Genomic DNA, 461,373 nt, shown 5'->3' with positions numbered 1-461,373 from the left:
TGCTGCAAAAGGGGAGCCCACAGCTGTTTTAAATGGTGAAGGCTATATATACGGCGAAGTATATGAAGCGGATGAATTGTGTATACATAAGCTCGATCAATTTTTTCAAGGATATCATAAACAAACGGTGTTTGTAGAAACGGATGTCGGGATTAAAAATGCGCTTATTTATTTTATGAACAAAGAAGGGTGTGCCGGTTTTACGAAAATAAGCAGCGGCGACTGGAAAGAACATCAGATGATCAGCAAATCGAAAAATCCCATTTATTATTTTGCCTATGGATCATGCATGGATAATGCCCGCTTTCAAAAAGCGGGAGTCGATCACTATTTTCAAGATCCAGTAGGAAGAGCTGTTTTAAAAGGATACACAACCCGCTTCACGCTAAAAAGGGAAGACGGTTCAAGAGCGGACATGTTGGAAGACGGAGGAACAACAGAAGGCGTTTTATACCGTATCCCTTATTCTGCTCTCTCCTATCTATATAAAAGGGAGGGCGTCGAATCTCTTACGTATCGGCCGGCATTTGTAGACGTTGAAGCTGGCGGAAGGCACTACAAAGACTGTTTAACCTTTCTCGTCCTCCAAAAAGAAGCGGAAATTGCCCCGCCTCAGCACTATCAGATTGAAATCGAACGCGGAGCGGAGCTGTATTTGTCGCCTGAGTTTACTGAAAAGCTCAAGCGGCATATGAATTCGCTGCCAAAAGGATAACACTGTAACAAAAGAATATGATAAAATTTGATCAATATCATGTCATATAAAGGAGCACCACGATGAAAAAAGAATTTGCGGTAATTGGGCTGGGCCGTTTTGGTGGCAGTATTTGCAAAGCATTAAGCGAAGAAGGCGTCGAGGTTATGGCAATGGATATCGATGAAGATAAAGTCAACGAGTATGCCAAGATTGCATCTCACGCAGTTATCGGTGATTCGACAGACGAATCTGTCCTGAAAAATTTAGGCCTGCGAAATTTTGACCACGTTATTGTAGCAATCGGGGAAAATATTCAAGCGAGTATTTTAACGACACTCATTCTGAAAGAACTTGGCGTCCATACGATTACAGTTAAAGCGCAGAACGATTATCACGAAAAAGTGCTGTCTAAAATTGGTGCGGATCACATCGTCCACCCGGAACGCGATATGGCAAAACGAATTGCGCATAATATCGTGTCCAACAATGTACTTGACTATTTGGAGCTGTCTGAAGAGCATAGTCTTGTTGAAATCGTAGCTAACAGCCGCCTGGCTGGAAATACGCTTCTCGATTTAGATATTCGCGCAAAATACGGTATTAACATCGTAGCCATAAAAAGGGGCAAGGAAGTCATCGTATCACCGCTTGCAACCGAAGTCATCCACCAAGAAGATATACTCATTGTTATTGGATCAGTTACAGACATCTCCCGTTTCGAAAAAAGAGTTCTTCATACAAAATAGCAGCCAAATAAGCCGTCCTCAAAGGGCGGTTTTTCATATTATCAGAATATAACAACTTTAATGAACTGAGCGTCAATTTCTTAAAATTTCATTGACTAAGCACAGGCGTTCCGATAGCATATTGTACCATATAATAAAAAAAGGAGGGGCCTATTTGAATAAAGAAGCGCTAGTCAATAGGCTGAATGCTTCAGCCAAAAGACAAAAAGCTGATATCGTCATTAAAAACGGAAAAATCATGGACGTATATAATCAAGAATGGATATATGAAGATATTGCGATTACAGATGGAGTTATTGTAGGCCTCGGTGAGTATGAAGGCGAAAATATCATTGATGCAGAGGGACAAATGATTGTTCCGGGTTTTATTGATGGACATGTACATATTGAGTCGTCAATGGTTACACCGATTGAGTTCGCTAAAGCAGTGTTGCCTCATGGCGTGACGACGGTTGTTACAGATCCGCATGAGATCGCGAATGTGTCTGGTGAAAAAGGGATTGAGTTTATGCTTGAACAAGCTCGGCATACACCGCTGAATATCCATTTTATGCTTCCTTCCAGTGTGCCTGCCGCAAGTTTTGAGCGATCAGGCGCAATTCTCAAAGCTGCCGATCTCAAGCCTTTTTATGAAGAAGAAGAAGTATTAGGGCTGGCTGAAGTTATGGATTATGTGTCGGTTCAGCAGGCTGAAAAAGACATGGTTCAGAAACTGCTTGATGCCCGTGTGGCAGGAAAAAGGATAGACGGTCATTTAGCTGGTTTATCAACAGACCTCATTAACATTTACAGAACCGCATTTGTCTTAAACGACCATGAAGTAACATCGAAGGAAGAAGCCCTTGATCGTATCAGAAGGGGCATGTATGTCATGATGCGTGAAGGATCAGTCGCCAAAAACACGCTCAATGTGCTGCCGGCGGTGAATGAAAAGAACGCACGCCGGTTCTTTTTCTGTACGGATGATAAGCATGTGGATGATTTATTGTCAGAGGGAAGTGTAAACCATCAGGTGAAAATGGCGATTCAAGCCGGACTTAATCCGTTTTTAGCCTATCAGCTAGGAAGCCTCAATGCAGCCGAATGCTACGGATTAGATACAAAGGGAGCGATTGCCCCGGGTTTTGACGCTGATTTGCTTTTTGTATCTGATCTGGAAAATGTCACTGTCACAATGACGATGGTAAAAGGGCAGACTGTTGCTGAAGACAGCAAAGCGGTCTATCAGGATCATGCTTCAACTGCAGCACCAGATCAGGCACTGCTTGATTCTGTTAAGCTTGCTGCTCCTCTTCACAAACAGGATTTTCATATGCCAATCGATTCAGAGCAGCAGATCAATGTCATTCAAATCATACCAAATCAGCTTGAAACACGATTAGTACAAGTTCCGGCTCCTGTTGCCCGCGAATTTGAGCCTGACACTGAGCTTGATTTGTTAAAGATTGCAGTTGTCGAGCGGCATAAAGGATTAAAAGAAACCGGACTTGGTGTTGTGAAAGGTTTTGGATTCAAGAGCGGAGCGATTGCCACAACCATTTCACACGACTCCCATAATATTATTGCCGTCGGAACGAATGATGAGGATATCGCGGCGGCAGTTAATAAGCTGCAGGAAATTGGCGGAGGATTAACAATTATAAAAAATGGGGAAGAGCTCCATTCAGTACCGCTGCCGATTGCAGGGTTATTATCCGACCAATCTGCAGAGCAAGTGAATCAAAGCTTGCTGACGCTTCATGATAAATTGCCGTTAATCGGTTTCACAGGCGGATTTAATCCATTTTTGACATTGTCGTTTTTAGCGTTGCCTGTCATTCCTGATATTAAAATGACGACTACGGGATTATTCGATGTAAAATCATTTCAACACATATCACTGCAATAAAAAGAGGCACTCCCTTAGAGAGTGCCTCTTTTTTTAAACCTCCATAATGATCGGCAGGATCATTGGACGGCGCTTTGTTTTTTCGTACAAGAAAGGTGCAAGCGTGTCTGTAATTTCGTTTTTGATTTCAGACCATTGAGTCGTTTTTCGTTCCATTACTTTTTGTAAGTGATTTGAAATGAGCTCTTGAGCATCGTTGATCAAGTCGCCAGATTCTCTCATGTACACAAATCCTCTGGAAATCAAATCAGGACCCGCTGAAATCTTGAAGTCGTCCATGTCAATGCTGACAACAACGATGACAAGTCCTTCTTCAGAGAGAATTCTGCGATCACGAAGTACGATATTGCCAATATCACCGATACCGCTTCCGTCAATGTACACTGAACCGGACGGGATTTTTCCTGCAACTGAAGCCTCATCGCCTTTAAGCGCTAATACTTCACCATTATCCATGATAAAGCAGTTTTCCTCTGGGATGCCACAATCTGTTGCAAGCTTGACATGCATCTTTTGCATTCTGTACTCACCGTGAATCGGCATGAAGAATTTAGGCTTGATTAAACGAAGCATCAGCTTCTGTTCTTCCTGTCCGCCGTGACCGGATGTATGGATATCGTTAAGAGGGCCGTGAATAACCTCAGCACCCGCACGATACAGCTGGTTGATTGTTCGACTCACGCTGATTGTGTTGCCTGGGATAGGTGATGAAGAAAATACGACTGTATCCCCAGGATTGATTGAAATTTGGCGGTGTGTGCCGTTTGCAATTCTTGATAACGCCGCCATTGGTTCCCCTTGGCTTCCTGTACATAAAATTGTTACTTTATTAGCAGGCATACGATTGATTTCGTTATGCTCAATAAACGTATTTTTAGGACAGTTAATATAACCGAGTGTCTGTCCAATTTCGATAGCCGATTCCATACTGCGTCCAAATACGGCAACTTTTCTTCCATTTTGTACAGCAGCTTCAATTACCTGCTGCAAGCGGTGAATATTCGACGCAAATGTAGCGAAGATAATTCGGCCGTCCACCTTGCGGAAAATGTCATGAATGCTTTCTCCTACACGGCGCTCAGACATGGTAAACTCCGGATTTTCACTGTTTGTGCTGTCTGAAAGAAGGCACAAAACGCCCTCTTTACCGATTTCGGCCATTTTCGTTAAGTTTGCCGGCTCGCCGACTGGAGTAAAGTCGAATTTGAAATCCCCAGTATGTACGATGTTTCCGGGCGGAGTTTTTACAACAATGCCGTAGGAATCCGGAATACTGTGTGTTGTTCTAAAGAATGACACAGCCGTTTTGCGGAACTTTACAATATCATCCTCGCCGATAATGTTCAGTTTCGTCTGTCTCAATAATCCATGCTCTTCAAGTTTATTCCGAAGTAAGCCGATCGCGAGTTTTCCGCCGTATACAGGAATATTCACTTGTCTGAGCAGGTATGGAATACCGCCGATGTGGTCTTCGTGCCCGTGGGTGATAAAAAGCCCTTTAATTTTATCTTCGTTTTTGACTAAATACGTATAATCAGGGATGACGTAGTCAATTCCGAGCAGTTCGTCCTCGGGAAACTTGATCCCCGCATCAATCAGCACAATTTCATCCTGGAATTGCACCGCGTACGTATTTTTACCGATTTCGCCCAAACCTCCGAGGGCGAAAACAGCAGTCTGATCATTTTTTACAAATTTCATACCGCTCATAACTCCAATACTTTAAAATTTTCGCTCTGTTGTTCATATTCTAAGAATGCACCATCAACAGGTGTAATAAACTCAATATTAAATTTCTTTTCTTTCAGCTTTGTTCTGACGTCACGCTCAGATACGCCTTCAATATAAAGTGAATCTGTCTTTTCCCGAACAGGTACTTCGTCAGCCTTCTCTTGATAAAATACCTTATAAATCATTCCAAATCTCTCCTTAAATGCCGTATGTTAGACTCGCTCATTCTATTATATTCGAAAACGGAATATAAGGAAAGCCTTGAGCAAAATAAGGATCTCTCAAAAAGTGAAAGATCCCTTGTCAGGCAATTGCTTTCTTACGGAGCATTCCGTTCCATTGTCTTCTGAGTTTCTTTCTTAATTTACGCAGCATTAGCCAGTCCCTCCTTTAATGAAAAATTTGTCCCAGAGTTCTTTTATACAAATAGTATACGGAGATTGAGGAAGACTTTTCGTGGTTATTAATGGAATTTAATATGATTTTTGAACGAAATTGTTTGCTGAATGACAATCTTTTTGTATGATGAGGGTGGGAATTGCAGACCAAGACGATAAAGGGGAAGTTGCGATGGATTCTAAATTAATCTTTTTTGATATTGACGGCACAATATATGATCATGATAAGAATATACCGGAAAGTACGAGAAAAACCGTGGCGGAGCTGCAGCGCCAAGGGCATCATGTGTTTATTGCCAGCGGCCGGTCTCCATTTTTGGTTAAGCCGATTTTGGAGGAGCTGGGCATCCACTCATTTATTTCCTACAATGGACAGTTTGTTGTCTTTGAAAATCAAGTGATTTATAAAAATCCGCTGCCTGAAGATGCAATCAGGCGATTATTAAAGCAGGCGGATGAAGGCAAGCATCCTGTTGTGTTTATGGCTGAGGACACGATGAAAGCGACTGTTGCGGATCACCCTCATGTTCTCGAGGGAATCGGCAGCCTTAAAACCGATTATCCAGAGACCGATGACCTTTTTTATGAAGGAAAAGAAATTTTTCAGCTTCTTTTATTTTGTCAGGATGAAGAAGAAAAAGCTTATGCCGCTTTTCCTGAGTTTGATCTAGTTCGCTGGCATGAGCTATCGACTGATGTTCTGCCGCACGGAGGTTCGAAGGCAGAAGGAATCAAAAAAGTGATTGAGCGTCTTCCGTTTGATATCGGCGATACATATGCTTTCGGCGACGGATTAAATGATCTGCAAATGATTGAATATGTAGGGACAGGCGTTGCTATGGGAAATGCTGTTCCCGAACTGAAAGAAATCGCGGACTTTGTAACAAAGCCGGTGGACGAGGATGGAATTGCATACGCTGTCAAAGAATTGGGCCTTTTAAAATAAAGAAATGGCTGGCATTGTGCCAGCCGTTTTTTCTTTTAGCGCTCAATTGCGATTGCATTTTCAGGTTCTTTGAAAGGATTTTCCTTGTCAATATGATCATAGAACATAACGCCGTTCAAATGATCGATCTCATGCTGAAACACAATAGCCGGAAATCCTTTTAAACGAATATCAATATTTTCGCCTTCTAGTGTTGTTCCTTTTACTCTGATGCGAGCATAGCGGGGAACATAACCGGGAATCGCTTCATCTACAGAGAGGCAGCCCTCGCCGCTTGTTAAGTAGCTTTTTTCAACTGAATGGCTGACGATCTTAGGATTAAACAGAGCATAGCTGTATAGTTTACCGGAAGCATCTTCCGCATGAACGGCGATCATTCGTTTTTTGATATTAATTTGAGGAGCTGCGAGTCCTACGCCAGGGCGCAGCTTGTATTTTTCGGCTAATTCCGGATTTTGGCTGTTTTTAACAAATTCGATCATGTCGGCCAGCTGCTGTTTTTCTGCATCAGTTGGAGGCAGCTCAACAGGTTCGGCAGTCTCTCTGAGGGCTGGATGGCCGTCACGTACGATGTTTTCCATAGTAATCAAGAAACTTCACTCCTAAAGCTTAATATGTAAATTATATCGGATTTCTTCACAAAGGTGCAACGAAACGAATGACCAGCCGTATATGGCTGGTCAATTTCATGCTGTGTGGTTAGCAACAGCCTCCGCCTAAATAAGCAGCTCCGACAATGATTAACAGAATGAATAAAACAACGATTAGCGCAAAGGTGCGGCCGTAGCCATATCCGCAGCCACCATATCCGTAACCACCATAACTGCAGCAGCCTCCGCCGTAACCATATCCATACATATTACATAACCTCCTCTTTTAATTACGCCAGAGCCTTTATAAGTAGGCATAGCGTCTAATATAACCTATGTAAAAACAAAAAAGTTGTATGGTCATCTGTCCTGATTTTTCACTTTTTTGATTTAATTTCAGTATTGCATTTATACAGCACGGTTATTGCCAAATGTCCCCATGGATTCTATAGTAGAAATTGTCAAGATTGGGGGATTTAACGTGAAAGACGCTATAAAACGGCGGCCTGGAATCAAGATCGGAGCTTTTTGTGCCATGGCACTGATATTAACAGGATGCATGGGACAGGACCCGGTTGATTCACTTCATCATTCATTAGAAAAAGCCGCGGAATCGGAAAAGCCGTTTCAAGAAGAACAAAACACACTCAAAGAATTAGAGGCCAAAGAAAATCAGCTTTACGATAGTGTTATGAAGCTCAATATGGATGATTATAAAAAAATTGTTGCTTTATCTGATAAGGCGCTTGAAAATGTCAGCAAGCGCGAAGAACACCTAAAGCTTGAAAATGACAGCATGAAAAAATCGGAAACAGAATTTGAGGAAGCAAAAACGTCAGCGGAACATATTAAGGAAAAAGACATAAAAGAAAAGGCCGATGCCGCAGCAAACCATATGGAGAAAAGATATACATCATATGGCACCATGTATAAAGAGTATAAAAAAGCGCTTGAGCTTAATAAAAAACTGTATATGCAGCTGAAAGACAAAGACTTGACAAGAGATGATCTGGATCAGCAGATCGATAAAGTCAATGCTTCTTATGAAAAGATCCTTAAATATAGCGGAGAATTTAATGAACAAACCGAAAAATATAATAAAGCCCGGGAAGATTTATATGATGCTGCAAACTATCGTGTGAAAAAGAGCTGACTCGATCAGCTCTTTTTTTGAATATAATGCGATACAGATTTCGTTCAAAATTTTCATTTCTATTGTAGTACAGCATAGTAAGGTATACTAGTACAGTTTTGGGTGCGGTTGGCATCTGTTTTTTTGCTGAAAATGTAAAGCGAATACATTTATTGAAAATCAGCGATGAAAACGATTGACGGTTCTTCTTTATTTGGTGTAAACTAATCCATGTTAAGCGGTGTTGTATTAGTTTTTTACAACTTCGAAATAATACAGTTCAAAGCAGAGTGTAACTATCCTACATAAAAGGTTTTGGCAAACTGGGGATCGGCTAAAATATAATACGACTTACTGCTGATACTTTAGGGTACCCTAAGTTTGTATGTATAAAAGGAATGCACGTCTAATGACTGTTTAAAAGAAAGGAAGAGGTGACTTAGTATGGCTGCAAAAACGAAAAAAGCTATCGTTGACAGTAAGAAGCAATTTGATGCCATTAAAAAGCAGTTCGAAACGTTCCAAATTTTAAATGAAAAGGGAGAAGTCGTGAATGAAGCGGCGATGCCTGATTTAACTGATGATCAATTAAAAGAGCTAATGCGCCGCATGGTATTTACGCGTGTGCTTGACCAACGCTCTATCTCATTAAACCGTCAAGGACGTCTCGGATTTTACGCTCCTACTGCGGGTCAAGAAGCTTCTCAGATTGCAACGCATTTCGCGCTTGAAAAAGAAGACTTTGTTCTTCCTGGATACCGTGATGTGCCTCAGTTAATTTGGCACGGCCTTCCATTATATCAAGCGTTTCTTTTCTCTCGCGGACATTTCAGAGGAAACCAAATGCCTGATGATGTGAATGCCCTTTCTCCACAAATCATTATCGGTGCTCAATACATTCAAACTGCCGGTGTTGCGCTAGGTCTTAAAAAACGCGGTAAGAAAGCTGTCGCAATCACTTACACTGGTGACGGCGGAGCTTCTCAAGGGGACTTCTACGAAGGAATTAACTTTGCTGGAGCTTATAAAGCACCTGCAATCTTCGTGGTGCAAAACAACCGTTACGCGATTTCAACTCCTGTTGAAAAACAATCTGCAGCTGAAACAATTGCACAAAAAGCTGTAGCTGCCGGTATTGTCGGCGTACAAGTAGACGGAATGGATCCGCTTGCTGTATACGCAGCAACTGCTGAAGCACGCGAGCGCGCAATCAACGGCGAAGGTCCAACACTAATTGAAACACTTACATTCCGTTATGGCCCGCACACAATGGCTGGTGACGATCCTACTAAATATCGTACAAAAGAAATCGAAAATGAGTGGGAACAAAAAGATCCGCTTGTACGTTTCCGTGCGTTCCTTGAAAACAAAGGCTTATGGTCTGAAGAAGAAGAAGCAAAAGTGATTGAGGATGCGAAAGAAGAAATTAAGCAAGCGATCAAAAAAGCTGATGCTGAACCGAAGCAAAAAGTAACTGATTTAATGAAAATTATGTACGAAAAAATGCCTCACAACCTTGAGGAGCAATTTGAAATTTATACACAGAAGGAGTCGAAGTAAGCCATGGCGCAAATGACAATGATTCAAGCAATCACGGATGCGTTACGCACAGAACTGAAAAATGACGAAAATGTCTTAGTTTTCGGAGAAGACGTTGGTGTAAACGGCGGCGTATTCCGTGCGACAGAAGGATTGCAAAAAGAATTCGGTGAAGACCGTGTGTTTGACACGCCACTTGCTGAATCTGGTATCGGCGGTCTTGCCCTTGGTTTAGGCTTAAACGGCTTCCGTCCGGTAATGGAAATCCAATTCTTCGGATTTGTTTATGAAGTAATGGATTCAGTTTCTGGCCAAATGGCTCGTATGCGCTACCGTTCTGGCGGACGCTGGACTTCACCTGTAACAATTCGTTCTCCATTCGGCGGCGGTGTTCATACTCCTGAACTTCACGCTGACAGCTTGGAAGGTCTTGTTGCACAACAGCCTGGTATCAAAGTTGTGATTCCATCAACTCCTTACGATGCCAAAGGACTTTTAATTTCTGCGATCAGAGACAACGATCCTGTTGTCTTCTTAGAGCATATGAAGCTTTACCGTTCTTTCCGTCAGGAAGTTCCTGAAGAAGAATACACAATTGAGCTTGGAAAAGCTGACGTGAAACGTGAAGGTACTGATCTTTCAATCATCACTTACGGCGCAATGGTTCATGAATCATTAAAAGCTGCTGAGGAGCTTGAAAAAGACGGCATTTCTGCTGAAGTTGTCGACCTTCGTACAGTAAGCCCACTTGATATCGATACAATTATCGCTTCTGTAGAAAAAACAGGACGCGCGATTGTCGTTCAAGAGGCACAAAAACAAGCCGGTATTGCTGCAAACGTAGTAGCAGAAATTAATGACCGTGCGATCCTGAGCTTGGAAGCACCTGTACTTCGCGTTGCAGCGCCAGATACAGTATTTCCTTTCTCTCAAGCGGAGAGCGTATGGCTTCCAAACCATAAAGACGTTCTTGAAACAGCAAGAAAAGTGCTTGAATTTTAATCAAACTGCATAATCGAGAGGGAAGATGAACGTTTTCCCTCTATTATATATCTGTTTTCAATGCTTACGATGTAAACTTTAAAATTGCTTAATCAAACTAGGAGGTCGAGAACTGTGGCATTTGAATTTAAACTTCCAGATATCGGGGAAGGTATCCACGAAGGCGAAATCGTAAAATGGTTTGTCAAGCCTAACGACGAGGTAGACGAAGATGATGTACTGGCTGAAGTCCAAAATGATAAAGCAGTAGTAGAAATTCCTTCACCTGTTAAAGGAAAAGTATTAGAATTAAAAGTTGAAGAGGGAACGGTTGCAACTGTTGGACAAACGATTATTACGTTTGATGCACCTGGTTACGAAGATCTTCAATTTAAAGGCAGCGACGAGTCTGACGATGCGAAAACTGAAGCACAAGTTCAGTCAACTGCAGAAGCTGGACAAGACGTTGCGAAAGAAGAGCAAGCTCAAGAGCCTGCAAAAGCTACTGGCGCAGGACAGCAGGATCAAGCTGAAGTTGACCCGAACAAACGCGTGATCGCTATGCCTTCCGTACGTAAATATGCTCGTGAAAAAGGCGTAGACATCCGTAAGGTTACTGGTTCAGGCAACAACGGACGTGTTGTAAAAGAAGATATCGACAGCTTTGTAAACGGAGGAGCGCAAGAAGCTGCACCGCAAGAAACAGCTGCACCACAAGAAACAGCTGCTAAACCGGCTGCTGCACCAGCTCCAGAGGGCGAATTCCCAGAAACACGCGAAAAAATGAGCGGTATCCGTAAAGCAATTGCAAAAGCGATGGTTAACTCTAAACACACTGCTCCTCACGTAACGTTAATGGACGAAGTGGACGTAACAAACCTTGTTGCACATCGTAAACAGTTCAAACAGGTTGCTGCTGATCAAGGAATCAAGCTGACTTACTTGCCTTACGTTGTAAAAGCTCTTACATCTGCACTGAAAAAATTCCCTGTTTTAAACACGTCAATTGACGATAAAACAGATGAAGTCATCCAAAAACATTACTTCAACATCGGTATCGCTGCTGACACTGAAAAAGGCTTGCTTGTACCGGTTGTGAAAAATGCAGATCGTAAATCTGTCTTTGAAATTTCTGATGAAATCAATGGCCTTGCAACAAAAGCTCGTGAAGGCAAGCTTGCTCCAGCTGAAATGAAAGGCGCATCTTGCACAATTACAAACATCGGTTCTGCCGGCGGACAATGGTTCACTCCGGTTATCAACCATCCAGAAGTTGCGATTCTTGGTATCGGACGCATTGCAGAAAAAGCGATTGTTCGTGATGGCGAAATCGTAGCAGCTCCAGTCTTAGCTCTTTCTCTCAGCTTCGACCACCGTATGATCGACGGAGCAACTGCGCAAAATGCATTAAATCACATCAAGCGTTTACTGAACGATCCACAATTAATTTTAATGGAGGCGTAATGTTATGGTAGTAGGAGATTTCCCTATTGAAACAGATACTCTTGTAATTGGTGCGGGACCTGGCGGCTATGTAGCTGCCATCCGCGCTGCACAGCTTGGACAAAAAGTAACAGTCGTTGAAAAAGCAACTCTTGGAGGCGTTTGTCTGAACGTTGGATGTATCCCTTCAAAAGCGCTGATCAATGCAGGTCACCGTTATGAGAATGCAAAACATTCTGATGACATGGGAATCACTGCTGAGAATGTAACAGTTGATTTCACAAAAGTTCAAGAATGGAAAGCTTCTGTTGTCAACAAGCTTACTGGCGGTGTAGCAGGTCTTCTTAAAGGTAACAAAGTAGATGTTGTAAAAGGTGAAGCTTACTTTGTAGACAGCAATTCAGTTCGTGTGATGGATGAGAACTCTGCTCAAACATACACGTTCAAAAACGCAATCATTGCTACTGGATCTCGTCCTATCGAATTGCCAAACTTCAAATATAGTGAGCGTGTGCTGAATTCAACTGGCGCTTTGGCTCTTAAAGAAATTCCTAAAAAGCTCGTTGTTATCGGCGGCGGATACATCGGAACTGAACTTGGAACTGCGTATGCTAACTTCGGTACTGAACTTGTTATTCTTGAAGGCGGAGATGAAATTCTTCCTGGCTTCGAAAAACAAATGAGTTCTCTCGTTACACGCAGACTGAAGAAAAAAGGCAACGTTGAAATCCATACAAACGCGATGGCTAAAGGCGTTGAAGAAAGACCAGACGGCGTAACAGTTACTTTCGAAGTGAAAGGCGAAGAAAAAACTGTTGATGCTGATTACGTATTGATTACAGTAGGACGCCGTCCAAACACTGATGAGCTTGGTCTTGAGCAAGTCGGTATCGAAATGACGGACCGCGGTATCGTGAAAACTGACAAACAGTGTCGCACAAACGTACCTAATATTTATGCAATCGGTGATATCATCGAAGGACCGCCGCTTGCTCATAAAGCATCTTACGAAGGTAAAATCGCTGCAGAAGCTATCGCTGGAGAGCCTGCAGAAATTGATTACCTTGGTATTCCTGCGGTTGTTTTCTCTGAGCCTGAACTTGCATCAGTTGGTTACACTGAAGCACAGGCGAAAGAAGAAGGTCTTGACATTGTTGCTGCTAAATTCCCATTTGCAGCAAACGGCCGTGCGCTTTCTCTTAACGAAACAGACGGCTTCATGAAGCTGATCACTCGTAAAGAGGATGGTCTTGTGATCGGTGCGCAAATCGCCGGAGCAAGTGCTTCTGATATGATTTCTGAATTAAGCTTAGCGATTGAAGGCGGCATGACTGCTGAAGATATCGCGATGACAATTCACGCTCACCCAACATTGGGCGAAATCACAATGGAAGCTGCTGAAGTGGCAATCGGAAGTCCGATTCACATTGTAAAATAATTTTCATATCAAAAACAGCCCTCGCTCAAAGCGGGGCTGTTTTTTTATTTTGACAGCACATGCTGTAATGGTTTAATGATGTCTTCTTTCTTTTTCACACATCCCTCGATTTTCACCACGACATGGCGCTGATCAACAACCATAAGGGTAGGGACAGTTTCAATCTCATCTTCCCAGCCTTCTTTTTTATCATAGACCTTCATTTTATCTATTTGCTCGGGATAATCTTTTTCTAAATCAAGCAGTGCATCGTAATAAGGCGCTTCCTGGTCTATTTGGTTCTCATCAGAAAAAAACAGGATTTGTGTATGATGAATGTTGTCAATCCGGCTTTTTTTCATCGGATTGATGGTGGAAAGCGTACAGCCCGATAAAGCAAATACTATTATCAGCATGGGGAATACCGCGCGATATCGCATCTATCTTCTCCTCTGTATAAACAGTAGTTAACTAGCTTTAGTTTATCACGAGAGGCGGCTTGATCTGCTTCTTGTTACCTAATTGTTATATAATTGAAACCGTTTTTAAAGTGAGATTACATATTATATCAATCGTTTAAAATAGCAACCTGGGGTATATTGAATTTTTTGCTGCATTCTTGGATGAAAGTTCAAGAAAACGTGAAATTACATTATGTGCTGTGGCATATATATCGAGTAAAGCTTCTGTATGAAGAAGATATTGTATGATGGAAAATGGAAAAACAAGGTGAATATGATGAGATAAAATAAAATGTGTTATACAGTTTGTTGTTGACATTTTAAATGTGACATATTAATATAATAACAACAAAAGAAATTAAGCGTTTTCAAATTTCAAAGAAATGGGGAATAAGAGATGGGTACGATTGTTTGCCAAGATTGCAACGAAGCCATTCATTACTTTGAAGATGAGAAAGTGACAACATTATACGGAACATGCTGCGGACAATGTCAATGTCCTGTTGATGAAGAGTAAAAAAAGCATGCGGCTTTAAGCCGCATGCTTTTTATTTTTTATTGAATTGCTTTTTGTTCTTTGATGACCCGGATCATATGTAAAGTCGAGTCCTCAGGTCCTTGAACAGGGAGGCCTGCGTCAAGGTTTTTAAAAATGTAGCTGATGTTTTCTTCTGTAATAATTTCTCCTGGAATGAAGATTGGAATACCAGGCGGATATACCATGACAAATTCAGCAATAATCCGTCCGGATGCTTCTTTTAATGGGATGACTTCCGTATTTGCATAAAAAGCATCACGCGGAGTCATTGCCAATAAAGGTATTTCTGGAAGCAGAACCTCAGTTTGCTGATGTGTTACATCTTGTTCTGACATTTGCTGTGCGATCTCAGTTAAAGCCTCTACAAGCCGGTCTGCATCATTTTGGCTGTCACCAGGAGTGAAAATACACAAAATATTGTACAGATCAGAAAGCTCAACCTCAATATTAAAGGATTCACGAAGCCATTTTTCCACGTCATGTCCTGTCAGGCCAAGACTTTTCACAGAGATAATCAATTTTGTCGGATCATAGCTGTAAGCTGCTTTCGACCCAAGAATCTCAGAACCGACACAATAAATGCCTTCAATCTGATTGAGGCGATCTCTCGTCTGATTGGCAAGCTTGAGTGTTTCCTCAGCAAGCTGGTGGCCTTCTGTTGCAAGGCGTTTTCTGGCAACATCCAAAGAAGCGAGAAGCAAGTAAGAAGTTGACGTAGTTGTCAGCATGCTCAGGATGGATTGCACTCTGTCTTTAGATACAAGGCCTTCTCTCATGTTTAAAATAGAGCTTTGTGTCAGTGATCCGCCCAGTTTGTGGACACTTGTCGCTGCTATGTCCGCTCCTGCCTGCATAGCCGATAGCGGCAATTCGTCGTGAAAATGAATGTGAACGCCGTGTGCTTCATCCACAAGCACTGGCACATCAAACGAATGAGCGAGTTCTACGATGCTTTTTAAGTCGGCTGCAACACCGAAATATGTCGGGTTGATGACGAGAAGCCCTTTTGCATCCGGATGTTCGGTAAGCGCCCGTTTAGCAGATTCAAGTGTAATGCCGTGGGAGATGCCCAACTCATTGTCAATTTCAGGATGAATAAAAATTGGAACCGCTCCGGAAAATACAATAGCTGTCATAATTGATTTATGAACATTTCTTGGAATAATAATTTTATCGCCAGGTCCGCAAACAGCCATTACCATTGTCATAATGGCGCCGCTTGTTCCTTGAACAGAAAAAAATGTGTGATCCGCGCCAAATGCTTCAGCAGCCAGATCTTGTGCTTGTTTAATAATGCCTTTTGGCGCGTGCAGATCGTCTAATGGTTCAATATTAATCAAATCTATGCTTAACGCGTTTTCACCGATAAATTGTCTGAATTCTGGGTCCATTCCTGCCCCTTTTTTATGGCCGGGAATGTGGAATTGAACAGGCTGTCTGCTTGCATGCTTTTTCAGTCCTGTGTATAAGGGTGTTTCATGTTGCGACAATTGTTTTCCCACCTTTGTAATCATACCTATGCATAATAGTGTGTATTAAAATCAGTTTCTCAACCGTTTTTTAGACGTAAAACAAATGAATTATATTATGAACTTGAAAGAATGTAAAGAACAATTTATGATCAAATGAAGATGCTTTCTCTTAAGGGAAGTAAATCTACAAGGAGTGAAGAAAATGGAGTATCAATATCCGATGAATGAAGATTGGACAACCGAAGAAGCAGTGGATGTGATTGCATTTTTCCAGCAGGTTGAGCTTGCATATGAAAAAGGAGCGGATCGTGAAGAACTGCTTAAAGCTTACCGCCGTTTCAAGGAAATTGTACCGGGGAAGGCCGAAGAAAAAAAGCTATGCGGCGAGTTTGAGGAACAAAGTACATATTCTCCTTATCGCACGGTCAAACAGGCGAGAGAATCTGATCACGCGAAGATTAAAATGTAAGAAAAAGAGCCGGGGGATATCCCGGCTCTTTTTTATGCTTGTGATACTTTTTGGGTGAGACGGTACAGAAAAGCAAGCTGCTTAAAGGCATCGTCGATACGCTGAAGGAATTCCTGGTTATTCATATTCAGCACTTCTTCTTTTTGGAGCTGGATGCCGCATAACAGCTCAGCTTTCTTTACAGTCTGCAAACGCTCAAACAGTGTCTTCAGCTGCTCCTTGTCCATTTCAGACTGTTTATGTACTCCCGGTTTTGTGTGATCTGCAGACCAAACGAAGCTGTCAGGGATATTTTTCGTAATGGTTTCTTGGTTCACTTCAAGCAATTTGCCGTATTCTTCTTTGATAGGGGATTCATAAATAATCGCGAACCATACAAAGACGTGGCTTTCCCATAAACCAATTTGGAAATGCGGCAGTTTTTTATAGCCTCTTTTGCTGTTTGCGAACGCCACCCAGCTGTCAGCCGGGGGATTGACGGATCTTCTTGCGTGCTTTGCCACATGCGGAAACATTTCATCTCCGGTTAAAGCTGATAAAGTTGGGGCAAAATGTTCGCCTAGAGCTGTAAGCTTCGGACGGACCGTCTCTTTTAATACTTCCATGCGCGCGTCTAAGCCTTCTATTGTAAATGTGTTAAAGTCTTCTTCAGTGAAACGCATTTGTGTCATGATTTTCCTCCTTCATGCTAAGTATACATATTTTATCACAGTTCATACGAGCTTCAAAAAGATTGAGCGCGTTTGAAGTAAGGGGAAATGTGGTAATAAACGAGTAGGTAAACACACAATTTTCAGAATCATGTTGCGCGTAAATAGAACAATCATACGATATAAGAAGTAATCATTGTTGAATGGCAAAATGGGATGCTTTTTTACAAACAAATGATCTCTGGAAGGGGCGAAAGACAATGAGGCAAGTTGTAAAAGAGGGATTTAAGGAAGAGAAAAACAATCGTGTTGCTGTCTGGAGACTAGAGGTTGATTATGAATTGGCAACCCTATATGAAGCAATGCAGAAAGAAAATGAAGAGCAGATTGAACAAAGCAAAAACAAACTTGAGCGACTTAGAAAAGAATGGATTCGTCTTAACGGGTAAAAAAGCGATAGTGAAAACGAACCGCATGAATGGTTCGTTTTTACGTGAGAAGGGATATTTTTCATTTTCCTTGCTTTTTCATTGCCGTTATCAGTATCCTATAAAATAAAAGGTCTACATAGAAGAGAGGTACGAACGAATGACAAATTGGACGGAAATTGATGAGATTGCAAAGAAATGGATAAGAGAAGCAGGCGCGAGAATTAAACAATCCATGCATGAAAGCCTGACAATTGAAACGAAATCAAATCCGAATGATTTAGTCACCAATATTGACAAAGAAACCGAAAAGTTTTTCATTGATCGAATTCAAGAAACATTTCCGGGACATCGGATACTCGGTGAAGAGGGGCAAGGAGACAAAATCCACTCACTTGAGGGAGTCGTATGGATTATTGATCCGATTGATGGGACGATGAATTTTGTGCACCAGCAAAGAAATTTTGCGATTTCCATTGGGATTTTTGAAAACGGTGAAGGGAAAATCGGTTTAATTTATGATGTGGTGCACGATGAGCTGTATCACGCATTTAGCGGCAGAGGAGCTTATATGAATGAAACGAAGCTGGCTCCATTAAAAGAAACCGTCATTGAAGAAGCGATTCTTGCCATTAATGCAACATGGGTAACGGAAAATAGAAGAATTGATCAAAGTGTGTTAGCGCCACTTGTGAAAAGAGTCAGAGGCACACGCTCCTACGGGTCTGCCGCTTTAGAGCTGGCAAATGTCGCGGCAGGAAGAATAGATGCTTACATCACGATGCGGCTTGCGCCATGGGACTACGCAGCCGGCTGTGTGCTGTTAAATGAAGTAGGAGGCACCTATACGACCATTGAAGGAGAGCCGTTTACCTTTTTAGAAAACCACAGTGTGCTAGCCGGAAACCCATCTATACATAAAACGATATTTGAAGAGTATCTTCATGCTCGGAAGTAGGCCATTTGAGCAGGATGATCTCAGCTTGTTAGAAAAGCTCGCGGAGGCTCATCCTGTATGGAAAGAGGAGGAGTTTGGAGATAAAGATGCAGAAGACTATATCATTTCCTACTCCATGTACAACGGTTCATGGCTTGTATGGGAAAAAGACGGTATGCCTGTTGCCGTCAGCTACCATCTCGAGTGGTCTCCTTCAAACGGTAAGCCGTGGCTCGGAACGGTCCTGATTGACCCGGCTGAAGAAAAAAAGGGACATGCGAAGATGATCATTGAACAGATCAGCAAATTGCTTAGAGCGAAACATAAAGCGATGTTTGCGGGAGTTCCCATTGAGCGCAGGGAATGGATACTGTTTTTAAGCCAATGCGGCTTTGAACAGCTGAAAACGGAAAAAGATGAGAAAGGCAAATCATTTATGATCCTGGTGAAGCCTTTAGCAGAAGCTGCCGTATGATAATGGCAGCTTATTTGCTGCATGCGGGTTCAATAAAAAGCCTCTCAAACATTGAGAGGCTTCTGATGATTTGAAAATTATTTTTTTACCGCATGAATATAATGAATCGTTTCAAACGCTGACAAATTGTCTTTTCGATTACTAAAGAAAAGGTCATTGATGTCGTCTGGTGATAGATGTTCATAGATCAGTAAACCAGATGACTCTAACAGATGTTCAATCTCTTGATAAGTGAAACATGATTTCATCGGTTCCCCGCTTGCGGCAGCCATCTTCACCATATGTTCAACTCGATTCGACGTCCCTTTTGCTGTAAAAAGTGTTTCGTCCGCATAATCAAAAACAATAGAGCTTCCAGGCGGGACATGAGAAAATAAATTGCTTATCAAGCTTGCATTTTCTTCCTGTGTTACATAATAAGACACTCCGAGAAGGCTGAAGAATGTTTTTGTGTTCTTAAATCCTTCATCTAAAAGAGGATCATATGAAAACGTTTTGGTGAAATCCATAGGAACAAAATGAAGATGACCCGGAATTGTCAGATTTGCATCCTTCAGCTTATTTTTTTTGAATTGCTGTGTAGCCGGATGGTCAACCTCGAAAACCTGTAAGCTGTTTTCTAATTCTGGATGCCGAAAGCAGAAAGTATCCAGCCCCGCTCCAAGAATGACATACTGTTTTGCTCCCAGCATTAATTCGTTGTGCAAGACTTTTTCACAATAAGAAGCACGTGCTAGGGGCGTGGGAGACAGCTGGATTTGTGCAACCCATTTTAATATTTTTTCAGGATCATTTTGAAGACGTTCGGCGATCTCTTTGTTGAAAAACGATATTCCTTGAATCATATTTTTACTGATGTCGATAAACTCTTTTTCGTTAATGAGATCTTTTGCGATAAAATCATCAAAAATAAGAGGTGTGTCATATCGGCTGTGATATGCACGGGCAAAAGCTGAAATTAGAGACGTTAAGCTGGACTCATTTTTCCTCATGAAATGATCCTCCACAAAAAATAAGATTCCCCTGGCCAGGAGAATCTTATTATACATACAAATATATTAATAGTAAATTTTAGCATAAATAATTTTTTTTGTCAATGTTTTTGCTCTTAACTGGACGCGCGATCCTTCACATAGCCACGTGACCTGTAGCAGAATTCGTCTATCAATTATGTGGACTGAATCATTAGCTTTTATAAAATGCGCACTTGCGGCTGCATCCCTCTTTTTGCAAATCAGAAGCGGTTGCTGTCTCATGACAGCATCTTTTCGTTGTCTCTGCTGAAGAGAGAAATCAAGATATGTAACAAAAAAGCCTGAGGGATCTCAGGCTTTTCCTAATATTACAATCCAACAGCATTCCAGGCTGCTTCAACTTTAGCGGCATCAGTTGAGCCGTAGAGGTCACGGGCAGACTGAATGAGAGCTGCCTTGGCATCTTTGAACGTGGAAGAAGGCGTGAGGTACGTTGTTAACGCACGGTAATAGATTTGCTGTGATTTAGATACACCAAGTTTTGTGATGGTGTTGTAAGCGGCTTTGTTTGGAATTCCGCTGTTTGTGTGTACACCGCCATAATCGCCTTCATCTGTGTTTGGAAGGTTTCTGTAATTGGCGTAATTGTCAGGCTGGTTGTATTTTGTAGGGTTGGACAGGCTGCGAAGAGCAGGCTGGCTGACCGTAATGTCTTCACCGATGTCCCAGTCTTCTGTATCGTTAAAATACCCGAATACGTCAGAGAAAGACTCGTTTAATGCACCTGGCTGATTTTCATAAATCAAGTTGGCTGTTTCTTGGGTGACGCCATGTGTCATTTCATGCGCTGTCACATCTAATGAGCCGGAAAGCGGAGAGAAGAATGAACCGTCGCCATCACCGTAAATCATCTGGTCTCCTGTCCATGCAGCGTTATTGTATTGAGTGCCGTAGTGAACGGAAGAAACGATTTTACTGCCTCTGTTATCATAGCTGTTTCGTTTAAAGTTCGAATAAAAATAATCGTACACTTTACCGAGGTTATAGTGTGCGTCAACGGCTGCCCGCTGTGATGAAGATGTAAATGTTTTCGTTGTGCTTGAGACAAGCGTGCCCGGAAGGCGGCTTTGTCTGTTTTGCAAGTCATATGTGATGATTTGGGTGCCAGTTGGTTTTGAAAGATCTCTTAGAACATATTTTCCGCCTTCATAAGAGATGTTCAATGGAACAGTTGCGCCCTTTAGAGTTGTTCCGCTTCCAGTGGCGGCGGCATGTTCTACTTTATTTTGCTGTTTTAAAATGCTGCCTGTTTCGGCGTCAACTAAGACTTCCCAGTTTGCAGGTTCAGGCTCGACATAGCGAATCGTCACGTCGTAAGCAAGACGATAGCTGCCGTCTTTTGTTTCTATCGCTTTCAATTCGGCTTTATTGCTGTTTTTGGCCGCTCCGTTAGAAACAGCGTCTGGTGATTTGCCGATAGCTTTGAAAGCGAGTGCCAGCGCTTTTTCAGAAGAGACTTTTTGGCTGTTATCTGTTTTTGCAGCAGATTGATTGTGTAATTCACCATTGACCGCATAGACATTATCGGATTTATCGACGTGAACGATCACTTGCGAATCTTTAATTGGCACTCCGTTAACGACAGGCGCATATCGAAAGTGCTTGTATCCAAGGGCATCAGTCGTGCTTTCAACAAGCTTTAGCCTTTTGGAAGGGTCACCTTTAAAAATGTTGCTGTTCTTTTTTAAAAACTGCTTGACAGCCTTGTCATTTGGTGCAGAGAGTTCTGATTGCGCAATCGCGTTTTTGGAGAGGAAATTTGTTTGATTCTCTTTAAGCTGATGACCTTCAGCAGCCTGAACACCAGGAAGGCTGATTGATAAACTCATAAACGAAGCAGCGACAGCAACAGACAATTTCTTACCTAAACCCACAATAAATCCCCCTTTTTGAAAATACTGAAAACTTTATATTGTTATATTAAACTAGCATCCTGGAATACTCAACAAAAACTAACATAACTAGACAAAATTGATAGTATTGTCCTGTGTTTGTTTTTGTTGAATAATATCAAGATGAGTCAAGTGTCATGTGGTGGTTCATTCAAGAGTTATGTTTTTTGCATATCAAGGGGAAGATGAGATATTTTTGTTTCATCTTGAAACTTTTTGAAAAGTCCGCTGTCTAACCGAATGAGGCCTTAATAAGAAGTAAAGGATTGTTGTTCGTGTTGGAGTTATTCAGTCATTATGTATTGCATTTCGAACGTTATTTTATATTAAGCAGACAAAGCACCCTGCTGATTCAATGGTCAATTGTTGTTCTGGCGGGCTTATATCTTTTGGTGCATCATCCCAAAATAAACCGGCAGCGCACAATGTTCTTGGCGGGTGTTATATTGCGGATTGTGCTGCTGGCGGGAGTGTCTGTTGAACTTATTCACCAGGTGCAATCAACAAACTTCACCAGCGCTTACTTAAGAGAGGACGGAAAAGAACTGCTGCCGCTGCTGCATTTTTTGTTATACGGATATGTGCTGCTGACGGCTTTTCACTATATGCTGATGCCGCGTGATCATGGCGGAAAGGGTAAGTTTTATACGTTCGACCTTACCGTTGTCAGTTTGCCAATCGTACAAATGATATTCAGTTTCTTTACGTATTGGAAGGAAAATCCGGATGGAGTCGAGCCAATTGCATACGTGTTTCTGTTTTTCATTATTACTCTTCCTATTGTGTTGAATGTTGTGTTTTTTAAGCTGTATTGGAGAACAAATAAGATTTTACTAGGCTTATTTTATACGCTGATTATCGGACTGCTTGTCTTGCTGCTTGCGCCATATCCCAATCAAATCTCAAAAGATTATGGTGCAGTAATGCCATATACGATTTATTTGGCAATGGCGGGATTTTTGATGAGCTATCATCTGTTCCAAAAGTCAGGAAAGGTTTATGTGCGTGTGAATAAGTGGGTGACGATGGCTGTCCTGGTGTTTTTTGTCCTGCTGTTAAATCCGATATATAACATAGGAACGGCTACTTTCGCTGTATCAAAGCCAGCAAATGTCCATGATTCATTCAATTTTGTCGGGGAGCACATTTCATCAGAAAAAGCGGAACAGATTTTAAAGTCATTTTTTCCTACGGATGAGACATTGTATTTGCGCGATACAAACATGGATGTGCATTATTTCTACTCATTTGAAAGCAAAGGTTATAAAGCTGAGGTAGATGAAGTATCGCAACTGATTCGTAATTATGAATACTTACAAAAAGCACATGGGAAAAAGCTAACGAATCAGGAGTACAAGCGAAAGTCCATCGCTTTCCTTGAGCGACACGGACGTGTGTTACATAAGGATCATATCGAAACAAAGGTATCTCAAGAAGACGGCCAGACAGTCGTACGTATTTACCTGAAAAATCAACTTCATAAAAAAGATCATGCTGATGATGGCGCGGTATTTTATTGGGAAAAGGAAACCTTAATGGGTTTTAGTGAAGATCCTTCGATTTATCGGCTTGACTCTCTTCTGCATGTTCATATAACAGAACAAAACATTCACGATAAAGTGGAACAAATGTTTACAGCACTGAACATCTCAAAACAGCCTTATCAGATCACTGATATTGAAAGCAATAGCCTGCTCGGAAGCATGGTGAGAGTGGAAACAAAAGGTGGAATTGTTTTGGAATTTGAGGGCGAATCCGGTTGTTTACATAGTCTTTCGCTTCCGATGAAAAAGAATATCTCAATGGCTAACAGCCGGCTGCAGCATCAGATATTATCGATCTTCGATGCTCGTGGATCAGAAAAGAAGAAAAAAAGCAGTCAGGGTGACATGGTGATGTATACTGATTCTTCTAAAACATATGAGTTTTTTGAAGATCAAGGTCAGCTAAACGTTTATGTATACAGCGATACACCTGATCAGTCATTCCCCTATACATATCGTAATGGAACATTGGCTTACGAAAAAGTAGCTTCTCTATATCAGGATGTCATTTACAAAAAGCGTATGCGCCCGATTATCGTTCAAAGAGGGGATGAACGGCATTATGCATGGCTGATCATTATTCAGCCGTTTGGTTCAAATCGCCATGATGCCTATGTAGTGGATGGAGAAACACAAGAGGTGAAAAGTCTTTATGAATCATAAAGAAAAAGAGTCTGTTTTTGTAGACCTATACGACCTGTATAAAGAAGGAGAGCTAGAGGATGAATCAATGGAATGGATGAAACAGCATGAATCCCAATTCCAAAAGAATGCGGAAGACTTAAAGAGTAAAACTTGTTTAAAGAGAAGTCCCGGTGCTGAAGAAGAAAGCCAAATCAGATATATGAAAGTATACCTGTCTTCCATGTATATCTGTTTCATTTTATTGGCCATTTGGATGACGGTGTGGTTTTACTTTTAATGAAGCATAGGGATTCCATTGAGGACTTGTATCGACAGTATTATCAAGAAATTTTAAATTATTTATTCAGAAGGACTCATCATCTTGAAACAGCCAAGGACTTAGCGCAGGACACGTTTGTGAAAGCTCTTAACGGTCTGGCTTCGTTTAGGGGGCATTCTTCCATCAGAACATGGCTCTACACCATTGCGCATCATACCTTTATCAATTGGTACCGCAGGGATGTCAAATACCAATTTACTGATATCAGCAAAAATGAAGGGTTAACGCAAACAACTTATGAGCAGCCTGAACAGTATCTGTCACGGACGGTGAAAAGCGAAACACTGCGGCAGGAGCTCCTGAAGTTAAAAAATCAGCATCAATCCGTTTTGATTTTAAGAGAATTCCAAGAGCTTTCTTATGAAGAAATCGCTGAGATATTAGGTTGGAGTCTTTCTAAGGTGAAAACCACATTGCACCGGGCTAGATTAGAGCTAAAGAAAAACATGACGAAAAGTAGAGAGGAGGAGCGGATATGACCTGCTTTCTAGTAAGAGACCTGCTTCCTCTGTATCTTGAAGGTGATTGTAAAAGAGAAACGGAACACGTTATAGAAGAGCATTTAAAAATGTGCAGCAGCTGCAGAGACATGTATGACACGATGGCTGAGCCATTTGAATTGGAAAGCGAACAGGCCGTTGAGGAGGCTTTTCTGCCGGAAGAAGAACTGCGTTTTAAACAGAGGTACTATGGATTACTGATTATGAAAGCCGCCTGCTGGTTTGGAGCGGCGGTTGCCGTGATGCTGATCATCAAACTGCTGATATAAAAAAAAGCGCTTGTCCGATTCCGGCAAGCGCTTTTTCACATTAAGCCTGGGGATGAATCATATCGTAAATAGCGGCAAGCTGTTCTTGTGACAGGGCACTGAAGAGTTTTTCATAAACGTCAGCTTGCAGTGGCGTTGCACCTGCTTGTAGCGCTGCGTCTTTATCATAGCTGTACACATCATCTTGTAGCACAATGGCTGCTTGAAGAATGTGAATCTTGAGAGAAACAGCGGAGAAAAATTGTTCAAGTGCAAGTGCTTCTTTTTCTGTGAAGCCAAGTTCAACTGCTTTTTCTGTATCAAATTTGTAATTTCCATCCTCGAGATACACACATTGTGAAACAATGCTGAAAAATTCTGATGTCGATTCCCAGAGTGTAGCAATTACCTGAGCCTCTTCTTTTGTCATTCCTAACTCGACAGCTTTTTCGCTGTCAAAATAATATACACCGTCTTGTTCGTATATACATTGATTTAATATATCAATGAATGTATTGAGATCTTCATTAGTGCTCGCCTGATGCTGGAGTTGAACAGCAGTGTTATCAACCAGTGTTTTTGCGCTGGCTGCATCAGGACCGAACGTTAATAGAGCAGCTGAGGTTATTGCGGCAGTCGTTAACATAGCTTTTTTTACAAATGTTTTCTTCATGTTTCTTCTCTCCCTTTTGTGAATTGTGCTACAAATTCCATTATAGGGAGTAGTTTCCGGTGGAGGAATAGGCGCTATGGTATTTTATGCGTATCGTTGCCGAACTACTTTTTGAAGGCTGCACGTGTGACCGTTAGAACGATTGTCTATGTATGTAGGCTGTTTTGCATCTTCCTGACTAAGAAACAGGGGAGATAAGGCTTAAAGAAATGAAAAACACCGCTTTCTTTGCGGTGTTTTTTGATTACAATGTCGCCGGCGGGGCAATGCTTTTAATCAAGCAAGCCTTGTTCGCGCATTTTCTTTTTTAATGTAAATCCGCCGCCCATGACAGCGCAAACAAGTACAATGCTGGCGATAATGCCTGCAGGGCTTTTTTCAGCGATAAAGACGCCGATCAGCATAATGCTGAAAACCGCTGCAAATGCAAATAATAGTAAAAGCCAATTCATTTTTTTCATAATTTCCATCCCCTTTTACGTCTTATATTAAGTTTACAGAAAAACGTGACGCTTTTAAAGAGGATGTGTGATATAATATGAAAGTTATCTAATTTTTTTAGGAGATGAAAAAGTGAAACTTCGAAATGATCTTCGCAACATCGCGATTATTGCCCACGTTGACCATGGGAAAACGACTCTAGTCGATCAGCTTTTACATCAGGCTGGTACGTTCCGTGCCAACGAACAGGTTGCTGAACGCGCAATGGACTCTAATGATCTTGAACGCGAACGCGGCATTACAATATTGGCGAAAAATACTGCGATTAACTATAAAGATACACGTATCAATATTTTGGACACCCCTGGACACGCAGACTTTGGGGGAGAAGTAGAACGGATTATGAAAATGGTTGACGGCGTAGTGCTTGTCGTTGACGCATATGAAGGCTGTATGCCTCAAACTCGTTTTGTTCTGAAAAAAGCTCTTGAGCAAAACCTGAACCCTGTTGTTGTTGTAAACAAAATTGACCGTGACTTTGCTCGTCCAGAGGAAGTTATCGATGAAGTTCTGGATCTGTTCATTGAGCTTGATGCTAATGAAGAGCAGCTCGAGTTCCCGGTGGTATATGCTTCCGCGATTAATGGAACAGCGAGTCTTGATCCGAAACAACAGGATGAAAACATGGAAGCTTTATATGAAACCATTATTAAGCATGTTCCGGCACCTGTTGATAATGCAGAGGAGCCGCTTCAATTCCAAGTTGCCCTTCTTGACTACAACGACTATGTAGGCCGTATCGGAATCGGACGCGTATTCCGCGGCACAATGAAAGTCGGACAGCAGGTTTCTCTTATGAAGCTTGACGGAACGGCAAAGTCATTCCGTGTTACAAAGATTTTTGGTTTCCAAGGCTTAAAGCGTGTGGAAATTGAAGAAGCAAAAGCGGGAGACCTCGTTGCGGTTTCCGGGATGGAAGATATCAACGTTGGTGAAACGGTATGTCCTGTAGACCATCAAGATCCGCTTCCGGTGCTTCGCATTGATGAGCCGACACTTCAAATGACATTTGTCGTGAATAACAGTCCGTTTGCAGGCCGTGAAGGCAAATATGTAACGGCCCGCAAAATCGAAGAGCGTCTTCAATCACAGCTTCAGACGGATGTGAGCTTGCGTGTTGAGCCAACAGCTTCTCCTGATGCTTGGGTTGTTTCAGGACGCGGTGAGCTGCACTTGTCAATTTTAATTGAAAATATGCGTCGTGAGGGCTATGAGCTTCAAGTGTCAAAACCTGAAGTTATTATCAAAGAAATCGACGGCGTACGCTGTGAGCCTGTTGAACGTGTGCAAATTGATGTTCCTGAAGAGCATACTGGCTCTGTCATGGAATCAATGGGTGCCCGCAAAGGCGAAATGGTTGATATGATCAACAACGGAAACGGCCAAGTCCGTCTCATCTTTACAGTCCCTTCCCGCGGATTGATCGGTTACTCTACAGAATTCCTATCATTAACACGCGGATTCGGTATTTTGAACCATACGTTTGACAGCTACCAGCCGATGCAGGCAGGCCAAGTCGGCGGACGCCGTCAAGGTGTACTTGTGTCAATGGAAAACGGAAAAGCAACATCATACGGTATTCAAGGAATTGAAGACCGCGGTGTCATCTTCGTTGAGCCGGGTACTGAAGTATACGAAGGAATGATCGTTGGAGAGCATAACCGTGACAATGACCTTGTTGTTAACGTCAGCAAAATGAAACAGCAAACAAACGTCCGTTCCGCGACAAAGGATCAGACAACTACAATTAAAAAAGCGCGCATCATGTCTCTTGAGGAGTCTCTAGAGTACTTAAACGAAGATGAATATTGTGAAGTAACACCTGAATCCATCCGTTTAAGAAAGAAGATCCTCAATAAGAACGAACGTGAAAAAGCAGCTAAAAAGAAAAAAACAGCAGGATTGTCTTAATCTCGTGCAGAATTTGAAAAGATAGAACCCGTACGTTTACAGGGGAGGGAATCTTTTTGAATGACGTAAGCGAACGTCTGTCGTTCTTCGCCGCTCTATATCAAGTAGACCGGCAGCCTGCGGCAGGCATGTGGCTGCTGTACGGCACGATTTTTGTGTTGGCCGTTATTGTATTTAAGCTTGGATTTGCTAAACGGCTTCCTGTATTAAAATCTGCAGTGGTGTATGTATTTTTGGCGTTGGGCTGCACTGTTTTGACTTTTTTAGGGGTGTTTTTGCCCGTGGCAGAAGGATTGGTCGTCGCTGCGCTGATTTTAATCATTTACAAAATCCGGCTGTATCAGTCGAAAAAAGGACAGTCTGCAAAATCATAAAAGACTCAGCTGAAAGCTGAGTCTTTTTTGTGTTCTGTATGGTTAAGCGGCCGCTTTATTTTTTGACTTTTTCTTTTTTCTGCTGTCCCGGGTGAAAAGTAAATTTTCCCGTTTTCAGCCGTTCCTCTGTTTTTTTGGCAATCCGATCGTGGCAGTCTTGGCACATATATGTATGGATCGGGCGGTTTCGAAGCCGTTTCGCGATCAGGGTATCATCATCAATTGTTTCAATTTTATCGCAAATAGAACATTTGACCCTCATCATATCACCTCTTTCACTAACATGTATTATAGCACGGATCAGAAGCTGTCCAAAATAAGAAAAAGCTAAAGCGCAAGGCTATAGCTTAGTCATTGTTGTTCTTTTTCATATGATGATCAGATTGATCGTTTTGCTCCTTCTCCATTTCCTGTTGCTGTTTTCTATTTAATTGGTCATTTTGCTGCTTTGTTTGCGGTTCGTCTTCATTGTCAATCACATCGTTAGGCACTTCGGGAAGCACTCGGCCGACAATTGCAGCTAATTCATCCAGTATGCCTGTTACCGGATGGCCCTCGCTGATTTCTCTGCTCATTTCACGAAGGCGGCTGACCGTATCGGGATCAGCAATGACTACTGCGTTGGCGCCATATCGATCATTCTTTAGCGCCTGAGCTACAGAATATTTAATGGTTTCCACTTTGCTTCTGTCCAAAGTATCATCGACATCAATCCCAACAACAGCATAGCCTCCCAGCACAACGGCTGTTGCATCCTTGACGTCGGGGTTTTTTTCAGCAACGCTGACAAGATGCTTGGCAATATCCGTTCTTGTTCCATTGTCTTTTGTTTCTTGAGTTGTGTCCTTTACGTGAATCGGTCTAGTCTCCTGCTGTCTTGTTGATTCTTTTTCAACATTCTGGCCCTGTTTTCCTTGTTGATAGGCACAAGCGGACAGGATAAGTGTCAGCTGTATGATAATGAAAAGAATTCGCACTTGCGGGTTCCCTCCTTAAAATGCTTTCATTAATTTTATTGTTGAATTAACCTTCTATCTTTATGCACAAAAACATATATTTTAGCAGGCATTCACCTTTTTCATCAAAAGAGAAGCAGGAAGAACTTTGACCCTTATATCAGGAGGCTGAGACTTGAGTAAAATTTATGTGTTAGATACGAATGTGTTATTACAGGATCCTAACGCGATATTTTCTTTTGAAGAAAATGAGGTTGTCATCCCTGCTGTCGTTTTAGAAGAGGTTGATTCAAAAAAACGGTATATGGACGAAGTTGGGAGGAATGCAAGGCACGTATCTAAGCTAATCGATGCGCTAAGACAAAAGGGCAGGCTGCATGAGCATGTACCGCTTGACACCGGCGGCACACTGAGAATTGAACTGAATCATCGTTCGTTTCACCAGCTGCAAGAGATCTTTATTGAAAAGACGAACGATAATCGCATATTAGCCGTTGCGAAAAACTTGAGCCTCGAGGAAGAAACCAAGGAAAATGGCAGGCCGGTTATCCTCGTCAGTAAGGATGTACTGGTCAGGGTTAAAGCCGACGCAATCGGACTGCTTGCTGAAGATTTCTTGAATGACCGGGTTGTAGACAATGATGAAATGTACAGCGGCTATAAAGATTTATATATCAGCCAGCAGCTGTTCAGCTCTTTTTACGGGAAAAATCAAATTTCAGTAAACGATGTGAAACAGCATGCGTTTTATCCGAATCAGTTTGCTTTAATGAAGGATGAGCTAGGAGGATCCTCCTCGGCAGTCGGAATTGCAGACAAAACCGGAACGGTATTAAAAAGACTCGTATTTGATGATGAACATATATGGGGAATCAGGCCGAAAAATGTACAGCAGACAATGGCATTAGAGCTTTTGCTGCGGGAAGATATTCCGCTTGTCACCCTGATCGGAAAAGCGGGAACCGGCAAAACACTCTTAGCTTTGGCGGCAGGGCTATTACAGACAGAAGACTTGGGAATATATAAAAAGCTGGTCGTCGCAAGGCCGATTGTTCCTGTTGGCAAGGACATCGGGTATTTGCCAGGCGAAAAAGAGGAAAAGCTAAAGCCTTGGATGCAGCCGATTTTTGACAACTTAGAGTTTCTGTTTAATGCGAAAAAACCAGGGGAGCTTGATGCTATTTTGGCGGGAATTGGCTCAATTCAGGTAGAGGCGCTGACTTATATCAGAGGGAGAAGCATTCCAGATCAATTTATTATCATTGATGAAGCGCAAAATTTGACCAGGCATGAGGTGAAAACTTTGCTGACGAGAGTCGGTGAAGGCAGTAAAATTGTCTTAATGGGTGACCCTGAACAAATTGATCACCCATATTTAGACAGTCTGAACAATGGTTTGGCCTATGTGGTTGAGCGGTTTAAAGGACAACCCATCTCAGGCAGCGTGAAGCTGTTAAAAGGTGAGAGATCAGGTCTCGCCCAGCTCGCAGCTGATTTGCTGTAACATTAAATGATTTCGATCTCTTTTACATCGGTAATCGGCTGTTTGTGATGAACCGGGTCTTCAAAGTAAATATGCACGGGGCCGCCTTCTTGAATCGGCTTGCCTGCCTCACTGAAATGGACAATACTGTTCAGAGCGGTTTCCAGAGAAACGGCGGCCTTTCCCGAACTTGTGACAAATACACATTGTGTCGCAGAGCTGTTCGGCTCAGCATTTTTCAGGACAGTCCCAAGTATCATTGCGAAACTGCCGTTCATCAGTTTTTGCTTCTCATATTGCTTTTCCGTCTTTAATGTAGGCGGCGCGATTCGCCCCTCTCTGATGACGCGTTCCGGATCAAGGTCTGATTCATCCCCGGCTGATTGTAAATATGTGTCTTGACTGTCCCCTTTGCGGTCAAACGAAAATTTGCGATCATCAAAAATCCATACGCTTGGATCAATGGTAATTGGATATGTAACATTGCCTTTTACTTGGATAACGCTCATGATATGACCCCCTTCTCTCAAAATTATAAAAGTTTTCGCATGAATTGTCACTTTGTGTACAAATTATGTGTATTGAAATGCTGAGGGAACGAGGGTGTTTGCATGGTATGCCGGCATAATGATGAGCTTGAAGCCTTAGTGAAAAAGGCGAAAAAAGTAACGGACAAGGGGGAGGTAGCCAGCTATATTCCCGCCTTGGCAAAAGCTGATAAACACGACCTGTCAGTGGCGATTTATTATTCCAATAATGTTTGTCTGTCAGCAGGTGACGTAGAAAAAACATTTACGCTTCAAAGTATATCGAAAGTCCTTTCCCTTGCTTTGGTGTTAATGGAATACGGCAAAGATAAGGTCTTCAGTTATGTTGGACAGGAGCCGACCGGTGATCCGTTTAATTCAATTATCAAGCTTGAAACAGTGAATCCGAGCAAGCCGTTAAACCCTATGATTAATGCCGGGGCATTGGTAGTGACAAGTCTGATAAGAGGAAGAACGGTGAAAGAGAGACTTGATTATTTGCTTTCTTTTATCAGAAGGCTGACAAACAACCAAGAGATTACATATTGCCGGGAAGTGGCTGAATCTGAATACAGCACTTCAATGATTAATCGGGCGATGTGTTATTATATGAAGCAGTACGGCATTTTTGAAGATGATGTAGAAGCAGTAATGGATTTATACACGAAGCAATGCGCGATTGAGATGAACAGCCTGGATTTAGCGAAAATCGGATCTGTATTTGCATTGAACGGCAGACATCCAGAGACTGGGGAGCAAGTCATCTCAAAAGATGTCGCTAGAATTTGCAAAACGTTTATGGTGACGTGCGGAATGTACAATGCAAGCGGGGAATTCGCAATTAAGGTCGGAATTCCTGCGAAAAGCGGCGTATCCGGCGGGATTATGGGCATTTCGCCTTACGATTTCGGGATCGGCATATTCGGCCCCGCATTAGACGAAAAAGGGAACAGCATTGCAGGTGTAAAGCTTTTGGAAATAATGTCTGAGATGTACAGGCTGAGTATTTTTTAATTTATGTCATATGCTTAAATCCTCTTGCATTTTCTGTTGATACCCTTTATGATAAATAGAAGAATTAGGTACTCGCCTGGGGAACGGAGGGATACTTTTGGCTTCAGAGATGATAGTTGACCATCGGCAAAAAGCTTTTGAACTCTTAAAAGTGGACGCTGAGAAGATTTTGAAGCTGATCCGAGTACAAATGGATAACTTAACGATGCCTCAATGTCCTCTATATGAAGAGGTTTTAGATACTCAAATGTTCGGGCTTTCGAGGGAAATCGATTTTGCTGTCCGCCTGGGATTGGTTGATGAAAAAGACGGTAAAGACCTTTTATACACATTGGAACGCGAATTGTCTGCTTTACATGACGCGTTTACAGCTAAATAAATGATAAAACTCAAACTTATTAACAGTTTGGGTTTTTTTATAACCGCTATTTTTCTCTCATCTCATAAAAGACGGTCTTTTTTTACACATTCCTTCCGAATCGTATAGAGATTCTTCGTCTCGTTTGATAAATTGTAGTAAAATAAAAAAGATAAATACATAAAAACCATAGATAATGGAAGTTAGAAGCAGGGAAGAGGATGTTATGTTAAAAAAAATGCTAAAATCTTATGATTACTCACTGATATTCGCAATCGTTTTATTATGCGGATTCGGTTTAGTGATGGTATACAGCTCAAGCATGATTACGGCTGTCTCCCGGTATGGAGTAAGCAGTAATTTTTTCTTCATGCGGCAGCTGTTTGCTTTAATTGCGGGTGGCGCTCTATTTATTCTCATGGCGTTGTTTCCTTATAAAGCACTGGCCCATCAAAGGTTTCAGAAGGGGATACTGCTTGTATCTGTTCTTGCGCTTATCTCACTGTTTGTATTCGGGCATGTTGCCGGAAACGCGCAGAGCTGGTTTAAAATCGGCGGAATGAGTATTCAGCCGGGGGAGTTTGTGAAACTGGTCGTGATTTTATACCTTGCAGCCGTATATGCAAAAAAACAAAGTTATATCGACCATCTGTTAACGGGAGTAGCCCCTCCGGTAGTCATGACGCTTATAATTTGCGGGTTAATTGCCATGCAGCCAGATTTCGGTACAGCCATGATTATAGGGTTAATTGCGACGTGCATGATCTTGTGCTCCGGCTTCAGCGGAAAGACGCTGGTGAGGCTGCTTTTGCTCGGCGGAATTGTTTTAATTTTAGTCAGCCCGATTCTCTATTTAAATCAGGATCAAATTTTAACTAAAGGCCGTTTGGCGCGTTTTGAGAGTCTTGAAGACCCATTTAAGTATGCAAATTCATCAGGTTTACAAGTGATCAATTCTTATTATGCGATCGGCTCAGGCGGCATTTTCGGCTTGGGGCTCGGTGAAAGTATCCAAAAATACGGATATCTGCCTGAATCACACACTGACTTTATTATGGCTGTCATTGCTGAAGAGCTCGGCATTTTTGGGGTATTGTTTGTGGTTTTCTTATTGGGCTTTGTCGTCATTAAAGGTTTTTATATAGCCAGAAAATGCGAGGACCCGTTTGGAAGTCTTCTGGCGATCGGCATTTCAAGCATGATTGCCATACAATCGTTTATCAACCTTGGCGGTGTCAGCGGATTAATTCCGATTACAGGGGTTACGCTGCCATTTATCAGTTACGGGGGCTCTTCTTTAGTGCTGCTGCTGGCGAGTATGGGGATATTAGCGAATATCAGCATGTTTGTGAAATATTCAGAGAATAAGAAAAAGAAAGAGCCCTTGGCGCCGAAGGGAATGAAAAAGAAACAGCTCAAAAAAACTGTTTATCTGTAAAAAACAAGTGTGTACAGGGGAAGGATATTCCGCTATGATAGATTATATTCCATTCGGGTAAGGGGGAGAAAAGTTTGTCTCAGCAATCGATACAAAAAGTATTAGTAGCAAACAGGGGAGAAATTGCAATCCGAATATTCCGGGCGTGTACCGAGTTGAATATTCGTACAGTTGCGGTCTATTCAAAAGAAGATTCCGGTTCCTACCATCGGTACAAAGCGGATGAAGCATACTTGGTCGGTGAAGGGAAAAAACCGATTGATGCTTACCTGGATATTGAAGGTATCATTGATATTGCGAAAAGAAACAAAGTCGATGCAATTCATCCGGGATACGGTTTCTTATCTGAAAATATTCATTTTGCGAGACGATGTGAAGAAGAAGGCATCGTATTCATAGGGCCAAAATCCGAGCATCTCGATATGTTTGGTGACAAGGTAAAAGCGCGTGAGCAGGCAGAAAAAGCGGGAATCCCCGTGATTCCGGGAAGCGACGGTCCTGCCGAAACGCTTGAAGCCGTCGAACTATTTGGACAAGCTAACGGTTATCCGATCATCATTAAAGCCTCGCTTGGCGGCGGCGGCCGCGGTATGCGGATTGTCAGATCTGAAAGTGAAGTCAAAGAAGCATATGAGCGTGCTAAATCAGAGGCGAAAGCAGCCTTTGGCAATGATGAAGTTTATGTAGAAAAATTAATTGAGAATCCGAAACATATTGAGGTTCAGGTCATTGGAGACAAGCAGGGAAATGTCGTCCATCTTTTTGAGAGGGATTGCTCCGTTCAAAGACGCCATCAAAAAGTCATTGAAGTGGCGCCGAGTGTCTCGCTGTCACCTGAATTAAGGGACCAAATTTGTGAGGCGGCAGTTGCGCTTGCCAAAAATGTAAACTATATAAATGCGGGGACGGTCGAATTCCTTGTTGCAAACAACGAGTTCTACTTTATTGAAGTAAACCCTCGCGTACAAGTTGAACACACGATAACAGAAATGATTACTGGTGTCGATATTGTTCAAACTCAGATCCTTGTTGCCCAAGGGCACAGCCTTCACAGCAAAAAAGTAAATATTCCTGAGCAAAAGGACATTTTTACAATCGGCTATGCCATTCAGTCACGGGTTACGACTGAGGATCCGCAAAATGATTTCATGCCTGATACAGGAAAAATCATGGCTTACCGCTCAGGCGGCGGTTTTGGTGTCCGTCTTGATACCGGAAACAGCTTCCAGGGTGCCGTGATCACACCATACTATGATTCGCTTCTCGTTAAGCTTTCAACTTGGGCTTTAACGTTTGAACAGGCAGCTGCCAAAATGGTGCGAAACCTTCAGGAGTTTAGAATCAGAGGCATAAAAACGAACATTCCATTCCTTGAGAACGTTGCAAAACATGAGAAGTTCCTGACAGGGCAATATGATACGTCTTTCATTGATACAACGCCTGAATTATTTAATTTCCCTAAACAAAAAGACCGCGGAACGAAAATGCTCACTTACATCGGCAATGTGACAGTAAACGGTTTCCCCGGAATCGGGAAAAAAGAAAAACCGGCGTTTGACAAACCGTTAAGCGTAAAAGTAGACGTTGATCAGCAGCCTGCCAGAGGAACAAAGCAAATTCTCGATGAAAAAGGCGCAGAAGGGCTTGCAAATTGGGTTAAGGAGCAGAAATCTGTCCTTTTAACTGATACGACATTCAGGGATGCCCACCAATCGTTATTGGCAACTAGAATCAGATCGCATGATTTGAAAAAAATCGCAAATCCGACGGCTGCGTTATGGCCTGAACTATTCAGTATGGAAATGTGGGGAGGCGCGACCTTCGATGTAGCCTACCGATTCCTGAAAGAAGATCCGTGGAAGCGTTTGGAAGATCTTCGCAAAGAAGTGCCGAATACCTTATTCCAGATGCTGCTACGCTCATCAAATGCGGTCGGCTATACGAATTATCCGGACAATGTGATTAAAGAATTTGTGAAGCAATCAGCTCAATCCGGTATTGATGTGTTTCGTATTTTCGACAGCTTAAACTGGGTAAAAGGGATGACGTTAGCCATTGATGCTGTTAGGGATACCGGCAAAGTGGCAGAAGCTGCGATTTGTTATACGGGAGATATCCTTGACAAGAACCGGACGAAGTACGACCTTGCATATTATACATCGATGGCGAAGGAGCTTGAGGCGGCCGGAGCCCATATTCTCGGGATTAAAGATATGGCAGGGCTGTTAAAACCGCAGGCTGCATATGAGCTCGTTTCTGCGTTGAAAGAAACGATCGACATTCCGGTTCACCTTCATACGCATGATACGAGTGGAAACGGTATTTATATGTATGCGAAAGCTGTTGAAGCCGGCGTTGATATCATAGACGTGGCGGTCAGCTCAATGGCGGGATTAACGTCACAGCCTAGCGCGAGCGGATTTTATCATGCGATGGAAGGCAACGACCGCCGTCCGGAAATGAATGTCCAAGGCGTTGAATTGCTGTCCCAATATTGGGAGTCGGTGCGTAAATATTATAGTGAATTTGAAAGCGGAATGAAGTCTCCGCATACTGAAATTTATGAACACGAAATGCCAGGGGGCCAATACAGCAACCTGCAGCAGCAAGCCAAGGGAGTAGGCCTTGGCGACCGCTGGAACGAAGTCAAGGAAATGTACAGACGCGTGAACGATATGTTCGGTGACATCGTCAAGGTAACGCCTTCCTCAAAAGTAGTCGGAGATATGGCACTCTACATGGTGCAAAACAATCTGACTGAAAAAGACGTTTACGAAAAAGGTGAATCTTTAGATTTCCCTGATTCTGTCGTGGAGCTTTTTAAAGGAAATATCGGCCAGCCTCATGGCGGATTCCCGGAAAAACTGCAAAAGCTGATCTTAAAAGGACAGGAGCCGATTACAGTCAGACCGGGCGAACTGCTTGAGCCGGTGTCATTTGAAGCGATCAAACAGGAATTTAAAGAGCAGCATAACTTGGAAATTTCAGATCAGGATGCTGTGGCGTATGCCCTTTATCCTAAAGTCTTCACTGATTATGTGAAAACGACAGAAAGCTATGGAGACATCTCGGTATTAGATACACCGACATTCTTCTACGGTATGACATTAGGTGAAGAGATAGAAGTTGAAATTGAGCGCGGCAAAACGCTGATCGTTAAGCTGATTTCAATCGGTGAGCCTCAGCCTGACGCCACCCGCGTCGTTTATTACGAACTCAACGGGCAGCCGCGTGAAGTAGTCATTAAAGATGAAAGCATTAAGTCTTCCGTTCAGGAAAGGCTGAAAGCAGACCGGACAAATCCAAGCCACATCGCAGCTTCCATGCCTGGAACCGTTATTAAGGTATTGGCTGAAGCAGGCACAAAAGTCAATAAAGGTGATCATTTGATGATTAATGAAGCGATGAAAATGGAAACAACGGTTCAGGCGCCTTTCTCAGGAACAATCAAGCAGGTTCATGTGAAAAATGGCGAGCCGATCCAAACGGGAGATCTGCTTCTCGAAATTGAAAAAGCATAAAAAAAACAAGAGTGTATATCAATGATATACACTCTTGTTTTTTATATAGAAAATGTGGAGTGAAACAGATGGTTAGAAGAGATATAAGGGGACTTCAGAGATTATACAGTACTGTCACAAGTCCAAAATAAAAAGAGGCTTATATACCACCAATTTTTTAGATGCTTTGTAGTAGTCCATGCATATTTCTATAAGCACTATCTGATTTTCCAATGGCCAAAATGATTAATACTTATGTTCGCGGGCTATAGATGCATATGAAATTTCTATAATCACGATGAGAAAGGAGACAGCCTTAAGTGAGCCGCTCACTGATCATCAAGTTCAGCGAAGGCTGGCCATTGAAACAATAAAGCGCCAAAACAAGACATGAAAAAAGACCAAAGCCGCCTAAGGCTTTGGTCTTGAGTCCTTATGATTGCCTGGATTCGTAACGGAAACGAGCAATCAATAATAAGAAGTAGCATAGAACGCCAAACAGACAGGCAATAAAGAACGAGTGGGCAAGTGCAAAGCCCAGAGCCAGTTCAGAGTATACGATCATAATCCCGGACAGTGCCTGTAATGTAATGAAAATAAGACATGAGATCCATCCCCAAAAGATCTGTTTTTGATCTTTATAGGAGATAATAGCATGAACAGCGGCAACAATAATCCATACAAATAACAGTAAGGCTGCTGCTCTGTGGCCCATTTGCACCCATTCATGGAATTGGGTCGGAAGTCCATTGTTCAGCGGGCTGCACAGCGGCACATCAGGACATGCCAGACTTGATTCAGTGTGTCTTACATATGCGCCTGTATACACAACGATATAGGAATATATTAAAATTCCTATCATGTGAAATTGCATCTTTTTGCCGATTTGAAGCGGCTTAACCAGTGTTCTGACTGATTTATCAGCTTCAAATATGAGCAATGTCAAAATAAGCACTGAAGCAAAAGAAATTAATGAGATGCCGAAGTGAAGCGCCATAATCAGCGCGTTCGAACCGAATACGACAGCCAATGCGCCAAGCAATGCCTGAAGAAATAAAAAGATAATTGACATGATCGCGAGAAACGTTGTTTCACGGAAAATCGGCGTGATTTTTCTCCATGACCAAAACGCAAGGCTTAGCACAAGGATAATAGAGATTCCGCTTGCGAATCGGTGGCTCCATTCAATAATTGAAGCCGGATTCAGTTCAGGGAAAAAACGGCCGTGACACAGCGGCCACTGTCTGCCGCATCCTTGGCCGGAACCTGTTTTTGTAACGAGGGCACCCCCGATTAAAACAATTAGCATGACAAATGTCGTCAGAACACCGAGAGCTTTTAATGCTTTATTCATACAATATTCACCTTCTCAACATACTGCTGCAATTTTATATACGTTCCAAGTGTAAGCGAATATGTGTTTTGTGGCAATTCCCAGAGCCTTTTGTTCACAAAAATATAATAGAATGACGGCTTCTGGAAAATGTACACTTGATTATTCATGCCGGGTCTGATAGAAATAAGGTAAACGCAATGCCGATTTGGAGATTGCCTTCATCTTTGGTAAAATTCATAAAAAGTTCACAAATAAATTCCTGTTTGTCGTTTAATATTTAATAGGATGTTTTTTTACAAGATGTTATCTTGTATGATAGAGTTGCAGGTTATTTTATTCTCCTGCGTTAGGTTTGTAAGGGAGGTTTACGTTATGGCTAACTCCAGAATCTTAAATGATACAGCTATAGACGGACAAATTGAAGAAACAACGGCATGGAAAGATTTTCTGTCCCTTATTAAAATAGGGATCGTCAATTCTAACCTCATCACGACTTTCACTGGAATGTGGCTTGCACTGCATATTTCCGGTTTAAGTTTTTTAGGCAATATAAACACCGTTCTTCTTACGTTAATCGGGTCTTCACTGATTATTGCGGGCTCCTGTGCGATCAATAACTGGTATGACCGGGACATTGACCATCTTATGGAGCGTACGAAAGTAAGACCGACGGTTACGGGTAAAATTCAGCCGAGTCAGGCGTTATGGTCTGGAATTTTGCTGGTTGCTTTAGGATTGATCATGCTGCTGATGACAACTGTCATGGCTGCTGTTATCGGTTTTATCGGAGTCTTTACGTATGTTGTATTGTACACAATGTGGACGAAACGCCGCTATACGATTAACACAGTAGTAGGAAGCGTTTCCGGTGCAGTGCCGCCGCTTATTGGATGGACGGCAGTGGAAGGGAATATCGGTGTCGTAGCATGGGTGTTATTCATGATTTTATTTATTTGGCAGATTCCTCACTTCTTAGCATTGGCTATTAAGAAAACAGAGGATTACAGAGCTGCAAATATTCCGATGCTTCCTGTCGTATACGGATTTGAAGTGACAAAAAGACAAATTATTGTGTGGGTTGCGTGCCTGATGCCGCTTCCGTTTTTCCTTGGTAGCCTGGGTCTTCCGATTGTGATTCTCGGCTTGCTGTTAAATATCGGCTGGCTGATTCTTGGCTTAATGGGATTCCGCTCCAAGAATATCATGAAGTGGGCAACACAAATGTTCGTTTACTCGCTTAACTACATGACAATCTATTTCGTTGCCATGGTTGTCTTGACGCTTTTCTAAAAAATAGATATGATGCTTGTTTTATCGCTTCAAAATAAACGATGACAACTAGTAAATGCCGCCTTGACCTCTTGTTTAATCAGGCGGCTTTACTTTTATACATAGATGGCATTTTGAGTAAAAAAACTCATAATTTAAGAGAAGAGGAAATGTAAGTGCTTTATTGGTGATAGGTTGGATGGCGATAGATTTCGATCCGCTTTCCGCCTTTGTATTGACCAGAAAAGGGGTTGGGTGAAATGGTAAAGCATTGGCGTCTTATTTTATTATTAGCCTTAGTGCCGCTTCTATTAAGCGGATGTGGAAAACCTTTTTTATCCACGCTCAAGCCTGCTGGCGAGGTGGCTGATAAACAGTATGACCTGACAGTGCTCAGCACATTGATTATGGTTGTTGTTGTTGCAGTAGTATCTGTTATCTTCTTTTATGTGATTGTGAGATTCAGAAGATCACGGGTCGGTGAGAACACGATACCGAAACAGGTAGAGGGGAATAAATTTTTAGAAATCACATGGACCGTGATCCCGATTTTGCTGCTCATTATTCTTGTGATTCCTGTTGTATTATATACGCTGGAGCTAGCGGACACATCACCAATGGATAAAAAAGGCCGCAAAGCTGAGGATGCTCTTGTAGTCAATGTTAGGGCAAATTTATACTGGTGGGAGTTTGAGTATCCTGATTACGGCATTATCACAAGCCAGGAGCTGATTGTACCGACAGATCAGCGTGTATATTTTAATTTAAAAGCCTCTGATGTAAAACATTCCTTCTGGATTCCTTCAGTTGGAGGAAAACTTGATACGAATACGGATAATGAAAATAAGTTCTTCCTGACATTTGATTCAAAACGAAGCAAAGAGGCAGGAGATATGTTTTTTGGGAAGTGTGCAGAGCTTTGCGGCCCTTCACATGCGCTGATGGATTTTAAGGTGAAGACAATGTCTGCAAAGGAATTTCAGGGCTGGACAAAAGAAATGAAAAACTATAAATCTACAGCAGAGAGCGATTTGGCTAAGCAGGGTGAAGAACTGTTTAAAGAGAAAAACTGCCTGAGCTGCCATGCGGTAGAGCCGAATGATAAGCGTGCAGAAGCCGCTAGAACGGCACCTAACTTGGCGACCTTCGGTGAAAGGACAAAAGTGGCAGGGGTGAAAGAGGCCAACAAAGAAAATGTGAAGGCTTGGCTGAAGGACCCTGACAGCATAAAGCCGGGGAACAAAATGACAGGCACATATCCAAAGCTCTCAGACAGCGAAACAGATGCGCTTTATGAATACTTAAAAGGCTTAAAAGCGGAAAGCAAGTAGGGAAGAAAGGGAGATATTGGGGGAGGTCACATATGTTGAATGCGCTTACAGAAAAGCGGACGCGCGGATCTATGCTTTGGGATTATTTGACGACGGTGGACCATAAAAAAATCGCGATTCTTTATTTAGTGGCAGGGGGATTCTTCTTTCTTGTCGGGGGAATTGAAGCGATGTTTATCAGAATTCAGCTTGCAAAGCCGGAAAATGCGTTTCTCAGTGCTCAAGCGTACAATGAAGTAATGACTATGCACGGAACGACGATGATCTTTCTTGCTGCGATGCCGCTCTTATTTGCCTTGATGAATGCGGTTGTGCCTTTGCAGATCGGGGCTCGGGACGTTTCGTTTCCATTTTTAAACGCGCTTGGTTTTTGGCTCTTCTTTTTCGGGGGCATTTTCTTAAATCTAAGCTGGTTTTTGGGCGGAGCGCCAGATGCGGGCTGGACGTCATATGCCTCACTTTCGCTTCATTCTAAAGGGCACGGCATAGACTTTTTCGTCCTCGGACTCCAAATATCGGGGCTCGGGACGCTGATAGCCGGGATTAACTTTTTGGCCACGATTATCAACATGAGGGCTCCGGGCATGACGTATATGAGGCTGCCTTTGTTTACATGGACGACATTTGTGGCCTCGGCATTGATTTTGTTTGCGTTTCCGCCGCTTACGGTCGGATTGGCTCTCATGATGCTGGATCGGCTGTTCGGAACCAATTTCTTTAATCCGGAGCTTGGCGGAAATACGGTCATTTGGGAACATTTATTTTGGATCTTCGGCCACCCGGAGGTTTATATCCTAATTTTGCCTGCATTCGGTATTTTTTCTGAGGTCATCCCTGTGTTCGCCAGAAAGCGTTTGTTTGGCTATTCTTCAATGGTTTTTGCAATCGTGCTCATTGGCTTTCTGGGCTTTATGGTTTGGGTGCACCACATGTTCACGACTGGTCTCGGCCCGATTGCAAATGCGATTTTTGCGGTTGCAACAATGGCTATCGCGATTCCGACCGGGATTAAGATTTTTAACTGGCTGTTGACGATTTGGGGAGGAAATGTGAAGTATACAACCGCTATGCTGTATGCTGTCTCATTTATTCCATCCTTTGTGCTCGGCGGTGTGACGGGAGTCATGCTGGCAGCTGCTGCGGCTGATTATCAGTTCCATGATACGTATTTTGTGGTTGCGCACTTCCACTACGTCATTATTGGCGGCGTTGTATTCGGCCTTTTAGCCGGTGTTCATTTCTGGTGGCCGAAAATGTTCGGTAAAATTCTGCATGAAACGATGGGGAAAATTTCATTTGTATTGTTTTTTATCGGCTTTCACCTCACGTTTTTCATTCAGCATTTTGTCGGCTTAATGGGGATGCCGCGCCGGGTTTATACGTTTTTGCCAGGACAGGGTCTGGAAACCGGCAACTTGATCAGTACAATCGGGGCGTTTTTTATGGCGGCAGCTGTTATTCTTCTGCTGGTCAATGTCATATGGACATCGGTAAAAGGTGAATATGTAGGTGCTGATCCATGGCATGACGGACGTACGCTGGAATGGACCGTTTCTTCACCGCCGCCGGAGTATAACTTTAAACAGCTTCCTTTTGTCAGAGGACTTGATCCGCTTTGGATCGAGAAGCAGGCAGGGCACAAATCAATGACGCCGGCGGAACCGGTTGATGATATTCATATGCCAAACGGCTCAATCCTGCCGCTCATCATTTCCTTCGGCCTTTTTGTCGCAGCGTTCGGGCTGCTGTACAGAAGTGATTACGCTTGGGGTCTGCCGGTGATCTTTATCGGGCTCGGCATCACATTTATTACGATGCTGCTTCGTTCAGTAATTGATGATCACGGCTATCATATTCATAAAGAGGAACTGCCGAACGATGATAAAGGGGTGAAGGCATAATGCAAGTTCAAGAAAAATTCACCGCAGAAACCTTTCCAGCTTCTCCTGAAAAAGTAACCCTGGAAGGGAAAAATAAATTTTTAGGCTTTTGGCTTTTTCTTGGCGGAGAGACTGTTCTGTTTGCGTCTCTCTTCGCCACGTTTCTTGCGCTCCGGAATTCAAATGCCGGTGATCCGCCTACGACGGAAATGTTCGATGTGACACTTGTATTCATTGCCACAATGCTTCTATTAACGAGCAGTTTAACGAGTGTGTACGCGATGTACCACATGAAGAACTTTTCCTTCGGCAAGATGCAGCTTTGGCTGGGAATTACGATTTTATTGGGGGCGGGCTTTTTAGGACTGGAAATCTATGAGTTCAAGCATTACACCCATGAATTTGGCTTTACCATCACAAGCTCTGCCCTTGGTTCTGCGTTTTACACGCTTGTCGGTACACACGGCGCCCACGTGGCATTTGGGCTTATGTGGATCAGCACGCTTATGATCCGCAATGCCAAGAGAGGGCTGAATCTGTATACGGCGCCTAAGTTTTACGTTGCCAGCCTTTACTGGCACTTTATTGATGTCGTGTGGGTCTTCATCTTTACCGTTGTATATTTAATGGGGATGGTGGGATAAACATGGTCGATAAAAAAAGCAGAGGGCATATCAATAGCGACCTTGAATTTAAGAAAAAAAAGCATGCCCGGGAGATGAAATATCAAGTCCTGTCTTTTGGTTTAATGATCGGTCTTACGATTGTTGCATTTCTGACTGTGGCCACGGACGGTGTCGGCAGCTGGTTTACGATTCCTTTCATTATTTTGCTAGCTGCAATTCAAGTCATCTTTCAGCTGTATTATTTCATGCATATGAATCAGAAAGGGCATGAGGCGCCGGCACTGTTTTTGTATTCAGGGGTGTTTGTCGCGTTTATCACTGTGCTTGCGTTTGTGACAATTATATGGTGGTAATTTGAACAGCCGCCGGAGGTGAAGAAATGAATCAGTTGGAGATATTTGGGTTTCGCGCGATGTGGAGCCCTTATCTTTTTTGTATCCTGTTAGGCATTACGGCGCTTTATCTCTATTTTTACAGGCGAATGTCTTCAAAGCCGAATCGAATAACTGGTAAAGAGATGGTGTGCTTTCTGTCGGCGATGCTGTTTTTATATGCAGCCGAGGGAAGCCCGGTTGATCTGCTCGGACATATTATGTTCAGCGCGCATATGGTGCAGATGGCCGTCCTGTATTTGGTTGTCCCGCCGCTTTTGATCGCGGGAATTCCTGCATGGCTCTGGGAAAAAATCATTTTCAGGCCTTCAATCAAACCGGTTTTTTCCTTTTTTACGACGCCTTTAATTGCTTTGCTTTTGTTTAACGGCATTTTTTCTTTATATCATGTACCGCTTATATTTGATACTGTCAAAACGGATCCATTTTACCATACATTAATCACTTGGCTTATCTTTGTGCTTTCGTTCTTCATGTGGTGGCCGCTTGTTCATAAGGTTGAGCGTCTACGGCAGCTCAGCGGCTTGATGAAGCTGGGTTATATTATGGCGGACGGTATGCTGCTCACACCTGCTTGCGCCTTGATCATGTTCAGCGGTGCACCGTTATACGCCACCTATACAGATCCGGCTGTATGGGCTGAGGCAATGAGGCTTTGTGTGCCAGCGGATATGATGGGGCAGGTCCCATTAACAGGGCCAGAGATGTTGAATACACTGCCTTTGTTAGAGGATCAGCAGCTCGGAGCAGTCATGATGAAAATCATTCAGGAAATTGTGTACGGTACTTTTTTGGCCATTATTTTTTTCCAATGGGTGAAGAAAGAAAGGGAAAAGGACGGACAGGAGGAGCCGCCGTATATTCAGCAGACGATATCATAAAAGGTACAGCGAAATATGCTGTACCTTTTCGTTACATTTGAACTGTTTTTAACATGTTGGCTATGTCCTGAATCAGTGCCTTGCTTTTTGTCACAACCTGTACGGGAAACTCTTCCGTTTCTCCATATTCTACTCCATGAGGGTAGTAATGCTTTCCTAGGAGAGGGGACATTAATTGAATCACGGCGCGCCCGCTTCCGACATCGCCTTCTGCCGCAATACCTTGTATCCGCAGGTAAAACGTACCCTCAATCGTCGAAAACTTCTTGTCATAGGTGACTCTCTCGTAATCCCATTGACCCGCTCTGATGAGACCTTTGCTTTCCATTAAGTCGTCTAGCCAGCTGAGCTCTGCCTTAACCCCTTCAAGTCCGCTTTCAGTAAACTTCAACACTGACCCCTCCTTATAAAAATTACCTTTCCTGACAATCATAGTATGAAAGCGTTAAACTTTCAATGAATCTTCTTCTTTTGAAAGTATGCAAAAATTAAATTTTGACGACAATAGCACTAGACTAAAGGAGGTTAAACGGATGACAAAAATAAAAGATCTGATGACAGCCGACTTGCAATATTGCACGGTATTAGATAATGTATATGAAGCTGCAGTAAAGATGAAGGACGCAAATGTAGGAGCGATTCCGGTAGTTGATGAGGACGGGGAAACATTGGTCGGCATCGTAACCGACCGCGATCTCGTATTAAGAGGAATCGCCATCAAAAAACCGAACTCGCAAAAAATCACTGACGCGATGACCGAAAAACCTGTCAGTGTGGAGGAAGATGCTTCAGTCGATGAGGTTCTTCATTTGATGGCATCGCATCAGCTCAGAAGGATACCAGTTACAAAAAATAAAAAACTGACTGGAATTGTCACGCTTGGTGATCTTTCTTTATCTGAGCAAACGAATGAACGTGCCGGCAGCGCCTTATCGGATATTTCCGAGGGTGATAATAGAGAAGAAGGCTTTTTTCATTAACACATAAATCTTTGACATGTTAAATAGGCTGTATTGTAATGGGATGTAAACAAGGGATTGTGAATCGCCACGGGGGTGATAGATTGAAAAATATATTGAGAGCAATGGTTATCCTTTTGATTATCTGCGGAACCTACGTTCTGTTTATTCAATATGGATCTGTTCCTGAAAAGAAATCAAATGACAGCGAGCCTCAGGTGTCGAATGAGGAAGCGCAAAGCGGCAAACGAATACATATGCCGACTTCAGGGTTATTGTCCTTCATGGGCAAGCCCGCCGATGAAGTAACGAAAAAGCTCGGGGAACCTGAACGTATTGACCCTTCGGCTTATGATTACGATTGGTGGGTATACAATCAAGGTAAGGATCAATATATCCAAATCGGGGTATTGAACAATAAAGTGGTCACATTATTCGCGGCTGGGAATGATATTAACGCCAAGCCTTTCAAAATTGGAGAATCAACTGGCGAAGTATTCAAGACCACCCAGGTGGCACCATTTGTGAATGTAGAGTATAAAGGAAATTCCTATCGGTTTGAATTTTCTGAAGAGGATATCAATACAAGACCTACTGTAAAGGTTGGAAAGATGTATGTCCAGCTGTATATGGACAAATTTGAGGGGAAGTTATCCAGCATTAGGGCGTTTGATGCGCAAACCTTTGTAAAGCAAAGACCTTATGAGGTAGTGTACCGCGGGGAATTAATTAAACCGAAAGCCGTTTCAGATGAGAAATGGAGAAAAATCCAAACAACGAGTGAAAAGCAAATCCTTGATTTGACGAATGTCATACGTGTTAAACATGGACTTGCGAAGCTTGAGTGGGATCAGCCAACGGCGGAAGTGGCATTTGGACATAGCGAGGATATGAAGGAAAATAATTATTTCTCCCATGTCTCTAAAAAATACGGCTCGCTGAAAGACCGCTTAGAAGAAGGGCATGTTGACTTTCAGCAAGCGGGAGAAAATATCGCATACAATTATGTGGACGGTCCGGCCGCTGTAGAAGGCTGGCTGAATAGCGAAGGCCATCGAAAAGCGCTTCTGAATTCAGATTATACGCATCTTGGTGTCGGAGTAGACCGGAAATATTACACCCAAAATTTTATTAAGCGATGGTAATGAAAGCCGCGGACGAATGGTTCCCGGCTTTTTCTATTTCCATACAAGCTGGTCTGAATGAATGTGCTGATAGCTTACAGATAAGGCCGATTCCCATCCCTTCAGTCAGGCTTTTTCACCAGTGTATAGGGATATCGCTAAAAATTCATTTGGGAATGAATATAGGCGAACACAATGCCCGACAAAACGATACATTGTAGTAGGTAACGATTTTCGGAGGGGGTGAGGATTGTGGCGAATCAACATGCCAATCATTCAATCAATGACTTTAAACAATTCGTCAAAAAGCATCCCAAGCTGATAAAAGAAGTGCGCAAAGAACAAAGAAGCTGGCAGGACGTATATGAAAATTGGGTCCTCTTCGGGGAGAGCGATCCGATTTGGGATCCGTATCGGGAACCGGAAGAAGCTGCTGAAGCTGTGCCTGAAACACCGCAAAAAAATGATTTTGTCTCGAAAATGGTGACAGCGGTGAAAAAGATGGATGTCAATCAAATGAACGAACAAATCAATAAAATGAGCCAGTCGATCTCATCGTTGCAAAGCCTTCTTAATACATTTTCCGGAAGCGGACAGAAGCATTCTCAGCCAGGCTCTGGACAGCATCCTTTTTCTTTTCGAAAGGATTAAAAAAGGGGAGCTCATATGCGCAAAGAGGTTCAGGAATATATTTTAGCAAATGAAGAACGGAAACGATTCATCAGAGAACAGCCGATATGGTACCGCAGGCTTTCAAGAAAACCGGATGATCTGTCCTCCTTTCAGCTTGAAATGATGAATTTTTATGAAAAAACCATTCCGCATCGGGTGAATCAGTTTACGAACGGGATTCAAATGGCGCAAATGATGATGCAAATGTTTCAAGCGATGCGGACAAAAGATTAAAAGGCCCCGAAAAAGGGTCTTTTTTCATGCGGACATAAGGTTTTGTATACGGCTGCGGTTAAGCATTTTCCAATTGGCTGGTTTCATGGTAAACTAACAACTGGAGGTGCATGTTATGTATGCGACGATGGAATCCGTGCGGCTTCAAAGTGAAGCTCAGCAGCTTGCCGAGATGATTCTGCAGTCGGAGACGGCTGAGAACTACCGCAATTGTTACAAGCGTCTCCAGGAAGATGAAGAGGCAGGTCGGATTATTCGTTCTTTTATCAAAATAAAAGAGCAGTATGAGGATGTACAGCGTTTTGGCAAATATCATCCTGACTATAGAGAAATATCCCGGAAAATGAGGGAGATCAAACGTGAGCTGGACCTGAACGACAAGGTGGCTGACTTCAAGAGAGCTGAAAATGAGCTCCAGTCCATTCTTGATGAGGTCAGCGTCGAGATTGGGACAGCTGTTTCGGAGCATGTGAAAGTTCCGACTGGGAACCCTTATTTTGACGGTTTGTCTTCATGCGGAGGCGGCTGCGGTTCAGGCGGAAGCTGCGGATGTAAAGTGTCCTGACGAGACTGGCCGTCTCGTCTTTTACATATAAGAGAAAACAGGCAGGTGATTGTATTGGAGAATAGGCGCCAGGGCATGGTTGTGTATCTGCACTCCCTAAAGCAAAGCAAAATGCTGAGGAAGTTCGGGAATGTGCACTATGTATCAAAACGATTAAAATATGTCGTACTGTACTGTGATATGGACCAAATTGAAAAAACAATGGACAAGATTGCGTCTTACTCATTTGTGAAAAAAGTGGAGCCTTCTTATAAACCGTTTTTAAAATTGGAATTCGAGTCAAAGCTTGATAAGGCAAAAGAATACGATTATAAAATCGGCATATAGCTATAAAAAAATCCCCGCAGGCATCTGCGGGGTCCTTCTATTCCTTAATATGTTAAGGAGAAGGCAAAGGGAGAGGAGAAACCGGAGGAAGAACTTATGGGGAAACGTAAGTCTTCTCCGCGGTTGGCAACAACATCCTCTAGATGCTGTTGCTTATAGTATGGACAAGGATCATGCTGCCTATACACCTGTTTATCAAGATTAGCGTTCATTGTTTGGAAGAATGCTTTATGTTAAGATAGGATTGATTTTTTTCTATGTACATAGCGGCGTCCGGCCGAATAAAGAAACAAAATAGCTTTTAGAAAAAGTGGTGTGGAACATGAGAGTAATTTCTGGATCAAAAAAAGGCCGTTCACTAAAGGCTGTACCCGGAACATCAACAAGACCGACAACCGACAAAGTGAAGGAATCCATTTTCAATATGATCGGCCCTTATTTTGACGGGGGCAGGGGACTTGACTTATTCGCAGGGAGCGGAGGTCTTGGAATCGAAGCGCTTTCACGCGGGTTTGAGCATTGTATATTCGTTGACCGTGATTTTAAAGCGATTCAAACGGTAAAATCTAATTTGAAAACGCTGGAGCTTACAAAACATGCACAGGTATACCGCAATGATGCGGAACGTGCTTTGCACGCTGCTGCTAAAAGAGAAACCGGCTTTCGCGGAATTTTTCTCGATCCGCCGTATAAGGAACAAAAGCTGAAAGCACTTTTAACTTTGATTGACGAATATCAAATGCTGGAAGAAGACGGCTTTATCGTCGCTGAGCATGACAGAGAGGTCGAGCTTCCCGAAACCGTAGGAGATCTTGTGATGACTAGAAAAGAAACCTATGGGTTAACAGGTGTGGCGATTTATAAAAAGAGGGGGTAGTGAGGTGGCGAGTATAGCTGTCTGTCCCGGCAGTTTTGATCCGGTGACCTACGGGCATCTGGACATCATCAAACGCGGGGCGCATATTTTTGAACAAGTGTATGTATGTGTGCTGAATAATTCTTCAAAAAAGCCTTTGTTCAGTGTGGAAGAACGGTGTGAGCTTCTGAGAGAAGTGACAAAAGACATTCCGAACATAACAGTTGAAACATCGCAAGGCCTGTTAATTGATTATGCAAAAAGAAAAAATGCGAAAGCGATTTTAAGAGGCTTGAGAGCTGTATCCGATTTTGAATACGAGATGCAGGGGACATCAGTAAACCGGGTGCTTGATGAATCTATTGAGACGTTTTTTATGATGACAAACAATCAATATTCATTTCTAAGTTCAAGCATCGTAAAAGAAGTGGCGAGATACAACGGCTCGGTATCAGAGTTTGTACCGCCGGAAGTAGAGCTGGCGCTTCAGCAAAAATTCAGACAAGGATGAGGGTTTTGACTCATCCTTTTTTTGTTCCGTTTGTCAGTCTGTAAGAAAAAATGATAATGTACGTAAACAGCGCGCATAGTGTGACAGCAGGTCCGATCTGCACAAGCAGATTCCAGCCGTTTATAAAGGCAGTTGACATGTCACTGCTGTTAAGAGATTTAAATACATACTGATACGGATCATGCCATGCCGTGTAAAGAGGTTTCCATAAAAGCATGACGAAGACAGCGGCATAAACGCCCTGCAGCAAACGTGCGATAAAGAATGGTTTAAATCTAATGTCGGTTTCCGATAAAATACCTGCCACCTGAGCTTGTACGGAAAAGCCGCTAAACCCGAGAATAAAGCTGACGATAATGGCTTTTTGCAGAAGAGAAACATCTGTCTCGCTGACAAGCTTGCTGCCTAATGTAATTTCAAACATCCCTGATAAAAGCGGAATGTCCAATTGAGTCGGAAGCTGAAACAAAGTCAGTGCTCCTTTTGTGAAAACAGACAAAACATCAGTCAGCTGGACCACTGACAACAGCCGATTGAAGACAGAAAATAAAATAATAAAGCCGCCTACCATAAGAAGTGTTTGAACAGAAGACGTCACGGCGTCGCCTAAAATTTTGCCCAAGGGCCGTTTTTCTGCAAGTCTGGCGGTATGAAGAGCGTGTAAAGCATCTTTGACTGAAGGGAAAGGTATCGTTTTCTTTCTTCTGAGATGCTGCTCTTCCTTGCGGCCATAGGAACGCATTGTTAAACCGACAGCCAGATTCCCTAAATAGTGTGCAGAAGCTAATAAAATGCCCAGTGACGCGTTTTGAAAGAAACCGACGGCAACAGCGCCGAAAATAAAGAGCGGGTTTGAAGAATTGGTAAACGACGCGAGCCGTTCTGCTTCTACTCTTGAAATCTGATTTTCCTGCCGCAGACGGGCAGTGAGTTTTGCTCCCGCTGGGTTTCCTGATGCCATTCCCATAGCAAGAACGAAGCCGCCGACACCCGGCACGCGAAAGATCGGCCGCATAAAAGGCTCAAGCAAAACACCGACAAACCGCACAATGCCAAAGCCGATTAAGAGTTCGGACAGAATAAAAAATGGCAGCAATGACGGAAACACAACCTCCCACCACATAGACAGCCCGGTTTTAGAGGCTTCGAATGAGGCCTGTGGATGTGAGATGACAGTCGCTGTTAAAAAAAGAAAAAACGAGGCAATCAAAAGTGTATTAATCTTCGACAAGTTCATTCTTACCTCCCCGATGCTAAAAATGCCCAATGACATGTATATCATGATAAAATAATGTATGATGTAAAACGGCCAAGCAGTACCTGTCCTCTTGATTCTTTGTACTAATATACGAGCATAGGGGTTCAGTTTAGACCATAGAATTCGGTATACAGGGAATTCAGGCAGGAGGTTAACGCTTTGGCCAAACCTAAAATCGGGTTAGCGTTAGGATCGGGAGGGGCCAGAGGGCTTGCTCATCTCGGTGTGCTTTCCAGTTTACATAAGCACCAAATTGAAGTGGATATGATTGCAGGAAGCAGCATGGGCGCTTTGGTGGGCAGTTTTTATGCCGCCGGACATGACGTGGCAACGATGAAAAAAGTAGCCAAAGCCTTTAAACGAAGGCTTTATGCTGATTATACGGTGCCGAAGCTCGGTTTTTTAAAAGGTGACCGCGTCAGACAGCTTGTGCATGCCTATACATTCGGAAAACCGATTGAAGAGCTCCAAATCCCGCTGGGCATTGTTGCGTGTGATCTACAGACGGGAGAAAAGATTGTGTTCCGAAAAGGATCAGTGTCAGATGCAGTGAGGGCCAGCATCAGCATCCCGGGTATCTTTATTCCGCAGCGGCTGGACGGACGCCTTCTTGTAGACGGCGCGGTCGTCGATCGAATTCCGGTTTCTGTTGTGAAAGACATGGGAGCTGATATTATCATCGCTTCGGATGTTTCCAGGGTTCGAAAAACTGAAACAGCAGTGCATATTTTTGATGTGATTATGCAAAGTATGGATATACTGCAAAATGAATTAGTGCGGCATCAAACAATTGCCGCAGATATCATGATTCGCCCTTCCCTTGAAACATACAGCTCAAGCTCGTTTGCCAATATTGAAGAAATGATATCGGCAGGCGAAGAGGCGACAAACCGAATGATCAGCAAGATAAGAAAAGAAATAGAGAATTGGGAGGGCTCATAATTTGCTACGTAAAAAACATTTTAGCTGGATGCTCGTCATCCTCATACTGATCGCCGTTTTATCATTTATAAAACTTCCATACTATATTACAAAACCGGGAGAAGCGACAGAGCTTGCTTCATTGATAAAAGTGGAGGGAGGCTACCCGGAAAAAGGAAGCCTGTCCTTAATGACTGTTAAAGTGGGACCGGCTAATCCGTTTACATATGTGTGGGCAAAGATGCACCCTTATTATGAAATTGTTCCTGATGAGAGCATTAAGGAGGAAGGCGAGTCAGATAAGGAGTATATGAAAAGACAGCTCCAAATGATGAAAAGCTCGCAAGAAAATGCGGTTATAGCCGCCTATCAAAAGGCAGGAAAAAAAGTCAGCTATTCCTTTAACGGCATATACGCAAGCTCAGTTGTAGAAAACATGCCGGCAAAAGGGAAAATAGAAGTCGGTGATAAAATCATCAGCGCAGACGGCAAAAACTATCAGTCTGCTGAAAAGCTGATTGATTATATCAGCAGCAAAAAAGCGGGAGATAAAGTCACGTTAAAGATCGAAAGAGAAGAAAAAGAAAAGCGTGTCACCCTTACGTTAAAACAATTTCCTGATGAGCCGGATCGGGCAGGAATCGGAGTTTCGCTTTATACAGACAGAAACGTGAAGGTAGAGCCTGATATTGATTTTGAAATCGAAAATATTGGCGGCCCGTCAGCAGGGTTAATGATGTCTCTTGAAATTTATAATCAGCTGACAAAACCAGACGAAACAAAAGGCTATGATATTGCGGGAACAGGTACGATTGATGTTGACGGAAAAGTAGGCCCGATCGGCGGCATTGATCAAAAAGTCGTCGCCGCAGACAAAGCCGGAAAAGACATTTTCTTCGCGCCAAATCAAAACGGCGCCAGCAATTCCGATTATAAGAACGCAGTAAAAACAGCAAAAGATATTGATTCAGATATGAAGATTGTGCCTGTTGATACCATGCAGGATGCGATTGATTATTTGAATAAGCTAAAAGCGAAAAGCACCTGATTCTCAGGTGCTTTTTCTATACATTTAAAAAGTGTTGTTCATCTTCGTCATATCGAATCGGTGCATGTCCGTATTCCTGCAGGTCAAACTCAGTTCTCAGCGGCTCTTCTATCGGCAGGCTGTAAATCCTGCTTGCTTTTACGTCCAGATTGAGAGCTGGATGGGAGAAAGAGGACAGTTTGCTGACAAGCGGAACAGACAGTGCTTTTTTCTTTTCGGATAAATAAGCCTGTCCTTTTTTCGTCATGCCGAGAAGCCTGATATACGGCACCTTATCGTTGTCAAGCAGCTTTTGCATATCCTGTTTTTTTGTTCTGGTTAAAATGTGTGTATTCATCCGCTGGAGCCTTGTCCACGTATAGCGTTTTGTTTTCAGCAGCTCCATAAATTCCTGATAAGAGCTGGATTTTCTGATCGAACGAAGAATTCTGTGCTCTAAACCTTCCTCCACCTCGTATACTTGCTGTAATTCCTGTGCCGTTACAGTTGAAAGGCTGTATTTTAAGTAAGAAAAGTAGCTCTCAGGTGTATGCCACAATCCGAAAGATTTGCGGTAAGCTGCTAATTCACGTGCAGATGCAGCAGGGAGAAAACGAAGGCAAGCTTCGAGATTCTGGCCAGTCATCGCTTTTCTAATGCTTGTGGCGCTTGCGATATGGTTTTCGCCTTCAGGGAGATCGGCATCATGATAGTCCGAAGAGATGCGTGCCGTAGTATAAGGTTTCATAGGATATCCCCCGGTTAGAATCGAGGTCACATACTGGTATCCCAAAATGTTATTTGGTTTTGACAAGTCAAGTGCACTTTCAGTATGCAAAATGGAGCTGAAGGCGCTAGCCGCCGCTGCTGGGTAACTGGCCCCATTTTTAAGTTCTTCTTTAATTCGGTCATTCAATATATGTTTATGCTCATCAATAAGCTGTGCTGTTTCTAAAAAAGGCTTGATATCCCCATTTTCACTCCCGAAAAACAGCGCCTCACATTCAAGTTCGTTCAGGATTGAAACACTGCCGCGTGCAAAAATGTCTGCTTTTTGCACGGCATAAAGATAAGGCAGCTCAATGACAAGATCAACTCCGCTTTGCAGCGCCATTTTTGTTCGGGCCCATTTTGATACAACCGCGGGTTCCCCGCGCTGTAAAAAATGCCCGCTCATGACCGCCACAGCCGTGTCACATCCGGTTTGCCGCTTTGCTGTTTGGGCATGATAAAGGTGACCGTTATGAAAGGGATTATATTCAACCACCAATCCGACAGCTTTCATATTTTTTCCGCCTTTCTTGCTATGTTTAAAAACGTATGATACATTTGCAAATGAAAACTCTTACGCCTTATTTTTGTTTTAAGTGTATGCATAGCATATTCCGCTGTCAACGATACTTCAATGGCAGCATTATGCTGTAAAGAAAAAATATTGACAAAAACAATCTTAAAAGCTATAATCATGTTTGTTGCTTTCCTGAGGTGATACAAATGAAATGGACGATTTATCAGCTGCATCAAATGCCAAAACAAAGTTTTGAGTTTGATGAAACAGTTGAGTTAAATGAGCTGACAAAGCTGAATTCTGACATTCGCCGCATTTCTCCCGTCCGGGTGAAGGGCAGAGCGGATATCAAATCCAAACAGGTTTCGTTTGATTTTACAATTTCAGGCGAAATGATTTTGCCATGCTCAAGAACACTCGTTGATGTCCCGTATCCATTTGAAATTTCAACAAAAGAACTGTTTATATTTCATCACACGGATGATATAGAAGATGATGACGTTCACATTGTTGAGGACGATACTATCGACTTAACTCCGATCGTGAAAGAAGAAATTCTTTTAGAAATCCCTATGCAAATCTTTTGTGAATCTGAACAAGAAAAAGGAGCTGCTCCTCAAGAAGGAAAGGATTGGCAAGTTATTTCGGAAGAAGACAAGAAGAATCAAGTTGATCCGAGACTTGCAGCCCTTGAAAAGCTCTTAAAACAAGATGATGAATCTTAACTCTTTAAGGAGGTGGGAATAATGGCTGTACCTTTTAGAAGAACTTCTAAAATGAAGAAAAGATTGCGCCGTACACATTTCAAACTTAATGTACCTGGTATGACAGAATGTCCGTCATGCGGAGAGATGAAGTTGTCTCACCGTGTATGCAAAGCATGCGGATCATACAACGGCAAAGACATAAATGTAAAAAGTAACTAATGAGAAAAGCGCGGGGTGAAAGCCCTGCGCTTTTTCTTTTTCTCTTCCTGTCAGCTTGCGGAAAATTTGTGAGTGCAAATAGTCTATCTAATCTATTACCGGCATATGTATGAGATAAATAAGCTGACATGGAGGGAGATTGAATTTGACCATTACAAGACAAGATGCTTGGACTCAGGATGAGGATTTGCTGCTGGCAGAAGTGGTGCTTCGTCATATTCGAGAGGGAGGAACACAGCTTTCAGCCTTTGAGGAGGTTGGAAGGGCGCTGACCAGAACCGCGGCAGCCTGTGGTTTCAGGTGGAACTCGTATGTGAGAAAACAATACCAGTCAGGTATAGAGCTTGCAAAAAAGCAAAGGAAAGAACTGAGAAAGCAAATCGGCGTTCATTCGGTAAATATGCCGAATTCCATGAAGCAGACTGCCTCGGCATCGTCAGAAGGAAAACGAGATTTGTCCATTCAGGATGTCATTCAATTTCTCGAACAATTCAAAGAAGCACCGTCTGCACAAGAATTTCAGCTTGAAAGGGAAAAATTGAAGGAGCAAATCCAATCGCTGCAAAAAGAGCTTGAGGATTTGCGGAGTGAAAATCAGACATTGCGGAATCAGCTAGAGATGACAGAAGAGGATTACAAGGCACTGATCGATATCATGGATCGGGCCAGAAAAATGGTTGTTTCGAAGGAAGACGGAAGAATGAAAAAAGCGGCTCAAGAAACGTAAAGAAACGCCTGAAATGAACCGGCCCTATAGTAAGAATAGGCCGGTTGTTTTGATTTCTATGCAGACTCTCCCGGTGTCATTTCGCGATCCATATCAGGATGCCAGATAAGCGGGTTTTCCCCTTTGTCCCGCGCCATATCATACTTAACAGTTTTAAAGTTCATTTTGTTCCAAAATTCCGCTGATTTCATTCTCGGATTTGTCCGGATCGGCATTTTGAATGATTTTGCAAATTCAACCAAGGCTCTCCCGTATCCCCTGTTCTGGTAGCCCGGAAGAACCTCAAGCTTCCACAGCTCCAAATAATCCTGGCGGTTGTCAAAATAGGGATTCGATTTGCCGTTAACTTGATACAGACTCATTCGTGCTACAAGTTTATCGCCAAAATAAATTCCGTAAAAAGGCGAAGTGCTGTCATTTTCAATAATATTATCCTGAAGTTCTTCAAGCATTGAAAGCTCCTGAATGCCGTATTCTTTGAATTTCTTGAATTCTTCCAGCGTTTTATAGTTGATAAGCAGACGTTCTACCTTTGTCAAACAAATCTCCCCCTTTGTTGTTTCTACATATATTGTAAACGCTTTATTTAAAAAATCCAAATATTTAAACTTTAATTTTAAGCACATGGGATCTTTGAGAAGTAATTTCTTCTTACTTCTGCTATGATAATACGTAAATGCTAAATTGGGTGTGACATCATGAAAATTGGAATTATCGGCGGAGGCTCCGTCGGTCTTTTATGCGCCTATTATTTGTCACTTTATCACGACGTGACTGTTGTGACGAGGCGGCAAGAACAGGCTGCGGCCATTCAGTCTGAAGGAATCCGGCTTTATAAAGGCGGGGAGGAATTTAGGGCTGATTGCAGTGCGGACACGAGTATCAATTCGGACTTTGACCTGCTTGTCGTGACAGTGAAGCAGCATCAGCTTCAATCTGTTTTTTCGTCGCTTGAACGGATCGATAAGACGAATATATTATTTTTGCAAAACGGCATGGGGCATATCCACGACCTAAAAGACTGGCACGTTGGCCATTCCATTTATGTTGGAATCGTTGAGCACGGAGCTGTAAGAAAATCGGATACAGCTGTTGATCATACAGGCCTAGGTGCGATAAAATGGAGCGCGTTCGACGATGCTGAACCAGACCGGCTGAACATCTTGTTTCAGCATAACCATTCGGATTTTCCGATTTATTATGAGACGGATTGGTACCGTCTGTTGACGGGCAAGCTGATTGTAAATGCGTGTATTAATCCTTTAACTGCGTTATTGCAGGTGAAAAATGGAGAACTGCTGACAACGCCAGCTTATCTGGCTTTTATGAAGCTGGTATTTCAGGAGGCATGCCGCATTTTAAAACTTGAAAATGAAGAAAAGGCTTGGGAGCGGGTTCAGGCGGTTTGTGGGCAAACGAAAGAGAATCGTTCATCAATGCTGGTTGACGTCATTGGAGGCCGGCAGACGGAAGCTGACGCCATTATCGGATACTTATTGAAGGAAGCAAGTCTTCAAGGTCTTGATGCCGTCCACCTAGAGTTTTTATATGGCAGCATCAAAGCATTGGAGCGAAATACAAACAAAGTCTTTTGAGCTTTTTCGGTAACATGCTATACTCATTTCGGATCACTAACTATTTATTGGAGAAAGGAAGTTCTAGAAGATGCAGCTAACTGAACTTTCCATCAAAAATCAGAATGTGTTTGTACAGCACTATATAGATGGCAAAGAAGAAATGTCTTCTTTTTTTGATTACAGTATTCATCATAAGGACATGTGGCGCGAAAGACTGGAAGACTTATCTTCCCGGTTTTTCGCAAGAGAGGAATTGGCGGCGTACTTAACCTCTTACCATAATAAATTCGGTTCAAGTGCGATGCAGTCTGCTATTGAGAAGCTGAAGGACCCGTCAAGTGCCGCTGTAGTCGGCGGACAGCAGGCAGGACTTTTAACAGGACCGCTTTACACCATACATAAAATCATTTCAATCATTGTTTTAGCAAAGCAACAAGAAAAGGAACTGCAAGTGCCTGTCATACCAATCTTCTGGGTGGCTGGAGAAGACCACGATTTGGATGAGATTAATTTTGTTCACACATCTGAAGAGAATGGGCCTGTGAAAAAAAAGCTGCCTCAGTCTTATTGGAAGAAATCATCAGCAGCGAGTACATCGCTTGATCAGGAAAAGTGTGCCGCGTGGATAGATGATGTTTTTGCCGCTTTTGAAGAAACAGACCATACGAATACACTTCTCGACAATGTGAAACGATGTTTAAGGGAATCTGTTACGTTTACTGACTTCTTTGAACTGCTGATCGCGGATTTGTTCCAAGAAGAGGGCTTAGTTTTATTAAATTCTGGAGATCCGGGGATTAAAAAGCTGGAAACTGCCATGTTCCAAAAGATTCTTCGAGAAAATGATGAACTCGCCCGGGCTGTATCAGATCAGCAGGCCTTCATGCGTCAAGCAGGCTACAAACCGATTATCGAGTCCGGAAAAGAGCAGGCGAATCTGTTTTATGAATACGAAGATGAGCGTTTTTTAATTGAAAAAGATAACGGCCGATTTGTCATCAAAGAGCTTGATCTAGGATGGACGATGGATGAACTTCATACACATATGGAAGAACATCCAGAGCGTTTCAGCAACAATGTTGTAACGAGACCGTTAATGCAGGAATTTCTCATTCCGACTTTAGCATTTATTGCAGGGCCTGGAGAAATCAATTATTGGGGCGAGCTCAAACAGGCTTTTGCGGTGATGGGCTTTAAAATGCCTCCTGTCATGCCAAGGCTGAACATTACGATACTTGAGCGGCATATTGAGAAAAAACTGGCTGAACGGAATATCTCGTTACAAGACGCGATTGAGCGCGGAACGGAGAATCAAAGAGAGACATACTTCGAGCGCCAGATTCCGGAAGAATTTACGGCGGTGATGGATCAGGCGAAAAGCCAAATTGAAGCGATTCACAAAACGGTCAGGCAGGAGGCGTTAAAGGTTGATCAAAGCATGGAACCTTTACTCCTGAAAAATGCCGCTTTTATTCAGGATCAGCTTCAATTCTTAGAGCGCACGGTAACGAAGCGAATTGAAGAAAAAGAAGGCTACGTCTTGAAGGATTATGAAAGAATTCAAAATAGCATTAAGCCGCTTCTTGCGCCGCAAGAACGGATTTGGAATATCATGTATTATTTGAACAGGTACGGTCCAAAATTCTTCACGACATTCAAGAATCTGCCATTTTCTTTTCAAAATCAACATCAAGTTGTCAAACTTTGAAATAAAGTTTTAAAGAACCCTGAATAGTTCAGGGTTTTTTTTTATGGGTAAACAGTGTAAAATGAAGTTGTGGAGCGAAGTGGTGAATAGTGGTGAGTTAAGGAGAGAAAGTGGGGCAAGAGATCATGTTTATGGGTGAATATCAGCATACCATCGATGCGAAAGGCCGCATGATCGTACCCGCTAAATTCAGAGAAGGCCTAGGTGAGCAATTTGTGCTGACTAGAGGACTTGACCAATGTCTCTTCGGCTACCCTATGCACGAATGGAAACAAATTGAAGAAAAACTAAAAGCTCTTCCTCTCACAAAGAAAGATGCCCGCGCGTTTACCCGTTTCTTCTTTTCAGGGGCGACTGAATGCGAACTGGACAAGCAAGGCAGGGTAAATATCGCATCATCTCTATTGAATTACGCCAAACTGGAAAAAGAATGTGTTGTTATCGGGGTTTCTAATCGAATTGAATTGTGGAGTAAAGTAATTTGGGAACAATACACAGAAGAGCAAGAAGATTCATTTGCTGAAATTGCTGAAAACATGATTGGGTTTGATATATAATGATTCTTCGTGTATAACACTCTAAAAACAATTTCAATTCATCCTGATAAAAGGTGGGACCAACACAATATGTTTCAACACAAGACAGTACTTCTTCGTGAAACCGTAGACGGACTCAATATTAAACCAGACGGTACATATGTAGACTGCACACTCGGCGGAGCTGGGCATAGTACATACTTATTGCAGCAGTTATCCGAGAAGGGGCGTTTAATCGCTTTTGACCAAGATGATACGGCATTACAGCATGCTAAAGAAATGTTGTCCGATTATAAAGGACAGCTCATTCTGATTAAAAGCAATTTCAGGTATTTAAAAGAATGTTTGAATGAACAAGGCATTACAGAAGTAGACGGTATTTTATTTGATTTAGGGGTGTCCTCTCCGCAGCTGGATACACCGGAGCGCGGATTCAGTTACCATCATGACGCACCGTTGGACATGAGGATGGACCAGTCGGCTACGCTTTCGGCGAAAGAAGTCGTTAATGAGTGGCGCTATGAGGATCTCGTCCGTATTTTCTTTAAATACGGAGAAGAGAAGTTCAGTAAACAGATCGCCAGAAAAATTGAGGAGGCAAGAATGAAGTCTCCTATTCAAACTACGGGCCAACTGGTCGATCTAATAAAAGACGCGATTCCCGCTCCAGCGAGAAGGAGCGGCGGACATCCCGCTAAACGCGTGTTTCAGGCAATCAGAATTGCCGTAAACGATGAACTTAGGGTGTTTGAAGAAGCTTTGGAGCAGGCAATTGAGGTTCTGAAGCCAGGGGGCAGGGTATCAGTCATTACCTTCCACTCGCTAGAAGACAGAATTTGCAAAACCACTTTTAAAGAAAAGTCGTCGCTTCCGGAACTTCCTCCGGGGCTTCCTGTTATACCGGAAGAGTTTGAACCGGAGCTGAAGCTCATCACACGAAAACCGATTACGGCATCTCAAGAAGAGCTTGAAGAGAACAACCGGGCTCGTTCTGCCAAGCTTCGGATTGCTGAAAAAAGAAAATAACAAAACGCGAACGCAAAATTAAAAGGAGGTCATCAGCCTATGAGCAATTTAGCTTACCAACCAGAGAAACAGCAGCGGCATGCGATCAGTCCTGAGAAAAAAGTGATTGTCAAGAAAAGGGCTTCCATTACTCTCGGAGAAAAAGTGCTTCTTGTCCTCTTTGCTGCGGCGGTGCTCAGTGTATCGCTTTTGATCGTATCGAAGGCGTATGCGGCATATCAAACCAATATTGAGGTGCAAAAGCTTGAGGAGCAAATTTCATCCGAAAATAAGCAAATTGGTGACCTCGAAAAAAGCGTTGCTGATTTAAGCAAACCGCAGCGCATTATGGACATTGCGAAAAAGAACGGCTTGAATTTAAAAGATAAAAAAGTGAAAAACATACAGGAATGATTCAAATGCCAAAAAAGAATAAATTTATGAATAGAGGAGCAGCGATTCTAAGTATTTGTTTCGCTCTCTTTTTCTTTGTCATCCTGGGGAGAATGGCATATATTCAAATAACCGGAAAAGCGAATGGCGAAGTGCTTGCGACAAAAGCGACAGAGCAGCATGAAAAGAAACGGACCATCGAAGCGAGCCGCGGCTCGATTTTAGACCGAAAAGGAAAAGTCATTGCAGAGGACACAGCGACGTATAAACTGATTGCGATTCTCGATAAAAAAATGACCACTGATGTCAAGCATCCTCAGCATGTTGTAAACAAAGAAAAAACGGCGGAAGCATTGTCTAAAGTGATAAACTTGGACAAGGCCGACATCCTTGATATCTTAAATAAGGAGAATGCAAAACAAGTCGAGTTTGGCTCAGCTGGCCGGGATATTACGTATTCACAAAAGCAAAAAATTGAAAAAATGAAACTCCCGGGCATTTCATTTTTGCGGGATACAAAACGCTACTATCCAAACGGAGTATTTGCATCTAATCTAATCGGCTATGCCGAGGTTGATGAAGAAACAAATGAAATTTCCGGCGCGATGGGATTAGAAAAAGTGCTGGATAAGTATTTGAAGGAGCGGGACGGATATGTGACATATGAAAGCGACAAATCCGGCTGGGAACTCCCAAACAGCAAAAACAAAATTACCGCGCCAAAAAATGGTGACAATGTATATTTAACCATTGACCAGAAAATTCAAACCTTTTTGGAAGACAGCATGACAAAAGTGGCGCAAAAGTATAATCCGAAAAAAATCATGGCCGCAGTTGTCGATCCGAAAACAGGCAAAGTCCTTGCTATGGGACAGCGCCCAAGCTTTGATCCGAACAAGCGCGATGTGACAAACTACTATAATGATTTGATTTCATATGCGTATGAGCCCGGATCCACGATGAAGATCTTTACACTCGCTGCTGCGATGCAGGAAAACGTGTTTAATGCGAACGAACAATATAAGTCAGGGACCTATAAAGTTGGCGGCGGAATAGTATATGACCATAACAGAGGTGTAGGTTGGGGCCCTATATCTTTCAAAGACGGAGTACTTAGATCCTCTAACGTAGCTTTTGCCAAATTAGCCAATGAAAAGTTGGGGTTTGATCGTTATAATGAATATTTGCATAAATTTGGTTTTTATCAAAAGGCAGGAATCGATCTGCCGGGAGAAGCATCAAGTAAAATGAACTTTAAGTATGATTACGATAAAGCTTCAACTGCATACGGTCAAGCATCCGCAGTCACCCCGATTCAGCAGCTAGAAGCTGCGACTGCCGTCGCAAATGATGGCAAAATGATGAAGCCTTATGTCATTGATCATATTGTTGATCCTGATACGAAGAAAACTGTTTATCAAAATAAACCGGAATCTGCAGGAACACCGATCTCTGCCAGTACAGCTAAAAACGTGCGTAATATCCTAGGAGATGTCGTTTCATCAGACATTGGAACCGGACGCCCTTATAAAATTGAGGGATTTGACGTGGCTGGGAAAACAGGTACAGCACAAATTGCAGGAACAAATGGTTATTTAAAGGGGCGGGATAACTATATTTTTTCATTTATGGGAATGGCTCCTAAAGATAATCCGGAGCTGTTGATCTATGTTGCGGTACAACAACCGCAATTAGAGGATGATGAAACCGGTTCAGAACCAGTATCAGAAATCTTCAACCCGACAATGAAAAACAGCCTGCACTACCTAAACATAGAGCCAACTGAAAAATCTGACTCAGATAAGGAAGAAACAAAAGCGCAGACAATGCCTGATTTAACAGATCAAACGGTAGCTGCTGCTCAAAAGAAAGCAGAAGAGGAGAATCTCACACCAATTGTCATCGGCAGTGATGTCGCTGTAAAAGAACAGTATCCGAAAGCGGATGAGGAAGTTCTCACCAATCAAAAGGTCTTCCTGAAAACGGGCGGCAAAATCAAAATGCCTGATATGACAGGGTGGTCGAGAAGAGAGGTTCTTCAGTACGGCGAGCTCGCGGGAATTCATATTGAAGTAAACGGGCAAGGCTACGCTGTCAGCCAAAGTGTTAAGAAAGACAAAGAAATCAAAGACAAAACCGTAATCAAGGTTAAGTTTAAAAATCCTGATTAAAAAGAAAGCCTGCGTTATGCAGGCTTTCTTTTTTTATGCCTTCAGAGGAGCATCGTTCTACCTGTCCAATTTCAGGCATAAAATGAAACAAGCCTAAATAAGGAGTGAACGGTCTCTTGCGCGTCTCGAATGTAACGGTTAGAAAACGTTTATTATTTGTTTTGCTTTTTGGCGTGATCGTGTTTCTGATCATTGATACAAGGCTGGGGTATGTTCAGTTTGTGATGGGCGAAAAACTGACTTCGCTGGCGAAAGATTCCTGGAGCCGTAACTTGCCGTTTGAGCCGGAGAGAGGCGAGATTCTGGATCGGAATGGTGTGAAGCTCGCAACAAATAAAAGTGCGCCGACCGTATTCGTCGTGCCGCGCCAAGTTCAGAATCCGATGAAAACGAGCAAGCAGCTTGCGGCGGTGCTCAACATGTCAGAAGAAAAAGTATATAAACATGTGACAAAAAAAGCGTCAATCGAAAAGATCACTCCTGAAGGGAGAAAAATTTCAAATGAGAAGGCGAAAGAAATCAAAGCGCTTGATTTAAAAGGTGTGTATGTTGCGGAGGACAGTATCCGTCATTACCCGTTCGGCAGCTTTTTATCTCATGTGCTTGGATTTGCAGGAATTGACAACCAAGGACTCCTTGGATTGGAAGCCTATTACGACGATGATTTAAAAGGGGAAAAAGGTTCTGTTAAGTTTTATACAGATGCCAAGGGGAAGAAGATGCCTGATGAAGCGGATGACTATACGCCGCCTAAGGATGGGCTTGATATGAAGCTGACGGTTGATTCAAAGGTCCAGACGATAATGGAAAGAGAGCTTGATAACGCTGAGGCCAAATATCATCCGGACGGCATGATTGCCGTAGCCATGAATCCGAAAAACGGAGAAATTTTGGGGATGTCTAGCAGGCCTGACTTCGACCCTGCTGATTACCAATCTGTTGATCCGTCCGTCTACAATCGAAATCTGCCAGTATGGAGCACGTATGAACCGGGATCTACCTTTAAAATTATTACACTTGCAGCAGCCCTTGAAGAGCAAAAAGTAAATTTGAAACGGGATCAATTTTATGATAAAGGGCATGCGGAAGTGGACGGAGCGAGACTGCGGTGCTGGAAAAGAGGCGGGCACGGGCTGCAGACGTATCTGGAAGTTGTGCAGAACTCCTGCAACCCGGGGTTTGTTGAATTAGGCGAGCGCTTAGGAAAGGAAAAGCTTTTCAAATATATCAAAGACTTTGGTTTTGGACAAAAAACGGGGATTGATCTCCAAGGCGAGGGAACAGGCATCTTATTCCCGCTTGAGAGAGTGGGCCCGGTGGAGCAAGCAACTACGGCTTTCGGACAGGGAGTATCCGTCACGCCGATTCAGCAGGTTGCAGCAGTATCCGCCGCTGTAAACGGAGGAACGCTCTACACACCTTATATTGCAAAGGAATGGATCGATCCTGTTACGAAGAAAACGGTCAAAAAACAATCACCAATCGCAAAGAAACAAGTCATTTCTGAGGAAACATCCAAACAAATCCGCTATGCTCTAGAAAGCGTCGTCGCAGAAGGCACCGGCCGCAATGCATTTGTAGAAGGATATCGTGTCGGAGGAAAAACGGGGACTGCGCAAAAGGTTAAAGATGGAAAATACCTCGAAAACAACCATATTGTATCATTTATCGGTTTCGCGCCAGCTGATGATCCGAGTCTAGTCGTCTACGTTGCGGTGGATAACCCGAAAGGCACGATTCAATTTGGCGGAACGGTTGCAGCGCCTATTGTCGGAAATATTATGAGAGACAGCCTGCCGGAACTTGGTGTGAAGCCCCGGAAAAATCAAATCGAGAAAAAATACCAATGGAACGACACAAAAACAATAGAAGTTCCGAATGTTGTAGGGATGTCTGTCTCAGATCTTGAGTCACTATTGGTGAATCTCAATGTGGATGCTTCCGGGAAAGGGAGCAAAATCGTTAAACAATCGCCAGCTGCCGGAACGAAAGTAAAAGAAGGCTCAAAGATACGCGTGTATTTGACTGAAGAAGATGAAAAGGAGGCAGCCGATTGATTCGGACTGCCTATTCTTTTATTGCAGAAAAAATGCTGATATCTTTCAAGATTAGCTGGATGTATCCTTTTATTTACGCTAAAATATGAACTGTATGCTTAAAATCATTACCACATCATTTGATGTGACTTCAATGATAAAAAGAACGAATTAGAATGTTGAGAGGTTTGATACGATGAAACTTACAAAGCTGCTTACATACTTAACAACCGAACCTTCTGTAAACGACTCACAAGACCCTGAAATAACTTCAATTGAGATGGACTCCAGAGAAGTAAAGAAAGGGAGTCTTTTTGTATGTGTAAAAGGGTATACGGTGGATGGCCACGATTTTGCGCAAAAAGCAGTAGAAAACGGCGCAGCGGCTATTGTGGCAGAAAGAGAGGTCGATGTGAATGTTCCTGTTATTATTGTCCGGCAGTCACTTCGCGCGCTCAGCGTTTTGTCTGATGCGTTTTACGGACAGCCGACGAAGAAGCTTCAGCTGATTGGCATAACAGGGACAAACGGCAAAACATCAACAACCCACATGGTCGATGAGATTCTGAAAAAAGCGGGAAAACGCACAGGCTTGATCGGTACAATGTACATGAAAATCGGAGACGAAACACTTCCTGTTAAAAACACGACTCCGGAAAGCGTCACGCTGCAGAAAACGTTTAAGAAAATGAATGACAAGCACGTTGACACTGCAATCATGGAGGTTTCTTCCCACGCTTTGTCTTTAGGGCGCGTCCATGGCTGTGATTATGATATTGCCGTGTTTACGAATTTAACACAGGACCATCTGGACTATCATAAAACGATGGATGAGTACCGGCATGCAAAAAGCTTGCTCTTTTCCCAACTTGGCGGGGCTTTCAACCACGAACATCCAAAGCGTGCCGTCCTGAATGCTGACGATGAGGCGAGCGCTTATTTTGAAAAGGTAACAGCTGCGCATATCTCTACATACGGAATTAAAAACGATGCTGATGTGATGGCGAAGAACATCAGTATCACTGCACAGGGCACAAGCTTTGATCTCGTGACAAACAAAGGCACGAAGCACATCACGATGTCTCTCGTCGGACAATTTAATGTGTATAACGTGCTGGCCGCTGTTGCGACATGTATTGCAGCAGGCATACCGTTTGAAATCATCACTGAGGCTGTTGAAGAATTGCATGGTGTAAGAGGCCGTTTTGAATTGGTCAATCAGCAGCAGGAGTTTCCTGTCATTGTAGACTACGCGCACACACCGGACAGCCTTGAAAATGTGCTGGAGACATGCAGAGATATGACGGAAGGAAAGCTATTTGTCGTTGTCGGCTGCGGAGGAGACAGAGATAAGACGAAGCGCCCGAAAATGGCTAAAATTGCTGTGGAGCTGGCTGACGAGCCGATTTTCACGTCAGATAACCCGAGAAGCGAAGATCCTCGCGCGATTTTAAGAGATATGGAAGCCGGAGTAGAGAACACATACTATCACAGTATTGCAAACCGCGAGCAGGCGATCTTTTTCGCAATTGCCAATGCCAAAAAAGGCGACGTTGTCCTCATTGCCGGAAAAGGACATGAAACCTATCAGCAGATCGGAAATGAAACTTTCGATTTTGATGATGCTGAAGTAGCGGCGAGAGCCATTGTTGAACTCAATAAGAATAAGACGAATTCATAGGAAAGAGATGTTACTGAATAATGGAGCTTGAAAAGATTTTTCATATGGAAAAAAATCATGAATATGATAACTACGTATGTCGTTTGAAAGAAACAGGAGGAGAAAAGGACAATGCTTGAGCAAGTCATTCTGTTTACAATTTTAATGGGGTTTTTAATTAGTGTTCTGCTCTCTCCGATTCTTATTCCGTTTTTAAGAAGATTAAAATTCGGCCAGAGTATTAGAGAAGAAGGACCGAAATCACATCAGAAAAAATCAGGGACACCGACAATGGGCGGGGTCATGATCATACTTTCTATCATAGTGACAACAATTGTTATGACACAGAAGTTTTCAGAAATAAGCCCCGAAATGGTGCTGCTTCTGTTTGTTACGCTAGGCTACGGTTTGCTTGGCTTTTTAGATGATTACATCAAGGTTGTCATGAAGCGCAATCTTGGGTTGACATCAAAGCAAAAGCTGATCGGACAAATTATTATTGCAGTTGTATTTTACGCTGTGTATCATTACTACAATTTTGCGACGGATATTCGCATTCCTGGAACTGACTTATCATTTGATCTTGGCTGGGCTTACTTTATCCTTGTGCTCTTTATGCTTGTCGGCGGATCAAACGCAGTTAACCTGACTGACGGCCTTGACGGGTTATTATCCGGTACTGCGGCGATTGCCTTTGGCGCCTTTGCCATTCTGGCATGGAATCAATCTCAATATGACGTAGCGATTTTCTCAGTTGCCGTTGTCGGTGCAGTTCTGGGCTTCCTTGTATTTAATGCTCATCCGGCCAAAGTTTTTATGGGAGATACGGGATCGCTTGCATTGGGAGGAGCCATCGTTACCATTGCCATTTTAACGAAATTAGAGATCCTGCTGGTTATCATCGGCGGTGTATTCGTTATCGAGACATTATCCGTTATTTTGCAGGTCATCAGCTTTAAAACGACAGGTAAACGAATCTTTAAAATGAGTCCGCTTCATCACCATTATGAGCTTGTCGGCTGGTCTGAATGGAGAGTAGTCGTGACGTTTTGGACTGCGGGACTTTTGCTTGCCGTTTTAGGAATTTACATCGAGGTGTGGTTATAAGTGGAAAATGATCAATTTTTACAGAAACAGCATTTTTTAATTCTTGGGCTTGCGAAAAGCGGATATGCGGCGGCCTCCATTCTTCATGAAAAAGACATTTATGTTGCAGTCAATGATCAAAAGCCTTTTGAAGAAAATGAACCGGCACAAAAGCTTTCTGAAAAAGGAATCGAAGTTGTTTGCGGAGAGCATCCAGTTTCTCTGTTCGATCAGCATCAAATCACGATTCTGATCAAAAACCCGGGAATTCCTTATGAAAATATTATGGTTCAGGAAGCGGAGAAACGAGGCATTCCGGTTTGGACGGAAATTGAGCTCGCTTCCTACCTGACCAGCGCCAAGTTTATCGGGATTACCGGATCGAACGGTAAAACGACCACGACAACGCTAATTTACGAAATGCTCAAAGCTGACTCGCAAAAAGCACTGATTGCCGGAAACATCGGCACAGTCGCAAGTGAGGTTGCCTATCATGCTGATGGAGATGAATGGATCGTTACTGAACTGTCTTCGTTTCAGCTGATGGGAACACACGCTTTCAGACCGGAAATCAGCCTGATTTTAAATGTATTTGACGCCCATCTGGATTATCACCATACGCGCGAAAACTATGAAAAAGCGAAACAGAAAGTGTACCTTCATCAGACTGCTTCAGATAAAGCCATTGTCAACCAGGATGATGAAACCGTCGTGCGTCTTGCTGAAGCCGGAAAAGCCGAAATCGTCCCATTTTCAGTCAGCAAAACGCTTGAACAGGGCGTATATGTAAAAGACAGTATGATTATGTTTAACGGCGAAGCCATTCTCCCTCTGGAAGAGGTTGTGCTGCCCGGTGCTCATAACCTGGAGAACATTTTAGCAGCTATTGCAGTTGTGAAAACGGCAGGAGCATCCAATGAGGCGGTTAAAAAGGTGCTGACAAGCTTTACTGGTGTGAAGCACCGCCTCCAATATGTCACAACTGTGAATGGCCGCAAATTTTATAATGACAGTAAAGCAACAAACATTCTGGCGACAAGCAAGGCGCTTTCAGCTTTTGATAAGCCGGTCATTCTGCTTGCGGGCGGACTGGATCGCGGAAATGGTTTTGATGACTTGAAACCTTATATGAAGCATGTCAAAGCAGTGCTTACATTTGGCCAGACGGCGCCAAAACTCGAGAAACTCGGCAATGAACTGGGAATACAACATGTCAAACGTGTCGATAATGTTGAACAAGCAGTATCTGCGGCGTTTGCGATCTCAAATGAAGGAGATGTCATCCTGCTGTCACCCGCGTGTGCGAGCTGGGATCAATTCAAAACATTTGAAGAACGCGGTGACATGTTTATAGATGCCGTGCATATGCTTAAGTAAGGGCTTGTCTTGAAGTAAATCGGCAGCCCTAATGACTTTAAGCTTGGGGTGTCGATTGCTTTGACTACTAAAAAAACATCGCCTGATTTGTTATTGGTCATCATTACGTTATTATTATTAACAATCGGATTAATTATGGTGTACAGTGCGAGTGCGGTATGGGCGGATTATAAATTTGACGACTCATTCTTTTTCGCGAAACGGCAGCTTTTGTTTGCGGGAATCGGCGTCATTGCTATGTTTTTTATCATGAATGTCGATTATTGGACTTGGAGGACATGGTCCAAATTGCTGATGGTTATCTGCTTTTTCCTTCTGGTGCTTGTTTTGATACCGGGCGTCGGAATGGTGCGGAACGGTTCAAGAAGCTGGATCGGAGTCGGAGCATTCAGCATACAGCCTTCAGAGTTTATGAAGCTTGCGATGATTGCATTCCTTGCTAAATTTCTCTCTGAAAAACAAAAAAACATCACATCGTTCAGACGGGGGTTCGTCCCCGCACTTGGCATCGTGTTTTCAGCATTTTTGATTATCATGTGCCAGCCTGACCTCGGAACGGGGACAGTAATGGTCGGAACTTGTATTGTCATGATTTTTGTAGCCGGCGCGCGGATCGCCCATTTCGTCTTTCTCGGGCTGATCGGCCTCAGCGGATTTGTCGGGCTTGTACTATCGGCTCCATATCGAATTAAACGGATTACCTCATACTTAAATCCATGGGAAGATCCGCTCGGAAGCGGATTTCAGATCATTCAATCGCTTTATGCAGTGGGGCCCGGCGGGTTGTTCGGAATGGGGCTCGGACAAAGCAGACAGAAGTTCTTTTATCTGCCTGAGCCGCAAACAGACTTTATTTTCGCCATTTTGTCAGAGGAACTGGGCTTCATCGGGGGAACACTTATTTTGCTCCTCTTCAGCGTCCTGCTGTGGAGAGGAATCAGAATTGCGCTTGGTGCGCCTGATCTGTACGGAAGCTTTGTCGCAGTCGGCATTATTTCAATGATTGCCATTCAAGTCATGATAAATATCGGCGTAGTCACGGGCCTGATTCCTGTAACAGGCATCACGCTCCCGTTTCTGAGCTACGGAGGCTCTTCATTGACTCTAATGCTGATGGCAGTTGGTGTGCTGCTGAATGTAAGCCGCTACTCGAGGTATTAACGAATGTATGTCCAAGCTTCCTGTCTAACATGAAGCTTGGAAACAATTGATGCGATAACCCTGTCCAACAAAACAGGGTTATCGTTATGTTATAGAGAAACTTAGACTGGGGGAAAAGAAATGCGAATTGCAATAAGCGGAGGCGGTACAGGGGGACATATTTATCCTGCGCTTGCTTTTATTAAAGAAGTGCAAAGACGTCATCCTAATGTGGAATTTTTATATATCGGAACAGAAAACGGGCTGGAGAAAAAAATTGTTGAGCGGGAGAATATACCGTTTCGTGCAATTGAAATTACAGGATTTAAAAGAAAATTGTCATTTGAAAATGTCAAGACTGTGATGCGTTTTCTGAAGGGCGTCAAAAAGAGTAAATCGTATTTAGCGGAATTTAAGCCCGATGCCGTAATTGGAACGGGCGGTTATGTATGCGGGCCGGTTGTCTATGCCGCTGCGAAAATGGGAATTCCGACTATTGTCCATGAACAAAACAGCCTGCCGGGCATCACGAATAAGTTTCTTTCAAAATATGTTAATAAAGTAGCGATTTGTTTTGAAGAAGCGAAATCACATTTTCCTAGCGAGAAAGTTGTATTTACGGGAAACCCGAGAGCCTCTGAAGTCGTCTCAATAAAGACGGGACGATCAATGGCTGAATTTGGGCTTTCTGAAGAGAAAAAAACGGTCTTAATTTTCGGCGGAAGTCGAGGCGCTGCACCGATTAACCGCGCTGTCATTGACATGCAGGATGCGCTGAAAACAAGAGACTATCAAGTGCTGTATATCACCGGTGAAGTTCACTATGAAAAAGTAATGAATGAGCTGAAAAGCAAGGGTGCCGCTGATAATATGGTCACAAAGCCGTTTCTTCATCAAATGCCTGAGTATTTAAAGGCCATTGATGTCATTGTGGCCAGAGCCGGTGCGACAACGATTGCGGAAATTACTGCTCTCGGAATCCCAAGTGTTCTGATCCCGAGTCCATATGTGACAGCGAATCACCAGGAGGTCAATGCGAGATCTCTCGGCCAGCATGATGCGGCGATTGTACTGAAAGAAACAGAGCTCAGCGGGGAGAAGCTGATTGAAGCGCTAGACCGGATTGTACTGAATGAGCAAACGTTAAAGGAAATGAGCGAACGAACAAAGTCACTCGGTGTTCCTGACGCGGCTGCCCGTTTATACAGCGTACTCGAGGAATTAAAAAAATAGTAGAAAAGCAAATGGAATGCGGAGGTTTACGATGGAGAAAGTGATACAGGAATTAAAAGAACGCGAAGTCGGCAAGGTTCTTGCAAATGAACCGCTCGCGAATCATACAACGATGAAAATCGGCGGACCTGCGGATGTATTGGTCATTCCAAGCAGTGTAGATGCTGTTAAAGACATCATGGACGTGATTAAAAAATATGATGTGAAGTGGACAGTCATCGGCCGCGGATCAAATCTTCTTGTTTTAGATGAAGGAATTAGAGGCGTAGTAATCAAGCTGGGTGCGGGTCTGGACCACTTGGAGCTTGAAGGGGAACAAGTAACAGTCGGAGGCGGTTATTCAGTGGTCCGCCTTGCTACATCATTGAGCAAAAAAGGCCTGTCCGGTTTGGAATTTGCTGCCGGCATTCCAGGATCAGTCGGCGGAGCGGTTTATATGAATGCCGGCGCTCACGGTTCTGATATGAGCGAGATCCTCGTCAAAGCGCATATTTTATTTGAAGACGGAACGATTGAGTGGCTGACAAATGAGCAGATGGATTTCAGCTACAGGACATCTGTACTGCAAAAGAAACGCCCGGGCGTTTGCCTTGAAGCTGTTTTGCAGCTGGAGCAGAAGGATAAGGAATCAATCGTTCAGCAAATGCAAAACAATAAAGACTATAGAAAAAATACACAGCCGTATTCAAGCCCTTGTGCGGGAAGCATATTCAGAAATCCGCTTCCGAATCATGCCGGGAACCTTGTAGAAAAAGCAGGCTTGAAAGGATATCAAATCGGCGGTGCAAAGATATCGGAGATGCACGGAAACTTCATCGTCAATGCGGGAGGAGCATCAGCAAAAGATGTGCTTGATCTCATTGACCATGTGAAAAAGACAATCCGTGAAAAATACGAGATTGATATGCACACAGAGGTTGAAATCATCGGTGGAAATCGCTGATTCAAGTTCTGACTGAAGCTGTTCATATGATATACTGTAAGCAAACGACAAACGGCATCATAGTATGCCGTTTGTTTTGGAATAGACAGACTTTTAACAGCTGTTTCATTTGAATGAGGTGAACAGGCAATGAACCCGGGTCAAGACCGAGAAAAAATCGTTAACATTGAAGAGCGGATCCCTAAAATTAAAGAGCAGAGGAAACAAAAGGCAAACCGCCGTCTCATTTCATTTATTATGCTCTTTTTTATTATGGTGCTGATCATTGTGTACCTGCAAACACCAATCAGTAAAGTATCAACAATCTCTGTTACAGGGAATGAAAATGTATCAAAAAAGGAAATTATCGACCTTTCCGATATTAACAGCGGAGATACTGAGTTTTGGAGTTTGGACAAGCAAAAAACAGAAAAGAAGATTCAGCAAAATAAATTAGTGAAAAAAGCGGAGATCAGCAAATCGCTTCCTAATAAAATCAACATTGCAATCGAAGAATATAAAGCGATTGCTTATTTAGAAAAAGACGATGTGTACTATGAAGTGCTTGAAAACGGCTCAGTTCTGCCAAACGAAGTAACGCCGGATGATGCCGGACCGATTTTAGTGAATTGGACAAACGCGAAGAAGCGGTCTCAAATGGCCAAGCAGCTCGATGCGTTGTCAAATTCGTTAAAACAGTCGATTTCAGAAATTTATTATACGCCTGTAAAAATGGATGAAAACCGTATTAAGTTGTACATGAACGACGGTTATGTTGTCACTGCATCTATTAAAACGTTTGCAGACCGAATGAAGACGTATCCTTCTATCATTTCTCAGCTAAGCAGCAATAAAAAAGGAATCATTCATTTAGAAGTTGCCACCTATTTTGAAGAGTTTGGGAAAAACGATAAAGCTGCTAAAAAGGAAGATGAAAATTGAGGGGCAAATCAGCAGTCCTTCTTTCCTTGATTATGCTTATCGCAGGCTTTTTGATTTCATTTTCTTTTCAAATGACAAAAGAAAACAACAAAAGCGCGGCTGAGACGGAAGAGTGGAAAAAAGAATATGCGCTGAGAGATGAACTTCTGAAACAAGAGAAAGAAAATAAGAAGCTTGAAAAAGAATTATATCAAAAGCAAAACAAAGTCCGCCAGGCGGAAAATAAGCTGAAGAAAGAGAAGACGGAATACTATAATGTCCTCGAAGATACAGAAAAATACAGGATGTATATTGGGGAAGTCGGTGTGCAGGGAGAAGGCGTTGAGGTGACATTGGAAGATGCGTCATACATACCGGAAGGGGAGAATGTGAATAGTTACATCGTTCACGAAAGCCATATCTTCCAAGTAGTAAACGAACTGTATATCTCAGGAGCGGCGGCTGTCGCCGTTAATGGGCAGCGTTTGACGCATGATTCGTATATCAAATGCAATGGTCCTGTGGTAACGGTAGACGGAGTGCAGCATCCCGCTCCGTTTACGGTATCCGCTATTGGAGATCCAGATGTCCTGCTGCCCTCATTAAATATCGCAGGAGGCCTGATTGATCAACTGTCAATGGATCATATTTCTGTTTCGGCAGAAAAAGAGAAAAACGTACAAATGAAACCGATTCTAAAAACGAAGGAATGACTGAAAAAGCGGGTGAAATAGATTGAAAATAAAGCGTTCCTTCATAAGCATCAGTGTGCTTATGGTCATCTTCGGCCTGATGATATCTGTTCAGTTTAATTCGTTAAAGCACCCTCAAGTCCGGGATACAAGAGATATGTGGGATATTAGGGAAGAGCTGACATCAGAGCAGAAGAAGCAGGAAAAGCTGCTGGCTGAAATAAACAAATATGACAAACTGCTGAATAGCTATTCGCAAACGAAAGAAATGACAAAAGAAACCGCGCTAAATAATACCTTGCAATCCTTAAAAAAAACAGCCGGCATGACCGATATAACAGGTAGCGGAATTGTCATTACGATTTCCCCGCTTTTTTCTGAAAGCTTAACAGGAGAGCCGGTCGAAAATCCGCCTCCGGATTTGCTGAAAAAGCTGATTAATGAACTCAACTCCTACGGTGCAGAGCATATCTCGATTAACGAGCGAAGAGTTGTGAATCATACAGTCATCAGAGATATAAACGGCACTACAAAAATAGACGGATACGCCCTTGACGATTATCCTTTAACAGTAAAAGTGCTTGCCAAAGATCCGGACATGTTACACAGCAGAGTGAAGGGGTCAGGCCTTGAGGATCTTTTTGCATCTGAAAATTTAGCATTAAAAGCCGGTAAATCTGAAAGCAAACTAACATTAAAAGCATATGACAGACCACTGGACGTACAACAGCTGAAACTGCTTAAAGACTGAAAAGGAGGAGAATTGTCATGTGGCTGCCCGTGTTGGGACTGGTGCTCGGAATAGCGATTGGACTAATGACAAACTTAACGATACCGAGTGAATACTCAAACTATTTATCGCTTGCGGTGCTTGCCGCACTTGATACATTAATCGGCGGAATCAGAGCGCATTTACAAGGTACATATGATGAAATGGTATTTGTTTCCGGTTTCTTTTTTAATATTATATTGGCAATAAGTTTAGCTTTTCTGGGAGTCCATCTTGGTGTAGACTTGTATTTAGCAGGTATATTCGCATTTGGAGTCAGATTATTTCAGAATATAGCCGTTATCAGAAGAAATCTACTAACAAAGTGGACTCTTTCTAAAAAAAATAAAAAAAATGTGATATAAAAGAGGATATACATAGGATATAACGAATATTTTCAATAAACATAAAATGTGAAAAGCACATAAAAATATTCTGTTGTTATTTTTTGTTACACACTTGTAAAGCCACATTCATTGTATTGTTGTTCCGCAAATAATAGAATAGAAATGATCGAAATGTGAGGAGGTGCCATAGAATGAACAACAATGAACTTTACGTCAGTCTTGACATCGGTACGTCCAATACAAAAGTGATCGTCGGAGAAATGACAGATGATTCCCTTAATATTATCGGTGTGGGAAATGTACCGTCTGAAGGGTTGAAAAAAGGCTCAATCGTTGATATAGATGAGACCGTTCATTCTATAAGAAAAGCGTTTGACCAAGCTGAAAGAATGGTAGGTTTTCCGCTTAGAAAAGCTATTGTCGGCGTTAATGGAAATTATATCAATATTCAAGATACAAACGGTGTTGTAGCAGTTTCCAGTGAAAATAAAGAAATTCAGGTTGAAGATGTACGCCGTGTCATGGAGGCGGCACAGGTTGTTTCAGTACCGCACGAACAGCTGATTGTTGACGTCATTCCTAAACAGTTTATCGTAGATGGAAGAGATGAAATCACCGACCCGAAAAAAATGCTGGGTGTGCGTTTAGAAGTAGAGGGCACCTTGATCACCGGTTCAAAAACAATCTTACATAACTTACTCCGCTGCGTTGAAAGAGCTGGTATTGAAATAACTGATATTTGCCTTCAGCCGCTGGCAGCCGGTTCTGCTGCATTATCAAAGGACGAGAAAAACCTTGGTGTGGCTCTCATTGATATAGGGGGAGGGTCAACAACCATTGCCGTATTCCAGAACGGACATCTCACTTCTACCCGTGTCATTCCTCTCGGAGGCGAAAATATCACCAAAGATATCTCCATCGGATTGAGAACGTCAACAGAAGAAGCAGAACGCGTGAAAAAGCAATTTGGACATGCCTACTATGACGAAGCCTCGGAAGATGAAATATTTGAGGTAACCGTTATAGGCACCAATCAAAAACAAACATTTACACAGCAAGAAGCAGCGAATATCATTGAAGCGAGAGTAGAAGAAATTCTTGAAATTGTTTCAGAAGAGCTTCGCAGTATGGGAATTACCGATCTGCCGGGAGGCTTCGTGCTGACAGGAGGACAAGCAGCTATGCCGGGTGTCATGTCTTTGGCACAGGATGTGCTTCAAAACAATGTCAGAGTGGCAAGCCCGAATTATATCGGTGTAAGAGATCCTCAATATATGACGGGAGTGGGCCTGATCCAATTCGCCTGCCGGAATGCAAGAATCCAAGGCAGAAAAATAGGCTTTAAGATGCCTGAAGAAGCGATACAGGAAATCGCAGTCTCATCATCTGAGGAACAAGAGCAGCATCATCACCAAAATGAGGTGCAGCAGCGGCCAAAAGGAAAACAAAAAACACAAGCCGAACATAATAAACAGAGCAAAATGAAAAAACTATTAAGCATGTTTTGGGAATAGATAGATAGTCATTCGGCAGATTAGGAGGATTTAGCATGTTGGAGTTCGAAACAAACATAGACGGCTTAGCATCAATTAAAGTAATCGGAGTAGGAGGCGGCGGTAACAACGCCGTTAACCGAATGATTGAAAATGAAGTGCAAGGAGTAGAGTATATCGCGGTAAACACGGACGCTCAAGCTCTTAACCTGTCAAAAGCAGAAGTGAAAATGCAAATCGGCGCAAAGCTGACTAGAGGATTGGGAGCAGGTGCGAATCCGGAGGTCGGGAAAAAAGCCGCTGAAGAAAGCAAAGAGCAGATTGAAGAAGCACTTAAAGGTGCTGACATGGTATTCGTGACAGCTGGTATGGGCGGCGGAACAGGAACAGGTGCCGCACCGGTTATCGCACAAATCGCGAAAGACTTAGGCGCATTAACAGTCGGCGTTGTGACAAGACCGTTTACCTTCGAAGGACGCAAAAGACAGCTTCAGGCTGCAGGCGGAATCTCGGCAATGAAAGAAGCGGTGGATACACTGATCGTGATCCCGAACGACCGTATCCTTGAAATTGTTGATAAAAACACACCGATGCTTGAAGCATTCCGTGAAGCGGATAACGTACTTCGCCAAGGGGTTCAAGGTATTTCTGACTTGATTGCTACACCTGGTCTTATCAACCTTGACTTTGCTGATGTAAAAACAATCATGTCAAACAAAGGATCTGCTTTGATGGGTATCGGTATTGCTACTGGGGAAAATCGCGCGGCAGAGGCAGCAAAAAAAGCAATTTCCAGCCCGCTTCTTGAAGCGGCCATTGACGGTGCGCAAGGCGTCCTCATGAACATCACTGGAGGAACAAACCTCAGCCTATATGAGGTTCAGGAAGCAGCAGACATTGTCGCTTCGGCGTCTGATCAAGACGTAAACATGATTTTCGGTTCTGTTATTAATGAAAATCTAAAAGATGAGATTGTGGTGACAGTGATTGCAACCGGCTTTATCGAACAAGAGAAGGACGTGACGAAGCCTCAGCGTCCAAGCTTAAATCAAAGCATCAAAACACACAATCAAAGTGTTCCGAAGCGTGAGCAAAAACGTGAGGAGCCTCAGCAGCAGAACACAGTAAGCCGTCATACTTCACAGCCGGCTGATGATACGCTTGACATCCCGACATTCTTAAGAAACCGTAATAAACGCGGCTAATGTAAAGGACAAAATCGTTTTCGATTTTGTCCTTTTTTGTTTTTCTCTTCACACTTTCCATCTTATAAAGTCTTTTTCCCTATTGCTTCCTTCGATTAGTAACAAAACAGATAATTAGACCTATTTATTTTTGTGACATTTTTATCATTTTCATATATATGGAAATTGAATGACATGAAACGACAATATCTGTAATTCAGATTGTCTACAGTTAATATACAGCGATGTTCTGACAAACCATTCATTATTAAAAGGAGGGACGACACTTTTTTTAAAAAGCATGTTGAAAAAGGGGGATGAAAATGAAGAAAAAAACGAAAAACAGATTCATCAGCTCTGTTTTAAGTACAGTTGTCATCAGTTCACTGCTGTTTCCGGGAGCAGCCGGGGCAAGCAGTAAAGTCACCTCACCTTCTGTTAAAAAGGAGCTTCAATCTGCGGAATCCATTCAAAACAAGATTTCGAGTTCATTAAAGAAAAGCTTTAAAAAGAAAGAAAAAACGACTTTTCTGATTAAATTTAAAGATCAGGCTAACACAGAAAAAGCGGCAAAAGCGGCTGTTAAAAAAGCGAAATCGAAGAAGCTGTCTGCCGCTAAGACGGAATATCAAAAGCGTTCTGCTGTTGTGTCATCTTTAAAAGTCACAGCCGATGAATCCCAGCAAGATGTCCTAAAATACTTGAACACCCAGAAAGATAAAGGAAATGCAGACCAAATTCATTCTTATTATGTGGTGAACGGGATTGCTGTTCATGCCTCAAAAGAGGTCATGGAAAAAGTGGCGCAGTTTCCCGAAGTGGAAAAGGTGCTTCCTAATGAGAAACGGCAGCTTTTTAAGTCATCCTCCCCATTTAATATGAAAAAAGCACAGAAAGCTATTAAAGCAACTGACGGTGTGGAATGGAATGTAGACCAAATCGATGCCCCAAAAGCTTGGGCACTTGGATATGATGGAACTGGCACGGTTGTTGCGTCCATTGATACCGGTGTGGAATGGAATCATCCGGCATTAAAAGAGAAATATCGCGGATATAATCCGGAAAATCCTAATGAGCCTGAAAATGAAATGAACTGGTATGATGCCGTAGCAGGCGAGGCAAGCCCTTATGATGATTTAGCTCATGGAACCCATGTGACAGGCACGATGGTGGGCTCTGAACCTGATGGAACAAATCAAATCGGTGTAGCGCCTGGCGCAAAATGGATTGCTGTTAAAGCGTTCTCTGAAGATGGCGGCACTGATGCTGACATTTTGGAAGCTGGTGAATGGGTTTTAGCACCAAAGGACGCGGAAGGAAATCCCCACCCGGAAATGGCTCCTGATGTTGTCAATAACTCATGGGGAGGGGGCTCTGGACTTGATGAATGGTACAGAGACATGGTCAATGCCTGGCGTGCGGCCGATATTTTCCCTGAGTTTTCAGCGGGGAATACGGATCTCTTTATTCCCGGCGGGCCTGGTTCTATCGCAAATCCGGCAAACTATCCAGAATCGTTTGCAACTGGGGCGACTGATATCAATAAAAAGCTCGCTGACTTTTCTCTTCAAGGGCCATCTCCATATGATGAAATAAAGCCGGAAATATCTGCACCGGGCGTTAATATTCGTTCATCCGTTCCCGGTCAGACATATGAGGATGGTTGGGACGGCACATCAATGGCAGGGCCGCATGTATCCGCTGTTGCTGCACTGCTGAAACAGGCGAATGCCTCACTTTCTGTTGATGAGATGGAGGATATATTAACCAGCATGGCTGAATCGCTCACGGATTCAACATTTCCTGATTCACCGAATAACGGATATGGCCACGGTCTGGTGAATGCTTTTGATGCTGTATCCGCTGTTACAGATGGTTTAGGGAAAGCGGAAGGACAAGTTTCTGTAGAGGGGGATGACCAAGAGCCTCCTGTCTATCAGCATGAGAAAGTAACTGAAGCTTATGAAGGTGGCAGCCTGCCACTGACTTTGACAGCTGAAGACAATGTGAGTGTGACATCTGTAAAGCTGTCCTACAAGCTTGATCAAGGCGAATGGACGGAAATAACGGCTAAACGAATCAGCGGTGATCATCTAAAAGGAACGTATCAAGCAGAGATCCCAGACATAAAAGGAACTAAACTAAGCTATAAGTGGATGATTCACGATTTTGGCGGTCATGTCGTTTCGTCTGACGTATACGATGTAACAGTGAAACCAAGCATCACGGCGGGATATAAGCAGGACTTTGAAACTGCACCCGGCGGCTGGGTTGCGAGCGGAACAAATAATAACTGGGAATGGGGAGTTCCGTCAACTGGCCCAAATACAGCAGCATCCGGAGAAAAAGTATATGGAACGAATTTGACAGGAAATTATGCCAACTCAGCAAACATGAACCTTGTTATGCCTCCTATTAAAGCACCTGATTCAGGAAGTCTGTTCCTTCAATTTAAAAGCTGGCACAATTTAGAGGATGATTTTGATTACGGCTACGTTTTTGTTCTTCCGGAAGGTGAAAAGAATTGGGAGCAGGCTGGTGTCTATAACGGAAAGACATCAAGCTGGACGGACGAAGAAATTGATTTATCGGCTTATAAAGGCCAAAACATTCAAGTGATGTTTAACCTTCAATCTGATGAAAGCATTGCAAAAGAGGGCTGGTATATTGATGATGTAGTGCTTTCTGACAAATCAGCCGGAAAAACAGTCAAAAAGAATAAGCTGGGCGTCGAAAAGCCGTCTGGAAAGCAAAAGAAAAAGCCGGTAAATCCGAAAAAGGCTAAGCCATCTGCAAACACAGCGGTAAAACATCAGAACAAGGCTATACAGCCTCAAGTTTTGCCGCTCAGGGCACAAGTCAGTGTAGTGGAAACAGGAAAATCAACATATTCAGATCAATCCACAGGGCAGTACACGCTGAAGCACAAAGCGGGAGACTATACGCTTATGGCAGAAGCATATGGTTATCAGTCGAAAACACAAAAAGTATCTTTAAAGACGGATCAGACGACACAAGCTAATTTTACGTTAGAAGAGATGAAGAAGGGCACATTAAAAGGCACGGTCATCAATAAAACGACAGGAGAGCCGGTAAAAGGCGCTTCCGTTTATGTTGTAGAGGATGCTGCGGTGGAACCGGCTATGACAAACGACAAAGGTGAATATACGCTGGAGGCCTATGAAGGCGCTTATACGATTAAAGTCGCTGCACCGGGTTATTACAGTGATGAATTTTCCGTTGAGTTAAAAGGTGATGTTACAAAAGAAACTGCATTGAAGCCTTTTGTCGGTTATCCGGGTGAAATTGCATATGATGACGGAACGGCGGAGAATGCCAATTCCTATTTTGCTGCCGGGAACGGATGGGCGGTAAAAATGACGCTCGCTGACGGCAAGGACAAAGGCATGCTTACAGGAGGGCTGTTCAGATTCTGGGATACAGAGTTCCCTGATCCCGGCGGCACAGAGTTTAAGGTTGAGGTATACGATGCTACAGGAAAAGACGGAGCACCGGGCAAAAAAATTGCCGGGCCATTTAACGCTGAAGCTCTTCGCAATGGCGAGTGGACTAAGGTAGATCTCAGTTCAAAAGGGATTATGGTCGATAGAGACTTTTATCTCGTATATATCCAGTCAAAACCTGATCCGTATTCACCTGGACTGGCAATGGATGAAACCGGCAAGAATTCCGGCCGCAACTGGCAGTATATAGGTGGACAATGGGAGCCGGGTGACGAAGCAGACGGCAACTATATGATTCGCGCATTAGTTAATTATGAAGCTGCTGTACCTGAGATTACTTCACCGACAGACAAATCATACACAAATAAGGAGAACGTCACTGTAAAAGGAAACGCTTCTCCTGGCACAACGGTACACATTTATAATGGAGAGAAAGAAGCAGGAGAAACGAAAGCTGCCGCGGACGGCACGTTCCAGACAGGCATCACACTCAACAAGGGTGAAAATGAGCTGACGGCAACTGCATCAACTGACAACGGAACAACAGATGCCTCCAGCCCAATCACGGTCACGCTTGATCAAGAAAAGCCTGAGTTAACGCTGGACACTCCAAAGGATGGCGGGAAAACAAATAAAGAAACGCTGACTGTCAAAGGGGTTGTATCCGATGACAATCTGAAAGACGTCAAGGTGAATGGCAAAAAAGCAACAATAACTGATGGTTCATACTCAGCCCGTATTCTTTTGGAGAATGGAAGCAATGAAATCAAGGTGATTGCTACAGACTTGGCAGGCAACAAAACCACGAAAAAGGCTGTCATTGATGTCAATTTTGACAAGCCTGTCATTTCCGGCTTAATTCCGGGAGAGGATAAAAACTTAAAAGCTGGTGAATCTGTGAAAATCGCTTTCTCAAGCGCTGAGGATTTAGATGCAACGTTTACCATTCGTATGCCGCTGACCAATGCAAGAGCGAGTGTGCAAAATGCCACCGAACTCCCGTTAAGAGAAATTTCTCCGGGAAGATATGAAGGCTATTGGACAGCCACTTCTTCTATTAAAGCAAAAGGAGCAAAAGTAGAAGTGATCGTCCGAGATGATTATGGAAATGAAACAAGAAAAACTGCGAATGGAAAACTTAATATCAACACAGAAAATTAAGTGGAAAAAAGCTGCCGTCATTGGCAGCTTTTTTATATCCTCTCATTATACTTCCTCGACAAATTAAGCAGATTTCCCTGAAAAATTGTATTTTCCTCTCAACATTAATTGACAGACTTTCCCACAGAGCTTGCTTTATACTTATGAAGCAAGAAGGGGAACAACGTGAGGCAAGAAAGGAGTCAGATGTGAAAATCTATTTAGATGTCATTTGGCTGTTAAACTTTTGTTTTGATGCACTTTTGCTTTTGCTCACGGCATTTATTTTAAAACGGCATGTAAAAAAAAGAAGACTGGTAGGCGGAGCGTTCATCGGTTCCAGTATTGTCCTTTTGATGTTTACTCCTTTTTCGCCGATTGTTGAACATCCGGCTGGGAAGCTAGCTTTTTCAGTTGTGATTGTGGTGGTGACATTTGGCTTTAAAAGATTTCGGTTTTTCTTTCAAAATTTGTTTTCCTTTTATTTTGCCACTTTTTTAATGGGGGGAGGAATTATCGGGGCCCATTCTTTGCTGCAGTCAAATTCTATTGTTCAAAACGGTGTTATGATTACCAATCAAACAGGGTTTGGAGACCCGATCAGCTGGTTGTTTATTGTTGGGGGCTTTCCAGTATTATGGTTTTTTTCTAAAAGAAGAATTGAAGATATTGAAACAAAAAACATTCAATATGAGGAACGAGTCAGCGTGCAGGCAGATTTGGGCAGCCAAACACTTCATGTCAGAGGCCTAATTGATTCCGGTAATCAGCTGTACGATCCTCTTACAAAAACACCGGTAATGATCATTTACATTGATAAACTGGAGCCGATTTTCGGAACAGCCGAAACGATGATCATTCGAAACACAGACCCATTGGAAGCCATCGAACAGCTCGATGATTCCTTTCGCTTTTTAGATAAAATGAGGTTGATTCCATACAGGGGAGTTGGTCAGCAAAATCAATTTTTATTATGCGTTAAACCGGATCACGTAACGATTATGACAAAAGAAGAAATGATTTCTGCAGATAAATGTTTAATCGGCATCAGCACAACAAAGCTGTCGGCAGATGGAGAGTTTGACGCGATTATTCATCCGAAAATGCTTTCGGGCAAGGCTGTCAAACACGTTTCATAATGTTCGCAAATGTCCGTTACTTATCATACTCAAACGGCGTGACATTTAGAAGGGAGAGGAAGATGAAAAAACTGAAATTACGGTTGACGCACCTCTGGTATAAGCTGCTGATGAAACTTGGGCTGAAAAGTGATGAAGTCTATTACATAGGCGGGAGTGAAGCCCTGCCGCCTCCATTATCTAAAGATGAGGAGCAGGTTTTGTTAATGAAGCTCCCAAACGGCGATCAGGCGGCGCGCGCCATTCTAATTGAACGCAATTTGCGTCTGGTCGTATATATCGCCCGTAAATTTGAAAATACGGGAATTAATATAGAGGATTTAATCAGCATCGGTACCATCGGTCTAATCAAAGCTGTGAATACATTCAATCCAGAAAAGAAAATCAAGCTTGCTACCTATGCCTCTCGGTGTATAGAAAATGAAATCCTGATGTATTTAAGAAGAAATAACAAAATCCGTTCAGAGGTTTCCTTTGATGAACCGCTTAATATTGATTGGGACGGCAATGAGCTTTTGCTTTCTGATGTACTCGGCACTGACGATGACATCATCACTAAAGACATAGAAGCTAACGTCGATAAAAAGCTTTTGAAAAAAGCGCTTGAACAGCTTAATGAGAGAGAAAAGCAAATCATGGAGCTGCGGTTTGGGCTTGTCGGTGAAGAAGAAAAAACCCAAAAGGATGTAGCGGATATGATGGGGATTTCTCAGTCTTATATTTCGCGGCTTGAGAAAAGAATTATAAAAAGGTTGAGAAAAGAGTTCAACAAAATGGTGTAAAAAATTTTATGGTTAAAACCCCTTGATTTTACAGGGATTTCCTGATTTCGACGGTTTTTCGGTCTGAGTGCAGTGCATATTTTTCCCACCCAAGGAGATACTTAACGTTGTACAGCAGCTCCTGTAGGGAGGGAAAAAAGTGTCGAGAAATAAAGTCGAAATCTGCGGGGTGGATACCTCCAAATTACCAGTACTCAAGAATGAAGAGATGAGAAAGCTGTTTAGGCAGCTGCAGGATGAAGGCGATGATTCAGCAAGAGAAAAGCTTGTAAACGGGAACTTGCGTCTTGTCTTAAGTGTCATTCAACGATTTAATAACAGAGGGGAGTATGTTGATGACTTATTTCAAGTCGGCTGCATCGGACTAATGAAATCCATTGATAATTTTGACCTAAGCCACAATGTTAAGTTTTCAACATACGCTGTACCTATGATTATCGGAGAGATCCGCAGGTATTTACGCGATAATAACCCGATCCGTGTCTCAAGATCACTCCGGGACATCGCTTACAAGGCGCTTCAGGTAAGAGAGCGGTTAATCAGTGAGACAAGCAAGGAGCCGACTGCAGAAGACATCGCAAAAGTTCTTGAAGTACCGCATGAGGAAATTGTATTTGCGCTTGATGCCATCCAGGATCCGGTTTCTCTATTTGAACCGATCTATAACGACGGCGGAGACCCGATCTATGTGATGGACCAAATCAGTGATGAGCGTAACACAGATTCACAATGGATTGAAGAGCTGGCTTTAAAAGAGGGCATGAGAAGGCTGAACGATAGGGAAAAAATGATTTTGAGAAAGCGATTCTTCCAAGGGAAAACCCAAATGGAAGTCGCCGAGGAAATCGGAATTTCTCAAGCGCAGGTGTCCAGACTTGAAAAAGCGGCTATCAAACAAATGAATAAAAATATTCATCAATAATGAAAAGCCTTTAAAACGATGTTGTTTTAAAGGCTTTTCTATTGATTACGGATGGTTTACGTTTTGGAAAAAGTAAGGTATCCTAGTTCGTACAAAGTTTTATGAAAATTAAAACAATTATAAAAGGCAATAAAGAGGAGGACCACGATGATTTTGCAGCTTGACAATGTCTCACTAAAACGGAATGGGAAATGGATACTGAGAGATATTCATTGGAAGGTGGAAGAAAAGGAAAATTGGGTGCTTTACGGCCTAAATGGCGCCGGGAAGACAGCGCTGTTAAATATGCTTTGCTCATATTATTTTCCAACATCAGGCGAGATGCAGGTGCTCGGCCATGAATTTGGCAAAACAGAGCTTGGGGAAAAGCTCAGACGTAAAATTGGCCTCGTCTCAGCAGCTCTTCAGCAAAAATTGTATCCGGCAGATTCAGCCTTTGAAATTGCTTTGAGCGGAGCTTACGCTTCGATTGGGTTATATGAAACGCCAAGTAAGGAAACCAGGGAAAAAGCGATAGGTTTGTTAGAGGACTTGGGAGCAATTGAATATGCCGATCGCCGCTATGAAACCCTTTCTCAAGGGGAAAAACAAAGAGCATTGATTGCTAGAGCACTAATGGCCGATCCGGAGCTGCTGATACTGGATGAACCAGTCACAGGACTGGATTTTATTGCCCGGGAAAAGCTGTTAGATACGATTACATACATTGCAAACAAAGAAAATGCACCATCTATCCTTTATGTGACTCATCATGCTGAAGAAATTTTGCCTGTCTTTGATAAAGCCCTTTTATTAAAACAGGGAGAGGTCTTTGGATCCGGAGAAATAAAGGAAATGCTTACTGATCAAATACTTTCCGCTTTTTTTGATACGCCAATCCATGTATTATGGAATCAGGATCGGCCGTTTTTAACAAGAGCTGAGCCGATAACGAATGCCTGACAAACATATATAGATTCATCCTAGGGGTGCTTTGCGAAGCTGAGAGAGACTTTGTCTCAACCCTTTTGACCTGATCTGGATCATACCAGCGGAGGGAAGCGGTGAAAAGCGGAGTACATCGGACTCCGTTTGTTTTGTATTAAGCCGTTTCATCACATTTGAAACGGCTTTTTTGATTTTAAAGAATAGGAGCGGATTTACATTGGATCAACAAATAGACTCTTTGCTCAAAAAAGTGGAAGAACAAAAGGAGGAGCTTATTCAGCTTGCAAAAACGCTGATTTCTTATCAAACACCCGCTCCGCCTGCAAGAAATACAGAGGGCATTCAGTCATGGATTGCGGGATTTTTAAATGAATTGGGATTCTCGATCGACAAATGGGATGTGTACCCTGGAGATCCCAATGTTGTAGGGAAGCTAAAAGGAACAGATTCAGCAGATTATTATAGCCTGATTATCAATGGCCATGTAGATGTGGCAGAGGTAAAAGAGGATGAAGAATGGGAGCATAATCCATTTCATCCAATTGAAAAAAACGGTCTCTTAATCGGTCGAGGCGCTTCCGATATGAAGGGCGGAATGGCGTGTGTGTTGTTTGCTGTCAAATTGATTCGTGAAGCAGGAATTGAACTTCCCGGTAATCTGATTCTGCAATCGGTTATCGGGGAGGAAGTTGGAGAAGCCGGCACACTTGAATGCTGCAAGAGGGGCTACCACGCTGATTTTGCAATTGTCGCCGATACGAGCGATATGCATATTCAAGGCCAAGGCGGTGTCATTACAGGCTGGATCGAAATCAAAAGCAGTCAAACATTTCATGATGGAACGAGAAGGAATATGATTCACGCAGGCGGAGGAACATTCGGAGCAAGCGCAATTGAAAAAATGGCAAAAATCATTGCGGGGCTCGGTGAACTTGAGCGCCACTGGTCTATTATGAAAAGTTATCCTGGTTTTAAACCCGGCACAAATACGATTAACCCGGCAGTTATAGAAGGCGGCAGACATGCGGCTTTTATAGCGGACGAATGCCGGCTGTGGATCACAGTCCATTTTTATCCGAATGAAACCCATGACCAAGTGGCAGAGGAAATAGAAGATTACGTCAATCGGCTGAGTGACAGTGATATTTGGCTTAGGGAAAACCGCCCTGTATTCAAGTGGGGAGGCTCATCTATGATAGAAGACAGAGGAGAAATTTTTCCGGCATTGGAAGTGGACCCTGGCCACCCAGGCGTCTTAGCGCTAACTGCCTCTCATGAGAAAGTGAAACGGGAGTGTCCAATTATTGACGTTTCTCAATCAGTTACAGATGGCGGATGGCTGTATGATGCCGGTATTCCATGCGTAATATACGGTCCTGGAGATCTGCACAATGCACACTCTGTGAACGAGAAGGTATCGATTGAGCAGCTAGTAGAGTATACAAAAATTATACTCGATTTTATCATCAGCTGGTGCAGCCGGAAAAAAGAACAATGACATGAAAATTTCTTCTTGCTGACAAGGTTCAGCCTGCCCGTTCATATACTTGAACAAAAGGACGGAAAAAGGACGTGATGGAATGATCAGCATTTCAGAATTTCAGGTAAAGGATGTCGTCAATGTCTCAAACGGAAAAAAGCTGGGGAGTATTGGTGATATTGATATCAATGTGACTACTGGAAAAATTCAGGCGATCATACTCGGAGGAAATGGGAAAGTTCTCGGATTTTTTGGAAAAGAAGAGGAATTGGTCATTCCATGGCGAAATATAGTAAAAATCGGGGAAGATGTAATCTTGGTCCGATTAAGTGAACCACATGCATAAACCTGCTTGTCTGCCGCAGATTGGAAAATGCCGGAAGTCTCGATTCTTCCGGCACATTTCATTTAGAAATATGCAAATCGGCGCTCAACGAATGCAGTAAGATGTGGTAAAATAAGTGGGAAATTCCGCTTTTTTAAATGTTTGTCGAAAGGTTGGATCATCATGAATACATATCACCCATTCAGTCTTACCACACCCTCGACACTCATGATACAAGACTGGGCTCAAACGAATCAAAACAACAAAGAGGTCATTGCCGGATTTACGACAAAAAACGGCGGTGTCAGCCAAAAGCCTTTTGAATCGTTAAATACAGGATTGCACGTTCATGACAAAGATGCAGATGTAGTTAAAAATCGTGAATATATTGCCGATATGTTTAATACTGATTTGCAGTCTTGGGTATTCGCTGATCAGACACATGATAATTGCGTTCAGAAAGTGACGCAGAGGGATAGGGGAAAAGGCGCCCGTGAGTATCACACGGCTCTAAAAGCAACGGACGGGCTCTATACAAATGAAAAAAATGTATTTTTAGCATTATGCTTTGCTGATTGTGTGCCTCTTTTCTTTTATGATCCGGTTAAGTCGCTTGTCGGAGTCGCCCATGCCGGGTGGAAAGGCACCGTCAAACAGATTGGCAGAGAAATGGTGAAGCAATGGACTGAGAAGGAAGGTTCAAATCCCTCAGATATTTACGCTGTTATTGGCCCGTCTATCAGCGGTGCATGCTATACGGTAGACGACCGCGTCATGGATGCTGTTCGTGCATTGCCGGTTTCAGCAGACCTTGCCGCCAATCAGACGGCAAAGGCACAATATCAGCTTGATCTGAAAGAGCTGAACCGTCTTATACTGATGGACAGCGGTTTGGCAAGTGAACAAATTTCTGTCAGCGGTTTATGCACGGAAAGCGAGCCGTCTCTTTTCTATTCTCACCGCCGCGATCAGGGGAAAACTGGACGGATGATGTCCTTTATCGGAATGAAGGAGGCATAAAAGATCTTGCGTGTTGTTGATAATTTACGACATATAAACGAACGAATAAACGAAGCATGTAACAGATCGGGCCGCAGCTCCGATGAAGTTACGGTTATTGCAGTCACAAAATATGTATCACCTGAAAGAGCACAGGAGGCAGTAGATGCTGGCATCACCTGCCTCGGAGAGAATCGGGATGCGGAACTGCTCCGCAAACAGGAATTGATGAAAGGTAATCCGGAATGGCATTTTATCGGCAGTTTGCAATCAAGAAAAGCAAAATCTGTCGTCAATGCGGTTTCCTATATCCATTCCCTAGACCGGCTCTCATTAGCGAAAGAAATTGAAAAACGGGCTGAAGGTACTGTACGATGCTTTGTGCAGGTCAATACCTCTCTTGAGCCTTCTAAACACGGCATGAAAAAAGAAGAAGTCATTCCATTCATACAGGAGCTTTCCGGTTTCGAACATATCCTTGTTGCCGGACTGATGACAATGGCTCCGCTGACTGATGATCAAGATCAGATCAGAAGCTGTTTCAGGTCGCTGAGAGAACTCCGTGACCAGGTTCAGAAGCTGAACCAGCCGAACGCTCCGTGTACTGAACTGTCGATGGGCATGTCAAATGATTTTGAAATTGCAATTGAAGAAGGAGCTACTTATATTAGAATCGGCTCATCGTTAGTCGGAAATGAAACAGGGGGTGTACAGCAATGAGTATGAAAAATAAACTGAAAAACTTTTTCTCAATGGAAGATGAAGAATACGAATATGAATATATTGAGACAGAGCGGGAATCTCATGAGGAGCATGAGCAAAAAGAAAAGCCGGCTTATACGGGGAATAAACCTGCAGGCAAACAGAATGTAGTGAGCTTGCAAAGTGTTCAGAAATCCTCTAAAGTGGTGTTGAGTGAGCCGCGCGTTTATGCGGAGGCGCAGGAAATAGCCGACCATTTGAAGAACCGGCGGGCAGTTGTCGTCAATCTTCAGCGGATACAGCATGACCAGGCGAAGCGGATTGTTGACTTTTTAAGCGGAACAGTTTATGCCATCGGCGGCGATATTCAAAGAATCGGCTCAGATATTTTCCTCTGCACGCCTGACAACGTAGATGTATCAGGCACAATTTCTGAGCTCATATCTGAAGACGAACATCAGAGGTGGTAAAGCGAGATGATCCTTTATCAAGTTTTTTCGGTTTTAAACTTATTAATCACAATATACTCATTTGCCCTGATCATATATATTTTTATGTCATGGGTGCCGAGTACGAGGGAAACAGGAGTCGGGCGGTTTTTGGCTTCGATTTGTGAACCATATCTCGAACCATTCAGAAAAATCATCCCTCCGATTGCAATGCTGGATATTTCACCAATCGTAGCAATACTTGTGCTTCGGTTTGCGACAACCGGCTTGTGGGGACTTTATCGCATGATTGCGTTTTAATGTGACAGTTTGATAGGGGCTTGGCAGCAGCCAAGCCTCTTTACATAGAAGGGAAAGACGATGAGCGATATATATCAGCACTTCAGAAAAGACGAGCGGGCCTTTATTGATCAGGCGCTCGAATGGAAAAGAATTGTCCAGGAGCAGTACCGGATGAAGCTGACCGACTTTTTAGACCCCCGAGAGCAGGTCATCCTCTCTGCTGTTACGGGACAGGCTGACGTCGGGCTTGCTTTTTCCGGCGGTTATGACAGAGCGGAGCGGAAACGGGCGATTCTGTATCCAGAGTACATTACTCCGGAAGTATCGGATTTTGAATTGCAGGCGTTTAACGTCCGTTATGCTGACAAGTTTGTCTCAGTAGATCATCGTTCTCTGCTTGGTGCATTAATGGGCATAGGATTAAAGCGGCAAAAATTCGGTGACATCGTGTTTTCTGAGACAGCAGTGCAATTGATTGTCTCAGCCGATACCGCTGATTTTGTGGCTGCACAGCTGACCCAAGCAGGCAAAGCGGCGGTCAGCCTAGAGAAAATCGACTTGTCAGACCTTAACATTCCAGCAGTTGATGTCGAAATAAGAGATGACACGGTTTCTTCTTTAAGGCTTGACGCCGTCTGCGCCTCTATGAGCAGGCAATCCCGCCAGAAATCACAGACGCTTGTGAAAAACGGCCTTGTGAAAGTGAACTGGAAGGTGGTTGAAGATCCTTCATACATAGTCGCGGAAGGGGACATGCTGTCAATCAGAGGTTTTGGCCGGTGCAGCTTAACAAAAATCGAAGGAAAAACCAAAAAAGACAAATGGAGAGTTACGTTTGAACGACAAAAATAGTCGGTTTTTCAGTTTTTTTCTCCATCTGTGCGAAATTTGTTTTATAATGTGAACTAGATAACCGTACTGAAATGTAAAAATGGAGGTGGCATCATGCCATTAACGCCAAATGATATTCACAACAAGACGTTTACAAAAAGTTTTCGCGGATATGATGAAGATGAAGTAAATGAATTCCTAGCCCAAGTCAGAAAAGATTACGAAATTGTTCTCCGCAAGAAAACTGAGCTTGAAGCGAAAGTCAATGAGCTTGATGAAAGAATCGGACACTTTGCCAATATTGAGGAAACATTGAATAAATCAATTTTAGTTGCTCAAGAAGCGGCTGAAGACGTAAAACGCAATTCTCAAAAAGAAGCAAAGCTGATCGTTCGGGAAGCGGAGAAAAACGCTGATCGCATTATCAACGAATCGTTATCAAAATCAAGAAAAATTGCAATGGAAATTGAAGAGCTGAAAAAACAGTCTAAAGTGTTCAGAACACGTTTCCAAATGCTGATTGAAGCTCAGCTTGATCTTCTGAAAAATGACGATTGGGATCATCTCCTTGAGTATGAAGTCGACGCTGTATTTGAGGAAAAGGAATAAATTCTCTGATTATCTTGACATTTTCTTAGCTTGTCGAATATAATACGTTCATAAATTCAGATGAAAAAACGGTTGAAAGGGACAGTCATGTTTCCTTCAGGCCTTCATAGCGACCCGGAGATGGTGAGAGTCCGGGATGGCCGGAATCATGTAGATCAGCCCTTTAGTTTCCTTGCTGAACTCACAGTAGGTTAGGACGTTCATCACGTTACGATGCTCAAGAGGAAAAAGTGTATGTTTGCTTTTTCTAAAAGGGTGGTACCGCGAGATAAGCTTTCTCGTCCCTTATGGGATGAGAGGGCTTTTTTTATTTTCTGAAAAAATGCAGTGGAGGAATGAAAATGGATTTTAAAGACACGCTCTTAATGCCGAAAACAGATTTCCCGATGCGTGGAAATTTGCCAAACCGTGAGCCTGACATTCAAAAAAAATGGGAGGAAGAAGATATCTACCGTCTTGTTCAGGAACGGACGAAAGACCGCCCGAAATTTGTTTTACATGACGGACCTCCGTATGCAAACGGCGACATCCATATGGGCCATGCACTTAACAAGATTTTGAAAGACTTCATTGTCCGCTATAAATCAATGAGCGGCTACAACGCACCGTATGTGCCGGGCTGGGATACACACGGATTGCCAATTGAAACAGCTCTGACAAAAAACAAAAAGGTCAACCGCAAAGAAATGTCAGTAGCGGAATTCCGCAAACTGTGCGAAGAGTACGCTTGGAAGCAAATCGAGGGACAGCGTGAGCAATTCAAACGTCTTGGTGTCCGCGGTGACTGGGAAAACCCATATGTGACATTAAAACCGGAATACGAAGCGCAGCAAATCCGCGTATTTGGTGAAATGGCAAAACGAGGCTACATTTACAAAGGCCTTAAACCGGTTAACTGGTCGCCTTCAAGTGAGTCTGCTCTGGCTGAAGCCGAGATCGAATATCAAGACAAACGTTCAGCATCTATTTACGTCGCTTTTGGTGTAAAAGACGGAAAAGGCGTTCTTGAAAACGGCGAGCGCATCATCATTTGGACAACAACGCCTTGGACAATTCCGGCGAACCTCGGAATCTCAGTGCACCCTGATCTTGAGTACAGCGTGATTGCAGTAGGTGAAGACCGCTTTGTCGTAGCAAGTGCCTTAGTCGAAAATGTTGCATCGGCATGCGGATTTGATCAGTATGAAGTGACAAGAACGGTCAAAGGAAAAGACCTTGAGAACATTATCGCTGAACACCCGCTATATGGCAGAGACTCTCTCGTTATGCTTGGTGAACACGTAACAACTGATGCCGGAACAGGCTGTGTTCATACAGCGCCTGGACATGGGGAAGATGACTTTATCATCGGCCAAAAATACGGTTTAGATGTGCTTTGCCCGGTCGATGAAAAAGGTGTAATGACAAGCGAAGCTCCTGGCTTTGAAGGCATGTTCTATGATGATGCAAACAAAGCGATCACACAGCAGCTTGATGAAAAAGGCGCACTTGTGAAGCTTGAATTCATTACTCATTCTTATCCGCATGATTGGAGAACAAAAAAACCAACCATTTTCAGAGCGACAGCGCAATGGTTTGCGTCTATTAAAGATTTCAGATCAGACCTGCTGGATGCCATTAAAGAAACCAAATGGGTTCCTGAATGGGGCGAGCAGCGTTTGCACAACATGGTTCGGGACCGCGGAGACTGGTGTATTTCCAGACAGCGTGCGTGGGGTGTGCCGATTCCGGTATTTTACGCTGAAAACGGAGAACCGATTATTACAGATGAAACCATTGAACATGTTTCTGAATTGTTCAGACAGCATGGATCAAACATTTGGTTTGAAAAAGAAGCAAAGGATCTTCTTCCGGAAGGCTTTACGCATCCTGGCAGCCCGAACGGCACATTTACAAAAGAACAGGATATCATGGATGTTTGGTTTGATTCAGGCTCTTCACATCAAGCAGTGCTTGAAGAACGTGATGACCTCGTTCGCCCGGCTGATCTATACCTTGAGGGATCTGACCAATATCGCGGCTGGTTTAACTCTTCTCTTTCTACAGCAGTAGCCGTAACAGGGAAAGCGCCGTATAAAGGTGTGCTCAGCCATGGGTTCGCACTGGATGGAGAAGGACGCAAGATGAGTAAATCAATCGGTAACGTTGTTGTTCCGGCTAAAGTCATGAAACAGCTTGGTGCCGACATCTTAAGATTATGGGTATCTTCAGTGGATTATCAGGCGGACGTTCGCGTGTCTGACGCCATTCTGAAGCAGGTTGCGGAAGTATATCGTAAAATCCGCAACACGTTCCGTTTCCTTCACGGCAACCTTTTCGATTTTGATCCAAAAACAAATGCGGTGGCTGTCGAAGATCTTCGCGAAGTGGATCAGTATATGCTGATTAAGCTGAACAAGCTGATTGATAAAGTGAAAAAAGCGTATGATGAGTACGAATTTGCGGTTGTGTATCACAGCATTCATAATTTCTGCACAATCGAATTGAGCTCATTCTACCTTGATTTTGCAAAAGATATTGTCTACATCGAGCATGCGGATCATCCGGATAGACGCAGCATGCAGACAGTATTCTACGAAACGCTTCTTGCATTAGTGAAGCTTTCAGCGCCTATCCTTCCACATACGGCAGACGAATTGTGGTCTCATTTAACATTTGTTGAAGAGCAGAGCGTTCAGCTGACCGATATGCCGGAAACAATCGCGGTTCCAAACAGTGAAGCGACTGAAGAAAAATTTGACCGCTTTATGGCTCTTCGTGATGACGTGTTAAAAGCATTAGAAACTGCGCGAAATGAAAAAATTATCGGTAAATCTTTGGAAGCAAACCTGAAATTGTATCCAAACAAAGAAAACAAGGAGCTCTTGGCTTCCATAAAAGAAAACCTTTCTCAGCTGTTTATTGTGTCTGAACTGACAATCAGCGAAGAAAATGAAGCGCCGAACGATGCGCAAAGCTTTGCGACAGGTAAAATCGCTGTCGAGAAAGCTGAAGGTGAAATGTGTGAGAGATCTCGTGTAATTTCAAAAGATGTAGGGGCAAATCCGAAATATCCTACACTTTCATTACGCAACGCTGAAATCGTTGAAAAATACTATCAAAAATAATGCAAAAGAGCCCGGCTTAAAAGCCGGGCTTTTTTTGTGCCAAGAGTGACATCCTTTAGAACGACAGGAAAAATCTTATGGGCTTTAGATCATCATTCACAGGCAACAATAAAGATACTACGTTAAGAGCAGGAGTTGTGAAGAATGAATGATCAACTGACCGCAATTTATACGGAACTTCTTCTGATGAAAGAAGAATTACAGTCCAGATTATTTGAGTATTCTTGCTTTCAGGTTTCTACAAGCCCGCAAGCAGCAATCAATCAAAAACAAAAAGCAACTCTGATCTATCATATTAAAGAAGAACTTCAAGACGTTCTCCTTGCATTGTCCAAAATCGAAAACGGCACATTCGGATACTGTGAAGAAACCGGGGCTCCCATTCCTCTTGCAAAGCTGGCAGTGCTGCCGACGGCCCGAACAGCAAACGATTTTCTTTATTCTGTCCAATTTGAGAAAAAAACGCTTCCGATATGGAAATCAACGGATATCGAATATGGTCAGGCACTGTATGAATAACAGTGTCTGGCCGGTTAATATGCCTGATATTTCTTTACTCCAGTGCTTTTTATTGATAAAATGCATAATGGATTAAAGTAACCGTAAACTGGAGGAACGTTTGTGCTGTATTATATGATTGCACTACTTATTATTGCAGCCGATCAATTGACAAAATGGCTAGTTGTTAAGAACATGGAACTTGGCCAAAGCATTCCGATCATTGATCAGGTATTCTATATCACCTCCCATCGCAATACGGGTGCTGCATGGGGGATATTAGCGGGTCAGATGTGGTTTTTCTACCTCATAACAACCGCTGTTATTATTGGTATTGTTTATTACATACAGCGTTATACAAAAGGACAAAGGCTTCTTGGCGTTGCCCTCGGACTTATGCTTGGCGGTGCCATCGGCAACTTTATCGATCGGGCTGTCAGACAGGAAGTTGTGGATTTTATCCATGTTATTATTGTCAATTACAATTACCCGATATTTAACATCGCGGACTCTTCACTATGTGTCGGCGTAATGCTTTTATTTATACAAATGCTGTTGGACAGCGGGAAAAAGAAAAAGGAGCAATAGCATGAATCAAATTGATATAACCGCTTCAGAAGAACAAAAAAGTGAGCGGATTGATAAATTTTTGGCATCGACTGAGAATGATTGGTCAAGAACCCAGGTTCAGCAATGGGTAAAAGACGGACAGGTTGTCGTGAACGGAAGCGCGGTGAAAGCGAATTATAAAATTCAGCCGGGGGATCAGGTGACCGTCACTGTACCCGAACCGGAAGCGCTCGACGTTCTGGCAGAGCCTATGGATCTCGATATTTATTATGAGGACCAGGATGTGCTGGTCGTCAACAAACCTCGCGGAATGGTTGTTCACCCAGCACCCGGGCATCTTACGGGCACACTTGTAAACGGCCTTATGGCTCATTGCACAGACCTTTCCGGTATAAATGGCGTGATGCGTCCGGGTATTGTTCACAGAATCGATAAGGACACGTCCGGTTTATTAATGGTGGCGAAAAATGATATGGCGCACGAGTCACTTGTAAACCAATTGGTCAACAAAACGGTCACGCGGAAATATACGGCAGTTGTCCACGGGCTTATTTCTCACGATGATGGCACAATTGACGCGCCGATCGGACGAGATAAGAAAGACCGTCAAAGCATGACTGTGACACGTGATGGCAAAAACGCTGTCACTCATTTTCATGTACTAGAGCGTTTTCAGGATTTTACGTTAGTGGAATGCCAGCTTGAAACAGGGAGAACCCATCAAATTCGTGTTCATATGAAATATATCGGATTCCCATTAGCAGGCGATCCGAAATACGGCCCAAGAAAAACAATCGACTTTAATGGCCAAGCGCTTCACGCGGGAGTTTTAGGTTTTGACCATCCACGAACAGGAGAATATGTCGAATTTGAAGCGCCGCTTCCCGAGGATATGGCAGAATTAATCGAAAACCTCAGAAAAAACGGTTGACAGAGGGTTTCTTTTCTGAAATAATAAACGAAGCTGAATAGATTCTTTAAAACAGTCCAGAGAGGCTGAGAAGGATAACGGATAGACGGGATGCGTGTATAGGCGCGCACCTTGTCCTAAAACCCCTCTATGCTCTGGCAGGAGGGGTTTTTTCTTCTATATGAACTGTGAGGTGTCACACATTGAATCAAAAAGCTGTCATTCTCGACGAACAGGCAATCAGACGGGCGCTGACCAGGATTGCTCACGAAATGATCGAACGCAATAAAGGAATGAATAACTGCATTCTTGTCGGCATTAAGACAAGAGGGATTTACCTGGCAAAACGCCTTGCGGAACGCATTGAACAGATTGAGGGAAATCCTGTTACAGTCGGTGAAATTGATATTACTCTTTACAGAGATGATCTTTCTAAAAAAACAAGCAACGATGAACCGCTTGTAAAAGGTGCAGATATTCCGGTAGATATTACAGATCAAAAAGTCATTCTCGTTGATGATGTTCTGTATACCGGAAGAACAGTCAGAGCAGGAATGGATGCGCTTGTTGATGTAGGCAGACCTTCCTCCATTCAGCTTGCAGTGCTTGTGGACAGAGGGCACCGGGAGCTGCCGATCCGAGCGGATTATATCGGGAAAAACATCCCGACATCAAAGTCTGAAAAGGTTATGGTTCAGCTTGATGAGGTAGACCAAAACGATCTCGTCGCCATTTATGAAAACGAATAATAGATCACCTTTTTAAGGGCAATCCAGAGAGGTTGCAAAGAGGTGCACAACAAAGGCCCAAAAAGTATTCGGCAGGTCTTTGTATGCCTCTTTGCGTAAAAAAGCAAAGAGGTTTTTTTATACAGTCATTGAGTCATCCTAAAATGAAAGTCAACAATCAGGGGGAAATCATCATGAGTAAGAAAAAAGTAAATTTAGGGGTCAGGGATGTCCCGGCACCTTTCTCTTGGGTTTCATTCAGCCTTCAGCATTTGTTTGCCATGTTTGGCTCAACCATTTTGGTTCCGAAGCTCGTCGGAATGAGTCCTGCTGTGGCGTTGGTGACAAGCGGCATCGGAACACTGGCGTACCTTCTTATTACGAAAGGGCAAATTCCGGCGTATCTCGGTTCGTCCTTCGCCTTTATTTCTCCGATCATTCTGGTAAAAGCGACCGGCGGGCCGGGAGCGGCAATGGTTGGAGCGTTTCTTGCAGGGCTGGTGTACGGGCTGATTGCCTTATTGATTAGGCAGCTTGGAACAGGATGGCTGATGAAGATTCTCCCGCCAGTAGTCGTAGGGCCTGTTATTATCGTCATCGGGCTGGGACTGGCAAGCACTGCGGTAAACATGGCGATGTATGCTGATCCAAACGCGAGTGAGTTGGTCTACAGCTTAAAGCACTTTAGTGTCGCAGGAGTTACGCTGGCAATCACGATTATTTGTGCGATTTTCTTACGAGGATTTTTAAGCCTGATTCCGGTTCTGATCGGAATCATCGGCGGATACTTGTTCGCCCTTACTCAAGGGATTGTCAACTTCCAGCCGGTGCTTGACGCGAAATGGTTTGCAGTGCCTGAATTTATCATTCCGTTCAAAGATTATTCACCGTCAGTTACACTCGGCATCGCAGCCGCAATGGTTCCTGTCGCATTTGTCACCATGTCAGAGCATATCGGCCACCAAATGGTGCTGAGCAAGGTTGTCGGACAAGATTTCATTAAAAAGCCAGGTCTTCATCGCTCTATTATGGGTGACAGTGTGGCGACAATCCTCGCTTCCCTGATCGGCGGTCCGCCGACAACGACTTACGGAGAAAACATTGGCGTGCTGGCCATCACAAGAGTATTCAGCGTCTTTGTCATCGGAGGAGCGGCAGTGATTGCTTGTTGCTTCGGCTTTATCGGCAAAATTTCAGCGCTGATCAGTTCAGTGCCGTCAGCGGTCATGGGAGGCGTCTCCTTCCTGCTGTTCGGAATCATTGCTTCAAGCGGCCTGAGAATGCTGATTGACAACAAAATTGATTATGAAAACAACAGAAACCTTATTATTACATCAGTTATCCTTGTCATCGGTGTAGGAGGCGCTTTTATCCAAGTGTCTCAAGGCGGATTCCAAGTGTCAGGAATGGCGCTTGCCGCAATTGTCGGTGTCATCTTAAACCTGATTCTTCCGCAGGCGAAGGAAGAGCAGGCAGACACATCTGAACAACATCATATCTAAAACCTTTTAATGAAAGTCCAGAGAGGCTTGGAAGGGTTATGAAGAGAAGGAAGCTTCAATGCTGCCCTCTATTTAACCATACCCCGAGTCTATCTTAGACCGGGGTTTTTTTCAGCCTTAAGTTGAAAAGAGAGGGGAAAGAACATGAAGCATTTAACGACGATGAGTGAACTCAGCACTGAGGAAATCAAAGATTTGCTTCAAAAAGCACAAGATCTCAAAAGCGGAAAAACAGACAATCAGCTTACAGGAAAGTTTGCCGCAAACCTGTTTTTCGAACCGAGCACGAGAACGCGGTTCAGCTTTGAGGTCGCAGAAAAAAAGCTGGGCATGAATGTGCTCAACCTTGATGGAACAAGCACAAGCGTGCAAAAAGGCGAAACCTTATATGACACGATCCGGACGCTCGAATCAATCGGTGTGGACGTCTGCGTCATCAGGCACAGTGAGGATGAGTATTATGAAGAGCTTGTCAGCCAGGTGAATATTCCGATTCTGAATGCGGGAGACGGATGCGGCCAGCATCCAACACAATCACTGCTTGATTTAATGACGATTTATGAAGAGTTCAATACGTTCAAAGGGCTTACTGTCTCCATTCACGGCGACATCAAGCATAGCAGAGTGGCAAGGTCAAATGCGGAAGTGTTGACAAGATTGGGTGCCCGGGTCCTATTTTCCGGCCCTTCGGAATGGCAGGATGAAGAAAATACATTCGGTACGTATGTCTCAATGGATGAAGCAGTTGAGTCTTCCGATGTCGTCATGCTGCTGCGCATTCAAAATGAACGACATCAATCCGCTGTCAGCCAGGAAGGCTATTTAAACAAATACGGCTTGACCGTAGAACGGGCTGAGCGTATGAAGCGGCATGCGATCATCATGCATCCTGCTCCGGTAAACAGAGGAGTGGAGATTGATGACAGCTTAGTAGAAAGCGAAAAATCAAGAATCTTCAAGCAAATGCAAAATGGCGTATTTATCAGAATGGCAGTGATACAGCGTGCCTTACAAACCAATGTGAAAAGAGGAGAAGCAGCGTATGTCATATCTCATTAAAAACGGCTGGATACTAAACGAAAATGGTGAAAAAACAGAAGCGGATATCCGAGTGACTGGAGAAACCATCACCGCAATCGGCAAGCTTGATGCAACGGATAATGAAACGGTAATTGATGCAAAAGGTTTGCTCGTTTCACCTGGGTTTGTTGATCTCCACGTGCATTTCAGAGAGCCGGGTGGAGAGAAAAAAGAAACTATTGAAACCGGGGCCAAAGCGGCGGCACGCGGCGGCTATACTACAGTAGCAGCAATGCCGAATACGCGGCCGGTTCCTGATACAAAGGAGCAGATGGAATGGGTGCAAAACAGAATTAAAGAAACATCATGCGTCAGAGTTCTTCCATATGCATCCATTACGATCAGACAAATCGGAGATGAAATGACAAACTTTGAAGCGTTAAAAGAAGCCGGGGCATTTGCTTTTACAGATGACGGCGTTGGTATACAGACAGCAGGAATGATGTATGAAGCGATGAAACGGGCAGCCGCAATTGACAAAGCGATTGTTGCACATTGCGAGGACAACTCCTTAATTTACGGAGGAAGCGTACATAAGGGGACATTCTCCAAAGCGAACGGGCTCAATGGCATACCTTCTGTGTGTGAATCGGTTCATATTGCCCGCGATGTGCTGCTGGCTGAGGCGGCAAACTGCCATTATCATGTATGCCATATCAGCACGAAAGAATCTGTCAGAGTTGTACGCGATGCGAAAAAAGCGGGAATCAGAGTGACAGCAGAAGTGTCGCCGCATCATTTGCTGCTTTGTGATGAGGACATCCCGGGGCTGGACACAAACTATAAAATGAATCCTCCGCTCCGCAGCGCAGAAGACAGAGCTGCTTTAATTGAAGGTCTTTTAGACGGAACAATTGATTTTATCGCAACAGACCATGCACCGCATACGGAAGAAGAGAAAAACACAGAAATGAAACTGGCGCCATTCGGAATTGTCGGCTTAGAAACAGCATTTCCGCTTCTTTACACACACTTTGTCAAAAATGGCAGCTGGTCGCTAAAGCAGCTGATTGACTACATGACAATCAAGCCATGCGAAGCGTTCGGTCTCCCATATGGAACATTACAAACGGGGCAAGCTGCGGACATTACGTTAATCGATTTAGAAAAAGAAGCAGTTATAGACAAAGACACGTTTTTATCAAAAGGAAAAAATACACCATTCAACGGCATCAGCTGCACCGGCTGGCCGGTCGCTACAATTGCGGCAGGGAAGCTTGCTTATGAAGAGGGGAGACTTGTCAAATGAAGAGACGATTAGTACTGGAAAACGGAGCGGTATTCGAGGGGGAAGCCTTCGGAAGCTTAGAACACAACATGGGAGAAGTCGTTTTTAATACTGGGATGACAGGCTATCAGGAAATTTTATCTGACCCTTCTTACTGCGGACAGATCGTAACATTAACATACCCGCTTATCGGAAATTACGGCATTAACCGTGATGATTTTGAATCTATTACCCCTTTTGTGAAAGGGCTGATCATCAAAGAATTATGTGAGCTGCCTTCCAACTGGCGTTCAGCATACACCTTAGACGAGTATTTAAAAATGAAAAACATTCCCGGACTCCAGGGGATTGATACAAGGAAGCTGACAAGAATGATCCGCACGGCAGGCGCGCTAAAAGGAACATTCGCTTCATCTGATGAAGATATCGAAGCAGTGCTGAAAAGACTGAACGAAACGGAATTGCCAAGAAATCAAGTATCCCAAGTATCAGCAAAAACAGCATATCCGAGCCCGGGAAGAGGCAAACGCATCGTCTTGGTTGACTTCGGCATGAAACACGGAATTCTAAGAGAGCTGAACAAACGGAAATGTGACGTCATCGTTGTGCCTTACAACATTACAGCGGAAGAGGTGCTTCAGCTGAAACCGGACGGTATCATGCTTTCTAACGGACCTGGAGACCCGAAGGATGTGCCTGAAGCGATTGAAATGATTAAAGGTGTTCTTGGAAAAGTGCCATTATTCGGAATATGTCTTGGCCACCAATTATTCGCGCTGGCGTGCGGGGCGAATACTGAAAAAATGAAATTCGGACACAGGGGCTCAAACCACCCGGTAAAAGAGCTGGCTACAGGAAAAGTTGCCTTAACATCTCAAAACCATGGATATACAGTTTCGTCTATCAGTAAAACAGAACTGGAAGTGACGCATATCGCAATTAACGACGATACGATTGAAGGGCTGAAGCATAAAACATTGCCGGCATTTACGGTTCAATATCATCCCGAAGCCTCACCTGGTCCTGAGGATGCCAACCACCTATTTGACAGATTCATCGAAATGATCGAAACAACAGAGAAAGAAGGGGAAGCGGTATGCCAAAACGCGTAGACATTAACAAAATTTTAGTAATCGGATCTGGACCGATCATCATCGGCCAAGCAGCAGAATTTGACTATGCGGGAACACAAGCCTGTCTTGCTTTGAAAGAAGAAGGTTATGAAGTCATCCTTGTCAACTCAAACCCTGCCACGATCATGACAGATACAGAAATGGCTGACCGGGTTTATATCGAACCGCTCACACCTGAATTCCTGACACGAATCATCAGAAAAGAGCGCCCAGATGCCATTCTTCCTACACTCGGAGGCCAAACCGGTTTGAATCTTGCGGTTGAGCTTTCTGAAAGAGGTGTTCTGGCAGAATGCGGCGTCGAAGTGCTTGGCACAAAACTGTCTGCGATTCAGCAAGCTGAAGACCGTGACTTGTTCAGAACATTAATGAATGAACTGAATGAACCGGTGCCTGAAAGTGAGATTATCCACTCCCTCGAAGAAGCGGAAAAATTCGTCAGTCACATTGGATTCCCTGTCATTGTCCGCCCGGCATATACACTAGGCGGAACAGGCGGAGGCATCTGCTCGAATGAAACAGAGTTAAAAGAAATCGTTGAGAACGGCTTGAAATTAAGCCCGGTACACCAATGTCTGCTTGAAAAAAGCATCGCCGGCTATAAAGAAATTGAGTATGAAGTCATGAGAGACAGCCAGGATCACGCCATTGTCGTTTGTAACATGGAAAACATTGATCCGGTTGGAATCCATACTGGTGACAGTATTGTTGTCGCGCCGAGCCAAACGCTCAGCGATCGCGAATATCAGCTCTTGCGGAATGTATCGTTAAAACTGATTCGCGCGCTTGGGATCGAAGGCGGATGTAACGTGCAGCTCGCTTTAGACCCAGACAGCTTCCAATATTACATTATTGAAGTAAATCCGCGTGTTAGCCGTTCATCTGCCCTTGCATCAAAAGCAACGGGGTACCCGATTGCAAAGCTCGCTGCTAAAATTGCAGTCGGACTTTCATTAGATGAAATGATGAACCCGGTGACAGGAAAAACATATGCAGCATTTGAACCTGCTCTTGACTATGTCGTATCCAAAATTCCGCGCTGGCCGTTTGATAAGTTTGAATCAGCAAACAGAAAGCTTGGCACGCAAATGAAAGCGACTGGTGAGGTCATGGCGATCGGCCGCACGCTTGAAGAGTCATTGCTGAAGGCTGTGCGTTCACTGGAAGCTGATGTGTATCATCTTGAATTGAAGGATGCCGCTGACATTTCAGATGAACTTCTTGAAAAGCGAATTAAAAAGGCCGGTGATGAACGCTTATTCTACTTAGCTGAAGCGTATAGAAGAGGCTACACGGTAGAAGACCTCCATGAATTTTCCGCTATCGATGTTTTCTTCTTGCATAAGCTGTTCGGAATCGTACAGTTTGAAAAAGAATTGAAGGCGAATGCGGGCGATACTGATGTGCTGAGACGGGCAAAAGAACTCGGCTTCTCTGATCAGTACATCAGCCGCGAGTGGAAAATGAAAGAATCTGAGCTTTACAGCTTGAGAAAACAAGCGGGGATTGCGCCGGTATTCAAAATGGTAGATACATGTGCGGCGGAATTTGAGTCAGAAACGCCATACTTCTATAGCACATATGAAGAAGAAAATGAATCTGTCGTTACAGATAAGAAAAGTGTGATGGTGCTTGGTTCGGGTCCGATTCGAATCGGTCAGGGTGTCGAGTTCGACTATGCGACGGTTCACTCTGTATGGGCAATTAAACAAGCAGGCTATGAAGCCATTATTGTCAATAACAACCCGGAAACCGTTTCAACAGACTTCAGCATCTCAGACAAGCTGTATTTTGAACCGCTTACGATTGAAGATGTTATGCACATCATTGACCTCGAACAGCCAATGGGCGTTGTCGTACAATTTGGCGGACAAACTGCGATTAACCTTGCTGACGAGCTTTCTGCACGCGGAGTGAAAATCCTTGGAACTTCATTAGAAGATTTAGACCGTGCGGAAGACCGGGATAAATTTGAACAAGCGCTTGGAGAACTTGGTGTTCCTCAGCCGCTTGGCAAAACAGCGACATCAGTTGATCAGGCGGTAAGCATCGCAAGTGATATCGGTTATCCGGTACTGGTGCGTCCTTCCTATGTACTTGGCGGCCGGGCGATGGAGATTGTGTACCATGAAGAGGAGCTGCTTCATTACATGAAAAATGCAGTCAAAATCAATCCGCAGCACCCTGTATTAATTGATAGATACTTGACTGGAAAAGAAATTGAAGTCGATGCAGTATCCGACGGTGAAACAGTCGTCATTCCGGGAATTATGGAGCACATTGAACGTGCGGGCGTTCACTCCGGAGACTCAATCGCTGTTTATCCGCCTCAGTCTCTCACAGAGGACATTAAGAAAAAAATTGAACAATACACGATCGCATTGGCTAAAGGGCTGAATATTGTCGGTTTGCTCAATATTCAATTCGTCTTGTCGCAAGGTGAGGTGTACGTGCTAGAAGTGAATCCGAGATCAAGCAGAACCGTACCGTTTTTAAGCAAAATTACGGGTATCCCAATGGCGAATCTCGCAACAAAAATCATTCTTGGTCAAAAGCTGGCTGCGTTTGGCTATACAGAGGGCCTTCAGCCTGAACAGCAAGGTGTATTTGTAAAAGCGCCGGTCTTCTCCTTTGCCAAGCTGAGAAGAGTGGACATTACGTTAGGGCCTGAAATGAAATCAACAGGTGAAGTCATGGGGAAAGATTCGACACTTGAAAAGGCGCTCTACAAAGCCTTGATTGCTTCAGGTATTCAAATCCCGAACTACGGTTCCGTGCTTTTAACAGTAGCTGATAAGGACAAAGAAGAAGGGCTTGCCATTGCTAAGCGGTTCCACGCGATCGGCTACAACATTTTAGCGACGGAAGGAACGGCAGGCTACCTGAAAGAAGCTTCCATTCCAGCGAAGGTCGTCGGAAAAATCGGTCAGGATGGCCCGAACTTGCTTGACGTCATCAGAAACGGAGAAGCGCAGTTTGTCATCAATACGCTGACAAAAGGAAAGCAGCCGGCAAGAGACGGTTTTAGAATCAGACGTGAATCAGTAGAAAATGGTGTTGCCTGCCTAACATCTTTAGATACGGCAGAGGCGATATTACGAGTGCTGGAAAGCATGACATTCCGTGCTGATCAAATGCCGGCAGTCAACACAAATCAGGAGGCGGCAGTCACTATATGAAAAAAGCGTATTTGACAGTATGTTCTAACCAGCAAATTGCAGACCGGGTGTATCAAATGGTTCTGAAAGGGGAGCTTGTCCAAGGGTTTACAACCCCGGGACAGTTCCTTCATCTTAAAGTGAGCGAAGCGGTTACGCCTCTTTTAAGAAGGCCGATCAGCATCGCAGATGTCAACCTTGAAAAAAATGAAGTCACCATCATTTATCGGGTAGATGGGGAAGGGACAAGACTCTTGTCACTGAAGCAGCAGGGAGAACTTGTGGATGTCCTCGGGCCTTTGGGAAATGGCTTTCCTGTTAATGAAGTTCAACCCGGAAAGACGGCTTTGCTGGTAGGAGGCGGAGTAGGTGTGCCGCCTCTCCAAGAGCTGTCGAAACGCTTGAATGAAAAAGGGGTTAATGTCATCCACGTTTTAGGATTCCAATCGGCAAAGGATGTTTTTTACGAGGAAGAATGCAGGCAGTACGGAGACACGTATGTGGCAACAGCTGACGGAAGCTACGGGGAAACCGGATTTGTCACAGATGTGATTAAACGGAAAAATCTAGAGTTTGATATCCTCCTCAGCTGCGGGCCGACACCGATGCTCAAGGCGTTAAAACAGGAATATGCCCATAAAGAAGTATATCTGTCCATGGAGGAACGAATGGGCTGCGGAATCGGCGCATGCTTCGCGTGTGTGTGCCATACAAACGAAAGTGAGACATCCTATGTAAAAGTATGTCTCGACGGGCCTGTATTTAAAGCTCAGGAGGTGGCGCTGTAATGCTAGAGGTGAAATTGCCGGGACTTGATTTGAAAAACCCAATCATTCCTGCATCAGGCTGCTTCGGTTTTGGAAAAGAATTTTCACGTTTTTATGATTTGTCTTGTCTTGGAGCCATCATGATTAAGGCTACGACAAAGGAGCCGCGCTTTGGGAATCCGACGCCGCGGGTAGCTGAGACTGGTGCTGGAATGCTCAATGCGATCGGTCTCCAAAATCCGGGGCTGGATAGCGTGTTGCATCATGAGCTGCCGTGGCTTGAGCAGTTTGATACGCCGATCATTGCCAATGTCGCAGGTTCTCAAGTCGAGGATTATGTTGAAGTCGCAGAGCATATCAGCAAAGCGCCTAATGTTCATGCTCTTGAATTGAATATTTCCTGCCCGAATGTGAAAACAGGCGGAATCGCTTTTGGCACGAATCCTGAGATGGCTGCCGATTTGACAAAAGCGGTGAAAGAGGTTTCGGATGTACCCGTTTATGTGAAGCTTTCTCCGAACGTGGCTAATATCACAGAAATTGCCTTAGCGATCGAGGAAGCGGGAGCGGACGGTCTTACGATGATCAACACATTAATCGGCATGAGACTCGATTTAAAAACCGGCAAACCGATATTAGCGAATAAAACAGGGGGACTTTCAGGCCCTGCTGTGAAGCCGGTTGCCATTCGCATGGTGTATGAAGTCAGCCAGGCGGTCAACATCCCGATTATCGGAATGGGAGGCGTGCAAACGGCTGAAGATGCCCTGGAATTTCTTCTCGCGGGAGCAAGCGCAGTCGCTGTCGGAACAGCAAACTTTGTGAATCCTTTTGCATGTCCAGAGATTATTGAACAGCTCCCATCTGTTTTGCTCCAATACGGCTATCAATCAATTGAAGAATGCATCGGAAGGAGCTGGAATCATGAAAAACAACCTGCCCATCATCGCGCTTGATTTTGCGTCAGCTGAAGAAACACTTGCGTTCTTAGCGCCTTTTCAGCAAGAACCGTTATTTGTAAAGGTTGGGATGGAGCTTTTTTATCAAGAAGGGCCATCTATCGTGAAACAACTAAAAGAAAGAAACTGCGAGCTATTTTTAGATCTAAAGCTTCATGACATCCCGACTACTGTAAACAAAGCGATGAAGCGCCTTGCCAGTCTTGGAGTAGACCTCGTCAATGTTCATGCTGCCGGGGGCAAAAAAATGATGCAGGCAGCTCTCGAAGGCTTAGAAGAAGGTACGCCGGCTGGAAAAAAACGTCCGTCACTTATCGCGGTAACCCAGCTGACAAGCACATCTGAACAAATCATGAAAGATGAACTGCTGATCGAAAAGTCTCTGATTGATACGGTTGTGCACTACAGCAAACAGGCGGAAGAAAGCGGACTGGATGGAGTGGTCTGCTCTGTTCATGAAGCAAAAGCCATTTACCAAGCGGTGTCGCCTTCATTTCTGACTGTCACTCCGGGGATCAGAATGTCAGAGGACGCTGCGAATGACCAAGTCCGCGTAGCGACGCCTGCCATTGCAAGAGAGAAAGGTTCATCAGCGATTGTAGTAGGACGCTCGATTACAAAAGCGGAAGACCCGGTAAAAGCCTATAAGGCTGTCAGACTTGAATGGGAGGGAATCAAATCTTGAAACAAATCATCGCAAAACATCTATTAGACATCCAAGCTGTATTTTTACGCCCGAACGAGCCGTTCACATGGGCAAGCGGCATTTTATCACCGATCTACTGTGACAACCGCCTTACGCTATCTTTCCCAGAGGTCAGAAACGATGTTGCTTCAGGTATCAGCAAGCTTGTCAAAGAGCATTTTCCTGAAGCTGAAATGATTGCGGGAACAGCAACTGCCGGTATTCCTCATGCTGCTCTTGCGGCTGACCGTTTGAATCTTCCGATGTGTTATGTGAGGAGCAAGCCGAAGGCGCACGGAAAAGGCAATCAGATTGAGGGAGCTGTGCAAGAAGGGCAAAAAACAGTTGTCATTGAAGACTTAATTTCCACAGGAGGCAGCGTGCTTGAAGCTTGTGCAGCTTTACAAGCGGCCGGCTGTGAAGTGCTTGGTGTCGTCTCAATCTTTACGTACGGACTTCCTAAAGCGGAGGAAGCCTTCGCAAAGGCAGAACTGCCATACTACTCATTAACTGATTATGATACGCTCACAGAGGTCGCGCTTGAAAACGGAAATATTCATTCAGATGATCTAAAAAAGCTGCAAACATGGAAACGAAATCCCGAGTCAAAAGATTGGTTTAAAAAATAAAAAATAAATTCAAATGATGTAAAGAGGCTTCAAAGCCTTGATGTACTTGAAAACAGGCTATGAGGCCTGTTTTTTTATTAATCCTATAAAAAAAGTCGGGTTGACTTATGTTAGAATTGTGCTAAAATTTACTACAAATCTAAAAACTTATCAAGAGCGGCTGAGGGACTGGACCTATGAAGCCCGGCAACCTGCATAGTTTGTAAGGTGCTACTTCCAGCAAAATGAATTCCATTTTGAAAGATAAGGGCTACATGCTGTTCCTGTCTTTCTTTCCGCCGGATTGAAAGTTTTTTATTTTAAGAGGTAAAAGGCTATCTGTATATCAGCAGCCGCGAATCACATTACATGGGAAAAGACAACCGGCAGAAAGTTACTGTTTGTTTGTCTCCGAAAGGAGGAAAGAAGAAATGTTAACGTATGATAATTGGGAAGAACCAACGATTACATTTCCGGAAGACGATCCTTATAAAGGAGCGCTGTCAGTTTTAAAATGGGCATACGGCCATTACGGCGATCAGCTTGTTTATGCTTGCAGTTTCGGAATTGAGGGAATCGTTCTGATTGACTTAATTTATAAAGTGAAAAAAGACGCAGAGATTGTGTTTCTTGATACAGGACTTCATTTTAAAGAAACCTATGAAACAATTGAACGAGTGAAAGAGCGTTATCCGGGTCTTAATATCATCCTGAAAAAACCAGACCTCACCCTTGAGGAACAAGCCGAAGAACATGGTGACAAACTATGGGAAAGAGAGCCGAATCAGTGCTGCTATCTTAGAAAGGTCGTTCCTTTAAGAGAGGCGCTTTCAGGACATCCAGCCTGGCTTTCCGGCCTGCGCCGTGATCAAGGGCCAAGCCGTGCCAATACGAATTTCTTAAACAAAGATGAAAAATTCAAGTCAGTAAAAGTTTGCCCGCTTATCCATTGGACTTGGAAAGACATTTGGAGATACACATCCCGGAATGAACTGGACTACAATCCGCTTCATGACCAAGGATATCCAAGTATTGGCTGTGCGCCTTGCACTGCTCCCGCTTTTACAGCAGAGGATTTGCGCTCAGGCAGATGGAATGGTATGGCGAAAACAGAATGCGGACTGCATGAATAAGGAGCTGCAAAATGGAATTAGCCGCTATTTTATTTAGCTTGTTTTTCGCGATGAATATTGGTGCAAGCGGCGCTGCAGCTTCGATGGGGGTTGCTTACGGCTCCGGAGCCATCAAAAAGAAAACCTACGCTTTGATCCTATGCGCAGTCGGTGTCTTTGCCGGGGCGGTCATTGGCGGAGGCGAGGTTGTAAAAACAATCAGCTCCGGCATTATTCCTGAGCAGACGATTACACTGACGATTGTTTGCATCATTATTGGAGCTGCTGCCCTGTCGCTCTTTACTGCTAATCTGCTCGGCATTCCTTTGTCGACAAGTGAAGTAACAGTCGGCGCGGTTGTCGGCGTGGGAGTGGCTTATAAAGTATTGTTTGTGAACAATCTTCTGATCATTGTGTCATTTTGGGTTTTTGTCCCGCTGTTCGCTTTCGGCTTCACCTATTTCGTATCTAAGCTGTTTCGTTATTTTAAGATTGAAGTAAAATCTTCTAAAAAGCAAAAAATCCTCGGCATTGTTTTGTTAGTTGCCGGATTTTTCGAAGCATTCTCTGCCGGCATGAATAACGTGGCGAATGCTGTTGGCCCGTTAGTAGCTGCCGGTGTGCTTGATGTCGGAAAAGGAACCTTGTATGGAGGAGCTTTTGTTGCTCTTGGCGCACTGTTATTAGGCCGGCGAGTGCTAGAAACAAACGGGAAGAAAATTACGAGATTCTCCAAAGGGGAAGGCATTCTCTTATCCGGTACAGGAGCGGGACTGGTGATCATCAGTTCTGTATTTGGGATGCCGGTGCCCTTGGCGCAAGTCACGTCATCGTCTATTATCGGAATAGGCATGGCAAAAAACGGTCCGAACGTGTTCCATAAACAAGTTGTTCAAACGATGCTGAAGGTATGGATCGTATCGCCGTTTTTATCTTTATCGATTTCTTATCTGCTTGTATCCTTGTTTTTAAAAGCAGATTATTATTCGATCTTTATCATGGTAAGTGTGCTTTTAGCGACGGGCGGTGCCGTCAGCCTGACAAAGGCCATTCGTAAAGAGAGACGCTCAGTCCACGAACAAGGCGGGGGAATCTGATCATTAATCTGAGTAATTTTATAAGTTAACTAGGAGGAGATGGATATTATGAGCTTAGCACCACACGGAGGAACATTAATAAACAGAGTAGATGAATCATATGATGTGAGCGGCATTCAAAAAGAAATTGAACTTGATTTAATTTCTTTCGCGGATTTGGAATTGATCGGTATCGGTGCATACAGCCCGATTGAAGGTTTCTTTAATGAAAAAGATTACGTATCTGTGGTCGAAAACATGCGTCTTTCTTCCGGCGTTGTCTGGTCTCTTCCAATCACGCTTCCGGTCGATGCGCAAAAAGCAGCGGAACTGTCACTTGGTGAAACGGTAAAGTTAACGTATGAAGGAGAAACATACGGCGTTATCCAAATCGAAGACCTGTATGTGCCTGACAAACAAAAAGAAGCTGTCAATGTGTACAAAACAGATGAACAGGAGCATCCTGGTGTTAAAAAGCTGTTCAGCCGCGGCAATACATATGTCGGCGGGCCGATTACGTTGATTAAAAAAGCTTCAAAACAGTTCCCTGAATTTACATTTGAACCGTTAGAAACGAGACGCCAGTTTGCGGAAAAAGGCTGGGAAACCATTGTCGGTTTCCAAACAAGAAACCCTGTTCACAGAGCGCATGAATACATTCAAAAAACGGCTCTTGAAACAGTAGACGGCTTGTTCTTGAATCCGTTAGTAGGTGAAACAAAATCTGATGACATTCCAGCTGATGTACGGATGGAAAGCTACCAAGTGCTTCTTGATCATTATTACCCGAAAGATCGCGTTTTCCTTGGTGTCTTTTTAGCGGCGATGCGTTATGCAGGCCCGAGGGAAGCAATTTTCCACGCGCTTGTCAGAAAGAACTACGGCTGCACACATTTCATCGTCGGCCGTGATCATGCAGGTGTAGGTGACTATTACGGAACATACGAAGCACAGGAGCTGTTTGACACATTTAAACCTGAAGAACTCGGGATTACGCCGCTGAAATTTGAGCACAGCTTCTTCTGTAAAAAATGCGGAAATATGGGAACAGCGAAAACATGCCCTCATGGCAGAGAGCATCACGTCATTTTATCAGGCACTAAGGTAAGAGGTATGCTGAGAGACGGTGTGCTGCCGCCTGCTGAATTCAGTCGAAAAGAAGTCGTAGAAGTGTTAATCAAAGGGATGAAGAAAAAAGAAGAAGTAGGCGTATCTTAAGGAGGACTGGCAGTGACAAATCGCGATATTGTATGGCATGAAGCCTCTATCACAAAAGAAGAGTACCAGCAAAAAAACAAGCATAAAAGCTCCATTCTCTGGCTGACAGGGTTAAGCGGCTCAGGCAAATCAACTATTGCCAACGCCGCTGCGAGAGAATTGTTTGAGCAAGGCTACCAAGTGATTGTGCTGGACGGGGATAATATCCGTCACGGCTTAAATAAGGATCTTGGTTTTTCTGATGAAGACCGAAAAGAAAACATCCGCCGAATCGGAGAGGTGGCAAAGCTTTTTGTTCAGCAGGGAACCATTGTGATTACTGCTTTTATCTCTCCTTTCCGCGAGGACAGACAACAGGTTCGCGAGCTTGTGGAAGCGGGCGAATTTAATGAAGTCTACATTAAATGCGACCTTGATATTTGTGAACAAAGAGATCCGAAAGGGCTTTACAAAAAAGCAAGAAACGGCGAGATTCCGTTTTTTACAGGAATTGATTCTCCTTATGAAGAACCGGAAGCTCCAGAGCTCGTTCTTGATTCAGGACAACATGACCGTGAAGCGTGTAAAAATCAGCTGATCGAGTTTGTTAAACAAAAATTGAGCTGAATATGATCTGCTGCGTTCTTCTCAGGTGCCGGAATGCGAGCGAGAACATCATCACAGCGAATGCTCTGGAAGAACTCGAATAGATCGGGGGAAATACGATGGGGAAAGTATATATTGTAGGAGCGGGTCCCGGTGACCCTGATCTGCTGACAATTAAAGCGCTGAAAGCCATTGAAAAAGCTGATGTCATCTTATATGACAGATTAGTAAATAAAGAGATTTTACAATATGCCAAAGAGCAAGCAGACCTGATCTACTGCGGGAAGCTTCCGGATTTTCATACGATGAAGCAGGAAACCATCAATCGATTTCTTGTGAAGTATGCGCAAAAAGGGAAAATGGTTGTCAGACTGAAAGGCGGAGACCCTTTTGTGTTCGGCAGAGGAGGGGAAGAAGCGGAATGCCTCTCTGAAAATGGAATTCCGTTTGAAATCATTCCCGGCATTACGTCTGGAATCGCGGCAGCCGCTTATGCCGGGATTCCTGTTACTCATCGGGAGGCGGGCTCTAACGTCGCTTTTGTAACGGGTCATTATAAAAAAGAAGAAGATTTTGAGGAAAAGTGGAAAGCGCTGGCTACAGGAATTGATACACTTGTCATCTATATGGGTATCAAAAACGTGCAGCAGATTGAAAGAAAACTCCTTGAAAACGGCAGGGACGGTTCTACGCCGGCAGCCTTTATTCATTGGGGAACAACGGACAAGCAAAAATCTGTTTTTTGTACAGTTGACACCCTTTCAGAAACGGTGATAAAAGAAAACATTACAAATCCGAGTTTAATTGTCATTGGAAATGTTGTAAATTATCACTATAAGCTGGAATGGTTTGAATCTGAACTGAAAAAACAAGATTTAAGCGAGGCGTTGTAAAAATGAAACAAGCAATTTTATATGTCGGCCACGGCAGCCGGGTCAAAAAAGCGCAGCAAGAAGCCGCAGCCTTTTTGGAAGGATGCAAGGCCCACATCTCTGTGCCAGTACAAGAAATCAGCTTTTTAGAGCTTCAGGAGCCGACAATTGAGACAGGATTTGAAGCATGTGTGAAGCAAGGCGCCACTCATATCGCAGTGGTGCCTCTGCTTCTTTTAACAGCTGCGCATGCAAAACATGATATTCCGGAAGAAATTGCCCGTGCTGCATCTCGATATCCGTCAGTCCGCATTTCATACGGAAAGCCGATCGGGATTGACGAAGAAGTAGTCAAGGCTGTATATCACCGAATGAAAGACATAGGTGTTCCATATGAAAATGCCAGAGTGGTACTCATCGGAAGGGGAAGTTCAGATCCAGATGTCAAAAGAGACGTAACCGGTATTGCTAATCTTCTTCAGGAAATGATTCCAGTCAAGGAAGTCATTCCGTGCTTTTTGACAGCATGCGGCCCTAATTACAAAGAGGTTTTTTCAGAACTTAAAAAAGATGACGGCATAACAACCTTTATCGTTCCATATTTGCTCTTTACGGGTATGCTGATGAATGAAATCGAACGAGAGGTTCAGAAATTAAAAGCTCATAATCCGAACGTCTACCTCTCTTCCTATATCGGTTTTCATCCTCATGTGAAAAACGCGTTTTTGAACCGTGTGAGAGAAACTGCGGCAAATCCTGAGGGACAATTTGATTTTGATGGAGGTTCATATGCTTCCGCTGCACATTAGCCTGGAAAAGAAGAATGTTGTCATTGCGGGGGGCGGAAGCATCGCTCTCAGAAGGCTGAAAACGGTGATTTCTGAGGGAGCTGATATAACGCTCGTCAGTCCGGATGTTGAACCGGAAATCAAGCAAATGGCAGAAGAGCGACGTATCAAATGGGAAAAACGGACAATTGAAAAAGAAGATTATCTCAATGCTTTCTTAATTATTGCCGCGACGGATAATGCGGCAGTGAACAAAGAAATTGCCCAATCCGCTTCGCCTTTTCAGCTTGTCAATTGTGTCAGTGACGCTGAGCTTGGCAATGTATATATGCCGAAAATCGTAAAAAGAGGGCATGTCACTGTGTCTGTTTCTACAAGCGGAGCCAGTCCAAAGCACACGAAAGAGCTTGCTGAAAACGTGGATAAGCTGATTGACGGCGATTTTATTGCTGAAGTGAACAGGCTTTATCAGGTGAGAAGAAAGAAATAAGCCAGAGCATACAAATGCTCTGGCTTTTCTTTATGCGGCTCAGCTTTTTTTGAGCTTGATGACAGTATCAGCATCAGGCGTGACAAAGACGGTATGCTGGCTGTCATAGGTGACGAAACCGGGTTTCGCGCCGTTTGGTTTTTTGACATGTCTGATTTTTGTATAATCTACAGGCACTGAACTTGAATCTTTAGCTTTTGAAAAATAAGCTGCAATTGTCGCGGCTTCCATGATTGTTTGCTCATCCGGTTCGCTGCTTCTGATCACAACGTGGGAGCCTGGAATGTCCTTCGTGTGAAGCCAGATATCGTCTCTGGCCGCCACTCTTGTCGTTAAATATTCATTTTGACGATTGTTCTTACCCACTAAAATTGTCAGCCCTGAGGTGGATTCATATGTTTCTAACACCGGATTGTGCGGTTTTTGCTTTTTCTGGCCTTTTTGCTGCTTAGGGCGTAAATATTTGCCCTCTACAAGCTCTTCCCTGATTTCGCTGATATCCCGGGGAGAAGCGGACGAAAGCTGCTGAATCAGCTGATCAAAATATTCGATCTCTTCCTGTGCCAGCCTGATTTGCTCCTCGACAACTGCGACCGAATTTTTCGCTTTCTGATACTTCGTGAAATAGGCCTGTGCGTTTTCAGAAGGCGTTTTGTTCGGGTTTAAAGGAATCGTGATTGTCGGGCTTTCTTCATCATAATAATTGATGACCTCAGCCTGTTTATCACCTTTTTTCAGCATATATAAATTAGCGGTTAAAAGCTCCCCGTAAAGCTGAAATTCCTTCGCGTTTTCCGAATACTCCAAGGTTTTCTCTAATTTTTTAATTTTGTTGGCATTCTTCTTCCGTTCGTTCACAACAAAACGCTCAAGATCCTGAGCCTGCTGTTTGACCCGGTCTCGTTCAGCTTTTCCGAAATAAAAACGGTCGAGCAGTTCGCTTAATGAATCAAAACGGCGCGCTTCGCCCTTTAGATGAGTCAGCTCCAGCAGATAAAAATATTCCTTTCCGTTTACAGTCGTAATGTTGGGAATGAAACGGTGCTCTTTCACTTCGGCAAACAGTGCCAGCAACGCTTTTGGCAGTGTGACTTTGTTGGCAAGGCCTGCTCTGTGAACTGCTTCTTTGGCGAAAAGCGGAGACACGCCTGAAAAGTGGTCGACAATTTGTTTATCAAGCCTTCCTTCTTGAAAGCTGAGGTGACGCAAAATATCATCTTCTGACACCTCAAGAGGCGATATTTTGTCCTGAGCAGGCGGAAGCTTATAATCTTGGCCGGGCAGTACTGTACGGTAGCTGTTCATTGACGGTGATAAATGCTTAAGTCCGTCGATAATCACATTTTCTGCTGCGTCAGTCAAAATGATATTGCTGTGGCGGCCCATAATTTCTACATAAAGCTTTCGTACGGTTTCATCGCCAATTTCGTTTCGGCTTTTGATATGAAAAATCATAATGCGGTCTAAGTCCGCTTGTTCAATTTTCTCAATGAATCCGCCTTCGATATGCTTTCTCAGCAACATGCAAAACATTGGCGGTTCGCTTGGATTTTCATAAGCTTGTGCCGTGATATGCACCCGTGAATAGCTCGGATGTGCCGATAATAATAGTTTTTGGTTTTTTCCCTTGGCACGGATGTGGAAAATCACATCGTGCTTATATGGCTGATGGACTTTTGTAATTCGTCCGCCCATTATTTTCTCGTTAAGTTCGTGTGTCATTCCGTATGTAAACATGCCATCAAACGACATATGCAATACACCCTCTCATTCTTCCTGCATTCGATAATTATAGCATGAAATGGGACGAGTCAGAATAAGCATGCTTATAGAGTGATATCTCTATAAGAGAGCAGGGGAGTGGACGAGCGGAATGAAGTTTCATGAAATGGGACAAACAGATTTACTAGAGGCAACCAATACGTCCATGAAACAAGGATTAACTGAAAAAGAGGTAAAAAAACGTCTTGACAAGCATGGACCAAACGAGCTGCAAGAAGGGAAAAAAACTTCAGCGCTTCTCTTGTTTTTCGCGCAGTTCAAAGATTTTATGGTGCTTGTGCTTCTGGCGGCAACGTTAATCTCAGGATTTCTTGGTGAATATGTAGATGCGGTTGCGATTATTGCGATTGTGTTTGTGAATGGCATACTCGGTTTCTTTCAAGAAAGGCGTGCTGAGCAATCTCTTCAGGCTTTAAAAGAGCTTTCAACACCGCATGTCATGGCACTCAGGGAAGGAAGCTGGACAAAGATTCCTTCTAAGGAACTTGTGCCGGGGGATATTGTGAAATTTACGAGCGGGGACAGAATTGGCGCAGACGTTCGAATTGTTGAAGCGAGAAGCCTTGAAATAGAAGAATCAGCGCTGACCGGGGAATCAATCCCGGTTGTGAAGCATGCTGATAAATTGAAAAAACCTGATGTTTCACTTGGCGATATTACCAATATGGCATTTATGGGAACGATTGTGACCCGCGGCAGCGGTGTCGGGGTTGTCGTCGGGACAGGAATGAATACGGCTATGGGGAAAATTGCCGACATGCTTGAATCGGCAGGGACATTGTCAACCCCGCTGCAAAGAAGACTGGAGCAGCTCGGGAAGATTTTGATTGTTGTTGCATTGCTTCTGACCGTACTTGTCGTTGCTGTCGGTGTTATTCAGGGTCATGATCTATACAGTATGTTTTTAGCAGGTGTCTCGTTAGCGGTAGCCGCTATTCCGGAGGGGCTGCCGGCGATTGTGACAGTGGCGCTTTCGCTTGGTGTACAGAGGATGATTAAACAAAAATCCATTGTTAGAAAGCTTCCTGCTGTTGAAACGCTTGGGTGTGCGTCTATCATTTGCTCAGATAAAACAGGGACAATGACCCAAAACAAAATGACAGTGACGCATGTCTGGTCCGGAGGGAAAACATGGAGAGTGGCAGGGGCCGGCTATGAACCGAAAGGAAGCTTCACACTAAACGAAAAAGAGATCAGTGTCAATGAACATAAGCCGCTTCAGCAGATGCTTCTGTTCGGAGCGCTTTGTAACAACTCCAATATTGAGAAAAGAGACGGCGAATATGTGCTTGACGGAGATCCGACAGAGGGAGCGCTGCTCACCGCGGCAAGAAAAGGCGGTTTTTCAAAGGAGTTTGTTGAATCAAACTACCGGGTGATCGAAGAATTTCCGTTTGATTCTGCACGGAAAATGATGACTGTCATCGTAGAGGATCAAGACAGAAAGCGTTATATCATTACAAAAGGTGCACCGGATGTACTGATGCAGCGATCTTCCCGTATTTATTATGACGGCTCAGCGGCTCTTTTTTCAAATGAAAGAAAAGCAGAAACAGAGGCGGTATTAAGACATTTGGCATCACAGGCGCTCAGAACGATAGCGGTCGCCTACAGGCCAATAAAAGCAGGCGAAACACCGTCAATGGAACAGGCGGAAAAAGATCTGACCATGCTTGGCCTTTCAGGTATCATTGATCCCCCGCGGCCGGAAGTCAGACAGGCGATAAAAGAATGCCGTGAAGCAGGAATTAAGACCGTTATGATAACAGGTGATCATGTAGAAACCGCTAAAGCGATAGCGAAAGACTTGCGCCTCCTTCCGAAAAGCGGCAAAATCATGGACGGCAAGATGCTGAATGAACTTTCTCAAGAAGAGCTTTCTCATGTGGTGGAGGATGTATATGTATTTGCCCGCGTTTCCCCTGAACATAAACTAAAAATCGTAAAAGCCTATCAGGAGAACGGGCATATTGTGGCGATGACGGGAGACGGCGTCAATGATGCTCCTGCCATTAAACAAGCTGATATCGGCGTCTCTATGGGTATTACCGGGACAGATGTGGCCAAAGAAGCATCATCTCTTGTTCTCGTAGATGATAATTTTGCGACGATTAAATCAGCGATAAAAGAAGGCAGGAACATCTACGAAAATATCAGGAAGTTTATCAGATACCTGTTGGCGTCTAACGTCGGAGAAATCCTTGTCATGCTGTTTGCGATGCTGCTTGCCCTTCCTTTACCGCTGGTTCCGATTCAGATTTTGTGGGTCAACTTGGTGACGGACGGATTGCCGGCAATGGCGCTCGGCATGGATCAGCCGGAAGGAGACGTCATGAAGCGCAAGCCCCGTCATCCGAAAGAAGGGGTATTTGCCCGCAAGCTAGGATGGAAGGTCGTTTCCAGAGGATTTTTAATCGGAGTTGCCACTATTTTAGCGTTTATCATTGTGTACCACCGCAATCCGGAAAACTTGGCTTATGCCCAGACGATCGCGTTTGCCACATTGGTGCTCGCTCAGCTTATTCACGTGTTTGACTGCCGCAGCGAAACTTCTGTTTTCTCTAGAAATCCGTTTCAAAACCTGTATTTAATCGGCGCGGTATTGTCATCCATTTTGCTGATGCTTGTAGTAATCTACTATCCGCCGCTTCAGCCGATTTTCCATACTGTAGCCATCACGCCGGGGGACTGGATGCTCGTCATCGGTATGTCCGCCATCCCTACTTTTTTGCTGGCGGGGTCACTTTTAACAAGAAAAAAATAAATTCATATGATATAATCTTAGGGGTAATAGCGTGTCTATTGCCCTTTTATTATGAGAACAGGGAAGAATTGGGTGTTTTAAAATGATACGAAGTATGACAGGCTTCGGCAGTGCAAGCAAAACACAAGACGATCTCTCTGTAAGCGTTGAACTTAAATCTGTGAACTACAGATTTAAAGAAGTGAACGCTCGTTTGCCAAGGCCTTTGCTATATTTTGAAGATAAGCTGAAACAGACCATTCTGCAGCATATTCAGCGCGGAAGAATTGAGCTTTTCGTATCCGTTGACAGCGATATGCTTGTTGAGAAAAGGCTTGAAATTGATTGGCCGCTGCTCGATGAGTTTGTCGCAGCCGCGAGAGATATGAAGAAGCGGTATCAATTGTCTGCAGAGCCCGATGTAATGGATTTCTTTAAGCTTGATCATGTCGTCCAGGTTCATGAAGAACAGACGCAAAATGACAAGCTGGAGGCGTTGATCATCGATGCTGCGGAAGAAGCGGTAAAAGGTCTCTGTGAAATGCGTGAAAAAGAGGGGCTGCTCTTAGCGAAAGACTGCCTGATGCATATTGATCAGCTTGAAGAGCTGGTGAGAGAAACTGAATTGCTGGCTGCAGATGTCGTATCTCGTTACCGGGAACGGCTGTACGCCAGAATCAAAGAATGGACTGAAGACGTATTAGACGAGAGCCGGCTTGTAACAGAATGCGCTATTTTTGCAGACCGCTCTGATATCACTGAAGAGATTACAAGACTGAAGAGCCACTTCGCCCAGTTTCGTGATATATTAGCTAGTGGCGGAGCTGTCGGGCGCAAACTCGACTTTCTTGTTCAGGAGCTCAATCGGGAAGTAAATACGATCGGCTCAAAAGCAAATGATCATCAGATCACAAAGCTTGTCGTTGAAATGAAAAGTTCTATTGAAAAAATAAAAGAACAAGTGCAAAATATAGAATAGTGACTGTGCGTATTGTTTACAGACGGTCTTACTAGGCTAAACTAGAGACGTCTATTTTACAGGGGGAACGTAGAAGATGACGATTAAACTGATTAATATCGGATTTGGCAATATCATCTCCGCCAATCGGATGATTTCGATTGTCAGCCCGGAGTCTGCGCCAATCAAACGGATGATTCAGGATGCAAGAGACCGCGGAATGCTAATTGACGCTACATACGGACGAAGAACCCGTGCAGTTGTCGTCATGGATAGTGATCACATTATCTTATCTGCCGTCCAGCCTGAGACAGTTGCACACAGACTTTCTGTTAAAGAAGAAATTATGGATGAAGGGCAGGGGTAATTGCCGCATGAAAGAAAGAGGGTTATTAATCGTTCTCTCAGGTCCCTCAGGAGTTGGTAAAGGAACGGTTCGACAAGCGATCTTTTCGCAGGAAGACACAAAATTTGAATATTCGATTTCAGTAACCACAAGAAGTCCAAGAGAGGGCGAAGTGAACGGAGTCGATTATTTTTTCAAAACAAGAGACGAATTCGAGCAAATGATTGCGGACAACAAGCTGCTTGAATGGGCAGAGTATGTCGGCAATTATTACGGCACGCCAGTCGATTATGTTGAACAGACGCTTCAAGATGGAAAAGACGTCTTTTTAGAAATTGAAGTTCAAGGGGCTCTTCAAGTGAGAAATGCTTTCCCGGAAGGCCTGTTTATTTTCCTTGCGCCTCCAAGCCTTTCTGAACTGAAAAACAGAATCGTGACACGAGGCACAGAAACAGACGCTCTGATTGAAAATCGAATGAAAGCCGCAAAAGCTGAGATCGAAATGATGGATGCTTATGACTATGTCGTTGAAAACGATAATGTCGAAACGGCTTGCGATAAAATCAAAGCAATCGTTCTTGCTGAACATTTGAAGCGTGAACGCGTTGCACCAAGATATAAGAAAATGCTGGAGGTTGAATAATCAATGTTAGATCCGTCAATTGATTCTTTAATGAATAAATTAGATTCAAAATATACGCTCGTGACTGTTTCTGCGAGACGCGCCCGTGAAATGCAAATCAAAAAAGACCAAATGATTGAACATACGATTTCACACAAATATGTAGGCAAAGCTTTAGAAGAAATTGATGCAGGCCTGCTTTCGTTTGAAAAGGAAGACCGCGAATAGTAGCACAAGTAGCAACCTATATCATGTAGGTTGTTATTTTTTTCCGTGCGGTTTTGTAAAGTGCAGAGGGGGAGAATTCATTGCTAAACAATCGAAATGTGTTACTTTGCGTGAGCGGAGGCATCGCTGTTTATAAAGCCTGTGCGTTAACGAGCAAGCTGGTTCAGGCAGGAGCAAATGTCAAAGTGATTATGACTGAATCCGCTTGCCGATTCGTTTCACCGCTGACATTTCAGGCATTGAGCCGCCACGAAGTCTATACAGATACATTTAAAGAACAAAATCCAAGCGTTATTTCTCATATTGATGCCGCAGACTGGGCCGACTTGATTATCGTAGCGCCGGCTACGGCTAATGTGATTGGAAAACTGGCAAACGGCATCGCTGATGATATGCTGACGACAACATTGTTGGCAGCAACGGCTCCCGTTTGGATCGCGCCGGCAATGAACGTTCATATGTATGACCACCCGGCAGTCAAACGAAACATTTCTGTTCTTTATCAGGACGGTTATCGTTTTATTGAGCCAAGTGAGGGCTATTTAGCATGCGGTTATGTAGGAAAAGGCAGATTGGAAGAGCCGGAAAACATTGTAAAGCTGGCCGAAAAACATTTTGCTGAAGAAACATCCGCTCCTTTAGAAGGCAAGCATGTGATCATTACAGCCGGCCCAACGCGGGAAGCGGTTGATCCTGTCCGGTTTTTTACCAATAAATCGACGGGCAAAATGGGCTACGCATTAGCGGAGGCTGCTGTTCAGCTCGGCGCACGGGTAACCTTAATTTCTGGGCCTGTTTCACTTGATCAGCCTAAAGGCCTTGCTGAGTTTATCCCTGTTCAATCGGCTGCGGATATGCGCGAAGCTGTGCTCTCTGTGTATGACGCAAGCGATATAGTCATTAAAACAGCTGCGGTAGCCGATTTTACGCCGAAAACAGTATTTGACCATAAAATGAAAAAACAAGACGGCGGCATGACCTTAGAACTGAAAAGAACAGTCGATATTTTGAAAGAATTGGGCGAGAAAAAGAAAGAGCAGATTTTGGTTGGATTTGCCGCCGAAACACAAGACATTGAACACTATGCACGTAAAAAGCTCGCCGCTAAAAACCTTGATTTGATTGTAGCAAATGATGTGAAAGCAAATGGGGCCGGTTTTGGTGCTGATACGAATATCGTAACAATCTTTTTCAAAGACGGGCATAAACGCGAACTTCCGATCATGTCTAAGCTCGATGTTTCTTTTGAAATCCTTCAGGAGATCGCAACCCTCTCAAAACAAACCGGAGAGCGCTCATGAATTTTGCAGAAGTCATTGTTGATGTCAGCACCAAAAATATAGACAGGCCTTTTGATTATAAAATCCCAGACCATCTTAAGGGCATGATCAAAACGGGGATGCGGGTCATTGTTCCGTTTGGCCCCCGTAAGATTCAAGGGTTTGTGACAGCAGTCAAAGAAGCATCTGACCTATCGGGAAAATCTGTCAAGGAAGTAGAGGATTTATTAGATCTTACACCTGTTCTGACAGAGGAGCTTATGGATCTGTCATCATGGCTGTCAGACAAAACGCTGTCTTTTAAAATAACGGCGCTTCAAGCAATGCTGCCTGCCGCCTTAAAGGCGAAATATGAAAAAGAATTAAAAATTGCACACGGCGCCGATCTTCCGCCGCAAGTGGAACGGCTGTTTTCTGAAACAAAGACGCTGCTGTATTCAGATATACCCGATCATGATACGCTGAAACTGATTCAAAGGCATGTTCAAAAAGGGGACATTGACGTGACGTATAAAGTCGCGCAAAAAACCAATAAAAAAATGGTCAGGCATATTCAGGCAAATGCGAGTAAAGAAGAGCTAGCTAAGCAGGCTGAGGGATTGTCCCGCCAAGCAGCAAAACAGCAGGCGATTCTTCACTTTCTCATCTCTGAGCCGGAAGGTGTGAAAATTCCTGCGGCGGAATTGTGCAAAAAAACGGACACGAGCTCTGCAACCATCAAAACTCTTATCCAAAAAGGGCTTTTGAAGGAAAGCTATGAAGAGGTTTACAGAGATCCCTATCAGGACAAAATGTTCAAAAAAACAGAGCCTCTGCCGCTGACAGACGAACAGAGGGCTGCCTTCGAGCCCATACGCGAGACATTGGACAGCGATGAGCATAAAGTGTTCCTCCTTCACGGCGTGACAGGAAGCGGAAAAACGGAAATTTATCTGCAATCAATTGAAAAAGTACTGGCGAAAGGAAAAGAAGCCATCGTCCTCGTACCCGAAATATCGCTGACGCCGCAAATGGTCAACCGCTTCAAGGGCCGCTTCGGCTCCCAGGTGGCAGTCATGCACAGCGGTTTATCCACAGGAGAAAAATATGACGAGTGGCGTAAAATCCACCGGAAGGAAGTACGGCTTGTCGTCGGTGCCAGATCCGCCATTTTTGCTCCGTTTGAAAATCTCGGAATGATAATCATCGATGAAGAACACGAGTCTTCCTATAAACAGGAAGAAATGCCGCGCTATCATGCGAAAGAGGTGGCAATCAAGCGGGCTGAGCATCACAGCTGCCCGATTGTATTAGGGAGTGCTACGCCGACATTAGAATCATATGCAAGAGCGCAAAAGGGCGTATACGAGCTTCTTTCACTGAAGCACCGTGTTAACCATCGGGTGATGCCCGAGGTTTCGCTTGTCGATATGAGAGAGGAGCTTAGAAACGGCAATCGCTCGATGTTTTCGGTTGAATTGATGGAAAAGCTTGAAGAAACGATTGCAAAGGGTGAGCAGGCGGTGCTGTTTTTAAATAAGAGGGGCTATTCTTCCTTTGTGATGTGCAGGGATTGCGGCTATGTCCCGCAATGCCCGCACTGCGACATTTCCATGACGTATCATCGTTACGGCCAAAGGCTGAAATGCCATTATTGCGGACATGAAGAGCCTGTTCCGCACACTTGTCCTGAATGCGCAAGCGAGCATATCCGCTTTTTCGGAACGGGAACACAGCGAGTGGAGGAAGAGCTGACAAAAGTGCTGCCAAGTGCGAGAGTGATTCGGATGGATGTTGACACGACATCACGGAAAGGCGCCCATGAAAAATTACTGTCAGCTTTCGGAGAAGGAAAAGCGGATATTCTTCTCGGAACGCAAATGATCGCGAAAGGGCTTGATTTTCCGAATGTCACGCTTGTCGGAGTGTTAAGTGCTGATACAACACTTCATATTCCTGATTTCAGATCGGCTGAAAAAACATTTCAGCTGTTAACGCAAGTCAGCGGCCGGGCAGGCAGGCATGAAAAGCCCGGCCATGTCATCATTCAAACGTATACACCGTCTCATTACAGTATCCAGCTGACGAAAACACACGATTATGAAACGTTCTATCAGCATGAAATGGCGCACAGGAGAGAGCAATCCTATCCGCCATACTACTATTTGGCTCTTGTGACTGTTTCTCATGAGGAAGTGGCGAAAGCAGCGGTTACAGCTGAAAAAATCGCTCATTTTTTGAAAGCAAACTGCGGAGCTGACACGAAAATTCTCGGACCAAGCGCGTCGCCGATAGCCAGGATCAAAGATAGATATCGCTATCAATGCGTGATAAAATACAAACAGGAAACCCAGTTATCCGCTTTATTGAAGAAGATACTGGAACATTATAAACGCGAAATTGAACAAAAACATGTAATGATTTCAATTGATATGAATCCTTATATGATGATGTAAGATCTCACGTCTTGGAGGGTAACAAATTGGCAGTAAAAAAGGTCGTCACACATCCTGCGGAGGTTTTGGAAACACCTGCGGAAACCGTGACTGTTTTTGATAAAAAGCTAAAAAAACTGCTTGATGATATGTACGACACCATGCTTGAAATGGATGGTGTCGGACTGGCAGCGCCGCAAATCGGCATTTTAAAAAGAGCGGCCGTTGTAGATATCGGGGATGACAGAGGGAGAATTGATCTCGTTAATCCTGAAATTTTAGAAAAAAGCGGCGAGCAAACCGGAATTGAAGGATGCTTGAGCTTTCCTGGCGTCTATGGTGATGTCACACGTGCCGATTATGTCAAAGTGCGTGCGTTTAACCGTCAGGGAAAACCGTTCATTCTGGAAGCGCGAGGCTTTTTAGCAAGAGCCGTGCAGCATGAAATGGACCACTTAGACGGTGTGTTGTTTACATCTAAAATAAGTAAATACTATACAGAAGATGAACTAGCGGATATGGAAGGATGATTTGATGACGAGAATCGTATTTATGGGAACGCCGGATTTTTCAGTTCCTGTTTTAAGAACCCTGATTGAGGACGGATATGAAGTAGTGGGGGTCGTCACACAGCCGGACCGTCCGAAGGGCAGAAAAAAAGTCATGACACCTCCTCCGGTCAAGGAAGAGGCATTGCGTCACGGCATCCCGGTTCTTCAGCCGGAAAAAGTCAGATTGACAGAAGAAATTGAGAAAGTGCTGGCATTAAAGCCTGACCTGATTGTAACGGCGGCATTCGGACAAATTTTGCCTAAAGAGCTTCTCGACAGTCCAAAATACGGCTGCATTAACGTTCACGCATCCCTTTTGCCGGAACTGCGCGGCGGTGCTCCGATCCATTATTCCATTCTGCAGGGAAAGAAGAAAACCGGGGTTACCATTATGTATATGGTAGAAAAATTGGATGCGGGCGATATGATCTCAAAAGTGGAAGTGGACATTGAAGAAACCGACAATGTCGGAACACTGCACGATAAATTAAGCGTTGCTGGCGCGAAGCTATTGTCTGAAACGGTTCCAAACGTTATTGCCGGCAGCATTTCACCTGAAAAGCAGGATGAAGAGAAAGCGACATACGCGCCTAATATCAAAAGAGAGCAAGAGTTGCTCGACTGGTCCAGAACGGGCGAAGAGCTTTACAACCAGATCCGCGGCTTAAATCCATGGCCTGTTGCTTATACGACTCTAAACGGACAAAACTTGAAAATATGGGCGTCGAAAAAAATAGCGGCACCAACAACAGCTGAGCCCGGCACAGTCGTTGCAGTTGAAAAGGAAGGAATTATCGTTGCCACAGGTAATGATACGGCTCTGTTATTAACCGAACTCCAGCCGGCCGGCAAAAAACGAATGAAAGGCGAAGACTTTGTGCGAGGCGCTCATGTTGAAGCCGGTGATGTGTTAGGAGTAAACAATGAAAAAAACTAGTGTTCGTGACATCGCTCTTGAGGCGCTGATCAAATTAGAACAAAACCAGGCATACAGCAACCTGCTGCTGAAATCGGTCATTAAATCAAATGAACTGAGTGATCAGGACAGAGGGCTTTTGACTGAACTTGTCTATGGTACATTACAAAATAAGATCGCGCTTGATTATATGCTTAAACCGTTTATCAATAAGCCTCAAAAGGTAAAGGCGTGGGTGATTCAGTTGCTTCGCCTATCCCTATATCAAATGGAGTATTTAGAAAAGATTCCAGACAGGGCAGCCATCCATGAAGCGGTTGAGATTGCTAAAATCCGCGGACACAAAGGCATTGCTTCATTTGTCAACGGAGTGCTCCGTTCTATTCAGCGCGAAGGTGTTCCATCCTTTGACGCGATCGAAGATCCTGTACGCCGGCTGGCGACAGAAACAAGCCATCCGGAATGGCTTGTGAAAGAGTGGGCGGATTCGTATGGATTTGAAGCTGCGGAAAAGATTTGCCGCATCCATCTCATTCCGCCGAAGCAGACGCTGCGTGTCAATGAAATGAAAGCAGACAGAGCTGAGTTGCTTGACCAAATGGCTGCTGAGGGAATCGAAGTTGAAAAAGGCGACCTCGCTGAAGATGCTGTGAAGCTCTTAAAGGGAACAATTGCCGGAACTCATTTCTTCCAAAACGGCGAAGTTTCCATCCAGGATGAGAGCTCCATGCTCGTCGCCCGCGCCCTTGACCCTAAGCCTGATGAAACAGTGCTTGACGCGTGTGCGGCGCCTGGCGGAAAGTCGGCTCATATCGCAGAATTAATGAAGAACAAGGGGAGCGTTACGTCGCTTGATCTTCACAAACATAAAGTGAAGCTAATCAAAGAAGCGGCAGATCGGCTTGGCCTGACAATCATTCATGCGGAAACAATGGATGCAAGAAAAGCAGGGGAAACGTTTGAAAACGAACAGTTTGACCGAATATTGGTCGATGCCCCGTGCTCAGGTTTCGGTGTTATCAGAAGAAAGCCGGACATGAAATACACGAAAAAGCCTGACGACAGCGCTCGTCTAGCTGAAATCCAGCTGTCGATCTTGAGGGAAATCGCACCATTAGTAAAAAAAGGTGGCACTCTTGTCTACAGTACGTGTACAATGGACCGGACAGAAAATGATGAAGTAATACATGCGTTTATACAAGAACATCCTGATTTTGAACCCGATTTGTCTCTTGAAAAGCGGCTGCCTGAAAAGGTGAGACCCTTTGTTCGGGATGGAAGGCTTCAAATCCTTCCTCATTATTTCGGAACAGATGGTTTCTTTATTTGCAGCATGAGAAAGAAGGGATAAGCAATGGCAGAACTTAATAAAACAAAAGTAAGAAAAGAATTGCGGACAGAGCGTCCGTCTATTTATTCTTTTGAATTAGATGAAATTAAACAATGGCTGACAGACAACGGAGAGAAACCGTTCCGTGCGGCTCAGATCTTTGAATGGCTATATGAAAAACGCGTATCTTCTTTTGAAGAAATGACAAACCTCTCAAAGGGTCTGCGTGAGAAATTAAACACTCACTTTGTGTTAACAACGCTGAAAACGGCTGTTAAACAAACCTCACAAGACGGTACGATGAAATTTTTGTTTGAGCTTCATGACGGTTATACCATCGAAACCGTTTTAATGAGACACGAGTATGGCAATTCTGTATGTGTAACGACACAAGTCGGCTGCCGTATTGGCTGCACATTTTGCGCGTCAACGCTTGGAGGCTTAAAACGAAACCTTGAAGCGGGGGAAATTGTCGCTCAAGTAGTTAAAGTGCAAAAAGCTCTTGATGAAACGGATGAACGCGTCAGCTCTGTCGTGATCATGGGAATCGGCGAACCTTTTGATAACTTTAACGAAATGCTCGCTTTCTTGAAAATCATTAACCATGACAAGGGCCTGAATATCGGTGCTCGCCATATTACGGTCTCTACGAGTGGAATCATCCCGAAAATTTACGAATTTGCTGATCAGCAAATGCAGATTAACTTTGCAATTTCTCTGCACGCGCCGAACACAGAAATCAGAAGCCGTTTGATGCCGATTAACAGAGCATATAAACTGCCTGATCTAATGGAAGCCGTTAAATATTATATTAATAAAACAGGACGCCGTATCAGCTTTGAATACGGGCTGTTCGGAGGCGTAAACGACCAGGTGGAACACGCCGAAGAGCTTGCCGACTTGCTGGAAGGAGTCAAATGCCACGTGAACTTGATTCCGGTAAACTACGTGCCTGAACGGGACTATGTGCGCACACCGCGTGATCAGATTTTTGCTTTTGAAAAAACGCTGAAATCCCGCGGAGTAAATGTCACAATCCGAAGAGAGCAAGGACATGACATTGACGCAGCCTGCGGTCAGCTTCGCGCGAAGGAGCGTCAAGACGAGACGAGGTGATGAGGGTTGTTAACAGCCTTAAAAACAGATACAGGAAAAATCCGCCAGCATAATGAAGATGATGCGGGGATATTCAAGGGGAAAGATGAATTTATATTAGCGGTTGTCGCTGATGGCATGGGCGGCCATCTTGCTGGAGATGTTGCGAGCAAGATGGCTGTGAAAGCCATGGGGGAGAAATGGAATGAAGCAGAGACGATTCCAACTGCGCCCTCGGATTGTGAAAAATGGCTCATTGAACAGATTCTTTCGGTAAACAGCAAAATATACGACCACGCTCAAGCCCACGAAGAATGCCAAGGCATGGGGACGACGATTGTATGTGCGCTTTTTACGGGGAAAACGGTTTCTGTTGCCCATATCGGAGACAGCAGATGCTATTTGCTTCAGGACGATGATTTCGTTCAAGTGACAGAAGACCATTCGCTTGTAAATGAACTGGTTCGCACTGGAGAGATTTCCAGAGAAGACGCTGAACATCATCCGCGAAAAAATGTGTTGACGAAGGCGCTTGGAACAGACCAGTCAGTCAGTATTGACACCCGTTCTTTTGATATAGAACCCGGAGACAAACTGCTTCTATGTTCTGACGGACTGACGAATAAAGTGGAAGGCACTGAGTTAAAAGACATCCTGCAAAGCGATTCAGCTCCTCAGGAAAAAGTAAACCTGCTTGTGGACAAAGCCAATCAGAATGGCGGAGAAGACAACATCACAGCAGTTTTGCTTGAGCTTGCTTTACAAGTTGAAGAGGGTGAAGATCAGTGCTAATCGGCAAGCGGATCAGCGGGCGTTACCAAATTCTCCGCGTTATAGGCGGCGGGGGAATGGCCAACGTGTATTTAGCTGAGGATATCATTCTAGACCGTGAAGTCGCAATTAAAATCCTGCGGTTTGACTATGCAAATGACAATGAATTTATCAGACGTTTCCGCAGAGAAGCCCAATCCGCATCAAGCCTCGATCACCCGAATATTGTCAGCATTTATGATTTGGGCGAGGAAGATGATATTTATTATATTGTCATGGAATACGTTGAAGGCATGACGCTTAAAGAATACATAACAGCAAATGGGCCGCTTCACCCTAAAGAAGCGCTGAACATCATGGAGCAAATTGTCTCAGCCATCGCTCATGCCCATCAAAACCAGATTGTTCACAGAGACATCAAGCCGCATAACATTTTGATTGATCATATGGGAAATATCAAAGTAACGGATTTTGGAATTGCGACGGCACTAAGTTCGACCACAATCACCCATACCAATTCAGTTCTGGGCTCGGTCCATTACTTATCACCTGAACAGGCCCGGGGCGGCTTAGCCACAAAGAAATCGGATATTTATGCGCTTGGAATCGTTCTATTTGAGCTTTTAACCGGCCGTATTCCGTTTGATGGAGAGTCAGCAGTCAGCATCGCCTTGAAGCATCTTCAAGCGGAAACTCCTTCGGCAAAAAGGTGGAATCCATCGGTCCCCCAAAGCGTTGAAAACATCATACTCAAGGCAACTGCCAAAGATCCTTTTCATCGCTACGAAACGGCTGAAGACATGGAAGCAGACATAAAAACAGCTTTTGATGCCGACAGACTCAATGAAAAGAGATTTACGATTCAAGAAGATGAAGAAATGACAAAAGCGATACCTATCATTAAAGATGAAGAACTCGCTAAAGCTGCTGGCGAAAAAGAAGCTGAAGTGACAACCGCACAAGAAAACAAAACAAAGAAGAACGGCAAAAGAAAAAAGTGGCCGTGGGTTTTGCTCACGATATGCCTCGTTTTTATCACAGCTGGAATTCTTGCTGTCACTGTTTTTCCGTCGCTTTTCATGCCTAAGGATGTCAAAATACCTGATGTCTCCGGAATGGAATACGAAAAAGCCGCAGGGCTCTTGGAAAAAGAAGGTTTACAGGTTGATTCCGAGGTGTTGGAAATCTCAGATGAAAAAATTGAAGAGGGCCTGATGGTAAAAACGGATCCTAAAGCGGATACCACAGTCAAAGAAGGCGCCACGGTCACCCTTTATAAGAGCACCGGAAAAGCAAAAACGGAGATCGGTGATGTGACAGGCCAAACGGTCGACCAGGCAAAAAAAGCGTTGAAGGACCAAGGGTTTAAACATGTAACGGTAAATGAAGTGAATGACGAGAAAAACGCGGGCACTGTCATTGACCAAAATCCTTCAGCAGGGACTGAGCTTGTCCCGAGTGAAGATCAAGTCAAACTTACAGTCAGTATCGGACCCGAAGACATTACGCTTAGAGACTTGAAAACCTACAGTAAAGAAGCAGCGTCTGGATATCTGGAAGACAACGGATTGAAGCTTGTAGAAAAAGAAGCATACTCAGATGATGTTCCAGAAGGACAGGTTGTCAAACAAAAACCAGCAGCAGGTACGGCAGTAAAGCCGGGAAACGAAGTTGAAGTGACGTTCTCTCTCGGACCAGAGAAAAAACCTGCGAAAACAGTGAAAGAAAAGGTCAAGATCCCCTACGAACCAGAAAATGAAGGGGACGAGCTTCAAGTGCAAATCGCGGTTGACGATGCGGATCACAGCATCTCTGACACTTACGAAGAATTTAAGATAAAAGAGCCGACTGAACGAACGATCGAACTAAAGATTGAACCCGGCCAAAAAGGGTACTATCAAGTAATGGTAAACAATAAAGTTGTCAGCTACAAAACCATTGAGTATCCGAAAGATGAATAACAAGGAGGGAAAATATGCCTGAGGGCAAAATTATTAAGGCGCTAAGCGGCTTTTACTATGTACTGGATGAATCAGAGGATTCAGATAAAGTAATACAATGCAGAGGAAGAGGCATTTTCAGAAAAAACAAAATTACCCCTCTTGTCGGTGATTACGTTGTGTATCAAGCTGAAAATGACAAAGAAGGGTATCTAATGGAAATTAAAGAAAGAACCAACGAGCTTATCAGGCCGCCAATTTGCAACGTTGATCAAGCGGTCCTTGTTTTCTCAGCGGTTCAGCCTTCTTTCAGCACGGCATTGCTCGACCGCTTCCTGGTTCTCGTTGAGGCCAATGATATTCAGCCGATTATATGCATTACTAAAATGGATCTGATTGAAGATCAAGATACAGAAGATACGATACAAGCCTATGCAGAAGACTATCGGAATATTGGTTATGACGTATACCTTACCTCCTCTAAGGACCAAGATAGTTTAGCGGACATCATCCCGCATTTTCAGGATAAAACAACGGTATTTGCCGGTCAGTCCGGTGTTGGGAAATCCTCGCTTCTCAACGCGATCAGTCCGGAGCTCGGATTAAGAACAAACGAGATTTCCGAGCATTTGGGCCGCGGGAAACACACAACCCGCCACGTGGAGCTGATTCACACGTCCGGAGGTTTGGTTGCAGATACACCGGGATTCAGCTCGCTTGAATTTACAGACATTGAGGAAGAAGAGCTGGGCTATACCTTCCCTGATATCAGAGAAAAAAGCTCTTCATGCAAATTTAGAGGCTGTTTACATCTGAAAGAGCCGAAATGTGCGGTGAAACAAGCTGTTGAAGACGGGGAATTAAAGCAGTATCGCTATGACCATTATGTTGAATTTATGACGGAGATTAAAGACAGAAAGCCGAGGTATTAGCATAATGATAAAGGTTGCACCATCTATTCTTTCCGCTGATTTTGCCGCTTTAGGCAATGAGATTAAAGATGTAGAAAAAGGCGGAGCCGATTGTATTCATATTGATGTTATGGACGGCCATTTTGTCCCGAATATCACAATCGGTCCGCTGATTGTAGAAGCGGTCCGGCCGGTAACGGATCTGCCGCTTGATGTCCATTTAATGATAGAAGAGCCGGATCGTTATATCCCGGCTTTTGCGAAAGCAGGCGCAGATATCCTGTCTGTGCATGCTGAGGCATGTCCGCACCTGCACCGTACCATCCAGCTCATTAAAGAGCAAGGAGTGAAGGCCGGAGTAGTTCTAAACCCGCATACTCCTGTTCAAGTCATCGAGCACGTTTTCGACGATCTTGATCTTGTTCTTTTAATGACGGTGAACCCGGGCTTCGGCGGGCAGAAATTTATTCATTCAGTCCTTCCTAAAATAAAAGAGGTTAAGCGAATGGCGGATGAAAAAGGAAAAAAAGACCTGTTAATTGAAGTAGACGGCGGCGTCAACAAAGAAACCGCTCCGCTCGTCATTGAAGCGGGCGCAAATTTACTCGTTGCCGGTTCAGCTGTTTATGGCCAGTCTGACCGCAAAAAAGCAATTTCTGAAATCAGAGGAAGTAAATAAGCAGCTTTAGAAAAGAGCTGGGCATACAATAGCCTAAGCTCTTTTTCCTGTATGCAGAGAAAGGAATCAGAGATGAAAACAATTAATATCGTTGCGGGAGGCCCGAAAAATCTCATTCCCGATCTAACCGGCTATACGGATGAACACACGCTTTGGATCGGTGTTGACAAAGGCACCGTCACTCTCTTAGATGCCGGGATCATTCCTGTTGAAGCCTTCGGAGATTTTGACAGCATAACAGAGCAAGAACGCCGGCGAATAGAAAAAGCCGCTCCCGCCCTTCATGTGTATCAAGCAGAAAAAGATCAAACAGATTTAGACCTCGCCCTTGATTGGGCGCTGGAAAAGCAGCCGGATATTATTCAGATTTTCGGCATTACAGGCGGCAGAGCTGATCATTTTTTAGGAAACATTCAGCTTCTGTATAGAGGTGTAAAAACGAACATAAAAATTAGGCTGATAGACAAACAAAATCATATTCAAATGTTCCCTCCTGGTGAATATGATATTGAGAAGGATGAAAATAAGCGATATATCTCCTTCATACCGTTTTCCGAAGACATACATGAGCTGACCCTGACCAGTTTTAAATATCCTCTAAATAATTGTCATATTACGCTCGGTTCAACACTATGTATTAGTAACGAACTCATTCATTCACGAGGTACTTTTTCGTTTGCAAAAGGCATATTAATAATGATAAGAAGCACGGATTAAGCATGTGCTTTCATTCAATTGCTGAAAACAATGAACAAGGCGGTTACGGGACGTTATAGGAGGGGACAAAAATGAAATTTTACACCATTAAATTGCCGAAGTTTTTAGGAGGAATTGTCCGGGCGATGCTGGGCTCATTTAGAAAAGATTAATGCCCAGGGGTTCAAAGCCCTCTTTCACCACATAAAAACGCCTGCCACATATCGGGGCAGGCGTTCATTTTGTTATACACGCTCAACTTTACCGGATTTCAAAGCTCGAGCAGATACATATACTTTTTTAGGTTTTCCGTTCACAAGGATACGAACCTTTTGAAGATTCGCGCCCCAAGTGCGCTTAGAAGCGTTCATTGCGTGAGAACGGTTATTCCCAGCTGTTGTTTTTTTACCTGTGATAACGCATTTACGTGCCATTTGTTTCCCTCCTCACTTGCACAAAACATCTACTTTTTAACATTCATATAATCTTAGATGCTTTCGATATGGATACTTTAAATAATTTACCACAGCTAAAAAACGTTTGCAACTATTGTTTCATCATCTTTCAAGAAAATTCACTTGACATCTTGCGGAAACAGCAGCGCTATAGTATATGTAGAGGTACGGCCAGCGATTATTGCCTGGTCTTTTCATAATGGAAACCATATAGTAGAATAGCTGTAACTCTATGCATTCGAAGGAGGAACTAGTGTGTCCATTGAATTAAGAACGAAGTACGGACAGATTGATATATCTAATGAAGTCATCGCGATGGTTGCAGGAGGCGCGGCGGTTGACTGTTACGGCATTGTCGGCATGGCCTCTAAAAACCAGATTAAAGACGGACTGACTGAAATCCTTCGGAAAGAGAATTTCAGCAGGGGTGTCCAAGTTCGCCAAGAAGGAGAACAGATACATATCGACATGTATATCATTGTCAGCTACGGCACGAAAATTTCTGAAGTGGCACATAATGTCCAAACAAAAGTAAAGTACACAGTAAATCAAACCATCGGACTGGCAGTGGACTCTGTCAATATTTATGTCCAAGGCGTACGAGTGACGAACCCGTAGTTAGGAGGAGTAGGATTGTCTATCAGAACATTAGACGGCAGAACCTTTGCCGAGATGATTCTTGCGGGAGCGCAGAATCTGTCTCAAAACGCCAGTGCAGTTGATGCACTGAACGTGTTTCCGGTGCCGGACGGTGATACGGGAACAAATATGAACCTGTCGATGACTTCCGGAGCAAGAGAAGTTGAACAAATGGATACGGATGATATCGGGAAGGTGGGCTCCGCGTTATCTAAAGGGCTGCTCATGGGAGCACGCGGAAATTCAGGAGTTATCCTATCCCAATTGTTCCGCGGATTTAGCAAAAGCATTGAAACGAAAAAAGAAATTAATGCACTTGAGTTTGCCGCTGCGCTGCAAGCAGGTGTAGACATGGCGTATAAAGCTGTCATGAAACCTGTAGAGGGCACCATTTTAACAGTTGCAAAAGACGCTGCAAAAAAAGCGATGATCTTAGCAGAAAAAGAAACCGATATCACTGCGCTGATGATTGCAGTGACAGAAGAAGCAGAGGCGTCTTTAAACCGCACCCCTGAATTGCTACCTGTCCTAAAGGAAGTAGGAGTTGTCGATAGCGGGGGCAAAGGCCTGCTCTGTGTGTATGAAGGTTTCCTTGCTTCATTAAAAGGTGAAACTGTACCTCAGAAAGCAGTTCTTCCGTCACTTGACGACATGGTCAGCGCAGAGCATCACAAGAGCGCGCAAAGCATGATGAATACCGAAGATATTGAATTTGGATTCTGTACCGAAGTGATGGTTAGGCTTGATCAGACAAAAAGAGAGTTCGACGAAGGTACGTTCAGGCAAGACCTCAGCCAGTTCGGAGATTCTCTGCTTGTGATTGCGGATGAATCGCTGGCGAAGGTTCATATTCATGCTGAAGAGCCGGGAAACGTGTTAAACTACGCCCAGCATTACGGTGAATTGATCAAAATAAAAATAGAAAATATGAGAGAACAGCATACCTCTATCATCAGTCAAGAAAGCAAACCTGCAGACAACGAAACACCGCCGGCAAAACAGCCGTATGGCATTGTGACTGTGGCGATGGGAGAAGGAATTTCAGACCTATTCAAAAGCATTGGCGCTTCTGTTGTGATCGAAGGCGGCCAGACCATGAACCCAAGCACTGAGGATATTGTTGATGCCGTGAAGTCTGTAAATGCAGATACGGTATTTATCCTGCCTAACAACTCCAACATTATCATGGCTGCTAACCAAGCGGCCAGCGTAGTGGATGAACAGGTTTTTGTCATTCCTGCTAAAACGGTTCCGCAAGGGATGTCAGCCCTGCTGGCTTTTAACCCGGATCAAGCAGCTGAAGCGAACGAGGCCAATATGCTAAGCGCCATTCAGCAAGTAAAAAGCGGACAGGTGACGTTCTCAGTCAGAGATACTCATATTGACGGTAAAGATATTAAAAAAGGCGACTTTATGGGCATTCTGAATGGAACGATTATCGGCACTTCTGAAAATCAGCTGTCAGCCGCGAAAATGCTGCTGTCAGAAATGATCGGAGAAGATGATGAAATCGTGACCATTCTATATGGTGAGGATGCGTCTCAGGAAGAAGCTGAGCAGCTTGAAGCGTTTCTCAGTGAAAAGTACGAGGAGATTGAGGTTGAGATCCACAATGGGAAACAGCCTCTGTATTCGTATATAGTTTCTGCAGAATAGAAGGGCAATTTGCCCTTCTATTCTTATGTCTGCTTTTAAGTGCGGCAGCGCTGTAACGCGCCCGCTTGCCATTTTATATCTGATCAATTAGTCTAGAAGCAAAGCGCTAATAAGCTCTGGTTCATAAGGAGGAATAGCATGAAATACAGAAGCGTTTTTGATATTATCGGCCCGGTTATGATCGGTCCGTCCAGCTCTCATACAGCGGGAGCTGCCAGAATCGGGAGAGTGGCCAGAAGTTTATTTGGCAGAGAGCCTGAGCGCATCATTGTATCTTTTTACGGCTCGTTTGCGGAAACGTATAAGGGCCACGGCACAGATGTTGCGATTATCGGCGGATTGCTTGATTTTGATACATTCGATGAACGGATTAAAACCGCTATACAAATTGCAGAAACTAAAGGAATTGATATAGAGTTTCGGGTAGAAGACGCAGTCCCGGTCCATCCGAACACAGCAAAAATCACCATTTCTGATGAAAAGGGTGAGCTTGAACTGACGGGTATTTCGATTGGCGGAGGAAAGATTGAAATCACAGAATTGAATGGTTTTGAGCTCCGGCTGTCAGGAAATCATCCGGCCATATTAGTTGTTCATAATGACAAATTTGGCACAATTGCCGGTGTTGCCAATGTTCTGGCGAAATTTTCAATCAACGTAGGACATATGGAAGTAGCCCGGAAAGATATCGGACAGCTTGCGCTGATGACAATAGAGGTCGATCAAAATATTGACGACCACATTCTCGACGAGCTGTCGAAGCTGCCGAATATTATTCAAGTGACAAAGATTGCTGACTAGCGAAAAGGGTCAGGAGGAGCCAGTTATGTTTCGTAATGTAAAAGAATTAATTGAGATTACTAAAGAAAAACAAATATTGATCTCTGATGTGATGATAGCTCAAGAGATGGAAGTAACAGAAAAAACAAAAGAGGACATTTTTCAGCAGATGGATCATAACCTGTCTGTTATGGAAGCGGCGGTTCAGAAAGGACTCGAGGGAGTTACGAGCCAAACGGGCTTAACAGGTGGAGATGCCGTTAAATTGCAGGCCTATATTCGATCAGGAAAAAGCCTGTCTGGCCCGCTGATTTTAGATGCTGTATCGAAAGCCGTTGCAACAAATGAAGTAAATGCAGCAATGGGAACCATCTGTGCGACACCGACTGCAGGTTCTGCCGGTGTGGTGCCCGGTACGTTATTTGCTGTAAAAGAAAAGCTGAATCCAACAAGAGAACAAATGATCCGCTTTTTGTTTACAGCCGGGGCTTTCGGATTTGTCGTGGCTAATAACGCAAGCATTTCCGGCGCCGCCGGAGGATGTCAGGCAGAGGTTGGATCAGCTTCAGGCATGGCGGCTGCGGCCATTGTTGAAATGGCAGGAGGAACACCCGAACAAAGCGCGGAGGCCATGGCCATTACATTAAAAAATATGCTAGGCCTCGTGTGCGACCCTGTTGCCGGGCTTGTTGAGGTGCCTTGCGTGAAACGGAATGCGATGGGCGCGTCAAATGCGATGATTGCCGCTGATATGGCATTGGCGGGCATTACAAGCCGTATTCCATGTGATGAGGTTATCGATGCCATGTATAAAATAGGCCAAACGATGCCAACTGCACTTAGAGAAACAGGCCAAGGCGGTTTAGCGGCAACACCGACAGGAAGAGAATTAGAGAAAAAAATTTTCGGAGGAGCGCTAGGTTCACGTGAAACAACATCAGCAAACTAGTATAGCTAACATTAAGGGTATTGGGCCGGAAACAGAAAAAACATTACACGAACTCGGTATTTATGACATTTCTGATCTTCTGAATTATTTCCCTTATCGCTATGATGACTACGAGCTGAGGGATTTAGAAGAAGTAAAGCATGATGAAAGAGTCACAGTCGAAGGGAAGGTTCATTCAGAGCCTTCTCTTACCTATTACGGAAAAAAACGAAACAGGCTGACATTCAGGCTTCTGGTCGGCCACTATTTAATCACAGCCGTATGTTTTAACCGGCCTTATTTGAAGAAGAAGCTTTCGCTCGGCTCTGTGGTGACGGTTTCAGGTAAATGGGACAAGCACCGCCAAACCATCTCTGTTCAGGAGTTGAAAAACGGGCCGCATCAAGAAGACAAAAGCATTGAACCAGTGTATTCTGTGAAAGAAAATGTTACCGTCAAAATGATGAGGCGCTTTATTCAGCAGGCGCTGACCCAATATGCAGACTCACTTCCTGATCCTCTTCCGGAAAAGCTAAGAAAAAGCTATAAACTGCCTGACTATTATCAAGCGTTAAAAGCAATGCACCAGCCTGAAACAAGGGAAGCATTAAAGCTTGCCAGACGGCGGTTTGTTTATGAAGAATTTTTGTTGTTTCAGTTGAAAATGCAGGCGTTCCGAAAGGCGGAAAGAGAGCAGACACAAGGGATACGGCAGCGTTTTTCAAATGAAGAACTTATGAGATTTATCAAAAGCCTCCCGTTTACCCTCACAAACGCCCAGTCACGCGTTCTTCGCGAAATAACAGCAGACATGTCTTCTCCATACAGAATGAACCGTCTTCTTCAAGGGGACGTTGGATCAGGAAAAACGGCAGTCGCCGCCATTGCACTGTATGCCGCGATCCTATCCGGATACCAAGGAGCGCTCATGGTGCCGACAGAAATTCTGGCCGAGCAGCATGCTGATTCGCTCGTTTCGCTATTTGAAAAATGGGACGTCAACGTTGCTCTTTTGACAAGCTCTGTTAAAGGGAAGCGGCGAAAAGAACTGCTTGAGCGTCTTGCGGCGGGTGAGATTGATATTCTTGTAGGAACCCACGCTTTAATCCAAGACGAGGTGGAGTTTAAGGCGCTGAGTCTCGTTATTACTGATGAACAGCACAGATTTGGAGTTGAGCAGCGCAAAAAGCTTCGGAACAAAGGGCAGGATCCCGATGTTCTCTTTATGACAGCCACTCCAATCCCAAGAACATTAGCGATCACAGTGTTCGGAGAAATGGATGTATCTGTCATCGATGAGATGCCGGCTGGACGAAAGAGAATTGAAACCTATTGGGTAAAACATGACATGCTGGATCGTATTTTGGCATTTGTCGAAAAAGAATTAAAGCAAGGCAGGCAGGCTTATATCATCTGTCCGCTGATTGAAGAATCAGACAAGCTTGATGTGCAAAACGCCATTGACGTGTACAATATGCTTTCTGATATTTTTCGGGGAAAATGGAATGTCGGCCTTATGCATGGGAAGCTGCATTCCGATGAAAAAGACCAGGTCATGAGAGAATTCAGCGCAAATCACTGTCAAATTCTCGTATCAACCACTGTTGTGGAGGTTGGCGTGAATGTTCCGAATGCAACAATTATGGTGATTTATGACGCCGACCGTTTCGGACTATCACAGCTTCACCAGCTGCGCGGCCGTGTTGGACGGGGTGAGCATCAATCTTTCTGTATTCTGATGGCTGATCCAAAATCAGAAACAGGGAAAGAACGGATGAGGATCATGTCGGAGACCAATGACGGTTTCGAGCTGTCTGAAAAGGATCTGGAACTGAGAGGTCCCGGTGATTTCTTCGGGAAAAAACAAAGCGGAATGCCGGAATTTAAAGTGGCGGACATGGTTCATGATTACAGAGCGCTTGAAACGGCAAGGCAGGATGCTGCGAATCTTGTGGCTTCTGACGCGTTCTGGAAGGAGCCGGAATACGCTGTGTTAAGAGATGAATTGCTGAAGAGCGGAGTAATGGACGGGGAAAAATTAAGCTGAGTATCAGAAGTTTTTGGTGTTCAGCCAGAAACAATCGTTGCATTCCAATCTATGAAATTATATACTACTATTAGTACCTAGTCTTAATTGTCCGGATGGTGTTTAGATATGAGAAGAAATAAGAGAGAACGCCAGGAATTACTTCAGCAGACGATTCAAGCAACCCCCTTTATTACAGATGAAGAATTAGCGGGTAAATTCGGGGTGAGCATCCAGACGATACGTTTGGACCGCTTAGAGCTTTCCATACCTGAACTGAGAGAAAGAATTAAGAACGTGGCAGAGAAAACACTTGAGGACGAAGTGAAGTCCCTGTCACTTGATGAAGTTATCGGAGAAATTATTGACCTTGAGCTGGATGATCAGGCGATATCCATTTTAGAAATAAAACAGGAGCACGTGTTCAGCCGGAATCAGATTGCGAGAGGACACCATTTATTTGCACAGGCGAATTCTTTGGCCGTTGCAGTCATTGATGACGAGCTGGCGCTGACTGCAAGTGCAGACATCCGCTTTACAAGACAGGTAAAGCAGGGTGAACGTGTCGTAGCAAAAGCGAAAGTGACGGCTGTCGAAAAAGAAAAAGGAAGAACGGTTGTCGAAGTGAACAGCTACGTTGGCGAAGAAATTGTTTTTTCTGGACGCTTTGACATGTATCGTTCAAAACATTCATAAAGGTGGAGCATGCATGAGAATAGCTGTAGATGCAATGGGAGGAGACCACGCTCCCAAAGCTGTTATTGACGGAGTTATAAAAGGTATAGAGGCATTTGATGATCTCCATATCACACTTGTCGGTGACAAAACAACGATAGAATCACATTTAACAACTACATCAGATCGCATCACGGTGCTGCACGCAGATGAAGTGATTGAGCCTACGGATGAACCGGTCCGTGCCGTGCGAAGAAAAAAGAACTCATCTATGGTTCTTATGGCGCAGGAGGTTGCGGAAAACAGAGCTGACGCCTGCATTTCAGCAGGAAATACCGGTGCATTAATGACAGCCGGTCTCTTTATTGTCGGAAGAATTAAAGGAATTGACCGTCCGGCGCTTGCCCCGACACTTCCGACTGTTTCGGGAGACGGATTTCTTCTCCTTGATGTCGGCGCCAATGTCGATGCCAAACCGGAGCACCTCGTTCAATACGCCATCATGGGTTCTGTTTATTCTCAGCAAGTGCGCGGTGTCACTTCACCGAGAGTCGGACTTTTAAATGTCGGAACAGAAGATAAAAAAGGAAACGAACTGACGAAGCAGACGTTTCAAATTTTAAAAGAAACAGCAAACATCAATTTTATCGGAAACGTGGAAGCGCGAGACCTTTTAGATGATGTGGCGGATGTTGTAGTAACAGACGGCTTTACCGGGAATGTTACACTCAAAACGCTGGAAGGCTCTGCGTTGTCAATTTTTAAAATGATGAGAGACGTAATGACGTCTACTTTGACATCCAAGCTTGCAGCAGCTGTGCTGAAACCAAAATTGAAAGAAATGAAAATGAAAATGGAGTATTCGAATTATGGCGGAGCAAGTCTTTTTGGCTTAAAAGCGCCTGTGATCAAGGCGCACGGCTCTTCAGATTCGAATGCTGTATTCCATGCGATTCGGCAAGCAAGAGAGATGGTCAGCCAAAATGTGGCTGCGCTCATTCAGGAAGAAGTGAAAGAAGAAAAAACAGATGAGTAGTCTGGAGGTTTTTACATCATGAGTAAGATTGCATTTTTATTCCCGGGTCAGGGATCACAATTTATCGGCATGGGAAAAGAGCTTTATGAGCAGGTGCCTGCTGCAAAGCGTCTGTTTGATGAAGCCGATGAAACATTAGAAACAAAACTCAGCTCGCTTATTTTTGAGGGTGCTGCTGAAGAATTAACACTTACATACAATGCGCAGCCTGCTTTGCTTACGACAAGCATCGCTGTTCTTGAGAAATTTAAAGAATCTGGCATTACACCTGATTTCACAGCAGGACACAGCCTTGGTGAATATTCTGCACTGGTTGCGGCTGGCGCTCTGTCTTTCAAAGATGCTGTTTATACCGTCAGAAAGCGCGGAGAGTTTATGAATGAAGCGGTGCCGGCTGGCGAAGGAGCAATGGCTGCGATTCTCGGCATGGATGCTGAAGCATTAAAGCAAGTAACCGATAAAGTCACAGAGGAAGGCAACCTTGTACAGCTTGCGAATCTCAACTGTCCTGGCCAAATCGTCATTTCTGGAACAGCTAAAGGGGTCGAGCTTGCATCTGAACTGGCAAAAGAGAACGGCGCAAAACGCGCAATTCCGCTTGAAGTAAGCGGTCCGTTCCATTCTGAACTGATGAAACCGGCTGCTGAAAAGCTGAAAGAGGTATTGGACGCCTGTGACATAAAAGACGCTGACGTTCCGGTCATCTCAAATGTTTCTGCTGACGTGATGACTGAAAAAGCAGATATCAAAGAAAAACTTATTGAGCAGCTTTACTCTCCGGTTCGTTTTGAGGAAAGCATTAACAAGCTGATCGCAGAGGGTGTTACGACTTTTATTGAAATCGGTCCCGGAAAAGTGCTTTCAGGCCTTGTGAAAAAAGTAAATAGACGGTTAAAAACAATTGCTGTATCAGATCCGGAAACGATCGAGCTGGCAATTCAAACGCTTAAGGAGGAGAATGATAATGCTTAATGATAAAACGGCTATTGTCACTGGCGCATCCCGCGGAATCGGCCGCTCAATCGCCCTTGATCTGGCAAAAAGCGGCGCCAATGTTGTCGTGAACTACTCCGGCAATGAAGCGAAAGCAAATGAAGTGGTAGATGAAATCAAATCTATGGGCAGAAACGCAATTGCTGTCAAAGCGGATGTATCAAATCCCGAAGATGTACAAAACATGATAAAAGAAACGCTATCAGTTTTTTCTACGATTGACATTCTGGTTAATAATGCCGGGATTACAAGAGACAATCTCATCATGAGAATGAAAGAAGACGAATGGGATGACGTTATTAACATTAACCTGAAGGGTGTTTTCAACTGCACGAAAGCTGTTACAAGACAAATGATGAAACAGCGTTCAGGCCGCATTATTAACGTATCGTCTATCGTCGGCGTCAGCGGAAACCCTGGACAAGCCAACTATGTGGCTGCAAAAGCCGGCGTCATCGGTTTAACCAAGTCTTCTGCTAAAGAGCTCGCCAGCCGAAATATTACGGTAAACGCAATAGCGCCAGGATTTATCTCAACTGATATGACAGATAAACTTGCAAAAGACGTTCAAGACGAAATGCTGAAACAAATTCCGCTCGCGCGCTTTGGTGATCCTAGCGATGTCAGTAGTGTTGTCACGTTCCTAGCTTCAGAGGGAGCTCGTTATATGACAGGCCAAACGCTTCATATTGACGGCGGAATGGTGATGTAAGTTTTTTCTCGAAAATTTCATCGTAGTTTCTCTAGTTTTTTAAAAACGAATCCACTATAATACTTGAGGGGAGGTGAATTGCTATGGCAGACACATTAGAGCGTGTAACGAAAATCATCGTAGATCGCCTTGGCGTTGATGAAGCAGACGTCAAACTTGAAGCTTCTTTCAAGGAAGACTTAGGTGCTGATTCCCTAGATGTAGTTGAGCTTGTTATGGAACTTGAAGACGAGTTTGATATGGAGATTTCTGACGAAGATGCTGAAAAGATTGCAACAGTCGGCGACGCTGTGAACTACATACAAAACCAGCAATAAGCTGATGCTAAAAGTCCCGCCGAAACGCGGGGCTTTAGCCCTTTATTCGTGCAGTTATTACAGCATGCCGCTTTTACGCGCGCTGTATCCGGTTTAGTCAGAGAAGCGCGGTGAACCTGATGTGCCTATGGAGGTTACTATGTCAAAACACTCACATTATAAAGATAAAAAAAAGTTCTATAAAAAAGTAGAACAATTTAAAGAGTTTCAAGAACGGATTTCGGTTCACTTTCAAAATGAAAAGCTTTTGTATCAAGCATTTACACATTCATCTTATGTGAATGAGCATCGGAAAAAGCCGTATGAAGATAATGAAAGGCTTGAATTTTTAGGTGACGCTGTTTTGGAACTGACGATCTCCAGATTCTTATTTGCCAAATACCCGGCTATGAGTGAAGGAGATTTGACGAAATTGAGAGCCGCAATTGTTTGCGAACCGTCTCTCGTTTCATTGGCTCACGAGCTGTCATTCGGCGATCTTGTCCTGTTAGGTAAAGGCGAGGAAATGACAGGCGGAAGAAAGCGTCCTGCTCTATTGGCGGATGTTTTTGAGGCATTTATCGGAGCCTTGTACCTTGACCAAGGATTAGAGCCGGTCGAAAGTTTCTTAAAAGTTTATGTGTTCCCTAAAATTAACGATGGTGCTTTTTCTCATGTGATGGATTTCAAAAGCCAGCTGCAGGAATACGTGCAGCGGGACGGCAAAGGCTCTCTGGAGTATAAAATCTCCAACGAAAAAGGACCTGCGCACAACCGTGAATTTGAAGCCATCGTATCTCTAAAAGGTGAACCACTCGGAGTCGGAAACGGCCGTTCAAAGAAAGAAGCCGAACAGCACGCTGCTCAGGAAGCTTTAGCTAAATTGCAAAAACACCATACGAAACAATAAAATCCCCCTTATGACTCAGGGGGATTTCAGTATGTATGCCGTCTTATTTCACCAATGTTTATGATAGAATTGAAATACTTATTACATAAGGAGGATCGCTATGTTCCTCAAACGTTTAGACGTTATAGGATTTAAATCATTTGCAGAACGGATTTCCGTAGACTTCGTTAAAGGTGTGACAGCAGTTGTCGGGCCGAACGGAAGCGGAAAAAGCAACATCACGGATGCCATTCGCTGGGTTCTCGGCGAACAATCGGCACGCTCTCTTCGCGGCGGAAAAATGGAAGACATCATTTTTGCCGGGAGTGATTCAAGAAAGCGATTAAATCTAGCTGAAGTTACGCTTACTCTTGATAATGATGATCATTTCTTGCCAATTGACTTCCACGAGGTGAGTGTCACAAGACGTGTGTACAGATCAGGTGAGAGTGAGTTTCTGATTAACAATCAGCCGTGCCGCTTGAAGGATATTATTGATTTATTTATGGACTCTGGCCTTGGTAAAGAAGCATTTTCTATTATCAGCCAAGGGAAAGTGGAAGAGATCCTGAGCAGCAAAGCGGAGGATCGCCGCAGTATCTTTGAAGAAGCGGCCGGGGTGCTTAAATATAAAACGAGAAAGAAAAAAGCAGAAAATAAACTGTTTGAGACACAGGACAATCTAAATCGGGTAGAAGATATATTACATGAGCTTGAAGGACAGGTTGAACCTCTTAAAATTCAAGCTTCAATAGCGAAAGACTACCTTGAGAAAAAGAAAGAGCTGGAGCATGTTGAAATTGCGCTGACTGCCTATGATATCGAAGAGCTGCATGGTAAATGGTCGACTCTTAAAGAGAAAGTGCAGATGGCAAAAGAAGAAGAGCTTGCTGAATCGTCTGCTATTTCTGCGAAAGAAGCAAAGATTGAGGATACAAGGGACAAAATACAAGCGCTTGATGAGTCAGTAGATGAGCTCCAGCAAGTTTTACTGGTAACAAGTGAAGAGCTGGAAAAGCTTGAAGGCCGTAAAGAAGTCCTAAAAGAACGAAAGAAAAACGCTGTGCAAAACCAAGAACAGCTTGAAGAAGCCATCGTTCAGTTCCAGCAAAAAGAAATGGTTCTGAAAGAAGAGCTTTCGAAGCAGGAAGCTGTCTTCGAAACGCTTCAGGCTGAGGTGAAGCAGTTAAGGGCGCAAGTAAAAGAAAAACAGCAGGCTCTCAGTCTTCACAATGAAAATGTCGAAGAGAAAATCGAGCAGCTGAAAAGTGATTATTTTGAGCTGTTAAACAGCCAGGCTTCGATACGCAACGAACTCCAGCTTCTTGATGACCAGATGTCCCAATCCGCTGTCACATTGCAGAGACTCGCGGACAACAATGAAAAGCACCTGCAGGAACGGCGTGATATTTCTGCGCGTAAAGCCGCATGTGAAACGGAATTTGCCCGAATTGAGCAGGAGATTCACAGTCAAGTCGGTGCATATCGTGATATGCAGACAAAATATGAGCAGAAAAAGCGCCAATACGAAAAAAATGAATCCGCTCTGTATCAGGCATACCAATACGTTCAGCAAGCGAGAGCAAAAAAGGACATGCTTGAGACGATGCAGGGAGATTTCTCCGGCTTTTATCAAGGTGTTAAAGAAGTGCTGAAAGCGAAAGAGCGCCTTGGCGGAATTCGCGGAGCGGTTCTTGAGCTGATTTCTACAGAACAGAAGTATGAAACGGCCATTGAAATAGCGCTCGGCGCTTCTGCTCAACACGTCGTGACCGACGATGAACAGTCTGCCCGCAAAGCGATTCAATATTTAAAGCAGAATTCCTTCGGCCGGGCGACGTTTCTGCCTCTTTCTGTTATTAGAGACCGCCAGCTTCAAAGCCGTGACGCGGAAACAGCCGCCCGGCATTCATCATTTCTCGGGGTTGCCAGTGAACTTGTCACATTTGATCCTGCATATCGAAGCGTCATCCAGAACCTTCTTGGGACCGTGCTGATCACAGAGGATTTAAAGGGTGCAAACGAGCTTGCAAAGCTTCTCGGGCACCGGTACCGCATCGTAACCCTTGAAGGAGATGTTGTGAACCCTGGTGGCTCAATGACGGGCGGCGCGGTTAAAAAGAAAAATAACTCCCTCCTCGGAAGAAGCCGGGAGCTAGAAGATGTGACGAAACGGCTCGCTGAAATGGAAGAGAAAACAGCTCTGCTTGAACAAGAGGTCAAAACCCTTAAGCACTCCATTCAGGATATGGAGAAAAAACTGGCTGACTTAAGAGAAACCGGGGAAGGCTTAAGGTTAAAGCAGCAGGATGTGAAAGGCCAGCTGTACGAACTTCAAGTTGCCGAGAAAAATATCAATACCCATTTAGAGCTCTATGACCAAGAAAAATCTGCTCTGTCAGAAAGCGATGAAGAGAGAAAAGTGCGCAAACGCAAGCTTGAAGAAGAGCTCTCTGCCGTATCTGAAAAGATGAAACAGCTTGAAGAGGACATAGACAGACTGACAAAACAAAAACAAACGCAATCCTCAACGAAAGAGTCTCTCTCCAACGAGCTGACTGAGCTGAAGATCGCAGCGGCCAAAAAAGAGCAGGCTTGCAAGGGGGAAGAGGACAACCTTGCCAGATTAAAGAAAGAGCTCACTGAAACAGAGCTTGCGTTAAAAGAAGCAAAAGAAGACTTAAGCTTCTTAACGTCAGAGATGTCATCTAGCACCAGCGGCGAAGAAAAGCTGGAAGAAGCAGCAAAACATAAATTGAATGACAAAACGAAAACGATCGAACTGATTGCATTAAGGCGCGATCAGCGCATCAAGCTTCAGCATGGGCTTGATACGTATGAGCGTGAGCTGAAAGAAATGAAACGCCTGTATAAACAAAAAACAACGCTCTTAAAAGACGAAGAAGTCAAACTTGGACGAATGGAAGTCGAGCTTGATAATTTACTCCAATACTTACGGGAGGAATACAGCTTGTCCTTTGAGGGGGCAAAAGAGAAATATCAGCTTGAAACTGATCCAGAGGAAGCCAGAAAGCGCGTGAAGCTGATTAAACTCGCAATTGAAGAGCTGGGTACCGTGAACCTCGGAAGCATAGATGAGTTTGAGAGGGTCAACGAACGGTACAAGTTTCTGTCGGAACAAAAAGAAGATTTAACAGAAGCGAAAAATACCTTGTTCCAAGTGATTGAAGAAATGGATGAAGAAATGACGAAACGCTTTAACGACACATTCGTCCAAATCCGCTCACACTTTGATCAAGTTTTCCGCTCCTTATTCGGAGGAGGGCGAGCTGAACTGAGGCTCACTGATCCTAACGATCTGCTTCATTCAGGAGTCGAGATTATCGCTCAGCCGCCGGGGAAAAAGCTGCAAAACTTAAACCTCCTGTCAGGCGGAGAGCGTGCGCTTACTGCTATAGCGCTCTTATTCTCAATCCTAAAGGTTCGTCCTGTGCCGTTTTGCGTCCTTGACGAAGTAGAGGCTGCGCTCGACGAAGCGAATGTGTTCCGGTTTGCGCAATATTTAAAAAAATACAGCAGTGATACCCAGTTTATTGTGATTACCCACAGAAAAGGAACGATGGAGGAAGCGGATGTGCTTTATGGCGTAACCATGCAGGAATCCGGTGTTTCCAAGGTAATCTCAGTTAAGCTGGAAGAAACAAAAGAATTCGTTCAGTAACGAGGAAAGAGGTTAAAAGATGAGCTTTTTTAAAAAATTAAAAGAGAAAATCACAAAACAGACAGATTCCGTATCTGAAAAGTTTAAGGACGGCCTTGAAAAAACAAGAAACTCCTTTCAAAACAAAGTGAATGATCTTGTATCCCGTTACCGTAAAGTGGATGAGGATTTCTTCGAAGAGCTTGAAGAGGTTCTTATCAGCGCTGATGTCGGTTTTACAACCGTTATGGAATTAATAGATGAGCTGAAAAAAGAAGTCAAACGCAGAAATATTCAAGATCCAAAGGAAGTCCAGTCAGTGATTTCTGAGAAATTGGTCGAGATTTATAACAGTGGAGATGAGCAAATTTCAGAACTGAACATCCAGGATGGGCGTTTAAACGTAATCCTTCTGGTAGGTGTAAACGGCGTCGGGAAAACAACAACGATCGGAAAGCTTGCTCATAAAATGAAACAAGAAGGAAAATCTGTCGTACTTGCCGCCGGAGACACTTTTAGAGCGGGGGCCATTGAACAGCTGGAAGTGTGGGGAGAGCGTACAGGAGTGCCTGTCATTAAGCAGACGGCCGGAAGCGATCCGGCGGCTGTCATCTACGATGCTGTTCATGCTGCGAAAGCAAGAAATGCCGATGTATTAATTTGTGATACGGCAGGTCGTCTCCAAAACAAAGTAAATCTCATGAAAGAGCTTGAAAAAGTGAAACGTGTTATCGAAAGAGAAGTTCCTGAAGCTCCGCATGAGGTGCTGCTTGCCCTTGATGCCACGACCGGCCAAAATGCAATGGCTCAGGCAAAAGAGTTCTCTAAAGCAACAAATGTTACCGGCATTGCTTTAACGAAGCTTGACGGTACGGCAAAAGGCGGTATCGTCCTTGCGATTCGCAACGAGCTTCACATCCCGGTTAAACTAGTCGGTTTAGGAGAAAAAGTTGATGATCTTCAGGAATTTGATCCAGAATCCTATGTGTACGGACTCTTTTCAGATTTAGTGGAAAAAGCCGACGATTAAGAAAAAGGCCCCAACATCTTGGGGCCTTTTCTTTTTTATCTTCTTACTTGATAGGCGAAATGATAAAGGCTGTTATCAGTGGATACCAGTCTTGATTCACCAGAAAAAACTCTGAATGGGATGATGTCATAGTAATGAACGGAAACAGATGTGTAATACGTATAGTAACCAGCAGCTGGCCCCAAATACATTGGAACCTCAAATGTTCCGTTTGCATCAGTGGTTCCTGAAGCAGTTTGTGTTGTGTTTCCGACCTTCGTGTCCGCTTCAAATCTTACGGGCGCGTTTGGCACTGGCTGTCCGTTTTGGTCGAGTAATTTGCCGCTTACTGTAATATTGTACTTGACTCGCCAATATTGACCTTGTCCATAATTGATTTTACCGTAAACCCCTCCATCTGTGCTGATATTTGTGATCGAAGCCTTATAAGGTGCCTCAGCAGCGTCTGCTTGCTGTGCCGGAAAACCTATTGTAAACAGGGCTGCCAGACATAACATAAACAATAAACCGATTTTTTTCATAAAAATCCTCCTTTAAATAGGGTTCATATACAATATCGGAATAAATTGGATGATATTTAGCGTATTTTGGAAAAAGTTAATCACCGCTTTGACAAGATAAAAACTTGACAGTGTCAATAAAACCGTGTAAACTAAGTTATCGTAAAGGGATTTGACTTAACAAAGGGGAGAGCTCAAATGTCACTCGAAAAGACAACGAGAATGAATTATCTGTTTGATTTTTATCAGTCGTTGTTGACGTCAAAACAGAAGAGCTATATGTCGCTTTATTATTTGGACGATTTCTCCCTAGGCGAAATAGCCGAAGAATATGAGGTTTCAAGACAAGCTGTTTATGATAACATCAAACGAACAGAAGCAATGCTTGAACAATATGAAGAAAAGCTGCTCCTTTTGAAAAAGTTTCAGGAGCGTAAAGAGATGTTTAATAAGCTGAAGGAGCTTGCTTCCGGTTCAAAAGAAGAGGAAGAAATTACAGCTCTGATTGAAGCGCTTGAGAAATTAGATTAGGAGGCGGCAAACTATGGCATTTGAAGGATTAGCCGACCGACTGCAGCAGACGATTTCTAAAATCCGCGGAAAAGGGAAAGTCAGCGAACAAGATGTAAAAGATATGATGCGTGAGGTTCGCCTTGCGCTGCTTGAGGCTGACGTTAACTTTAAAGTAGTCAAAGATTTTGTCAAAAAAGTAAGTGAACGCGCTGTAGGCCAAGACGTCATGAAAAGTCTGACGCCCGGCCAGCAGGTCATTAAAGTTGTTCAAGAGGAACTGACTGAGCTGATGGGCGGCGAAGAGAGCAAAATCGCCGTCGCAAAAAGGCCGCCGACTGTTATTATGATGGTCGGTCTCCAAGGTGCCGGTAAAACGACAACAAGCGGTAAGCTTGCGAATCTGCTGCGCAAAAAGCATAATCGCAAACCGATGCTGGTTGCTGCCGATATTTACCGCCCAGCCGCAATTAAGCAGCTGGAAACACTCGGCAAACAGCTTGATATGCCTGTTTTCTCTCTTGGCGATCAGGTCAGTCCTGTAGAAATAGCTAAACAGGCTATTGAGAAAGCCAAGGAAGAACATTATGACTATGTCATTTTGGATACGGCAGGCCGCTTGCATATCGACCATGAACTGATGGATGAACTGACCAACGTCAAAGAAATCGCGAATCCGGAAGAAATTTTCCTGGTTGTCGATTCAATGACCGGTCAGGACGCTGTGAATGTTGCCAAAAGCTTTAATGAACAGCTCGGTTTAACCGGTGTTGTGTTAACTAAGCTGGATGGAGACACACGCGGCGGGGCTGCGCTCTCTATTCGCGCTGTTACAAACACGCCAATTAAGTTCGCAGGTTTGGGCGAAAAGCTTGATGCGTTAGAGCCGTTCCATCCTGAACGCATGGCATCAAGGATTCTCGGCATGGGCGACGTGCTGACATTGATTGAAAAAGCACAGGCCAGCGTTGATGAAGACAAAGCCAAAGAGCTGGAACAAAAAATGAGAACGATGAGCTTCACATTGGACGATTTTCTTGAGCAGCTCGGGCAAGTCAGAAACATGGGGCCGCTTGATGAGCTTCTGCAAATGATGCCGGGTGCAGGTAAAATGAAAGGCCTGAAAAACATCCAAGTTGATGAAAAACAGCTGAATCATGTGGAAGCAATCATCAAATCAATGACTGTTCTTGAAAAAGAACAGCCGGATATTATCAATGCCAGCCGGCGGAAGCGGATTGCAAAAGGAAGCGGGACATCCGTACAGGAAGTCAACCGTCTGCTTAAGCAGTTTGATGAAATGAAAAAAATGATGAAGCAGATGACAAACATGTCAAAAGGCAAGAAAAAAGGGTTTAAGCTACCTTTTATGTAATCGGTTATACATGATAAAACCGTTGTTAAGAAAAAACACTTTACAAACACTTTTATCATTGTTAATATACTATCTTGTTGAAATATTTTCGGAGGTGCTAGTAAAATGGCAGTAAAAATTCGTTTAAAACGTATGGGAGCAAAAAAATCTCCTTTCTATCGTATTGTTGTAGCAGATTCTCGTTCACCACGTGACGGCCGTTTCATCGAAACAGTCGGAACTTACAACCCGGTTGCAAAACCAGCGGAAGTAAAAATTGACGAAGAGCTTGCTCTTAAATGGCTTCAAACTGGAGCGAAACCATCTGATACAGTTCGCAACTTGTTCTCTAGCCAAGGAATCATGGAAAAATTCCACAACGCTAAACAAGGCAAGTAATGACTGATCAACACTTGGAAGATTTGATTGTCCACATTGTGACGCCGCTTGTTGATCATCCAGATGACATTCGCGTCATAAGAGAAGAAACCGATCAAAAGATTGCGTTGCGCTTATCTGTCCATAAGTCAGATACCGGTAAAGTTATCGGAAAGCAAGGCCGGACTGCAAAAGCGATTCGAACAGCTGTATTTGCAGCTGGCGCACAGTCTTCTAAGAAAGTTCAATTTGAAATATTTGACTAAAAGGGAGAGGGCCGGCACCTCCCCTTTTTTTACACGCAAAAAAAGGGTAAACTGATAGAAGCTTAGGCAAAATAGAAAAGCCTGGGCGAGAAAAAGTTTTAAAAGCGGGGAGCTTGGTGCGATGCAAATTATTCACCGTGTAGCCGTTATGCAAGTCTTAACCGAGCGCAGTAAAGAAAAGCTTTTAGCTTCTTTTGCCGAAAAGAAACAAATGCTTGAACGAGAATGCAGCCAGCTCTATTTTCAGCTTAGAAAACATGAGAAAGAACAGCAAAACCCTGATATGATTGAACAATTTAAAAAGGCAATAGGAAAGCGAAAAGATGATATAAAAATCATTGATTTTCAAATTGCTCAAGTACATACATTGCCGCTTGGCAGTGAGTTGAAAGAAAAGGAAGTCGATGCGCTGCTGACGATTGAAGCCGGGGATGACTGGCATGAGAAAACAGCAGCGAACACCATCGTCATAAAAGACGGAAAAGTAATTGAAATTCGCCAGAGGTGATCATATGACAAAGCGATGGTTTAATGTAGGCAAAATCGTAAATACCCACGGAATCAAAGGCGAAGTGCGGGTGATTTCAAAAACAGATTTTGCCGAAGAACGATACAAGCCGGGAAACACGCTGTATTTGTTTATGGACGGCCGTAACGAACCAGTGGAGGTAACGGTAAACACACATAGACTGCATAAGCAATTTCATCTCCTGCAGTTTAAAGAAAGACAAAACCTAAATGAAGTAGAAGAGCTGAAAAACGCAATCATTAAAGTTCCTGAAGAAGAATTAGGAGAGCTGAATGAGGGTGAATTTTATTTCCACGAAATTATTGGGTGTGAAGTATTTACTGAAGAAGGCGAACTCATCGGAAAGGTCAAAGAAATTTTGACGCCTGGAGCCAATGACGTTTGGGTCATCGGAAGAAAAGGAAAAAAAGACGCACTCATTCCTTACATTGAATCAGTGGTCAAACATATCGATGTCAAGGAAAAGAAAATTGAGATTGAACTCATGGAAGGGTTAATAGACGAATGAAAATCGACTTTTTGACGCTGTTTCCCGAAATGTTTGAAGGCGTGCTCGGCTCATCGATTCTTCAAAAAGCCCAGGAAAAAAATGCGGTGCAGTTTCAAGTCGTAAATTTCCGGGAGTACTCTGATAACAAGCACAATACTGTTGATGATTATCCTTATGGCGGCGGGGCAGGCATGGTTCTCAAGCCCCAGCCTGTTTTTGACGCGGTCGAGGACCTGACATCAAAGGCAGCCGCTGCTCCGCGTATTATCCTCGTATGCCCGCAAGGTGAGCGTTTTACCCAAAAAAAAGCCGAACAATTAGCAAAGGAAGAACATTTGCTGTTCGTTTGCGGCCACTATGAAGGCTATGATGAACGCATTCGCGAGCACTTGGTAACGGATGAAATATCAATTGGCGACTTTGTTCTGACGGGCGGTGAGCTCCCTGCAATGATGATTGCAGACAGTGTGGTCAGACTGCTTCCGGGTGTACTGGGTAAAGAGGCTTCCCATATTGAGGATTCCTTCAGCACCGGACTTTTAGAGCACCCGCATTATACAAGACCGGCAGATTACAAAGGTTTAAAAGTGCCTGAAACACTCTTGTCAGGAAACCATGCAAAAATTGAAGAATGGCGGAATAAAGAATCGATCAGAAGGACCTACCTAAGACGTCCGGATCTGTTGAAAGACTACCCGCTTACAGAGCAGCAAAGAAAGTGGATTTCTGAATGGGAAAAAGAATAGATTTTATTGCATAGGCTATGAAATTGTGATAAGATACTACTTGTGGCTTAAGCGGGCTTATCCGCTGCAAGCTTGAAAACGATGTTCCGCTGTGCCGGTTTTTGTGGCCAAGAGCATCTGTTGGAAGGAGTTGAAAACGATGCAAAAACTAATTGAAGATATCACAAAAGAACAGCTTCGTACTGATCTTCCTGCGTTCCGTCCTGGTGACACTTTACGTGTACACGTTAAAGTTGTTGAGGGTAACCGTGAGCGTATCCAGATCTTTGAAGGTGTTGTGATTAAGCGTCGTGGTGGTGGAATCAGCGAAACGTTCACAGTTCGTAAGATTTCTTACGGTGTTGGCGTTGAACGTACTTTCCCAGTACACACACCAAAAATCGCGAAAATCGAAGTTGTACGTTACGGTAAAGTACGCCGTGCTAAACTTTACTACCTACGTGAACTTCGCGGAAAAGCGGCTCGTATTAAAGAGATCAGACGATAATGATAACGAACGAAAAGAGCTTGTTACCTGTAACAAGCTCTTTTTTTATACAGAATTTGAAAATGCCGGACAGGCATCGTAAAATACATAAAGGACAACAATGAATCATGCATACTGAAGATAAAGGCGGTGTTCGTGTCACATGACAATTCAATGGTTCCCGGGCCATATGGCAAAAGCAAGAAGGGAAGTAACCGAAAAATTAAAATTAATCGATATCGTATATGAATTGGTAGATGCCAGAATTCCAATGTCATCAAGAAACCCAATGATTGAAGATATTCTAAAAAACAAGCCGCGAATTATGCTGTTAAACAAGGCTGACAAAGCAGATGCGGCAGTTACACAGCGGTGGAAAGAGCACTTTGAGAAGCAGGGGATCCGCTCTCTGTCTATTAATTCTGTAAATGGACAAGGGTTAAATCAAATTGTGCCTGCATCAAAAGAGATCCTCCAAGAAAAATTTGACCGGATGCGTGCGAAAGGTGTGAAGCCGAGAGCGATTCGCGCTTTGATTATCGGCATTCCAAACGTCGGAAAATCAACGCTCATCAACCGGCTTGCAAAGAAAAACATAGCAAAAACGGGAGACAGACCTGGCATTACGACTTCTCAACAGTGGGTCAAAGTTGGGAAAGAATTAGAGCTATTAGATACACCGGGAATTTTGTGGCCTAAATTTGAGGATGAACTTGTCGGTTTGAGACTGGCAGTCACCGGGGCTATTAAAGACTCGATTATCAATTTGCAGGACGTGGCCGTATTTGGTCTTCGTTTTCTCGAAGAACATTACCCAGAACGGCTTAAAGAGCGTTATGGCCTTGATGAGATCCCAGAGGACATTGCTGAGCTGTTTGATGCAATAGGTGAAAAGCGGGGCTGTCTCATGAGCGGTGGGCTCATTAACTACGATAAGACGACTGAAGTCATCATTCGCGATATTCGCACTGAAAAGTTCGGCAGGCTGTCATTTGAACAGCCGACGATGTAAAGGCGCGCAGAAATGCGGGTCTTTATTTTTTCTTGGCTGAACCGATACATACAGTAAGGGAGAAGAGAAAGTGAATACATTAACCGTAAAGGACATTAAAGACCGTTTGCAGGAAGTGAAGGATGCACAAGACCCATTTATTGCCCAATGCGAAAACGACCCGAGGAAAAGCGTTCAAACGCTTGTAGAGCAATGGCTTAAAAAGCAAGCGAAAGAAAAAGCGCTGAAAGAACAATGGGTGAATATGACTTCCTATGAAAGGCTGGCAAGAAACAAAGGATTTCGCTTGATTGCAGGTGTTGACGAGGTCGGCCGGGGGCCATTGGCAGGACCAGTTGTCGCCAGCGCAGTCATCCTTCCAGAGGAATGTGAAATACTTGGGCTGACAGACTCCAAAAAGCTTTCAGAGAAAAAACGCGAGGAATATTACGAGCTTATTATGAAGGAAGCACTGGCGGTCGGGATAGGAATTGTAGAAGCTACTGTGATTGATGAGATCAATATATATGAAGCTTCAAAAATGGCAATGGTGAAAGCGATACAGGATTTGTCGGATACACCTGATTATTTGCTTGTTGACGCAATGACACTTCCGCTCGACACGGCTCAGGCGTCAATTATAAAAGGAGATGCCAAAAGCGTGTCTATTGCGGCAGGTGCGTGTATCGCAAAAGTGACGAGGGACCGAATGATGAGCGCTTATGCCGAAACGTATCCCATGTACGGCTTTGAAAAAAATAAAGGCTATGGGACAAAAGAACATTTGGAGGCTCTTGCTGCATACGGCCCAACTGAATTGCACCGCAAAACTTTCGCTCCTGTTCAATCTTTCAGATAAATCACCATGGACAAGGAGGCACCTTTTTAAAATGAACATACGAAATGATGTGCAAAAGGCGCTGCAGCACCTTTTCGGGCGTACAGCCGTCCCGCAGGAAACATCAAAAGTAAACGAAGCGCTAAACGGGGAGAAGCGTCTCCTCTTAGGAAAAGTGCTTCGTTTACTAGGAGATCAGCATGCCCTGATCCAAGTCGGCAATCAAACTGTTCAGGGAAAACTTGAAACCCAGCTTCGTCCTCAGGCATACTATTGGTTTTCCTACGAAAAAAAAACGGCAGAACAAACAGGCCGTCTTCAGGTCGTTCAAAGCTTTGATCAAAATCCTAAAACCATTCAGGATGCAGCTGGCAAGCTTTTAAATGCCATGTCAGTGAAGACGTCAAACGCAGCTCTCATGATGACAGGAGCGATGCTGAAAAGCAAAATACCCGTAACAGAAAATGATATCAAAACAGCTGTCCGGTGGATGGACACGCTGCCTTCGCAAGACACAAAAAAAGCAGTTGAAACGGTTCTCTTCGCTTTAAAGCGTGATCTTCCCATTCACTCCGAGATTTTGAATGGTGTTCACGCGGTGAAATCGCCTGTTCCGTTGCATCAGCACGTATTCCAGCTGCTTCAGGCAATCGACCAAAACCCTCAGCAGAGCCAAATGATGTCAAAGCTAAAGGAAGCAGTTACGGTGCTTTTAAATAGTGAAATCGATGTCCATGCAGAACGGCTGATTGATAAGCTTATTTCTTTAACCGACAATACGAAAGCACCTTCTCCGGCCAATACTGCTGGAAGCAGGGAGCTTAGCACACCAGCTGGCTCCCCCGGAAAAGCCAGCCTGCCGATTGCAAATCACACAGCAGAACAGAGAAGCATACAAGAAGAGTCTGTTAAAACAGCAGCAGACATTCCAATTAAAGAAGCCCGCCAGCTGCTGGTAAAGCTGACGGAATCTGCTGAAAAAAACAGTCTCCAAATTGTGAAAGAAGCAGCAAATTGGATTAAAGCGGCTGCTTCATCGGGTGATAGTAAGTCACTTGCAGCTTCAGCTGTTTTACAGGCGGCACAAGTCACAGACCAGGAAGCCGAAGTCTTTTTAAAGGCTGTTCAGCAGACAGCACCCCATTTGGCGGATAAGGCAGATGTTCTTTCTTTCTTATCCAAAGTGAAAACGGCAATCGGTGCAAGGGACGAGGTTGCGTTCATTAAAGCGTTTGAACAAGGAAGCGCAGTCACATCTGATGAAATGCAATCCATCAAGCTGGCTCTTTCTGCCTTAAGAGCATCGCATGAGGTAGCCGAACCAGTCAAACAAGAAGCCGATCAGCTTTTTCATAAATTAAATGGCCAGCTTTTCATGCAGCAGGACCATCCATCATACAGCCAAATTGTAATGTCATTTCCGATGTTTTCGAAGTCAGGGGTTCAGGACATGACTGTTCTGTTTAAAGGAAAGAAAGAAGCGGATGGAAAGCTTGATCCTTCCCATTGCCGCCTTTTGTTTTTGCTGCAGCTTGATACACTAAAAGAAACCGTCGTTGATTGCTTGGTACAGCAAAAAGTCATGACCATTACAATAGAGACTGATTTCGAGCTGCAGGCTGCGATCGATCCGATGGTGCCCGCGCTTAAACAGGGGCTAAAGGAAATGGGGTACAGCCTTTCAGGGGTAAACGCTAAAAAAAGGGTTCACACCGAAGAAAAGGCTTCAATCGATCAATATATAACAAGTATCAGTGATCAGGAAGTGGATGTGAAAATATGAAAGAGCAGACACCGATCAGAAAAGCTGTTGCTCTCCATTATGACGAACAAAAAGACAAGGCGCCGAGAGTGATTGCCACAGGAAAGGGCCATGTAGCTGACAACATTATCAAAGAAGCAAAAAAAGCAGGGGTCCCGATTCAAGAAGATCGGACTCTTGTCGAATTAATGCGCCATTTGACGGTAGATGATCAAATTCCTGAAGCTCTTTATGAAACGGTAGCCGAGATTTTTTCATTCATTTACAAATTGGACGAAAGCGTAAAAAACAAAAAATAGCTAAAATATTCCCCATCCTCCTTTGAAATTTATGTTTTTAATAAAGTAAAAGTTTGAATGTTTAGAAGGATTAAAAGATTTTGCATCGAACTGTAGACAATTCTTCCAGTAATATTATAGAATGAAAGCGCAGTCTATTTTAGTTTTGTTACATAAGTTAGGAGGATGGGAAATGAATATCCATGAGTACCAGGGAAAAGAAGTCCTCAGAAAATATGGGGTATCTGTTCCTGAAGGTAAAGTGGCTTTTACAGCAGAAGAAGCAGTTGAGAGTGCAAAGAGCTTATCCAGCTCGGTTTATGTCGTAAAGGCTCAAATTCATGCTGGCGGTCGAGGCAAAGCTGGTGGGGTAAAAATAGCAAAATCATTAGACGAAGTAAAAGCGTATGCCGAAGAACTATTAGGGAAGACCCTAGTTACACATCAGACGGGTCCGGACGGCCAAGTAATAAAACGCTTACTTATTGAAGAAGGCTGCGATATTAAAAAAGAATATTACATCGGTCTAGTGCTTGACCGCGCCACTTCAAGAATCGTTTTAATGGCTTCTGAAGAAGGCGGAACGGAAATTGAAGAAGTTGCGGAGAAAACACCGGAAAAAATCAAAAAAGCTGTCATTGATCCGGCTGTTGGCCTTCAAGGCTATCAAGCCAGAGAAATTGCATTCGCTATTAATATTCCAAAAGAGCTCGTGGGAAAAGCTGCTAAATTTATGCTTGGACTATATAAAGCGTTTGTTGAGAAAGACTGCTCAATCGCCGAAATCAATCCGCTTGTTGTTACCGGCGACGGAAATGTGATGGCGCTTGATGCAAAATTGAATTTTGACAGCAATGCGTTGTACCGACAAAAGGACATTATGGAATATAGAGATTTGGATGAAGAAGATCCGAAAGAAATTGAAGCGTCCAAATATGATCTAAGCTACATTTCCCTTGATGGAAATATCGGCTGTATGGTAAACGGCGCGGGGCTTGCAATGTCTACGATGGATATTATCAAGCATTATGGGGGAGAACCGGCCAACTTCCTTGATGTGGGCGGCGGTGCAACCGCGGAAAAAGTCACGGAAGCATTTAAAATCATTCTTTCTGACCAAAACGTTAAAGGGATTTTTGTCAACATTTTCGGCGGCATTATGAAATGTGATGTCATCGCAGAAGGGGTTGTTGAAGCGACTAGACAAGTTGGTTTGACATTGCCGCTTGTCGTCCGTCTTGAAGGCACAAACGTAGATCTAGGGAAGAAAATCCTTAGTGAATCAGGATTAAACATTACATCTGCGGAATCAATGGCTGACGGCGCGCAGAAAATCGTATCCTTAGTTTAAGAAAGAATGAAAGGCAGGGGACCAAATAATGAGTGTTTTCATTAATAAAGATACAAGAGTTATTGTGCAAGGGATTACAGGTTCTACCGCTTTATTTCATACGAAGCAGATGCTCGAATACGGCACAAATATCGTTGGCGGTGTAACACCTGGAAAAGGCGGAACAGAAGTGGAAGGTGTTCCTGTATTTAATACAGTGGCTGAAGCAGTTCAAACGACCGGCGCTAACGCGTCTGTTATATATGTGCCCGCACCGTTTGCAGCTGATGCGATTATGGAAGCGGTAGATGCGGAGCTTGATCTCGTGATTTGTATCACAGAACATATCCCGGTTTTGGATATGGTGAAGGTCAAACGCTTCATGGAAGGCAAGAAAACGAGACTGATAGGGCCGAACTGTCCTGGTGTCATTACGCCTGAAGAATGTAAAATCGGCATTATGCCCGGATACATCCATAAAAAGGGTCATGTAGGCGTTGTATCACGTTCAGGAACATTAACATACGAAGCGGTGCACCAGCTCTCAGAAGCGGGTGTAGGGCAATCTACAGCTGTTGGAATCGGCGGCGACCCTGTAAATGGAACAAACTTTATTGACGTTTTAAAAGCGTTTAACGAAGATCCTGACACTCACGCAGTCATCATGATTGGCGAAATCGGCGGTACTGCCGAAGAGGAAGCGGCAGAGTGGGTAAAAGCCAACATGACAAAACCGGTAGTCGGTTTTATCGGCGGTAAAACAGCACCTCCTGGGAAGCGCATGGGGCATGCAGGCGCCATTATTTCCGGCGGAAAAGGGACAGCTGATGAAAAAATCAAAACCCTTAATGCATGCGGAATCGAAGTTGCAGAGACACCTTCTGTCATGGGTGAAACCTTAATCAAGGTGCTGAAAGAGAAGAACTTGTTCGAAACTTGCAAAACGCATTAATAAAAAAGGGACAGCCGTCAAGGCTGTTCCTGCTTTTTCTAACAAAAGGAGGTCAATCTATTGGATCAGGCCGCTGCCTGCCTAACGATTTGCAGAATCAATCAATTATTATCCCCATCCCTTCTATTAAAATGGTGGAAAGCCGATCCGTCTATGTCGCTGACATCACCCGTGTTACAAACGGTTACTCGTGATCAAATAAAAACAGCTGCATTAAAAAACGAAATAGAACAACTTTATCCAAAGCTCCAGCGTGTACTTGCTGCTTATCGTGAGCAAGGCATTAACACCATCCCTATTTCTTCAAAGCAATATCCTTTCTGGCTTAAAAGCATTTATGATCCCCCCGCCGTACTGTTTGCAAAAGGTGATATGACTCTTCTTTCGAAAGGGAGAAAAATTGGAATTGTAGGGACAAGAAATCCAACAGCTTATGGGAAACAAGTTGTCAATCATCTTACAAAAGAGATCTGTCGTAAAGGTTGGGTGATTGTCAGCGGACTGGCGTCTGGGATAGACGGAATGTCCCATGCTGCAAGTATTAAGGCGAAGGGGCGGACAATTGGCGTCATTGCAGGCGGATTTCAACACATTTATCCCCGAGAAAACCTTCAGTTAGCAGATCACATGGCTAAACACCATATCCTGCTGTCAGAGCACCCACCTGAAACTAAACCCCAAAAATGGCATTTCCCTATGAGAAACCGCATTATCAGCGGACTGAGTGAAGGCGTTATTGTCGTTCAGGGCAAAGAAAAAAGCGGTTCGCTGATTACTGCCTATCAAGCATTGGAACAAGGGAGAGAGGTATTTGCCGTACCCGGTTCATTGTTTGATCCTTACGCCGGAGGTCCTATAAAACTGATCCAGCAGGGGGCTAAAGCCATATGGTCAGCAGAGGATATTTTCGAGGAACTTCCTGAGAGAAACGTTCAATATACGGAACCCTTTTGAATTATCGTTTGACAAACGGTATTGTAATATTTAATAATAGTGAGGATTTAAAGTTGCATATTGTTTTCTATTTAATTAATGACGTTCATGATAAAGAATGAAATGTTGAAAGCCAAATAAAGACAGCTGCAAAAATAAAATTGAAATATCTTGAAAAGAGAGAGAACACCTCTTGAGGGGGATGAAAATGTCTGATTATCTAGTCATCGTGGAATCGCCCGCTAAGGCGAAAACGATTGAACGTTACTTAGGTAAAAAATATAAAGTAAAAGCATCAATGGGACATGTCCGGGATCTTCCAAAAAGTCAAATGGGAGTTGACATAGAACAGAATTTCGAACCGAAATATATTACCATTCGAGGTAAAGGCCCGGTATTAAAAGAGCTGAAAACGGCTGCGAAAAAAGCTAAAAAAGTGTATCTCGCAGCCGACCCCGACAGAGAAGGGGAAGCGATTGCATGGCATTTGGCACACAGTCTTGATTTAGATCTCAACTCAGACTGCCGTGTGGTGTTTAACGAAATTACAAAAGACGCTATTAAGGAATCGTTTAAGCATCCCCGCATGATCAATATGGATTTAGTGGATGCACAGCAAGCGAGACGTATTTTAGACAGGCTTGTCGGATATAAAATCAGTCCTATCTTATGGAAAAAAGTCAAAAAAGGGCTTAGCGCAGGACGCGTGCAATCCGTTGCCCTCCGTTTGATTATTGACCGTGAAAAAGAGATTAACGACTTTAAGCCTGAGGAATATTGGACAATTGACGGTACGTTCTTAAAAGGTCAAGAAACCTTTGAAGCGAGCTTTTTCGGGAAAAACGGCAAAAAACTTCCTTTAAATAGTGAAGCTGATGTAAAAGAGATTCTTTCTCAGCTCAAAGGGAATCAATATACAGTTGAAAAAGTAACCAAAAAGGAACGTAAACGTAATCCTGCATTGCCTTTTACCACTTCTACCCTGCAGCAGGAAGCAGCTCGCAAGCTCAATTTCAGAGCGAAGAAAACGATGATGATTGCACAGCAATTATATGAAGGAATTGATCTAGGAAGAGAAGGGACGGTTGGTCTGATCACGTATATGAGAACGGATTCAACCCGTATTTCAAATACGGCTGTTGATGAAGCAGCTGCATTTATTGATCAGACTTATGGAAAAGAGTTCCTAGGCGGAAAACGGAAGCCTGCGAAAAAGAATGAAAATGCCCAGGATGCCCACGAAGCAATTCGGCCGACATCAGTTCTTAGAAAACCAAGTGAATTAAAAGCAGTCCTCGGCAGAGACCAAATGAGACTGTATAAATTAATTTGGGAGCGTTTTGTTGCCAGCCAAATGGCACCGGCTGTTCTCGATACAATGAGTGTCGACCTGACAAACAACGGTTTGACATTTCGTGCAAATGGAAGTAAAGTCAAGTTTTCCGGGTTTATGAAGGTGTATGTTGAAGGAAAAGACGATCAAATGGAAGAAAAAGACCGGATGCTGCCTGACTTACAAGAAGGCGACACGGTATTATCAAAAGATATAGAACCTGAGCAGCATTTTACCCAGCCGCCTCCGCGATATACTGAGGCCCGGCTTGTTAAAACCCTTGAAGAACGCGGTATCGGCCGTCCATCCACATATGCTCCGACACTTGATACTATTCAGCGGCGCGGCTACGTGGCATTGGATAATAAACGTTTCGTTCCGACTGAATTAGGTCAGATCGTTCTTGACTTGATCATGGAGTTTTTCCCTGAGATCATTAACGTTGAGTTTACAGCTAAAATGGAGAGAGATCTTGATCATGTTGAAGAAGGAAATACCGAATGGGTCAAGATTATCGATAATTTCTACACCGATTTTGAAAAACGCGTGAAAAAAGCCGAATCGGAAATGAAGGAAGTTGAGATTGAACCAGAGTATGCTGGAGAGGATTGTGAATTGTGCAGTTCTCCAATGGTATATAAAATGGGACGGTACGGTAAATTCTTAGCTTGCTCCAACTTCCCTGACTGCCGGAACACGAAACCGATTGTGAAACAAATCGGTGTGAAGTGCCCGAGCTGCGGAGAAGGAAACATTGTTGAGCGAAAATCGAAAAAGAAACGGGTGTTTTACGGCTGTGACCGTTATCCGGACTGTGAATTCGTATCATGGGACAAACCAATTGAACGAAAATGCCCTAAATGCGGAAAAATGCTCGTCGAGAAAAAACTCAAAAAAGGCATACAAGTCCAATGCGTGGAATGCGATTATAAGGAAGAACCACAGAAGTAGCGGTGAGCAGGGTCTTGCTCACCTTCTTTGTGTGTTAAAAGAAGGCCTTGAATAATAAACTAGGAGATGTGAAAGATGAACCAACAAACAGTGAATGTAATCGGAGCCGGACTTGCAGGAAGTGAAGCAGCATGGCAGCTTGCCAAACGGGGGATTCAAGTCAAATTGTATGAAATGCGGCCAGTTAAACAAACGCCTGCGCACCATACAGATAAATTTGCAGAGCTTGTCTGCAGCAATTCTCTTCGCTCTAATACACTTGCTAACGCTGTCGGTGTATTAAAGGAAGAAATGCGTGCGCTTGATTCAGCCATTATCGCGGCGGCTGACGAATGTTCGGTGCCTGCCGGGGGCGCTCTTGCAGTAGACCGTCATGAATTTGCCGCAAGTGTGACAAATCGGGTGAAAAATCATCCAAACGTAACCGTTATTAATGAAGAAGTGACTGAAATTCCTGAAGGCCCTACTATCATCGCAACGGGTCCGTTAACATCTGAATCGCTGTCTGCCCAGCTGAAGGAGCTGACTGGAGAGGACTATTTATATTTTTATGACGCAGCGGCGCCAATTGTAGAAAAAGACAGCCTTGATATGGATAAAGTGTACCTGAAATCCCGTTATGATAAAGGTGAAGCAGCATATTTGAACTGCCCGATGACAGAAGAAGAGTTTGACCGTTTTCATGAAGCATTAACATCAGCAGAAACAGTGCCGTTAAAAGAATTTGAAAAAGAGATTTTCTTTGAAGGCTGCATGCCGATTGAAGTCATGGCAAAACGGGGCAAGAAAACAATGCTTTTCGGTCCGATGAAACCGGTGGGTCTAGAGCATCCTGTTACAGGAAAACGCCCTTATGCCGTCGTTCAGCTCAGACAGGATGATGCTGCGGGAACACTTTATAATATTGTAGGATTCCAGACTCATTTAAAATGGGGAGACCAAAAGGAAGTTCTCAAGTTGATTCCAGGACTTGAAAATGTAGAAATCGTCAGATATGGCGTGATGCACAGAAACACATTTATTAACTCTCCAAGCCTGTTAAAGCCGACTTATCAATTTAAAAACCGCAGTGATCTGTTCTTTGCAGGCCAAATGACGGGAGTAGAAGGATATGTGGAATCAGCTGCCTCAGGACTTGTAGCAGGCATTAATGCGGCGAAGCTTGTATTGGGAGAAGAGCTTGTGATCTTCCCTCAGGAAACAGCAATTGGCAGTATGGCACATTATATTACAACAACAAACCAGAAGAACTTCCAGCCGATGAATGCAAACTTTGGGCTTTTAAAAGAATTGCCAGTTAAAATTAAAAATAAAAAAGAACGAAATGAACAATACGCGAACCGTGCGATTGAAACAATTCAAACAATTTCGAAAACAATATAGGTATTGATTGCAACCTGAGCGCGATTTGTGATACCATTTAAAAGCCCTTCCTGGGGAGGTATTAGGCATGGAGAATGTTAAGAATTTCGTAAAGTTATTCGTTGAATATTTACAAATTGAAAAAAATTATTCACAATATACTATTGTGAATTATGTGGATTCAATTGAAGAATTCGAGACTTTCCTGCGCGTTCAAGGTATAAATGGATTTGAAGAAGCTGCATATCAAGATACTAGGATTTTTTTGACAGAAGCCTATGAAAAAGGTTTATCGAGAAGAACAATAAGCAAAAAGATATCTGCATTAAGAAGCTTTTATAAGTTTCTGATGCGGGAAAAGCTTATTGAAGAAAATCCGTTTCAGCTTGTTCATCTGCCGAAACAGGAGAAACGGATACCGAAGTTTCTATATCAAAAAGAGCTTGAGGAGCTGTTTGAAGTTTCAGATATAAGCCAGCCGGCCGGAATGAGGGATCAAGCGCTGTTAGAGCTGCTCTATGCCACCGGAATGAGGGTCAGTGAATGCTGTTCCATAACTATTAACGACGTTGATTTATTTATGGACACTGTGCTTGTTCACGGTAAAGGCAAGAAGCAGCGCTATATCCCCTTTGGGTCTTATGCCCGCGAAGCGTTGAAGGTATACATGAATAGCGGAAGACAGTGCTTGCTGATGAAGGCAAAAGAACCTCATGATCTATTATTCGTAAATCAAAGAGGCGGACCGCTTACAGCCCGTGGCATCAGACATATTTTAAGCGGGCTTGTTCAAAAAGCGTCAAGCACTTTACATATCCATCCGCATATGCTTCGACATACGTTCGCCACGCATCTGTTAAATGAAGGAGCGGATTTGAGAAGCGTTCAAGAACTGCTCGGGCATTCCAATCTGTCTTCTACACAGATATACACGCACGTTTCGAAGGAAATGTTGAGAAACACATATATGTCTCACCATCCAAGAGCATTTAAGAAAAATTAAAGGAGGCCCTTTATGTCATCTTTTCATGCGACCACAATATTTGCCGTACAGCATAAAGGACGAAGCGCTATGTCCGGAGACGGCCAAGTAACATTTGGTCAGGCTGTTGTCATGAAACACACGGCACGGAAAGTGAGAAAACTGTTTAACGGCAAAGTTCTTGCTGGCTTTGCGGGATCTGTTGCAGACGCTTTCACTTTATTCGAAAAGTTTGAAGCTAAGCTTGAAGAATATAACGGCAACTTAAAACGTGCGGCTGTTGAGCTTGCGAAGGAATGGCGCAGCGATAAAGTGCTAAGAAAGCTCGAAGCCATGCTGATTGTTATGAATCAGGATACTTTGCTTCTCGTATCGGGAACAGGCGAGGTGATCGAACCAGATGACGGCATTCTCGCGATTGGATCAGGAGGCAATTACGCTTTGGCAGCGGGAAGAGCATTGAAAAAGCATGCCGGTGAAAGCATGTCTGCAAGTGAGATTGCCAGAGCCGCGTTAGAAACAGCAGGCGAAATTTGTGTTTACACGAACGATCAAATCATACTGGAAGAGCTTGAATAGAAAGGACTTGAGGCGCATGGAAAAAAAACCGTTAACTCCTAGACAGATTGTAGATCGGTTAGACCAATATATTGTCGGTCAGCAAAATGCGAAAAAAGCTGTCGCCGTGGCATTAAGAAACCGCTATAGAAGAAGTCTTCTGGATGAAAAGCTGAAGGACGAGGTCGTTCCGAAAAACATTTTAATGATGGGTCCTACCGGCGTCGGGAAAACTGAAATTGCCAGACGAATCGCTAAGCTTTCAGGTGCGCCATTTATCAAAATTGAAGCTACTAAATTTACCGAAGTCGGCTATGTAGGCAGAGATGTTGAATCAATGGTCAGAGATCTTGTGGAGACTTCTGTTCGGCTTATAAAAGAAGAGAAAATGAATGAAGTAAAGGAACAGGCAGAAGAAAATGCAAACAAACGCATTGTTCGTCTGTTAGTTCCCGGGAAGAAAAAACAATCTGGCGTTAAAAATCCGTTTGAAATGTTTTTTGGAGGCAGCCAGCCGAATGGTGAAGATGAGGCGGAGAGCCAGGAAGAAGCAAACATCGAAGAAAAAAGAAAACGAATGGCGCATCAGCTGGCTTTAGGAGAGCTCGAAGACTACTATGTAACAGTAGAAGTCGAAGAGCAGCAGCCTTCTATGTTTGACATGCTGCAGGGCTCGGGTATGGAGCAGATGGGTATGAACATGCAGGATGCGCTGAGCGGATTAATGCCAAAGAAAAAGAAGCGGCGCAAAATGACAGTCAGAGAAGCCAGAAAAGTCCTGACGAATGAAGAAGCAAGCAAACTCATCGATATGGATGAAGTCGGCCAGGAAGCTGTTCAGAGAGCAGAAGAGAGCGGGATTATCTTTATTGATGAGATTGATAAAATCGCAAAGAACGGCGGTGCATCTTCTTCTGCCGATGTTTCAAGAGAAGGCGTTCAGCGGGATATCCTGCCGATTGTTGAGGGTTCAACCGTTGTTACAAAATATGGTTCTGTAAAAACAGACCATGTATTATTTATTGCAGCAGGAGCGTTTCATATGGCCAAACCGTCTGATTTGATTCCTGAGCTGCAGGGGCGTTTCCCAATTCGTGTAGAACTGAACAAACTCACGGTAGACGACTTCGTGAGAATTTTGGTTGAGCCGGATAATGCGCTGCTGAAACAATATCAGGCATTATTGCAGACAGAAGGTATATCTCTTGAATTTTCTGACGAAGCTATTCATAAGATTGCTGAAGTTGCTTATCATGTGAACCAGGACACAGATAATATCGGTGCGAGACGCCTTCATACAATACTTGAACGCCTATTAGAAGATTTGTCGTTTGAAGCTCCAGATGTAACGATGGAGAAAATAACGATTACACCACAGTATGTCGAAGAAAAGCTCGGAACGATAGCCAAAAACAAAGATTTAAGTCAATTTATATTGTGAAAAATTTAATATGAGGAATGTTTAGGAGGATTATTTATCATGGCTTTATTACAAAAAACAAGAATTATTAACTCCATGCTGCAAGCTGCGGCAGGGAAACCGGTAAACTTCAAGGAAATGGCGGAGACGCTGCGGGATGTAATTGATTCCAATATTTTCGTTGTAAGCCGCAGAGGGAAACTCCTTGGGTACTCTATTAACCAGCAAATTGAAAATGATCGTATGAAAAAAATGCTTGAGGATCGTCAATTCCCTGAAGAATATACGAAAAATCTGTTTAATGTCCCTGAAACATCTTCTAACTTGGATATTAATAGTGAATATACTGCTTTCCCTGTTGAGAACAGAGACCTGTTTCAAGCTGGTTTAACAACAATTGTGCCGATCATCGGAGGCGGGGAAAGATTAGGAACACTTATTCTTTCACGTTTACAAGATCAATTCAATGACGATGACTTAATTCTAGCTGAATACGGCGCAACAGTTGTCGGAATGGAAATCCTAAGAGAAAAAGCAGAAGAAATTGAAGAGGAAGCAAGAAGCAAAGCTGTCGTACAAATGGCTATCAGCTCGCTTTCTTACAGTGAGCTTGAAGCAATTGAGCACATTTTTGAGGAGCTTGACGGAAATGAAGGTCTTCTTGTTGCAAGTAAAATTGCTGACCGTGTCGGCATTACCCGTTCTGTTATTGTGAACGCACTCAGAAAGCTGGAGAGCGCCGGTGTTATCGAGTCTAGATCATTAGGAATGAAAGGTACTTATATCAAGGTACTAAACAACAAATTCCTAATTGAATTAGAAAATCTAAAATCTCATTAATCACAAAAAGAACCCTTTTTGAGGGTTCTTTTTTTATTTCAAATAAAGGAAATCAATAAGCTTTATTTCCTGGGTTGAAAGTCTTTCTATGTAATAATTTTAATAAATTTTGCATTTTTCTTCAAAAAGTTTTAAAAATGCCGAAAAGAAAGGAGAAAAAACAGAAATTCTGCTATTTTCAGGCTTATATCAAGGTGAGAAATGTAGTTCTAACAATCTAGGACTTTATACCTAGTTACAAAATAGATAATTGTGAGGACATTTTTTTACACGAACTTCATAGACTTTATGCCTGTTATTTCTTACAATAAGCATATAGTTTTACAATTCTCGACAAGGATATTGAGGGTGAAAAAAACTGAAATGGAGGTAAGTGGATTTGAGCTTATTTTCTGGAACGATACAAAATCTTGAAAATGCCTTGAGCAGAGCGGATATTAAGCAAAAAGTCATAACTAATAATATCGCCAATATAGATACACCGAACTATAAGGCAAAAAAAGTCTCTTTCCAAAATTTATTAGATCAAGAATCCTCGCGTCTTGAAGCGATAAAAACAGACTATCGTCATGTTGATTTTTCTGATACTGATTCGAATTATTCAATTGTTGCGAGCGGAGATACATCGTATCAGCAAAACGGAAACAATGTTGATGTTGACAAAGAGATGACAGAATTGGCGCAAAATCAAATCAACTATCAAGCTTTGGTTGAAAGAATGAATGGTAAATTTAATTCGCTGAAGACCGTATTAACAGGAGGAAAATGATGACAGCTTTTCATAGCTTAAATGTTTCAGCATCGGCTTTAACAGCTCAGCGAGTCAGAATGGACGTTGTATCATCTAACTTAGCAAATATGGATACGACAAGAGCTAAGCAGGTGAATGGAGAGTGGGTGCCTTACAGAAGAAAAATGGTCTCCCTTCAGTCAAAAGGTGAATCGTTCTCTTCCATTCTCAATTCTCAAATGAGCGGAAGCGGGAATGCTGGAAACGGTGTGAAGGTTTCAAAAATTACGGAGGATGATTCGGATTTTAATCTTGTCTATGATCCGACAGACCCTGATGCAAACGCTGATGGATATGTACAAAAGCCTAATGTTGATCCATTAAAGGAAATGGTTGATCTTGTCAGCAGCACCAGATCATATGAGGCGAATGTCACGGCGATGAATGCCACAAAGGGAATGCTGATGAAGGCGTTAGAAATCGGAAAGTAGGTGAATGAATGTGATTAATGCAATTTCTCCTTTTCAGGTTCAAAATACTCAAAACACTCAAAATGCAACAAATCAAGTAAACAATAGCCAAAAAACAGATTCTTCAAATCAAACAAGCTTTTCGGAGCTTTTAAAAAACTCTATTAGTTCGTTAAATGAGTCCCAAGTAGCTTCTGACAACATGACTAATGCCTTGGCTGCAGGAAAAGATGTAAATCTTGATGAGGTCATGATCGCCGCTCAAAAAGCTAGCATCTCTCTAACTGCAGCAACAGAGTTCCGCAATAAAGCTGTGGAAGCTTATCAGGAGATTATGAGAATGCAAATGTAGGGGGTCTGACGATTTAGAGAAAGAGTGGAATGACCGGGGGTTAACATGAATCGTACTCTAATGCAAATGAAAAACAAAACGAGTGAGTTTTGGAAAAATAGATCTAAATTACAAAAGATTTTAATGGTTAGTGCTTTAGCGGCAATTATTATTATTGGAATTATTATTAGTGTTTTTGCTTCAAATTCTAAAATGGCGCCGCTGTACAAAGATTTGTCTGCCGAAGAAGCAGGACAAATCAAAGAAGAATTGGATGCAAAAAAAGTGCCAAACGAACTTTCGAATGGCGGTACAGTGATTAGTGTTCCGGAGGATCAGGTTGATTCTTTGAAAGTGCAGATGGCTGCAGAAGGACTTCCTAAAACCGGATCAATTGATTATTCATTTTTTGGACAGAATGCCGGCTTTGGTTTGACAGACAATGAGTTTGATATGGTGAAAGTAAAAGCTACACAGACAGAACTGTCAAACTTGATCAATGAAATGGACGGTATTAAAAGTTCAAAAGTAATGATTAATCTCCCGAAAGACGCGGTGTTTGTCGGTGAAGAGCAATCTGCAGCATCTGCATCAATCGTTTTGCAGATTCAACCGGGTTATACACTTGATCAAAGCCAGATCAACGGATTATATCATCTGGTATCTAAAAGCGTGCCGAACCTAAAAGAAGATAACATCGTCATCATGGATCAAAATTCTACATACTACGACAAATCAGACAGTGATGCAGGGTCCTACGCGGATAGTTATTCTTCTCAGCAAGGAATTAAGTCTCAAGTTGAAAAAGACATTCAAAAACATGTACAGTCACTTCTTGGTACGATGATGGGCCAAGATAAAGTCGTTGTCTCCGTTACAGCAGACATTGATTTCACAAAAGAAAATCGGACAGAAGACATTGTCGAACCTGTGGATAAAGAAAACATGGAAGGCATTGCAGTCAGCGCTGAAAAGGTATCTGAAACATATCAGGGCGACGGTGCAGCCAACGGAGGAACTGCCGGAACCGGCGAGGAAGATGTAACAAATTATAAGGCTGACGGTGAAAATACCGAAAGCGGAAACTACGAAAAAAACAGCAACAAAATCAATTACGAGGTTAACCGAATTCATAAAGAAATCGCTGAAAGTCCTTATAAGGTCAGAGATTTAGGGATTCAAGTAATGGTAGAGCCGCCTGATGCCAAAAACACAGCGTCGCTATCAACTGAAAGACAGGATGATATACAAAAAATCCTTTCAACTGTAGTCAGAACATCTTTGGATAAAGATGAAACGCAAAACCAGAATTTATCTGATGCTGATATCAATAATAAGATTGTTGTCTCCGTTCAGCCATTCGACGGCAAAGTCAATTTGGATACAAATACGGAAAAATCCTCAGGTATCCCGCTGTGGGCATATATTGTAGGCGGTGTTTTAATCGCAGCGATCATTGTTCTGATCATTATGCTTATCAGAAAGAAACGGGCGCAAGAGGATGAATTTGAGGAATATGAGTATGAGGTTCCTCAAGAACCAATCAATTTGCCTGATATCAACGAAGAGGAAAATGAAACAGCGGAATCAGTCAGACGAAAACAGCTTGAAAAGATGGCGAAAGACAAGCCGGAAGATTTTGCAAAACTGCTGAGAAGCTGGCTGGCCGAGGATTAGGAGGAATTAGAAATGGCGAGACGTGATCAAGATAAGCTTACAGGAAAACAAAAAGCAGCCATTCTCATGATTTCCTTGGGGTTAGATGTGTCAGCTTCTGTCTATAAGCACTTAACCGATGAAGAAATTGAAAGGCTTACTCTGGAAATATCAGGTGTTCGAAGCGTCGATCATCAAAAAAAGGATGAAATCATAGAAGAATTTCATAATATAGCCATTGCGCAAGATTATATTTCTCAAGGCGGTTTAAGCTATGCAAGACAAGTTCTGGAAAAGGCGCTTGGAGAGGATAAGGCGGAGAACATTCTAAACAGGCTGACTTCTTCTTTGCAGGTTAAACCATTTGATTTTGCCAGAAAAGCGGAGCCAGAACAAATTTTGAATTTTATCCAGCAAGAGCATCCGCAGACGATGGCGTTAATCTTGTCTTATTTAGATCCAGTGCAGGCCGGGCAAATTTTATCCGAGCTGAACCCTGAAGTGCAGGCTGAGGTTGCGAGAAGAATCGCGGTCATGGATAGAACGTCTCCAGAAATAATTAACGAGGTAGAACGGATTCTGGAACAAAAATTATCTTCTGCATTTACTCAGGATTATACACAAACAGGCGGAATTGAAGCTGTTGTGGAAGTGTTAAACGGGGTAGACAGAGGGACAGAGAAGACGATCTTGGATTCATTGGAAATTCAGGATCCCGATCTTGCTGAAGAGATTAAAAAGCGGATGTTTGTCTTCGAAGATATTGTCACACTTGATAACCGTGCCATTCAGAGAGTCATTCGCGATGTTGAGAACGACGATTTGCTCCTTTCATTAAAGGTTGCAAGCGAGGAAGTCAAAGAAATTGTGTTCAACAATATGTCACAGCGTATGGTTGAAACCTTCAAAGAAGAAATGGAATTTATGGGCCCTGTACGCTTGAAAGATGTAGAAGAAGCACAATCGAGAATTGTAAGCATCGTCAGAAAGCTTGAAGAAGCCGGTGAAATTGTGATAGCAAGAGGCGGAGGGGATGATATTATTGTCTAATATCATTAAACAAGAATCATCTATTTCTCCACAAAAGGAAAAAAGAAAACTTTCTATACAAGAGGTGCGTATTGATCATTCTCACCTTTTGCAGGCTGAAGAGAACCCGGAGGCGCTTATGGCCCGAGTGAAAGAGGAAGCTGACCGGATTTCTGAGCAGGCAAACAGTCATATAGAAAATATTCGCCGTCAAATTGAACAGGAGAAAAACGATTGGGCGGCTGAAAAACAGAAGCTTATTGAAGAAGCAAAAGCCGAGGGCTTTGAACAAGGAGTAGCGCTGGGCAAAGCTGAGGCAATGAAACAGTATGCAGAACTGATCGGCCAAGCAAACAGTATAACTGAAATGTCCAGAAAAGCTGTTGAGGACAAGCTTGAAGACGCTAATGAAGAAATCGTTGAGCTTGCCGTTGCCCTAGCAAAAAAAGTTTGGCAGCAAAAGTCTGATGATAAAGAGGCTTTTCTCCTGCTTGTACAACAGGTTATAAACGAAGTGAAGGAATATGACGATATATCAATTTATGTTGATCCATATTACTATGAGACAATCTTTCAGCAAAAAGATGAAATCCAGCAGCTTCTTTATAAAGAATGCCGGCTTGGCATATATGCTGATGAAAAAGCTCAAAAAGGAACCTGTTATATTGAAACTCCTTTTGGCAGGGTAGATGCGAGTGTTGACACACAATTGATGCAATTGAAAGATAAACTTCTGACAGCGCTGGAAGCAGGTGCAGCTGAATGAAGACACAGAGTCTGATAGATTGTATAGAAATGACAGACTCGTATAAACGGTACGGAAAAGTCAAGCGGGTAATCGGCTTGATGATTGAATCAAAAGGGCCAGCAAGCTCAATTGGCGACGTGTGCCTGATTTATGCAAAAGGACAATCTGGGAAAGTCATTAAAGCTGAGGTAGTCGGCTTCCAGGAAGAAAATATTTTGCTTATGCCTTATTTAGAGGCTGCGAGCATTGCACCTGGCAGCATTGTAGAAGCTACTGGGGAATCACTTCGGGTTAAAGTTGGAACCGGACTGATTGGACAAGTCATCGATGCTTTTGGAGAACCGCTTGACGGAAAACTTCTGCCGAAAGGGCTTTCGCCTGTATCAACGGAGCAATCACCGCCCAACCCGATGAAACGGCCGCCTATCCGTGAAAAGATGGGTGTTGGAGTCAGATCAATTGACAGCTTGCTGACAGTCGGTAAAGGCCAGCGGATTGGAATTTTTGCAGGAAGCGGTGTCGGAAAAAGCACCTTAATGGGGATGATCGCCAAGCAGACAGAGGCTGACTTAAACGTCATTGCACTTGTCGGAGAACGCGGACGAGAGGTTCGGGAGTTTATTGAAAAAGATCTGGGGAAAGAGGGGCTGAAACGATCGATTGTAGTCGTTGCCACCTCAGACCAGCCAGCATTAATGAGATTGAAAGCGGCATATACAGCGACTGCCATTGCCGAGTATTTCCGAGATAAAGGCCAAAATGTCATGTTTATGATGGATTCTGTTACAAGGGTGGCAATGGCGCAGCGAGAGATTGGACTGGCTGCAGGGGAGCCTCCGACGACAAAAGGTTATACACCTTCAGTGTTCGCTATTTTACCTCGTTTACTAGAACGAACAGGTGCAAACGAGCATGGAACCATTACGGCATTTTATACAGTGTTGGTAGACGGGGATGACATGAATGAGCCGATTGCCGATACTGTACGCGGAATTTTAGACGGACATATTGTGTTGGACAGGGCGCTTGCCAATAAAGGCCAGTTTCCTGCAGTTAACGTACTAAAAAGCATCAGCAGGGTGATGTCAAACATTTCAACAAAACAGCATCTGGATGCGGCAAATAAATTCCGTGAACTTTTATCGACATATCAAAATTCGGAAGATCTCATTAATATCGGAGCTTACAAAAGAGGATCATCCAGAGAAATTGATGAAGCGATACAATTTTATCCGCAGCTTATTCAATTTTTAAAGCAGGGAACAGACGAACCGGCTTTATTGGAAGAAAGCATTGCTGCATTAACTAGTTTGACAGGAAATGAGGAATAAACGTGGCTTATCAATTTAGATTCCAAAAGCTGCTGGAACTAAAAGAAAATGAAAAAGACCAATCCTTATCCGAGTATCAGCAATCAGTTTCTGAATTTGAAAACGTTGCTGAAAAATTATATGAGAATATGAGCAAAAAAGAATTGCTGGAACAAAATAAGGAAAAGAAATTAAAAAGCGGCATGAGTGTACAAGAAATGAGGCACTACCAACAATTTGTCTCAAATCTTGATAATACGATCTATCACTATCAAAAGCTTGTCATTATGAAAAGAAATCAAATGAATCAAAAACAAGAAATTTTGACAGAGAAAAACATTGAAGTGAAAAAGTTTGAAAAAATGCGTGAAAAACAGTTTAAAATGTTTGCTCTTGAAGATAAAGCTGCAGAAATGAAAGAAATGGACGATATTTCGATTAAGCAGTTTATGATTCAAGGCCATTAGGAGCGAATGTAATGTCCGGCAAAAAGAAAGAATCAGGTAAGTTCCGTTCGGTTTTGCTTATCATTATCCTCCCGCTGATGTTTCTATTAATCGCAGGGGGGATTGTTCTTTGGGCTGCTGGTATCAATGTCTTAAAGCCGATACAGGATGCTGCGGCAAAAACGCCGGTTCTTAAAGAATTGGTCCCTGAAACCGAAAATAAAAAAGGCACAGCATCAAGTAAGGATAGCAGTAATACGGCAGCTCTGGAAAAGACCATTAAGGATCAAAAAAGTGAAATCAGTATATTGAATAAAGATTTAGAAACAAGTAAATCAGAAATCGATAGGCTCAATCAAAAGATCCGTTCACTTGAAAAGACGGCTGAGGATCAAAAAAAGTCATCAGAAGATCATACTGAAGGATCAGCAGACTCGAAAGCTTCTTCTGAAAATGACAAAGTGATCAGTGTGTACAAAAGCATGGACAGCGGAAAGGCTGCTAAAATTATTGCCCAATTAAAGGAGCAAGAAGCACTGAAAATATTGAATGGCCTAAGCAAAAAGCAGCTTGCTGACATATTGGCGAAAATGACTCCTGAGCAAGCAGCAACCTATACAGAAAAAATTGCTGCCAGCCAAGAATAGGGGGAATGAAAGGTGAAGCTGCTTGAATTAGCCGGACCTTTGCTGCAAACCACAACGGGTTCTGCCGCTAAAAACATGAAAAGTAGCCAGGGAGTTTTTCAAAACTGGCTTATGTCTGAGACTGGATTGAAGGAACTTTCAGAACAAGGAAAGGGAACTTCTAATTCCGAAGATCAGCTTTTAGCAGATGCGCTTAAAAAGATCGGTGAATGGCTAAATGCAAGTCCTGAAGTTCAAGACAAACAAAATGCGGATCTTTTGCAAACATTAAGCAAACTGACAGGGAAGCAATTGGATGCGAATGCTCTGCAAATGTTGCAAAATCTTTTGCAAGCAGTTGAATCAAAAATGTCAGGCGGGACGGATCAATTGCTCACAGAAACGGAGAAAATCTTTTCAGAAGCTAAAACGGCTCTGAGTGCCAATGATTCTGCTTCTGACATTAATGGAGCACTGAAGTCTGATACAGAGCAATCAAATCAGGAAAATGAAGTATCCGAGCCTGCTAAAGAGCTTATCTATATCCAAATGTTCATTAGCCAGCTCGTAGAAGGGAATAAGCTGACTGATCGCAATGAAGCTCATGCCATTTACCAAAATGGAGATCAATTCCTTTCTGCATTAGAAAAGAAGGGTGTATCTCAAAAACTCATTCAGGATCTTAAACAGCAAATATTCACTAAAGCTGAGTCAAGTTCAAAACTTTACTCGATGACAGCGTCAGAGCTGAAAAGTTTTCAAAGCTTAATGGATCAAATGTCTATGCTTCCTCAAAAAGGGACCAAAGAATGGAGTTTAGCTGAAAGCCAGCTGAAAGCCTTCTTGTTATCGAAATCATCCGAATCATCACAAGACTTTGGGAAGCGTGTTCTCACACCGCTCTCGCAGAGTTCATCCAGCAAAAATGCATCGGATGTTTCTGGAAGTATTCAGTCTGTAGATAGTAAATCAGGACTCCAAATGCTGTTTTCGGGGTATCGGAGCATAGGAGGAGTACAAACACTTGATCTGCAGCAGATGTCATCTGATATACCAAATGCCGAAACAAAAACGGTGGCTGATCAAGTGATTAATGCGTGGAAGCAGATGAAATATACGCCTTTCGGCAGATCGACGGGAAGTTTCACTATTCGGCTGAACCCTGAACATTTAGGATTTGTCACAATCAAGCTGACAAATGAAAATGGAATGTTTCAGAGTAAAATCATTGCATCTAGCCAATCAGCAAAAGAATTGCTTGAACAGCATCTTCCTCAGCTGAAGCAATCATTGCCGAATATGGCCGTCCAAATTGACCGTTTTACTCTTCCGGTCCAAAGCGGGGATCAGCCGATATACGGCCAGCTTGCTGATGAACAGAAAGAGCAGCAAGAGGGGCAGAGACAGCAAAGACAGAAAAAGCAATCAAATGATTTTGGCGATCTGCTCGATGAAGTGTCGATGGTTGAAATGGAGGAAGAAGAATGACTTCTATAAGTTCAGAATATAAACTGCCTGAAAAAACGAACACTGTGTCGACGAACAACAGCAGCTTGGGGAAAGATGAGTTTTTAAAAATATTAATGACTCAAGTCCAAAACCAAGATCCGCTCAATCCGGTTGACGATAAAGAATTTATCAGCCAGATGGCGACTTTTTCAAGTTTGGAGCAAATGATGAATCTGAATACGACAATGACTCAATTTGTCGAAAACCAAGATCCGTTTACAACGTATGTTGATTGGATGGGAAAAGAAGTATCTTGGACTGATGGTAAAAGTGCAACAGATAAAACAGGCACAGTAAGCTCTGTTAAACATTTTAAAGGAAATTATTATCTCGTTCTTGATGATGGGACCGAGATCAGTCCTGCGAATGTCATGTCTGTGGGACAATCATCTAAATAAAAACATCTGGGGGAATATATTATGTTACGTTCACTTTATTCTGGAATCAGCGGTATGAAAAACTTTCAAACAAAGCTTGACGTAATCGGTAACAACATTGCCAACGTAAATACAGTAGGATTCAAAAAGAGCCGTGTGACCTTTAAAGATATGGTAAGCCAAACGATTGCCGGCGGTTCTGCGGCCGGTGCAACTATCGGCGGTACGAACTCTAAGCAGATCGGTTTAGGTTCATCATCTGGCACAATTGATACAATTCATTCAACAAGCGCGACACAAAGTACAGGAAGAACACTTGATTTAGCAATTGACGGCGACGGTTACTTCCGAATTGATACAGGTGACGGGACAGCTTATACAAGAGCAGGGAACTTCTATTTAGATAATACCGGAACACTGGTTACAGGTGATGGCTACCATGTGTTAAATATGAATGGGGGAACAATTAAAATTCCTACTGATGCTCAAAGCTTTAGCATTGGTTCTGATGGAAAGGTGTCAATTGTTGATGCTGACGGGAAAACACAAGACGGGGGACAAATCGGGATTGTTACTTTTGCCAACAGTGACGGATTGGATAAAATCGGAAGCAACCTATACCGTGAATCTTTAAACTCTGGAACGGCCAGTGCAGCGAACCAGCCTGGTGACGGCGGAACTGGTGCTCTTAAATCAGGATTTCTCGAAATGTCTAACGTCGATTTAACTGACGAATTTACTGAAATGATCGTAGCCCAGCGCGGATTCCAATCAAACTCAAAAATTATTACAACATCTGATGAAATCCTTCAAGAACTGGTTAACCTTAAACGTTAAGGAGGGAGGGGAGGCGAGTAATCGCTTCTCCGCTGTTTTATGATTAAAGTAACCCGTTTGAACGGGCAGCCCTTTACACTGAATGCGCTATTTATTGAACAGATTGAATGTTTTCCGGATACTACAATTACTCTATCAAATGGTAAGAAGTTTGTAGTAAAAGAAGATGAAGAAGCTGTTCTGGAAAAGATCGCAACTTTCTACCGAAAAATACAAATATTTGCAATGGATCAAGGAATAGAGGAACCGGAATGAAGAAAAAGTTAATGATCATATTACTAATTATTCTTATCGTAATTGGTGCTCTCGGGGCGGCGGCTTATTTTGTTTTAGGCGGAAAGTCCGAAAAAAGTGAAGCGAAAAAAAGTATTGATGAAATCGTTGCGTCTTCTGTTGATGTAGAAGAGATCACAACAAATTTAAAGTCTGATAACATTATCCGTCTTGCTATTAAACTTGAAACTGATTCTGATAAATCAAAAGAAGAACTTGAGAAACGTGATTTCCAAGTGAAAGACGCTGTTATATCACTGCTGGCTGATACGAATGCTGATCAGATTGAGGGAGACAAGGGAAAAGAAACCTTTAAGAAGGAACTAAAAGATAAAATAAATAGCTACCTCCAAGAAGGAAAAGTAGAAAAAGTGTATATTACCTCCTTTAATCTGCAATAAAGCATAATTTGACAGAATACGGAGGTGAGGAAAATGTCAGGAGAAGTTCTCTCCCAAAATGAAATAGATGCACTGCTTTCTGCAATATCAACTGGTGAAATGGACGCTGAAGAGCTAAAAAAAGAAGAAAAAGAGAAGAAAGTCAAGGTTTATGATTTCAAACGTGCGCTGCGGTTTTCTAAAGATCAGATCCGCAGTTTAACGAGAATTCATGACAATTTTGCAAGACTTCTTACCACTCATTTTTCTGCTCAGCTCAGAACCTATATTCACATATCTGTCAGTTCTGTTGATCAGGTTCCGTATGAGGAATTTATCAGATCGATTCCAAACATGACGATTCTAAATCTATTTGATGTTCATCCGATGGAAGGAAGAATTATGATGGAGGTCAACCCCACGATAGCTTATACGATGATGGATCGAGTCATGGGCGGGATTGGAATCAGTCATAACAAGGTTGACAGTTTGACAGAAATTGAAACAAAAATCATTTCTAATTTATTTGAAAATGCACTGGGTAATTATAAAGAAGCTTGGCAGTCAATTGCTGATATTGAACCGGAAATGACTGAGTTTGAAGTGAATCCGCAATTTGTTCAGATGGTATCTCCTAATGAAACAGTCGTGGTGATCTCGCTCAATACTCAAATTGGTGAAATCAGCGGTGTCATTAATCTCTGTATCCCGCATATTGTACTCGAGCCGCTCATACCGAAGCTTTCAGTCCACTATTGGATGCAATCAGACCGAAATGAGCCAAAGCCTGAGGAAACAAAGTCGCTTGAAAAACGTATCATGACAGCACAAATACCTGTCGTGGCCGAGCTCGGCACATCTGAACTGACGATAGAAGAGTTTTTAAGTTTAGAAGTCGGAGACTGCATAACTTTGGACAAATCAGTCACGGATCCTCTTACTGTATTGGTCGGAGATAAGCCGAAATTTTTAGGACAAGCCGGCCGGGTGAATCGAAAACAGGCAGTGCAAATTTTAGATCACGACATAAGAGGTGAACAAGATGGAGAATAATAGATTATCTCAAGATGAGATTGACGCGCTTCTTAACGGTACTGGCAGCACGCTTGATGAGCCAGAGGTTCCGGAAGTAGATGACTTATCGGAAATGGAGCGTGATGCGATCGGTGAAATCGGTAATATTTCATTCGGCAGTTCTGCGACAGCACTGTCAACGCTTTTAAATCAAAAGGTCGATATTACGACTCCAAGCGTAACGGTCATTCCAAGAAGTAAAATCAGCGATGCGTTTCCTGAACCGTATGTAGCGATTGAAGTGAATTATACGGAGGGCTTCAGCGGAAGCAACCTGTTAGTCGTGGAACAAAGTGACGCGGCGATCATTGCTGACTTAATGATCGGGGGAGACGGAAAAGGTGCGGACCCTTCACTGGGTGAAATCCATTTAAGTGCGGTTCAAGAAGCAATGAACCAAATGATGGGATCGGCTGCCACATCAATGTCTACTGTATTCAGTAAAAAAATTGATATTTCACCTCCTCGGGTTGAATTGTTGGATGTTACTGAAGAAAAGGGTACAGACCGTATTCCTGATGATGAAATGCTGGTGAAAGTTTCTTTCAACTTAAAGGTGGGAGAATTAATAGATTCCAGCATTATGCAGCTTTACCCATTGACATTTGCGAAAGATTTAATTTCAAGCCTTATGAACTCAGAAAGTGCAGAGGAAGAAGAAACGGTGCAGCCTGAAGTTACATACGAACAGCCGAAAGAGCCTGTGACGCCAGAGCCGCGTATTGAACCGAAGCAACAGCAGCAGCCGCCAAAAAGGCAGGGAACAGCAAAAAAAGCAGCGCCAGTTCAGGTTTCACCGGTGGAATTTTCAGCGTTTGATCCAAACGAAGCTGTACAAGCCCCTATTCATAATCTGGATATGCTTTTGGATATCCCGCTTTCGATTACTGTTGAGCTTGGCAGAACGAAGAGAAGCGTAAAAGAGATTTTAGAGCTTTCTGCCGGAAGTATTATCGAGCTTGATAAATTAGCCGGTGAGCCTGTAGATATTTTAGTTAATCAGCGTATCGTTGCCAAAGGCGAGGTCGTTGTCATTGAAGAAAACTTCGGAGTAAGAGTCACTGACATTTTAAGCCAGGCAGAGCGCATTAATAATTTAAAATAACGAAACACAAGGAGAGAGATAGATTATGGCACATAGAATTTTAATTGTAGATGACGCAGCATTTATGCGAATGATGATTAAAGATATTTTGGTTAAAAATGGTTTTGAAGTTGTGGCGGAAGCTGAAAATGGAGCACAAGCGGTAGAGAAATATAAAGAGCATTCACCTGACCTTGTTACTATGGATATCACGATGCCAGAAATGGATGGTATTACAGCATTAAAAGAAATTAAACAAATTGATGCGCAGGCAAGAATCATCATGTGTTCTGCTATGGGACAGCAATCAATGGTTATTGATGCCATTCAGGCCGGCGCTAAGGATTTCATTGTGAAACCTTTCCAGGCTGACCGTGTGCTTGAAGCAATCAACAAAACATTAAGTTAAAGGGTGTACGACTGTTGAAAAAGAGTCAATATTTTATCGTTTTTATTTGTTTTTTCGTTTTATTCAGTGTACATCCGATTGCTGCTGCCGCGGCAGACTCTGATAATTCAACTGTAAACGAATGGTTTCAAAAAAAAGATGAAAAAAATGCAGATAAGTCAGAGCAAAAGAAAGAAAAAACAACAAAAACTGCTGATGAGACGGAGGGAGCGGCTGCTCCTTCTGTCTCAGCTTTTGATTTTGTAAAGATGATTTTCGCTTTACTGTTTGTTATCGTGCTGATTTACGGGCTGGTTAAGCTCATGAACAAAAGAAATCGGCTCCTAAAGCCTTTTCAATATGTTGAAAATATTGGCGGCACATCGGTCGGCCAGAACAGATCCATACAATTGATCAAGGTCGGGAAAAGTGTGCTCGTCGTCGGTGTAGGAGAGACGATCCAGCTGCTGAAAGAAATTGAGGATGAAAAAGAGATTGAAGTCATTCTCAGTCAGCATGAAGAGGCAATGTCAAGCAAAATAGAGTGGCAAAAGTTTGTGAAGCCGCATAAGAGTTCTGAACATCAGCCGCAGCAAAAACTGCCTTCATTTTCAAAAGCATTAAAAGAGCAACTTGAAGAGTTAAAACAAAACCGTTCTGAAGGAAAGAAGAAAGGCCCACGTCATCATGAATGAGTTTATTAATATTTTCAGTTCAAGCGATCCGGAAAACGTAAGTTCAACTGTTAAATTACTATTATTGTTAACTGTATTTTCAGTGGCGCCTGGAATATTGATTCTTATGACTTGTTTTACTCGCATCGTCATTGTTCTGTCATTTGTCAGAACTTCACTTGCGACGCAATCTATGCCCCCAAACCAGGTTCTTATCGGGCTTGCGCTGTTTTTAACATTTTTTATTATGGCTCCTACTTTTTCAGAAATTAATAAAGAAGCGCTGACCCCATTAATGGACAACAAAATCAGCTTGGATGAAGCGTATACGAAAGCTGAGGAACCGATTAAAGAATTTATGAGTAAACACACAAGGCAGAAGGATCTGGCGCTGTTTATGAATTACGCGAAAATGGATAAACCTGAATCATTAAAGGATATTCCGTTAACAACAATGGTTCCGGCTTTTGCCATATCGGAGCTTAAAACAGCATTTCAAATAGGTTTTATGATTTTTATCCCTTTTTTAATTATAGATATGGTAGTGGCGAGCGTCTTGATGTCAATGGGAATGATGATGCTGCCTCCAGTTATGATTTCTCTGCCCTTTAAAATATTACTTTTTGTTTTGGTAGACGGCTGGTATTTAATTGTGAAATCTTTGCTTCAGAGCTTTTAGGGTAGGTGCTAAACGTGAGTTCAGAATTTGTAATTTCTATGGCGGAAAAAGCCGTATACGTAACGCTGATGATCAGCGGGCCATTATTGGCTATTGCTTTACTGGTCGGTTTAATTGTCAGCATATTTCAGGCGACAACTCAAATCCAGGAACAGACTTTGGCGTTTATTCCGAAAATCGTGGCGGTTCTCCTGGCTCTCATTTTTTTTGGTCCGTGGATGCTGTCGACGATTCTTTCATTTACAACAGAGCTGTTTTCTAATTTAAATCGTTTTGCAGGGTAATGTAGAGATGAATTCAATTATTGACTTATTTCCTGCTTTTTTATTGGTTTTTATTAGAATCTCTGCTTTTTTTGTAACGATTCCGCTATTTGGACATCGGAATGTGCCAGCTGTTCATCGCATAGGATTTGCTTTTTTTCTTGCAGTTATTTGTTTCAGCACCATTGATAAACCGCCCTCTTTGGAGATAGATGAGCACTATATGCTCTTGGCGTTTAAAGAAGCTTTGGTCGGCCTATGTCTGGGTTTAATTGCTTATATGATGATTGCCGCAGTGCAGATTGCCGGCTCGTTTATTGATTTTCAAATGGGATTTTCAATAGCAAACGTTATTGATCCGCAAACCGGTGCACAAAGTCCGTTGATTGGCCAGTTTATCTATACGATGGCACTTTTGTTTATGCTGAGTGTCAATGCCCACCATTTGCTGCTGGACGGTATTTACTACAGCTTTCAGTATATTTCAGTTGATCAGGCATTTCTGAATTTCGGCGATGAAAAGTTTGCCTATTTTATCGCGAAAAGCTTTAATGCAATGTTTATTATCGCTTTTCAAATGTCAGCGCCGGTTGTGGCCAGTTTGTTTCTAGTTGATTTAGCATTAGGTATCGTGGCTCGAACTGTTCCGCAGTTAAATGTATTTGTGGTCGGTCTGCCTTTAAAGATCGCTGTCAGTTTCATCATGCTCATTGTATGTATGTCCGTTATCTTCGTCGTTGTCCGGAATGTTTTCAGTTTAACGATTGAAACGATGCGGAATCTTTTAGCATTGGTCGGTGTTTCTTAATGAAGCTTAGAGTTGACCTGCAGTTTTTTGCGGGAGAGAAGACAGAAAAAGCCACTCCGAAAAAACGGAAGGATACGCGAAAAAAAGGGCAAGTAGCCAAAAGCTCGGATGTCAATACCGCCGTTTCTTTACTGGTAATATTCCTTTCGCTTATTGCAATTGGTCCGTATATGAGAGACAGGCTGCTGTCATTCATAGAAACATTTTATACCGAATCTCTCACAATGAAGCTCTCAGAATCAAATGTGCATACATTGTTTGTCAGCTTATTAAAGGATATGGGCATGATACTCGCACCGATCTTGCTTGTTGCTCTTGTTGCAGGAGTCGTAAGCAACTATATGCAGGTTGGGTTCTTGTTTTCTGCTGAAGTGATACAGCCTAAGCTTGAAAAACTGGATCCGATCAAAGGCTTTAAACGAATATACAGTATGAGGGCGATTGTAGAGCTGATTAAATCAATTTTGAAAATCGTAGTCGTCGGTTTTGCAGCTTTTGCTGTGCTTTGGCTGCATTATGGAGAAATTCTCCGGCTTCCTCTCCTGACACCCGAAGAGGCACTTTCTTTCGTTTCAAAACTCACTTTGTGGATGGGACTAAGCGGTGCAGGTGCATTGTTGATTCTTGCGGGTCTCGACTATTTATATCAGAGATTTGACTATGAGAAAAATATCAAAATGTCAAAACAAGATATAAAAGATGAGTACAAAAAATCTGAAGGAGACCCGATTATCAAGTCTAAAATTAAACAAAGACAGCGGGAAATGGCGATGAGGCGGATGATGCAGGAAGTTCCAAAAGCAGATGTCATTATCACAAACCCGACTCACTATGCGATTGCTTTGAAATATGATGAAGAAAAAATGGACGCACCTTATATTGTTGCAAAAGGCGTCGATCACCTTGCGTTAAAAATCAGGAAAATTGCTAAAGAGCATGATGTCATGATGGTAGAAAACAGACCGCTTGCCCGTGCGTTATATGATCAGGTGGAAATTGACCAGGCAGTGCCGGAAGAATTTTTTAAAGTTTTAGCAGAAATTCTGGCTTACGTATATAAAACAAAACAAAAAGTATATTGAATTTTTCGATTTAAAAGGAGAGAAAAAACAGCATGTCAACAAGAGATTTATCCGTTTTAATAAGTGTTGTCCTCATTGTGGCGATGCTGGTGATTCCATTTCCTCCATGGCTGTTAAGTATTTTGATCATTATTAATATTTCTCTTGCGTTGATCGTGCTTCTCACCACAATGAATATGCAGGAAGCGCTTCAGTTTTCGATTTTTCCGTCACTGTTGCTGCTTTTGACCCTATTTCGTTTGGGATTGAACGTCTCAACTACCCGTTCAATTCTTTCACACGGTGAAGGAGGGAAAGTCGTCGAGACTTTCGGAAATTTCGTTGTCGGCGGAAATGTATTAGTTGGACTCGTTGTATTTATCATCCTTATTATTATTCAGTTTATCGTCATTACAAAAGGTGCTGAACGTGTTTCCGAGGTTGCAGCAAGGTTTACGCTGGACGCAATGCCTGGGAAGCAGATGAGTATTGATGCTGATTTAAACGCAGGGATGATTACCGAACAGGAAGCGAAGCATCGCCGCGAAAAAGTGGCAAGAGAAGCAGACTTTTATGGAGCAATGGACGGTGCCAGTAAATTTGTAAAAGGTGACGCCATTGCCGGAATCATCATTGTGATGATCAATATTATTTTCGGAATCGTGATCGGAATGCTTCAGCAGGGCATGTCCATTCAAGAGGCTGCTTCACACTTTACGATGCTGACTGTAGGGGATGGAATTGTTTCGCAAATCCCGGCACTGTTAATTTCTACGGCTACGGGTATTGTGGTCACAAGAGCTGCCTCTGAAGGAAACTTAGGGCATGACATTACAGGCCAGCTGTTTGCGTATCCAAAGCTTTTATACGTCGCAGCAGCTACGATCATGCTTTTAGGTATTTTCACTCCGATCGGCATCCTTCTGACGGGGCCGCTTGCGGGATTGCTTGCTTTTGGCGCATATACACTATCTAAATCAGGTAAGGAAAAAGAAGAAGTGGATGAGATTCTTGAGGAAGAGGCTGAGGTGGACGAGCTTAAAAGCCCTGAAAGTGTTGTTCAGCTTCTGCATATAGATCCGATAGAATTTGAGTTTGGATATGGCCTGATACCGCTTGCTGATGCCAATCAAGGCGGTGATTTATTAGACCGAATTGTTATGATACGCCGTCAGTTGGCTTTGGAACTCGGGCTTGTCATTCCTGTCGTGCGAATCAGAGATAATATAGCGTTGCAGCCTAATGAATACCGATTGAAAATTAAAGGAAACGAAGTAGCAAAAGGCGAGCTGTTGCTTGATCATTATTTAGCGATGTCGCCTACTCCTGAGGACGATCTCATTGAAGGGATTGAAACAGTGGAGCCTTCATTCGGGCTGCCGGCTAAATGGATTAGCGAAGCGGTAAAGGATGAAGCCGATATGCTTGGTTATACAGTAGTTGATCCTGCATCAGTCGTTTCAACGCATATTACGGAGAAAATTAAGCAGCATGCCCACGAATTGATCGGAAGGCAGGAGACAAAACAGCTGATCGATCACTTGAAAGAATCGTATCCAGTCCTGGTTGAAGAGGTTGCGCCGAATCCATTGTCTGTCGGTGATATTCAGAAAGTGCTTGCTAAGCTTTTAAAAGAAAAAGTTTCAATTCGAAACTTAGTAACGATTTTTGAAACACTTGCTGACTATGGGAAATTAACAACAGATTCTGATCTCTTGACAGAGTATACAAGACAAGCGCTTGCTAAACAAATTACAGCCCAGTTTGCCAAAGAAAATGAAGTGTTGAAGGTTGTTACTTGTTCCGGCCGTGTAGAAAAAGCAATAGCAGACGGTGTGCAGCAGACGGAACACGGGAACTATTTATCACTTGAACCAGATATTTCAGAAAGTATAGTGCGCTCTGTCGCTAAAGAAGCTGAACAGCTCTCATTACGTCAGGAAACCGCGATTCTTCTTTGCTCGCCGCCTGTCAGAATGTATGTGAAGCAGCTTCTGGAACGGTACTTCCCTGATCTTCCGGTACTCTCTTATAACGAACTTGAGGCGAATGTTGAGGTACAAAGCATTGGAGTGGTGGATATTTAATGAAAATAAAAAAATTTACTGCTGCTTCAATGCAAGAAGCGGCACTTCTCATCAGAAAAGAGTTAGGTAATGAAGCGGTCATATTAAATTCGAAAAAAATTAAAAAGCGAAAATGGTTTGGCCTCGTCAACAAGCCTGCTGTTGAAGTAATCGCCGTATTGGATCAGGACTTTCTTGAGAAAAAAACGCCTCAGAAGGCAGCTGAACCGAAACAAACATTAAAAACTCCGGTCAGCAGTCCGAAAATAGAGGAGAGAACATATCCCCCTCAAATTCCGGCGCAACAGGAGCTAGGTGATTTTTCAGCATATCAATCTGTACTTCCTGAGCCGCTGCGAAAAGCAGAAAAGCTTTTGCAAGAAACAGGGATCAAAGAGTCTACGAAAACGAACACTCTGAAAAAATTGCTTCGCTTCTCTGTTGAAGCAGGCGGCTTGACTGAAGAAAATGTTGTCGGCAAACTTCAGGAAATACTATGCGATATGCTGCCCTCAGCAGACAAGTGGCAGGAGCCAATTCATTCAAAATATATCGTTCTCTTTGGTTCAACAGGGGCTGGTAAAACAACTACACTGGCTAAACTCGCAGCCATATCTATGCTTGAAAAACATAAAAAAATCGCTTTTATTACAACAGATACGTATCGTATTGCAGCTGTTGAACAGTTGAAAACATACGCTGAACTGCTGCAGGCTCCTCTGGAAGTTTGCTATACAAAAGAAGAATTTCAGCAGGCGAAGGAGTTATTTTCTGAGTATGATCATGTGTTTGTTGATACAGCCGGAAGAAACTTCAAGGACCCGCAATACATTGATGAACTGAAAGAAACGATTCCTTTTGAGAGCAGCATTCAGTCATTTCTTGTTTTATCCGCGACTGCAAAATATGAAGATATGAAGCATATTGTCAAACGGTTTTCATCCGTCCCTGTCAATCAGTATATTTTTACGAAAATAGATGAAACGACTTCCTTAGGTTCTGTATTTAATATACTGGCAGAATCAAAAATAGGTGTCGGGTTTATGACAAACGGACAGAATGTGCCTGAGGATATACAGACTGTATCTCCACTTGGTTTTGTGAGGATGCTGTGCAGATGAACAGATATGACCAAGCAGCAACTTTACGGGCGAAAATGGAAAAACGTGAGCGCGTTCTGCCAATGGTTTATTCACAACAAGCGAAGACACTTGCTGTCATCAGCGGCAAGGGCGGTGTCGGAAAATCCAATATTACCTTAAATATGGCACTTGCGCTGCAGGATAAAGGTAAGAAAGTGCTGCTCATCGACCTTGATATCGGGATGGGGAACATTGATATATTAATGGGAAATTCATCGTCTACCACGATAATCGATGTTTTAACGGACCGTAAGCCTTTGCTGCAGTCATTATCCGTTGGCCCAAAGGGTTTGCGGTATATATCAGGGGGAACTGGTCTGGATGTGATGTTCCAGCTCGATCAGAGAAAATGGACGTTTTTTGCCAATGAACTTTCTCATGCATTAAGCCAGTTCGATTATGTGCTGTTTGACATGGGAGCAGGCTTATCAAAAGATCAACTGCCTTTTATTTTATCAGCAGAAGATATTTTGATTATAACAACTCCCGAGCCGACGGCCATTATGGACGCATACAGCGCTGTCAAGCACTTGGTTTTGACAGAAAATAAGCTTTCAATGAAGGTGGCTGTCAATCGGTGCCGTGACCAAAAGGAAGGGCTTGACGCTTTTGCCCGCCTCTCCCGTACAATTCATATGTTTTTGGATGTTCAGGTTCAGTTTGCCGGTTCCGTTTCTGACGATGTGATCGTGAGCAAAGCGGTTGTCGAACAGGTTCCTTTTTTCATAAAAAGCCCTCAGGCAAAAGCCAGCCGGTCAGTCCGTATTTTAGCGGACGCCTTGTTTGAAAGAGAAGAAACGAGACACAAAGAAGACAAACAGACATTTATTGAGAAATTATCTTCTTTTTTAATGAGGAGGGCTTAATTTGATTCGTGTGCTTGTAGTTGATGATTCAGCTTTTATGAGAAAAATGATAAGTGATTTTCTGACCGAGGAAAAGCAGATAGAAGTAATCGGAACTGCGAGAAACGGAGAAGAAGCGCTTAAGAAGATTGAATTATTAAAACCGGATGTTATTACTCTTGATGTTGAAATGCCGGTCATGAATGGGACAGATACGCTCCGCAAAATTATTGAGATTTATAACTTGCCGGTCATTATGGTGTCTAGCCAGACCGAGAAAGGTAAAGAATGCACAATTAATTGTTTGGAGATCGGTGCCTTTGACTTTATCACAAAGCCATCAGGCTCAATATCTCTGGATCTATACAAAATTAAAGAACAATTAGTTGAGCGTGTCGTCGCGGCAGGACTTTCCGGCAAGCGGAAACGTCCTGTTTCCCAGACAGTTCGGCCCGAACCTATTGTGCGTGCTGTCGTTAAGCCTGAATTAAGCAAACCGAAACCTGGCACGGGCAGACAAATTGTGTGTATCGGCACATCAACAGGCGGTCCACGGGCGTTACAAAAGGTGATACCGAAGCTCCCTAAGGATTTGAACGCACCAGTGGTTGTCGTTCAGCACATGCCTGAAGGGTTTACTGCTTCTTTGGCTGATCGGCTGAATCATTTATCTGACATTCAGGTAAAAGAAGCAAAAGATGGTGAAGCAGCTCTTAACGGCTGTGTTTACATAGCACCGGGCGGAAAAAACATATCCGTTATTAAAAACAGCGAGGGACTCCAGATTGTGCTTGATAACCATGACACACCAAGCCGTCATAAACCATCTGCTGATTATTTATTCCGTTCTGTCGGGAAACTGACAGATTATGAAAAAGTAGCGGTTATCATGACCGGAATGGGCAGTGACGGCACTGCTGGGCTAAAGGACATGCTAACAGCCGGCAATGTGAAAGCCATTGCGGAGTCTGAAGAATCTTGTGTCGTATACGGGATGCCAAAAGCTGCTGTTAAAGCGGGTCTCATTCATGAGATTAAACATGTGGAAGATATCGCAGCATCCATCACAAGCTGTGTGAAAAAAGAGAGGGTGTGATTCAAATGGATATGAATCAGTATTTAGATGTCTTTATTGATGAGAGTAAAGAACATTTACAAACATGTAATGAAAAGCTTCTTCTTTTAGAGAAAGACCCGACTGATCTTCAGCTCGTACATGATATATTCAGGGCTGCCCATACATTAAAAGGAATGAGCGCAACGATGGGCTACACGGATTTAGCACATCTAACACATCTGCTTGAAAACGTGCTGGATGCAATCCGAAACGGAGACATGGAAGTCACCTCAGACTGGCTGGATATTTTGTTTGAAGCTCTGGATCACCTGGAAGCAATGGTTCAGTCTATTATTGATGGCGGAGATGGTAAAAGAGATATTTCAGAAGTGAGTGCCAAGCTTGATGTGAATGGTGGGCACGCTGAATCCGCCGCCTCCGCGGAACCTGCAGAAGCACAGAGTTCAGCATCTGATTGGGAATATGATGAATTTGAACGTACAGTTATACAAGAAGCGGAGGAGCAAGGCTTCAAACGATATGAAATCAAGATTTCTCTGAACGAAAACTGTATGTTAAAAGCAGTTCGTGTCTATATGGTGTTTGAAAAACTAAATGAAGTCGGAGAAGTAGCCAAAACAATTCCAAGTGCTGAAGTGCTTGAAACAGAAGACTTTGGAACTGACTTTCAAGTTTGTTTCTTAACACATCAATCAGCGGAAGACATTGAACAATTAATCAATGGCGTGTCGGAAATTGAGCATGTTGAAGTCATTCAAGGGGCTCCTTTAACATCAGCCGAAAAGCCTGAAGAATCTAAGCAAGAAGATTCACCAGCAGCAGCTGTACCTGCGAAGCAGGAGAAACAAAAACAGCCTGCTAAAAACGATGAACAGGCGAAGCATTCAGCCGGCGGATCTAAAACAATTCGTGTCAACATTGACAGGCTTGATTCTTTAATGAACTTATTTGAAGAGCTTGTCATTGACCGCGGGCGTCTCGAGCAGATTGCGAAAGAGCTTGAGCACAATGAACTGACTGAAACGGTTGAACGAATGACGAGAATTTCCGGAGATTTGCAATCGATTATTCTGAATATGAGAATGGTCCCGGTTGAAACCGTTTTTAACAGATTCCCGAGAATGATTCGCCAGCTTCAGAAAGAGCTGAATAAAAAAATTGAACTCTCGATCATCGGTGCGGAAACTGAACTGGATCGTACAGTAATTGATGAAATCGGAGATCCACTCGTTCACTTGATCAGAAACAGTATTGACCATGGTATCGAGGCGCCGGAAACACGTTTGCAAAAGGGAAAACCGGAATCAGGAAAAGTTGTGCTTAAAGCTTATCACAGCGGCAACCATGTCTTTATCGAAGTAGAGGATGACGGCGCAGGCCTTAATCGCAAAAAAATTCTGGAAAAAGCGCTTGAGCGCGGAGTCATAACGGAAAAAGAAGCTGAAACCTTAGAAGACAACCAAATTTACGAATTGATTTTTGCTCCGGGGTTCTCAACTGCTGACCAAATTTCTGATATTTCCGGCCGCGGTGTCGGACTTGACGTTGTAAAAAACAAACTGGAATCTCTTGGCGGTTCAGTAAGTGTGAAATCAGCCGAAGGTCAAGGCTCTCTATTCAGCATCCAGCTGCCGCTTACCTTGTCTATTATTTCAGTTCTGCTGATTAAGTTGGAAGAAGAGACATTTGCCATTCCGATTTCTTCAATCATTGAAACAGCAGTTATTGACAGAAAAGACATTTTGCAAACGCATGACCGTGAAGTGATTGACTTTAGAGGGCATATTGTCCCTGTCGTTTATTTAAAAGAAGAGTTTAAAATAGAAGATACAAGAAAAGATGCGGAACAGCTCCATATCATTGTCGTGAAAAAAGGCGACAAACCTACTGCATTTGTGGTGGACTCCTTTATTGGCCAGCAGGAAGTTGTGCTGAAATCACTCGGAGATTATTTAACAAACGTCTTTGCAATTTCCGGAGCTACTATTTTAGGAGACGGAGAAGTAGCGCTCATTATTGATTGTAATGCACTGATTATTTAACCATTCGAGGAGGTGTCTCACATGACTGCAGAAATTAAAACAGGCGAAAAAATGATAGTCTTTATGGTAAATGGCAAAGAATATGCCATTTCCGTCACTCAGGTGAAATCAATTGAAAAATGGCAAAAGCCAACGAGGGTACCTGGCGTCGAACCATATATTTGCGGGGTAATCAATTTACGCGGGGTGGTGACTCCGGTTATTGATTTAAGAAAACGCCTGAATTTGCCAGAGTATGAAATTACCGATGAAACACGAATTATCATCATTGCTTATCGTGATATTGAAGTCGGCTGGATTGTGGATGAAGCGAATGATGTGATTACCGTACACGAAAGTGAAATAGAATCTGCTCCAGAAGGCGTTCAGAAAGATACGGATGTGTCGATCGAACAGATTGTGAAACAAGAGAACAGACTCTTAAATATTATTGATGCGAACGCGGTTTTGGATAAAGAATCATCTCAGTCCGCTGTGCCCGATCAAGCTTAATCTTAAAGGGGTTATGACATGAGTATTTTTAATGGAATCAAAGAAGAGCAGATGGACATTTTGCGGGAAGTCGGCAATATAGGCGCCGGCCACTCCGCCTCTGCAATGGCCCAGCTGTTAAATAGAAAGATAGATATGGAAGTCCCATTTGCAAAGCTGCTGTCTTTTGATGAGCTTGTTGATTTTTTCGGCGGCGCCGATGTCCCGGTTGCCAGCATCTTTTTAAGAATGGAAGGCGATTTAACGGGTTCAATGTTCTTTATAATGCCTTTTTTTCAGGCGGAGCAGTTTATCAGAGAGCTTATTGGAAACCCCGATTTTGACATAGAGGACTTAGGTGAAGACCACATGAGCTCATCCGCTTTGCATGAACTGGGCAATATTTTAGCGGGGTCATATTTAACAGCTTTGGCGGATTTGACGAAGCTCCAGCTCTATCCAAGTGTTCCTGAAGTCTCATTGGACATGTTCGGAGCTGTGATCAGCGAAGGGCTGATGGAGCTCAGTCAGGTTGGAGAACACGCCATTGTTGTCGACACGTCAATTTTTGACCAAAGCCATCAGCAGGAGCTGAAAGCGCATATGTTTATGCTGCCGGACTATGATTCATTTGAAAAGCTCTTTGTCGCCTTAGGTGCATCATTATGAGTACAACTGAGGCTGTTGTTATAAAGGTTGGGATTGCTGACGTGAAGATCGCCCGCTTCCCGGATACCATCCGGACCTCTGGTTTGGGCTCATGTGTGGGGCTGGTGCTTTATGATAAAGAAAAGCAAACGGCGGGTCTTGTTCATGTCATGCTTCCGGATTCGACGTTATCGAAAACTGCCGAGCTCAACCGGGCTAAGTACGCTGACACCGCCGTACAGACCACGATTGATATGCTGATAGAAGCGGGATGCCGGAAATTTGCATTAAAAGCAAAGCTGGCCGGCGGATCAGAGATGTTTAAATTTAAATCGACAAATGATTTGATGAAGATCGGACCGAGAAATGTATTAGCGATAAAAGAACAGCTGTCTTTATTTAATATTCCTATTATTAGTGAAGATACGGGCGGCTCAAGCGGCCGGACGATAGAATTTGAACCGAAGTCCTGCATGCTGCATATTCGAACTGTTAAACAAGGTGAAAAAACGATTTAATTAAGGTATTAGGGGGATAACAATGCAATCCTTGAATTATGAAGATCAGGTGCTTTGGACGCGCTGGAAAGAGTGGAAAGATCCTAAAGCCGGTGACGACTTAATGCGCCGTTACATGCCGCTTGTCACATATCATGTAGGCAGAATTTCTGTCGGGCTGCCGAAATCAGTGCATAAAGACGATCTTATGAGCCTTGGTATGCTTGGTTTATATGATGCCCTTGAAAAATTTGACCCCAGCCGGGACTTAAAATTTGATACCTACGCCTCGTTTAGAATTCGCGGCGCAATCATAGACGGGCTTCGTAAAGAAGATTGGCTGCCCAGAACCTCACGCGAAAAAACAAAGAAGGTTGAAGCGGCAATTGAAAAGCTTGAACAGCGGTATCTTCGGAATGTATCGCCCGCGGAAATTGCAGAGGAACTCGGAATGACGGTACAGGATGTCGTGTCAACAATGAATGAAGGTTTTTTTGCAAATCTGCTGTCAATTGATGAAAAGCTCCATGATCAAGATGACGGGGAAAACATTCAAGTCATGATCAGAGATGACAAAAATGTTCCGCCTGAAGAAAAGATTATGAAGGATGAACTGATTGCACAGCTTGCGGAAAAAATTCACGAACTCTCTGAAAAAGAACAGCTGGTTGTCAGTTTGTTCTACAAAGAGGAGTTGACACTGACAGAAATCGGACAAGTATTAAATCTTTCTACGTCCCGCATATCTCAGATCCATTCAAAGGCATTATTTAAATTAAAGAATCTGCTGGAAAAAGTGATACAATAATGAATTTCATGGTTAGCGAGTGAAAAACATGTCAACACTATTATGGCTTTTAAGCTTTACGCTCCACGGCGTTCTTCTGTACGCTGTCATTATCCTGTATACGAGGCTCGCTGCAGTGAAAGAAACAGAAAAACAGCAAAAACAGATACTTGAAGAGACGGAAAACACCTTGGCGGCATTTCTGCTTGAATTAAAAGAAGAAAATGAGAAACTGATAGAAAATAAAGCTTCATCTGCAAGTCAATCAGATGAAGAATCCCAAAAACCAGGCCTTCAGCACTCTGAAACATATCAAGAGCGGGATCCAGTTCAAGAGGCAGAGAATCTTCCTGAACATATTGAAGGTCTGATTACAGAGGTTGACCGTCGGGAAGAGATCGTAAACAGTGAGGTCCAATCATTTGAAGACCAGGTCATAGAATTATATGAACAGGGATATTCGGCAAGTCAGATTGCCCAGAAAATGAAGAGCGGAAAGACAGAAATCGAGCTATTTTTAAAATTTCGCTCCAAAGGTGTAAAGGATTCTTGATTGTCGGATAAAGCTGTGTTATATTATGTCTTGGTGTTAAATACACACGCTTAACGATTTATGCAGAGGGTGCTGCAGGCGGCAGTTCTGCACAAAAATGACCTAAGCGGAGGAAAAAAACCATTATATTAGGAGGAAATAACATGTCAGTCATTTCTATGAAGCAATTGCTTGAAGCTGGTGTTCACTTCGGTCACCAAACACGCCGCTGGAACCCAAAAATGAAGCGTTACATTTTCACGGAGCGTAACGGAATCTACATCATTGACCTTCAAAAAACAGTCAAAAAAGTAGAGGAAGCTTACAACTTCACTAAAAATCTTGCTGCTGAAGGCGGAAAAATCCTTTTCGTCGGAACAAAAAAACAAGCTCAAGATTCTGTTAAAGAAGAAGCTCAACGCTCTGGCATGTACTATGTCAACCAACGCTGGTTGGGCGGTACATTAACAAACTTCGAAACAATCCAAAAACGTATTAAACGTCTTAAAGACATTGAAAAAATGCAAGAAAACGGTACGTTTGATGTACTTCCTAAAAAAGAAGTCGTTCAATTGAAAAAAGAATTAGAGCGTCTTGAAAAATTCCTAGGCGGAATTAAAGATATGAAGGATCTTCCTGATGCATTATTCATCATCGATCCTCGCAAAGAGCGCATCGCTGTTGCGGAAGCTCGCAAATTAAACATCCCTATCATCGGTATCGTAGATACTAACTGTGATCCAGATGAAATCGATGTTGTTATCCCAGCGAACGATGACGCTATCCGCGCTGTTAAACTTCTAACTTCTAAAATGGCAGATGCAATCTTAGAAGCGAAGCAAGGCGAAGAAGAAGCGGAAGTTGCTGAAGAAACTGCACCAGAAACAGAAACAACAACTGCGTAACCTATTCAAAAGGTGATAAGAGGGACTGCCTTTTATCACCTTTTTTCAAGAAAAATGTGTAATATACATACTCTTGTTTAAACATATAAGGAGGAATACAAATGGCAATTACTGCACAGCAAGTAAAAGAACTGCGTGAAAAAACTGGCGCGGGCATGATGGATTGTAAAAAAGCGTTAACTGAAACTGACGGAGATATGGACAAAGCAATTGACCTTTTAAGAGAAAAAGGGATTGCAAAAGCAGCGAAAAAAGCTGACCGTATCGCAGCAGAAGGTTCTACTCTTATTAAAACTGACGGCAACAAAGGCGTTATCCTAGAAGTAAACTCTGAAACTGATTTCGTTGCGAAAAACGAAGGCTTCAAAGAGCTTCTTAACACTTTAGCTGACCACCTTCTTGCAAACACGCCAGCAGATGTTGAAGAAGCAATGGGTCAAAAAATGGAAAATGGCTCAACTGTTGAAGAGTACATCACAAGCGCAGTTGCTAAAATCGGTGAGAAAATCACTCTTCGTCGCTTTACAGTTCTTACAAAAGACGACAGCTCTGCATTCGGTGCGTACCTTCACATGGGCGGCCGCATTGGTGTATTAACTGTTCTCAACGGTACAACTGATGAAGAAACTGCGAAAGATATCGCAATGCACGTTGCTGCAGTTAACCCTCGTTACATTTCTCGTGATCAAGTATCTGAAGAAGAAACAAATCATGAGCGTCAAATCTTAACTCAGCAAGCCCTCCAAGAAGGCAAACCTGAAAACATCGTAGCGAAAATGGTTGAAGGCCGTCTGAACAAATTCTTCGAAGAAATTTGTCTATTAGACCAAGCGTTCGTTAAAAACCCAGATGAAAAAGTGAAACAAGTTATTGCAGCGAAAAACGCTACTGTTCAAACTTTTGTCCGCTATGAAGTTGGAGAAGGCATCGAAAAACGTCAAGAAAACTTTGCTGAAGAAGTAATGAACCAAGTGAAAAAATAATGGTGAAAAGATTTCGCGGCTAAGTCGCGTCTTTTCAGGCAGTATAGGGGACACATTTTGTGTTCCCTATTTTTAAAACTATATTTACAAACCTTTTTTTCTCTTGCATAATAGAAAACGGCAATGTTTACACTTGGAGGTTATCATGGAAAAACCAAAATACAAACGTATCGTATTAAAGCTTAGCGGGGAAGCATTGGCAGGAGAACAGGGAAATGGAATTAACCCGACTGTCATTCAATCCATTGCAAAGCAAGTGAAGGAAATCGCTGAGCTTGAAGTCGAAGTGGCTGTTGTAGTAGGCGGCGGCAACTTATGGCGCGGAAAAACAGGAAGTGACCTGGGCATGGACCGCGCGACTGCTGACTATATGGGAATGCTGGCGACAGTAATGAATTCGCTTGCTCTTCAAGACAGCTTGGAAACACTCGGAATCCAGTCCAGAGTGCAAACATCCATTGAAATGAGACAAGTTGCTGAACCGTACATAAGAAGAAAAGCGATACGCCACTTAGAGAAAAAACGTGTCGTTATTTTCGCTGCGGGCACAGGAAACCCATATTTCTCAACTGATACGACAGCTGCACTGCGGGCTGCTGAAATTGAGGCAGACGTTATTTTAATGGCTAAAAATAACGTTGACGGTGTGTATAATGCTGATCCTAGAAAAGATGAATCAGCTGTTAAGTATGAATCACTTTCTTATCTTGACGTTCTTAAAGACGGCCTGGAAGTCATGGATTCAACAGCTTCCTCTTTATGCATGGACAATGACATTCCGCTTATCGTCTTTTCTATTATGGAAGAAGGAAATATCAAACGTGCCGTTATCGGTGAATCAATCGGAACGATCGTGAGGGGGAAATAACGTGTCAAAAGAAGTATTAACTCAAACAAAAGAAAAAATGGAAAAAGCAATTGCTGCTTATCAGCGCGAATTGGCTACTGTACGCGCAGGGCGTGCAAATCCATCATTATTAGATAAAGTAACGGTTGAATATTACGGAGCGCAGACACCTTTAAATCAGTTGTCTTCTATTAACGTGCCTGAAGCTCGTATGCTCGTTATCACACCATACGACAAAACAGCAATCGGCGATATCGAAAAAGCGATTTTAAAAGCTGATTTAGGTCTTACACCAACAAGTGACGGCAATATGATTCGAATTGCAATTCCGGCACTAACAGAAGAGAGACGGAAAGAATTAGTGAAAGTTGTAAAAAAATATGCTGAAGAAGCAAAAGTAGCTGTTCGTAACGTTCGCCGTGATGCTAACGATGATCTCAAAAAACTTGAGAAAAACGGAGACATTACTGAGGATGAACTGCGTGCTTCCACTGAAGACGTTCAAAAACTGACAGATGAATATGTGTCAAAAATTGACAGTGTCACAAAAGACAAAGAAAAAGAAATCATGGAAGTTTAATGAAAAACTATGTACAATAGATAATAGTGAAAAGACCCTCTCATGTTTACAGGGGGTTTTTTTGTTAATACTGTTGATTACATTGATTATCAGCAGGGAATGTAACCTTTTTGGGTGACGGAGGAATCTCATGCTCAACATACTCAAAAATTGGAAGAATCAGCAAACTGCGGCTTCCAACTTAGAACGTTATACAAAAGAAGACATACTTAAGGGAGAAATTCCCGAACACATCGCCATTATCATGGATGGAAATGGCCGTTGGGCTAAAAAACGCTCTCTTCCCAGAATTGCAGGCCACCATGAAGGGATGAAGGTGGTAAAAAGGACCACGAAGCTCGCAAACGAATTAGGTGTCAAAGTACTGACATTGTATGCATTTTCAACAGAAAACTGGAAAAGACCGAAAATGGAAGTCGATTTTTTAATGAAGCTTCCGGAAGAATTTTTGAATACGTATCTTCCAGAGCTTGTTGAGGAAAATGTACAGGTTCGGATCATTGGGGATGAAACGGCTTTGCCGGCGCACACATTACGTGCGATTGAAAAAGCTGTACAGGACACGGCGCAAAACGACGGAATGATCCTTAATTTTGCTCTTAACTATGGAGGCCGTACTGAAATTGTCAGTGCTGCAAAATCACTCGCGGAAAAAGTGAAGGAAGGCTCTTTGAATATTGAAGACATTGATGAATCGCTTTTTTCTACTTATTTGATGACTGAATCTTTGCAGGATCCTGAACTTTTAATTCGAACGAGCGGCGAGATAAGGCTGAGTAATTTTATGCTATGGCAGGTTGCCTACAGTGAATTTGTCTTTACTGACGTCTTGTGGCCTGACTTTAAAGAAGATCACTTCTTGCAGGCGTTAGGAGAGTTTCAGCAGAGAGGCCGGAGGTTTGGCGGAATTTAGAGGATGGTGGACATGAAACAAAGAATTTTGACAGGTGTTCTGGCAGCAATTGTATTTTTATTTTTGGTTATTGTCGGGGAATTGCCGTTCACCATATTAATTTATGCTATGGGCAGTGTGGCGCTTTTTGAACTTTTACGGATGAAAAAGCTGAAGCTGGTTTCACTGCCGGGTTTGATCGGTCTTTTATTATTGTGGATGTTCTTATTGCCAAGCCAGTATTCGTTTTTTGAAGCGGACGGAATTTCCAAAATGGAAATCGCTTTATTTGCGGTACTGCTATTGCTGACTTACACAGTGTTGGTCAAGAACACCTTTACTTTTGATGAAGTCGGGTTTATTACGCTTGCAGCAATTTACCTCGGAATGTGTTTTCATTATTTTATCGAAATCAGAAATCTTGACCAATACGGATTAACATACATTTTTTATGCGTGTGTTGTCATTTGGTCCACTGATTCCGGTGCCTATTTTGTCGGTAAATCGCTCGGGAAGCGGAAACTGTGGCCTGAAATCAGTCCGAATAAAACAGTGGAAGGGTTTGCAGGCGGAATTGTCATCGCACTTGTATTGGCGACGATTTTTCAGCTTGTTGCACAACTTCCGATCCCGTATATTTATCTGCTGTTGATCACGCTGTTTTTGTCTGTTTTTGGACAACTGGGAGATTTAGTGGAATCCGCGTTGAAAAGACATTACGATGTAAAGGATTCTGGGAATATTCTTCCCGGGCATGGCGGTATATTAGACCGTTTTGACAGTTTCTTGTTTGTCATGCCTTTCTTGTACTTTCTGCTTGCCCTTTTTTCATAAAAAAGTCTAATATGAATATGAGACTGATCATGCAGCAATAAGAATAGGAGTAGTGGCAACTTTGAAAAATATTTGTCTTTTAGGAGCAACAGGATCAATCGGCGAACAGACTCTTGATGTACTGCGTGCACATCAAGATCAATTTCAGCTGGTATCTATGTCGTTTGGCAGAAATATTGATAAGGCCGTTCCAATGATTGAGGTCTTTCAGCCGAAGTTTGTCTCTGTCGGTGATCTGGATACATATCATAAATTAAAACAAATGTCTTTTTCTTTTGAATGCCAAATCGGGCTGGGAGAAGAAGGGCTGATAGAAGCAGCAGTGATGGAGGAGGTTGACATTGTTGTCAACGCTTTGCTTGGAAGCGTCGGCCTTATCCCGACGTTAAAGGCAATTGAACAGAAAAAAACAATTGCGCTTGCAAATAAGGAAACTCTTGTCACTGCAGGGCATATAGTAAAAGAACATGCTAAGAAATATGATGTTCCGCTGCTGCCTGTTGACAGTGAGCATTCAGCCATTTTTCAAGCTCTTCAAGGCGAACAGGCTAAAAACATTGAACGCCTCATCATTACGGCATCCGGCGGAAGTTTTCGGGACAAGACGCGGGAGGAGCTCGAATCAGTAACAGTTGAAGATGCATTAAAACATCCAAACTGGTCAATGGGTGCAAAAATTACAATTGATTCGGCTACAATGATGAATAAGGGATTAGAGGTGATCGAGGCACACTGGCTTTTCGATATACCTTATGAACAAATTGATGTGGTTTTACATAAGGAGAGCATCATCCATTCAATGGTTGAGTTCCATGATAAAAGTGTGATCGCACAGCTCGGAACTCCGGATATGAGAGTCCCCATTCAATATGCGCTCACTTATCCTGACCGATTGCCATTACCAGATGCGAAAAGGCTTGAATTATGGGAAATCGGCAGCCTTCATTTTGAGAAAGCTGATTTTGACAGGTTCCGATGCTTACAATTTGCTTTTGAATCAGGTAAAATAGGAGGAACAATGCCGACAGTGCTAAATGCGGCAAATGAAGTAGCTGTCGCTGCCTTTTTAGCTGGCAAGATACCGTTTTTGGCTATTGAAGACTGTATCGAAAAGGCACTAACCCGCCATCAATTACTGAAAAAACCGAGCCTGGCGGACATTCAAGAAGTGGACAAAGATACCCGGGGATACGTCAATTCAATACTCACATAAGGTGGTATGTTCGTGAATACAGTTATAGCGTTTATCATTATTTTCGGAACGCTCGTTTTCTTCCATGAACTGGGCCATTTATTGCTAGCCCAAAGAGCGGGAATTCTCTGCCGTGAATTTGCGATCGGCTTCGGTCCAAAGATTTTTTCTTTCAAAAAAAATGAAACAGTTTATACGATCAGGCTGCTTCCGGTCGGCGGGTTTGTTCGTATGGCCGGCGAAGATCCGGAAATGATTGAGGTGAAACCCGGATACACGGTCGGGCTTCTCTTTAATAAAGAAGATCAAGTTGAGAAAGTCATCATCAATCAAAAGGAAAAATATCCGGATGCTTTAGTCGTTGAAGTGGAAACAGCGGATCTAGAGCATGACATGAAGATCACCGGTTATGAACAGGGGAAAGAGGACGAACTTTCCAGCTTTACTGTCAGCGAAACATCCTTTTTTATTGTAGACGGAGAAGAAGTGCAGATTGCGCCGTATAATCGCCAATTTGGTTCCAAACCTGTGTGGCAGCGGATTAAAGCAATTGCTGCAGGGCCGATTATGAACTTTATTTTAGCTTACATCATTTTAGTGATGCTTGGGCTGATTCAAGGCGTACCGTCAAATGAACCTATGCTCGGGCAGCTGACAGACAATGGACGGGCGGCTGAAGCAGGGCTAAAAGAAGGGGATTATATCCAAAGCATTAACGGAGAGAAAATGAGGTCTTGGACTGACATTGTCTCCGCTGTAAAAGAAAACCCGGAGAAAGAAATGGACGTTGCAGTAAAAAGAGATAACAAAACGCTTCATATTTCGGTGACTCCGGAAGCTGTTAAAGATGAGAACAAAAAAACAATCGGACGTTTCGGTTCCTATGCGCCGACTGAAAAAGGCGTACTCTCAGCGGTTGCTTACGGCGCGACATCAACAGTTGATGTCACCAAAGCCATTTTAACCAATCTGAGCAAATTAGTAACAGGCCAATTTAAACTCGATATGCTGTCAGGTCCTGTCGGCATATATGACATGACAGACCAAGTGGCGAAAACAGGGATAGTGAACTTATTTCAGTTTGCGGCGTTTTTAAGCATTAACCTTGGGATTGTCAACCTGCTTCCGATTCCGGCACTTGACGGAGGAAGACTGTTGTTTCTATTTATTGAAGCGATTCGGGGCAAACCGATTAACAGGGAAAAAGAAGCATTTGTTGTGTTTATCGGAGTAGCTTTCTTAATGCTTCTTATGCTGGTTGTCACATGGAACGATATCCAGCGGCTGTTTTTGTAAACGAAAAGTAAATCAATCAGAGGTGCGAAGAAATGAGACAAAGCTTGACGCTTATTCCTACGCTCCGTGAAGTTCCAGCTGATGCCGAAGCAAAAAGTCATCAGCTTCTTCTGAGAGCAGGATTTATCAGACAGAATACGAGCGGGGTATACAGCTATATGCCTCTTGCGTATAAGGTGATTCAAAACATTCAGCAGATTGTTCGAGAGGAAATGGAGAAAATTGATGCCGTAGAAATGCTCATGCCCGCATTGCAGCAGGCAGAGACATGGCAGGAATCAGGCAGATGGTATACGTATGGTCCCGAACTGATGAGGCTAAAAGACCGTCATGGCCGTGAATTTGCTTTAGGGGCAACGCATGAAGAGGTTATCACTTCGCTTGTTCGCGATGAGGTTAAATCTTATAAGCGTCTCCCTCTGACTCTTTATCAAATTCAGTCTAAGTTCAGAGATGAAAAACGTCCTCGCTTCGGTTTGTTAAGAGGCCGCGAATTTATTATGAAGGATGCGTACTCTTTCCATGCATCTGCAGAGAGCCTGGATGAAACGTATCAAAAAATGTACGAAGCCTATTCTAATATTTTTGCCCGCTGCGGCATTAATGTAAGACCTGTTATCGCTGATTCAGGCGCAATGGGAGGAAAGGATACGCACGAATTTATGGCACTTTCTGCGATCGGAGAGGATACGATTGCGTATTCTGATGAATCACAGTACGCGGCTAATATCGAGATGGCTGAAGTTCTTTACCAGGAAGTTCCTTCAGATGAAGAGCCTAAAGCTCTAGAGAAGGTTCATACGCCTAACGTGAAAACAATCGAAGAACTGACTGCGTTCTTGCAGGTTTCGGCTGAAGCGTGCATTAAGTCAGTATTGTTTAAAGCTGATGACCGTTTTGTCTTAGTGCTTGTAAGAGGAGATCATGAAGTTAACGATATTAAAGTGAAAAACTTGCTTCATGCAGAAGTTGTAGAGCTTGCCACACATGAAGAGGTCATTCAGCAGCTCGGAACAGAGCCAGGCTTTGTAGGCCCTGTCGGTATTCATAAGGATGTGGAAGTATATGCTGATCAAGCTGTGAAAGCAATGGTTAATGCTGTTGCCGGGGCAAATGAAGGAGATTATCATTATAAAAATGTCAATGTGAATCGTGACGCGCAAATTAAAGAATTTGCTGATCTTCGTTTTATTAAAGAAGGTGATCCTTCACCAGACGGCAAGGGAACGATCCGTTTTGCTGAGGGAATCGAAGTCGGACAAGTCTTTAAGCTCGGAACACGCTATTCAGAAGCGATGAATGCGACATATTTAGATGAAAACGGACGCGCGCAACCAATGCTGATGGGCTGTTACGGAATCGGTGTGTCAAGAACGCTTTCTGCTATTGCTGAACAGCATCACGACGAAAAAGGATTAATATGGCCAAAAAGCGTTGCGCCGTACGATCTTCATATTCTTGCATTGAACATGAAAAACGATGGGCAAAGAGAGCTTGCTGAAAAGCTGTATGCCGATTTAAAAGCGGAAGGCTATGAAGTGCTCTATGATGACCGTGCTGAGCGTGCCGGCGTAAAATTCGCTGATTCAGATCTAATCGGCCTTCCAATCCGTATCACTGTCGGAAAACGGGCTGACGAAGGAATCGTCGAAGTGAAAATTCGTCAAACTGGTGAGTCAACTGAGATCTCAGTAGACGAATTATCTGCGTTTATCAGCAAGCAGTAATCACCATAACGATTTATCAAAAAACATGTTAAAATAGAAATAATAGAAGGTACCTCATTGCCTGAGGTACCTTCACTTATGATGTTTTTAGGGAGGGATACTGTCTTAATGGAACAGTTATCAGTAAACAGAAGGCAGTTTCAAATTCTTCTGCAGCAGATTAATATGACAGATGATACCTTCATGACATACTTTGAACATGGCGAGATTAAAAAGCTGACAATTCACAAAGCTTCTAAGTCTTGGCATTTTCATTTTCAATTTAAATCTTTGCTGCCTTTTCAAATATATGACACATTAACAACGAGGCTGACGCAATCGTTCGCCCACATAGCAAAAGTAACATCTTCAATTGAAGTTCAGGATGCCGAGGTCAGTGAAAGTATCATTCAAGACTACTGGTCACGCTGCATTGAAGAACTGCAGGGCATTTCGCCGCCGATTATCAATCTTTTAAACCAGCAAAAACCGAAGCTGAAGGGCAATAAACTGATTGTCAAAACCAAAACCGATACAGAAGCGGCTGCTTTAAAGAACAAATACAGTTCCATGATACAAGCAGGCTACCGTCAATTTGGCTTTCCGGATCTTCAGCTTGATGCTGAAATATTTGTATCCGAGCAGGAAGTTCAAAAGTTTCGGGAGCAAAAGCTTGCGGAAGACCAAGAGCGTGCTATGCAGGCCTTGATTGAAATGGAGAAGAAAGATAAAGAAAGTGATGAAGACCAAGCACCATCTGGTCCTCTTGTTATCGGTTATCAAATTAAAGATAACGAGGAAATCCGGACACTTGACAGCATCATGGACGAAGAACGGAGAATTACGGTCCAAGGTTATGTGTTTGATGTGGAGACGCGCGAGCTGAAGAGCGGGCGCACGCTGTGTATCTTCAAAATTACAGACTATACAAATAGTATTTTGATCAAAATGTTTGCACGTGAAAAAGAAGATGCGGCACTGATGAAGTCTCTGAAAAAAGGAATGTGGGTAAAAGCACGCGGAAGCATTCAAAATGATACATTTGTCAGAGACCTTGTCATGATCGCAAATGACGTAAACGAAATAAAAGCAAAAACCCGTGAAGATTCAGCACCTGAAGGAGAAAAAAGAGTGGAATTGCATCTTCATTCCCCAATGAGCCAAATGGATGCTGTTACGGGTATCGGAAAGCTTGTCGAACAAGCGAAAAAATGGGGGCATGAGGCCATCGCTTTGACCGACCATGCTGTCGTTCAATCCTTCCCTGATGCGTATTCTGCGGCCAAAAAGCATGGAATTAAAATGATTTACGGGATGGAAGCGAATCTCGTGGATGATGGCGTGCCAATTGCTTATAATGCCGCACATCGTCTGCTCGAAGAAGAAACATATGTTGTTTTTGACGTTGAGACGACAGGATTGTCTGCTGTATACGATACCATTATTGAGCTGGCTGCAGTAAAAGTAAAAGGCGGAGAAATTATTGATAAATTTGAGGCGTTTGCGAACCCGCATCGTCCGCTTTCCGCCACAATCATAGAGCTGACAGGGATCACAGATGATATGCTACAAGACGCTCCGGATGTCGTAGATGTAATAAGAGATTTCAGAGAATGGATTGGCGATGATATTCTTGTCGCTCATAATGCAAGCTTTGATATGGGATTCTTAAATGTAGCCTATAAAAAGCTTCTTGAAGTCGAAAAAGCTAAAAACCCAGTCATTGATACGCTTGAACTTGGACGTTTTCTCTATCCGGAATTTAAGAACCACCGGTTGAACACACTTTGTAAAAAGTTTGATATCGAACTCACACAGCATCACCGTGCGATCTATGATACTGAGGCAACCGCTTATTTGCTTCTGAAAATGCTGAAAGACGCAGCTGAAAAAGGCATTCAGTACCATGATGAGTTGAATGAAAATATGGGTCAGTCCAATGCTTATCAAAGATCAAGACCGTATCATGCAACATTACTTGCCGTGAACAGCACGGGACTTAAAAATTTATTTAAGCTTGTGTCACTTTCTCATATTCATTATTTTTACAGAGTGCCGCGTATTCCGAGATCTCAGCTTGAGAAATACAGGGAAGGGCTGCTGATCGGTTCTGCCTGTGACAGGGGAGAGGTTTTTGAGGGAATGATGCAAAAATCGCCTGAAGAGGTGGAAGATATCGCGTCATTCTATGATTACCTTGAGGTTCAGCCGCCTGAAGTGTATCGTCACTTGCTGGAGCTTGAACTGGTCCGTGATGAAAAAGCGCTGAAAGAAATTATTGCGAATATCACGAAGCTGGGGGAAAAGCTTAATAAACCGGTTGTTGCTACGGGAAATGTTCATTACTTGAATGATGAGGATAAAATCTACAGAAAGATTTTAATATCCTCACAAGGCGGGGCAAATCCGCTGAATAGGCATGAACTGCCGAAAGTGCATTTCAGAACGACAGACGAAATGCTTGAAGCTTTTTCTTTCTTAGGTGAAGAAAAAGCGAAGGAGATCGTAGTCACCAATACCCAAAAGGTTGCTTCTTTAGTTGATGACATCAAGCCGATTAAAGATGATTTATATACGCCGAAAATCGAAGGCGCTGATGAAGAGATCAGAGAAATGAGCTATCAGCGTGCAAGAAGCATTTACGGGGAAGAGCTGCCTGAAATTGTCGAAGCGCGGATTGAAAAAGAGTTAAAGAGTATTATTGGCCACGGATTTGCTGTTATTTACTTGATCTCTCACAAACTTGTAAAACGTTCACTAGATGACGGGTATCTCGTTGGTTCCCGTGGTTCCGTAGGATCTTCATTAGTTGCGACACTTACTGAGATTACTGAGGTAAATCCGCTGCCGCCGCACTATGTTTGTCCTGAGTGTCAGCATTCTGAGTTCTTTAATGACGGTTCTGTCGGTTCTGGTTTTGACCTGCCTGACAAGACATGTCCTCATTGCGGAACGCCTTTGAAAAAAGACGGCCATGATATTCCATTTGAAACGTTCTTAGGATTTAAAGGGGACAAAGTACCTGATATCGATTTGAACTTCTCAGGGGAATATCAGCCGCAAGCACACAATTACACAAAAGTATTGTTCGGAGAAGACAATGTATATCGTGCGGGAACAATAGGCACGGTGGCAGAAAAAACAGCCTACGGTTATGTAAAAGGCTATGCCGGAGACAACAATCTTCATATGCGCGGTGCCGAAATAGATCGGCTCGTACAGGGATGCACAGGTGTAAAACGTACAACTGGACAACACCCTGGCGGTATTATCGTAGTTCCGGATTATATGGATATTTATGATTTTTCACCGATCCAGTTCCCGGCAGATGCCACAGGTTCAGAGTGGAAAACGACTCATTTTGATTTCCACTCCATCCATGACAACCTGTTAAAACTTGATATTCTCGGACACGATGACCCGACTGTTATTCGGATGCTTCAAGACTTAAGCGGAATAGATCCGAAAACAATTCCGACGGATGATCCTGAAGTGATGAAGATCTTCCAGGGAACCGAATCACTCGGTGTGACTGAAGAACAGATTGGCTGTAAAACGGGCACTCTTGGAATTCCTGAATTCGGAACCCGATTTGTCCGGCAGATGCTTGAAGATACAAAGCCGACCACTTTTTCTGAGCTCGTTCAGATTTCAGGCTTGTCTCACGGAACTGATGTATGGCTTGGCAATGCACAGGAGCTCATCCACAATAATATTTGTGAGCTGAGTGAGGTTATCGGCTGCCGTGATGACATTATGGTTTATTTAATCTATCAAGGCCTTGAACCGTCCCTTGCCTTTAAAATCATGGAATTCGTGCGTAAAGGAAAAGGATTAACGCCTGAATGGGAAGAAGAAATGAAAAATAACAATGTCCCAGACTGGTATATTGATTCCTGTAAAAAGATTAAATACATGTTCCCGAAAGCCCACGCCGCGGCATATGTCTTAATGGCAGTCCGCATTGCTTACTTTAAAGTGCATCATGCTCTTTTGTATTATGCGGCTTATTTTACCGTTCGTGCAGATGACTTTGATATTGATACAATGATCAAGGGCTCTACAGCAATCAGAGCGGTAATGGAGGATATAAACGCTAAAGGACTTGATGCTTCACCGAAGGAAAAGAACCTTCTGACTGTTTTAGAATTAGCGCTTGAGATGTGTGAGAGAGGCTATTCATTCCAAAAAGTCGATTTATATCGCTCCAGCGCTACAGAGTTTATTATTGACGGCAACAGTCTTATTCCGCCGTTTAACTCTATTCCAGGGTTAGGGACGAACGCTGCTTTGAACATTGTAAAAGCTCGCGAAGAAGGCGAATTCCTCTCAAAAGAAGATTTGCAAAAGAGAGGGAAAGTATCAAAAACGATTTTAGAGTACTTAGATCGCCATGGCTGTCTGGAATCACTGCCTGATCAAAACCAATTGTCACTGTTCTAATATGGAAAGCAGAATTTCTCAGAAATTCTGCTTCTATGCATACATAAGCGCAAAAAGTGCCATCGTAATATTAGAGTTTCTGTCACTTGCTTAGGTATGAAGGTAAGCGTATATCCATTTGCAATAAAAATATGGTTATGGTATAGTTTTATTGGAAATGCTAACGATTACCGAGGCAAAGAGTGGGGAAACCCGCTCTTTTGTATTGAACAGGAGAATTTTGTCTCGACATGTTCATCGTTTACTTTTTAGCCCCTGCTCTTTTGAAGCAGGGTTTTTATGCAGAGTGACGAGACGAATATGAGATCGACAGCACAAGGAGGAAGAACATGAGCAAAAAAGTGACTGACACCGTTCAAGAAATGGCTCAGCCAATCGTAGACAGCCTTCAGCTGGAACTCGTTGACATTGAATTTGTCAAAGAGGGCCAAAGCTGGTTCCTTCGCGTGTTTATTGATTCCGATGACGGTGTGGATATTGAGGAATGTGCCAAAGTAAGCGAAGCTTTAAGCGAAAAGCTTGATGAGGCAGACCCAATCAGCCAAAATTACTTTCTTGAAGTCTCATCTCCAGGAGCTGAGCGTCCGCTAAAGAAAAAAGCCGATTTCGAAAAATCACTAGGAAAAAACGTATACATTAAGACGTATGAGCCTATTGACGGCGTAAAAGTGTTTGAAGGTGAACTGGCTGAATTTGATGGACAAACAGTGACAGTTGAGATCACGATCAAAACAAGAAAGAAACGGATCAATATTCCGTATGAAAAGATAGCTAATGCAAGATTAGCTGTTACATTCTAATGAATACAAATGTTTTAAGGGGGGAGACCGTTAAATGAGCAGTGAATTATTAGATGCTCTCACGATTCTTGAAAAAGAAAAAGGCATCAGTAAAGAAATTATCATCGAAGCAATCGAAGCTGCGTTAATTTCTGCTTATAAGCGGAATTTTAATCAAGCGCAAAATGTACGGGTGGATCTAAACCGTGAAACTGGCTCCATCCGTGTATTTGCAAGAAAAGATGTCGTTGACGAAGTATACGACCAGAGATTAGAGATCTCAATTGAAGAGGCGCAGGGCATCCATCCGGAATATATGGTCGGCGATGTCGTCGAAATCGAAGTTACACCTAAGGATTTCGGGCGCATAGCTGCTCAAACAGCAAAGCAGGTCGTCACACAGCGTGTGCGCGAAGCTGAGCGCGGTGTGATTTATTCTGAATTTATCGACCGTGAAGAAGACATCATGACAGGGATCGTCCAGCGTCTGGACAATAAATTTATCTACGTGTCTTTAGGCAAAATAGAAGCCTTGCTGCCGGTTAATGAGCAAATGCCGAATGAAAGCTACAAGCCCCATGACCGCATTAAGGTATATATCACAAAAGTAGAAAAAACAACGAAGGGCCCGCAGATTTATGTGTCAAGAACACATCCAGGTCTGTTAAAGCGTTTGTTTGAAATTGAAGTGCCTGAAATTTATGATGGAACTGTCGAGCTAAAATCTGTTGCCAGAGAAGCCGGCGACCGTTCAAAAATTTCTGTTCGTACAGATGATCCTGACGTGGATCCTGTCGGTTCATGCGTAGGGCCTAAAGGCCAGCGTGTGCAAGCAATCGTCAATGAATTAAAAGGTGAAAAAATTGACATTGTCAACTGGTCCAGTGATCCTGTAGAATTTGTCGCGAATGCGCTCAGCCCTTCCAAAGTGCTTGATGTCATTGTTAATGAAGAAGAAAAAGCGACAACTGTTATTGTTCCTGATTACCAGCTGTCTCTGGCAATTGGCAAAAGAGGACAAAACGCACGCTTAGCTGCTAAACTGACAGGCTGGAAGATTGATATTAAGAGCGAAACGGACGCAAGAGAACTTGGAATCTATCCGAGAGAACTTGAAGAAGATGATGAGCCGCTCTTTACGGAGCCTGAAACTGCTGAATCGGATGAATAAGAGGTGACTTTAGGTGAATAAACACAAAAAGATCCCATTACGCAAATGTGTAGTGACTGGTGAAATGAAGCCTAAAAAGGAACTGATCCGAGTTGTACGGTCGAAAGAAGGCGAAATCTCAGTAGACCCGACCGGAAAAAAGAATGGGCGGGGTGCTTATTTAACGCTGGATAAAGAGTGCATCTTAGCAGCAAAAAAGAAAAACACTTTGCAAAATCAATTTCAATCACAAATCGATGACCAGATTTTCGATGAATTGCTGGAACTGGCGGAAAAGGTGAAAAAATAAAATGTCTGGAATGGAATGGTTTCCCTTGCTGGGTCTGGCCAATCGAGCTCGTAAGGTCGTGTCAGGCGAAGACTTGGTAATAAAAGAAATCAGGAATGCGCGTGCAAAGCTTGTCCTGCTTACAGAGGATGCATCATCTAACACAGCAAAAAAAGTAACTGACAAGTGCAATTATTATAAAGTCCCTTATAAAAAAGTCGAGAGTCGCGCGGTTCTTGGACGCTCTATCGGTAAAGAAGCCCGTGTCGTTGTCGCCGTCACTGACCAAGGTTTTGCGAATAAGCTGATCAGCTTGCTCGATTAATATTTTTGGGGGTGAACGAATGGCTAAAATGAGAGTATACGAATATGCAAAAGCGTTAAATGTTTCAAGTAAGGAAATTTTGACCGCACTGAAGAACATGGATTTAGAAGTGAATAATCACATGGCCATGCTTGAAGAAAAGGCCATTAAAAAGCTTGATGCCAAATATAAAAAAGGCGGCGCAGCTGCTAAATCTCAAAAGCCAGCAGAAACGAACAAAAACAAACAGCCACAAGGGGTTAATCAGCAATCAGCTGGAAATCAACCAAATAAAATTCGAGACGGAAAGAAGAATGACGTGCAGAATAATCAATTTAACAAAAACAAGAAGAATAACAACAACAAAAAAAATAAACGCAACAACAACAATAAAAACCAACATCAGCAAAAGCCTGTAAAGCCGAAAAAAGAGCTTCCTGAGAAAATTACATTCTCTGGCACTTTAACAGTTGGCGCACTTGCTGAAGAGCTTGGCAAAGAGCCTTCAGAACTCATTAAAAAGCTGATGCTTCTTGGCGTAATGGCAACCATTAACCAAGAGCTTGATAAAGACACAATCGAACTCATTGCATCAGAATATGGTGTTGAAACAGAAGAGGTCATTGTGCTTGAAGAAACAGAGCTGGAAAAATACGAAGAGCCTGATAATGAAGAGGATCTTGAAATTCGTCCTCCTGTCGTGACAATCATGGGCCACGTTGACCATGGGAAAACAACGCTTCTTGACAGCATCCGTAAAACAAAGGTTGTTGAAGGAGAAGCAGGCGGAATCACTCAGCATATCGGCGCTTATCAAATTGAAGAGAACGGCAAGAAAATCACGTTCTTGGATACACCGGGCCACGCCGCATTTACAACAATGCGTGCACGCGGTGCAGAAGTAACTGATATTACGATTCTTGTCGTAGCTGCCGATGACGGTGTCATGCCGCAAACAGTTGAAGCGATTAACCATGCAAAAGCAGCAGAGGTTCCAATCATCGTAGCTGTGAATAAAATAGATAAAGAATCCGCAAACCCTGACCGTGTGATGCAAGAACTGACGGAATACGGACTTGTCCCTGAAGCTTGGGGCGGAGAAACCATTTTTGTGCCGCTTTCTGCTTTAACTGGAAAAGGCATTGATGAGCTCGTTGAAATGATTTTGCTTGTCAGTGAGGTAGAGGAACTGAAAGCGAATCCGAACCGTCAGGCAAAAGGAACGGTTATTGAAGCTGAACTCGATAAAGGCAGAGGGTCAGTTGCGACGTTGCTCGTACAAACTGGAACACTGCATGTCGGTGATCCGATCGTAGTCGGCAATACATTTGGCCGTGTCCGTGCAATGGTCAACGACATTGGCCGCCGTGTGAAAACTGCCGGCCCATCAACTCCGGTTGAAATTACCGGTTTGAATGATGTCCCTCAAGCGGGAGACCAATTCCTTGTCTTTAAGGATGAAAAAACAGCTCGTTCTGTCGGTGAAGCCCGTGCTTCGAAACAGCTTGAAGAGCAGCGCAGCGATAAAGCGAAGCTCAGTCTTGATGATTTATTCGAGCAAATTAAGCAAGGTGATGTAAAAGACATCAACCTCATCGTAAAAGCTGACGTTCAAGGATCTGCTGAAGCTTTAACGGCTGCGCTTCAAAAAATTGAAGTAGAAGGCGTTAAAGTGAAAATCATCCATACAGGCGTTGGTGCGATTACTGAATCTGACATTATCTTGGCATCTGCTTCCAATGCAATTGTTATTGGGTTTAATGTGAGACCGGACGGAAATGCTAAGAGTACGGCTGAAGCTGAAAATGTAGATATTCGACTTCACCGTATCATTTACAAAGTAATCGACGAGATTGAAGCTGCCATGAAAGGTATGCTTGATCCTGAATATGAAGAAAAAGTAATTGGTCAAGTAGAAGTACGCCAAACATTCAAAGTATCTAAAATCGGTACAATTGCCGGCGGATATGTTACTGAAGGAACCATTACGCGCGACAGCGGCCTCCGTTTAATTCGTGACGGCGTCGTCATCTTTGAAGGCGAAGTAGATGTTCTGAAACGCTTTAAAGACGATGTGAAAGAAGTTTCACAAGGCTATGAATGTGGTATTACAATTAAGAAATACAATGACATTCGTGAAGGTGACATCCTTGAAGCGTTTGTCATGCAAGAAATTGAAAGAACGTGATCGGATTTGCGGAGTGTGAATGCATCATTTATGATGCAGGATCGCTAAAAGAAAAGCGTGCCGTTCTGAAGCGGGTTTTAACCAGGGTTCAAAACAAGTTCAATGTTTCGATTTCGGAGATTGGCTATCAGGACACCTGGCAAAGAACCAGCTTCGGAATCGCCGCTGTTTCTTCCTCTCGCGTTCAAACAGAAAAAGAACTGCAGCGCGTCCTAGCGTTTATCGATTCTTTTCCTGAAATTGAACGGACGATCACTAGGACAGAGTGGTTTTAACTTAGAGGTGATTGAATTGAGTATGAGAGCAAACCGTGTCGGCGAGCAAATGAAAAAAGAACTCGGTGATATTATCAGCCGCAGGCTGAAAGACCCGAGAATTGGTTTTCTGACAGTAACGGATGTACGTGTATCAGGTGATTTGCAAATTGCAAAGGTGTATATCTCGGTTCTCGGTGACGAGAAAAAACGGGAAGAAGCGCTGAAAGGGCTGGCAAAAGCGAAAGGATTTATCCGATCCGAAATCGGCAGCCGCATCAGACTTCGAAAAACGCCTGAAATTGAATTTGAGTTCGATGAATCAATCGATTACGGAAATCGGATCGAAACACTGATTCACGAATTACATTCAGAGAAACCATCTGAATAAAAAATGAGAGGATAGGCGTATATCGTCTGTCCTCTTTCTTCGTTTAAAAGAAAAAAAACAGAAGGAGTGAAAGGCAAATGGTTAACGGAGTTCTCCTTTTACATAAACCTGTTGGCATGACATCGCACGACTGTGTCATGAAGATCCGAAAGCTGTTAAAAACAAAAAAAGTAGGACATACTGGAACGCTCGATCCGGAAGTGTCAGGCGTGCTTCCGATTTGTGTAGGAAGAGCGACAAAAATAGTCGAATACTTAACTGAAAAATCTAAAACGTATAATGCAGAAATAACGCTTGGCTTTTCAACCACAACAGAGGATCAAACCGGAGAAACGGTGGAAACAAAGCCTGTCAATCACGACATTGCTAAAGCGGATGTAGAAAAGGTTTTAAACAGTTTAAAGGGGAAACAAGAACAAATTCCGCCCATGTATTCCGCTGTAAAAGTAAACGGCAAAAAATTATACGAATACGCAAGAGCAGGGATTGAAGTAGAACGTCCGAAACGTATGATAACCATTGAAGACATTGCCCTGACGACAGAGATTAAACATCATGGAGAAACCGCAAGCTTCCGGTTTACAGTGACTTGCTCCAAAGGGACCTATGTAAGGACGCTGGCGGTCATGATCGGAGAAAAGCTCGGATATCCGGCTCATATGTCTCATTTAATCCGTACGGCATCCGGAGATTTTTCTCTCGACGAATGCTTTACTTTTGATGAGCTCGAAGCACAGGCCCAATCCGGAACCGTGGAAGAGCATACAGTTCCTATTGAACGTGCGCTCAATCATTTGCCGAAATGGATCATAAGTGATACATTAGCTAAGAAAGTAGAAAATGGGGCTTTGCTTGAGACGCCCGAGCAGTTTTCTGAAATGACAAGTGAGGACCGTATTGCCGTCTTTACTGAATCCGGAACCTGCTTGGCGATCTATTTCCCTCATCCTGCAAAAAAAGGGCTGTTAAAGCCGGCAAAAGTATTGATGCAAAAAAGCGAACAATAGAAAAAAGGTGACCGTTCTGTGAAGACGATACATATTACACATCCTCATCATTTAATAAAAGAGGAGCAGGCAAAATCAGTGATGGCGTTAGGTTATTTTGACGGCGTTCATCTCGGGCATCAAAAGGTAATCGGCACAGCGAAGCAAATAGCCGAAGAAAAAGGTCTGACATTGGCTGTGATGACCTTTCATCCCCATCCTTCTCACGTGTTGGGCAGAGATAAGGAACCAAAGGATCTGATTACGCCTCTTGAAGACAAAATAAACCAAATTGAACAATTAGGCACAGAAGTTCTGTATGTCGTTAAATTTAATGAAGTGTTTGCTTCTCTTTCTCCTAAGCAGTTTATAGACCAGTATATTATCGGCCTTAATGTGCAGCACGCAGTGGCAGGCTTTGACTTTACGTACGGCAAATACGGCAAGGGAACAATGGAGACCATGCCGGATGATTTAGACGGAAAAGCTGGGTGCACAATGGTAGAAAAATTAACGGAGCAGGATAAAAAAATCAGTTCTTCATATATCCGTACTGCACTTCAAAACGGAGATGTTGAATTGGCGAATGTCTTGCTTGGACAGCCTTATTTTATTAAAGGAATTGTCATTCATGGTGATAAAAGAGGGCGGACCATCGGGTTTCCGACAGCAAATGTCGGTTTAAATAACAGCTATATCGTTCCGCCCACAGGTGTATATGCCGTAAAAGCGGAAGTGAACGGCGAAGTTTACAATGGCGTTTGCAATATTGGCTATAAGCCGACGTTTTATGAAAAGCGCCCTGAGCAGCCTTCCATCGAGGTCAATCTGTTTGATTTCGATCAGGAGGTATATGGAGCCGCTATAAAAATCGAATGGTATAAACGGATTCGGAGCGAGCGGAAATTCAATGGCATCAAAGAATTAACTGAGCAAATTGAGAAAGATAAGCAGGAAGCCATCCGTTATTTCAGCAATTTGCGGAAATAACTTGCAACGCACACAAATTTTATTCTAAAATATTTGCATATAGGCGCGATTTTTAGTATGATAGTTTTCGTAGTCTTAAAACCATTGCTTGGCAATCCGAAGTCACCGACGGTTGCTAGGTAACTGGGGCTAAATATGATTTGGAGGTGAAACAGGATGGCAATTACTCAAGAGCGTAAAAACCAACTCATCAATGAGTTCAAAACACACGAATCTGATACTGGATCTCCAGAAGTTCAGATCGCTATCCTAACTGACTCAATTAACAACTTGAACGAGCATTTACGTACTCACAAGAAAGACCACCACTCACGTCGCGGTCTTCTTAAAATGGTAGGTAAGCGTCGTAATCTTCTTACGTATCTGCGTAATAAAGACGTAACTCGTTACCGTGAGTTAATTAACAAACTAGGCTTACGTCGATAATCGTAAAAAGCGGGAGGATTCCCGCTTTTTTATCGTATTAAAGCGAAATTTCTTATAACAAATCATTGAAATCCTTTTACATACTACTTTGACATTGATATGTTCAATTCATTTCGTTCATAATAGGAGTAATTGATTATTTCACACAACGAAGAGAGGAGTTCGTAATTGTATGGGACAAGAAAAACATGTCTTTACCATAGATTGGGCCGGAAGAACGCTTACTGTTGAAACCGGCCAGCTTGCCAAACAGGCAAATGGTGCTGTGATGATCCGCTACGGTGATACAGCAGTACTTAGTACAGCAACCGCATCAAAAGAACCTAAACCGCTTGATTTCTTCCCTCTTACTGTAAACTATGAAGAAAGATTATATGCGGTAGGGAAAATTCCGGGCGGATTTATTAAAAGAGAAGGACGTCCAAGTGAAAAAGCGGTTCTTGCCAGCCGTTTAATTGACCGTCCGATCCGTCCTTTGTTTGCCGATGGATTCCGTAATGAAGTTCAGGTCATCAGCATTGTCATGAGTGTTGACCAAAACTGCTCTTCAGAAATGGCTGCTATGTTCGGTTCATCTCTTGCACTTTCTGTATCGGATATTCCGTTTGAAGGACCGATTGCAGGGGTTACTGTCGGACGCATTGATGATCAATTTATCATTAACCCGACAGTCGATCAGCTTGAAAAAAGCGACATCAATCTTGTCGTTGCCGGCACGAAAGATGCGATTAACATGGTAGAAGCGGGAGCGGACGAAGTTCCTGAGGAAATCATGCTTGAGGCCATTATGTTCGGCCATGAAGAGATTAAACGCCTGATTGCATTCCAAGAAGAAATTGTTGCAGCAGTCGGCAAAGAGAAATCTGAAATTAAGCTCTTTGAAATTGATGAAGAGCTTAATGAAAAAGTAAAAGCTTTGGCAGAAGAGGATCTGCTGAAAGCCATCCAAGTTCATGAAAAGCATGCCCGTGAAGATGCCATTAACGAAGTGAAGAACGCAGTTGTGGCAAAATTCGAGGATGAAGAACATGATGAAGACACAATCAAGCAAGTGAAGCAGATTTTATCCAAGCTGGTGAAAAATGAAGTTCGCCGCCTGATTACTGAAGAGAAAGTAAGACCGGACGGCCGCGGTGTCGATCAAATCCGCCCGCTCTCTTCAGAGGTTGGCCTCTTGCCAAGAACGCACGGTTCAGGTCTATTTACAAGGGGACAAACTCAGGCCCTCAGCGTATGTACGCTAGGTGCTCTGGGAGATGTGCAAATCCTTGACGGCTTAGGTGTCGAAGAGTCGAAACGGTTTATGCATCATTACAACTTCCCGCAATTCAGCGTTGGGGAAACAGGACCGATGCGCGGACCGGGACGTCGTGAAATCGGACACGGAGCACTGGGTGAGCGTGCGCTTGAGCCAGTTATTCCGTCTGAAAAAGACTTCCCTTATACTGTCCGTCTTGTTTCAGAAGTGCTTGAATCAAACGGTTCTACATCTCAAGCAAGCATTTGCGCAAGCACACTTGCAATGATGGATGCCGGTGTACCGATTAAAGCGCCAGTTGCTGGTATTGCGATGGGTCTTGTCAAATCAGGCGAACATTACACTGTCTTGACTGACATCCAAGGCATGGAAGACGCGCTCGGAGATATGGACTTTAAAGTAGCGGGAACTGAAAAAGGCGTAACGGCCCTGCAAATGGACATTAAAATTGAAGGCCTTTCCAGAGAGATTCTTGAAGAAGCGCTTCAGCAGGCGAAAAAGGGCAGAATGGAAATCCTCAACAGCATGCTTGCAACATTAAGCGAATCAAGAAAAGAGCTTTCTCGATATGCGCCTAAGATCTTAACAATGACCATTAATCCTGATAAAATCCGCGATGTCATCGGACCAAGCGGAAAACAAATCAATAAGATCATCGAAGAAACCGGTGTTAAAATTGATATTGAGCAGGACGGCACAATCTTTATTTCCTCTACAGATGAAAGCGGCAACCAAAAAGCGAAAAAAATCATCGAAGACCTTGTTAGAGAGGTTGAAGTCGGCCAACTTTACCTAGGTAAAGTGAAACGGATTGAAAAATTCGGGGCTTTCGTTGAAATTTTCAGCGGAAAAGACGGTTTGGTGCACATTTCAGAGCTTGCGCTTGAACGTGTAGGGAAAGTTGAAGATGTTGTAAAAATCGGAGACGAGATTCTTGTCAAAGTCACTGAAATTGATAAACAAGGACGAGTGAATTTATCCCGCAAAGCGGTGCTCCGTGAAGAGAAAGAAAAAGAAGAACAACAATCTTAAATGAAAACATAAAAGGAGCCTGGGAGACCCGGCTTCTTTATTTTGAAGCTTTTCAAAAGCAGGCGGGTTCTACCTTGTCCTTCTCCTTCATAATGTGAGGTGAGGGGGGACAGAACATGTACAAAAAATTTGTACCGTTTGCCGTTTTTTTATTTCTTTTTTTTGTCTCATTTGAGATGATGGAAAATCCGCATGCACTTGATTATATAGGGGCAATGAAAAAAGATACGGTGACTGTCACGGCGTCAAAAGACCCGTTATATGAAGAATTGCTTCAAAAAGCGCCGGAGTACGAAGTTAAGCCCCAGAATGCAAGAATTGATAAAGTGTGGAAAAGCATTCCCGGCTACAATGGATTAAAGGTCAATATTGAACAATCATATAAAAAAATGAAAAAGAATGGCGAGTTTCGGGAAAAAGACCTGGTGTACAGCCAAGTAAAACCAAGTGTTCATCTTGAGTCACTTCAGCCTGAGCCTATTTATAAAGGAAATCCTGACAAGCCGATGGTTGTTTTCTTAATCAATGTGGCATGGGGAAATGAGTATTTGGAAAAAATGCTCCCTATTCTGCAAAAGCACCAGGTTAAAGCTACGTTCTTTTTAGAAGGCAATTGGGTGAGAAAAAATGAACAGCTCGCTAAGAAGATTGCAAAAGACGGACATGAAATCGGAAATCATTCATACAATCATCCGGATATGAGCAAACTGACTACAGGAAGAATTTCCGAGCAGCTCGACAAGACTAATGAACAAATAGAACAAACGATCGGTGTTAAGCCAAAGTGGTTCGCTCCGCCGAGCGGAAGTTTCAGAAAAGCGGTTATCGACATTGCAGCTGAGAAACAGATGGGAACAGTCATGTGGACAGTTGATACAATCGATTGGCAAAAGCCGGCTCCGTCTGTACTTCAGACGAGAGTGTTAAGCAAGATACATAATGGTGCCATGATTTTAATGCATCCGACTGACCCTACGGCGGAAAGTCTTGAAGCGCTGATTACAAAGATAAAAGACAAAGGATATGCGCTTGGAACAGTCACTGAACTAATGGATGAAACAAGACTATTGAAGTAACAGATGAAGGCAGCTTGTCTTTGAATAGGAGGAACAAATTTGATTAAACGATATACGTGTCAAAATGGTGTAAGAATTGTGTTGGAAAATAATCCGACAGTCCGTTCTGTTGCGATCGGCGTATGGATCGGCACAGGGTCGAGACATGAAACGCCGGAGATAAACGGAATTTCTCACTTTTTAGAGCACATGTTCTTTAAAGGGACGAGCACAAAATCTGCACGCGAGATAGCAGAATCTTTTGATCGTATTGGCGGCCAGGTCAATGCGTTTACTTCAAAGGAATATACCTGCTACTATGCAAAGGTGCTTGACGAGCATGCGAATTACGCGCTGGACGTATTAGCAGATATGTTCTTTCATTCAACGTTTGATGAAAACGAGCTGAAAAAAGAGAAAAATGTAGTATATGAAGAAATTAAAATGTACGAAGATGCGCCGGACGACATTGTACATGATTTACTGAGCAAGGCCACTTACGGCAATCATTCTTTAGGCTACCCAATTTTAGGAACGGAAGAAACGCTTGCTTCCTTTAACGGTGACTCTCTCAGACAATACATGCATGATTATTATACGCCGGACCGAGTGGTGATTTCGGTAGCGGGCAATATATCTGACAGTTTTATCAAAGATGTAGAAAAATGGTTCGGGTCATACGAGGCGAAAGGTAAAGCGACAGGCCTTGAGAAGCCTGAGTTCCACACGGAAAAACTGACGAGAAAAAAAGAAACAGAGCAGGCTCATTTGTGCCTTGGATTTAAAGGCTTAGAGGTTGGCCATGAACGTATTTATGATTTAATCGTCCTCAACAATGTGCTCGGAGGCAGCATGAGCAGCCGGCTGTTCCAAGATGTGCGTGAAGATAAAGGACTTGCTTATTCTGTTTACAGCTATCACAGCTCATATGAGGACAGCGGAATGCTAACGATTTACGGCGGAACGGGTGCAAATCAGCTTCAGCAGCTGTCGGAAACAATTCAAGAAACCCTTGCCACATTAAAACGTGACGGCATTACCTCGAAAGAACTGGAAAACAGCAAAGAGCAAATGAAGGGAAGCTTAATGCTGAGCTTAGAAAGCACAAACAGCAAAATGAGCCGAAACGGAAAAAATGAACTGCTGCTCGGCAAACATAAAACATTAGATGAAATCATCAATGAATTAAACGCCGTGAACTTAGAGCGTGTTAACGGCCTTGCCAGACAATTGTTTACTGAAGACTATGCATTAGCACTTATCAGCCCTTCCGGCAATATGCCGTCTTAAAATGGAAAGCCTGCTCCATAATGGAGCAGGCATTTTTTAATCCCTTTCATCATACATAGTACAAGGGGGTGACAGACATGCGGCTCAGTGAATTATCGGGAAAGGAAATTGTAGACATCAAAAGAGCTGAACGGCTCGGAGTGCTCGGCCAGACCGATTTGGAAATCAATGAACAGGATGGACAAATTACAGCACTCCTCATTCCCACAGTTAAGTGGTTTGGTTTGAGAAAGCAAGGTCATGACATTCGTGTCCCATGGCATCATATTCAAAAGATCGGTTCAGATATGATTATATTAGATGTACCTGAGGAAATGCCTCCCCGACAAGAGTAAATAGTCCAATTGACTGTGAAGCGGGAAATAAAGAAAACATCTGAAACATCGGCTGCCGGAGCCGATGTTTTTTTATATGGAAAAAGCGCATCTTTTATATTCACCGGTATTTCCTTTTGATCATAAGATGAAGGGGAGCTTAACAACTAGAGATCCAGTATATACAAAGAAGGTGAACGTTTAGAATGTTAACCGGATTGAAAATTGCAGTTATTGGCGGTGACGCAAGACAGCTCGAAATTATAAGAAAGCTCACTGAACAGCAGGCTGACATCTATCTTGTCGGTTTTGACCAATTGGATCACGGTTTTACCGGGGCAGTAAAATGCAATATTGATGAAATTCCTTTTCAGCAAATAGACAGCATCATTCTTCCAGTATCCGCGACAACAGGAGAAGGTGTCGTATCGACTGTATTTTCTAATGAAGAAGTTGTGTTAAAACAGGACCATCTTGACAGAACGCCTGCACATTGTGTCATTTTCTCAGGAATTTCTAACGCCTATTTAGAAAACATTGCAGCTCAGGCAAAAAGAAAACTTGTTAAGCTGTTTGAGCGGGATGACATTGCGATATACAACTCTATTCCGACAGTAGAAGGAACGATCATGCTGGCTATTCAGCACACGGATTATACGATACACGGATCACAGGTGGCCGTTCTCGGTCTGGGGCGCACCGGGATGACGATTGCCCGTACATTTGCCGCGCTCGGGGCGAATGTAAAAGTGGGGGCAAGAAGTTCAGCGCATCTGGCACGTATCACTGAAATGGGGCTCGTTCCTTTTCATACCGATGAGTTGAAAGAGCATGTAAAAGATATAGATATTTGCATTAATACCATACCGAGTATGATTTTAAATCAAACGGTACTTTCTAGCATGACACCAAAAACCTTAATATTGGATCTGGCCTCACGTCCCGGGGGAACGGATTTTAAATATGCCGAGAAACAAGGGATTAAAGCACTTCTTGCTCCCGGGCTTCCAGGGATTGTCGCTCCTAAAACAGCTGGGCAAATCCTTGCAAACGTCTTGAGCAAGCTTTTGGCTGAAATACAAGCTGAGGAGGGGAAATAAGGATGTCGTCATTAAAAGGAAAAAGAATCGGGTTTGGGCTGACCGGGTCACATTGCACATATGAAGCGGTTTTCCCGCAAATTGAGGCGTTGGTCAACGAAGGAGCTGAAGTCCGTCCGGTAGTCACATTTAATGTGAAATCCACAAATACCCGATTTGGAGAGGGCGCAGAATGGGTTAAAAAAATTGAAGACCTGACTGGATATGAGGCCATTGATTCGATTGTAAAGGCAGAACCTCTTGGGCCGAAGCTGCCCCTTGACTGCATGGTCATTGCGCCTTTAACAGGCAATTCAATGAGCAAGCTGGCAAATGCCATGACGGACAGCCCGGTGCTGATGGCGGCAAAAGCGACAATCCGAAACAATCGGCCTGTCGTTCTGGGTATCTCGACAAATGATGCTCTCGGTTTAAACGGAACAAATTTAATGAGGCTCATGTCAACAAAAAATATCTTTTTTATTCCATTCGGGCAAGACGATCCATTTAAAAAACCGAATTCAATGGTAGCCAAAATGGATCTGCTTCCGCAAACGATTGAAAAGGCACTTATGCACCAGCAGCTTCAGCCGATTCTAGTTGAGAATTATCAGGGAAATGACTAAATTTACAGAAAATCTTTCCCAAACTAAAAAATTCGGTCATCACCCGCATATTCTATGGTAAAATAAAACGTAAAATCATAGTCAAATCAATTCAATGAAGCTGATTGGCGGAAGGAGTTTTACAGATGGGAAGAGGTTTACACGTAGCTGTTGTCGGAGCGACAGGGGCTGTGGGACAACAAATGCTTAAAACACTTGAAGACAGAAACTTTGAAATGGACACACTTACATTGCTATCTTCAAAACGCTCTGCGGGGACAAAAGTCACGTTTAAAGGCCAAGAGCTGACTGTTCAGGAAGCTTCTCCTGAGAGCTTTGAAGGGGTAAATATTGCTTTGTTCAGCGCCGGCGGAAGCGTATCACAAGCATTGGCACCAGAAGCTGTAAAACGCGGCGCTATTGTTATAGATAATACGAGCGCGTTCCGCATGGACGAAAATACACCGCTTGTTGTGCCAGAAGTGAATGAGGCAGACTTGCATGAACACAACGGCATTATTGCCAATCCAAACTGCTCTACAATCCAAATGGTTGCGGCACTTGAACCGATCCGCAAAGCATATGGCTTAAACAAGGTCATCGTATCAACTTACCAGGCAGTATCAGGAGCGGGTAATGAAGCTGTAAAAGAGCTTTACAGCCAAACACAGGCGATTTTAAATAAAGAAGAAATAGAGCCTGAGATCATGCCTGTAAAAGGTGACAAAAAACACTATCAAATCGCCTTCAACGCGATTCCGCAAATCGATAAATTCCAAGATAACGGCTATACGTTTGAGGAAATGAAAATGATAAATGAAACGAAAAAAATCATGCACATGCCTGACCTTCAAGTAGCGGCTACATGTGTGAGGCTGCCAATCCAAACTGGGCACTCAGAGTCCGTCTACATCGAAATAGACCGTGATGACGCTACAGTTGAAGATATTAAAAATCTATTGAAAGAAGCTCCGGGCGTGACACTTCAGGATGATCCAAGCCAGCAGCTTTATCCGATGCCTGCTGATGCTGTCGGCAAAAACGATGTGTTTGTAGGCCGCATCCGCAAAGACTTGGACAGAGCAAACGGTTTTCATTTATGGGTTGTTTCTGATAACCTATTAAAAGGCGCGGCATGGAACTCTGTTCAAATTGCAGAAAGCCTGAAAAAACTAAACCTCGTATAAAAGAGAGAATTTTCTAAAGACGAATAGAAGAGAGTAAGGCGCTATCAGCCTGCTCTCTTCTGTTACGTCCGAATAATTTGGAGTGAAAACAGTGAAGATAATTGTTCAAAAGTTCGGCGGAACATCAGTAAAAGATGATAAAGGCCGCAAACTGGCTTTAGGGCATATTAAAGAAGCAATCAGTGAAGGATATAAGGTTGTCGTTGTCGTTTCAGCGATGGGCCGAAAAGGAGACCCGTATGCAACAGATTCTTTGCTCGGGCTGCTTTACGGCGATCAGTCAGCGATTTCTCCTAGGGAACAGGATTTGCTTTTATCTTGCGGAGAGACTATTTCCTCTGTCGTCTTTACAAGCATGTTGCTTGATAACGGTGTGAAAGCAGCTGCGCTGACAGGGGCTCAGGCTGGCTTTTTAACGAATGATCAGCATACCAATGCAAAAATCATTGAAATGAAACCGGAGCGTTTATTCAGTGTGCTCGCCAATCATGATGCGGTAGTCGTCGCAGGCTTCCAGGGCGCAACTGAAAAGGGTGATACAACAACAATCGGCAGAGGGGGCAGCGATACGTCTGCAGCCGCACTCGGAGCAGCTGTTGATGCGGAATACATCGATATTTTCACCGATGTAGAAGGCGTGATGACTGCTGACCCAAGAGTGGTGGAAAATGCAAAACCGCTTCCTGTTGTGACGTATACAGAAATCTGCAACCTGGCGTATCAGGGGGCCAAGGTCATTCATCCGCGTGCTGTGGAAATCGCAATGCAGGCCAAGGTTCCGATCCGCGTCCGTTCGACTTATTCGAATGATAAAGGTACATTGGTGACATCACATCACTCTTCCAAGGTCGGCAGTGATGTTTTTGAAAGGCTGATTACGGGAATCGCCCATGTCAAAGATGTCACGCAGTTCAAAGTGCCTGCGAAAATCGGCCAGTATAACGTTCAGACTGAAGTGTTCAAGGCTATGGCAAACGCTGGAATCAGTGTCGATTTCTTTAACATTACACCTAGTGAAATCGTCTATACGGTAGCCGGAAATAAAACAGAAACAGCTCAGCGTATTTTAATGGATATGGGCTATGATCCAATGGTGACGAGAAACTGCGCGAAGGTATCGGCGGTCGGCGCGGGCATTATGGGTGTTCCCGGTGTTACGTCAAAAATTGTATCGGCTCTTTCAGAAAAAGAAATTCCGATCCTTCAGTCGGCTGACAGCCATACGACGATATGGGTGCTCGTCCATGAAGCGGATATGGTTCCTGCTGTAAACGCTTTGCATGAAGTGTTTGAACTTTCGAAGTAAATGTGATTGAATCATGATGAGGTGAATAAAATGAATTTCGGAAATGTGTCTACAGCGATGATTACACCCTTTGACAATAAAGGGAACGTAGACTTTCAAAAACTGTCTACACTGATTGATTACTTGTTGAAAAACGGAACGGATTCTTTAGTAGTAGCGGGAACAACTGGAGAATCTCCGACCCTTTCAACTGAAGAAAAAATTGCGCTTTTTGAATATACGGTAAAAGAAGTAAACGGACGGGTGCCCGTTATCGCTGGTACTGGAAGCAACAACACGAAAGATTCCATTAAGCTGACAAAAAAAGCTGAGGAAGCGGGCGTGGACGCTGTTATGCTTGTTACCCCGTATTACAATAAACCTTCTCAAGAAGGAATGTACCAGCATTTTAAAGCAATTGCGGCAGAGACATCTCTTCCGGTTATGCTCTATAATGTTCCTGGCCGTACCGTTGCTTCTCTTGCTCCTGAAACGACGATCCGTTTGGCGGCGGACATTCCGAATGTGGTTGCGATTAAAGAAGCAAGCGGAGACCTAGAAGCGATTACAAAAATTATTGCTGAAACACCGGAAGACTTCTATGTCTATTCAGGGGATGACGCTTTGACGCTTCCTATTCTTTCAGTTGGAGGAAGAGGAGTTGTATCAGTGGCGAGCCATATTGCAGGCTCTGATATGCAGCAAATGATCAAAAATTATACGAATGGGCAAACAGCTAATGCGGCACTGATCCATCAGAAACTGCTGCCGATTATGAAGGAACTGTTTAAAGCGCCTAATCCTGCTCCAGTCAAAACAGCGCTTCAGCTGAGAGGTCTTGATGTCGGTTCTGTGCGTCTGCCTCTAGTCCCGTTAACTGAGGATGAACGTCTGAGCTTAAGCAGCACGATCAGCGAACTGTAAGAAAATTTCATACAGTGAAACAAACGCGGTCATTCTCACATTCAGCTGAGTTTGACCGTTTCTTTTACATATTGGTTTTCCCTAAACCTTCTGCTTTATCTTGTTTTCTAAATTTACTTTCAGTTATAATAGGAACAAGTGATGATGGACGGGTATGAGACTAGGAGGATATAGATTTTGAAAAAGAAAAATACAGAAAACGTTAGAATTATCGCCCTTGGCGGTGTCGGAGAGATTGGGAAGAACCTTTATGTCATTGAAATTGACTCAGACATATTTGTCGTTGATGCCGGCCTTATGCATCCAGAAAACGAAATGCTCGGTATTGATGTAGTGATTCCTGACATATCATATTTGATTGAACGGGCTGACCGCGTCAAGGCAATCTTTTTAACGCACGGGCACGATGAAAATATCGGCGGCGTTTTTTACTTATTAAACAAGCTGTCCGTTCCAGTGTACGGAACAAAACTGACGCTTGCACTGTTAAGAGAGAAATTAAAACAATACGGACATAACCGAAAAACTGATTTAAGAGAAATTCACTCAAAATCTGTCATTACATTTGAATCAACAAAAGTATCGTTCTTTAGAACGATTCACAGCATTCCTGATTCTGTAGGTGTGAGCTTTAAAACATCACTTGGATCTATTGTATGCACGGGAGACTTCAAATTTGACCAAACACCTGCACTTAATCAGACGTGCGACATTGGCGAGATCGCCAAGATCGGCAATAGCGGCGTGCTCGCTCTGCTTTCTGACAGTGCAAATGCGGAACGGCCGGGTTACACCCCTTCGGAAGCGGCTGTCAGCGGAGAAATTTCGGATGCGCTGTATAATTCACAGAACCGGGTGATTATTGCTGTTTTCGCATCCAATATTAACCGGATTCAGCAAGTCATTCATGCAGCGGCTCAAAATGGCAGAAAGATTGCCGTAGCCGGAAAAAATCTTCAATCTGTCCTGCAGCTGGCGAGAAAGTTAGGATACATTGAAGCAGATGATGAATTGTTTATTTCTGTACAGGATGTCAAAAAATATCCGAAGCGCGAAGTGGCTATTATTACAGCCGGAAGCCAAGGTGAACCATTAGCTGCTTTGACAAGAATGGCAAACAAAGCTCACAAACAGCTGAACATTGAAGAAGGGGATACGGTGGTCATTGCGTCAACTCCGATTCCCGGGCAGGAACTCATTTACTCTAAAACAGTAGATCTTCTTGCGAGAGCCGGTGCACAAGTCATCTTTGCCCAAAAGCGTGTTCATGTATCAGGCCACGGCTCACAAGAAGAGTTAAAGCTGATGATCAACCTGCTTAAACCAAAATATTTGATTCCTGTAAACGGCGAATACAGAATGCAAAAAGCTCATTCAAAAATCGCTGAAGAAACCGGCATGAAGCGCAGTGACATCTTCTTAATTGAAAAAGGCGACGTCGTTGAATTCCGCGGCCAAAACGTAAAAATTGGGGATAAAGTTCCTTACGGCAATATTTTAATTGATGGTTTAGGTGTCGGTGATATCGGCAATATCGTATTGAGAGACCGCCGCTTGCTTTCACAGGACGGAATTTTAATCGTTGTCATTACACTTGATAAACAAAAGAAACATCTTGTATCAGGACCAGAAATTATCACTCGCGGCTTTGTTTATGTAAGAGAGTCTGAAGGTCTTATCGTACAGGCTACTGAGCTTGTACGGTCCATCGTGACAGAAGCGACTGAAACATCAAATGTCGAATGGTCAACGTTGAAGCAGGCAATGCGGGATGCTTTGAACCAATTCCTTTATGAAAAAACGAAACGTAAACCGATGATCATCCCAATTATTATGGAAGTATAATGACTGACTAAAGACCGGAGCTGCTCCGGTCTTTATTTTTTGTCCTTCAAGCCGGGATTGAATGAAGTATCTTTGTTCATAATACAAAGAGAAACTCGGAAAGGATGAAAGCGAGATGGATCATCGTATGGAAAACACAGAAGAAGAGCGTCCTGAAAAAAATGATGCGAAGGACAGCATTATGAATAAAATACAGCAGCTTGGTGAAACGACGCTTCCGCAGCTGCCCCAAGATACAAATATTCATTGTCTGACCATTATCGGACAAATTGAAGGCCATGTTCAGCTTCCTCCGCAAAACAAAACAACAAAATATGAACATGTCATCCCGCAGATTGTGGCAATTGAACAAAATCCTAAAATTGAAGGCTTGCTGATCATATTAAATACTGTCGGAGGAGATGTTGAAGCTGGTCTTGCAATAGCGGAAATGCTTGCATCTTTATCGAAACCGACCGTTTCTATCGTGCTTGGCGGGGGACATTCCATCGGCGTTCCGATTGCTGTATCCTGTGATTACAGCTATATCGCCGAAACAGCAACGATGACGATTCATCCAGTTAGGCTCACCGGGCTGGTCATCGGGGTACCGCAAACGTTTGAATACCTGGATAAGATGCAAGAAAGAGTTGTTAAATTTGTGACAAGCCATTCCAATATAACCGAAGAGAAATTTAAAGAGCTAATGTTTTCAAAAGGAAACTTAACACGGGATATCGGAACAAATGTAGTCGGTAAGGACGCAGTTAAATACGGATTGATCGATCACGCAGGCGGTGTCGGACAGGCAATCAATAAACTGAATGAGCTCATCGACGAAGCAAGGAAAGAAGAAGGACGGATGATTCAATGATTCTTTATACCGTGATGCCGCAGGAAATTGTGTTTGCAGAACAGAACCAAGAGACAAGCGCACATGAGCAAATTGAATATAAAGGTGTACCGCTTCTAGTCGAAATGAAAGGGAATGAAGCGGAAGTCATTCAAATCATGAGCACCAATCCAATGCATTTTCTGCATCCGGACATTTCACCGGGACAAAAGCTGAAATTAAACGTATAAGAATCCAACCCTTTTTTAAGGGCAAAATATGCTATAATAGGGGAATCCTACAGAAAAAACGCAGCCTGTAAACGGCTGCTTTCTTCATTATGTATGAACTTACATTTTTTAACGCAGTAAGGTGATGAGTGTGGCAAAGAAAAAACGAAAATCAAGAAAAAAACAGGCGAAACAGCTCAATATAAAATACGAGCTAAACGGATTGCTGTGTATAGCCATTTCAATTATCGCAATCTTGCAGCTGGGGGTAGTCGGACAAACGTTTATCTATTTGTTCCGCTTTTTTGCTGGAGAGTGGTTTATTTTATGCTTGTTAGGTTTATTGGTATTAGGAGTCTCACTGTTTTGGAAGAAAAAAACCCCAAGCCTTTTAACGAGACGAAAGGCCGGGTTGTACTGTATCATCGCAAGCATATTGCTGCTTTCTCACGTGCAGCTATTTAAAAATTTGACGCACAAAGGGTCTATTGAGTCCGCAAGCGTGGTGCGCAATACGTGGGAATTGTTTTTAATGGACATGAATGGCAGCTCTGCTTCACCTGATTTAGGCGGAGGGATGATCGGTGCGCTGCTGTTTGCGGCTTCACACTTTTTGTTTGCGTCGACTGGTTCTCAGATCATGGCAATTGTCATGATTTTGATCGGAATGATTTTAGTAACTGGACGCTCGCTACAAGAAACGCTAAAAAAGTGGATGAGCCCGATTGGACGTTTTATAAAAGAACAATGGTTAGCATTTATTGATGATATGAAATCCTTCAAATCAAATATGCAGTCATCGAAAAAAACGAAAGCGCCGAGCAAAAAACAAAAACCGGCCCGCAAAAAACAGCAAATGGAACCGGAGCCTCCTGATGAAGAGGGGGATTATGAAACAGTATCGCCTCTTATTCATTCAGAGCCGATTATCTCAAGCTTTTCTGATCGTAATGAAGAGGAAGAGTCTCCAGTTATAGAAAAGCGCGCCGAACCTGTGTCGAAGCCGCTTCAGGACATTCAACCGGAGGCAGGTGACAAGGAAATTGTTTCTGCTCCTCCTATGACCTTTACAGAGCTCGAAAATAAGGATTACGAGATGCCGTCACTGGATTTGCTGGCAGATTCGAAGCATACCGGCCAGCAGGCTGATAAAAAGAATATTTATGAAAATGCGAGAAAGCTTGAACGCACATTCCAAAGCTTTGGCGTAAAGGCGAAAGTCACACAGGTTCATCTCGGACCGGCCGTAACAAAATATGAAGTATATCCTGATGTCGGAGTGAAGGTTAGCAAAATTGTCAATTTAAGCGATGATTTAGCGCTTGCGCTTGCTGCGAAGGATATCAGGATCGAAGCGCCTATACCAGGCAAATCAGCAATCGGAATTGAAGTTCCAAACGCAGAAGTGGCAATGGTTTCGCTGAAGGAAGTGCTGGAGTCTAAATTGAATGACAGACCGGATGCGAAGCTGTTAATTGGACTCGGCCGCAATATTTCAGGTGAAGCTGTATTGGCTGAGTTAAACAAGATGCCCCACCTTTTGGTCGCAGGCGCAACCGGTAGCGGGAAAAGTGTCTGTGTCAACGGCATTATTACAAGTATTTTAATGCGCGCGAAACCGCATGAAGTGAAAATGATGATGATCGATCCTAAAATGGTAGAGCTAAATGTCTACAACGGGATTCCGCATTTGCTTGCTCCGGTTGTAACGGATCCGAAAAAAGCGTCGCAGGCTTTGAAAAAGGTTGTCAATGAAATGGAGCGGCGGTACGAATTATTTTCTCATACGGGTACAAGAAATATTGAAGGATACAATGATTATATAAAACGCGCCAACAATGAAGAAGGAGCGAAACAGCCAGAGCTGCCCTATATTGTTGTCATTGTGGACGAGCTTGCCGATCTCATGATGGTCGCTTCATCCGATGTGGAAGATTCGATTACGAGATTGTCCCAAATGGCGCGGGCTGCCGGCATCCATCTTATTATTGCGACACAGCGGCCATCGGTGGATGTTATCACAGGGGTGATCAAAGCGAACATTCCGTCACGAATCGCGTTCAGCGTATCTTCACAGACGGATTCAAGGACCATTCTTGACATGGGTGGCGCTGAGAAGCTTCTTGGCCGCGGCGATATGCTGTTTTTACCTGTAGGGGCTAACAAACCTGTCCGTGTGCAGGGAGCATTTTTGTCGGATGAAGAAGTGGAGAAGGTCGTCGACCATGTGATTACGCAGCAGAAAGCGCAATATCAAGAAGAAATGATTCCTGAGGAGACAACTGAAACTCATTCCGAGGTTACTGATGAACTTTATGATGAAGCTGTTGAATTAATTGTCGGCATGCAGACGGCATCTGTTTCAATGCTGCAAAGAAGATTCAGAATCGGCTATACGAGAGCGGCGCGCCTGATTGACGCAATGGAGGAACGCGGCGTTGTCGGACCGTATGAAGGCAGCAAACCTAGGGAAGTATTATTATCAAAAGAGAAATATGATGAGCTCTCTTCTTAATGAAGGGAGTTCCGCTTTCTATAGTTGCCAATAATAACATTATGTAAACTGATCACCTTTCTATTTATTTTTTCGACAAAACATGATATAGTTGTCCCAATTGTTCAATAATTTTTATCGAAAGTGGTTTACGGAGGGGAAACATGTCTACAAAAGCTGATAATCGGCACTTGTATTTGAAAGTAATTGAACGAATTAAAGAGGATATAAAAAATGGGATCTACACTGAGAAGGAAAAGCTGCCTTCTGAATTTGAGCTTTCCAAAAAGCTTGGTGTCAGCAGAGCGACGCTAAGAGAAGCCTTGCGGATACTGGAAGAAGAGCATGTGATTATCAGAAGGCATGGTGTAGGCACTTTTGTCCATTCTAAGCCGTTATTTCTTTCGGGCATTGAACAGCTGAACAGTGTAACCAAGATGATAGAACAGGCGAATATGACCCCTGGCACGATTTTTCTATCATCACAAGTGCTTATGCCGTCTGAAGATGATACGAAGAGATTTCACTTGGCAGAAGGGCAAGAACTTTTTTACCTTGAACGAGTCAGGACAGCTGACGGACAGCCGATTGTGTATTGTATAGACAAAATTCCAATGAATATTTTGCCGAATTCTTTTTCTCATCAGCAAGAATCTATGTTTGACCTGCTTGAGAAAAATTCAGGCTCCGTAATCAGCTATGCAGTAACTGATATAGAACCGATCGGCTATCACGATACCATTTCTCCAGTACTTGAATGCGATCCGGAAACAGCTCTTTTGCTGTTAAAACAAACCCATTACGATCAGCACGATAAACCGGTGCTTTATTCTTTAAATTATTTTAGAGCGGATAAATTCAGATTTCATGTTTTGCGTAAACGATTCTAAAAACGGACGCCTGTATGTGTCTGTTTTTTTATTTGCACTGATTCATGTTTCTTTGTACATACTTTCATTCCGGTTAACGCAATATATAAGAGATGACAAGAAAGTGAATGGGTGAAAATGTTGAGAGAGAAAAATGGAATGAAAAATATTATTGCATTGTCTTCCGTCCCGCTTGTGATGACACTCGGGAACTCCATGCTGATTCCTGTTCTTCCGATGATGGAGAAAAAGCTGTCTGTGACTTCATTTCAAGTGTCTTTAATCATTACTGTATACTCAGTAGTAGCAATTATTTGCATTCCGATTGCCGGATATTTGTCGGATCGTTTCGGGAGAAAAAAAATATTGCTTCCATGCCTCCTCATTGCAGGATTGGGGGGAGCCGTAGCTGCTTTTGCCTCGACCTATATGAAAAATCCTTATGCTATGATCTTGGCGGGGCGGGTTCTTCAAGGCATTGGTTCTGCAGGTGCCGCTCCGATCGTCATGCCGTTTATCGGCGACCTGTTTAAAGGAGACGATGAAAAGGTCAGCGCTGGTCTTGGCGATATTGAAACCGCCAACACGTCAGGGAAGGTACTGAGTCCCATACTTGGAGCCTTACTGGCTTCTTGGTATTGGTTTGTACCGTTTTGGTTTATTCCGTTTTTCTGTTTGATCAGCTTTTTGCTCGTATTGTTTTTGGTGGCCAAGCCTGAAGAAGATGAAGATGCGCCTGCTGTTTCTGAGTTTATTAAGAGTGTGAAGAAAATCTTTAAACAAGATGGTCGTTGGCTTTATACGGTCTTCATTATCGGGTGCGTCATTATGTTTTTGTTATTTGGCGTATTATTTTATTTATCAGATACGCTGGAGAACAAGTATGCCATTGATGGAGTAGCTAAAGGCGGATTACTGGCAATCCCACTTTTGTTTTTGTCAACCAGTTCTTTTATAGCTGGCAAAAAGATCGGTAAAGATAAAGGCCGAATGAAATTTTGCGTTGTTACAGGAATGATTCTGTTAACCCTTTCGTTTATTGCCTTGTGGTGGAACCACAGTTTTTATTTTTTATTTGTCTTTTTAAGCTTTGGCGGGATTGGGATTGGAATGGCTCTTCCTGCTTTAGATGCACTGATAACCGAAGGGATTGAAAGTGAACAATGCGGAACCATTTCCTCCTTCTACAATAGCATGCGCTTTATAGGAGTAGCTCTCGGTCCACCTGTTTTTGCTGCATTAATGTCTAATGCAAACTGGATTATTTTCATACTCTCGGCTTTTTGCAGCATCGTTTCTTTATTTTTAGTGCTCTTTACTGTAGATGCTAAAAAAAGTGAAGAAGAAGAAAAAAACTTAGGGACGGTCTAGCCAGCCGTCTTTTTTTGCGCTTTCTTGCACAGTTTACAACTGTACCTATACAGCATGCGGAGGTTATTGTTTCCTTATAAATCCTACAGTTGCTATAATTACATGAAAGAGTGTTTCTGCGAATGCTGAAAATTGGTCATAATACATACTAATTAAGAAATGAACGAAGGAGGTTCCATATGTCATATGTTAATGAACTCAAATCAAAGCACGGCGGTTTAACCGCACACATTGTAGAAACAGAAAAATTCAAAACCGTCTCGCTTATTTTTAAGATGCTGGCACCGCTGACAAAGGATCAAGTCACCAAAAGAGCGCTGCTTCCGCATGTGCTTCTTCGCGGAACGAAAAGCCATCCGAAAACCGCAGAATTGCGTTCATACCTGGATGAGCTGTACGGCACGTCAGTATCGGCTGATCTTACGAAAAAAGGAGAGCGGCACGTCATTACGTTCAGGCTTGAAATCCCGAATGAAAAATATTTAAAAGACCAAACGCCGCTGCTTGAGAAAGGGCTCCAGCTTCTTGCAGAAATCGTCTTTTCACCTGCTTTAGAGGGAGACGCTTTTCAGTCACAATATGTGGCTCAAGAAAAACGGACGCTTAAGCAAAGAATCCAAGCCGTCTATGATGATAAAATGCGCTATTCGAATTTAAGGCTGATACAGGAAATGTGCAAAAATGAGCCTTACGCGCTTCATGTCAATGGTGAAATCGACGATGTCGATGACATTACGGCAGAGCAATTATACGAAACATACCAAAGCGCTATCCAAAAAGACCAGCTTGATTTATATGTAGTTGGCGATGTGGACAGTAACCAGGTACATTCGGCAATTGATAAGTATTTCAAAACAGAAGAGCGCACTCTTGGCACGATTGAAAACAATCACGCTGATGAAAAAGTTCAGCCAAAAGAAGTAATTGATGAAGAGGATGTCAAGCAAGGAAAGCTGAATATCGGCTACCGCACCAGTATCACTTATACAGATCAGGATTATCCTGCTTTACAAGTGTTTAACGGATTGTTCGGCGGATTCTCTCATTCTAAACTTTTCATTAATGTTCGGGAAAAAGCCAGTCTTGCTTACTACGCGGCTTCCCGTATAGAAAGTTTTAAAGGCTTGTTAATGGTGATGTCAGGCATTGAAGTGAAAAATTTTGAACAGGCTGTTTCGATTATTGCTGAGCAATTCCAGGCAATGAAAAACGGCGATTTCAGTGAGCAGGATATAGCACAGACAAAGGCCGTCATTCGAAATCAAGTGCTGGAAACGATTGATACAGCATACGGTTTATCTGAATTTTTATATCAGCAGGCCGCTGCTCAAGTCGAGATTCCTATCGAAAACTTTCTTGCCAATATTGAGAATGTCACAAAAGAGGATATCATTAAAGCCGGCGAAAAGATTCAGCTTGATACGACTTATTTCTTAAAAGGGACGGAGGGTGCATCTTGATCAAACCAATCGAATATGAACAGCTTCAGGAGACGCTGTATCATGAAAAAATGTCCAACGGCCTTGATGTTTACGTTTTGCCGAAAAAAGGCTTCAACAAGACATATGCGGTCTTTACAACAAAGTACGGCTCGATAGATAACCGGTTTGTCCCTTTAGGTAAAAACGAGATGGTTCACGTGCCGGACGGGATTGCTCACTTTCTTGAGCACAAGCTGTTTGAAAAAGCGGACGGAGACGTTTTTCAAGATTTCAGCAAACAGGGGGCTTCTGCCAATGCGTTTACGTCATTTACAAGAACAGCTTACCTTTTCTCAAGCACATCAAATGTTGAACGCAATTTAGAGACGCTTATCGATTTCGTACAGGACCCATATTTTACTGAAAAAACGGTTGAAAAGGAAAAAGGGATTATCGGGCAGGAGATTAATATGTACGACGATAACCCTGATTGGAGGCTTTACTTCGGGGTCATTGAAAACATGTACAAAGAGCATCCTGTCAGAATTGACATAGCGGGAACAGTGGAAAGCATTTCACATATTACAAAAGACCTTCTTTATGAATGCTATGAAACGTTTTATCACCCGAGTAACATGCTCCTTTTCATTGTCGGCCCTGTAGATCCTGAAGCGATTATTACTCAGGTAAGAGAAAACCAGGAGAAAAAGCCGTATACTGATCAGCCGGAGATCAAACGGGAAGAAGTGAAAGAGCAAGAAGCGGTTTTCCGAAAAGAAAAAGAGATCAAAATGAACGTGCAGGGACCGAAATGCCTTGTCGGGCTGAAATCCAAAAAGCCGTTTAAATTAGGCAAAGAGCTCTTAAAGCATGAACTTTCAATGAACTTATTGCTTGAAGCTCTTTTTGGCAAAAGCTCTGCCCAGTATGAATCACTTTATGAAAAAGGATATATTGACGAAACGTTCAGCTTTGATTTTACTGCTGAATATGGGTTCGGTTTTGCGGCGATCGGCGGAGATACGCCTGAGCCTGATCAATTGGCTGAAGACATTTCAAGCATGCTTTTGCGCGCCGGTGAACTGATTACTGCTGAAAAGATTGAACTTGCCAGAAAGAAAAAGATCGGCACATTCTTAAAAGCGCTGAATTCCCCTGAATACATCGCCAATCAATTTACCCGTTATGCGTTCTTGGATATGAGCCTGTTTGACGTTGTAACCGTACTCGAGCAGATTACCCTCGAGGATGTCCAGAACGTAATACAAGAGGAAATTTCTGCAGACAGACTGACTGTCTGCAAGGTTGTTCCTAAATCATAAACAAAACATCCCTCCAGTGTGAGGGGTGTTTTTCTGCGGAAAGAAGGAAAGAGGATGAACAAAACAGCACTAATCACCGGAGCAAGCGGCGGCATTGGCAAAAGCATCAGCGAAACCCTTGCAGCTAGAGGGTACAATCTGCTGCTGCATTACAATACAAATCAAAACGCGGCAGCGGAGCTTGCTGAAAAACTAAGTGAGATGTTTGGCGTAAATGCTGAGATATTACAAGCTGATCTGTCCGCGCAAGATGGGGCAGATAAGCTGACAAGTTCAATTGTTCAGCCGATTGATGCGATTGTTTTAAACAGCGGAAGAAGCCATTTTGGGCTGATTACGGATGTAGATAACGCAACGGTCCAGGAAATGGTTCAGCTTCATGTAGCGAGTCCGTATATGCTGACGAGAAACCTTCTGCCAGGCATGATTCGGAATAAATCGGGAGCGATTGTGGCTGTCAGCTCGATTTGGGGAGAGACTGGAGCATCCTGTGAAGTGCTGTACAGCATGGCAAAAGGAGCTCAGCATTCATTTGTAAAAGGATTGGCTAAGGAGCTGGCGCCAAGCGGAATCAGAGTAAACGCCGTAGCGCCGGGCGCAGTTGATACAAATATGATGAATCAATTTACCCCGGCTGAAAAAGAAGAGATCGCTGATGAGATTCCGATCGGCCGGCTGGCCCGGCCGCAAGAAATTGCGGAGGCAACAGCTTTTCTCCTGTCTGAAAAAGCGTCATATATCACCGGTCAAATTCTGTCGGTGAATGGCGGCTGGCACTGCTGATCCGAAAATATTCGGTGTATAGTTTCTTTTGCGAAGGACACAATAATCTTGTAACTTCACATGAAATGGAGGAAACAAGCATGTCAGTATTAGAAAACTGGGATAGCTGGAAAAACTTCCTTGGCGACCGTCTGAACTATGCGCAAGATAAAGGTATGAGCCAGGATACGATTACAGATCTTGCGACAGAAATCGGCAGCTACTTGGCTAATGAAGTGGAATCTAAGAACGAGCAGGAAAAAGTGCTGGCAGATCTTTGGAGTGTAGCATCAAAAGATGAACAGCACGCCATTGCCAATATGATGGTTAAGCTTGTTGAAAATAACAGCACTCACTAGGAAGAGAGGGGATTTTTCCTCTCTTTTTTATGTTTTCCTCATCACAGCAACATTCTTCTTTCTAATTAGAGAAAAATGCTTTATGATAAAGGAAGGTAAAATTTTGCCACAATGAAGGGGGTATATCATTTGGCAAAGCTCGAATGGTATTTTGAATATGAAATTCAAGTGAACCGCCCCGGACTGCTCGGGGATATTTCATCTCTTCTTGGGATGCTTTCTATCAACATCGTAACGATAAACGGCGTCGATCTTTCCAGAAGGGGAATGCTCCTCAGGTGCCGCCATATAGATCAAATTAAACGATTAGAATCAATCTTAAAAACGATGGAAACAATTAAAGTAACGAAGCTTAGAGAACCGAGGCTTCGCGACCGTCTTGCCGTACGCCACGGCCGTTATATTCAACGGGATGCCGATGACAAGAAAACGTTCCGCTTTGAACGGGACGAGCTTGGCTTATTAGTCGATTTTATGGCCGAATTGTTCAAAAAAGAAGGCCATAAATTAATCGGAATCAGAGGTATGCCGCGTGTCGGGAAAACGGAATCGATTGTAGCCTCTAGTGTGTGTGCCAGCAAAAGGTGGCTGTTTGTGTCATCAACCTTGCTAAAGCAGACGATAAGAAGCCAGCTGATTGCCGATGAATACAGCACTGAAAATGTCTTTATCGTTGACGGAATTGTGTCAACACGAAGAGGATCGGAACGCCATCTCCAGCTGGTCCGAGAAATCATGCGGCTTCCGGCAACAAAAGTGGTGGAGCATCCGGACATATTCGTTCAAAATACAGAGTATACACTAGATGACTTTGATTATATTATTGAACTGAGAAATGACCCTGATGAGGTTATTACATATGAACATGCCGAGGAACCCCAAATGTTTGATCAATCCGGGTTTTCAAGCTTTGATTTTTAAAATTGGAAGGTGTTTGTTGTGACTGAACTAGGAATCCGGCTCAAAGAAGCCAGAGAGGAAAAAGCAATGTCATTGGATGATCTCCAAGCGGCAACAAAGATTCAAAAAAGGTATTTAACCGCCTTGGAGGAAGGGAACTATGACATTATTCCGGGGAAGTTTTATGTTCGGGCATTCATCAAGCAATATGCAGAAGCCGTTGGGCTTGATGCGGATCAACTGTTTGAGGAGCATAAAAAAGATATCCCTAATACGTATCATGACGATGTGTCTGAAAAGATCTCCGGCATGAATCTTCAAAAGGAAATGCCAAAGCCAGCATCTAAGGCGCTGGAGCTGCTGCCAACGATACTTGTTATTCTCGGCGTGATTGTCGTGATTGCCATTGTGTACGCGATCATTCAGTTTGCGAATCACAAAAGCAGTGATGATCACAATGCGGCATCAGAAAAAGCAATTACGCAAAGTGAGAGCAAGTACGAAATCCCTAAAGATTCAACGCTGAAAGAGAATCAAAAGAACAGCTCTGAAAAAGAGACAGACACTAAAAAAGAAACGAAAGAAAACGAAAATAAGAAAGAAGAAAATGACAGTGATAAGCTGGAGATTAAAGCTGCTGGCACTGAAGGATCGTTAACGACTTATGAAGTGTCCGGCGCTGATAAAATCGAGCTGGAACTGAAGGCATCAGACAGCTCCTGGATTCGAGTGCGCGATGAAAACAGCAGCTCTTTAAAAGAAGGAACGCTGAAAAAAGACGAAACCTATAAAAAAGACATAACTGATCAGAAACAAGTTGATATCCGCACTGGATATGCACCTAATCTGAAAATAAAAATCAACGGTAAGGTTCTTTCATATGAACTTGATCCGAAAAAAGTGATGGCACAAACCATAAAGATTGTAAATAAAAAGGAAGAAAAGTCATCTTAATTACCAGATGACTTTTCTTCACGTCCGAGTATGAAATTGGAGGGGCTTTATGTTTAACTTACCAAATAAAATCACACTAGCTAGAATCGCATTAATCCCAATCTTCATGATTATCATGCTGGCGCCGTTTGACTGGGGCAGGCTCGAAGTTGGAGACGAATCGATCCCGGTCGCACATTTGGCGGGGGCCATTCTATTTATTATTGCATCTACAACAGACTGGGTGGACGGGTATTATGCCCGAAAATTGAATCTCGTAACAAACTTCGGGAAATTTCTTGATCCGCTTGCGGACAAACTGCTCGTATCCGCAGCGTTAATTATCCTTGTTCAATTTGATCTCGCTCCAGCTTGGATGGTCATTGTGATTATCAGCAGGGAGTTTGCCGTGACAGGTTTAAGGCTTGTCTTAGCCGGAACAGGAGAAGTCGTAGCTGCTAACATGCTTGGTAAAATCAAAACCTGGGCACAGATTATTGCGGTATCCGCATTGCTTCTTCATAATCTTCCATTTGAACTTGTGTCATTCCCGTTTGCAGACTTGGCGCTGTGGGTAGCCGTCTTCTTTACTGTCGTCTCAGGCTGGGAATATTTCTCTAAAAATTGGGAAGCGTTAAAAACATCTAACTAAGAAAGAAGGACTTCGTCATGGAATTTCCAAAAAAAGCAGAAATAATTGCAGTCGGTTCAGAGCTGCTGCTTGGTCAAATCGCCAATACAAATGCTCAATTTATCAGCAAACAGCTCGCTGAAATCGGGGTCAACGTATTTTATCATACAGCGGTCGGAGATAACCCGGAGCGGCTGAAGCAGGTCATCCGCATTGCTGAAGAACGCTCTGACTTCATTATTTTTTCAGGAGGGCTTGGACCCACAAAAGATGATCTGACGAAAGAAACGATTGCAAATACGCTGGGACGTCCGCTTGTGTTAAATGATGAGGCATTCCAATCCATTGAGGACTATTTCAAACGAACAAAACGCACGATGTCACCTAATAACCGAAAACAGGCGCTTGTGATCGAAGGCTCTGACGTGCTGGCGAATCACTTTGGAATGGCCCCGGGAATGCTCACAGAGCATGAATCGCGCTATTATATGCTTCTTCCTGGACCGCCGAGCGAATTGCGTCCAATGTTTGAAAACGAGGCAAAGCCTCTTCTGCTGAGGAAGATGGGTTCAAATGAAAAAATTGTGTCAACTGTTCTTCGCTTTTTCGGTATCGGTGAATCTCAGCTTGAAGCCGATTTGGAAGATATTATTGATGCACAAACCAATCCGACAATTGCGCCTTTGGCGGCTGATGGAGAGGTGACGCTGCGTCTGACAGCCAAACACGCCGATGAAAAGGAAACAGAGCGTCTGTTAAAAGAAACAGAGGCCGTTATCTTAGAGCGTGTCGGTGAATTTTTCTATGGTTACGATGATACTTCTCTTGTAAAAGAGCTATCTATAGCGTGTAAGGAAAAAGGCATAACAATTTCTGCGGCAGAAAGCTTTACCGGAGGGCTGTTTTCTGAATGGCTGACGGATCATAGCGGTGCCTCAAAATTATTTGCCGGGGGCGTTGTTTGCTATACAAACGACGTGAAGCAGAATGTGCTTGGTGTCAAGAAGGAAACATTAGATCGTTTTGGGGCGGTCAGTAAGGAGTGCGCATCCGAACTGGCTAAGGGTGTTCAAAAACTCACTGGCAGCGATATCGGCATTAGCTTTACTGGTGTAGCAGGACCTGATGCTCAAGAAGGGCATGAGCCTGGGCATGTGTTTATCGGCATTTCCGCAAATGGTAAAGAAGAGGTTCACGAGTTTCACTTTGCGGGCTCCAGAACGGGGATCAGAAAACGCGGCGCTAAATACGGCTGCCATTTAATCTTAAAGCTTTTAGAGCAAAAATAATATTTTCAGCACATTATCCTCCTAAGAAAACATGATTTCTCTGATACATTATGATATTTTGATAGGAATCACGCCAAGAAAAAATCCGAATATGCGTTCGCTTTTTTCTTGGCAAATCCCTTCAAACAGGGTATAGTATATGTAGTGGTAACATAAAGGAGGAAAAAATAGAATGAGTGATCGTCAGGCAGCCTTAGATATGGCTCTTAAACAAATAGAAAAACAGTTCGGCAAAGGTTCCATTATGAAACTGGGAGAAAAGACAGATACAAGAATTTCTACTGTACCAAGCGGCTCCCTCGCTCTTGATACAGCACTGGGAATTGGCGGATATCCTCGCGGACGGATTATTGAAGTATACGGTCCTGAAAGCTCAGGTAAAACAACTGTGGCGCTTCATGCGATTGCTGAAGTTCAGCAGCAGGGCGGACAAGCCGCGTTTATCGATGCGGAGCATGCGTTAGATCCGGTATACGCGCAAAAGCTCGGTGTTAACATCGAAGAGCTTTTACTGTCTCAGCCTGACACAGGCGAGCAGGCGCTTGAAATTGCGGAAGCATTGGTTCGAAGCGGGGCAGTTGACATTGTCGTTGTCGACTCTGTAGCCGCTCTCGTTCCGAAAGCGGAAATTGAAGGCGACATGGGAGATTCGCATGTCGGTTTACAAGCACGCTTAATGTCTCAAGCGCTTCGTAAGCTTTCAGGGGCCATTAACAAATCGAAGACAATCGCGATTTTCATTAACCAAATTCGTGAAAAAGTCGGTGTTATGTTCGGGAACCCGGAAACAACTCCTGGCGGCCGTGCGTTGAAATTCTATTCTTCCGTGCGTCTTGAAGTGCGCCGTGCTGAACAGCTGAAACAAGGCAACGACGTAATGGGGAACAAAACGAAAATCAAAGTCGTGAAAAACAAGGTAGCTCCGCCGTTCCGTACAGCCGAGGTTGACATTATGTACGGAGAAGGCATTTCAAAAGAAGGCGAAATCATTGATCTAGGAACTGAACTTGATATCGTGCAAAAAAGCGGTTCATGGTACTCTTATGAAGAAGAGCGTCTTGGCCAAGGCCGTGAAAATGCAAAACAATTCCTGAAAGAAAATAAAGATATCATGCTGATGATCCAGGAGCAAATTCGTGAACATTACGGCTTGGATAATAACGGAGTAGTGCAGCAGCAAGCTGAAGAGACACAAGAAGAACTCGAATTTGAAGAATAAAAATAAAATAAGTTTCAAATGATACAAAAGGCTGAGTGAAAAACTCAGCTTTTTTGTATTTTGCAAAAAAATGATAAAAATATTGCTTTTTTTGACAACTTTTTTAGGGCTTTATTCGTCTAACAAAACGTGTGCAAAATGGAATTTATTTTGGGAGGAAAAAATGAATGACAAGCCCAACCCGCAGAAGAACTGCGAAACGCAGACGGAGAAAACTAAATAAAAGAGGAAAACTGTTGCTTGGTCTTTTAGCAGTGATGGTTTGCATTACGATTTGGAATGCTCTTCATCGAAATAGTGAAGAAAACGAGCCATCTCAAGAAACTGCAGCGGTTTCAAATACCGATCAGAAAAAAGAGGTCAAAAAGAAAACTGCCAAAAAATCAGAGGAACGAATCAAAACAGTGGATCGAAATCAAAAAATCAGCAATTATTTAGAAGAAATCGGTTTCAGCGGAACAGCCATGATTGTCAGAAATGGAGAAATCGTAACAAATAAAGGTTTTGGCTATGCTGACCGTAAACACTACATTCAAAATAATCCATTGACATCTTTTTATGTCGGTTCATCACAAAAAGCGTTGATTGCAACTGCTATTTTGCAGCTTGAGGAAAAGGGGAAACTTCAGACAAGTGATCCGGTAAGTACGTATTTACCTCATTTTCCTAACGGACAAACGATTACTTTGAAGAATCTGCTTACACATACATCGGGGATAAACGGACATATTGACGGAAACGGCGCCATTACTCCGGACGATTTAATAAAAGACATAGAACTGCAGGGAATCAAACGTCAGCCGGGCGTATGGGACTACAAGGATTCCAACTATTCTGTTCTCGCTTATATTATTGCTGAAGTAAGCGGTGAGCCCTATGAACAGTACATAAAGAATCATATTTTTAAACCTGCGGGAATGACGCATGCAGGCTTTTACAAAACATATGAAAAAGAACCTTATCCTGCTGTCGGGTATAAGATGGAGGGCAGCAAAACAGTTACACCGTATATACCTGATCTATCCCAGCTGTATGGAGCGGGTGATATTTATATGAGCGCTATAGATATGTACAAATTTGACCAAGCGCTGATAGACGGAAAACTGTATTCGCAAAAAAGCTATGAAAAGATGTTTACGCCAGGGAGCAGCTCCACATACGGCATGGGATTTTATGTTGCTCCCGGAAGCTATTCAAACCATGGTGTTATGCCGGGCTTCAATATCTTGAACAGCTTTAGCAAATCTGGGCAAACCATTGTTATTTTGTTCTCAAACATTCAAAATAATGCTAAATTGGGCCAAGTGAACAATAAAATATACCAGCTTCTGAATCAAGAATGATTGGCGTTCTTCTTTTGGATGAATTGCATTCGGAACGTGAAAAGACGACTGGCCTGCAAACGTTAAGATGGCAAGCTTGACAAGTATTTCCGACACATTTACAATGAAGTTGTAACATTTGTTTTTTTAACATGATTGTTAAACCATTTAAACTTGACAAGGGCGATGAACACACTCATTCCCTGTGAAGGTTCTGTATGTTGAGAAAACTAGACAATGTACATGCCGACACTTTTTAAGCAACAACCAAGTTCATAGCAAGAGGAGGTGAAAGTATGACCCCAATTATGATGGTTCTCATCTCCATTTTGCTGATTCTACTCGGTTTAGTTGTTGGCTACTTTGTTCGTAAAACCATTGCCGAAGCGAAAATTGCGGGCGCACGCGGTGCAGCCGAGCAAATTCTTGAAGATGCAAAGCGTGATGCTGAAGCACTGAAAAAAGAAGCTCTGCTTGAAGCAAAGGATGAAATCCACAAACTTCGAATAGATGCTGAACAGGAAGTTCGTGAAAGACGAAATGAGCTTCAAAAACAAGAAAACCGTTTACTCCAAAAGGAGGAAAACCTTGATCGCAAACATGAGGGAATTGATAAACGGGAAGCGATGTTGGAGAAGAAAGATCATTCTCTGAATGAACGACAACAACATATTGAAGAGATGGAAAGCAAAGTGGATGAGATGATTCGTATGCAGCAGTCAGAGTTGGAACGAATTTCGAGTCTGACTCGTGATGAAGCAAAACAAATCATTCTTGAGCGGGTTGAAAACGAGCTTTCACATGACATCGCCATCATGACAAAAGAAACTGAAAACCGTGCGAAAGAAGAGGCGGATAAGAAAGCGAAAAACATTCTTTCACTCGCCTTACAGCGCTGCGCAGCGGACCACGTTGCCGAAACAACGGTATCAGTTGTCAATCTTCCAAATGATGAGATGAAAGGACGTATCATCGGACGGGAAGGGCGTAACATTCGTACGCTTGAAACGCTGACAGGAATTGACCTGATTATTGATGATACGCCTGAAGCTGTCATTCTTTCCGGATTTGATCCGATCAGACGTGAGACAGCCAGAATTGCTCTTGATAAACTCGTTCAGGATGGCCGTATTCATCCGGCACGGATTGAAGAAATGGTTGAAAAATCTCGCCGCGAGGTCGATGACTATATTCGTGAGATGGGTGAGCAAACGACATTTGAGGTTGGCGTTCACGGCCTCCACCCAGATCTCATCAAGATCCTCGGCCGCTTAAAGTTCCGTACAAGCTACGGTCAAAATGTGCTTAAGCATTCCATGGAAGTCGCATTCTTGGCCGGTCTAATGGCATCGGAGCTTGGTGAAGACGCAAAGCTTGCTAAACGTGCGGGTCTTCTTCACGACATCGGGAAAGCAATTGACCATGAAGTAGAAGGAAGCCACGTTGAAATCGGGGTAGAGCTTGCGACCAAATATAAAGAGCACCCAGTCGTGATTAACAGTATTGCATCACACCACGGGGATGAGGAGCCGACTTCCATTATCGCTGTGCTGGTAGCTGCAGCAGATGCGCTTTCCGCTGCAAGACCTGGCGCAAGAAGTGAGACGCTCGAGAATTATATTCGAAGACTTGAAAAACTCGAAGAAATTTCTGAGTCCTACGAAGGTGTTGAAAAATCATTTGCCATTCAGGCTGGACGCGAAGTGCGTATTATGGTGAAGCCGGATTCAATTAATGATCTTGAGGCTCATCGACTGGCGCGAGATATCCGCAAGCGAATTGAGGACGAGCTCGATTATCCAGGTCATATTAAGGTGACAGTAATCAGAGAGACTCGAGCCGTAGAGTATGCAAAATAAAGTGATGCGCTAAGCATCACTTTATTTTTTTGACGGCAAGGAATTTTCAAGAAGAAAGGATTTACAAAATGAGAATTTTATTTATCGGAGATGTTGTCGGTTCACCGGGCCGTGACATGGTCAAAGAATATGTACCAAAGCTAAAAACAAAATATAAGCCTCACTTTACCATTATTAATGGTGAAAACGCCGCACATGGAAAAGGCCTGACGGAAAAAATTTATCACAGCTTAATCCAGTCCGGCGCAGATGCAATCACAATGGGGAACCACACATGGGACAAAAAAGAAATATTTGATTTTATAGATGACGTTCCGAACTTGGTTCGCCCGGCAAACTTCCCTGAAGGAACACCGGGGAAAGGGATCACATATGTGAAAGCAAACGGCAAAGAACTAGCAGTCATTAATTTGCAGGGACGTACGTTTTTGCCGCCGCTTGATGACCCGTTTTTAAAAGCGGATGAATTGATCGCAGAAGCTGCGAAAAGAACACCGTACATTTTTATCGACTTTCATGCCGAAGCGACAAGTGAAAAGCTCGCACTTGGCTGGTACACGGATGGGAAGGCGTCGGCTGTAGTAGGAACTCATACACACGTGCAAACAGCGGATAACCGCATTTTGCCGAAGGGAACGGCATATATTACTGATGTGGGAATGACTGGCCCATATGACGGTATACTGGGGATGGACAGAGAGACGATTATTAAGCGATTCAAAACGAACCTTCCAGTCCGGTTTACTGTCGCTGAAGGAAAAACAACGCTCAGCGGAGTTGTCATTGACATTGACGATCAAACGAAAAAAGCCGTGAAAATTGAGCGTATTTTAATCAACGATGATCACATGTTCTTTGAATAATTGAACATATGGTTATTTTATAAAAATATTAAAAAGAAAAGCAGGAATATAGCAACTCCTTAGTGAATATAGTAAAAATGGAAGGTAGCCCGCTATTTTTGAAAAGCATTGTGGGGATGGCTTTTTGGATAGCAACATCTAATAATGATTGTTCTAATGAACACTCACTTATCCATTGTAAAACTAAGGGGGAGCAGAAATGGAAATCTTAAAAGTTTCAGCAAAATCGAGTCCAAATTCAGTGGCAGGTGCGCTTGCAGGCGTGTTGAGAGAGCGAGGAGCAGCCGAGATTCAAGCGATCGGAGCGGGTGCATTAAACCAGGCTGTAAAAGCTGTGGCGATTGCCAGGGGATTTGTGGCGCCAAGCGGCGTTGATTTGATTTGTATTCCGGCTTTTACAGATATTCAAATCGATGGGGAAGAAAGAACAGCGATTAAATTAATCGTGGAGCCTCGCTAAAAACAAATAAAGCATTCTCAACCTGTTTGCGTAATGCAAACAGGTTGTTTTTCATTTATTGTGATATTTTCTCCCGATAGTATTTTTAGCACATAAATGAGCGAATATACAAAATCAAAAATGAGCTAAAACGTTTCAAAAAAAATTCCGCCCATTTTTCAAGACAGATACTTTTGTCCTTCTGGAGAAGACAGTGCTGTTTACGCTTATTCCATATCATGGTACAATCCGAATATAACAAGAATTTTTCAAGGAGGATTGTACATGCAGAGTGGAAAGATGAAAGCTCTAATGAAGGACGGGGCGTTCGGTGCTGTGCTGACTGAAGTTCCCATTCCTGAGATTGATAAACATGAAGTCCTCATAAAAGTGAAAGCAGCTTCCATATGCGGCACGGATGTCCACATTTATAATTGGGATCAATGGGCACGTCAGAGAATCAAAACACCCTATGTTTTCGGCCATGAGTTCAGCGGCATCGTAGAGGACGTGGGAGAGAATGTCAGCAGTGTAAAAGTGGGAGAGTATGTGTCTGCGGAAACACACATTGTCTGTGGTGAATGTGTCCCTTGCCTAACAGGAAAATCTCATGTGTGTACCAATACTGCTATAATCGGAGTGGACACGGCAGGCTGTTTTGCGGAGTATGTAAAAGTTCCAGCTGATAACATTTGGAGAAATCCCGCTGATATGGACCCGTCTATTGCTTCCATTCAAGAGCCTTTAGGAAATGCAGTTCATACCGTACTCGAGAGCCAGCCTGCAGGAGGAACGACTGCAGTCATTGGATGCGGGCCGATTGGTCTTATGGCTGTTGCGGTTGCAAAAGCAGCAGGAGCTTCTCAGGTGATAGCGATTGATAAGAATGAATACAGGCTGAGGCTTGCAAAACAAATGGGAGCGACTTGTACTGTTTCTATTGAAAAAGAAGACCCGCTCAAAATTGTAAGCGCTTTAACGAGTGGAGAAGGAGCAGATCTTGTTTGTGAGATGTCGGGCCATCCCTCAGCGATTGCCCAAGGTCTTGCGATGGCTGCGAATGGCGGAAGATTTCATATTCTCAGCTTGCCGGAACATCCGGTGACAATTGATTTGACGAATAAAGTGGTATTTAAAGGGCTTACCATCCAAGGAATCACAGGAAGAAAAATGTTTTCAACATGGCGCCAGGTGTCTCAGTTGATCAGTTCAAACGTGATCGATCTTGCACCTGTTATTACCCATCAGTTTCCATTAGAGGAGTTTGAAAAAGGTTTCGAACTGATGAGAAGCGGGCAGTGCGGAAAAATAATTTTAATTCCATAAAGGGGGATAAACATGACGAAGGAATTTGAGTTTTTAAAAGCAGAGCTTGATAGTATGAAAGAAAACCATACATGGCAAGACATAAAACAGCTTGAATCTATGCAGGGCCCATCTGTCACAGTGAATCACCAAAAAGTCATTCAGCTATCTTCTAATAATTACCTCGGATTCACTTCACATCCTAGACTCATCAACGCCGCACAGGAGGCCGTTCAGCAGTATGGAGCCGGCACCGGATCAGTGAGAACGATTGCGGGTACATTTACAATGCATCAAGAGCTTGAGAAAAAGCTGGCAGCCTTTAAAAAAACGGAGGCGGCACTTGTATTCCAATCAGGCTTCACAACAAACCAAGGCGTACTTTCAAGTATTCTATCAAAAGAGGACATTGTCATCTCAGATGAATTGAACCATGCCTCTATTATTGACGGAATTCGACTGACAAAGGCGGATAAAAAGGTGTATCAGCACGTCAATATGAGTGATTTAGAGCGGGTGCTGAGAAAGTCAATGAATTATCGGATGCGTCTGATTGTGACAGACGGCGTATTTTCCATGGATGGCAACATAGCTCCTCTGCCTGATATTGTAGAGCTCGCTGAGAAATATGACGCATTTGTGATGGTGGATGACGCCCATGCATCTGGAGTACTTGGCGAAAACGGCAGAGGAACGGTAAATCACTTCGGTCTTGACGGCAGAGTTCATATTCAGGTCGGAACATTAAGCAAGGCAATCGGAGTGCTCGGCGGTTACGCTGCAGGTTCAAAGGTGCTGATCGATTATTTGCGCCATAAAGGCCGTCCATTTTTATTCAGCACATCTCATCCGCCGGCAGTCACTGCAGCTTGTATGGAAGCGATTGATGTCTTGCTTGAAGAGCCGGAGCATATGGAGCGCTTGTGGGAGAATACTGCCTATTTTAAAGCAATGCTTGTGAAAATGGGCCTGACTCTCACGAAGAGTGAAACGCCGATTCTTCCTATTTTAATAGGTGATGAAGGTGTGGCAAAGCAATTTTCAGATCAGCTCCTTTCTCGCGGTGTTTTTGCCCAAAGTATTGTTTTCCCGACTGTAGCAAAGGGAAAAGCCAGAATTCGCACGATTATAACAGCAGAGCACACCAAAGATGAACTGGATCAGGCGCTTGATGTCTTCGAAAAGACGGCAAAGGAGCTCCAGCTATTGTAACAAGAGGAAGAGTTTACTCTTCCTCTTTTGATTCCTTATTGATTATTATTCTCAATGAGTGTACAATGATAGGTTGCCAGTTGTGCAGAGCTTCAATAACCTTTATACTGAAGGGTGGAAGTTTGGTTTGAAAGGAGAAAATATGACATGAATGAAAAACAAAAATTAGAGAGCGGACAAGTTAATCCATCGGACAAAAAATCCGAGAAGGATTACAGCAAGTACTTTGAAGCTGTTTACATTCCGCCTTCTTTAAAAGACGCGAAAAAACGAGGCAAGGAAGCCGTTACTTATCATAATGACTTTAAAATTTCTGAACAATTTAAAGGATTGGGAGACGGAAGAAAGTTTTATATCCGTACGTACGGCTGCCAAATGAATGAACACGATACAGAGGTTATGGCAGGGATCTTTATGGCGCTAGGTTATGAAGCGACAAACTCTGTTGACGATGCCAATGTCATTTTGTTAAATACATGCGCAATCCGTGAAAATGCTGAGAACAAGGTGTTTGGTGAGCTTGGGCACTTAAAAGCACTGAAAAAAAACAATCCCGATCTGATTTTAGGCGTGTGCGGCTGTATGTCCCAAGAGGAATCAGTCGTGAACCGTATTTTGAAAAAACATCCGTTTGTCGATATGATTTTCGGAACGCATAACATTCATCGCCTGCCGGAGCTTTTGTCAGAAGCATACCTTTCAAAAGAAATGGTTGTAGAAGTTTGGTCTAAGGAAGGGGACGTTATTGAAAACCTTCCGAAAGTCCGAAATGGAAAAATTAAGGGCTGGGTCAATATCATGTACGGCTGTGACAAATTCTGTACGTATTGCATTGTGCCTTACACACGCGGAAAAGAAAGAAGCCGCCGCCCTGAGGATATCATTCAGGAAGTGAGAAGGCTCGCAAGTGAAGGCTATAAGGAAATTACTCTGTTAGGCCAAAACGTAAACGCGTATGGAAAAGACTTTGAAGATATGACGTACGGACTTGGTGATTTGATGGATGAACTGAGAAAAATCGATATCCCGAGAATCCGTTTTACAACGAGTCATCCGCGCGACTTTGACGACCGCCTCATTGAAGTGCTGGCAAAAGGCGGAAATCTGCTTGATCACATTCATCTTCCGGTTCAATCAGGAAGCTCAGAAGTTCTCAAGCTGATGGCCCGCAAATATGACAGAGAGCGTTACATGGAGCTGGTGCGAAAAATTAAAGAAGCAATGCCAAACGCTTCTTTGACAACGGACATTATCGTCGGATTTCCAAATGAAACGGACGAACAGTTTGAAGAAACGCTTTCTCTATACCGTGAAGTGGAGTTTGACAGCGCCTATACGTTCATTTACTCTCCGCGTGAAGGCACTCCGGCTGCTAAGATGAAAGATAATGTACCGATGCGTGTGAAAAAAGAACGCCTGCAGCGTCTAAACGCACTGGTGAATGAAATTTCTGCTAAAAAAATGAAGGAATACGAAGGCAAGGTTGTCGAAGTATTAGTTGAGGGTGAAAGCAAAAATAACCCTGATATTCTTGCGGGCTATACTGAAAAAAGCAAGCTTGTTAATTTCAAAGGGCCGAAGGAAGCCATCGGCAAAATCGTCCGCGTGAAAATCCAGCAAGCGAAAACATGGTCGCTTGACGGAGAAATGGTAGGAGAAGCAATCGAGGTGAAATAAGATGACGCTCTACTCAAAAAAAGACATTGTGCAGCAGGCACGAAACCTTGCAAAAATGATCTCTGAAACAGAAGAGGTTGATTTTTTCAAACGGGCTGAAGCGCAAATCAATGAGAATGACAAAGTGTCCACAATCGTTAATCAGATTAAAGCCCTGCAAAAGCAGGCTGTCAATCTGAAGCATTATGAAAAGCATGAAGCGCTCAAACAAGTAGAAGCAAAAATTGACGCGCTGCAAGAAGAGCTTGAAGAGATTCCTGTTATCCAGGAATTCAGAGACTCGCAAATGGAAGTAAATGACCTACTGCAGCTCGTTGCACACACCATTTCCAACCAAGTCACAAATGAAATCATCACATCAACCGGAGGCGACCTGCTGAAAGGGGAAACCGGTTCAAAGGTGAAGCATTCAAATAACAGCTGTTCCCTCTAAACACGGTGCCTTTACAGGCCCGTGTTTTTTTATGTGCGGGTTATGAACTAAATAATCTATGTACCAAATGTTCAATTGGTTTTTCTGTGCGCAGCCGCGTGTAAACTTTATCGCACTTATAAGTAAAGTTTCTAGGCACACCTGCATACAATGGAACAGAAACTTTGTATTTTTATATTTTATTTATAAAAATGCACACTAGACAAATGCCCAGCATAAGATAACACGAAGAAGAACAAGGAGGCATGCCGGAATGTCTGAATACAGGGAAATTATTACGAAGGCAGTAGTAGCGAAAGGCCGAAAATTCACCCAATGCACCAACACCATCTCGCCTGAGAAAAAACCGAGCAGCATTTTGGGTGGTTGGATTATTAACCACAAGTATGACGCTGAAAAAATTGGAAAAACGGTAGAAATTGAAGGGTATTATGATATAAACGTATGGTACTCTTACGCGGACAACACAAAGACAGAGGTTGTCACAGAACGGGTAAAATACGTAGATGTCATTAAACTCAGATACAGAGACAATAATTACTTAGATGATGAGCATGAAGTGATTGCCAAAGTGCTTCAGCAGCCAAACTGCCTTGAAGTGACCATTTCGCCGAATGGAAATAAAATCGTTGTGCAGGCAGAAAGAGAATTTTTGGCGGAAGTGGTAGGGGAAACAAAGGTAGTTGTTGAGGTCAATCCTGACTGGGAAGAGGATGACGAGGAAGATTGGGAAGATGAGCTTGATGAAGAGCTTGAAGACATCAACCCGGAGTTTTTAGTGGGAGATCCTGAAGAATAAAAAAGGGACTAGGGGAGACAGTACCCCCAAGTCTCTTTTTTATATTGATATATCATTCTTTTATCACTTTTTGTTTATGTTATAATGAAGGTTGGAAAATAGAAACGTTGATACATAGTGAGGGATTAAACAATGGCCGGTTATACGCCTATGATACAGCAATATTTAAAAATAAAGGCAGAGCACCAGGATGCCTTTTTATTTTTTCGCCTGGGTGATTTTTACGAAATGTTTTTTGAGGACGCCAAAAAAGCGTCACAAGAGCTGGAAATTACGTTAACGAGCAGAGATGGCGGTGCGGCTGAAAAAATACCGATGTGCGGTGTGCCGTATCATTCTGCTTCCGCGTATATCGAACAGCTTATTAAAAAAGGCTACAAAGTGGCGATCTGTGAACAGACGGAAGATCCGAAAGCCGCAAAGGGCGTTGTGAAAAGAGAAGTGGTGCAGCTTATTACGCCCGGAACTGTAATGGACGGCAAAGGCATCCATGAATCGGAAAATAACTTTATCGCATCTGTTTCAGCCTGCTCGAACGGATACGGACTTGCGCTGTCTGATTTAACAACGGGAGAAAATTTGGCTGTTTTGATTGAACGGCTTGAAGACGTCATATCAGAAATTTATTCAGTCGGCGCACGGGAAATCGTGGTTTCAGGAAGCTTGGATGCAGATACTGTGGCACAGCTGAGAGAGCGGTGCGGTGCAACGATCTCAATTGAAGACGGAGAAACAGACGAACACGTAACGATCATTGAGCACTTAAATAATGAAGATATAACAAAAACATTTATGCGCTTATATACGTATCTGAAAAGAACCCAAAAGCGCAGCCTTGATCATCTTCAGCCCGTACAGGTGTATGAGCTTGAGGAAGCGATGAAAATTGACTTGTACTCAAAGCGTAATCTGGAGCTGACCGAAACGATCCGTTCGAAAAATAAAAAAGGCTCCCTTTTGTGGCTGCTGGATGAAACAAAAACGGCAATGGGAGGCCGGCTGCTTAAACAGTGGATTGACCGGCCGCTTATCAGAGTCAATCAAATCGAAGAGCGCCAAGAAATGGTGGAAACATTGATGTCCCATTTCTTTGAACGGGAAGATCTGCGTGAACGTTTAAAAGAAGTATATGACTTAGAACGCCTTGCCGGCCGCGTTGCATTCGGAAATGTCAATGCCCGGGATTTGATTCAGCTGAAGGAATCGTTAAAGCAAGTTCCTGGCATCAAACAGCTGGTTGCTTCACTGGCTCATGACAAGGCCAAGGAACGTGCAAAGCGCATTGACCCTTGCGGGGATGTACTTGAACTGCTGGAAGAAGCGCTGTACGAAAACCCTCCTTTATCGGTAAAAGAAGGGAACCTGATTAAAGATGGTTATAATCAAAAGCTTGATGAATATCGTGATGCAAGCAGAAACGGAAAAGACTGGATTGCCCGCCTGGAACAGCAGGAGCGGGAATACACAGGCATTCGCTCTTTAAAGGTCGGCTTTAATAAAGTTTTCGGTTATTACATTGAAGTGACAAAAGCAAATTTGCATTTGCTTGAGGAAGGGCGTTATGAGCGGAAGCAGACGTTAACCAATGCAGAGCGCTACATTACCCCTGAATTAAAAGAAAAAGAAGCGCTCATTTTAGAGGCGGAAAATAACATCTGCGAGCTGGAGTACGAGCTGTTTACCGAGCTGCGCGAGAAAGTGAAGCAGTATATTCCGCGGCTTCAGCAGCTTGCAAAACAGATGAGCGAGCTGGACGCACTGCAATGCTTTGCGACAATCAGTGAAAATCGTCACTACACGAAACCGGAGTTCTCTAAAGATGAAGTCGAAGTGATTGAAGGCAGACACCCGGTTGTTGAAAAAGTCATGGACAGCCAGGAATATGTCCCGAACAACTGTATGATGGGCGATAACAGACAAATGCTTCTCATTACAGGTCCAAACATGTCAGGGAAAAGCACGTATATGAGACAAATCGCGCTCATTTCCATTATGGCGCAAATCGGCTGCTTTGTACCCGCGAAAAAAGCGGTGCTTCCGATTTTTGATCAAATTTTTACACGAATCGGGGCTGCAGATGATTTGATTTCCGGACAAAGTACATTTATGGTAGAAATGCTTGAAGCGAAAAATGCGATTGTCAACGCGACGAAAAACAGCCTCATTCTGTTTGATGAAATCGGGCGGGGAACGTCCACTTATGACGGCATGGCGCTGGCACAGGCGATTATTGAATATGTTCACGATCATATCGGCGCCAAGACGCTGTTCAGCACACACTATCACGAGCTGACCGTTCTTGAGGACAAGCTGCCCCAGCTGAAAAACGTTCATGTTCGCGCTGAAGAATATAACGGAACGGTTGTCTTTCTTCATCAAATTAAAGAAGGTGCCGCTGATAAAAGCTATGGTATCCATGTAGCTCAGCTTGCCGAACTGCCGGGAGATCTGATTGCGCGCGCTCAAGATATTTTAAAAGAGCTTGAGCATTCAGGAAACAAACCGGAAGTGCCGGTGCAGAAACCTCAGGTGAAAGAAGAGCCGGCACAGCTGTCCTTTTTTGGCGAAGCGGAAAAGCCGGCTGAAACACCAAAGCTTTCAAAAAAAGAAAAGCAAGTGATCGATGCTTTCAAATCACTTAATATACTGGATATGACACCGCTTGAAGCGATGAATGAAATGTACAAGCTGCAAAAGAAATTACATTAAAACGGGGTGATGAATGTGGCAAAAGTCATCCAACTGTCAGATGAGCTTTCAAATAAAATAGCGGCGGGCGAGGTTGTGGAACGGCCCGCCTCAGTCGTCAAAGAATTGGTGGAAAATGCGATCGACGCTGACAGCACAGTCATTGAAATCGATATTGAGGAAGCAGGCCTTGCATCCATTCGGGTCTTGGATAACGGCGAAGGAATGGAGAATGAAGATTGCAAGCGAGCTTTCCGCCGCCACGCAACGAGTAAAATAAAAGATGAAAATGATTTATTCAGGGTGAGAACGCTCGGTTTCAGGGGAGAAGCTCTGCCGAGTATCGCGTCAGTCTCTCATCTGGAGATTACAACAAGCACTGGTGAAGGAGCTGGGACGAAGCTCGTCCTCCAAGGAGGAAACATCATTTCCGAATCGCGTTCCTCAAGCAGGAAGGGAACTGAAATTGTCGTTTCCAACCTGTTTTTTAACACACCGGCCCGTTTGAAATATATGAAAACCGTTCATACAGAGCTTGGAAACATTACAGATGTGGTTAACCGTATTGCTCTGGCGCATCCAGAGGTATCGATCCGCCTGCGCCATCATGGGAAAAACCTGCTTCAAACGAACGGAAACGGAGATGTGCGCCATGTACTGGCAGCGATTTACGGCACGGCTGTCGCCAAAAAAATGCTTCCGCTGCATGTGAGCTCCTTGGATTTTGAAGTAAAGGGATATATCGCCCTCCCAGAGATTACACGGGCGTCGAGAAACTATATGTCGTCTGTGGTCAATGGCCGTTACATTAAAAATTTCCCGCTCGTCAAAGCGGTTCATGAAGGCTATCATACGCTTCTGCCGATCGGACGCCATCCGATTACTTTTATAGAAATTACGATGGACCCGATTTTAGTCGATGTCAACGTGCATCCATCGAAGCTTGAGGTCCGGCTCAGCAAGGAAACAGAGCTTCATGACTTAATTCGTGACGGAATTAAAGATGTATTTAAACAGCAGCAGCTGATTCCGAGTGCCCAGCTCCCGAAAAAATCGGCACCTGTAATCAAAAATGAGCAGCAGTTCATAACCTTTGATGAAAAGCCTCCGGAAAAAAAAGTTCCAGAAAAATCGACTGCGTCATCTTATTCACCAATGAAGCTCAGCTCAGTCGTGAAAGAGCCGGTTGATGTGGAGGAAGAATTGCCTCCTCTCCAATTTGATGCTCCACCTATCGTTGATCAGGAACAAACCATTGAGGTGTCCGATGTTTCAGCAGAAGAGCCTGAAACATTTGAGCAGGAATGCCATGAGGAACAGCAGCAGCCAGCGTCTGAGCGGGTTCCAATTATGTACCCGATCGGCCAGATGCACGGGACTTATATATTGGCACAAAACGAAAACGGCCTATATATTATCGACCAGCACGCCGCCCAAGAACGTATTAAATATGAGTACTTTCGTGAAAAGGTGGGGGAGGTTGAGCCTGAGGTGCAAGAGATGATTGTACCGCTGACGTTCCACTACTCCACAAATGAGGCTTTGATTATTGAACAGCACAAACAAGAGCTCGAAAGCGTCGGTGTCTTTTTAGAGTCATTCGGCTCTAACAGTTACATCGTCCGCTGCCACCCGGCCTGGTTTCCAAAGGGAGAAGAAGCAGAGCTTATAGAAGAAATCATTCAGCAGGTGCTCGACTCCAAAAATATAGATATTAAAAAACTCCGCGAGGAAGCGGCGATTATGATGAGCTGCAAAGGCTCCATCAAAGCAAATCGCCACCTCAGAAACGACGAAATCAAAGCGCTTCTGGACGACCTCCGAAGCACATCAGACCCATTTACATGCCCGCACGGCCGCCCGATCATCATTCACCACTCGACATATGAGATGGAAAAGATGTTCAAACGCGTGATGTAGCGGGGGTGGTAGGCATTGATCCATTCTCTGAATGGATCAATGCTTTTTTGTACTCATTGGAGTGTCAGATTATAAGAAACGGTTGTAAACGTGTGAGCAGTGTTAATGCATTATACTTCATGGTCCCTCCGTATAACAAAATTTCCATTTACAGGCAATTGGAATTAATGTATATTTTGGATGAGGGGGTGGAAACACATGGCATGTGGTCCGAAGATCATTATCTTTTTGGATGAACTTGATGATCCGAATGTAAGAATCATTTTAGAATGCAGAATTTAAATTACAACATTGTGTTTTGCTCCCTGTTCGTGTGAACAGGGAGTTTTTTCGTTTATATAACTGGTGATGTCCAAATATAAGGTGTTATGAATTCTCCATATCTGCCATCGGCATTTTAAGCTGCTTCTCTATTAGGCTGGTCATCAAAAGCAAGTTCAGTGAAAGCCATCACTGCTGATATCACAACAAGCAAGATATCTGGAATATAAATAGACTGCATAAAGTAATCTGCAAAACAGATCGTTATAAGATTGCTGATAAAATACAGTATAAAAGCAAAAAGTGCAGTCTTTTTCAATGAAAGTGATTTTGCCAAAATGATAGAGATAATCTTTGTGAGTGGGTCTATGATTAAACCTACAGCAAAGCAGGCTAAAATAAATAAAGCTAATGTTTGATTGGAAGCGTATGTGATGCCAAGTATGGAGAATAAGCCTTTCATCCCGAAGAAAAAGCCGCCGAAGATGACTGCAAGCGCAATGGCCGCGATAAAAGTAATAGATACAATTCCGATTAATTTTGATCTCAGGTTAAAATCTTTAGAGTGCTCGTTCTGTTCTTTTTGGTTCATGTATGACACTCCCTTCACCTGCTTACTCATACAAACAGTTACCCTTGAATCAGCCCAAAATATCTATAAGTCTGTTTTCTAACGAAAATAGTATAGCATATTTTAACAAAACCAAAAAAGGCCCTTTCCACTGGGGAAGGGCCTTTTTCATCATGTTAACTCCTGAGATTCACCGAAGCTTTCTCTTTTTTTGGCCAAATAAAATAGCTGGCTGTAATGAGAAAGTCAATGCCTATAATGACAGTCCACAGTTTAAGAATGCCGCTCAATGCCTCGGTTCGGGCAGAGTCATTGATAAAATAGATCATCCCTCCCAATAGTCCCGCACCAATTAAGTAGGCCAGCACATGTCTTAGCCAGCCTTTCGCACCGTGCTTGGCATGGTCCATTCCAAAACGTTTCAGCGGTTTTGCGCCTTTTTTTGTCACATAATATTGAAATTTTTCATCTGCCCATTGAATCATTTGTTTTCCATAAGCGATCGATATACCGATGTAAACAGCTGCAATCCCATGGGCTGCGGTCGCTGAGGCTCCGCGGTAAAGGTCCACACCAGTTGCCGCTAACAAGATCAAATCGATAACTGGAGTTAAGGCAAGGAATAGCAGTCCTAATGTATGTCGTTTGAATACGTAGCGTACAGCAAGCCCCAAAACAATGACAACCCAAAACGCAATTTCACAGAAAACAATCATCCATGCGATACCGTTCAATCCATTCCCCTCTTTTCAATACAGTTGTATTATTTAAATAATATGTTACCATCTTTGTTTTTGTAACACAACTGTATTATAAAAATTGCTCTCTCATTTTTTTCTTGTTACAATAAAGCTATGCCAAAACAAATTGACCATGAGATAAGAAGAAAACAAATTGCAGAAGCAACGTGGCGCGTCATTTTAGAACGAGGGATGGAGGGAGCATCAGCCAGGAACATTGCAAAGGAAGCAGGATTGTCATTAGGTGCGCTGCGCCATTATTTCTCTACACAGGATGAATTGCTTGCTTTTGCAATGAAACTTGTCCAAGAAAAGGTAACGGACCGAATTAAGGACATTGCAGTGAGGGATTTGCTCCCTAAGGAAAAAGTGTTGCAAATTTTGCTTGAAATGGTTCCAACGAATGAAGAAACGATTAGAGAGATGGAGGTTTGGTTTGCTTTTACTGCTTACGCCAGACATAAAAAGGATATGTTTGATGCGAATCATGACGGGATTTTCAGCGGCATGTGGAATTTGATTGCCTATTTAGATGAATCCGATTTACTGAAGCAGAATGCTGATAAAGACATTGAAGCTGAGAGACTTTACGCGCTTGTTGACGGCTTGGCTTTACATGCCATGCTTGACCCTGTGCGCGTGAATAAAGACCGAATCAAGCGGGTCATTATGCAGCATGTAGAGTCAATTTGCGTGGAAGATACACGTGAGACACAAAAACGACATCCTTAAGGCACTAGTGCAAAAGCGATTCTTGTTGGGCATGCGTCCAAAAGAGTCGCTTTTTTATTTTCAAAGAACAAGGATCTCTGAAAAAAATGGAAAACAATCATACTGTTTGGTAAAGTGGAATGAAAGACGGACTGAGGGGTGAACACTGGTCCATCGTTTAAGAACTTTACATGATAGGGATGGTATAAATGAATCTTACTTACAAGGTGCATCCAATTAAAACAAGGTATCAGGGCTGGACGAATTATTGCTATATCATTGAAGATATTGTAAGCAGATCTGCAATTGTTGTTGATCCCTCATGGGAATTGAGTAAGATAACCACTACACTTTCCGAACTCGAAGCGGAATTAAAGGCAGTCGCATTGACACACTCTCATTATGATCATGTAAATCTGGTAGACCCGCTGACGAAGATGTTTAACGCTCAAGTTTATATGTCAAAAAAAGAAATTGATTATTATCAATTCCGATGCAGAAATTTAATTAGCCTAGATGATCATCAGACAATCAGCATAGGAAACACAAGAGCACAATGCCTTCTCACACCGGGGCATACAGCCGGCGGAATGTGTTATTTGTTTTCTGAGAGTATTTTTACCGGAGATACGGTGTTTACAGAAGGGTGCGGCATATGTGAGGATGATGGCAGCTCTGCGGAAGAGATGTTTGATAGTATTCAAAGAATAAAGTCGGAGGTTTCACCCCATGTACGGGTGTATCCTGGTCACTCATTTGGCAAATCGCCCGGCCATTCGATAAAGGATCTTTATCAGCATAATATTTACTTTCAAATTGATAAAAAAGAATATTTTGTGAAATTTCGCACTCGTAAAAACCAAAAAGGTATTTTTGATTTTAAATAATCCTTCTGAATCTATTATCCTATTTTTCTTCGAATATCTAAATGATTTTTATTTTCGAAAATGATTACATAGAAGGTGTTATTTATTTTGAAAACTCATTTGAAAGAAAATGAAGCGCATTATCATGATATGGCGCCCTATATGTAATCCGGGTCTTTTTTCTTATGTTCTGTTATATCTCCTGATCCTTTATTCCTCAATGGAAAAAAGCAGAAAAACAATGGAGCAAACTGTAGGAAAAATTAACTTGACGGATAATATTTACAGAGGTTACCATCAACATGAACATGCTACTATTTATCCGGTCATCACTATTATAAAATCATACAGAAGTGAAACACATCTACTAATCGGAAGGGTGGCTTTGAGAGAATGATCACATATGTTTTTCCAGGTCAGGGTTCACAAAAACAGGGAATGGGCAGCGGCCTATTCGATGAATTTAAAGAACTGACGGATCAGGCAGATGAGATCTTAGGATATTCTATCAAACGTCTTTGCCTGGAAAATCCTTATTCCAATTTAAACAAAACGCAATTTACTCAGCCGGCGTTATATGTGGTAAACGCACTAAGCTATCTGAAAAAAATCAAGGATGAAGAAGTTAAGCCTGACTTTGTCGCCGGGCACAGCTTGGGTGAATACAATGCGTTATTTGCAGCTGAAGCCTTTGATTTTGAGACAGGTTTACAGCTTGTCAGAAAAAGAGGCGAGCTGATGAGTCTGATAAGCAACGGCGGTATGGCAGCTGTTATGGGACTAAATGAAGAGCAGGTTGCAAAGGCTCTGAAAAAATATCATTTACATGATGTTGATATCGCTAATGTGAATGCCCCATATCAAATTGTAATTTCAGGAAAAAAAGATGAGATTGAAAAAGCCGCATCTCTTTTTGAAGCGATGACTGAAGTTACAATGGTACTCCCCTTAAACGTAAGCGGCGCGTTTCATTCCAGATACATGAATAAGGCAAAAGAAGAATTTGAGGAGTTCCTTCATGCCTTTTATTTTTCGCCTCCGTCTATCCCGGTTATTTCTAATGTGTATGCCAAACCGTATACATACGAATTCATGAAACAGACGCTGGCTGATCAAATTAATCATTCAGTGAAATGGACTGACAGCATAAGCTACTTAATGAAAATAGGCCATATGGAGTTTGAGGAGGTAGGGCCTGGAAATGTTTTAACTGGGTTAATTCATCGCATAAAGAAAGATGCGGAAGCAATGCCCCGCTAAAGCATTTGCCCCTATGGCCATGTATCTCATCAATCAGGTCTAAACACAGATTTCCTTTCATTTAAGGTATAAAGTTTTAAAGATTCAATCGTTCGATTGACACTGTTTCTAATTGAATAACTTTATATACTGTTACATAAAGAGGCTGATAAATTAAGTTAGACATTTGAACTATGTCAGCCGGTCTGTCAAACCATCGCTCCCACATCTAGATGGTCCATTTTTTAACCGCACCCACCAATCATAGAGTCGATGTTCTTTGCTGATCCTGTTATCATGTTACATCAATTTTGAGATATCAACATACATCTACGATCACGTCATAAATGAACCGCATCCAGAGCACCAATAGCAATCCTTCCAAGTTGAATCTCCTTTACTTTTTCACATATGTCTTTTCCATTTATTAATTTCATTTCAATCGCTGCTATGTGCTTTAACAACATGCATGGAAATGAGAAATCCAATAGCCGTCATAAATATAAAAAAAGAAGGTTATACACATGAATGAACCGCTTGTTTTTATGTTTTCCGGGCAAGGTTCCCAATACTATCACATGGGGAAAGAACTATTTAAGGAAAATACCGTGTTTCGCCAATCAATGCTTGAAATGGATGCCATTGCAGCACGGCGAATCGGCACATCCATTGTTGAAGAAATCTACCATCCAGGTAAACGTGTGTCAGATCCGTTTGACAGTATTCTTTTTTCCCACCCCGCCATTTTTATGATTGAGTATTCCTTATATAAGGTTTTGGAAGACAGGGGAATTTATCCTGATTACGTATTGGGATCAAGTCTGGGAGAATTCGCAGCAGCGGCAGTTTCTGGTGTGTCAGACGCAGAGGATATACTGGATTGCATACTTGAACAGGCTATTATCATCCAGAATTCCTGCGATAAAGGAAAAATGCTGGCCATTCTTGACAAACCGCAATTGCTGAATGATCATCCGCAACTGTTTGGAAATAGTGAACTCATTTCTATCAATTATGATTCGCACTTCGTCATTTCTGGTGAAGAAGATCATATAAGGAAGATTATGGAGGATTTAAAGGAGAAGCAGATTCTTTGCCAGCTGCTTCCTGTGTCCTATGCCTTTCATTCTTCGCTTATTGATCCGGCAGAGAGTGCCTATGCAGAATTTTTAAGATCAAAATCTTTTAAAAAACCGTCAATACCGATTGTATCGAGCTTAACGGGAAGCTGCCTTCACGTAATGGACGAGAATTTCTTTTGGAATGCGGTCAGAAAGCCAATGATGTTTCGTGAAGCGATTCGATATTTGGAAAGCCAGCATACATGCAAGTTTATCGATTTAGGGCCATCCGGCACCTTAGCTGCTTTTGTGAAACAGCTGATTCCGGGTGATTCAGCTGACCGTTGCTGCTCAATCATAACACCATTTCATCAGGAGCTGAAAAATCTGAATACGGTTGAGTATTTCCGTACACCAGAAAGGAAGTTTACAAGATGATTACATATGTCTTTCCAGGGCAAGGCTCCCAGCAAAAGGGGATGGGACAAGGGCTATTTGAACAGTATCAGCATTTGACAGATCAAGCAGATCAAATATTGGGCTATTCAATAGAGAAGCTATGTACCGAAAAATCATATCTGGATGTAAATCATACTGAATACACGCAGCCGGCTTTGTATGTTGTTAATGCACTCAGTTACTTGAAGAGAGTGGAGGAGACCGGCAGAAAACCTGATTTTGCGGCAGGACACAGCTTAGGAGAATACAATGCGCTGATGGCAGCCGGTGCATTTGATTTTGAAACCGGATTAAGGCTCGTCAAAAAAAGAGGAGAATTGATGGGACGAATTACAGGGGGCGGAATGGCTGCTGTGATCGGCCTGAGTAAGGAACAAGTTACAGCCGTTTTAGAAGAGCACCGTCTTTATGACATTGATGTGGCAAATGAAAATACGCCCCGGCAAATTGTGATTTCTGGCCCGAAAAACGAGATTGAAAAAGCTGGGGCTGTTTTTGAAAACACCAAGGATGTAAAGCTGTTTCATCCATTAAATGTGAGCGGAGCTTTTCATTCCAGATATATGAATGAAGCCAAACAGGTATTTAAGCAATATATTGACTCATTCCAGTTTGCACCTTTGGCGATCCCGGTTATCTCCAATGTCTACGCAGAGCCATACCATCAAGACAGATTAAAAGATACATTATCTGAACAAATGGACAACACAGTGAAATGGACGGACAGCATTCGTTTTCTGATGGGAAGAGGAGAAATGGAGTTTGCAGAGATTGGGCCTGGAACTGTTTTAACCGGTCTCATTCATCGGATTAAAAATGAAGCTGAACCATTGACATATATACCGAAAAAGAACCCCGCGATCAGTGCGCATCTAAAGGAGCAACGCAATGTTCAAGCTGGGATTACGGCAGAATCTTTAGGAAGTGCTGAATTTAAACAAGATTATCATCTTACATATGCTTATCTTGCAGGAGGAATGTACCGCGGCATTGCTTCGAAAGAAATGGTAGTAAAGCTGTCAAGAGCGGGAATGATGGGGTTCTTTGGCACAGGAGGTTTGAGCCTGAAAGAGGTTGAAGATGCGATCCATGCTATACAAGGTGAATTAGGAAAAGGACAAGCCTATGGCATCAATCTGGTCCACAATATGAAACATACTGAATCAGAAGAAAAAATGATCGATCTTTTATTGAGGAATCAAGTGAGCATTGTGGAGGCTTCAGCATTTTTAAGTGTCACCCCCGCATTAGTAAGGTACCGCGCAAAAGGAGTGAAACGAAATCAAAATGGTGACGTTATATGCTCAAATCGTCTCATAGCAAAAATATCACGGCCGGAAGTTGCAGAATCATTTCTGAGTCCTGCGCCTGAGAATATGCTGCAAAAGCTTTTAGGAGAAAATAAAATCACTATGAACGAAGCTGAATTGTTGCGGTGCATTCCGATGGCTGACGATATTTGTGTAGAAGCTGATTCAGGCGGTCATACAGATGGCGGTGTGGCATACAGCCTGATGCCGGCGATGACATCTTTAAGAGATGAAATGATGAAAAAATATCAATACCGGAAAAAAATAAGAGTTGGTGCAGCTGGAGGAATTGGAACACCTGAGGCAGCGATGGCGGCTTTTATGCTAGGGGCTGATTTTATTCTAACAGGCTCAATCAATCAATGTACGGTTGAGGCGGCAACAAGTGATAAAGTAAAGGATTTGCTTCAGCAGATGAATGTACAAGATACAGCCTATGCGCCTGCAGGTGATATGTTTGAATCGGGCAGTAAAGTGCAGGTGCTAAAGAAAGGCGTGTTCTTTCCCGCACGGGCAAACAAGTTATATGAACTGTATCAGCGGTATGGGTCTATACGTGAGCTGGATGCAAAGATGCTGGCCCAGCTTGAGGAGAAATACTTTAAACGCAGTATAGAAGACATATATAAAGATATTGCATTGCATTATCCCGCGGCAGACATTGAGAAGGCTGAACAAAACCCGAAGCATAAAATGGCTTTGATTTTCCGATGGTACTTCAGATACAGTTCAAAATTGGCAATCAGCGGAAGCGAACATTCGAAGGTCGATTATCAAATTCACTGCGGTCCCGCGCTGGGAGCCTTTAATCAATGGGTTAAAGGATCGCAATTTGAAAATTGGCGAAACCGCCATGTGGATGAAATCGGGAAAAAATTAATGACAGAAACGGCAGTATTGCTTCATGAACGGATGCAATCGATGTATCAGCCGTCGCATGAAACAGACAACATAAAAATAAAAGTTTGAATATTATGAAAATATACCTATAAAAATCATTAAAATAATCCCTTGAAGGAGAGAGCGCATTATGGATAAACAGAGAATCTTTGAAGTATTAATCACCAATATTTGCGAGGTGCTTCCTGAATTAGACGGACACAGATTTGAGCCTGAAGATCAGTTAGTTGAGCTAGGAGCTGACTCTGTAGACAGGGCTGAAATTATCACGATGGTGCTAGAGGATTTATCGTTAAAAATCCCTCGCATTGAGCTATCCGGGGTGAAAAACATCGGTGAATTAGCTGAGGTGCTTTATGACAAAGTGCAATCTGCCTGAGGTGGTGGTGACCGGTGTAGGCGTTACGGCCTCTATCGGTCAAGGGAAAGAGGACTTTGCTTCCTCGCTGCTGTCCGGCAGACATGCCTTTGATGTCATGAAGCGTTCAGGCAGACAAAAAGACAGCCGGTTTATCGGAGCCGAAATTGCGTCATTGTCTTATCCTGACCGACTCTCTAAAAAAATGTTGCGAAAAGCATCATTCTCCAGCTGCGCTGCATTGGTAACTCTCACAGAGGCTTGGGAGGAGGCTGAATTGGACGATGCAGATTCCTCACGTATCGGACTGGTTGTTGGCGGGTCAAATTTTCAGCAGAGAGAAACCTTTGAAGTTTATGAAAGGTATCAAGACCGCTCCGGTTTTATTTCGCCGGCGTATGGTCTGTCTTTCATGGACAGCGATCTTTGCGGGATATGTACAGATCAGTTTGGCATCACGGGATTAGCATATACGGTGGGAGGAGCCTCGGCCAGCGGCCAGTTAGCAGTCATTCATGCGATTCAGCAAGTCCTGTCAGGCGAAGTTGATACTTGCATTGCACTTGGTGCTTTAATGGATCTTTCTTATATGGAATGCGAGGCGCTAAGGGCTTTAGGCGCTATGGGGACGGACAAATATGCTGATGAACCTGAAAAAGCGTGCCGTCCCTTCGATCAAAACAGAGACGGGTTTATCTATGGAGAATCGTGCGGTGCATTGGTAATAGAACGAAAGGAGACGGCTTTACGAAGAGGTCTTAAACCTTATGCAGCATTGTCTGGCTGGTCAATCAAACTGGATGGAAACCGGAATCCTGATCCTTCATTAGAAGGAGAGATTCATGTCATCCAGAAGGCACTGGAGCGTGCCAGGCTTTTACCAGAAGATATTGATTATATTAATCCTCATGGAACAGGCTCTTTTATTGGAGATGAAATAGAATTAAAGGCGCTCCGTGCATGCCGGCTTTCCCATGCTTATATCAATGCAACAAAATCGATAACCGGACACGGGCTTAGTGCGGCGGGCATCGTAGAGATTATTTCTGTTTTGCTGCAAATGAAAAAAACTACCCTGCATCCGAGCAGGAATTTGGATCATCCAATCGATGATTCCTTTCATTGGGTAAATGAGAAATCGATTTCATACCGCATCAAAAATGCGCTGAGCTTAAGCATGGGGTTTGGCGGAATGAACACCGCGGTTTGTATACAAAACATTGAGAAATGTGGAGGCGAATCATAAATGGTTTCAGCCGGAATAGAAGCGATGAATGTCTTTGGCGGAACGGCATACCTTGATGTCATGGAGCTGGCCAAATATAGACATTTAGATACTGCGAGATTTGAAAACTTATTAATGAAAGAAAAAGCGGTAGCACTGCCTTATGAAGATCCCGTGACCTTCGGAGTCAATGCAGCTAAGCCGATTATTGATGCTTTATCTGAAGCAGAGAAGGACCGGATTGAATTGCTGATCACTTGCTCTGAATCCGGGATCGACTTTGGGAAATCGTTAAGTACATATATCCATGAATATTTAGGTCTCAACCGCAACTGCCGTTTGTTTGAGGTTAAACAGGCGTGTTATTCAGGGACAGCGGGATTTCAGATGGCGGTGAATTTTATATTATCCCAGACTTCTCCGGGTGCCAAAGCACTGGTTATCGCCAGTGATATTTCACGTTTTTTAATCGCTGAGGGCGGAGACGCTTTAAGCGAAGATTGGTCTTATGCGGAACCGAGCGCCGGAGCGGGAGCGGTGGCCGTTTTAGTTGGCGAAAATCCCGAGGTGTTTCAAATAGATCCCGGAGCAAATGGTTATTACGGCTATGAAGTGATGGACACGTGCCGCCCCATTCCCGACAGTGAAGCGGGAGATTCTGATCTGTCTTTAATGTCATATTTGGATTGCTGCGAACAGACCTTTCTGGAATATCAAAAGCGTGTACCGGGTGCCAATTATCAGGACACGTTTCAATATCTTGCTTACCATACGCCCTTTGGCGGGATGGTGAAAGGTGCGCACCGGACAATGATGCGTAAGGTGGCGAAGGTGAAAACATCCGGGATTGAGACGGATTTTTTAACTCGGGTAAAACCAGGTTTAAACTACTGTCAACGGGTTGGAAATATTATGGGGGCAGCCTTGTTTCTGGCATTGGCCAGCACGATAGACCAAGGGAGGTTTGATTCGCCTAAACGAATTGGCTGTTTTTCCTACGGATCCGGCTGCTGTTCTGAATTTTACAGCGGAATTACAACTCCGCAAGGCCAGGAGCGTCAGCGAACATTTGGTATTGAGAAGCATTTGGATCGCCGGTATCAGCTCTCCATGGAAGAGTATGAGCTATTGTTTAAGGGGAGCGGGATGGTGCGGTTTGGGACGCGCAATGTAAAGCTGGACTTTGAGATGATACCGGGCATCATGCAGTCCACTCAAGAGAAGCCGCGCTTGTTTTTAGAAGAAATTTCTGAGTTTCATCGGAAGTACAGGTGGATCTCGTGACCTATCAAACGATAAAGGTCCGCTTTCAAGCGTCGGTTTGCTATATTACCTTTCACCGTCCTGAAGCGAATAATACGATTAATGACACGCTGATAGAAGAATGCTTGCAAGTGTTAAACCAATGTGAAACATCAACGGTGACGGTTGTCGTTTTAGAGGGGCTTCCCGAGGTGTTTTGTTTCGGAGCTGATTTTCAAGAAATCTATCAGGAAATGAAAAGGGGCAGAGAACAGGCAAGCTCCCAAGAGCCTCTCTATGATTTGTGGCTGAAATTGCAGACCGGCCCTTATGTCACGATATCTCATGTCAGGGGAAAAGTGAATGCCGGCGGTCTTGGATTTGTATCTGCCACAGATATTGCCATTGCTGATCAGACGGCGTCATTCAGTCTCTCTGAGCTGCTATTCGGCTTGTACCCTGCTTGTGTTTTACCGTTTCTGATCCGCCGTATCGGCTGGCAGAAAGCGCATTATATGACGCTTATGACAAAGCCGATTTCCGTTCAGGAAGCCAGTGAATGGGGGTTAATAGATGCTTTTGATGCTGAAAGTGACGTGCTGCTGAGAAAGCATTTATTGCGTTTGCGGAGGCTGAATAAAAAAGGAATCGCACATTATAAACAGTTTATGAGCTCACTTGATCATCAAGTCAATCGTGCGAAAGCCACCGCTTTAACTGCAAATCAAAACATGTTTTCTGATCCTCAAAACCAAATGGGAATCATCAGATATGTTGAAACAGGGCAATTCCCATGGGAGGATCAGTAACCGTTTAAAAATGACAATCAGAACCGTTAGGAGGACATCATGACGCATTCTGTTGTAGAGCTTATCGAAATTGAATCCGCCATTATTCAGGTAAAGATGCAAGATCGCACTCATAAAAACGCGTTTTCACAAGAACTTACAGACGGTTTAATTCAAGCGTTTGAATACATACGGCAGAACCCAAAATACAAAGCGGTTATTTTGACAGGATATGATAATTATTTTGCTTCAGGAGGAACGCAAGAAGGACTGCTTCGAATTCAACAGGGATTGACCAAGTTCACTGATGACAATCTTTATTCTCTGGCGCTGGATTGTGAGATTCCAGTTATTGCGGCAATGCAGGGCCATGGAATTGGAGGCGGCTTTGTCATGGGGCTCTTTGCTGACATAGTCATTCTGAGCAGAGAAAGCGTGTATACGGCTAATTTTATGAAATACGGATTTACGCCTGGAATGGGCGCTACCTTTATCGTTCCTAAAAAACTGGGTTTCAGCCTGTCCCAGGAAATATTATTGAATGCGGGCAGCTACCGCGGAGCTGATCTTGAAAAAAGAGGGGTTCCTTTTAAGGTGCTGCCCCGTGCAGAAGTGTTAGATTATGCAGTGGAGCTGGCGCAAGAACTGGCGGAAAAGCCGAGAAACTCACTGGTTACACTGAAAGATCATTTGGTTGCCCCGCTTCGCGATCAGCTGCCGCGCGTCATTGAACAGGAATTGATGATGCATGAGAAAACATTTCATCATGAAGAAGTCAAAAGTAGAATCAAAGGTTTATATGGTAATTAACTGAAAATATATATAAATTTTGCAGGTGAAATGGAGGCAGCGTGATGAGAAATAATGATAATATCCGTATATTAGCTAATCCTTCTGTTAGTCATGGGGAGCCTTTACATATATCTGAAAAGCAGCCAGCAACAATACCTGAAGTTTTATACAAAACGGCGGCGGAGCTTGGGGATACAAAGGGAATCATTTATTTGCAGCCGGATGGGACTGAAGTTTACCAATCATACAGACGATTATGGGATGATGGACTGCGCATTGCGAAGGGGCTTCGCCAATCAGGCCTGAAAGCAAAACAAAACGTGATTTTGCAGCTTGGTGACAATTCACAGCTTCTCCCTGCGTTCTGGGGGTGTGTGTTAACAGGGGGTGTTCCGGCTCCATTAGCCGTTCCGCCAACGTATGCTGAATCGAGCAGCGGCACCCAAAAGCTGAAAGACGCATGGACGCTTCTTGACAAGCCGGCGGTGATTACGGACCGGGGGATGCACCAGGAAATGCTCGATTGGGCAAAAGAACAAGGGCTTGAAGGGTTCAGGGCAATTGCTGTAGAGGATCTGCTCAGCGCTGAAGCGGACACAGATTGGCATCAATCCAGTCCCGAAGACTTAGCGCTTTTATTGCTGACTTCAGGCAGTACGGGAACGCCCAAAGCAGTTATGCTTAATCATCGTAACATTATGAGCATGGTGAAAGGGATTATTCAAATGCAAGGCTTCACCAGAGAGGATATTACGTTTAACTGGATGCCGTTTGACCATGTCGGAGGGATCGGAATGCTGCATTTGCGGGATGTTTATCTTGGCTGTCAGGAAATTAACGTCTCAAGCGAAACGATCTTAATGGAGCCGTTGAAATGGCTGGATTGGATTGATCATTACCGAGCTTCTGTTACGTGGGCGCCGAATTTTGCGTTTGGTCTGGTTACTGATTTTGCAGAAGAAATAAAAGATAAGAAATGGGATCTGTCTTCAATGCGATACATGCTCAATGGCGGTGAAGCAATGGTAGCCAAGGTAGGGCGCAGAATACTTGAGCTTTTAGAACCACATGGACTGCCTGCTGACGCCATCCGACCTGCATGGGGAATGTCCGAAACTTCATCGGGCGTTATTTTTTCTCATGAATTTACCCGGGCTGGAACAAGTGATGATGATCATTTTGTTGAAATAGGCTCTCCAATCCCCGGCTTCTCTATGAGAATTGTGAATGACCATAATGAATTGGTTGAAGAGGGCGAGATCGGCCGTTTTCAAGTCTCGGGTCTTTCTGTTACTAGCGGTTATTACCAGCGGCCTGATTTGAATGAGAGTGTGTTTACAGAAGACGGCTGGTTTGAAACCGGAGATCTTGGCTTTTTGCGAAACGGGCGCTTAACCATAACAGGCCGTACGAAAGATGCAATTATCATTAACGGCATTAATTATTACAGTCATGCAATTGAGTCTGCAGTTGAAGAATTATCTGAAATTGAAACTTCTTATACCGCTGCTTGCGCTGTCCGTCTGGGCCAGAATTCAACAGATCAGCTGGCTATCTTCTTTGTTACTTCTGCAAAATTAAATGATGAGCAGATGTCTCAGCTTCTTAGAAACATACAATCCCATGTCTCACAGGTGATCGGAGTCACCCCGGAATATTTGCTGCCTGTACAAAAAGAAGAGATTCCAAAAACGGCTATCGGAAAGATCCAGCGCACCCAGCTAAAAACTTCATTTGAAAATGGAGAGTTCGACCACTTGCTACATAAACCCAATCGGATGAACGATGCGGTCCAGGATGAGGACATACAGCAAGCAGACCAGGTGAAAAGAGTAAGGGAAGAAATACAGAAGCATCTGCTCACCTGTTTGACTGAGGAGCTGCACGTTTCCCGCGATTGGGTGGAGCCAAATGCAAATATCCAAAGTCTTGGTGTGAATTCTATCAAGATGATGAAGCTCATTCGATCGATCGAGAAAAACTACCATATCAAACTAACAGCCAGAGAGATACATCAATATCCTACAATTGAACGCTTAGCCAGCTATCTATCAGAACATGAAGACCTCAGCAGCTCGTCTGCTGACAAAAAGGGCACGGACACATATAAAACCGGACCGGAAAGGAGTCAGGCAACTTTTCAGCCTCTTTCTGAGGTTCAAAAAGGATTATGGACATTGCAAAAAATGTCACCTGAAAAAAGTGCATATCACGTACCTCTCTGTTTTAAATTTTCTTCAGGGCTCCACCTTGAAACATTCCAGCAGGCTTTCGGCCTTGTATTGAATCAGCACCCAATCTTAAAGCACGTCATCCAAGAGAAAGACGGAGTGCCATTTCTTAAAAATGAGTCAGCGCTTTCAATTGAAATCAAGACAGAAAACATCTCAAGTATGAAAGAGTCTGATATTCCTGCTTTTCTTAGAAAGAAAGTAAAGGAACCGTATGTAAAGGAAAACAGCCCGTTAGTGCGTGTCATGAGCTTTTCCAGATCTGAACAAGAGCATTTTTTATTAGTTGTCATTCACCATTTGATTTTTGACGGAGTTTCGTCAGTCACATTTATACGCAGTCTGTTTGATACCTATCAGCTTCTTTTAAAAGGACAGCAGCCGGAAATAGCTGTTTCTCCTGCCATTTATCATGATTTTGCGGGATGGGAGAAAAACATGCTTGCGGGTAAAGATGGCATGAAGCATCGCACATATTGGCAGAAACAGCTATCGGGAACTTTGCCGAATCTTCAGCTGCCTAAGGTCAGCGCAAGTTCAGTCGATTCTGAGTTTAGAGAGGATACATACACCAGGCGGCTGTCCAGCGGCTTCATGAATCAGGTCAGAACGTTTGCGAAAGAGCATTCTGTAAATGTCACGACGGTATTCTTAAGCTGCTATATGCTGCTGCTTGGCCGTTACACCGGCCAAAAGGAACAGATCGTCGGCATGCCGGCCATGGTGAGGCCGGAAGAAAGATTTGATGATGCCATTGGACATTTTCTCAATATGCTCCCGATTCGGAGTGAGCTGAACCCGGCAGACACTTTTTCTAGCTTTATTTCAAAATTGCAATTAACGATATTGGATGGGCTTGATCATGCAGCATATCCTTTTCCAAAAATGGTGAGGGATCTGAATATTCCTCGCAGTCAAGCAGGTTCACCGGTATTTCAAACCGCTTTTTTCTATCAGAATTTTCTTCAATCCGGAAGCTATCAAAGCTTGCTGAGCCGCTATGCTGACTTCTTTTCTGTCGATTACGTTGAGTATATTCACCAAGAGGGCGAATACGAATTAGTATTTGAACTGTGGGAAACAGAAGAAAAAATGGAGCTGAACATCAAGTACAATACTGGGCTGTTTGATGCGGCTTCTATATCCGCCATGTTCGACCATTTTGTTTATGTAACAGAGCAGGCGATGTTGAATCCTTCTCAGCCTTTAAAAGAGTATTCTTTATTACCTGAGGCAGAGAAGCAGATGAACCTCAAAACATGGAACGCCACAGGAAAAACGTATCCATATATAACTTTTCATGAGTTGTTTGAGCAGCAGGCGAAAAAGACGCCTGATAGAGCGGCTGTCAGCTATGAAGGTCAAACATTGACGTATCGGGAGCTTGATGAGAAAAGCACACAGCTGGCCATTTATTTGCAGGCGCATGGAGTGGGTCCTGACCGTCTGGCGGGAATCTATGTGGATCGATCGCTGGATATGCTAGTGGGTTTATTAGCGATCCTCAAGGCTGGGGGAGCGTATGTGCCGCTAGACCCGTCCTATCCGGCTGAACGATTAGAATACATGCTTGAGGACAGTGAAGTTTTCATTACACTGACGACATCGGAATTAGTAAATACGTTGAGTTGGAACGGTGTCACAACAGCTCTTTTAGATCAAGATTGGGATGAAATTGCTCAAACAGCCTCTGATCGAAAAGTGCTTACACGCACTGTCACGCCGGAAAACTTGGCGTATGTCATTTATACATCCGGCAGCACAGGAAAGCCAAAAGGTGTCATGATACCGCATAAAGCTTTGACAAACTTTCTCGTTTCGATGGGGGAAACACCAGGTCTTACGGCAGAGGATAAAATGCTTGCTGTCACAACCTACTGTTTTGATATCGCAGCTCTGGAATTATTTTTGCCTTTAATAAAGGGCGCACACTGCTATATTTGTCAAACGGAGCATACAAAAGACGTTGAAAAACTGAAACGGGACATCCGCACGATCAAACCGACAGTGATGCAGGCAACCCCCGCTACGTGGAAGATGCTCTTTTATTCAGGCTGGGAAAATGAAGAGAGCGTGAAAATTTTATGCGGAGGCGAAGCATTGCCTGAGACATTAAAACGATATTTCTTAGATACGGGCAGCGAAGCCTGGAATATGTTCGGGCCAACCGAAACAACTATCTGGTCAGCGGTTCAGCGCATTAACGATGAATGCTCTCATGCCACGATAGGAAGGCCAATCGCCAATACACAAATCTATATTACGGATTCTCAGCTCGCGCCAGTGCCGGCAGGTGTCCCGGGTGAGCTGTGCATTGCAGGAGACGGTGTGGCGAAGGGCTACTACAAAAAGGAAGAATTAACGGATTCGAGATTCATTGACAACCCTTTTGAGCCTGGGTCTAAGCTTTATAGAACGGGAGACATGGCCCGCTGGCTTCCGGGAGGGCGAATTGAATATATAGGCCGCATCGATAATCAAGTAAAAATCCGCGGATTCCGTATTGAACTTGGTGATATTGAAAGCAGGCTTAGTAAGCATCCCGGCATTCTGGAATGCGTTGTGGTCGCAGATATGGATAACCTAGCTGCCTATTATACAGCTAAACATGCAAATGCTTCTCTCACAGCGAGAGAGCTGCGTCATTTTGTGAAAAACGCTTTGCCTGCCTATATGGTGCCTTCTTATTTTATTCAGCTTGATCATATGCCGTTAACTCCGAACGGAAAGATAGATAGAAACAGCCTTAAGAATATCGATTTATCAGGGGAGCAGCTAAAGCAAAGGCAGACCTCTCCTAAGAACATTCAGGATACTGTTTTTACCATTTGGCAGGCAGTGCTGAAAACGAGTGACATTGAATGGGATGACGGATTTTTCGATGTGGGCGGGGATTCGCTTCTCGCGGTCACTGTGGCTGATCGTATCAAACATGAACTATCCTGTGAGTTTTCTGTCACAGACCTGTTTGAGTATTCAACCATTAAAAATATCAGCCAGTACATCACTGAACAGCGAATGGGCGATGCAAGTGACCATATGCCGACAGAACCGGCAGCTCATATAGAAGATCAGTCTACCGAGATGAGTGATCTCCCGGACTATTATGACGATAGTGTAGCGATTATTGGCATATCGTGTGAATTTCCAGGGGCAAAAAATCATGATGAATTTTGGGAGAACCTCAGAGACGGCAAGGAGAGCATTACGTTTTTCAGTAAAAAAGAGCTTCAGCGCTTTGGCATTTCAAAGGAGATAGCGGAGAATGCCGACTATGTCCCGGCTAAAGCTTCAATTGAGGGGAAAGACAGATTTGATCCAAGCTTCTTTCAAATCTCTCCTAAAGACGCTGAATTTATGGACCCTCAGCTTCGGATGCTGCTGACTCATTCATGGAAAGCAATAGAAGATGCCGGTTATGCTGCGGGACAGATTCCGCAAACCAGTGTCTTTATGTCGGCAAGCAATAATTCTTATCGCGCGCTGTTACCGTCAGATACAACAGAGAGCCTGGAGACGCCGGACGGCTATGTTTCGTGGGTGCTTGCACAGAGTGGGACGATTCCGACAATGATTTCTCATAAGCTCGGGCTGAGAGGGCCAAGCTATTTCGTTCATGCCAACTGCTCATCATCTCTGATTGGATTGCATTCTGCCTATAAAAGCCTGCTGTCGGGTGAATCTGATTATGCTTTAGTTGGCGGTGCAACGCTGCATATCGAGTCAAATATCGGATATGTGCATCAGCCTGGGCTGAACTTTTCGAGTGATGGACATATTAAAGCTTTTGACGCTTCAGCTGACGGAATGATAGGCGGTGAGGGCGTTGCTGTTGTATTGCTGAAAAAAGCAGCTGATGCAGTAAAGGACGGGGATCATATCTATGCCTTGCTGAGAGGCATTGGTGTAAATAACGACGGCGCTGACAAAGTCGGCTTTTATGCTCCAAGCGTTAAAGGCCAGGCTGACGTGGTCCAACAGGTCATGAATCAAACGAAGGTACAGCCTGAATCCATCTGCTATGTAGAAGCACACGGGACCGGAACGAAGCTGGGGGACCCGATCGAGCTGGCGGCTTTAACAAACGTTTACAGGCAATATACAAATAAAACGCAATTTTGCGGCATTGGGTCGGTGAAAACCAATATCGGACATTTAGATACAGCCGCCGGTCTTGCGGGCTGCATTAAGGTCGTGATGAGTCTTTATCATCAAGAGCTTGCACCGAGTATCAATTATAAGGAGCCGAATCCAAATACAGACTTAGCCAGCTCTCCTTTTTACGTCGTCGATCAAAAGAAAACGTTAAGCCGTGAGATCAAAACGCACAGGGCTGCACTTAGCTCGTTCGGGCTTGGCGGGACAAATACCCATGCCATTTTTGAACAATTCAAAAGGGATTCAGATAAGAGAAAGATAGACGGAACCTGCATCGTCCCGATCTCGGCGAAAAATAAAGAGAGGCTGCAAGAGTATGCAGAAGACATTCTGGCCTATTTGGAAAGAAGAGGGCTTGAGAACAGCCAGCTGCCTGATTTTGCGTATACCCTTCAGGTGGGGCGCGAAGCGATGGAGCATCGCGTTGTCTTTATTGCCGATCATGTAAATGAGTTAAAACAGAGGCTCACAGATTTTATCAATGGAAAAACAGCGATTGAAGGCTGTTTTCAAGGAAGTAAGCACAATGCCAGGGAGGTTTCATGGCTGACGGAGGATGAGGACAGCGCTGAACTCATACGTAAGTGGATGGCCAAAGGAAAAGTAAACAAGCTTGCAGAAATGTGGAGCAAGGGAGCGCATATAGATTGGATGCAGCTTTACAAGGGAGAGCGCCCAAACAGAATGAGTCTGCCGACTTATCCATTTGCAAAGGAACGATACTGGCCGTCGCAGGATGACCGCAAACCGGTGGCGCAGCTATCCGGAAATCAGACAGGGATCGGCTCAATTCATCCATTGCTTCATCAGAATACATCTGATTTTTCTGAACAGAAATTCAGTTCGGTTTTCACTGGTGAAGAATTCTTCCTGAGAGACCATGTGGTAAGAGGAAAGCCTGTGCTTCCTGGTGTTGCGTACCTTGAAATGGCGTACGCGGCTATAAACCAGGCGGCAGGAAGTGAAATTGGCCAAGCTGTCAGAATCAGATTGAATCATACAGTCTGGGTTCAGCCTGTTGTGGTTGACAGACATTCAGCTCAAGTGGATATCAGTCTCTTTCCTGAAGAAGATGGAAAAATCACCTTTGACATTTACAGTACACAGGAAGACGGGGACGACCCTGTTATTCATAGTCAAGGCAGTGCGGAGCTGGCATCTGCTGCCGAAACGCCAGTCGCAGATCTCGCTGAAATGTCACGCCGCTGCGGCAAAGGAAAGATGTCGCCTGATCAATTTTACGAAGAAGGCAGAAGCAGAGGAATGTTCCATGGTCCGGCCTTTCAAGGAATTAAGAATGTGAATATAGGAAACAGAGAGGTTTTGGCGCAGCTGCAGCTTCCAGAAATCGTTTCTGGAACGAATGAACAGTTTGTGCTGCACCCAAGTATCATGGACTCCGCCTTGCAGACAGCAACAATATGCATCATGCAGGAATTGACGGATCAAAAGCTGATTTTGCCATTTGCGCTTGAGGAGCTTGAGGTGATCAAAGGGTGTTCTTCTTCTATGTGGGCTTATGCTCGCTTAAGTGACAGCGATCACTCCGGAGGGGTTGTTCAGAAAGCGGATATCGATGTCATTGACGAGAGTGGAAGCGTATGTGTCAGGATCAAAGGATTCTCAACGAGAGTATTAGAAGGGGAGGTTCATACTTCAAAGCCTTCAACACGGTACGAACGCTTAATGCTTGAACCGGTGTGGGAAAAACAGAATGAAGAACGAGAGGACGAAGATCCTTCGTACACGGAGCATATCATTGTTCTCTTCGAAACTGAACGAAGTGTCACAGACAGCATTGCCTCCCACATGAAAGATGTCCGTGTGATTACTCTAAACGAAGCTGAAGGACATATTGCTGAACGTTATCAATGTTACATGCAGAACATTTTTGAACTCCTGCAAAGCAAGGTCCGTGAGCTTTCTGCAGGCCGTATCATCATTCAAGCGATTGTTCCGCTGGAAAAAGAGAAGCAATTGTTTGCCGGCGTTTCCGGTCTGTTTAAAACAGCAGAAATAGAGTTCAGCAAACTGACTGCTCAGGTCATCGAAATTGAGAAACCTGAAGAGATGATAGACCTTCACCTCAAGCTGAAAGACGACAGCCGGAGACCATTTGACAAACAGATTCGATATGAGGCTGGACACCGTTTTGTGAAAGGCTGGAGGGAAATGGTGCTTCCTTCAGCTGATACGCTTCACATGCCGTGGAGAGACGAAGGTGTTTATCTAATCACAGGCGGAGCAGGAAGCTTAGGCCTTCTGTTTGCAAAGGAAATTGCCAATCGAACTGGCCGGTCTACTATTGTGCTGACGGGACGATCTGTTTTAAGTGAGGATAAGGAAAACGAACTGGAGGCTCTTCGAAGCATCGGAGCGGAGGTTGTCTATCGAGAGGCTGATGTAAGTGATCAGCATGCGGTTCGTCATCTTTTTGAGGAAATCAAAGAAAGATATGGCACTCTCAATGGAATTATTCACGGTGCAGGCAGCATTAAAGATCACTTCATCATTCATAAAACGAATGAAGAGTTTCAAGAAGTATTGCAGCCAAAAGTGAGCGGGTTGTTACATGTAGACGAATGCAGCAAGGATTTCCCATTGGACTTTTTCATTTTCTTCTCATCTGTTTCGGGATGTTTAGGAAACGCTGGACAAGCCGATTATGCGGCAGCCAATTCGTTTATGGATGCATTTGCTGAATACCGCTGTTCTCTTGCGGCATCAAAAAAGAGATTCGGCTCCACCATTTCCTTCAATTGGCCGTTATGGGAAGAAGGCGGTATGCAAGTCGGCGCCGAAGATGAAAAGAGAATGCTGAAAACGACGGGAATGGTCTCGATGCCGACAGATAGTGGCTTGAAAGCATTTTATCAGGGGATAGCATCTGATAAGCCGCAAGTTTTTGTGATGGAAGGACAGCTTCAGAAAATGAAACAAAAACTGCTTTCCGCAGGATCGAAAGCCAAGCGGAACGATCAGAGAAAGGCGGATCAGGATCAAGGACAAACTAGAAAATTGGAAGCAGCCTTAATCCAAATGGTTGGCGCAATTTTGAAAGTAAACACTGACGATATCGATGTCAACACAGAGCTGAGTGAGTACGGATTCGACTCAGTTACATTCACTGTCTTTACAAACAAGATCAACGAAAAATTTCAGTTGGAGCTAACACCGACCATTTTCTTTGAATATGGCAGCGTCCAAAGCCTGGCTGAATATGTAGTTGCTGCGTATCAGGGCGAATGGAATCAAGATGCTACTGCTAAAGGCATAGATGAAAGAACAAACTCATTGCACAGTTTAAACAGCCTGGAGGCATCATTAAGCAACATGGTCAGTGCAATTTTAAAAGTAAATAGTGAAGATATTGATGTCAATACAGAGCTGAGTGAATACGGATTTGATTCCGTTACATTTACGGTCTTTACAAACAAGATTAACGAAGAATTTCAGTTGGAGCTAACGCCGACCATTTTCTTTGAATATGGAAGTATCCAAAGCCTGGCTGAGTATTTGACTGCTGAACATGAGGACACCCTGGTTCAGGAGCGCGAAAAACCAGAGGGGCAGGAAGAGTTACAGACAAAATCCCCTGAAGCGCCGAAAATCACATCACGTAGAAAGCGCCGCTTTACACAGCCTGTTATTGCAAAAGCAGAAAGAAACAAAAAGCAGGCTGCCGATTTTGAGCCGGTTGCAATTGTCGGCATCAGCGGCCGATTCCCTGGCGCTATGGATATAGATGAATTTTGGAAAAATCTAGAAGGGGGAAAAGACAGCATCACAGAAGTTCCAAAAGATCGATGGGATTGGCGGGAGCATTTTGGAAACCCAGACACTGACGTCAATAAAACCGACATCAAATGGGGCGGGTTTATTGATGGTGTCGCAGAGTTTGATCCGTTGTTTTTTGGTATTTCGCCGCGAGAAGCTGATTATGTAGACCCTCAGCAGCGTTTGTTAATGACATACGTGTGGAAGGCACTGGAAGATGCGGGTTGCTCGCCGCAAAGTCTTTCGGGTACAGGGACCGGTATCTTTATCGGTACGGGAAACACCGGTTATAAAGATCTATTCCATAGAGCGAATCTTCCAATTGAAGGCCATGCTGCTACAGGTCATATGATTCCTTCGGTAGGCCCGAATAGAATGAGTTATTTTTTAAATATTCATGGTCCGAGCGAACCAGTAGAGACGGCTTGTTCCAGCTCTCTTGTAGCCATTCACCGTGCTGTGACTGCGATGCAAAACGGTGATTGTGAGATGGCGATCGCTGGAGGCGTGAATACGATCTTAACCGAGGAGGCGCATATTAGCTACAGCAAGGCGGGTATGCTCAGCAAAGACGGCAGGTGTAAAACCTTCTCCGCCGATGCGAATGGCTATGTCAGAGGCGAAGGGGTCGGAATGGTCATGTTGAAAAAGCTGGAAGATGCCGAGCGCGACGGAAATCATATTTACGGCGTTATTCGGGGGACGGCGGAAAATCACGGCGGAAGAGCCAATACCCTGACATCGCCTAATCCGAAAGCACAAGCTGATTTGTTGGTGCGTGCATATCGCCAAGCAGGCATAGATCCAAGCACTGTCACATATATCGAAGCACATGGAACAGGGACGGAATTGGGCGATCCGATTGAAATAAATGGGCTGAAAGCCGCGTTTAAGGAACTATCCAATATGAAAGGCGAGAGCCAGCCGGATGTTCCGGATCACCGTTGCGGCATCGGCTCAGTTAAAAGCAATATCGGTCATTTAGAGCTAGCAGCAGGTATTTCCGGTTTGATCAAAGTGCTTTTGCAAATGAAGCATAAAACGTTAGTGAAAAGCCTGCATTGCGAGACGCTTAATCCTTATCTTCAGCTGACAGACAGTCCGTTTTACATCGTTCAGGAAAAACAGGAATGGAAGTCTGTCACAGATCGTGACGGAAACGAGCTTCCGCGCCGTGCCGGAATCAGTTCGTTTGGGATTGGCGGAGTAAACGCGCATATTGTGGTTGAAGAATATATGCCAAAAGCCAATTCAGAACACACGGCTACAGGACAGCCAAACGTGATTGTGCTGTCGGCTAAAAATAAAAGCAGGCTGATAGATCGTGCTTTGCAATTGCTTGAGGCGATCCGCAATAAAAAATATACAGATCAGGAGTTGCACCGCATCGCTTACACCCTGCAGGTCGGGCGCGAAGAAATGGATGAGCGTCTGGCGTGTGTTGCGGGGACAATGCAGGAACTTGAAGAGAAACTGCAGGCGTTTGTTGACGGTAAGGAAGAAACAGACGAATTTTTCCGGGGACAGTCTCATCGAAATAAAGAGACCCAGACTATTTTTACAGCAGATGAAGATATAGCGTTGGCACTTGATGCTTGGATCAGAAAAAGAAAATACGCCAAACTTGCTGATTTATGGGTCAAAGGGGTCTCAATCCAGTGGAACACATTATACGGAGAGACCAAACCGCGCCTGATCAGCCTCCCTTCATATCCGTTTGCGAAGGATCACTATTGGGTGCCGGCAAAGGAACATTCAGAAAGAGACAAAAAAGAACTGGTTAATGCGATTGAAGATCGGGCTGCATGCTTTTTGACGAAACAATGGAGTTTGAGTCCAATTGGCTCAGCAGTGCCGGGGACAAGAACTGTTGCCATCCTGAGCAATCAAGAGACAGCAGATTTAGCAGCAGAAGTGTCTTCGTATTTTCCGAATCATCTCTTATTAGATGTGAGCCGGATAGAAAATGATCAGTCAGACATTGATTGGAAAGAGTTTGACGGCCTAGTGGATGTCATCGGATGCGGTAAGGATGATGAGGGCCGGCTGGATTGGATTGAATGGGTGCAAAGACTGGTTGAATTCGGGCATAAAGAGGGGCTCAGGCTGCTTTGTGTGACGAAGGGGCTCGAATCGTTTCAAAACACATCTGTCCGGATGGCTGGCGCCTCACGGGCTGGGTTGTATCGAATGCTCCAATGCGAGTACAGCCATCTTATATCAAGGCATATGGATGCAGAGGAGGTTACTGATCATCGCCGTCTCGCGAAGTTGATCGCTGATGAGTTTTATTCCGATTCTTATGATGCGGAGGTTTGCTACAGGGATGGTTTACGGTATCAAGCTTTTCTAAAAGCTCATCCGGAAACAGGTAAGGCCACGGAACAGAGCGCGGTCTTCTCGAATGATCATGTACTTCTCATTACAGGCGGCACACGAGGCATCGGACTATTATGCGCCCGTCATTTTGCAGAGTGCTATGGAGTGAAAAAACTGGTGCTGACCGGACGAGAACAGCTTCCTCCGCGAGAGGAATGGACTCGTTTTGACACCTCGAACACATCAGTTGCCCAGAAAATCCAGGTAGTGCGGGAGCTGGAAGCGAAGGGTGTACAGGTGGAGATGCTGTCGCTGACGTTATCTGATGATGCTCAGGTTGAGCAAACGCTGCAACATATCAAGCGAACATTAGGACCGATTGGCGGTGTCATTCATTGTGCAGGTCTGACGGATATGGATACGCTGGCATTTATCCGAAAAACTTCAGATGATATCCAGCGGGTGCTGGAACCTAAGGTGTCAGGTCTTACAACGTTATATCGCCATGTGTGTAACGAGCCTTTACAGTTTTTTGTCTTATTTTCTTCTGTTTCAGCCATTATTCCGGAGCTTTCGGCGGGACAAGCTGACTATGCGATGGCCAATAGCTATATGGATTATTTTGCAGAAGCACATCAGAAACATGCGCCGATCATCAGTGTTCAGTGGCCGAACTGGAAAGAAACCGGTATGGGTGAAGTGACAAATCAAGCGTATCGGGACAGCGGCTTGTTGAGCATTACGAATTCAGAAGGCTTACGTTTTCTAGATCAAATTGTATCGAAAATGTTCGGACCGGTTGTTCTCCCTGCAATGGCGAATCAAACAAACTGGGAGCCGGAACTGCTGATGAAGAGGAGGAAACCGCATGAGGGCGGTTTGCAGGAAGCTGCTTTACAGAGCCCGCCAGCCAGAGACTTTGAAGAGGCCGATGAAGTTTCCAAATGTGATGGATTATTATCTGAAACACAGTCCTGGCTTGTTGATCTGTTTACCGAAGAGCTGAGAATAGATCGTGAAGACTTCGAGATTGACGGGGTGTTTCAGGATTATGGCGTGGATTCGATCATTTTGGCACAGGTGCTCCAGCGTATAAACCGCAAATTAGAGGCAGCGCTCGATCCATCGATTCTATATGAATACCCGACAATTCAAAGGTTCGCAGATTGGCTGATCGGTTCTTATTCCGAAAGGCTGTCCGCTTTATTCGGAGGCAGGATATCGGATGCATCAGCACCTTTGGAGAACAAAATAGAGGCGGAGGCATCTGTTCCTGCGGAGGATCGAGCTCTTACACCTCAGATTCAGGCGACAGCGATTTTGTCACCGGACTCTCATGCAGAAGGTATTGCCGTTGTCGGACTCTCTTGTCGATTCCCTGGGGCAGATACATTGGAGTCATATTGGTCGTTACTATCCGAGGGGCGTTCGTCAATCGGCCCGATTCCGGCAGAGCGTTGGGGCTGTAAGACGCCATATTATGCCGGCACGATTGATGGCGTCAGCTATTTTGATCCTGATTTCTTTTTGCTTCACGAAGAAGACGTAAGGGCGATGGATCCGCAAGCACTGCTCGTGTTGGAAGAGTGTCTGAAACTCTTGTATCACGCCGGTTATACACCTGAGGAAATAAAGGGCAAGCCCGTCGGTGTTTATATCGGAGGCAGAAGCCAACACAAACCTGATGAAGACAGCCTTGATCATGCCAAGAATCCGATCGTGACAGTCGGCCAAAATTATTTAGCGGCTAATCTTTCACAATTTTTTGATGTCCGCGGCCCGAGTGTTGTAGTTGACACCGCATGCTCGTCAGCTTTGGTCGGCATGAATATGGCCATTCAGGCGCTGCGTGGCGGAGATATTCAATCCGCCATAGTCGGCGGTGTCAGCTTACTGAGCTCAGATGCCTCTCACAGGCTGTTTGACCGGCGCGGCATTTTAAGCAAGCATTCATCCTTCCATGTGTTTGATGAGCGTGCTGACGGAGTTGTGTTAGGTGAAGGCGTCGGAATGGTCATGTTAAAAACGGTAAAACAGGCGCTGGAAGACGGAGATACCATATATGCTGTTGTGAAAGCGGCCTCGGTCAATAATGACGGAAGAACGGCGGGGCCTGCAACACCTAATCTGGAGGCGCAAAAGGAAGTCATGAAAGATGCGCTTTCCAAAAGCGGAAAAAAACCAGAGGACATCAGCTATCTTGAGGCAAACGGGTCAGGTTCAATCGTAACCGATCTCCTTGAGCTAAAAGCGATCCAATCAGTGTACCGTTCTGGGCACTCATCGCCTCTTTCTCTTGGCTCAATCAAGCCGAACATCGGGCATCCGCTATGTGCTGAAGGGATCGCCAGCTTCATTAAGGTTGTGCTGATGCTGAAAGAGCGCCGCTTTGTCCCATTTTTATCAGGTGAAAAAGAGATGGCGCATTTCGATCAACAGAAAGCGAACATCACGTTCAGCCGAGCCCTGGAAAAATGGACAGATTCGCAGCCTACTGCGGCTATTAACTGCTTTGCCGATGGGGGGACGAATGCCCATGTCATCGTAGAGGCGTGGGAAAAAGATGAAAAACACGCCATCAAGCGCAGTCCAATATCGCCTCCTCAATTAAAGAAACGAATGCTTTCGCCAGGCGAGACAAAGCTGGAAGCGGAGACTTCGAAAATGACTGCGGCAAACATATGGGATACTTATGAGGTGGAGGTCTAACGTGAAAAAGATAACGAAACAACTCACATTATCGTTAAAAAATCCGTTTATTTATCACCATGTGGTTTACGGACAAAATGTCCTGCCGGGATTGGCTTATATCGATATAATCTACCAGATATTCAGAGAACACGGCTTCTCCTGCTCAGAGCTTCAGCTGCGGAATTTATCCATCTATCGGCCATTGACGGCGGACCAGGATGCAGTAATTGTTCTGAATATCCAATGCGCGGAGAAAAAAGAAGGACAGTGGCAAATCACAGCCAAGGGAATTGAAAAACGTGATGGGAAAGAAGTTTCAGAAGAAAAGCTCTATATGAAGGCTGATATGTACGCAGACTCCCCAGCCATATTTGAAGAAACACTGGATCTCAGTCAAATCAAAGCATCTGCACAGAACGTTGTTCAGCTTGATGATGTATATGAACAATGCAGACGTCAGGAATTGGTGCATAGCGAATATATGAAAGCAAAAGGCTGCATCTATGAAGAGGAAAATGGCGTCCTTCTTGAGCTTTCTCTCGGTTCGGAAGCCATGCTTCACGCAGAAGGCTTTATGTTTCACCCGACTCTCATAGACGGGAGCGGGGTGGGTGCCAATCATTTGCTCACATCTTTGCTTAAAGGAGAACAGAGGCTGTATTTGCCTCTGTTCTATGAATCCTTTTCCGCTTCTGCACTTTTGCAGTCGGATTGCATGACGAGAATTAAGCGCTCCTCCGTCCGGCGGGAAAAAGAGCTGATTTATGTAACACTTGAATTTTTTAATGCGTCGGGAGAAAAAGTGGCTGAGTTGAAAAACTTTACAAGCAAATTGGTGCGAGAAGCGGAGCTGATTAGCGGAAAACATCAAGATGCACAGGAGACACAGATGACAAGAGCGGACACTGCTGAGCGTGAGAAACCTGCTGACATGGTATCTTCTCCCGTTAATTCCTATAGCGGGGCTGAACAGTTCGTAAGTCAATTAATCGCAGAGAAAATCAATAAGCCGGTAGAACAAGTTGAAAAACAGGTCGGTTATTACCAAATGGGACTGAATTCATCGGGCTTGCTTGAGGTGGTAGAAACGATCAGTGATAAGATCGGTGAGAGCCTTTCGCCGACTCTTCTGTTTGAGCATACCACCATAGCGGAGCTGTCAGCGTTTCTTGCCGAGGAATATGCTGAGCATTTTAGTGCCGCTGGTTCCCTTGGCCTTGGCCAGAATGAAAGAGCACGCGTTTCCGACACAATAAACGATCGTAAGACTGTTGAAGCTTCTCGTCCTGCACCTATTGAGGCAGCAGGCGATATTGCGATTATCGGCTTGGCGGGCAGGTATCCGAAGGCAGCCAATATTCATGAATTTTGGAACAATCTGAAAGAGGGAAAGGACTGTGTTAGCGAGATTCCTGAGTCGCGCTGGGATTGGCAGCGACTTGAAGGAATCACATCTCCTTCGGGTAAGGACATTTCCAAATGGGGAGGATTTATTGATGACCCCGACTGCTTCGATCCTCAATTTTTCAGAATCACGCCAAGAGAAGCGGAGACAATGGACCCTCAAGAGCGGCTGTTTTTAGAAACATGCTGGGAAACGATTGAGGATGCGGGCTATACGCCAAAGACGTTGGCCAAGCCTAAAGGACGAAATAAAAGGCAGCATGTAGGAGTTTTTGCCGGTGTCATGCACAAGGATTATACATTAGTCGGAGCTGAAGAAGCATCAGCAGAAAATGTGTTTCCTCTTTCGCTCAACTATGCGCAAATCGCCAACCGTGTTTCTTACTTTTGTAATTTCCACGGTCCGAGTATGGCTGTCGATACGGTATGTTCATCCTCTTTGACCGCAGTGCACTTGGCGTTGGAAAGCATACGTCACGGTGAGTGCGATGTTGCGTTAGCAGGCGGAGTGAACCTGTCTTTGCACCCGAATAAATATATGACATACGGGGTCTGGGATATGTTTTCCACTGACGGACACTGCCGTACGTTTGGAAAGGATGGGGACGGTTATGTGCCGGCCGAGGGTATAGGCGCAGTTTTATTAAAGCCTTTGCGCCAGGCGGAAGAAGACGGAGATCGCATTTATGCAGTTATTAAAGGAAGTGCTGTGAATCATGTGGGCACTGTAAGCGGCATTTCAGTGCCGAGCCCTGTTTCTCAAGCTGATCTGATTGAGACATGCTTGGAGAAAACGGGAATCGACCCGCGGACGATCAGTTATGTGGAAGCCCATGGAACCGGCACGTCCTTAGGAGATCCGATCGAAATACAGGGATTAGTGAAAGCGTTCCGCCAATATACGCAGGATCGGCAGTTCTGTTCAATCGGTTCTGTAAAGTCAAACATTGGGCACGCCGAATCTGCCGCGGGGATCAGCGGTTTAAGCAAGGTTGCCCTTCAGCTTCACCATCAAAAACTTGTGCCTTCTTTGCATTCGGAAGAACTGAATCCGTACGTTGATTTTGAAAAGTCTCCATTTTATGTACAGCATGAAACAGAAACGTGGAAGCAGCCTGTTATCAAGGAGAATGGGGAAGAGGTCCCTTATCCGCGGCGGGCGGGTATCAGTTCCTTCGGAGCAACTGGTTCAAACGCACATATTATCCTTGAGGAATATATTCCTCAAGCAGCGGAGCAGGACGTTTCTTTGTCCTCAGATTCTGACATATCCGCAGTTATTCCGCTTTCTGCCCGTAATCAAGAACGTCTTCGTGTATATGCAAAACGTCTCTTGGATTTTCTTCATGATGGGATTCAGATTAGAGATTTGGCGTATACATTGCAGGTAGGCCGTGAACCGATGGAAGAACGGGTTTCTTTCTTAGCAACCGGAATTCAAGAATTGAGCGATCAATTGAAGGCATTTATAGAAGGAAGAAAAGCCATTCAGCATTGCTGGAAGGGCCGCGTGTCAAGAGGAAGCGAACCATCGGGTCCCGCCGAATCGGTACATAAATTGCTGGAGCAAAGAAAACTCGATCAAATTGCGGAGCAGTGGGCGAACGGATCTGGTGTTGACTGGAAGCTGCTTTACGAGGGAAACAAACCAAAGCGGATCAGCCTGCCGACTTACCCATTTGAGAGGGTGCGTTATTGGGTGCCGAAAGCGGAGAAAAAGACTGATCGTTTAAAGGAGGAGCGACACATCCTGCATCCTCTTCTGCATCAAAATGTGTCCGACATATCGGGTGTCCGCTTCCGTTCAGCGTTTACAGGACGTGAATTTTTCTTGAAGGATCATGTCATAAAGGGCGAACACGTTTTACCTGGCGCAGCTTTATTGGAGATGGTTCGGGCAGCTGTGGAAAGGGCAGCTGCGGATCAGTTCCCGACAGGATTCCGGCTCCGGAATATCGTCTGGGTTCGGCCGTTCGCCGTCACAGAACAGCAGAAAGATATAGATGTACGTCTATATCCTGAGGACAATGGTGAGATTACATTTGAAATCTGCCGGGACCCTGAAAGCGCAGAGGAGTCGCCGATTGTATATGGGCAAGGGAGTGCAGTGCTTTGTGAGGCTGGTGAAAATCCGGTTATCAACATTGAAGAATTGAAGGCAAGCTATAATGGCCGGACGCTGTCACCTTTTGATTGCTACGAGGCTTATACAGAAATGGGTATTCATTATGGTGACAGCCACAGAGCGATCGACAGCCTATATGCAGGCGAAAACGGAGTTCTAGTGAAATTGACGATGCCTCCTGTAATCTCTGATACAGAAGACCAATATATTCTGCATCCGAGCATGATAGATTCGGCATTTCAAGCATCTATCGGTTTGAGGCTGGGAGGAGCTACGAGTTTAGAAGACAGAAAGGCAATGCTGCCTTTTGCTATACAGGATGTCCACATCTTCAAAGGCTGCGAGGCATCTATGTGGGCGCGGATCACATATAGCGAGGGCAGTACAGCTGGGGATCGTATGCAGAAGCTTGATATCGATTTATGCAATGAAGAGGGGCAGGTTTGCGTGCGATTGACGGGCTATTCTGCAAGAGTGTTAGAAACAGATCAAGAAGGTCCTTCTGAAGCGACTGACACGCTACTGTTCGAACATATTTGGGAAGAACGTGCTGCAGAGAGGCAAGAGCTCATAGAGTACGACACGCATAAAGTCGTTGTCTGTGATGTTGGAGAACAAATGGAAAGCCTCCAAAATCATCTTGACTGTACAGTTCTGCAGCATGATACAGAGACAATTGATGAACGGTTTGAAGGTTATGCCATACAGTTATTTGAAGAAATCAAACAGCTAATGCACTCAAAAACAGGAGGACATACATTCATTCAAGTGGCGGTGCCTGCGTTGGACGAGCCTCAGCTATTAAGCGGCTTAACTGGATTACTCAAAACGGCTGAACTGGAAAATCCAAAACTGACAGGACAGTTGATCGAAATAGAAACCGGGATGTCAGCTGGTGACCTATTCGAAATATTGGAGGAAAACAGACGCTATCCGCGTGACACGCATATCCGCCACTGGCAAGGGAAGCGATTTGTAAGCAAGTGGAAAGAAGTGTCTGGTGAGCACCTAAGTGCTGACATGCCATGGAAGGATAAAGGCGTGTATCTGATCACAGGCGGTGCGGGCGGTCTGGGATTCATCTTTGCAACTGAAATCGCAAACCAAACGAATGATGCGGTTGTGATCCTGACAGGACGCTCTCCGCTTGATGAAAGGAAGAAGAAGAAGCTTAAAGCCTTACAGAAACTTGGCATCCAAGCGATTTACAGACAAGCTGATCTGGCTGACAAACAAACGGTTGATGCCTTATTAAAAGAAACCCAAAACGTTTATGGAGACTTAGATGGCATCATTCACAGCGCCGGTTTAATAAAAGATAATTTCATTATGAAGAAAAAGAAAGAAGAGGTTCAAACCGTTCTTGCTCCAAAGGTAGCAGGACTGATTCACCTTGACGAAGCAACGAAAGATATTCCGCTCGATTTCTTTATCCTTTTTTCCTCAGGTGCCGGAGCAGTAGGAAGCGCGGGACAGGCTGATTACGCAATGGCCAATGCATTTATGAATGCATTCAGCGAATATCGCAATGGCCAAGCAGTGCTGCACAAGCGTTACGGAAAAACTCTTTCAGTGTGCTGGCCGCTGTGGAAAGACGGGGGCATGCAAATTGATGCGGAAACTGCAAGGATGCTGAAAAGAGAAACAGGCATGGTGGCCATGGAAACAGATCGTGGGATTCAGGCGCTATATCATGGCTGGACGTCAGGAAAGCCGCAAGTGTTAGTTGCTTCCGGTGTTACTGATCGGATTCGTGCATTTTTACATGAAACGGGACATGGCAAAGGCCAATCTCACGATATCAAAAAAAGCAGTCTCAATCAGGAGGCAGAAAAAGCAGACATGATCGGGGAAATTGATGAAGAGATACTAAGAGAAAAAGCGGAGAACTATTTTAAACAGGTGCTTTCTTCGGTGATTAAGCTGCCAGCCGGCCAGATTGATGCTGAAGCTCCTCTCGAGGATTACGGGATCGATTCTATCATGATCATGCATGTAACGGGTCAATTAGAAAAAGTATTCGGTTCTTTGTCCAAGACGTTGTTCTTTGAATATCAGGATATTCGCTCATTAACACGGTATTTTATTGATTCCCGCAGAGAAAAACTGCTGGACATCTTGGGAATTGAAACAGGAAAACCTTCTGTTGAAAGAAAATCAGAACCTGAAAAACAAGAAATCCCAGTTACCCTAAGAAAGTCTGGATTTCTTCCTTTGCGAGATAAAGAGCAGAAGCAGTTAAGAGAGAAGGAAACGGAAGAAATCGCGATCATCGGTATCTCAGGTCGCTATCCGCAGGCAGACAACATTGATGAATTGTGGGAAAACCTGAGAGACGGTCGAGACTGTATTACTGAAATTCCTGCAGACCGCTGGGATCACAGTCTTTATTATGATGAAGATAAAGACAAGCCTGGAAAAACCTACAGCAAGTGGGGAGGCTTCTTGAAGGATGTAGACAAGTTTGATCCGCAGTTTTTCCATATATCGCCGCGTGAGGCAAAATTAATGGACCCGCAAGAGCGTTTATTTTTGCAGTGCGTGTATGAAACGATGGAAGACGCAGGCTATACAAGAGAGCACCTCGGCCGTAAGCGTGATGCTGAGCTTGGCGGAAGCGTCGGTGTTTACGTCGGTGTCATGTACGAAGAATATCAGCTGTACGGGGCACAAGAGCAGGTGCGGGGAAGGTCTCTGGCTTTAACGGGAAATCCATCATCCATCGCGAACCGGGTATCTTATTATTTTGATTTTCACGGACCGAGTATTGCTTTAGACACCATGTGTTCTTCTTCTTTAACGGCTATCCACTTGGCCTGCCAAAGCCTGCAGGGCGGAGAGTGTGAGGCGGCATTCGCGGGGGGCGTGAATGTGTCAATCCATCCAAATAAATATTTGATGCTCGGGCAGAACAAATTTATGTCCAGCAAAGGCCGATGTGAAAGCTTCGGACAGGGCGGAGACGGCTATGTGCCGGGGGAAGGCGTTGGAGCAGTGCTTTTGAAGCCATTGTCTAAAGCAGTTGAAGATGGTGATCACATTTATGGAATCATTAAGGGGACAGCCATCAACCACGGGGGAAAAACAAACGGGTACTCAGTGCCCAATCCGAATGCCCAAGCAGATGTCATCAAAAAGGCGTTTGTGGAAGCGAAGGTTGATCCGCGGACAGTCAGTTACATCGAAGCCCACGGCACGGGAACCTCTCTCGGTGATCCTATTGAAATCACAGGGCTGTCCAAAGTGTTTACGCAAGAAACCGATGACAAACAATTTTGTGCAATAGGGTCAGCCAAATCAAATATCGGGCACTGTGAGAGTGCGGCAGGTATCGCAGGAGTAACGAAGGTATTGCTCCAAATGAAATACAGGCAGCTTGCGCCTTCCCTGCATTCAAACGTGCTGAACCCGAATATTGATTTCCTTAACTCGCCGTTTAAAGTACAGCAAGAGCTAGAAGAGTGGAAGAGGCCGATCATCAGTGTCAATGGTAAAGACATCGAATTACCGAGAATCGCAGGAGTCTCTTCATTTGGTGCCGGGGGTGTGAACGCCCATATTTTAATAGAAGAGTATGCTCCGGAACCTGTGGAGGAACGTTTACCAGCGAGGAAACAGCCGGCTGTCATTGTGCTCTCAGCAAAAAATGAGGAAAGACTTCAGAAACGCGCGGAGCGATTGCTGCATGCCATTCGTGAACAAACATATGTTGAAGCAGATTTACACCGAATTGCCTATACGCTGCAAGTCGGCCGGGAAGCGATGAACGAACGGCTGGCGTTCGTTGCGGAAACGATGCAGGAGCTTGAAGAAAAGCTGTATGAATGTATCTCCGGAACAGAAAATCGTGAATATGTCTATCGCGGACAAGTAAAGAGCAACAAAGAAGCCATTGCTGCTTTTGCTGCTGATGAGGATATGTCAAAAACAATTGAGGCATGGCTGCAAAAAGGAAAATATGCGAAGGTTTTAGACCTGTGGGTAAGAGGTTTGCGAATCGACTGGAGCACGCTATATCAGGATCAAAAACCGCGGCGCATCAGTTTACCTGCCTATCCTTTCGCAAGAGATCGCTATTGGATAGACGTACATGCAAAGGCTGAGGAAAAAAGAACGGAGGAGCCATTCGCTCCAGTACAGCCCGTCCTTCCAAAGCCGTCTGTAGCCAGAGAAGCCAGCGGCAAGCCTGCCAATATTACGTTACAGCCTTTAATGACCAATCAGGATCGTTTGGAGCGGACAGCATCTCTGGTTCCATCAGATACAGAAACAGAGACGATCACGGCGGAAGCCTTGTGCGATGAACTGACAGCGGGCTTAGCGGAAGTGCTGTACATGGACCAAAACGAGATTGATCCAGACGAAGCATTCATAGATATCGGTATGGACTCGATTACCGGGCTCGAATGGATAAAAGCAATAAATAAACAGTATGGCACATTACTAAATGTCACAAAGGTATATGATTATCCGACAACACGTGATTTCGCTGTTTACTTAGCACACGAGTTAAGCACACAAGCTGGGGAGAAAAAACAAACGGAGACGTACACGCCGATCAGACAAAAAACAGCGGTACCTGCTGCTAAACCGGCTAATATATCTCTGCAGCCGTTAGAACATCATCAGCCAGTGCAAGAGGAGGCTGAAGAAACGATTCAATATGCAGCGGCAGAAATATCTGCATCAAGACAATATACTGTAGCAATTGAAACGCTGCATGAAAACTTGAGGGAAAGCATAGCAGACGTGTTATACATGGAGCCATATGAGGTGGATATTGACGAAGCGTTCATAGATATCGGAATGGACTCGATTACCGGACTCGAATGGATAAAAGCGGTGAACAAGCAATACGGAACGTCTTTTACGGTAACCAGAGTATATGATAATCCAACGATACGTGATTTTGCCGAAATGCTAAAGTCCGAGCTTGGAACTCATCATGATAGAAAGATAGAGCATACTGTTCCTATCGAAGCAGTCCAGCAAAAGCCAGCAGCACCATCTAATCCAAAGCCGGCAGAACGGCCCCTACAGCCTGTTCAACATCCAATAAAGAAAGAACATGAGAAGAAAACGGTTCCTGTTCATCAAGACCGCTCGGAGGATGCGATAGCGATTGTCGGGATGTCGGGAAGATACCCGGGCGCTCGTAATGTAAGAGAGTACTGGGATAACCTGGTTCATGGGAGAAATGCCATTCGGGACATTCCAACATCACGGTGGGATGTTGACAAATACTATGATCCTGTCCTCAACAAAAAAGGGAAAGTCTATTGCAAATCAATGGGGATGCTTGATGATATTGAACATTTTGATCCGTTGTTTTTTAATATTCCGCCGTCAGAAGCTGAACTGATGGACCCGCAGCATCGAATCTTTTTGCAGGAAGGCTATAAAGCGTTTGAGGACGCTGGGTACAACGCCCGAACTTTAAATGAGAAAAAATGCGGTGTATATCTCGGCATTATGAGCAGTGAATACGGAGTCATGCTGAACCGGCAGGCAAGAGCAAATGCCACCGGGAACAGCTTTGCGATCGCTGCGGCGCGTATTCCATATTTTCTTAATTTAAAAGGGCCTGCGATTCCTATTGACACCGCTTGTTCATCTTCATTGGTCGGCACACATTTAGCGCGGCAGGCACTTATAAACAAAGAAATTGATATGGCGCTGGTCGGCGGGGTCAGCTTATACCTGACGCCGGAATCTTACATCAGTATGTGTGAGGCCGGCATGCTTTCACCTGATGGACAATGTAAAGCATTTGACAATGGCGCGAATGGTTTTGTGCCCGGCGAGGGTGCGGGTGCGCTGGTTCTGAAAAGGCTGAAAGATGCGGAAGCGGACCGTGACCATATTTATGGCATCATCATTGGCTCGGGTATTAATCAGGACGGGAAAACAAACGGAATCACAGCACCGAGTGCGAAAAGCCAAATGGACCTGGAAAGAGACATATATGAAACATACGGCATACATCCTGAGAGTATCAGTTATGTCGAGATGCATGGCACAGGAACAAAACAAGGCGATCCAATTGAATTAGAAGCTCTGTCCACTGTATTTCAAGAAAAGACAGACAAAAAGCAGTTTTGCGCAATCGGTTCCGTCAAAAGCAATATTGGCCATACATCCGCGGCGGCAGGAGTAGCCGGGGTTCAAAAAGTGTTATTGTGCATGAATCATAAAACACTTGTCCCGACATTGAACTTCACGACACCGAATGAGCATTTTGAATTTGAGCATTCTCCTTTATACGTAAATACGGAGCTTAAGCCTTGGGAAACGGGTGATGGAAAACCGCGGAGAGCATGTGTGAGCTCTTTCGGATATAGCGGAACGAATGCCCATATCGTGATAGAGGAATATCAGCCTGAAAAGAGGAGCGATCCATTAACAAAGCAGCACCGCTCAGCATTATTTGCACTCTCAGCGAAAAAAGAGAAGCAATTGAAGGCCTATGCAGAAGCAATGAAAGATTTCGTAACTTCCAATGAAGATATCGATCTGGAGGATATGGCATACACACTTCAGACGGGCCGGGAAGCAATGGATTATCGGCTGGCGTTTTTGGCGGATTCGAGAGAAATGCTGATCAAAACTTTAGATGATTATTTGGCTGAAATGCCGAACGGCAGCATATTTGCTGCTCACGTGAAAACGAAGAAGAGTGAAATCAAGCTGTTTGAAACGGATCATGATGCCAAAGCATTGCTGCAAACATGGATAGAGAAAAAAAGGCTGGAGAAAGTAGCGGAACTATGGGTGAAAGGGCTGCAGATAGATTGGAACAAGCTTTATGGGGAAAACACGCCTCGCCGAATCAGCCTGCCTGCTTATCCGTTCGCGGAAGAGTATTACTGGCTGCCAACTCAAGAAGGCGAACCCGAAACCATTGCTACAGCACTCCCTCATTCCGAACTGGTGCCAAAACGCTGCTTTCTGCGTAAACAGTGGCAGCCTTGTCCGATTGAACCGGCAGAAATGACGAATCAAACCGTCGCCATTTTGGCAAATGAGGAGACAATGGCATTAGCGGAAGAGCTTTCGACGTATTTCTCGACATACCGTATATTTGACAGCCAAGAGCTGGATCGGGTATCTGCTGCTGACTATGAACACGTTGCTGGAGCAATCGATCTGATCGGGTGCGGAACGAGCCATGAGCATTCTATGGGCTGGATAAACTGGCTCCAAAAGCTGATCGAGCAAGGACGTGCAAGCAAGCATCATTTGACGGTCTTGGGTGTAACAAAGGGGCTGGAGGCCTACGCAAATGAGGGTGTTCTTTTGTCTGGTGCTTCACGGGCCGGTTTATACCGCATGCTTCAAAGTGAGTACAGCCATCTTACTTCAAGACATGCAGATATGGAATGCGAAGCCTCTCATGAGGAGCTGGCCAGACTGATTGCAGTTGAATATTATGCCAAGAGCACAGAATCAGAAGTCTGTTATCGAAACGGACAGCGATATCGCGCATATTTGACAGAGCAGCCAGCAGAAGCCGCTCTAAGTCATAAGCAAGTATCGTTTTCAACAGACAAAGTCCTGCTCATTACAGGCGGGACAAGAGGTCTCGGCTTGCTGTGTGCGCGGCATTTTGTGAAAACATACGGCGTTAAGCGGCTGGTCCTTATCGGCCGTGAAGAGCTTCCGCCGCGTGACCAGTGGAATTCGGTAAAAATGGCCTCGTTTGCCGAGAAAATAAAAGCCGTTCAAGAGCTAGAAGACATGGGTGCGCAAGTTCAGGTGCTGTCTCTGGATCTCACAGACAGGGTTGCTGTCGAACAGAGCCTGAAGACAATACACGAAACAATGGGGGCGATTGGCGGAGTCATCCATTGTGCCGGGATGGTGAACAAACAAAACCCGGCTTTTATCAGAAAATCACTAGAAGAGATCGGACAGGTGCTTGAACCGAAAGTTGAAGGTCTGCAAACGTTGTTTGACCTGCTTCAGGATGAACCATTGGCGTTTTTCACCTTGTTTTCATCAGTATCAGCGGCCATCCCTGCACTAGCAGCAGGACAAGCTGATTACGCGATGGCAAATGCTTTTATGGATTATTTTGCGGAGGCTCATCAAGATAAATGTCCCATTGTAAGCATTCAGTGGCCTAACTGGAAGGAGACCGGTTTAGGCGAGGTTCGAAGCAAAGCTTTAGAACAAACTGGATTGATCAGTTTGACAAACGACGAGGGATTACAGCTGCTTGACCAGATTCTATCAGACAGACAGTATGCTGTCGTGCTGCCGGCAGTACCAGATACAAACGTTTGGAAGCCGGATAAGCTGATGCAGCCGTCATTGCCTGTCGAAGCTCTCTCGCATCCTGAGACGAAAGAGCAAACCAGCACTCGCAACCTGTTCCCTGAAACAGTCGACTGGCTCGTAACTCTTTTTTCAGATGAACTGAAAATAGCTGCAGAAGACTTTGAAACGGATGAACCTTTCCAAGAATACGGAATCGACTCGATTATATTGGCCCAGCTGGTACAGCAGATGAACCAACAATTAAATGGAGATATTGATCCGTCAATCTTGTTTGAATACCCGACAATAGAATCCTTTGCACACTGGCTCATTTCGAAATATGACATATCAGCTGTTTTACAGCCATCTGTTCCTGAGAAACAGACACCTCTCAAGCCGCAATCAGCAATGAAACAGAAGCTGGTGCCAGAACAGCGGCCGCAACAGATAAGCCATGAAAAAACGGCACTTCTTGCTGAGGACATCGCTATCATCGGTCTTAGTTGCAGGTTCCCGGGAGCAGAAACCCTAGAGGAATACTGGGATTTAATACGTGATGGACGGTCTGCGATTGCGCCTGTTCCGCCTGAACGATTTGGGAACTCCAGCTCGAATTACGCGGGCCTCATTGATGAAATGAACCGATTTGATCATGACTTCTTCATGATGTCCGAAAACGATGTCAGAACGATGGACCCTCAAGCTTTGGCTGTATTGGAGGAAAGCTTGAAGCTGTGGTATCACGCCGGTTATACAGAGAAAGAAGTGAAAGGCATGAGGGCTGGTGTTTATATAGGAGGCCGCAGCCAGCACAAGCCTGATCCGGCCAGTCTTTCAAAAGCAAGAAATCCGATAGTCGCTGGCGGACAAAACTATTTAGCGGCTAACATCTCACAATTTTTTGACTTGAAGGGACCGAGTATTGTCCTGGATACCGCTTGTTCCTCTGCACTGGTGGGGCTGAATATGGCCATTCAGGCTCTGCGAAGCGGAGATATTGAGGCAGCGGTTGTAGGCGGCGTCAGTTTGCTTGATGCTGATGCGCATCGAATGTTTCATGAGCGCGGACTTTTATGTGACAAACCGTCATTCCATATTTTTGATAAGCGGGCAGACGGTGTCATTTTAGGAGAAGGCGTGGGCATGGTTCTCGTCAAAACCGTCAGCCAAGCGGTTGAAGACGGAGATTCCATATATGCAGTCATTAAAGCCGCTGCGATTAATAATGACGGAAGAACGGCAGGCCCATCATCTCCGAATCTCGAGGCACAAAAGGACGTCATGCTGTCAGCGCTTGAAAAAAGCGGCAAAAAGACTGAAGAGATCAGCTATCTCGAAGCGAACGGATCGGGGTCGGCAGTAACAGATTTACTTGAATTAAAGGCAATCCAGTCCATTTACCGTTCTGAATCAAAGGCTCCGTTAGGGCTGGGATCGGTGAAACCTAACATCGGCCATCCATTATGTGCAGAGGGGATTGCGAGCCTGATTAAAGTAGCTTTAATGCTGAAGCATAGACAATTGGTTCCGTTCCTGTCAGGTAATGAAAATATGCCGTATTTTGATATAGAAAAAACAGATTTGTATTTCAGCAGATCGCAAGCCGAGTGGAAGGAGACAACGCCGGCTGCGGCAATTAATTGTTTTGCAGATGGCGGAACGAATGCCCATCTCATTGTAGAAGCCTGGAGAGAATTGGTTGATCGTTCAATTAGAAGAAAACCTCTGCCTTTACCGGAATTAAATAGGCAGCCCGTTTTAATCAAACCATCAGCTCAAAACTTGCAGAAAAAAGTGCATTCAGACACGGGGGCTTCTAAAGATATGTTTTGGAAAACTTTCAAATAAGAGAGGAGTGGAAAAATGATAACTGAACAACTGCACATTTCATTAAATAATCCAATCATGTCCAACCACAAGGTATATGGACAAGCGTTATTACCCGGCCTTGCTTATATAGATTTAATCTACCAAGTATTCCAGGAACATGGTTATGCATACCAAGAGCTTGAATTAAAAAACCTGACCATTTTTTACCCTTTGATCGCAGATGAGTCATATGACATTGCCCTGACCATTCACGTGTCTGAAAGAAAGGAAGGGACATGGTCCATCATCATCGACGGACAAAAACAGCATGGAGAATCACTATCTGACAAGAGACAATATGTGACTGCTGACATGCATCGTAAAGAGCAAACCGCTTTTGCCGAATCAATAGACCTTAATCAGTGGAAAAGTACAGCTGACAGGATTCTGAATTTAGATGAAATCTATGAACAATGCCGTTCTCAGGAGTTAGTCCATACCGGCATGATGAAGGCAAAAGGGCGGATTTATGAAGCCAAAGAGGGGGCTTTAATTGATTTAGCAGTTGGACAGGAAGCCCTGCGCCATTCTGAAGCTTTTCTGTTTCATCCGACGCTTATTGACGGCAGCGGCATAGGTTCAAGCTGCCTGATCTCAGATCAAACGATGTACCTGCCATTGTATTATGAATCGTTTTCTGCTTCAGAACGATTGCAAAAAGGATGTACAGCACGGATCCTCTCCTCATCTGTGCGCCAAAAGAAAGAGCTCACTTATATGACGATTGAATATTTTAATTCATCAGGACAAAAAGTGGCCGAGCTGAAACAATTTGCAGGCAAGTCTGTACGGAATATGTCAGCCTTTCATTCTCCAAAAGAAATTCAAGAAAAAAGAGCTGCTGTCTCTCAGAACATCAGTCGGGACTATCCCGCATTTGAAATGTATTTGCGTCAGTTGCTTGCTAAGCAGCTTGAAAGGCCGGCAGAACAAATGGATATCCACGCTGGGTACTATGAGCTAGGCTTGGATTCTCCGTCATTGCTTACCGTGGTTCAGGAAATTGGAGATAAGGTTGGAGCGGATCTTGCTCCGACACTGCTGTTTGAATTTACAACAATTGCAGAACTGGCTGCTCATCTTGCTGATCACTATTCAATTGGAGAGGCGGACGATGCTGTCCGCCAATCTCCTTCACCAATGAAGGATTCTCCTGATGGTGTTACCTCTTCACCAGAGATCGGGGATGACATTGCCATTATCGGAATGGCGGGACGCTATCCTAAGGCAAAAAACATACAGGAATTTTGGGAACATCTTAAAGCGGGTACCGACTGCATCACAGAGATTCCAAACTCACGCTGGGAGTGGAAAGAAAACAATGGACTGGATTCACCTGCAGGCAAGCCACTCTCGAAATGGGGCGGGTTTATCGAGGAGGCTGATTGCTTTGATCCTCAATTTTTCAGAATCTCTCCGCGTGAAGCGGAAATGATGGACCCTCAGGAACGGTTATTTTTAGAGACATGCTGGGAAGCTATTGAAGATGCGGGTTATACACCAGAGACAATTGCTTCACCGCAGGGAGAAAATAAAAGACAGCATGTCGGTGTGTTTGCCGGCGTAATGCATAAGGACTATTCCCTTATAGGAGCTGAAGCTCTATCAGAACACAATCCATTTCCTTTATCGCTGAATTATGCGCAAATCGCCAACAGGGTCTCTTACTATTGTAATTTCCACGGCCCAAGCATGGCGGTGGACACGGTCTGCTCTTCCTCATTAACTGCGGTTCATCTGGCAATAGAGAGCATCCGGAATGGAGAATGCGAGGCCGCGCTTGCCGGAGGCGTCAATTTGTCATTGCATCCGGCTAAATATATCAGCTATGGCAGTGTAGGAATGCACTCAAGTGACGGCTATTGCCATACTTTCGGCAAAGGCGGGGATGGCTACGTATCTGGAGAAGGTGTCGGGACAGTATTGCTAAAACCGCTGCGAAAAGCTGAACAGGACGGTGACCGAATCTATGCTGTCATCAAAGGCAGTGCGATAAATCATGTAGGAAAAGTAAGCGGAATTACAGTACCGAGCCCGGTAGCTCAAGCTGATGTTATCGAAGCATGTCTAGAAAAAACAGGAATTGATCCGCGCACCATCAGCTATGTTGAAGCCCATGGCACTGGCACCTCATTGGGAGATCCGATTGAAGTACAGGGGTTAGTAAAAGCTTTCAGCCGCAATACGCAGGACAAGCAATTCTGTTCAATCGGTTCTGTGAAATCAAATATTGGCCATGCTGAAGCTGCAGCCGGCATTAGCGGCTTAACGAAGACTGTCCTGCAGCTGCATCATAAAACCTTGGTGCCGTCATTACATTCAGAAGAGCTGAATCCTTATTTGAAGCTTGATCAAACCCCATTTTTTGTCCAGCATGAAACAAAGGAATGGGAGCAGCCATCTTTTACAGAAAACGGGGTGGACGTCACATATCCCCGCCGTGCCGGTTTAAGTTCGTTTGGCGCTTCAGGATCAAATGCGCATCTTATTTTGGAAGAATATATTCCGGCAGAGAGCCATTCAGAAACGATTTTAACGAAAAATGAAGAAATAGTGATACCTTTGTCTGCGAGAAACAAAGATCGTCTGCAGGCTTACGCTCTTAAACTTCTTGATTTTCTTAGCGAGGACGTCAATCTTTTAGCGTTAGCTTATACCATGCAGGCAGGGCGGGTTGAAATGGAGGAGCGTGCGGCCTTCATCGTAAAAGACATAAAAGATTTAACGGCTAAACTTCGGGCGTTTGCCAATGGAGAAGAAGAGATCGAGGGCTGCTGGACCGGACGAGCCAAGGAGAATCAGGAGGCGGCTGGGCTAGCATCGGTAAATGCGCTGAATAACAATTTGATAAGAGACAGTGAAATGATGGAAATGGCGAAATCATGGGTTCAAGGAAAGCGGGTCACCTGGGACGACCTATACGGCGATCGCAAGCCGCTTAAAATCAGTGTTCCGACCTATCCATTTGCAAGGGAGCGCTACTGGATCCCGGTTCCTGAAATGAAAACCAGCACTGTGAATCATATCTTACATCCGCTGGTGCATCGCAATACATCAGACTTTACTGAGCAGCGCTTTAGCTCTGTATTTACAGGTGCGGAATTTTTCCTTTCAGATCATGTTGTACAGGGACAGAAGATTTTGCCGGGCGTTGCCTATTTAGAAATGGCAAGGGAAGCAGCGGAAAAAGCTGCAGGCGATCTGGACGGCGAACAAAGAGTGGTGTCGCTTAAAGACATTGTGTGGGTGCGTCCTATCACGATAGAAAGTGAACCAAAAGAAATACATATTGGCCTTTTTCCTGAGGATAACGGGGACATTTCCTTTGACATTTATAGCAGCTCTGAACATAAAGAAGAAGCCCTGACGATACACTGCCAAGGCCGCGCTGTCATTTCAGATGAAGCGGACACTTCCATTTTAAACCTTTCATCAATACAGACAGAATGCAGCCTGGACACAGTGACGTCAGAACAATGCTATGCAGCGTTTCGAAAGATTGGGCTTGACTATGGAGAGGGCTATCAAGGGATTGAAAAAGTCTATGTCGGCAAAGATCAATTGCTTGCAAAAATCTCGTTACCCGCTTTTCTAAAAAACGACAAGCAGCATTTTGCGCTCCACCCGAGTTTGATGGATTCCGCGTTCCATGCCACAGTCGGTTTTATCGTTAGCTCAGTCAATGCCGCTGGACAAGCTCAGACGCTGTCTCTTCCATTTGCGTTACAGGAGGTTGATATTTTCAGCCCATGTCCAGAGAAGATATGGTCTTATATTCGATACAGTTCAGACAGTAAAGCGGAGGACAAAGTCAGAAAGTATGATATTGATTTATGTGATGAGAACGGACACGTTTGTGTGCGAATGAAGGGTGCCTCGATGCGGGCACTTGATGGAGAGCAGCATTCAAAGCCGCAACTATTAACTGATTCTCAGCTGACCGGGCATACGATGATGATCCCTGTCTGGGAACCAGTCTCTTCAGATACGGAGGATAATGCTTCGTTTGCTGGTACACGAGTTGTTTTATGCGGTGCTGCTGAAGCTGATCGGGCATTAATAAAGCATCATTATCCGCAAGTTTCCTTTATCGATATCCGGCCTGCAGATGACATTGAGGGAATAGCGGACAAACTGCAAGCGTACGGAAGCATTGACCATGTATTGTGGATTGCCCCGTCACACCGGGGAAGTATAGGTAGTGATGGACAAGGAGAAGCTGTTCTTCACTTATTTAAGCTTGTGAAAGCATGCCTGCAATTAGGCTATGGCGAGAAACAACTTGAATGGTCTCTTGTGACCGTCCAAGCGCAGCCGGTTACGCAACATGAGGCAGTACAACCCGCTCATGCAAGCATTCATGGGCTTGCCGGCACAATGGCAAAGGAATATCCACACTGGAAAATCCGTCTTCTCGATCTTGAAAAAGGCTGCACATGGCCGGTAAATCACATGTTTGCGCTCCCAGCTGACCGCCTTGGCCATGCTTGGGCCTATCGTAATCAGCAATGGCATCAGCAGCAATTGATCCCATATCGGCCCTCACTGTCAGGCGACACGCTATATCGGAAAGGCGGAGTCTATGTGGTCATCGGAGGAGCCGGGTATATCGGAGAGGCGTGGAGTGAGTACATGATCCGCCGCTACCAGGCGCAAATCGTTTGGATTGGGCGAAGTCAACTTAATGCTGCCATCCAGTCAAAAATAGACCGACTTTCGGCGCTTGGCCCTGAGCCTTTCTACATTGCAGCCGATGCAGCCGATAAGCATTCATTGCAGCAGGCTTATGATCAAGTGAAAAAACGCCATCCTCATATTCACGGGATTGTTCACTCTGCGATGGTTTTATTTGAGCAAAGCCTGGAAAAAATGAAGCCGGAAGAATTCACCGCTGGACTGGCGGCGAAGATCGATGTCAGTATTCGGATGGCCCAAGTGTTCCGCCAGGAGAATGTAGATTTTGTTTTATTCTTCTCTTCGCTTGTAGCCCATATCAAAAATGTGAAGCAAAGCCATTATGCCTCTGGCTGTACATTTGCAGATGCTTTTGCTCACCAGCTTTCTCAGAGCTGGGCATGCCCTGTAAAAGTCATGAACTGGGGATATTGGGGGAATAGTGAAGCGGCTGAGGATGAACATTATGTACAACTCATGAATCAAATCGGCTTAGGTTTAATTGAGCCTGCGGAGGCTATGAAGGCGCTGGAAGCACTGCTTTCTGGGCCAGTCAGCCAAACAGCTTTCATTCATACGACAAAGCCTGTAGCAGTCGAAGGCGTGAATCAGAATGAATTCATCACTCTTTATCCAGAGCAACCTTCAGCAGATGCAGAGAGCCTGATGGAGCGTCTGCCGACTACGGGACGATTTCAAAGAGTGACACATGAAGAGCTTGATGATCTTCTTTACAGGCTGTTGTTAGGACAGCTGCAAACAGCCGGGCTGTTTGATGGTTATACATTATCGGTTGAACGTCTTCAACAATATAAGACTCGTGAATTTTATGGAAAATGGATTCGGCAAAGCAGCGAATTTCTCTTGCAGCATGGCTATCTTAAGAAAGTTGGAGATTCATTGGTGAGGAAGGACCAAGCAGAGGATATCGAGCTGCTTTGGCTAGAATGGAACGCGAAAAAAGAAAAGTGGCTTAAAGACAGCGAGACAAAGGCGATGGTTGTATTAGCAGAGGCCATGCTGCAAGCATTACCGGATATTTTGACAGGGAAAGTCCCTGCAACAGATATCATGTTCCCGCATTCCTCGATGGAACTTGTGGAAGGCATTTATAAGCATAACCAAGTGGCAGACTATTTTAATAAAGTGCTTGCCGATACATTATTAGCTTATCTGGATGAACGTCTGAAGCACGACCCTGAGGCATCGATTCGCATTATGGAAATAGGCGCAGGCACAGGCGGCACGAGTGCCGGAATCTTTGAAAAACTGAAACCATATCAAAAGCACATCAATGAATATTGCTATACAGATCTGTCTAAAGCATTTTTGCTGCATGCAGAAAAGGAATATGGGGCGGAAAATCCGTACCTGACATATCAGCTTTTTGATGTGGAAAAACCGATTGACCAGCAGGAATTTGAAGCGGGAGGCTATGATGTCGTCATTGCCGCTAATGTCCTTCACGCGACAAAAAATATCCGTCAAACACTGCGGCATACAAAAGCGGTAATGAAAAACAACGGAATGCTGCTGCTGAATGAAATGGCGGGAAACAGCCTGTTCCCTCACATCACCTTTGGTCTTTTGGAAGGCTGGTGGCTGTATGAAGATCCTGCAGTGCGGATTCCCGGCTGTCCAGGCTTACATCCTGACAGCTGGAAAGCGGCACTTGAAAGCGAAGGCTTTGAATCTGTCTTTTTCCCGGCCGAGGCGGCACATGATCTGAGTCACCAAATCGTCGCAGCCTCAAGCAACGGGCTGGTTCGACGTATGATGAAAAATGTGATCTTGCCGGAGAAGGTTGTTTCACAAGCGTCTAATCAGGAGCCAGCCTACCTTCATACCATAGATTCAGAGGAAGCTGGACAATCAAAACATGCTCTCCTAAGAGAAAAAAGCACAGAATATATGAAAAAACTAATCGGGGAAACGTTGAAAATTCCTGCAGGAAAGATTGAGTCATCTGAACCGCTTGAAAAGTACGGTATTGATTCTATCGTTGTTGTCCAGCTGACGAATACATTGCGTAAAGAATTTGACCATGTAAGCAGCACTTTATTTTTCGAGTACCAGACCATTGACGCATTAGTGGAGCATTTCATCAAAACAAAAACAGAAGCTCTGATGAAATTAACAGGTCTTGACCGTCAAGTTCAACAACAGACACCAGCCGAAAGCAGAACCCAATCTTCACAGAAACCTGATCAGGCCGCTAAAAGAACACGGCGCTATCGCAAGCTTGGCTTCAGCGGGGAGAAAGAAACACCGACAAACACTCTTGCAAGCCGTGACGTTGCCATTATCGGCATTTCTGGACGCTATCCTCAGGCGGAAACAGCAGAAGACTTTTGGAACAACCTAAAAGAAGGAAGAAATTGTATTGAGGAAATTCCGAAAGAACGCTGGGATTGGAAAGCTTATTACGATAAAGAAAAAGGAAAAGAAGGATCAATTTATACGAAATGGGGCGGATTTATCAAGGATATGGACAAGTTTGACCCATTATTCTTTCAGATTTCTCCGCTTGAGGCAGAAAGAATGGACCCTCAGGAGCGATTATTTCTGCAAACCGCTTATGCAAGTATTGAAGACGCGGGATACACGCCTGACTCGCTCTGTTCAAGCAGAAAAATCGGCGTCTTTGCCGGAGTCATGAACAAAAATTATCCGACCGGCTATGGCTATTGGTCTATCGCCAACAGAATATCCTATTTACTGAATTTCCAAGGCCCGAGTCTTGCAGTCGATACAGCCTGCTCATCCTCCCTGACAGCGATTCATTTAGCGCTGGAAAGCATCTATAGCGGATCGAGTGATTGTGCCATTGCCGGCGGTGTCAATTTAGTTGTCGACCCGGTTCACTATCAGAATTTATCTGTCATGAATATGCTCTCTGCTAGTGATACATGTAAATCATTCGGCGATGATGCAGATGGATTTGTCGACGGTGAAGGCGTAGGCGCCATTGTGTTAAAGCCGCTGCAGCAAGCAATAGCGGACGGTGACCATATTTACGGTGTGATAAAGGCAAGTGCCATTAATAGCGGAGGAAAAACAAATGGATACACGGTTCCAAATCCTCATGCACAGGCACAGGTGATTAAAGAAGCAATGGAGCGCGCCGACATTCCTGCCCGAACCATCAGTTATTTAGAGGCGCATGGAACAGGCACTGCATTAGGAGATCCGATTGAGATAGCGGGGTTAACAAAAGCATTCGAGAAAGATACGCAGGAGAAACAGTTTTGTGCGATCGGCTCCAGCAAATCAAATATCGGTCATTGTGAAAGTGCAGCCGGAATTGCAGGGCTGACAAAAATACTTTTTCAGTTTAAATATGGCCAAATTGCGCCATCATTGCATGCTCAGCGGTTGAATCCGAACATCGAGTTCAGCCATACGCCATTTGTCGTTCAGCAGCAACTTGGTGAATGGAAACGCCCGGTGATTGGCGGGCAAGAGGTGCCTAGGCGCGCTGGCTTGAGCAGTTTTGGCGCCGGAGGGTCCAATGCCCATATCATCCTGGAAGAATATATTCCAAGAACGGGGGCGCAAACGCCGAAAGACCATCCTCCAGCGATGATTGTGCTGTCGGCCAAAAACATGGAACGCTTGCAAGAAAAAGCGGAACAGCTGCTTACAGCCATCAAACAAAAAAGGTACCGCGAAACAGACCTGATCAGGATCGCCTATACCTTGCAAACGGGCCGTGAAGCAATGGAAGAACGGCTGGCCTTTATAGCGGAATCACTAGAGGATCTTGAGAGAAAGCTGAACGATTTTATCGAAAACAAAGCAGACAGCCTGTATCTGGATCGTATCGATGATAACAAAAAAGCGTTAGCAGTCTTATCAGCGGATGAGGATACGGGAAAAATCATAGAAGCATGGATGAGCAAAGGGAAATACACGAAACTGCTGGATCTTTGGGTGAAAGGCTTGTCTTTCGACTGGGGCATGCTGTACGGCACCCAAACGCCTGTCCGGATCAGTCTTCCGGCATATCCATTTGCAAAAGAACGTTACTGGGCACCGGGCGCGGCAAAGGCTCCGGCATCTATAGAACAGGATCATGATCAGCAAACAGAAGAACCTTTCAAGGTTATGACTTTTCAAGAAGTGTGGAAAGAAGAGCCGGCGACTCTCACATCGAAACGTATCAAAACGCTCATCTGTTTTCTGACTGAAAGAGAAAAGCAAAACGCATTTGCTTCAGCCCTGAAAAACGTTGATCAAGACACCAAAGTCATTTTTATATCACAGGGCGAAGTGTACAGCAAACAGTCTGAATATAGCTACCAGATTGTGCGGCAAGAACCCGTTACTTTTGAAAAGGCCTTCCAGAGCATTAAAGAAGAACTTGGAGAGCCAGATGCAATCCTCTATATGTGGCCTATGGAAGACAAGCGCTGTATAAAGGACCATTCCTGTATTGTTTACCTATTACAAGGTATGTCCGCAGCAAAGCTTCATCCTTCACGGCTGCTGCTGGCAGGATGTTTTGAAGATGGTCTTGACCGAATCTATCTGGAATCATGGATTGGCTTCGAACGTTCACTCGGGCTTGTCCTCCCGCACACAAAAGTGACTGGAATCTTTCAGCCGGCGGAACAAAGATCGATGGATGATTGGACACGTAAAATATGGGCAGAATTACAGGCTTCAGCTGAACAAACGGTTTTGTATCAGAATCTGAAACGATATGTAAATCACATTGAACAGACAACGATACAACCGGACGACAGCAAATTGAAGTCTGGCGGTACTTACCTGATTACAGGCGGTGTAGGAGGGCTTGGTTATTTATTTGCCAAGCATTTGGCCAAAAACTATGCCGCAAACCTGATTTTGACAGGGCGGTCGCCTTTTAATGAAGAGAAGCAAAAGCAAATAAAAGAATTAAAGGATCTAGGCGGCGAAGCGATGTATGCAGAAGCAGATGTGTCTGATCCTATCGCAATGGGAGACTGCGTAAAAAGAGGGAAAGACCGATTCGGTGCCATCAACGGTGTCATTCATGCAGCCGGAATCGAAAGCGACTCTGCTATTTTTGACAAAAAGATCGAAAGCTTCCAGCGCATCATTGAACCGAAAATCAACGGCACGATAGCGCTTGATGAATGGCTTAAAAATGAAGTCCTTGATTTTATGTGTTATTTTTCTTCTTCTTCTGCAGTTTTAGGGGATTTTGGATGTTGTGATTATGCGATTGGCAACAGGTTTCAGATGGCTTACGCACAATACAGAAATGAGCTGCATAACGGTAAAACGTTTGTCATCAACTGGCCTGTATGGAAGGATGGCGGAATGAAGATCGGTGATGAGGAAACAACGGATATGTACCTGAAATCAAGCGGCCAACGCTTCCTAGAAGCCGAGGAAGGCATCCGTATGTTTGAGCACATCCTAGCTCAGCAGGATGCTCAGCATCTCGTCATAGCCGGTCAGCCCAGCCGTGTCAGCCGATTTTTAGGAATGGCTGAACCAGCTATTCCAGAACCGGCCACTCAAGCCCCTCTAGCACAAGAAAACAAGGATGAGGTAAAAACGTTAAGCGTTGAAAAGCGTTTAGAACACGACTTGAAAGAGCATATTCACACATTGCTTAAGATTTCAAAGGACAAGCTGAATTTGAACAAAAATTGGGCCGACTTCGGATTTGATTCAATCTACTTGGCTAAATTTTCGAATGTGTTATCAAAGCATTTCAACATCGAAGTAACACCGGCTTTATTTTTCGGCTATTCAACTTTACAGGAATTGATGGGGTTTTTCTTAACTGATCATAAAGAGCTGATTGAAGCATTTTACCGGGATGATGCATCTGAGGCGCAAAAGTCCATAGAAGCTCCTGCTGCAAATCCTGTAGTTCCCGAAGCAGAAACCAGTAAAAAAAGCAACGGACAGGGTCACAATGAGCCGATCGCCATTATCGGCATGAGCGGCAGGTTCCCTCAAGCTGATTCGGTCCATGAGCTGTGGGATAATCTGAAAAACGGTAAATCGTGTATCTCTGACATCCCGGGCGAACGCCGGGACTGGGGGAGAGCTAACAGAGATCCAGAAAAAGCAGTGCCAAGGTGGGGTGCATTTTTGAAGGACATAGACCGGTTTGATCCGCTGTTTTTTCAAATATCGCCTAAAGAAGCCGAAAGCATGGACCCGCGCCAGCGCATTTTTCTAGAGGAAGCATGGCACACGTTTGAAGACGCCGGCTATATGGGAGATCGGATAAAAGGAAAATCCTGCGGTGTTTATGTAGGTGTGGAAGAAGGGGAATATGCGCATCTAACCGGAGATACGGATTACATTAATGGAACACAAAACGCCACATTATCTGCGAGAATTGCGTACGCATTGGATTTAAAAGGGCCTAATATGGCGTTGACAGCAGCATGTTCATCTGGACTTGTGGCGATTCATCAGGCATGTTCAGCTCTGCGTCAGGGGGATTGTGAAATGGCTTTAGCCGGCGGTGTCAGCTTGAATATTTCTCACATGTCTTTTGAGGCGCTGACAAGGGCCGAAATGCTGTCTCCGAACGGAAAATGCAAAGTATTTGACCAGGATGCCAATGGTCTTGTGCCAGGTGAAGCGGTGGCTGCTGTTCTCTTGAAACCATTATCAAAGGCAATTGAAGATAAAGACCATATTTATGGCTGCATCAAAGCCAGCGGCGTGAATTACGATGGCAAAACCAACGGCATTACTGCGCCAAATCCTTTTAGCCAGGCAGATTTGATCGAAAACATTTATGAAAAAAATGAAATCAATCCGCTCGATATTCAATATGTGATGGCGCACAGTACCGGCTCGAATCTTGGTGATCCGCTTGAGGTCCAAGCTTTAACGAGCGTGTTCAGCAAATATACGAAGCAGAAGCAATTCTGTATGATCAGCTCAATTAAACCTTTAATCGGACACACATTTGCAGCGTCAGGAACGGTTGCTTTAATCAGTATGCTGATGGCTATGAAAAACCAGATCATTCCGGCCACTCATCACTGTGAATCGGAAAACCCGTATATTCCGTTTAAAGAAAGCCCATTTGTGCTTTGCAAAGAAAACCGTTCGTGGATCAGGAAAAATCAGAAGCCGAGGATGGGAACGATCAGCACGACTGGAATCAGCGGCACCAATGCACATGCAGTCATTGAAGAATACATTCCGGATGATCAGCCGTCCACACAGCGGCATCAAGGGTCACCGCAGGTCATCGTGCTTTCAGCCCAAAATGACGATCGGCTTCAGGATGCTGCCTGCCGCATGATTGCGTATCTGGAGCAGAATCATAACTTTTCTTTACCTGATGTGGCATATACGCTTCAGGTTGGGAGAAAAGCCATGGAAGCAAGGCTAGCGATCGTTGCAAACAATCAGGAGCAATTGGTGCGAAAATTGAAGGAATATGTGGAAGCAATGAAGAATGGTGGGATATCGGGCCAACAGAGATCCCTTTATACAGGATATACAGAAGGGATATTAGAAGAACAAGATGAAGCAGTTCTGCAAGCTCTCGCAAAAGAAAGAAATTTGGAAAACATTGCGGAATGCTGGGTGAAAGGATATCAGATTCCTTGGGAACTCCTTCATGATGGCGATCACGTTCGGATGGTCTCTTTACCTGGTTATCCATTTGCAAGGGAGCGGTATTGGGTTTCGTCAGGCACCCAGCAATCAGAGGCCGTTAAACAGCATTCACAAGATATGAAAACAGAGATTGACGAGCCGAATGGCAAAACCCATATTCAAAAGATCATTGTTCAATTTTTAGCACGAGAATTGGGCATATCTGAGGATCGAATCAATTTCAAAAGAAACTTTTTGGATTATGGGATGGATTCAATTCTTGGCCGAAAATTGATGCGGCATATCGAAAAAACCACGCAGCTGAAGATGGCCGGCCGGGAAATCCTTGAATGTCAGACAGTCCAAGCTCTATCTGACCATTTGGCCTTAAAAGCGGAAAAACAAAATCATAGCGCAGCAGCACATCAAATAAAGGACACGTATACAGACGAGCAAATCATCGGATTGATGCAAGAGGTGGCGCTAGGGAAATTGGATTTTAAGAGTGTGCAAAACATCATAGAAGGGAGTAAATCGTATGAATCATAAAGAAATTCTCGATGCCTTCAGATCAGGAGAATTAACCATTTCTGAGGTGGAAGAACATCTTAAAGGCATGAAGCGGCAGTTGAAAAGCCCGCTTTCAGAAGGGCAAAAAGGGCTGTGGATGCTTCAAAAAATGTCTCCTGAGATGAGTGCATATAATATTCCTTTATGCTTTCGCTTCAGCAAACCAATACATGCAGAGACGTTCAAGAAAGCCCTTCTGTTTGTACAGAGACAATATCCGATCTTAGCCAGTGTGATTCAAGAAGAAAATGGCATTCCATTTCAATCGGTTCAGTTATCAAAGGATCTTTATTTTGTGGAAGAGGATATATCAGCAATGAAATCAGCAGATATCTTTCCTTTTCTAAAAGAAAAAGCAAAAGAACCTTTCCAGTTGGAAGCTGGTCCGTTATGGCGCACACACCTTTTTCATCGGTTAGAAGAATGCATTGTTCTTATAACAATTCACCATATCATATTTGATGGTGTGTCGATGCTGACATTGATATCGGCGCTATTCGAAGCGTATCAACAATTGCTGAATGGGATTGAGCCCTTGCAGCAGCCATTAACAGCTGATTATTACGATTTTGTCGATTGGGAAAAACGGATGCTGACTGGCAGAGAAGGGGAAGAGCATCTCGCTTACTGGAAAGAACAGTTGTCTGGGAGTCTGCCAGTTCTTGATTTGCCTGCTGACCGTCCGCGGTCTTCATCACGAAAATTCAAGGGGCAAGCTTATAAAAGCTTGCTCCCCCATCACCTGAAAAATCAAATTAAATCGTTTGCCCGCACCAATCATGTGAATGAATCGGTTGTGTTTCTCTCCATTTACAAAGTGTTGCTGCATCATTATACAAAACAAAAGGATATCATTGTTGGCGTTCCGACAATGGGTCGGCAAGAAGACAGATTTGAAACCCTAATCGGTTATTTTATCAATATGATGGCTGTTCGGAGCAAGAATATCGGATCTCAGCCATTAACAGCATTTATTCGGGAACTGCAGCTGACAGTGGCTGACGGCCTGGATCATGCGGCGTTTCCGTTCCCTGCATTGGTAAGAGAGCTGAATGTAGACCGCTCGGCCGCGGATTCTCCGGTTTTTCAAACAGCTTTTCTGTACCAAAACTTTTTTCAGGCAACAGGCTTGCAAAAAGTGCTCGAACCGTATCAAACGCTTGGCATCGAATATATTGAAGACATTCGGCAAGAGGGTGAATTTGAGCTGGCGCTCGAAATATATGAGCAAGAAAATGAAACAGTGCTTCATCTTCTGTACAACCCTGATTTGTACGAACTGTCCTCCATTGAAAGCATGATGGAGAACTATATGAAGCTCGCGCAGCACATGATGGAGGACCCGTCTTTGCCGCTTGAAGCTTACTCTTTGCAATTAAATCAAGAACAAACTAGTTTGCTGGAACAATGGAATGCGACAGGGACAAACATCGCAAATGAAAAGTGTATACATGAGGTGTTTGAGGAAAAAGCGAAACAAACCCCCGATGCGGTTGCTTTGATGTTTGAAGACAGATCACTTACATATAAAGAAGTAGATGAAAAAAGCACATCTGTGGCAGTCTACCTTCAACATCAGGGTGTTGGACCTGAACAGCCCGTTGGCATTTGTGCAGAGCGTTCGTTTGATATGATCATCGGAATTTTAGGAATACTGAAAGCTGGCGGAGCGTATGTGCCGTTAGATCCAAGTTTTCCGCAAGAACGATTAGAGTACATGCTCAAAGACAGTCAGGCATCCATTGTCCTCACCCAACCTAACGTTCATGATAGGATCATCGGATTAACTGGCAGCCATGTAAAAGCGATCAATATCGAGTTAGCTTGCCGAGACGGTTATACAGACCAGCAAAGCAGCGGTTTAAAGCGGGAAGTAAAACCGGAACACCTCGCTTATATTATTTATACATCGGGAAGCACCGGAGAGCCTAAAGGGGTTATGGTAGAGCATCGGAGCATTATGAATACCCTGAATTTTCTTGAATCTCACTATCCTGTAACGGCTGAGGATGCATATTTATTGAAGACGAACTATGTGTTTGATGTATCGATCTCAGAATTATTCGGATGGTTTATTGGAGATGGCCGTCTAGTGATTCTTCCGCCTAATGGGGAGAAATCACCGCAGCTTTGCATGGATTATATTGAAACATATAAAGTGACTCACATTAATTTTGTGCCGGCCATGCTGCATGTTTTTTTAGAAATGGCGAAAGACAACAAGCGATTCACAGAGGACGGTCCGCTGAAGTATATGATGGTTGCAGGTGAAGCCTTCCCTAAAGAATTAGTGAAAAAGGCGGTATCACTCTTTACAAACTGCCGTGTTGAAAATATATACGGACCGACGGAAGCCTCCATTTACGCTGCGTATTTCGGATGCGGAAAAGGAGATATCGCAAGTCACCATACACCGATTGGAAAGCCTGTTTCCAACACAAAAATTTATATTGTGGACCAGCATTTGAAGCCTGTCCCGATCGGAAAGCCAGGTGAGCTTTGCATTGCTGGAGCCGGCTTAGCAAGAGGCTACTTTAAAAAGCCGGGGCTTACGGCTGAAAAATTTATTGATAATCCCTTTGAACCAGGGACGAAGCTATATAAATCGGGTGATTCAGCAAGGTGGCTTCCTGACGGCAACATAGAATACTTGGGACGGATTGACAGCCAAGTCAAAATACGCGGTTTTCGCGTCGAGCTGGGCGCAATAGAAACAAAGCTGGGTGAATTTCCGGGCATTTTAGATCAGGCGGTAGTGGTGAAGCAGCTGGAGGGCCATCAACAGCTCGCTGCTTATTATACTGAGGAAAGCGGACATGCCTCTGCCAATCCAAAAGATTTGCGCCTTCATCTAAAATCGAGTCTGCCCGAATATATGATACCTTCACACTTTATCCGCTTAGATGAGCTTCCATTATCGCCCAGCGGAAAAGTGAACCGTAAAGAATTACAAAAACGCGAGATCGTGTTCAACAGAAGGAAACCAAATCACTTGCAATTAACGGAAATAGAGGATCAGGTGCTGCGCATTTGGGAGGAAACGCTCAAGGTCAGCGGATTTGGGCCGGAAGACGGATTTTTCGATGCGGGCGGCGATTCGCTTCTGGCTGTAGCTGTGGCTGAACGAATCAAAAAAGAATTCGATTGTGAGTTTCATGTTACTGAGCTGTTTGAGTATTCCACGATCCGTGCAATCAGTGAATACATTTTGGAGATGAAAAACTCAGATCTAGCCGGGACACAAAATGAAGATGATCATGATGACAAAAAAGATGGAAAATACCCGAAACAGAAGATTCCCCCTTATTTTGACGACAGTGTTGCGATTGTGGGGATATCTTGCAAGTTCCCGGGTGCGAAAAATCATCATGACTTCTGGAACCACATCAAAGAAGGCAAAGAAAGCATGCGATTCTTTTCTGAAGAAGAGCTTCGCGCAAATGGAGTTCCCGAAGAATTGATACAGCATCCTGACTATGTGCCTGTGCAATCTGTGATCGAAGGGAAAGACTTATTCGATCCCGGTTTCTTTCAAATCTCGCCAAAAGATGCTGAGTATATGGACCCTCAGCTCCGCCTCTTATTGCTGCACTCCTGGAAAGCGATTGAAGATGCAGGATATGTGGCTAAGGAGATTCCGGCAACAAGTGTATATATGTCTGCAAGCAGCAATTCATATAGAACGTTATTGCCGAAGGAGACAACAGAAGGACATGAATCACCGGATGGCTATGTCTCATGGGTTTTAGCCCAAAGCGGAACCATCCCCACAATGATCTCACATAAGCTCGGATTAAAAGGGCCAAGCTATTTTGTTCATTCAAACTGTTCTTCATCACTAGTCGGTTTATATCAGGCATACAAAAGCCTGACATCGGGCGAATCACAATATGCGCTTGTCGGAGGCGCAACATTGCACGCACAATCAGCGATCGGCTACGTGCACCAAAACGGATTGAATTTTTCAAGCGACGGGCATGTGAAGGCGTTCGATGCTTCGGCGGACGGAATGGCCGGAGGTGAAGGCGTAGCAGTCATCCTGCTGAAAAAAGCTGTGGATGCCGTAAAAGACGGAGACCATATTTATGCCATTATGCGCGGAATAGGCATCAATAATGATGGGGCAGAGAAGGCAGGCTTCTATGCGCCTAGTGTAAAAGGCCAAACAGAAGTGATACAGCATGTATTGGATACAACCAAGATCCATCCTGAAACGGTCAGTTATATTGAAGCACACGGAACGGGAACGAAATTAGGCGATCCTATTGAAATGTCTGCTCTAAATAAAGTGTACAAGCAATACACCGACAAAACACAATTTTGCGGAATTGGTTCAGTGAAAACGAATATTGGCCATTTGGATACAGCTGCGGGGTTAGCCGGATGCATTAAAGTTGCGATGAGTTTATACCATAATGAACTTGCACCGACCATCAACTGTACGGAGCCGAATCCGGATATAAAGTTTGAAAGCTCTCCTTTTTATGTTGTCCGTGAACGAAAATCGTTAGAGAAACACGCAGGTGTCCATCGGGCGGCTCTGAGCTCTTTCGGCCTTGGCGGAACTAACGCCCATGCAATATTTGAGCAATATGAAAACATTTCTGATGCAGGTACCGAAAACGAAGGCAATCAGCCTTACATCATTCCTATATCAGCAAAAAATAGTGAACGGCTCCAAGTATACGCGAAGGAAATGCTGTCCTATATCAGTCAAGACGAGCAAAGGCATTTCTCTTTAAGAGATATTGCATATACCTTCCAAGTCGGCCGTGAAGCAATGGATAACAGGATCGTTTTTATAGTGAACGATCTGGAAGAGTGGAAACATCAGCTGGAAGCTTTTGTGACTGGAAAGCCGCTCGCAGAAGGCTGTATTCAAGGAGAAAAAACGAGAATGACATCCGCTGAACAGCTGCTTGGAAATGCTGAAGCAGATGATATGGCTTCATCGCGGATATCAAAAGAAGAATTGAGAAAGCTTGCCGAGATGTGGGCAAATGGCTTTCACGTTGAATGGCGCAGGCTCTATCCAAATACAAAGCCACGCCGCATCAGCTTGCCGACATACCCTTTTGCCGAAGAACGATACTGGCCTGAAAGCAGCACCGGCGCTATCACAACAATTGAACCATCTCGTTTGCATCCTTTGGTGCACCATAATACATCGGTTCTGTCAGAGCAGCGTTTCAGCTCCATTTTCACAGGACAAGAGTATTTTATTGCCGAGCATATCATTAAAGGCATGGCGATTTTGCCGGCGGCGGTCACGCTTGAAATGGCAAGAGCCGCTATAGAACAAGGAATTGGCGGATTGGAAGATCATGAAACTGGAATCAGGCTGAAAAATGTCGTGTGGGTTCGCCCGGTTGTAGCAGGAAGTGAGCCGGTTCAGGTAAATATCGGACTTTACGATGAAGATGGCGGACACATTGCTTATCGGATGTATGGTGAGCCGGAATCCGCTGATGCAGAACCAGTTGTATATAACCAAGGTATAGCGGAATTGATTCAGTTAAAGCGAGAAAAAGCACTGGATCTTTCTAAGATCAAGAAACAATGTGATCAAAGCAGAATGGATGCTGCCTCGTTTTATGAAGGGATGATCGGCGCCGATTACGGTCCAGGTTACAAGAGTGTAGAGACCGTATATAAAGGTGACGGCCAGCTGCTTGCCAAATTATCACTGCCAGAATCTGTTGCACATACGTTGGGCGATTATGTTCTTCATCCAAGTGTAATGGACGGGGCGTTACAGGCGGCTGAATATTTGCAAAATGTCGTCAGAGCGGAACTTTCAGACACTGAAGACTTTAAGGCAGCACTGCCATTTGCCCTGGAGGAACTTGAGGTCTTTCGTCAGTGCGTTTCTGACATGTGGGTTTATGTTCAATTCAACTCGAAAAACAAACCAGGAGATTTGATACAGAAAGTCGATATTCACCTATGTGATGAGCATGGCATGATCTACGTGCGGCTGAAAGGATTTTCGACGAGAGTGATGGAGGCAGATATACAAACCGAACCATCAAAAATCAACGCTGAAACTTTATTGCTTCAGCCCGTTTGGCAAGAACAAAAGGCTGCTAACAGCTTAGCTGCAAAAAAATATGCAGAGCATCTCGTGTTCCTCTGTGAATATGACAATGAGACGAGAGAACAGATTGAAGCAGCCATCGAGGATGTCCATGTATACAGCCTGGAAGCAAGGCCTTCTTCAGTAGATGGGCGTTTCCATTCTTATACAGAACAAGTGTTTAAAAAGGTACAAGAGATCATTCGTACGAAACCGAAAGACTGCATTCTCGTTCAGATCGTGACCTCTGCCGAGGGAGAACAGCAATTGTTTTCAGGGTTGACAGGACTGCTGAAAACAGCTTGTCAGGAAAATGCCAAACTAACCGGCCAAATGATTGAAGTCAGCAGTGAAGAAAGTGGAGGAAGCATTGCTGGCAAACTGTTAGAAAATCAAATGAGCAGCGATTCATATGTCAAATATCAAAACGGGACACGGTATATTGCTGATTGGCGTGAAATCAAACAGGCAAAAGGAGACGGCAGCAAGCCGTGGAAAGACAATGGCGTTTATCTCATTACAGGAGGTGCCGGCGGACTAGGTCATATTTTTGCAAAGGAAATTGCGGAACAAACGAAAAATGCGACAGTCATTCTGGCGGGCCGCTCACCTCTTAGCGAAAGCAAAAGCAAAAAGCTGGAAGAGCTTCATAGCAAGGGGGCTGACATCACCTACCGGCAAACAGATGTTACCAATAAAATTGAAGTCTATCAGCTCATTGACGACATTCAAAAAAGATATGGCCGTCTGAACGGTATTCTTCATAGTGCCGGAATCATCAAGGACAGCTACCTGGTTAATAAACAGGCAAAAGATCTGCACGATGTACTGGCGCCTAAAGTAAAAGGGCTTGTTTATCTAGACGAAGCGAGCAAGGATTTGCCTTTAGACTTCTTTATTCTCTTTTCATCTCTTTCAGGAAGTTTAGGGAGCATTGGCCAGTCTGACTATGCGGCAGCCAATGTATTTATGGATATGTATGCAGGCTATCGAAATCGGCTTGCCGACCTCAGCCAGCGGCATGGGAAGACGCTTTCTGTAAACTGGCCTTTATGGAGAGATGGAGGCATGCAGGTCGATCAAGAAACTGAGAAAAGGCTTGTACAACTTGCCGGTATTGTTCCTATGAGGGCAGAAAAAGGAATTCAGGCATTATATCAAGCACTTCATTCAGAGGCAAACCAAGTAATGGTGATCGAAGGCGATGTGCAGAAAATAAAACAAAACATGCTGGCAAAAAACGCCTCAGCACCTATGGAAAAGAAGGAAGCAGAGCACATGACTGAACAAATAAATAGCATTGATACAGACAGTTTGCTGGATAAAGTAAAGGCGATGTTAAAGCGAGAGATCGCCAAGCTGTTAAAGGTCAAGCTTGAAACGATTGATGATCATGCCGAGATGACGGTGTATGGTTTTGATTCTATCTCCATGACTGAATTCACCAACCATATCAATCGCGCCTATCAGTTAGAGCTGACGCCAACCGTATTTTTTGACCACCCGACGATTCATGCGTTTGGCAAGCATTTGTCAGAAGAATATCAATCGGTATTTGCGAAGACATTTGCTGTGCGCGCTGCATCGGCTAAGATTCAGCCTGCTGCGAAACAGGAACAAGCCGTGCGTGCCAAAGCTAAAAGACGCAGAAAGCAGCAAGTCATGCTGCCAAACGCCATACAGAGTGATGCAGGGCCTGAGCCAATTGCCATTGTGGGCATAAGCGGGATTTTCCCTATGGCGAAAGATGTTGAGGCGTACTGGAACATCTTAAAAGAGGGCAAAGACTGCATGACGGAAATCCCGAAAGATCGCTGGGATTGGCGTGAATATGAAGGTGATCCGGCGAAGGAAGTCAATAAAACGAACGTGAAATGGGGCGGTTTTATTGACGGAATTGCAGATTTTGATCCATTATTCTTTGGCATTTCCCCGCGTGAAGCTGAACAAATGGAACCACAGCAGCGCTTACTGCTGACTTACGCCTGGAAAGCGATCGAAGATGCAGGATATTCGGCGAAAAGGTTGTCAGGCACAAAGACCGGCGTCTTCATCGGAACGGGAAATACAGGATACAGCTCTCTTCTATCTAAAGCGAACTCGGCAATAGAAGGATCAGCGGCAGCCAATACGAGCCCATCGGTCGGTCCGAACCGGGTCAGTTATTTCCTTAATCTGCACGGGCCGAGCGAACCGATTGATACAGCGTGCTCAAGTTCACTAGTGGCGATCCACCATGCCATCTCTTCAATTGAGGAAGGCACTTGTGACATGGCATTAGCCGGCGGTGTAAATACGATCATCCTTCCTGAGGTGTATATCAGCTTTGATAAGGCGGGAGCACTGAGCAAAGAAGGAAAATGCAAGACGTTTTCAAATCAAGCCGATGGTTTTGCGCATGGAGAAGGTGCCGGCATACTGTTCCTGAAAAAATTAAAAGCGGCTGAAGAAGCGGGAGACCACATTTACGGAGTCATAAAAGGCAGTGCAATCAATCACGGCGGCCGTGCAGCCTCTTTAACGACTCCCAATCCGAAGGCGCAGGCAGATGTTATTCAGTCGGCATATCAAAAAGCGGGAATCGATCCGAAAACCGTGACCTACATTGAAGCCCACGGAACCGGGACGGAGCTTGGAGACCCGGTTGAAATTAACGGTTTGAAATCAGCTTTTAAAGCATTGGGTGTAAATGAAGGAGACACATCAGCCAATCCTTACTGCGGTTTAGGTTCTGTAAAGACAAACATTGGCCACTTATCGCTGGCAGCCGGTGCAGCAGGAGTTATTAAAATATTATTGCAGCTTAAGCATAAAACCTTAGTGAAAAGTCTGCATTGCGAAACCGTGAATCCATACATTCAGCTGAAAAACAGTCCGTTCTATATCGTACGGGAAACGGAAGAATGGAAAGCGCTGAAAAATGAACGGGGAGAAGAGCTTCCTCGCCGGGCAGGTGTCAGTTCATTTGGAATCGGCGGGGTAAACGCCCACGTGATTATCGAGGAATATATTCCGGAAGCATCCGATGAGAATATACCATCCATCACGCCGGAACATCCGGGTATCTTCGTTTTATCGGCTAAAAATAAAGCGCGGCTAAAAGAACATGCACAGCAACTGGCAGATGCGCTTGATAAGCAAACATATAGTGACGTAAATCTCGCCCGAATCGCTTATACACTGCAAGCCGGACGGGATGCGATGGAAGAACGTCTCGGGATTATTTCCGGTTCCATTGAGGATTTACAGCAAAAGTTAAAAGACTTTGCAGCGGAGAAAAGCGGTGTGGAGGATGTATTTAAAGGCAGGATTGATAAAGGCACACTCCAAATGCTGACAGAGGACGAAGAGATTCAAGAAGCCGTCGAGAAATGGATGGAACGGGGAAAGTATGCAAAATTGCTTGAATTATGGGTAAAAGGGCTTGATGTAGACTGGACGAAATTGTATGGCGAGAATCTGCCAAAGCGCATCAGCTTGCCGACGTATCCTTTCGCAAAAGACCGTTATTGGATCTCTGATCATATTGAAAAAAGCGGCAGCATTGATGCAAATCAAGCAGCCTCCCGCCTTGGCGGAGCCGTGCTGCATCCATTAATGCATCAAAACACATCCAATCTCTCGGAACAAAGGTTTAGCTCTATTTATACGGGAGAAGAGTTTTTCCTTGCTGATCATGTTGTGAAAGGCCAACGGATTTTGCCGGGAGTGGCTCATCTTGAATTGGCGCGGGCAGCTGTTGAGCAGGCCGCAGAGGTACAAGGTGTACCGTGTACCATGAAGCTAAAGAATGCGGTGTGGGTGCGGCCTATTGTTGTAGAGGATCAGCCGCAGCAAGTACACATTAGGCTTTTACCGGGAGAAAATGGTGAGATCTCTTATGAAATCTATGGTCATTCAGACGTTACTGGCGAACAGTCAATCGTCTACAGTCAAGGCAGCGCGGTATTGAATCCTGCTGAAAATTTGCCGGCGGTTGATTTGCAATCTCTGCGGGAGCAGTGTCAGGAAAGCCATTTCAGCGTAAACGAAGTATACGACACCTATCGAATGATTGGATTTGAATATGGTCCTGCTTATCGCGGAGTGAAAAAAATCTATACAGCTGAACAATTTGTTTTGGCAAAATTGTCATTGCATCCGTCAGCTGCAGATACGCTCAGCCAATACAAAATGCACCCTGGGCTGATGGATTCTGCTTTGCAGGCGTCAAGCATTTTGACAGGCGCCGGGGATAACCAGCTGACACTGCCTTTTGCGGTCCAGGAGCTTGAAGTCTTCGGAGCATGTTCGTCAGAAATGTGGGTATACGCAAGATACAGCCAAGGCAGCAAGGCAACTGATAAGGTGCAAAAGCGCGATATTGATATTTTAGATGAGAGCGGCAATGTTTGCGTACGGATGAAAGGATTATCTTTCAGAGCAGCGGAAGGCGGCTCTGGATCGGCGGAATCTGATCAAACGCTGGAAACCCTGATGTTTGAAGAAAAATGGGTGCCTAAGGATTTTAAAAAAGAAAGTCCTGAGCCTCATTACGAACGGCACATTGTCATGCTTTGTGACATGAATGGCCTCTCAAAAGATCGCATTGAATCAAGATTGACAGGAGCGGAATGCATCGTTTTGGAGTCATTCCGCGAAGGACTTGCAGAGAGGTTCCAAGATTATGCCGAACAAGCGCTTGAGACGGTTCAGGATCTTCTCAAAAGCAGACCTCAGGGCAATGTTCTGATCCAGCTGCTTACCTCTGCACAAAGAAAGCAGTACTCATTCTCAGGGCTATCGGCGCTCCTTAAAACCGCCGGCCTGGAGAATAAAAAACTAATCGGCCAGACGATTGAAATCGATTCACATGAAAATATTGAAAGTGTAATAGAAAAACTGAAAGAGAATAAAAGGCACACAGAAGATCAGCACATCAAATATGAAAAAGGCAAACGGTACATCAATGATCTGGATGAAATGCAAATAGATGATCGGGAAATAAGCATGCCGTGGAGAGATAAAGGTGTTTACCTCATCACGGGCGGCGCAGGAGGACTTGGGTTTATTTTTGCAAAAGAGATTGCTCGTCAAGCCGAACAGCCTGTGCTCATTCTGACAGGCAGATCCGAGTTGAATGCGGATCAGCAGGCGGAGCTAAACGAACTTCAGCAATTAGGGGCTCGCGCAGAATACAGGCAGGTTGACGTGACACAAACGGAAGCAGCCTCCGAGCTTATCACAAGCATTACGTCTGATTACGAAGACTTGAATGGTGTCATTCACAGCGCTGGGCTGATTAAAGATAACTATCTTATGAGCAAAACCAATGAAGAGCTGACACAAGTTCTCGCTCCTAAGGTGAAAGGGCTTGTGAATGTGGATGAGGCAACCGAGCATCTTGCGTTAGATTTCTTTATCCTCTTTTCTTCAATATCAAGTGTTGCCGGCAGCGCGGGACAGGCCGATTATGCAATGGCTAATGCATTTATGGACAGTTATGCTGCTTATCGAAATGCGCTTGTAACCGCCATGTACAGGCACGGACAAACGTTGTCAATCAATTGGCCGCTCTGGAAAGAAGGCGGCATGCGCGCGAATAAAGAAATTGAAAACATGACGTTGAAAAACACAGGTGTGACTCCAATGCGGACCGAGACCGGCATTCAAGCGCTGTATAAAGCTTTGGCATTTGGCAAAGATCAAGTCATCGTCATGGAAGGAATCAAAGACATGATGAGGGAAAAGCTGACTCAAAAGCCGTCTTCTGATGATGTACCAATGAAAACAGTGCAAGTACCGGTGACATCTGAAGCAAGAATGGATCAAGGGAATATGTTTGACCACATTCAAGAAGTTTTAAAGCAAACAATCTCTCAATTGCTCAAAATCAAACCTGAAGAGATTGACCCGGACATGGAGTTTAATCAATATGGATTTGATTCGATTACGTTAACTGAATTCGCAAATACACTGAATGAGAAGTACAAGCTGGATCTTACGCCTACGATCTTCTTTGAGCACGCAACTGTTTATGCATTTGCAGGGTATCTGTCAGAAGAATATCCAAATGCTTTTACAGCTCAAACGCCTGCCAAAGCTGAGGTGCTGATGCAGCCTGTCGAACAGAATATAAAAAATATGACGTTTTCGACTGAAAACCGCTTTGTAAAACCTTCGGTAACACCAATGCAAAAAGAAGCTGATCACAAGCCTGAGCCTATTGCGATTGTTGGGATGAGCGGCGTTTTCCCAAAGGCAAAAGACGTTGAGGAATATTGGAAGAACCTGTCATTGGGCACGGATTGTATTACAGAGGTTCCAAAAGACCGCTGGGATTGGCAGGAGTATTACGGAGACCCTCTGAAAGAAGCGAATAAAACAAACGTCAAATGGGGCGGTTTTATTGATGAAGTAGCTGACTTTGATCCATTGTTCTTCGGCATATCTCCGCTGGAGGCTGAGCAGATGGAGCCTCAGCAGCGCCTGTTAATGACCTATGCGTGGAAGGCGGTAGAAGAAGCGGGACACTCAGCGAGAAGCCTGGCAGGAACCAAAACGGGCATCTTCATCGGGACAGGAAACACAGGGTACAGTTCACTTCTGTCAAATGTAGACATCGAAGGCTCAGCGGCTGCGAATATGAGTCCTTCTGCAGGACCGAATAGAGTCAGTTATTTCCTGAACATTCATGGACCGAGTGAACCGATCGACACTGCGTGCTCAAGCTCTTTGGTCGCCATTCATCATGCGGTTTGCGCCATTGAAAATGGAAACTGTGAAATGGCGATTGCGGGAGGGGTCAACACGGTCGTAACTCCGCAAGGCCATATCGCCTATGATAAAGCCGGGGCGCTGAGCAAAGAAGGAAGATGCAAAACATTTTCTGACAAAGCCGATGGATTCGCAGTCAGTGAAGGTGCCGGCATTCTCTTTCTGAAAAAGCTGACAGCGGCTGAACGAGACGGTGATCATATTTACGGTGTCATTAAAGGAAGTGCGGTAAACCACGGTGGCCGCGCAAATTCTCTAACGACTCCTAATCCGAAAGCTCAGGCGGATGTCGTAAAAACAGCATATGAAAAAGCGGGAATTGATCCAAGAACCGTAACTTATATTGAAGCGCATGGGACTGGAACCGAGCTGGGCGATCCAGTAGAAATCAACGGCTTAAAAGCGGCATTTAAAGAGCTGTATGAAAAAACGGGGGACCCGGCTGTTCATGGCAGCCATTGCGGACTTGGATCAGCGAAAACAAACATCGGTCACTTATCGCTGGCGGCCGGTGTGGCGGGTGTCATTAAAGTGTTATTGCAGCTCAAGCATAAAACGCTTGTCAAAAGTCTGTACAGTGAAACTGTTAATCCGTATATCAGACTGGATGACAGCCCGTTTTATATTGTGCAGGAATCGAGAGAGTGGCAGGCGCTTCGGGATGAAGCCGGCCGAGAGCTGCCGCGCCGCGCAGGTATCAGTTCGTTCGGGATAGGCGGCGTCAATGCCCACGTGGTCATTGAGGAATATATTCCGAAAGAAACAACCCATCCTGCAACAGCACCAGCTGTGACAGCACAGCACCCGGGCATCTTTATTTTGTCGGCAAAGGATGAAGATCGTCTGAAAGACCAAGCCCGGCAATTAGCAGACTTTATCAGCAAGCGATCTATCACTGCTCGTGACCTCACTGATATTGCTTATACACTCCAAGAGGGGCGTGATGCAATGGAGGAGAGACTAGGGATCATCGCTGTCTCGACTGGGGACTTGCTGGAAAAACTGAACCTCTTTATAGAAGGGGGCACCAATGCGAAGTACATGTACAGAGGCAGAGCAGAAAAAGGTATCGCACAAACATTGAGATCAGATGACGAAGTACAGAAAACGCTCAACAATAGCTGGGAGCCTCACATATATGAAAGACTGCTTGATTTATGGGTAAAAGGCATGGAAATAGGCTGGAGTAAACTGTATGACGGCAAACAGCCGAAACGCATCAGCCTCCCTACCTATCCATTTGCGAAAGAACGCTACTGGATAACGGATACGAAAGAGGAGGCAGCCGCCCATCAAACAGCTTTAAAAACAGTCGAATCAGCAGCTTTGCATCCATTGATACATGTCAACACATCTGATTTGTCAGAGCAGCGTTTCAGCTCGGTCTTTACAGGTGCTGAGTTCTTTTTCGCCGATCATAAGGTGAAGGGAAAACCGGTTATGCCGGGCGTGGCATATCTTGAGATGGTTCATGCTGCCGTTATAAGGGCGGTAAGAGGAACCGAAGATCAACAATCTGTTATTCACATCAAAAATGTTGTGTGGGTGCAGCCGATTGTGGCGGACGGCCAGCCTGTTCAAGTGGATATCAGTCTAAATCCCCAGCAGGACGGAGAGATTGCTTTTAACGTCTATACAGAGGATGCACACAATGATCGAAAGATACATTGTCAAGGCAGTGCTTCAATCCGCAGGGCAGGAGACATTCCAGTCCAGGATATCAGCGTGCTTCAAGACCAGTGCAGTTTAAGCACACTCTCACACGACCAATGTTATGAATTGTTTAAGGCGATCGGCATTGACTACGGACCTGGTTTTCAAGGGATAGATCGGCTTTACATCGGCCGCAATCAAGCCTTGGCAGAGCTTTCTCTGCCTGCTGGTGTAACTCACACACTGAATGAATTCGTTCTTCATCCAAGTATGGCCGACTCTGCTTTACAAGCGTCGATCGGGCTAAAGCTGAATTCCGGTGACGAGCAGCTTTCTCTGCCTTTTGCGCTGCAAGAGCTAGAAATATTCAGCCCGTGTACAAATAAAATGTGGGTGTCTGTGACATCTCGTCCTAATAAGGACAAAATACAGAGACTGGATATTGATTTGTGTGATGAACAAGGCCGAGTGTGTGTAAGAATCAAGGGGATTACCTCAAGGCTGCTGGAAGAAGGCATACAACCGCCAGACGGGCCGACATCACTAGGAAACTCCAAAGCAACTCTTAACGGAGCGCTTCTTATGGCGCCGATATGGGATCGAGTGCAGCTGGAGAAGAGGATCATTTCGCCTGCTGATGAGCGTGTTGTCATCCTCGGAGGGGATGACAACAGCAGAAAAGCTGTTCAAAGGCAGTTCCCGTTTGCCAAGGAGCTGTACATTGAGCCGAACGCATCAATTCATAGAATTGCAGGCCAGCTTGAAGCACTCGGATCGTTTGACCACATCGTGTGGATGTCTCCTTCTCGTGTGACAGAGTGCGAAGTCGGCGATGAAATGATTGAAGCCCAAGATCAAGGCGTCATTCAAATGTATAGGCTCATTAAGGCAATGCTCTCTTTAGGCTATGGACAGAAGGAGATAAGCTGGACGGTCGTGACGGTGAATACACAATATGTTGATCAGCATGATATTGTCGACCCGGTCGATGCCGGGGTACACGGCCTGATCGGTTCAATGTCAAAAGAATATCCAAATTGGCAGACAAAGCTGATCGATGTTAAAAAATACGAAGATCTGCCGTTATCTCAACTCCTTTCCTTGCCTGCCGATCAAGAAGGGAATACGTGGGCCTATCGAGACAAGGTCTGGCATAAGCTTCGTCTAATTCCAGTACACAACAATCAACCGGTGCACACGAAGTATAAGCACGGAGGCGTTTATGTTGTCATAGGCGGAGCTGGTGGTATTGGTGAGGCGTGGAGTGAATATATGATCAGAACATATCGGGCGCAGATCGTTTGGATTGGCAGAAGGAAAAAGGATGCAGCCATTCAAAGCAAGCTGGACAGACTTGCGCGTCTAGGGCCAGCCCCGTATTACATTCAAGCAGATGCGGCTAACCGAGAGGAATTAGAACGAGCGTATGAAACAATGAAACAAACGCATCGAGAAATCAACGGCATCATCCATTCTGCGATTGTCTTACAAGACCGAAGCCTGATGAATATGAGTGAGGAATGTTTCAGAAACGTTCTTGCTGCAAAGGTTGATGTAAGCGTGCGAATGGCCCAAGTTTTCCGGCATGAACCACTGGATTTTGTTTTGTTTTTCTCTTCCGTACAATCGTTTGCAAGAGCTTCCGGACAAAGCAATTACGCTGCGGGCTGCAGTTTTAAGGATGCTTTTGCACAGCGGTTGTCTCACGTATGGCCTTGTACAGTGGCCGTGATGAATTGGAGTTATTGGGGAAGCATTGGTGTTGTTTCATCACCGGATTACCAGAAGAGAATGGCTCAGGCAGGCATAGGCTCAATTGAAGCCCCTGAAGCAATGGAAGCTTTGGAATTGCTGCTCGGGGGACCGCTGAAGCAGCTAGTGATGATGAAAATGGCAAACGAAACGAATGATGAAGCGGAACAGACAGACGAAACAATTGAAGTGTACCCGGAAACCCACGGCTCCGCCATTCAAAAGCTGCGAAGCTATCACCCGGGTGACAGCACAAAGATTCAACAACTGTTATAGGAGGGGAAGCGCCAATGCTGAACACAGAAGACATTCTCTGTAAAATGCTTTTCGCACAATTACAGTCCATAGGGTTTTTCACAGAAAGTAAATCCCAGCCGGTATTGGAGAATTTCTATGGCAGATGGTTCGAAGAAAGCCAATCAATTTTAGAACGGCAGCAATTTTTGAAGCGAACGGAGAACGGATATGTTCCAACACGCTCAATAGGCACCATGAGCGAGCTGTGGAAAGAATGGAATGAACAAAAATCTGACCTGCTTCAAGACAATAATATGAAAGCCATGGTGACATTGGTGGAGACAGCACTTAAAGCCTTGCCGGAGATTCTGACCGGCAAGGCGTCAGCCACCGATATCCTGTTTCCGAATTCATCTATGGATTTAGTAGAAGGGATCTATAAAAACAATCAAGTCGCAGACTATTTTAATGATGTTCTTGCAGATACGTTAACAGCCTATCTGCAAGAACGTCTGAAGCAAGAGCCTGAGGCGAAGATTCGAATATTAGAAATCGGAGCTGGGACCGGCGGGACAAGCGCGGCTGTTTTTCAAAAATTGAAAGCATGGCAGACACATATAAAAGAATATTGTTATACAGATCTGTCTAAAGCTTTTTTAATGCATGCAGAAAATAAGTATGGTCCTGACAATCCATATTTGACATATAAACGATTTAATGTCGAGGAGCCGGCGTCTGAACAGCATATTGATGCGGGAGGCTACGACGCGGTCATCGCGGCAAATGTGCTTCATGCCACAAAAAATATCCGGCAAACATTGCGAAATGCAAAAGCAGTTTTGAAAAAGAACGGGCTGCTCCTTTTAAATGAAATAAGTAATCATAATATATATTCGCATTTGACGTTCGGCCTTTTAGAGGGCTGGTGGCTGTATGAGGATCCTGATCTCCGCATACCGGGCTGCCCGGGCCTGTATCCGGATACTTGGAAAACGGTGCTTGAGAGTGAAGGATTTCGCTATGTTTCCTTTATGGCTGAACAATCGCATCAGTTCGGCCAGCAGATCATTGCCGCTGAAAGTAACGGAGTCGTCCGTCAAAAGAAGAGAACGGAGGCAGAAGAAGATCCAAGCCATATACAAATGAATGCTGAAATCGATCATTCACAGGAAAGCGATTCTCTCATCGAACAAACGGCACAATTTGTGAAGCATACGCTGGCAAAATCAATCAAACTATCACCAGAACGTATTCACGAAGATACGACATTTGAGAAGTATGGAATTGATTCGATTTTGCAGGTGAATTTCATTCGTGAATTAGAAAAAGTGACGGGAGAGCTTCCAAAAACCATTTTATTTGAACATAACAACACAAAAGAACTCGTCGAATATTTAGTAAAGGGGCATGAAAATAAGCTCCGGACAGCATTGTTAAAGGAAAAAACGAAGCCTGCAAAAAATGAAGCTCCACTTCAAACAGAGCGTACAGATCCTAATAAGCCATTTACTTTTAATACACGCCGCTTTGTTACAGAGCAGGAAGTCACTGAAACTAAGCTAGCAAATACCGAACCACCAAAAAAAGAAAAGACAAGTAATTTGCAAGGAACACATTTTAATGATTCTAGTACAGAAGATATCGCAATAATCGGGGTAAGCGGGCGCTATCCGATGTCTAACAGTTTAGAAGAGCTTTGGGGGCATTTAATCGCCGGAGACAATTGTATTACAGAGGCACCGGAATCCAGATGGCGCACATCTTTATTGAAAACATTATCAAAAGATCCAAAAAAGCCGGCAAATAAGAAACGCTATGGCGGATTTTTACAAGATATAGAGGCATTTGACCATCAGCTTTTTGAGGTGGAGCAAAACCGGGTGATGGAAATGACACCGGAACTCCGTTTATGTTTAGAAACCGTCTGGGAAACGTTTGAGGACGGCGGCTATACGCGAACCCGGCTGGATAAATTGCGGGATGATGACGGAGTAGGTGTTTTTATAGGGAATATGTATAACCAGTATTTTTGGAATATCCCATCTTTAGAGCAGGCAGTCCTCAGCTCAAATGGGGGAGACTGGCACATTGCAAATCGCGTTTCCCACTTTTTTAACCTGACCGGACCGAGTATCGCTGTCAGCTCAGCATGCTCTAGTTCATTAAACGCCATACATCTTGCGTGTGAAAGCCTGAAATTGAAAAACTGCTCAATGGCGATTGCTGGAGGCGTCAATTTAACACTCGATCTCTCTAAATATGATTCTTTGGAGCGTGCCAATCTGCTGGGAAGCGGCAATCAAAGCAAAAGTTTTGGCACAGGAAACGGGCTTATTCCCGGGGAAGGCGTCGGAGCTGTCCTGTTAAAACCGCTTTCGAAGGCGATGGAAGATCAGGATCATATTTACGCTGTGATCAAAAGCAGTTTTGCTAACCATAGCGGCGGAAGACAGATGTATACAGCTCCAGATCCGAAGCAGCAAGCAAAGTTAATTGTCAAGTCGATTCAGCAGTCGGGCATTGATCCAGAGACTATCGGCTATATTGAATCGGCGGCAAATGGTTCGGCGCTGGGCGATCCTATTGAAGTAATTGCCTTAACAAACGCGTTTCAACAATATACAAACAAGAAACAGTTTTGTGCGATAGGCTCTGTCAAATCCAATCTGGGGCATTTAGAGGCGGCTTCCGGTATTTCTCAGCTGACAAAAGTGCTGCTGCAGATGAAGAAAGGGACGCTGGTGCCGACAATTAACGCGCTGCCTGTCAATCCAAATATTAAGCTGGAGCACACGGCTTTCTATCTTCAGGAACAAACAGAGCCATGGCATCGCTTGAATGATCCTGAAACTGGAAAACAATTGCCTCGCAGAAGCATGATCAATTCCTTCGGAGCGGGGGGAGCCTATGCCAATCTTATTATAGAAGAATATATGGAGACGGCCCCTGAGAAAGAACATATCGCTCCCCGCCAGCAGGAATTCACTGCCGTTTTTTCAGCCAAAACAAAATGGAGCCTGCTTAGCTATCTAGAAAATATGCAATTGTTTTTAGAGAAGGAAGCTTCTCTGGATATTGAACCCGTTGTACAGGCTTTACACAGGAGAAACCATAATTTAGAGCATAGGGCTGCATTTACAGTGACATCAACTCAAGAGCTGATCGAAAAACTAAAGATATTCCGAACATCAAGAGAAAGCTCACTCCAGCAAGGCATCTATACATCATTCGATTTACAGCCATGTCCGGAATCAGCATCTAAGGATAGAGAAATAAACGCAGCAGAGCAATGGGCACAAGGGGCATCGATTGCTTTTAAAGAAGCTGATATAGGGAACCGATCAGGCTGGATTCATCTGCCTCACTATGCATTTGACCATAATACATCATTTCATTTCGATGTATCGTCTATCAATGAGAAATCGTCAGATGTTGAAGACAATATCAATCAGCCGGTCATTCAAGATCAATTCACTTATGATGAGCCTTACGTTCAAGGACACGTCTTCAACAATGAACGGGTGCTTGTCGGTGCCACATATGGCAGTCTGGCCATTGAAGCATTTTTTAACCTGTTCCCTGAGGAAAACAGCGGCAGTATCAGCAAATTAAGTTATATCAGTCCAATTGTCATCAAACAAGGCGAGACCATTGAACTTCAGGCAAAGCCGTTGCAAAAAGATCAAGTCATAGAACTGCAAATCATGTATCGCGAGCCGTCCTCTGGTTTGTGGAAGCCTGCCGCAATCGGACAATGCGGAATCGGTTCTTTTGAGCCAAAAAAAGTCAATATCGAGAACGTTAAGCATTCATTAACTAAGCTTCATCACATCGATCAGATGTATAAAACCGGAAACGGTCCTGAATGGGGAGAGTTATTTAAGACAATTACTCATCTTTACAGAGACCACAAGTCTATACTGGCAAAAATTCGCCTGCCCCAAAGCGGGCTGGCAAACGGGCACCATTACACTGTAAGCCCATTGATGACAAACAGCGCGTACTTGGCTATCCTCAGTTTCTTGGAGCAGTTTGACATGACAGGCGGCTTCCTGCCGTTTGGAATCAATGATATCCAGTTTACAAAGCAAACGATAAAAGAGGATTGCTGGCTTTTGATTACATTGGTTAAGAATACAGGTGACATGCTGCTGTTTGATGTAGATGTGATCAATGAGTCGTCAGAAACAGTGCTGCACTACTCGGGCTACTCGCTTAAACAGCTTCGTATTTCGAATCAAAGAGGAAATCAAAATAAGGCCATCAAAGCCAGCAATCTGAAAGATCGTATCAGAAGCTATGTAACAGATAAACTGGCAGTAAACATGGCCGATCCGTCAAAATTGTCTCTTGCAAAAGCGCATATCATGGATTTTGGAATCGATTCTTCTCAATTGGTTTCATTGACAAGGGAGATGGAAGCAGAGACAAAGATCGAATTAAATCCGACTCTGTTTTTTGAGTATCCGACTATTCAAGAGCTAATCGACTTTTTTGCGGACAAACATGAAGCATCATTTGCTCAGCTGTTTGGTGAAGCTCATCAGCAGGAAGAACGCCCAGCTCAAATCGAAAACCAAATGAAACAGATTCCGGCATACGAGACGAACACGGATAAAACAATCGAACACGCAGCAGACGGCATAGCCATTATCGGCATGTCGGGACAGTTTCCGAAAGCAAACAGCGTAACGGAATTTTGGGATAACCTTATCCAAGGAAAGAACTGTGTCTCTGAAGTGCCGAAAGAACGCTGGGACTGGCGCAAATATGCCGCAGCCGATAAGGAAGGGCAATCAAGCCTTCAATGGGGCGGTTTTATAGAAGGAATAGGTGAGTTTGATCCCCTGTTTTTTGGCATATCGCCTAAAGAAGCGGCGAATATGGACCCACAGGAGTTTCTGCTCTTGATACATGCATGGAAGGCGATGGAAGATGCAGGCTTAACAGGGCAGGTTGTATCCAGCCGCCCGACAGGAGTATTTGTCGCAGCCGGCAATACGGATACAGCTGTGATTCCTTCCCTAATTCCAAACCGTATATCCTATGCACTTGATGTAAAAGGGCCAAGTGAATATTATGAAGCTGCCTGTTCCTCAGCTCTAGTGGCTTTGCACAGAGCTATACAATCCATTCGAAACGGCGAATGTGAGCAAGCCATTGTCGGGGCTGTGAATTTGCTGCTTTCACCAAAAGGCTTTATTGGCTTCGACTCAATGGGCTATTTGAGTGAGAAAGGACAGGCCAAATCCTTTCAAGCAGATGCAAATGGCTTTGTCAGAAGTGAAGGAGCAGGAGTTCTCATCATTAAACCATTGCAAAAAGCCATTGAAGATTCTGATCATATTTATTCGGTTATTAAAGGTTCAGGTGTATCGCATGGCGGCAGGGGAATGTCACTTCACGCGCCAAATCCGGCCGGCATGAAGGATGCAATGCTGAAGGCTTATCAAGGAGCACAAATTGATCCCAAAACGGTGACCTATATAGAAGCGCATGGGATCGCCTCTCCATTGGCAGACGCGATAGAAATAGAGGCGTTAAAGTCTGGCTGCAGTCAGCTCGAATTGGAACTTCCACAGGAAGTACGGGAGGAAGCGCCATGTTATATCAGCAGCTTAAAGCCGAGCATCGGACACGGTGAACTCGTCTCAGGCATGGCTGCTCTTATGAAGGTCAGCATGGCGATGAAGCATCAAACAATACCAGGCCTATCCGGATTTTCGTCTTTGAATGACCAGGTGTCATTAAAGGGCACCCGTTTCCGAGTGACTGCCGAGAATCAGCAATGGGGGGATTTAAGTGACGCTGCAGGCAAAAAAATTCCGCGCAGAACGAGTATCAACAGCTATAGCTTTGGAGGCGTAAATGCGCACGTCATTTTAGAAGAATATATTCCTTTACCAAAACCACCGTTTAGTATGAGTGAGAATGGTGCCCACATTGTGGTTCTTTCTGCAAAGAATCAAGACAGGCTAAAAGCAATTGTTCAACAGCAGCTTGACTATGTGAATAAACAACAAGCACTGTCATTACAAGATTATGCTTATACACTCCAATCCGGCCGAGAGGAAATGGAAGACCGCCTGGCGCTCGTTGTCCGCAGTAAAGAAGAACTGGTAATCGGCTTGCAAGATTGCTTAGCTGCGGAAAAAGGCGATAAGCCGAAAAGTTCTGTACCTGTCTTTAGCGGAAATGCAGAAAATGGCTCGTCAGATATCGAAGCCTTGCTGGATGGTCCATTAAGAGAAATGGTGATCGAGACTTTGTTGTCTGAAAACAACCTTGATAAGATCGCGTTTTGCTGGACAAAAGGGGTGCAAATCCCGTGGGAGAAGCTTTATCAAGGAAAAGGTGCCCGCAGAATACCGTTGCCAACCTATCCATTTGAAAAGAGAAGCTGCTGGAACGGCTTTCAAGCAGTAGAGAATACGCCTTCTGTTTCACAGGATGAGCGTATCAACAACAGCAGCGATCATCACATATTAGCAAATGTACTAGGGATGGCTCCGGATGAACTGCAGCCTCATAAGCCATTGCAGCAGTATGGATTTGATTCAATTTCTTGCATACAGTTATTACAGCAATTGCAATCAAAGGTGGACCCTCTCATTGCCTTGACGGAGCTTCAAGCATGCCATACTGTTCAGGACATGATGGACTTGATCGCAAAGAAAAAGGAGGATACATCCTTACAAAATGATCAAGCTCGCACGTTTCCGGAATTGATACCGTTAAATGACGGCAAGCGGGGGCGCCCTGTCTTTTGGTTCCATGGCGGAGTAGGAGGAGTTGAAATCTATCAGCAATTTGCACAAAAGAGCCAGCGCCCTTTTTACGGCATTCAAGCCAGAGGATTCATGACTGATTCTGCTCCTTTGCACGGAATTGAACAAATGGCTTCCTATTATATAGAGATCATTCGATCCATACAGCCTGAAGGTCCTTATGATGTAGGCGGATATTCCTTAGGCGGGATGATTGCATATGAAGTCACTCGCCAGCTGCAAAGCCAAGGCCTTGCTGTCAAAAGCATGGTGATGATTGACTCCCCATATCGTTCTGAGACAAAAGAGAATGAGGCATCTATGAAAACGTCAATGCTGCAAACAATTAATACGATGCTGGCATCGATTGCGAAACGGGAAAAACTTACGGATGTTCTCATCAGCCGTGAAGAGGTGGACATAAGCTTAGAGGATGAAGAATTCCTGTCTGAGTTGATTGACTTGGCAAAAGAACGAGGGCTAAACAAACCAGATAAGCAAATACGTGCGCAGGCTCAGCAAATGATGAAAACACAGCGCGCCTATGATTTGGAGTCGTACACTGTTAAGCCTCTCCCTGATCCTGAGACGGTAAAATGTTATTATTTCCGCAACAAAAGCAGGTCTTTCTTTGGTGATTTAGACACTTATTTCACTTTATCAAATGAAAAAGAACCGTTTGATCAAGCTGCCTATTGGGAGGAATGGGAGCGGCAAATTCCCCATTTCCACCTGGTGGATGTCGATTCAAGCAATCACTTCATGATATTAACCGAACCGAAAGCGTCAACAGCCATGTTAGAATTTTGCGAAAAGCTTTATTCAAACAGGGGAGTAGTGAATGCGAATTTCCTTAAGGCTTTCCGGAAGAAACATGAAGCGAGGGAAGAAAAAGAAACAGATGAATTGGTGAAGCGCTGAGAAAACACAAACGCCCCCTCTTTTAAAAGGGGGCGTTTTGAATATTATTTTGAAAGTGAAACAGGGAGACTTTCTAATCCTCTTAAAAAGACATTTTTTCTCCATTGAATGTCATCAGGTGCAACCGCAAGTTCAATATCAGGAAATCTCTTCAAAAGTGCGTTAAATGCAATGTGGCCTTCCAGCCTGGCAAGAGGCGCTCCTAAGCAGAAATGAATGCCAAAACCGAAAGAAATATGTCTGTTAGGCGACCGATTTATATTTAATATTTCGGGGTTCTCAAAAAAATTCGGGTCGCGATTGGCAGATCCAATGCCTATAAAAATCATGTCTCCTCTTTTGATCGAATGCCCCTTATATGTAAAGTCTTCGATGGCCCACCGATTTGCCATCATAACGACAGGTGAGGTGTATCGCAGCAATTCTTCAACCGCTGTAGCGATCATTTCAGGCTGCTGCTTGAGCTTCTCACATTCCTTCTTGTGCTGCAGCAATGCGAGGGTGCCTGAGCCGAGTAAGTTAACAGTCGTCTCAAGGCCGGCTACAACGAGCAAGAACAGCATCGAATAGAGCTCTTTTTCGCTTAACTTGCTGCCGTTTTCCTCAGCATGCACAAGTTTGCTGATTAAATCGTCTTTTGGCTTTATCCTTCTGTCATGGATCAGCTTGGCGATATAATCTTTAAATTCACGAAGAGCCTGATTTGTCAGCTCTCTATTACCTTCAGAGGTATCAACCATCGCATTGGTCCAGATTTGAAACTGTGACCGATCTTCTTTTGGGATTCCCATCAATTCAGATATAACAATAAAAGGCAAAGGGGAAGCGAAGGATTTCATGATATCCGCTTTATTTTCTTTTTCCATTTCATCTAAAAGCTGTTCAGCAATTTGTTCAATGCTGCCGCGCAGATTTTCAATGGTTCGGGGAGTAAATGCTTGATGAACAAGTGATCTCAGGCGGGTATGGTCAGGTGTGTCTTTTGCCAGCATATGATCGGATACAAAATCGATATCTTCACTAACGTTGAGCATTTTGATTTGTTCTTGGTTCATCACATTTTTTACGTCTCTTGTAATTCGATTGTCTTTTAAAAAGGCCATACAATCATCGTATCGGGTAATTAACCAGGCCGGATATGTGGCTCCGAACCGTTTTAATTCAAATCGGTGAATGGGCTCTTCCTCTCTAAATCGTCCTAAAACTGAAAAAGGATTGTGATGAAACTCTTTACCATGCGGATGAAACATCAATTTTTCCATTTGCATTCTCCTCGCCTAATAAGGTAAATAGATGAATCAAATTGCTGAATTAGTTTACAAAAAACAGAATGATTTGAAATGTAATCCTGTCTCTAAAACTATATATCTATTTTAGGAGTCATTCAATAGGGTGAAGAACGAAAAAAGTGAAAAAACGGCTCGATATAAAGCAGCGCCTTTGAACGAAAGCTCAAAGGCGCTACGCTGTATTATTTTGATGAAAGTGACTTTCAGCTGTGCTGGATATCAATTGTATATACTGCACGATCTGTTACGACCTTCAATCCTTCGTTTTCTTGGTGAATATGAATGTCACCTAATAAAGGAATCTCATAGGCATTTTGCGGAAGCGGTACGTTTCCGTCCTCAGTGAATGTTGTTCCTTCGCCTTCTAAAACGAGCTCTTCTTTCGCAACATAATCATCAGGATGATTCGTACTGCGTATAGCCACTTTTTGAAGGTGGAGAACAATCTGATCCAAGTCTGATATCTCTGCATTATGGGTCAATTCACCTTTTCTAATATCAAGCGTCTGGCCGACTTTTGATTCCAGCCATTGAGAAAGCTGTGTATTCGTGTGTGCCATCAATATTCCTCCTTTTGATCTACACGATACTATTCCCAATTGCTGCATCTTTTACACGGAAAAGAGCCGCCTCACTCTTTATGTATGAAACAATTCGCTGTTGAGAGCCTTGATATAGCGTACGGCAGAACGCTGGACCGCTTCGCCGGCATTTTCTTTGACAACTTTAGAAAAAGCATTGTAAAGCCGGTTGAATTGAAGCGGTTTTACTTTGGCTGCTATTTCTTCAACTTTGGAGGCGGGAAGGGGAATGAGATTTGGGTAGCTGTACATAAAGCTGACCCAGTTTCGGTCCGCCGCAACCGTAATGATATCTCCGGTCAATAGACAGCCTTTCCCTTCATTGCCCTTGCTCCAATGCAAAACAGCACCGCCTTTAAAATGTCCGCCCAGTCGGTAAAGGTCCAGTCCCGGCTTCACGTTGAGCGTTTCCCCTGACCAGAAGTGAATGTGATTGCTTGGCCTTGTCACCCATTCTTTATCATCCTCATGGATATAGATCGGCGCCTGAAACGCTTCAGCCCATTCAACCTGAGTAGAGTAATAATGTGGATGAGACAAGGCGATGGCTTGAATACCGCCTAATTCGTTGATTTGGTCAATTGTCTTTTGGTCAAGATATGTCATGCAATCCCACAGCACATTGAAGCCCTTATGCTGGATAAGATGGGCTGTTTGTCCGATCGCAAACTCTGGTTCAGTTTTGATGCTGTAAAGATGCTCTTCTTCCTTTTGGAGGATGTTTTGAAGGTTTCCTTTCTCACGCATGTCTTCAAGGGTTGTCCAAGTTTGTCCATCGGGATGAATATACTGTCTTTCATCCTCGCAAATCAGACACGAGTTGGGCGGATCTACAGTCTGTGCATGTTGCACACCGCATGTATTGCAGATATAATATGGCACTTTCTTCACTTCCCTCATCTATTTTCCATTATTTTACCTTATTATTATGAATATTCAAACACTAAACCGGCAGTTCTGCTGAGAGAGAATTGCCGGCTTTTTGGTGCTTTTTATTGGCCGGGGACGGAATTTTCTGCGTTGACAGCGCCCGCTCCGTAAATATTCGGATCTTCATCTTTCCATTTGTCCGTGCCGTTTTTCAAAAGCTCTTTTACTTCATCAGGGGTAAGATCCGGGTTTTGCTGAAGAATTAAAGCTGCGATTCCTGCGCAAATCGGTGTTGCCATCGAGGTTCCTGACATTGTAAAGTACTGAGACCCTACACGGCTTGACTTTTGGAGCTTATCAATATAAGAATTCGGAGAGCGAAGGGAAATAATATTAACACCCGGCGCTAAAATATCGGGCTTTTCTTTCCCGTATACTGTCGGGCCGCGGCTTGAGAAGGAAGCGACAGTATCATCATCGCTGCTTGCGGTATTGTTATCGTCAAGCGCACCTACTGTAATCACCTTTTCGCTCACGCCCGGGCTTGCAATGGTCTGCGAATCAGGGCCTGAGTTTCCGGCAGCGACACAGACGACAATCCCTGCGTTCCACGCTTCTTCAACCGCTCTGACTAACGGATCTTCCTGTTCATGATCATATCTAAGGGCATCGCCCCCGAGCGACATGCTAATAATATCAATCGGTTCATCGGGGTTGTCCTCATTGTATTGAATACACCACTCAACACCCTCTATAATATCTGCTAACGTTCCTGAACCCTGCTTGTTTAATACCTTTACGCCGATGAGATTGGCTTCCGGTGCAGGTCCGCGGTATTGGCCGGAAGAGGATGCGCCGCTGCTTGCAACATCACCTGCACAGTGTGTGCCATGACCATTATCATCGTACGGCTCTGTTTTTTGATTGACCATGTCCGCGAATCCGATAATTCTGCCTTCTAGATCAGGATGCGGGTAGATTCCTGTATCGACAACAGCGACAGTAACACCTTTTCCTGTCAGGGTTTGCCCGTTTCTGACGACTTCCTTCGCATGGCTTGCTTCGGTTGCCGTGTCTAAAAGCGCTTTGACTTCGCGGTTTAAATACACTTTACGGATATTGCTGCATTCAGAGAGAAGGGAATGTAATGCTGAAGGAGTAACCTCGGCGCTGCAGCAGTTGATTTTGTTGAAGCGGCTTTTTAGCTTGCTGCGTTTTTCTTTTTGCAGCACCTCTCCAGCCATTTGAAAGCCGGTCTCGTGACAGCCTTCCTCAAATTCGATAATGACTGACATTTTTTTTCTGTTTTGCAATTTGGTTTCGAAAAATTTATGCAAGAAGCAAGGAGTCCATTTGAAGGGCTTGTAAAGCTGCAATACGGTTTCCCGTAACGGCCAATCTAGCTTGTGAGCATTTGCTCTCACCATTTGTACCATAGAGTACCCAAACATGTATTTTCCTCCTATTATAAGGTTCTCTGTATACTCTATGAACAGATGATAGGTTTGGTAAGTTTGTTTGTCCTCTATAAGAGACAGACAAGAGTTTGTTTTTCTGAATCTTTCGCATTAGATACAATAGATTCAGAAGTTGAGGAAATCATTGGGGATTGAAAAAGAACGTTTGTTCGTAATATAATGTGATCATATCAAACTGGGAAGGGGAGAGCAACCGTATGAATTTCTACTTGCACCGATCTTTGGAAAGCCAAATGCCAATCAGCATTATATATATGAAGAAAGACGGAACGATTAGTAAAAGAACGATTATTGTAAGACAGAAAAGCAAAACGAAAATCAAAGCATTTTGTTTTTCGAAACAACAGATCAGAACATTTTTATTGGACTCTATCCTCTCCTGTGACTTTGTGAGAACAAATAAGCAAAATCTCTATTCTGCAGGCCGGTAACAGCTGTCCGTCTCAGCAATCGGGCAGCCTGTTACTAAAACCCTCCTTAAACCTATATACATTTATTTGCCAAGTGAGGTTGTTCCTACCTTTTTTGTCTTTCCTCTCAACCTTTTTTCACTCTTATTTGAAATGAACCGCTAATAACCGTGACAATCAATTGATTTTTTGAAACCGGGAACTTTTTCACTGATGATATTGTGTATACAATGGTAAGATAAAACCTATTGGCTAAACCTCATATAATGAACCGCGCCATTCTTATGAAAGGAGTTAAACATGAGAAGATTTTTACTAAATGTCATATTAGTCTTAGCCATTGTCTTGTTCTTGAGATATGTTCATTACTCATTGGAACCTGAACCATCAAATCAGCCAGATACATATTCAAATTTCAGCAGCTTGGCAAAGAATGAGAGCCCAGCCGATTACGATATTTCATATAATGAGAAAAAAGGAAGCAAAGTCTTAATTATGTCTCCGCATGGCGGAAGAATTGAAGGCGGAGTAAGTGAGCTTGTTCGTTATTTCAATAATGAATACTCTACATACCTGTTTGAAGGGTTGAAGTCCCACGATAACCAAACGCTGCACATTACAAGCACCAACTTTGATGAGCCATTGGCAAAAAAGAAAATCAAGGAGCATCAATATGTGGTGGCTTTTCACGGATATAAAGGGGAGAACAAGAATACGCTTGTAGGGGGAACAGACCGAAAGCGGGCGAAAATGATTGTGAGAGCCCTTGAGCGGAGAGGGTTTTCCGCTGAGTTAGCGTCGTCTAAAAGCGGTCTTGCTGGATTGAATGCCGAAAACATTAATAACCAAGGGGAAACGGGGCTAAGTATCCAGCTGGAAATCAGCCGTGAGCAGCGAGAAGCATTTTTTGATGATTTTTATTATAAAAATAGAAAATACACAAAGAATAGTGAATTTTATGCTTATGTCAGTGCGATCAAAGGTGTCCTGGAAAAAGAGTATTCGTAACAAGCAGATCAGAAGACAAAATAAGAGAAGATCAGTAGACTGAAATAGGATAAAAAGGGAGGCAAAACAATGGCAGATCATCATTTTTATTTAAAAGCGAATTGGCCGGGTAACCGCAATGATGTCGGTACGATCGAAAGCGGAAACCTGATCACATCGATTTCCATTCCTAAAGAAATGGATGGCCCGGGAGAAGGGACCAACCCAGATGAAATGCTTCTCGGGGCGGCAGCGACCTGTTACATTATTACACTTGCGGCGATGATGGAGAGAAGCGGGCTGGAAAAAGAAGACTTACAGATGGAGTCAGAAGGCATTGTCGACGTCACAAAAGGAGTCTTTACATACAAAAAGATCATTCACCGTCCCTCTGTCGTGCTTAAACATGATGCTTCACAAGACGACGTCGCATTGGCGCACAAGCTTTGTAAAAAAGCGGAGTCGTCATGCATGATTTCGCGTGCAATTCAAGGAAATGTCGAGCTGCAGCTTGAAGCCTCTGTGAAACTGGGTGGAGAATAAAGAAAACAGACGGTCACTCACAGACCGTCTGTTTTTTATCTTCAGGGTGGGCTTTCGATTGATTTAGCACGACCACGCCTGCAATGACAAGCGTGAGACCGAATACACCTTTTAAACTGATGGTTTCGCCAAAAAGCAAAAACCCGACAATTGCTGTAAGCGCGGTACCGACGCCCGACCATGTTGCATACGCGCTTGATAAGTCAATTGTTTTTAAAGAAAAGCTTAGAAACGTAAAAGCAGAAAGAAATCCGACTATGACTCCGGCAATGGGCCAGGCTTGTGTAAATCCTTCTGAAAGCTTCAGCATCGTGCTCCCAAACACTTCAGATACAATGGCGAGAGCCAAATAAAGCAATCCTCTCATCTTCATCACTCCTTTACTGCCAATTAAGTAACACGACCCCTGATAGTAATAAAAGAATCCCGATAAGCCCTTTGGCATTCAGATCTTCCTTGAACCATTTTACTCCGATCACTGTCGTCAGCACCGTGCCCGCCCCGCTCCAAGTCGCATAGGAGAGGCTCAGGGGAATATGGTTTAAAGTCAGAGACAGCATATAAAAGGCGAGGGAATAGCCAATAACGACCAAAGCACTTGGCTTCCACTTTTTGAAGCCATCAGATACTTTCAGCATGGCTGCTCCTATCGATTCCGAACATATGGCAATCGTGAGGAATATATATCCTATCAACATCATGAATTCTCCTCACTATATTTTTAGATTAGAAAAAACTTCAGCTAGAAAAATATTAGTGTATGCCTATGTATGAGTCAAGAGATTCATTTTCACACCCTTAAAAAGACCCCTTTTTAAGGGGTCTTTTGCGTTTAATAATAATAAGGGAACGGGGCATACGGATAATAGGGGTATCCGCCATACAAATAAGGATTAAATAAAGCGCTTCCTATAAGCCCGCCTGCAAGGCCGCCGATAAACGGTCCTCCAAAAAATCCGAATGGCCGGCCAAAACCAAATCCATAACCAAATCCGGGTCTTCCAAACCCGTAACCGAACCCGAATGGTCTTCCAAACCCAAATGGTCTCCCGAATCCGAACGGTCTTCCAAATATTCTTGTATCTTCAGGGCTGAAATTTTCTAACTCGTTCATGTTTTCTTTCCTCCTGTAATAAAGTGTAGATGATGCAGTGTATTCACCCTGCCCGGATTTGATTGGGCGAATCGAGGAAAAGGAGGATGTGAACACATTGGGCCTGTATCAGTCTGACTGGTCAAAAGCACCGCCCCACGCACATGCTTATCATGTCAAAACAACGAGAGAACAGGGCCATTATCATCTCATTGAAGGGTTTACTCAGCCGGCAAACGGATCAAATACCGATCAGCATACACATTACTATACAGGGATCACTTCATTTGAAAACGGCCATTTTCATCGGTATTACGGAATCTCAGGGCCGGCGATTCCCTTAGCAGATGGCACACATTATCATGAAATCGAAGAAACGACGTATCTGGCCTATAACGAGCCGATTGAGATCCAGTACGGAGGGGTTGTGTACGATCCCGGAGATGACAGAAGAAAAACGCATCGTCATACCCTGAAAGGAAAGACAAGGGAAATTGTCGGCAATGAGCCGCTCGGCTGGTAGAAGGATGTTTACCGATGCAAAAAAAGGGCAAAATGGATAGGTGGTTGTCCATGTTGAATGCTATAATGGGGGGAGATTTATAAAAGAGAGTGATACATATTGAATAATACGAAGCAGCCCGTTGTCATTTTAGTCGGACCGACGGCAGTGGGGAAAACCAATTTAAGTATTCAGCTAGCCAAATCCTTAAACGCGGAAATTATCAGCGGAGATTCGATGCAGATTTATAAAGGGATGGATATTGGAACAGCTAAAATTACCGAACAGGAGATGGAGGGAGTGCCCCATCATCTGATTGACATTTTAGATCCCCAAGACTCTTTCTCTACTGCCGATTATCAAAGCTTAGTAAGAAATAAAATCAGCGAGATTGCAAATAGAGGAAAGCTTCCGATGATTGTCGGCGGTACAGGGCTTTATATACAATCTGTGCTTTACGATTATACATTTACGGAAGAGGCAAATGATCCCGTGTTTCGAGAGAGCATGCAAATGGCTGCTGAGCGGGAAGGCGCTGACTTTCTTCATGCCAAACTTGCTGCAGCAGATCCCGAGGCAGCAGCTGCGATTCATCCGAATAATACAAGAAGAGTCATTCGCGCACTGGAAATTTTACATACGTCCGGAAAAACGATGTCCCAGCATTTGAAGGAACAAAAACGAGAACTTCTGTACAATGCAGTGTTAATTGGCCTGACAATGGATAGAGACACGCTTTACGAAAGAATTAATCAGCGGGTCGATTTGATGATGCAGTCAGGCCTTCTTCCCGAAGTGAAACGCTTATACGACAAGAACGTGAGAGACTGTCAATCAATACAGGCGATAGGCTATAAAGAGCTGTATGCATATTTTGACGGTTTTGTGACACTTTCCGATGCTGTCGAACAGCTAAAGCAGAACTCGAGGCGGTATGCGAAACGCCAGCTGACGTGGTTTCGCAACAAAATGCAGGTCACATGGTTCGATATGACACCGCCTGTTGATATGGAGCTGAAAAAAAAGGAAATTTTCACACATATAGCAGGAAAACTCGAACTTTAATCGAAACTGTATGATATAGAGAATCAAGGAGGACGAAACATGAAACCGATTAATATTCAGGATCAGTTTTTGAATCAAATCCGGAAAGAAAATACGTATGTCACTGTTTTTTTGCTGAACGGCTTTCAGTTGCGGGGCCAGGTGAAAGGCTTTGATAACTTTACCGTATTGTTGGAATCGGAAGGTAAGCAGCAGCTTATATATAAACATGCGATCTCAACGTTTGCGCCGCAAAAAAACGTCCAGCTTGAACTCGAATAGATCAAAAAATGCCATGTCAAGACATGAGGAAAGGCTGCCGGGGGTTCCCGGCGGCCATTTTTAACATGAATCCACTTTTGCTCCAAGCTTTTTGTGTAAGCTGACCATGCCAAGGCACGGTCTTTTTTTATGAGAACAACATACGGAAGTGAAAATGGTATATTATGTATAAAATGAATTTGGGAGTGATCGACCTTGTTTGAAAGTGAAGCAGAACTGAGACGAATCAGGATTGCACTTGTATGGATAGCTGTCTTTTTACTGTTCGGGGCGTGCGGGAATCAAGATACCATTATTGAAACAGACAGCGGCAATTCAGACTATGAAACGCCTCAGCCCACCTCGTTTCCACTTGAACATAACCATTTTGGCGTTATGGAGGACGGCTATATCAAAATTTATGAGTATAATGAGTCCCGCAATGAGGTAAAGCTGAAGAAAGAATACGCGGATGATGAGCTTGAATAAAATTCACAAGCATTCGAATTTACAAAGCGGATTCCAGCCGCTAAACTAAATACAGACACAGATCAAACAGAGGGTGAAAACATGAAGCATAAAGTGATCGTGAATCATTGGGAAGAAATTTGCGAAGATGATTCTTGCTATGAATACGGAACAAGTATCATTGTGAACGGAAAAGAATTAATCAGAGAAGCGTCAATTATCACTGCTTTGAAGGCGGTTTTAGAAGAGATCGGCGCGGATGTTGAAATAGAAGAAACAGTAGAGAGCGAAAAATGCTGTGATAGCTTAAGAAAAAAAAATCTAGACTACTAAGCAGTTTTTTTTCATGTTATGATAAACATCGGCTAAAAAACGACACCCCGAGTAGGACGAGAGATGATTCTCGTTCTGCTCTCTTTTTTGGGCCCTAATGAGTCTGCCCATTTGCCTGATTTGATCAAAATATGAATTTTTCATAAAAACGAATCTATATATTGTGTTTTTGCTAGAGGGTAGTATACTATATATAGTGTTAGTGATGAGAGATTCATATTTTTTGATAGGTCGTGATAAAACGTGGTACAAATCATATTTGATTCGAAAACAGGGAATGTTCAGCGGTTTGTGAATAAAACAGGCTTTCAGCAGATACGCAAGGTGGACGAAATGGACCACGTGGACACTCCGTTTGTTTTGGTCACCTACACGACAAACTTCGGCCAGGTACCGGCATCAACACAATCATTTCTCGAAAAATACGCCCATCTCTTATTAGGAGTCGCTGCGAGCGGCAACAAAGTATGGGGCGATAACTTTGCAAAAAGCGCCGATACCATTTCAAGACAATATCAGGTGCCGATCTTGCACAAATTTGAACTCAGCGGCACATCTAAAGACGTTGAATTGTTTACTCAGGAGGTAGAAAGAGTTGTCACAAAATCAAGTGCCAAAATGGATCCAGTTAAATAACGAAATCATGATCCAAAAAGATGGAAAATTCCAGTTTGATAAGGATAAAGAGGCTGTACATAGCTATTTTGTAGATTATATCAATCAAAACACAGTCTTCTTTCACGATTTAAAAGAGAAGCTGGATTATTTGGTTGAAAACCAATACTACGAAGAGGAATTCTTAAGCCTTTATTCTTTTGAAGACATTAAAGAAGTGTTTAAGACAGCTTACGCTAAGAAGTTTCGTTTTCCTTCCTTCATGAGTGCGTTTAAATTCTATAATGACTATGCTTTGAAAACGAATGACAAGAAAAAAATCCTCGAGCGTTATGAGGACCGGATCTCAATTGTTGCGCTGTTCTTCGCTAACGGCGACACTGAGAAAGCAAAAGAATATGTAAACCTGATGATCAATCAAGAATATCAGCCGAGCACACCGACATTTTTGAACGCCGGCAGAAAACGCCGCGGTGAACTTGTGAGCTGCTTCTTGCTCGAAGTTAATGATTCTTTAAATGACATTTCAAGAGCGATCGATATCTCCATGCAGCTTTCTAAGCTTGGCGGCGGGGTTTCTCTTAACCTGTCCAAGCTTCGCGCGAAAGGTGAAGCCATTAAAGATGTTGAGAATGCGACAAAAGGCGTTGTAGGCGTCATGAAGCTTCTTGATAACGCGTTCCGTTACGCTGACCAAATGGGACAAAGACAAGGATCCGGCGCGGCGTATTTAAACATTTTCCACCGCGATATCAATGATTTTCTTGATACGAAAAAGATTTCTGCGGATGAAGATGTGCGTGTCAAAACGCTTTCGATCGGTGTTGTCATTCCGGATAAGTTCGTTGAGCTTGCACGCGAGGACAAAGCGGCTTATGTATTCTACCCGCACACGATTTATAAAGAGTACGGCCAGCACATGGATGAGATGGACATGAACGAAATGTACGACAAGTTTGTCGACAACCCTCGGGTGAAAAAGGAAAAAATCAACCCGCGGAAACTGCTTGAAAAATTGGCGATGCTTCGTTCTGAATCAGGCTATCCATACATCATGTTCCAAGATAACGTCAATAAAGTGCATGCGAATAACCATATTTCCAAGGTCAAATTTTCTAACCTTTGCTCTGAAGTGCTGCAGGCATCTCAAGTTTCTTCATACACAGACTATGATGAAGAAGATGAAATCGGTCTGGATATCTCCTGCAACCTGGGTTCGCTTAACATTCTCAACGTCATGGAGCATAAATCAATCGAAAAGACAGTCAAGCTTGCGACAGACTCTTTAACACACGTTTCTGAAACAACTGACATCCGTAATGCGCCTGCTGTAAGACGGGCAAACAAAGCGATGAAATCAATCGGCCTCGGTGCTATGAACCTTCACGGCTACCTTGCGCAAAACGGCATTGCGTATGAAAGTCCGGAAGCGCGTGACTTTGCAAACACGTTCTTTATGATGGTGAACTTCTACTCCATCCAGCGTTCTGCGGAAATCGCAAAAGAGAAGGGCGAAACGTTTGATCAATATGAAGGCTCAACCTATGCGACAGGTGAATACTTTGACAAATACGTTTCTACTGATTTCTCACCGAAATACGAAAAAATCGCCAACCTGTTTGAGGGTATGCATATCCCGACGACAGAGGACTGGGAAAAGCTAAAAGCATTTGTCGCTGAACACGGCATGTATCACAGCTACAGATTATGCATTGCGCCGACAGGCTCTATCTCATACGTCCAATCAAGTACGGCGTCTGTTATGCCGATTATGGAACGAATTGAAGAACGAACATACGGCAACTCAAAAACGTACTACCCAATGCCTGGGCTTGCATCTAATAACTGGTTCTTCTATAAAGAAGCCTACGATATGGACATGTTCAAGGTTGTGGATATGATCGCCACTATCCAGCAGCACATTGATCAGGGAATCAGCTTTACATTGTTCTTAAAAGACACAATGACGACCCGTGATTTAAACCGAATCGATCTGTATGCACATCATAGAGGAATTAAAACCATTTACTATGCAAGAACGAAAGATACTGGGCAAGACAGCTGCCTTTCTTGTGTTGTTTGATTAAAGGAGAGTTTATAGTGACAAAAATTTATGACGCAGCAAACTGGTCAAAGCATGAAGACGATTTTACCCAAATGTTCTATAACCAAAACGTGAAACAGTTCTGGCTTCCGGAAGAGATTGCTTTAAACGGCGATCTCCTCACATGGAAGTACCTCGGAAAAAATGAGCAGGACACTTATATGAAGGTACTGGCCGGACTTACGCTTCTTGATACAGAGCAGGGGAATACGGGGATGCCGATTGTGGCTGAACACGTAGATGGCCACCAGCGGAAAGCGGTGCTGAACTTTATGGCGATGATGGAGAACGCTGTCCATGCGAAGTCGTACTCTAATATTTTCATGACCCTTGCACCGACTGAAACGATTAATGAAGTATTTGAATGGGTTAAACAAAATAAATATTTGCAGAAAAAAGCGCAAATGATTGTCGGGCTTTACAAAGCCATTCAAAAAGATGATGAAATTTCACTGTTCAAAGCGATGGTTGCTTCCGTCTATCTGGAAAGCTTCCTTTTCTACAGCGGTTTCTATTATCCGTTATATTTCTACGGACAAGGAAAACTGATGCAAAGCGGTGAGATCATTAACCTGATCCTTCGTGACGAAGCGATTCACGGCGTGTATGTCGGTCTCCTTGCTCAGGAAATTTATAATAAACAGACAGAAGAGAAAAAAGCAGAGCTTCGTGAATTTGCGATCGACCTTCTGAATCAGTTATATGAAAATGAGCTTGAGTATACAGAGGACTTGTACGATCAAGTCGGACTCTCACACGATGTAAAGAAATTCATCCGCTATAATGCGAATAAAGCGCTGATGAATCTTGGATTTGATCCATACTTCGAAGAGGAAGACATTAATCCGATCGTATTAAACGGATTAAACACAAAAACAAAATCGCATGACTTCTTCTCTATGAAGGGGAATGGTTATAAAAAAGCGACAGTTGAGCCGCTCAAAGATGATGACTTTTATTTTGAAGATGAAAAAGAGCAGATATAATATCTGCTCTTTTCGGCTTGAAGGTTCAAATGAGGAGGACGCAGTACCCATGGGAAAAATGGACGAAATGATTTTAGTTGCCCCGCGCGATGATGTGTTTAAGAAAGAAAGCTTAACCTTCCAGGGCGTGTACAGTGAAGATAGCAGAGTAGCCGAAATCATGGCTCAGATTGAAGCGGCCTATCGTGAAATGAGAAGAGGGGACGCAGAAGAAGATCCGCGTTTCAAGCAGCCGATACCTTATGTCGTCATTAAGCGTGAAGATGAAGTTTTTCTTTATGAGCGGCTGGCTGGCGGCGGTGAATCACGACTGCACAACAAGCTTTCTCTCGGCTTTGGCGGTCATATGAACGCCATCGAAGGGGCAGCTTCATTTGCTGAAGTCTTAAAGCTGAACACAGACCGTGAGCTTGAGGAAGAACTGCAAATAAATGAAGAAGATAAACAGGCGATTGTCACACTGGGATTGATCAATGATGATGAAAACAGTGTTGGCAAAGTGCATATCGGTATTCTTTCTGCGCTTCAATTAAAGCCTGGCGCACAAGTGGAAGTGAAGGAGAAAGAACAAATTGCGGGTAAATGGATGAAAGTTTCTGAATTAAAACAGGATGACATCTACAACCGTCTGGAAACATGGTCACAGTTTGTTGTTGATATTCTTGAATAAAAAAACCCGGTTTCTCGCGATGAGGAGCCGGGTTTTTTTATGAGACGCTCGTCCCCGTCTCGGCTATGATTCTAGGATCACAATAGCGTCAAAGCCGGCATTTTTCGCTCTGGCAGCGAGGGTGTCTGCATTGTCTTTGGATGAAAATGCGCCAATCTGCACTTTGTATAATCCGTCCTTTAAAAGGACAATCGAGTCAAAACCTTTGGCTTCGGCATTACTTGCGAGCGAGTCGGCATTCGCTTTGACTTTAAATGCGCCGATTTGAACCTTATATAACCCTGAGCTGGAAGTCTTTTTAAGGTTAAAGGCTTGCTCCAGCCCGTTTGCATGTCCTCTCGCTAAGCTTTGAATAAAACTGCTCGTTTTCAGCTTATTTGCATCGGCAACGGTATCAATGAAACCGTTCTCGGTCAAGAGGGCAGGCATTGCCGACTCCCTTAGGACGTGGAAGTTCGCTGTTTTTTTGCCGCGATCGGCAAAGTCGACAGCTTGTATCACTTCAGAGTGAATTGTCGATTGATAAGTTGTCGTCGGGGCTCCTACATCTGGATAAATATAGCTTTCAAAACCTGTGCCTCCCCCGGAATTAACGTGAATGGACAAAAAGAAATCTGCTCCCCAGTTATTTGCGGCATTTGTCCGGTCGTTTAAGCTGACATATTGGTCGCTTGTCCGGCTCAGCAGCAAAGAAACGCCTTCATATTCATTAGTTAATATCGTACGTAAGGCTAAAGCGATTTGCAGGGTTAACGTTTTTTCCTGAAGGCCATTACCTGTTGCGCCTGGATCAGACCCGCCATGGCCAGGATCAATAAAAATTTTAACCATTTTTCATCACCTCATTACAGGATATGAAAAAACACGGCTTCTGCTTGTACGATTATCATTCAACTGAAAAATGAGGAAATAACCCTTTCACATCCGGAAATTATTTCTCGGGAAAGCGCACAATTCAACATGAAGCGACAACAGATACGGTCCGACATGAAATCTGTGCATACGCCATATGTTTGTATGTACTATGGGTTCGGTTAACCTGCACTGATTCCTGCTGGTTTTAAGCTTTGCGTTCATATTAAATCAAGCATTTGAAACGTTAATTGATGAGAAAAACTCCTTTCATTAAAGACACCACTTTATAAATCGAAAAAAAGAAAGTAACACTTCAGGTATCTTACGGCGGGTAATACGCTTCATACAAAAAACAGCCCGTTGCATGAAAAAAGGATTGGCGAATGGAGAAAATAATGAGAAAGAAGCTCACTATAATACTCTGACAAAATGATTAAAAACAAAATATCATGGTTTGTCCACCCCATGTCCGTGAATACAATAAGAAATAAAGTATTTCTCGGGAAAGCGCAGGATTCCTTATTGTTCCCGAAAAAAGCAATTGTTTCGACACATGATAGGCGTTTGTCACAATCGGCATCCGCTTGAATATCATATAGAGAGAACAGAGAGGTGAAGATGTTGGAGCGCGCTGTGACTTATAAAAACAACGGACAGATCAACATTATTCTGAACGGGCAAAAGCAGGTGCTGACGAATGCTGAGGCAGAGGCGGAATATCAGGCTGCATTGCAAAAAAACGAAGCAAAGCACGGCATTTTGAAGGAAATCGAAAAAGAGATGAGCGCATTAGTTGGGATGGAGGAAATGAAACGCAACATCAAGGAAATATACGCCTGGATTTTTGTGAACCAAAAACGCGCGGAGCAAGGCTTGAAGGTTGGAAAGCAAGCGCTGCACATGATGTTTAAAGGAAATCCGGGAACGGGAAAAACGACGGTTGCACGGCTCATCGGCAAGCTGTTCTTTGAAATGAATGTCCTGTCAAAAGGCCACTTAATAGAAGCGGAGCGGGCTGACCTGGTCGGGGAGTATATCGGACACACCGCCCAAAAGACGAGAGATTTAATCAAAAAGTCATTAGGTGGCATTTTGTTTATAGACGAAGCCTACTCGCTGGCAAGAGGCGGCGAAAAGGACTTTGGGAAAGAAGCGATCGACACACTTGTAAAGCATATGGAAGACAAACAGCATGAGTTTATTTTGATACTCGCCGGATATTCACGGGAAATGGATCATTTTCTCTCGTTAAATCCCGGACTCCAATCAAGATTTCCCATCTCCATTGATTTTCCGGATTACTCTGTGACCCAGCTCATGGAGATTGCGAAACGAATGATCGATGAAAGGGAATACCAGCTCAGTCAAGAAGCTGAATGGAAATTGAAAGATTACTTAATGACAGTGAAAAGCACGACAAGTCCCATTAAATTCAGCAATGGACGTTTTGTCAGAAATGTGATCGAAAAATCGATCAGAGCACAAGCCATGAGGCTTTTAATGGGAGACCAATACTTAAAAAGCGACTTGATGACCATCAAAAGCCAAGATCTTTCCATTAAAGAAGAAGCATCTGGATCTGCATAGACCTCTCTGTTTTTGAGAGGTCTGTTTTTTGCTCGTATTTCCGCTTTTCAAAGCAATCGATTTGTGGTATACACATGCAGGGTTTGGTATGATAATACTACTGCCCAATATGCAAAAGAAAGGAACATCCATTTGAACGAACAAGAAACGATTCAGGAGAAAGCCATTTTAGTCGGATGTCAGCTGCCGCATATCACGGATGAGCATTTTGAAAATTCTATGGAAGAGCTAGCATCTCTGACAAAAACAGCAGACGGAAAAGTACTGACCAGCGTCACACAAAAACGGAACAGGGCTGACGCCGCTACATATATAGGAAAAGGGAAGGTAGAAGAGCTGAAGGCACTGGTGGAAGAGCTTGAAGCTGATCTCCTCATCTTTAATGATGAACTGTCGCCAAGTCAGCTGAAGTCATTGGCAACAGCAATTGAAGTGAAGATGATTGACCGCACGCAATTGATATTAGATATTTTTGCAAAGCGGGCGAGAACGAGAGAAGGCAAACTTCAAATTGAGCTGGCTCAGCTGCAATATGCACTGCCGCGTCTGACGGGACAAGGGATCAATCTCTCCCGGCAAGGCGGAGGAATTGGGGCAAGAGGTCCCGGAGAAACGAAATTGGAAACCGACCGCCGCCATATCAGAAATCGCATTCATGAAATCAACACACAGCTTTCCACTGTCATTCGCCATAGAAGCCGATACCGTGAAAGAAGAAAGAAAAACGGTGTGCTTCAAATTGCGCTTGTCGGCTATACAAACGCAGGGAAATCAACATGGTTCAACCGCCTGACGAGTGCTGACAGCTATGAAGAAGACCTCCTGTTTGCCACGCTCGATCCAATGACCAGAAAAATGGTCCTGCCAAGCGGCTACAGTGTTCTTCTTTCAGATACAGTAGGATTTATTCAGGATCTTCCGACGACATTGATTGCTGCATTCCGCTCAACGCTTGAGGAAGTAAAAGAAGCGGATTTGATCCTGCATTTAATTGATTCTTCAAATGAGGATTATGCGGGACATGAAAAAACAGTGCTTGGGCTTCTCGAGGAGCTTGAAGCAGATGATATCCCGATGCTGACGGCTTACAATAAACATGATCAAAAACTGCCTGATTTTATACCGTCCGCCGGAAGGGATCACATTATGGTCAGTGCGAAATTTGAGGACGACGCTGCAGCCTTTAAAGAAGCGATTCAGCGCTATTTGCGCCAAGAACTGTTAACGTCTTTTGAAGCACATGTGCCGGCAAGTGAAGGGAAGCTCCTTTCCAGAATCAAATCGGAAACGATGGTAGACCGCTTCTATTTTAATGAAGAAAATGAACAGTATGACATATCCGGCTATGTCCAAGAAGAGCAAAGTATCATCGGTGAATTAAAGAAGTATATGTAGGAAGGAAATATAAAGACATGTTTGACACATTAACACACGGAGAATTATTGAAGAAAACGGCAATGGAAGTGGAAGCGGACATTGCCGGCATTCATAAACAAATAGAAGAAATCAGCGAGCGAAATGAGTGGAGAGTGCTTCAAAGCTATAGAAAACACAAAGTAAGCGACACTCATTTCACGCCGTCTACTGGATACGGCTATGATGATATCGGAAGAGACACGCTTGAAAGCATATATGCGGATGTGTTTGGCGGAGAAGCGGGGCTTGTAAGGCCGCAAATCATTTCAGGCACACATGCCATCTCAATTGCTTTGTTCGGTGTCCTCAGACCGGGGGACGAGCTCCTTTATATCACGGGCAAGCCGTATGATACGCTAGAGGAAATTGTGGGCGTCAGGGGTGGAGAAAACGCTGGTTCGTTAAAGGATTTTCAAATCGGCTATAATGCGGTTGATCTGACGAAAGACGGAAAGATAGACTATGATGCAGTCGCCGCTGCGATCAATCCGAAGACAAAAGTAATCGGTATTCAGCGCTCAAAAGGATATGCGAATCGCCCTTCTTTCTTAATTAGTGAAATAAAAGAAATGATCCGTTTTGTAAAAGAAATCAATGAAAATCTGATCGTCTTTGTGGACAACTGTTACGGAGAATTTGTGGAAGAGCTTGAGCCTTGCCATGTCGGAGCCGACCTGATGGCGGGATCTCTCATTAAAAATCCCGGCGGCGGCCTTGCGAAAACAGGCGGCTACCTCGTCGGAAAAGCGAAATGGATTGAAGCTTGCTCATACCGTATGACGTCACCCGGTATCGGCAGAGAAGCGGGGGCATCTCTTTACTCGCTCCAAGAAATGTACCAAGGCTTCTTTTTGGCGCCTCACGTTGTGTCTCAAAGTCTAAAGGGAGCGGTGTTTACAGCGAGATTCCTTGAAAAACTCGGCTTCATTTCAAACCCGAAATGGGATGCGAAAAGAACGGACTTAATACAATCCGTTGAGTTTTCAGACAGAGAAAAGATGATTGCTTTTTGCCAGGCTATTCAATATGCATCGCCAATCAATGCTCATGTGACGCCTTATCCAGCCTACATGCCGGGATACGAGGATGATGTCATTATGGCAGCAGGGACGTTTATTCAAGGCGCAAGCATCGAATTATCAGCTGATGGCCCTATCCGCCCGCCGTATGTAGCGTATGTTCAGGGAGGATTAACCTATTCGCATGTGAAGAATGCCATATGCAGTGCAGTGGATTCATTGATGGAAAAGCAATTAATTTAAATTTTTTAAAAATTTCTCTGGATTTGATGTTAAGAATCCTTACATCGTATTGACACATAATATAACATCACCTATAATGAAACTAAGTTAAGAAAAGGAGGAAATTGAGATGAGTGATAATATTCGCCGCTCAATGCCTTTATTTCCAATAGGAATTGTCATGCAGTTAACTGAGTTATCAGCAAGACAAATTCGATATTATGAGGAAAATGGACTGATATTTCCAGCCAGAAGTGAAGGGAATAGACGATTATTTTCATTTCATGATGTAGATAAACTGTTAGAAATCAAGCACCTGATAGAACAAGGTGTAAACATGGCAGGAATTAAACAGATTCTGGCGAAAGCCGAAGCCGAGCCAGAACAAAAACAAAACGAGAAGACGAAAAAACCAATGAAACATGATCTGTCCGATGACGAACTGAGACAGCTCCTGAAAAACGAGCTCATGCAAGCCGGCCGTTTTCAAAGAGGGAATACATTCCGTCAAGGCGACATGTCCCGCTTCTTTCATTAATCCGTTAGCAACTGTTTTGCTATATACATTTACCTTTTAAGAGGAGGAATTTTACCAAATGGCAAAGTACACTAGAGAAGATATCGAAAAATTAGTAAAAGAAGAAAACGTGAAGTATATCCGTCTTCAATTTACTGACATTCTTGGAACAATCAAGAATGTTGAGATTCCTGTAAGCCAGCTTGGAAAAGCGCTTGATAATAAAGTCATGTTTGACGGTTCTTCTATTGAGGGATTCGTTCGTATCGAAGAGTCAGACATGTACCTGTATCCAGATCTAAATACATTTGTTATCTTCCCATGGACAGCTGAAAAAGGTAAAGTAGCACGTTTCATCTGTGATATTTACAATCCGGATGGCACACCTTTCGAAGGTGACCCGCGAAACAACTTAAAACGGATTCTGAAAGAAATGGAAGACCTCGGCTTCAGTGATTTTAACCTTGGGCCTGAGCCTGAATTCTTCTTATTCAAATTGGACGAAAAAGGCGAGCCGACGCTTGAACTAAACGACAAAGGCGGGTATTTCGACTTAGCTCCAACTGATTTAGGAGAAAACTGCCGCCGCGATATCGTACTTGAGCTTGAAGAGATGGGCTTTGAAATCGAAGCGTCTCACCACGAAGTAGCACCTGGTCAGCATGAAATCGACTTTAAATATGCTGGAGCAGTCCGCTCTTGTGATGACATCCAAACATTTAAACTAGTTGTCAAAACAATTGCCCGTAAACACGGCCTGCATGCGACATTTATGCCAAAACCATTGTTCGGTGTGAACGGTTCAGGTATGCACTGCAATCTATCACTCTTCAAAAATGGTGTTAACGCATTCTTTGACGAAAACGCAGATCTTCAGTTAAGTGAAACAGCGAAGCACTTCATTGCAGGTATCGTGAAGCACGCAACAAGCTTTACAGCAGTAACAAACCCGACAGTAAACTCTTACAAACGTCTTGTTCCTGGCTATGAAGCACCTTGTTATGTAGCATGGAGCGCGCAAAACAGAAGCCCGCTTATCCGTATCCCGGCTTCTCGCGGCATCAGCACACGTGTTGAAGTACGCAGTGTAGACCCAGCTGCAAACCCATACCTTGCACTTAGCGTATTGCTTGCTGCAGGATTAGACGGAATCAAAAACAAACTGGAAGCGCCGGCTCCAATCGACCGCAACATCTATGTGATGAGCAAAGAAGAGCGCATGGAAAACGGAATCGTTGACCTTCCAGCAACACTTGCGGAAGCGCTAGAAGAATTCAAATCAAACGAAGTCATGGTCAAAGCGCTGGGCGAGCACCTATTCGAACACTTCATCGAAGCAAAAGAAATCGAATGGGACATGTTCCGCACGCAAGTACATCCTTGGGAACGCGAACAGTATATGTCTCAGTATTAATATCTCAATCCCTTGGCACTAAAAGTGTCAGGGGATTTTTTATGTTAATAGGTAATAAATTATGGAGCGGCACTGCTAAAAAGCAGGGTCACTTTTAGTCTATGTCACTAATAATTCTATGTACTAAATTTTCAATTAGGGAAATAATTCCACGCTTAAGGAAGCAATACGCATAAATAATTCGACAAATTCTGTGATAATTCCATTGTTCAATACTTCTACCAGCAATAATAAGATGAGTAAGGTAGATGTTTATTATTGACATCATAACCAAATGAATCCATAATTACGTTGAAATCTAAATCAATTTTCAAAAAGGAGATTTCTATGAAAAAATTGACTATCTTCTCCGGGGGATTAGGAGCGGTTTTTTCTGTACTGGCTCAACTGTTTGCGGTTTTAGATGACTCTTACACTTTGGGGAACTTATGGTTTTTAGGTACTTTGGCGGGGATTATAACCATGCTTGCTTCAATCCAGACAAATAATAAACCAGTCTTCAGCATATTATTAATTACTAGTTCAGTAATAGGTCTACTTGGAACTGGTCTTGTATACATCATACCAACACTGTTCAATATAATAATAATTTATAAATTTTCAAAAGTAAGCCAATGGTAAAATAAAGGTTCTTTTTTCATTTAGTATTTCTTTGACAAGGTCGGTAATGAATCGCAGAATGCTTATGCTTGCAACTGGTCCACACAGCTGGGGCTTCCGTGGGCATGATTATCGAACGCCATGTTTCTAGGATACCGGAATTGAAACATTTGCTGAGACATTTCGTGAAGCCGATCACCAAATGACCATTTTCATAGAGGCACGTCTAAAGAAGCTATCATAGGAGGACAATACTGTGTGGAAAGCTTTAAGTCAATTACACAAGAAACAGAAAAATCAAAGTCCAAGCGATGAAGATTATATACAGATTCCAGAATTAGAAGTAAAAGTTTTGGGGATGCTTCACAGTATCAATATAGACTTGGTTAATTTAATAGCTCAAGCAGAAAAGTCTAAGGAGTTTATAGGACAAATCGAAGGCATCTGGCATTCTATAGCAAGTCAATTTTATTCACTCGCCCAAGGGTTTGAGAATGAGGATATCAATAAGCTTTCTACGGATCTTAATAATGCTGCCGCCACTTGGGAAGCTGTTGCTAATAAAGCAAAAGAGTTTGTAACAAATTCATACCAAGGGTAAAAGAAATATAGGGGCCTGAAAGGGCTCTTTTGCTTATAGTCATATTTCCCGTAAGTATTACTTTTTGGATTTATTGAATTTTAAAGCGTGTTTGTTGCACTGAATTCATAGTCAAAAGGGGAATGTTTTTATGCTTGGAATCAACGTTGAAAAATCAAATGAAAACTTAATTATCAATTGGCAGCTATCCAAAATTGAAATCCCAATCAAAGAAATCAATGATGTATTTCTTGATCCAAACTATGGGGGAGAGGAAAAAAGTGCAGTAAGGATTGGGTTTCCTTATGGCTCAACGGATAGGGTAGTAAGTAATTAAAGCAGCAAATAACACTTACATTTTGTTCACCACTAATGCTGCTATTATTATGAGTAAAATTGTTTCTTAATAAACAGCTTATGTCTCTTTTAAATTTCTCTATTAATGTTTTGTATGGTGATATTTAGTGAGACGGTTTGAGGAGGAGTTTTATGGAAAAAGGAAAGTTAATTCACATGACTCTAGATGGTATTAAGAAAGCAGTTTCTAACTATGGTACATTTCCTATGTTTCATCATGGAGGGTATGTCATGGAAGATGCTACTTTTCATTTCAAAAATCCAGCAACTCCTCAAGAAATTAGCGGCTTAGAAAAGAAATTAGGTGTTACTTGTTGAAATTAGTCATAATTTTTTCTTTTGCCGAAGTGTTATTCTGAAACCAGTTTATAATACTCTTGGAGATTCGGATTTACTTCCCAATATTTCGTTCCATTAGAAGACACTAGCATATCAAACCATATCTCGAAATTAGAATTTAAGTTAATCGCATCTTCAATATCGTCAATTGAGTCTAGATATAACATATAACCTAATCCTTTTTTTGATTTGTTTGTGTCTATGACATACCTTCCATCAAAATGATATCCTATTAATAAGTATCCCTCTGGGAAATCTTGAACCTCATTATATTCAACGATTCCCTCTAAGCTAAGTATTTCAATGCCATCAAACATTTCCATCCCATTGTGTTGTAACAAAAACTCTTTAAAGTCATTAGGAAACCAAAGAATCTGCTATTTGAGGGAAGTATAATGACAATTTACGAGCAAATTAAAGATGCTTTGAAAAATAAGATCAATGAGTTGGTTTCACCTCAAGAAGTAAAGAAAATACGGAACTAATCCGGATAGCATTATTTTATCAGATTATTGTTATAACCGGTATAATAAGGGGATTTCTTTTAATAAGCACCTCTTTGAATATGTGAATAGAAGTTCTTACAAATACTTAGGTGAGAACTCTCTTTATACAGGACTTATTTTCAGAAAATCAAAAGGGGAAGATAAGGAAGTTATCGTAGGCGAATGGGTAAACGGTGTTAAATCACTCCGAGAAGCTTTTATTACTAATAACCAAATAAATGATCAAGCCGAAATCATTAGTAAAGAACAACTTGTAAACCTTTATAATGAATATAACCAAATCCTGAGATATGAAATGAATGTATTGAACTGTAAGCCTACAGAATTGAGGCATTTAATTGGCAGAATCGGTGAATTCATTTGTGCAATCCAAACCAACGGCACTCTGGCACGTCAAACTAATCAGCATGGATTTGATGTTGTGAGTGATGGCAGACGGATTAGTGTAAAAACAACAGCTCAATCAAGTGGTTTTATTTCGATAAATAAAAATACATTTCAGGATTTTGATGGTTTTTTTTGTAGTTCAATACGTAAATGATGATTTTAAAGTTATTTTCTTCGGATCAAAGGAAGAAGTGCAAAAAATAAGCAGAGTTTATGGAAGTCAATACGAAGTTGAAATTTCACATCTTAAAAAGATTAACAAGGAATACCAATTAAATAACAATCTTGTTGATAACAAAACATCCCCTTACTTATTGTAAGGGGACGTTTGTTTAATCCTCATATATTTTATCTTCGCACTCTAGCTTACGAGTTGCATCCACAGTAAATGATCTTACTTCGTCTTTAGTTTTGTCCTAAATTCCCCGTATTACTTTTTTCTATTTAGATAACAACCATTGATTTCAATGCCGCCCATTGGATTTACCTCATAATCATCAGTGTAATCAATTGATTCAATATCTTTATCGTTTGTTTTAATAAAGTCATTAGCCAAAGAATACAACTCTTCTTTTTACAGAACTACTCGAACTTCCATTTTTTACTATGTTGTTCCTTCATAATTATCCCTCAGGGAAAGGTAGGGGGATTATTTTGGAGAATCATATTCCATTGCTTGTTCACAGTCAGTAATCCTTGAGTTGTTCTAGCAAGAGGCAATATTGTTGAATAAAAATAGTTTTAAAGAGGTTATTGTTGTCTTCATATTGAAATAAAGATTAAGTATATTAGAGGGGAGTTACTTTAATGCATATCACAACAAAAAGGTTATCGATACGTGAATTTGAATTCAAAGATTGGCAGGCTGTATATGAGTATACATCTGATAGTAATGTAATGAAGTATATACCTGAAGGGGTTTTTACTGAAGAAGATGCAAAGGCATTTGTAAATAAAAACAAAGGTGATAACGCTGAAAAATTCCCTGTCATACTAAGAGATGAAGACTGTCTTATAGGCCATATTGTTTTTTATAAGTATTTTGGTGAACATACATATGAAATTGGGTGGGTGTTTAATCCCAATTATCAAAATAAAGGGTATGCTTCTGAGGCAGCCCAAGCTATCTTGGAATATGGATTTAAAGAAATGAACTTACATAGGATTATAGCTACGTGTCAACCTGAGAATATTCCCTCATACCGAGTTATGGAGAAGATTGGAATGAGAAGAGAAGGCTTTTTTAAAAAATGTATTCCAAAAGGCAATGAATGGTGGGATGAATATTATTACGCTATTTTAGAGGAAGAGTGGAATTGTAAGAGGGGGAATGCAGGAAATTGAAACCATAACAGCTATAGAACGTATAGTGATAGTAGGGCTTATAGTGCTTAATATGAATGATGTGAGAGGGGTATCCAAATGCAAATTCATCTCACCAAAAGCGGAAAACAAGACAATCATCATAAATGGTTAGGAACTGTCTTGCTCAGTTGGGGAACATTCGTATTTGCTTTGTTTTTTGCTACTTTAATCGGTTCAATGGCTAGCCAAGCAGGAGCTTCCAAGCTTTTGAAGCAAGGCATCCAAGCAGGTTTAGTCACATTAATAACTGTCCCGTTGCTCTACATTCTTCTTAAACGGATGTCTAGTAGACCCTTTTATTCTATAGGACTGTCTGGGTGGCGGCAAGCCATTCCGAAAGCCATAATAGGAGCAATATATGTGATTGTATTATCCGGGTCTGGTTTCGCTATCGCCCATTTATTAGGCTGGATCAAAATTACACAATTTCACTTCTCTGTCCATTTAGTGACAGTATTGCTCTTAAATATGATTATCGCTTTCTTTTATGAAGCTTTTCCAGAGGAATTAACTTTTCGGGGGACGGTGTACTATGCTCTAAATAAGCGTTGGAACTGTTTTATGGCCTTACTCCTACAGCCGATCCTGTTTGTGCTTGCACCAATAACTGTAAGTGGCTTGCAATATATAGTTGGAATTGAATCATCTGCTATCACATTAGATTACATTGTTTTATTGTTGGGTTTTGGATTCATCCTTCAACTCCTGCGTATTGTAACAGGAAGCTTATGGACGTCTATCGCTTTTCATCTGGCCTTTCTCGAAAATTCTCGGTTCTTCGTCCTGCAGGGAGAGAAGCGCTTTATTACCTATGAAGAAATTGTTCCGGGAACAAGTGCGCTGTTTGTGATCTTTTTTATGTTGCTTATTGTCGGTACTCTACTATTAATACCTGTTGCAATAACTCGCCGAAATACTATTCAATGGCGGAAGAATGAGAAATGCGACCAAGATGTTTAATTTCTAAGTAGAACAGTAGTTTTAAGGAGGATCTAGACAATGTTGAAGAAGCATTCATTAAGAAAGAGGTTATAAACATGCAAGTTTTAAGGATCATATTTGTTCATGTCTTGTCCGCGTTATCAGCTGCTGTTGTTTATGTTTTTGGCATTGGTTATGACGGCTACATACCATACTTCCTAATAAGTGTTCTTCTCTTTATCTTTTATTTAATCTTTGCTGCACCTGTTCAATATTTCTTAAATCGCAATCCAAAAAGGTTTAACGCGAAATATTTACTCATATACATATTCTTTTCCTTTTTGGTATGGTTATTCTTCGCTTTCATTACTGATCCAAAAAACACCTTAAACTTTCTGATGGGATATGAAATATACTTGTTTAGTGTCTCATTCGCTGTAATATTTTGGATCTGGGACTCGGTTTTTCTGCAAAACATTGGGAGGGTAGCAGCGTAGCTTAAATCATCACAATCCTTTTCCTTATGCACGGTCAAAAATCCCTTTCATTTACTGAATTAAGCCATAAATGGGTAAAGGGAGAGAGGGATGAAAAGGGTTAATCGTTTAACTTTGGTTTGCTTAGGCTTAGTCTCAAGTTTTACTCTTCCGAATGCTGAAGCAAAGCTAACGGTGGATTAAACAAATGTAGACTTTGTTTTGAGCGAGGAATCAACAATTGTCTTTATGGCAGATAATTTCGACCGGAATTTTGACCGCACTTGGTTATAAATTCACAATACACAATAATAAAGACTGTACTCTAAATATGAAACTTAGCAGAATAGCTCTAACTGATGGATATTTTCAAGGAGCGAGAAAGAATTCCAGGAAGTTATTTGGACTACAGTGCAGCAGATCGAGTAGAAGGTGATCAGTTGGAAATAACAAAAAGTTCAGGCTGCGGCGATGTGTGGATAAAAGGTATTTATGGATTTGAACATGAAGAGCGGGATTATTAAATTCAGCGAGGTCAAGGATCCATTATAAACTTAATGATCATTTTAAGTGTGATCAAAAATAACTAAAAGGTGAGAATATGATTAAATCAAAGTTAAAAACGATTATAGACCAAAGAAAGATCAGTATCCGGAAACTTTCCAGAGATATTGATCATGAGTATCCAACTGTCAGAAAGCTATATAATGACGAAATGGAGCGGTATCCGAGAGAGCTGTTTGATAAAGTCTGTCCCTATCAAAACATCGAACTGCATGAGTTGTTGATATTCCAAAAAGATCATATTCCTAAAGTGAGAATGTCTAAATGAAGATAATGGAGTATATGGAGGAAAGGTTTCAAAACCTCGAATTCACTCCTAGCATCTATAATCAATGGGGCATAGGAATCCATTTTTGTCTTGGGAAAAATATCTATCAACTCAAAGAAAATGAAGAATTGAATCTTAAGAGGTTCCAAGTTGTATATGAGCAAATAACAATCATTTTTAATGAATTATTTGAACAAAACGATGACATATTCCTTGTGACAAATATGTATAAGCACAAGAAAGAGAAATGCATAAGAAAATTAAAGGTGTATCAACCGTTTCTAAAGTGTAAAAATCATTTGAATCAAATTCTGGTGAAGACATATCCCTACCCTTTCGAAATCAATAAAGCTGAAGAATACAATATGCAACAATTTTCCTTGTTATGCAAACCTCGAGACTTACATGTAACTGAATTACTTAAAGCAGCCAGTAATGAAGATTTTCCATTGAAACCGAGATTCGGGGGTTACTCTATTGATTACCCTGATGTTTTCTTTGTGAACATTACAAAAGACATTATTTTCTTTATCTATGATGACCGAGGATGTGAAGTCATAGCTCTTGATTTCAAACGAATACGTCACCTTTATGAAAAATATCACGACTGGGTAGAAGAGTATAAGTGCATGTAATACTCTTTCATAAAACGATTTATACCAGAAAAAGCAGAATTAGATTATGGGGGCCTTACATACTAAACGGTTATTGAAACTAAGAAACTTAGAATTTTTTCAGTTGGTATTGATGATGAGAGATCTGCATTTTTATTAGTACTTGATGAAAGATTAGTAGATTTTGATTCTCAAGGTGGAAACCTTATTAGTGTTTATTTAGTTACTCACTTTGAGTTATCTGATCAATCGTATTCTTTTGGGTATGAAGCATAACTGTTCGTATGCAATGGATATTCTAAGCGTTAAAGAGGAATTTGATTTCGATTTCCCATTTAATATGCTTGCAATAAAAAGCTATGTACAAGAATTAATAAAAATGTTAGGGATTGATATAATTCTGCCTGAAATGAAAGAAAGAGATTTTGACAAACTTTCTCAAGACTAAATAAAACTACGATTTTAAAGAGAACGGAGACTTGCTTTCAATATGAATGTTAGAAAAGCTGCAGCTATTTTTTCAATCACGATTCCAATTATCTCAGCTATCTTAATTATTAATTTTTTTACGGGAGTTATGTCAATTCCATGGCAAGGAATGCCGGTGTTTTTTCCATTATTACTTTCTCCTATAGGAATCATTTTAGCGTTCGTTTCAATGAAGACAAATAAACGGTGTGCTGTATATGGGATTGTCTTAAATGCAATTATGTTTCCATTTCCTTTTTTCTGGTTTATAGGAGGGACTTTGTTATTTGGAGCTTAAAATTTAAAGAATAGCGGAGGTACCATTTTGTGGTTATATAAACCGTTAGGCAGTTACGCTTATACATTGGTATTTTCAAGCTTATCATATGGTCTAATCTTTGGCTTGTATATGTTTGTTTATTCAGGTTTTATGGCGATCGCATTAATCACAATAGGAATCATAGCATTCTACTCATTTATCACTTACTTATTATTTGCTATCCCTTTGCAAAAATTACTAAGAAGAAGGCCCAGAAAATTCAGTTTGATCAATTTGTTAATTTATGCTGCAGTAGCCTTTTTAGCTGTGTTTTTTTTCTGGTTTGTTGATTATCCGTCAAATGCTCTTACCGTATTCAGAAGCTTTTGGTATTACATTATGAGCATTATTGCTGCGTTAATTTATTGGTTCTGGGACTCAATATTTTTGCGAATTTATAACATTTGATTTAAATTATGTGTTCACACCCTTCACAACAAGTAAAGGCCTGCTGAATCAAACAGTAAATATTCAGATTGTTTGATTAATCCGAGAAACATAAGAATTGTTTTATTTAAAATTGGGGGATTTGACTTGAATTTTTTTTATTTGGATTGTAATGTTTATAGTTATTTTTAGCGACCTTTATGCATGTTACAAAAGGATAGGAAGAGCTTAAAAATGATGAAAAGTTAAATATACATAAATTTCTTTGTATATGACTTTCGGATACCAAAAGCGAAAAGAGCATTAAACTAAATGCTCTTTTTCATCCCACAACATCGGCATTCACGCACTTTTGAACAAAGGTAATCGCAATTGTCGTAGTGGCCATATACTTTATTCAACATATTGAAGAATATAAATCTGTTGTGAAGTAAGGGAAATTCAAGACATAAAACGTTAGGTGTTCCATGTGTATTGTATAGAGTGGATTGAAGAGGCATTGTTACCAAGAATGGTTTGAATGGGCTGCTGTACTTGAAGGCCTATATCAAAAGCGGTTTGAGCATGCGAAATGGAAGCGGCTATCAAAAGGAGGGGGAATACCATGAAAAAATTAGTTTTATTATCCAGCTTTTTCGGGATTGTGCTATCAATTATTGGACAATTATTTGGAGTCCTAACAGATTTCTTTATTTCAGGTATTGCACGGCTTATAGGGATTTTAGCCGGTATCCTAGTATTGCTTAGCCTGAAGTCAAGAAACACAGAAATGCAGGCATTTATAGTGAGTTCAAGTACTGCGCTGGGAATAATGGGGGCAGGAATTTTATATTTTCCAGCTGCGATTGTCAATGTCTTAATTGGGTTTAAGCTAAACAAAAAGTTAAAAGAAGAAAACACTAAGGAGCAGATCTGAATAGACTGCTTTTGGTTGGAGAACCTGAGGAATTGTAGTATATATGACTTTAAAATTTTATACACTTCTTACAACAAATGAAATCGAATTTTTTAAGTAATACAAAAGGCTTTTTAGAATTTTTGGAATCTGACTTGTTTAAACTTTCTGAAAAAGATGTTGAAAAAGTCGAGAGGATTTTATAATATTAAATCAAGTTAGTTTGTTCGATCAACAAACTAACAAGATGAACTTTCATTATCCACAAGATAAGATCTTACTAATATGGATGGAAGGGGGATAAGAGGGTCGATTTAATGGAGCTAAACATTATAAGAAACGAAAGAATGAGGCTTTTATCCTTTTCCAGGTATATAAGGTATGACGAAAAAAGATGAATTTTTTGCTTGCTGATCACCATATTTTTTTGCACTGTTTTGAAAGCGCTTTTATAAAAGTTTACTGACCGTAAATTCGAGAAATTGTTATACCGTTTCACACTGTTCCATATTAAAGGATCGAAAAGGGGAGAAATCATGCTCAGTGAAAATGTAAAGAAGATTAGCATGGTTGAAAAAGTTGGATATGCGTCTGGAGATTTTGCTTGTAATTTAATTTATGCAACAGTGTCTACGTATCTTTTGTTCTTCTATACAGATGTTTTTGGTTTATCGGCAGCAGGGCCGGTACTATGTTTTTAGTGGTTAGAATAATCGACGCTCTCGCTGATCCTTTTATCGGAACAATAGTTGACAGAACGAACAGCAGATTTGGACGCTTTAGACCGTATCTTTTATTCGGAGCTTTTCCATTTGTTATACTGGCAATACTCTGTTTTACAACACCAGACTTTTCGGATATGGGGAAATTAATATATGCCTATATAACCTATGTTGGCTTGTCGCTTACATACACAACGATAAACGTTCCATATGGCGCGTTAACTTCTGCAATGACTAGAAATAATCAAGAAGTGGTTAGTATAACTTCTGTTCGCATGTTATTTGCGAATCTTGGGGGACTTGTCGTTGCATTTTTTGTTCCCTTACTGGCTGCTTATTTAAGCGATACTTCCGGCAACGAGTCTCTTGGCTGGCAACTAACCATGGGTATTTTGGGAATGATAGGCGGGTGCCTTTTAATCTTTTGTTTTAAAAGCACAAAAGAGCGGGTCACTCTTCAAAAATCCGAAGAGAAAATTAAATTTACGGATATATTTGAGCAGTTTCGTGTTAATCGTCCACTTGTTGTATTAAGTATTTTCTTTATTATTATTTTTGGAGTGAATTCCATCAGTAATTCGGTTGGCATTTACTACGTAACGTATAACTTAGAAAGAGAGGATTTGGTGAAGTGGTACGGTTTGATAGGAAGCTTGCCCGCTTTGGTCATTTTACCGTTTATTCCAAGGCTTCATCAATTTTTGGGGAAAAAGAAATTACTAAACTATGCATTATTACTGAATATTATCGGCCTCTTAGCTTTACTGTTTGTTCCGCCAAGTAATGTTTACCTCATACTTGTCTGTCGATTAATCGCTGCTGCTGGAAGTCTCACTGCCGGGGGATATATGTGGGCGCTTATTCCTGAAACAATTGAATATGGAGAGTACAGGACTGGGAAAAGAATGGGTGGGCTCATTTACGCTATAATCGGATTTTTCTTTAAGTTTGGTATGGCCTTAGGAGGAGTTGTTCCGGGTCTGGTTCTTGATAAGTTTGGATATGTAGCAAATCAGGCACAAACCCCGACGGCATTAATGGGGATTTTAATTACAACAACCATTATTCCCGTGTTCTTGCTGGTTCTAGCTTTAATTGATATTAATTTCTATAACTTAGATGAGAAAAAATATAAAAACATGGTTCGAGAATTAGAGAATAGAGACAAAGTTTATTTGGATCATATTGATGATTTCAAGGCTTAAAAAAGAAAATAAACTGAGGAGGAGTCCCAAATGAAGATTACCAATCCCGTACTTAAAGGATTCAATCCCGATCCAAGTATTTGTAGAGCAGGAGAGGATTATTATATCGCCGTATCTACATTTGAGTGGTTTCCGGGAGTCCAGATACACCACTCAAAAGATTTAGTAAATTGGCACTTAGTTGCACATCCATTACAGAGAGTTTCACAATTAGACATGAAAGGAAACCCAAATTCAGGTGGAGTTTGGGCACCATGTTTAAGCTATAGTGATGGGAAGTTTTGGCTGATCTATACGGATGTTAAGGTAGTAGATGGCGCATGGAAAGATTGTCACAATTATTTAGTTACCTGTGAAACGATTAATGGTGATTGGGGGGAGCCGATTAAATTAAATAGCTCGGGGTTTGATGCTTCTTTGTTCCATGATACGGATGGAAAAAAATATTTATTAAATATGTTATGGGATCACCGTATTGATCGGCACTCATTTGGAGGAATTGTTATACAGGAATATTCTGATAAAGAGCAAAAATTAATCGGTAAACCAAAAGTCATATTTGAAGGAACGGATAGAAAACTGACAGAAGCTCCGCACCTTTATCATATCGGGAACTATTATTATTTATTAACTGCAGAAGGAGGAACACGGTACGAACATGCTGCTACAATTGCCCGTTCTGCAAATATTGAGGGGCCATATGAAGTTCATCCCGATAATCCAATCTTAACGTCATGGCATGACCCAGGAAATCCATTGCAAAAATGTGGTCATGCATCCATTGTTCAAACACATACAGATGAGTGGTATTTAGCTCATTTAACGGGACGTCCTATTCATCCTGACGATGATTCAATTTTTCAGCAGAGAGGATACTGTCCTTTGGGCAGAGAAACAGCTATTCAAAAACTTTACTGGAAAGATGAATGGCCCTATGTAGTAGGTGGAAAAGAAGGAAGCTTGGAGGTAGATGCACCTTCTATACCCGAAACAATATTTGAAGCAACGTACCCGGAAGTTGATGAATTTGAGGATTCAACATTAAATATAAATTTTCAAACTTTAAGGATTCCATTCACGAATGAATTAGGTTCATTGACTCAAGCGCCAAATCATTTACGATTATTCGGTCATGAATCATTGACCTCGACATTTACTCAGGCATTTGTAGCCAGACGCTGGCAAAGTCTCCATTTTGAAGCCGAAACTGCTGTTGAGTTTTATCCGGAAAATTTTCAACAAGCCGCTGGATTGGTGAATTACTACAATACAGAGAACTGGACGGCTCTTCAAGTCACGCATGATGAAGAACTTGGCCGCATTCTTGAATTAACAATATGTGACAACTTTTCTTTTTCACAGCCATTAAATAATAAAATTGTTATTCCTCGTGAAGTAAAGTATGTATATTTAAGAGTAAATATTGAAAAGGACAAATATTATTATTTCTATTCTTTTAACAAAGAAGATTGGCACAAAATTGACATTGCACTGGAATCGAAAAAATTGTCAGATGATTACATCCGTGGGGGAGGATTCTTCACAGGGGCCTTTGTAGGGATGCAATGCCAAGATACCAGTGGTAATCATATTCCGGCCGACTTTAGATATTTTCGTTATAAAGAAAAATAATTTGCACATGAAAAAGGAGATTTCTATTTTAGAACTCCTTTTTCATATGAGAAGGTGCCTATGTCACTATTGCTTCAGAAATACTCCTAGAATAAAAAAACTCATCTTTAAAGATGAGCTGTCCATTCCTTAAAAAATTACATTGTAATCATGTCCAGAAAATGATCAATCACAATGGAGGACATTCCTAATGCCGGTGCATTCTGTCCTAAAGAAGATGGCAATAATTCATAGCTATTGCCTAATTGGGAATAAACCCTTGATGATACTTCACTTCTCATTGAATTTAAAACCATAGGATGCGATTCAATTATGCTATTTCTTAAAATTACGGCTTGTGGGTTGAAAGTATTTAGAATATTGGTAAGGCCTATTCCTAAATAGAATCCAAAATTTTGTAATGCATTTAAGGTTCCGATATCATTCAGATGGGCGAGGTTTATGATATCTTGATAGGACAGTTTTTTCTCTTTGGTCTGAAGAGATTTTAATAAAGCCTTCTCTGAAGCATACAATTCCCAGCATCCTCGGTTTCCGCAACTGCATTTAGGACCATTAAAGTCTATTGTCATATGTCCCATTTCTCCAGAGAAGCCGCTTACTCCTCTATATAAATGATTGTTGATAATAACACCGATCCCTATTCCTGTGCTGATACTTACGTAAATAATGTTATCGTGATTTTTTGCAGCTCCAAATACTTTTTCTCCATATGCGCCAGCATTTGCCTCATTTTCAATAAAAACAGGCACATTGTACTTCTCTTGTATCGAAGATTTTAAGTCAATATCTCTCCAGTTGGAGTTCGGAGTGAAAACAATTTTTTGATCTTTATCAATGAGTCCAGGCACGCAAATACCTATACCAATAAGCCCGTACGGAGATTGGGGCATATGCGTAATAAAGTGATGAATCATATCAATCAAAATGTCTTGCGTTATTTCTGGAGAATTGGATTCCAAATGGCAGTATTGATCAAGAACGATCGTTCCTTCAAGGTCTGTTAAAATGCCATTGATATAATCCACACCAACATCTATTCCTACGGAGTATCCTGCCTTTTTATTAAAAACAAGCATGACAGGTCTTCTTCCGCCACTTGATTGTCCTTGACCTATTTCAAATACCAGATTTTCTTTCATTAACGTGTTTACCTGTGATGAAACAGTTGATTTATTTAATCCAGTCATTTCAGATAATTTTGCTCTTGAAATAGGTGAATTTTTGAGGATTTCTTTTAATAATAACTTTTGATTTACTTTTTTGACAAAGGTTTGATCAGCGATATCCACTTTATCCACTCCATTTGTTTAATCTTTAAATTAAGTATGAACATAGTACATAGCGAATCTTCCCTTTATTATATCTAATGTGTTCATAAAAAACTAAAAAAAATATTGAAAATACTGATGAGGTTATATAAGATGAAAATAAGTTAGTTTGTTTAAACAACAAACTAACAGGTAACTTACAATATGAAATAAAATGCATTTGTATTTGAATGATCATGTTTTGAATTTATTTTTAAGGGGGAAATCACATGGCTCAATCTCATTCCAGTTCAACCAACTATTTTGGAAGCGCAAACAAAGTGGTTTACGAAGGGAAAGATTCGACTAATCCTTTAGCATTTAAATATTATAATCCTCAAGAAGTAATCGGCGGAAAAACGATGAAAGAGCATTTGCGATTTTCTATTGCCTATTGGCATACATTTACCGCTGATGGCACAGACGTTTTTGGAGCAGCTACGATGCAAAGACCATGGGATCACTATAAAGGCATGGATCTAGCGAAGATGAGAGTAGAAGCAGCATTTGAGATGTTTGAAAAACTAGATGCACCATTCTTTGCTTTTCATGACAGGGATATTGCACCAGAAGGCAGTACGCTAAAAGAGACAAACCAAAATTTAGATATGATCGTGGGCATGATTAAAGATTACATGAGAAATAGCGGCGTTAAGCTATTATGGAATACCGCAAACATGTTTACGAATCCCCGTTTCGTCCATGGTGCCGCGACTTCTTGCAATGCAGATGTGTTTGCGTATGCTGCAGCACAAGTGAAAAAAGGGTTAGAAACAGCAAAAGAGCTTGGCGCTGAGAACTATGTATTTTGGGGCGGCCGTGAAGGATATGAAACATTGTTAAATACTGATTTAAAATTTGAGTTTGATAATTTGGCTAGATTTATGCATATGGCAGTGGATTATGCGAAGGAAATCGGGTACACAGGGCAGTTTTTGATTGAGCCAAAACCAAAAGAGCCGACCACCCATCAATACGATACAGATGCAGCAACAACCATTGCCTTTTTGAAGCAATATGGCTTAGACAATCATTTTAAATTAAATCTTGAAGCCAATCATGCCACATTAGCTGGGCATACATTCGAACATGAATTACGCATGGCAAGAGTACATGGTCTGCTTGGCTCTGTTGACGCAAACCAGGGTCATCCTCTTTTAGGCTGGGACACGGATGAATTTCCGACGGATTTATATTCTACGACATTAGCAATGTACGAAATCCTGCAAAATGGCGGCCTAGGAAGCGGCGGATTAAACTTTGACGCGAAGGTCAGAAGATCTTCTTTTGAGCTTGATGATCTAATATATGCCCATATTGCAGGGATGGATGCATTTGCAAGAGGATTGAAAGTTGCCCACAAATTAATCGAAGATCGTGTGTTTGAAGATGTGATTCAACATCGTTACCGCAGTTTTACTGAAGGGATTGGTCTTGAAATTATAGAAGGAAGAGCTAATTTCCACACACTTGAGCAATATGCGCTAAATCATAAATCAATTAAAAACGAATCTGGAAGACAGGAGAAATTAAAAGCGATATTGAACCAATACATTTTAGAAGTATAACAGGATAAGCTCCAGATCCTGCTATCAATACCAAGTCACTGAATTACCCGTCATGATTCCTTTCCTATTGCTTGTTGTTATGACGGGTAACTTCTATAATTAGGATTTATTTAGAGTGAATGGTTTTTTAAAAGGGCAAGGAGTGAAAAAATGAAGTATGTCATTGGAATAGATCTTGGAACGAGTGCTGTTAAAACCATTTTAGTTAACCAAAACGGCAAGGTTTGTGCAGAAACGTCCAAAAGGTATCCGCTTATCCAAGAGAAGGCGGGATATAGTGAGCAAAATCCTGAAGACTGGGTGCAGCAAACAATTGAAGCATTGGCTGAATTGGTTTCTATATCCAATGTTCAAGCCAAGGATATTGACGGGATAAGCTATTCGGGACAAATGCATGGATTAGTACTGCTTGATAAAGATTGTCAGGTGTTACGTAATGCAATTCTTTGGAATGATACCAGAACAACGCCTCAATGTATAAGGATGACCGAGAAATTTGGCGATCATCTTCTTGACATCACAAAAAACCGTGTTTTAGAAGGGTTTACATTACCTAAAATGTTATGGGTGAAGGAACATGAACCTGAACTTTTTAAAAAAACTGCTGTGTTTTTGCTTCCGAAAGACTATGTGAGATTCCGTATGACCGGTGCCATTCACACCGAATACTCCGATGCAGCAGGAACTTTACTTTTACATATTACTCGCAAGGAGTGGAGCAATGATTTTTGCAATCAAATTGGTATTTCTGCAGATATTTGTCCTCCGCTTGTTGAATCTCATGATTGTGTAGGATCGCTGCTTCCGCACGCTGCCGCGAAGACCGGGCTATTAGAAAAAACAAAAGTGTACGCTGGGGGAGCAGATAATGCTTGCGGCGCTATTGGAGCAGGTATCCTTTCTTCCGGAAAAACTTTATGCAGTATTGGGACCTCAGGGGTCATACTTTCCTACGAAGAAGAAAAAGAAAGAGACTTTAAAGGGAAAGTCCACTTTTTTAATCATGGAAAAAAGGATTCTTTTTATACGATGGGCGTCACGCTCGCTGCAGGATACAGCTTGGACTGGTTTAAAAGAACGTTTGCACCAAACGAATCGTTTGAGCAATTATTGCAGGGCGTGGAAGCTATTCCGATAGGAGCCAATGGACTGCTATACACTCCTTATTTGGTTGGTGAAAGAACGCCGCATGCTGATTCTTCTATTCGGGGAAGCTTGATCGGAATGGATGGAGCCCACAATAGAAAGCACTTTTTGAGGGCAATAATGGAAGGTATCACATTCTCTTTACATGAATCAATTGAGCTATTCCGCGAAGCGGGAAAATCAGTTCATACTGTTGTTTCTATTGGTGGAGGAGCTAAAAATGATACGTGGCTGCAAATGCAAGCTGATATTTTCAATGCGAGGGTGATTAAGTTAGAAAATGAACAAGGGCCAGCTATGGGAGCTGCAATGCTGGCTGCCTTTGGAAGCGGTTGGTTTGAATCCCTTGAAGAATGTGCAGAGCAGTTCATTCGTGAGGCTGCTGCATTTTATCCAAAGGCACAAAATGTTCAAAAATATAAAACACTATTTGATTTGTATAAGAACATTTACACTCACACAAAGGATCTCAATACAGCTTTGAAGAGCTTTCGAAAAAACTAATGATGTTATTGTCCGGAGATCAACCGAAGAACAATTAATGATTAATCATCAAAGGCCTTTGATGTCATTTCTAATCACAAAACACTAAGCTATTACAATAGTAACTAAACTCATTGCAGGAACAATAATATAACTACCATGGCTGCCTTCTATTAAAAGATGGTGAGAATAAGGTATCGCAACCTTTAAACAGTATTGGAGTGTCCAGCAGACAAAACGAACGAGCGGAACCGTATTCTGTCAGCGAACACTTCAAGAAGTGAGAAAGCTTAGAAATGCCAATGGGTAAGATGTATGAAACCGCGCTAACGACGGTAGAGGAATCTCTTGATTTATGATGAAATAGGAAGGATGTTTATACACAAATAACCCCCTCACATTGACGTGAAGGGGTATTTTTTATTGTTACTATACAGCGGAAATTTTACAAGTATAGTTGCATGATTTTAGCTTGATAAGCAGAATGGAAACTAGACACGCCATCATCTCTTTCTAATTCTTTGGAAACTGCATTCTGCTAGGTTTGCTGCTTTTTTTAACAAACAGTGTTTTTCTATTTCACACAGCCATTAAATCCTCTGTTCGTCACATAACCGCTCTTACTCCAAATTGACAGTTTATCTGATTTTGCTTCTTGCTCATCTAGTCTGAATTGGTCTATGTATTTTGTGTTAGGCTCATATACATATGCTACTCTGGCCAATCCCTCTTTCAATAATGTCTCTTGAACAGATTTGCCGTCAACATAAACGTATGCTAACAGTCTTCTATACTTATCTCTGCGATCGCCTTTATCAAATTCCAGCTGTAGCTTACCGCTGTTGACCAATTCTTTATTTCGTTTCGACGCATCCTCACCGTATGGTTGAACACAAGAATTTGGTTTCTTCGTCTCAGGTGTATCAACGAGCAAGTAGCGAACTGTGTCTTTCTTTCCGTTGTAAATAACCTTAATCGTATCTCCATCTATTGCTCTATCTAATGTAACATCGATCAATTTCTTATGATTTTTTGAATGAGGCGTGCCAGCCTTTTGTTCTGTCTGATTATATTCATTAGATTGAGTATCTTGAGAGACTTGCTCCGTCCCATTAGAATCTGAATGGTTTTTGGCTGCGTGATTTGATCCGCAAGCTGCCAAAGTAATACTTAAAACGATTGCGATCATACTGATCAAAATCTTCTTCATATTGATTCCCTCTTTATCATTTTCTCTTTTCGCGATTAAACATCATCATTATAACGATATGGACATTTTTTGTGAATGGAAAACTTCAAGGGAACTTATAACACTCAAATTGCCAATGGTTAACTTCATAATAAGATGATCAAAACATAACCATCACATAGCGGAAATAAATAATTCCGAAAAAAATATTGACTGAAAATGCTTTTGGAATTATGATAATATGAGAAATGACAATAATGTGACAAAAACATTACTACAACATAACAACTAATAACTTATGTTTATTCTATTGGCTAAAATGTAAACGGTTACAAATCCAGAGGCGAAAATCTAAGATAGAGATGACGTTAGTTTTGACTCAATATCCACACTGAAAGAGCTTATTAAGTATTCTTAATAAAGGCAGGGGAAATGGATATGAATGAACATCGAAATCGAAGGTTGAAATTAATAATGATTTCAGCAACTTTTGGAGGGCTTCTCTTTGGATATGACACCGGAGTTATAAATGGAGCTTTACCTTTTATGGCAAGGCCAGATCAGCTTGATTTAACACCGGTTACAGAAGGGCTTGTTACGAGTATTCTTTTATTAGGTGCCGCGTTTGGAGCGTTGTTATGCGGAAGATTGGCTGATCGATATGGCCGACGTAAAATGATCCTTAATCTTTCCTTTTTATTTTTCCTGGCATCACTGGGAACAGCGTTAGCACCTAATGTTTTACTCATGGCGGCCTTTCGTTTTTTACTGGGGCTGGCTGTTGGAGGAGCCTCGGCGATGGTACCGGCCTTTTTAGCAGAAATGGCACCGCATGAAAAGAGAGGGCGTATGGTAACCCAAAATGAACTAATGATTGTTGGCGGGCAATTTTTAGCATATGTTTTTAATGCGATCCTCGGTGTAACAATGGCAAATACGGGACATGTTTGGAGATACATGCTAGTCATTTGTGCTGTTCCGGCTATTATGTTATTTGCCAGTATGCTTAAGGTCCCAGAAAGCCCGCGATGGCTAATCTCCAAAGGCAAAAACAGTGAGGCGCTGCGAGTTCTTAAACAAATTCGAGAAGATAAACGTGCAGAAGCTGAATGTAGAGAAATTCAAGAAGCGGTAGAAAAAGATACAACACTAGAAAAGGCATCACTCAAGGACTTTTCTACACCATGGCTGCGCCGTCTTTTATGGATTGGAATCGGTGTTGCCATCGTGAATCAAATTACAGGTGTGAATTCGATTATGTATTATGGCACACAAATCCTTAAAGAATCTGGTTTTGGTACAAAAGCGGCTTTAATCGCTAATATTGGAAATGGGCTGATATCAGTTATTGCAGTTATATTTGGGATTTGGCTGGTCGGAAAAGTGAGACGGCGTCCAATATTATTGATTGGTTTGGCGGGGACGACTACAGCGCTCCTATTGATTGCGATTTTCTCAATTGTGCTTGATGGATCTATGGCACTTCCTTATGTAGTGCTTTCTTTGACCGTTTTATTTCTTGCCTTTATGCAAGGGTGTGTAGGACCTGTGACTTGGCTTGTCATAGCGGAAATATTCCCTCAAAGGTTAAGGGGACTTGGTTCTGGGATAAGTGTTTTTTTCCTTTGGATATTAAACTTTGTGATCGGTTTTGCTTTCCCGATCTTGCTTAGCTCTGTAGGTTTGTCTTTTACATTCTTTATATTTGTGGCTTTAGGTGTATTGGCAATCGGTTTTGTATACAAATTCATGCCGGAAACAAAAGGGCGTACACTTGAAGAATTAGAAGAGCATTTTCGTTCTCGACACGATCATAATACTCCTGAACAATCAATTATTGAGGTATAAATATGTTGAAAATCTCTCTTCTTATAGGAGGGATTTTGTTTCAGCATTTTAAGATGTTCTACACGTATAATACTGGAGTTGATACTTTAAAAATCTCGCCATCTCTTATATAAAAACGAGGGATGCGGCGGCTTAATGTAGACACGACTTCATAGTTAATCGTATTAAGCATTTCAGCCACTTCATCAACGGAAATCTCGGCTCCTTTTTGCTTACCGTAAATCACGACTTCTTCTCCTTGTTTACCTTCACCGTTTTCTCCTAAACTGACCATGATCATATCCATTGTTACTCTTCCCGCCACTGGCACTCGTTTTCCGCGATGAAGAACAAACCCGCGATTGGAAAGGGCACGAGAATAGCCGTCAGCATAGCCAATCGGGAGTGTAGCAATTACTTCATTAGGTTCTGCGACGTATGTAGCACCATAGCTAACGGTTCGGGGTTCTGTACGCATGGTTTTCACATAAGCGATGCGCGCCTTTAAACTTAACGCAGGTTCAAGCTTAACGAGATTTAGTTGTTTAATATAGGCTGAAGGATATAAACCATATAAGCCGATACCTAAACGGATCATATCAGCGCTAAATTCCGGAAATGCGATAGCTGCAGCCGTGTTGCACATATGCACAGTGGGCAGCTCAATCCCCTGTTTTTTTAAAAAGCTGAGAAAACTGATGAATTTTTCGTGCTGCAGCTTTGTGAGTGTTGTGTCCGGTTCATCAGCTGTCGAAAAATGTGTGAAAATTCCTGTCCATCTGAGGAATTTACTTGCCTTTAAGGCTTTCACTACTTCTAAAAGTTCTTCCTTTGTGCGTACACCTAATCGTCCCATGCCGGTATCCACGTTAATATGAATGGCCAGCCGGTTAGCACTCGCTTCTTTTTCCAATATCTCGTTTGCTTCTTTCATCCAATCAACCTGAAATGCTGATAATGTTATATTCCAAGCTGCTGACTTCTTTACACAACTAAGGGATGTAAAACCAAGCACAAGGATAGGTGCTGTAATCCCAGCTTTTCGTAAAACGATTCCTTCCTCCACACTGGCAACAGCGAGCTCACTCGCCCCGTGTTCCAGTGCATGGCGTGCCACTTCTATAGACCCGTGACCATAACCGTTCGCTTTTACGACAGCCATAATTTTGCTCTTATGTGGAATATGACGGCGGATCGCTCGCAAATTCTTTTTAACGGCATCAAGATTGACTTCGATCCAAACTTCTCGGCAAAGCTTTATCATCAACGCTTCCTTCCTTCTTATGGATTGTAAATACCACCTATTGCCGCAAGAATAAATGTTAATTGTTGGATGATTCGATCTTATTTTATTCAACTTTATTTGAAATCATTCAACAGCAAATCCATGTGATACGAGAAGGTGCTTATCAATGTTCGAATAGCAAGTACGGGATACATGAGGCTTGTAAGTGGGGTGTTAATGGATACGGCGACCGAGGATTACAAAAATGATTATTTGTTTTGGGACATTTTTTTCTAAGGGTAGATGATAACGAGAAATCTAATCAGGAAATACTTACCGTTGTTATGAACATTGGAAGAACCTTTTAAATGAGAAGGGCTGAGGAAATTCTGTAAAAGATAATCGGTTGAAAAGGCAGTCGATTCCTTGTTCCATAAACCTAACATCAGAGTATATAATTAAACTCGTATTCACAAAAATCGTTTAAGTAAGGGGTATACATGAATAGGGGAGTTAGTTTTCAAATACCGAATGAATATGGAAATTTTCTATGGAGAATACTGCGGCCGGTAGAAATAGCTAATTATAGGTGGCAAACGAGTGGGGAATCTTATTTTGTTGTAGAAGGAGAGCTCGATGATGAGGAGCTTTTTCATGACTACGCAATTGTTGAAGGGGCAGTTTTTGAGCAACAATTAAAAACGAATCAGTACTATACCATTTTCGTTGAACTGAAAGCATTTCCATATGGAAAAATGGTTAATCAAGTCAATACATATGAAGAGTTTGCTGACAGTGATTGCGAACTTGTCCTTTTGATAGCAGATAATAGCTACGTTTCGATTTACTGTAAAAACAAAAATATCATTGAAAAACTGTACTTCAATGCTTTACAGAATGATTTTGAAGACGTTCAATTTATAACTGATGAAAATGACACAAGAACAAGCCTTACTGTATGATAGTCAATAAAAATTAAAGGAGCTAGTACATGACAATGCAAATTAAAATCAAGTATCTAGATGAAACACAAACAAGAATAAGCAAAATTGAGCAGGGAGACTGGATTGATCTTCGGGCAGCTGAAGATGTAACTATCAAAAAAGATGAATTTCAGCTTGTCCCATTAGGTGTTGCAATGGAACTGCCTGAAGGTTACGAAGCACATGTCGTCCCTCGTTCAAGTACATATAAGAACTTTGGCGTTATTCAAACAAATTCAATGGGTGTTATCGATGAGTCATATAAGGGAGACAACGATTTCTGGTTCTTTCCTGCTTATGCATTGCGTGATACTGAAATTAAGAAGGGTGATCGTATCTGCCAGTTTAGAATCATGAAGAAAATGCCGGCGGTTGAATTGGTTGAAGTCGAGCATTTGGGAAACGAGGATAGAGGAGGACTCGGTTCAACAGGTACGAAGTAAACAAAATAAATCCTTGGCTGTCTTCATGCTGTGTGATTGATCAATGGAGGTTTCAGCCAAGGTACATATAAATATTATGTATAAAATGAATATTTTAATACGAAGGATTTAATTAAAAACAAATTTTAAAAAGGGAAGTTTTGAAAAAGTGAAATAGTAATAACTAAAGTCGATAAAGAACCTAAAGATGTCAAAGAAACAATTTTTCTGGTGCTTTGCTTTTTTGAAGGTTTACTTAGCTCGTGGATAACTGCGCCCCATAAAAGCATGGATGCTAAAATTATAATACTTATATACATATAGATGCTCCTTTTATTATATTTACAGTTTTTACATTTTTATCATTTTTACCACATTTAGGAATGAGTTGTCGATGAAACAAGCATCTCTATAAAGAAATACTTTTATCTAAATTTTTATAAGTAGGGGAAGGCAACTAAAAACTAGTAATGCCACTAATAATAAGCCAAGTTAAATGACTTGTGTTCATTAATAATTGAATTTACATCAGCCTTGAGACAAGTTCAAAATATAAGATGAAATGAGACATAAGACTTCACAAAAAAATCTGAGAATCGTCGATAAATATCATAAAAAAGCCCCCGGTATGTCGTCGGGGAATAAATAGACGTTTAAGAGATTTAGTAATGTTTTTTATATGATTCGACAAAATCATAATAATGATCATCGTCATCATGATACTTTTTTTCGTAATGATAATCGTGATCATCGTAATACTTTTTATCATGGTCATCATACTTTTTGTCGTAATCAAAATGTTTTTTATCATGATCATAATACTTCTTGTCGCAATCATAATGCTTCTTATCATTGTCGTAATACTTTTTGTAATATGTTTTTTTCCAAGTGTAATACTCTTCTTTATATTTTTTATAATAACCCAATTAAATTCCTCCTTTATGTTATTCGAATTTAATTTATGAAGTTTAAATGATATGGTATGGTCAAATGAAATAAGAATAGTAAAAAGAGGCTGTTTAAAACACTTTCTGAAAAACAAAACGGATAGCTGTTTATGAAAATAAGAGCGAGAGAGAGCACTCAATCACTGTAAAATAATAGTAAAGTGTATAGAGAAGATTAATATACGTAAAAAGGGACTTTCTCATTGAAGAATATTTGAACGTTATGGTTAAGATTCAAGAGCTCTATGATGTGATTTTTCACACTGCTTCTGAAGGATTTAAAGTTAGACGTCAAAAAGCAGCAAAACCGGTTAGAAACAGATCATATAAGGAATGAACCGCTGCCAAATATCATAAAAAAGTTGTTAATGATCAAATGAATGAAATTAGAGAGAATTTATTTTAAAGAAAGCCCAATTGCACATGGACAAATGACAATTGATATTGAGGTAAAATACAATGCATTAAATCAGAAAAAGCTATTGGAGGATTTAATGTGTTTAGACAATTTCCAATTTGGTATACACAAACACCTAACTATTTGAATTTTTATGTGCCGCAATATCAAACCATTTCTTATAATCCTCAACAATGTTATCAACGGTGTATGTACCAAACTGGCGGTAACTATGAGCTATGTGACAGACTATGTTATGGAGAAATACAGGTGTAAAAGAGGGGGGATTAACTCCTCTTTAAACACACAGTGAGTGGAATAAGATCCTCACTTTATCTGCAAGTGCTTAGTATTTGCGATAATATTGCATTCGTAATAAATTATGCTTAGCAACTGAAAATGAAAGAAGGATATGAATAGTCATGACGCAATTCGATAAACAATACAATTCAATTATAAAGGATATTATCAATAATGGAATCTCAGACGAAGAGTTTGATGTAAGAACCAAGTGGGACTCAGATGGAACACCGGCACATACTCTAAGTGTAATCAGTAAGCAAATGAGATTCGACAACTCAGAGGTTCCGATTTTAACGACAAAAAAGGTTGCCTGGAAAACAGCCATTAAAGAGTTGCTCTGGATTTGGCAGCTGAAATCTAATGATGTTAATGATTTAAACAAGATGAGCGTACATATTTGGGATCAATGGAAACAAGAAGACGGCACCATCGGACATGCATATGGATTTCAGTTGGGGAAGAAAAACAGAAGTCTAAATGGAGAAAAAGTGGATCAGGTAGACTATCTTCTTCATCAATTGAAGAACAATCCATCTTCACGCAGACACATTACAATGCTGTGGAATCCTGATGAATTAGACACAATGGCCTTAACGCCATGTGTATACGAGACACAATGGTACGTTAAACATGGGAAACTCCACCTTGAGGTAAGAGCACGGAGCAATGATATGGCATTGGGAAATCCATTCAATGTATTCCAGTATAATGTGTTGCAGCGCATGATTGCTCAAGTGACTGGTTATGAGCTTGGTGAATATATCTTTAACATTGGGGATTGCCATGTGTACACACGTCATATAGACAATTTGAAAATCCAAATGGAAAGAGAACAATTTGAAGCACCTGAACTATGGATCAATCCTGAAGTGAAAGATTTTTATGACTTTACCATTGATGATTTCAAGTTAATCAACTATAAACATGGGGACAAGCTTTTATTTGAGGTAGCGGTTTAATGCTGCCTTTTTATTGTGCAGTGAATAGATAGCAGGTATCCTAATTTCATTAAGCAATCTGGAAGATGAATAAAAATTGAAGGACAAACACGTATAATACATAAAAAAGATTAACTCTACAGTTAATCTTTTTTATTCAGAAGAAAATATCCTAACTTTGAAACTAAATACAAAGTAAAAGCAATCATTACAGTTCTAGATATTACAATTCCATGAATAGCTAGATCATATCCAGCAGGTATCAACGCATTTGTATTACACATAAAATATATAGATATTAGAAGTGCTACAATAACTAAAATCATTCCAAAAAGACTTGTTTTTTCATATTTCATACCAATTTCCACCCTTATTAAAGTTAGGTTTAAACAAAAGAGCTGAAGAAACGAACTATGACCAGTATGCTCCAAGGAAAACCGCCAGACAATGCTGGCGGCTTTTTGCTGCTTCGTTTATTTATTAACAGAGATCGTAACGTTATTTCCTGCAACAGAAACCTTTGCGAAATCCTGTGTATCTACCACAGGAGTGACGGCTTTATTGTCGATTGTGATGTTGTTAAAAGATGTCGAAAAGGTTGCTTTGATCGCATCACGCTGGCTTTCATACGAAACAGCCGCGGTAGCAAGGGTTTTCCATTTTGAAATCGTGCCGATGTTGGTTCCTTGAATTTCTGTGATAATCCGTCCGGTGTAGCCGTCATTGTTCGTTCCCCAAAGGGTCATGCGCGTATTGCCGCTTAAATTTTTATAGATTGTCATTTGGACTGTGCTTCCAGGGCGGAAGCCTTTATTGTATGTGAATTTGTCTTTTCCTTCGATGTACGTTTCTTCATTTTTGGACCCAACCTTCATGAGGGGCTTCCAGACGTTGTATTGTTTGCTGTACTGAAGCCCGATATCGGCTTCAGTTCCGCTTGTTGCCCTAAATCCTGAATAAATATAAGGAGTAGAGACCGTATCATATTTTACAGTGTCAGGAAGATTGATTTTAGCTGTAAAAACGGCGCCTGTACTATTCAGATAGGCGCGGCCGCCGATTCCCTTAGGCAGCTGTGATGCTGCTTTTGCGACTTGAGCATCTGCCGCGGGCAAGCCTGGTATACCTGATGGAAGTGTTCCGAAAAGAATGGCTGTTCCTACTGCACTTGCAATCAATATTTTTTTCACTCAAATTCCCCCTTTTGATAGTGATTTCGTCATTTATTATACCTTATTTTGGAACTGGATTGATGTATATAAATAAACAAAATATTTCATTTTGAGTGATGTAAGGGACGAAACGCTTCTCCAATCTGAAAGCTATGTAACTTTATCAGAGGAAAGAACGAGATCACAATCGTTTTAACCGATTTGAAATTTTCCCCAAAATAAAAGTACAAATGCTTAAAGAAACGATCATTAAAAGAATGCCCGCTATCGTTTCCCAGCCTGTAAAAAAGAGGTGACGTTTCATCAATGTCTGTCCTTGTAAAATGATAAAAGCACAGATACCGACTAAGAAAAGAAAACAAATACTTAGGATTGCTAACGCTTTACGTGAGTATGTTTTCATTTCATCTTTAAAATACAGCAATACGAAAACAAAGCAGATAACATTAGCTATTGTTCTTATCACCTCAAAGCTTATCATGACAACTGATATAAATAGACAAAGTAAAATGAGATAAAATACGATGTTTCTATACAAAAAACCTCTCCTTTTATGTATGATCCTCAAAGAGTTTATAAAAGTTTCTTTGTAACTGCAATAAACTGAATGCGCTCATTTATGAACTAACTAAACTATGTACTAAATATTCATTATTCTTTTTTGGATTCAGTCACCAAGGTTTTCATAGAAAGGGAAGCTTCAGAAATATACATATAGTGCACAAACAAAAAAGACCCGGCAATAGCCGGGGAAAGTAAAAACGAGGAGATGTTAATGGCGTTTAGTAGTGTTTTTTATGCTTTTTATACTCTACAACATAATCATAGTCTTTTTTATCATGATCATAATATTTTTTATCATAGTCATCATATTTTTTGTCGTAATCACAGTCATCATATTTTTTATCATGGTGGTCATAGTATTTTTTATCATATTCGTAATACTTCTTATAATACGTTTTTTTGACCGTATAATACTCTTCTTTGTATTTTTTGTAATAACCCATATATACTCCTCCTTTATTTTTACTACGCTTTATTATACGGCGAGTAGATTTTGCGGCTTGGACAGTTAAAATCATAGAATGAAAAAAGGGCTGTCCAAATGATAAAAAAAGTCAGATGACACAGAAACAAATCAAAATAAAGAGCCGATTTTTCATCGGCCCAAACGATTTATCCTACATTTGTTTATCTTCTTTGTTTTCTGAGTCATTTTTTCTGATATCCTGAGTCAGTCCGCTTGTTGCTTGTTTAAATTCTGATAAGGCTTTTCCTGCTGCACGGCCAAGCGCTGGCAGTTTATCAGGCCCAAATACTAAAAAACCCACAAACAAAATAACGAGTATTTTTGTGAAGCTTAATTCCATATCCTTTTCCCCCTGATTGAAGTACAACCTTTTAAACAAATTATAAGAGATAGCAGTACAAATGGGAATGCATTTATTTTGAACATTTTAAAACCAGCACAAAGACGGATTCATAAAACGGCTGCTGCTGAATATAATGTCCAATGCCACCTGCCTAAGAAGCAGGGAGGCAGGCTGGATCAATTATGTAGCTCTGCCGGAAATGATACAAACGTATCTGAGGCTATCATTCAAATAGAGGAGTGGTGTAGCTGATGAGATTCACTAAGGTAGTTGGATTTTTGTCTGTTATAGGGTTGGCTGCGGTTTTTCCATTAACGGCACAAGCAGAAAAAGCCGGAACTGCGGGGGCTGGAGAGTGGGATAAGTTGGGGACTTACACATATACTTACTCAAGTCCGACGGTATACTCGACCGGAGGAGATTTTAGAGTTTGCCTTTCAGGAAGCACTCCTTTTTCTGTTTCACTGCACTTATATGAGGATGATCCCGATGACAATCCTGATGATTATGTAGGGGCAAACTATTTTTCACCCGGAGAATGCCACACATTTGGCAGTATTGGAAAATTTGTAGATGGAAGCAATAACAAGGCCGAGTTCTTTGTTACCGATTACTCTGGTAAATCTAAAACTGTTACGTTTTATGATTGATGGACTCAAATTGTGAAGTATAACCCTTGGAAAAAACAAAAAAGAGAGATACCTCTCTCTTTTTTATTCTTCGACAGCCTTACGAAGCCGTTCATTTACAATGCCAGTCCAGCCGCCATCCATCTTACCGCGAACGACGGAGCTTTTCTCGTTTGCTTTGCCGATCACTTCATTCGGCTCTTTCCAGCCGCTGTGAATAAGGGTAAACCCTGTCTTTTCCCCCAAGTCTTCTAATTGAAAGGTAACGACCCATCCTTCTGTATCCCATTCAAAAGAAAGTTCAGTTGGAGCTTGAACAGCCAAAACTTTACAAGGGGACGGCCCAAACGGCGATTGTAAGTGAAATTCTTGTCCTTCTTTGAGCTGAAAGTCATTGGGCATAAACCACTTGGCAATGCCTTCTGAAGTAGAGACTGTCTCCCAGACTTTCTGAATGGGAGCCTCCAGGGTAATGCTTTTTGTAATATCCGGTAATGCATTTTCGTTGTTTTGAGCCATTTCGTTTACCTCTTGACATATGATGTTTTTTTCAATTCAATCATATAATAACTAATAAGATCATGTCCATAGCGTGCATTAATTATGCTAGAGCTGCTGTTGAACAGCGTGTCAGTCGCCAGTCTGATCTGTGAATGGGAGAATTCTGCATGCACGAAAAAGAGAGAGATGTGTATATTGTCATTTCGTTCATTCTTGTTTGCTCAGCCGCAACTGTTATGTTTGAACCGGAATTCCTGTTCAGCCAATTTATTTTGCGATTTTTGTTTTAATAGTAAATGTGCCATTTTCTAAAACAGGAGGTTTTTTATGCTTGGAAAAATCAAAACAGCCATTGATAACAGTCCAGGGAAGCCGGCCAGAATTATAGTTAGTGAAAAAGTGTTTCAGCAATTAGAGGAAGAAATGCGCTTTGTTTACGTATCCAAACCGAAAACGATAATGGGGATTCCTGTGGAAGTTTCAGATCAGGCAGAAAGCTTCAAGCTGGAATTTTAGTTTATCCCAGACTGCTAAAAGGCTCATTTTGTGTTTAATAATGCAAAATGGTCAGGTTGATTTCTTTAAAAGCATGATGAAATGTTCATCATGCTTTTTTTTATTGAGAAAAAAGACGAACATAAAAAATAGGTATACGGGAAAAATAATCCTATTAGAGAGAGGGGAACTGACAGATGGATAACATGATATCAACACTTACTGACTGGAATGTGTGGTTTCAAGCGTTAGTAGTATTTCTCGTTCCATATGCAATCTATAAAGTGTTTACTTGGATTCATGTATAAGAAGGTGCAATGATGAGGTGGCGGAGCAATCAGTACAAAACACAGAAGCAGCATAAATCAGATCATTCAACAGCTGAAAAGGATCAGGATGTGTTAACCGGTAACATCGGATACGATTTAGAACATGTAAAAAGAAAAATAGGACATAACGGGGACGTTCATTTCCGTAAGCTTGTAATCACTCATTTACATGTGAAAGCGGCATTGATCTTTGTTGAAGGACTGTCTGATCAGGACTTGATTAATAAAGGACTATCAGTGTTAGTCATGAATCAACCTAATCAGGTAAGCGATGAAATTTCTCAATCCGGCAAAGGTATTTTAACTTCGAAACAGATAAAAAATCAAATCATATCAATCGGTGATGTCATAGAATCAGAGAAAATCAGTGATATCGTGTTGAATGTTTTCATGGGTTCGACAGCGCTTCTCATCGATGGAATACCGCAGGCCTTTCTTCTGGGAACTGTAAAAAAACAAAATCGAAGTATCGAGGAGCCGCTTTCAGAAGCGCTTGTCAGAGGGCCGCGCACAGGCTTTACAGAAGAGTTGAGTACGAATACAGCTCTTTTGAGACAGCAAGGAAAAAATGATCAATTAACATTGCAGAGATTTGAAGTAGGAACACGATTAAAAAAGGATTTAATTATCGCTTATATGAATGACATTGCAGATCCAAAAGTAGTCGAGGAAGTAAGAAAAAGAGTGAGAGGGATTGAGATCGATCATTTGCCGGAGTCAGGCTACGTTGAACAGTTAATTGAGGATAATTATTTGAGCCCGTTCCCGCAAGTACAGAGTACAGAACGTCCTGATCGCGTCATAAGCGGATTAATGGAAGGAAGAGTAGCCATTCTGCTTGACGGCACTCCGTTTGCTTTGATTGTTCCAGTCACTTTCAGCATGATGCTTCAATCGCCTGAAGATTATTATGAACGGTGGTTCCCGAGCTCGCTCATCAGATTGCTGAGGTTCATCGCAGCAATGATAACGTTATTTGCACCCGCTTTATATATATCATTTATTTCTTTTCATCCTGGGTTAATTCCGACCAAGCTGGCGATTTCAATTTCCGGGACGCGCCAGGGTGTTCCGTTCCCATCCCTCATTGAAGCCTTATTTATGGAAGTCGCGATCGAAATTTTAAGAGAAGCGGGGCTTCGTCTGCCAAAACCGATTGGACCCGCAATTGGCATAGTTGGCGGATTAATCATCGGGGAAGCAGCTGTGCAGGCGGGGATTGTCAGTCCAATCATGGTCATTGTTGTTGCGCTCACAGCAATTTCTTCATTTGCCATCCCGCATTATAGCACAGGTATAGCACTTCGGATGCTTCGGTTTGGTGCGATGTTTTGTGCGGCGGTGTTTGGATTGTTTGGAGTCATTATGTATTATCTGCTGCTAAGCAGCCATGTCGTAAAGCTTAAGAGCTTTGGTGTGCCATACGCAAGTCCGGCAGTGCCCTATCACTTAAAAGATTGGAAAGACTTTGTTATCAGAATGCCTCTTTTAGTCATGAAGCGCCGGCCTAAAATGATGAATACAGATAATACAAAACGGGTGAAATGATGAACTTAACAGGATGGTGATAAAGTCTCATGTTCAGCCCAACCAGTAAAATCACAACCGCTCAGGCAACGATTATCATCATTAATTATATGCTTGCTGCCGGAGTTCTTACGCTCCCTCGGACAGTAACAGAACAAACACAATCTCCTGATGGATGGATTTCAATTTTATTAGGCGGGGTCCTAGCGGTAATAGCCGGGATGATTATAGTTAAATTAAGCCAGCAGTATCCTAAGGAGACCTTTTATGAATACTCCCGACATATTGTAGGAAAATGGCTCGGGCATCTGATCAGTATTGTTTTTATTACTTATTTTCTGGTACTCGGTGCATTTGAAGTCAGAGTCATGTCCGAAATCGTGGATTTTTTTCTCCTCGAAGGGACACCGTCTTGGGCCATCATTATGACAGTTCTTTGGATTGGGCTTTATTCAATTACACAAGGCCTAGATCCGATTGCACGGCTTTTTGAAATGATTTTTCCGATTACGGTCATCATCTTTTTAACGATAGCCCTCATGAGTTTAGGCATATTTGAAATCAACAATTTGCGCCCTGTATTAGGAGATGGAATCATGCCGGTTCTCAGAGGAGTAAAGACAACGAACCTTTCATTTACATGTTCAGAAATTATGCTCATTTTAGTAGCATTTATGAAAAAGCCGAAAAATGCGGTGAAAGCGGTTGTGATTGGGACAGGCGTTGTGACCAGTTTTTATATGATTACGCTGATTATGGTCATCGGTGCACTATCAGTTGAGGGAGTTGTGACGAGAACATGGCCGGGGCTTGATCTGATGAGAAGTTTTGAAATACCTGGTTTAATATTTGAACGGTTTGAATCATTTCTGCTTGTGATTTGGATTATGCAGCTTTTTGCCACGTTTATTATCACTTTTTATGCAGCTTCCCTGGGAGTCTCACAGGTTTTTAAAAAGAAACCCCTTTCATGTATGTTTGGGCTGCTTCCTGTTATTTATATCCTCTCCTGCATGCCGAAAAATGAAAATGACGTCTTTATATTGGGCGATACGGTCAGTCATATCGCTTTGTATATATTTGGCGCTTTGCCGATTTTGCTGTTAGTCATTTCGAAATGGAGGAAAAGAGGTGAAAAGTAAACTAAAACGTCAAGTGCCTGCTATGGTCATAGTATGTCTGCTGATGATTTGCGTAACAGGATGCTGGAGCAGTCGGGAAATAGAAGATCTGGGTCTCACATTCGCTATCGCAATTGATAAAGGAAAAGAAACGAACACTGAAAAAGAGTTAAAAGAAGAGGGCGGGAGCTATCCGAAAAAAGACAACATTACGCTGACCTATCAATTTGTTAATGAAAAAGCGGCAGGCGCGGGCACAAGCGGGGGAGGCGGTAGCGGACAAGGAGTGCAAAAAGCGTATATTAATATAAGTGAAACAGGGGATTCATTACAGCAGATCGGAAGTGAGGTTGCACTAAGACGGGACCGAGAAGTGTTTAGCCCGCATTTAAAAGTTGTTGTCATGAGTGAAGATGTGCTGCGCACATTTCCTATCGACGAAATGCTGGATCAATTTTTTCGCGATAATGAAATCAGGCTGAGCTGTCTTGTTTTGTCTGCTAAAGGGGAAGCAAGAGAAGCTCTCCAGCTGAAAGAGAACGGAGAAATTCCGGCTTTTCGGCTGATTGGATTAGGTGAAAATGAACATAAGGTTTCCAAAATTCTTCCCCCTGTGACACTCGCGAAACTAATTGGAAAACTGCATTCTGGCAGCAGCTTTTTACTGCAAAATGTGGTCGCGGCGAATGGAGCGATCAAGTATTCCGGAGCAGCTGTAATCAACGGAAAATCGAAAAAAATGATCGGCACCTTAAATGAATATGAAACTGAGGGGATTACATGGATTAGAGGGGAAGGAAAAGGCGGAGTTGTCAAAAGTCATGATAAAAAGAGCCAACAGACGTTAGCGTACGATATCAATAAAATCAAAAGCAAAATTCAGCCAGTCGTAAAAGGGACGGATATTTCATTTCATGTCGATATTGAATCAGAAGGCGATTTGGTTGAAAACTGGAACACAAAAGAGGCGTTGGACACCCAGTTTATAGATCGTCTCGAAACGACTATTGAAAACGAGGTAAAGAAAATAGTTGGTCAGGTATTAAAAAAAATTCAGCATGATTATAAAGCAGATGTTGCTGGTTTTGATGAATCTTTAAGACTTACATATCCTCACTTATGGAAAAGGGTGAAAAATAACTGGGATGACACCTTCAGTAAAGCCGACATCACATACAGTGTGAACGTCACAATTACGCATTACGGCACGGTTAAAACTCAGTAATGAATCCCAAGGAAGAGAAGGAAACCTCTCTTCTTTTTTTATGCATTTTTTAGGATAAAGATACTTTTTTTGGAGAGATATACACTTTTCAAATCGACCAATATGCTAATATAGGAATTGCTTGAAATAGAAGGGAGAAGGGGCTGTGAGGCAGAAACCGATTTATGTAGAAATCGAAATGAAATCTGATCTGGATACACTCTGGGAATATACACAAAATCCATCACTGCATAAGGAATGGGATCTCCGGTTTTCAAATATTACGTATTTGAATAGTCAGCCATGCGAAAAACAGAGGTTTCTTTACGAAACAAAAATAGGCTTTGGATTAAAGGTGTCAGGTACTGGAGAAACCGTCGGTGTTTTCAACAAATGTTCATCTGAGAGGTCTTCTTCACTGGCTTTTGGCTCTGATCATCCATTATCTCTGATTCGGCATGGAAGCGGCTACTGGAAGTATATACAGAGAGAAAATGGGAAAATGACGTTTTTAACACAGTACCAATACAAAACAGCCTACGGACTGCCGGGAAGATGGATCGATCGTTTATTATTTCGGCCGCTGCTTGGCTGGGCGACTGCCTGGAGCTTTGATGCATTAAGGCTTTGGGTTGAGCAAAATAAACATCCGAAGCGCTTCATTCGATCCGCTATCATCTATGTGTTCATGTGTCTGTTTTTCAGCCTGTTTTGGTTCTATCAAGGCTTTGCAGGTGTTGAGGCCAGCATATTGGCAGGAATAGCGGAGATAGGCTTAGCTATTTTGTGGCTGATTCCTTTAAAAAGAAAATGGATAATTCATGGTGTCCAGGCTTGTATCTTTGCGGGGTTTGCTTGCCTAGGTTCCGAAATATTCATGTGGGTTCTGTTGAGTGTGTTTTCCACAGCAAGCGGCGCTCTTAGCCTGCAGCTCCCCAGTGCCAGGCGCACAAAACGAAAGAGAAAGAAGTGACATTGTGAGTTCGATTTATGAAAAATCAATTATTAACTATCATTTTCTGCATCCCAAGCTGCAGAAACGGTACCAATTAGACGAGTCTCAAACATTCAGCGGGACGGGAACGATGTCAGAAATAAGCGGAGGCTCTTTTCTGGTTAGAATGCTGTTAAAGCTGGGTGTTTTTTTCAGATGCTTCTTTTCAGAAAGAGGCAAAGACATTCCATTTACAATACAAAATAGAACTTGTCTTTTGAAATCGCAACATACAGGAATAGAATGGAATCGTACATTTTTCTTTAAAGGCAAAAAACGTTTCTTTGATGCGATAATGATATATGACGAGAAAGAAAATAGAATACTTGATTTCTTCGGCAAACCTCATCTGCTGCTGTCTGTTTTGACGTTCGAGGCATCTCATGACGGCTCTCTTACGGTCACATCGGGAAAGCAATGGCTATTGATATGCGGAAAAAGAATCCCGCTGCCGAAATGGCTGACCGGTACATCCGAAGTTTGCGAAACGTTTGATGAAAAAAAGAATTGTTTCACCATTGAAGTGCATGTGCAAAATACAATTCTTGGCACTCTTTTCTTTTATAAAGGAACGTTTCAGGAGAAAGAGAGAGAATCATGAAACGAAATGGCATAGTCAGTGCGCTTTGTTTTATAGGATTTCTTGCAGCGGAAGCACCGGATATTTCAGTGGCAGAGGCACTCGTTTTGTTATCCATTCTATTTTTCGTGCCGGGAATTTTTCCTTTTGTTTTTCGTCAATCTCCGGTTCGTGTTGCTCAGTTTATGGAATATGGGCTAATCCAGTGCTATCCTGTAGCCGCATTCTTTGCGGTACTGGCTCTAGTGACGGAGGTTGGGGGGTTCGCACTTATCTGGTGGATGTACACAGTTTTTATTGCATTGTATGCGATCTTCCGCCTTTGGGAAACAAAGATACATAGAATCGAAGAGACATCAGTTTTGTTCGGTCTTATTTATTTGGCGGGAGGAGGATTTTGGTTTTTTGCTTATGCTGCCCATTTGCAGATCATGCAATTTGGCCCTCTCATCATTTTGCTGACTGCTGTCCACTTTCACTATTCTGCTTTTCTGATCCCGATCTTCAACGGTTTACTCGGCAGAACCATTAGAAAACATCGGATGTTGTACAGTTGGATAACATGGGTGATTTTGCTTTCGCCCCTTCTTATCGCACTGGGCATCACATATTCAAAAACACTTGATGTCATTGCGGTTAGCATTTATATGGCGGCGATTTATCTTCATGCATTTTTGGTGTTCACGGCAGCTTTTCGCACCAAGACGGGGACATTTCTTATTCGGCTTTCTTCCGCTGTTTTAATGATAACGATTGCTTTCTCGATGATTTATTCATTTGGTGTATTTCGGCAAGAAGTTACATTGACCATCAATCAGATGATTTGGATTCACGGTTTTGTCAACGCGTTTGGTGTTATATTGCCCGCTCTCATAGGGTGGAGAATAGAGGATCCGAAACCTTTTGATGCAGACAGTGTAAAGACATTCAGCCGTATCTACGGAAAAAGAAAGATTGGGAAAGAATTTTTAGCTAACATTCAAGCTGAAAATAACGCTCGGTACAGCGGACTTGTGGATGATATGGGCAGCCTGCGTTCAAAAGATTTTTCACCAGAAAAACTGGCGCCGCTCATTCTTTCGTTTTATGAACAAACCATCGAATATAATATTAAAGCAAAAGTAACATGGAGCACGTGGTTTCGGCCGCTTGCAATTATTTACGAATGGTTCAGCAGAAGAATCGGCCAAATACATCTTTCGACGTACCCTGACTGGTACAGGATGTACAGCAAGATAAAAGGTGTTCATTCTAAAAAAGACGGAAGGGAAAGAGTACGTGCCTGGATTAGAACAAATGAAAAAAACGAAACCATTTTTACCGCTCTTTATTCAGTGTATCGTTCAAATGGAGAAGGGTATATGAATATTTCTTTACCGCTTCCATTCAGCAGCATGACAGGTATTTTAAAACCATATCATCATCAGGAGAAGCTGGTTTTAACAAGCAGGCGGAGAAAAAGCAGAGCGGGGGATGAGGGGATTTATCTGCAAACAAGAGCGGGAACTTGTCCGCTTCCTTTATCTGAAACCTTTCTGATAGAAGCTGTACATGACAACAAATTAACCGCTGTTCATCATATGTGGCTGTTTGGAATAAAATTTCTAACTGTTCATTACAGCATTACACATATTAACCAGCCTATTGAAAGAACCTAACACAAAGAAGAAGCTTCGTCTGCCAGTTGTAATGAGATGAACTGTTTTAAAATTCTGCACCGCATCAAGACAGGAAAGGAAGGGTTTATGGTGTTTTATATCAGTTTATTTCTGATTCTTTGGCTGGCTGCTGGGTTTGCAGTGGGAATGAAACAAGTGTATGTCGATCAGCTGTTTGATAAAGCTGTGATCGAAAGACTGGAAAAAGAAGCGAATGATCATGGACATGCTGACCGGATGATCAAACAGCGCGTCCTTTATATTGCAGCAGTGACAGTAAGCGGGTTTATTTCTGTTTATTAGGAAATGAAAACAATCCCGCAAAGGCGAAACATAAGAAAAATTGAAAAAAACATCATGAAATTAAATCAAGCAAAAAAACGAAGAATGAAGAGAAAATAAAAAATGCACAGGCCAAAGGGCAGGTGCATTTTTGTTTTGTATGGAAATGGGGGAGGTGGTGCCAGCTTACTTTTCATAAATTCAAAAATGAGAAGAACAGCGCCCGGGCTAATGGTATATAATATTGTGAATTTAACAAAAATTTAACAAGGAGGACGAGAGAATTCGTGCTAAAGCCTCAAAGAGACCTACATCCTGTTGATTTGGACTTAGAGGCGGAGTAGATGAAACCGGCCAAAGTATCCCTGCTCCGCCGTTTGCTCCATTCCTTGAAGCATGTTGATTGTAACATAGCCAAACGTTTTCCATCAACTATTAAAATTGTAAAATTATTGTTGATTTTTATGGTGTTTACTCCGATTTCTTCAATTTATGCTGAAGATGTATATCAGAATTTTGAGGAATTAAAAAGCAATGAAGATCCTTCTGATTACGGCGTTGTTACGAAAGAAACCGGAAGCCCTGTTCTTGTTTTAGCTATTCACGGAGGAGGTATTGAAGGCGGGACAAGTGAAGTAGCGAGAGAGCTCAGCAAAGAGTACTCGATGTATTTATTTGAAGGCTTAAAATCGGCAGGAAACTCAGTCCTGCACATTACGAGCACGCACTTTGATGAACCTCGGGCCCTTAAAATGACGGGAAATCATGAATATGTCATTTCATTACACGGGTACGCAGAAGAAGATCAGCAGATCGAAGTCGGCGGTACAGATCGCGTAAGAGCGGCAGATTTAGTTGAGAAATTGCAGCATGCCGGTTTTCCTGCTGTATTGCTCAATACGGACCATCCACATGCGGGCGTTAGTCCGAATAACATTGCAAATAAATCAAAAACAGGTTTAAGTATTCAGATAGAAATGAGCACAGGGTTTCGAAAGTCTTTGTTCGGCATCTTTTCTTTAAAAAGCAGAGCTGTTACTCAAAATGAGAGGTTTTATGAGTTTACAGAAGTGATGTTCCGTTTTCTCAAAAATAGCTACTGAAAAATAGGAGGCGATAAGACAGCCTCCTATTCCTTATGCTTCTCTTTCGTTTCGGGAAACAGCTCGTCCGCGGCTTCCGTTTGATACTGCAACGTGTTATCTCTCGCTGACAGTTCATTTCGGAAATTTTCATCAAGCACATTTTTCAGTAAATACCGATGAAAAAAGTATTCAAAAACAGTAAGACAGGCAGCGGAAAGGAGAGCCGCTCCAAATGGTGAGAAATCGTTTCTTGTTTGGGTTAAAACAAATACCCAAAGAATAACGAATGAAAGGCCAAAGTCAGCCAATGAAGCTGTAATATTGTTTGTTCTGGGTAAGACGAGCATGTCACCAGAAAGATAGGAAACAAAACCTAAGAAAAGTGCAATAAACATCACACTTAAAAAGGATGCGTGATAGACTCTGTCCAAAATCACATATAAAAGGGCGAGAGTGAAAGCAATCTTTGAAGCAAGCGCAATGATATGTTTCATTTGACCACCTAAATTGTTATTTTTTGAAGAAAATTCTTGGGCGTAAACAAATGATAAATAATGCAATTCAAAACCATTCATAATGGTCATGTTACTATTTTAAACAGTCCGTTTTTGTTTACACTGGTATTTTTTTTCAGCAGTATGAAACTTTCTTATGAAAAAAGACGTATATGTGGATGATCAGCTTTCAAAGGGGGAATGATTTGTGGAGATAAAAGGAATCAATCACTTGCTATTTTCAGTTTCGCATTTGGATACATCGATTGATTTTTATCAAAAAGTGTTTGATGCAAAGCTTTTGGTAAAGGGAAGAACAACTGCATATTTTGATATGAACGGCATCTGGCTAGCGCTTAATGAAGAACCAGACATCCCGAGAAATGACATTAAGCTTTCTTATACCCATATTGCTTTTACAATTGAAGATCATGAATTTGAGGAGATGTCAGCTAAATTAAAAAGACTTCATGTCAATATTCTGCCTGGCAGAGAACGAGATGAACGCGATCGAAAATCAATTTATTTTACCGACCCTGACGGCCACAAATTTGAATTTCATACCGGAACCCTTCAAGACAGGCTTCGATATTACAAACAAGAAAAAACGCATATGCACTTTTATGATGAAACGGCCTTTTGATATCACAACCATATTTCATATAAGGTTAAATTTAAAGAAGGGTGTTGGTGGAGACTTTATGTTTGGGGAAGGTTTCTACCCGACTTGTTCAACGATGCCATATATTTTGAACTGCACAAGTGATTGGGTGAAGGTGAAATTGAAATACACATTACATTTTATATGAAGAAAGCGAGCTGTTTTATCAAAATGTTGAACTAATTAAACTATGTACTAAATTTTCAGTATAATTCAATTGCTTCGCCCCTTAATAAATATGAAACCGGATCCTTCCACGACCTAAAAAATGAAACGTTTTTAAGAAGATGGCGTCTAATATTCTAAATGTTCATATTTTGATAAAAGTTTCCTAAAGGAAAGAAAATTTCTTGACTTCAACAATCTTTTGGTGGATAATTATGGTGTAAACATGATGTTCTTTTTCCTCCTATTCAGGCTCGCACCCAAAAGTCAGGGCGAGCCTGCTTTTTTTGAACAACAAACCCCCTCTCCGTAAAGGAAGAGGGGGTTATTTTATGCATCTGATAGATCAATAGATTAATGGACGGTTCTGAACACGCCAATCACTTTCCCTAGAATGCTGACATTCTGCAAAATGATAGGTTCCATCGTTGGGTTCTCAGGCTGCAAGCGAATGTGGGTATCCTCTTTATAGAATCGTTTTACAGTTGCTTCATCATCTTCTGTCATCGCAACTACAATTTCCCCATTGTTCGCTGTGTTTTGCTGTTTAACGATGACATAGTCCTTATCGAGAATACCAGCATCTATCATACTGTCTCCCATAATCTCCAGCATAAATACATGCTCGTCCGGAGGAACCATGCGGTCAGGGAGCGGAAAATATTCTTCAATATTTTCTACTGCTGTAATAGGAGATCCCGCCGTGACTTTCCCGATGACCGGTACATTAACGACCTGGCTTTGCGGAATGTCTACTTCTTCATCAAGAATTTCTATTGCTCTTGGTTTTGTCGGATCTCGTCTGATCAGCCCTTTTGTTTCCAAACGGGCCAAATGGCCGTGGACAGTAGAACTGGACGCAAGCCCGACAGCCTCTCCGATCTCTCTCACGGAAGGCGGATATCCTTTTGATTTAACCTCTGCTTTAATAAAACGGAGGATATCAAGTTGCCTTTTTGATAGCTTCGTCATTTTTCGCACCTCAAAACGTCGATTTTAAGAAGATTATAGCATGATTTTCCTTACAGTACAAACATAGGTTCGAAAAAACAATTGACAGAAACGTTTGTTCGTATATACTGAAATTATAAAAATGCGAACAAACATTCCTGTTGGAGGTTATGATCATGAGTAAAGAATCTATTATTTTTGTCGGTCTGTTCACAGTGATTTTGAGCGCGGTTATCCTTATGCTGTCATATACAAGCAGCGGCCAGGAGCTTAATCAATATGTTAAAATAGAAGTGCAGCAAGGCGACACACTTTGGTCAATTGCTGATCAGGTAGCAGATACAAAAAAGATAAACAAAAATGATTTTATTGAATGGGTAGCTGATAAAAATCAACTACAAACCTCTGATATCCAGCCGGGTGATGAGTTAGTGATCCCATTGAAAAAGAAGCATCAGGATGCATATGAATTGGCAACTGTAAGATAGAGAGGAAAGAGAGATAAAATGAAAGCACTCATTTATGCCCGTGTAAGCACAAATAAAGAACAGCAGGAAACGTCATTAAAGCGGCAGGAGGAGGAGCTTACGGCCATTGCAGCGGAGAACGGCATGGAAGTGGTCAAAGTGATTTCAGAAAAAGCCAGCGGATATGAAATGGATCGGGATGGTGTATTTGAGCTGCTTGATGAGATTAAGAACGCTGGAATTGATGTCATTTTGTTTCAGGACGAGACAAGGCTCGGGCGGGGAAACGCAAAAATCGCACTGCTTCATTGTATTTACAGAGAAGGTGTGAAAGTCTATACAACGGCTCACAGAGGTGAACTGGAGTTATCGGAGGCTGACTCAATGGTCTTGGAAATCGTCAGCATTGTGGAAGAGTATCAGCGAAAGATTCACAACATGAAAATCAGACGGGGAATGAAGCGTGCAGTAAAAAACGGTTTTAAACCGCAAAAAAACTTAAAAAACCAACATGAGAACAGTGGAAAAGAAAAAATAGAGGTGCCAATCTCTGAGATCGTCCGCCTAAGAGCGAATAAACTGACGTTTGCTGAAATTGCGGCTACCCTAAGAGGGTTTGGCTATGATGTCTCTAAAGCAACCGTTCACCGGCGTTTTCAGGAATACATAGAGAATGAAGAGACAGCAGAGTGAATCAGTTGTAAAACTTTTTTTGATCTAGTACTATATAGACAAAATGCAATAAAGGAGTTTAACATGATTTCAAACGCGAAAATTGCCAGAATTAATGAGCTTGCTGCCAAAGCTAAAGCTGGCGTTATTACAGAAGAAGAAAAAGCCGAACAGCAAAAGCTCCGTCAAGAGTACTTGAAAGGTTTTCGTTCTTCTATGAAGAACACGTTAAAAAGCGTGAAAATCATTGACCCAGAAGGCAATGATGTAACACCAGAAAAGCTAAAAAGAGAAAAAAGAAATAACAAACTTCACTAATATAAGAGGAATACGGCAATATCGTATTCCTCTTTTGCATATACTATAATCAAAACTCTTATGTGACAAAATTCAACAAGTTTCTCTCAAATTTAAGCTGAAACAGTTGAGAAAAAGTCGTCAGACATTTATGATGTAAGGGTACAACACATAAGGAAGGGGATTTTTATGGATACAATTGAAAAGAAATCAGTTGCTACCATTCGCACACTGTCAATAGACGCTATTGAAAAAGCAAATTCTGGTCACCCAGGGATGCCGATGGGAGCCGCTCCAATGGCATACACGCTGTGGACAAAATTTATGAACGTAAGTCCGGCAAACCCTGGCTGGTTTAACCGTGACCGTTTTGTTTTATCTGCTGGACACGGGTCAGCACTATTATACAGCATGCTTCATTTAAGCGGGTTTGATCTTAGTATTGAAGATCTTAAGGGATTCCGCCAGTGGGGCAGCAAAACACCTGGACACCCGGAATTCGGACATACTGCCGGTGTTGATGCTACAACAGGTCCGCTTGGCCAAGGAATTGCCATGGCAGTCGGTATGGCAATTGCTGAACGCCATTTAGCGGAAACATACAACCGCGATTCATTTAACGTAGTCGATCATTATACATACAGTATTTGCGGTGATGGTGATTTAATGGAAGGTATTTCTTCTGAAGCCGCTTCACTCGCAGGCCATCTTCAGCTTGGCCGTCTGATCGTACTATACGATTCTAATGACATCTCTCTTGATGGAGACCTCGACCGTTCATTTTCTGAAAACGTGAAACAGCGTTTTGAAGCAATGAATTGGGAAGTTCTTTATGTTGAGGATGGAAACAATATTGAAGAATTAACAGCGGCTATCGAAAAAGCACGCCAAAATGAAAAGAAACCTACATTAATTGAAGTGAAAACGACAATCGGATTCGGTTCACCTAACCGTGCCGGTACATCCGGTGTTCACGGTGCACCGCTTGGTAAAGAGGAAAGCAAATTAACAAAAGAAGCTTACGCGTGGACGTATGAAGAAGACTTCTACGTTCCGTCAGAAGTTTATGAGCATTTCGCTGCAGCTGTTAAAGAATCAGGTGAGAAAAAAGAACAAGAATGGAATGCTCAATTCGCTAAATATAAAGAAGTTTATCCTGAACTTGCTGAACAGCTTGAACTGGCAATCAAAGGAGAGCTTCCGAAGGACTGGGATCAAGAGGTTCCTGTGTATGAAAAAGGAAGCAGCCTGGCATCCCGTGCATCTTCCGGTGAAGTTCTCAACGGACTTGCGAAAAAAATTCCTTTCTTTGTCGGAGGTTCTGCTGACCTAGCGGGATCGAACAAAACGACAATTAAAAATGCCGGTGATTTTACAGCGGTTGATTACTCAGGCAAAAACTTCTGGTTTGGTGTACGTGAATTTGCGATGGGTGCAGCCTTAAACGGTATGGCGCTTCATGGCGGTCTTCGTGTATTCGGTGGAACTTTCTTTGTCTTCTCTGATTACCTGCGTCCTGCGATTCGCCTTGCAGCGTTAATGGGCCTTCCTGTGACATATGTCTTCACACATGACAGTATTGCGGTAGGTGAAGACGGTCCGACGCACGAGCCTGTTGAACAGCTTGCTTCACTCCGTGCGATGCCTAACCTTTCTTTGATCCGTCCAGCAGACGGAAATGAGACAGCAGCAGCATGGAAGCTTGCAGTGCAAAGCACTGACCACCCAACAGCGCTAGTGCTTACACGTCAAAACCTTCCTACCATCGATCAAACATCTGAAGAAGCATTGGCAGGAGTAGAAAAAGGTGCATATGTCGTTTCTAAATCTAAAAACGAAACACCTGACGCTCTTCTCATCGCTTCCGGATCAGAGGTAGGTCTTGCAATTGAAGCGCAGGCTGAATTGGCAAAAGAAAATATCGATGTTTCTGTTGTCAGCATGCCTTCAATGGACCGTTTTGAGAAACAATCTGATGAATACAAAAACGAAGTCCTTCCTGCAGATGTGAAAAAACGTCTTGCAATTGAAATGGGCTCATCATTTGGATGGGGCAAATACACGGGGCTTGAAGGTGACGTTCTCGGCATAGACCGATTCGGTGCATCTGCTCCAGGTGAAACCATCATTAACGAATACGGCTTCTCAGTTCCGAACGTAGTGAATCGAGTTAAGGCATTAATCAATAAGTAAGCTTTTGAAAGAGGATGAGTCAAATCATCCTCTTTTTCTTGTTTATCCGACAAAAATAGTATTGGCTGTTTAACAGTAATAGACAATTCTTTCTTTTCTTCTTTTGTATAATAGAGAGCAAATGAAATGCTGCTGGAAAAGGGGATGAAAAGATGGAACGTCACTACTATACGTACCTGATCAAAGAGGAATTTGCCAATCACTATTTCGGCCGGGAATCGGTTATGTTTGAGCTGTTTCAAGACTATCATTGGACAAGCCTTGAAAAGCAGCAGTATGAAATGACAGAGAAACAGATTCAATATATTACACAACCAATCCCGATTTTACATATGCATCAGCGGTTAAAAATGAATTTAAACAAGACGGATTACAGGCAGCTGGATTATATTTATAGAATAGCTTTGCCGAAAGCAAAAGGCCACGCGACGTTTATGATGAAGGAGCACATGATAGAAATTGTGGCTTCGGGAGATTACGAGGCAGAAACGATATTCTTTGAAGTGTTAAGAAAAGTTAGCCCTTGCTTTTTAGCAATGGATTTCAATTCGAAGCGTTACGGATGGCTAAATCCGGTGAAAGAAAGAAATTTTGTCTAAAACCGAAGAAAAAGAGATGTAAATGTTGTATAATAGCTTTTGGTTTAGTACACTTTAAACTAGACAACATGAAGGAGGAAATAAAATGACTTTATGGGTTGGCATCCTAGTGGGCGTTGTTGCATTGCTCATAGGTGTTGCACTCGGGTTTTTTATTGCTCGTAAATATATGATGAGCTACCTGAAAAAGAATCCGCCTATTAATGAACAAATGTTACGCATGATGATGATGCAAATGGGAATGAAACCTTCTCAAAAGAAAATCAATCAAATGATGAAAGCCATGAATAATCAAACGAAATAATACGTAAAGATTATGATATAGAGAAACATGGTTATAAAATAAAAAACCCTTATACGGGTTTTTTATTTTGCAATCATTCATCACCCGCTACTGCTCGAAGGCGCTGCTTTTGATATTGTATGAGAAGATGGTCAAGCTCCTGACTGAGCTCTATCGTAATATGAGATGTCATTCCGTTCGCCATGACAATTTGCAGCAGCTCTGCTCTTTTTTTTTCAATTTCTTTTAATAGATGCTCTCTAATCACAGGGATGTATCCTTTCATACATTAGATCTTCAAAGTGAATGTTTATATTATATCCATATTTATACTAATTTTCAAATGAGAAGGAGTATAATGTCTCAATGTCAAATTAAATTATATAAGTTTTTTCTGAAAATAGAAATCCTTCAAGTGAAAGTGTTAAAAAAATGAAATGATTTTGTCATAACTTGAAGGAATGTCAAATCATGAAGGGATGATGACATGGGAGACGTGAATTATTTTTTGACATTCGGAGCGGGGTTTTTATCCTTTATTTCGCCTTGCTGCCTGCCGCTTTACCCAGCTTTTTTGTCATATATTACAGGGGTCAGCATGGACGATGTAAAAACAGAAAAGCTGCTGCTGCAGAAAAGAAGCCTGTTTCATACTTTGTGTTTTTTGCTTGGCTTTTCAGTCATTTTTATTGCTTTAGGCTATGGAACATCTTTTATTGGCAGCCTGTTTAGGGATTATCATGATGCGATTCGGCAAATTGGCGCGTTGCTTATTATTTTGTTCGGTTTCATTACACTCGGTGTGTTCCGGCCTGAGGCTATGATGAAAGAGCGGAGAATCCATTTTAAGCATAAACCAAGCGGGTTTTTAGGGTCGGTCTTAATCGGAATGGCATTTGCAGCTGGATGGACACCATGTACCGGTCCGATATTAGGTGCTGTTATCACACTTGCAGGCACCAATCCGGGCTCAGCAGTGCCATACATGATGTTATATGTACTCGGTTTTGCGGTACCGTTTCTTTTATTGTCTTTTTTTATCACAAAGCTGAAGTGGATGAGGAAGAACCAGCTTTTAATTATGAAAGCTGGCGGCGTTTTGATGATTGTGATTGGTGTGCTGTTATTCTTTAATTGGATGAGTCTGATCATTATTTTGCTGTCAGATCTTTTTGGAGGCTTTACTGGTTTTTGACGGTAAATTACTTTCGTACTACTACTAATCCTTTTGTTTTTGGTACAATAAGACTATTATCTGTGGAAATCGATTGTTGGAGGGGAATATGACAAGAGTTTTAGTTGTAGACGACGCCAAGTTCATGAGAGTGAAAATCAGAGAGATCTTGGAAGAGGCAAATTACATAATCGCAGGCGAAGCGGCGGACGGTGAACAAGCAGCGGACCTGTATAAAAAACTGCGCCCGGACCTTGTGACAATGGATATTACAATGCCGGTGAAAAACGGCATAAAAGCGCTTCGTGATATCTTAACCTTTGATCCTAAAGCGAAGGTCATCATGTGCACCGCCATGCGCCAGCAAAGAATTGTAACGGAAGCTATTGAGCTGGGGGCAAAGGATTTTATTGTTAAGCCGTTTGAGGAAACAAAAGTGCTGGAAGCTGTAAGCCGCGTTATGGGACATTAAAGTCATTTCTTTTCAAAATGGTTTTTTTTATTGTTTTGGAGTATAGTATATAGTATCAACACTCCGAGAAACAAAGGAATGATAAGTATGATGATTATAGTTTCATCGATTATTGCTGTGTTAATGGCTGTAGCTGTGATGGTGGTCAGAATAAAGTCCTCTGACAAGCCTGTTTCACCAAAAAAAATCATTCTTCCGCCGATTTTTATGAGTACGGGAGCGTTAATGTTTTTATTTCCGGTATTTTGGGTAACTGGTGCAGAGTTTTTGGAAGCATTCACTTTAGGTGTGATTTTCTCTATTTTTTTAATCAAAACTTCTAAGTTCGAAATTAAAAATAATGAAATTTACATGAAACGCTCTAAAGCATTTGTTTTTATATTAGTCGGTCTTTTGGTGATCAGAATCGTGATGAAATCGATCTTGAGCACATCAATCGATTATGGTGCACTGAGCGGAATGTTTTGGATTCTGGCTTTCGGTATGATTGTGCCTTGGAGAATCGCCATGTATTTATCATATCGAAAACTTCATAACGAGCTGCAGTCAGCTAATATTCAAATGAATTAAAAAACCTTTCCTCTTGTCAGGAAAGGTTTTTTATTTGAGAAGGGTCTGATAAGGTTCCAAATCGATTTTTTTGTCCCGCAGATGCCTTTTTAAGAAGGTATGGTCTCTTTTAGGAGTTGCGAGAATATAGCCTTTGATCATAAGTTGCTGATCAATCTTTGCTACCTTTTCTTTTAATGCAAGCTCACCGATTTTGCCTGCGATTTTGGCTTTTGCTGCATCTCTGAACAGTTCTGGCACCGGCGCAGTCAATTCATCTAGAAACTGTTTGTTTTCATCGTTCCATAAATGTCTGCTGTTTTCAATATAGTAATCCTGCCAATCAAGCTCTGATCTGCCGTCCTCTTTTGGTAAACGCTTTAAAAACTTTCGAAACATGAAAAAACCGCCGATTGATAATAAGACTACCATCATGATCACCCAAAACAGAATAAACCATAAAAACCATCCTTCCAGCATCAATCATTCCCCCTTATTCTAACCATATTGTATACGAAGAGAGATTAGAAGAACACAGTAAAAAAAGAATAGAAAAAAGTGATAGACGTCTAGTCAAAAGAGATAGTAGATCATATTCTATTGTATAGTGAATCTGCTATTTGGCCATGGGAGAGTCACTAGAGGGTATTTGACGATAAATGGACGGAAAAAAAGTCACTTTCATAATAGGGGATGAAAGTGACTTTTTATGTTTAGCTGAGAGGAAATTGAAGAGAAAAAGAAGAGCCATCTTCTGTTTCTTTATTGACGGCGACTGTGAGTATTTGATTTTCGCATTCGGCTTGAATGGTTTTGTCATTAAAATAAAAAGGAAGCATCATTTGTTTTTCAAAAGTCTGTCCTGACGATTTGACAGTTAAGATGAACTCGCATCCAGAAAGGGTAACTGTTACTTGTGTAGGCTGTAAAAAAGTCAGATCCGCTTCTATAATATACTGCTGACTTGTTTCATATAAATCAATAGGCAATGTTTCGTCGTACCAGGCGAAGGGGTCTTCAAAAAATTGCCGAAGCCATTCATCCATACTATCGAAATCATTCGCATCGTTGCGTTTTGAATGGTTCATGGAAGCATTCCTCCACATATCAACCTTGCTTAACATCATATGCGGTGGATTATAAATGGGTGAACGCATAAAAAAACAGACACTAAGGTCTGCTTTTCTTACATATCATGGCTTGAGTTGTGCTTTTGTCTTGTATGGTTTCGGTTCTTTACTTTTTTGCTTCCGCTTAGAGGCTCAGGTTGGCCGGGATTGTGTCCTTTAGGGGCGTTTTTATGCATATCTTTACTTGTATTCTTATTGGTCATAAAATGAGAACCTCCTTAAAGAGTTCGGTGTTATTGATTGGTTTTTCTTTTTTTGTTATTTTGGCGTTCTGCTTCAGTCAGTACAAGCTGGTCGTTTTCAATGTAGCCGACGCCTTTGCCTTGGCTTTTTGCGTCATTCATTCCGTTAATTACGTGATTCGCTTTTCTTTTGACCATCATTATCACCTCAATCATAATATGGCTCCTTTTATTGTGTTATATGAGAGAGCGTAAACAGTAAAAATTACCGGTACATTTTTCTCATAAGTCGAACTTATTGTATTTAATAAAAACATTGATATTTACTTATGTATGATTTTGTTTTAATATGAAATTGTGAGAAAATTGTGATGGAATGTAATGTTCATCTGAGAATGATCTGATCTGAAGGGGGATTTTGGAGAATGGCAAACGAGCAAAAAACTGCAGCAAAAGACGTTTTCCAAGCGAGAAAAACGTTTACTACAAATGGGAAAACATATCATTATTACTCTTTAAAAGCGTTAGAAGATTCAGGTATAGGAAAGGTTTCGAAGCTTCCTTATTCCATCAAAGTTCTTTTAGAATCAGTATTGCGTCAAGTTGACGGATTCGTTATCAAAAAAGAACACGTGGAAAATTTGGCAAAATGGGGAACTGCCGAATTAAAGGATATCGACGTTCCGTTCAAACCATCTCGTGTTATTTTACAAGACTTCACAGGGGTTCCGGCAGTAGTAGATCTGGCTTCACTGCGTAAAGCAATGGCAGCTGTCGGCGGAGATCCTGATAAAATCAACCCTGAAATTCCTGTTGATCTTGTTATCGACCACTCTGTACAGGTAGATAAAGCGGGTACAGAAGATGCATTAGCAGTAAATATGGACTTGGAATTCGAAAGAAATGCAGAGCGCTACAAATTTTTAAGCTGGGCAAAGAAAGCGTTTAACAATTATCAGGCAGTGCCGCCTGCAACAGGTATTGTGCACCAGGTCAACCTTGAGTTCTTGGCAAGTGTTGTCCATGCCATTGAAGAAGACGGCGAGCTTGTAACGTATCCTGATACGCTTGTCGGAACAGACTCACACACAACAATGATTAACGGTATCGGTGTTCTCGGCTGGGGTGTCGGTGGAATTGAAGCTGAAGCGGGAATGCTTGGACAGCCTTCTTACTTCCCAGTTCCAGAGGTAATCGGCGCGAAACTTGTCGGCAAGCTTCCAAACGGAACAACAGCTACTGACTTGGCGTTAAAAGTAACACAAGTGCTGCGTGAAAAAGGCGTTGTCGGTAAATTTGTTGAATTCTTCGGACCGGGAATTGCTGAACTGCCGCTTGCAGATCGCGCAACAATTGCGAATATGGCTCCGGAATACGGTGCTACATGCGGATTCTTCCCAGTAGATGAAGAAGCGCTTAACTACCTGCGCCTGACAGGCCGTGATCCTGAACATATTGATGTTGTTGAAGCATACTGCAGAAGCAATGGCTTGTTCTACACTCCAGATGCGGAAGACCCTCAATTTACTGATGTGGTTGAAATTGACCTGTCTCAAATTGAAGCAAACTTATCGGGTCCAAAGCGTCCTCAGGATTTGATCCCGCTATCTGCTATGCAGGAAACGTTTAAAAAGCAATTAGTCAGCCCTGCAGGTAACCAAGGATTCGGTTTAAATGCTGAGGAAGAAAATAAAGAAATTAAGTTTAAACTCCTTAACGGCGAAGAAACAGTTATGAAAACGGGTGCGATCGCCATTGCTGCGATTACAAGCTGTACAAATACATCAAACCCATACGTTCTGATCGGCGCCGGACTGGTAGCGAAAAAAGCGGTTGAGTTAGGGCTTAAGGTGCCTAATTACGTGAAAACGTCACTTGCACCGGGTTCTAAAGTTGTTACAGGATATCTTGTGAATTCAGGCCTTCTTCCATACATGAAAGAGCTTGGCTTTAACCTCGTTGGGTACGGCTGTACAACATGTATCGGGAACTCAGGCCCGCTTTCACCGGAAATCGAAGAAGCGGTTGCGAAAAATGATCTTCTGATTACGTCTGTCCTTTCCGGAAACCGTAACTTTGAAGGACGTATTCACCCGCTTGTTAAAGGCAACTATCTTGCTTCACCGCCGCTTGTTGTGGCATATGCGCTGGCTGGAACGGTAAACATTAACCTGAAAACCGATCCAATCGGTGTGGGCAAGGATGGTCAAAACGTATACTTTAATGATATTTGGCCGTCAATGGACGAAATCAATGCACTTGTTAAGCAAACTGTTACGCCAGAGCTATTCCGCAAAGAGTATGAAACAGTATTTGATGACAACAAGCGCTGGAACGAAATTGAAACAACAGATGAAGCATTATATAAATGGGATAGCGAGTCAACTTACATTCAAAACCCGCCATTCTTCGAAGAAATGTCTGTTGAGCCAGGCAAGGTTGAACCATTAAAAGGTTTGCGTGTTGTCGGTAAATTCGGCGATTCAGTCACAACTGACCATATTTCTCCTGCGGGGGCAATCGGAAAAGATACGCCTGCCGGAAAGTACTTGCAAGAAAAAGGTGTTTCTCCTCGCGACTTTAACTCCTACGGTTCCCGCCGCGGAAACCATGAAGTCATGATGAGAGGAACATTTGCAAACATTCGGATCAAAAACCAAATTGCACCGGGTACAGAAGGCGGATTTACGACGTACTGGCCGACTGGTGAAGTAACATCCATCTATGATGCGTGCATGAAATACAAAGAAGATAAAACTGGTCTTGTCGTATTAGCAGGAAAAGACTATGGTATGGGATCTTCACGTGACTGGGCTGCAAAAGGAACAAACCTTCTCGGCATCAGAACGGTCATTGCAGAGAGCTTTGAAAGAATCCACAGAAGCAACCTTGTATTCATGGGTGTGCTGCCGCTTCAGTTTAAACAAGGTGAAAATGCGGATACACTCGGCTTAACGGGTAAAGAAGTCATCGAGGTAGATGTTGATGAAACAGTTCGTCCTCGTGACCTTGTGACTGTAAGAGCAATCAATGAAGACGGCAATGTAACAACTTTTGAAGCAGTCGTCCGCTTTGATAGTGAAGTTGAAATTGATTACTACCGCCATGGCGGCATCCTTCAAATGGTGCTTCGTGAAAAAATGAAGCAGTCCTGATGAATTAATAGGAAGAGAAGGCATTTCGCTTTCTCTTCTTTTTATGACACAATGTGCTGCGGAGGTGGCATATGCTGAAAAAATGGCTCGCAGGGATTCTGCTTATCATGCTTGCCGGTTATACGGGATGGAATTTATATCAAACATACAGCAAAAAAGAAGTCGGAATTCAAGAGGGGCAACAAGCACCTGATTTTTCTTTGAAAACGTTGTCAGGAGAGAAAAGCTCTTTACAGGATGCAAAAGGCAAAAAAGTGCTGCTCAATTTTTGGGCAACTTGGTGTAAGCCGTGCCGTCAGGAAATGCCTGCGATGGAAAAGTTACAAAAAGAATACCCCGACAAACTTGCGGTTGTTGCGGTAAATTTCACTTCAGCTGAGAAAAGTGAGAAACAGGTCCGAGCGTTTGCTGATACGTATGACTTAACGTTCCCCATTCTGATTGATAAAAAAGGGATCAATGCTGACTATAACGTGATGTCATATCCAACGACATATATCTTAGATGAAAAAGGTGTTATCCAAGACATACATGTTGGCACCATGACAAAAAAAGAAATGGAACAAAAACTGGATCTTGATTAGATTCAGTTTTTTTTATGCTCAAATATGCTTACAAGTTTTCAGAATTGGAAAAAATAAAAGAATATGCGGAGGTGAGAAGCGTGAAGAAGATGAGAAAACGTTCTTTTCATGAGCTCGTCATGGAAAACAAAAAAGAGCTGATGACCAATACAGAGTATTTAAATCAGCTTGAGGAAAAGCTTGAACAGCGATTTAAGCAAAAATAACCTTTAATTTGTATTCATGTTTACCCCTCCTATTGAGAAACCTATCTGTTGAGGAGGGATAAACATGGGAAACAACAAGAAAAACGGTCAGCCTCAATATGCTCCAAGCCACTTGGGTACAAAGCCTGTAAAATATAAAGCCAATAAAGGGGAAAAAATGCATGATACTTCAGGTCAGCGGCCGATCATCATGCAGACAAAAGGCGAGTAGCGAAAAATCGAGTTTATTTCTAGGAGGTACATCCGAATGACAAAGAACCAAAATCAATATCAGAAGCCTAATCCTGATGATCGTTCTGACAATGTGGAAAAATTGCAGGATATGGTTCAAAATACAATTGAAAATATAGAAGAAGCAGAAGCATCAATGGAGTTTGCTTCAGGAGAAGATAAACAGCGTATCAAAGAAAAAAATGCAAGGCGCGAACAGAGCATTGAAGCGTTTCGTAATGAAATACAGGACGAATCTGCAGCGAGACAAAACGGATACCGTTCTTAAAAAACCAGGGAAACCTGGTTTTTTTCTTTCTGATTTGATTATGGTAAAATGGGGCTAAATTGACGTTAAGGGAGCAGAGTAATCTTGCATGTATCAAAAAAAGAAATAGAAGTGCGTTATGCAGAAACAGATCAAATGGGAATTGTCTATCACGCAAATTATCTTGTGTGGATGGAGGTCGGCAGAACGGCCTTAATTAAGGACTTAGGCTTTTTATATAGTGATATGGAAAAAAGAGGCGTTCTGTCCCCAGTCGTTGATATCAATATTTCCTATAAAAAGCCGCTTCATTACGGAGAAACCGCGGTTGTACATACATGGATAGAGGAATATAACGGCTTTAAAACCGTCTATGGTTATCACATTTATAATCCGGCCGGTGAGCTTTCCATCAAAGCCACCTCATCTCATATTTGTGTGGATAAAGAAAGCTTTAAGCCAATTCAATTCCGCAAAGCTTTTCCTGATTGGCACACAGCATATGAAAAGGCCAAAAAATAGGGAAGTGAACGGGATATGGCGTTTGGTGTGAAACGGGAGGAACTTAACCGGTGGAAACAAGCAGTGAAAAGAGGAGAAATCGCATTTTTAACACATTACTGGCTGGATGACCGATTTCCAGAAGCAAGGACTGTGACAAAAGCCGGCTGTGCAGACATTGATAAGCTGGTTCAGTGGGGAGCGGCGTACGGGTTAAAAAAAGAATGGATCCATAAGAAAAGTGAATTTCCGCACTTCGATCTGCTGGGTGAAACACAAAAATATATTTTAGAACAAGAGAACCTAACCGATCATCTTATACGATTTCATTTGTAAAAAAAGAACGCACATCATGTGCGCTCTTTTTTATTGGTATTCAAAAACCGGTTCATCAGCGTCTTCTGAATAGCTGACGAGAAGGTCGTGGTTATCAAAGTACCATAAATCACTTTCTTCAATAAAGAAGGTAATGCCGTCAGCTTCTGCAGTGACTCCAGCCTCTTGTGGGGCATCTTTCGCTACACCGAGAGAAAAACCCTTTTGAACGTTGCTGCAGCCTCCATAGCGGACGAAAAAGCGAACCTGGTCTCCGCTTTCCAAATCGAGTTCTTCTTTATACCAGTTCAATGCGTCTTCGTTAATTGTCATATTCATAACAGAACACCCCTTTGTTCTTCATTTGAATTTTCTCTATTATAAACGTATTAGGCTATTCTGTGTCAAAAGAGAAGTTTTTTAAGCTTATAGCCATTTTACTTTAGGTTCTGTTTTATTGATAATTCGTTTAATGTTCGCTCGGTGTCTGTATATCACAAAAATAGTGAGCAGGGTAACGACAATCAATAAATACGTATCATGGACAAAGAAACTATATATAACAGTATAGATCCCTGTTAACATCGATGAGAGAGAAACAAATTTAGTCAAGTATAAAAAGATGAAGAATACCGCAACCATCGTGATAAATAACAGGGGTGCGTAAAACAGCAAAACGCCTCCTGATGTCGCCACGGCTTTACCGCCTTTAAATTTGGCGAAGATGGGAAACACGTGGCCTAAAACCGCAAAGACTCCTGCAAGAAGCGGGTGAATATCAACATGCATGAGAAAAGGCAATGCAGTTGCCAGTGTCCCTTTCAAAATATCTCCGGCTATGACGACCGAACCAGCTTTTACACCCAATGTACGGAATGCATTGGTAGCGCCTAAGTTGCCGCTTCCGTGCTCCCGAATATCAATTCCCTTGGCAAGCTTGCCCACAATTAAGCCAGATGGAATGCTGCCTATCAAGTAGGCCAAAATAATCAATAAAGCAATTAACATCTACATTTCTCCTTTTTCAAATTCCCTTCTTTTTATTTTAACATGAGATGTCATGATCTGATGATAAGTTTTTTTGTAAAGTTTGCTTACAAATCCAATCAAACATGCATCATATTTTGATTTCTCCTGTTTTGATCGTGTAAAATAAGTGAAAAAGGAGTGACACACGATGCAAAACCCTTCTAAAGCGGAAATTAAAGAGATTCTTCAAAGAAGCAAACGTATAGCGGTAGTAGGGCTTTCAGACCGTCCGGATAGAACGTCACATATGGTTTCAAAAGCAATGCAGGACGCGGGTTATGAAATTATCCCTGTGAATCCTACAATTGATGAGGCGCTAGGTGTCAAAGCCGTTTCATCTTTAAAAGAGATAGACGGTCCGATTGACATCGTAAATGTATTCCGGCGCTCAGAACAGCTTCCTGGAGTGGCGGAAGAGTTTTTAGAGACAGATGCGCCAGTATTTTGGGCACAGCAAGGGCTAGTTAATGAGGAAGCATACCAGATGCTAAAAGAAAAAGGCAGAACGGTTATCATGGATCTGTGCATAAAAGTGGCACACGCTGTAACAAAATAGGTGCAGAACTGCAAAAATCCTTGTAAATTCAAGGATTTTTGCTTTTTAATTTTAAGATATTGTTTGCGTATTACGGTGAAACAGATACAATAAAGCTTGAACAGCTTTTTTTGAATACCTTGTCCAGCTGGGTTTCGGCCGTTCGATTTGCGAAGGTCTGCTGCTTTATATATAATAAACAAACATACGTTCTCATAGTGTAAAAACAGCACTAGCCGATGTTTTGAGAAGAACTGATTCGTTAGCTCTATGTTGCGATTGCAAACATATTGGTTATAATGAGGAGTCCAAGGCAGTACTGGCTCGAGGCGAGGTTTATAAAAAATATCTTATATACAAATGATGTGTAACACTGAAAAGAGAAAGACAATGTTAGTTTTTGAAAGGGGTTTGTACGTTTGGCTAGAAAACAGCAATTTGATTACAACGAAGATGCCATACAGGTGCTCGAAGGCCTTGAGGCTGTCAGGAAAAGGCCGGGTATGTATATTGGCTCTACTGACGCGCGGGGTTTGCACCACTTGGTTTATGAAATTGTAGATAACTCTGTCGACGAGGTGCTTGCCGGCCATGGAGATCACATAATCGTCAAAATACATAAAGACAATAGTATTTCTGTACAGGATAGAGGCCGCGGCATGCCGACCGGAATGCATAAGCTCGGCAAACCAACCCCTGAAGTGATTTTAACGGTGCTTCATGCCGGAGGGAAATTCGGCCAAGGCGGCTATAAGACAAGCGGCGGGCTCCACGGAGTTGGTGCATCAGTCGTGAATGCTTTATCTGAATGGCTGACGGTTACCATTGAGCGGGACGGTTTTGTCTATCAGCAGCGATTTGAAAATGGAGGAAAACCGGTTACATCTCTCGAAAAGATCGGCAAAACAAAAAAGACGGGAACTCTTACACACTTTAAGCCAGATCCAACGATGTTCAGCACAACCACTTATAATTTTGAAACGCTCTCTGAGCGCTTAAGAGAGTCTGCGTTTTTGTTAAAAGGACTGAAAATTGAGCTGATTGATGAACGCAATGACCAGCGTGAGGTCTTTTATTATGAAAACGGCATAGAAGCGTTTGTTGCTTACTTAAATGAAGAAAAAGACGTCTTGTCTGAAGTGGTCTCGTTTGAGGGTGAGCATCATTCTATAGAAGTGGACTTTGCGTTCCAGTTTAACGATGGTTATTCTGAAAATATTTTGTCGTTTGTCAACAATGTCAGAACAAAAGACGGCGGGACGCATGAGTCAGGTGCAAAAACTGCGATGACGCGTGCTTTTAATGAATATGCGCGAAAAGTGGCTTTGCTGAAAGAAAAGGATAAGAACCTTGAAGGCACCGATATAAGGGAAGGGCTTTCAGCCATTATTTCTGTCCGCATTCCTGAGGAGCTTCTTCAATTTGAGGGACAAACAAAAGGAAAGCTCGGTACCAGTGAAGCAAGATCAGCGGTGGATGCGATTGTTTCAGAGCAGCTTGCTTACTTTTTAGAGGAAAATCGGGACACCGCAACGCTTCTTGTCAAAAAAGCAATCAAGGCGAGCCAGGCGCGCGAAGCGGCACGCAAAGCCCGTGAAGAAGCAAGAAGCGGCAAAAAACGAAAAAAATCAGAAGCGACTTTAAGCGGAAAGCTGACGCCTGCGGGTTCAAGAAACCCGGCAAAAAATGAATTGTATCTCGTTGAGGGAGATTCAGCAGGCGGGTCAGCCAAGCAGGGACGAGACCGCAGATTCCAGGCGGTTCTGCCTTTACGCGGTAAAGTCATTAATACAGAAAAAGCTAAGCTTGCTGATATCTTTAAAAATGAAGAGATCAATACGATCATTCATGCGATCGGCGGAGGAGTCGGGGCAGATTTCTCAATCGATGACATCAACTACGACAAAATCATCATTATGACCGATGCCGATACTGACGGCGCCCATATTCAAGTGCTGCTTCTTACCTTTTTCTATCGCTATATGAAACCGCTCATTGAGCATGGCAAGGTGTTCATTGCGCTGCCACCTTTATATAAGGTCAGTAAAGGAAGCGGGAAAAAGGAAATCATTGAATATGCATGGTCTGATGAAGAGATGGGTGATGTCCTGAAAAAAGTCGGCAAAGGCTATACCATTCAACGATATAAGGGTCTTGGAGAGATGAACGCAGACCAGCTGTGGGAAACGACGATGAACCCGGAGTCCCGCACACTTGTTAGGGTCAAAATTGACGATGCGGCACGTGTAGAGAGACGTGTGACGACGTTAATGGGAGACAAAGTAGAGCCGCGCAGAAAGTGGATTGAGAAAAACGTCGCTTTCGGCTTAGATGAAGAAAGCAATATTTTAGAAAATGAAAACTTATCGGTCGCTGAGGAGGTTTAATGATTGTCACAGCCAGAATTATTTCATGATTTACCATTAGAAGAGGTGATCGGCGACCGTTTTGGACGCTACAGTAAATATATTATTCAAGACAGGGCGCTGCCCGATGCGAGAGACGGATTAAAGCCGGTACAGCGCAGAATTCTGTATGCGATGCATACAGATGGAAACACGTTTGATAAAAACTTCAGAAAAGCGGCCAAAACGGTCGGTAACGTCATCGGTAACTATCATCCGCACGGTGACAGCTCGGTTTATGAAGCAATGGTGCGGATGAGCCAGGATTGGAAAGTTCGTAATGTGTTAATCGAAATGCATGGAAACAATGGAAGCATCGACGGAGATCCCCCGGCAGCCATGCGTTATACAGAGGCACGATTATCTCCGATTGCATCTGAGCTTCTTCGGGATATTGACAAAAACACGGTTGAATTTGTGCCGAACTTCGATGATACAAGCAAGGAGCCTGTCGTACTCCCGGCGATGTTTCCTAACCTATTGGTCAACGGATCTACCGGGATTTCAGCAGGATACGCGACCGACATTCCCCCTCATCATCTGGGAGAAGTCATTGATGCTGTCATTAAGCGTATTCAAATGCCATCTTGTTCTGTTGATGAACTTATGGAAGTCATTAAAGGGCCTGATTTTCCGACAGGCGGTATTATTCAGGGCGTTGACGGGATAAGAAAAGCTTACGAAACCGGAAAAGGAAAAATCATTATCCGCGGAAAGGCTGAAATTGAAACAATCAGAGGCGGACGAGAACAAATTGTCATTACTGAAATTCCATTTGAAGTAAATAAAGCAAACCTTGTAAAAAAAATGGACGAGTTCCGTATTGATAAAAAGGTTGAAGGCATCTCAGAGGTTCGTGATGAAACGGATCGAACAGGGCTGAGAGTGGTCATTGAACTGAAAAAAGAAGCTGATGCCAAAGGCATTTTGAATTTCTTATATAAAAATACTGATTTGCAGATCACATATAACTTCAATATGGTGGCTATCCATAACCGCCGTCCGATGCTGATGAGCCTGCCGTCTATTTTGGATGCATATATCGGACACCAAAAGGAAGTTGTCACAAACCGGTCCGTTTACGAGCTTCAAAAAGCAAAAGACAGACATCATATCGTAGAAGGGCTCATGAAAGCTTTGTCTATTTTGGATGAAGTGATTGCAACAATCCGTTCTTCTAGCGATAAACGTGACGCTAAAAACAATTTGATCGCCAAATATGAATTTACAGAGCCTCAGGCTGAAGCCATCGTGTCATTGCAGCTATATCGTTTAACCAATACCGATATCACAGCGCTTAAGGAAGAGGCAGAAGAGCTCGGTAAAAAAATTGAAGAGCTCGAATCTATTCTGAGCAATGATAAAAAACTGCTAAAAGTGATTACAAACAGCTTAAAAGCACTGAAAAAGAAATATGCAGATACGAGACGCTCCGTAATTGAAGAAAAAATTGAAGAAATTAAAATCAATCTCGAAGTCATGGTTGCATCTGAGGATGTATATGTAACCGTTACGAAGGATGGTTACCTAAAACGGACGAGCCAGCGCTCATTTGCCGCTTCCAACGGTCAGGACTTCGGAATGAAAGATACGGACAGGATGCTGCATCAGTTTGAAATGAATACGACAGACGTGCTGCTGCTCTTTACGAACAAAGGAAGCTACATCTATTGTCCTGTTCACCAGCTGCCTGATATCAGATGGAAGGACATGGGCCAGCATTTTTCAAATCTGATCACTATTGATCGTGATGAAACGATTGTAAAGGCCATACCGATAAAAGAATTTGATCCGTCGGCATATCTTCTATTCTTTACGAAAAACGGGATGGTGAAAAAGACAGAGCTCACCCATTATAAAGCACAGCGTTATTCTAAGGCGCTTGTGGCCTTAAATCTGAAGGGTGAAGATGAACTGATTGATGTACATGTAACAAATGGGGAAAGCCAGATCTTTATGGCCACTCACTTAGGGTACGGCCTATGGTTTGGAGAAGACGAAGTGAATGTAGTTGGCGCGCGTGCGGCAGGTGTCAAAGGGATTAACTTAAAAGAGGATGACTTTGTTGTCTCCGGTGAGATCCTTCAGCAATCTGATTCAATTGTCTTGTTCACACAGCGGGGAGCGGTAAAACGCATGAGTCTTTCTGAGTTCGAGAAGACATCCCGCGCAAAACGCGGTGTCGTAATGCTAAGGGAACTGAAAAAGAATCCTCACCGTGTTGTAGCACTGTTCGCTTGCGGTCTTGAACAGCGACTAATGGCAGAAACAGAAAAAGGCGACAGAAAAGAACTGCAGGCAAAAGAGTTGCGGACAAACGACAGATACAGCAATGGCTCTTTCTTTTTTGATGAAGAGGAATCAGGTAAGGTTACAGCTGTTTGGCGCCTTCATACAGAACAATAATAAAAAACCCGCTCATACTATATGAGCGGGTTTCGTTTGTTTTTTATCAGCTTTCATGGTTGGTGAATAGATCTGTTACAGCATGAATGACTTCAATTCCCTGCCATACAAATAAATTCAGCGCTGTGAAAGAAAATAAGCCTAAAATCACCATTCTTAAGATAAACAACATGTTTAACAGCCTCCTCATATTTTCGTTACATAATCGGGTGATGTTGAACATGAAGTTTGCCGAAATAAGACGATTGATAAAATTTGGCCAGTATAAAGCTTTTTTTCCGCTGACGTCTGCGGGAGTATCCCGTACTTTTGCTTTCAGCGGTCAGCAGCAGAACAGCCATTGCCCATAAAGCGGTCAGCGTAAATGCCCCTGTGATGGATTTCTTCTCATCATCAGCATTTTGGCCGGCTTTCATCTCATGCATTTCCTGCTGGTCGGCTACGGCTTTATAATGATGGCCGATATCAAAGGCGTGGGGAATTGAGAACAAATGAAAACTGGCAATCGCCAAGAATAAGATGGATGCTTTCAATATCGTTACTTTTTTCAAATGATCTCCCCCTCCTTTAATATTACTGAATATTTTTATAATAATACCCCAATCCATCCTAAAAGTAAACCTGATTTATTAAATTTAAAAATAAATTTAACCTTGTTAAGTATATATCTTTTTGCTTATTTTTGAAAGAGAAAACTTCTTTTATTAGCGTATGTATACCCGGTTTATGGTGTGAATAAAAACATATTTTAAATGATATGTTTGTTGTTTAGGGTTTATTACTTTATTTATGTGCTAAATCAAAGAGAAAGGCAAGAGAATGGGAAGAAATGATTACATTGTTAATAGGGCACTTTTTTTAAAAGCCAGCTTGCAAGGAATGTTTTTATTCGTAGGAAAATAATAGAGAAGGGGTCGACAGAGTAACATCTGGCTATGACAATATTCTTCTCGAAAAAACTTCCTAATTCGTCATATTGTGATATAATAAAACTCGTTATGTTAAAAAATCTAACATCAAAATCGAATTCGTGTTGAATTGATGAAAACGGGAGGTAAATATGGAGTCTTTTTTCAATAGTTTAATTAATATTCCAAGTGATTTCATCTGGAATTACCTATTTTATATTTTAATAGGGCTTGGATTATTTTTTACCATACGTTTTGGTTTTATCCAATTCCGTTATTTTATTGAAATGTTCAGAATAGTAGGGGAGAAGCCGGAAGGAAATAAAGGTGTTTCATCTATGCAGGCATTCTTTATTTCGGCCGCATCCCGAGTCGGCACAGGGAATTTGACTGGTGTAGCCTTAGCAATTGCGACAGGCGGACCAGGCGCTGTATTTTGGATGTGGGTAGTGGCTGCAGTAGGTATGGCTTCAAGCTTTGTTGAGAGTACGTTAGCGCAGCTTTATAAGGTGAGAGACGGGGAGGATTTCCGCGGAGGCCCGGCTTACTACATTCAAAAGGGTCTTGGAGCGAGATGGCTTGGCATCGTTTTTGCTGTCTTAATTACCGTCTCATTCGGCTTGATTTTTAACGCTGTTCAAACAAATACAATTGCTGGAGCATTGGATGGCGCATTCCATGTGAATAAAATAGTTGTAGCCATAGTTCTGGCGGTTTTAACTGCGTTTATCATTTTCGGCGGTTTAAAACGTGTTGTCGCTGTTTCACAGTTAATTGTGCCGGTTATGGCAGGCATTTATATCCTTATCGCTTTATTTGTTGTTATCACGAATATTACGGCTTTCCCTGGCGTTATCGCTACAATTGTTAAAAATGCTTTAGGTTTTGAACAAGTCGTCGGCGGCGGAATAGGCGGCATCATCGTTATCGGTGCGCAGCGCGGACTTTTTTCAAACGAAGCAGGAATGGGAAGCGCACCAAACGCGGCTGCGACGGCTCATGTATCCCATCCGGCAAAGCAAGGCTTTATTCAAACATTAGGCGTATTTTTCGATACATTTATCATATGTACGTCCACAGCATTTATTATTTTGCTGTACAGTGTAACACCAAAAGGCGACGGCATCCAAGTAACACAGGCTGCTCTTAACCATCATATTGGAGGCTGGGCGCCGACTTTCATCGCAGTCGCAATGTTCTTGTTTGCATTCAGTTCAGTTGTCGGCAACTATTATTATGGCGAGACAAACATTGAATTTATTAAAACAAGCAAAACATGGCTGAACATTTACCGTATCGCTGTTATTGCTATGGTTGTGTATGGATCTTTATCAGGCTTCCAAATCGTTTGGGATATGGCGGACCTCTTTATGGGTATCATGGCGCTGATCAACTTAATTGTGATTGCGCTGCTGTCAAACGTTGCTTACAAAGTGTATAAAGATTACGCGAAACAGCGTAAGCAAGGACTTGATCCTGTGTTTAAAGCGAAAAACATCCCAGGGCTGAAAAACGCTGAAACATGGGAAGATGAGAAACAAGAAGCATAATATAAATATAAAACAAAGCTGCATTCAATAGTTGAATGCAGCTTTTTCATTATTGGAAATAAATTTAATTTTTTGACTCGAATGAAAAATGACGTGTAAAGTCCCAATTCAGTCTAGTTTTCTTTGTTCTATATGTGTCATGTGTGTCTTATTCAATTGAGATAGAGCAAATTGACAGGCTTTTAAACCTCCCAAAAACAAGAAATTAGGTTGATAGACAATCATGAGAAAGATTTTTACAATGAGTTCGTGCTCATAAGAAGTGGAGAGCCAAAATGATGCGAAGGAGGAAAAGATCAGATATGAAACGGTCAATCTCTATTTTTATTACGTGTTTATTGATTACGTTATTGACAATGGGCGGCATGATGGCTTCGCCGGCATCAGCAGCAGGGACAAAAACGCCAGTAGCCAAGAATGGCCAGCTTAGCATAAAAGGTACACAGCTCGTTAACCGAGACGGTAAAGCGGTACAGCTGAAGGGGATCAGTTCACACGGATTGCAATGGTATGGAGAATATGTCAATAAAGACAGCTTAAAATGGCTGAGGGACGATTGGGGTATCACCGTTTTCCGTGCAGCGATGTATACGGCAGATGGCGGTTATATTGACAACCCGTCCGTGAAAAATAAAGTAAAAGAAGCGGTTGAAGCGGCAAAAGAGCTTGGGATATATGTCATCATTGACTGGCATATCTTAAATGACGGTAATCCAAACCAAAATAAAGAGAAGGCAAAAGAATTCTTCAAGGAAATGTCAAGTCTTTACGGTAACACGCCAAACGTCATTTATGAAATTGCAAACGAACCAAACGGTGATGTGAACTGGAAGCGTGATATTAAACCATATGCGGAAGAAGTGATTTCCGTTATCCGCAAAAATGATCCAGACAACATCATCATTGTCGGAACCGGTACATGGAGCCAGGATGTAAATGATGCTGCCGATGACCAGCTAAAAGATGCAAACGTTATGTACGCACTTCATTTTTATGCCGGCACACACGGCCAATTTTTACGGGATAAAGCAAACTATGCACTCAGCAAAGGAGCACCTATTTTTGTGACAGAATGGGGAACAAGCGACGCGTCTGGAAATGGCGGTGTATTCCTTGATCAATCGAGGGAATGGCTGAAATATCTCGACAGCAAGACCATCAGCTGGGTGAACTGGAATCTTTCTGATAAGCAGGAATCATCCTCAGCTTTAAAGCCGGGGGCATCTAAAACAGGCGGCTGGCGGTTGTCAGATTTATCTGCTTCAGGAACATTCGTTAGAGAAAACATTCTCGGCACCAAAGATTCGACGAGGGATATTCCTGAAACGCCAGCAAAAGATAAACCCACACAGGAAAATGGTATTTCTGTACAATACAGAGCAGGGGATGGGAGTATGAACAGCAACCAAATCCGTCCGCAGCTTCAAATAAAAAATAACGGCAATACCACGGTTGATTTAAAAGATGTCACTGCCCGTTACTGGTATAAAGCGAAAAACAAAGGCCAAAACGTTGACTGTGACTACGCGCAGATTGGATGCGGCAATGTGACACACAAGTTTGTGACGTTGCATAAACCAAAGCAAGGTGCAGATACCTATCTGGAACTTGGATTTAAAAACGGAACGTTGGCACCGGGAGCAAGCACAGGGAATATTCAGCTTCGTCTTCACAATGATGACTGGAGCAATTATGCACAAAGCGGCGATTATTCCTTTTTCAAATCAAATACGTTTAAAACAACGAAAAAAATCACATTATATGATCAAGGAAAACTGATTTGGGGAACAGAACCAAATTAGTTAAGCTTTTTTGGCGGACATCAGTAACGATGTCCGTTTTTATCATCTAATAGGAGGTTTGCGTTGTGGATGAAATACTGAAACAGTATATGGTGCTGTACAAAAAAATGAGTAATATGATAAATGGTCCGGACTATCCAGGTAAGGAAAAAGACATCCAGCATCAAAAAGATCAGATCGAAGTTTACGAAAAACAGCTGCAGCAAGGATTTTCTACAGATTATGACTATGATGTGTTTGCTGATTCTGTTATCAAATGCGCATATGGCGATATGACGCTGGAGGATTTAGAAGCAGTTTATTATGGATTGACAACACCATTTTTTTGATTTGTCATTCAGCAGTAAAATTTCAAATTTTCAATTTCTGTCTCACTAACTTAAGTATACTTTGATATTGAGACAGGAATTTATTTGTTTCACTTACTTCCTAGAATATATATTATGTAAACTAGGAAAGATGAAGATTAAACCTTTGCTGTTTTTATGTACATCCTTTCTTCTTCCTGTAATTCAGCAACAAAATAAAAAAGCGATTTCCCAATCGGAAAATCGCCAATTCAGACACTCTATTATTTATGTGTGTCTTTGTGCTCTTAACGATTTACAACAAATGTTGTCACGCTTTGAGCTGGAAGATGGGCCCAAAAATGATTGCCTGATACAGTGAGATTCGTTCCAGGTTGTAGATTGCTGCTGCTGCTCGTGATCCATCTAGATACGTTTGAAGCAGATCCATTCTGCAAAACAAAGTTTTGGTTGACTCCTGTGTTGCTTTTATTGATGGCAACAATAACGACCTTGTTGTCACCTTTATAGGCTGACACGTAAACGTTCGCATTAGGGTTTTTCGTTGCATCAATCCTTACATAGCCGGGACGCACAAACTTTGAGAAATGAGCCATATTGTAGCCGCGTTTGCTGATCGTGCCGTCTTCTTTCATAGGACCGTATGACCTTCGGATGTACCACCAAACATAAGCTTGAAAATCTCCCTCTACCATCGAACTGTGAATATGATGTGAAACATCCAATGCCTCAGGCCATCGATCCGCCGAGTTGTTATCACTGTTCGGATAGTATACTTCCGTCATCCAAAGATCCTTCCCTGCTCCTTTTTGTTTGAAAAGAGGATAAGGGAATTGGCTGACCTGAGTGCCGTACAGGTGAGTTCCGAGAATATCCATATTGCCAAGAGCCTGCGGATCGTTTAAAATTGGGTCCGACAAATTCTTCAAGTATTGAAATGACTCAGGCGCAATGACGCGGGCATTGATCGAGCCGGCGTTTTCTCTCATAAAGCGAAGTATTTCTTGCGGCGTCCACCACGTCCACTCGTGAGCGTAATCAGGCTCGTTTTGTACCGAAATCGCGTAAAGATTCACACCATTATTCTTCATGAAGGTAACAAAATCGTTAAGATGCTGCGCGTATGCTGCGTACTTGTTGTATTTCAGCCGTTTAGCCGATGTGTCACCATTACGATTAAAGGTCTCAACCATATCACTTGGAGGATTCCAAGGAGAAGCAAAAACGATTGCTCCATGTTTGACCGCACTCTTTGCAGTCTCCACCTCTTTATACCAATTATTTCGATCTTCATCTACATGAATTCTTAAGATTGAAAATCCTAACTGGTTCTGTCCATTGCCAAAAGCAGTTTCTCTTTGAGCTGCTGTAAGATCGCCAGCCCAAGCCGGATGATTCATCCCTCCAAAACCGCGAATCACTTGTTTCTCTGCAGATACATTAACTGTTACATCACTTGCTGCCAAAACTTCAGTAGCGCCTGGCCCTAACATGACTGACAGCATAGTGAAACATACTAATAGTACACAAATTGTTTTTTTTATGCGTGGAATCATTTATTCCTCTCCTTCGTAATGTGTCTTTTACTGTATTAGGAAATCTGACCGGCATATCCATAATGGCGGGCTGTTCCGGTATGTTGGCCGGTGCATCAACCCGTCTGTTTTTAAACGGTCCCATTATCCGTGCTATCGTTGCGTAAACTGCCAGTAATCGAAATTAAGCAAGTTTCCTGTACCTGTTCCGGTAAATACAAAGAATACTTTGTGCACGCCAGTTGCCCCGCTTACCGCAGTTTCTATTTCCCTCCACGTTTGCGCTCCACCTGTTGAAGGTACATTTAGGGTTCCTACAAGTTTACCGTCTGCACTGTCGAGGCGCACTTCTATTTTCCCGCCTATAGTGGATGCTACATTTGCTTTAAATGTCCTGGCACCGCCCGCTCCGAAGTCTGCATTTCCTACAGCAATCCAGTCTCCATTTTGAATGCTTGTTACATGCTGATTATTTACTGGCCCGCCGGGTGCTGTCGATTTCTCTGTCAAAATGCGTCCATTCCAAGCAAACGTTTCAGCTTCTACCCGGTTATATGGGTTTAAATTGGAAAGCTGTGCTACACCTGCATAATTTGCCGCTACCTCTTGAATAGATCCATCTGCATTATGCACCAGCTTATTAATATGTGGAGAACGGTATCCTTTGCCGGCCCCGAATAAAGCGGAACTGACAGTTTGAGCATGGTACACTGCATACCACTCGTTTTTAAAATTGAAAACAGCATGATGGTTGTTTCCGCCGCCTCCGAAAAATGCACCCGGATTTTTCAGGAAATGCCCTCTATATGTAAAGGGGCCCATGGGACTTGAACTTGTCATGTAGCCGATCTCACCCGGGGGTTTATCGGCCGGATGCGTGCCGCCGAAATTGATGCAATAGGAATAGTAATATGTTCCGTTATACTTGTGCAATCCCGAATCTTCAAACATGAAAGGCGCATCAATTGTAGATGCACTTCCAACAACACTCGTCATATCAGGCCCTAATTTTATGACTCTAGCCGTTTTAGGATTGGCCCATTGTGCCTGCGTTGGATTTGAACCGCCAGGAACGCCTCCCCCGGCATACAGGTAACCGGTTCCGTCATCATCTACAAATACTGCCGGATCAAAAAGCCATACAACACCTGACATTCCTGGCGTACTTGGTGTTACGAGCGGTTTTCCGATTGGGTCGGTCCATGGACCAATCGGGCTGTCTGCGGTGAGAACCCCGATACCTCCACCGCTGTTTGCGAAATAAAGGAAGAATTTATCCTTGCCATTAATTTTTTTAACTGCGATTGACGGTGCCCATGACGCACCTGCCCATTTTGCAATTCCACGGCCTCCATTAGCTCCATTGGCACCTGCTACCGGAATGGCTCCGTGGTCTGTCCAGTTCACCATATCCGCTGAAGATATGACGAATACTCTATTCAAATTGGCAAATGAATTATCTTTAATTGTTCCGTTGCTATTATATTCATAGTCATCACTTGACATATAGATGTAGACTCTTCCGTTATAGGTCAGCGCAACCGGATCCGCTCCCAAATGATGGTCGATAAGCGGATTTGAATTCCCTATATGTTTTGCAATTGTAGTACTAGTGGCAGCATACGCAGACTTCCCAGATAAGCAGCTCAATAATAAAACTAGAATCCATAAACATACGCTACACTTTTTCCTCATCACTTCACATCCTCCTTTTTCCTAAAAATGGGGGATTTTCTTTTTGATAACAACAGGTCATGAAGATCGCACGCATAAAGTAGCCGGAAGCTGTTTAGCAATGTTCCCAGTTCTTGTTCTGAAAGCTCATCTTCATGTGTCTCCATTCTCTCCTTTCTTCGAGGAGATCGCACCACTCCTTCAAAATTGTTCAAAAAAATTTCCCCATTCCTAGCGACCATTGTCCAGAAAATAAAAAGACAGGATTGTTCATGGCCTCCCACTAATCACATTGAACGTAGATTACATCATTATCCAAGATATCCCTTTATCTAACATCCTACATCATTAAAAAAATTGTGTATAGAAACTTTTGGAGGAGTTAGTGTTCGATTCTACAAAGGAACTGGATACATTTATTCATTGATAAGATGGGGCTAACACTTCTTTTATATTTTTATGTAAAGATAGTTTTCAGACACAAAAAAAACAGCCGTCAATGCGGCTGTTTTTTCAAGAGTATAAGAACTATTGAGCGGTATACCCGCTTTTTCATGTTTTGTTCATATTTTATTAATTGTTTATTCAACACTGTCCGCTATAGTAATCCATATCAACAAATATGACTGCCACTCGCATCTTTTATGAAGGGAGGTTCGTTACGCTGAAAGAAAAAATAAAGACATTAGGCCGTTTTTGCACCGTAGGCGTCGGCAATACGCTGATAGATTTTGGTGTCTTCTTTCTTCTTACCGCTTGTCACGTCTCTTATCTGCCGGCGCAGATCTTCTCCTATACTGCAGGTATCGTCAACAGCTATGTGTGGAACCGGAATTGGACGTTTTGTGTGAAAGGTAAGGCTGACGGGAAAGAGATCGTGCGTTTTCTCATGATTAATATTACCGCGTCAGGGATCACCTTTTTGCTGCTTTATTTGTTTCAAAACTGTGGCTGTTCGCTATTGGTGAGCAAGCTCGCCGCCACTATCGGCGGAATGATGATGAATTTTATTGGAAACCGAATCTGGGTATTTGGAGATTCGCTGAAAAACATACAGGATCAGGAGTGAGGATGAATGAGAAAAAAAGTGAGAAAAGCGGTTATTCCCGCAGCGGGTTTAGGAACGAGATTTCTGCCGGCGACAAAGGCGCAGCCTAAAGAAATGCTCCCAATCGTCGACAAACCGGCGATCCAATATATTGTAGAAGAGGCCGCAGAGTCAGGAATTGAAGATATACTGATTATTACAGGGAGAAACAAACGCTCGATTGAAGATCATTTTGATCGGTCGGCGGAATTGGAATTCAATCTTCGGGAAAAAGGCAAGACGGAGACACTTAAGGAAATGCAGCAGATTGCCGATTTGGCCAACATTCATTACATCCGCCAGAAAGAACCGCTCGGATTAGGCCATGCGGTGCTGTGTGCGGAGCATTTTATCGGAGATGAGCCTTTTGCCGTTCTCTTAGGTGATGATATTATGGTGTCTGAAACACCGGCTCTTCGGCAATTAATGGATGTATATGACGTTTATGGCACAGAGGTTGTCGGTGTACAGTCAGTTCTCCCTGAGGATGTCAGCAAATATGGTATTATAAATACATCAGGGTCTCAAGGGCATGTATACGAAGTGAACGATTTAGTGGAAAAGCCTTCTCCTGAAGAAGCACCTTCGGAAATCGCAGTAATGGGACGTTATGTGCTGAATTCTTCGATCTTCTCCGTTTTGAAGACAATTGGCAGAGGCGCGGGCAACGAAATTCAGCTGACAGATGCGCTTCGTGAGGTTTGCCGTAAGGAGCCGATCCACGCCCGGCTGCTTGAAGGAAATCGATATGACATTGGCGATAAGCTAGGCTGTTTTAAAGCGAGCACCGAAATCGGCTTAATGCGTTCCGAAATGAGATCTCAGCTTTTGGCCTATTTAGAAGATGTGATCAAACGGGAAACGAAAGAAATGCTGCGGTAAAAAAATTGTAACCATCTTGCTCGTCAATCAGTCATATAATAGTGAAAAAGATTAGGACAGGTTGTGAAGAATGTGGGCAGTTTGATAAGCGAAATTTTAACATGGCTGACGAACATGGGATATGCGGGTATTGCGATTGGGTTAATGATTGAAATCATTCCGAGTGAGATTGTATTAGCTTATGGCGGCTATATGGTATCGGAAGGCACGATTGGATTTATTGGCGCAATTATTGCGGGTGTTATCGGGGGTACCATTGCCCAGATCTTTATTTACTGGATCGGCCGCTATGGCGGCAGGCCATTTCTGGACAAATACGGGAAGTATTTATTGATTAAAAAGCATCATATCGACATGTCGGAAAACTGGTTTCAGAAATACGGCGCCGGAGTTGTCTTCTCGGCTCGTTTTATACCGGTTGTCAGACATGCCATATCCATTCCGGCAGGTATTGCCAGAATGCCTTTTCTCAAATTTGTGGTACTGACTGTGCTTGCTATCATTCCATGGTCTATTCTGTTTGTTTATTTAGGCATACAGCTAGGAAGCCAGTGGGATGATGTTGAGAATATAGCAGGCACTTATACAACACCGATTATGATATTGGCTGTTGTCGTGATAGCCCTTTATTTTGTGATTAAGAAACGTACAGCCATATTTAAACGATAGTTAGCGGATATGCATAGGGGTGACTGACGCTCCCCTATGCATATTTTTTTACTTCCGATGTTGATTTGCCAGCTTCAGATTCTCCGCTAAAAATGCGACAAACACTTCATCCCGCACGAGCGATGCGGCATAATTTCTCTTAATAAACCATTCTGCCTCTTCAAACGCTGCGAATGTTTCGTCTTGGGTTTCTCCGTTAATTTGAATATTCCATTCGTTGTCTAAAGGGAAAAGAAAAAATCTCATTTGTGCGCGATTTTCATATAATGATCCATTCGCAGATCCCTTTAGATTATAGATGTTACGGAAGGCATCCGGCCGTACAGGATCAATACGGAAAGCTTCAGCTACAAACAACTCGTATACTTCATCGGTTATTGAACAGCCGGACGCTTTTGCATGCCCTCCGCCGCCATATCGGCCGGCGATTTCTGACACATCGATGTAATCATGAATGGTGCGGAGACTGACTCGTTTTGACCCCATGCTCAAAATCGCAATGTAATCGAGGTGCGGATTATCTTTCCCTAGCCTGTTCCCCAGCTCTGAATGGTACGATTCAGCGTGAACGATGCCTACACAGTGTTCGTGAACAAAGGTTTGTACCATTTCCCTTTTCTTTCTGCGGAGGTAGCGCTCGATTTTTTCGTCTTCTAAATCAAGCAGTTTTTCTTCAAAATCATCGAAGAAAAATTCGTCATGCGCGGAAAGGCGCTGGATCATTTTTGCTTCAAATTCATCGATTGACAGCAAAAAGAAAAGATCATTAAGCCGCTTCGCCTGTTTTTGATCGTACCGCTCCCACTCCCATGTATCGTATTGGCGGACGAGCTCTGTGAATTGATCTAAGGCATTTGTCGGTTTCATGAAGCCATTTTCAACGAGATAGCCATATAAAAGCGATGTCGCGGATGTGAGCCTTCCATCATCGTATTCCACCTGGACAAATCCCCATTCATGCTCATTCAAATGAAGGGCTGTTTTATGATGGTCTATGAGCTTCACTTTGCCCCCTGCATGAACATACTCATTCAATCTCTCTTCGTTTTCTTCATTGACGGCGAGATCGGTGATGAATAACGTGTCCTGTCTGTTGCTCTCCTTCGCTTTTTCTAAAAAGTACTGCACCTGTGCGTTTAAACCGTTGACAGAGTTATACCGGACCTCTACGTCTTTTCCGAACGCCAATTTTGCTACGATTCCGCACCCTACTCCGTCCAAGTCGTTATGTGAATATAAATGATACATAATGTAGGCCCCTTTTTATGATAAACTGACAATTGCCGCTAGAGGTGCGGCAGCCTTTATTTACTATTCTAAAAAACCAAGCGTTTTATGCAAAGGTAATGAGTTGACATAATGTTGTTATTGTAAATATATAAAGGAGCGCTTTTTTTGCGCTCCTAAGTTCTTGCTTTTACACTGGATAAACCGGATGCTTTCGATTGGTAAATGTCATTTCCTTTGTCATGTATGCCTTGAGCCGTTTGGTCAGCTCATCACGCAGCGAATTGGCTGGGATAACAGCATCAATGATCATTTCTGAAGCCAGACGGTAGATATTGATGTCCTCTTTGTATTCCTCCCGTTTGCTGCTGATAAATGCGGCTCTCTCTTCTTCTGGCAGCTCGGCGATTTTTTTAGCGTAGACAGCGTTTACAGCGGCCTCAGGGCCCATGACGGCGATTTGGGCGGTTGGGAGCGCTAGACAGCAATCCGGTTCAAATGCCGGCCCTGCCATTGCATACAACCCCGCCCCGTAAGCTTTTCGGACAATGACAGAGAGTTTTGGAACAGTTGCCTCCGACATCGCAGAAATCATTTTTGCTCCGTGTCTGATAATCCCAGCCTGTTCTACTTTTGTGCCAATCATAAAACCGGGGATATCCGCTAAGAACAGCAATGGGATATGAAAAGCGTCACATAAGGTAATAAACTTAGCCGCTTTGTCTGCTGAATCGTGGAATAAGACGCCTCCTTTTACCTTCGGCTGGTTTGCAACAATGCCGACAGGCTGTCCTTGGATTCGTGCGAGGCCCGTCAATAATTCCGGTGCAAATAAGGCTTTGATCTCAAAAAATGAGTCTTCATCTATGACCCGCTCAATCAGCTCATACATATCAAAAGGCGCGTTTTGATTTTGCGGAATGACGTCGGCAAGCGGAGTGTCGAAGTGTTTTGGCGGGCGTTTCTCATGAATGGGCGCTTTTTCTTGAAAATTTGCCGGAAAGTAAGACAAATAAGCCCGCGCCAGCTGTATGGCTTCTTCTTCAGTTTCTGCAAGAATATCTCCGCAGCCGGAGATTGAGCAATGCATACGGGCGCCACCCATTTCTTCGAGAGACACTTTTTCGCCAATAACCATTTCCGCCATCCTTGGCGAGCCTAAATACATGGAGGCGTTACCGTCTACCATAACGACGATATCACAGAAGGCCGGAATATAAGCGCCACCTGCTGCAGATGGTCCGAAAAGCAGACAGATTTGCGGAATGCGTCCCGATAATTTGACTTGATTGTAAAAAATTCTTCCTGCACCGCGTCTCCCTGGAAAGACATTGATTTGGTCGGTAATTCGGGCGCCTGCCGAATCGACTAAATAAATGAGCGGACAGTTTAATTTTTCGGCGGTTTCTTGAATTCTGATGATTTTTTCAACTGTTTTTGCTCCCCATGACCCCGCTTTCACTGTTGAATCATTCGCCATGACGCAAACGGTATGGCCGCCGATTTTGCCGATAGCGGTTACAACTCCGTCAGCGGGGAGCCCGTCTGACATACATTCCGCAAAAAAAGCGTCTTCTAGCTCAATGTCATCGTCAAAGAGAAGGGAAAGCCGCTCTCTGACAAAGAGCTTGCCTTTTTCCCGATTGCTTTGATGATACTTTTCCGCTCCGCCTTTTCGAATCCGTTCAGCCCGTTCTGTTCGTTCCTTTTCATAATCCATGAGCATTGCCTCCCTTTTATATTCCCTTGTATACGGCCCGTCTTTTTTCTTGAAAGGCCTGAAGCCCTTCTCTCCTGTCTTTTGTCGGGATGGTTTGTTCATACGCTTTTTGTTCAATCGCAAGGCCTGTAGCGAGATCTGTCTCCAATCCTTTATTGATTGCAAATTTAGCCTGACGGACAGCGATCGGCCCGTTGGCAGAAATGGCTCCGGCCAGTTCCTCTGCTTTTGGCATAAGGTCACAAGGAGCCGTGACATGCTCTACAAGACCGATTTCCTTTGCTTCATGTGTGGTCATGCGTCTGCCTGTATAAATTAATTCTTTTGCTTTTCCTCTGCCAATCAGCCGGGGCAGCCTTTGGGTCCCTCCAGCGCCAGGGATAATAGCTAACCCTGTTTCCGGAAGTCCCAGCACAGCTGATTCAGTTGCGATTCGAAGGTCGCATGCCAATGCCAATTCTAGTCCGCCGCCTAATGCGCTTCCATTTATCGCAGCTATGACCGGCTGCGGCAAGGCATCAAGTAAAGCCGCCGTTCTTTGAATGAGAGATACACTTTCCAGAACCTGATCTTCTTTCAGTTTTATCCGTTCCTTCAGGTCTGCCCCTGCACAAAACGCTTTTTCACCGGTGCCTGTGAGGATGACACAGCGGATGTTTGAGTTGAATTCAATTTCCTGAAGAATCATTTGCAGGTTTCTAAGCATTTCCGCTGAAAGAGCATTTGCTGCCTGAGGCCTGTTTAAGGTGATCAACGCAATATGTTCATTTTTAACAGTAAAAAGAATAGAGTCTCCCATTGTATGCGTCCTCCCTTTTATCAAGATGATTTAAACACCTGTAAATTTCTGCTCGGCAGCGGTTTGCCCATCTTTTCTTCAATCCATTTTGCCGCAGATAGCAGTTTTTCGAGCTTTACATTTGTTTTGATATCCATCTGTTCAAGCATGTACACGATATCCTCAGTTGCGGCGTTTCCTGATGAACCTGGCGCATATGGGCATCCCCCAAGCCCGCCTGCCGAGCCGTCGAACACCGTTATGCCCATTTGGAGTGCTGTGACCATGTTGGCCAGAGCGGTTCCTCTCGTATCATGAAAATGCAAGGCAATTTGATTAGCCGGGAATCGTGCCAAAAGAGCTTCAAGTACAGTTTCCACTTGGGCGGGATTAGCCGCTCCAATTGTATCTCCAAGCGACAGTTCAGAAATCCCAAATTCAAATAGAGCTTCTGAAAGGCGAATGACTTGTTCAATGGGGACATCTTTTTCGTACGGACAGCCGAAAACAGTCGAGAGGTAGGCTCTTGTTGTGAGGTTTGCTTTTTGTGCGTCGTTGTTTACTTGTTTGAGTATATGAAGGGACTCAGAAGTGGATTTATTGATGTTTTTTCTGTTGTGCGTCTCGCTGGCGGACATAAAAACGCAAGCTTCGTCAATGCCTCCTTCAAGCGCATTCTCCAGTCCTCTTTGATTCGGGACAAGTGCCGCGTACGTTACCCCTTTTTCACGGTTGATGCCTTTTGCTACGTCGATAGCATCTCGAAGCGCCGGAATCCATTTCGGGTGAACGAAGGATGTGATTTCAATATACGAAAGCCCTGTCCGGGAAAGCTGGTTGATCCAGGTTATTTTATCCTCTGTTGCGATCCATACGGGCTCGTTTTGTAAGCCGTCACGCGGGCCGACTTCTTTGATTGTCACTTTTTTAGGATATGACATGGTCTTCCTCCAAATTATTGAGTGGAATCGCTCAGTTCGAGCAGTACGTCTCCTTCATTTACAAAGTCGCCTTCATTTTTTTTGACTTCTTTTACGATTCCGCTTCTATCTGCAACGATCGGGATTTCCATTTTCATCGATTCCAAAATGGCTACCTCCTGGCCCTTTTCGATTTGGTCGCCGGCTTTGACGTGGACTTTCCACAGGTTTCCTGCCATTTGTATGCTAACCGTCATGACAACTGCCTCCTTTATAGGTGTTGTTTCAAAAAGTCAGTCGTGACATCCCCTTCTTTAAATGCCTTTGTTGCCGCAGCCTGTATGAGAAGCGGAAGATTTGTTTTGATTCCCTCTACACGATAGTCGCGAAGCGCTGTCTCTAGTTTTTCAATTGCTTCTGTTCTGGTTTGGCCTTTGACAATCATCTTAGCGATCATCGGGTCATAAAAAGGGGTAACGGTGCTGTCTTTTGCTACCGCACATTCGTGTCTGACTCCTTTTTGGTCAGGAAGTGAAAACGCAGTGATCGTACCTGGTGACGGGAAGAAGGTCTTGGGATCTTCCGCGTATATTCGAACCTCTATCGCATGCCCGTTCCGTTGGATGTCTTTTTGGGAGAATGTGAGTGTATGGCCCGCAGCAATTCGCAGCTGCTGCTCAACTAAGTCCAGGCCTGTTATTTCTTCAGTCACGGGGTGTTCAACTTGCAGTCTCGTATTCATTTCGAGGAAATAAAAATTTTGCTTCTGGTCAACTATAAATTCGATGGTGCCTGCGTTCGTATAGCCGATTGCCTTCGCTGCTTTTACCGCTGTTTGCCCGATCTTCATTCTTAGTTCATCGTCTGCAAATGGAGACGGTGCTTCTTCAATGACTTTTTGGTGGCGCCTCTGAACAGAGCAATCACGTTCAAACAGATGTACTGTATGGCCGTGTTGATCGGCCAAAAGCTGAACCTCGATGTGACGCGCATGTTCAATAACTTTTTCTAAATACATCGACCCGTCACCGAAAAAATCTGCTGCGCGTTTTTTGTTTCCCTCGTACGCTTTTTTTAATGCTTCTTCATTTTCAACACGCTGCATTCCGATGCCGCCTCCTCCCGCTGAAGCTTTCAGCATGACAGGATAGCCGATTTGACTTGCGGTGCGGCAGGCTGCCTCTATATCTCCGAGGGATTCAGAAACGCCTGGCACCACAGGGACTCCTGCAGCCTCCATTGCTTTTCGCGCTTCAATTTTGCTGCCCATCTTTGCGATGATATCAGGGGAAGGTCCGATAAACACGATGTTTTCTTGCTTGCAGCGTTCAGCGAATCGGCTGTTTTCTGATAACAATCCATATCCCGGGTGGATCGCGTCGGCATTTGCTTTTTTCGCCGTCTTTATTATTCTCTCTATATTTAAATAACTTTCACTGACTCTCGATTCCCCGATCAAATAAGCCTCTGTAGCGGCTTTTGTATGGGGCGCGTCCTTGTCTGCTTCTGAATAAACCGCGACCGTTTTAATGCCGAGACGGCTGCATGTTCGGATAATTCTCATTGCAATTTCTCCGCGGTTGGCGATCAGTACTTTTGTAAACATGATTTCACCTCATTGACTTGATGATAGGTTGAACATTTCAATCGTTTTTTCTCGCAGTTTATATTTTTGAATTTTGCCTGAGGCCGTCATCGGATAGTCGTCCGTAAAAATAACATAACGCGGAATTTTGTGGCGGGCGATTTTCCCTTTGCAATAGGCTTTAAGCTCATCAGGTGAAACGCTTTTACCGTCTTTCAGTTTAATCCAGGCTGCAGCTTCCTCCCCGAATTTGGCGTCAGGCACACCAACCACCTGTACATCTAAAACAGCGGGATGCCGGTATAAAAATTCTTCAATTTCCCGCGGATAAATGTTCTCGCCGCCTCTGATGAGCATATCTTTTAATCTTCCGGTGATGCGGCAGTACCCGTCTTCATCCATGACAGCAAGATCTCCGGTAAACAGCCATTCGTCGTGATTGATTGCTTTTCTGGTCGCTTCTTTGTCTTTATAATAGCCTTTCATGACGTGATAGCCGCGGGTGCACAGTTCTCCCTGCATGCCTCTTTGAACTTCTTGACATGTCCCGGGTTCTACAATTCTCACTTCAGTATGTGGCAGGGCGCGGCCGGTTGTTTCGACTCTTCTTATGAAGGAATCATTTGCTCTCGTTTGTGTAATGACTGGCGAGGCTTCGGTTTGTCCATAGGCGATCGTAATGTCTTTCATGCCCATCCTTTCAATCACAGCTTTCATCACTTCACTTGGACAGGGAGAGCCGGCCATGATTCCTGTTCGGAGCGTCGATAGATCATATGCATCAAAATCCGGATGATGCAGCTCGGCGATAAACATGGTAGGCACACCATGGAGCGCTGTGCATTTCTCTTTTTCTACCGTTTTAAGGACGGTAACGGGATCAAATTCTTGCACGGGTATCATGGCTGCCCCGACGGATACACATGCCAAAACCCCAAGCACGCATCCAAAGCAGTGAAAAAACGGAACCGGGATGCACATGCGGTCTTGAGAGGATAAAGCCATACATTCAGCGATATTGGCAGCGTTATTGATGACATTAAAATGGGTCAGCATCACGCCTTTTGGAAACCCTGTCGTTCCTGATGTGTATTGCATATTAATCACATCGTCTTTATCCAGGCTGTTCATTCTCTCTTCAAGCTCAGCATCTGTCACTGTTTTCGCCAATATCTCTATATCGTCCCAATGATATAAGCCAGACAATCGTTTATTGCCAATATAGATCAGCGTTTTTAAAAAGGGATAGCGTTCTGATTTCAGTTGGCCGGGCATTGCTTCTTGCAGTTCTGGTATTAAACTGTTCACGATGTCTGAATAAGAAGTGCCTCTGTATGAATCCATGATGATAAGTGCCGCGGCATCCGATTGCTTTAACAAGTAATCAAGCTCGTGTGCTTGATAATTGGTATTGACGGTTACGAGCACGGCTCCGATCTTTGCAGTTGCGAACTGGACGGCAAGCCATTCAGGGATATTAGAAGCCCATATGGCGACGTGGTCTCCTTTCCCAATCCCCATCCGCATAAGACCTTTAGCGGTTTGACGGCACAGACTGTCAAATTGAGCGTACGTATAGCGGATATTTCGGTCTGGATACACAACAGCATCTCGATCGGGATACGCATCAGCTGTTTGTTCCAGCAGCCTGCCGATTGTGGAATGGATGAGTTCAGCCATTGCTTGTTCCTCCTTTCTTAATGATGGGAAAGCGTTTACATTTTTATTTTAAAAGCTGTCTGGCGATCACGAGACGCTGAATTTCAGATGTGCCTTCACCGATTTCCATTAATTTTGCGTCCCGCAGCATCCGTTCCACCCCATACTCTTTCATATAGCCTGAACCTCCATGGATTTGAATGGCTTGATTGCAAGCTCTTGTCGCCATTTCAGATGCGAATAGCTTGGCGTACGCCGCTTCTTTGGTGAACGGGCGGTTATGGTCTTTCAGCCAGGCGGCTTTTAACACCATTTGCCGTGCCAGATCAATTTCCATCGCCATGTCAGCAAGCTTAAATTGAATCGCTTGAAAGGAAGAAATCGGCTGTCCAAACTGCTTTCGTTCTTTCGCATATGCCAATGATGCGTCAAGGGCCGCCTGGGCAATGCCGACTGCAAGAGCAGCGATGGAGATTCGACCACCGTCCAGCGTATATAGAAACTGTTTAAACCCTTTTGTTGGATCGCCGAGTAAGTTGGCCGCAGGCACTCTTACATCCTCAAGCAAAATTTCCGCTGTATTCGAACCGCGGACGCCCATTTTATCGTACGGGCTCGTAATCGTAAGTCCTGGTGTGTCAGTTGGCACGATTAATGCGGAGATGATGTTTTTTCCATCTTTGTTTTTGCCTGTTACTGCAGTCACAATAACTGTGCGTGCGTAGCTTGCATTAGTGATCCAGCACTTTTCGCCGTTGATTACATACTCGTCACCATTTGAAATCGCTTTTGTTTGAGTGCCTCCTGCATCTGAGCCTGCATTTGGCTCCGTCAGGCCGAATGATCCGAGTGCTGTGCCTGAAGCCAGCGGCGTCAAATGCGTCCGTTTTTGCTCTTCTGTTCCGAAGTAGTATAGAGGGCTTGCGCCTAGCGAGACCGCTGCAGCATAGCTTAATCCAGTACTGCCGCAGGCTTTGCCGACTTCTTCAACCGCTAAGGCATATGAAATCGTATCACCGCCAGATCCGCCGTATTCTTCTGGAAATGGAATACCCATCAGACCGAGTTCACCCATTTTTTTAAATGTTTGCATCGGGAACTCGCCTGTTTGATCTACATGTTCAGCGTGAGGAGCAATTTCTTTTTTCGCAAAATCTTTTACCATTTCACGCACCATTTGTTGTTCTTTTGTCAGCTCAAAATTCACATCGTTTCCTCCTTCACATCTTTGTAACATCCTATTAGGCGAGTTCTATAATCATTCCCTGACAAGAAAAGTCTGAAAATTAAAACTGAATCATTTTTTATGTGATAATTTCAGCGGAATGAGCAAATACATGCAGTAGGCGCATACCATCCATATCGCAAACGCAATAACTTGGCCCTTTGATAAAGCCGGGAAGATGAGGGGATGATTCCAAAGGGAAATCGTATCCATCAATAAACCGACCGCTGATCCCCATATACCTAGCTTGATCACCGCGAACTGTGATTGATCGAGTTTTTGATAGAGAAAGAACACAAGGCATAAAACAAGAGCGGTGCCCGCTCCCAAGAGAAGAAAGTTCGGCAAAAAGGCTTCTTCAGCCGGATCAGTCAACACAGCATCTCCGAACAGCACAAAAAATAATGTGGCACCTAACCAGACGAGAAATGAAAACGTAAAACACGTCCTGTACGTGTTTCTCTTCGATTTTATTTAGTACTAGTTTCTCAGATTCCAATACTGGAAAAAGTCCAAAAACCGCCTCCATATTCATGTGAATCTCTCCTTTGTTTTTTAAAAAATTCAGCGGTTTACCATCGTTTCCTGTCTCCAAAATCACTTTTTAAAAAAAGACGACTTAGAAAGCCGTCCTTCTCATTTCTTATTTTGTTGTTCGTTTGGAAGCCTTGCTTTCGTTATGAAGCCGGTCTGCTGAAGTGACATAATACGTATATTTCTTGTTAGGATCTGCCGTGTTATCTAAGAAGGTTTGCTGCTCATGTGTTTTTCTTTGCGTTGCCAGCAATGTTCTCTGCTTTTTCCCTTCGGCTCTGTATATCGCATAATAGGCTGTTTCTTTCGTTTTTTGATTTGATGGGTGATCTTTAATCTGCAGAAGATTGCCGTTTTTGTCTTCGGTGACTTTCGTAAGCTTCGGTTTTTTTGGGGCGGTATTGTCAAGCCAAGGCATTTGCGGAACCAGTGCCGGCTTGCTGTAAAGATCGGCGATGAGCCTGTCTTTGATGCCAAGCGGATTTTTGTTGAGATCCTTGAGACTGAAATGCATGCTTCCTTTCACCAGTTCAAGCTGGCGGTTCAAAGTGATTTGCCGCACATATTCCTCAGGGTCGGACCAAGGCGGATCAAAATTGTTATTGATTTTATATGCTGCCTGGCCAATATATAAGTGAACAGGCCTATTTTTGACTTCATTGCTCCACCAATCAGCCAGCACGTCGTAAGCCGCTGCGTTAAAGCCGATACTCCAATAAATTTGCGGAGCAATATAATCGATGTCGCCTTCTTGGATCCAATGTCTTGTGTCTGCATATAGATCGTCATAATTTCTGATGCCTGCTTTTGTATTCGATCCGGTCGGGTCATCTGCGGCGTTTCTCCATACTCCAAAGGGACTGATGCCGAATTTGACATACGGTTTTGCAGCTTTAATTGTTTGGTTGATTTGTTTGACAAGCTGGTTCACATTGTCCCGCCGCCAGTCATCGATATTAGAAAAAGCGTCTTTTCCGTATTGTTCGTACTGTGCTTGATCAGGAAATTCCTGTCCTGCTATTTTATAAGGGTAAAAATAATCATCCATATGAACAGCATCGATATCATAATGTTTTACGACTTCTTCAATGCCTTTGACGATAAAATCTCTCGCTTCTGGAATGCCTGGGTGATAATACAGCTGGTTTCCGTAGGTGGCAACCCAATCTGGATGTTTTCTTGCCGGGTGCCCCTCAGACAATTTATTAAGATCTGTATGATTCATTGTAATACGGTAAGGATTAAACCACGCGTGAAATTCCAAATTTCGTTTATGGGTTTCTTCAATCATAAATGCAAGAGGATCATAGCCCGGGTCCTTCCCTTGAACACCGGTTAAGTATTCCGACCAAGGCCCGTAAGCTGACGGATAAAGAGCATCAGCCGTCGGTTTAATCTGAACGATAACGGCGTTCATTCCCATTTTTTGCACATCGTCCAGCAGTTTGATATACTCCTGTTTTTGCTCTTTCACAGATAACCCTTTTTTGGACGGCCAATCAATATTTAATACGGAAGCAATCCATACGGCTCTCAGCTCCCTGTCAGACTGCGCATTGGCCATAAACGGAACGGAAATGACAAACGTTCCGATGATCAAGCTGACAAGGAAACGGACAATCGACTTTTGGCAAACCTTCATTCTGTTTCTTCTCCCCCATTACATCACTTTCACTATTCGCTATTACGGTATTCCCGGGCTATAAAAGGGTGATTAACAGAATGTCTATCTCACTAAATAAACGAAAAAAGTCCTAAAGCATGTTGTGAACCGCTTTTAGGACTTTTTATCATTCATCATGGTTTGTAGACTTTTTAACACGTCAATAAGTTTTACGCCGACACCGACAGCCGTTTCAAGGATCGCTTGTGCCCCAGCGATGGCTAAAATAAAGATCAGCGGTATTGCAATACGAGGCAAAAAAAGATAGCCAAGTCCGATCAAGATGGCACACCAAACACCGGCACACCAGTAGCAATTGAGCATGTATCCAAAGTTAGAAGCCGGCACGCTTTTTTCATCTACATGCCCGTTTTGATCAACAATCCTTTTCTTTTTCATAAAAGGTTTTCGGATAAATTCTGTGATTTTGTCGAATACAATCAAATGTGTCAGCCTGTAACTGGCTAGAATCAGCATGATAAACGTAAGAAAAGATAAATGCTCCATGACAAGCCTCCAAGAAAAAGGATGATGTTATCATTCCCTAGTGTCATCGATCCATTCTTTGATACAAAAAGAAGCGGACAAAGAATGCTTTTGTCCGCGAATCCGCTCTATTGTTTGTGCGGGATTGCTTTATTTGAAGTGATCTTTTCTAAAATGTCGAGGATGATGTCAGCATTCTTTTCAGCATATGTTCCTTCCAGCATGTCTTTATGAGCGCCAAAACCCGTGTACTCACTATAGTTTCCACAGGCGCCTTCCCATTTCGTTAAGCCTGTATTCTCGCTGGTTTCGGGGCGGATTCCAGCTTCGATGAAATGAATGCTTGCTTTGATGTGCCCTTCATTCAGCAATTGTGCCCAATATGCCTGATAGTTTCTTTTTTTCTTCATCACCTTTTCTCTGACTGCTTCAGGCAGATATGCTGCAGATTCGTCATTCCCGGTATCGATAGGCAAAGGCTGTTCTTTTAGATAAGCGTCCACGATAATGAAGTCGCTGACTTCCAATCCTTTGCGCTCCATAGCCTGTGCCACTTCAAAAGCCAGGTTTCCGCCTGCAGAGTAGCCTAATAAAACGTATGGGCCCTCAGGCTGTATGTCCGTCATGCAATTAACATATTGTTCAATGCGGGTGTCTTGTTCAATAAAGTGAAACCCGTATACGGCTGCCTTCTCATTCAGCAATAAAGCAAGGTCTTTAAAATAAATGCCAAATCCTGATATCGGCGGGAAGCAGAAAAGATTTTGCGTGCCGTACTGGTTCAGTTTGATCACATGCTGTTCATCTGCCGCTGTCAGCTGTTTAGAATAAAGTTTTTCGGCAAGCTGAGCGATTGTCGGATGTTCGAACAAGAAATCAATCGGTATGTCAATGTGCTGCTGATGTTTTAGTGTATGTATGACTTGCAGTGCTTTTAGTGAATGTCCGCCAATAGCAAAGAAGTCATCATCAATACTGATTGTGTTAACACCGAGGACTTGCTTCCAAATGTTCGCCAATTCTTCTTCAACCAAGTTTCTTGGCAATATGATGTCCTGTCGTTTGGCAGGCTTATTTTCTGGAATAGGCAGCGCGCTGCGGTCTATTTTTCCGTTTCCGGTAAGCGGCATCCGCTCCACACGCACCCAGTGCTGCGGGATCATATAGTCTGGAAGCACACGCGCCAAATCGGCGCGAAAATCCATATCTGTTTTTTTGTGATCACCGACGTAATGAGTGTACAGCTGCGCCTCTCCATCTTTTTCTCTCAATGTCACTGCTGCTTCTTGAACGCCTTCCATTTCTAACAGTCGCGCTTCTATTTCGGCAGGCTCAATTCGTTTTCCGCGGATTTTCATTTGCCTGTCAATTCTGCTGATGTATTCTAAGTTTCCATCAGGCAGCCAGCGCGCCAAATCACCGGTACGGTATATTCTTTCTCCAGGCAAGAAAGGATGAGGAGAAAACACAGCATTTGTCAGATCTTCTCTGTTCAAATAGCCTTTAGCGACTCCATCACCGCCAACACAAAGCTCGCCGGGAACGCCTATTGGCAAAAGACGTCCTTTTGTATCTAAGATGTAAGCGGTGCTATTACTGATTGGTTTTCCAATCGGAATCGGCCCCGCATAGTCTCTCTTCATTTCAAAAAAGGTTGAAAAAGTCGTGTTTTCCGTAGGCCCGTAAATATTATGAAGCGCGAGATCTGAACAGGCGTGTCTGACGGCATTCATCAGGGCAGGAGAGAGTGCTTCTCCTCCGACATATAACGTATGGAGTCCGCGAAACATGTCAGCTCGTACCTGTGCCAGCTGATTAAAAAGAGCCGTCGTTAAAAATAGCACTGTGATGCCATTTTCAAGCAAATACGCTCCAAACCGATCAGGTGTCAGCATTGTCGATTTATCAATGATATGAAGGCTTGCGCCATTTAAAAGTGCCCCGAACATTTCAAAGGTGACGGCGTCAAAGCTGATAGATCCAGTCATAATAAACCGGTCATCACCGGACGCAGACGTGTAATTGCTGTTGCTGACAAGGGACACGACATTGCGATTCGTGATCATGACCCCTTTCGGCCGGCCTGTTGATCCTGAGGTATACATGATATATGCAAGATCATCTGGACTGGAGCTGCTGTTGATAGGAAAATGATTCTCTTCCATCAATGCCTGCGCATCTGCAATCATACATGTTCCTGAGAACGCAGCATTTTGCTCCAGCCCCTTTTGAACAATCAGTATTTTTGCCTGCGTTTCCTCAAGCATAAAGCTGACTCGTTCAGGCGGAAGCTCCGCATCAAGCGGGAGGTATGCTCCCCCTGCTTTTAATACGGCAAGCACACTGATCATGAATTCGGGAGAATGTGCAGCCAATATTCCGGCTGTCTCGTTTTTCCGAAATCCCTTTTGAATTAACTCTCTGGCGAGCGCATTAGAGCGTTTATCAAGCTCTTTATACGAAATAGACATATTGCCATACACAAGTGCGGTATGGTCTGGCGTTTTTTCTGCTTGTTCGCGAAATAAATCGATAATTGTATGATTCTTTGGATACTCCGTTTTTGTATTGTTGAACTGTGTGACAATCTGCTCTTTTTCTGTTGCATCAAGAAAAGAAAAATCAGCAATTGGCATATGAGGGTGCTGTGCCGCTGTGCTAAGCGCTTGCGTAAATTGCCTCTTGATACAGCTGATCCAGGCAGCATCGTAAACAAACGCATTATAGCTGAACTTGATGACAAGCTCTTCGCCGGGAGCAACGACAAGATTAAAGTTATATCCTGATTGCTCGGATACTTGAACTTGATCGATTTGCAGCGGTGAATCGGTTTGATCAGCGGAATCGGCGATTTTCTGCTGTAACGGATAGTTTTCAAAGACGATAATGTGATCAATCAGTTCCTGTTTTAATGCGGTGTTTGCCTGAATATCAAATAAAGGCTGGCAGGTAAACGGCTCAGCTTCCAGCATTTCTTTCTGGCATCGTATGAGCAGCTCGTGAAACGTTTCGTCTTGATGTGTTTTAATTCGAATCGGTATGGTATTGATAAACAACCCTATCATTTGCTCCACGCCTGGGATTTCTGACGGTCTTCCTGATACAACTGCGCCAAACACAACGTCGTCTGTGCGGTTATATTGCTGCAGCATCACACCCCAGACCGTCTGAATAAGGGTAGCGAGCGTGACGCCATGTTGTTTGGCAGTCTCTTTGAGCTTGTCTGTCAGTGGTTTATTTAATGAAAATATCAAATCTTCACGGTGATAACCTTCTTTTGTTTCTTTATCAGACACACGAGGCAGAGGTGATGGAGTGCTGTAGTTTTTTAAATAGGTATCCCAGTAGGCCGCTGCTTTTTCTTTGTCTCGGTTTGTCAGCCAGGAAATATAGGTGCTGTACGGACGGACAGGGTCTAATGAAAGCGGCTTTCCTGCATGAATCGATTGATAAATTTGCATAAATTCCTGCATAACAATACCTAGGCACCATCCGTCCATTAAAATATGATGGTGACTCCAGATACAGACATGCTCATCTTTAGCTGTTTTGAATAGAGAAATCCGCATCAGCATGTCTTTTTGCAGATCAAAGCCTTTTTGCTTGTCCTTCTCTTTAAAGCGTTCAATATACTCATTCTGGTCGTTTGTTGACAGATGAGAAATGTCTTCGCTGTTCAAATGGAATTCACGTTCTGTCATCACGACTTGCCGAGGTCCCGACAAATGCGGGACGTGCGGCAAAAACACGGTTCTGAAAATATCATGGCGGTCGATAATGGCTTGAATGCTGCGCTGAAACCATTCATAGCTGAGGCTTCCTTTAATGGTGAAGAGCGACTGCTCAACGTATGCCCCCTCCTCTTTACGGAGGAAGGAATGATAGAGCATTCCCTCCTGCATGTGACTCAGAGGATAAATGTTCTTGATTTTTTTAATGGTATCCATAGTGTCTGCACCTTTCTTCACGGTTTCATTAGTGAAAACTGAGCATATCAGCAATCTCTTGCAGGGCATCCTCGGTCAGTTCTTGATCATCATAATCGCTGATCGTTTTTTCTGTTTCGCTTTTGTTCTGGCAGTGTTCGATCAGCTGTAATAAAAATTGACGGCAAGTTTCGCTAAGCTGTTCGATGGTTTTGCGCTGAAAACGGGTAGTGTCATAAGTCATATTGACAGTCATTTTCCCTTCTGCAGCGATTGCACTGATATCCAGCGACTGTTCACGGTTCCATGTTGTGCTGATATCACCCCCGGCACCCAGCGGAGAGAATGAGAAGGCGTCCTCCTCAGGTACTTCAGCTGTGCGGCCGCTTTCAAATTGACCAAGATAATTAAAGCTGATTTCTGGTGCACCTGTGAAATTGATGTCTTTTTTGCCAGGCGGAGTCAAATATTTGATGACACCGTAGCCGAATCCTTTGTCAGGTACACGTCTCAGTGTATCTTTTGTTGTTTTTAGCACATGAACCATGTATTCTTCCGAATCTGGCAAGTCTGCGTTCAATTTAACCAATAACGGATAAATGGCGGTAAACCATCCAACCGTCCGGCTCACATCTATTCCTTCTAATACATCCTCTCGCCCGTGGCCCTCTAATGATAGTTTGAAGGCGGATTGATTGGTCCAATGGCGCAGCGCAAGAATGACAGAAGCGAGCAGCATGTCCTGCGTATCAGTGTTATATGCGCTGTTGGCGTCTTTTAAGAGTGCTGCTGTCTCTTTCTCGTTTAAGGTAAACGAAATCGTGGACCGTTGTCCCTCGTGTGCTCTAGTTCCATCGATTTGATCAAAAGACAATGCCTCTGTTTGATACTCTTCGGCTTCGCGCCAATACTTGAGCTGTTTCATTAGCTGCTGGCTTTCAGCGTAGTCAGAGAGCTTTTTCGCATACGCTTTAAACGAGCTTGTTTTAGGCGGCAGTTTGATATCCTCCCCGCCTGCAGCTTGGCGATACCCTAAAGCCAAATCTTCAAGCAGAACCCGCCATGAAATGCCGTCAACGACGAGGTGATGAGCAGATAAAAATAAGAAATCACCGTCAATTGTGTGGAAAAGACCGGCTTGCAGCAGCGGACCATTCTTCAAATCCATTTTCTGCTGAATATCAAGTACATGACGTTTGATAATAGGCTCATACGCGCTATTTCCATCAGTGCCGTCCGGAGCTGATAAATCAATCATCTGAAGGTCGTACAACGCGTCGTCCGAATGACTGAGCGGCCGATTATATTGATCCCACTTTCCTTGTTCATTCTGTGTAAACACCATTCGCAGCGCATCATGATGACACGTTATTGCTTTTAACGTTTTGCGCAGTGCGTCTTCTTGTACAGAGGTGCTTCGATGCAGCATTACGGACTGATTAAAATGGTGTTTTTCTTTTATATCTTGAGAAAGGAACCATTTTTGAACAGGCGACCACTGTACGTCTCCCTCAACCGCAGCTTGGCTGGAACTTGTATCTGAATCACGGATATAAGCTGCCAATTCTTGAATGGTCGGATGGCTAAACAAATCTTTCACTGCCATTTGCTTGCCTATCCGGTGAAGCCGCGCAGATACCTGTAACGCTTTGATCGAATCTCCGCCAAGCTCAAAGAACGAATCAGCTGTTCCGATCTTTTCTGCCCCCAGTACTTCTTTCCATATATCTGCCAGTATTTGTTCCATTTTGCTGGCTGGCGGGAGGAATGGACGTTCACCTTCGTGGTTGTATACAGGTTTTGGAAGTGCTCCGCGATCCAGCTTGCCGTTTGGTGACAATGGAAGTGAGTCCAGTTTTTCAATAAACGCAGGGTGCATAAACACCGGCAGCTTGTTTTGTAATTCTGAGCGTACAGCATTTGTGCTCAACTCTGGTTTTGTCACCACATAAGCACTTAATTCGGTTTGTCCTGACGCTGTTACATGAGCAACTACTGCGGCGTCTTTTACACCATTTATACACCGGATGACCGATTCAATTTCTTTCGTTTCTACACGGTATCCTCTGATTTTGACTTGATCATCGATTCTTCCGAGATATTCGAGTGTACCGTCGGCCATCCATCTGGCGGCGTCTCCTGTTCGGTACATTCGTGCTTCGGGTTTAAATGGATTCTGCGTGAATGCTCTCTCTGTCAGTTCTGGAAGATTGACGTACCCTCTTGCAAGCCCTGTTCCTGCTATACAAAGCTCTCCCGCAACACCGATTGGCTGAAGCTGATGATTGCTATTTAAAATCAGCACTTGAGTCCTGTCAATCGGCTTGCCGATGCTTACGTATGCCTGCTTTTCCATATGTCTCATGACGGTAGTCGCCACGCTGTTTTCTGTCGGTCCATATTCGTTGGCGAGTTCGGTATGCGGACATATAGCTAAGCTGCGGTCGATCAATTCGCGGTCAGCCGCTTCTCCCGCCAGTGTGACGACTCTAAGCGTCTTTACATCTTCCGGCTGCACTATGTCCAAAAGCGCTCGATATAAAACAGGCACTATAATCATATGTGTAATCCGTTGACGAGACAGCTGATGCTTAATGGCCAGAATATCCTTCGCTTCCTCTTCATGAAGCAAAACGGCTTTTGCACCTGACAAAAGCGGTGTAAACATACTAGTTATAAAGCCGTCAAATGAGAAAGAAAAGAGCTGCAGAATGGTATCTGTCTCGTTGAATGCATAAGCGTTTCGCCGCCACTGAAGAGTGTTAGCAATACCTTTATGCTCGACCATTACCCCTTTTGGACGGCCCGTCGTTCCAGAGGTATAAATGATATAAGCCAAATGATGGGCAGACGACATTTGCGGCAGCGGCGATTTGTCGTCTTCCTCTACGCTTTCTATCGTCAAGATCTCTCCTTCAAAGTCAGCAAGTACTCCCAGATCCGCTTCATTTATTGTCATCAGCAGTTTCGTTCCGCTGTCGCTAAGGATATAGCGTTTCCGTTCTGTCGGGTATTCAGGATCAATGGGAACGTAACAGCCTCCGGCTTTCCACACGCCAAGTATGGATGCTATCATACTGAACGAACGATGCATCATGATGCCTACTGGTGTGTCCGGCTTAACACCTCGGCTGCGCAATGCACGTGCGATTCCATTGGACCACTCGTCCAACTCTTGATACGTCAGTGTTTTGTCTCCGCTGACAAGTGCAGAAGCTTTTGGTGTTCGTGCAGCTTGCTGCTCAAACAATTGACTGATTGTTTGAACTCCGTATTGATTCGCTTGCCCGGTGTTAAACTCATTAAGCAGCTGGTGCCGCTCTTCTTGGGTCAGGATGTCGATCTGGTTAAGTGTCACCTCCGGGTTTTTACCGATGATGCTAAGTACATTTGTTAAATGCGATGCCCAGCGTTCAATGGTGGTTTTCTCGAACAATGCGGTTGAATATTCAAAAAGGAAATGAATATTTTCGTCGCCCTCAGATGCCTGTAGTGTCAAATCGAATTTAGAAACGAGATGAGAAACTTGTGCCGGCTTCATTTGCAAATCATGAAGATGCAATGGCTCGTAATCATTATTTTGAACAACTAACATCGCATCAAACACTGGATTTCGGCTCATATCCCGTGTCAATTCAAGCTTATCGACAAGCTCTTCGAATGGGTAATCCTGATGCTCAAAGGCTTCCAATGCTGTCTCACGCACTTCCTGCAAGTACTGTACAAACGGCTTCCCGCCCTCCGGGCGTGTCCGAAGCGCCAGCGTGTTCACAAACATGCCGAGTATCGGCTCAAGATCCTTGTGCGGCCGGCCGGCAATTGGCGAGCCGACGATGATATCTTCCTGTCCGCTTAAGCGTGACAAGAACGCGGTGTAAGCCGCAAGGAGCACCATGTACAGTGTGCTTCCGTTTTCTCGTGCCAGCTTGTGAAGGCCTGATGCAACCTCTGGTTCCAGCGTAAATGAGACCTTGTCACCCGCGAAGCTTCGCACCGGTGGGCGGGCATGATCAGCCGGAAGATCCAGCACAGGCAGCTCGCCCTCGAGCTGCTTCAGCCAGTACGCCCCCTGCGTTTTGTACGCGTCCCCTGTTTTAAATCCTTCTTGCCATACGGCATAATCTTTATATTGAATGCGCAGTGCCGGAAGCTTCCGATTATTGTACAGCTCGCCGAATTCCCGAATCAGAATGTTGACGGAAACACCGTCTGAAATGATGTGATGCATATCAACCAGCAACAGGTGCCGCTCATCTGATACCTTTACGATTTGGGCACGGAACAGCGGCGCTTGGCTGAGATCAAACGGTTTGATAAATGCAGCTGCGGCCTCCTGTTCGGTTCGTGCGCCGAGAACTGTAGTCTGTAACGTAAATGGCACCTCGTCATGGATGCGCTGCACCGGATCGCCTCCTGCGTCCTGTTCGAAGGAGGTCCGAAGCGACTCGTGGCGCTTGATCAGTTCTTTGAAAGCTCTGTCCATCCTTTCAGGATTGAGCTTCCCTTCGAGCTCTAACACAGCCGGCATATTGTAGCCTGTCCCTCCGTCCTCCAGCTGCTGAAGGACATAAATCCGCTTTTGGGCAGAGGAAACCGGATAGGTTTCCTGTTTTTCAGCGGGCTTAATCGCTTCATATGGACTGTCCGTTCCTTCACGGATAACGGTAGCCAGTCCTTCTACCGTCGGATGGGCAAACACATCTTTTAGCGGCACCTGTACATCGAATTCTTTGGCGATCCGTGAGACAAGCGCCGTTGCTTTTAAGGAATGTCCCCCGCGGTCAAAAAAGTTGTCGTGAATCCCGACAGGGCCATTTTTCAGCACGTCCTCCCACAGCTGAGAAAGCTTCATCTCAGTCACGTTTCTCGGCGCTGTGTAGGTCTCCGCATCTGCCGCTCCGTCAGGAGCTGGCAGGGCGTTTCGGTCGAGCTTTCCGCTTGGTGTAACCGGCCACTGTTCCATCTCTATCATATAGGCTGGGACCATGTAGCCCGGCAACAGTCTCTCAAGCTGCGCTCGGATTTCGTTTCTTTGGAGCCCTTCTACATAAGCGCATAATTCCGGCTCGCCGCTGTCTGTCCGTACGGTAACGGCCGCCTCCCTTACGCCTTCTATGCTTCTTAGTGCCGCTTCAATCTCTCCCGGCTCAATCCGGTAGCCGCGAATTTTTACCTGATCATCCAACCGTCCCAGGAATTCAATATTCCCGTCAGGGAGCCAGCGCGCCACGTCTCCTGTTTTGTACATGCGTTCCCCCGGGTAAAACGGGTCTTCAAGAAAACGCTCCTCCGTTAATGCCGGCCGATTCAAATAACCTCTGGCAACACCCGCTCCGGCAATGTACAGTTCGCCGATACATCCAGCAGGCAGCATCCGCTGATTCTGATTCAGGATATATAATCTGACATGATGAACAGGTTTTCCAATTGGGATCCGTTCAAGTTTTTCATGCGGCGGACAATCAAAGAATGCAGCTTCTACGGTTGCTTCCGTTGGCCCATAGGAATTGGTTATTGAAACATTTGGAAGCAACTCGTAAAATCGGGAGACAAGATGGGTCCCCAGCTGTTCTCCCCCAGAAAACACTCGCTTGAGTCTGTTTGTCTTAATCGGTACAGAGCGATATTTTATATGTTCTAAAAATGCATGGAGCATTGAAGGCACAAAATGCATAGCTGTGATCTTTTGTTCTTCTATGGCCTTCGCGATCACTTCAGGTTCTTTTTCGCCTCCCTGAGGAAGCAGATAAACAGAAGCTCCGGCATAAGGCCACCAAAACAGCTCCCATATTGAAGCATCGAATGAATATGATGTTTTGTGCATAATCATATCTGAATGCTTTAGCTGATAGCGGGACTGTAGGGAATTCAAAAAATTCACCGCTGATCGATGTTCAATTTCAACACCCTTAGGCATCCCGGTAGAGCCGGATGTATAGATGACATAGGCTAAAGATTGCGGGAGAACATCCACATTCGGATTGGACAAACGATGTGCCAGTCCGCTATTTGTCTGATTGAGATAGACAATCTCTCCTGTAAATGCCGGAATATGAAGGCTGGCAGACTGAAGCAGGAGAATGTTTGTACCGCTGTCCTCCAGCAGAAAGCTGATTCGTTCTTCCGGATAATCCGGGTCGATGGGCAGATAAGCGCCGCCAGCTTTAAGAATGCCATAAATGCCAAGCAGCATTTCAGGTGAACGCTTTCCTATAATGGCAACAGTCGTTTCGGGTTTTACCCCCCGTCCAATTAGCTCCCAGGCGATACGGTTAGCCTGTTCGTTCAATTCTTTATAGGTCATCACTCCATCTTCGAAGATAACGGCCGCCTGATCAGGCGTTTTTGCTGCCTGCTGTTCGAGTGCATAGTGGAGCGTTTGATTCATTGAATAGCCCGTCTCCTCATACGGATGGCATGATTCAATGAAATCTCTCTCTTCTTCTTTTGTTAAGATTGGAATATCGTCCAATTCTGTTTCAGGGCTGGCAGCTGTATGTTCCACAAGCGTGGTGAAAAGGCTGGCCCACCTTTGGATGGTTTCTTTCTCAAACAAAGCTGTACTGTATTCAAACTGACAGAAAAGCTCGGAATCATGCTCTGTAACGTATAGGGAAATATCAAATTTTGATATTGGGTGCTCCAAGTCGTTCCACTGAAGCTGTACATCATTCATTTTTAGCTTTTGCTGTTCCATATTCTGAAGGACTAGCGTTGTGTCAAACAAAGGATTCCGGCTCATTTCCCGCTGCACACCGAGTTTGTCCACAAGCTCTTCAAACGGGTAATCCTGATGCTCATACGCTTCTAGTGCCGTCTGTCTGACTTCTTTTAGGAATTCCTCAAATGTCTTATTACCCGCCGGGCGTGTGCGGAGAGCCAATGTATTGACGAACATCCCAAGAACAGCTTCAAGGTCGGCATGGGGCCGCCCGGCGATAGGTGAACCAATCACGATATCATCCTGACCGCTTAACCGAGACAAAAAGGCTGAATACAAAGCGAGAAGCGTCATATAAAGCGTGCTTCTGTTTTTATGGGCGAGCCGCTTTATGCGGGCCGTGATCTCTTTGTCCAATTGAAAGGTTACTTTTCCGCCTATGAATTGCCGTTCTGCCGGACGTCGTTTATCTGTTGGAAGCTCCAGTATAGGAAGGTCCCCGCTAAACTGCTGCTGCCAGTAAGTCTCCTGCTTTTGGTACGAGTCTCCCTTTTTAAATTTCTGCTGCCATACGGCATAATCTTTATATTGGATCCGCAATGGCTTAAGCTGCCGGTTTGCATAAAGATCGGTAAATTCTCTGATTAGGTGCTGAACGGATACACCATCTGAAATGATATGGTGCATATCTACCAGCAATACATGCTTCTCGTTTGACACTTCTATAAGGCCTGCTCTAAATAATGGCGCCTGGCTGAGATCAAAGGGACGGACAAATCCCTCGATAGTGGTCTCTTTACTTAACGTAAACGGCACTTCGGTGTGGATACGCTGAACCGGCTCGTCATCAGCTCCGGATACAAAGGAAGTTCGAAGCGGCTCATGCCGATTGATCAGTTCTTTACATACAGCAGACAGTTTGGCGACATCCAGTGCACCTTCCAGTTCTAAGACCGCAGGCATGTTATAGGCGACACCCTCATCAAGCTGTTGAAGCACATACATTCGTTTTTGGGCCGAAGATACAGGATATGTACCCCTTTCTTCTGCTGGTTCAATTGCTGCATACGGATTTTGTTCTGCCTCTCGAATGATTGAAGCTAATCCTTCAACAGTCGGATGGGCAAAGATGTCCTTTAGCGGAACTTGCACATGGAATTCCTTTGCGATCCGTGACATAAGCACTGTTGCTTTTAACGAGTGGCCGCCATGGTCAAAAAAGTTGTCTTGGATGCCTATATGGCCATTATTCAGTACATCTTCAAATAGTTGTGAAAGCTTTGCCTCTAACAGATTACGAGGGGCGGTATAAGGATTTCCGCTGATTGAAGCATCTGGCCCCGGAAGTGCTGCGCGATCTACTTTTCCATTTGGGGTAAGAGGTATGCTGTCAACCCATATCCATTTCGCCGGAATCATGTATTCTGGGAGCTCACTAGCAATATAACTGCGTAAATCTATTGCGTTCAGCTTTTGTACACTGCAATAGTAAGCGCATAATTCATGTTCACCGTTTTGATCTTGCCAGATGAGAATGGCAGCCTCACTAATGTCCGGGTGATTCATTAACGTGACTTCGATTTCTTGCGGCTCAATTCGATAACCTCTGATTTTCACTTGATTGTCTGCCCGTCCGATATATTCGATGTTGCCGTCTTCAAGCCGTCTGGCCAAATCACCTGTCCGGTACATGATCGCACCAGGCTTGAATGGATCGGATGAAAATTTGTCGCTTGTCAGTTTATCGTGATTGACATATCCTCTGGCAACACTTGCGCCGGAAATATAGAGTTCGCCTGGTACGCCGCATGGCTGAAGCTGTTTTTGATGATTCAAAATATATAGATCAGTACAGCCTATCGGTTTACCGATTGGCGGAAGCTCAGGAATAGGGTCTCCAGGATGAATGGTATACGTAGATACCACATGAGTTTCTGAAGGTCCGTAATGATTGTGCAGGTGTATGCCGCGTTCACGCAACACATCTTGGAAAAGGTCTGAAATCATTAATTGTTCCCCGGCTGCGATCAGGTGTTTGACGCCATCAGGAAACGAGTTCGCAAGTTCTCGCTCGCTGAAAATCATTTTGATAAAAGCAGTTGGGAGAAACACAATATTCGTCTGATGCTTGTTTATAAATGCAAACAGCTGAGGCACATCTCTTTTTATGGCTTCTGGCACGATGTGGAGTGTGCCGCCTTTCAGAAGCGCAGAAAATATTTCTTGATAGCAGACGTCGAAGGAAGGTGTAGCAAATTGCAGAACATCTGCTTCAAAGTCAATGCCGGAGTGAGTATATTCGAACTTCAGCAAGTTAGCCATGTTTCGATGCTCAAATTGAACACCCTTTGGTTTACCTGTTGTGCCTGATGTATAAATCATATACAGCAGATCGTCAGCATTGTTGACTGACTTTATGTTACTGCCGTCTACTTTGCTTTCGATATCTTCTGGATGAGTGATAATGTAATTGTCTTCTAACGATGAGGAAAGATGCGCTTGTGAAACAACATGCGAACAGCCGCAATCATGCAGAATATAACGGATTCTGTCAGCCGGGTAATGCGGATCAACCGGAACAATGGCGCCGCCTGCCTTTAAGATTCCAAGAACGCCGGTGATAAACGCCGCAGAGCGATCCATCATAATCGCAACGGGTTCCTGTCTCACAACGCCTTTCATTCGTAAATGCCGTGCCAATCTGTTAGCCGCTTTATTCAGTTCTCTGTATGTTAATGAGCAGGCTTGATCAATTACAGCATGAGCATCTGGTGTCTTTTCCGCTTGCTTTTCAAACATGGCATGGATGGTTTCGTAAACTGGTGTTCGATCTGTGATTTCTCCAATCAGCTGCCGCTTTTCAGTATCTGTCGTGATATCGATTTCTTCAGGTGGAAGATTCGGATTATTTAAGATTTGTGATACAGCATTCAGAAGATGCTCTTTGACAGAAAGCACAAAAGACCGATCGTGCCGCTCCGCATCATAGTTCATTTTGATATGAATTTCTTCCCCTGGCGCCACCATAAGATAAAAGCTGTAGTTGGTTTCATCTGCGACAGTGAAATTATGAATCTGAAAAAGATCAGAAGCATGTTCCTGTTTGTTCAGCATTTGAATCTCTTGCTGCACCGGATAGTTTTCAAATACGAGAATATGATCAATCAGCCCTTGCTTAACAGCTGAGCGGGATTGAATCTCATATAAAGGGTGGTAGCTGTACGCTTCAGCGGCAAGACGGTCTTTTTGCATATCTTTTATAAGTTGAAGAAATGGCGTTTTTGCCCCTTGCACCCGAACCGGCATCGTATTAATGAAAAGACCTACCATATGTTCAATGCCTTCGATTTCTGCGGGTCTTCCTGAAATGACAGAACCGAATACGGCGTCATCGTTATTATTATATTTTTGTAGCAGAATGCCCCAAATGGTATGAAAAATCGTACTGAGTGTCACTTCTTCTCTAGCAGCAAGCTCTGAAAGCCTGCTGCTTTCTTCCTTAGATAATGAAAATGTAACGTGTTCCTGCCTGCTTTTTCCCTTTGTTTTTTTCTGCTTCGGGAGCACGGTTTGCTGTTCGTGGCCGGAAAGATAATGGTCCCAATAAGAAACCGCCTGCTCTTTGTCTTGCTCCATCAGCCATTTGATATACTTTCCGTATGGCTGGACCGGCTCCAATGTTATTGGGGATGCATTTACATAAGATGCGTAAATATGCAGAAACTCCTTTAGCACAATGCTGAGGCACCAACCGTCCATCATGATATGATGAAAGGTCCAAATGCAAGTGTACTGGCTCTCTCCTGTTTGAATAAGAGAGATGCGCATGAGCACATCCTTTTGCAAATGAAACCCCCGGTCCCGGTCTTTTTCTTTCCATTGCTCGATAAACTGTGATTGCTCCGCCTCGTTTAAATGAGTAATGTCTTCTTCCAGTACGATGACATTTCGTTCTCTCAGAACAACCTGCTGAGGGGAGGAAACATTTTGGCTGATAAAAATCGTTCTGAAAATATCATGTCTTTCTACAAGAGCGTTGATGCTGTTTTGAAAAAACTGCGGGTTGACTTTTCCTTCTATTGTAAAAGAAGCTTGCTCAACATACGCCTGTGAATCTTTTTGCAGGAGGGAATGGAAAAGCATCCCTTCCTGCATGTAAGACAGCGGATAAATATCCTGAATTGAATTCGCTTTTGTCATGTTCATGTCTCCCTGTCACGATTTTCTACAATTCTTCCACCAAGCTGGATATGCTGTCCAAGTCCTCAGCCGTTAATGATTGACTGCTGAAATCGCTCAGTGTCTTTTCTGCTTTCTGTTGACCGGCGCAGTGTTTCATAATGTCCAGCAAAAAGTGTTCAATCCTGTTAATAAGCTGCTCCATTGTGTTTCTGTGAAAGCGGGCTGGCGGATAACTAAGATTGAAATGGAGCTTTTTGTCTGCTGCCATTGCGCTCATCTCGATAATTTGCTCGCGCTTCCATGTATGAGTGATATCCTTTCCGCTACCAAGGCTTGATGGGCGGAAGGTGTCCTGTCTTTCGATGTCGTTGAACTGGCCCAAATAGTTAAAGCTGATTTCAGGTGTTTTTGAAAACGTAATGCTTTTATTTTCAGGGTGTGTAAGGTATTTCAGCATACCGTAACCTACCCCTTTGTTTGGTATCCGGCCCAGTGTATCTTTAACGGTTTTTACTGCGGTTCCGAGCTCATCCCTATGATTTTCAAAGCTTATGAGGGCCGGATACATGGATGTAAACCAGCCGACCGTCCTGCTGATATCTAACTCTGGCAGAATGTGTTCTCTCCCGTGTCCTTCCATAGCGATACGGAGCTTACTTCCTCCTGTCCATTCACAAATCGCCAAGGATGCTGCGGTTAACAGAATATCTTGTGTATCTGTGCCATAGGCGTAATTGACGTTTTGCAGCAAGACGGCGGTGTCTGCTTCAGTCAGTGAAAAGCTTAATGAGTCCCTTTTGCTGGAGTCGATGTTCACATGATGCGGTATTTCATATGGCAGTTCTGCGGCTTGCTGTTCTTCTACACTTCGCCAATACGCCTCTTCGCGAATCAGCTTACTGCTTTGGGCATATTCCTGTATGCGTCTTGCGTATTCCTGATAGGAATCAGTTTTAGGCGGAAGCTGGATCGTCTGGCCTGCAGCAGCTTGTTGATATCCTGCTGACAAATCCTCCAGCAAAATCCGCCATGAGACACCATCAACGACAAGGTGATGGATCGCAAGGAACAAGTAATCTCCGGTCAGTGTTTTAAACAAAGCGGCGTGCAACAATGGTCCTTCCTGCAAATTGATGCTTTGCTGAAGATCTGCAACTTCTTGTTTGACTTGCGTCTCCCAGCCGCTTTCTGACTGTGAAAGATCAGAGGTTCTTAAGCTGTATAGCTGTAACTCATGAATGCCTTGGTTGATTTGAATCCATCGCCTGCCATCGTTGCGATAAACCATCCGAAGCGCATCATGATGCTCCGCCAGTTTTTTCAAGGCTGGTCTAAGGGCGTTTTCAGACAAACGTCCAGAATGGAATAGCATGACAGACTGATTGAAATGGTGTCTTTCTTCAATATCTTGTGAAAAAAACCATTGCTGAACAGGCGTCCAAGGAACGTCTCCCTGAACGGGTCCTTGCTCTATGATTCTCTCTGACTTACAGATAAATGGTGATAAGTCCTTTATCTTTGGATGACGGAATAAATCACTTACCTGCAAGCTTAGCCCATAGCGCCCAAGGCGTGCAGAAACTTGAAGCGCTTTGATTGAATCTCCGCCCAATTCAAAAAACGAATCCTCTATTCCGATCCTCTGGATGCCGAGAACCTCCTGCCAGATCAACACAAGTTGGTCTTCAAGGTCATTTCGAGGCGGAGCGTACGTTTGTTTAGATGTGAAATTTGGTTCAGGAAGTGCTTTTCGGTTCAATTTGCCGTTTGATGTGAGCGGAAGAGTCTCCATTTCAATAATGTACGCCGGGATCATATAGTTTGGCAGCGAACGCGCGAGAAGTGAACGCACTTGTTCAGCATTCGTGCCTGCTTTTACGCTGATATAGCCAAACAGCTCTTTGCTCCCGGTCTGGGCTGTACGTGCTAACACTGCGGCTTCTTTGACCCCGTCTATTTGACGAAGTGCTGATTCGATTTCACCCAGCTCCACACGATAGCCTCTGACTTTTACTTGATCATCAATACGGCCAACGTACTCAATTGTGCCATCAGGAAGCCAGCGTGCCAGATCACCTGTGCGATACAGTCGATCGCCAGGTGCAAATGGATGTGGGACAAATTTCTCTTTCGTTAAATCAGGACGGCCCAAATATCCTCTGGCGACGCCATCTCCGCCGACACAAAGTTCACCGACAGCTCCGACCGGCTGCAGCACTCCCCATTGATTTAAGATATAAGCGGTGGAATTACCAACCGGCCGCCCGATCGGAATGGAAAGTTCATATGTTTTTTGAATGTGAAGGCATGTCGAAAAAGTTGTATTTTCGGTAGGGCCATATCCATTCCATATAGATACTTCAGGGCAGACATTTCTGATTCGATTGACGTGGCTCGGCGACAAAGCTTCTCCGCCTATAATCAAATGTTTCAGCTGTGAAAATGTTTGTTCATTTTGTTCTGTCAAATGATTGAATAGAGAAGATGTCAGCCAAATCGTTGTGATTCCTTGATGTTCTATGTACCTCTTAAGCTGATGGGAATCGAGAAATGTTTGTTGATCGGACAGATGCAAAGCGGCACCATTTAGCAGCGGTCCGAAAATTTCAAATGACCCAACGTCGAAACCGATTGATGATGTCATCAGAAGGCGGTCTTCAGGTGTAAATGTAATATAATTGCTGTTTTTAACAAGACGAATTACACTTCGCTGCTCAATCATGACACCCTTTGGTTTACCGGTTGATCCAGAGGTATAAATGATATATGCGAGTGAATGTGGCCCTGCTGAAGAATCAACGTTCTTCGTTTTTCCTTGCTTTTGAATATCTTCGATTATGATTTGTTCACATTCAATGTCTAATAGTTGTTTTTCTGTTTTTTCAGATTGAAGGAGTAATGCCGCCCCGCTGTCTGACAGCATATAAGCTATTCGTTCAACAGGCAGATCAGAAGCAATAGGCAGATAGGCTCCCCCGGCTTTTAGAATGCCCAGCATTCCTGCAATGAGTTCTGGTGTTCTGCCTGTCAACAAGGCTACAACACTATCAGGCCCTACGCCCTTAATCTGTAGAACTGAGGCAATTTGATTTGCCCAGCTGTTCAGGTCCTCGTAAGTAAATACTTGGGTGTCGCTGACAATCGCTACAGCATTAGGCGTTTGTTCAGCCTGCATTTCAAAGAGTCTGCTGATGGTTTCATTTCTTGGATAATCTATTTTTGTACGATTGAGCTCGTGGATAAGGTAATGGGTCTCATCCTCATTCAGGATATTTATTGTTCCGAGAGCGGCTTTGTTGTCTTTGATGATGGAGAGTAACATATTGATGAAGTATTGAAGCCACTTTTCTATCGTTTTTTTCTTATATAAGTCAGTACTAAACTCCATTTGGAACGTCAGCAAACCGTGGAGCTGTTCCTGAGCATATAGGGTTAAATCAAATTTGGACGTTTGATGCCCATTGTTTGCTGCAGGTTTGAGACAAAGTTCATCCAGCTCCAACGATTCCTGATCCATGTTTTGAAGAACAAACATTACGTCAAACAGCGGATTTCTGCTCATATCCCGTGTCAATTCAAGCTTATCAACAAGCTCTTCGAACGGGTAATCTTGGTGCTCAAAGGCTTCCAATGCTGTCTCACGCACTTCCTGCAAATACTGTACGAATGGCTTCCCGCCCTCCGGGCGTGTCCGAAGCACGAGCGTGTTCACAAACATGCCGAGTATCGGCTCAAGATCCTTGTGCGGACGGCCGGCAATTGGCGAGCCAACGATGATATCCTCCTGTCCGCTTAAGCGTGACAAGAACGCGGTGTAAGCCGCAAGGAGCACCATGTACAGTGTGCTTCCGTTTTCTCGTGCCAGCTTGTGAAGGCCTGATGTAACCTCTGGTTCCAGCGTAAATGAGACCTTGTCACCCGCGAAGCTTCGCACCGGCGGGCGGGCATGATCAGCCGGAAGATCCATCACAGGCAGCTCGCCCTCGAGCTGCTTCAGCCAGTACGCCTCCTGCGTTTTGTACGCGTCCCCTGTTTTAAATCCTTCTTGCCATACGGCATAGTCTTTATATTGAATGCGCAGTGCCGGAAGCTTCCGATTATTGTACAGCTCGCCGAATTCCCGAATCAGAATGTTGACGGAAACACCGTCTGA

The 461,373-nt window shown here is 43.2% G+C and carries 393 protein-coding genes, 12 pseudogenes, 2 riboswitches and 1 other annotated feature (1 of these 408 only partly in view); of the genes and pseudogenes, 332 read left to right on the top strand and 73 right to left on the bottom strand.

From position 1 onward, the window contains the following. The 3 genes from ACZ07B_RS08860 to ade all read left to right on the top strand — a co-directional run. On the top strand, positions 1–715 hold the 3' portion of the coding sequence (locus tag ACZ07B_RS08860) for a gamma-glutamylcyclotransferase family protein (protein WP_130572310.1). Its footprint begins 113 nt before the window's first position; 715 of the gene's 828 nt are visible here — the last part of the coding sequence; its start codon lies off the left edge, out of view; it ends in the stop codon at positions 713–715. A 62-nt stretch (positions 716–777) separates the two neighbouring features. Then, complete coding sequence (gene ktrC, locus ACZ07B_RS08855; protein WP_003222311.1) at positions 778–1,443, top strand: Ktr system potassium transporter KtrC; 666 nt, start codon at positions 778–780, stop codon at positions 1,441–1,443. Between the two features lie 154 nt (positions 1,444–1,597). Then, positions 1,598–3,331: an adenine deaminase gene (ade, locus tag ACZ07B_RS08850; RefSeq protein ID WP_212129510.1), complete on the top strand. Its 1,734-nt coding sequence runs from the start codon at positions 1,598–1,600 to the stop codon at positions 3,329–3,331. Positions 3,332–3,364: 33 nt separating this feature from the next. Here the strand turns inward: ade and rnjA are convergent, their stop codons facing one another. Both rnjA and rnpZA read right to left on the bottom strand, forming a co-directional pair. Beyond that, positions 3,365–5,032 carry a ribonuclease J1 gene (rnjA, locus tag ACZ07B_RS08845; protein ID WP_003245660.1) on the bottom strand — a complete coding sequence of 556 codons (1,668 nt, stop codon included), beginning with the start codon at positions 5,030–5,032 and terminating at the stop codon, positions 3,365–3,367. A 5-nt stretch (positions 5,033–5,037) separates the two neighbouring features. Beyond that, entirely contained in the window at positions 5,038–5,247 is a 210-nt protein-coding gene (gene rnpZA / locus ACZ07B_RS08840; protein ID WP_003222303.1) for an RNA polymerase subunit omega 1, read from the bottom strand. A 385-nt stretch (positions 5,248–5,632) separates the two neighbouring features. On the opposite strand from rnpZA, the gene ACZ07B_RS08835 reads away from it, so the two are divergent. Continuing rightward, the gene (locus tag ACZ07B_RS08835; RefSeq protein WP_015252170.1) at positions 5,633–6,406 is read left to right on the top strand and encodes a Cof-type HAD-IIB family hydrolase; all 774 of its coding nucleotides are present in this window, start codon (positions 5,633–5,635) and stop codon (positions 6,404–6,406) included. Positions 6,407–6,441: 35 nt separating this feature from the next. Here the strand turns inward: ACZ07B_RS08835 and def (ACZ07B_RS08830) are convergent, their stop codons facing one another. Together def (ACZ07B_RS08830) and ACZ07B_RS08825 are read right to left on the bottom strand one after the other, a co-directional pair. Then, on the bottom strand, positions 6,442–6,996 hold the full coding sequence (def, locus tag ACZ07B_RS08830; protein ID WP_003245474.1) for a peptide deformylase: 555 nt from the start codon (positions 6,994–6,996) through the stop codon (positions 6,442–6,444). 109 nt (positions 6,997–7,105) lie between these two features. After that, entirely contained in the window at positions 7,106–7,264 is a 159-nt protein-coding gene (locus ACZ07B_RS08825; protein WP_003232317.1) for a YjcZ family sporulation protein, read from the bottom strand. A gap of 213 nt (positions 7,265–7,477) precedes the next feature. Here ACZ07B_RS08825 and ACZ07B_RS08820 point away from each other — a divergent pair, with 213 nt between their 5' ends. The 5 genes from ACZ07B_RS08820 (at position 7,478) to lpdA (ending at position 13,529) form a co-directional block, all read left to right on the top strand. Beyond that, a complete protein-coding gene (locus tag ACZ07B_RS08820; RefSeq protein WP_217019653.1) occupies positions 7,478–8,149 on the top strand; it encodes a YkyA family protein in 672 nt (223 codons plus the stop codon). A gap of 423 nt (positions 8,150–8,572) precedes the next feature. Then, positions 8,573–9,688 carry a pyruvate dehydrogenase (acetyl-transferring) E1 component subunit alpha gene (gene pdhA / locus ACZ07B_RS08815; RefSeq protein ID WP_003222294.1) on the top strand — a complete coding sequence of 372 codons (1,116 nt, stop codon included), beginning with the start codon at positions 8,573–8,575 and terminating at the stop codon, positions 9,686–9,688. A 3-nt stretch (positions 9,689–9,691) separates the two neighbouring features. Then, complete coding sequence (gene pdhB, locus ACZ07B_RS08810) at positions 9,692–10,669, top strand: pyruvate dehydrogenase complex E1 component subunit beta (protein ID WP_014113660.1); 978 nt, start codon at positions 9,692–9,694, stop codon at positions 10,667–10,669. Positions 10,670–10,783: 114 nt separating this feature from the next. Then, positions 10,784–12,112: a pyruvate dehydrogenase complex dihydrolipoyllysine-residue acetyltransferase gene (gene pdhC / locus ACZ07B_RS08805; protein WP_003232311.1), complete on the top strand. Its 1,329-nt coding sequence runs from the start codon at positions 10,784–10,786 to the stop codon at positions 12,110–12,112. A gap of 4 nt (positions 12,113–12,116) precedes the next feature. Continuing rightward, a complete protein-coding gene (gene lpdA / locus ACZ07B_RS08800) occupies positions 12,117–13,529 on the top strand; it encodes a dihydrolipoyl dehydrogenase (RefSeq protein ID WP_003232309.1) in 1,413 nt (470 codons plus the stop codon). A 44-nt stretch (positions 13,530–13,573) separates the two neighbouring features. On the opposite strand, the gene slp is transcribed toward lpdA, so the two are convergent. Continuing rightward, positions 13,574–13,948: a peptidoglycan-associated lipoprotein Slp gene (slp, locus tag ACZ07B_RS08795; RefSeq protein WP_003245672.1), complete on the bottom strand. Its 375-nt coding sequence runs from the start codon at positions 13,946–13,948 to the stop codon at positions 13,574–13,576. Between the two features lie 418 nt (positions 13,949–14,366). Between slp and ACZ07B_RS08790 the strand changes: the two genes are divergently transcribed. Continuing rightward, positions 14,367–14,486, top strand: coding sequence for a GapA-binding peptide SR1P (locus ACZ07B_RS08790; RefSeq protein ID WP_003232305.1), 120 nt, complete (start codon positions 14,367–14,369; stop codon positions 14,484–14,486). A 38-nt stretch (positions 14,487–14,524) separates the two neighbouring features. Here ACZ07B_RS08790 and speA read toward each other — a convergent pair whose 3' ends face one another. Next, positions 14,525–15,997 carry an arginine decarboxylase gene (speA, locus tag ACZ07B_RS08785; protein WP_014479695.1) on the bottom strand — a complete coding sequence of 491 codons (1,473 nt, stop codon included), beginning with the start codon at positions 15,995–15,997 and terminating at the stop codon, positions 14,525–14,527. A gap of 184 nt (positions 15,998–16,181) precedes the next feature. Between speA and ACZ07B_RS08780 the strand changes: the two genes are divergently transcribed. Next, the gene (locus tag ACZ07B_RS08780) at positions 16,182–16,448 is read left to right on the top strand and encodes a UPF0223 family protein (RefSeq protein WP_003245382.1); all 267 of its coding nucleotides are present in this window, start codon (positions 16,182–16,184) and stop codon (positions 16,446–16,448) included. Between the two features lie 32 nt (positions 16,449–16,480). Here the strand turns inward: ACZ07B_RS08780 and ACZ07B_RS08775 are convergent, their stop codons facing one another. Next, positions 16,481–17,119, bottom strand: coding sequence for a YktB family protein (locus ACZ07B_RS08775; protein ID WP_015252167.1), 639 nt, complete (start codon positions 17,117–17,119; stop codon positions 16,481–16,483). Positions 17,120–17,358: 239 nt separating this feature from the next. On the opposite strand from ACZ07B_RS08775, the gene ACZ07B_RS08770 reads away from it, so the two are divergent. The 3 genes from ACZ07B_RS08770 (at position 17,359) to ACZ07B_RS08760 (ending at position 18,938) form a co-directional block, all read left to right on the top strand. Further along, positions 17,359–17,547 (top strand): hypothetical protein, encoded by a 189-nt coding sequence (locus tag ACZ07B_RS08770; RefSeq protein WP_009967148.1) that lies wholly within the window; start codon positions 17,359–17,361, stop codon positions 17,545–17,547. Positions 17,548–17,686: 139 nt separating this feature from the next. Next, positions 17,687–18,484 (top strand): inositol-1-monophosphatase, encoded by a 798-nt coding sequence (suhB, locus tag ACZ07B_RS08765; RefSeq protein ID WP_086343803.1) that lies wholly within the window; start codon positions 17,687–17,689, stop codon positions 18,482–18,484. 25 nt (positions 18,485–18,509) lie between these two features. Then, positions 18,510–18,938 carry a GNAT family N-acetyltransferase gene (locus tag ACZ07B_RS08760; protein ID WP_003232296.1) on the top strand — a complete coding sequence of 143 codons (429 nt, stop codon included), beginning with the start codon at positions 18,510–18,512 and terminating at the stop codon, positions 18,936–18,938. A gap of 77 nt (positions 18,939–19,015) precedes the next feature. Here ACZ07B_RS08760 and ACZ07B_RS08755 read toward each other — a convergent pair whose 3' ends face one another. After that, positions 19,016–19,930 (bottom strand): class I SAM-dependent methyltransferase, encoded by a 915-nt coding sequence (locus ACZ07B_RS08755; RefSeq protein WP_049139907.1) that lies wholly within the window; start codon positions 19,928–19,930, stop codon positions 19,016–19,018. 350 nt (positions 19,931–20,280) lie between these two features. Next, on the bottom strand, positions 20,281–21,846 hold the full coding sequence (nprE, locus tag ACZ07B_RS08750) for a neutral metalloprotease NprE (protein WP_014479700.1): 1,566 nt from the start codon (positions 21,844–21,846) through the stop codon (positions 20,281–20,283). 284 nt (positions 21,847–22,130) lie between these two features. On the opposite strand from nprE, the gene ACZ07B_RS08745 reads away from it, so the two are divergent. The 4 genes from ACZ07B_RS08745 to ylaD are packed head-to-tail and all read left to right on the top strand — an operon-like array spanning position 22,131 to position 25,141. Further along, positions 22,131–24,071, top strand: a complete 1,941-nt coding sequence (locus tag ACZ07B_RS08745; protein ID WP_217002518.1) for a hypothetical protein — start codon at positions 22,131–22,133, stop codon at positions 24,069–24,071. Then, on the top strand, positions 24,061–24,330 hold the full coding sequence (locus ACZ07B_RS08740) for a hypothetical protein (protein WP_024572390.1): 270 nt from the start codon (positions 24,061–24,063) through the stop codon (positions 24,328–24,330). Before ACZ07B_RS08745 ends, ACZ07B_RS08740 begins: the two co-directional genes overlap by 11 nt. Further along, positions 24,330–24,851, top strand: a complete 522-nt coding sequence (ylaC, locus tag ACZ07B_RS08735) for an RNA polymerase sigma factor YlaC (protein ID WP_134155572.1) — start codon at positions 24,330–24,332, stop codon at positions 24,849–24,851. Before ACZ07B_RS08740 ends, ylaC begins: the two co-directional genes overlap by 1 nt. Next, positions 24,848–25,141: an anti-YlaC sigma factor ylaD gene (ylaD, locus tag ACZ07B_RS08730; RefSeq protein WP_014476710.1), complete on the top strand. Its 294-nt coding sequence runs from the start codon at positions 24,848–24,850 to the stop codon at positions 25,139–25,141. Before ylaC ends, ylaD begins: the two co-directional genes overlap by 4 nt. A gap of 40 nt (positions 25,142–25,181) precedes the next feature. Here the strand turns inward: ylaD and ACZ07B_RS08725 are convergent, their stop codons facing one another. Both ACZ07B_RS08725 and ACZ07B_RS08720 read right to left on the bottom strand, forming a co-directional pair. After that, positions 25,182–25,793: a hypothetical protein gene (locus ACZ07B_RS08725; protein WP_086343807.1), complete on the bottom strand. Its 612-nt coding sequence runs from the start codon at positions 25,791–25,793 to the stop codon at positions 25,182–25,184. 272 nt (positions 25,794–26,065) lie between these two features. Beyond that, positions 26,066–26,254 carry a YlaF family protein gene (locus tag ACZ07B_RS08720; protein ID WP_003245500.1) on the bottom strand — a complete coding sequence of 63 codons (189 nt, stop codon included), beginning with the start codon at positions 26,252–26,254 and terminating at the stop codon, positions 26,066–26,068. Positions 26,255–26,366: 112 nt separating this feature from the next. On the opposite strand from ACZ07B_RS08720, the gene typA reads away from it, so the two are divergent. Both typA and ACZ07B_RS08710 read left to right on the top strand, forming a co-directional pair. After that, on the top strand, positions 26,367–28,205 hold the full coding sequence (gene typA / locus ACZ07B_RS08715; RefSeq protein ID WP_003232278.1) for a translational GTPase TypA: 1,839 nt from the start codon (positions 26,367–26,369) through the stop codon (positions 28,203–28,205). Between the two features lie 56 nt (positions 28,206–28,261). Continuing rightward, entirely contained in the window at positions 28,262–28,579 is a 318-nt protein-coding gene (locus ACZ07B_RS08710; protein WP_003232274.1) for a YlaH-like family protein, read from the top strand. A 55-nt stretch (positions 28,580–28,634) separates the two neighbouring features. On the opposite strand, the gene ACZ07B_RS08705 is transcribed toward ACZ07B_RS08710, so the two are convergent. Both ACZ07B_RS08705 and ACZ07B_RS08700 read right to left on the bottom strand, forming a co-directional pair. Beyond that, positions 28,635–28,844, bottom strand: coding sequence for a YlaI family protein (locus tag ACZ07B_RS08705; protein ID WP_080351412.1), 210 nt, complete (start codon positions 28,842–28,844; stop codon positions 28,635–28,637). An 82-nt stretch (positions 28,845–28,926) separates the two neighbouring features. After that, the gene (locus ACZ07B_RS08700; RefSeq protein ID WP_464877106.1) at positions 28,927–29,556 is read right to left on the bottom strand and encodes a YhcN/YlaJ family sporulation lipoprotein; all 630 of its coding nucleotides are present in this window, start codon (positions 29,554–29,556) and stop codon (positions 28,927–28,929) included. Positions 29,557–29,710: 154 nt separating this feature from the next. Between ACZ07B_RS08700 and ACZ07B_RS08695 the strand changes: the two genes are divergently transcribed. Beyond that, on the top strand, positions 29,711–31,039 hold the full coding sequence (locus ACZ07B_RS08695; protein ID WP_003245272.1) for a PhoH family protein: 1,329 nt from the start codon (positions 29,711–29,713) through the stop codon (positions 31,037–31,039). Between the two features lie 2 nt (positions 31,040–31,041). On the opposite strand, the gene ACZ07B_RS08690 is transcribed toward ACZ07B_RS08695, so the two are convergent. Continuing rightward, entirely contained in the window at positions 31,042–31,527 is a 486-nt protein-coding gene (locus ACZ07B_RS08690) for a peptidyl-prolyl cis-trans isomerase (protein ID WP_464877105.1), read from the bottom strand. A gap of 102 nt (positions 31,528–31,629) precedes the next feature. On the opposite strand from ACZ07B_RS08690, the gene glsA reads away from it, so the two are divergent. The 4 genes from glsA (at position 31,630) to pyc (ending at position 37,876) form a co-directional block, all read left to right on the top strand. Then, positions 31,630–32,559, top strand: coding sequence for a glutaminase A (gene glsA / locus ACZ07B_RS08685; RefSeq protein ID WP_003232263.1), 930 nt, complete (start codon positions 31,630–31,632; stop codon positions 32,557–32,559). A 97-nt stretch (positions 32,560–32,656) separates the two neighbouring features. Then, on the top strand, positions 32,657–32,938 hold the full coding sequence (locus tag ACZ07B_RS08680; RefSeq protein ID WP_003245286.1) for an Fpa/YlaN family protein: 282 nt from the start codon (positions 32,657–32,659) through the stop codon (positions 32,936–32,938). Positions 32,939–33,143: 205 nt separating this feature from the next. Then, entirely contained in the window at positions 33,144–34,355 is a 1,212-nt protein-coding gene (gene ftsW, locus ACZ07B_RS08675) for a cell division protein FtsW (protein WP_464877104.1), read from the top strand. 74 nt (positions 34,356–34,429) lie between these two features. Then, positions 34,430–37,876: a pyruvate carboxylase gene (gene pyc, locus ACZ07B_RS08670; protein ID WP_464877103.1), complete on the top strand. Its 3,447-nt coding sequence runs from the start codon at positions 34,430–34,432 to the stop codon at positions 37,874–37,876. Between the two features lie 412 nt (positions 37,877–38,288). Here the strand turns inward: pyc and ctaA are convergent, their stop codons facing one another. Further along, complete coding sequence (gene ctaA, locus ACZ07B_RS08665; protein WP_003232254.1) at positions 38,289–39,209, bottom strand: heme A synthase CtaA; 921 nt, start codon at positions 39,207–39,209, stop codon at positions 38,289–38,291. 354 nt (positions 39,210–39,563) lie between these two features. On the opposite strand from ctaA, the gene cyoE reads away from it, so the two are divergent. The 6 genes from cyoE (at position 39,564) to ctaG (ending at position 45,570) form a co-directional block, all read left to right on the top strand. After that, positions 39,564–40,481, top strand: coding sequence for a heme o synthase (gene cyoE / locus ACZ07B_RS08660; RefSeq protein WP_003232250.1), 918 nt, complete (start codon positions 39,564–39,566; stop codon positions 40,479–40,481). 239 nt (positions 40,482–40,720) lie between these two features. Continuing rightward, a complete protein-coding gene (coxB, locus tag ACZ07B_RS08655) occupies positions 40,721–41,791 on the top strand; it encodes a cytochrome c oxidase subunit II (RefSeq protein ID WP_014663859.1) in 1,071 nt (356 codons plus the stop codon). A gap of 32 nt (positions 41,792–41,823) precedes the next feature. Next, positions 41,824–43,692 carry a cytochrome c oxidase subunit I gene (gene ctaD / locus ACZ07B_RS08650; RefSeq protein WP_003232245.1) on the top strand — a complete coding sequence of 623 codons (1,869 nt, stop codon included), beginning with the start codon at positions 41,824–41,826 and terminating at the stop codon, positions 43,690–43,692. Further along, positions 43,692–44,315 (top strand): cytochrome c oxidase subunit III, encoded by a 624-nt coding sequence (gene ctaE / locus ACZ07B_RS08645; protein WP_003232244.1) that lies wholly within the window; start codon positions 43,692–43,694, stop codon positions 44,313–44,315. The genes ctaD and ctaE overlap by 1 nt, the downstream gene beginning before the upstream one ends. A 2-nt stretch (positions 44,316–44,317) precedes the next feature. Beyond that, positions 44,318–44,650 (top strand): cytochrome c oxidase subunit IVB, encoded by a 333-nt coding sequence (ctaF, locus tag ACZ07B_RS08640; protein ID WP_003232242.1) that lies wholly within the window; start codon positions 44,318–44,320, stop codon positions 44,648–44,650. 26 nt (positions 44,651–44,676) lie between these two features. Further along, complete coding sequence (gene ctaG, locus ACZ07B_RS08635; protein WP_212083158.1) at positions 44,677–45,570, top strand: cytochrome c oxidase assembly factor CtaG; 894 nt, start codon at positions 44,677–44,679, stop codon at positions 45,568–45,570. Between the two features lie 31 nt (positions 45,571–45,601). Here the strand turns inward: ctaG and ACZ07B_RS08630 are convergent, their stop codons facing one another. Further along, positions 45,602–45,964 (bottom strand): YugN family protein, encoded by a 363-nt coding sequence (locus ACZ07B_RS08630; RefSeq protein WP_003232238.1) that lies wholly within the window; start codon positions 45,962–45,964, stop codon positions 45,602–45,604. Between the two features lie 139 nt (positions 45,965–46,103). Here ACZ07B_RS08630 and ACZ07B_RS08625 point away from each other — a divergent pair, with 139 nt between their 5' ends. From ACZ07B_RS08625 to coaD, 8 genes are all read left to right on the top strand, one after another. Then, a complete protein-coding gene (locus ACZ07B_RS08625) occupies positions 46,104–46,550 on the top strand; it encodes a CBS domain-containing protein (RefSeq protein ID WP_003221362.1) in 447 nt (148 codons plus the stop codon). A gap of 83 nt (positions 46,551–46,633) precedes the next feature. Continuing rightward, positions 46,634–47,674, top strand: coding sequence for a CAP domain-containing protein (locus ACZ07B_RS08620; RefSeq protein WP_134155383.1), 1,041 nt, complete (start codon positions 46,634–46,636; stop codon positions 47,672–47,674). 231 nt (positions 47,675–47,905) lie between these two features. Next, positions 47,906–48,304, top strand: a complete 399-nt coding sequence (gene ylbD, locus ACZ07B_RS08615) for a YlbD family protein (protein ID WP_014476725.1) — start codon at positions 47,906–47,908, stop codon at positions 48,302–48,304. Positions 48,305–48,319: 15 nt separating this feature from the next. After that, positions 48,320–48,559 carry a YlbE-like family protein gene (locus tag ACZ07B_RS08610; protein ID WP_003232231.1) on the top strand — a complete coding sequence of 80 codons (240 nt, stop codon included), beginning with the start codon at positions 48,320–48,322 and terminating at the stop codon, positions 48,557–48,559. A 115-nt stretch (positions 48,560–48,674) separates the two neighbouring features. Continuing rightward, positions 48,675–49,124 carry a regulatory iron-sulfur-containing complex subunit RicF gene (gene ricF / locus ACZ07B_RS08605; protein ID WP_003221370.1) on the top strand — a complete coding sequence of 150 codons (450 nt, stop codon included), beginning with the start codon at positions 48,675–48,677 and terminating at the stop codon, positions 49,122–49,124. A 54-nt stretch (positions 49,125–49,178) separates the two neighbouring features. Then, on the top strand, positions 49,179–49,451 hold the full coding sequence (locus ACZ07B_RS08600; protein WP_009967171.1) for a YlbG family protein: 273 nt from the start codon (positions 49,179–49,181) through the stop codon (positions 49,449–49,451). Between the two features lie 322 nt (positions 49,452–49,773). Next, a complete protein-coding gene (gene rsmD / locus ACZ07B_RS08595; protein WP_015483196.1) occupies positions 49,774–50,328 on the top strand; it encodes a 16S rRNA (guanine(966)-N(2))-methyltransferase RsmD in 555 nt (184 codons plus the stop codon). Between the two features lie 4 nt (positions 50,329–50,332). Beyond that, on the top strand, positions 50,333–50,818 hold the full coding sequence (coaD, locus tag ACZ07B_RS08590) for a pantetheine-phosphate adenylyltransferase (RefSeq protein WP_003245283.1): 486 nt from the start codon (positions 50,333–50,335) through the stop codon (positions 50,816–50,818). Between the two features lie 10 nt (positions 50,819–50,828). On the opposite strand, the gene spoVV is transcribed toward coaD, so the two are convergent. Further along, positions 50,829–52,055: a dipicolinic acid transporter SpoVV gene (gene spoVV, locus ACZ07B_RS08585; RefSeq protein ID WP_003245492.1), complete on the bottom strand. Its 1,227-nt coding sequence runs from the start codon at positions 52,053–52,055 to the stop codon at positions 50,829–50,831. A gap of 180 nt (positions 52,056–52,235) precedes the next feature. Between spoVV and ACZ07B_RS08580 the strand changes: the two genes are divergently transcribed. Together ACZ07B_RS08580 and ddcP are read left to right on the top strand one after the other, a co-directional pair. Next, complete coding sequence (locus ACZ07B_RS08580; RefSeq protein ID WP_003232221.1) at positions 52,236–53,018, top strand: patatin family protein; 783 nt, start codon at positions 52,236–52,238, stop codon at positions 53,016–53,018. Position 53,019: 1 nt separating this feature from the next. Next, complete coding sequence (ddcP, locus tag ACZ07B_RS08575; RefSeq protein WP_014476730.1) at positions 53,020–54,045, top strand: protease DdcP; 1,026 nt, start codon at positions 53,020–53,022, stop codon at positions 54,043–54,045. A 16-nt stretch (positions 54,046–54,061) separates the two neighbouring features. Here the strand turns inward: ddcP and ACZ07B_RS08570 are convergent, their stop codons facing one another. Next, on the bottom strand, positions 54,062–55,309 hold the full coding sequence (locus ACZ07B_RS08570) for a nucleotidyltransferase (protein ID WP_336804969.1): 1,248 nt from the start codon (positions 55,307–55,309) through the stop codon (positions 54,062–54,064). Continuing rightward, positions 55,306–55,491 carry a hypothetical protein gene (locus tag ACZ07B_RS08565; protein WP_003232215.1) on the bottom strand — a complete coding sequence of 62 codons (186 nt, stop codon included), beginning with the start codon at positions 55,489–55,491 and terminating at the stop codon, positions 55,306–55,308. Before ACZ07B_RS08565 ends, ACZ07B_RS08570 begins: the two co-directional genes overlap by 4 nt. Before the next feature lie 27 nt (positions 55,492–55,518). Between ACZ07B_RS08565 and ACZ07B_RS08560 the strand changes: the two genes are divergently transcribed. The 3 genes from ACZ07B_RS08560 to gerR all read left to right on the top strand — a co-directional run bounded on the left by ACZ07B_RS08560 (position 55,519) and on the right by gerR (position 56,965). Further along, positions 55,519–56,037 (top strand): YceD family protein, encoded by a 519-nt coding sequence (locus ACZ07B_RS08560; RefSeq protein WP_014479718.1) that lies wholly within the window; start codon positions 55,519–55,521, stop codon positions 56,035–56,037. A 21-nt stretch (positions 56,038–56,058) separates the two neighbouring features. Next, complete coding sequence (gene rpmF / locus ACZ07B_RS08555) at positions 56,059–56,238, top strand: 50S ribosomal protein L32 (protein ID WP_003154457.1); 180 nt, start codon at positions 56,059–56,061, stop codon at positions 56,236–56,238. A gap of 145 nt (positions 56,239–56,383) precedes the next feature. Then, positions 56,384–56,965: a sporulation specific transcriptional regulator GerR gene (gene gerR, locus ACZ07B_RS08550; RefSeq protein ID WP_015383592.1), complete on the top strand. Its 582-nt coding sequence runs from the start codon at positions 56,384–56,386 to the stop codon at positions 56,963–56,965. A 56-nt stretch (positions 56,966–57,021) separates the two neighbouring features. Here the strand turns inward: gerR and ACZ07B_RS08545 are convergent, their stop codons facing one another. Continuing rightward, entirely contained in the window at positions 57,022–57,504 is a 483-nt protein-coding gene (locus ACZ07B_RS08545; protein ID WP_003244940.1) for an N-acetyltransferase, read from the bottom strand. A 159-nt stretch (positions 57,505–57,663) separates the two neighbouring features. Between ACZ07B_RS08545 and ACZ07B_RS08540 the strand changes: the two genes are divergently transcribed. The 53 genes from ACZ07B_RS08540 to sirC all read left to right on the top strand — a co-directional run bounded on the left by ACZ07B_RS08540 (position 57,664) and on the right by sirC (position 116,340). After that, complete coding sequence (locus ACZ07B_RS08540; RefSeq protein WP_212129480.1) at positions 57,664–58,560, top strand: 2-dehydropantoate 2-reductase; 897 nt, start codon at positions 57,664–57,666, stop codon at positions 58,558–58,560. A gap of 70 nt (positions 58,561–58,630) precedes the next feature. Further along, on the top strand, positions 58,631–60,250 hold the full coding sequence (bshC, locus tag ACZ07B_RS08535; protein ID WP_017694820.1) for a bacillithiol biosynthesis cysteine-adding enzyme BshC: 1,620 nt from the start codon (positions 58,631–58,633) through the stop codon (positions 60,248–60,250). A gap of 125 nt (positions 60,251–60,375) precedes the next feature. Further along, a complete protein-coding gene (gene mraZ, locus ACZ07B_RS08530; protein WP_003221402.1) occupies positions 60,376–60,807 on the top strand; it encodes a division/cell wall cluster transcriptional repressor MraZ in 432 nt (143 codons plus the stop codon). Positions 60,808–60,876: 69 nt separating this feature from the next. Continuing rightward, positions 60,877–61,812 (top strand): 16S rRNA (cytosine(1402)-N(4))-methyltransferase RsmH, encoded by a 936-nt coding sequence (rsmH, locus tag ACZ07B_RS08525; RefSeq protein WP_015383596.1) that lies wholly within the window; start codon positions 60,877–60,879, stop codon positions 61,810–61,812. A 39-nt stretch (positions 61,813–61,851) separates the two neighbouring features. Further along, entirely contained in the window at positions 61,852–62,205 is a 354-nt protein-coding gene (gene ftsL / locus ACZ07B_RS08520; RefSeq protein WP_003232200.1) for a cell division protein FtsL, read from the top strand. Positions 62,206–62,210: 5 nt separating this feature from the next. Further along, the gene (pbpB, locus tag ACZ07B_RS08515) at positions 62,211–64,355 is read left to right on the top strand and encodes a penicillin-binding protein 2B (protein ID WP_464877102.1); all 2,145 of its coding nucleotides are present in this window, start codon (positions 62,211–62,213) and stop codon (positions 64,353–64,355) included. Positions 64,356–64,471: 116 nt separating this feature from the next. Continuing rightward, the gene (locus tag ACZ07B_RS08510; RefSeq protein ID WP_003245048.1) at positions 64,472–66,412 is read left to right on the top strand and encodes a stage V sporulation protein D; all 1,941 of its coding nucleotides are present in this window, start codon (positions 64,472–64,474) and stop codon (positions 66,410–66,412) included. 175 nt (positions 66,413–66,587) lie between these two features. Continuing rightward, the gene (locus ACZ07B_RS08505) at positions 66,588–68,072 is read left to right on the top strand and encodes a UDP-N-acetylmuramoyl-L-alanyl-D-glutamate--2,6-diaminopimelate ligase (RefSeq protein WP_464877101.1); all 1,485 of its coding nucleotides are present in this window, start codon (positions 66,588–66,590) and stop codon (positions 68,070–68,072) included. A gap of 111 nt (positions 68,073–68,183) precedes the next feature. After that, entirely contained in the window at positions 68,184–69,158 is a 975-nt protein-coding gene (gene mraY, locus ACZ07B_RS08500; protein WP_072175964.1) for a phospho-N-acetylmuramoyl-pentapeptide-transferase, read from the top strand. Then, positions 69,159–70,514, top strand: a complete 1,356-nt coding sequence (gene murD / locus ACZ07B_RS08495; protein ID WP_464877100.1) for a UDP-N-acetylmuramoyl-L-alanine--D-glutamate ligase — start codon at positions 69,159–69,161, stop codon at positions 70,512–70,514. 60 nt (positions 70,515–70,574) lie between these two features. Next, positions 70,575–71,675 carry a stage V sporulation protein E gene (spoVE, locus tag ACZ07B_RS08490; RefSeq protein ID WP_003244810.1) on the top strand — a complete coding sequence of 367 codons (1,101 nt, stop codon included), beginning with the start codon at positions 70,575–70,577 and terminating at the stop codon, positions 71,673–71,675. 120 nt (positions 71,676–71,795) lie between these two features. Continuing rightward, complete coding sequence (gene murG, locus ACZ07B_RS08485) at positions 71,796–72,887, top strand: undecaprenyldiphospho-muramoylpentapeptide beta-N-acetylglucosaminyltransferase (RefSeq protein WP_464877099.1); 1,092 nt, start codon at positions 71,796–71,798, stop codon at positions 72,885–72,887. Positions 72,888–72,918: 31 nt separating this feature from the next. Next, the gene (murB, locus tag ACZ07B_RS08480; RefSeq protein WP_464877098.1) at positions 72,919–73,830 is read left to right on the top strand and encodes a UDP-N-acetylmuramate dehydrogenase; all 912 of its coding nucleotides are present in this window, start codon (positions 72,919–72,921) and stop codon (positions 73,828–73,830) included. Positions 73,831–73,959: 129 nt separating this feature from the next. Further along, on the top strand, positions 73,960–74,751 hold the full coding sequence (gene divIB, locus ACZ07B_RS08475; RefSeq protein ID WP_003232178.1) for a cell division protein DivIB: 792 nt from the start codon (positions 73,960–73,962) through the stop codon (positions 74,749–74,751). Further along, positions 74,748–75,443, top strand: a complete 696-nt coding sequence (locus ACZ07B_RS08470) for a DUF881 domain-containing protein (RefSeq protein ID WP_014476745.1) — start codon at positions 74,748–74,750, stop codon at positions 75,441–75,443. The genes divIB and ACZ07B_RS08470 overlap by 4 nt, the downstream gene beginning before the upstream one ends. 22 nt (positions 75,444–75,465) lie before the next feature. After that, the gene (locus tag ACZ07B_RS08465; protein ID WP_123373542.1) at positions 75,466–76,173 is read left to right on the top strand and encodes a DUF881 domain-containing protein; all 708 of its coding nucleotides are present in this window, start codon (positions 75,466–75,468) and stop codon (positions 76,171–76,173) included. Positions 76,174–76,190: 17 nt separating this feature from the next. Beyond that, positions 76,191–76,556: a small basic family protein gene (locus ACZ07B_RS08460; protein ID WP_003238683.1), complete on the top strand. Its 366-nt coding sequence runs from the start codon at positions 76,191–76,193 to the stop codon at positions 76,554–76,556. A 173-nt stretch (positions 76,557–76,729) separates the two neighbouring features. Beyond that, positions 76,730–78,052 (top strand): cell division protein FtsA, encoded by a 1,323-nt coding sequence (ftsA, locus tag ACZ07B_RS08455; RefSeq protein WP_003232169.1) that lies wholly within the window; start codon positions 76,730–76,732, stop codon positions 78,050–78,052. Positions 78,053–78,087: 35 nt separating this feature from the next. Further along, positions 78,088–79,236, top strand: coding sequence for a cell division protein FtsZ (ftsZ, locus tag ACZ07B_RS08450; RefSeq protein ID WP_021479331.1), 1,149 nt, complete (start codon positions 78,088–78,090; stop codon positions 79,234–79,236). 302 nt (positions 79,237–79,538) lie between these two features. Next, positions 79,539–83,840 carry a bacillopeptidase F gene (locus ACZ07B_RS08445; RefSeq protein ID WP_464877097.1) on the top strand — a complete coding sequence of 1,434 codons (4,302 nt, stop codon included), beginning with the start codon at positions 79,539–79,541 and terminating at the stop codon, positions 83,838–83,840. 188 nt (positions 83,841–84,028) lie between these two features. Continuing rightward, the gene (gene spoIIGA / locus ACZ07B_RS08440; RefSeq protein WP_038828183.1) at positions 84,029–84,958 is read left to right on the top strand and encodes a sigma-E processing peptidase SpoIIGA; all 930 of its coding nucleotides are present in this window, start codon (positions 84,029–84,031) and stop codon (positions 84,956–84,958) included. A 62-nt stretch (positions 84,959–85,020) separates the two neighbouring features. Further along, positions 85,021–85,740 (top strand): RNA polymerase sporulation sigma factor SigE, encoded by a 720-nt coding sequence (gene sigE / locus ACZ07B_RS08435; RefSeq protein ID WP_003221446.1) that lies wholly within the window; start codon positions 85,021–85,023, stop codon positions 85,738–85,740. A gap of 139 nt (positions 85,741–85,879) precedes the next feature. After that, positions 85,880–86,662, top strand: coding sequence for an RNA polymerase sporulation sigma factor SigG (sigG, locus tag ACZ07B_RS08430; protein WP_009967190.1), 783 nt, complete (start codon positions 85,880–85,882; stop codon positions 86,660–86,662). Positions 86,663–86,809: 147 nt separating this feature from the next. After that, the gene (locus tag ACZ07B_RS08425; protein ID WP_029317772.1) at positions 86,810–87,604 is read left to right on the top strand and encodes an ABC transporter ATP-binding protein; all 795 of its coding nucleotides are present in this window, start codon (positions 86,810–86,812) and stop codon (positions 87,602–87,604) included. Between the two features lie 12 nt (positions 87,605–87,616). After that, positions 87,617–87,718: riboswitch (TPP riboswitch) on the top strand. Positions 87,719–87,806: 88 nt separating this feature from the next. After that, entirely contained in the window at positions 87,807–89,087 is a 1,281-nt protein-coding gene (gene ylmB / locus ACZ07B_RS08420; RefSeq protein WP_445603988.1) for an N-formyl-4-amino-5-aminomethyl-2-methylpyrimidine deformylase, read from the top strand. A gap of 82 nt (positions 89,088–89,169) precedes the next feature. Beyond that, entirely contained in the window at positions 89,170–89,415 is a 246-nt protein-coding gene (locus tag ACZ07B_RS08415) for a YlmC/YmxH family sporulation protein (protein WP_003232153.1), read from the top strand. A 162-nt stretch (positions 89,416–89,577) separates the two neighbouring features. Then, positions 89,578–90,414: a peptidoglycan editing factor PgeF gene (pgeF, locus tag ACZ07B_RS08410; RefSeq protein ID WP_464877096.1), complete on the top strand. Its 837-nt coding sequence runs from the start codon at positions 89,578–89,580 to the stop codon at positions 90,412–90,414. Positions 90,415–90,420: 6 nt separating this feature from the next. After that, positions 90,421–91,113, top strand: a complete 693-nt coding sequence (locus ACZ07B_RS08405; protein WP_014479734.1) for a YggS family pyridoxal phosphate-dependent enzyme — start codon at positions 90,421–90,423, stop codon at positions 91,111–91,113. Then, positions 91,110–91,565 (top strand): cell division protein SepF, encoded by a 456-nt coding sequence (sepF, locus tag ACZ07B_RS08400; protein ID WP_014476753.1) that lies wholly within the window; start codon positions 91,110–91,112, stop codon positions 91,563–91,565. Before ACZ07B_RS08405 ends, sepF begins: the two co-directional genes overlap by 4 nt. 6 nt (positions 91,566–91,571) lie before the next feature. Continuing rightward, on the top strand, positions 91,572–91,844 hold the full coding sequence (locus tag ACZ07B_RS08395) for a YggT family protein (protein ID WP_042974886.1): 273 nt from the start codon (positions 91,572–91,574) through the stop codon (positions 91,842–91,844). 60 nt (positions 91,845–91,904) lie between these two features. Continuing rightward, positions 91,905–92,678 (top strand): YlmH family RNA-binding protein, encoded by a 774-nt coding sequence (locus ACZ07B_RS08390; protein WP_024573496.1) that lies wholly within the window; start codon positions 91,905–91,907, stop codon positions 92,676–92,678. A gap of 93 nt (positions 92,679–92,771) precedes the next feature. After that, a complete protein-coding gene (gene divIVA, locus ACZ07B_RS08385) occupies positions 92,772–93,266 on the top strand; it encodes a septum site-determining protein DivIVA (RefSeq protein ID WP_003221468.1) in 495 nt (164 codons plus the stop codon). Positions 93,267–93,328: 62 nt separating this feature from the next. After that, positions 93,329–93,555, top strand: a binding site (T-box leader). 52 nt (positions 93,556–93,607) lie between these two features. After that, entirely contained in the window at positions 93,608–96,373 is a 2,766-nt protein-coding gene (ileS, locus tag ACZ07B_RS08380) for an isoleucine--tRNA ligase (RefSeq protein WP_029946171.1), read from the top strand. A gap of 144 nt (positions 96,374–96,517) precedes the next feature. Then, positions 96,518–96,892: a sporulation-related RNA polymerase-binding protein YlyA gene (ylyA, locus tag ACZ07B_RS08375; RefSeq protein ID WP_003245479.1), complete on the top strand. Its 375-nt coding sequence runs from the start codon at positions 96,518–96,520 to the stop codon at positions 96,890–96,892. Positions 96,893–96,994: 102 nt separating this feature from the next. After that, positions 96,995–97,459 carry a signal peptidase II gene (gene lspA / locus ACZ07B_RS08370; RefSeq protein ID WP_003245047.1) on the top strand — a complete coding sequence of 155 codons (465 nt, stop codon included), beginning with the start codon at positions 96,995–96,997 and terminating at the stop codon, positions 97,457–97,459. A 1-nt stretch (position 97,460) separates the two neighbouring features. Then, entirely contained in the window at positions 97,461–98,372 is a 912-nt protein-coding gene (locus tag ACZ07B_RS08365) for an RluA family pseudouridine synthase (RefSeq protein ID WP_003245307.1), read from the top strand. A 182-nt stretch (positions 98,373–98,554) separates the two neighbouring features. Then, on the top strand, positions 98,555–99,100 hold the full coding sequence (gene pyrR / locus ACZ07B_RS08360) for a bifunctional pyrimidine operon transcriptional regulator/uracil phosphoribosyltransferase (protein ID WP_003232127.1): 546 nt from the start codon (positions 98,555–98,557) through the stop codon (positions 99,098–99,100). A 173-nt stretch (positions 99,101–99,273) separates the two neighbouring features. Continuing rightward, complete coding sequence (pyrP, locus tag ACZ07B_RS08355; RefSeq protein WP_429105754.1) at positions 99,274–100,581, top strand: uracil permease PyrP; 1,308 nt, start codon at positions 99,274–99,276, stop codon at positions 100,579–100,581. Between the two features lie 144 nt (positions 100,582–100,725). Then, a complete protein-coding gene (locus ACZ07B_RS08350) occupies positions 100,726–101,640 on the top strand; it encodes an aspartate carbamoyltransferase catalytic subunit (RefSeq protein WP_014479744.1) in 915 nt (304 codons plus the stop codon). Then, a complete protein-coding gene (locus ACZ07B_RS08345) occupies positions 101,624–102,910 on the top strand; it encodes a dihydroorotase (protein WP_464877095.1) in 1,287 nt (428 codons plus the stop codon). Before ACZ07B_RS08350 ends, ACZ07B_RS08345 begins: the two co-directional genes overlap by 17 nt. Next, entirely contained in the window at positions 102,907–104,001 is a 1,095-nt protein-coding gene (locus ACZ07B_RS08340) for a carbamoyl phosphate synthase small subunit (RefSeq protein ID WP_003232115.1), read from the top strand. Before ACZ07B_RS08345 ends, ACZ07B_RS08340 begins: the two co-directional genes overlap by 4 nt. Then, a complete protein-coding gene (gene carB, locus ACZ07B_RS08335) occupies positions 103,986–107,201 on the top strand; it encodes a carbamoyl-phosphate synthase (glutamine-hydrolyzing) large subunit (RefSeq protein WP_042975731.1) in 3,216 nt (1,071 codons plus the stop codon). The genes ACZ07B_RS08340 and carB overlap by 16 nt, the downstream gene beginning before the upstream one ends. Further along, positions 107,198–107,968 carry a dihydroorotate oxidase B electron transfer subunit gene (gene pyrK, locus ACZ07B_RS08330; RefSeq protein WP_124059838.1) on the top strand — a complete coding sequence of 257 codons (771 nt, stop codon included), beginning with the start codon at positions 107,198–107,200 and terminating at the stop codon, positions 107,966–107,968. The genes carB and pyrK overlap by 4 nt, the downstream gene beginning before the upstream one ends. Then, on the top strand, positions 107,968–108,903 hold the full coding sequence (locus ACZ07B_RS08325; RefSeq protein ID WP_024572824.1) for a dihydroorotate dehydrogenase: 936 nt from the start codon (positions 107,968–107,970) through the stop codon (positions 108,901–108,903). The genes pyrK and ACZ07B_RS08325 overlap by 1 nt, the downstream gene beginning before the upstream one ends. Then, on the top strand, positions 108,872–109,591 hold the full coding sequence (gene pyrF, locus ACZ07B_RS08320) for an orotidine-5'-phosphate decarboxylase (protein ID WP_003232107.1): 720 nt from the start codon (positions 108,872–108,874) through the stop codon (positions 109,589–109,591). Before ACZ07B_RS08325 ends, pyrF begins: the two co-directional genes overlap by 32 nt. Further along, complete coding sequence (gene pyrE / locus ACZ07B_RS08315) at positions 109,588–110,220, top strand: orotate phosphoribosyltransferase (RefSeq protein ID WP_015715860.1); 633 nt, start codon at positions 109,588–109,590, stop codon at positions 110,218–110,220. Before pyrF ends, pyrE begins: the two co-directional genes overlap by 4 nt. A gap of 144 nt (positions 110,221–110,364) precedes the next feature. Next, a riboswitch (SAM riboswitch) is annotated at positions 110,365–110,470 on the top strand. A 160-nt stretch (positions 110,471–110,630) separates the two neighbouring features. Beyond that, positions 110,631–111,332, top strand: a complete 702-nt coding sequence (locus ACZ07B_RS08310) for a phosphoadenylyl-sulfate reductase (RefSeq protein WP_029317783.1) — start codon at positions 110,631–110,633, stop codon at positions 111,330–111,332. Between the two features lie 11 nt (positions 111,333–111,343). Beyond that, on the top strand, positions 111,344–112,408 hold the full coding sequence (gene cysP, locus ACZ07B_RS08305) for a sulfate permease (RefSeq protein ID WP_103330241.1): 1,065 nt from the start codon (positions 111,344–111,346) through the stop codon (positions 112,406–112,408). A gap of 48 nt (positions 112,409–112,456) precedes the next feature. Continuing rightward, positions 112,457–113,605 (top strand): sulfate adenylyltransferase, encoded by a 1,149-nt coding sequence (sat, locus tag ACZ07B_RS08300; protein ID WP_130572335.1) that lies wholly within the window; start codon positions 112,457–112,459, stop codon positions 113,603–113,605. 12 nt (positions 113,606–113,617) lie between these two features. Further along, on the top strand, positions 113,618–114,211 hold the full coding sequence (cysC, locus tag ACZ07B_RS08295; protein ID WP_015252120.1) for an adenylyl-sulfate kinase: 594 nt from the start codon (positions 113,618–113,620) through the stop codon (positions 114,209–114,211). Between the two features lie 98 nt (positions 114,212–114,309). After that, on the top strand, positions 114,310–115,083 hold the full coding sequence (gene cobA, locus ACZ07B_RS08290) for a uroporphyrinogen-III C-methyltransferase (RefSeq protein ID WP_029946173.1): 774 nt from the start codon (positions 114,310–114,312) through the stop codon (positions 115,081–115,083). Between the two features lie 2 nt (positions 115,084–115,085). Then, positions 115,086–115,871 (top strand): sirohydrochlorin chelatase, encoded by a 786-nt coding sequence (sirB, locus tag ACZ07B_RS08285; protein WP_041337938.1) that lies wholly within the window; start codon positions 115,086–115,088, stop codon positions 115,869–115,871. Next, a complete protein-coding gene (sirC, locus tag ACZ07B_RS08280; RefSeq protein WP_217002507.1) occupies positions 115,852–116,340 on the top strand; it encodes a precorrin-2 dehydrogenase in 489 nt (162 codons plus the stop codon). Before sirB ends, sirC begins: the two co-directional genes overlap by 20 nt. 39 nt (positions 116,341–116,379) lie before the next feature. Here sirC and rqcH read toward each other — a convergent pair whose 3' ends face one another. After that, entirely contained in the window at positions 116,380–118,092 is a 1,713-nt protein-coding gene (gene rqcH / locus ACZ07B_RS08275; protein ID WP_212129458.1) for an Rqc2 family fibronectin-binding protein, read from the bottom strand. Positions 118,093–118,213: 121 nt separating this feature from the next. Here rqcH and ACZ07B_RS08270 point away from each other — a divergent pair, with 121 nt between their 5' ends. From ACZ07B_RS08270 to spoVM, 17 genes are all read left to right on the top strand, one after another. Next, complete coding sequence (locus tag ACZ07B_RS08270; protein ID WP_014476772.1) at positions 118,214–120,886, top strand: calcium-translocating P-type ATPase, SERCA-type; 2,673 nt, start codon at positions 118,214–118,216, stop codon at positions 120,884–120,886. A gap of 82 nt (positions 120,887–120,968) precedes the next feature. Further along, a complete protein-coding gene (locus tag ACZ07B_RS08265) occupies positions 120,969–121,844 on the top strand; it encodes a YicC/YloC family endoribonuclease (RefSeq protein WP_464877094.1) in 876 nt (291 codons plus the stop codon). Between the two features lie 76 nt (positions 121,845–121,920). Next, positions 121,921–122,190, top strand: a complete 270-nt coding sequence (gene remA, locus ACZ07B_RS08260; protein ID WP_003154355.1) for an extracellular matrix/biofilm regulator RemA — start codon at positions 121,921–121,923, stop codon at positions 122,188–122,190. A 7-nt stretch (positions 122,191–122,197) separates the two neighbouring features. After that, positions 122,198–122,812: a guanylate kinase gene (gmk, locus tag ACZ07B_RS08255; RefSeq protein ID WP_003232083.1), complete on the top strand. Its 615-nt coding sequence runs from the start codon at positions 122,198–122,200 to the stop codon at positions 122,810–122,812. Between the two features lie 3 nt (positions 122,813–122,815). Further along, complete coding sequence (gene rpoZ, locus ACZ07B_RS08250) at positions 122,816–123,019, top strand: DNA-directed RNA polymerase subunit omega (RefSeq protein ID WP_003221520.1); 204 nt, start codon at positions 122,816–122,818, stop codon at positions 123,017–123,019. Between the two features lie 80 nt (positions 123,020–123,099). Continuing rightward, the gene (coaBC, locus tag ACZ07B_RS08245; protein ID WP_350416081.1) at positions 123,100–124,320 is read left to right on the top strand and encodes a bifunctional phosphopantothenoylcysteine decarboxylase/phosphopantothenate--cysteine ligase CoaBC; all 1,221 of its coding nucleotides are present in this window, start codon (positions 123,100–123,102) and stop codon (positions 124,318–124,320) included. After that, complete coding sequence (priA, locus tag ACZ07B_RS08240; protein ID WP_464877093.1) at positions 124,317–126,734, top strand: primosomal protein N'; 2,418 nt, start codon at positions 124,317–124,319, stop codon at positions 126,732–126,734. Before coaBC ends, priA begins: the two co-directional genes overlap by 4 nt. 26 nt (positions 126,735–126,760) lie before the next feature. Next, positions 126,761–127,243 carry a peptide deformylase gene (def, locus tag ACZ07B_RS08235; protein ID WP_015383630.1) on the top strand — a complete coding sequence of 161 codons (483 nt, stop codon included), beginning with the start codon at positions 126,761–126,763 and terminating at the stop codon, positions 127,241–127,243. Positions 127,244–127,247: 4 nt separating this feature from the next. Then, positions 127,248–128,201 carry a methionyl-tRNA formyltransferase gene (gene fmt / locus ACZ07B_RS08230; RefSeq protein ID WP_464877092.1) on the top strand — a complete coding sequence of 318 codons (954 nt, stop codon included), beginning with the start codon at positions 127,248–127,250 and terminating at the stop codon, positions 128,199–128,201. Beyond that, positions 128,188–129,531, top strand: coding sequence for a 16S rRNA (cytosine(967)-C(5))-methyltransferase RsmB (gene rsmB, locus ACZ07B_RS08225; RefSeq protein ID WP_464877091.1), 1,344 nt, complete (start codon positions 128,188–128,190; stop codon positions 129,529–129,531). The genes fmt and rsmB overlap by 14 nt, the downstream gene beginning before the upstream one ends. Before the next feature lie 3 nt (positions 129,532–129,534). Continuing rightward, positions 129,535–130,626 (top strand): dual-specificity RNA methyltransferase RlmN, encoded by a 1,092-nt coding sequence (rlmN, locus tag ACZ07B_RS08220; RefSeq protein ID WP_445214371.1) that lies wholly within the window; start codon positions 129,535–129,537, stop codon positions 130,624–130,626. A gap of 6 nt (positions 130,627–130,632) precedes the next feature. Further along, a complete protein-coding gene (gene prpC / locus ACZ07B_RS08215; RefSeq protein WP_130572339.1) occupies positions 130,633–131,397 on the top strand; it encodes a protein-serine/threonine phosphatase PrpC in 765 nt (254 codons plus the stop codon). Further along, positions 131,391–133,337: a serine/threonine protein kinase PrkC gene (gene prkC, locus ACZ07B_RS08210; protein ID WP_015252109.1), complete on the top strand. Its 1,947-nt coding sequence runs from the start codon at positions 131,391–131,393 to the stop codon at positions 133,335–133,337. Before prpC ends, prkC begins: the two co-directional genes overlap by 7 nt. A gap of 14 nt (positions 133,338–133,351) precedes the next feature. Next, positions 133,352–134,248, top strand: coding sequence for a ribosome small subunit-dependent GTPase A (gene rsgA, locus ACZ07B_RS08205; RefSeq protein ID WP_003232060.1), 897 nt, complete (start codon positions 133,352–133,354; stop codon positions 134,246–134,248). Positions 134,249–134,252: 4 nt separating this feature from the next. Then, on the top strand, positions 134,253–134,906 hold the full coding sequence (gene rpe, locus ACZ07B_RS08200; protein WP_003232058.1) for a ribulose-phosphate 3-epimerase: 654 nt from the start codon (positions 134,253–134,255) through the stop codon (positions 134,904–134,906). A 72-nt stretch (positions 134,907–134,978) separates the two neighbouring features. Then, positions 134,979–135,623 carry a thiamine diphosphokinase gene (locus ACZ07B_RS08195; RefSeq protein ID WP_445214370.1) on the top strand — a complete coding sequence of 215 codons (645 nt, stop codon included), beginning with the start codon at positions 134,979–134,981 and terminating at the stop codon, positions 135,621–135,623. A gap of 71 nt (positions 135,624–135,694) precedes the next feature. Next, positions 135,695–135,775 (top strand): stage V sporulation protein SpoVM, encoded by an 81-nt coding sequence (spoVM, locus tag ACZ07B_RS08190; protein ID WP_003221545.1) that lies wholly within the window; start codon positions 135,695–135,697, stop codon positions 135,773–135,775. A 72-nt stretch (positions 135,776–135,847) separates the two neighbouring features. Here spoVM and rpmB read toward each other — a convergent pair whose 3' ends face one another. Continuing rightward, positions 135,848–136,036 (bottom strand): 50S ribosomal protein L28, encoded by a 189-nt coding sequence (gene rpmB / locus ACZ07B_RS08185; protein WP_003221548.1) that lies wholly within the window; start codon positions 136,034–136,036, stop codon positions 135,848–135,850. A 276-nt stretch (positions 136,037–136,312) separates the two neighbouring features. Here rpmB and ACZ07B_RS08180 point away from each other — a divergent pair, with 276 nt between their 5' ends. The 13 genes from ACZ07B_RS08180 to ftsY all read left to right on the top strand — a co-directional run bounded on the left by ACZ07B_RS08180 (position 136,313) and on the right by ftsY (position 151,378). Then, positions 136,313–136,675, top strand: coding sequence for an Asp23/Gls24 family envelope stress response protein (locus ACZ07B_RS08180; protein ID WP_003232054.1), 363 nt, complete (start codon positions 136,313–136,315; stop codon positions 136,673–136,675). 15 nt (positions 136,676–136,690) lie between these two features. Further along, positions 136,691–138,352 (top strand): DAK2 domain-containing protein, encoded by a 1,662-nt coding sequence (locus ACZ07B_RS08175; protein WP_024572633.1) that lies wholly within the window; start codon positions 136,691–136,693, stop codon positions 138,350–138,352. Positions 138,353–138,490: 138 nt separating this feature from the next. Beyond that, positions 138,491–139,153, top strand: a complete 663-nt coding sequence (gene sdaAB / locus ACZ07B_RS08170; protein WP_072175954.1) for an L-serine ammonia-lyase, iron-sulfur-dependent subunit beta — start codon at positions 138,491–138,493, stop codon at positions 139,151–139,153. Positions 139,154–139,178: 25 nt separating this feature from the next. After that, positions 139,179–140,081, top strand: coding sequence for an L-serine ammonia-lyase, iron-sulfur-dependent, subunit alpha (gene sdaAA / locus ACZ07B_RS08165; protein ID WP_003232049.1), 903 nt, complete (start codon positions 139,179–139,181; stop codon positions 140,079–140,081). Then, positions 140,059–142,107, top strand: a complete 2,049-nt coding sequence (recG, locus tag ACZ07B_RS08160) for an ATP-dependent DNA helicase RecG (RefSeq protein ID WP_464877090.1) — start codon at positions 140,059–140,061, stop codon at positions 142,105–142,107. Before sdaAA ends, recG begins: the two co-directional genes overlap by 23 nt. A gap of 108 nt (positions 142,108–142,215) precedes the next feature. Beyond that, complete coding sequence (gene fapR / locus ACZ07B_RS08155) at positions 142,216–142,782, top strand: transcription factor FapR (RefSeq protein ID WP_003232044.1); 567 nt, start codon at positions 142,216–142,218, stop codon at positions 142,780–142,782. Positions 142,783–142,795: 13 nt separating this feature from the next. Continuing rightward, positions 142,796–143,797 (top strand): phosphate acyltransferase PlsX, encoded by a 1,002-nt coding sequence (plsX, locus tag ACZ07B_RS08150; RefSeq protein WP_003232041.1) that lies wholly within the window; start codon positions 142,796–142,798, stop codon positions 143,795–143,797. A gap of 18 nt (positions 143,798–143,815) precedes the next feature. After that, positions 143,816–144,769: an ACP S-malonyltransferase gene (gene fabD / locus ACZ07B_RS08145; RefSeq protein WP_015383644.1), complete on the top strand. Its 954-nt coding sequence runs from the start codon at positions 143,816–143,818 to the stop codon at positions 144,767–144,769. Then, positions 144,762–145,502 (top strand): 3-oxoacyl-[acyl-carrier-protein] reductase, encoded by a 741-nt coding sequence (gene fabG, locus ACZ07B_RS08140; protein ID WP_015383645.1) that lies wholly within the window; start codon positions 144,762–144,764, stop codon positions 145,500–145,502. The genes fabD (ACZ07B_RS08145) and fabG overlap by 8 nt, the downstream gene beginning before the upstream one ends. 83 nt (positions 145,503–145,585) lie before the next feature. Beyond that, positions 145,586–145,819 (top strand): acyl carrier protein, encoded by a 234-nt coding sequence (acpP, locus tag ACZ07B_RS08135; protein WP_003154310.1) that lies wholly within the window; start codon positions 145,586–145,588, stop codon positions 145,817–145,819. 139 nt (positions 145,820–145,958) lie between these two features. Continuing rightward, a complete protein-coding gene (rncS, locus tag ACZ07B_RS08130; RefSeq protein ID WP_003232030.1) occupies positions 145,959–146,708 on the top strand; it encodes a ribonuclease III in 750 nt (249 codons plus the stop codon). Positions 146,709–146,808: 100 nt separating this feature from the next. Next, on the top strand, positions 146,809–150,369 hold the full coding sequence (gene smc, locus ACZ07B_RS08125; RefSeq protein WP_024572419.1) for a chromosome segregation protein SMC: 3,561 nt from the start codon (positions 146,809–146,811) through the stop codon (positions 150,367–150,369). 19 nt (positions 150,370–150,388) lie between these two features. Further along, the gene (gene ftsY, locus ACZ07B_RS08120; protein WP_003232026.1) at positions 150,389–151,378 is read left to right on the top strand and encodes a signal recognition particle-docking protein FtsY; all 990 of its coding nucleotides are present in this window, start codon (positions 150,389–150,391) and stop codon (positions 151,376–151,378) included. Between the two features lie 35 nt (positions 151,379–151,413). Here ftsY and ACZ07B_RS08115 read toward each other — a convergent pair whose 3' ends face one another. Further along, entirely contained in the window at positions 151,414–151,899 is a 486-nt protein-coding gene (locus ACZ07B_RS08115) for an Ig-like domain-containing protein (protein WP_003245834.1), read from the bottom strand. A gap of 177 nt (positions 151,900–152,076) precedes the next feature. On the opposite strand from ACZ07B_RS08115, the gene ACZ07B_RS08110 reads away from it, so the two are divergent. From ACZ07B_RS08110 to mutL, 108 genes are all read left to right on the top strand, one after another. After that, entirely contained in the window at positions 152,077–152,409 is a 333-nt protein-coding gene (locus ACZ07B_RS08110) for a putative DNA-binding protein (RefSeq protein WP_003238590.1), read from the top strand. Positions 152,410–152,422: 13 nt separating this feature from the next. Next, entirely contained in the window at positions 152,423–153,763 is a 1,341-nt protein-coding gene (gene ffh, locus ACZ07B_RS08105) for a signal recognition particle protein (protein WP_014479771.1), read from the top strand. 105 nt (positions 153,764–153,868) lie between these two features. After that, positions 153,869–154,141, top strand: coding sequence for a 30S ribosomal protein S16 (gene rpsP, locus ACZ07B_RS08100; RefSeq protein ID WP_003220815.1), 273 nt, complete (start codon positions 153,869–153,871; stop codon positions 154,139–154,141). Continuing rightward, positions 154,141–154,386, top strand: coding sequence for a KH domain-containing protein (locus ACZ07B_RS08095; protein WP_014476792.1), 246 nt, complete (start codon positions 154,141–154,143; stop codon positions 154,384–154,386). The genes rpsP and ACZ07B_RS08095 overlap by 1 nt, the downstream gene beginning before the upstream one ends. A gap of 121 nt (positions 154,387–154,507) precedes the next feature. Next, complete coding sequence (locus ACZ07B_RS08090) at positions 154,508–154,894, top strand: YlqD family protein (RefSeq protein WP_015383649.1); 387 nt, start codon at positions 154,508–154,510, stop codon at positions 154,892–154,894. 4 nt (positions 154,895–154,898) lie between these two features. Continuing rightward, positions 154,899–155,423 carry a ribosome maturation factor RimM gene (gene rimM / locus ACZ07B_RS08085; protein WP_024572420.1) on the top strand — a complete coding sequence of 175 codons (525 nt, stop codon included), beginning with the start codon at positions 154,899–154,901 and terminating at the stop codon, positions 155,421–155,423. Then, complete coding sequence (trmD, locus tag ACZ07B_RS08080) at positions 155,420–156,151, top strand: tRNA (guanosine(37)-N1)-methyltransferase TrmD (RefSeq protein ID WP_029945957.1); 732 nt, start codon at positions 155,420–155,422, stop codon at positions 156,149–156,151. The genes rimM and trmD overlap by 4 nt, the downstream gene beginning before the upstream one ends. Before the next feature lie 139 nt (positions 156,152–156,290). Beyond that, on the top strand, positions 156,291–156,638 hold the full coding sequence (gene rplS / locus ACZ07B_RS08075; protein ID WP_003220825.1) for a 50S ribosomal protein L19: 348 nt from the start codon (positions 156,291–156,293) through the stop codon (positions 156,636–156,638). 142 nt (positions 156,639–156,780) lie between these two features. Then, positions 156,781–157,629, top strand: a complete 849-nt coding sequence (gene ylqF, locus ACZ07B_RS08070; RefSeq protein ID WP_014479772.1) for a ribosome biogenesis GTPase YlqF — start codon at positions 156,781–156,783, stop codon at positions 157,627–157,629. 70 nt (positions 157,630–157,699) lie between these two features. Beyond that, on the top strand, positions 157,700–158,467 hold the full coding sequence (gene rnhB / locus ACZ07B_RS08065; RefSeq protein WP_003245658.1) for a ribonuclease HII: 768 nt from the start codon (positions 157,700–157,702) through the stop codon (positions 158,465–158,467). A gap of 31 nt (positions 158,468–158,498) precedes the next feature. Beyond that, positions 158,499–160,229 (top strand): hypothetical protein, encoded by a 1,731-nt coding sequence (locus tag ACZ07B_RS08060; protein WP_445214366.1) that lies wholly within the window; start codon positions 158,499–158,501, stop codon positions 160,227–160,229. Further along, entirely contained in the window at positions 160,226–160,507 is a 282-nt protein-coding gene (locus tag ACZ07B_RS08055; RefSeq protein WP_003232001.1) for a FlhB-like flagellar biosynthesis protein, read from the top strand. The genes ACZ07B_RS08060 and ACZ07B_RS08055 overlap by 4 nt, the downstream gene beginning before the upstream one ends. 172 nt (positions 160,508–160,679) lie before the next feature. Further along, a complete protein-coding gene (gene sucC / locus ACZ07B_RS08050) occupies positions 160,680–161,837 on the top strand; it encodes an ADP-forming succinate--CoA ligase subunit beta (RefSeq protein ID WP_003244732.1) in 1,158 nt (385 codons plus the stop codon). Positions 161,838–161,865: 28 nt separating this feature from the next. After that, on the top strand, positions 161,866–162,768 hold the full coding sequence (sucD, locus tag ACZ07B_RS08045; protein ID WP_024572248.1) for a succinate--CoA ligase subunit alpha: 903 nt from the start codon (positions 161,866–161,868) through the stop codon (positions 162,766–162,768). A gap of 60 nt (positions 162,769–162,828) precedes the next feature. Further along, the gene (dprA, locus tag ACZ07B_RS08040) at positions 162,829–163,722 is read left to right on the top strand and encodes a DNA-processing protein DprA (protein WP_134155451.1); all 894 of its coding nucleotides are present in this window, start codon (positions 162,829–162,831) and stop codon (positions 163,720–163,722) included. Between the two features lie 187 nt (positions 163,723–163,909). Beyond that, entirely contained in the window at positions 163,910–165,985 is a 2,076-nt protein-coding gene (gene topA, locus ACZ07B_RS08035; RefSeq protein ID WP_003245599.1) for a type I DNA topoisomerase, read from the top strand. 75 nt (positions 165,986–166,060) lie between these two features. Further along, positions 166,061–167,368 (top strand): FADH(2)-oxidizing methylenetetrahydrofolate--tRNA-(uracil(54)-C(5))-methyltransferase TrmFO, encoded by a 1,308-nt coding sequence (gene trmFO, locus ACZ07B_RS08030; protein WP_003244725.1) that lies wholly within the window; start codon positions 166,061–166,063, stop codon positions 167,366–167,368. 67 nt (positions 167,369–167,435) lie between these two features. Next, positions 167,436–168,350 (top strand): tyrosine recombinase XerC, encoded by a 915-nt coding sequence (gene xerC / locus ACZ07B_RS08025; protein ID WP_003231988.1) that lies wholly within the window; start codon positions 167,436–167,438, stop codon positions 168,348–168,350. Positions 168,351–168,362: 12 nt separating this feature from the next. Beyond that, positions 168,363–168,908 carry an ATP-dependent protease subunit ClpQ gene (clpQ, locus tag ACZ07B_RS08020; RefSeq protein WP_003238555.1) on the top strand — a complete coding sequence of 182 codons (546 nt, stop codon included), beginning with the start codon at positions 168,363–168,365 and terminating at the stop codon, positions 168,906–168,908. A 16-nt stretch (positions 168,909–168,924) separates the two neighbouring features. Further along, the gene (gene hslU / locus ACZ07B_RS08015; protein WP_003245556.1) at positions 168,925–170,328 is read left to right on the top strand and encodes an HslU--HslV peptidase ATPase subunit; all 1,404 of its coding nucleotides are present in this window, start codon (positions 168,925–168,927) and stop codon (positions 170,326–170,328) included. Positions 170,329–170,367: 39 nt separating this feature from the next. Further along, positions 170,368–171,147: a GTP-sensing pleiotropic transcriptional regulator CodY gene (codY, locus tag ACZ07B_RS08010; protein ID WP_003220850.1), complete on the top strand. Its 780-nt coding sequence runs from the start codon at positions 170,368–170,370 to the stop codon at positions 171,145–171,147. Positions 171,148–171,526: 379 nt separating this feature from the next. After that, on the top strand, positions 171,527–171,916 hold the full coding sequence (flgB, locus tag ACZ07B_RS08005; RefSeq protein WP_003245656.1) for a flagellar basal body rod protein FlgB: 390 nt from the start codon (positions 171,527–171,529) through the stop codon (positions 171,914–171,916). Continuing rightward, complete coding sequence (flgC, locus tag ACZ07B_RS08000; RefSeq protein WP_014479779.1) at positions 171,916–172,368, top strand: flagellar basal body rod protein FlgC; 453 nt, start codon at positions 171,916–171,918, stop codon at positions 172,366–172,368. The genes flgB and flgC overlap by 1 nt, the downstream gene beginning before the upstream one ends. A gap of 10 nt (positions 172,369–172,378) precedes the next feature. Continuing rightward, positions 172,379–172,699 carry a flagellar hook-basal body complex protein FliE gene (fliE, locus tag ACZ07B_RS07995; protein WP_003238544.1) on the top strand — a complete coding sequence of 107 codons (321 nt, stop codon included), beginning with the start codon at positions 172,379–172,381 and terminating at the stop codon, positions 172,697–172,699. Positions 172,700–172,744: 45 nt separating this feature from the next. Beyond that, complete coding sequence (fliF, locus tag ACZ07B_RS07990) at positions 172,745–174,355, top strand: flagellar basal-body MS-ring/collar protein FliF (RefSeq protein WP_051388163.1); 1,611 nt, start codon at positions 172,745–172,747, stop codon at positions 174,353–174,355. Between the two features lie 12 nt (positions 174,356–174,367). Continuing rightward, entirely contained in the window at positions 174,368–175,384 is a 1,017-nt protein-coding gene (fliG, locus tag ACZ07B_RS07985; protein ID WP_003231981.1) for a flagellar motor switch protein FliG, read from the top strand. Beyond that, positions 175,377–176,129, top strand: coding sequence for a flagellar assembly protein FliH (fliH, locus tag ACZ07B_RS07980; protein ID WP_003244804.1), 753 nt, complete (start codon positions 175,377–175,379; stop codon positions 176,127–176,129). Before fliG ends, fliH begins: the two co-directional genes overlap by 8 nt. Further along, positions 176,126–177,442 carry a flagellar protein export ATPase FliI gene (gene fliI / locus ACZ07B_RS07975; RefSeq protein WP_015715886.1) on the top strand — a complete coding sequence of 439 codons (1,317 nt, stop codon included), beginning with the start codon at positions 176,126–176,128 and terminating at the stop codon, positions 177,440–177,442. Before fliH ends, fliI begins: the two co-directional genes overlap by 4 nt. Before the next feature lie 2 nt (positions 177,443–177,444). Continuing rightward, positions 177,445–177,888, top strand: a complete 444-nt coding sequence (gene fliJ / locus ACZ07B_RS07970) for a flagellar export protein FliJ (protein ID WP_003231977.1) — start codon at positions 177,445–177,447, stop codon at positions 177,886–177,888. 11 nt (positions 177,889–177,899) lie between these two features. After that, complete coding sequence (locus tag ACZ07B_RS07965; RefSeq protein WP_069704105.1) at positions 177,900–178,514, top strand: MotE family protein; 615 nt, start codon at positions 177,900–177,902, stop codon at positions 178,512–178,514. Positions 178,515–178,526: 12 nt separating this feature from the next. Further along, a complete protein-coding gene (locus tag ACZ07B_RS07960; protein ID WP_464877089.1) occupies positions 178,527–179,981 on the top strand; it encodes a flagellar hook-length control protein FliK in 1,455 nt (484 codons plus the stop codon). Beyond that, positions 179,978–180,400, top strand: coding sequence for a flagellar hook assembly protein FlgD (flgD, locus tag ACZ07B_RS07955; protein WP_014479786.1), 423 nt, complete (start codon positions 179,978–179,980; stop codon positions 180,398–180,400). The genes ACZ07B_RS07960 and flgD overlap by 4 nt, the downstream gene beginning before the upstream one ends. Positions 180,401–180,421: 21 nt before the next feature. Beyond that, complete coding sequence (gene flgG / locus ACZ07B_RS07950; RefSeq protein ID WP_134155463.1) at positions 180,422–181,216, top strand: flagellar basal body rod protein FlgG; 795 nt, start codon at positions 180,422–180,424, stop codon at positions 181,214–181,216. Positions 181,217–181,255: 39 nt separating this feature from the next. Next, positions 181,256–181,471, top strand: coding sequence for a swarming motility protein SwrD (swrD, locus tag ACZ07B_RS07945; RefSeq protein ID WP_134155466.1), 216 nt, complete (start codon positions 181,256–181,258; stop codon positions 181,469–181,471). Continuing rightward, the gene (fliL, locus tag ACZ07B_RS07940) at positions 181,468–181,890 is read left to right on the top strand and encodes a flagellar basal body-associated protein FliL (RefSeq protein WP_003231964.1); all 423 of its coding nucleotides are present in this window, start codon (positions 181,468–181,470) and stop codon (positions 181,888–181,890) included. The genes swrD and fliL overlap by 4 nt, the downstream gene beginning before the upstream one ends. 33 nt (positions 181,891–181,923) lie before the next feature. Then, positions 181,924–182,922 (top strand): flagellar motor switch protein FliM, encoded by a 999-nt coding sequence (fliM, locus tag ACZ07B_RS07935; RefSeq protein WP_003220879.1) that lies wholly within the window; start codon positions 181,924–181,926, stop codon positions 182,920–182,922. Next, on the top strand, positions 182,912–184,048 hold the full coding sequence (fliY, locus tag ACZ07B_RS07930) for a flagellar motor switch phosphatase FliY (protein ID WP_014479788.1): 1,137 nt from the start codon (positions 182,912–182,914) through the stop codon (positions 184,046–184,048). The genes fliM and fliY overlap by 11 nt, the downstream gene beginning before the upstream one ends. A gap of 25 nt (positions 184,049–184,073) precedes the next feature. Further along, entirely contained in the window at positions 184,074–184,436 is a 363-nt protein-coding gene (cheY, locus tag ACZ07B_RS07925; protein ID WP_014476812.1) for a chemotaxis protein CheY, read from the top strand. 14 nt (positions 184,437–184,450) lie between these two features. Next, complete coding sequence (gene fliZ, locus ACZ07B_RS07920) at positions 184,451–185,110, top strand: flagella biosynthesis regulatory protein FliZ (protein WP_024571383.1); 660 nt, start codon at positions 184,451–184,453, stop codon at positions 185,108–185,110. Further along, positions 185,103–185,768: a flagellar type III secretion system pore protein FliP gene (fliP, locus tag ACZ07B_RS07915; protein ID WP_003245692.1), complete on the top strand. Its 666-nt coding sequence runs from the start codon at positions 185,103–185,105 to the stop codon at positions 185,766–185,768. The genes fliZ and fliP overlap by 8 nt, the downstream gene beginning before the upstream one ends. Before the next feature lie 14 nt (positions 185,769–185,782). Next, positions 185,783–186,052: a flagellar biosynthesis protein FliQ gene (gene fliQ, locus ACZ07B_RS07910; RefSeq protein ID WP_003220888.1), complete on the top strand. Its 270-nt coding sequence runs from the start codon at positions 185,783–185,785 to the stop codon at positions 186,050–186,052. A gap of 7 nt (positions 186,053–186,059) precedes the next feature. Continuing rightward, positions 186,060–186,839, top strand: coding sequence for a flagellar biosynthetic protein FliR (gene fliR / locus ACZ07B_RS07905; RefSeq protein ID WP_464877088.1), 780 nt, complete (start codon positions 186,060–186,062; stop codon positions 186,837–186,839). Further along, positions 186,839–187,921 (top strand): flagellar biosynthesis protein FlhB, encoded by a 1,083-nt coding sequence (gene flhB, locus ACZ07B_RS07900; protein WP_003231949.1) that lies wholly within the window; start codon positions 186,839–186,841, stop codon positions 187,919–187,921. The genes fliR and flhB overlap by 1 nt, the downstream gene beginning before the upstream one ends. A gap of 32 nt (positions 187,922–187,953) precedes the next feature. Next, positions 187,954–189,987, top strand: a complete 2,034-nt coding sequence (gene flhA, locus ACZ07B_RS07895; RefSeq protein ID WP_445603962.1) for a flagellar biosynthesis protein FlhA — start codon at positions 187,954–187,956, stop codon at positions 189,985–189,987. Beyond that, positions 189,987–191,087 (top strand): flagellar biosynthesis protein FlhF, encoded by a 1,101-nt coding sequence (gene flhF / locus ACZ07B_RS07890; protein WP_003231945.1) that lies wholly within the window; start codon positions 189,987–189,989, stop codon positions 191,085–191,087. Before flhA ends, flhF begins: the two co-directional genes overlap by 1 nt. Continuing rightward, positions 191,078–191,974: a flagellum location/number ATPase FlhG gene (gene flhG, locus ACZ07B_RS07885; RefSeq protein ID WP_445603961.1), complete on the top strand. Its 897-nt coding sequence runs from the start codon at positions 191,078–191,080 to the stop codon at positions 191,972–191,974. The genes flhF and flhG overlap by 10 nt, the downstream gene beginning before the upstream one ends. Position 191,975: 1 nt before the next feature. Continuing rightward, entirely contained in the window at positions 191,976–193,049 is a 1,074-nt protein-coding gene (gene cheB, locus ACZ07B_RS07880) for a protein-glutamate O-methylesterase CheB (protein ID WP_014476816.1), read from the top strand. Positions 193,050–193,054: 5 nt separating this feature from the next. Continuing rightward, complete coding sequence (gene cheA, locus ACZ07B_RS07875; protein ID WP_464877087.1) at positions 193,055–195,073, top strand: chemotaxis protein CheA; 2,019 nt, start codon at positions 193,055–193,057, stop codon at positions 195,071–195,073. A gap of 21 nt (positions 195,074–195,094) precedes the next feature. Continuing rightward, on the top strand, positions 195,095–195,565 hold the full coding sequence (gene cheW, locus ACZ07B_RS07870) for a chemotaxis protein CheW (protein WP_003231938.1): 471 nt from the start codon (positions 195,095–195,097) through the stop codon (positions 195,563–195,565). Positions 195,566–195,583: 18 nt separating this feature from the next. Further along, positions 195,584–196,213: a CheY-P phosphatase CheC gene (cheC, locus tag ACZ07B_RS07865; RefSeq protein ID WP_003231935.1), complete on the top strand. Its 630-nt coding sequence runs from the start codon at positions 195,584–195,586 to the stop codon at positions 196,211–196,213. Continuing rightward, a complete protein-coding gene (gene cheD / locus ACZ07B_RS07860; RefSeq protein ID WP_003244852.1) occupies positions 196,210–196,710 on the top strand; it encodes a chemoreceptor glutamine deamidase CheD in 501 nt (166 codons plus the stop codon). Before cheC ends, cheD begins: the two co-directional genes overlap by 4 nt. 22 nt (positions 196,711–196,732) lie before the next feature. Next, positions 196,733–197,497 carry an RNA polymerase sigma-28 factor SigD gene (gene sigD / locus ACZ07B_RS07855; protein ID WP_003220911.1) on the top strand — a complete coding sequence of 255 codons (765 nt, stop codon included), beginning with the start codon at positions 196,733–196,735 and terminating at the stop codon, positions 197,495–197,497. Positions 197,498–197,525: 28 nt separating this feature from the next. Continuing rightward, positions 197,526–198,029 (top strand): swarming motility protein SwrB, encoded by a 504-nt coding sequence (swrB, locus tag ACZ07B_RS07850; RefSeq protein WP_015252089.1) that lies wholly within the window; start codon positions 197,526–197,528, stop codon positions 198,027–198,029. Positions 198,030–198,172: 143 nt separating this feature from the next. Continuing rightward, positions 198,173–198,913: a 30S ribosomal protein S2 gene (gene rpsB / locus ACZ07B_RS07845; RefSeq protein WP_003220918.1), complete on the top strand. Its 741-nt coding sequence runs from the start codon at positions 198,173–198,175 to the stop codon at positions 198,911–198,913. Between the two features lie 101 nt (positions 198,914–199,014). Next, entirely contained in the window at positions 199,015–199,896 is an 882-nt protein-coding gene (gene tsf, locus ACZ07B_RS07840; RefSeq protein WP_003231929.1) for a translation elongation factor Ts, read from the top strand. A gap of 145 nt (positions 199,897–200,041) precedes the next feature. Continuing rightward, on the top strand, positions 200,042–200,764 hold the full coding sequence (gene pyrH / locus ACZ07B_RS07835) for a UMP kinase (protein WP_003220923.1): 723 nt from the start codon (positions 200,042–200,044) through the stop codon (positions 200,762–200,764). Position 200,765: 1 nt separating this feature from the next. Further along, positions 200,766–201,323 carry a ribosome recycling factor gene (frr, locus tag ACZ07B_RS07830; RefSeq protein ID WP_003231927.1) on the top strand — a complete coding sequence of 186 codons (558 nt, stop codon included), beginning with the start codon at positions 200,766–200,768 and terminating at the stop codon, positions 201,321–201,323. Positions 201,324–201,453: 130 nt separating this feature from the next. Further along, entirely contained in the window at positions 201,454–202,236 is a 783-nt protein-coding gene (locus tag ACZ07B_RS07825; protein ID WP_003231925.1) for an isoprenyl transferase, read from the top strand. A gap of 3 nt (positions 202,237–202,239) precedes the next feature. Continuing rightward, positions 202,240–203,049 (top strand): phosphatidate cytidylyltransferase, encoded by an 810-nt coding sequence (cdsA, locus tag ACZ07B_RS07820; RefSeq protein ID WP_464877086.1) that lies wholly within the window; start codon positions 202,240–202,242, stop codon positions 203,047–203,049. 61 nt (positions 203,050–203,110) lie between these two features. Next, positions 203,111–204,262, top strand: a complete 1,152-nt coding sequence (gene dxr, locus ACZ07B_RS07815; RefSeq protein WP_003245155.1) for a 1-deoxy-D-xylulose-5-phosphate reductoisomerase — start codon at positions 203,111–203,113, stop codon at positions 204,260–204,262. Between the two features lie 6 nt (positions 204,263–204,268). Next, the gene (rseP, locus tag ACZ07B_RS07810; protein ID WP_464877085.1) at positions 204,269–205,537 is read left to right on the top strand and encodes an RIP metalloprotease RseP; all 1,269 of its coding nucleotides are present in this window, start codon (positions 204,269–204,271) and stop codon (positions 205,535–205,537) included. Positions 205,538–205,569: 32 nt separating this feature from the next. Beyond that, the gene (gene proS, locus ACZ07B_RS07805) at positions 205,570–207,264 is read left to right on the top strand and encodes a proline--tRNA ligase (protein WP_217019622.1); all 1,695 of its coding nucleotides are present in this window, start codon (positions 205,570–205,572) and stop codon (positions 207,262–207,264) included. 108 nt (positions 207,265–207,372) lie between these two features. Beyond that, complete coding sequence (locus ACZ07B_RS07800; protein ID WP_124059856.1) at positions 207,373–211,686, top strand: PolC-type DNA polymerase III; 4,314 nt, start codon at positions 207,373–207,375, stop codon at positions 211,684–211,686. A 329-nt stretch (positions 211,687–212,015) separates the two neighbouring features. Continuing rightward, entirely contained in the window at positions 212,016–212,486 is a 471-nt protein-coding gene (rimP, locus tag ACZ07B_RS07795; RefSeq protein ID WP_003231915.1) for a ribosome maturation factor RimP, read from the top strand. Between the two features lie 34 nt (positions 212,487–212,520). Next, on the top strand, positions 212,521–213,636 hold the full coding sequence (gene nusA, locus ACZ07B_RS07790) for a transcription termination factor NusA (protein WP_003231912.1): 1,116 nt from the start codon (positions 212,521–212,523) through the stop codon (positions 213,634–213,636). Positions 213,637–213,649: 13 nt separating this feature from the next. Next, the gene (gene rulR, locus ACZ07B_RS07785; RefSeq protein WP_009967250.1) at positions 213,650–213,925 is read left to right on the top strand and encodes a glucose-induced regulator RulR; all 276 of its coding nucleotides are present in this window, start codon (positions 213,650–213,652) and stop codon (positions 213,923–213,925) included. A gap of 1 nt (position 213,926) precedes the next feature. Next, the gene (locus ACZ07B_RS07780; protein WP_003220946.1) at positions 213,927–214,229 is read left to right on the top strand and encodes a YlxQ family RNA-binding protein; all 303 of its coding nucleotides are present in this window, start codon (positions 213,927–213,929) and stop codon (positions 214,227–214,229) included. Between the two features lie 19 nt (positions 214,230–214,248). Beyond that, positions 214,249–216,396, top strand: coding sequence for a translation initiation factor IF-2 (gene infB / locus ACZ07B_RS07775; protein WP_024571391.1), 2,148 nt, complete (start codon positions 214,249–214,251; stop codon positions 216,394–216,396). Next, complete coding sequence (locus ACZ07B_RS07770) at positions 216,393–216,671, top strand: DUF503 domain-containing protein (protein WP_003231905.1); 279 nt, start codon at positions 216,393–216,395, stop codon at positions 216,669–216,671. Before infB ends, ACZ07B_RS07770 begins: the two co-directional genes overlap by 4 nt. 16 nt (positions 216,672–216,687) lie before the next feature. Beyond that, positions 216,688–217,041: a 30S ribosome-binding factor RbfA gene (gene rbfA, locus ACZ07B_RS07765; protein WP_464877084.1), complete on the top strand. Its 354-nt coding sequence runs from the start codon at positions 216,688–216,690 to the stop codon at positions 217,039–217,041. 77 nt (positions 217,042–217,118) lie between these two features. Beyond that, positions 217,119–218,048 (top strand): tRNA pseudouridine(55) synthase TruB, encoded by a 930-nt coding sequence (truB, locus tag ACZ07B_RS07760; protein ID WP_464877083.1) that lies wholly within the window; start codon positions 217,119–217,121, stop codon positions 218,046–218,048. Positions 218,049–218,066: 18 nt separating this feature from the next. Continuing rightward, positions 218,067–219,017, top strand: coding sequence for a bifunctional riboflavin kinase/FAD synthetase (gene ribF, locus ACZ07B_RS07755; protein ID WP_014476827.1), 951 nt, complete (start codon positions 218,067–218,069; stop codon positions 219,015–219,017). 156 nt (positions 219,018–219,173) lie between these two features. Continuing rightward, positions 219,174–219,443, top strand: coding sequence for a 30S ribosomal protein S15 (gene rpsO / locus ACZ07B_RS07750; protein WP_003220957.1), 270 nt, complete (start codon positions 219,174–219,176; stop codon positions 219,441–219,443). A 172-nt stretch (positions 219,444–219,615) separates the two neighbouring features. Then, complete coding sequence (pnp, locus tag ACZ07B_RS07745) at positions 219,616–221,733, top strand: polyribonucleotide nucleotidyltransferase (protein ID WP_003231897.1); 2,118 nt, start codon at positions 219,616–219,618, stop codon at positions 221,731–221,733. 116 nt (positions 221,734–221,849) lie between these two features. After that, positions 221,850–222,809, top strand: a complete 960-nt coding sequence (locus tag ACZ07B_RS07740) for a polysaccharide deacetylase family protein (protein ID WP_464877082.1) — start codon at positions 221,850–221,852, stop codon at positions 222,807–222,809. A 39-nt stretch (positions 222,810–222,848) separates the two neighbouring features. Then, positions 222,849–224,078, top strand: coding sequence for a M16 family metallopeptidase (locus tag ACZ07B_RS07735; RefSeq protein ID WP_003245717.1), 1,230 nt, complete (start codon positions 222,849–222,851; stop codon positions 224,076–224,078). 77 nt (positions 224,079–224,155) lie between these two features. Then, entirely contained in the window at positions 224,156–224,413 is a 258-nt protein-coding gene (locus tag ACZ07B_RS07730) for a YlmC/YmxH family sporulation protein (protein ID WP_003231890.1), read from the top strand. Between the two features lie 185 nt (positions 224,414–224,598). Then, positions 224,599–225,492, top strand: a complete 894-nt coding sequence (gene dpaA / locus ACZ07B_RS07725; protein ID WP_003231888.1) for a dipicolinic acid synthetase subunit A — start codon at positions 224,599–224,601, stop codon at positions 225,490–225,492. Positions 225,493–225,494: 2 nt separating this feature from the next. Continuing rightward, positions 225,495–226,097, top strand: coding sequence for a dipicolinate synthase subunit B (dpaB, locus tag ACZ07B_RS07720; protein ID WP_003231884.1), 603 nt, complete (start codon positions 225,495–225,497; stop codon positions 226,095–226,097). 125 nt (positions 226,098–226,222) lie between these two features. After that, positions 226,223–227,263, top strand: coding sequence for an aspartate-semialdehyde dehydrogenase (asd, locus tag ACZ07B_RS07715; RefSeq protein ID WP_003244674.1), 1,041 nt, complete (start codon positions 226,223–226,225; stop codon positions 227,261–227,263). 91 nt (positions 227,264–227,354) lie between these two features. Beyond that, positions 227,355–228,569: an aspartate kinase gene (gene dapG / locus ACZ07B_RS07710; protein ID WP_015483233.1), complete on the top strand. Its 1,215-nt coding sequence runs from the start codon at positions 227,355–227,357 to the stop codon at positions 228,567–228,569. Between the two features lie 30 nt (positions 228,570–228,599). Then, a complete protein-coding gene (gene dapA / locus ACZ07B_RS07705) occupies positions 228,600–229,472 on the top strand; it encodes a 4-hydroxy-tetrahydrodipicolinate synthase (protein WP_014476832.1) in 873 nt (290 codons plus the stop codon). Positions 229,473–229,649: 177 nt separating this feature from the next. Then, positions 229,650–231,317 carry a ribonuclease J2 gene (gene rnjB, locus ACZ07B_RS07700; protein WP_003231875.1) on the top strand — a complete coding sequence of 556 codons (1,668 nt, stop codon included), beginning with the start codon at positions 229,650–229,652 and terminating at the stop codon, positions 231,315–231,317. A 115-nt stretch (positions 231,318–231,432) separates the two neighbouring features. Then, positions 231,433–232,170, top strand: coding sequence for a translocation-enhancing protein TepA (tepA, locus tag ACZ07B_RS07695; protein ID WP_003245712.1), 738 nt, complete (start codon positions 231,433–231,435; stop codon positions 232,168–232,170). Then, the gene (locus ACZ07B_RS07690) at positions 232,167–232,379 is read left to right on the top strand and encodes a YlzJ-like family protein (RefSeq protein ID WP_003231871.1); all 213 of its coding nucleotides are present in this window, start codon (positions 232,167–232,169) and stop codon (positions 232,377–232,379) included. Before tepA ends, ACZ07B_RS07690 begins: the two co-directional genes overlap by 4 nt. A gap of 130 nt (positions 232,380–232,509) precedes the next feature. Beyond that, positions 232,510–234,873 carry a DNA translocase SpoIIIE gene (spoIIIE, locus tag ACZ07B_RS07685; RefSeq protein WP_464877081.1) on the top strand — a complete coding sequence of 788 codons (2,364 nt, stop codon included), beginning with the start codon at positions 232,510–232,512 and terminating at the stop codon, positions 234,871–234,873. A gap of 143 nt (positions 234,874–235,016) precedes the next feature. Further along, a complete protein-coding gene (locus ACZ07B_RS07680) occupies positions 235,017–235,742 on the top strand; it encodes a GntR family transcriptional regulator (protein WP_003245732.1) in 726 nt (241 codons plus the stop codon). A 138-nt stretch (positions 235,743–235,880) separates the two neighbouring features. Continuing rightward, the gene (gene bcbE, locus ACZ07B_RS07675) at positions 235,881–237,092 is read left to right on the top strand and encodes a bacillibactin exporter BcbE (protein ID WP_031600514.1); all 1,212 of its coding nucleotides are present in this window, start codon (positions 235,881–235,883) and stop codon (positions 237,090–237,092) included. Between the two features lie 179 nt (positions 237,093–237,271). Beyond that, positions 237,272–238,552: an EF-P 5-aminopentanol modification-associated protein YfmF gene (gene yfmF / locus ACZ07B_RS07670; protein ID WP_464877080.1), complete on the top strand. Its 1,281-nt coding sequence runs from the start codon at positions 237,272–237,274 to the stop codon at positions 238,550–238,552. Beyond that, positions 238,549–239,835: an EF-P 5-aminopentanol modification-associated protein YfmH gene (gene yfmH / locus ACZ07B_RS07665; protein WP_086343846.1), complete on the top strand. Its 1,287-nt coding sequence runs from the start codon at positions 238,549–238,551 to the stop codon at positions 239,833–239,835. The genes yfmF and yfmH overlap by 4 nt, the downstream gene beginning before the upstream one ends. A gap of 54 nt (positions 239,836–239,889) precedes the next feature. Next, on the top strand, positions 239,890–240,618 hold the full coding sequence (gene ymfI, locus ACZ07B_RS07660; RefSeq protein ID WP_046381036.1) for an elongation factor P 5-aminopentanone reductase: 729 nt from the start codon (positions 239,890–239,892) through the stop codon (positions 240,616–240,618). An 80-nt stretch (positions 240,619–240,698) separates the two neighbouring features. Further along, positions 240,699–240,956, top strand: a complete 258-nt coding sequence (locus ACZ07B_RS07655; RefSeq protein WP_003245199.1) for a DUF3243 domain-containing protein — start codon at positions 240,699–240,701, stop codon at positions 240,954–240,956. 129 nt (positions 240,957–241,085) lie between these two features. Beyond that, entirely contained in the window at positions 241,086–241,877 is a 792-nt protein-coding gene (locus ACZ07B_RS07650) for a DUF3388 domain-containing protein (protein WP_003220998.1), read from the top strand. An 18-nt stretch (positions 241,878–241,895) separates the two neighbouring features. Beyond that, a complete protein-coding gene (gene rodZ / locus ACZ07B_RS07645) occupies positions 241,896–242,810 on the top strand; it encodes a cell shape determination protein RodZ (protein WP_024571398.1) in 915 nt (304 codons plus the stop codon). 49 nt (positions 242,811–242,859) lie between these two features. Beyond that, a complete protein-coding gene (pgsA, locus tag ACZ07B_RS07640) occupies positions 242,860–243,441 on the top strand; it encodes a CDP-diacylglycerol--glycerol-3-phosphate 3-phosphatidyltransferase (protein ID WP_003244753.1) in 582 nt (193 codons plus the stop codon). A gap of 17 nt (positions 243,442–243,458) precedes the next feature. Beyond that, positions 243,459–244,709: a competence/damage-inducible protein A gene (locus tag ACZ07B_RS07635; RefSeq protein ID WP_464877079.1), complete on the top strand. Its 1,251-nt coding sequence runs from the start codon at positions 243,459–243,461 to the stop codon at positions 244,707–244,709. 172 nt (positions 244,710–244,881) lie between these two features. After that, a complete protein-coding gene (gene recA / locus ACZ07B_RS07630) occupies positions 244,882–245,928 on the top strand; it encodes a recombinase RecA (RefSeq protein ID WP_003245789.1) in 1,047 nt (348 codons plus the stop codon). A gap of 167 nt (positions 245,929–246,095) precedes the next feature. Further along, a complete protein-coding gene (locus tag ACZ07B_RS07625) occupies positions 246,096–247,271 on the top strand; it encodes a serine hydrolase domain-containing protein (protein ID WP_464877078.1) in 1,176 nt (391 codons plus the stop codon). 275 nt (positions 247,272–247,546) lie between these two features. Beyond that, on the top strand, positions 247,547–249,109 hold the full coding sequence (gene rny / locus ACZ07B_RS07620; RefSeq protein ID WP_003221010.1) for a ribonuclease Y: 1,563 nt from the start codon (positions 247,547–247,549) through the stop codon (positions 249,107–249,109). A 68-nt stretch (positions 249,110–249,177) separates the two neighbouring features. After that, positions 249,178–249,972, top strand: a complete 795-nt coding sequence (ymdB, locus tag ACZ07B_RS07615) for a 2',3'-cyclic-nucleotide 2'-phosphodiesterase (protein ID WP_464877077.1) — start codon at positions 249,178–249,180, stop codon at positions 249,970–249,972. 199 nt (positions 249,973–250,171) lie between these two features. Then, positions 250,172–250,432, top strand: a complete 261-nt coding sequence (gene spoVS / locus ACZ07B_RS07610) for a stage V sporulation protein SpoVS (protein ID WP_003154135.1) — start codon at positions 250,172–250,174, stop codon at positions 250,430–250,432. 264 nt (positions 250,433–250,696) lie between these two features. Further along, the gene (gene tdh / locus ACZ07B_RS07605; RefSeq protein WP_464877076.1) at positions 250,697–251,737 is read left to right on the top strand and encodes an L-threonine 3-dehydrogenase; all 1,041 of its coding nucleotides are present in this window, start codon (positions 250,697–250,699) and stop codon (positions 251,735–251,737) included. Positions 251,738–251,749: 12 nt separating this feature from the next. Further along, positions 251,750–252,928, top strand: a complete 1,179-nt coding sequence (locus ACZ07B_RS07600; RefSeq protein ID WP_134155498.1) for a glycine C-acetyltransferase — start codon at positions 251,750–251,752, stop codon at positions 252,926–252,928. A 147-nt stretch (positions 252,929–253,075) separates the two neighbouring features. Then, the gene (gene miaB / locus ACZ07B_RS07595; RefSeq protein ID WP_014664026.1) at positions 253,076–254,605 is read left to right on the top strand and encodes a tRNA (N6-isopentenyl adenosine(37)-C2)-methylthiotransferase MiaB; all 1,530 of its coding nucleotides are present in this window, start codon (positions 253,076–253,078) and stop codon (positions 254,603–254,605) included. A 1-nt stretch (position 254,606) separates the two neighbouring features. After that, positions 254,607–255,038, top strand: a complete 432-nt coding sequence (gene ricA, locus ACZ07B_RS07590; protein WP_003231834.1) for a regulatory iron-sulfur-containing complex subunit RicA — start codon at positions 254,607–254,609, stop codon at positions 255,036–255,038. A 253-nt stretch (positions 255,039–255,291) separates the two neighbouring features. Further along, a complete protein-coding gene (cotE, locus tag ACZ07B_RS07585) occupies positions 255,292–255,837 on the top strand; it encodes an outer spore coat protein CotE (RefSeq protein ID WP_003231833.1) in 546 nt (181 codons plus the stop codon). Positions 255,838–255,969: 132 nt separating this feature from the next. After that, positions 255,970–258,546, top strand: a complete 2,577-nt coding sequence (gene mutS, locus ACZ07B_RS07580) for a DNA mismatch repair protein MutS (protein WP_336804942.1) — start codon at positions 255,970–255,972, stop codon at positions 258,544–258,546. A 15-nt stretch (positions 258,547–258,561) separates the two neighbouring features. Continuing rightward, positions 258,562–260,445, top strand: a complete 1,884-nt coding sequence (gene mutL, locus ACZ07B_RS07575; protein ID WP_464877075.1) for a DNA mismatch repair endonuclease MutL — start codon at positions 258,562–258,564, stop codon at positions 260,443–260,445. Positions 260,446–260,842: 397 nt separating this feature from the next. On the opposite strand, the gene ACZ07B_RS07570 is transcribed toward mutL, so the two are convergent. Further along, positions 260,843–261,298, bottom strand: coding sequence for a regulatory YrvL family protein (locus ACZ07B_RS07570; protein WP_134818944.1), 456 nt, complete (start codon positions 261,296–261,298; stop codon positions 260,843–260,845). 155 nt (positions 261,299–261,453) lie between these two features. Continuing rightward, on the bottom strand, positions 261,454–262,011 hold the full coding sequence (locus tag ACZ07B_RS07565) for a hypothetical protein (RefSeq protein ID WP_163189405.1): 558 nt from the start codon (positions 262,009–262,011) through the stop codon (positions 261,454–261,456). Positions 262,012–262,131: 120 nt separating this feature from the next. On the opposite strand from ACZ07B_RS07565, the gene ACZ07B_RS07560 reads away from it, so the two are divergent. The 16 genes from ACZ07B_RS07560 to ACZ07B_RS07485 all read left to right on the top strand — a co-directional run bounded on the left by ACZ07B_RS07560 (position 262,132) and on the right by ACZ07B_RS07485 (position 338,779). Beyond that, on the top strand, positions 262,132–262,749 hold the full coding sequence (locus ACZ07B_RS07560) for a TetR/AcrR family transcriptional regulator (protein ID WP_464877074.1): 618 nt from the start codon (positions 262,132–262,134) through the stop codon (positions 262,747–262,749). Between the two features lie 188 nt (positions 262,750–262,937). Then, positions 262,938–263,615: an MBL fold metallo-hydrolase gene (locus ACZ07B_RS07555; protein ID WP_003231824.1), complete on the top strand. Its 678-nt coding sequence runs from the start codon at positions 262,938–262,940 to the stop codon at positions 263,613–263,615. Between the two features lie 109 nt (positions 263,616–263,724). After that, positions 263,725–263,991 carry a hypothetical protein gene (locus tag ACZ07B_RS07550; protein WP_019712693.1) on the top strand — a complete coding sequence of 89 codons (267 nt, stop codon included), beginning with the start codon at positions 263,725–263,727 and terminating at the stop codon, positions 263,989–263,991. Further along, on the top strand, positions 263,988–264,854 hold the full coding sequence (gene fabD, locus ACZ07B_RS07545) for an ACP S-malonyltransferase (RefSeq protein ID WP_464877073.1): 867 nt from the start codon (positions 263,988–263,990) through the stop codon (positions 264,852–264,854). The genes ACZ07B_RS07550 and fabD (ACZ07B_RS07545) overlap by 4 nt, the downstream gene beginning before the upstream one ends. A gap of 503 nt (positions 264,855–265,357) precedes the next feature. Further along, positions 265,358–266,332: an acyltransferase domain-containing protein gene (locus ACZ07B_RS07540; protein ID WP_064671399.1), complete on the top strand. Its 975-nt coding sequence runs from the start codon at positions 265,358–265,360 to the stop codon at positions 266,330–266,332. Then, positions 266,329–268,632 (top strand): ACP S-malonyltransferase, encoded by a 2,304-nt coding sequence (fabD, locus tag ACZ07B_RS07535; RefSeq protein ID WP_464877072.1) that lies wholly within the window; start codon positions 266,329–266,331, stop codon positions 268,630–268,632. The genes ACZ07B_RS07540 and fabD (ACZ07B_RS07535) overlap by 4 nt, the downstream gene beginning before the upstream one ends. A 61-nt stretch (positions 268,633–268,693) precedes the next feature. Then, entirely contained in the window at positions 268,694–268,942 is a 249-nt protein-coding gene (locus ACZ07B_RS07530) for an acyl carrier protein (protein ID WP_003231809.1), read from the top strand. Beyond that, positions 268,920–270,167 carry a polyketide biosynthesis malonyl-ACP decarboxylase PksF gene (gene pksF / locus ACZ07B_RS07525; RefSeq protein WP_422705234.1) on the top strand — a complete coding sequence of 416 codons (1,248 nt, stop codon included), beginning with the start codon at positions 268,920–268,922 and terminating at the stop codon, positions 270,165–270,167. The genes ACZ07B_RS07530 and pksF overlap by 23 nt, the downstream gene beginning before the upstream one ends. Next, positions 270,168–271,430 (top strand): polyketide biosynthesis 3-hydroxy-3-methylglutaryl-ACP synthase PksG, encoded by a 1,263-nt coding sequence (gene pksG / locus ACZ07B_RS07520; protein WP_024573082.1) that lies wholly within the window; start codon positions 270,168–270,170, stop codon positions 271,428–271,430. Then, positions 271,418–272,197: an enoyl-CoA hydratase/isomerase gene (locus ACZ07B_RS07515; RefSeq protein WP_086343856.1), complete on the top strand. Its 780-nt coding sequence runs from the start codon at positions 271,418–271,420 to the stop codon at positions 272,195–272,197. The genes pksG and ACZ07B_RS07515 overlap by 13 nt, the downstream gene beginning before the upstream one ends. A 39-nt stretch (positions 272,198–272,236) precedes the next feature. Next, positions 272,237–272,986, top strand: a complete 750-nt coding sequence (locus ACZ07B_RS07510) for a polyketide synthase (RefSeq protein ID WP_015383709.1) — start codon at positions 272,237–272,239, stop codon at positions 272,984–272,986. 44 nt (positions 272,987–273,030) lie between these two features. Continuing rightward, positions 273,031–288,162 carry a polyketide synthase PksJ gene (gene pksJ, locus ACZ07B_RS07505; RefSeq protein ID WP_464877071.1) on the top strand — a complete coding sequence of 5,044 codons (15,132 nt, stop codon included), beginning with the start codon at positions 273,031–273,033 and terminating at the stop codon, positions 288,160–288,162. Then, positions 288,146–301,780: a polyketide synthase PksL gene (gene pksL, locus ACZ07B_RS07500; RefSeq protein WP_464877070.1), complete on the top strand. Its 13,635-nt coding sequence runs from the start codon at positions 288,146–288,148 to the stop codon at positions 301,778–301,780. The genes pksJ and pksL overlap by 17 nt, the downstream gene beginning before the upstream one ends. A 15-nt stretch (positions 301,781–301,795) precedes the next feature. Then, the gene (pksM, locus tag ACZ07B_RS07495; protein WP_464877069.1) at positions 301,796–314,596 is read left to right on the top strand and encodes a polyketide synthase PksM; all 12,801 of its coding nucleotides are present in this window, start codon (positions 301,796–301,798) and stop codon (positions 314,594–314,596) included. A 67-nt stretch (positions 314,597–314,663) separates the two neighbouring features. Continuing rightward, a complete protein-coding gene (locus tag ACZ07B_RS07490; RefSeq protein WP_464877221.1) occupies positions 314,664–331,130 on the top strand; it encodes an amino acid adenylation domain-containing protein in 16,467 nt (5,488 codons plus the stop codon). Positions 331,131–331,144: 14 nt separating this feature from the next. Then, a complete protein-coding gene (locus ACZ07B_RS07485; RefSeq protein ID WP_464877068.1) occupies positions 331,145–338,779 on the top strand; it encodes a beta-ketoacyl synthase N-terminal-like domain-containing protein in 7,635 nt (2,544 codons plus the stop codon). Between the two features lie 44 nt (positions 338,780–338,823). Here ACZ07B_RS07485 and ACZ07B_RS07480 read toward each other — a convergent pair whose 3' ends face one another. From ACZ07B_RS07480 to aprX, 4 genes are all read right to left on the bottom strand, one after another. Next, on the bottom strand, positions 338,824–340,041 hold the full coding sequence (locus ACZ07B_RS07480) for a cytochrome P450 family protein (protein ID WP_080529341.1): 1,218 nt from the start codon (positions 340,039–340,041) through the stop codon (positions 338,824–338,826). Positions 340,042–340,271: 230 nt separating this feature from the next. Then, positions 340,272–340,628: a hypothetical protein gene (locus tag ACZ07B_RS07475; RefSeq protein WP_464877067.1), complete on the bottom strand. Its 357-nt coding sequence runs from the start codon at positions 340,626–340,628 to the stop codon at positions 340,272–340,274. Between the two features lie 78 nt (positions 340,629–340,706). Next, entirely contained in the window at positions 340,707–341,531 is an 825-nt protein-coding gene (locus tag ACZ07B_RS07470) for an MBL fold metallo-hydrolase (RefSeq protein ID WP_072175690.1), read from the bottom strand. Positions 341,532–341,641: 110 nt separating this feature from the next. Beyond that, on the bottom strand, positions 341,642–342,970 hold the full coding sequence (gene aprX, locus ACZ07B_RS07465) for a serine protease AprX (RefSeq protein WP_042975826.1): 1,329 nt from the start codon (positions 342,968–342,970) through the stop codon (positions 341,642–341,644). Positions 342,971–343,194: 224 nt separating this feature from the next. Here aprX and ACZ07B_RS07460 point away from each other — a divergent pair, with 224 nt between their 5' ends. The 3 genes from ACZ07B_RS07460 (at position 343,195) to ACZ07B_RS07450 (ending at position 344,937) form a co-directional block, all read left to right on the top strand. Further along, entirely contained in the window at positions 343,195–343,428 is a 234-nt protein-coding gene (locus ACZ07B_RS07460) for a hypothetical protein (protein WP_014476869.1), read from the top strand. 279 nt (positions 343,429–343,707) lie between these two features. Next, the gene (locus ACZ07B_RS07455; protein ID WP_268549413.1) at positions 343,708–344,415 is read left to right on the top strand and encodes a poly-gamma-glutamate hydrolase family protein; all 708 of its coding nucleotides are present in this window, start codon (positions 343,708–343,710) and stop codon (positions 344,413–344,415) included. Positions 344,416–344,484: 69 nt separating this feature from the next. Beyond that, a complete protein-coding gene (locus tag ACZ07B_RS07450) occupies positions 344,485–344,937 on the top strand; it encodes an OsmC family protein (protein ID WP_003231775.1) in 453 nt (150 codons plus the stop codon). 13 nt (positions 344,938–344,950) lie between these two features. On the opposite strand, the gene ebrB is transcribed toward ACZ07B_RS07450, so the two are convergent. From ebrB to ACZ07B_RS07435, 3 genes are all read right to left on the bottom strand, one after another. Next, the gene (gene ebrB, locus ACZ07B_RS07445) at positions 344,951–345,304 is read right to left on the bottom strand and encodes a multidrug efflux SMR transporter subunit EbrB (RefSeq protein ID WP_217019611.1); all 354 of its coding nucleotides are present in this window, start codon (positions 345,302–345,304) and stop codon (positions 344,951–344,953) included. Positions 345,305–345,317: 13 nt separating this feature from the next. Beyond that, entirely contained in the window at positions 345,318–345,635 is a 318-nt protein-coding gene (gene ebrA / locus ACZ07B_RS07440) for a multidrug efflux SMR transporter subunit EbrA (RefSeq protein WP_015483253.1), read from the bottom strand. 134 nt (positions 345,636–345,769) lie between these two features. Continuing rightward, positions 345,770–346,051 carry a hypothetical protein gene (locus ACZ07B_RS07435; protein ID WP_014664059.1) on the bottom strand — a complete coding sequence of 94 codons (282 nt, stop codon included), beginning with the start codon at positions 346,049–346,051 and terminating at the stop codon, positions 345,770–345,772. A gap of 88 nt (positions 346,052–346,139) precedes the next feature. On the opposite strand from ACZ07B_RS07435, the gene ACZ07B_RS07430 reads away from it, so the two are divergent. From ACZ07B_RS07430 to ACZ07B_RS07390, 9 genes are all read left to right on the top strand, one after another. After that, the gene (locus ACZ07B_RS07430; protein WP_003231769.1) at positions 346,140–346,553 is read left to right on the top strand and encodes a YmaF family protein; all 414 of its coding nucleotides are present in this window, start codon (positions 346,140–346,142) and stop codon (positions 346,551–346,553) included. A 99-nt stretch (positions 346,554–346,652) separates the two neighbouring features. Continuing rightward, positions 346,653–347,597 (top strand): tRNA (adenosine(37)-N6)-dimethylallyltransferase MiaA, encoded by a 945-nt coding sequence (gene miaA / locus ACZ07B_RS07425; RefSeq protein ID WP_003245569.1) that lies wholly within the window; start codon positions 346,653–346,655, stop codon positions 347,595–347,597. 39 nt (positions 347,598–347,636) lie between these two features. Then, a complete protein-coding gene (gene hfq / locus ACZ07B_RS07420) occupies positions 347,637–347,858 on the top strand; it encodes an RNA chaperone Hfq (RefSeq protein ID WP_003221097.1) in 222 nt (73 codons plus the stop codon). Between the two features lie 195 nt (positions 347,859–348,053). Next, positions 348,054–348,326 (top strand): YmzC family protein, encoded by a 273-nt coding sequence (locus ACZ07B_RS07415; RefSeq protein WP_014479841.1) that lies wholly within the window; start codon positions 348,054–348,056, stop codon positions 348,324–348,326. Between the two features lie 81 nt (positions 348,327–348,407). After that, positions 348,408–348,638: a hypothetical protein gene (locus ACZ07B_RS07410; protein ID WP_003245262.1), complete on the top strand. Its 231-nt coding sequence runs from the start codon at positions 348,408–348,410 to the stop codon at positions 348,636–348,638. Between the two features lie 243 nt (positions 348,639–348,881). Further along, complete coding sequence (gene nrdI / locus ACZ07B_RS07405) at positions 348,882–349,274, top strand: class Ib ribonucleoside-diphosphate reductase assembly flavoprotein NrdI (protein ID WP_003231758.1); 393 nt, start codon at positions 348,882–348,884, stop codon at positions 349,272–349,274. Then, a complete protein-coding gene (nrdE, locus tag ACZ07B_RS07400; RefSeq protein ID WP_038828297.1) occupies positions 349,234–351,336 on the top strand; it encodes a class 1b ribonucleoside-diphosphate reductase subunit alpha in 2,103 nt (700 codons plus the stop codon). The genes nrdI and nrdE overlap by 41 nt, the downstream gene beginning before the upstream one ends. Before the next feature lie 17 nt (positions 351,337–351,353). After that, positions 351,354–352,343 carry a class 1b ribonucleoside-diphosphate reductase subunit beta gene (gene nrdF, locus ACZ07B_RS07395; protein WP_003231754.1) on the top strand — a complete coding sequence of 330 codons (990 nt, stop codon included), beginning with the start codon at positions 351,354–351,356 and terminating at the stop codon, positions 352,341–352,343. Positions 352,344–352,392: 49 nt separating this feature from the next. Continuing rightward, positions 352,393–353,013, top strand: a complete 621-nt coding sequence (locus ACZ07B_RS07390; protein ID WP_003245105.1) for a hypothetical protein — start codon at positions 352,393–352,395, stop codon at positions 353,011–353,013. Positions 353,014–353,076: 63 nt separating this feature from the next. On the opposite strand, the gene cwlC is transcribed toward ACZ07B_RS07390, so the two are convergent. Next, the gene (gene cwlC / locus ACZ07B_RS07385; RefSeq protein ID WP_024572443.1) at positions 353,077–353,844 is read right to left on the bottom strand and encodes a sporulation-specific N-acetylmuramoyl-L-alanine amidase; all 768 of its coding nucleotides are present in this window, start codon (positions 353,842–353,844) and stop codon (positions 353,077–353,079) included. A gap of 642 nt (positions 353,845–354,486) precedes the next feature. Here cwlC and spoVK point away from each other — a divergent pair. The 9 genes and pseudogenes from spoVK to ACZ07B_RS07340 form a co-directional block, all read left to right on the top strand. Continuing rightward, a complete protein-coding gene (gene spoVK / locus ACZ07B_RS07380) occupies positions 354,487–355,455 on the top strand; it encodes a stage V sporulation protein K (RefSeq protein ID WP_003231746.1) in 969 nt (322 codons plus the stop codon). Between the two features lie 132 nt (positions 355,456–355,587). After that, a complete protein-coding gene (hflX, locus tag ACZ07B_RS07375; RefSeq protein WP_217002364.1) occupies positions 355,588–356,850 on the top strand; it encodes a GTPase HflX in 1,263 nt (420 codons plus the stop codon). A 17-nt stretch (positions 356,851–356,867) separates the two neighbouring features. After that, a complete protein-coding gene (locus ACZ07B_RS07370; RefSeq protein WP_217002363.1) occupies positions 356,868–358,133 on the top strand; it encodes a methionine gamma-lyase family protein in 1,266 nt (421 codons plus the stop codon). Positions 358,134–358,242: 109 nt separating this feature from the next. Beyond that, positions 358,243–358,650 (top strand): transcriptional repressor GlnR, encoded by a 408-nt coding sequence (gene glnR, locus ACZ07B_RS07365; protein WP_003238341.1) that lies wholly within the window; start codon positions 358,243–358,245, stop codon positions 358,648–358,650. A 58-nt stretch (positions 358,651–358,708) separates the two neighbouring features. Continuing rightward, entirely contained in the window at positions 358,709–360,043 is a 1,335-nt protein-coding gene (glnA, locus tag ACZ07B_RS07360) for a type I glutamate--ammonia ligase (protein WP_003231737.1), read from the top strand. 327 nt (positions 360,044–360,370) lie between these two features. After that, entirely contained in the window at positions 360,371–360,664 is a 294-nt protein-coding gene (locus ACZ07B_RS07355) for a hypothetical protein (protein ID WP_464877066.1), read from the top strand. A gap of 235 nt (positions 360,665–360,899) precedes the next feature. After that, entirely contained in the window at positions 360,900–361,244 is a 345-nt protein-coding gene (locus ACZ07B_RS07350) for a hypothetical protein (protein ID WP_464877065.1), read from the top strand. 130 nt (positions 361,245–361,374) lie between these two features. Then, positions 361,375–361,630 (top strand): annotated as a pseudogene (locus tag ACZ07B_RS07345) (SunI/YnzG family protein). 82 nt (positions 361,631–361,712) lie between these two features. Beyond that, positions 361,713–361,892, top strand: a pseudogene (locus ACZ07B_RS07340) (SMI1/KNR4 family protein); the annotation flags it as partial. Between the two features lie 38 nt (positions 361,893–361,930). On the opposite strand, the pseudogene ACZ07B_RS07335 reads toward ACZ07B_RS07340, so the two are convergent. Next, positions 361,931–362,284: pseudogene (locus ACZ07B_RS07335) on the bottom strand (SMI1/KNR4 family protein); the annotation flags it as partial. A gap of 30 nt (positions 362,285–362,314) precedes the next feature. Between ACZ07B_RS07335 and ACZ07B_RS07330 the strand changes: the two are divergent. After that, positions 362,315–363,132: pseudogene (locus ACZ07B_RS07330) on the top strand (DUF7225 domain-containing protein). 12 nt (positions 363,133–363,144) lie between these two features. Here the strand turns inward: ACZ07B_RS07330 and ACZ07B_RS07325 are convergent. Next, positions 363,145–363,433: pseudogene (locus ACZ07B_RS07325) on the bottom strand (DUF1433 domain-containing protein). Between the two features lie 186 nt (positions 363,434–363,619). Here ACZ07B_RS07325 and ACZ07B_RS07320 point away from each other — a divergent pair. The 12 genes and pseudogenes from ACZ07B_RS07320 (at position 363,620) to xynB (ending at position 372,648) form a co-directional block, all read left to right on the top strand. Next, a complete protein-coding gene (locus tag ACZ07B_RS07320; protein ID WP_464877064.1) occupies positions 363,620–364,156 on the top strand; it encodes a GNAT family N-acetyltransferase in 537 nt (178 codons plus the stop codon). Positions 364,157–364,234: 78 nt separating this feature from the next. Beyond that, complete coding sequence (locus ACZ07B_RS07315; RefSeq protein ID WP_464877063.1) at positions 364,235–365,137, top strand: CPBP family intramembrane glutamic endopeptidase; 903 nt, start codon at positions 364,235–364,237, stop codon at positions 365,135–365,137. A gap of 77 nt (positions 365,138–365,214) precedes the next feature. Continuing rightward, on the top strand, positions 365,215–365,595 hold the full coding sequence (locus ACZ07B_RS07310; RefSeq protein WP_029726895.1) for a UPF0715 family protein: 381 nt from the start codon (positions 365,215–365,217) through the stop codon (positions 365,593–365,595). A gap of 338 nt (positions 365,596–365,933) precedes the next feature. Further along, complete coding sequence (locus tag ACZ07B_RS07305; RefSeq protein WP_017697686.1) at positions 365,934–366,098, top strand: hypothetical protein; 165 nt, start codon at positions 365,934–365,936, stop codon at positions 366,096–366,098. 77 nt (positions 366,099–366,175) lie between these two features. Continuing rightward, a complete protein-coding gene (locus ACZ07B_RS07300) occupies positions 366,176–366,406 on the top strand; it encodes a helix-turn-helix domain-containing protein (RefSeq protein WP_015252029.1) in 231 nt (76 codons plus the stop codon). After that, on the top strand, positions 366,403–367,041 hold the full coding sequence (locus ACZ07B_RS07295; protein ID WP_464877062.1) for a DUF3885 domain-containing protein: 639 nt from the start codon (positions 366,403–366,405) through the stop codon (positions 367,039–367,041). The genes ACZ07B_RS07300 and ACZ07B_RS07295 overlap by 4 nt, the downstream gene beginning before the upstream one ends. Before the next feature lie 108 nt (positions 367,042–367,149). After that, positions 367,150–367,468, top strand: a pseudogene (locus ACZ07B_RS07290) (hypothetical protein). Between the two features lie 42 nt (positions 367,469–367,510). Next, positions 367,511–367,786 carry a hypothetical protein gene (locus tag ACZ07B_RS07285; protein ID WP_464877061.1) on the top strand — a complete coding sequence of 92 codons (276 nt, stop codon included), beginning with the start codon at positions 367,511–367,513 and terminating at the stop codon, positions 367,784–367,786. Positions 367,787–367,810: 24 nt separating this feature from the next. After that, positions 367,811–368,215: a UPF0715 family protein gene (locus ACZ07B_RS07280; protein WP_464877220.1), complete on the top strand. Its 405-nt coding sequence runs from the start codon at positions 367,811–367,813 to the stop codon at positions 368,213–368,215. Between the two features lie 583 nt (positions 368,216–368,798). Then, positions 368,799–369,110, top strand: a complete 312-nt coding sequence (locus ACZ07B_RS07275; RefSeq protein ID WP_163136862.1) for a hypothetical protein — start codon at positions 368,799–368,801, stop codon at positions 369,108–369,110. A 515-nt stretch (positions 369,111–369,625) separates the two neighbouring features. Next, positions 369,626–371,016 (top strand): annotated as a pseudogene (locus ACZ07B_RS07270) (MFS transporter). Between the two features lie 30 nt (positions 371,017–371,046). Next, positions 371,047–372,648: a xylan 1,4-beta-xylosidase gene (gene xynB / locus ACZ07B_RS07265; protein ID WP_049140110.1), complete on the top strand. Its 1,602-nt coding sequence runs from the start codon at positions 371,047–371,049 to the stop codon at positions 372,646–372,648. A 137-nt stretch (positions 372,649–372,785) separates the two neighbouring features. On the opposite strand, the gene xylR is transcribed toward xynB, so the two are convergent. Beyond that, entirely contained in the window at positions 372,786–373,940 is a 1,155-nt protein-coding gene (gene xylR, locus ACZ07B_RS07260; RefSeq protein WP_464877060.1) for a transcriptional repressor XylR, read from the bottom strand. Between the two features lie 248 nt (positions 373,941–374,188). On the opposite strand from xylR, the gene xylA reads away from it, so the two are divergent. The 3 genes and pseudogenes from xylA to ACZ07B_RS07245 form a co-directional block, all read left to right on the top strand. Further along, positions 374,189–375,526, top strand: coding sequence for a xylose isomerase (gene xylA / locus ACZ07B_RS07255; protein ID WP_464877059.1), 1,338 nt, complete (start codon positions 374,189–374,191; stop codon positions 375,524–375,526). 150 nt (positions 375,527–375,676) lie between these two features. Next, positions 375,677–377,176 (top strand): xylulokinase, encoded by a 1,500-nt coding sequence (gene xylB, locus ACZ07B_RS07250; RefSeq protein WP_464877058.1) that lies wholly within the window; start codon positions 375,677–375,679, stop codon positions 377,174–377,176. A 172-nt stretch (positions 377,177–377,348) separates the two neighbouring features. After that, positions 377,349–377,436, top strand: a pseudogene (locus ACZ07B_RS07245) (glycoside hydrolase family 11 protein); the annotation flags it as partial. 293 nt (positions 377,437–377,729) lie between these two features. On the opposite strand, the gene yncB reads toward ACZ07B_RS07245, so the two are convergent. Next, positions 377,730–378,365 (bottom strand): endonuclease YncB, encoded by a 636-nt coding sequence (gene yncB, locus ACZ07B_RS07240; protein ID WP_464877057.1) that lies wholly within the window; start codon positions 378,363–378,365, stop codon positions 377,730–377,732. Between the two features lie 411 nt (positions 378,366–378,776). Between yncB and ACZ07B_RS07235 the strand changes: the two genes are divergently transcribed. Then, on the top strand, positions 378,777–380,192 hold the full coding sequence (locus tag ACZ07B_RS07235; protein WP_464877056.1) for a sugar porter family MFS transporter: 1,416 nt from the start codon (positions 378,777–378,779) through the stop codon (positions 380,190–380,192). A gap of 58 nt (positions 380,193–380,250) precedes the next feature. On the opposite strand, the gene alr is transcribed toward ACZ07B_RS07235, so the two are convergent. Then, on the bottom strand, positions 380,251–381,435 hold the full coding sequence (gene alr / locus ACZ07B_RS07230; protein ID WP_021479223.1) for an alanine racemase: 1,185 nt from the start codon (positions 381,433–381,435) through the stop codon (positions 380,251–380,253). Between the two features lie 461 nt (positions 381,436–381,896). Here alr and ACZ07B_RS07225 point away from each other — a divergent pair, with 461 nt between their 5' ends. Both ACZ07B_RS07225 and dutA read left to right on the top strand, forming a co-directional pair. Continuing rightward, positions 381,897–382,358 (top strand): DUF2691 family protein, encoded by a 462-nt coding sequence (locus tag ACZ07B_RS07225; protein ID WP_264099865.1) that lies wholly within the window; start codon positions 381,897–381,899, stop codon positions 382,356–382,358. 29 nt (positions 382,359–382,387) lie between these two features. Then, positions 382,388–382,822, top strand: a complete 435-nt coding sequence (gene dutA / locus ACZ07B_RS07220) for a dUTP diphosphatase DutA (RefSeq protein ID WP_130572404.1) — start codon at positions 382,388–382,390, stop codon at positions 382,820–382,822. A 641-nt stretch (positions 382,823–383,463) separates the two neighbouring features. On the opposite strand, the gene cotU is transcribed toward dutA, so the two are convergent. Beyond that, positions 383,464–383,727 carry a spore coat protein CotU gene (gene cotU / locus ACZ07B_RS07215; RefSeq protein WP_464877055.1) on the bottom strand — a complete coding sequence of 88 codons (264 nt, stop codon included), beginning with the start codon at positions 383,725–383,727 and terminating at the stop codon, positions 383,464–383,466. Between the two features lie 401 nt (positions 383,728–384,128). On the opposite strand from cotU, the gene ACZ07B_RS07210 reads away from it, so the two are divergent. Together ACZ07B_RS07210 and ACZ07B_RS07205 are read left to right on the top strand one after the other, a co-directional pair. Continuing rightward, positions 384,129–384,293, top strand: coding sequence for a hypothetical protein (locus ACZ07B_RS07210; protein WP_003231643.1), 165 nt, complete (start codon positions 384,129–384,131; stop codon positions 384,291–384,293). Positions 384,294–384,567: 274 nt separating this feature from the next. Beyond that, complete coding sequence (locus ACZ07B_RS07205; protein ID WP_464877054.1) at positions 384,568–385,407, top strand: thymidylate synthase; 840 nt, start codon at positions 384,568–384,570, stop codon at positions 385,405–385,407. 122 nt (positions 385,408–385,529) lie between these two features. On the opposite strand, the gene ACZ07B_RS07200 is transcribed toward ACZ07B_RS07205, so the two are convergent. The 5 genes from ACZ07B_RS07200 to tatAC form a co-directional block, all read right to left on the bottom strand. After that, a complete protein-coding gene (locus ACZ07B_RS07200; RefSeq protein ID WP_119123060.1) occupies positions 385,530–385,817 on the bottom strand; it encodes a hypothetical protein in 288 nt (95 codons plus the stop codon). A gap of 42 nt (positions 385,818–385,859) precedes the next feature. After that, positions 385,860–386,576 carry a YrpD family protein gene (locus ACZ07B_RS07195; RefSeq protein WP_160245214.1) on the bottom strand — a complete coding sequence of 239 codons (717 nt, stop codon included), beginning with the start codon at positions 386,574–386,576 and terminating at the stop codon, positions 385,860–385,862. 163 nt (positions 386,577–386,739) lie between these two features. Continuing rightward, on the bottom strand, positions 386,740–387,096 hold the full coding sequence (locus ACZ07B_RS07190; protein WP_445214340.1) for a YoqO family protein: 357 nt from the start codon (positions 387,094–387,096) through the stop codon (positions 386,740–386,742). A 244-nt stretch (positions 387,097–387,340) separates the two neighbouring features. Continuing rightward, complete coding sequence (locus tag ACZ07B_RS07185) at positions 387,341–387,565, bottom strand: hypothetical protein (RefSeq protein WP_015713994.1); 225 nt, start codon at positions 387,563–387,565, stop codon at positions 387,341–387,343. A gap of 174 nt (positions 387,566–387,739) precedes the next feature. Next, positions 387,740–387,928: a twin-arginine translocase TatAC gene (tatAC, locus tag ACZ07B_RS07180; protein ID WP_003231634.1), complete on the bottom strand. Its 189-nt coding sequence runs from the start codon at positions 387,926–387,928 to the stop codon at positions 387,740–387,742. 78 nt (positions 387,929–388,006) lie between these two features. On the opposite strand from tatAC, the pseudogene ACZ07B_RS07175 reads away from it, so the two are divergent. After that, positions 388,007–388,166, top strand: a pseudogene (locus ACZ07B_RS07175) (hypothetical protein). A gap of 16 nt (positions 388,167–388,182) precedes the next feature. After that, on the top strand, positions 388,183–388,581 hold the full coding sequence (locus tag ACZ07B_RS07170) for a hypothetical protein (protein ID WP_464877053.1): 399 nt from the start codon (positions 388,183–388,185) through the stop codon (positions 388,579–388,581). 63 nt (positions 388,582–388,644) lie between these two features. Here ACZ07B_RS07170 and ACZ07B_RS07165 read toward each other — a convergent pair whose 3' ends face one another. After that, entirely contained in the window at positions 388,645–389,079 is a 435-nt protein-coding gene (locus tag ACZ07B_RS07165) for an SRPBCC family protein (RefSeq protein WP_003231627.1), read from the bottom strand. 149 nt (positions 389,080–389,228) lie between these two features. On the opposite strand from ACZ07B_RS07165, the gene ACZ07B_RS07160 reads away from it, so the two are divergent. The 10 genes and pseudogenes from ACZ07B_RS07160 (at position 389,229) to pghL (ending at position 398,354) form a co-directional block, all read left to right on the top strand. Further along, positions 389,229–389,351: a hypothetical protein gene (locus ACZ07B_RS07160; protein WP_256683449.1), complete on the top strand. Its 123-nt coding sequence runs from the start codon at positions 389,229–389,231 to the stop codon at positions 389,349–389,351. Between the two features lie 37 nt (positions 389,352–389,388). Continuing rightward, on the top strand, positions 389,389–389,577 hold the full coding sequence (locus ACZ07B_RS07155; protein WP_464877052.1) for a hypothetical protein: 189 nt from the start codon (positions 389,389–389,391) through the stop codon (positions 389,575–389,577). 296 nt (positions 389,578–389,873) lie between these two features. Further along, positions 389,874–391,433, top strand: coding sequence for a spore germination protein (locus ACZ07B_RS07150; RefSeq protein ID WP_080262671.1), 1,560 nt, complete (start codon positions 389,874–389,876; stop codon positions 391,431–391,433). A gap of 29 nt (positions 391,434–391,462) precedes the next feature. Beyond that, positions 391,463–392,554, top strand: a complete 1,092-nt coding sequence (locus ACZ07B_RS07145; protein ID WP_464877051.1) for a spore germination protein — start codon at positions 391,463–391,465, stop codon at positions 392,552–392,554. Further along, the gene (locus ACZ07B_RS07140; RefSeq protein ID WP_464877050.1) at positions 392,544–393,758 is read left to right on the top strand and encodes a Ger(x)C family spore germination protein; all 1,215 of its coding nucleotides are present in this window, start codon (positions 392,544–392,546) and stop codon (positions 393,756–393,758) included. The genes ACZ07B_RS07145 and ACZ07B_RS07140 overlap by 11 nt, the downstream gene beginning before the upstream one ends. Positions 393,759–393,903: 145 nt before the next feature. After that, positions 393,904–394,710: a hypothetical protein gene (locus ACZ07B_RS07135; RefSeq protein WP_464877049.1), complete on the top strand. Its 807-nt coding sequence runs from the start codon at positions 393,904–393,906 to the stop codon at positions 394,708–394,710. Positions 394,711–394,714: 4 nt separating this feature from the next. Then, a complete protein-coding gene (locus ACZ07B_RS07130) occupies positions 394,715–395,332 on the top strand; it encodes a DUF4166 domain-containing protein (RefSeq protein WP_464877048.1) in 618 nt (205 codons plus the stop codon). Beyond that, positions 395,329–396,969, top strand: a complete 1,641-nt coding sequence (locus tag ACZ07B_RS07125) for a YndJ family protein (RefSeq protein ID WP_464877047.1) — start codon at positions 395,329–395,331, stop codon at positions 396,967–396,969. The genes ACZ07B_RS07130 and ACZ07B_RS07125 overlap by 4 nt, the downstream gene beginning before the upstream one ends. A gap of 87 nt (positions 396,970–397,056) precedes the next feature. Beyond that, positions 397,057–397,371: pseudogene (locus ACZ07B_RS07120) on the top strand (hypothetical protein). A 224-nt stretch (positions 397,372–397,595) separates the two neighbouring features. Then, positions 397,596–398,354 carry a gamma-polyglutamate hydrolase PghL gene (gene pghL / locus ACZ07B_RS07115; protein WP_015714006.1) on the top strand — a complete coding sequence of 253 codons (759 nt, stop codon included), beginning with the start codon at positions 397,596–397,598 and terminating at the stop codon, positions 398,352–398,354. Positions 398,355–398,380: 26 nt separating this feature from the next. Here pghL and ACZ07B_RS07110 read toward each other — a convergent pair whose 3' ends face one another. Next, the gene (locus tag ACZ07B_RS07110; protein WP_003245454.1) at positions 398,381–398,830 is read right to left on the bottom strand and encodes a YndM family protein; all 450 of its coding nucleotides are present in this window, start codon (positions 398,828–398,830) and stop codon (positions 398,381–398,383) included. A gap of 208 nt (positions 398,831–399,038) precedes the next feature. Between ACZ07B_RS07110 and fosM the strand changes: the two genes are divergently transcribed. Together fosM and ACZ07B_RS07100 are read left to right on the top strand one after the other, a co-directional pair. Beyond that, complete coding sequence (gene fosM / locus ACZ07B_RS07105) at positions 399,039–399,473, top strand: FosM family fosfomycin resistance protein (RefSeq protein ID WP_464877046.1); 435 nt, start codon at positions 399,039–399,041, stop codon at positions 399,471–399,473. Next, a pseudogene (locus tag ACZ07B_RS07100) lies at positions 399,382–399,703 on the top strand (hypothetical protein). Before fosM ends, ACZ07B_RS07100 begins: the two are co-directional and overlap by 92 nt. 307 nt (positions 399,704–400,010) lie before the next feature. Here ACZ07B_RS07100 and lexA read toward each other — a convergent pair. Further along, the gene (gene lexA, locus ACZ07B_RS07095; RefSeq protein WP_003238209.1) at positions 400,011–400,628 is read right to left on the bottom strand and encodes a transcriptional repressor LexA; all 618 of its coding nucleotides are present in this window, start codon (positions 400,626–400,628) and stop codon (positions 400,011–400,013) included. A gap of 149 nt (positions 400,629–400,777) precedes the next feature. Between lexA and yneA the strand changes: the two genes are divergently transcribed. The 6 genes from yneA to ACZ07B_RS07065 all read left to right on the top strand — a co-directional run bounded on the left by yneA (position 400,778) and on the right by ACZ07B_RS07065 (position 405,139). After that, a complete protein-coding gene (yneA, locus tag ACZ07B_RS07090; RefSeq protein ID WP_003231598.1) occupies positions 400,778–401,095 on the top strand; it encodes a cell division suppressor protein YneA in 318 nt (105 codons plus the stop codon). An 18-nt stretch (positions 401,096–401,113) separates the two neighbouring features. Beyond that, positions 401,114–401,767: a YneB family resolvase-like protein gene (locus ACZ07B_RS07085; RefSeq protein WP_464877045.1), complete on the top strand. Its 654-nt coding sequence runs from the start codon at positions 401,114–401,116 to the stop codon at positions 401,765–401,767. A 63-nt stretch (positions 401,768–401,830) separates the two neighbouring features. Further along, positions 401,831–402,064 carry a DUF896 domain-containing protein gene (locus ACZ07B_RS07080; RefSeq protein WP_024573193.1) on the top strand — a complete coding sequence of 78 codons (234 nt, stop codon included), beginning with the start codon at positions 401,831–401,833 and terminating at the stop codon, positions 402,062–402,064. Positions 402,065–402,232: 168 nt separating this feature from the next. Next, on the top strand, positions 402,233–404,236 hold the full coding sequence (gene tkt, locus ACZ07B_RS07075; RefSeq protein ID WP_003231593.1) for a transketolase: 2,004 nt from the start codon (positions 402,233–402,235) through the stop codon (positions 404,234–404,236). A 152-nt stretch (positions 404,237–404,388) separates the two neighbouring features. Beyond that, entirely contained in the window at positions 404,389–404,835 is a 447-nt protein-coding gene (gene sirA, locus ACZ07B_RS07070) for a sporulation inhibitor of replication protein SirA (protein WP_003231591.1), read from the top strand. An 85-nt stretch (positions 404,836–404,920) separates the two neighbouring features. Further along, positions 404,921–405,139 carry a YneF family protein gene (locus ACZ07B_RS07065; protein ID WP_003221221.1) on the top strand — a complete coding sequence of 73 codons (219 nt, stop codon included), beginning with the start codon at positions 404,921–404,923 and terminating at the stop codon, positions 405,137–405,139. Positions 405,140–405,212: 73 nt separating this feature from the next. On the opposite strand, the gene ynzD is transcribed toward ACZ07B_RS07065, so the two are convergent. Then, positions 405,213–405,386 (bottom strand): aspartyl-phosphate phosphatase YnzD, encoded by a 174-nt coding sequence (ynzD, locus tag ACZ07B_RS07060; RefSeq protein WP_010886518.1) that lies wholly within the window; start codon positions 405,384–405,386, stop codon positions 405,213–405,215. Positions 405,387–405,605: 219 nt separating this feature from the next. Here ynzD and ccdA point away from each other — a divergent pair, with 219 nt between their 5' ends. From ccdA to ACZ07B_RS07045, 3 genes are all read left to right on the top strand, one after another. Next, on the top strand, positions 405,606–406,313 hold the full coding sequence (ccdA, locus tag ACZ07B_RS07055) for a cytochrome c-type biogenesis protein CcdA (protein ID WP_464877044.1): 708 nt from the start codon (positions 405,606–405,608) through the stop codon (positions 406,311–406,313). Between the two features lie 88 nt (positions 406,314–406,401). After that, entirely contained in the window at positions 406,402–406,764 is a 363-nt protein-coding gene (locus ACZ07B_RS07050) for a response regulator (RefSeq protein ID WP_003245707.1), read from the top strand. A 78-nt stretch (positions 406,765–406,842) separates the two neighbouring features. Continuing rightward, a complete protein-coding gene (locus ACZ07B_RS07045) occupies positions 406,843–407,334 on the top strand; it encodes a CcdC family protein (protein WP_072174017.1) in 492 nt (163 codons plus the stop codon). A 30-nt stretch (positions 407,335–407,364) separates the two neighbouring features. Here the strand turns inward: ACZ07B_RS07045 and yneK are convergent, their stop codons facing one another. The 4 genes from yneK to sspO form a co-directional block, all read right to left on the bottom strand. Further along, a complete protein-coding gene (gene yneK / locus ACZ07B_RS07040) occupies positions 407,365–407,793 on the bottom strand; it encodes a DynA interaction protein YneK (protein WP_003231580.1) in 429 nt (142 codons plus the stop codon). Positions 407,794–408,026: 233 nt separating this feature from the next. Beyond that, a complete protein-coding gene (gene cotM / locus ACZ07B_RS07035; RefSeq protein WP_015251997.1) occupies positions 408,027–408,419 on the bottom strand; it encodes an outer spore coat protein CotM in 393 nt (130 codons plus the stop codon). Between the two features lie 80 nt (positions 408,420–408,499). Continuing rightward, the gene (locus tag ACZ07B_RS07030) at positions 408,500–408,646 is read right to left on the bottom strand and encodes a small acid-soluble spore protein P (protein ID WP_003221237.1); all 147 of its coding nucleotides are present in this window, start codon (positions 408,644–408,646) and stop codon (positions 408,500–408,502) included. A 30-nt stretch (positions 408,647–408,676) separates the two neighbouring features. Next, positions 408,677–408,823, bottom strand: a complete 147-nt coding sequence (gene sspO / locus ACZ07B_RS07025) for an acid-soluble spore protein SspO (protein ID WP_464877219.1) — start codon at positions 408,821–408,823, stop codon at positions 408,677–408,679. Positions 408,824–409,050: 227 nt separating this feature from the next. On the opposite strand from sspO, the gene acnA reads away from it, so the two are divergent. The 7 genes from acnA (at position 409,051) to ACZ07B_RS06990 (ending at position 413,885) form a co-directional block, all read left to right on the top strand. Continuing rightward, entirely contained in the window at positions 409,051–411,780 is a 2,730-nt protein-coding gene (gene acnA / locus ACZ07B_RS07020; protein WP_003231573.1) for an aconitate hydratase AcnA, read from the top strand. 71 nt (positions 411,781–411,851) lie between these two features. Further along, complete coding sequence (locus ACZ07B_RS07015) at positions 411,852–412,364, top strand: redoxin domain-containing protein (RefSeq protein ID WP_464877043.1); 513 nt, start codon at positions 411,852–411,854, stop codon at positions 412,362–412,364. A gap of 80 nt (positions 412,365–412,444) precedes the next feature. After that, positions 412,445–412,570 carry an FbpB family small basic protein gene (locus ACZ07B_RS07010; RefSeq protein WP_003244964.1) on the top strand — a complete coding sequence of 42 codons (126 nt, stop codon included), beginning with the start codon at positions 412,445–412,447 and terminating at the stop codon, positions 412,568–412,570. 64 nt (positions 412,571–412,634) lie between these two features. Next, positions 412,635–412,781, top strand: coding sequence for an acid-soluble spore protein SspN (gene sspN, locus ACZ07B_RS07005; protein ID WP_003231569.1), 147 nt, complete (start codon positions 412,635–412,637; stop codon positions 412,779–412,781). A 36-nt stretch (positions 412,782–412,817) separates the two neighbouring features. Then, positions 412,818–413,069: a small acid-soluble spore protein Tlp gene (gene tlp, locus ACZ07B_RS07000; protein ID WP_134982967.1), complete on the top strand. Its 252-nt coding sequence runs from the start codon at positions 412,818–412,820 to the stop codon at positions 413,067–413,069. An 84-nt stretch (positions 413,070–413,153) separates the two neighbouring features. Then, on the top strand, positions 413,154–413,570 hold the full coding sequence (locus tag ACZ07B_RS06995; protein ID WP_017696516.1) for a YbgC/FadM family acyl-CoA thioesterase: 417 nt from the start codon (positions 413,154–413,156) through the stop codon (positions 413,568–413,570). A 15-nt stretch (positions 413,571–413,585) separates the two neighbouring features. Beyond that, a complete protein-coding gene (locus tag ACZ07B_RS06990; protein ID WP_024571429.1) occupies positions 413,586–413,885 on the top strand; it encodes a hypothetical protein in 300 nt (99 codons plus the stop codon). Positions 413,886–413,915: 30 nt separating this feature from the next. Here ACZ07B_RS06990 and ACZ07B_RS06985 read toward each other — a convergent pair whose 3' ends face one another. Together ACZ07B_RS06985 and plsY are read right to left on the bottom strand one after the other, a co-directional pair. Next, the gene (locus tag ACZ07B_RS06985; RefSeq protein WP_003231562.1) at positions 413,916–414,203 is read right to left on the bottom strand and encodes a HesB/YadR/YfhF family protein; all 288 of its coding nucleotides are present in this window, start codon (positions 414,201–414,203) and stop codon (positions 413,916–413,918) included. A gap of 87 nt (positions 414,204–414,290) precedes the next feature. Then, on the bottom strand, positions 414,291–414,872 hold the full coding sequence (gene plsY, locus ACZ07B_RS06980; protein WP_003231560.1) for a glycerol-3-phosphate 1-O-acyltransferase PlsY: 582 nt from the start codon (positions 414,870–414,872) through the stop codon (positions 414,291–414,293). 169 nt (positions 414,873–415,041) lie between these two features. Between plsY and ACZ07B_RS06975 the strand changes: the two genes are divergently transcribed. The 3 genes from ACZ07B_RS06975 to parC all read left to right on the top strand — a co-directional run bounded on the left by ACZ07B_RS06975 (position 415,042) and on the right by parC (position 420,239). Then, positions 415,042–415,449 (top strand): CoA-binding protein, encoded by a 408-nt coding sequence (locus ACZ07B_RS06975; RefSeq protein WP_003245606.1) that lies wholly within the window; start codon positions 415,042–415,044, stop codon positions 415,447–415,449. A 398-nt stretch (positions 415,450–415,847) separates the two neighbouring features. Next, positions 415,848–417,815 carry a DNA topoisomerase IV subunit B gene (gene parE / locus ACZ07B_RS06970; RefSeq protein ID WP_003231552.1) on the top strand — a complete coding sequence of 656 codons (1,968 nt, stop codon included), beginning with the start codon at positions 415,848–415,850 and terminating at the stop codon, positions 417,813–417,815. Positions 417,816–417,818: 3 nt separating this feature from the next. Then, the gene (parC, locus tag ACZ07B_RS06965) at positions 417,819–420,239 is read left to right on the top strand and encodes a DNA topoisomerase IV subunit A (protein ID WP_014479945.1); all 2,421 of its coding nucleotides are present in this window, start codon (positions 417,819–417,821) and stop codon (positions 420,237–420,239) included. A gap of 46 nt (positions 420,240–420,285) precedes the next feature. On the opposite strand, the gene ACZ07B_RS06960 is transcribed toward parC, so the two are convergent. Together ACZ07B_RS06960 and ACZ07B_RS06955 are read right to left on the bottom strand one after the other, a co-directional pair. Further along, positions 420,286–420,411, bottom strand: a complete 126-nt coding sequence (locus ACZ07B_RS06960; protein ID WP_003231548.1) for a hypothetical protein — start codon at positions 420,409–420,411, stop codon at positions 420,286–420,288. A gap of 25 nt (positions 420,412–420,436) precedes the next feature. Next, positions 420,437–420,790, bottom strand: a complete 354-nt coding sequence (locus tag ACZ07B_RS06955; RefSeq protein ID WP_003245190.1) for a hypothetical protein — start codon at positions 420,788–420,790, stop codon at positions 420,437–420,439. 509 nt (positions 420,791–421,299) lie between these two features. Here ACZ07B_RS06955 and ACZ07B_RS06950 point away from each other — a divergent pair. The 3 genes from ACZ07B_RS06950 (at position 421,300) to ACZ07B_RS06940 (ending at position 424,828) form a co-directional block, all read left to right on the top strand. Continuing rightward, positions 421,300–422,697, top strand: a complete 1,398-nt coding sequence (locus ACZ07B_RS06950; protein WP_086343890.1) for an alanine/glycine:cation symporter family protein — start codon at positions 421,300–421,302, stop codon at positions 422,695–422,697. A gap of 302 nt (positions 422,698–422,999) precedes the next feature. Then, positions 423,000–424,499, top strand: coding sequence for an endo-1,4-beta-glucanase EglS (gene eglS / locus ACZ07B_RS06945; RefSeq protein WP_130572419.1), 1,500 nt, complete (start codon positions 423,000–423,002; stop codon positions 424,497–424,499). Between the two features lie 65 nt (positions 424,500–424,564). Further along, the gene (locus ACZ07B_RS06940; RefSeq protein ID WP_003231535.1) at positions 424,565–424,828 is read left to right on the top strand and encodes a YnfE family protein; all 264 of its coding nucleotides are present in this window, start codon (positions 424,565–424,567) and stop codon (positions 424,826–424,828) included. Between the two features lie 266 nt (positions 424,829–425,094). Here the strand turns inward: ACZ07B_RS06940 and xynC are convergent, their stop codons facing one another. Further along, entirely contained in the window at positions 425,095–426,363 is a 1,269-nt protein-coding gene (gene xynC, locus ACZ07B_RS06935; protein WP_101169512.1) for a glucuronoarabinoxylan endo-1,4-beta-xylanase XynC, read from the bottom strand. A gap of 132 nt (positions 426,364–426,495) precedes the next feature. After that, positions 426,496–428,037: an alpha-L-arabinofuranosidase gene (gene xynD, locus ACZ07B_RS06930; protein WP_217019595.1), complete on the bottom strand. Its 1,542-nt coding sequence runs from the start codon at positions 428,035–428,037 to the stop codon at positions 426,496–426,498. Positions 428,038–428,638: 601 nt separating this feature from the next. Between xynD and ACZ07B_RS06925 the strand changes: the two genes are divergently transcribed. The 3 genes from ACZ07B_RS06925 (at position 428,639) to uptA (ending at position 430,654) form a co-directional block, all read left to right on the top strand. After that, positions 428,639–429,085 carry a GtrA family protein gene (locus ACZ07B_RS06925; protein WP_124059923.1) on the top strand — a complete coding sequence of 149 codons (447 nt, stop codon included), beginning with the start codon at positions 428,639–428,641 and terminating at the stop codon, positions 429,083–429,085. A gap of 6 nt (positions 429,086–429,091) precedes the next feature. Further along, positions 429,092–429,985 (top strand): UTP--glucose-1-phosphate uridylyltransferase GalU, encoded by an 894-nt coding sequence (galU, locus tag ACZ07B_RS06920; protein ID WP_014479952.1) that lies wholly within the window; start codon positions 429,092–429,094, stop codon positions 429,983–429,985. Between the two features lie 72 nt (positions 429,986–430,057). Then, complete coding sequence (gene uptA / locus ACZ07B_RS06915; protein ID WP_003231529.1) at positions 430,058–430,654, top strand: undecaprenyl phosphate transporter UptA; 597 nt, start codon at positions 430,058–430,060, stop codon at positions 430,652–430,654. Between the two features lie 48 nt (positions 430,655–430,702). On the opposite strand, the gene nrnB is transcribed toward uptA, so the two are convergent. The 15 genes and pseudogenes from nrnB to ppsC all read right to left on the bottom strand — a co-directional run. Next, complete coding sequence (gene nrnB / locus ACZ07B_RS06910) at positions 430,703–431,902, bottom strand: oligoribonuclease NrnB (protein WP_021479781.1); 1,200 nt, start codon at positions 431,900–431,902, stop codon at positions 430,703–430,705. A 169-nt stretch (positions 431,903–432,071) separates the two neighbouring features. After that, the gene (locus ACZ07B_RS06905; protein WP_134157146.1) at positions 432,072–433,607 is read right to left on the bottom strand and encodes an acyl-CoA carboxylase subunit beta; all 1,536 of its coding nucleotides are present in this window, start codon (positions 433,605–433,607) and stop codon (positions 432,072–432,074) included. Between the two features lie 10 nt (positions 433,608–433,617). Continuing rightward, the gene (locus tag ACZ07B_RS06900; protein WP_134157144.1) at positions 433,618–434,400 is read right to left on the bottom strand and encodes an enoyl-CoA hydratase; all 783 of its coding nucleotides are present in this window, start codon (positions 434,398–434,400) and stop codon (positions 433,618–433,620) included. 20 nt (positions 434,401–434,420) lie between these two features. After that, positions 434,421–435,320, bottom strand: a complete 900-nt coding sequence (gene ldeG, locus ACZ07B_RS06895) for a hydroxymethylglutaryl-CoA lyase (protein ID WP_017696501.1) — start codon at positions 435,318–435,320, stop codon at positions 434,421–434,423. 14 nt (positions 435,321–435,334) lie between these two features. Further along, a complete protein-coding gene (locus ACZ07B_RS06890) occupies positions 435,335–435,556 on the bottom strand; it encodes an acetyl-CoA carboxylase biotin carboxyl carrier protein subunit (protein WP_014476962.1) in 222 nt (73 codons plus the stop codon). A gap of 14 nt (positions 435,557–435,570) precedes the next feature. Next, positions 435,571–436,905: an acetyl-CoA carboxylase biotin carboxylase subunit gene (locus tag ACZ07B_RS06885; RefSeq protein ID WP_464877042.1), complete on the bottom strand. Its 1,335-nt coding sequence runs from the start codon at positions 436,903–436,905 to the stop codon at positions 435,571–435,573. 9 nt (positions 436,906–436,914) lie between these two features. Then, positions 436,915–438,564, bottom strand: a complete 1,650-nt coding sequence (locus tag ACZ07B_RS06880) for an AMP-binding protein (protein WP_217019593.1) — start codon at positions 438,562–438,564, stop codon at positions 436,915–436,917. Positions 438,565–438,607: 43 nt separating this feature from the next. Then, entirely contained in the window at positions 438,608–439,750 is a 1,143-nt protein-coding gene (locus tag ACZ07B_RS06875) for an acyl-CoA dehydrogenase (protein ID WP_024572330.1), read from the bottom strand. A gap of 90 nt (positions 439,751–439,840) precedes the next feature. Then, a complete protein-coding gene (locus ACZ07B_RS06870; protein WP_128737912.1) occupies positions 439,841–440,146 on the bottom strand; it encodes a DUF5367 family protein in 306 nt (101 codons plus the stop codon). Continuing rightward, the gene (locus ACZ07B_RS06865; RefSeq protein WP_032680566.1) at positions 440,136–440,303 is read right to left on the bottom strand and encodes a hypothetical protein; all 168 of its coding nucleotides are present in this window, start codon (positions 440,301–440,303) and stop codon (positions 440,136–440,138) included. The genes ACZ07B_RS06870 and ACZ07B_RS06865 overlap by 11 nt, the downstream gene beginning before the upstream one ends. A 108-nt stretch (positions 440,304–440,411) precedes the next feature. Beyond that, complete coding sequence (locus ACZ07B_RS06860) at positions 440,412–441,944, bottom strand: glycoside hydrolase family 10-like protein (protein ID WP_217019592.1); 1,533 nt, start codon at positions 441,942–441,944, stop codon at positions 440,412–440,414. 135 nt (positions 441,945–442,079) lie between these two features. Further along, the gene (locus ACZ07B_RS06855; RefSeq protein ID WP_015251983.1) at positions 442,080–442,472 is read right to left on the bottom strand and encodes a DUF1360 domain-containing protein; all 393 of its coding nucleotides are present in this window, start codon (positions 442,470–442,472) and stop codon (positions 442,080–442,082) included. 107 nt (positions 442,473–442,579) lie between these two features. Further along, positions 442,580–446,419 carry a plipastatin non-ribosomal peptide synthetase PpsE gene (ppsE, locus tag ACZ07B_RS06850; RefSeq protein WP_217019817.1) on the bottom strand — a complete coding sequence of 1,280 codons (3,840 nt, stop codon included), beginning with the start codon at positions 446,417–446,419 and terminating at the stop codon, positions 442,580–442,582. 7 nt (positions 446,420–446,426) lie between these two features. Next, positions 446,427–457,238: a plipastatin non-ribosomal peptide synthetase PpsD gene (ppsD, locus tag ACZ07B_RS06845; RefSeq protein WP_464877041.1), complete on the bottom strand. Its 10,812-nt coding sequence runs from the start codon at positions 457,236–457,238 to the stop codon at positions 446,427–446,429. Positions 457,239–457,263: 25 nt separating this feature from the next. Then, positions 457,264–461,373: pseudogene (ppsC, locus tag ACZ07B_RS06840) on the bottom strand (plipastatin non-ribosomal peptide synthetase PpsC); the annotation flags it as partial.

It is taken from the genome of Bacillus sp. 9.4, from assembly GCF_055486415.1.
The sequence above is the reverse complement of the archived record's forward strand: the minus strand, read 5'-3'. Positions and strand labels throughout refer to the sequence as shown.

Coding starts and splice junctions, on each gene's coding strand:
- nrnB (WP_021479781.1), bottom strand. CDS start 431,902: ATGTATCATTTATATTCACATAACGACTTGGACGGAGTAGGGTGCGGA.
- ACZ07B_RS08115 (WP_003245834.1), bottom strand. CDS start 151,899: ATGAAAAAAATCGGTTTATTGTTTATGTTATGTCTGGCAGCCCTGTTT.
- sdaAB (WP_072175954.1), top strand. CDS start 138,491: ATGAAATACAGAAGCGTTTTTGATATTATCGGCCCGGTTATGATCGGT.
- pksF (WP_422705234.1), top strand. CDS start 268,920: ATGACAAAGTGCAATCTGCCTGAGGTGGTGGTGACCGGTGTAGGCGTT.
- flhF (WP_003231945.1), top strand. CDS start 189,987: ATGAAAATAAAAAAATTTACTGCTGCTTCAATGCAAGAAGCGGCACTT.
- sat (WP_130572335.1), top strand. CDS start 112,457: ATGAGCTTAGCACCACACGGAGGAACATTAATAAACAGAGTAGATGAA.
- ACZ07B_RS08560 (WP_014479718.1), top strand. CDS start 55,519: ATGAAATGGACGATTTATCAGCTGCATCAAATGCCAAAACAAAGTTTT.
- rpsP (WP_003220815.1), top strand. CDS start 153,869: ATGGCAGTAAAAATTCGTTTAAAACGTATGGGAGCAAAAAAATCTCCT.
- ACZ07B_RS08540 (WP_212129480.1), top strand. CDS start 57,664: ATGAAAATTGGAATTATCGGCGGAGGCTCCGTCGGTCTTTTATGCGCC.
- suhB (WP_086343803.1), top strand. CDS start 17,687: ATGACAAATTGGACGGAAATTGATGAGATTGCAAAGAAATGGATAAGA.
- ACZ07B_RS06975 (WP_003245606.1), top strand. CDS start 415,042: ATGCAAAACCCTTCTAAAGCGGAAATTAAAGAGATTCTTCAAAGAAGC.
- ftsA (WP_003232169.1), top strand. CDS start 76,730: ATGAACAACAATGAACTTTACGTCAGTCTTGACATCGGTACGTCCAAT.
- ACZ07B_RS07235 (WP_464877056.1), top strand. CDS start 378,777: ATGGATATGAATGAACATCGAAATCGAAGGTTGAAATTAATAATGATT.
- ftsZ (WP_021479331.1), top strand. CDS start 78,088: ATGTTGGAGTTCGAAACAAACATAGACGGCTTAGCATCAATTAAAGTA.
- rny (WP_003221010.1), top strand. CDS start 247,547: ATGACCCCAATTATGATGGTTCTCATCTCCATTTTGCTGATTCTACTC.
- tepA (WP_003245712.1), top strand. CDS start 231,433: ATGGATCATCGTATGGAAAACACAGAAGAAGAGCGTCCTGAAAAAAAT.
- ACZ07B_RS08310 (WP_029317783.1), top strand. CDS start 110,631: ATGTTAACGTATGATAATTGGGAAGAACCAACGATTACATTTCCGGAA.
- rplS (WP_003220825.1), top strand. CDS start 156,291: ATGCAAAAACTAATTGAAGATATCACAAAAGAACAGCTTCGTACTGAT.
- ACZ07B_RS07450 (WP_003231775.1), top strand. CDS start 344,485: ATGGCAGATCATCATTTTTATTTAAAAGCGAATTGGCCGGGTAACCGC.
- fliY (WP_014479788.1), top strand. CDS start 182,912: ATGGAGAATAATAGATTATCTCAAGATGAGATTGACGCGCTTCTTAAC.
- ACZ07B_RS06890 (WP_014476962.1), bottom strand. CDS start 435,556: ATGACGGTTAGCATACAAATGGCAGGAAACCTGTGGAAAGTCCACGTC.
- sucC (WP_003244732.1), top strand. CDS start 160,680: ATGAATATCCATGAGTACCAGGGAAAAGAAGTCCTCAGAAAATATGGG.
- coxB (WP_014663859.1), top strand. CDS start 40,721: ATGGTAAAGCATTGGCGTCTTATTTTATTATTAGCCTTAGTGCCGCTT.
- rseP (WP_464877085.1), top strand. CDS start 204,269: ATGTTCGTGAATACAGTTATAGCGTTTATCATTATTTTCGGAACGCTC.
- ACZ07B_RS07435 (WP_014664059.1), bottom strand. CDS start 346,051: ATGAACGAGTTAGAAAATTTCAGCCCTGAAGATACAAGAATATTTGGA.
- ACZ07B_RS07045 (WP_072174017.1), top strand. CDS start 406,843: ATGATAAGTATGATGATTATAGTTTCATCGATTATTGCTGTGTTAATG.
- flgC (WP_014479779.1), top strand. CDS start 171,916: ATGACAGCTTTTCATAGCTTAAATGTTTCAGCATCGGCTTTAACAGCT.
- dutA (WP_130572404.1), top strand. CDS start 382,388: ATGACAATGCAAATTAAAATCAAGTATCTAGATGAAACACAAACAAGA.
- divIB (WP_003232178.1), top strand. CDS start 73,960: ATGAACCCGGGTCAAGACCGAGAAAAAATCGTTAACATTGAAGAGCGG.
- ACZ07B_RS07185 (WP_015713994.1), bottom strand. CDS start 387,565: ATGGGTTATTACAAAAAATACAAAGAAGAGTATTATACGGTCAAAAAA.
- ACZ07B_RS08460 (WP_003238683.1), top strand. CDS start 76,191: ATGTGGCTGCCCGTGTTGGGACTGGTGCTCGGAATAGCGATTGGACTA.
- ACZ07B_RS08325 (WP_024572824.1), top strand. CDS start 107,968: ATGCTAGAGGTGAAATTGCCGGGACTTGATTTGAAAAACCCAATCATT.
- tsf (WP_003231929.1), top strand. CDS start 199,015: ATGGCAATTACTGCACAGCAAGTAAAAGAACTGCGTGAAAAAACTGGC.
- sucD (WP_024572248.1), top strand. CDS start 161,866: ATGAGTGTTTTCATTAATAAAGATACAAGAGTTATTGTGCAAGGGATT.
- ACZ07B_RS07965 (WP_069704105.1), top strand. CDS start 177,900: ATGTCCGGCAAAAAGAAAGAATCAGGTAAGTTCCGTTCGGTTTTGCTT.
- flgD (WP_014479786.1), top strand. CDS start 179,978: ATGACTTCTATAAGTTCAGAATATAAACTGCCTGAAAAAACGAACACT.
- ffh (WP_014479771.1), top strand. CDS start 152,423: ATGGCATTTGAAGGATTAGCCGACCGACTGCAGCAGACGATTTCTAAA.
- fliG (WP_003231981.1), top strand. CDS start 174,368: ATGGCGAGACGTGATCAAGATAAGCTTACAGGAAAACAAAAAGCAGCC.
- ACZ07B_RS08395 (WP_042974886.1), top strand. CDS start 91,572: ATGATCCTTTATCAAGTTTTTTCGGTTTTAAACTTATTAATCACAATA.
- carB (WP_042975731.1), top strand. CDS start 103,986: ATGCCAAAACGCGTAGACATTAACAAAATTTTAGTAATCGGATCTGGA.
- glnA (WP_003231737.1), top strand. CDS start 358,709: ATGGCAAAGTACACTAGAGAAGATATCGAAAAATTAGTAAAAGAAGAA.
- spoVK (WP_003231746.1), top strand. CDS start 354,487: ATGTTGGAGCGCGCTGTGACTTATAAAAACAACGGACAGATCAACATT.
- ylqF (WP_014479772.1), top strand. CDS start 156,781: ATGACAATTCAATGGTTCCCGGGCCATATGGCAAAAGCAAGAAGGGAA.
- acnA (WP_003231573.1), top strand. CDS start 409,051: ATGGCAAACGAGCAAAAAACTGCAGCAAAAGACGTTTTCCAAGCGAGA.
- pksL (WP_464877070.1), top strand. CDS start 288,146: ATGAGGTGGAGGTCTAACGTGAAAAAGATAACGAAACAACTCACATTA.
- clpQ (WP_003238555.1), top strand. CDS start 168,363: ATGTCATCTTTTCATGCGACCACAATATTTGCCGTACAGCATAAAGGA.
- ACZ07B_RS08505 (WP_464877101.1), top strand. CDS start 66,588: ATGAAACTTACAAAGCTGCTTACATACTTAACAACCGAACCTTCTGTA.
- ppsD (WP_464877041.1), bottom strand. CDS start 457,238: ATGACAAAAGCGAATTCAATTCAGGATATTTATCCGCTGTCTTACATG.
- ACZ07B_RS08775 (WP_015252167.1), bottom strand. CDS start 17,119: ATGACACAAATGCGTTTCACTGAAGAAGACTTTAACACATTTACAATA.
- ACZ07B_RS08055 (WP_003232001.1), top strand. CDS start 160,226: ATGAAAGAGCAGACACCGATCAGAAAAGCTGTTGCTCTCCATTATGAC.
- rpsB (WP_003220918.1), top strand. CDS start 198,173: ATGTCAGTCATTTCTATGAAGCAATTGCTTGAAGCTGGTGTTCACTTC.
- mraY (WP_072175964.1), top strand. CDS start 68,184: ATGCTTGAGCAAGTCATTCTGTTTACAATTTTAATGGGGTTTTTAATT.
- cotM (WP_015251997.1), bottom strand. CDS start 408,419: ATGTGGAGGAATGCTTCCATGAACCATTCAAAACGCAACGATGCGAAT.
- cysP (WP_103330241.1), top strand. CDS start 111,344: ATGGAATTAGCCGCTATTTTATTTAGCTTGTTTTTCGCGATGAATATT.
- ACZ07B_RS06865 (WP_032680566.1), bottom strand. CDS start 440,303: ATGAATATGGAGGCGGTTTTTGGACTTTTTCCAGTATTGGAATCTGAG.
- rnpZA (WP_003222303.1), bottom strand. CDS start 5,247: ATGATTTATAAGGTATTTTATCAAGAGAAGGCTGACGAAGTACCTGTT.
- ACZ07B_RS07370 (WP_217002363.1), top strand. CDS start 356,868: ATGTTTGACACATTAACACACGGAGAATTATTGAAGAAAACGGCAATG.
- fliP (WP_003245692.1), top strand. CDS start 185,103: ATGAATGAGTTTATTAATATTTTCAGTTCAAGCGATCCGGAAAACGTA.
- ACZ07B_RS07170 (WP_464877053.1), top strand. CDS start 388,183: ATGAGATTCACTAAGGTAGTTGGATTTTTGTCTGTTATAGGGTTGGCT.
- galU (WP_014479952.1), top strand. CDS start 429,092: ATGAGAAAAAAAGTGAGAAAAGCGGTTATTCCCGCAGCGGGTTTAGGA.
- pksJ (WP_464877071.1), top strand. CDS start 273,031: ATGAGAAATAATGATAATATCCGTATATTAGCTAATCCTTCTGTTAGT.
- trmFO (WP_003244725.1), top strand. CDS start 166,061: ATGAACCAACAAACAGTGAATGTAATCGGAGCCGGACTTGCAGGAAGT.
- dpaA (WP_003231888.1), top strand. CDS start 224,599: ATGTTAACCGGATTGAAAATTGCAGTTATTGGCGGTGACGCAAGACAG.
- ylaD (WP_014476710.1), top strand. CDS start 24,848: ATGACCTGCTTTCTAGTAAGAGACCTGCTTCCTCTGTATCTTGAAGGT.
- ACZ07B_RS07390 (WP_003245105.1), top strand. CDS start 352,393: ATGGGAAAAATGGACGAAATGATTTTAGTTGCCCCGCGCGATGATGTG.
- ACZ07B_RS06905 (WP_134157146.1), bottom strand. CDS start 433,607: ATGCTCATGGATTATGAAAAGGAACGAACAGAACGGGCTGAACGGATT.
- ACZ07B_RS08690 (WP_464877105.1), bottom strand. CDS start 31,527: ATGAGCGTTATCCAAGTAAAAGGCAATGTTACATATCCAATTACCATT.
- ACZ07B_RS07015 (WP_464877043.1), top strand. CDS start 411,852: ATGCTGAAAAAATGGCTCGCAGGGATTCTGCTTATCATGCTTGCCGGT.
- ACZ07B_RS07050 (WP_003245707.1), top strand. CDS start 406,402: ATGACAAGAGTTTTAGTTGTAGACGACGCCAAGTTCATGAGAGTGAAA.
- pksG (WP_024573082.1), top strand. CDS start 270,168: ATGGTTTCAGCCGGAATAGAAGCGATGAATGTCTTTGGCGGAACGGCA.
- sirC (WP_217002507.1), top strand. CDS start 115,852: ATGCTTCCGCTGCACATTAGCCTGGAAAAGAAGAATGTTGTCATTGCG.
- ACZ07B_RS07555 (WP_003231824.1), top strand. CDS start 262,938: ATGAATCTTACTTACAAGGTGCATCCAATTAAAACAAGGTATCAGGGC.
- cyoE (WP_003232250.1), top strand. CDS start 39,564: ATGGCTAACTCCAGAATCTTAAATGATACAGCTATAGACGGACAAATT.
- ACZ07B_RS07320 (WP_464877064.1), top strand. CDS start 363,620: ATGCATATCACAACAAAAAGGTTATCGATACGTGAATTTGAATTCAAA.
- fabD (WP_015383644.1), top strand. CDS start 143,816: ATGAGTAAGATTGCATTTTTATTCCCGGGTCAGGGATCACAATTTATC.
- aprX (WP_042975826.1), bottom strand. CDS start 342,970: ATGTTTGGGTACTCTATGGTACAAATGGTGAGAGCAAATGCTCACAAG.
- ACZ07B_RS07150 (WP_080262671.1), top strand. CDS start 389,874: ATGATGAGGTGGCGGAGCAATCAGTACAAAACACAGAAGCAGCATAAA.
- fabD (WP_464877072.1), top strand. CDS start 266,329: ATGATTACATATGTCTTTCCAGGGCAAGGCTCCCAGCAAAAGGGGATG.
- pyrP (WP_429105754.1), top strand. CDS start 99,274: ATGAGTAAGAAAAAAGTAAATTTAGGGGTCAGGGATGTCCCGGCACCT.
- sdaAA (WP_003232049.1), top strand. CDS start 139,179: ATGTTTCGTAATGTAAAAGAATTAATTGAGATTACTAAAGAAAAACAA.
- rpmF (WP_003154457.1), top strand. CDS start 56,059: ATGGCTGTACCTTTTAGAAGAACTTCTAAAATGAAGAAAAGATTGCGC.
- fabD (WP_464877073.1), top strand. CDS start 263,988: ATGATCACATATGTTTTTCCAGGTCAGGGTTCACAAAAACAGGGAATG.
- remA (WP_003154355.1), top strand. CDS start 121,921: ATGACGATTAAACTGATTAATATCGGATTTGGCAATATCATCTCCGCC.
- sspO (WP_464877219.1), bottom strand. CDS start 408,823: ATGGTCAAAAGAAAAGCGAATCACGTAATTAACGGAATGAATGACGCA.
- ACZ07B_RS06900 (WP_134157144.1), bottom strand. CDS start 434,400: ATGGGAGACTCTATTCTTTTTACTGTTAAAAATGAACATATTGCGTTG.
- pnp (WP_003231897.1), top strand. CDS start 219,616: ATGGGACAAGAAAAACATGTCTTTACCATAGATTGGGCCGGAAGAACG.
- dapA (WP_014476832.1), top strand. CDS start 228,600: ATGAATTTCGGAAATGTGTCTACAGCGATGATTACACCCTTTGACAAT.
- yncB (WP_464877057.1), bottom strand. CDS start 378,365: ATGAAGAAGATTTTGATCAGTATGATCGCAATCGTTTTAAGTATTACT.
- pgsA (WP_003244753.1), top strand. CDS start 242,860: ATGTTTAACTTACCAAATAAAATCACACTAGCTAGAATCGCATTAATC.
- alr (WP_021479223.1), bottom strand. CDS start 381,435: ATGATAAAGCTTTGCCGAGAAGTTTGGATCGAAGTCAATCTTGATGCC.
- pdhA (WP_003222294.1), top strand. CDS start 8,573: ATGGCTGCAAAAACGAAAAAAGCTATCGTTGACAGTAAGAAGCAATTT.
- asd (WP_003244674.1), top strand. CDS start 226,223: ATGGGAAGAGGTTTACACGTAGCTGTTGTCGGAGCGACAGGGGCTGTG.
- ACZ07B_RS07285 (WP_464877061.1), top strand. CDS start 367,511: ATGAATGTTAGAAAAGCTGCAGCTATTTTTTCAATCACGATTCCAATT.
- ctaE (WP_003232244.1), top strand. CDS start 43,692: ATGCAAGTTCAAGAAAAATTCACCGCAGAAACCTTTCCAGCTTCTCCT.
- spoVS (WP_003154135.1), top strand. CDS start 250,172: ATGGAAATCTTAAAAGTTTCAGCAAAATCGAGTCCAAATTCAGTGGCA.
- fliI (WP_015715886.1), top strand. CDS start 176,126: ATGAAGACACAGAGTCTGATAGATTGTATAGAAATGACAGACTCGTAT.
- ACZ07B_RS07310 (WP_029726895.1), top strand. CDS start 365,215: ATGCAAGTTTTAAGGATCATATTTGTTCATGTCTTGTCCGCGTTATCA.
- xylA (WP_464877059.1), top strand. CDS start 374,189: ATGGCTCAATCTCATTCCAGTTCAACCAACTATTTTGGAAGCGCAAAC.
- rimM (WP_024572420.1), top strand. CDS start 154,899: ATGACAAAGCGATGGTTTAATGTAGGCAAAATCGTAAATACCCACGGA.
- proS (WP_217019622.1), top strand. CDS start 205,570: ATGAGACAAAGCTTGACGCTTATTCCTACGCTCCGTGAAGTTCCAGCT.
- cotE (WP_003231833.1), top strand. CDS start 255,292: ATGTCTGAATACAGGGAAATTATTACGAAGGCAGTAGTAGCGAAAGGC.
- acpP (WP_003154310.1), top strand. CDS start 145,586: ATGGCAGACACATTAGAGCGTGTAACGAAAATCATCGTAGATCGCCTT.
- cheA (WP_464877087.1), top strand. CDS start 193,055: ATGGATATGAATCAGTATTTAGATGTCTTTATTGATGAGAGTAAAGAA.
- ACZ07B_RS07690 (WP_003231871.1), top strand. CDS start 232,167: ATGATTCTTTATACCGTGATGCCGCAGGAAATTGTGTTTGCAGAACAG.
- ylaC (WP_134155572.1), top strand. CDS start 24,330: ATGAAGCATAGGGATTCCATTGAGGACTTGTATCGACAGTATTATCAA.
- ACZ07B_RS08090 (WP_015383649.1), top strand. CDS start 154,508: ATGCAAATTATTCACCGTGTAGCCGTTATGCAAGTCTTAACCGAGCGC.
- ACZ07B_RS07475 (WP_464877067.1), bottom strand. CDS start 340,628: ATGGCACACACGAATACACAGCTTTCTCAATGGCTGGAATCAAAAGTC.
- flgG (WP_134155463.1), top strand. CDS start 180,422: ATGTTACGTTCACTTTATTCTGGAATCAGCGGTATGAAAAACTTTCAA.
- ACZ07B_RS07125 (WP_464877047.1), top strand. CDS start 395,329: ATGAAACGAAATGGCATAGTCAGTGCGCTTTGTTTTATAGGATTTCTT.
- glnR (WP_003238341.1), top strand. CDS start 358,243: ATGAGTGATAATATTCGCCGCTCAATGCCTTTATTTCCAATAGGAATT.
- ACZ07B_RS08390 (WP_024573496.1), top strand. CDS start 91,905: ATGAGCGATATATATCAGCACTTCAGAAAAGACGAGCGGGCCTTTATT.
- ACZ07B_RS07030 (WP_003221237.1), bottom strand. CDS start 408,646: ATGACCAATAAGAATACAAGTAAAGATATGCATAAAAACGCCCCTAAA.
- infB (WP_024571391.1), top strand. CDS start 214,249: ATGGCTAAAATGAGAGTATACGAATATGCAAAAGCGTTAAATGTTTCA.
- ACZ07B_RS08425 (WP_029317772.1), top strand. CDS start 86,810: ATGATTTTGCAGCTTGACAATGTCTCACTAAAACGGAATGGGAAATGG.
- ACZ07B_RS07460 (WP_014476869.1), top strand. CDS start 343,195: ATGAATTTCTACTTGCACCGATCTTTGGAAAGCCAAATGCCAATCAGC.
- ACZ07B_RS07205 (WP_464877054.1), top strand. CDS start 384,568: ATGACGCAATTCGATAAACAATACAATTCAATTATAAAGGATATTATC.
- ACZ07B_RS07210 (WP_003231643.1), top strand. CDS start 384,129: ATGAAATTAGAGAGAATTTATTTTAAAGAAAGCCCAATTGCACATGGA.
- yneK (WP_003231580.1), bottom strand. CDS start 407,793: ATGCTGGAAGGATGGTTTTTATGGTTTATTCTGTTTTGGGTGATCATG.
- ricA (WP_003231834.1), top strand. CDS start 254,607: ATGACGCTCTACTCAAAAAAAGACATTGTGCAGCAGGCACGAAACCTT.
- ACZ07B_RS07300 (WP_015252029.1), top strand. CDS start 366,176: ATGATTAAATCAAAGTTAAAAACGATTATAGACCAAAGAAAGATCAGT.
- pbpB (WP_464877102.1), top strand. CDS start 62,211: ATGCCAAAAAAGAATAAATTTATGAATAGAGGAGCAGCGATTCTAAGT.
- fabG (WP_015383645.1), top strand. CDS start 144,762: ATGCTTAATGATAAAACGGCTATTGTCACTGGCGCATCCCGCGGAATC.
- ACZ07B_RS08095 (WP_014476792.1), top strand. CDS start 154,141: ATGACTGATCAACACTTGGAAGATTTGATTGTCCACATTGTGACGCCG.
- ACZ07B_RS07455 (WP_268549413.1), top strand. CDS start 343,708: ATGAGAAGATTTTTACTAAATGTCATATTAGTCTTAGCCATTGTCTTG.
- ACZ07B_RS08195 (WP_445214370.1), top strand. CDS start 134,979: ATGAAAACAATTAATATCGTTGCGGGAGGCCCGAAAAATCTCATTCCC.
- swrB (WP_015252089.1), top strand. CDS start 197,526: ATGTCAACACTATTATGGCTTTTAAGCTTTACGCTCCACGGCGTTCTT.
- ACZ07B_RS07510 (WP_015383709.1), top strand. CDS start 272,237: ATGACGCATTCTGTTGTAGAGCTTATCGAAATTGAATCCGCCATTATT.
- ACZ07B_RS08725 (WP_086343807.1), bottom strand. CDS start 25,793: ATGAAGAAAACATTTGTAAAAAAAGCTATGTTAACGACTGCCGCAATA.
- ACZ07B_RS07155 (WP_464877052.1), top strand. CDS start 389,389: ATGCTTGGAAAAATCAAAACAGCCATTGATAACAGTCCAGGGAAGCCG.
- ileS (WP_029946171.1), top strand. CDS start 93,608: ATGGATTTTAAAGACACGCTCTTAATGCCGAAAACAGATTTCCCGATG.
- ctaA (WP_003232254.1), bottom strand. CDS start 39,209: ATGAATAAAGCATTAAAAGCTCTCGGTGTTCTGACGACATTTGTCATG.
- rsmH (WP_015383596.1), top strand. CDS start 60,877: ATGTTTCAACACAAGACAGTACTTCTTCGTGAAACCGTAGACGGACTC.
- rpe (WP_003232058.1), top strand. CDS start 134,253: ATGATAAAGGTTGCACCATCTATTCTTTCCGCTGATTTTGCCGCTTTA.
- pyrH (WP_003220923.1), top strand. CDS start 200,042: ATGGAAAAACCAAAATACAAACGTATCGTATTAAAGCTTAGCGGGGAA.
- murB (WP_464877098.1), top strand. CDS start 72,919: ATGGAGAAAGTGATACAGGAATTAAAAGAACGCGAAGTCGGCAAGGTT.
- lpdA (WP_003232309.1), top strand. CDS start 12,117: ATGGTAGTAGGAGATTTCCCTATTGAAACAGATACTCTTGTAATTGGT.
- spoVV (WP_003245492.1), bottom strand. CDS start 52,055: ATGAACTTGTCGAAGATTAATACACTTTTGATTGCCTCGTTTTTTCTT.
- ACZ07B_RS07655 (WP_003245199.1), top strand. CDS start 240,699: ATGTCAGTATTAGAAAACTGGGATAGCTGGAAAAACTTCCTTGGCGAC.
- rnjA (WP_003245660.1), bottom strand. CDS start 5,032: ATGAAATTTGTAAAAAATGATCAGACTGCTGTTTTCGCCCTCGGAGGT.
- ccdA (WP_464877044.1), top strand. CDS start 405,606: ATGGGAGACGTGAATTATTTTTTGACATTCGGAGCGGGGTTTTTATCC.
- ACZ07B_RS07600 (WP_134155498.1), top strand. CDS start 251,750: ATGACGAAGGAATTTGAGTTTTTAAAAGCAGAGCTTGATAGTATGAAA.
- recA (WP_003245789.1), top strand. CDS start 244,882: ATGAGTGATCGTCAGGCAGCCTTAGATATGGCTCTTAAACAAATAGAA.
- mraZ (WP_003221402.1), top strand. CDS start 60,376: ATGTTTATGGGTGAATATCAGCATACCATCGATGCGAAAGGCCGCATG.
- rpoZ (WP_003221520.1), top strand. CDS start 122,816: ATGTTAGATCCGTCAATTGATTCTTTAATGAATAAATTAGATTCAAAA.
- lexA (WP_003238209.1), bottom strand. CDS start 400,628: ATGACGAAGCTATCAAAAAGGCAACTTGATATCCTCCGTTTTATTAAA.
- pyrK (WP_124059838.1), top strand. CDS start 107,198: ATGAAAAAAGCGTATTTGACAGTATGTTCTAACCAGCAAATTGCAGAC.
- ebrA (WP_015483253.1), bottom strand. CDS start 345,635: ATGTTGATAGGATATATATTCCTCACGATTGCCATATGTTCGGAATCG.
- codY (WP_003220850.1), top strand. CDS start 170,368: ATGGCTTTATTACAAAAAACAAGAATTATTAACTCCATGCTGCAAGCT.
- xynC (WP_101169512.1), bottom strand. CDS start 426,363: ATGATTCCACGCATAAAAAAAACAATTTGTGTACTATTAGTATGTTTC.
- ACZ07B_RS08610 (WP_003232231.1), top strand. CDS start 48,320: ATGCGCAAAGAGGTTCAGGAATATATTTTAGCAAATGAAGAACGGAAA.
- ACZ07B_RS08755 (WP_049139907.1), bottom strand. CDS start 19,930: ATGAGGAAAAATGAGTCCAGCTTAACGTCTCTAATTTCAGCTTTTGCC.
- ACZ07B_RS08345 (WP_464877095.1), top strand. CDS start 101,624: ATGTCATATCTCATTAAAAACGGCTGGATACTAAACGAAAATGGTGAA.
- ricF (WP_003221370.1), top strand. CDS start 48,675: ATGTATGCGACGATGGAATCCGTGCGGCTTCAAAGTGAAGCTCAGCAG.
- sirB (WP_041337938.1), top strand. CDS start 115,086: ATGAAACAAGCAATTTTATATGTCGGCCACGGCAGCCGGGTCAAAAAA.
- priA (WP_464877093.1), top strand. CDS start 124,317: ATGAATTTTGCAGAAGTCATTGTTGATGTCAGCACCAAAAATATAGAC.
- ACZ07B_RS06885 (WP_464877042.1), bottom strand. CDS start 436,905: ATGTTTACAAAAGTACTGATCGCCAACCGCGGAGAAATTGCAATGAGA.
- fmt (WP_464877092.1), top strand. CDS start 127,248: ATGACGAGAATCGTATTTATGGGAACGCCGGATTTTTCAGTTCCTGTT.
- tlp (WP_134982967.1), top strand. CDS start 412,818: ATGACAAAGAACCAAAATCAATATCAGAAGCCTAATCCTGATGATCGT.
- ftsW (WP_464877104.1), top strand. CDS start 33,144: ATGTTAAAAAAAATGCTAAAATCTTATGATTACTCACTGATATTCGCA.
- ACZ07B_RS07165 (WP_003231627.1), bottom strand. CDS start 389,079: ATGGCTCAAAACAACGAAAATGCATTACCGGATATTACAAAAAGCATT.
- ACZ07B_RS07635 (WP_464877079.1), top strand. CDS start 243,459: ATGGAATTTCCAAAAAAAGCAGAAATAATTGCAGTCGGTTCAGAGCTG.
- hfq (WP_003221097.1), top strand. CDS start 347,637: ATGAAACCGATTAATATTCAGGATCAGTTTTTGAATCAAATCCGGAAA.
- divIVA (WP_003221468.1), top strand. CDS start 92,772: ATGCCATTAACGCCAAATGATATTCACAACAAGACGTTTACAAAAAGT.
- ylyA (WP_003245479.1), top strand. CDS start 96,518: ATGAATGATCAACTGACCGCAATTTATACGGAACTTCTTCTGATGAAA.
- ACZ07B_RS07800 (WP_124059856.1), top strand. CDS start 207,373: ATGGAACAGTTATCAGTAAACAGAAGGCAGTTTCAAATTCTTCTGCAG.
- pgeF (WP_464877096.1), top strand. CDS start 89,578: ATGAATACATATCACCCATTCAGTCTTACCACACCCTCGACACTCATG.
- sepF (WP_014476753.1), top strand. CDS start 91,110: ATGAGTATGAAAAATAAACTGAAAAACTTTTTCTCAATGGAAGATGAA.
- fliM (WP_003220879.1), top strand. CDS start 181,924: ATGTCAGGAGAAGTTCTCTCCCAAAATGAAATAGATGCACTGCTTTCT.
- xerC (WP_003231988.1), top strand. CDS start 167,436: ATGGAGAATGTTAAGAATTTCGTAAAGTTATTCGTTGAATATTTACAA.
- ACZ07B_RS06855 (WP_015251983.1), bottom strand. CDS start 442,472: ATGGAGCATTTATCTTTTCTTACGTTTATCATGCTGATTCTAGCCAGT.
- ACZ07B_RS08565 (WP_003232215.1), bottom strand. CDS start 55,491: ATGATTATAGCTTTTAAGATTGTTTTTGTCAATATTTTTTCTTTACAG.
- pdhB (WP_014113660.1), top strand. CDS start 9,692: ATGGCGCAAATGACAATGATTCAAGCAATCACGGATGCGTTACGCACA.
- dpaB (WP_003231884.1), top strand. CDS start 225,495: ATGTCGTCATTAAAAGGAAAAAGAATCGGGTTTGGGCTGACCGGGTCA.
- fliR (WP_464877088.1), top strand. CDS start 186,060: ATGAATTCAATTATTGACTTATTTCCTGCTTTTTTATTGGTTTTTATT.
- pksM (WP_464877069.1), top strand. CDS start 301,796: ATGATAACTGAACAACTGCACATTTCATTAAATAATCCAATCATGTCC.
- sspN (WP_003231569.1), top strand. CDS start 412,635: ATGGGAAACAACAAGAAAAACGGTCAGCCTCAATATGCTCCAAGCCAC.
- ACZ07B_RS07780 (WP_003220946.1), top strand. CDS start 213,927: ATGTCTGGAATGGAATGGTTTCCCTTGCTGGGTCTGGCCAATCGAGCT.
- ACZ07B_RS07625 (WP_464877078.1), top strand. CDS start 246,096: ATGACAAGCCCAACCCGCAGAAGAACTGCGAAACGCAGACGGAGAAAA.
- ACZ07B_RS07085 (WP_464877045.1), top strand. CDS start 401,114: ATGAAAGCACTCATTTATGCCCGTGTAAGCACAAATAAAGAACAGCAG.
- hslU (WP_003245556.1), top strand. CDS start 168,925: ATGGAAAAAAAACCGTTAACTCCTAGACAGATTGTAGATCGGTTAGAC.
- ACZ07B_RS07145 (WP_464877051.1), top strand. CDS start 391,463: ATGTTCAGCCCAACCAGTAAAATCACAACCGCTCAGGCAACGATTATC.
- ftsY (WP_003232026.1), top strand. CDS start 150,389: ATGAGCTTTTTTAAAAAATTAAAAGAGAAAATCACAAAACAGACAGAT.
- murG (WP_464877099.1), top strand. CDS start 71,796: ATGCGAATTGCAATAAGCGGAGGCGGTACAGGGGGACATATTTATCCT.
- sirA (WP_003231591.1), top strand. CDS start 404,389: ATGGAACGTCACTACTATACGTACCTGATCAAAGAGGAATTTGCCAAT.
- ACZ07B_RS07315 (WP_464877063.1), top strand. CDS start 364,235: ATGCAAATTCATCTCACCAAAAGCGGAAAACAAGACAATCATCATAAA.
- ACZ07B_RS08770 (WP_009967148.1), top strand. CDS start 17,359: ATGAGGCAAGTTGTAAAAGAGGGATTTAAGGAAGAGAAAAACAATCGT.
- ACZ07B_RS07680 (WP_003245732.1), top strand. CDS start 235,017: ATGTCTACAAAAGCTGATAATCGGCACTTGTATTTGAAAGTAATTGAA.
- yneA (WP_003231598.1), top strand. CDS start 400,778: ATGATCATGAGTAAAGAATCTATTATTTTTGTCGGTCTGTTCACAGTG.
- cwlC (WP_024572443.1), bottom strand. CDS start 353,844: ATGGTTAAAATTTTTATTGATCCTGGCCATGGCGGGTCTGATCCAGGC.
- bcbE (WP_031600514.1), top strand. CDS start 235,881: ATGAAAAATATTATTGCATTGTCTTCCGTCCCGCTTGTGATGACACTC.
- rpsO (WP_003220957.1), top strand. CDS start 219,174: ATGGCAATTACTCAAGAGCGTAAAAACCAACTCATCAATGAGTTCAAA.
- fliL (WP_003231964.1), top strand. CDS start 181,468: ATGAAGAAAAAGTTAATGATCATATTACTAATTATTCTTATCGTAATT.
- fapR (WP_003232044.1), top strand. CDS start 142,216: ATGAGAAGAAATAAGAGAGAACGCCAGGAATTACTTCAGCAGACGATT.
- sigE (WP_003221446.1), top strand. CDS start 85,021: ATGAAAAAACTGAAATTACGGTTGACGCACCTCTGGTATAAGCTGCTG.
- bshC (WP_017694820.1), top strand. CDS start 58,631: ATGCAGCTAACTGAACTTTCCATCAAAAATCAGAATGTGTTTGTACAG.
- cheY (WP_014476812.1), top strand. CDS start 184,074: ATGGCACATAGAATTTTAATTGTAGATGACGCAGCATTTATGCGAATG.
- swrD (WP_134155466.1), top strand. CDS start 181,256: ATGATTAAAGTAACCCGTTTGAACGGGCAGCCCTTTACACTGAATGCG.
- ACZ07B_RS06990 (WP_024571429.1), top strand. CDS start 413,586: ATGGCGTTTGGTGTGAAACGGGAGGAACTTAACCGGTGGAAACAAGCA.
- ACZ07B_RS07550 (WP_019712693.1), top strand. CDS start 263,725: ATGAAGCGCATTATCATGATATGGCGCCCTATATGTAATCCGGGTCTT.
- cheD (WP_003244852.1), top strand. CDS start 196,210: ATGAGTACAACTGAGGCTGTTGTTATAAAGGTTGGGATTGCTGACGTG.
- smc (WP_024572419.1), top strand. CDS start 146,809: ATGTTCCTCAAACGTTTAGACGTTATAGGATTTAAATCATTTGCAGAA.
- glsA (WP_003232263.1), top strand. CDS start 31,630: ATGGTATGCCGGCATAATGATGAGCTTGAAGCCTTAGTGAAAAAGGCG.
- nusA (WP_003231912.1), top strand. CDS start 212,521: ATGAGCAGTGAATTATTAGATGCTCTCACGATTCTTGAAAAAGAAAAA.
- rsmD (WP_015483196.1), top strand. CDS start 49,774: ATGAGAGTAATTTCTGGATCAAAAAAAGGCCGTTCACTAAAGGCTGTA.
- eglS (WP_130572419.1), top strand. CDS start 423,000: ATGAAACGGTCAATCTCTATTTTTATTACGTGTTTATTGATTACGTTA.
- ACZ07B_RS08270 (WP_014476772.1), top strand. CDS start 118,214: ATGAAGTTTCATGAAATGGGACAAACAGATTTACTAGAGGCAACCAAT.
- ACZ07B_RS07530 (WP_003231809.1), top strand. CDS start 268,694: ATGGATAAACAGAGAATCTTTGAAGTATTAATCACCAATATTTGCGAG.
- ACZ07B_RS08790 (WP_003232305.1), top strand. CDS start 14,367: ATGGGTACGATTGTTTGCCAAGATTGCAACGAAGCCATTCATTACTTT.
- ACZ07B_RS08445 (WP_464877097.1), top strand. CDS start 79,539: ATGAAGAAAAAAACGAAAAACAGATTCATCAGCTCTGTTTTAAGTACA.
- rlmN (WP_445214371.1), top strand. CDS start 129,535: ATGGCAGAACTTAATAAAACAAAAGTAAGAAAAGAATTGCGGACAGAG.
- ACZ07B_RS07825 (WP_003231925.1), top strand. CDS start 201,454: ATGCTCAACATACTCAAAAATTGGAAGAATCAGCAAACTGCGGCTTCC.
- miaB (WP_014664026.1), top strand. CDS start 253,076: ATGAATGAAAAACAAAAATTAGAGAGCGGACAAGTTAATCCATCGGAC.
- xynD (WP_217019595.1), bottom strand. CDS start 428,037: ATGAGGAAAAAGTGTAGCGTATGTTTATGGATTCTAGTTTTATTATTG.
- ACZ07B_RS07560 (WP_464877074.1), top strand. CDS start 262,132: ATGCCAAAACAAATTGACCATGAGATAAGAAGAAAACAAATTGCAGAA.
- rimP (WP_003231915.1), top strand. CDS start 212,016: ATGAGCAAAAAAGTGACTGACACCGTTCAAGAAATGGCTCAGCCAATC.
- ACZ07B_RS06950 (WP_086343890.1), top strand. CDS start 421,300: ATGGAGTCTTTTTTCAATAGTTTAATTAATATTCCAAGTGATTTCATC.
- cobA (WP_029946173.1), top strand. CDS start 114,310: ATGGGGAAAGTATATATTGTAGGAGCGGGTCCCGGTGACCCTGATCTG.
- fliF (WP_051388163.1), top strand. CDS start 172,745: ATGAATCGTACTCTAATGCAAATGAAAAACAAAACGAGTGAGTTTTGG.
- ACZ07B_RS08110 (WP_003238590.1), top strand. CDS start 152,077: ATGTCACTCGAAAAGACAACGAGAATGAATTATCTGTTTGATTTTTAT.
- ldeG (WP_017696501.1), bottom strand. CDS start 435,320: ATGTCATATCCTAAAAAAGTGACAATCAAAGAAGTCGGCCCGCGTGAC.
- mutS (WP_336804942.1), top strand. CDS start 255,970: ATGGCCGGTTATACGCCTATGATACAGCAATATTTAAAAATAAAGGCA.
- ACZ07B_RS07110 (WP_003245454.1), bottom strand. CDS start 398,830: ATGAAACATATCATTGCGCTTGCTTCAAAGATTGCTTTCACTCTCGCC.
- ACZ07B_RS08740 (WP_024572390.1), top strand. CDS start 24,061: ATGAATCATAAAGAAAAAGAGTCTGTTTTTGTAGACCTATACGACCTG.
- rqcH (WP_212129458.1), bottom strand. CDS start 118,092: ATGTCGTTTGATGGCATGTTTACATACGGAATGACACACGAACTTAAC.
- ACZ07B_RS07490 (WP_464877221.1), top strand. CDS start 314,664: ATGAAGCGGCAGTTGAAAAGCCCGCTTTCAGAAGGGCAAAAAGGGCTG.
- rncS (WP_003232030.1), top strand. CDS start 145,959: ATGTCAAAACACTCACATTATAAAGATAAAAAAAAGTTCTATAAAAAA.
- slp (WP_003245672.1), bottom strand. CDS start 13,948: ATGCGATATCGCGCGGTATTCCCCATGCTGATAATAGTATTTGCTTTA.
- ACZ07B_RS06860 (WP_217019592.1), bottom strand. CDS start 441,944: ATGAAGGTTTGCCAAAAGTCGATTGTCCGTTTCCTTGTCAGCTTGATC.
- xynB (WP_049140110.1), top strand. CDS start 371,047: ATGAAGATTACCAATCCCGTACTTAAAGGATTCAATCCCGATCCAAGT.
- truB (WP_464877083.1), top strand. CDS start 217,119: ATGGTTAACGGAGTTCTCCTTTTACATAAACCTGTTGGCATGACATCG.
- ACZ07B_RS08705 (WP_080351412.1), bottom strand. CDS start 28,844: ATGATGAGGGTCAAATGTTCTATTTGCGATAAAATTGAAACAATTGAT.
- ymfI (WP_046381036.1), top strand. CDS start 239,890: ATGAACAAAACAGCACTAATCACCGGAGCAAGCGGCGGCATTGGCAAA.
- plsX (WP_003232041.1), top strand. CDS start 142,796: ATGAGAATAGCTGTAGATGCAATGGGAGGAGACCACGCTCCCAAAGCT.
- ACZ07B_RS08265 (WP_464877094.1), top strand. CDS start 120,969: ATGATACGAAGTATGACAGGCTTCGGCAGTGCAAGCAAAACACAAGAC.
- ACZ07B_RS07730 (WP_003231890.1), top strand. CDS start 224,156: ATGCGGCTCAGTGAATTATCGGGAAAGGAAATTGTAGACATCAAAAGA.
- ctaF (WP_003232242.1), top strand. CDS start 44,318: ATGGTCGATAAAAAAAGCAGAGGGCATATCAATAGCGACCTTGAATTT.
- ACZ07B_RS06960 (WP_003231548.1), bottom strand. CDS start 420,411: ATGTTGTTTATCTTAAGAATGGTGATTTTAGGCTTATTTTCTTTCACA.
- flhA (WP_445603962.1), top strand. CDS start 187,954: ATGTCAACAAGAGATTTATCCGTTTTAATAAGTGTTGTCCTCATTGTG.
- plsY (WP_003231560.1), bottom strand. CDS start 414,872: ATGTTAATTGCTTTATTGATTATTTTGGCCTACTTGATAGGCAGCATT.
- ctaG (WP_212083158.1), top strand. CDS start 44,677: ATGAATCAGTTGGAGATATTTGGGTTTCGCGCGATGTGGAGCCCTTAT.
- ACZ07B_RS07305 (WP_017697686.1), top strand. CDS start 365,934: ATGGATATTTTCAAGGAGCGAGAAAGAATTCCAGGAAGTTATTTGGAC.
- ktrC (WP_003222311.1), top strand. CDS start 778: ATGAAAAAAGAATTTGCGGTAATTGGGCTGGGCCGTTTTGGTGGCAGT.
- rpmB (WP_003221548.1), bottom strand. CDS start 136,036: ATGGCACGTAAATGCGTTATCACAGGTAAAAAAACAACAGCTGGGAAT.
- rsmB (WP_464877091.1), top strand. CDS start 128,188: ATGAAAAAAACTAGTGTTCGTGACATCGCTCTTGAGGCGCTGATCAAA.
- ctaD (WP_003232245.1), top strand. CDS start 41,824: ATGTTGAATGCGCTTACAGAAAAGCGGACGCGCGGATCTATGCTTTGG.
- xylB (WP_464877058.1), top strand. CDS start 375,677: ATGAAGTATGTCATTGGAATAGATCTTGGAACGAGTGCTGTTAAAACC.
- ftsL (WP_003232200.1), top strand. CDS start 61,852: ATGAGCAATTTAGCTTACCAACCAGAGAAACAGCAGCGGCATGCGATC.
- ACZ07B_RS07740 (WP_464877082.1), top strand. CDS start 221,850: ATGTACAAAAAATTTGTACCGTTTGCCGTTTTTTTATTTCTTTTTTTT.
- ACZ07B_RS08340 (WP_003232115.1), top strand. CDS start 102,907: ATGAAGAGACGATTAGTACTGGAAAACGGAGCGGTATTCGAGGGGGAA.
- trmD (WP_029945957.1), top strand. CDS start 155,420: ATGAAAATCGACTTTTTGACGCTGTTTCCCGAAATGTTTGAAGGCGTG.
- ymdB (WP_464877077.1), top strand. CDS start 249,178: ATGAGAATTTTATTTATCGGAGATGTTGTCGGTTCACCGGGCCGTGAC.
- ACZ07B_RS08060 (WP_445214366.1), top strand. CDS start 158,499: ATGAACATACGAAATGATGTGCAAAAGGCGCTGCAGCACCTTTTCGGG.
- ACZ07B_RS08835 (WP_015252170.1), top strand. CDS start 5,633: ATGGATTCTAAATTAATCTTTTTTGATATTGACGGCACAATATATGAT.
- topA (WP_003245599.1), top strand. CDS start 163,910: ATGTCTGATTATCTAGTCATCGTGGAATCGCCCGCTAAGGCGAAAACG.
- ACZ07B_RS08720 (WP_003245500.1), bottom strand. CDS start 26,254: ATGAAAAAAATGAATTGGCTTTTACTATTATTTGCATTTGCAGCGGTT.
- ACZ07B_RS07080 (WP_024573193.1), top strand. CDS start 401,831: ATGATTTCAAACGCGAAAATTGCCAGAATTAATGAGCTTGCTGCCAAA.
- flhB (WP_003231949.1), top strand. CDS start 186,839: ATGAAGCTTAGAGTTGACCTGCAGTTTTTTGCGGGAGAGAAGACAGAA.
- ACZ07B_RS08625 (WP_003221362.1), top strand. CDS start 46,104: ATGACAAAAATAAAAGATCTGATGACAGCCGACTTGCAATATTGCACG.
- ACZ07B_RS07225 (WP_264099865.1), top strand. CDS start 381,897: ATGAATAGGGGAGTTAGTTTTCAAATACCGAATGAATATGGAAATTTT.
- cheC (WP_003231935.1), top strand. CDS start 195,584: ATGAGTATTTTTAATGGAATCAAAGAAGAGCAGATGGACATTTTGCGG.
- cheW (WP_003231938.1), top strand. CDS start 195,095: ATGACTGCAGAAATTAAAACAGGCGAAAAAATGATAGTCTTTATGGTA.
- ACZ07B_RS06985 (WP_003231562.1), bottom strand. CDS start 414,203: ATGAATATGACAATTAACGAAGACGCATTGAACTGGTATAAAGAAGAA.
- tatAC (WP_003231634.1), bottom strand. CDS start 387,928: ATGGAATTAAGCTTCACAAAAATACTCGTTATTTTGTTTGTGGGTTTT.
- ACZ07B_RS07570 (WP_134818944.1), bottom strand. CDS start 261,298: ATGAACCAAAAAGAACAGAACGAGCACTCTAAAGATTTTAACCTGAGA.
- tdh (WP_464877076.1), top strand. CDS start 250,697: ATGCAGAGTGGAAAGATGAAAGCTCTAATGAAGGACGGGGCGTTCGGT.
- cdsA (WP_464877086.1), top strand. CDS start 202,240: ATGGTGGACATGAAACAAAGAATTTTGACAGGTGTTCTGGCAGCAATT.
- ACZ07B_RS08415 (WP_003232153.1), top strand. CDS start 89,170: ATGATCAGCATTTCAGAATTTCAGGTAAAGGATGTCGTCAATGTCTCA.
- ACZ07B_RS07355 (WP_464877066.1), top strand. CDS start 360,371: ATGAAAAAATTGACTATCTTCTCCGGGGGATTAGGAGCGGTTTTTTCT.
- ACZ07B_RS06925 (WP_124059923.1), top strand. CDS start 428,639: ATGACTGCCACTCGCATCTTTTATGAAGGGAGGTTCGTTACGCTGAAA.
- ACZ07B_RS08570 (WP_336804969.1), bottom strand. CDS start 55,309: ATGAAAGCTGTCGGATTGGTGGTTGAATATAATCCCTTTCATAACGGT.
- ACZ07B_RS07295 (WP_464877062.1), top strand. CDS start 366,403: ATGAAGATAATGGAGTATATGGAGGAAAGGTTTCAAAACCTCGAATTC.
- ACZ07B_RS07275 (WP_163136862.1), top strand. CDS start 368,799: ATGAAAAAATTAGTTTTATTATCCAGCTTTTTCGGGATTGTGCTATCA.
- yfmF (WP_464877080.1), top strand. CDS start 237,272: ATGTCATATGTTAATGAACTCAAATCAAAGCACGGCGGTTTAACCGCA.
- spoVM (WP_003221545.1), top strand. CDS start 135,695: ATGAAATTTTACACCATTAAATTGCCGAAGTTTTTAGGAGGAATTGTC.
- ACZ07B_RS08780 (WP_003245382.1), top strand. CDS start 16,182: ATGGAGTATCAATATCCGATGAATGAAGATTGGACAACCGAAGAAGCA.
- ACZ07B_RS08825 (WP_003232317.1), bottom strand. CDS start 7,264: ATGTATGGATATGGTTACGGCGGAGGCTGCTGCAGTTATGGTGGTTAC.
- ACZ07B_RS07160 (WP_256683449.1), top strand. CDS start 389,229: ATGCACGAAAAAGAGAGAGATGTGTATATTGTCATTTCGTTCATTCTT.
- sigD (WP_003220911.1), top strand. CDS start 196,733: ATGCAATCCTTGAATTATGAAGATCAGGTGCTTTGGACGCGCTGGAAA.
- ACZ07B_RS07540 (WP_064671399.1), top strand. CDS start 265,358: ATGAATGAACCGCTTGTTTTTATGTTTTCCGGGCAAGGTTCCCAATAC.
- ACZ07B_RS08365 (WP_003245307.1), top strand. CDS start 97,461: ATGAATCAAATTGATATAACCGCTTCAGAAGAACAAAAAAGTGAGCGG.
- ACZ07B_RS07410 (WP_003245262.1), top strand. CDS start 348,408: ATGAAGCATAAAGTGATCGTGAATCATTGGGAAGAAATTTGCGAAGAT.
- pghL (WP_015714006.1), top strand. CDS start 397,596: ATGAAACCGGCCAAAGTATCCCTGCTCCGCCGTTTGCTCCATTCCTTG.
- gmk (WP_003232083.1), top strand. CDS start 122,198: ATGAAAGAAAGAGGGTTATTAATCGTTCTCTCAGGTCCCTCAGGAGTT.
- ACZ07B_RS07485 (WP_464877068.1), top strand. CDS start 331,145: ATGCTGAACACAGAAGACATTCTCTGTAAAATGCTTTTCGCACAATTA.
- rsgA (WP_003232060.1), top strand. CDS start 133,352: ATGCCTGAGGGCAAAATTATTAAGGCGCTAAGCGGCTTTTACTATGTA.
- ACZ07B_RS07480 (WP_080529341.1), bottom strand. CDS start 340,041: ATGGAAAAATTGATGTTTCATCCGCATGGTAAAGAGTTTCATCACAAT.
- ACZ07B_RS06880 (WP_217019593.1), bottom strand. CDS start 438,564: ATGGCTGAACTCATCCATTCCACAATCGGCAGGCTGCTGGAACAAACA.
- ebrB (WP_217019611.1), bottom strand. CDS start 345,304: ATGAGAGGATTGCTTTATTTGGCTCTCGCCATTGTATCTGAAGTGTTT.
- ACZ07B_RS08350 (WP_014479744.1), top strand. CDS start 100,726: ATGAAGCATTTAACGACGATGAGTGAACTCAGCACTGAGGAAATCAAA.
- pyrF (WP_003232107.1), top strand. CDS start 108,872: ATGAAAAACAACCTGCCCATCATCGCGCTTGATTTTGCGTCAGCTGAA.
- ACZ07B_RS07065 (WP_003221221.1), top strand. CDS start 404,921: ATGACTTTATGGGTTGGCATCCTAGTGGGCGTTGTTGCATTGCTCATA.
- tkt (WP_003231593.1), top strand. CDS start 402,233: ATGGATACAATTGAAAAGAAATCAGTTGCTACCATTCGCACACTGTCA.